Origin of the sequence: Flavobacterium sp. GSA192 (genome assembly GCF_006386525.1) — a bacterium.
GTDB classification, from domain to species: Bacteria; Bacteroidota; Bacteroidia; order Flavobacteriales; family Flavobacteriaceae; genus Flavobacterium; species Flavobacterium commune.
In genome coordinates this window covers 1-461,373 of the sequence record NZ_VAHC01000003.1, presented here as the reverse complement: position 1 = coordinate 461,373, position 461,373 = coordinate 1, and the positions used below count along the sequence as shown (strand labels likewise).

The 461,373-nt window shown below is 33.3% G+C and carries 411 protein-coding genes, 2 tRNA genes, 2 rRNA genes, 1 other RNA gene and 2 pseudogenes (1 of these 418 only partly in view); 200 read left to right on the top strand and 218 right to left on the bottom strand.

The features are described from left to right. A protein-coding gene (locus tag FDM27_RS08915; RefSeq protein ID WP_140485993.1) for a TetR/AcrR family transcriptional regulator crosses the window boundary here: on the bottom strand, positions 1 to 381 show its 5' portion. It extends 198 nt beyond the left edge of the window; only the first 381 of its 579 coding nucleotides appear in the window; it begins with the start codon at positions 379 to 381; the stop codon falls past the left edge of the window. A gap of 512 nt (positions 382 to 893) precedes the next feature. On the opposite strand from FDM27_RS08915, the gene FDM27_RS08910 reads away from it, so the two are divergent. Beyond that, on the top strand, positions 894 to 2,531 hold the full coding sequence (locus FDM27_RS08910; RefSeq protein ID WP_071185966.1) for a sodium/sugar symporter: 1,638 nt from the start codon (positions 894 to 896) through the stop codon (positions 2,529 to 2,531). Between the two features lie 125 nt (positions 2,532 to 2,656). On the opposite strand, the gene FDM27_RS08905 is transcribed toward FDM27_RS08910, so the two are convergent. Further along, complete coding sequence (locus FDM27_RS08905) at positions 2,657 to 2,968, bottom strand: DUF3861 domain-containing protein (RefSeq protein ID WP_071185965.1); 312 nt, start codon at positions 2,966 to 2,968, stop codon at positions 2,657 to 2,659. Positions 2,969 to 3,286: 318 nt separating this feature from the next. On the opposite strand from FDM27_RS08905, the gene FDM27_RS16060 reads away from it, so the two are divergent. Continuing rightward, positions 3,287 to 3,523, top strand: a complete 237-nt coding sequence (locus FDM27_RS16060) for a hypothetical protein (protein WP_181161649.1) — start codon at positions 3,287 to 3,289, stop codon at positions 3,521 to 3,523. A 35-nt stretch (positions 3,524 to 3,558) separates the two neighbouring features. Next, complete coding sequence (locus tag FDM27_RS08900; protein WP_140485992.1) at positions 3,559 to 3,837, top strand: putative quinol monooxygenase; 279 nt, start codon at positions 3,559 to 3,561, stop codon at positions 3,835 to 3,837. A gap of 20 nt (positions 3,838 to 3,857) precedes the next feature. Here the strand turns inward: FDM27_RS08900 and FDM27_RS08895 are convergent, their stop codons facing one another. The 6 genes from FDM27_RS08895 to FDM27_RS08870 form a co-directional block, all read right to left on the bottom strand. Next, complete coding sequence (locus tag FDM27_RS08895; protein ID WP_071185962.1) at positions 3,858 to 4,160, bottom strand: DUF6787 family protein; 303 nt, start codon at positions 4,158 to 4,160, stop codon at positions 3,858 to 3,860. A 33-nt stretch (positions 4,161 to 4,193) separates the two neighbouring features. Further along, positions 4,194 to 4,631, bottom strand: coding sequence for a DUF6146 family protein (locus FDM27_RS08890; RefSeq protein WP_071185961.1), 438 nt, complete (start codon positions 4,629 to 4,631; stop codon positions 4,194 to 4,196). A gap of 118 nt (positions 4,632 to 4,749) precedes the next feature. Then, entirely contained in the window at positions 4,750 to 5,307 is a 558-nt protein-coding gene (locus FDM27_RS08885) for a hypothetical protein (protein ID WP_140485991.1), read from the bottom strand. A gap of 96 nt (positions 5,308 to 5,403) precedes the next feature. Then, positions 5,404 to 6,354, bottom strand: a complete 951-nt coding sequence (locus tag FDM27_RS08880) for a D-2-hydroxyacid dehydrogenase (protein WP_140485990.1) — start codon at positions 6,352 to 6,354, stop codon at positions 5,404 to 5,406. A gap of 104 nt (positions 6,355 to 6,458) precedes the next feature. Further along, the gene (gene serC, locus FDM27_RS08875) at positions 6,459 to 7,529 is read right to left on the bottom strand and encodes a 3-phosphoserine/phosphohydroxythreonine transaminase (RefSeq protein WP_140485989.1); all 1,071 of its coding nucleotides are present in this window, start codon (positions 7,527 to 7,529) and stop codon (positions 6,459 to 6,461) included. A gap of 92 nt (positions 7,530 to 7,621) precedes the next feature. Next, a complete protein-coding gene (locus FDM27_RS08870) occupies positions 7,622 to 8,680 on the bottom strand; it encodes an acyl-CoA reductase (RefSeq protein WP_140485988.1) in 1,059 nt (352 codons plus the stop codon). A gap of 138 nt (positions 8,681 to 8,818) precedes the next feature. Here FDM27_RS08870 and FDM27_RS08865 point away from each other — a divergent pair, with 138 nt between their 5' ends. Next, positions 8,819 to 9,169, top strand: a complete 351-nt coding sequence (locus FDM27_RS08865; RefSeq protein ID WP_071185956.1) for a 4Fe-4S dicluster domain-containing protein — start codon at positions 8,819 to 8,821, stop codon at positions 9,167 to 9,169. Between the two features lie 43 nt (positions 9,170 to 9,212). On the opposite strand, the gene FDM27_RS08860 is transcribed toward FDM27_RS08865, so the two are convergent. After that, positions 9,213 to 9,956 (bottom strand): class I SAM-dependent DNA methyltransferase, encoded by a 744-nt coding sequence (locus FDM27_RS08860; protein ID WP_071185955.1) that lies wholly within the window; start codon positions 9,954 to 9,956, stop codon positions 9,213 to 9,215. Between the two features lie 284 nt (positions 9,957 to 10,240). Here FDM27_RS08860 and ychF point away from each other — a divergent pair, with 284 nt between their 5' ends. The 8 genes from ychF to FDM27_RS08820 all read left to right on the top strand — a co-directional run bounded on the left by ychF (position 10,241) and on the right by FDM27_RS08820 (position 21,727). Beyond that, complete coding sequence (ychF, locus tag FDM27_RS08855) at positions 10,241 to 11,335, top strand: redox-regulated ATPase YchF (RefSeq protein WP_140485987.1); 1,095 nt, start codon at positions 10,241 to 10,243, stop codon at positions 11,333 to 11,335. 108 nt (positions 11,336 to 11,443) lie between these two features. Next, entirely contained in the window at positions 11,444 to 11,980 is a 537-nt protein-coding gene (locus FDM27_RS08850) for an NADPH-dependent FMN reductase (protein WP_140485986.1), read from the top strand. A gap of 294 nt (positions 11,981 to 12,274) precedes the next feature. Continuing rightward, a complete protein-coding gene (locus tag FDM27_RS08845; RefSeq protein WP_140485985.1) occupies positions 12,275 to 15,871 on the top strand; it encodes a PAS domain S-box protein in 3,597 nt (1,198 codons plus the stop codon). A gap of 6 nt (positions 15,872 to 15,877) precedes the next feature. Continuing rightward, on the top strand, positions 15,878 to 16,279 hold the full coding sequence (locus tag FDM27_RS08840; protein ID WP_140485984.1) for a response regulator: 402 nt from the start codon (positions 15,878 to 15,880) through the stop codon (positions 16,277 to 16,279). A gap of 115 nt (positions 16,280 to 16,394) precedes the next feature. Continuing rightward, positions 16,395 to 18,257, top strand: a complete 1,863-nt coding sequence (locus FDM27_RS08835) for a DNA topoisomerase IV subunit B (RefSeq protein WP_071185950.1) — start codon at positions 16,395 to 16,397, stop codon at positions 18,255 to 18,257. 5 nt (positions 18,258 to 18,262) lie between these two features. Next, a complete protein-coding gene (locus FDM27_RS08830; protein WP_071185949.1) occupies positions 18,263 to 18,673 on the top strand; it encodes a nucleotidyltransferase substrate binding protein in 411 nt (136 codons plus the stop codon). Beyond that, complete coding sequence (locus FDM27_RS08825; RefSeq protein ID WP_071185948.1) at positions 18,673 to 18,975, top strand: nucleotidyltransferase family protein; 303 nt, start codon at positions 18,673 to 18,675, stop codon at positions 18,973 to 18,975. Before FDM27_RS08830 ends, FDM27_RS08825 begins: the two co-directional genes overlap by 1 nt. 16 nt (positions 18,976 to 18,991) lie before the next feature. Beyond that, entirely contained in the window at positions 18,992 to 21,727 is a 2,736-nt protein-coding gene (locus FDM27_RS08820) for a DNA gyrase/topoisomerase IV subunit A (RefSeq protein ID WP_140485983.1), read from the top strand. 31 nt (positions 21,728 to 21,758) lie between these two features. On the opposite strand, the gene FDM27_RS08815 is transcribed toward FDM27_RS08820, so the two are convergent. From FDM27_RS08815 to FDM27_RS08760, 12 genes are all read right to left on the bottom strand, one after another. Then, positions 21,759 to 22,412 (bottom strand): PolC-type DNA polymerase III, encoded by a 654-nt coding sequence (locus FDM27_RS08815; RefSeq protein ID WP_083382148.1) that lies wholly within the window; start codon positions 22,410 to 22,412, stop codon positions 21,759 to 21,761. After that, positions 22,412 to 24,346, bottom strand: a complete 1,935-nt coding sequence (locus tag FDM27_RS08810; protein WP_071185946.1) for a DUF294 nucleotidyltransferase-like domain-containing protein — start codon at positions 24,344 to 24,346, stop codon at positions 22,412 to 22,414. The genes FDM27_RS08815 and FDM27_RS08810 overlap by 1 nt, the downstream gene beginning before the upstream one ends. Before the next feature lie 152 nt (positions 24,347 to 24,498). Beyond that, entirely contained in the window at positions 24,499 to 25,269 is a 771-nt protein-coding gene (locus FDM27_RS08805) for a TerC family protein (RefSeq protein ID WP_071185945.1), read from the bottom strand. Positions 25,270 to 25,303: 34 nt separating this feature from the next. After that, a complete protein-coding gene (locus FDM27_RS08800; protein ID WP_071185944.1) occupies positions 25,304 to 25,693 on the bottom strand; it encodes a DNA topoisomerase IV in 390 nt (129 codons plus the stop codon). A 35-nt stretch (positions 25,694 to 25,728) separates the two neighbouring features. Beyond that, positions 25,729 to 26,571 (bottom strand): hypothetical protein, encoded by an 843-nt coding sequence (locus tag FDM27_RS08795; protein WP_140485982.1) that lies wholly within the window; start codon positions 26,569 to 26,571, stop codon positions 25,729 to 25,731. Between the two features lie 2 nt (positions 26,572 to 26,573). Beyond that, positions 26,574 to 27,146: a pentapeptide repeat-containing protein gene (locus FDM27_RS08790; protein ID WP_140485981.1), complete on the bottom strand. Its 573-nt coding sequence runs from the start codon at positions 27,144 to 27,146 to the stop codon at positions 26,574 to 26,576. Beyond that, entirely contained in the window at positions 27,146 to 27,448 is a 303-nt protein-coding gene (locus tag FDM27_RS08785; RefSeq protein ID WP_071185941.1) for a type II toxin-antitoxin system RelE/ParE family toxin, read from the bottom strand. Before FDM27_RS08785 ends, FDM27_RS08790 begins: the two co-directional genes overlap by 1 nt. Next, positions 27,433 to 27,663 (bottom strand): hypothetical protein, encoded by a 231-nt coding sequence (locus FDM27_RS08780; protein ID WP_071185940.1) that lies wholly within the window; start codon positions 27,661 to 27,663, stop codon positions 27,433 to 27,435. Before FDM27_RS08780 ends, FDM27_RS08785 begins: the two co-directional genes overlap by 16 nt. Before the next feature lie 134 nt (positions 27,664 to 27,797). Beyond that, positions 27,798 to 28,019 carry a DUF6095 family protein gene (locus FDM27_RS08775; RefSeq protein ID WP_071185939.1) on the bottom strand — a complete coding sequence of 74 codons (222 nt, stop codon included), beginning with the start codon at positions 28,017 to 28,019 and terminating at the stop codon, positions 27,798 to 27,800. 83 nt (positions 28,020 to 28,102) lie between these two features. Then, entirely contained in the window at positions 28,103 to 28,918 is an 816-nt protein-coding gene (gene murQ / locus FDM27_RS08770) for an N-acetylmuramic acid 6-phosphate etherase (protein ID WP_140485980.1), read from the bottom strand. A 39-nt stretch (positions 28,919 to 28,957) separates the two neighbouring features. After that, the gene (locus FDM27_RS08765) at positions 28,958 to 29,653 is read right to left on the bottom strand and encodes a ZIP family metal transporter (protein ID WP_140485979.1); all 696 of its coding nucleotides are present in this window, start codon (positions 29,651 to 29,653) and stop codon (positions 28,958 to 28,960) included. Further along, on the bottom strand, positions 29,653 to 30,417 hold the full coding sequence (locus tag FDM27_RS08760) for an SAM-dependent methyltransferase (RefSeq protein ID WP_071185936.1): 765 nt from the start codon (positions 30,415 to 30,417) through the stop codon (positions 29,653 to 29,655). Before FDM27_RS08760 ends, FDM27_RS08765 begins: the two co-directional genes overlap by 1 nt. Positions 30,418 to 30,527: 110 nt before the next feature. Here FDM27_RS08760 and FDM27_RS08755 point away from each other — a divergent pair, with 110 nt between their 5' ends. Further along, positions 30,528 to 31,691 carry a class I SAM-dependent RNA methyltransferase gene (locus FDM27_RS08755; RefSeq protein WP_071186487.1) on the top strand — a complete coding sequence of 388 codons (1,164 nt, stop codon included), beginning with the start codon at positions 30,528 to 30,530 and terminating at the stop codon, positions 31,689 to 31,691. Positions 31,692 to 31,761: 70 nt separating this feature from the next. Continuing rightward, positions 31,762 to 31,998 (top strand): hypothetical protein, encoded by a 237-nt coding sequence (locus tag FDM27_RS08750; protein ID WP_071185935.1) that lies wholly within the window; start codon positions 31,762 to 31,764, stop codon positions 31,996 to 31,998. 123 nt (positions 31,999 to 32,121) lie between these two features. Here the strand turns inward: FDM27_RS08750 and FDM27_RS08745 are convergent, their stop codons facing one another. From FDM27_RS08745 to FDM27_RS08705, 8 genes are all read right to left on the bottom strand, one after another. Beyond that, a complete protein-coding gene (locus FDM27_RS08745) occupies positions 32,122 to 32,949 on the bottom strand; it encodes a DUF6048 family protein (protein ID WP_071185934.1) in 828 nt (275 codons plus the stop codon). After that, on the bottom strand, positions 32,921 to 33,442 hold the full coding sequence (locus FDM27_RS08740; RefSeq protein WP_071185933.1) for a DUF6452 family protein: 522 nt from the start codon (positions 33,440 to 33,442) through the stop codon (positions 32,921 to 32,923). Before FDM27_RS08740 ends, FDM27_RS08745 begins: the two co-directional genes overlap by 29 nt. Positions 33,443 to 33,514: 72 nt before the next feature. Beyond that, positions 33,515 to 34,927 carry a 23S rRNA (uracil(1939)-C(5))-methyltransferase RlmD gene (gene rlmD, locus FDM27_RS08735; RefSeq protein WP_140485978.1) on the bottom strand — a complete coding sequence of 471 codons (1,413 nt, stop codon included), beginning with the start codon at positions 34,925 to 34,927 and terminating at the stop codon, positions 33,515 to 33,517. 600 nt (positions 34,928 to 35,527) lie between these two features. After that, entirely contained in the window at positions 35,528 to 36,277 is a 750-nt protein-coding gene (locus FDM27_RS08725; RefSeq protein WP_140485976.1) for a class I SAM-dependent methyltransferase, read from the bottom strand. Then, positions 36,277 to 37,005, bottom strand: coding sequence for a DUF2071 domain-containing protein (locus tag FDM27_RS08720; RefSeq protein ID WP_140485975.1), 729 nt, complete (start codon positions 37,003 to 37,005; stop codon positions 36,277 to 36,279). The genes FDM27_RS08725 and FDM27_RS08720 overlap by 1 nt, the downstream gene beginning before the upstream one ends. Before the next feature lie 4 nt (positions 37,006 to 37,009). Beyond that, positions 37,010 to 37,390, bottom strand: a complete 381-nt coding sequence (locus FDM27_RS08715; RefSeq protein WP_140485974.1) for a DoxX-like family protein — start codon at positions 37,388 to 37,390, stop codon at positions 37,010 to 37,012. Positions 37,391 to 37,541: 151 nt separating this feature from the next. Beyond that, positions 37,542 to 38,039: a YdeI/OmpD-associated family protein gene (locus FDM27_RS08710; protein WP_140485973.1), complete on the bottom strand. Its 498-nt coding sequence runs from the start codon at positions 38,037 to 38,039 to the stop codon at positions 37,542 to 37,544. A 28-nt stretch (positions 38,040 to 38,067) separates the two neighbouring features. Next, the gene (locus FDM27_RS08705; protein WP_140485972.1) at positions 38,068 to 39,384 is read right to left on the bottom strand and encodes a serine hydrolase domain-containing protein; all 1,317 of its coding nucleotides are present in this window, start codon (positions 39,382 to 39,384) and stop codon (positions 38,068 to 38,070) included. Positions 39,385 to 39,545: 161 nt separating this feature from the next. Here FDM27_RS08705 and FDM27_RS08700 point away from each other — a divergent pair, with 161 nt between their 5' ends. Continuing rightward, complete coding sequence (locus FDM27_RS08700) at positions 39,546 to 40,001, top strand: hypothetical protein (protein WP_140485971.1); 456 nt, start codon at positions 39,546 to 39,548, stop codon at positions 39,999 to 40,001. Between the two features lie 56 nt (positions 40,002 to 40,057). Here the strand turns inward: FDM27_RS08700 and FDM27_RS08695 are convergent, their stop codons facing one another. Continuing rightward, on the bottom strand, positions 40,058 to 41,044 hold the full coding sequence (locus tag FDM27_RS08695) for an aldo/keto reductase (protein WP_140485970.1): 987 nt from the start codon (positions 41,042 to 41,044) through the stop codon (positions 40,058 to 40,060). Positions 41,045 to 41,056: 12 nt separating this feature from the next. Then, a complete protein-coding gene (locus FDM27_RS08690; RefSeq protein WP_140485969.1) occupies positions 41,057 to 41,683 on the bottom strand; it encodes an SGNH/GDSL hydrolase family protein in 627 nt (208 codons plus the stop codon). 160 nt (positions 41,684 to 41,843) lie between these two features. On the opposite strand from FDM27_RS08690, the gene FDM27_RS08685 reads away from it, so the two are divergent. Both FDM27_RS08685 and FDM27_RS08680 read left to right on the top strand, forming a co-directional pair. After that, positions 41,844 to 42,887, top strand: coding sequence for a sensor histidine kinase (locus FDM27_RS08685; RefSeq protein ID WP_140485968.1), 1,044 nt, complete (start codon positions 41,844 to 41,846; stop codon positions 42,885 to 42,887). Positions 42,888 to 43,111: 224 nt separating this feature from the next. After that, positions 43,112 to 48,916 carry an MBG domain-containing protein gene (locus FDM27_RS08680; RefSeq protein WP_140485967.1) on the top strand — a complete coding sequence of 1,935 codons (5,805 nt, stop codon included), beginning with the start codon at positions 43,112 to 43,114 and terminating at the stop codon, positions 48,914 to 48,916. A gap of 107 nt (positions 48,917 to 49,023) precedes the next feature. On the opposite strand, the gene FDM27_RS08675 is transcribed toward FDM27_RS08680, so the two are convergent. The 6 genes from FDM27_RS08675 to FDM27_RS08650 form a co-directional block, all read right to left on the bottom strand. Beyond that, positions 49,024 to 49,299 carry an ATP-dependent Clp protease adaptor ClpS gene (locus tag FDM27_RS08675; protein ID WP_071185923.1) on the bottom strand — a complete coding sequence of 92 codons (276 nt, stop codon included), beginning with the start codon at positions 49,297 to 49,299 and terminating at the stop codon, positions 49,024 to 49,026. Positions 49,300 to 49,343: 44 nt separating this feature from the next. Then, a complete protein-coding gene (gene prmA / locus FDM27_RS08670; RefSeq protein WP_140485966.1) occupies positions 49,344 to 50,177 on the bottom strand; it encodes a 50S ribosomal protein L11 methyltransferase in 834 nt (277 codons plus the stop codon). A gap of 110 nt (positions 50,178 to 50,287) precedes the next feature. Beyond that, positions 50,288 to 51,040, bottom strand: coding sequence for a triose-phosphate isomerase (gene tpiA / locus FDM27_RS08665; protein WP_140485965.1), 753 nt, complete (start codon positions 51,038 to 51,040; stop codon positions 50,288 to 50,290). Positions 51,041 to 51,071: 31 nt separating this feature from the next. Next, positions 51,072 to 51,587 carry a TlpA family protein disulfide reductase gene (locus FDM27_RS08660; RefSeq protein ID WP_140485964.1) on the bottom strand — a complete coding sequence of 172 codons (516 nt, stop codon included), beginning with the start codon at positions 51,585 to 51,587 and terminating at the stop codon, positions 51,072 to 51,074. A 262-nt stretch (positions 51,588 to 51,849) separates the two neighbouring features. After that, a complete protein-coding gene (locus tag FDM27_RS08655; RefSeq protein ID WP_140485963.1) occupies positions 51,850 to 52,953 on the bottom strand; it encodes a BT_3928 family protein in 1,104 nt (367 codons plus the stop codon). A gap of 6 nt (positions 52,954 to 52,959) precedes the next feature. Then, complete coding sequence (locus FDM27_RS08650; RefSeq protein ID WP_140485962.1) at positions 52,960 to 53,508, bottom strand: DUF1599 domain-containing protein; 549 nt, start codon at positions 53,506 to 53,508, stop codon at positions 52,960 to 52,962. Positions 53,509 to 53,582: 74 nt separating this feature from the next. On the opposite strand from FDM27_RS08650, the gene folP reads away from it, so the two are divergent. Together folP and FDM27_RS08640 are read left to right on the top strand one after the other, a co-directional pair. After that, positions 53,583 to 54,407, top strand: coding sequence for a dihydropteroate synthase (gene folP / locus FDM27_RS08645; RefSeq protein ID WP_140485961.1), 825 nt, complete (start codon positions 53,583 to 53,585; stop codon positions 54,405 to 54,407). A 2-nt stretch (positions 54,408 to 54,409) separates the two neighbouring features. Continuing rightward, the gene (locus FDM27_RS08640; RefSeq protein ID WP_140485960.1) at positions 54,410 to 55,045 is read left to right on the top strand and encodes a hypothetical protein; all 636 of its coding nucleotides are present in this window, start codon (positions 54,410 to 54,412) and stop codon (positions 55,043 to 55,045) included. 88 nt (positions 55,046 to 55,133) lie between these two features. Here the strand turns inward: FDM27_RS08640 and FDM27_RS08635 are convergent, their stop codons facing one another. The 3 genes from FDM27_RS08635 to FDM27_RS08625 all read right to left on the bottom strand — a co-directional run bounded on the left by FDM27_RS08635 (position 55,134) and on the right by FDM27_RS08625 (position 56,820). After that, positions 55,134 to 55,625, bottom strand: a complete 492-nt coding sequence (locus FDM27_RS08635) for a CHRD domain-containing protein (protein ID WP_140485959.1) — start codon at positions 55,623 to 55,625, stop codon at positions 55,134 to 55,136. Positions 55,626 to 55,850: 225 nt separating this feature from the next. Then, positions 55,851 to 56,324 carry a 23S rRNA (pseudouridine(1915)-N(3))-methyltransferase RlmH gene (gene rlmH, locus FDM27_RS08630; RefSeq protein ID WP_140485958.1) on the bottom strand — a complete coding sequence of 158 codons (474 nt, stop codon included), beginning with the start codon at positions 56,322 to 56,324 and terminating at the stop codon, positions 55,851 to 55,853. Positions 56,325 to 56,364: 40 nt separating this feature from the next. Beyond that, positions 56,365 to 56,820, bottom strand: a complete 456-nt coding sequence (locus tag FDM27_RS08625; RefSeq protein ID WP_140485957.1) for a cupin domain-containing protein — start codon at positions 56,818 to 56,820, stop codon at positions 56,365 to 56,367. Between the two features lie 340 nt (positions 56,821 to 57,160). On the opposite strand from FDM27_RS08625, the gene nadC reads away from it, so the two are divergent. From nadC to priA, 3 genes are read left to right on the top strand one after another with little or no spacing between them, the layout of a single operon-like run. After that, positions 57,161 to 58,021 (top strand): carboxylating nicotinate-nucleotide diphosphorylase, encoded by an 861-nt coding sequence (nadC, locus tag FDM27_RS08620; RefSeq protein WP_071185914.1) that lies wholly within the window; start codon positions 57,161 to 57,163, stop codon positions 58,019 to 58,021. A gap of 25 nt (positions 58,022 to 58,046) precedes the next feature. Beyond that, positions 58,047 to 58,976 carry a YihY/virulence factor BrkB family protein gene (locus FDM27_RS08615; RefSeq protein ID WP_140485956.1) on the top strand — a complete coding sequence of 310 codons (930 nt, stop codon included), beginning with the start codon at positions 58,047 to 58,049 and terminating at the stop codon, positions 58,974 to 58,976. 56 nt (positions 58,977 to 59,032) lie between these two features. Further along, positions 59,033 to 61,486, top strand: coding sequence for a primosomal protein N' (gene priA, locus FDM27_RS08610; RefSeq protein ID WP_140485955.1), 2,454 nt, complete (start codon positions 59,033 to 59,035; stop codon positions 61,484 to 61,486). Positions 61,487 to 61,493: 7 nt separating this feature from the next. Here the strand turns inward: priA and FDM27_RS08605 are convergent, their stop codons facing one another. Continuing rightward, entirely contained in the window at positions 61,494 to 62,189 is a 696-nt protein-coding gene (locus FDM27_RS08605) for a LytR/AlgR family response regulator transcription factor (RefSeq protein WP_071185911.1), read from the bottom strand. 167 nt (positions 62,190 to 62,356) lie between these two features. Here FDM27_RS08605 and rpsF point away from each other — a divergent pair, with 167 nt between their 5' ends. The 17 genes from rpsF (at position 62,357) to FDM27_RS08520 (ending at position 78,257) form a co-directional block, all read left to right on the top strand. Further along, positions 62,357 to 62,698, top strand: coding sequence for a 30S ribosomal protein S6 (gene rpsF, locus FDM27_RS08600; RefSeq protein WP_071185910.1), 342 nt, complete (start codon positions 62,357 to 62,359; stop codon positions 62,696 to 62,698). A gap of 5 nt (positions 62,699 to 62,703) precedes the next feature. Next, positions 62,704 to 63,000 carry a 30S ribosomal protein S18 gene (gene rpsR, locus FDM27_RS08595; protein WP_007138295.1) on the top strand — a complete coding sequence of 99 codons (297 nt, stop codon included), beginning with the start codon at positions 62,704 to 62,706 and terminating at the stop codon, positions 62,998 to 63,000. A 65-nt stretch (positions 63,001 to 63,065) separates the two neighbouring features. Further along, entirely contained in the window at positions 63,066 to 63,509 is a 444-nt protein-coding gene (gene rplI / locus FDM27_RS08590; RefSeq protein WP_071185909.1) for a 50S ribosomal protein L9, read from the top strand. Positions 63,510 to 63,659: 150 nt separating this feature from the next. Next, on the top strand, positions 63,660 to 64,133 hold the full coding sequence (locus FDM27_RS08585) for a DUF6495 family protein (protein WP_140485954.1): 474 nt from the start codon (positions 63,660 to 63,662) through the stop codon (positions 64,131 to 64,133). 85 nt (positions 64,134 to 64,218) lie between these two features. Next, positions 64,219 to 66,225, top strand: coding sequence for an NAD-dependent DNA ligase LigA (gene ligA, locus FDM27_RS08580; protein ID WP_140485953.1), 2,007 nt, complete (start codon positions 64,219 to 64,221; stop codon positions 66,223 to 66,225). A 150-nt stretch (positions 66,226 to 66,375) separates the two neighbouring features. Beyond that, positions 66,376 to 66,894, top strand: coding sequence for a DUF6913 domain-containing protein (locus tag FDM27_RS08575; protein WP_140485952.1), 519 nt, complete (start codon positions 66,376 to 66,378; stop codon positions 66,892 to 66,894). Between the two features lie 11 nt (positions 66,895 to 66,905). Then, positions 66,906 to 67,787, top strand: coding sequence for a 4-hydroxy-tetrahydrodipicolinate synthase (dapA, locus tag FDM27_RS08570; RefSeq protein ID WP_140485951.1), 882 nt, complete (start codon positions 66,906 to 66,908; stop codon positions 67,785 to 67,787). A gap of 135 nt (positions 67,788 to 67,922) precedes the next feature. Further along, on the top strand, positions 67,923 to 68,717 hold the full coding sequence (locus FDM27_RS08565) for an outer membrane protein assembly factor BamD (protein ID WP_140485950.1): 795 nt from the start codon (positions 67,923 to 67,925) through the stop codon (positions 68,715 to 68,717). 9 nt (positions 68,718 to 68,726) lie between these two features. Continuing rightward, positions 68,727 to 69,044, top strand: coding sequence for a DNA-directed RNA polymerase subunit omega (locus FDM27_RS08560; protein WP_035657230.1), 318 nt, complete (start codon positions 68,727 to 68,729; stop codon positions 69,042 to 69,044). Between the two features lie 6 nt (positions 69,045 to 69,050). Continuing rightward, the gene (coaBC, locus tag FDM27_RS08555) at positions 69,051 to 70,262 is read left to right on the top strand and encodes a bifunctional phosphopantothenoylcysteine decarboxylase/phosphopantothenate--cysteine ligase CoaBC (protein WP_140485949.1); all 1,212 of its coding nucleotides are present in this window, start codon (positions 69,051 to 69,053) and stop codon (positions 70,260 to 70,262) included. Beyond that, a complete protein-coding gene (locus FDM27_RS08550) occupies positions 70,255 to 71,139 on the top strand; it encodes a DUF4835 family protein (protein WP_071185903.1) in 885 nt (294 codons plus the stop codon). Before coaBC ends, FDM27_RS08550 begins: the two co-directional genes overlap by 8 nt. A gap of 53 nt (positions 71,140 to 71,192) precedes the next feature. Further along, entirely contained in the window at positions 71,193 to 72,845 is a 1,653-nt protein-coding gene (gene recN, locus FDM27_RS08545) for a DNA repair protein RecN (RefSeq protein ID WP_140485948.1), read from the top strand. 99 nt (positions 72,846 to 72,944) lie between these two features. Beyond that, the gene (gene fabV, locus FDM27_RS08540; RefSeq protein WP_071185901.1) at positions 72,945 to 74,135 is read left to right on the top strand and encodes an enoyl-ACP reductase FabV; all 1,191 of its coding nucleotides are present in this window, start codon (positions 72,945 to 72,947) and stop codon (positions 74,133 to 74,135) included. 158 nt (positions 74,136 to 74,293) lie between these two features. Continuing rightward, positions 74,294 to 75,292 carry a glycosyltransferase gene (locus tag FDM27_RS08535; protein WP_140485947.1) on the top strand — a complete coding sequence of 333 codons (999 nt, stop codon included), beginning with the start codon at positions 74,294 to 74,296 and terminating at the stop codon, positions 75,290 to 75,292. 2 nt (positions 75,293 to 75,294) lie between these two features. After that, positions 75,295 to 75,882, top strand: coding sequence for a dephospho-CoA kinase (coaE, locus tag FDM27_RS08530; RefSeq protein ID WP_140485946.1), 588 nt, complete (start codon positions 75,295 to 75,297; stop codon positions 75,880 to 75,882). Between the two features lie 68 nt (positions 75,883 to 75,950). Then, positions 75,951 to 77,543, top strand: coding sequence for a sensor histidine kinase (locus tag FDM27_RS08525; protein ID WP_071185898.1), 1,593 nt, complete (start codon positions 75,951 to 75,953; stop codon positions 77,541 to 77,543). A gap of 3 nt (positions 77,544 to 77,546) precedes the next feature. Further along, positions 77,547 to 78,257, top strand: a complete 711-nt coding sequence (locus FDM27_RS08520) for a response regulator transcription factor (protein ID WP_071185897.1) — start codon at positions 77,547 to 77,549, stop codon at positions 78,255 to 78,257. Positions 78,258 to 78,317: 60 nt separating this feature from the next. Here the strand turns inward: FDM27_RS08520 and cysM are convergent, their stop codons facing one another. Together cysM and epsC are read right to left on the bottom strand one after the other, a co-directional pair. Continuing rightward, positions 78,318 to 79,205, bottom strand: coding sequence for a cysteine synthase CysM (gene cysM, locus FDM27_RS08515; RefSeq protein ID WP_140485945.1), 888 nt, complete (start codon positions 79,203 to 79,205; stop codon positions 78,318 to 78,320). A gap of 3 nt (positions 79,206 to 79,208) precedes the next feature. Then, positions 79,209 to 80,000: a serine O-acetyltransferase EpsC gene (gene epsC, locus FDM27_RS08510; RefSeq protein ID WP_140485944.1), complete on the bottom strand. Its 792-nt coding sequence runs from the start codon at positions 79,998 to 80,000 to the stop codon at positions 79,209 to 79,211. A gap of 228 nt (positions 80,001 to 80,228) precedes the next feature. Here epsC and FDM27_RS08505 point away from each other — a divergent pair, with 228 nt between their 5' ends. Continuing rightward, positions 80,229 to 80,411, top strand: a complete 183-nt coding sequence (locus FDM27_RS08505) for a hypothetical protein (protein WP_071185894.1) — start codon at positions 80,229 to 80,231, stop codon at positions 80,409 to 80,411. Next, positions 80,404 to 80,955, top strand: coding sequence for a Smr/MutS family protein (locus tag FDM27_RS08500; protein WP_140485943.1), 552 nt, complete (start codon positions 80,404 to 80,406; stop codon positions 80,953 to 80,955). Before FDM27_RS08505 ends, FDM27_RS08500 begins: the two co-directional genes overlap by 8 nt. A gap of 123 nt (positions 80,956 to 81,078) precedes the next feature. On the opposite strand, the gene FDM27_RS08495 is transcribed toward FDM27_RS08500, so the two are convergent. From FDM27_RS08495 to FDM27_RS08485, 3 genes are all read right to left on the bottom strand, one after another. Next, the gene (locus FDM27_RS08495; protein WP_140485942.1) at positions 81,079 to 82,707 is read right to left on the bottom strand and encodes an acyl-CoA carboxylase subunit beta; all 1,629 of its coding nucleotides are present in this window, start codon (positions 82,705 to 82,707) and stop codon (positions 81,079 to 81,081) included. 260 nt (positions 82,708 to 82,967) lie between these two features. Beyond that, positions 82,968 to 83,966: a UDP-3-O-(3-hydroxymyristoyl)glucosamine N-acyltransferase gene (gene lpxD, locus FDM27_RS08490; RefSeq protein ID WP_140485941.1), complete on the bottom strand. Its 999-nt coding sequence runs from the start codon at positions 83,964 to 83,966 to the stop codon at positions 82,968 to 82,970. Positions 83,967 to 84,182: 216 nt separating this feature from the next. After that, the gene (locus FDM27_RS08485; RefSeq protein ID WP_140485940.1) at positions 84,183 to 84,632 is read right to left on the bottom strand and encodes a YhcH/YjgK/YiaL family protein; all 450 of its coding nucleotides are present in this window, start codon (positions 84,630 to 84,632) and stop codon (positions 84,183 to 84,185) included. A 192-nt stretch (positions 84,633 to 84,824) separates the two neighbouring features. Here FDM27_RS08485 and FDM27_RS08480 point away from each other — a divergent pair, with 192 nt between their 5' ends. Beyond that, positions 84,825 to 85,484: a M15 family metallopeptidase gene (locus FDM27_RS08480; protein ID WP_140485939.1), complete on the top strand. Its 660-nt coding sequence runs from the start codon at positions 84,825 to 84,827 to the stop codon at positions 85,482 to 85,484. 305 nt (positions 85,485 to 85,789) lie between these two features. On the opposite strand, the gene FDM27_RS08475 is transcribed toward FDM27_RS08480, so the two are convergent. The 7 genes from FDM27_RS08475 to tsaD form a co-directional block, all read right to left on the bottom strand. Then, positions 85,790 to 86,359, bottom strand: a complete 570-nt coding sequence (locus FDM27_RS08475; RefSeq protein ID WP_071185888.1) for a hypothetical protein — start codon at positions 86,357 to 86,359, stop codon at positions 85,790 to 85,792. A 2-nt stretch (positions 86,360 to 86,361) separates the two neighbouring features. Next, positions 86,362 to 87,540: a THUMP-like domain-containing protein gene (locus tag FDM27_RS08470; protein WP_140485938.1), complete on the bottom strand. Its 1,179-nt coding sequence runs from the start codon at positions 87,538 to 87,540 to the stop codon at positions 86,362 to 86,364. A gap of 2 nt (positions 87,541 to 87,542) precedes the next feature. Continuing rightward, a complete protein-coding gene (locus tag FDM27_RS08465) occupies positions 87,543 to 88,634 on the bottom strand; it encodes an AI-2E family transporter (protein WP_140485937.1) in 1,092 nt (363 codons plus the stop codon). A gap of 32 nt (positions 88,635 to 88,666) precedes the next feature. Beyond that, positions 88,667 to 89,170 (bottom strand): TrmH family RNA methyltransferase, encoded by a 504-nt coding sequence (locus FDM27_RS08460; RefSeq protein ID WP_140485936.1) that lies wholly within the window; start codon positions 89,168 to 89,170, stop codon positions 88,667 to 88,669. A gap of 5 nt (positions 89,171 to 89,175) precedes the next feature. Next, a complete protein-coding gene (locus FDM27_RS08455) occupies positions 89,176 to 89,817 on the bottom strand; it encodes a DUF4159 domain-containing protein (protein WP_140485935.1) in 642 nt (213 codons plus the stop codon). 101 nt (positions 89,818 to 89,918) lie between these two features. Next, positions 89,919 to 90,626 (bottom strand): 16S rRNA (uracil(1498)-N(3))-methyltransferase, encoded by a 708-nt coding sequence (locus FDM27_RS08450; protein ID WP_140485934.1) that lies wholly within the window; start codon positions 90,624 to 90,626, stop codon positions 89,919 to 89,921. Between the two features lie 3 nt (positions 90,627 to 90,629). Then, entirely contained in the window at positions 90,630 to 91,652 is a 1,023-nt protein-coding gene (tsaD, locus tag FDM27_RS08445) for a tRNA (adenosine(37)-N6)-threonylcarbamoyltransferase complex transferase subunit TsaD (protein ID WP_140485933.1), read from the bottom strand. Positions 91,653 to 91,857: 205 nt separating this feature from the next. On the opposite strand from tsaD, the gene FDM27_RS08440 reads away from it, so the two are divergent. The 5 genes from FDM27_RS08440 (at position 91,858) to FDM27_RS08420 (ending at position 99,964) form a co-directional block, all read left to right on the top strand. Beyond that, positions 91,858 to 96,294, top strand: a complete 4,437-nt coding sequence (locus FDM27_RS08440; RefSeq protein ID WP_140485932.1) for a translocation/assembly module TamB domain-containing protein — start codon at positions 91,858 to 91,860, stop codon at positions 96,292 to 96,294. Positions 96,295 to 96,522: 228 nt separating this feature from the next. After that, positions 96,523 to 97,509, top strand: coding sequence for a 6-phosphofructokinase (gene pfkA / locus FDM27_RS08435; protein WP_071185880.1), 987 nt, complete (start codon positions 96,523 to 96,525; stop codon positions 97,507 to 97,509). A gap of 78 nt (positions 97,510 to 97,587) precedes the next feature. Continuing rightward, positions 97,588 to 98,592 carry a type I glyceraldehyde-3-phosphate dehydrogenase gene (gene gap, locus FDM27_RS08430; RefSeq protein WP_071185879.1) on the top strand — a complete coding sequence of 335 codons (1,005 nt, stop codon included), beginning with the start codon at positions 97,588 to 97,590 and terminating at the stop codon, positions 98,590 to 98,592. Between the two features lie 140 nt (positions 98,593 to 98,732). Next, complete coding sequence (locus tag FDM27_RS08425) at positions 98,733 to 99,584, top strand: N-acetylglucosamine kinase (protein WP_071185878.1); 852 nt, start codon at positions 98,733 to 98,735, stop codon at positions 99,582 to 99,584. Positions 99,585 to 99,589: 5 nt separating this feature from the next. Beyond that, entirely contained in the window at positions 99,590 to 99,964 is a 375-nt protein-coding gene (locus tag FDM27_RS08420) for a methylglyoxal synthase (RefSeq protein ID WP_071185877.1), read from the top strand. Here the strand turns inward: FDM27_RS08420 and FDM27_RS08415 are convergent. Together FDM27_RS08415 and FDM27_RS08410 are read right to left on the bottom strand one after the other, a co-directional pair. Then, positions 99,954 to 100,334 (bottom strand): RidA family protein, encoded by a 381-nt coding sequence (locus tag FDM27_RS08415; RefSeq protein ID WP_071185876.1) that lies wholly within the window; start codon positions 100,332 to 100,334, stop codon positions 99,954 to 99,956. The two genes, FDM27_RS08420 and FDM27_RS08415, sit on opposite strands and share 11 nt — an antisense overlap. A gap of 47 nt (positions 100,335 to 100,381) precedes the next feature. Next, the gene (locus tag FDM27_RS08410; protein ID WP_140485931.1) at positions 100,382 to 103,129 is read right to left on the bottom strand and encodes a putative LPS assembly protein LptD; all 2,748 of its coding nucleotides are present in this window, start codon (positions 103,127 to 103,129) and stop codon (positions 100,382 to 100,384) included. Between the two features lie 92 nt (positions 103,130 to 103,221). On the opposite strand from FDM27_RS08410, the gene FDM27_RS08405 reads away from it, so the two are divergent. The 9 genes from FDM27_RS08405 to FDM27_RS08365 all read left to right on the top strand — a co-directional run bounded on the left by FDM27_RS08405 (position 103,222) and on the right by FDM27_RS08365 (position 111,826). Next, positions 103,222 to 104,310, top strand: coding sequence for an N-acetylmuramoyl-L-alanine amidase (locus tag FDM27_RS08405; RefSeq protein WP_140485930.1), 1,089 nt, complete (start codon positions 103,222 to 103,224; stop codon positions 104,308 to 104,310). Positions 104,311 to 104,369: 59 nt separating this feature from the next. Further along, a complete protein-coding gene (locus FDM27_RS08400; RefSeq protein WP_071185873.1) occupies positions 104,370 to 105,500 on the top strand; it encodes an N-acetylmuramoyl-L-alanine amidase in 1,131 nt (376 codons plus the stop codon). Between the two features lie 46 nt (positions 105,501 to 105,546). Continuing rightward, positions 105,547 to 106,509 (top strand): MlaD family protein, encoded by a 963-nt coding sequence (locus FDM27_RS08395; protein WP_071185872.1) that lies wholly within the window; start codon positions 105,547 to 105,549, stop codon positions 106,507 to 106,509. A 6-nt stretch (positions 106,510 to 106,515) separates the two neighbouring features. After that, positions 106,516 to 107,853: a 4Fe-4S dicluster domain-containing protein gene (locus FDM27_RS08390; RefSeq protein ID WP_140485929.1), complete on the top strand. Its 1,338-nt coding sequence runs from the start codon at positions 106,516 to 106,518 to the stop codon at positions 107,851 to 107,853. A gap of 116 nt (positions 107,854 to 107,969) precedes the next feature. Then, positions 107,970 to 108,761 (top strand): (Fe-S)-binding protein, encoded by a 792-nt coding sequence (locus FDM27_RS08385; protein WP_071185870.1) that lies wholly within the window; start codon positions 107,970 to 107,972, stop codon positions 108,759 to 108,761. A gap of 23 nt (positions 108,762 to 108,784) precedes the next feature. Further along, on the top strand, positions 108,785 to 109,558 hold the full coding sequence (locus FDM27_RS08380; protein ID WP_071185869.1) for a phosphatase PAP2 family protein: 774 nt from the start codon (positions 108,785 to 108,787) through the stop codon (positions 109,556 to 109,558). Between the two features lie 31 nt (positions 109,559 to 109,589). Next, positions 109,590 to 110,072 carry an ABC transporter ATPase gene (locus FDM27_RS08375; protein ID WP_071185868.1) on the top strand — a complete coding sequence of 161 codons (483 nt, stop codon included), beginning with the start codon at positions 109,590 to 109,592 and terminating at the stop codon, positions 110,070 to 110,072. A 130-nt stretch (positions 110,073 to 110,202) separates the two neighbouring features. After that, positions 110,203 to 111,372 carry an N-acetyl-alpha-D-glucosaminyl L-malate synthase BshA gene (gene bshA, locus FDM27_RS08370; RefSeq protein WP_071185867.1) on the top strand — a complete coding sequence of 390 codons (1,170 nt, stop codon included), beginning with the start codon at positions 110,203 to 110,205 and terminating at the stop codon, positions 111,370 to 111,372. Positions 111,373 to 111,397: 25 nt separating this feature from the next. Further along, the gene (locus FDM27_RS08365; protein WP_140485928.1) at positions 111,398 to 111,826 is read left to right on the top strand and encodes a protease complex subunit PrcB family protein; all 429 of its coding nucleotides are present in this window, start codon (positions 111,398 to 111,400) and stop codon (positions 111,824 to 111,826) included. Between the two features lie 48 nt (positions 111,827 to 111,874). Here FDM27_RS08365 and FDM27_RS08360 read toward each other — a convergent pair whose 3' ends face one another. Both FDM27_RS08360 and FDM27_RS08355 read right to left on the bottom strand, forming a co-directional pair. Continuing rightward, a complete protein-coding gene (locus tag FDM27_RS08360) occupies positions 111,875 to 112,357 on the bottom strand; it encodes an outer membrane protein (protein WP_140485927.1) in 483 nt (160 codons plus the stop codon). 123 nt (positions 112,358 to 112,480) lie between these two features. After that, complete coding sequence (locus tag FDM27_RS08355) at positions 112,481 to 113,305, bottom strand: UDP-2,3-diacylglucosamine diphosphatase (protein WP_140485926.1); 825 nt, start codon at positions 113,303 to 113,305, stop codon at positions 112,481 to 112,483. 185 nt (positions 113,306 to 113,490) lie between these two features. On the opposite strand from FDM27_RS08355, the gene aroC reads away from it, so the two are divergent. The 3 genes from aroC to FDM27_RS08340 all read left to right on the top strand — a co-directional run bounded on the left by aroC (position 113,491) and on the right by FDM27_RS08340 (position 117,638). After that, complete coding sequence (gene aroC, locus FDM27_RS08350) at positions 113,491 to 114,549, top strand: chorismate synthase (protein WP_071185864.1); 1,059 nt, start codon at positions 113,491 to 113,493, stop codon at positions 114,547 to 114,549. Positions 114,550 to 114,683: 134 nt separating this feature from the next. Beyond that, positions 114,684 to 115,964: a dicarboxylate/amino acid:cation symporter gene (locus FDM27_RS08345; protein ID WP_140485925.1), complete on the top strand. Its 1,281-nt coding sequence runs from the start codon at positions 114,684 to 114,686 to the stop codon at positions 115,962 to 115,964. A gap of 111 nt (positions 115,965 to 116,075) precedes the next feature. Beyond that, positions 116,076 to 117,638: a response regulator gene (locus FDM27_RS08340; protein ID WP_140485924.1), complete on the top strand. Its 1,563-nt coding sequence runs from the start codon at positions 116,076 to 116,078 to the stop codon at positions 117,636 to 117,638. Positions 117,639 to 117,688: 50 nt separating this feature from the next. On the opposite strand, the gene FDM27_RS08335 is transcribed toward FDM27_RS08340, so the two are convergent. Continuing rightward, the gene (locus FDM27_RS08335; protein ID WP_140485923.1) at positions 117,689 to 118,939 is read right to left on the bottom strand and encodes a DEAD/DEAH box helicase; all 1,251 of its coding nucleotides are present in this window, start codon (positions 118,937 to 118,939) and stop codon (positions 117,689 to 117,691) included. A 119-nt stretch (positions 118,940 to 119,058) separates the two neighbouring features. Next, entirely contained in the window at positions 119,059 to 120,099 is a 1,041-nt protein-coding gene (locus FDM27_RS08330; protein ID WP_071185860.1) for a formimidoylglutamase, read from the bottom strand. A 108-nt stretch (positions 120,100 to 120,207) separates the two neighbouring features. On the opposite strand from FDM27_RS08330, the gene FDM27_RS08325 reads away from it, so the two are divergent. After that, on the top strand, positions 120,208 to 121,083 hold the full coding sequence (locus tag FDM27_RS08325) for a hypothetical protein (RefSeq protein ID WP_071185859.1): 876 nt from the start codon (positions 120,208 to 120,210) through the stop codon (positions 121,081 to 121,083). Between the two features lie 70 nt (positions 121,084 to 121,153). On the opposite strand, the gene FDM27_RS08320 is transcribed toward FDM27_RS08325, so the two are convergent. Next, positions 121,154 to 122,227 carry a glutaminyl-peptide cyclotransferase gene (locus tag FDM27_RS08320; RefSeq protein ID WP_140485922.1) on the bottom strand — a complete coding sequence of 358 codons (1,074 nt, stop codon included), beginning with the start codon at positions 122,225 to 122,227 and terminating at the stop codon, positions 121,154 to 121,156. A gap of 88 nt (positions 122,228 to 122,315) precedes the next feature. Here FDM27_RS08320 and ffs point away from each other — a divergent pair. The 3 genes from ffs to fsa all read left to right on the top strand — a co-directional run bounded on the left by ffs (position 122,316) and on the right by fsa (position 124,070). Next, an RNA gene (gene ffs / locus FDM27_RS08315) (signal recognition particle sRNA small type) lies at positions 122,316 to 122,413 on the top strand. 118 nt (positions 122,414 to 122,531) lie between these two features. After that, a complete protein-coding gene (locus FDM27_RS08310) occupies positions 122,532 to 123,335 on the top strand; it encodes an SDR family oxidoreductase (RefSeq protein ID WP_140485921.1) in 804 nt (267 codons plus the stop codon). 78 nt (positions 123,336 to 123,413) lie between these two features. Beyond that, entirely contained in the window at positions 123,414 to 124,070 is a 657-nt protein-coding gene (gene fsa, locus FDM27_RS08305; RefSeq protein WP_071185856.1) for a fructose-6-phosphate aldolase, read from the top strand. A 74-nt stretch (positions 124,071 to 124,144) separates the two neighbouring features. On the opposite strand, the gene fahA is transcribed toward fsa, so the two are convergent. Beyond that, complete coding sequence (gene fahA / locus FDM27_RS08300; protein WP_071185855.1) at positions 124,145 to 125,428, bottom strand: fumarylacetoacetase; 1,284 nt, start codon at positions 125,426 to 125,428, stop codon at positions 124,145 to 124,147. 106 nt (positions 125,429 to 125,534) lie between these two features. On the opposite strand from fahA, the gene glyA reads away from it, so the two are divergent. From glyA to FDM27_RS08270, 6 genes are all read left to right on the top strand, one after another. Then, the gene (glyA, locus tag FDM27_RS08295; RefSeq protein WP_071185854.1) at positions 125,535 to 126,809 is read left to right on the top strand and encodes a serine hydroxymethyltransferase; all 1,275 of its coding nucleotides are present in this window, start codon (positions 125,535 to 125,537) and stop codon (positions 126,807 to 126,809) included. Between the two features lie 95 nt (positions 126,810 to 126,904). Continuing rightward, positions 126,905 to 127,498, top strand: a complete 594-nt coding sequence (locus FDM27_RS08290) for a tRNA-(ms[2]io[6]A)-hydroxylase (RefSeq protein ID WP_071185853.1) — start codon at positions 126,905 to 126,907, stop codon at positions 127,496 to 127,498. A 108-nt stretch (positions 127,499 to 127,606) separates the two neighbouring features. Beyond that, positions 127,607 to 128,650, top strand: a complete 1,044-nt coding sequence (gene guaC, locus FDM27_RS08285) for a GMP reductase (RefSeq protein ID WP_140485920.1) — start codon at positions 127,607 to 127,609, stop codon at positions 128,648 to 128,650. A gap of 6 nt (positions 128,651 to 128,656) precedes the next feature. Continuing rightward, complete coding sequence (locus tag FDM27_RS08280) at positions 128,657 to 129,151, top strand: GNAT family N-acetyltransferase (protein ID WP_140485919.1); 495 nt, start codon at positions 128,657 to 128,659, stop codon at positions 129,149 to 129,151. 133 nt (positions 129,152 to 129,284) lie between these two features. Then, positions 129,285 to 130,964, top strand: coding sequence for a sensor histidine kinase (locus tag FDM27_RS08275; RefSeq protein ID WP_140485918.1), 1,680 nt, complete (start codon positions 129,285 to 129,287; stop codon positions 130,962 to 130,964). Next, the gene (locus FDM27_RS08270) at positions 130,957 to 131,706 is read left to right on the top strand and encodes a LytR/AlgR family response regulator transcription factor (protein ID WP_140485917.1); all 750 of its coding nucleotides are present in this window, start codon (positions 130,957 to 130,959) and stop codon (positions 131,704 to 131,706) included. Before FDM27_RS08275 ends, FDM27_RS08270 begins: the two co-directional genes overlap by 8 nt. 276 nt (positions 131,707 to 131,982) lie before the next feature. On the opposite strand, the gene FDM27_RS08265 is transcribed toward FDM27_RS08270, so the two are convergent. The 18 genes from FDM27_RS08265 to FDM27_RS08180 form a co-directional block, all read right to left on the bottom strand. Next, positions 131,983 to 132,303 (bottom strand): hypothetical protein, encoded by a 321-nt coding sequence (locus FDM27_RS08265; RefSeq protein ID WP_071185850.1) that lies wholly within the window; start codon positions 132,301 to 132,303, stop codon positions 131,983 to 131,985. A 101-nt stretch (positions 132,304 to 132,404) separates the two neighbouring features. Continuing rightward, positions 132,405 to 133,037 carry a response regulator gene (locus FDM27_RS08260; RefSeq protein WP_071185849.1) on the bottom strand — a complete coding sequence of 211 codons (633 nt, stop codon included), beginning with the start codon at positions 133,035 to 133,037 and terminating at the stop codon, positions 132,405 to 132,407. Beyond that, entirely contained in the window at positions 133,034 to 134,689 is a 1,656-nt protein-coding gene (locus tag FDM27_RS08255; RefSeq protein ID WP_140485916.1) for a sensor histidine kinase, read from the bottom strand. The genes FDM27_RS08260 and FDM27_RS08255 overlap by 4 nt, the downstream gene beginning before the upstream one ends. A gap of 313 nt (positions 134,690 to 135,002) precedes the next feature. Continuing rightward, positions 135,003 to 135,410 carry a hypothetical protein gene (locus FDM27_RS08250; protein ID WP_071185847.1) on the bottom strand — a complete coding sequence of 136 codons (408 nt, stop codon included), beginning with the start codon at positions 135,408 to 135,410 and terminating at the stop codon, positions 135,003 to 135,005. Positions 135,411 to 136,051: 641 nt separating this feature from the next. After that, positions 136,052 to 137,398 (bottom strand): hypothetical protein, encoded by a 1,347-nt coding sequence (locus tag FDM27_RS08245; protein WP_071185846.1) that lies wholly within the window; start codon positions 137,396 to 137,398, stop codon positions 136,052 to 136,054. Then, positions 137,385 to 139,118, bottom strand: coding sequence for an IPT/TIG domain-containing protein (locus FDM27_RS08240; protein ID WP_140485915.1), 1,734 nt, complete (start codon positions 139,116 to 139,118; stop codon positions 137,385 to 137,387). Before FDM27_RS08240 ends, FDM27_RS08245 begins: the two co-directional genes overlap by 14 nt. A gap of 96 nt (positions 139,119 to 139,214) precedes the next feature. Beyond that, a complete protein-coding gene (locus FDM27_RS08235) occupies positions 139,215 to 140,711 on the bottom strand; it encodes an FGGY family carbohydrate kinase (protein ID WP_140485914.1) in 1,497 nt (498 codons plus the stop codon). Positions 140,712 to 140,867: 156 nt separating this feature from the next. Continuing rightward, on the bottom strand, positions 140,868 to 141,758 hold the full coding sequence (locus tag FDM27_RS08230; protein ID WP_255510505.1) for an ABC transporter permease: 891 nt from the start codon (positions 141,756 to 141,758) through the stop codon (positions 140,868 to 140,870). Between the two features lie 86 nt (positions 141,759 to 141,844). Beyond that, positions 141,845 to 143,335, bottom strand: a complete 1,491-nt coding sequence (locus tag FDM27_RS08225; protein ID WP_140485912.1) for a sugar ABC transporter ATP-binding protein — start codon at positions 143,333 to 143,335, stop codon at positions 141,845 to 141,847. A 1-nt stretch (position 143,336) separates the two neighbouring features. Further along, positions 143,337 to 143,951 carry a DUF2291 domain-containing protein gene (locus tag FDM27_RS08220; protein ID WP_140485911.1) on the bottom strand — a complete coding sequence of 205 codons (615 nt, stop codon included), beginning with the start codon at positions 143,949 to 143,951 and terminating at the stop codon, positions 143,337 to 143,339. A 2-nt stretch (positions 143,952 to 143,953) separates the two neighbouring features. Continuing rightward, positions 143,954 to 144,874: a D-ribose ABC transporter substrate-binding protein gene (locus FDM27_RS08215; protein ID WP_140485910.1), complete on the bottom strand. Its 921-nt coding sequence runs from the start codon at positions 144,872 to 144,874 to the stop codon at positions 143,954 to 143,956. Then, positions 144,871 to 145,830 carry a transketolase family protein gene (locus FDM27_RS08210; RefSeq protein ID WP_140485909.1) on the bottom strand — a complete coding sequence of 320 codons (960 nt, stop codon included), beginning with the start codon at positions 145,828 to 145,830 and terminating at the stop codon, positions 144,871 to 144,873. The genes FDM27_RS08215 and FDM27_RS08210 overlap by 4 nt, the downstream gene beginning before the upstream one ends. Then, the gene (locus FDM27_RS08205; protein ID WP_140485908.1) at positions 145,830 to 146,669 is read right to left on the bottom strand and encodes a transketolase; all 840 of its coding nucleotides are present in this window, start codon (positions 146,667 to 146,669) and stop codon (positions 145,830 to 145,832) included. The genes FDM27_RS08210 and FDM27_RS08205 overlap by 1 nt, the downstream gene beginning before the upstream one ends. 10 nt (positions 146,670 to 146,679) lie before the next feature. Beyond that, entirely contained in the window at positions 146,680 to 148,083 is a 1,404-nt protein-coding gene (locus FDM27_RS08200) for an L-fucose/L-arabinose isomerase family protein (RefSeq protein ID WP_140485907.1), read from the bottom strand. A 38-nt stretch (positions 148,084 to 148,121) separates the two neighbouring features. Further along, the gene (locus FDM27_RS08195) at positions 148,122 to 148,883 is read right to left on the bottom strand and encodes a DeoR/GlpR family DNA-binding transcription regulator (protein WP_071185836.1); all 762 of its coding nucleotides are present in this window, start codon (positions 148,881 to 148,883) and stop codon (positions 148,122 to 148,124) included. A gap of 565 nt (positions 148,884 to 149,448) precedes the next feature. Then, positions 149,449 to 150,684, bottom strand: a complete 1,236-nt coding sequence (locus tag FDM27_RS08190; protein ID WP_140485906.1) for an ATP-binding cassette domain-containing protein — start codon at positions 150,682 to 150,684, stop codon at positions 149,449 to 149,451. Between the two features lie 267 nt (positions 150,685 to 150,951). Further along, positions 150,952 to 151,722 (bottom strand): patatin-like phospholipase family protein, encoded by a 771-nt coding sequence (locus FDM27_RS08185; protein ID WP_071185834.1) that lies wholly within the window; start codon positions 151,720 to 151,722, stop codon positions 150,952 to 150,954. Between the two features lie 68 nt (positions 151,723 to 151,790). Further along, on the bottom strand, positions 151,791 to 152,228 hold the full coding sequence (locus FDM27_RS08180) for an acyl-CoA thioesterase (RefSeq protein ID WP_140485905.1): 438 nt from the start codon (positions 152,226 to 152,228) through the stop codon (positions 151,791 to 151,793). Between the two features lie 206 nt (positions 152,229 to 152,434). Here FDM27_RS08180 and FDM27_RS08175 point away from each other — a divergent pair, with 206 nt between their 5' ends. After that, positions 152,435 to 153,277, top strand: a complete 843-nt coding sequence (locus tag FDM27_RS08175; protein WP_140485904.1) for a transglutaminase-like domain-containing protein — start codon at positions 152,435 to 152,437, stop codon at positions 153,275 to 153,277. 24 nt (positions 153,278 to 153,301) lie between these two features. Here the strand turns inward: FDM27_RS08175 and FDM27_RS08170 are convergent, their stop codons facing one another. Continuing rightward, a complete protein-coding gene (locus FDM27_RS08170; RefSeq protein WP_140485903.1) occupies positions 153,302 to 154,585 on the bottom strand; it encodes a serine hydrolase domain-containing protein in 1,284 nt (427 codons plus the stop codon). Between the two features lie 33 nt (positions 154,586 to 154,618). Next, complete coding sequence (locus FDM27_RS08165; RefSeq protein WP_140485902.1) at positions 154,619 to 155,008, bottom strand: DUF1398 domain-containing protein; 390 nt, start codon at positions 155,006 to 155,008, stop codon at positions 154,619 to 154,621. Positions 155,009 to 155,309: 301 nt separating this feature from the next. Between FDM27_RS08165 and dnaK the strand changes: the two genes are divergently transcribed. The 4 genes from dnaK (at position 155,310) to FDM27_RS08145 (ending at position 161,871) form a co-directional block, all read left to right on the top strand. Further along, the gene (dnaK, locus tag FDM27_RS08160) at positions 155,310 to 157,187 is read left to right on the top strand and encodes a molecular chaperone DnaK (protein WP_140485901.1); all 1,878 of its coding nucleotides are present in this window, start codon (positions 155,310 to 155,312) and stop codon (positions 157,185 to 157,187) included. 258 nt (positions 157,188 to 157,445) lie between these two features. Then, the gene (gene corA, locus FDM27_RS08155; RefSeq protein ID WP_140485900.1) at positions 157,446 to 158,516 is read left to right on the top strand and encodes a magnesium/cobalt transporter CorA; all 1,071 of its coding nucleotides are present in this window, start codon (positions 157,446 to 157,448) and stop codon (positions 158,514 to 158,516) included. Positions 158,517 to 158,591: 75 nt separating this feature from the next. Further along, positions 158,592 to 160,685: a phosphate acetyltransferase gene (gene pta, locus FDM27_RS08150; protein ID WP_140485899.1), complete on the top strand. Its 2,094-nt coding sequence runs from the start codon at positions 158,592 to 158,594 to the stop codon at positions 160,683 to 160,685. 1 nt (position 160,686) lies between these two features. Beyond that, positions 160,687 to 161,871, top strand: a complete 1,185-nt coding sequence (locus FDM27_RS08145; RefSeq protein WP_140485898.1) for an acetate/propionate family kinase — start codon at positions 160,687 to 160,689, stop codon at positions 161,869 to 161,871. Positions 161,872 to 161,909: 38 nt separating this feature from the next. On the opposite strand, the gene FDM27_RS08140 is transcribed toward FDM27_RS08145, so the two are convergent. Together FDM27_RS08140 and FDM27_RS08135 are read right to left on the bottom strand one after the other, a co-directional pair. After that, positions 161,910 to 163,001 (bottom strand): AI-2E family transporter, encoded by a 1,092-nt coding sequence (locus tag FDM27_RS08140; protein WP_140485897.1) that lies wholly within the window; start codon positions 162,999 to 163,001, stop codon positions 161,910 to 161,912. A 265-nt stretch (positions 163,002 to 163,266) separates the two neighbouring features. Beyond that, the gene (locus FDM27_RS08135) at positions 163,267 to 163,998 is read right to left on the bottom strand and encodes a diphthine--ammonia ligase (protein ID WP_071185824.1); all 732 of its coding nucleotides are present in this window, start codon (positions 163,996 to 163,998) and stop codon (positions 163,267 to 163,269) included. 99 nt (positions 163,999 to 164,097) lie between these two features. Between FDM27_RS08135 and FDM27_RS08130 the strand changes: the two genes are divergently transcribed. Beyond that, positions 164,098 to 166,167 (top strand): M1 family metallopeptidase, encoded by a 2,070-nt coding sequence (locus tag FDM27_RS08130; RefSeq protein ID WP_140485896.1) that lies wholly within the window; start codon positions 164,098 to 164,100, stop codon positions 166,165 to 166,167. Further along, complete coding sequence (locus FDM27_RS08125) at positions 166,164 to 167,078, top strand: patatin family protein (protein ID WP_140485895.1); 915 nt, start codon at positions 166,164 to 166,166, stop codon at positions 167,076 to 167,078. Before FDM27_RS08130 ends, FDM27_RS08125 begins: the two co-directional genes overlap by 4 nt. A 1-nt stretch (position 167,079) precedes the next feature. On the opposite strand, the gene FDM27_RS08120 is transcribed toward FDM27_RS08125, so the two are convergent. After that, positions 167,080 to 167,601, bottom strand: coding sequence for a hypothetical protein (locus FDM27_RS08120; protein WP_140485894.1), 522 nt, complete (start codon positions 167,599 to 167,601; stop codon positions 167,080 to 167,082). 344 nt (positions 167,602 to 167,945) lie between these two features. On the opposite strand from FDM27_RS08120, the gene FDM27_RS08115 reads away from it, so the two are divergent. From FDM27_RS08115 to FDM27_RS08100, 4 genes are all read left to right on the top strand, one after another. After that, complete coding sequence (locus tag FDM27_RS08115) at positions 167,946 to 170,279, top strand: ATP-dependent helicase (RefSeq protein WP_071185820.1); 2,334 nt, start codon at positions 167,946 to 167,948, stop codon at positions 170,277 to 170,279. A 929-nt stretch (positions 170,280 to 171,208) separates the two neighbouring features. After that, positions 171,209 to 171,496: a GIY-YIG nuclease family protein gene (locus FDM27_RS08110; RefSeq protein ID WP_140485893.1), complete on the top strand. Its 288-nt coding sequence runs from the start codon at positions 171,209 to 171,211 to the stop codon at positions 171,494 to 171,496. A 97-nt stretch (positions 171,497 to 171,593) separates the two neighbouring features. After that, positions 171,594 to 172,214, top strand: coding sequence for an L-threonylcarbamoyladenylate synthase (locus tag FDM27_RS08105; RefSeq protein ID WP_140485892.1), 621 nt, complete (start codon positions 171,594 to 171,596; stop codon positions 172,212 to 172,214). Positions 172,215 to 172,312: 98 nt separating this feature from the next. Next, positions 172,313 to 173,275, top strand: a complete 963-nt coding sequence (locus FDM27_RS08100; RefSeq protein ID WP_140485891.1) for a M23 family metallopeptidase — start codon at positions 172,313 to 172,315, stop codon at positions 173,273 to 173,275. Positions 173,276 to 173,391: 116 nt separating this feature from the next. Here the strand turns inward: FDM27_RS08100 and FDM27_RS08095 are convergent, their stop codons facing one another. The 3 genes from FDM27_RS08095 to FDM27_RS08085 form a co-directional block, all read right to left on the bottom strand. After that, positions 173,392 to 174,225 carry a flagellar motor protein MotB gene (locus FDM27_RS08095; protein ID WP_071185817.1) on the bottom strand — a complete coding sequence of 278 codons (834 nt, stop codon included), beginning with the start codon at positions 174,223 to 174,225 and terminating at the stop codon, positions 173,392 to 173,394. Between the two features lie 75 nt (positions 174,226 to 174,300). Further along, complete coding sequence (locus FDM27_RS08090) at positions 174,301 to 175,290, bottom strand: glycosyltransferase family 2 protein (protein WP_140485890.1); 990 nt, start codon at positions 175,288 to 175,290, stop codon at positions 174,301 to 174,303. Next, complete coding sequence (locus FDM27_RS08085) at positions 175,287 to 175,751, bottom strand: type I restriction enzyme HsdR N-terminal domain-containing protein (protein ID WP_140485889.1); 465 nt, start codon at positions 175,749 to 175,751, stop codon at positions 175,287 to 175,289. Before FDM27_RS08085 ends, FDM27_RS08090 begins: the two co-directional genes overlap by 4 nt. A gap of 90 nt (positions 175,752 to 175,841) precedes the next feature. On the opposite strand from FDM27_RS08085, the gene holA reads away from it, so the two are divergent. From holA to ettA, 4 genes are all read left to right on the top strand, one after another. After that, complete coding sequence (holA, locus tag FDM27_RS08080; protein ID WP_140485888.1) at positions 175,842 to 176,846, top strand: DNA polymerase III subunit delta; 1,005 nt, start codon at positions 175,842 to 175,844, stop codon at positions 176,844 to 176,846. A gap of 47 nt (positions 176,847 to 176,893) precedes the next feature. After that, positions 176,894 to 177,076: a CAL67264 family membrane protein gene (locus FDM27_RS08075; RefSeq protein WP_026713689.1), complete on the top strand. Its 183-nt coding sequence runs from the start codon at positions 176,894 to 176,896 to the stop codon at positions 177,074 to 177,076. Between the two features lie 27 nt (positions 177,077 to 177,103). After that, complete coding sequence (locus tag FDM27_RS08070; RefSeq protein WP_140485887.1) at positions 177,104 to 177,493, top strand: four helix bundle protein; 390 nt, start codon at positions 177,104 to 177,106, stop codon at positions 177,491 to 177,493. Positions 177,494 to 177,556: 63 nt separating this feature from the next. Then, a complete protein-coding gene (gene ettA, locus FDM27_RS08065; RefSeq protein WP_071185812.1) occupies positions 177,557 to 179,251 on the top strand; it encodes an energy-dependent translational throttle protein EttA in 1,695 nt (564 codons plus the stop codon). Positions 179,252 to 179,559: 308 nt separating this feature from the next. Here ettA and FDM27_RS08060 read toward each other — a convergent pair whose 3' ends face one another. Further along, entirely contained in the window at positions 179,560 to 181,347 is a 1,788-nt protein-coding gene (locus FDM27_RS08060) for an ABC transporter ATP-binding protein (protein ID WP_140485886.1), read from the bottom strand. A 210-nt stretch (positions 181,348 to 181,557) separates the two neighbouring features. Here FDM27_RS08060 and FDM27_RS08055 point away from each other — a divergent pair. Beyond that, positions 181,558 to 181,635 (top strand) — tRNA-Val (locus FDM27_RS08055). Here FDM27_RS08055 and FDM27_RS08050 read toward each other — a convergent pair. Further along, entirely contained in the window at positions 181,592 to 183,148 is a 1,557-nt protein-coding gene (locus FDM27_RS08050; RefSeq protein ID WP_181161652.1) for a recombinase family protein, read from the bottom strand. The genes FDM27_RS08055 and FDM27_RS08050 overlap by 44 nt on opposite strands. Continuing rightward, entirely contained in the window at positions 183,036 to 183,302 is a 267-nt protein-coding gene (locus FDM27_RS16055) for a hypothetical protein (RefSeq protein WP_181161648.1), read from the bottom strand. The genes FDM27_RS08050 and FDM27_RS16055 overlap by 113 nt, the downstream gene beginning before the upstream one ends. A gap of 960 nt (positions 183,303 to 184,262) precedes the next feature. Between FDM27_RS16055 and FDM27_RS08045 the strand changes: the two genes are divergently transcribed. The 7 genes from FDM27_RS08045 to FDM27_RS08015 all read left to right on the top strand — a co-directional run bounded on the left by FDM27_RS08045 (position 184,263) and on the right by FDM27_RS08015 (position 197,112). After that, positions 184,263 to 184,655 (top strand): plasmid mobilization protein, encoded by a 393-nt coding sequence (locus FDM27_RS08045; protein WP_140485885.1) that lies wholly within the window; start codon positions 184,263 to 184,265, stop codon positions 184,653 to 184,655. After that, a complete protein-coding gene (locus FDM27_RS08040; protein ID WP_140485884.1) occupies positions 184,640 to 185,869 on the top strand; it encodes a relaxase/mobilization nuclease domain-containing protein in 1,230 nt (409 codons plus the stop codon). The genes FDM27_RS08045 and FDM27_RS08040 overlap by 16 nt, the downstream gene beginning before the upstream one ends. Before the next feature lie 244 nt (positions 185,870 to 186,113). After that, positions 186,114 to 187,583: a hypothetical protein gene (locus FDM27_RS08035; RefSeq protein WP_140485883.1), complete on the top strand. Its 1,470-nt coding sequence runs from the start codon at positions 186,114 to 186,116 to the stop codon at positions 187,581 to 187,583. Beyond that, the gene (locus tag FDM27_RS08030) at positions 187,570 to 189,297 is read left to right on the top strand and encodes a hypothetical protein (RefSeq protein WP_140485882.1); all 1,728 of its coding nucleotides are present in this window, start codon (positions 187,570 to 187,572) and stop codon (positions 189,295 to 189,297) included. Before FDM27_RS08035 ends, FDM27_RS08030 begins: the two co-directional genes overlap by 14 nt. Before the next feature lie 80 nt (positions 189,298 to 189,377). Then, positions 189,378 to 190,157: a hypothetical protein gene (locus FDM27_RS08025; protein ID WP_140485881.1), complete on the top strand. Its 780-nt coding sequence runs from the start codon at positions 189,378 to 189,380 to the stop codon at positions 190,155 to 190,157. Continuing rightward, a complete protein-coding gene (locus FDM27_RS08020) occupies positions 190,157 to 195,292 on the top strand; it encodes a DEAD/DEAH box helicase (RefSeq protein ID WP_140485880.1) in 5,136 nt (1,711 codons plus the stop codon). Before FDM27_RS08025 ends, FDM27_RS08020 begins: the two co-directional genes overlap by 1 nt. A 323-nt stretch (positions 195,293 to 195,615) precedes the next feature. Next, on the top strand, positions 195,616 to 197,112 hold the full coding sequence (locus FDM27_RS08015) for a Fic family protein (RefSeq protein WP_140485879.1): 1,497 nt from the start codon (positions 195,616 to 195,618) through the stop codon (positions 197,110 to 197,112). Positions 197,113 to 197,189: 77 nt separating this feature from the next. Here FDM27_RS08015 and FDM27_RS08010 read toward each other — a convergent pair whose 3' ends face one another. Genes FDM27_RS08010 through FDM27_RS07995 form a run of 4 tightly spaced genes read right to left on the bottom strand, consistent with a single transcriptional unit; the run spans position 197,190 to position 201,759 of the window. Next, the gene (locus tag FDM27_RS08010) at positions 197,190 to 198,227 is read right to left on the bottom strand and encodes a nucleoid-associated protein (RefSeq protein WP_140485878.1); all 1,038 of its coding nucleotides are present in this window, start codon (positions 198,225 to 198,227) and stop codon (positions 197,190 to 197,192) included. Between the two features lie 3 nt (positions 198,228 to 198,230). Beyond that, positions 198,231 to 200,087 (bottom strand): DUF3732 domain-containing protein, encoded by a 1,857-nt coding sequence (locus FDM27_RS08005; protein ID WP_140485877.1) that lies wholly within the window; start codon positions 200,085 to 200,087, stop codon positions 198,231 to 198,233. Beyond that, positions 200,084 to 200,536: a DUF6521 family protein gene (locus FDM27_RS08000; RefSeq protein ID WP_140485876.1), complete on the bottom strand. Its 453-nt coding sequence runs from the start codon at positions 200,534 to 200,536 to the stop codon at positions 200,084 to 200,086. Before FDM27_RS08000 ends, FDM27_RS08005 begins: the two co-directional genes overlap by 4 nt. Beyond that, positions 200,533 to 201,759, bottom strand: a complete 1,227-nt coding sequence (locus FDM27_RS07995; protein WP_140485875.1) for a hypothetical protein — start codon at positions 201,757 to 201,759, stop codon at positions 200,533 to 200,535. Before FDM27_RS07995 ends, FDM27_RS08000 begins: the two co-directional genes overlap by 4 nt. A gap of 479 nt (positions 201,760 to 202,238) precedes the next feature. Here FDM27_RS07995 and FDM27_RS07990 point away from each other — a divergent pair, with 479 nt between their 5' ends. The 3 genes from FDM27_RS07990 to FDM27_RS07980 are packed head-to-tail and all read left to right on the top strand — an operon-like array spanning position 202,239 to position 206,682. After that, a complete protein-coding gene (locus FDM27_RS07990; protein WP_140485874.1) occupies positions 202,239 to 204,356 on the top strand; it encodes a reverse transcriptase family protein in 2,118 nt (705 codons plus the stop codon). 5 nt (positions 204,357 to 204,361) lie between these two features. Next, positions 204,362 to 204,988, top strand: a complete 627-nt coding sequence (locus FDM27_RS07985; protein WP_140485873.1) for a hypothetical protein — start codon at positions 204,362 to 204,364, stop codon at positions 204,986 to 204,988. After that, entirely contained in the window at positions 204,985 to 206,682 is a 1,698-nt protein-coding gene (locus FDM27_RS07980; protein ID WP_140485872.1) for a response regulator, read from the top strand. Before FDM27_RS07985 ends, FDM27_RS07980 begins: the two co-directional genes overlap by 4 nt. 294 nt (positions 206,683 to 206,976) lie before the next feature. Here the strand turns inward: FDM27_RS07980 and FDM27_RS07975 are convergent, their stop codons facing one another. The 6 genes from FDM27_RS07975 to FDM27_RS07950 all read right to left on the bottom strand — a co-directional run bounded on the left by FDM27_RS07975 (position 206,977) and on the right by FDM27_RS07950 (position 212,611). Beyond that, positions 206,977 to 208,167 (bottom strand): hypothetical protein, encoded by a 1,191-nt coding sequence (locus FDM27_RS07975; RefSeq protein WP_140485871.1) that lies wholly within the window; start codon positions 208,165 to 208,167, stop codon positions 206,977 to 206,979. A 136-nt stretch (positions 208,168 to 208,303) separates the two neighbouring features. Next, positions 208,304 to 209,134 carry a type 1 glutamine amidotransferase gene (locus tag FDM27_RS07970; RefSeq protein WP_140485870.1) on the bottom strand — a complete coding sequence of 277 codons (831 nt, stop codon included), beginning with the start codon at positions 209,132 to 209,134 and terminating at the stop codon, positions 208,304 to 208,306. A gap of 44 nt (positions 209,135 to 209,178) precedes the next feature. Further along, positions 209,179 to 210,285: a carboxylate-amine ligase gene (locus FDM27_RS07965; protein WP_140485869.1), complete on the bottom strand. Its 1,107-nt coding sequence runs from the start codon at positions 210,283 to 210,285 to the stop codon at positions 209,179 to 209,181. Positions 210,286 to 210,303: 18 nt separating this feature from the next. Next, positions 210,304 to 211,251, bottom strand: coding sequence for a RimK family alpha-L-glutamate ligase (locus tag FDM27_RS07960; protein ID WP_140485868.1), 948 nt, complete (start codon positions 211,249 to 211,251; stop codon positions 210,304 to 210,306). Positions 211,252 to 211,303: 52 nt separating this feature from the next. Continuing rightward, on the bottom strand, positions 211,304 to 212,017 hold the full coding sequence (locus tag FDM27_RS07955; protein ID WP_140485867.1) for an alpha/beta fold hydrolase: 714 nt from the start codon (positions 212,015 to 212,017) through the stop codon (positions 211,304 to 211,306). Between the two features lie 192 nt (positions 212,018 to 212,209). Continuing rightward, positions 212,210 to 212,611: a glyoxalase gene (locus tag FDM27_RS07950; RefSeq protein WP_071185806.1), complete on the bottom strand. Its 402-nt coding sequence runs from the start codon at positions 212,609 to 212,611 to the stop codon at positions 212,210 to 212,212. Between the two features lie 68 nt (positions 212,612 to 212,679). Between FDM27_RS07950 and FDM27_RS07945 the strand changes: the two genes are divergently transcribed. Continuing rightward, on the top strand, positions 212,680 to 213,063 hold the full coding sequence (locus tag FDM27_RS07945) for an acyl-CoA thioesterase (protein ID WP_071185805.1): 384 nt from the start codon (positions 212,680 to 212,682) through the stop codon (positions 213,061 to 213,063). Between the two features lie 81 nt (positions 213,064 to 213,144). Here FDM27_RS07945 and FDM27_RS07940 read toward each other — a convergent pair whose 3' ends face one another. After that, a complete protein-coding gene (locus FDM27_RS07940) occupies positions 213,145 to 213,414 on the bottom strand; it encodes a DUF3817 domain-containing protein (protein ID WP_140485866.1) in 270 nt (89 codons plus the stop codon). 104 nt (positions 213,415 to 213,518) lie between these two features. Here FDM27_RS07940 and FDM27_RS07935 point away from each other — a divergent pair, with 104 nt between their 5' ends. The 5 genes from FDM27_RS07935 (at position 213,519) to FDM27_RS07915 (ending at position 219,180) form a co-directional block, all read left to right on the top strand. Then, entirely contained in the window at positions 213,519 to 214,046 is a 528-nt protein-coding gene (locus tag FDM27_RS07935) for a DUF6155 family protein (RefSeq protein ID WP_140485865.1), read from the top strand. Between the two features lie 105 nt (positions 214,047 to 214,151). Further along, positions 214,152 to 215,699 (top strand): DEAD/DEAH box helicase, encoded by a 1,548-nt coding sequence (locus FDM27_RS07930; RefSeq protein ID WP_140485864.1) that lies wholly within the window; start codon positions 214,152 to 214,154, stop codon positions 215,697 to 215,699. Between the two features lie 51 nt (positions 215,700 to 215,750). Continuing rightward, positions 215,751 to 217,091: a DEAD/DEAH box helicase gene (locus FDM27_RS07925; protein WP_140485863.1), complete on the top strand. Its 1,341-nt coding sequence runs from the start codon at positions 215,751 to 215,753 to the stop codon at positions 217,089 to 217,091. A 63-nt stretch (positions 217,092 to 217,154) separates the two neighbouring features. Continuing rightward, positions 217,155 to 218,435: an NAD(P)/FAD-dependent oxidoreductase gene (locus FDM27_RS07920; RefSeq protein ID WP_071185800.1), complete on the top strand. Its 1,281-nt coding sequence runs from the start codon at positions 217,155 to 217,157 to the stop codon at positions 218,433 to 218,435. A gap of 349 nt (positions 218,436 to 218,784) precedes the next feature. Continuing rightward, entirely contained in the window at positions 218,785 to 219,180 is a 396-nt protein-coding gene (locus FDM27_RS07915; RefSeq protein ID WP_140485862.1) for a hypothetical protein, read from the top strand. Between the two features lie 290 nt (positions 219,181 to 219,470). Here FDM27_RS07915 and FDM27_RS07910 read toward each other — a convergent pair whose 3' ends face one another. Continuing rightward, the gene (locus FDM27_RS07910) at positions 219,471 to 220,223 is read right to left on the bottom strand and encodes an NUDIX hydrolase (RefSeq protein WP_071185798.1); all 753 of its coding nucleotides are present in this window, start codon (positions 220,221 to 220,223) and stop codon (positions 219,471 to 219,473) included. 388 nt (positions 220,224 to 220,611) lie between these two features. Between FDM27_RS07910 and FDM27_RS07905 the strand changes: the two genes are divergently transcribed. The 6 genes from FDM27_RS07905 (at position 220,612) to FDM27_RS07880 (ending at position 228,242) form a co-directional block, all read left to right on the top strand. Beyond that, complete coding sequence (locus FDM27_RS07905; RefSeq protein ID WP_255510504.1) at positions 220,612 to 221,946, top strand: carbohydrate porin; 1,335 nt, start codon at positions 220,612 to 220,614, stop codon at positions 221,944 to 221,946. Positions 221,947 to 222,022: 76 nt separating this feature from the next. Continuing rightward, the gene (locus FDM27_RS07900) at positions 222,023 to 222,877 is read left to right on the top strand and encodes a sugar phosphate isomerase/epimerase family protein (protein WP_140485861.1); all 855 of its coding nucleotides are present in this window, start codon (positions 222,023 to 222,025) and stop codon (positions 222,875 to 222,877) included. Between the two features lie 137 nt (positions 222,878 to 223,014). Then, entirely contained in the window at positions 223,015 to 223,938 is a 924-nt protein-coding gene (locus FDM27_RS07895) for a carbohydrate kinase family protein (protein WP_140485860.1), read from the top strand. 45 nt (positions 223,939 to 223,983) lie between these two features. Continuing rightward, positions 223,984 to 225,339: an L-fucose:H+ symporter permease gene (gene fucP / locus FDM27_RS07890; protein WP_140485859.1), complete on the top strand. Its 1,356-nt coding sequence runs from the start codon at positions 223,984 to 223,986 to the stop codon at positions 225,337 to 225,339. A gap of 394 nt (positions 225,340 to 225,733) precedes the next feature. Next, complete coding sequence (locus tag FDM27_RS07885; RefSeq protein ID WP_071185793.1) at positions 225,734 to 227,638, top strand: DUF294 nucleotidyltransferase-like domain-containing protein; 1,905 nt, start codon at positions 225,734 to 225,736, stop codon at positions 227,636 to 227,638. 4 nt (positions 227,639 to 227,642) lie between these two features. Then, positions 227,643 to 228,242: a DNA polymerase III subunit epsilon gene (locus tag FDM27_RS07880; RefSeq protein ID WP_071185792.1), complete on the top strand. Its 600-nt coding sequence runs from the start codon at positions 227,643 to 227,645 to the stop codon at positions 228,240 to 228,242. A gap of 15 nt (positions 228,243 to 228,257) precedes the next feature. On the opposite strand, the gene FDM27_RS07875 is transcribed toward FDM27_RS07880, so the two are convergent. Then, positions 228,258 to 229,262: an LLM class flavin-dependent oxidoreductase gene (locus FDM27_RS07875; RefSeq protein WP_140485858.1), complete on the bottom strand. Its 1,005-nt coding sequence runs from the start codon at positions 229,260 to 229,262 to the stop codon at positions 228,258 to 228,260. Positions 229,263 to 229,508: 246 nt separating this feature from the next. Between FDM27_RS07875 and FDM27_RS07870 the strand changes: the two genes are divergently transcribed. Continuing rightward, a complete protein-coding gene (locus FDM27_RS07870; protein WP_140485857.1) occupies positions 229,509 to 230,963 on the top strand; it encodes an FAD-dependent oxidoreductase in 1,455 nt (484 codons plus the stop codon). A 73-nt stretch (positions 230,964 to 231,036) separates the two neighbouring features. On the opposite strand, the gene FDM27_RS07865 is transcribed toward FDM27_RS07870, so the two are convergent. From FDM27_RS07865 to FDM27_RS07680, 38 genes are all read right to left on the bottom strand, one after another. Next, positions 231,037 to 231,741, bottom strand: coding sequence for a DUF4240 domain-containing protein (locus tag FDM27_RS07865; RefSeq protein WP_232227102.1), 705 nt, complete (start codon positions 231,739 to 231,741; stop codon positions 231,037 to 231,039). 56 nt (positions 231,742 to 231,797) lie between these two features. Continuing rightward, positions 231,798 to 233,453 carry a M1 family metallopeptidase gene (locus FDM27_RS07860; protein ID WP_140485856.1) on the bottom strand — a complete coding sequence of 552 codons (1,656 nt, stop codon included), beginning with the start codon at positions 233,451 to 233,453 and terminating at the stop codon, positions 231,798 to 231,800. 145 nt (positions 233,454 to 233,598) lie between these two features. Further along, entirely contained in the window at positions 233,599 to 234,813 is a 1,215-nt protein-coding gene (locus FDM27_RS07855) for an acetyl-CoA carboxylase biotin carboxylase subunit family protein (protein WP_140485855.1), read from the bottom strand. A gap of 4 nt (positions 234,814 to 234,817) precedes the next feature. After that, on the bottom strand, positions 234,818 to 236,248 hold the full coding sequence (locus tag FDM27_RS07850) for a leucyl aminopeptidase family protein (RefSeq protein WP_140485854.1): 1,431 nt from the start codon (positions 236,246 to 236,248) through the stop codon (positions 234,818 to 234,820). Positions 236,249 to 236,257: 9 nt separating this feature from the next. Beyond that, positions 236,258 to 237,385 carry an alpha/beta hydrolase gene (locus tag FDM27_RS07845; protein ID WP_140485853.1) on the bottom strand — a complete coding sequence of 376 codons (1,128 nt, stop codon included), beginning with the start codon at positions 237,383 to 237,385 and terminating at the stop codon, positions 236,258 to 236,260. Between the two features lie 138 nt (positions 237,386 to 237,523). Continuing rightward, a complete protein-coding gene (gene hisIE / locus FDM27_RS07840) occupies positions 237,524 to 238,123 on the bottom strand; it encodes a bifunctional phosphoribosyl-AMP cyclohydrolase/phosphoribosyl-ATP diphosphatase HisIE (RefSeq protein WP_140485852.1) in 600 nt (199 codons plus the stop codon). Between the two features lie 72 nt (positions 238,124 to 238,195). Further along, positions 238,196 to 238,957 carry an imidazole glycerol phosphate synthase subunit HisF gene (gene hisF / locus FDM27_RS07835; protein ID WP_140485851.1) on the bottom strand — a complete coding sequence of 254 codons (762 nt, stop codon included), beginning with the start codon at positions 238,955 to 238,957 and terminating at the stop codon, positions 238,196 to 238,198. A gap of 96 nt (positions 238,958 to 239,053) precedes the next feature. Then, on the bottom strand, positions 239,054 to 239,776 hold the full coding sequence (gene hisA / locus FDM27_RS07830; protein ID WP_140485850.1) for a 1-(5-phosphoribosyl)-5-[(5-phosphoribosylamino)methylideneamino]imidazole-4-carboxamide isomerase: 723 nt from the start codon (positions 239,774 to 239,776) through the stop codon (positions 239,054 to 239,056). A 7-nt stretch (positions 239,777 to 239,783) separates the two neighbouring features. Next, positions 239,784 to 240,377, bottom strand: a complete 594-nt coding sequence (hisH, locus tag FDM27_RS07825; RefSeq protein ID WP_140485849.1) for an imidazole glycerol phosphate synthase subunit HisH — start codon at positions 240,375 to 240,377, stop codon at positions 239,784 to 239,786. A gap of 82 nt (positions 240,378 to 240,459) precedes the next feature. Continuing rightward, on the bottom strand, positions 240,460 to 241,596 hold the full coding sequence (hisB, locus tag FDM27_RS07820) for a bifunctional histidinol-phosphatase/imidazoleglycerol-phosphate dehydratase HisB (protein WP_140485848.1): 1,137 nt from the start codon (positions 241,594 to 241,596) through the stop codon (positions 240,460 to 240,462). A 35-nt stretch (positions 241,597 to 241,631) separates the two neighbouring features. After that, positions 241,632 to 242,054: a DUF2846 domain-containing protein gene (locus FDM27_RS07815; RefSeq protein WP_140485847.1), complete on the bottom strand. Its 423-nt coding sequence runs from the start codon at positions 242,052 to 242,054 to the stop codon at positions 241,632 to 241,634. A gap of 83 nt (positions 242,055 to 242,137) precedes the next feature. After that, on the bottom strand, positions 242,138 to 243,187 hold the full coding sequence (hisC, locus tag FDM27_RS07810; protein ID WP_140485846.1) for a histidinol-phosphate transaminase: 1,050 nt from the start codon (positions 243,185 to 243,187) through the stop codon (positions 242,138 to 242,140). A gap of 99 nt (positions 243,188 to 243,286) precedes the next feature. Next, positions 243,287 to 244,585, bottom strand: coding sequence for a histidinol dehydrogenase (gene hisD, locus FDM27_RS07805; protein WP_140485845.1), 1,299 nt, complete (start codon positions 244,583 to 244,585; stop codon positions 243,287 to 243,289). 97 nt (positions 244,586 to 244,682) lie between these two features. Continuing rightward, positions 244,683 to 245,540 (bottom strand): ATP phosphoribosyltransferase, encoded by an 858-nt coding sequence (gene hisG, locus FDM27_RS07800; RefSeq protein ID WP_071185779.1) that lies wholly within the window; start codon positions 245,538 to 245,540, stop codon positions 244,683 to 244,685. 300 nt (positions 245,541 to 245,840) lie between these two features. Continuing rightward, positions 245,841 to 246,320 carry a hypothetical protein gene (locus FDM27_RS07795; RefSeq protein ID WP_140485844.1) on the bottom strand — a complete coding sequence of 160 codons (480 nt, stop codon included), beginning with the start codon at positions 246,318 to 246,320 and terminating at the stop codon, positions 245,841 to 245,843. A gap of 39 nt (positions 246,321 to 246,359) precedes the next feature. Then, positions 246,360 to 247,478: a VIT1/CCC1 transporter family protein gene (locus tag FDM27_RS07790; RefSeq protein WP_140485843.1), complete on the bottom strand. Its 1,119-nt coding sequence runs from the start codon at positions 247,476 to 247,478 to the stop codon at positions 246,360 to 246,362. A 9-nt stretch (positions 247,479 to 247,487) separates the two neighbouring features. Beyond that, a complete protein-coding gene (locus FDM27_RS07785) occupies positions 247,488 to 248,606 on the bottom strand; it encodes an efflux RND transporter periplasmic adaptor subunit (RefSeq protein ID WP_140485842.1) in 1,119 nt (372 codons plus the stop codon). A gap of 6 nt (positions 248,607 to 248,612) precedes the next feature. Continuing rightward, positions 248,613 to 252,950, bottom strand: a complete 4,338-nt coding sequence (locus FDM27_RS07780) for a CusA/CzcA family heavy metal efflux RND transporter (RefSeq protein WP_140485841.1) — start codon at positions 252,948 to 252,950, stop codon at positions 248,613 to 248,615. Between the two features lie 100 nt (positions 252,951 to 253,050). Further along, positions 253,051 to 253,455, bottom strand: a complete 405-nt coding sequence (locus FDM27_RS07775) for a hypothetical protein (RefSeq protein ID WP_071185774.1) — start codon at positions 253,453 to 253,455, stop codon at positions 253,051 to 253,053. Between the two features lie 116 nt (positions 253,456 to 253,571). Next, positions 253,572 to 254,906 carry an LTA synthase family protein gene (locus FDM27_RS07770; RefSeq protein ID WP_232227100.1) on the bottom strand — a complete coding sequence of 445 codons (1,335 nt, stop codon included), beginning with the start codon at positions 254,904 to 254,906 and terminating at the stop codon, positions 253,572 to 253,574. A 728-nt stretch (positions 254,907 to 255,634) separates the two neighbouring features. Continuing rightward, positions 255,635 to 257,017, bottom strand: a complete 1,383-nt coding sequence (locus tag FDM27_RS07765) for a sensor histidine kinase (RefSeq protein ID WP_071186470.1) — start codon at positions 257,015 to 257,017, stop codon at positions 255,635 to 255,637. A 10-nt stretch (positions 257,018 to 257,027) separates the two neighbouring features. After that, entirely contained in the window at positions 257,028 to 257,690 is a 663-nt protein-coding gene (locus FDM27_RS07760; RefSeq protein WP_071186468.1) for a response regulator transcription factor, read from the bottom strand. 4 nt (positions 257,691 to 257,694) lie between these two features. Next, positions 257,695 to 259,146: a DUF3570 domain-containing protein gene (locus FDM27_RS07755; protein WP_140485840.1), complete on the bottom strand. Its 1,452-nt coding sequence runs from the start codon at positions 259,144 to 259,146 to the stop codon at positions 257,695 to 257,697. 44 nt (positions 259,147 to 259,190) lie between these two features. Then, positions 259,191 to 259,403 (bottom strand): DUF4266 domain-containing protein, encoded by a 213-nt coding sequence (locus tag FDM27_RS07750; protein ID WP_140485839.1) that lies wholly within the window; start codon positions 259,401 to 259,403, stop codon positions 259,191 to 259,193. A gap of 1 nt (position 259,404) precedes the next feature. Then, the gene (locus FDM27_RS07745) at positions 259,405 to 260,388 is read right to left on the bottom strand and encodes an FAD:protein FMN transferase (protein ID WP_140485838.1); all 984 of its coding nucleotides are present in this window, start codon (positions 260,386 to 260,388) and stop codon (positions 259,405 to 259,407) included. Further along, positions 260,385 to 260,822, bottom strand: coding sequence for a thioredoxin family protein (locus tag FDM27_RS07740; RefSeq protein WP_140485837.1), 438 nt, complete (start codon positions 260,820 to 260,822; stop codon positions 260,385 to 260,387). Before FDM27_RS07740 ends, FDM27_RS07745 begins: the two co-directional genes overlap by 4 nt. A gap of 247 nt (positions 260,823 to 261,069) precedes the next feature. After that, entirely contained in the window at positions 261,070 to 262,023 is a 954-nt protein-coding gene (locus FDM27_RS07735) for a YeiH family protein (protein ID WP_410503841.1), read from the bottom strand. 49 nt (positions 262,024 to 262,072) lie between these two features. Then, positions 262,073 to 264,100: a hypothetical protein gene (locus FDM27_RS07730; protein ID WP_140485836.1), complete on the bottom strand. Its 2,028-nt coding sequence runs from the start codon at positions 264,098 to 264,100 to the stop codon at positions 262,073 to 262,075. A gap of 72 nt (positions 264,101 to 264,172) precedes the next feature. Then, complete coding sequence (gene fabG / locus FDM27_RS07725; RefSeq protein WP_071185767.1) at positions 264,173 to 264,919, bottom strand: 3-oxoacyl-[acyl-carrier-protein] reductase; 747 nt, start codon at positions 264,917 to 264,919, stop codon at positions 264,173 to 264,175. A gap of 136 nt (positions 264,920 to 265,055) precedes the next feature. Next, the gene (locus FDM27_RS07720; protein ID WP_140485835.1) at positions 265,056 to 265,478 is read right to left on the bottom strand and encodes a hypothetical protein; all 423 of its coding nucleotides are present in this window, start codon (positions 265,476 to 265,478) and stop codon (positions 265,056 to 265,058) included. 186 nt (positions 265,479 to 265,664) lie between these two features. Then, the gene (sucD, locus tag FDM27_RS07715) at positions 265,665 to 266,549 is read right to left on the bottom strand and encodes a succinate--CoA ligase subunit alpha (protein ID WP_071185766.1); all 885 of its coding nucleotides are present in this window, start codon (positions 266,547 to 266,549) and stop codon (positions 265,665 to 265,667) included. Positions 266,550 to 266,717: 168 nt separating this feature from the next. Beyond that, positions 266,718 to 267,650 (bottom strand): UDP-3-O-(3-hydroxymyristoyl)glucosamine N-acyltransferase, encoded by a 933-nt coding sequence (locus tag FDM27_RS07710; RefSeq protein WP_071185765.1) that lies wholly within the window; start codon positions 267,648 to 267,650, stop codon positions 266,718 to 266,720. A 91-nt stretch (positions 267,651 to 267,741) separates the two neighbouring features. Then, the gene (gene efp, locus FDM27_RS07705) at positions 267,742 to 268,308 is read right to left on the bottom strand and encodes an elongation factor P (RefSeq protein WP_071185764.1); all 567 of its coding nucleotides are present in this window, start codon (positions 268,306 to 268,308) and stop codon (positions 267,742 to 267,744) included. A gap of 135 nt (positions 268,309 to 268,443) precedes the next feature. Next, the gene (lpxA, locus tag FDM27_RS07700) at positions 268,444 to 269,229 is read right to left on the bottom strand and encodes an acyl-ACP--UDP-N-acetylglucosamine O-acyltransferase (protein WP_071185763.1); all 786 of its coding nucleotides are present in this window, start codon (positions 269,227 to 269,229) and stop codon (positions 268,444 to 268,446) included. 81 nt (positions 269,230 to 269,310) lie between these two features. Then, on the bottom strand, positions 269,311 to 270,705 hold the full coding sequence (locus tag FDM27_RS07695) for a bifunctional UDP-3-O-[3-hydroxymyristoyl] N-acetylglucosamine deacetylase/3-hydroxyacyl-ACP dehydratase (protein WP_140485834.1): 1,395 nt from the start codon (positions 270,703 to 270,705) through the stop codon (positions 269,311 to 269,313). After that, a complete protein-coding gene (lpxD, locus tag FDM27_RS07690) occupies positions 270,698 to 271,744 on the bottom strand; it encodes a UDP-3-O-(3-hydroxymyristoyl)glucosamine N-acyltransferase (protein ID WP_071186462.1) in 1,047 nt (348 codons plus the stop codon). The genes FDM27_RS07695 and lpxD (FDM27_RS07690) overlap by 8 nt, the downstream gene beginning before the upstream one ends. A 38-nt stretch (positions 271,745 to 271,782) precedes the next feature. Then, on the bottom strand, positions 271,783 to 273,012 hold the full coding sequence (locus tag FDM27_RS07685; RefSeq protein WP_071185762.1) for an HD domain-containing protein: 1,230 nt from the start codon (positions 273,010 to 273,012) through the stop codon (positions 271,783 to 271,785). A 292-nt stretch (positions 273,013 to 273,304) separates the two neighbouring features. Beyond that, on the bottom strand, positions 273,305 to 274,096 hold the full coding sequence (locus tag FDM27_RS07680; RefSeq protein ID WP_140485833.1) for a DUF1080 domain-containing protein: 792 nt from the start codon (positions 274,094 to 274,096) through the stop codon (positions 273,305 to 273,307). A 220-nt stretch (positions 274,097 to 274,316) separates the two neighbouring features. Here FDM27_RS07680 and FDM27_RS07675 point away from each other — a divergent pair, with 220 nt between their 5' ends. Genes FDM27_RS07675 through FDM27_RS07660 form a run of 4 tightly spaced genes read left to right on the top strand, consistent with a single transcriptional unit; the run spans position 274,317 to position 280,510 of the window. After that, complete coding sequence (locus FDM27_RS07675; RefSeq protein ID WP_140485832.1) at positions 274,317 to 274,811, top strand: GbsR/MarR family transcriptional regulator; 495 nt, start codon at positions 274,317 to 274,319, stop codon at positions 274,809 to 274,811. Between the two features lie 9 nt (positions 274,812 to 274,820). Beyond that, complete coding sequence (locus FDM27_RS07670) at positions 274,821 to 275,933, top strand: efflux RND transporter periplasmic adaptor subunit (protein ID WP_140485831.1); 1,113 nt, start codon at positions 274,821 to 274,823, stop codon at positions 275,931 to 275,933. 19 nt (positions 275,934 to 275,952) lie between these two features. Continuing rightward, the gene (locus FDM27_RS07665) at positions 275,953 to 279,120 is read left to right on the top strand and encodes an efflux RND transporter permease subunit (protein ID WP_140485830.1); all 3,168 of its coding nucleotides are present in this window, start codon (positions 275,953 to 275,955) and stop codon (positions 279,118 to 279,120) included. Next, on the top strand, positions 279,110 to 280,510 hold the full coding sequence (locus tag FDM27_RS07660; protein WP_140485829.1) for an efflux transporter outer membrane subunit: 1,401 nt from the start codon (positions 279,110 to 279,112) through the stop codon (positions 280,508 to 280,510). The genes FDM27_RS07665 and FDM27_RS07660 overlap by 11 nt, the downstream gene beginning before the upstream one ends. A 289-nt stretch (positions 280,511 to 280,799) precedes the next feature. Here FDM27_RS07660 and FDM27_RS07655 read toward each other — a convergent pair whose 3' ends face one another. Next, entirely contained in the window at positions 280,800 to 281,279 is a 480-nt protein-coding gene (locus FDM27_RS07655; RefSeq protein ID WP_140485828.1) for a GyrI-like domain-containing protein, read from the bottom strand. Between the two features lie 57 nt (positions 281,280 to 281,336). Next, positions 281,337 to 281,696: a hypothetical protein gene (locus FDM27_RS07650; protein ID WP_140485827.1), complete on the bottom strand. Its 360-nt coding sequence runs from the start codon at positions 281,694 to 281,696 to the stop codon at positions 281,337 to 281,339. 280 nt (positions 281,697 to 281,976) lie between these two features. On the opposite strand from FDM27_RS07650, the gene FDM27_RS07645 reads away from it, so the two are divergent. From FDM27_RS07645 to FDM27_RS07630, 4 genes are all read left to right on the top strand, one after another. After that, positions 281,977 to 283,530 (top strand): response regulator, encoded by a 1,554-nt coding sequence (locus FDM27_RS07645; protein ID WP_140485826.1) that lies wholly within the window; start codon positions 281,977 to 281,979, stop codon positions 283,528 to 283,530. 87 nt (positions 283,531 to 283,617) lie between these two features. Further along, positions 283,618 to 284,025, top strand: coding sequence for a tRNA (adenosine(37)-N6)-threonylcarbamoyltransferase complex ATPase subunit type 1 TsaE (gene tsaE, locus FDM27_RS07640; RefSeq protein WP_140485825.1), 408 nt, complete (start codon positions 283,618 to 283,620; stop codon positions 284,023 to 284,025). A 218-nt stretch (positions 284,026 to 284,243) separates the two neighbouring features. Next, positions 284,244 to 285,443 (top strand): alanine dehydrogenase, encoded by a 1,200-nt coding sequence (locus tag FDM27_RS07635; protein ID WP_071185751.1) that lies wholly within the window; start codon positions 284,244 to 284,246, stop codon positions 285,441 to 285,443. 35 nt (positions 285,444 to 285,478) lie between these two features. Next, positions 285,479 to 285,856 (top strand): DUF4258 domain-containing protein, encoded by a 378-nt coding sequence (locus tag FDM27_RS07630; RefSeq protein ID WP_140485824.1) that lies wholly within the window; start codon positions 285,479 to 285,481, stop codon positions 285,854 to 285,856. A 158-nt stretch (positions 285,857 to 286,014) separates the two neighbouring features. Here FDM27_RS07630 and ung read toward each other — a convergent pair whose 3' ends face one another. After that, the gene (gene ung, locus FDM27_RS07625; RefSeq protein WP_140485823.1) at positions 286,015 to 286,689 is read right to left on the bottom strand and encodes a uracil-DNA glycosylase; all 675 of its coding nucleotides are present in this window, start codon (positions 286,687 to 286,689) and stop codon (positions 286,015 to 286,017) included. Between the two features lie 169 nt (positions 286,690 to 286,858). Here ung and FDM27_RS07620 point away from each other — a divergent pair, with 169 nt between their 5' ends. Both FDM27_RS07620 and FDM27_RS07615 read left to right on the top strand, forming a co-directional pair. After that, positions 286,859 to 289,024: an endonuclease MutS2 gene (locus FDM27_RS07620; protein WP_140485822.1), complete on the top strand. Its 2,166-nt coding sequence runs from the start codon at positions 286,859 to 286,861 to the stop codon at positions 289,022 to 289,024. Between the two features lie 195 nt (positions 289,025 to 289,219). Continuing rightward, entirely contained in the window at positions 289,220 to 289,663 is a 444-nt protein-coding gene (locus tag FDM27_RS07615) for a thiol-disulfide oxidoreductase DCC family protein (protein ID WP_140485821.1), read from the top strand. A 61-nt stretch (positions 289,664 to 289,724) separates the two neighbouring features. Here FDM27_RS07615 and acs read toward each other — a convergent pair whose 3' ends face one another. After that, on the bottom strand, positions 289,725 to 291,632 hold the full coding sequence (gene acs, locus FDM27_RS07610; protein ID WP_140485820.1) for an acetate--CoA ligase: 1,908 nt from the start codon (positions 291,630 to 291,632) through the stop codon (positions 289,725 to 289,727). 347 nt (positions 291,633 to 291,979) lie between these two features. Between acs and FDM27_RS07605 the strand changes: the two genes are divergently transcribed. Then, positions 291,980 to 292,666: a hypothetical protein gene (locus FDM27_RS07605; protein WP_140485819.1), complete on the top strand. Its 687-nt coding sequence runs from the start codon at positions 291,980 to 291,982 to the stop codon at positions 292,664 to 292,666. Between the two features lie 83 nt (positions 292,667 to 292,749). Here FDM27_RS07605 and FDM27_RS16275 read toward each other — a convergent pair. From FDM27_RS16275 to FDM27_RS07560, 9 genes and pseudogenes are all read right to left on the bottom strand, one after another. Further along, a pseudogene (locus FDM27_RS16275) lies at positions 292,750 to 292,857 on the bottom strand (lysozyme inhibitor LprI family protein); the annotation flags it as partial. An 84-nt stretch (positions 292,858 to 292,941) separates the two neighbouring features. Beyond that, a complete protein-coding gene (locus FDM27_RS07595; RefSeq protein WP_140485818.1) occupies positions 292,942 to 293,313 on the bottom strand; it encodes a hypothetical protein in 372 nt (123 codons plus the stop codon). Between the two features lie 69 nt (positions 293,314 to 293,382). Then, positions 293,383 to 294,357, bottom strand: a complete 975-nt coding sequence (locus FDM27_RS07590) for a hypothetical protein (protein WP_140485817.1) — start codon at positions 294,355 to 294,357, stop codon at positions 293,383 to 293,385. A 330-nt stretch (positions 294,358 to 294,687) separates the two neighbouring features. Further along, positions 294,688 to 296,160 carry a ketol-acid reductoisomerase gene (ilvC, locus tag FDM27_RS07585; protein ID WP_071185744.1) on the bottom strand — a complete coding sequence of 491 codons (1,473 nt, stop codon included), beginning with the start codon at positions 296,158 to 296,160 and terminating at the stop codon, positions 294,688 to 294,690. Between the two features lie 15 nt (positions 296,161 to 296,175). Next, the gene (ilvN, locus tag FDM27_RS07580) at positions 296,176 to 296,706 is read right to left on the bottom strand and encodes an acetolactate synthase small subunit (protein WP_071185743.1); all 531 of its coding nucleotides are present in this window, start codon (positions 296,704 to 296,706) and stop codon (positions 296,176 to 296,178) included. Positions 296,707 to 296,710: 4 nt separating this feature from the next. Next, positions 296,711 to 298,399, bottom strand: a complete 1,689-nt coding sequence (gene ilvB, locus FDM27_RS07575) for a biosynthetic-type acetolactate synthase large subunit (protein WP_071186456.1) — start codon at positions 298,397 to 298,399, stop codon at positions 296,711 to 296,713. An 82-nt stretch (positions 298,400 to 298,481) separates the two neighbouring features. Beyond that, entirely contained in the window at positions 298,482 to 300,155 is a 1,674-nt protein-coding gene (gene ilvD, locus FDM27_RS07570; RefSeq protein ID WP_140485816.1) for a dihydroxy-acid dehydratase, read from the bottom strand. A gap of 271 nt (positions 300,156 to 300,426) precedes the next feature. After that, positions 300,427 to 301,545: a 3-isopropylmalate dehydrogenase gene (gene leuB, locus FDM27_RS07565; protein WP_140485815.1), complete on the bottom strand. Its 1,119-nt coding sequence runs from the start codon at positions 301,543 to 301,545 to the stop codon at positions 300,427 to 300,429. A 59-nt stretch (positions 301,546 to 301,604) separates the two neighbouring features. Further along, positions 301,605 to 302,780, bottom strand: a complete 1,176-nt coding sequence (locus FDM27_RS07560; RefSeq protein WP_083382182.1) for a 2-isopropylmalate synthase — start codon at positions 302,778 to 302,780, stop codon at positions 301,605 to 301,607. Between the two features lie 154 nt (positions 302,781 to 302,934). Here FDM27_RS07560 and FDM27_RS07555 point away from each other — a divergent pair, with 154 nt between their 5' ends. After that, the gene (locus FDM27_RS07555) at positions 302,935 to 304,479 is read left to right on the top strand and encodes a hypothetical protein (RefSeq protein ID WP_140485814.1); all 1,545 of its coding nucleotides are present in this window, start codon (positions 302,935 to 302,937) and stop codon (positions 304,477 to 304,479) included. A 37-nt stretch (positions 304,480 to 304,516) separates the two neighbouring features. Here the strand turns inward: FDM27_RS07555 and FDM27_RS07550 are convergent, their stop codons facing one another. Next, on the bottom strand, positions 304,517 to 304,744 hold the full coding sequence (locus tag FDM27_RS07550; RefSeq protein ID WP_140485813.1) for a hypothetical protein: 228 nt from the start codon (positions 304,742 to 304,744) through the stop codon (positions 304,517 to 304,519). Positions 304,745 to 304,963: 219 nt separating this feature from the next. Between FDM27_RS07550 and FDM27_RS07545 the strand changes: the two genes are divergently transcribed. The 8 genes and pseudogenes from FDM27_RS07545 to FDM27_RS07510 all read left to right on the top strand — a co-directional run bounded on the left by FDM27_RS07545 (position 304,964) and on the right by FDM27_RS07510 (position 310,816). Then, complete coding sequence (locus FDM27_RS07545; RefSeq protein ID WP_140485812.1) at positions 304,964 to 305,737, top strand: DUF4369 domain-containing protein; 774 nt, start codon at positions 304,964 to 304,966, stop codon at positions 305,735 to 305,737. Between the two features lie 18 nt (positions 305,738 to 305,755). Further along, a pseudogene (locus tag FDM27_RS07540) lies at positions 305,756 to 306,142 on the top strand (TlpA family protein disulfide reductase); the annotation flags it as partial. A gap of 188 nt (positions 306,143 to 306,330) precedes the next feature. After that, a tRNA-Tyr gene (locus FDM27_RS07535) sits at positions 306,331 to 306,411 on the top strand. Between the two features lie 139 nt (positions 306,412 to 306,550). Next, positions 306,551 to 307,501, top strand: a complete 951-nt coding sequence (locus FDM27_RS07530; protein ID WP_140485811.1) for an isopenicillin N synthase family dioxygenase — start codon at positions 306,551 to 306,553, stop codon at positions 307,499 to 307,501. A gap of 135 nt (positions 307,502 to 307,636) precedes the next feature. Continuing rightward, positions 307,637 to 307,969, top strand: coding sequence for a translation initiation factor (locus FDM27_RS07525; RefSeq protein WP_140485810.1), 333 nt, complete (start codon positions 307,637 to 307,639; stop codon positions 307,967 to 307,969). Between the two features lie 91 nt (positions 307,970 to 308,060). Next, entirely contained in the window at positions 308,061 to 308,927 is an 867-nt protein-coding gene (locus FDM27_RS07520) for a nucleoside phosphorylase (RefSeq protein WP_140485809.1), read from the top strand. 84 nt (positions 308,928 to 309,011) lie between these two features. Then, the gene (locus FDM27_RS07515) at positions 309,012 to 309,863 is read left to right on the top strand and encodes a substrate-binding domain-containing protein (protein WP_140485808.1); all 852 of its coding nucleotides are present in this window, start codon (positions 309,012 to 309,014) and stop codon (positions 309,861 to 309,863) included. Positions 309,864 to 309,883: 20 nt separating this feature from the next. Further along, positions 309,884 to 310,816, top strand: coding sequence for a transglutaminase (locus FDM27_RS07510; protein ID WP_140485807.1), 933 nt, complete (start codon positions 309,884 to 309,886; stop codon positions 310,814 to 310,816). A gap of 37 nt (positions 310,817 to 310,853) precedes the next feature. On the opposite strand, the gene FDM27_RS07505 is transcribed toward FDM27_RS07510, so the two are convergent. After that, entirely contained in the window at positions 310,854 to 312,029 is a 1,176-nt protein-coding gene (locus tag FDM27_RS07505) for a proline dehydrogenase family protein (protein ID WP_140485806.1), read from the bottom strand. 91 nt (positions 312,030 to 312,120) lie between these two features. On the opposite strand from FDM27_RS07505, the gene aroB reads away from it, so the two are divergent. From aroB to FDM27_RS07475, 7 genes are all read left to right on the top strand, one after another. Next, entirely contained in the window at positions 312,121 to 313,188 is a 1,068-nt protein-coding gene (gene aroB, locus FDM27_RS07500) for a 3-dehydroquinate synthase (protein WP_140485805.1), read from the top strand. A gap of 59 nt (positions 313,189 to 313,247) precedes the next feature. Next, the gene (locus tag FDM27_RS16050; protein ID WP_181161647.1) at positions 313,248 to 313,424 is read left to right on the top strand and encodes a hypothetical protein; all 177 of its coding nucleotides are present in this window, start codon (positions 313,248 to 313,250) and stop codon (positions 313,422 to 313,424) included. Between the two features lie 54 nt (positions 313,425 to 313,478). Further along, complete coding sequence (locus tag FDM27_RS07495) at positions 313,479 to 314,873, top strand: arginine decarboxylase (RefSeq protein WP_071185727.1); 1,395 nt, start codon at positions 313,479 to 313,481, stop codon at positions 314,871 to 314,873. A gap of 106 nt (positions 314,874 to 314,979) precedes the next feature. Further along, positions 314,980 to 315,951 (top strand): deoxyhypusine synthase family protein, encoded by a 972-nt coding sequence (locus FDM27_RS07490; RefSeq protein ID WP_071185726.1) that lies wholly within the window; start codon positions 314,980 to 314,982, stop codon positions 315,949 to 315,951. Positions 315,952 to 315,961: 10 nt separating this feature from the next. Next, entirely contained in the window at positions 315,962 to 316,363 is a 402-nt protein-coding gene (locus FDM27_RS07485; protein ID WP_071185725.1) for a DNA primase, read from the top strand. Between the two features lie 66 nt (positions 316,364 to 316,429). Beyond that, complete coding sequence (recQ, locus tag FDM27_RS07480) at positions 316,430 to 318,541, top strand: DNA helicase RecQ (RefSeq protein ID WP_140485804.1); 2,112 nt, start codon at positions 316,430 to 316,432, stop codon at positions 318,539 to 318,541. 6 nt (positions 318,542 to 318,547) lie between these two features. Continuing rightward, positions 318,548 to 319,024, top strand: coding sequence for a DNA-deoxyinosine glycosylase (locus tag FDM27_RS07475; protein WP_140485803.1), 477 nt, complete (start codon positions 318,548 to 318,550; stop codon positions 319,022 to 319,024). On the opposite strand, the gene FDM27_RS07470 is transcribed toward FDM27_RS07475, so the two are convergent. The 4 genes from FDM27_RS07470 to FDM27_RS07455 form a co-directional block, all read right to left on the bottom strand. Next, on the bottom strand, positions 319,021 to 319,542 hold the full coding sequence (locus tag FDM27_RS07470; protein ID WP_140485802.1) for a DinB family protein: 522 nt from the start codon (positions 319,540 to 319,542) through the stop codon (positions 319,021 to 319,023). The two genes, FDM27_RS07475 and FDM27_RS07470, sit on opposite strands and share 4 nt — an antisense overlap. Positions 319,543 to 319,551: 9 nt before the next feature. Further along, a complete protein-coding gene (locus FDM27_RS07465; protein WP_071185721.1) occupies positions 319,552 to 322,134 on the bottom strand; it encodes a phosphoenolpyruvate carboxylase in 2,583 nt (860 codons plus the stop codon). A 105-nt stretch (positions 322,135 to 322,239) separates the two neighbouring features. Next, complete coding sequence (locus FDM27_RS07460) at positions 322,240 to 322,719, bottom strand: Lrp/AsnC family transcriptional regulator (protein WP_007139244.1); 480 nt, start codon at positions 322,717 to 322,719, stop codon at positions 322,240 to 322,242. Between the two features lie 76 nt (positions 322,720 to 322,795). Further along, positions 322,796 to 323,950, bottom strand: a complete 1,155-nt coding sequence (locus tag FDM27_RS07455; protein WP_140485801.1) for a M14 metallopeptidase family protein — start codon at positions 323,948 to 323,950, stop codon at positions 322,796 to 322,798. A gap of 313 nt (positions 323,951 to 324,263) precedes the next feature. On the opposite strand from FDM27_RS07455, the gene FDM27_RS07450 reads away from it, so the two are divergent. Next, positions 324,264 to 324,734 (top strand): helix-turn-helix domain-containing protein, encoded by a 471-nt coding sequence (locus FDM27_RS07450; protein ID WP_071185719.1) that lies wholly within the window; start codon positions 324,264 to 324,266, stop codon positions 324,732 to 324,734. Positions 324,735 to 324,790: 56 nt separating this feature from the next. Here FDM27_RS07450 and FDM27_RS07445 read toward each other — a convergent pair whose 3' ends face one another. Further along, positions 324,791 to 325,792: a hypothetical protein gene (locus FDM27_RS07445; protein ID WP_140485800.1), complete on the bottom strand. Its 1,002-nt coding sequence runs from the start codon at positions 325,790 to 325,792 to the stop codon at positions 324,791 to 324,793. Between the two features lie 130 nt (positions 325,793 to 325,922). On the opposite strand from FDM27_RS07445, the gene FDM27_RS07440 reads away from it, so the two are divergent. Then, the gene (locus tag FDM27_RS07440) at positions 325,923 to 326,588 is read left to right on the top strand and encodes a spermidine synthase (RefSeq protein ID WP_140485799.1); all 666 of its coding nucleotides are present in this window, start codon (positions 325,923 to 325,925) and stop codon (positions 326,586 to 326,588) included. Positions 326,589 to 326,693: 105 nt separating this feature from the next. On the opposite strand, the gene kdsB is transcribed toward FDM27_RS07440, so the two are convergent. The 4 genes from kdsB to FDM27_RS07420 form a co-directional block, all read right to left on the bottom strand. Beyond that, positions 326,694 to 327,419 carry a 3-deoxy-manno-octulosonate cytidylyltransferase gene (gene kdsB / locus FDM27_RS07435; RefSeq protein WP_071185716.1) on the bottom strand — a complete coding sequence of 242 codons (726 nt, stop codon included), beginning with the start codon at positions 327,417 to 327,419 and terminating at the stop codon, positions 326,694 to 326,696. A gap of 73 nt (positions 327,420 to 327,492) precedes the next feature. Continuing rightward, a complete protein-coding gene (locus FDM27_RS07430) occupies positions 327,493 to 327,996 on the bottom strand; it encodes a hypothetical protein (protein ID WP_071185715.1) in 504 nt (167 codons plus the stop codon). Positions 327,997 to 328,054: 58 nt separating this feature from the next. Then, complete coding sequence (cydB, locus tag FDM27_RS07425; RefSeq protein WP_140485798.1) at positions 328,055 to 329,131, bottom strand: cytochrome d ubiquinol oxidase subunit II; 1,077 nt, start codon at positions 329,129 to 329,131, stop codon at positions 328,055 to 328,057. 122 nt (positions 329,132 to 329,253) lie between these two features. Next, entirely contained in the window at positions 329,254 to 330,585 is a 1,332-nt protein-coding gene (locus FDM27_RS07420) for a cytochrome ubiquinol oxidase subunit I (protein WP_140485797.1), read from the bottom strand. A gap of 192 nt (positions 330,586 to 330,777) precedes the next feature. Between FDM27_RS07420 and FDM27_RS07415 the strand changes: the two genes are divergently transcribed. The 5 genes from FDM27_RS07415 (at position 330,778) to FDM27_RS07395 (ending at position 333,996) form a co-directional block, all read left to right on the top strand. Further along, a complete protein-coding gene (locus tag FDM27_RS07415; RefSeq protein WP_140485796.1) occupies positions 330,778 to 332,196 on the top strand; it encodes an MBL fold metallo-hydrolase in 1,419 nt (472 codons plus the stop codon). A 79-nt stretch (positions 332,197 to 332,275) separates the two neighbouring features. Then, positions 332,276 to 332,494: a DUF2892 domain-containing protein gene (locus FDM27_RS07410; RefSeq protein ID WP_071185711.1), complete on the top strand. Its 219-nt coding sequence runs from the start codon at positions 332,276 to 332,278 to the stop codon at positions 332,492 to 332,494. 142 nt (positions 332,495 to 332,636) lie between these two features. Continuing rightward, the gene (locus tag FDM27_RS07405; RefSeq protein WP_140485795.1) at positions 332,637 to 333,473 is read left to right on the top strand and encodes a methyltransferase domain-containing protein; all 837 of its coding nucleotides are present in this window, start codon (positions 332,637 to 332,639) and stop codon (positions 333,471 to 333,473) included. Positions 333,474 to 333,493: 20 nt separating this feature from the next. Continuing rightward, a complete protein-coding gene (trxA, locus tag FDM27_RS07400; protein ID WP_071185710.1) occupies positions 333,494 to 333,799 on the top strand; it encodes a thioredoxin in 306 nt (101 codons plus the stop codon). Next, positions 333,796 to 333,996 carry a DUF6132 family protein gene (locus FDM27_RS07395; RefSeq protein ID WP_140485794.1) on the top strand — a complete coding sequence of 67 codons (201 nt, stop codon included), beginning with the start codon at positions 333,796 to 333,798 and terminating at the stop codon, positions 333,994 to 333,996. Before trxA ends, FDM27_RS07395 begins: the two co-directional genes overlap by 4 nt. A gap of 10 nt (positions 333,997 to 334,006) precedes the next feature. Here FDM27_RS07395 and FDM27_RS07390 read toward each other — a convergent pair whose 3' ends face one another. Beyond that, positions 334,007 to 336,538: an ATP-binding protein gene (locus FDM27_RS07390; RefSeq protein ID WP_140485793.1), complete on the bottom strand. Its 2,532-nt coding sequence runs from the start codon at positions 336,536 to 336,538 to the stop codon at positions 334,007 to 334,009. A 152-nt stretch (positions 336,539 to 336,690) separates the two neighbouring features. Here FDM27_RS07390 and FDM27_RS07385 point away from each other — a divergent pair, with 152 nt between their 5' ends. The 4 genes from FDM27_RS07385 to FDM27_RS07370 all read left to right on the top strand — a co-directional run bounded on the left by FDM27_RS07385 (position 336,691) and on the right by FDM27_RS07370 (position 340,752). Further along, a complete protein-coding gene (locus FDM27_RS07385; protein ID WP_140485792.1) occupies positions 336,691 to 337,266 on the top strand; it encodes a Crp/Fnr family transcriptional regulator in 576 nt (191 codons plus the stop codon). Between the two features lie 67 nt (positions 337,267 to 337,333). After that, positions 337,334 to 337,768: a carboxymuconolactone decarboxylase family protein gene (locus FDM27_RS07380; protein WP_140485791.1), complete on the top strand. Its 435-nt coding sequence runs from the start codon at positions 337,334 to 337,336 to the stop codon at positions 337,766 to 337,768. A 185-nt stretch (positions 337,769 to 337,953) separates the two neighbouring features. Then, entirely contained in the window at positions 337,954 to 339,324 is a 1,371-nt protein-coding gene (locus FDM27_RS07375) for a glycoside hydrolase family 28 protein (RefSeq protein WP_140485790.1), read from the top strand. Positions 339,325 to 339,339: 15 nt separating this feature from the next. Then, the gene (locus tag FDM27_RS07370) at positions 339,340 to 340,752 is read left to right on the top strand and encodes a family 43 glycosylhydrolase (RefSeq protein WP_140485789.1); all 1,413 of its coding nucleotides are present in this window, start codon (positions 339,340 to 339,342) and stop codon (positions 340,750 to 340,752) included. A gap of 73 nt (positions 340,753 to 340,825) precedes the next feature. Here FDM27_RS07370 and yaaA read toward each other — a convergent pair whose 3' ends face one another. Beyond that, entirely contained in the window at positions 340,826 to 341,584 is a 759-nt protein-coding gene (gene yaaA / locus FDM27_RS07365; protein ID WP_140485788.1) for a peroxide stress protein YaaA, read from the bottom strand. Between the two features lie 391 nt (positions 341,585 to 341,975). Here yaaA and nhaA point away from each other — a divergent pair, with 391 nt between their 5' ends. The 5 genes from nhaA to hemN all read left to right on the top strand — a co-directional run bounded on the left by nhaA (position 341,976) and on the right by hemN (position 348,971). Continuing rightward, a complete protein-coding gene (nhaA, locus tag FDM27_RS07360; protein WP_255510503.1) occupies positions 341,976 to 343,133 on the top strand; it encodes a Na+/H+ antiporter NhaA in 1,158 nt (385 codons plus the stop codon). Then, positions 343,133 to 344,443, top strand: coding sequence for a TIGR00341 family protein (locus FDM27_RS07355; protein ID WP_181161646.1), 1,311 nt, complete (start codon positions 343,133 to 343,135; stop codon positions 344,441 to 344,443). Before nhaA ends, FDM27_RS07355 begins: the two co-directional genes overlap by 1 nt. A gap of 28 nt (positions 344,444 to 344,471) precedes the next feature. Next, positions 344,472 to 345,083 (top strand): alpha-ketoglutarate-dependent dioxygenase AlkB family protein, encoded by a 612-nt coding sequence (locus FDM27_RS07350; protein WP_071185703.1) that lies wholly within the window; start codon positions 344,472 to 344,474, stop codon positions 345,081 to 345,083. A gap of 318 nt (positions 345,084 to 345,401) precedes the next feature. Further along, positions 345,402 to 347,378: a DUF349 domain-containing protein gene (locus FDM27_RS07345; protein WP_140485786.1), complete on the top strand. Its 1,977-nt coding sequence runs from the start codon at positions 345,402 to 345,404 to the stop codon at positions 347,376 to 347,378. Between the two features lie 228 nt (positions 347,379 to 347,606). After that, positions 347,607 to 348,971, top strand: coding sequence for an oxygen-independent coproporphyrinogen III oxidase (hemN, locus tag FDM27_RS07340; RefSeq protein ID WP_140485785.1), 1,365 nt, complete (start codon positions 347,607 to 347,609; stop codon positions 348,969 to 348,971). Positions 348,972 to 349,475: 504 nt separating this feature from the next. Here hemN and FDM27_RS07335 read toward each other — a convergent pair. Both FDM27_RS07335 and gyrA read right to left on the bottom strand, forming a co-directional pair. Next, complete coding sequence (locus tag FDM27_RS07335; RefSeq protein ID WP_071185700.1) at positions 349,476 to 350,750, bottom strand: tetratricopeptide repeat protein; 1,275 nt, start codon at positions 350,748 to 350,750, stop codon at positions 349,476 to 349,478. Positions 350,751 to 350,789: 39 nt separating this feature from the next. Beyond that, positions 350,790 to 353,432, bottom strand: coding sequence for a DNA gyrase subunit A (gene gyrA / locus FDM27_RS07330; protein WP_140485784.1), 2,643 nt, complete (start codon positions 353,430 to 353,432; stop codon positions 350,790 to 350,792). A gap of 256 nt (positions 353,433 to 353,688) precedes the next feature. Between gyrA and FDM27_RS07325 the strand changes: the two genes are divergently transcribed. Further along, positions 353,689 to 356,238 carry an ATP-dependent Clp protease ATP-binding subunit gene (locus tag FDM27_RS07325; protein WP_071185698.1) on the top strand — a complete coding sequence of 850 codons (2,550 nt, stop codon included), beginning with the start codon at positions 353,689 to 353,691 and terminating at the stop codon, positions 356,236 to 356,238. Positions 356,239 to 356,385: 147 nt separating this feature from the next. Then, the gene (gene rimK, locus FDM27_RS07320; RefSeq protein ID WP_410503840.1) at positions 356,386 to 357,774 is read left to right on the top strand and encodes a 30S ribosomal protein S6--L-glutamate ligase; all 1,389 of its coding nucleotides are present in this window, start codon (positions 356,386 to 356,388) and stop codon (positions 357,772 to 357,774) included. Here rimK and FDM27_RS07315 read toward each other — a convergent pair. Genes FDM27_RS07315 through FDM27_RS07305 form a run of 3 tightly spaced genes read right to left on the bottom strand, consistent with a single transcriptional unit; the run spans position 357,758 to position 360,701 of the window. Continuing rightward, positions 357,758 to 358,648, bottom strand: coding sequence for an EamA family transporter (locus FDM27_RS07315; RefSeq protein WP_317133611.1), 891 nt, complete (start codon positions 358,646 to 358,648; stop codon positions 357,758 to 357,760). The genes rimK and FDM27_RS07315 overlap by 17 nt on opposite strands. A 37-nt stretch (positions 358,649 to 358,685) precedes the next feature. Next, positions 358,686 to 360,029 carry an inorganic phosphate transporter gene (locus FDM27_RS07310; protein WP_140485782.1) on the bottom strand — a complete coding sequence of 448 codons (1,344 nt, stop codon included), beginning with the start codon at positions 360,027 to 360,029 and terminating at the stop codon, positions 358,686 to 358,688. Positions 360,030 to 360,056: 27 nt separating this feature from the next. Continuing rightward, positions 360,057 to 360,701, bottom strand: coding sequence for a DUF47 domain-containing protein (locus FDM27_RS07305; RefSeq protein WP_140485781.1), 645 nt, complete (start codon positions 360,699 to 360,701; stop codon positions 360,057 to 360,059). 565 nt (positions 360,702 to 361,266) lie between these two features. Between FDM27_RS07305 and thrA the strand changes: the two genes are divergently transcribed. From thrA to FDM27_RS07280, 5 genes are all read left to right on the top strand, one after another. Continuing rightward, on the top strand, positions 361,267 to 363,714 hold the full coding sequence (gene thrA, locus FDM27_RS07300; RefSeq protein WP_140485780.1) for a bifunctional aspartate kinase/homoserine dehydrogenase I: 2,448 nt from the start codon (positions 361,267 to 361,269) through the stop codon (positions 363,712 to 363,714). A gap of 172 nt (positions 363,715 to 363,886) precedes the next feature. Further along, the gene (locus FDM27_RS07295; protein WP_140485779.1) at positions 363,887 to 364,807 is read left to right on the top strand and encodes a homoserine kinase; all 921 of its coding nucleotides are present in this window, start codon (positions 363,887 to 363,889) and stop codon (positions 364,805 to 364,807) included. Positions 364,808 to 364,924: 117 nt separating this feature from the next. Next, complete coding sequence (thrC, locus tag FDM27_RS07290; RefSeq protein ID WP_140485778.1) at positions 364,925 to 366,214, top strand: threonine synthase; 1,290 nt, start codon at positions 364,925 to 364,927, stop codon at positions 366,212 to 366,214. A gap of 337 nt (positions 366,215 to 366,551) precedes the next feature. Beyond that, positions 366,552 to 367,169, top strand: a complete 618-nt coding sequence (locus FDM27_RS07285) for a DUF4468 domain-containing protein (protein WP_181161645.1) — start codon at positions 366,552 to 366,554, stop codon at positions 367,167 to 367,169. Positions 367,170 to 367,196: 27 nt separating this feature from the next. After that, the gene (locus FDM27_RS07280; protein WP_140485776.1) at positions 367,197 to 367,475 is read left to right on the top strand and encodes a hypothetical protein; all 279 of its coding nucleotides are present in this window, start codon (positions 367,197 to 367,199) and stop codon (positions 367,473 to 367,475) included. A 473-nt stretch (positions 367,476 to 367,948) separates the two neighbouring features. On the opposite strand, the gene FDM27_RS07275 is transcribed toward FDM27_RS07280, so the two are convergent. Next, a complete protein-coding gene (locus FDM27_RS07275) occupies positions 367,949 to 368,425 on the bottom strand; it encodes a hypothetical protein (RefSeq protein WP_140485775.1) in 477 nt (158 codons plus the stop codon). Between the two features lie 254 nt (positions 368,426 to 368,679). On the opposite strand from FDM27_RS07275, the gene FDM27_RS07270 reads away from it, so the two are divergent. Further along, the gene (locus tag FDM27_RS07270; protein WP_140485774.1) at positions 368,680 to 369,276 is read left to right on the top strand and encodes a hypothetical protein; all 597 of its coding nucleotides are present in this window, start codon (positions 368,680 to 368,682) and stop codon (positions 369,274 to 369,276) included. Here the strand turns inward: FDM27_RS07270 and FDM27_RS07265 are convergent, their stop codons facing one another. Continuing rightward, complete coding sequence (locus FDM27_RS07265) at positions 369,277 to 370,401, bottom strand: cysteine desulfurase family protein (RefSeq protein WP_140485773.1); 1,125 nt, start codon at positions 370,399 to 370,401, stop codon at positions 369,277 to 369,279. 82 nt (positions 370,402 to 370,483) lie between these two features. On the opposite strand from FDM27_RS07265, the gene FDM27_RS07260 reads away from it, so the two are divergent. Further along, complete coding sequence (locus FDM27_RS07260) at positions 370,484 to 371,449, top strand: hypothetical protein (RefSeq protein ID WP_071185684.1); 966 nt, start codon at positions 370,484 to 370,486, stop codon at positions 371,447 to 371,449. 46 nt (positions 371,450 to 371,495) lie between these two features. Here the strand turns inward: FDM27_RS07260 and cmk are convergent, their stop codons facing one another. Both cmk and FDM27_RS07250 read right to left on the bottom strand, forming a co-directional pair. Next, positions 371,496 to 372,188 (bottom strand): (d)CMP kinase, encoded by a 693-nt coding sequence (cmk, locus tag FDM27_RS07255; RefSeq protein WP_140485772.1) that lies wholly within the window; start codon positions 372,186 to 372,188, stop codon positions 371,496 to 371,498. A gap of 129 nt (positions 372,189 to 372,317) precedes the next feature. After that, entirely contained in the window at positions 372,318 to 374,570 is a 2,253-nt protein-coding gene (locus FDM27_RS07250; RefSeq protein WP_140485771.1) for a M1 family metallopeptidase, read from the bottom strand. 125 nt (positions 374,571 to 374,695) lie between these two features. Here FDM27_RS07250 and FDM27_RS07245 point away from each other — a divergent pair, with 125 nt between their 5' ends. Then, positions 374,696 to 375,550, top strand: coding sequence for an aldose 1-epimerase family protein (locus FDM27_RS07245; protein WP_140485770.1), 855 nt, complete (start codon positions 374,696 to 374,698; stop codon positions 375,548 to 375,550). On the opposite strand, the gene FDM27_RS07240 is transcribed toward FDM27_RS07245, so the two are convergent. Continuing rightward, positions 375,547 to 375,774: a VF530 family DNA-binding protein gene (locus FDM27_RS07240; RefSeq protein WP_071185681.1), complete on the bottom strand. Its 228-nt coding sequence runs from the start codon at positions 375,772 to 375,774 to the stop codon at positions 375,547 to 375,549. The genes FDM27_RS07245 and FDM27_RS07240 overlap by 4 nt on opposite strands. Before the next feature lie 70 nt (positions 375,775 to 375,844). On the opposite strand from FDM27_RS07240, the gene smpB reads away from it, so the two are divergent. Beyond that, positions 375,845 to 376,300 (top strand): SsrA-binding protein SmpB, encoded by a 456-nt coding sequence (gene smpB, locus FDM27_RS07235; protein WP_128195581.1) that lies wholly within the window; start codon positions 375,845 to 375,847, stop codon positions 376,298 to 376,300. Between the two features lie 90 nt (positions 376,301 to 376,390). Here the strand turns inward: smpB and FDM27_RS07230 are convergent, their stop codons facing one another. Then, complete coding sequence (locus tag FDM27_RS07230; protein ID WP_071185680.1) at positions 376,391 to 377,032, bottom strand: protein-L-isoaspartate(D-aspartate) O-methyltransferase; 642 nt, start codon at positions 377,030 to 377,032, stop codon at positions 376,391 to 376,393. Positions 377,033 to 377,154: 122 nt separating this feature from the next. Between FDM27_RS07230 and FDM27_RS07225 the strand changes: the two genes are divergently transcribed. From FDM27_RS07225 to FDM27_RS07195, 7 genes are all read left to right on the top strand, one after another. Further along, positions 377,155 to 378,120 carry a Gfo/Idh/MocA family protein gene (locus FDM27_RS07225; RefSeq protein WP_140485769.1) on the top strand — a complete coding sequence of 322 codons (966 nt, stop codon included), beginning with the start codon at positions 377,155 to 377,157 and terminating at the stop codon, positions 378,118 to 378,120. A gap of 78 nt (positions 378,121 to 378,198) precedes the next feature. Then, complete coding sequence (locus FDM27_RS07220) at positions 378,199 to 379,092, top strand: 3-hydroxyacyl-CoA dehydrogenase family protein (protein WP_140485768.1); 894 nt, start codon at positions 378,199 to 378,201, stop codon at positions 379,090 to 379,092. Between the two features lie 12 nt (positions 379,093 to 379,104). Continuing rightward, positions 379,105 to 379,770: a YggS family pyridoxal phosphate-dependent enzyme gene (locus FDM27_RS07215; RefSeq protein ID WP_140485767.1), complete on the top strand. Its 666-nt coding sequence runs from the start codon at positions 379,105 to 379,107 to the stop codon at positions 379,768 to 379,770. 54 nt (positions 379,771 to 379,824) lie between these two features. Further along, on the top strand, positions 379,825 to 381,186 hold the full coding sequence (locus tag FDM27_RS07210; protein WP_071185675.1) for an exonuclease domain-containing protein: 1,362 nt from the start codon (positions 379,825 to 379,827) through the stop codon (positions 381,184 to 381,186). Between the two features lie 12 nt (positions 381,187 to 381,198). After that, complete coding sequence (locus FDM27_RS07205; protein ID WP_140485766.1) at positions 381,199 to 382,026, top strand: ion transporter; 828 nt, start codon at positions 381,199 to 381,201, stop codon at positions 382,024 to 382,026. Position 382,027: 1 nt separating this feature from the next. Further along, on the top strand, positions 382,028 to 382,954 hold the full coding sequence (gene miaA, locus FDM27_RS07200; RefSeq protein WP_140485765.1) for a tRNA (adenosine(37)-N6)-dimethylallyltransferase MiaA: 927 nt from the start codon (positions 382,028 to 382,030) through the stop codon (positions 382,952 to 382,954). Positions 382,955 to 382,978: 24 nt separating this feature from the next. Beyond that, entirely contained in the window at positions 382,979 to 383,719 is a 741-nt protein-coding gene (locus FDM27_RS07195; protein WP_140485764.1) for an acyl-[acyl-carrier-protein] thioesterase, read from the top strand. A gap of 104 nt (positions 383,720 to 383,823) precedes the next feature. On the opposite strand, the gene FDM27_RS07190 is transcribed toward FDM27_RS07195, so the two are convergent. The 8 genes from FDM27_RS07190 to FDM27_RS07155 all read right to left on the bottom strand — a co-directional run bounded on the left by FDM27_RS07190 (position 383,824) and on the right by FDM27_RS07155 (position 393,135). Continuing rightward, on the bottom strand, positions 383,824 to 384,525 hold the full coding sequence (locus tag FDM27_RS07190; protein WP_140485763.1) for a sulfite exporter TauE/SafE family protein: 702 nt from the start codon (positions 384,523 to 384,525) through the stop codon (positions 383,824 to 383,826). A 99-nt stretch (positions 384,526 to 384,624) separates the two neighbouring features. Beyond that, complete coding sequence (locus FDM27_RS07185) at positions 384,625 to 385,074, bottom strand: FixH family protein (RefSeq protein WP_140486013.1); 450 nt, start codon at positions 385,072 to 385,074, stop codon at positions 384,625 to 384,627. A 134-nt stretch (positions 385,075 to 385,208) separates the two neighbouring features. After that, positions 385,209 to 386,627, bottom strand: a complete 1,419-nt coding sequence (gene ccoG, locus FDM27_RS07180; protein WP_140485762.1) for a cytochrome c oxidase accessory protein CcoG — start codon at positions 386,625 to 386,627, stop codon at positions 385,209 to 385,211. A 91-nt stretch (positions 386,628 to 386,718) separates the two neighbouring features. Next, the gene (locus FDM27_RS07175) at positions 386,719 to 387,621 is read right to left on the bottom strand and encodes a cbb3-type cytochrome c oxidase N-terminal domain-containing protein (RefSeq protein WP_140485761.1); all 903 of its coding nucleotides are present in this window, start codon (positions 387,619 to 387,621) and stop codon (positions 386,719 to 386,721) included. A 106-nt stretch (positions 387,622 to 387,727) separates the two neighbouring features. Beyond that, complete coding sequence (locus FDM27_RS07170; protein ID WP_140485760.1) at positions 387,728 to 387,898, bottom strand: CcoQ/FixQ family Cbb3-type cytochrome c oxidase assembly chaperone; 171 nt, start codon at positions 387,896 to 387,898, stop codon at positions 387,728 to 387,730. Positions 387,899 to 388,007: 109 nt separating this feature from the next. Next, a complete protein-coding gene (ccoN, locus tag FDM27_RS07165) occupies positions 388,008 to 390,185 on the bottom strand; it encodes a cytochrome-c oxidase, cbb3-type subunit I (RefSeq protein ID WP_140485759.1) in 2,178 nt (725 codons plus the stop codon). A gap of 26 nt (positions 390,186 to 390,211) precedes the next feature. After that, the gene (gene ccoS / locus FDM27_RS07160; protein ID WP_140485758.1) at positions 390,212 to 390,436 is read right to left on the bottom strand and encodes a cbb3-type cytochrome oxidase assembly protein CcoS; all 225 of its coding nucleotides are present in this window, start codon (positions 390,434 to 390,436) and stop codon (positions 390,212 to 390,214) included. Between the two features lie 311 nt (positions 390,437 to 390,747). Next, positions 390,748 to 393,135 carry a heavy metal translocating P-type ATPase gene (locus tag FDM27_RS07155; protein ID WP_140485757.1) on the bottom strand — a complete coding sequence of 796 codons (2,388 nt, stop codon included), beginning with the start codon at positions 393,133 to 393,135 and terminating at the stop codon, positions 390,748 to 390,750. 109 nt (positions 393,136 to 393,244) lie between these two features. On the opposite strand from FDM27_RS07155, the gene FDM27_RS07150 reads away from it, so the two are divergent. The 4 genes from FDM27_RS07150 (at position 393,245) to FDM27_RS07135 (ending at position 395,786) form a co-directional block, all read left to right on the top strand. Continuing rightward, a complete protein-coding gene (locus tag FDM27_RS07150; protein WP_140485756.1) occupies positions 393,245 to 393,922 on the top strand; it encodes a Crp/Fnr family transcriptional regulator in 678 nt (225 codons plus the stop codon). 121 nt (positions 393,923 to 394,043) lie between these two features. Beyond that, positions 394,044 to 394,511 (top strand): hypothetical protein, encoded by a 468-nt coding sequence (locus FDM27_RS07145; protein ID WP_140485755.1) that lies wholly within the window; start codon positions 394,044 to 394,046, stop codon positions 394,509 to 394,511. 218 nt (positions 394,512 to 394,729) lie between these two features. Then, complete coding sequence (locus FDM27_RS07140; protein ID WP_140485754.1) at positions 394,730 to 395,206, top strand: hypothetical protein; 477 nt, start codon at positions 394,730 to 394,732, stop codon at positions 395,204 to 395,206. Between the two features lie 55 nt (positions 395,207 to 395,261). Continuing rightward, a complete protein-coding gene (locus FDM27_RS07135; RefSeq protein ID WP_140485753.1) occupies positions 395,262 to 395,786 on the top strand; it encodes a hypothetical protein in 525 nt (174 codons plus the stop codon). Between the two features lie 6 nt (positions 395,787 to 395,792). On the opposite strand, the gene FDM27_RS07130 is transcribed toward FDM27_RS07135, so the two are convergent. From FDM27_RS07130 to FDM27_RS07105, 6 genes are all read right to left on the bottom strand, one after another. Then, positions 395,793 to 396,836, bottom strand: coding sequence for an o-succinylbenzoate synthase (locus FDM27_RS07130; protein ID WP_140485752.1), 1,044 nt, complete (start codon positions 396,834 to 396,836; stop codon positions 395,793 to 395,795). A 108-nt stretch (positions 396,837 to 396,944) separates the two neighbouring features. Then, a complete protein-coding gene (locus FDM27_RS07125) occupies positions 396,945 to 397,541 on the bottom strand; it encodes a hypothetical protein (RefSeq protein ID WP_140485751.1) in 597 nt (198 codons plus the stop codon). A gap of 131 nt (positions 397,542 to 397,672) precedes the next feature. Continuing rightward, entirely contained in the window at positions 397,673 to 398,872 is a 1,200-nt protein-coding gene (locus FDM27_RS07120) for a tetratricopeptide repeat protein (protein WP_140485750.1), read from the bottom strand. 113 nt (positions 398,873 to 398,985) lie between these two features. Then, entirely contained in the window at positions 398,986 to 399,663 is a 678-nt protein-coding gene (locus tag FDM27_RS07115) for a metal-dependent hydrolase (protein WP_071185658.1), read from the bottom strand. A gap of 294 nt (positions 399,664 to 399,957) precedes the next feature. Beyond that, positions 399,958 to 400,920, bottom strand: coding sequence for a 1,4-dihydroxy-2-naphthoate octaprenyltransferase (gene menA / locus FDM27_RS07110; protein WP_071185657.1), 963 nt, complete (start codon positions 400,918 to 400,920; stop codon positions 399,958 to 399,960). A gap of 125 nt (positions 400,921 to 401,045) precedes the next feature. Beyond that, positions 401,046 to 401,876, bottom strand: a complete 831-nt coding sequence (locus FDM27_RS07105) for a 1,4-dihydroxy-2-naphthoyl-CoA synthase (RefSeq protein ID WP_140485749.1) — start codon at positions 401,874 to 401,876, stop codon at positions 401,046 to 401,048. 219 nt (positions 401,877 to 402,095) lie between these two features. Here FDM27_RS07105 and FDM27_RS07100 point away from each other — a divergent pair, with 219 nt between their 5' ends. From FDM27_RS07100 to FDM27_RS07090, 3 genes are all read left to right on the top strand, one after another. Beyond that, complete coding sequence (locus FDM27_RS07100) at positions 402,096 to 402,938, top strand: hypothetical protein (RefSeq protein ID WP_140485748.1); 843 nt, start codon at positions 402,096 to 402,098, stop codon at positions 402,936 to 402,938. 725 nt (positions 402,939 to 403,663) lie between these two features. Continuing rightward, positions 403,664 to 404,221, top strand: coding sequence for a DUF6642 family protein (locus FDM27_RS07095; RefSeq protein WP_140485747.1), 558 nt, complete (start codon positions 403,664 to 403,666; stop codon positions 404,219 to 404,221). Positions 404,222 to 404,357: 136 nt separating this feature from the next. Next, positions 404,358 to 405,095, top strand: a complete 738-nt coding sequence (locus FDM27_RS07090) for a DUF4339 domain-containing protein (RefSeq protein WP_071185653.1) — start codon at positions 404,358 to 404,360, stop codon at positions 405,093 to 405,095. A gap of 206 nt (positions 405,096 to 405,301) precedes the next feature. On the opposite strand, the gene FDM27_RS07085 is transcribed toward FDM27_RS07090, so the two are convergent. Next, positions 405,302 to 406,324, bottom strand: a complete 1,023-nt coding sequence (locus tag FDM27_RS07085; protein ID WP_140485746.1) for a LacI family DNA-binding transcriptional regulator — start codon at positions 406,322 to 406,324, stop codon at positions 405,302 to 405,304. A gap of 130 nt (positions 406,325 to 406,454) precedes the next feature. Here FDM27_RS07085 and FDM27_RS07080 point away from each other — a divergent pair, with 130 nt between their 5' ends. From FDM27_RS07080 to FDM27_RS07070, 3 genes are read left to right on the top strand one after another with little or no spacing between them, the layout of a single operon-like run. Next, on the top strand, positions 406,455 to 407,471 hold the full coding sequence (locus FDM27_RS07080; protein WP_128196565.1) for a zinc-binding alcohol dehydrogenase family protein: 1,017 nt from the start codon (positions 406,455 to 406,457) through the stop codon (positions 407,469 to 407,471). A gap of 1 nt (position 407,472) precedes the next feature. Next, complete coding sequence (locus FDM27_RS07075; protein ID WP_140485745.1) at positions 407,473 to 408,300, top strand: amidohydrolase family protein; 828 nt, start codon at positions 407,473 to 407,475, stop codon at positions 408,298 to 408,300. A 3-nt stretch (positions 408,301 to 408,303) separates the two neighbouring features. Next, positions 408,304 to 409,095, top strand: a complete 792-nt coding sequence (locus FDM27_RS07070) for an SDR family oxidoreductase (protein ID WP_071185649.1) — start codon at positions 408,304 to 408,306, stop codon at positions 409,093 to 409,095. A gap of 63 nt (positions 409,096 to 409,158) precedes the next feature. Here FDM27_RS07070 and FDM27_RS07065 read toward each other — a convergent pair whose 3' ends face one another. The 6 genes from FDM27_RS07065 to FDM27_RS16045 form a co-directional block, all read right to left on the bottom strand. Then, positions 409,159 to 409,752: a 2OG-Fe(II) oxygenase gene (locus FDM27_RS07065; protein WP_140485744.1), complete on the bottom strand. Its 594-nt coding sequence runs from the start codon at positions 409,750 to 409,752 to the stop codon at positions 409,159 to 409,161. Positions 409,753 to 409,900: 148 nt separating this feature from the next. After that, positions 409,901 to 411,364, bottom strand: coding sequence for an AAA family ATPase (locus FDM27_RS07060; RefSeq protein WP_140485743.1), 1,464 nt, complete (start codon positions 411,362 to 411,364; stop codon positions 409,901 to 409,903). Positions 411,365 to 411,470: 106 nt separating this feature from the next. Further along, the gene (locus FDM27_RS07055; RefSeq protein ID WP_140485742.1) at positions 411,471 to 412,589 is read right to left on the bottom strand and encodes a vWA domain-containing protein; all 1,119 of its coding nucleotides are present in this window, start codon (positions 412,587 to 412,589) and stop codon (positions 411,471 to 411,473) included. A gap of 181 nt (positions 412,590 to 412,770) precedes the next feature. Continuing rightward, positions 412,771 to 413,145: a YchJ family protein gene (locus tag FDM27_RS07050; RefSeq protein WP_140485741.1), complete on the bottom strand. Its 375-nt coding sequence runs from the start codon at positions 413,143 to 413,145 to the stop codon at positions 412,771 to 412,773. 12 nt (positions 413,146 to 413,157) lie between these two features. After that, positions 413,158 to 413,388, bottom strand: coding sequence for a hypothetical protein (locus FDM27_RS07045; RefSeq protein WP_140485740.1), 231 nt, complete (start codon positions 413,386 to 413,388; stop codon positions 413,158 to 413,160). Positions 413,389 to 413,398: 10 nt separating this feature from the next. After that, positions 413,399 to 413,551 (bottom strand): hypothetical protein, encoded by a 153-nt coding sequence (locus tag FDM27_RS16045; RefSeq protein WP_164905487.1) that lies wholly within the window; start codon positions 413,549 to 413,551, stop codon positions 413,399 to 413,401. A 460-nt stretch (positions 413,552 to 414,011) separates the two neighbouring features. Here FDM27_RS16045 and FDM27_RS07040 point away from each other — a divergent pair, with 460 nt between their 5' ends. Both FDM27_RS07040 and FDM27_RS07035 read left to right on the top strand, forming a co-directional pair. Further along, positions 414,012 to 416,216 (top strand): PAS domain S-box protein, encoded by a 2,205-nt coding sequence (locus tag FDM27_RS07040; RefSeq protein ID WP_181161644.1) that lies wholly within the window; start codon positions 414,012 to 414,014, stop codon positions 416,214 to 416,216. Further along, positions 416,213 to 416,605: a response regulator gene (locus FDM27_RS07035; protein WP_071185643.1), complete on the top strand. Its 393-nt coding sequence runs from the start codon at positions 416,213 to 416,215 to the stop codon at positions 416,603 to 416,605. The genes FDM27_RS07040 and FDM27_RS07035 overlap by 4 nt, the downstream gene beginning before the upstream one ends. On the opposite strand, the gene FDM27_RS07030 is transcribed toward FDM27_RS07035, so the two are convergent. Then, entirely contained in the window at positions 416,597 to 417,166 is a 570-nt protein-coding gene (locus FDM27_RS07030; protein WP_140485738.1) for a hypothetical protein, read from the bottom strand. The two genes, FDM27_RS07035 and FDM27_RS07030, sit on opposite strands and share 9 nt — an antisense overlap. Before the next feature lie 88 nt (positions 417,167 to 417,254). On the opposite strand from FDM27_RS07030, the gene FDM27_RS07025 reads away from it, so the two are divergent. Then, positions 417,255 to 417,503 carry a hypothetical protein gene (locus tag FDM27_RS07025; RefSeq protein WP_140485737.1) on the top strand — a complete coding sequence of 83 codons (249 nt, stop codon included), beginning with the start codon at positions 417,255 to 417,257 and terminating at the stop codon, positions 417,501 to 417,503. A 160-nt stretch (positions 417,504 to 417,663) separates the two neighbouring features. Then, the gene (locus FDM27_RS07020) at positions 417,664 to 418,104 is read left to right on the top strand and encodes a KTSC domain-containing protein (RefSeq protein ID WP_071185640.1); all 441 of its coding nucleotides are present in this window, start codon (positions 417,664 to 417,666) and stop codon (positions 418,102 to 418,104) included. Positions 418,105 to 418,183: 79 nt separating this feature from the next. Here FDM27_RS07020 and FDM27_RS07015 read toward each other — a convergent pair whose 3' ends face one another. The 4 genes from FDM27_RS07015 to FDM27_RS07000 form a co-directional block, all read right to left on the bottom strand. Beyond that, positions 418,184 to 418,876 (bottom strand): SIMPL domain-containing protein, encoded by a 693-nt coding sequence (locus FDM27_RS07015; protein WP_071185639.1) that lies wholly within the window; start codon positions 418,874 to 418,876, stop codon positions 418,184 to 418,186. 48 nt (positions 418,877 to 418,924) lie between these two features. Further along, complete coding sequence (locus tag FDM27_RS07010) at positions 418,925 to 419,563, bottom strand: rhomboid family intramembrane serine protease (RefSeq protein WP_140485736.1); 639 nt, start codon at positions 419,561 to 419,563, stop codon at positions 418,925 to 418,927. Between the two features lie 171 nt (positions 419,564 to 419,734). Continuing rightward, a complete protein-coding gene (locus FDM27_RS07005) occupies positions 419,735 to 420,478 on the bottom strand; it encodes a membrane metalloprotease (protein WP_140485735.1) in 744 nt (247 codons plus the stop codon). 72 nt (positions 420,479 to 420,550) lie between these two features. Continuing rightward, positions 420,551 to 421,594 carry a hypothetical protein gene (locus FDM27_RS07000; RefSeq protein WP_140485734.1) on the bottom strand — a complete coding sequence of 348 codons (1,044 nt, stop codon included), beginning with the start codon at positions 421,592 to 421,594 and terminating at the stop codon, positions 420,551 to 420,553. 241 nt (positions 421,595 to 421,835) lie between these two features. Between FDM27_RS07000 and FDM27_RS06995 the strand changes: the two genes are divergently transcribed. From FDM27_RS06995 to FDM27_RS06985, 3 genes are read left to right on the top strand one after another with little or no spacing between them, the layout of a single operon-like run. Continuing rightward, positions 421,836 to 422,351 carry an RNA polymerase sigma factor gene (locus FDM27_RS06995; protein ID WP_140485733.1) on the top strand — a complete coding sequence of 172 codons (516 nt, stop codon included), beginning with the start codon at positions 421,836 to 421,838 and terminating at the stop codon, positions 422,349 to 422,351. Between the two features lie 58 nt (positions 422,352 to 422,409). Beyond that, on the top strand, positions 422,410 to 423,324 hold the full coding sequence (locus FDM27_RS06990; RefSeq protein ID WP_140485732.1) for a FecR family protein: 915 nt from the start codon (positions 422,410 to 422,412) through the stop codon (positions 423,322 to 423,324). Then, the gene (locus FDM27_RS06985) at positions 423,311 to 425,845 is read left to right on the top strand and encodes a TonB-dependent receptor domain-containing protein (RefSeq protein ID WP_140485731.1); all 2,535 of its coding nucleotides are present in this window, start codon (positions 423,311 to 423,313) and stop codon (positions 425,843 to 425,845) included. The genes FDM27_RS06990 and FDM27_RS06985 overlap by 14 nt, the downstream gene beginning before the upstream one ends. A gap of 319 nt (positions 425,846 to 426,164) precedes the next feature. Here FDM27_RS06985 and glmM read toward each other — a convergent pair whose 3' ends face one another. Beyond that, positions 426,165 to 427,559 (bottom strand): phosphoglucosamine mutase, encoded by a 1,395-nt coding sequence (gene glmM, locus FDM27_RS06980; RefSeq protein WP_140485730.1) that lies wholly within the window; start codon positions 427,557 to 427,559, stop codon positions 426,165 to 426,167. A gap of 99 nt (positions 427,560 to 427,658) precedes the next feature. Between glmM and FDM27_RS06975 the strand changes: the two genes are divergently transcribed. The 9 genes from FDM27_RS06975 (at position 427,659) to FDM27_RS06935 (ending at position 441,736) form a co-directional block, all read left to right on the top strand. Next, a complete protein-coding gene (locus FDM27_RS06975) occupies positions 427,659 to 428,243 on the top strand; it encodes an ACP phosphodiesterase (RefSeq protein WP_140485729.1) in 585 nt (194 codons plus the stop codon). Positions 428,244 to 428,245: 2 nt separating this feature from the next. Further along, the gene (locus tag FDM27_RS06970; protein ID WP_140485728.1) at positions 428,246 to 428,917 is read left to right on the top strand and encodes a DNA alkylation repair protein; all 672 of its coding nucleotides are present in this window, start codon (positions 428,246 to 428,248) and stop codon (positions 428,915 to 428,917) included. A gap of 37 nt (positions 428,918 to 428,954) precedes the next feature. After that, positions 428,955 to 430,739, top strand: a complete 1,785-nt coding sequence (locus FDM27_RS06965; RefSeq protein WP_140485727.1) for a chloride channel protein — start codon at positions 428,955 to 428,957, stop codon at positions 430,737 to 430,739. 151 nt (positions 430,740 to 430,890) lie between these two features. After that, a complete protein-coding gene (uvrA, locus tag FDM27_RS06960) occupies positions 430,891 to 433,722 on the top strand; it encodes an excinuclease ABC subunit UvrA (RefSeq protein ID WP_140485726.1) in 2,832 nt (943 codons plus the stop codon). Between the two features lie 34 nt (positions 433,723 to 433,756). Beyond that, a complete protein-coding gene (locus FDM27_RS06955; RefSeq protein WP_140485725.1) occupies positions 433,757 to 434,248 on the top strand; it encodes a MepB family protein in 492 nt (163 codons plus the stop codon). A gap of 206 nt (positions 434,249 to 434,454) precedes the next feature. Next, on the top strand, positions 434,455 to 435,285 hold the full coding sequence (locus FDM27_RS06950; protein WP_181161643.1) for an alpha/beta hydrolase: 831 nt from the start codon (positions 434,455 to 434,457) through the stop codon (positions 435,283 to 435,285). A 202-nt stretch (positions 435,286 to 435,487) separates the two neighbouring features. Then, positions 435,488 to 436,216: a TIGR00730 family Rossman fold protein gene (locus tag FDM27_RS06945; RefSeq protein WP_071185624.1), complete on the top strand. Its 729-nt coding sequence runs from the start codon at positions 435,488 to 435,490 to the stop codon at positions 436,214 to 436,216. 92 nt (positions 436,217 to 436,308) lie between these two features. Then, positions 436,309 to 439,143: an aminopeptidase gene (locus tag FDM27_RS06940; RefSeq protein ID WP_255510502.1), complete on the top strand. Its 2,835-nt coding sequence runs from the start codon at positions 436,309 to 436,311 to the stop codon at positions 439,141 to 439,143. A 184-nt stretch (positions 439,144 to 439,327) separates the two neighbouring features. Then, positions 439,328 to 441,736 carry a thiamine pyrophosphate-dependent enzyme gene (locus FDM27_RS06935; protein ID WP_071185623.1) on the top strand — a complete coding sequence of 803 codons (2,409 nt, stop codon included), beginning with the start codon at positions 439,328 to 439,330 and terminating at the stop codon, positions 441,734 to 441,736. A gap of 62 nt (positions 441,737 to 441,798) precedes the next feature. Here the strand turns inward: FDM27_RS06935 and FDM27_RS06930 are convergent, their stop codons facing one another. Both FDM27_RS06930 and FDM27_RS06925 read right to left on the bottom strand, forming a co-directional pair. Continuing rightward, positions 441,799 to 442,212 carry a DUF6691 family protein gene (locus FDM27_RS06930; protein ID WP_071185622.1) on the bottom strand — a complete coding sequence of 138 codons (414 nt, stop codon included), beginning with the start codon at positions 442,210 to 442,212 and terminating at the stop codon, positions 441,799 to 441,801. A gap of 115 nt (positions 442,213 to 442,327) precedes the next feature. Then, positions 442,328 to 442,885 carry a YeeE/YedE family protein gene (locus tag FDM27_RS06925; protein WP_071185621.1) on the bottom strand — a complete coding sequence of 186 codons (558 nt, stop codon included), beginning with the start codon at positions 442,883 to 442,885 and terminating at the stop codon, positions 442,328 to 442,330. A 245-nt stretch (positions 442,886 to 443,130) separates the two neighbouring features. Between FDM27_RS06925 and FDM27_RS06920 the strand changes: the two genes are divergently transcribed. The 4 genes from FDM27_RS06920 to FDM27_RS06905 all read left to right on the top strand — a co-directional run bounded on the left by FDM27_RS06920 (position 443,131) and on the right by FDM27_RS06905 (position 446,671). Next, positions 443,131 to 443,592 (top strand): 2-dehydro-3-deoxyphosphooctonate aldolase, encoded by a 462-nt coding sequence (locus tag FDM27_RS06920; protein WP_071186435.1) that lies wholly within the window; start codon positions 443,131 to 443,133, stop codon positions 443,590 to 443,592. Between the two features lie 102 nt (positions 443,593 to 443,694). Continuing rightward, entirely contained in the window at positions 443,695 to 444,513 is an 819-nt protein-coding gene (kdsA, locus tag FDM27_RS06915; RefSeq protein ID WP_071185620.1) for a 3-deoxy-8-phosphooctulonate synthase, read from the top strand. A gap of 25 nt (positions 444,514 to 444,538) precedes the next feature. Beyond that, positions 444,539 to 445,381, top strand: a complete 843-nt coding sequence (locus tag FDM27_RS06910) for a hypothetical protein (protein WP_071185619.1) — start codon at positions 444,539 to 444,541, stop codon at positions 445,379 to 445,381. A gap of 189 nt (positions 445,382 to 445,570) precedes the next feature. Beyond that, the gene (locus FDM27_RS06905; protein WP_140485723.1) at positions 445,571 to 446,671 is read left to right on the top strand and encodes a PAS domain-containing sensor histidine kinase; all 1,101 of its coding nucleotides are present in this window, start codon (positions 445,571 to 445,573) and stop codon (positions 446,669 to 446,671) included. 81 nt (positions 446,672 to 446,752) lie between these two features. Here FDM27_RS06905 and lon read toward each other — a convergent pair whose 3' ends face one another. The 9 genes from lon to FDM27_RS06860 all read right to left on the bottom strand — a co-directional run bounded on the left by lon (position 446,753) and on the right by FDM27_RS06860 (position 459,897). Further along, positions 446,753 to 449,203: an endopeptidase La gene (lon, locus tag FDM27_RS06900; RefSeq protein WP_071185617.1), complete on the bottom strand. Its 2,451-nt coding sequence runs from the start codon at positions 449,201 to 449,203 to the stop codon at positions 446,753 to 446,755. Between the two features lie 218 nt (positions 449,204 to 449,421). Beyond that, a complete protein-coding gene (locus FDM27_RS06895; protein ID WP_140485722.1) occupies positions 449,422 to 449,631 on the bottom strand; it encodes a hypothetical protein in 210 nt (69 codons plus the stop codon). Between the two features lie 291 nt (positions 449,632 to 449,922). Beyond that, positions 449,923 to 450,288: a DUF6252 family protein gene (locus tag FDM27_RS06890; RefSeq protein WP_140485721.1), complete on the bottom strand. Its 366-nt coding sequence runs from the start codon at positions 450,286 to 450,288 to the stop codon at positions 449,923 to 449,925. A gap of 55 nt (positions 450,289 to 450,343) precedes the next feature. Then, positions 450,344 to 451,630, bottom strand: coding sequence for an MFS transporter (locus FDM27_RS06885; RefSeq protein ID WP_140485720.1), 1,287 nt, complete (start codon positions 451,628 to 451,630; stop codon positions 450,344 to 450,346). Between the two features lie 142 nt (positions 451,631 to 451,772). Continuing rightward, positions 451,773 to 452,591 (bottom strand): M48 family metallopeptidase, encoded by an 819-nt coding sequence (locus FDM27_RS06880; protein ID WP_071186433.1) that lies wholly within the window; start codon positions 452,589 to 452,591, stop codon positions 451,773 to 451,775. A 34-nt stretch (positions 452,592 to 452,625) separates the two neighbouring features. Next, positions 452,626 to 455,022 carry a glycoside hydrolase family 31 protein gene (locus FDM27_RS06875; RefSeq protein WP_140485719.1) on the bottom strand — a complete coding sequence of 799 codons (2,397 nt, stop codon included), beginning with the start codon at positions 455,020 to 455,022 and terminating at the stop codon, positions 452,626 to 452,628. Between the two features lie 204 nt (positions 455,023 to 455,226). After that, the gene (glgB, locus tag FDM27_RS06870) at positions 455,227 to 457,131 is read right to left on the bottom strand and encodes a 1,4-alpha-glucan branching protein GlgB (RefSeq protein ID WP_071185613.1); all 1,905 of its coding nucleotides are present in this window, start codon (positions 457,129 to 457,131) and stop codon (positions 455,227 to 455,229) included. A 67-nt stretch (positions 457,132 to 457,198) separates the two neighbouring features. After that, positions 457,199 to 458,479, bottom strand: a complete 1,281-nt coding sequence (locus tag FDM27_RS06865; RefSeq protein ID WP_071185612.1) for a glucose-1-phosphate adenylyltransferase — start codon at positions 458,477 to 458,479, stop codon at positions 457,199 to 457,201. After that, positions 458,476 to 459,897 carry a glycogen synthase gene (locus FDM27_RS06860; RefSeq protein WP_140485718.1) on the bottom strand — a complete coding sequence of 474 codons (1,422 nt, stop codon included), beginning with the start codon at positions 459,895 to 459,897 and terminating at the stop codon, positions 458,476 to 458,478. The genes FDM27_RS06865 and FDM27_RS06860 overlap by 4 nt, the downstream gene beginning before the upstream one ends. Positions 459,898 to 460,282: 385 nt before the next feature. Between FDM27_RS06860 and FDM27_RS06855 the strand changes: the two genes are divergently transcribed. Next, positions 460,283 to 460,924 carry an endonuclease III domain-containing protein gene (locus FDM27_RS06855; protein WP_140485717.1) on the top strand — a complete coding sequence of 214 codons (642 nt, stop codon included), beginning with the start codon at positions 460,283 to 460,285 and terminating at the stop codon, positions 460,922 to 460,924. Between the two features lie 84 nt (positions 460,925 to 461,008). On the opposite strand, the gene rrf is transcribed toward FDM27_RS06855, so the two are convergent. Further along, positions 461,009 to 461,118 (bottom strand): 5S ribosomal RNA (gene rrf / locus FDM27_RS06850). A gap of 129 nt (positions 461,119 to 461,247) precedes the next feature. After that, positions 461,248 to 461,373: ribosomal RNA gene (locus tag FDM27_RS06845) — 23S ribosomal RNA — on the bottom strand; the annotation flags it as partial.

Genomic DNA, 461,373 nt, shown 5'->3' with positions numbered 1-461,373 from the left:
ATCATTGTTTTTACTCATTACATTTCGGACAGTACAATCATCCGGGGCAATTTCGAAAATCGTTTTCATCCCCAGACATCCTTTATCACAGGATATAATCCAATCTGCTTTATCAGAAATGACCTTAATCAGCGCAGCTTTTGCCGATGTTTCGTTAACCACTTTATCTTTTAATTCCTGCATGGCATTATCAAAATAATTGCTGATGCATTTCATAAAAAGCTGATGCTTGTCGCCAATAGTATTATACAAACTGCTTCTATTGATTTGCATAGCATCCACAAGGTCTTGCATTGAAGTAGCATTATATCCTTTTTCCCAAAAGACATTCATTGCTTTTTCAATTTTTTCGACTTCGTTAAATTCTACACAGCGAGCCATAAGATTTAATTTGAAGGGCAAAGATATAGTTTTTTTAATTCTGAAACAAGCATTTCAGAATTATTTTCTTGTTTTTTAATTTTGGCTGTATTAATTTTCTTTTTTACTTGATTAAAAAAGAAACAAAAAAATATCAATGCGTTCCTGTTTTTTTTTTTTTTTTTTGTATTCATGACCCGAGCCTAAAAGGCGAACGGATGTAATAATTTTCGATTTCAAGTTTTGCGCTTCTTTGTCGGTCATAATTAGTATTCTTTAAATATTTGATAATCGACTGCGGAAATTATGGACACAATTGGAAACAACACAAAAAAAAGTGCTTCTTAATTCGGGAAGAATTTTTTATTCATTGAGGCACAATCTGTTTTTCAGGCTCACCAAATGGATTAATTAGCCATTCCTTTATGAAAAATCCATGTATTAGCATAAAATATCCATATTCAGTTTTTATTTTGAGTCTATTTTTGTGTACATAGTCTTGCTATTGACTACAATAAACCAACCTAAAAATTATGAATGCACTACAAACCGCAGATTACATTGTTTTTCTTATTTATTTTGTGATAGTCACCTCTTACGGAATGTATATCTATCGAAGTAAGAAAAATGCAGTTACAAGCTCAAATGATTATTTTTTGGCCGAAGGATCACTAACCTGGTGGGCTATTGGAGCCTCATTAATTGCTTCTAATATTTCAGCGGAACATTTTATCGGGATGAGTGGTTCGGGTTTTGCACTTGGACTGGCTATTTCTTCATATGAATGGATGTCGGCAGCGACATTGATTATCGTAGCCGTGTTTATCCTTCCGGTATATCTTAAAAACAAAATATTTACGATGCCGCAATTTTTGGCAAAAAGATACAATGATACCGTAAGTGCAATTATGGCGGTAATCTGGTTGCTGATTTATATATTCGTAAATCTTACTTCGATTATTTATTTAGGTGCTTTGGCCATTTCATCGATTGCGCCGGTTAGTTTTGAGTTTTGTGTTATCGGATTGAGTTTATTCTCTGTTATAGTTACTTTAGGAGGAATGAAAGTAATTGGATATACCGATATGTTTCAGGTAATCGTATTGATATTGGGAGGTTTGGTTACCACTTATTTGGCACTAACTTTACTTTCAGAGCAGTTTGGATATGGAAAAGATATTTTTAAAGGTCTTGCTATTATAAAAGAAAAAGCACCGGGTCATTTGCAAATGATATTTGATAAATCGAATCCACATTATTCCGAATTACCGGGAATGTCAGTAATTATAGGAGGGATGCTTATCAATAATCTGGCTTATTGGGGTTGCAATCAATACATCGTTCAAAGAGCTTTGGGGGCCGATTTAAAAACTGCCCGAAAAGGGATTTTGTTTGCAGCCTTTTTAAAATTATTAGTTCCGGTTATTGCAGTTTTGCCGGGTATTGCCATGTATGTAATGCATCAAAACGGAATGTTTCAAAGTGAAATGCTTGACGCAGCGGGAGTTTTAAAACCGGATCGTGCTTATCCTACATTGATGAATTTATTGCCAGCCGGTTTAAAAGGAATTGCCCTGGCAGCTTTAACTGCTGCAATTGTGGCTTCTTTAGCAGGAAAAGCGAATAGTATTTCGACAATTTTTTCTTTAGATATTTACAGAAAATATTTTGATAAAAATGCCTCTGAAAAAAAATTAGTACGTGTAGGAAGGCTAGCTGTTGTGGTAGCGATGCTAATTGGTGCTATTGTTGCGCCTTCTTTAAAATCATTAGATCAGGCTTATCAGTTTATTCAGGAATATGTAGGTTTCTTTTCACCGGGAGTATTAGCAATTTTTATGTTGGGAATGTTTTGGAAAAAGACTACTGCTAATGCCGGTCTTGCGGGTGCATTGCTGACAGTGCCTATTGCTACAGTATTAAAATTCCTGCCTGTTTGGACAAACGGTGCTTTTCCGGATTTTCCTTTTTTAGACCGAATGAGTATTACTTTTGTTATGATAGTAGCTATCATGGTAGGAATAAGTCTTTTGAAACCTGAACCGGTTCAATTACACGAAAAACACAATATAGAAGTGGATACCTCAATGTTTAAAGTGTCTTCAGGTTTTATTATTGGATCATTTATTATTTGCAGCGTGTTAGTGGCATTATATACTGTTTTTTGGTAATTCTTAAGTTTTTAAAAAAAGAGTAAAAGAAAAGATTGCTTAGATTATAGTTTAGTTTTTAGATTGAAAAAGGATTTCGCTTTAAATAGTGAAATCCTTTTTTTTTTGTTTTCATTCGAAATTATTTATTCTGAATCTGCGGCGGGAATGGCTTTGAGTCTTTTCATAAAGGCTCCAAAGGCAGGAGCTAATTCCTCAAACAAAGGATCTTTTCGATTTTTGAGCATCACTTCGCTGAATAGTTTCAGACCAATGGCAAATTCGGTAGCTTGTTGCTTATCGCCAAATAAGTTTTTGTTCTTTTGTCTTTCGATAATCGAGAAAATATCGTCGTGGTTGTTGAACGTTAATTCGATAGGGGCTACTGAAATACTTTCTCCTTTTGAATCCTTAAGGTATTCGAGTGTGAGTTTATATTGATGGGCTCTTTTTTCCATGATTTTATTGTTGTTTTATATTGTCTCCTATAAAAGTAAAACATACTGATGAAATACTAAAGTTAAATAGGCCAAATCAGGAATCGCATCTATTAAAACGCTATTAGAATCGATTGAGGGTAATTAGCTTTTGATGAAATTTTTCGTGAGTTCGAGCCAATGACTTTTTTATTAAATGTGAAATAATGGATTATTAATTTTCTTTTTTGCTTGATCAAAAAAGAAACAAAATATTATTCATGCGTTCCTATTTTTTTGGTATTCATGAATCTTCGATTTCAAGTCTTGCGCTTCCTCGTCGGTTAAATTAGTTTTCGAATGCTAAAAGAAAAAAAATCTCCGCAGCGGCGGATCAAACAGTTTTTCTTTTTACGCATTCTTCAAACATTTGACACTCGATTGCGGAAGCTAAGGACAGTTGAGTCTCAAAAACAACAGAATTTTGATTTATACAGTAATACACCAACATTGAAATCCTTGTCCGTTTTTAATTTTCATCAGCTCGAAAAGGGAAAAACAGAAAATAGTATTATCTTTAAACAGGATTTTACTTAATTATGTAGATTCCATTTTTTAAATTTTATAGAATTATGATTTCGATTACAGCTATTATAAAAAGCAAAAAAGAAAATATAGAAGTGGTTAAAGAGATGGTTCACAGTTTGGTTACCAATACCAGAAAAGAAGCTGCTTGTGTTCGATATGATTTACATTATTCCGAAAATGTTTTTATTATTTGGGAAGAATGGACAAATCAGGCGGGACTTGATATTCATAATGAACAGTCTTATTTGATAGATTTTATAGCTAATAGCGAAACTCTGTTAGCTTCTCCTATTCAGGTTTTCAAAACGACTCAGGTGATGTAAGTGGGATTTTGAATTCAGGATTATTCTTTAAACATAAAACCTAAACCCATTTTTTGAAGCATTTTTTTTTCGAATGCCCAGAAAAATTTGAATTGACCAAATAAAAATCCAATTAGGACTAACAGAATTTGGTACAAAGGAAAAATTAAAATCAAACGAATAGGAGTGTGCCAGAAACCAAAATCTTCTTTGAGAATTCCTAACCAGACACAAACTGGTTTTGAAATCCATGCCGAAGCTGATCCCGTAATGGCAAAAACGATAAAAACTATTGTAAGTTGAAAATTAGAAGTAATTCCCCAACGTTTTTTTAATCCCTTCATTTTTATTTATAATGATAACAAATGTAGTAAAGATTATCTTAAAGGAACGTGACCCCAGAGTTTTTGACGGTAATTATTTTGAAAATAAATCATATAATTGTAAATCAAATAATTTACTTCGTAACCGTAATCAATGTTAGGGTCGTAATCAATATTCATTTCATATAAATTTCTGCTGTAACGTTGCGGTTGTAAAAAGCGATTGTTCCATTCGTTGATATACAATCTGTTTTTGTTTTCCAGATAACTTTGGGTATAAAAACCACGGGGATAAGCCATAGAGTTAAGCCAGGTTGTGAAACCGGGATCAATAATGATAACTTCGTATTCGAGGTCTTTATTGGCAATTTTGATAGTATCATTAGTGCTGGCTATTTCGTTTTTTTGTTTTATAATACTGGTTTTGTTTGTATTACAACTTATTGTAATAATAGCTAAAAGGGTTACTAATATGTGAAAAATATTTTTCATGATGATGAAATAAGCTATTTAAATTTACGAATTTAATAGCTTGTTTTGATTGTTTTTAACAAAAAAATAGCCATTTATCTCAGGTATAAATGGCTCTATAGTAAAATTGTAATCTGATTTATCTTCCAAAAAGTTTTCCAAGCATACTGCCTAAACCTCCTTTTTTGGTTAGTTCTTTGGCATCGTCTAAATCAATTTTTCCATCGGAGTTTTGATCTAAACCAAAATGGATTCCATAAGTACCTATAGCCTGCATAATACTAGCGTGTTCTGGACTATCACCGCCTGTTAAGGAATCCAGTAATCCGGAAAGGCTGATACTCTTGTCTTTTGGGTCGTTAGCTTTGTTAATTAGGGAACTGAGTACTTGAGGAATCAAATTTGTTGCTGTGTTAGTAGCTGTAGCTGAGTTAATTCCTAATTTTTGAATCAATGAATTGGATACTTCATTGGTGATTTTTTGAATGGTGGGATCATTTTTATTGATGTCCTTGCCTTGTAATAAGCCTGCAATTTGAGATAAATCAGCTTCGGTTGCTATTTTTTGTAAACTTGAAAATATAGAACTGCTGGTTTCTTTTAAAACTGCCTCATTTTGTTCGTTTGGAATAGCCTCGTTTTTTACAACAGCATCTTGTCCAAATTCTTGTACTAGTTGTGTTAATTGTTCTAACATGAGCTTTTTTTTTAAATGGTTTAATCAAATATAATGAAAAAAGGACTCATTACCAATTGATAAAGAGTCCTTTTGTGTTATATAATTCTTAAACTATTAGCTCAAAATGCTGATGATTTGTGATGCTAATTCAGTTCCAATTCTGTCCTGAGCTTCTCCAGTTGCAGCTCCAATGTGAGGAGTCAAAGAGATTTTTGGGTGCATTAAAAGTTGAGTTGCCGGAGTTGGTTCGTTTTCGAAAACATCTAAACCTGCAAAAGCAACTTTTCCGCTGTCTAAAGCTTTAACTAAATCTACTTCGTTGATAACACCACCACGGGCACAGTTTACAATACCTACACCGTCTTTCATTGTAGCAAACTCTTTTTCAGTTACAATGTAACCGTTTTGAGCAGGAACGTGTAATGTAATGAAATCAGCTTCCTGAAATAAAGATTCTAATGATTGAGAAACAACAGTTGTAGTTATTGATTGTCCGTCAAAGAATTCAACTTTAATATCCACTTTTGGGATAAAACTATCAGCAGCGATAACTTTCATACCTAAACCAAGAGCCATTTTAGCTGTAGCCTGACCAATACGACCAATACCTACGATACCTAAAGTTTTTCCTCTTAATTCAACTCCGTTAGCATACGCTTTTTTCAAATCATTGAATTTTGTGTCTCCTTCTAAAGGCATGTTTCTGTTAGAATCATGTAAGAAACGAACACCAGATAATAAATGAGCAAAAACTAATTCAGCTACAGATTCTGATGAAGAAGCAGGAGTGTTGATTACGTGAATTCCTTTGCTTTTAGCATAATCCACATCAATGTTATCCATACCTACACCACCACGACCGATGATTTTGATACCAGGACAAGCGTCAATAATATCTTTACGTACTTTGGTTGCACTTCTTACCAAAACTACGCTTACGTTGTTTTCATTGATATAGTTAGCTACTTGTTCCTGAGCCACTTTTGTAGTGATTACTTCAAAACCACCTTTTTCTAAAGCTAAGATTCCACTTTTTGAAATCCCGTCGTTTGCTAATACTTTCATTTCTTTTTTTTTATTTTAAAGATTCGAATTCTTTTTTGGTTGAAATAAAGAACGATTAAAAGTTTTTGACCTTTAATCGTTCCATTTATTTATATGTTTTGTTTTTAAACGTTTTTTTCTAAAGCTTGCATTACATCTACTAACACTTGTACGCTTTCAATTGGCATAGCGTTGTAGATAGAAGCTCTGTAACCGCCTACTGAACGGTGACCTGGCAATCCTGAAATCCCGGCTTCTTTCCACATTTTGTCAAATGTTTCAGTATGTTCCGGGTTAGTTAGCAAGAAAGTAACATTCATGTTAGAACGATCTTCTACTACAGCAGCACCTTTAAATAATGGGTTTCTGTCGATTTCATTATAAAGTAATTCTGCTTTTGCGTTGTTTAATTTTTCAACAGCAGCAATTCCTCCTTTTTCTTTGATCCATTTCATAGTCAATAGAGAAGCGTAAACCGGGAAAACTGGTGGAGTATTGTACATACTGTCAGCTTTGATATGTTTAGCATAGTCTAACATACTTGGAATAGCACGTCCGTTTTTACCTAAAATTTCTTCTTTAACAACTACTAAAGTAGTTCCTGCAGGTCCCATGTTTTTTTGAGCTCCGGCATAGATAATGTCGAATTGAGAAAAATCGATTACTCTTGAGAAGATATCTGAACTCATATCGCAAACTAACGGTACATTAGTTTTAGGGAATGATTTCATTTGTGTACCAAAAATGGTATTATTAGAAGTACAGTGGAAATAATCTGCGTCAGCAGGAATTTCATAATCTTTAGGAACATAAGTATAGTTGTCTTCTTTTGATGAAGCAACAATTACAGTTTCTCCAAAGAATTTAGCTTCTTTAATAGCTGCAGTAGCCCAAGTTCCTGAATCTAAATAAGCGGCTTTCCCATTTTCTTTCATCAAGTTGTAAGGAACCATTAAAAATTCAAGGCTTGCTCCACCTCCAAGAAAAAGAGCTTTGTATCCTTTTCCTTCTAATCCTAGTAATTCAAGAGCTAAAGCTCTGGCTTCGTCCATAACGGCAACGAAATCTTTACTTCGGTGCGAAATTTCTAAGATAGATAATCCTGAATTATTGAAGTCTAAAATAGCTTGTGCTGATTTTTCAAAAACTTCCTGTGGTAAGATAGATGGTCCTGCGCTGTAGTTGTGTTTTTTCATGGTGTATTTAAGTCCAAAAAATTAAAATGCAAATTTCGGTAATAGGAGTTGAATAAGCATTAAATTATTCATAATAATTATTAAAAAATTTTCTATGTTATTAACAAAAACGATATAGTATCGGTGTTATCGGCATAATCCCATAATTTAGGTTGTTGTGTCTGTCCAAATGCGACGCTATTTTTTACTAAATTATTACTCACAATACATTGGATATTGTCGGCTTCTGAATCCAGTCTTTTTTCTAAATCTGCAAGATTTTCGTAATATTCGTAAAAAACGCTTGAAATAGGAGAGGCATGGCTATTATCTTCTTTGATAGTTAAAAAGCCATTGTCTAATAATTTGAAATTACTCATCAGGAAAACCGCCTTATTGTAATCGTAATTGTTGGCGTATTTTTCATATTTGATTATATCCTGATATTCGAAGATAGCTTCAAAAAAAGCATCAAAATTATATCCTTTTGGAACAAAAAGCTTGGATACATTGCGGCATCCTAAACCAAAATACCTGAAAATATCTTCGCCTAAAGCAATTAATTGCTCTTTGGTTTCTTCTCCATTCAAGATGGCAACCGAATTTCGGCTTTTGCGAATAATAGAAGGTTTGTCTTTAAAGTAATATTCAAAATAACGGGCGGTGTTGTTGCTTCCGGTGGCAATTACGGCATCAAAATTTTCCAGTTTGCCTTCGGTAAAAGTGATTTTATTGGCTAATTCAGGTGCAATGTGAATTAGGTATTTGGCTAAAAAAGGCAATAAATGCTGATCGTTTGAGGATGTTTTTATTAAAACATCGTGTCCGGTAACCAGTACTGATAGAAAATCATGGAAACCAACCAGTGGGATGTTTCCGGCTAGTATCAGTGCAATTTTCTTTGGTTTCACATTGGTAAAATCATAAGCATTTAACCATGTATTCAGGTTTTCTGCTGTCAGGGCATTTGTCCAGGATTGAACCGCATAATACACTTGTTCAGGAGTGTACCATCCATTATGAGATTGAGATAGATGGATTAAATCAACAAAAGAATCAAAAAAAACAGCATTGCCTAAAACGTCTTTTTTTTGGGTGTTTTCGGCTTCGGAAAATTGACTTAAAAATTTTCCTAATTCAATAAACGCATTTTTTTTTGTTTCTAATGTCATAATGTTTGTTTATGAAATGTTTTGATTGTAATTTTGCACAAAAGTAAGATTTAATAAGTCGAAAGTCAAAAGTCTTAGGTCAAATGTTTTTTTGGTTAAAGGATTTTAGCTTACAAACAAAATAAACACAGAATAAAAATGGCAATTATCATAACAGACGAATGTATCAACTGTGGTGCATGTGAACCAGAATGTCCAAATACAGCAATCTATGAAGGAGCTGACGATTGGAGATATAAAGATGGTACAACATTAAAAGGAAAAGTAGTGCTTCCTGACGGAACTGAAGTAGATGCTGATGAGGCACAAACTCCAATTTCGGATGAGGTATATTACATCGTTCCGGGTAAATGTACAGAGTGTAAAGGGTTTCATGATGAGCCTCAATGTGCTGCTGTATGTCCTGTGGATTGTTGTGTTCCGGATGAGAATCATGTAGAGGATGAAGAAACCTTGTTGAACAGACAGGCTTTCTTGCATAATGAATAGTTGATTATATATAATTTCAATTTAAAAATCCTGAGTGAATAACTCAGGATTTTTTTTGTGCTACAATTACAAAAGTGTCGTAAGCATAGGTTTTTCGGTCGATAATTTCGATAATTTCAAAATGGTTGAGATAGAGAAATAATTGCATTTCGTTTAATGTAAAAACTCTTACGGTAGCATAGTCGTTTGCAATTATTTTAGTATTGTCAATTTCGTCACTGTAATATTTAGCAGTCCATTCGAGCAAAAAATTATCGTGCATACTTACTTCCCAACTGCTTTTTCGGCTATAATTAATGCCTTTATGTTGGGCTGAATGAATAATGGCTGTGTTTTCTTTGATATGAGGAATGAATCGGTTTGCGTCTATGAAGTCAAAAATAATAATTCCTTCGGTATTAAGGTTGTTGTACAAACAGCTAAAAGTGTCGTTGATGTCGTTATTTGAAATTAGGTAACTCGTAGAACGACTGGTGATGATTATGGCATCTACTTTTTTTTCGAGGTTAAAATCACGCATGTCAGCGTGAATAAATTCGCAGTTTGGATTTCTTTTTTGCGAGATACTAATCATGCTTTTGCTGTAATCAAGACCGGTGTAGTTTTGTTTATTTTCTATAAAACGTTGAGCCAGATTTCCTGTTCCGCTGCCTATTTCTAAAATGCTTTTGGGATTGTTTTTTTGGAGTAAATTATTGTAAAAAGTATATTCTTTATCATAGTTTATGAAGCTTTGGTACATGGCATCATATATTTCGGCCATTTTATCTGGATAAAGATTAGTCATAAATTATACAATTAGTTTGTTAATCGTTTTGGTGTGATTTGTCAACTGCAAGATAAGTTTTTTTGCTGAAAGCATTGGATTTGGAATTCTTAAAAGATAGATAAATTACCGGATCAGTATTGAAAAAAGAAATAATAAAAATGCTTGTTTTATGTTCTTAAAAGTGGTGCAGTATTAATTTTATAAATATGCTCTCTATAGATTTTTATATCTTATATTTGCAACCGTTTAATTTAAAATCTAAAGGGCTTTAGCTGTAATGGCTGGCTGTAAACAATACGATCATGAAAGCAGGAATTGTAGGATTACCAAATGTAGGGAAATCAACTTTATTTAATTGTTTGTCTAACGCTAAGGCGCAAAGTGCCAATTTTCCGTTTTGTACTATCGAACCTAATATTGGTGTGGTAAACGTACCGGATCCTCGTATTAATAAATTAGAAGAATTAGTAAAACCGGAGCGTGTTCAAATGGCAACTGTTGATATTGTTGATATTGCAGGTTTGGTAAAAGGAGCCAGTAAAGGTGAAGGTCTTGGAAATCAATTTTTGGGTAATATCAGAGAATGTAACGCGATTATTCACGTTTTGCGTTGTTTTGATAATGATAATATTGTTCACGTAGACGGAAATGTAAATCCAATTCGTGATAAAGAAACAATAGACATCGAATTGCAGTTGAAGGATTTAGAAACGGTTGAAAAACGTTTGGAAAAAGTAAATCGTGCTGCTAAAACCGGAAATAAAGAAGCGCAGGCTGAAAAAGCACTTTTAGATAGAATTCGTGAAACTTTATTACAAGGTAAATCAGCTCGTACGGTAGTTCCTCAAAATAATGATGAAGAAGAATTGATGGAGGATTTTCAGTTGATTACTACTAAGCCGGTTTTGTATGTATGTAATGTTGATGAGTCATCGGCGGTAAGCGGTAATCAATATGTTGAGCAGGTGCGCGAAATAGTAAAAGATGAAAATGCTGAAGTTATTGTGCTTTCAGTTGGTGCTGAGGCTGATATTACCGAATTAGAAAGTTATGAAGAGCGTCAGATGTTTTTACAGGATTTAGGTTTAACTGAGCCTGGTTCTTCTGTTTTAATTCGTGCCGCTTATAAATTATTGAATTTACAGACTTACTTTACTGCAGGAGTAAAAGAAGTTCGTGCCTGGACTATAAAAATTGGCGATACAGCTCCAAAAGCGGCTGGAGTAATCCATACTGATTTTGAAAAAGGATTTATTCGTGCAGAGGTAATTGCATTTGGTGATTATGAAACTTATGGTTCTGAATCTAAAGTTAAAGAAGCAGGAAAATTACGCGTAGAAGGAAAAGAATATGTTGTTAAAGATGGAGATGTAATGCACTTTAGGTTTAATGTGTAGTTATTAGAATAAAGAAAATAGAAAAAAACTGCTGGAGAAATTCAGCAGTTTTTTTATTTGAAATTGGTATTTCAAATTTTATTACTTTTAAAAATAAAATAAAAGATTATGAAAATTATAGCCTTTGGCGCAAGCCCCAGTAAAAATTCTATCAATAAGAAGTTAGCGACTTATGCTTCGTCACTTTTTGTAAATGCTGAAGTAGAAGTGTTGGATTTGAATGATTATCAAATGCCACTTTTTAGCGTTGATGTCGAAGCAGAAATAGGTCAGCATGAATTGGCGAAAGCTTTTTTGGTAAAAATAGAATCTGCTGATTTTTTAGTCATTTCTTTGGCAGAAAATAATGGAAATTATTCAGCTGCTTTCAAGAATTTATACGATTGGTGTTCCCGAATTAACGGAAAAGTTTTTCAGGGAAAATCAATGTTGCTTTTGGCGACTTCGCCGGGAGCCAGAGGAGGTGCATCAGTATTAGAAATTGCCAAAAATGCTTTTCCACGTTATGGTGCCGATATAAAAGCTGTTTTTTCGTTGCCAAGTTTCAATGATAATTTTGATGTTGAAAACGGAAAGATTTCTAATGAGGAATTTGATAATCAATTAAAGGAAATTGTTAAGAATATTCAATTCCAGAATCCATAGTTCTAATTTTTTTAAGTTGAAATTATAGGTGTTTTTTTCTGGTTTATGTAATAGAAGCTTGTTTGTTGATTTTTAGGTGATTGACTTGTAAATGGTATAAAAAAATATTTTTAGTATTATTTATGTTTGTTTTTTTTAGTTTTTGTGTTAATTACCTGTGAAATTAATTTGAGCTTCAGTCTAAAATGTTCTAGGTTTAGAATGGATATTTTTTATATTTGCCTGACTCTTCATTGTCTTATTTGCTTTTGGGCACTACAATGATTTTATATTGATTTCTGTTAATTCGTAAATATGGTAAATAAGTTAAAAGCATCTGTAGAATTAACACTGTTAGTATTTATCATGACCTTATTTATTATAGGAATTGGTATTTATGGTATTTTAGAAATAAGACAATTAAATAATAGTTCGAAAGAATTATACAACGACAGAATGCTACCAATGGATCAATTGGCAGATATTCGTTTTCATACTTCTAGTATAATTGCTACTGCACATCAGGTTGATAATAATACGATTTCTTATAGTGAAGCATTGCAAAAGCTAACTCAGGCTCAGGATAGCATTAAAGTAAATTGGGAAAATTATAGATTCACTTATTTTACAGATAAAGAAAAGAAGTTGGTTTCTAAAATGACGGTTAATATTAATCAGACCAATAATACAATTGAAAAATTAAAATTAATATTAAAAAAAGAGGATAGCAGTTTACTTCATTCTATTCTCAAAAATCAATTGTACTCTGAATTAAATTCAGTAATAATTAGTGCCACTAATTTACTTCATTTACAAGTTGAAATTGGAAAAAAAATTAATAAAAACAACGACAAAGTTTACAGTAGTTATAGCCAAAAATTTTTGTGGATTCTATTTATAACCTTTCTCTTTGTTCTTCCGTTTACCTATTATCTTATAAAGAAGAACAGTACTATTATAAGTAGCTTAAATCTCAATGCGGTCAAGCTTTTTCTTTCTGAAAAAAATTACCGGAATCTGATTGAATATGCTGGAGAAGCTATTTTAATTTTGAATGAAGCAACAGAAATTATTGACTTAAATGATGCTGCTTGTGTTTTATTAGGATATACACGAGAGGAGTTGCTTAAGATGAGGATTTCAAATTTAGTGTCTCCAGAAGATGTTGAGAAACAAAAAGAAGATATCAATTCTGTTATAAAGAACAAATTTGCAATAATCAATAGAAAAATAAGAAGAAAAGATGGTGTTTTTATTGAAACCGAAATCAGTAATAGATTGATGGAGGGTAAAGGTTTTTTTGCTATTGTTCATGATATTACCGCACGTAAAAAAACAGAAGAAGCAATAAAGAAATCAGAAGAAAAATACAGGTATTTGTTTGATAATAATCCTGCTTATATTATTATTTGGGATATAGAAACATTGGCTATTTTAGAAATAAACAATGCTGTTTTAAATAAGTATGGTTATACTAAAGAAGAATGGGAAAGAATGTCGGTTTTAGATTATCGTCCTCAAGAAGATTATAATGACATAAAAGATTTTGCTCAATATATGATGATCAATGAAGAGTCTATTTCTAAAAGAAATTGGCGTCATTGTAAGAAAAACGGAGAGGAAATGATTATGGAGATAGCTTCTCATAAGATTAAGTATAATAACCGGAAAGCTGTGCTTTCTTTGGCAAAAGATATCACTGCTCAAGCAAAAGCAGAAGCTCAATTAATTGAAAGGGAAGCTCAATTGGATTTGTTTATTGAACACAGTCCGGCATCTTTAGCAATGTTTGATACTAATATGTGTTATTTAGCAACAAGTCGTCGTTGGATGGTAGATTACAATCTTTTAGGTCAAGATATTATTGGAAAAAGCCATTATGAAGTTTTTCCGGAAATTGGTCAGGAATGGAAAGATATTCATCAGCGATGCTTGCAGGGAGCGATTGAAAAAAGAGAGGAAGATTCTTTTTTGAGAGCCAATGGAACTGTGGATTGGATGAAATGGGAAATACGTCCTTGGTACAAATCGTCTAACGAATTAGGTGGTATTATTATGTTTACTGAAGTGATAACCGAACGTAAGAAAGCTACTGAATTGTTTAAAAAACAATTTGAAAATTCTCCCGATATTATTTTATATGTAAATCAATTTTATAAAATTGAAGCTATTAATAGGGTGCATCCAAAGGTAGGGACAAAGGAAGATGTTTTAGGTATGGATTGCATTGATATTTTACCGGAAGAAAGTCGTAAAGATGCAAAAGAGGCTATAGTGAAATGTTTTGCTACTGGGGAAAGTCAGGAAATTGAAAACGCATTAAACCACCAACGTTGGGTACGTTCAAGAATAGTTCCTTTGGTTGTTAATAATGAGGTTACTCATGTAATGATTTTTGCAACTGATTTGTCAGAACGAAAACAAGCTGAACTTAAACTTAAACAGAGTGAGGAGAAACATCGGGTTTTGACAGAAAATATAAGTGATGCCATTCTGCTTTTAGATGAAAATGCTAAAATTGTTTATCAAAGTCCTTCGGCTGAGAAAATATCAGGTTATAGCTATGAAGAGGCTAGAGATAGATGTTTCACTGAATTTTTAACTTTGGAAGAAATAACACGAGGGAAACTTTTTGTAGAAGAAGTGATGAAAGCTCCTAATGAGCCAAAACAAAATCAATTTAGACTTATTCATAAAAACGGACAAGAAATTTGGGTAGAGGGAACAGCTTTGAATTTACTGGAAAAAGATAGTGTAAATGCAATAATTGTAAACTATAGGGATATTTCTAAAAGAAAAGAATTAGAAGTTCAACAGGCTTTAACAGCTTCTATAGTTAATTCATCTGATGATGCTATTATTAGTACAACATTGGATAATGTTATTACTTCCTGGAACAAAGGGGCAGAAAAAATATTGGGTTATTCAGCAGAGGAAATGATAGGAGGTACTATTTTAAAGTTTATTCCGGAGTATTTAAAAGGAGAGGAAAAAGAAATTTCGGCTCAAATAGTTATTGGACAAGCTGTTGATCATTTTGAAACGATAAGACAAAAGAAAAACGGAGAACTTATTTATGTTTCATTGACTATTTCGCCTATTTATGACAAATTAGGCAATGTGGTAGGAGCCTCAAAGATTATGAGGGATATTACTGAGAGTAAGACATTTGAAAATGAATTAATTCGTTATAATACCGAATTAAAAAAAACAAACGCCGAATTAGACCGATTTGTATATAGTGTTTCGCATGATCTAAGAGCGCCTCTTAAATCGATGTTGGGACTTATTTATATAACAACCGAGGATGTTAGAGAAAATGAAATGCTCGATAATAGTTTACCAATTATAGAAAGATTGGATTTATTGGATAAAAGCGTTGCTAAACTAGATGGTTTTATTGAAGATATACTTGATTATTCCAGAAATGCCCGTTTGGAATTAGTCTATGAGGAAATTGATTTTGAAAGCTTAGTTCATGAGGTAAAAAGCCAACTTAAGTTTACAGATGAAAGTCAAATTGATTTTAGTGTTTCAGTAAAATCCAAACAGCAATTTTCGTCGGATTGTCAAAGATTGAAGGTCGTTTTAAATAATATTATTTCAAATGCTTATAAATATTCAGATACCGCAAAAGAAAAATCTTTTATAAATGTTGCTTTTTCTCCTGATACAACTAAGGCAACTATTATTATTGAGGATAATGGAATAGGTATTGTAGAAAGTGATCGAGAAAAAATATTTGATATGTTTTATCGTGCTACTACAGTTTCAACTGGTTCGGGTCTTGGGTTATATATTGCTAAAGAAACAATAGATAAACTTGGTGGTAAAATTAGTGTTGAATCTGAGTATGGAAAAAAATCAAAATTTTATATTGAAATACCTAATAAAATCAATCTGTTAAACTGATTTTTTATGAAAACCAACCACATTTTATTAATTGACGACAATGAAATTGATAATATTGTCAATAATCATGTCATTATAAAAAGTAAAATAGCTGAAAAGATTACAATTAAAAAATCTGCCATAGCTGCATTAGAATATTTAAAATGTCAAGAAGGCAACACTATGGAATTTCCAGATTTGATTTTTTTAGATATCTCAATGCCTGTTATGGATGGCTTTGGATTTTTGGAAGAAATAATGAAATTTCCCAAACCTAAAGAGAAACAGTTCTCTGTTGTTATGCTTAGTTCATCTGATAATCCGAATGATATTAAAAGAGCAATGAGTTTTGAAGTTGTGATTGATTTTTTTACTAAGCCATTACGAATTGGTATGATAGAGGATTTGATTAAGAACAAAAATTTGTAAAATATAGATTTTGTATTAAATCCGTTTTGTCAATATCATTTTTAATAACTTTGGAAAGAAGCGCTTTTAAAATATATCGAGAAATGTTATATTAGCAGAAAATCCACAGAATTTAATGTCAGAGCAAAGTAAATATACCGAAGATAATATTCGGTCACTCGACTGGAAAGAGCATATCCGTATGCGTCCCGGTATGTATATCGGAAAATTAGGAGACGGGTCCTCGCCCGATGATGGTATCTATATTTTACTAAAAGAAGTTATTGATAACTGTATCGATGAATTTGTCATGGGTACAGGAAAAACTATTGAGGTAAGCATCAAGGATAAAACCGTGGCTGTTAGAGATTATGGTCGTGGGATTCCATTGGGGAAAGTGGTGGATGTGGTTTCCAAGATGAATACCGGAGGAAAGTATGACTCTTTAGCTTTTAAAAAATCGGTTGGTTTAAATGGAGTAGGTACCAAGGCAGTGAATGCTTTGTCTAATTATTTTCGTGTAGAATCGGTACGAGAAGACAAGCAGAAAGCGGCCGAGTTTTCTGCCGGTAATTTGGTTTTGGAAGAAGATATTATTGAAACTACCAAACGAAAAGGAACCAAAGTTACTTTTACTCCTGATGAGGCAATTTTTAAAAACTACAAATTCCGTAATGAATATGTAGTGAAAATGCTGAAGAATTATTGTTATCTGAATGCAGGATTAACAATAATTTACAATGGCGAAAAATATTTTTCAGATAATGGACTGAAAGATTTATTAGATGAAAATATTGCTATCGAGGATATGGTTTATCCAATTATTCATCTGAAAGGAGAGGATATTGAAATAGCTTTAACACACAGTAAGTCCCAATATAGTGAAGAATACCATTCTTTCGTAAATGGACAAAACACCACTCAGGGAGGGACACATTTAGTCGCTTTTAGGGAAGCGATTGTAAAAACTATCCGTGAGTTTTATAATAAAGGTTTTGAGCCTTCGGATATTCGAAAATCGATTGTTAGTGCGATAAGCTTGAAGGTTATGGAACCTGTTTTCGAATCGCAAACCAAAACCAAATTAGGTTCTACAGATATGGGTTCTGATCCCGGAATGCCTTCGGTACGTACTTATGTCAATGATTTTGTCAAAAATAATTTAGATAATTATCTACATAAAAATCCGGAAACTGCCGACTTGCTTTTGCGTAAAATTTTGCAAGCAGAAAGGGAGCGTAAGGAACTTTCGGGTATTCGAAAATTAGCCAAAGACAGAGCTAAGAAAGCGAGTTTGCACAATAAAAAATTGCGTGATTGCCGCGTGCATTTACCCGATATTAAGAACCCACGTTATTTAGAAAGTACCCTTTTTATTACCGAGGGAGATTCGGCTTCCGGGTCGATTACGAAATCGCGCGATGTAAACACACAGGCTGTATTTAGTTTGCGTGGTAAGCCTTTGAATTCATACGGAATGAGCAAAAAAATTGTTTATGAAAATGAAGAATTCAACTTATTGCAAGCCGCTTTGGATATCGAGGACGATATGGAAAACCTGCGCTACAACAACATTGTTATCGCAACCGATGCCGATGTCGATGGAATGCACATCCGTTTGTTGTTGATTACATTTTTTCTGCAATTTTTCCCGGAGTTAATCAAAGAAGGGCATTTGTATATTTTGCAAACGCCACTTTTTAGAGTTCGAAATAAAAAAGAAACTATTTATTGCTATTCTGAAGAAGAACGAAAAGCAGCCATAGAGAAATTAAAACCAAAACCTGAAATCACCCGATTCAAGGGATTGGGAGAGATTTCGCCAAATGAGTTTCAGTTTTTTATTGGTGAAGATATTCGATTAGATCCTGTTATGATGGATAAACATACTTCGGTAGAACAATTGTTATCCTTCTATATGGGTAAAAATACTCCTGACCGACAAGAATTTATCATCAAGAATTTGAAGGTGGAGTTGGATACAATTGAAGAAGCTTAGAATTTATGGAAAATCAGGATATTCGTTGGAAACAGAGGTTTGAACATTTTGTAAATGCATTTAAGCAATTAAAAAATGCTAAGCAACTTAAAGAAGAAAGAGATTTTACTGAATTAGAACTACAAGGGGTAATTCAGGCATTTGAAGTTTCTCAAGAATTGTCTTGGAAAGTAATGAAAGATTTCTTGGAAGAACAAGGAAAAACAGATTTGTTTGGTAGTAAAAATGCTGTAAAAGAAGCTTTTAATGTTGGACTTATTTCTAAAGGAGAAGTCTGGCTAGATATGATTAAAAGCAGAAATCTTACTTCTCATATTTATGATGAGAAAGAGGTTTTGGCTATTTTGGAGATTATATTGAATGATTATTTTCCTGTTTTCATCGATTTTGAAAATAAAATGAAAAGCCTTTTATAATGTTTGGAATTTATCCTAAAAGCTATCAGGAAATTTTGATGATTTTTGAAGATTGTCTTTCAATTGATGAGGTAGTTATCTATGGTTCCAGAGCCAAGGGAAATTATAGGGAAGGTTCAGATATTGATATTACATTAAAAGGAGAGGTGACCAAAGAAGATTTAAATAAGTTATGGCATAAATTAGATGATAGTTTTATCCCTTATAAATTTGATATATCGATTTATAAGGATTTGAAATCTGAAAGTTTAATAGAACATATCCAAAGAGTTGGTAAAACTTTTTATAAAAGAAAAAACTGAAATAAATTCAGCATAAATGAAAGACGAAGAAGACGATAACATAATTCCAGATAACGAAGAAAATAATTCTGAAGAGAATCCTATTGATGAAAATCAAGATGGAGCCGATGCTGATGAAATTATTCACGTAGATGCTAAGCACTTTGAAGGAGAGCATTTTTACGATCAGGATGAAGAAGGAGATGGCAATGATACCATTACCAAAGTTACCGGTATGTACAAGGACTGGTTTTTGGATTATGCTTCTTATGTAATTCTGGAACGTGCCGTTCCTGCCATAGAGGATGGTTTTAAACCCGTTCAACGCCGTATTATGCACTCTTTGAAAGAGTTGGATGATGGGCGTTATAATAAAGTGGCTAATGTTGTAGGGCATACCATGCAATACCACCCTCACGGAGATGCCAGTATTGCTGATGCGATGGTGCAAATAGGTCAAAAAGATTTATTGATAGATTGTCAGGGAAACTGGGGTAATATTTTAACGGGCGATGGAGCTGCGGCTTCCCGTTATATCGAAGCACGTTTGTCAAAATTTGCTTTGGAGGTTTTGTATTCGCCAAAAATCACTGATTGGGGCGTTTCTTATGACGGACGTCGTGCTGAACCAAATAATCTTCCGGTTAAATTTCCGTTGCTTTTGGCGCAAGGAGCTGAGGGAATTGCCGTGGGACTTTCCACTAAAGTCCTGCCTCATAATTTCAATGAATTAATTGATGCTTCGATAAAAATATTAAAAGGAAAGCCTTTTACGTTATATCCTGATTTTATGACTGCGGGTATTGCCGATGTGTCTAATTACAATGATGGTATGCGTGGCGGGCGTGTACGTGTGCGTGCTAAGATTTCGCAAATTGATAAAAACACTTTAGCAATTACCCAAATTCCGTTTTCGACAAATACATCGACTTTGATTGATAGTATTTTGAAAGCCAATGACAAAGGGAAAATCAAAATCAAGAAAATTGAAGACAATACCGCCGCCGATGTTGAGATTTTAATTCACCTTTATCCGGGAGTTTCTCCTGATAAAACCATTGATGCCTTATTTGCTTTCACGGCCTGTGAGACTTCGGTGGCGCCTTTAGGCTGTGTGATTGAGGATAATAAACCTTTGTTCATAGGAGTTTCGGCGATGTTGAAAATATCGACCAATAGAACTGTCGATTTACTTCGTCAGGAATTGGAAATTCATTTAGAGGAATTAAAAAATAAATGGCATTTTTCTACTTTAGAAAAAATCTTCATTCGTGAAGAAATGTACATCGATTTCAAATTGTATCATGATAAAGAATCATTATTCAAATACATGTATGATCGTTTTGAGCCTTTTACAAAATCATTCGTCAGAGAAATTAATGATGACGATTTGCAACGATTGACTCAAATTCCGATGATTCGTATCACTCGTTTTGACTCTGACAAAGCCGATGAATTTATCGCTAAGTTAGAAGATGAGATGAGGGAAGTGGAACATAACTTAGAACATATAATTGATTTTGCTATTGCTTATTTTACCAAATTAAAAGAAAAATACGGTAAAGGACGTGAACGCCAAACCGAATTACGCATTTTTGATGATATTGAAGCAACAAAAGTAGTATTGAGAAATACCAAGTTGTATGTGGATAGAGCAGAAGGTTTTGTAGGAACCAGCTTGAAAAAAGATGAATATGTAACGGATTGTTCCGATATTGATGATGTGATTGTTTTTCTGCGTGACGGAAGTATGATGATTACTAAAGTCGATGCAAAAACCTTCGTGGGTAAAGACATTATTCATATCGCTATTTTTGACAAAAGTGATAAACGTACCATTTATAACATGGTGTACCGCGACGGAAAATCAGGACCTTCTTATATCAAGCGATTTAATGTTTCGGGAATTACCAGAGACAAAATGTATGATTTGACAAATGGTACCAAAGGTTCTCAGGTGTTGTATTTTACCTGTAATCCTAACGGAGAAGCTGAGGTAATTACAGTTCTTTTACGTCAAATAAGCAGTATTAAGAAGTTGAAATTCGATTTGGATTTTGCTAAATTGGCAATTAAAGGTCGTGCTTCTAAAGGAAACCTGGTAACCAAATATCCAATTAAGAAAATCGAAATTAAGGAAAAAGGAATTTCGACTTTGTTGCCAAGAAAAATTTGGTATGACGATACAGTACAACGTTTAAATGTTGACGGTAGAGGAGAATTATTGGGAGAATTTAGACCAAGTGATAAAATTTTAATTATCCAGCAAACCGGTAAATTAAAGGTAATCATTCCTGAATTGACGACTCATTTTGAACCCGATATGATTGTTTTGGAAAAATGGATTCCTAAAAAACCTATTTCGGCTATTTATTTTGATGGAGAAAAGGAACGTTATTATTTAAAACGTTTTCTGGTGGAAACCGAAAATAAAGAAGATAGTTTTATTTCTGAACATCCTAATTCGCAATTAGAATTAGTTTCTACCGATTATCGTCCTGTAGTAGAATTGATTTTTCCAAAAATTAAAGGTGTACAAAAAGAATCGATAACGGTTGATGTTGAGAGTTTTATTGCTGTAAAAGGATTTAAGGCCCTCGGAAATCAATTGACAACTGATAAATTAAAACAGGTAAATGCTTTAGAGCCTTTGCCTTATGAAGCTCCGGAAGAAATTATTGCCGAATCGCTGGAAGTAAGAGGAGAATTGAATGCTGATGATAGTGAAATTCAGCTGGAAGATGACGGACAAATAACCTTGTCTTTGGATTAGTAAAAAGCTTCTGCTGCGGCAGAAGCTTTTTTTATCGAAACAACTGATATAACATAATTTCATTTTTTTCTTTTAATTTACGTATAATTTTAAGGAAAGCGATTGCTGTAATATAAGCGTCTCCCATAGCGGTATGTCGGTCTTTTTTAGAAATATCAAATTTATCTGCCAGATCGTCTAAGGTATAATGGTCTTTATGCTGTAATAAGTTAGATTTTATTAGTGTTTTCTTGTATAAAATGGCTGTATCTAAGGTTTTGTTAGTTAGTTTCGCTAATCCGTTTCTTTCCAGAGCAGTATTAATCATAGTGATGTCAAACTTAGTATGATGAGCAATTATGATTGAGTCGCCCAAATAGTCCAAGAGTAATTGTAATACTTCAATTTCAGATTTGTGATTCAATACATCCCGTCTTATAATTCCGTGTATCTGAACACTGGATTTGTCAAAATGTTCCTGATCGATATAATGCTCAAAACTGTCCTGGACATTGATAGTCCCATTTTGTAAAACAATAGCACCTATACAAAGAATACGATCTGTAACATAATCAAAACCTGTAGTTTCGGTGTCTAAAACTACAAATCGTGCCGATTCAATAGGAATATTCAGACTCTCATCTATAGGTTCTTTTAGGATTCCTAAAATTTGAAGCGATTCAATGATTTTTTCTTTAATAGTCATTATATTGTAATTTTTCCGGGATTAAAACGCATCGAAATAACTTCTTGTAGTTCTTTTATGGTTTTAAATGCCCCTTTTAGTTTAACTTTTTCTAATTTAGAAAGCGCCTCTAGCTCGATAAATTGCCCTGAATCATGGTGTAAAAGACCTTGTTTGGTTCTGAATTTTAATAATGCTTTATACGAATAAGCACAGGATAAGTATAATTCTTTGTTTTGAGGTTCAAGTTCAGCTAATTTTTCAAATCGTTCATAAGTATTACTGATTCCTTTAACGGAATGGGATAAAATTAAAACCCTTGCCGCATCGGCCAGGGGCATCAAAGCACGACGTTTTATATCAAAGAAATCTTTGTGAGCACCGTCTTGTTCAACAAGAAATTGTCTAAAAAATCCTGTAGGCGATGGACTTTGCAGTGCACCACTAACCAAGTGCACATAGAAAATAGGATTAGCATCAATATCTCCAAAAATATAATCGGCTAATTCATTAGCGAGTTCTCTATCGCCATAAGACAAGCTATAATCAAAAAAGATGAAAGATAGCAATACTTCGTCTTTTCCGGGTTTACTAATCCAGTCATGAACCAGTTCTTTCCATTGATTTAAACTCAAACACCATTTAGGATTGGAAGCCATCATTTCGGCAGGACAATATTCATAACCAATTTCAAATAACCCTTTGTTGACTTCAGCAGCTAATTCCAGAAAATATTTTCGGGTTTTTTCCTGTATTGCTTCCGGAACATCTTCATAGATTAAGGCGTTATCCTGATCGGTATGTAATAATTGTTCGCTACGACCTTGGCTTCCTAATGCCAGCCAGGAGAAACGTGCCGGAGGAGGCGTTTTCATTTTGGCTAAAGACAATTCGATTACCCTTTTAATACAAGCATCGTTTAATTCGGTAATAATTTTAGATGTTAATGTTATCGGGATATTTTGATTCAAATAGCCTTGTAACAACTGCATAATTTTGGCACGAATAGGCTTAATTGCTTTGGCTTTTTTGACTCTTTTTAATGCTTTTATCAATACGGCAGGATTATTTCCCAGAGCCACCATCACATCATGTTTGGAAAGAATTCCTACCGCTTTTGTATTGGCTGTTCCGTCTTTTGTTAGACATAAATGACTGATATTACTTTTCATCATTGCCATTTGGGCTTGAGTAATCGTCATTTTTTTAGAATAGGTAATCACAGGAGAATTCATGATTACATCCGCTGTAGTATTAATCGAATATTCACCGGTTACAATTTTATTTCTTAAATCTTTATCGGTAATAATTCCTATGGGCAACATATCTTCTACTACCAGCATGGCTCCAATGTTTTTTTTGGTCATTGTTACCGCAATTTCTTTGGCGGTAGCCGCACGCGAACAAGTAATAATTTTTTTAGAATATTTAATGGGTTGTAAATCCAAAATTTTATTATCGGTATCGATAACTTCTCCGGAGTTTTCACTATTAAAATCACTTCCATATAATTTGTCGCTATGGCTTTTAGAAAAGGGATTTTGTGTGTTAGAAGCAAAACTGTCTATGATGAAGCTACCAACATTTGAGTTTTTTATGGCATAAGGTTTGAAAATGGCAATCGGGATGGCATAAAGAATGGTTTCTTCGTGCGTTCGAGCCTCCATTTTATAATTTTCATGTGCAATTAACGGACGTAAACCAAAAATATCGCCTTCGTCACACATATCTAAAATATCGTTTTTCTGATTTTTTAAAAGTTCGACAGCACCTTTGTGAACCACATAAAAAGAATCATGGGTTTCTTCATTTTCAGTAAAAATTACTGCTCCTTTATCTTTGTAAATTATTGAAACCTGTTCCGAAAGTACTTCGATGTCGTGTTGATCTAAAAAATTAAAAGGAGGGAAGTTTTTTAAAAAGTCGGCTACCCTTTGCGAAATAGTGTTTTTCATTAAAAAATATTTTAGGCTGTATTGGTATCTGTTTTTAGAAAAGAAATTAGCAATTCTTTACTTTTTTATAGTTGCTAATGTATTAATTTTTATGTTCTCAAAAGCAAAAAAGCCCCTAATTAAGGAGCTTCTTTGTAATATTGTACGATGATTTATTTTTTTCTGGTGGTTTTCATATTTAATACTTCAACCAATAACGAAAAACTTATAGCAAAATACAAATAGCCTTTTGGAATTGGTGTAACATGACTGCCAAAAATTAGTGCATTAGATAAATGTGCACTTTCGGTAATCAGCATTAAACCTATTAATATTAAAAATGATAATCCTAAAATTTGAATGGAAGGGTTTTTGTTTACAAAAGTCCCCACAGGAACGGCAAATTGCATCATAATTAATACCGAGATAATTACTGCTGTAACCATAATATATAAGGCACCGGGAACTCCACTAGTCATTCCCACAGCTGTTAAAATACTGTCAAATGAAAATACTAAGTCAATTAAAATAATTTGTACAATAACACTACTAAAGGATTTTGCCGCCGATTTCCCTATTTCTTTTTCTTCCTCTCCTTTGTGATCTACTTTTTCTCTAATCTCATTGGTACTTTTATAAATTAAGAACAATCCACCTAATAAAAGAATGATACTTTGTCCGGATATTTGAGCATCTATCCAGCTAAAATTAATTGTAAACCAAGGTTCTTTCATGGCAATTAAAATGGTAATTCCAAAAAGAAGAATGATACGCATAAACATGGCTAAAAACATACCAATTTTAGTTGCTTTTTTTCTACTTTCCTCAGGCAGCTTTCCTGTTGCTATCGATATAAAAATGATGTTGTCAATTCCCAGTACAATTTCCAGAAAAGTTAATGTTAATAAAGCGATCCAGGCATCAGGATTTAAAAATACTTCCATAGTATTAAGTTAAGATTAAAGAATAATGCGAATTTTATAATTCACCAATTTTAGTTACAGTTCCTTTTTGTTTTTGGTCAGAACCTACAATACCAAATTCAAAGGTATATGAATTTCCTGAAGTCGTCAAGATTTTCATACCAATTGATTTTTCTTCTGCCATATTTTTGGGATGCAGTTTTTTTAGCACATATTCGCAATCGTTTACCCAGCGGATAGAAGCTGTATCAGTTTTTCCTTCGAATGTTTCAATTTCGATACTGTCGTTGCGTTCAAAAAGGGTTACTTTTTTTACGCCGTCTACTTCATATTCAAAACGGAATTTTCCGGTTTTAAAATATTTACAGTTACGTTCTGCATTATAGCAGGAAGTTACAATTATCAAAAGTAAAGGAAAAATGAGTAATGTTTTTTTTATAGTCATTGTATTTATTATTTAAAATGATTTGCGAAAAGAAATTAATTTGCGGCAAATTCATCTAATTGCTTTAGTTCAGTTTCAATCATTTTTTTCCATTTTTTTTGCTCTAAAGTATCTCTTCCGTGATTAGTTTCTTTGTCGTATAGAATTTGTCTTTCTTTGTTTAAATCAAAATATTCATAAAATAGTTTGTTAGATTCTTTGACTAAGTTAAATGAGTTGAATTTATTTTCAGAAATTATTTTCCTCAATTTTCGAGCATATATTTCACTTAAATCAAAATGTAATTGTTCATGTTCTAAAAGAGATTGATTTTCTAAGTTCTTTGTTTTGACCCAACTTTCATCACAATGGAAAGAGTTTGTGATTTTTATTTTTGGTTTGTTAATTAAAGAGACAGTATTTGATTTGAGGGTAAATATGCAACTAGTTTCAGCACCAAAAGGGTAGTTGTCTGAAGCAGGTTTACGCTTAAAATCAAACCAAGTAAGTTTTCTTTCTTTAGACCATTCTATTGTGTTTTCATGAATTTTATAATTAGGAACCTTGTAAATTGTTGCTTCTATACGATCACAAGAACTTTTTAAATCAGGTACTTTGTGCTCATTTATTTTAATAATATTAGCCCCATTTTCTCGACATATCTTTTTGTATTGTTCTATAATTTCATCAAAACTGCAATGTGTAGAAAATCCTTTGTCGGTAGATTTTATTGTTCCAATTTGTATTCCATCATTTTTAAAATCATCATCTTTATTTAATACTAAAATATATGTATCATCAGAGATTGGATTTTGTTTAGAAATTATTGTAGGGGTAATTCTAGGTGAACAAGAATTCAGAATAATGAACGATAAAATGATTAAAATATTTATTTTCATCTCTATTGAATTTTAATGTCGTATTTGTCTAAAAGTCCCGGGATTCCCTGCATCGAAAATTTAGCTTTTCGCATCGGGTTGAATTCGGGATCAATTTTATAATTGTAAGCTGTCAGGAAATTGACTTCCTTGAGTTCAGTATCATTAAAAATGGCATTGTCTAAATTACAATTATCAAAAACCGAATTGGAAAGGTTTGTTCCAATGAAACTCACTTCTTTCATTGAACAGGAATTGAACTTGGTTTTGGGCATTTTTTTATTCGAAAAAGAAGCGTAATCTAAAATGCAATCATTGAAACTTACAGCAAACATAAAATCGGCACAGCTGTTAAACGGAATTCCAAGTAATTTGCAATTTGAAAAATGAACTGTTTTCAAACTTGTCCCGCTTAAAGAAGTCATCGAAAGATTGCAATTAATGAATTCGCAATCCATAAAAGTATTATTTGAAAAATCACTATTGGAGAAATCACAGTTTTTAAAAACACAGTCTTCAAATTCGCGGTTGCTGACTTTTTTGTTTATAAAAACGACTTTGTCGAATGTTTTTTGAATATGAATTAAGTCTTCCATTAGAAGTTTTTGGGTTTTCTTGACGTATGTCTAATTCGAAGAATTTGAATGTTTTCAGGGGTGATTCTATAGGAAATCATATAGTCGTAAACAAAATAAACCCGAAAACTGCCATCGTTGTTATCCTTTTTTGGGTCAAGTTTGTAGATTTCCGGTTTGCTTTTAAGAATTTCGGTACTGTCAAAAATTTTATCGACTACTTTGTCAGCTACCTGAATGGATTTGCTTTCAAAAAGAATATAAAAATGAATATCTTCAAGCTGTTCTAAAGCATTTGAAGACCAAATTATTTTCTTCCCCATTTTTTTGACATTTCCTTAGCTTCATTTTCATTGTAAAAGTCACCTTTTTTTATGCTTTCCAATGCTTTTTCGATATCGATATTATAATCAATATCTGTAGTTTCAGAAGGGGAATTTGTAGTCAGTAAAAGACGTTTTAATTTTTCAACAAAAGAAGGATCTTTTACTTTGTCAATTTCTTGATGTATCCAATTTATTTCGGCTTGAATATCCATAATCAAATTTTTAGTAAAGGTACAAATTATACCAATTATATTTTTATTGGAGTTATCAATAAAGTTGTGGCATAATGCCGATATAACAAAATAATAGGACAATTTTTCGGACTATATATTTTGTATAATCGGTATTAATCGTTGAATAAAGCTTTCATCATGAATTTCAGTCCCAAAAAAATCAGATATACCGAAGCCAGACAAGCAATGATTCCGATTCCTAAAACCAGATAATGCCATACATTTTGCTGGTTCATAAAGGCATTGTGAATTAATGACGGACCAATAAAAAGCAAGGGCAAAGCACCTGCGAGATATCGAACCCCTTTGGATAATAATTCTTTGTTTGTTGCCATTTTGAAAAGTTAGAGGTTAGAAGTGGGAAGTTAGAAGTTAGGAGCGACACACGACACATAACCTATAACTCACAACTTTTAACTTATTTATTATTATAAAAATCAACTGCTTTGCGCACACTTCCGTGTTCTTTCAGTAATTGAGCGGCTTCTTCGTAGCTTACAGGAATTTCACCCATAATCATTTTAGTTCCGCGATCTACCAATTTGTTGTTACTTAATTGCATATCGACCATTTTGTTGCCTTTTACTTTTCCCAATTGAATCATCGTAGCAGTTGAAATCATATTCAGAACCAGTTTTTGAGCCGTTCCAGCTTTCATTCTCGAACTTCCCGTAACAAATTCAGGTCCTACCACTACATCAATAGGAAATTGTGCTGTTTGCGAAAGCGGACTTCCGGCATTGCAGGAAATACTTCCCGTGATGATATTGTTTTTGTTGCAAGTTTCTAAACCGCCAATAACATAAGGCGTTGTTCCGGAAGCAGCAATTCCAACAACTACATCATTCTCATTGATGTTGAACTCCTGTAAATCAATCCAGGCCTGGGTAGCGTTGTCTTCGGCGTTTTCTACCGCTTTACGAATAGCCTTATCGCCACCGGCAATAATTCCAACCACCAAATCAAATGGAACACCAAAAGTAGGCGGACATTCAGAAGCATCGACCACGCCCAAACGCCCCGAAGTTCCTGCGCCTATGTAAAATAAACGCCCGCCCAGTTTCATTTTAGCAACAATTTGAGTGACTAAATTTTCAATTTGAGGCAAGGCTTTTTCAACAGCAAGCGGAACGGTTTTGTCTTCGTTATTGATATTAGAAAGTAAGTCAGAAACTGACATCTTTTCTAAATGTTCGTATTTTGAGGATTGTTCGGTGGTTTTTATGAAGGTCATTTTTTTAAGCTTTATTTGGTGTGTTTTAGTGATTAAAATTTATAAAAAATATGCCAATATAATTCCCAGTACAATCATCGAAACTTTAGCAATATTAAATTTATGGCCTTCGCTACTTTCGAAAATAATAGTTGAGGAAATATGAAATAAAATCCCGATTACTACAGCGGTAATTTGGTTATGATAATGGCTTAGAGGAGTAAGATAATCAGAGGCGAATGTTCCCAATGGTGTCATCAATGCAAAAGTAAGCATGAAGGCAAAAATAGCCTGTTTGTTTAAATGCGAATTAATGAAAAAGCTAGTTAGAATAATAGCAATAGGAAGGTGATGAATAGCAATTCCAAGAGCTAAATTATCGTGATTATGCCCCACAGGAAATCCTTCTAAAAACGCGTGAATACAAAGACTGATGAACAACAACCACGGAATATGCGACATGTTAGGGTGTCCGTGTACGTGACCATGCTCGGCACCTTTTGAGAAAAATTCCAGTATAATTTGGAACAAAATCCCCAGCATAATAAAAATCCCTGCATTGTGATTGTGACTTTCATCAACACCATGATTGTGACTTTCGTAAATCTCAGGGAGTAAGTGCATTACCGTCAAAGAAAGCAAAAAAGAACCACTAAAAGCTAACAGTAACTTTAGATTGGTTTTCTTTTTAGGTTTGAGGACTAAGGCAATGATGTAACCTATTAGTACAGAAAGTAAGGGTAAAAGGTAGTTCATTATTTGAAAATAAGGATAAGTCGTTCGCTTTCGGTTTTGTGAAATTTTTTCAGTTTATAATCTCCAAAAATATCCAAAAGATAAATTCCAGCTTCTTCCATCATGGTTTCGAAGTCCTGTAAAGTCAATGCTTTTACTTTTTCGGTAAAATGATATTTATGGCCTTGGTCTTCAAAATCAATTTCTTTAAAAATATGACCGTCGGCTACATAGCGTTTCAGGTGAAAATCGATTCCGTCCACTGTTTTTACTTCTTCGGGAACCAGGGTTTCAATTACCTGATTGACATTCATAAAGTCAATTACGGCAAATCCATAGTCTGATAAACTGTTTTTGATGGCTTTTAAAGTCGTTAAATTGTCGTCATCATTTTCGAAATAACCAAAACTGGTAAACAAATTAAAAATGGCATCATACTTTTCTTCGAATTCTTCGCGCATGTCGTGTACTTTAAAATGCAGGGTATCATTCGAATTTTTGCTGGCTTCGGCAATGCTGTTTTCAGATAAATCAGCACCAATGACATCAAAACCCAATTGGTTCAAATAGATAGCGTGACGTCCTTTGCCACAGGCTAAATCCAAAACTTTAGCTTTTTCAGGAAGATTTAAATAATGTGTTAAGTTATCCATGAAAAGCTGTGCTTCTTTGTCATTTCGTTCTTTGTAGAGAATGTGATAATAGGGAGTGTCAAACCAGGAGCTGAACCATGTTTCATTTGGTTGGTCTTGATTTGTATTAGTTGTTTCTTGTGCTTCGGACATTTATTCTTTTCAATTAATTCTATCCCGCAAATTTAGTGTATTTTTGCGGAAATATACTATTTCAGGTTGTTTGGAATTTGGAATTTAGAAAATTGGAATTTAAAAGAGAAATGGAAGAAAATTTTAAGATGATTGCCAAAACCTTTTTTGGTTTTGAAGAAATATTAGCCACTGAATTGAAAAATTTAGGCGCACAAGACGTAGAGCAGGGAGTAAGAATGGTGAGTTTTAAAGGTGATAAAGGTTTTATGTACAAAGCCAATTTGTCTTTGCGTACTGCATTAAAAATCTTAAAACCTATTTATTCTTTTAGAGCCAATAATGAAAAAGCTTTGTATAAAGGAGTTTCGGGTGTTAATTGGTCAAAATTTATCAATGCCAATCAGACTTTTGTGATTGATACTACAGCGCATTCAGAATATTTTAAGCATACCGAATTTGTTTCTCAAAAATGTAAAGATGCCATTGTGGATCAGTTCAGAGAAAGAACAGGACAACGCCCTAGTATTGATAAAGTACATCCTGATTTAAGAATCAACATTCATATTGACAAAGATCAGGTTTCGGTAGCTTTGGACACATCAGGAAACGCATTGAATCAACGTGGTTACAGAACATCGACGAATATTGCACCCATAAACGAAGTCTTGGCAGCGGGAATTTTGTTGCTTTCGGGTTGGGATGGACAGAGTGATTTCCTGGATCCTATGTGTGGTTCTGGAACTTTTCTTGCCGAAGCAGCTATGATTGCCTGCAACATTCCGGCAAACATTAACCGTAAAGAATTTGCTTTCGAAAAATGGAAAGACTGGGATAATGATTTGTTTGACAAAATTACCGATAGTTTATTAGGTAAAGTTCGTGAGTTTCATCATACGATTAAAGGTTATGATAAAGCACCGTCGGCGGTAAGTAAAGCGAAAGAGAATATTCGAAATGCAAATCTGGAAGAATATGTTAGTATTGAAGGAAATAATTTCTTTGATAGCGAAAAAACTTCTGAAGGAAAATTACATATTGTTTTTAATCCGCCTTATGATGAGCGTTTGGATATTCACATGGAAGAATTTTATAAAAATATTGGCGATACTTTAAAACAAAGTTATCCGGGAACAAACGCCTGGTTTATCACAGGAAATCTGGAAGCACTGAAATTTGTAGGTTTGCGACCATCCAGAAAAATCAAATTATTCAACGCCGGACTCGAAGCCCGATTGGTAAAATATGAAATGTACGAAGGAAGTAAACGTACTAAGTTTCAGGAGAGAAGTTAGAAGTTAGAAGTTAGAAGTGCAAGCTTAACATTGAGCTTTAAACTTTAAATAAAAATACAAACAATAAGTTATGACTAAATTACAATTACGCGCTTTTTTATACCAACTGGGTTGTTTTGCTATATTATTTGTTTTGTTTCGCTATTTAGTGGATAGATATTCAGGTTTAACAGGACTTTGGATTCCATTTACAGCTTTTGCAATAGCAACTTTAATAGGCCCAAAATTTCAGGCTGTGAAAACTAAGGATGGTGAAAAATTGTTTATGAAATGGATTTTTATAAAAGGAATTAGAGAGATAGGTTAGTGTTCAGTTTGCAGGAAGCAGGAAGAAGAATACATTAGATTCAAAAAACATAAAAAAAAACCGCAAATTCTCAATTTAGTGAATTTGCGGTTTTTTGTGTTTCTGCCGACTGAACACTGCAAACTATTTTTTCTTTGTTTCCACAGGAACGACTTTCTTTTTGAAAATTGGAACAAAATAAGTTACCGTGTAATTAAAACCAACACCAAAATCCCCATTATACGTTCGGTTAAAGCCAGGAATATAAAGGTTTTCAAAATTGTCAGGTTGTTTGTTGGTAATCAATCGGTTCAAACGAAGGCTGAAACCTAAAAATACGTTGTTAAAAACTTTAGCTTTCATTCCGGCAACCACTTCAATCCAGCTTGCTGTAAGACCGTTGTATTTTTGACCCGAAGCTAGAGACGGTGTTTCTCCAAAATATTGATTTGGATTATAAATTTTATAAGTATTCAATTCCTGATTAAAAGTACTAAAACCGTAGCGCAAACCTATCGAAATAATGTTCTCCATATCCAGCCAGTTTTCATAACCGTTATAATCAAAACCTACTTTCAGGTACGAACCTTTGGTAGTGAAATTCAGGCGGGCATCATCGGTAGTTTTATTTTCATTACCAACTTCGGCGGCGATATAATGTTTTTTATCCCAACGGTAATCTCCTACAAGCTCGATTCCTTTGTAGTTATTATCATAAAAACTACGGCTTAATTTGAATAAATCTACTCCCAAGCGCACTCCATAACGATTGGTTTTTACGGCTGGAGCAATTGAATCGGTTTTAGTTATTACATCGGTTTTGGTAGCCACAGCAGCCTTTTTAGGGATAATTCCGGTCGAAATAGTATCCTTTTTGGGCTTTGTTGAAGGAGCTTGAGTATTTTGTGCATTTGCAAAAAACAAAGACAAAATAAGACAGCTACTAAAAATATATTTTAAGGTGTGTTTCATTTTCGTTAGCTATACTATATTTTTCTACTGCAAGATATTGTATCCATAATAAATCCGGAGTTGCCGCATCGGTGTGAACAAATGGCGAAATTGGGTCTAAAGTAAAATTAGTTTTAAAACCACAGGCACGAGATACAAAAATGGTTTCTCTGCTGTATTTAAAAGTTAATACGTCTTCGTTTATCAGAGCCGTATTGCTATTGCCAAAATTTAAGATAAAACGAAATTTAACTTCATCGGCATCTACTTTTAGAGGAATAGAAACCGTACTTCCGTTAATTAGAGTGTTTCCGTCAAAATTAACAGCTTCTTCCATTCCATCACCAAATATGCTTAGATTGGTCACACTTTTTTCAACCGAAGGGTTACTGATGTCATAAAATGTAATGACCATTCGGGGTGTGGTAAGGGTATTGCCATCACAAATATCGTCTTTCTCACAACCGGAGAAAGAGAAGCAAAACAGCAATAAAAGCAGTATCGTTTTCTTCATATATTTTTTAGTTGTTAGTACATAGTCCTTAGTCCTTACTGAAAAAACTAAGGACTAGGTACTAAGGACTAATTATCTTCTTTCTAAAAGTACTACATTTTCCACATGATGCGTTTGCGGAAACATATCCACAGGACGCACTTTAGTTACTTTGTATTTTTCGTCCATTAAAGCCAAATCACGGGCTTGTGTAGCCGAATTACAACTTACATACACTACTTTTTCAGGAGCAATTTTCATAATTTGTTCAATTACGTCTTTGTGCATTCCGTCACGTGGTGGATCAGTGATAATTACGTCCGGTTGTCCGTGTTGTGCAATAAAAGAGTCATTGAAAACGACTTTCATATCTCCAACAAAGAACTCACAATTGTCAATGTTATTGCGTTCGGCATTGGCCTTAGCATCTTTAATGGCATCAGGAACACTTTCGACACCAATTACTTTTTTTGCTTTTTTAGAAACAAACTGCGCAATGGTTCCTGTTCCGGTGTATAAATCGTAAACGGTTTCATTTCCTGTTAATCCGGCAAAATCTCTCGTTATTTTGTATAATTCATAAGCCTGATCGGAGTTGGTTTGGTAAAAAGATTTGGCATTGATGCTAAATTTCAAACCTTCCATTTCTTCCAGGATGTAATCACGACCTTTGTACAATTTGATGTCCTGATCGTAAAGTGTATCATTTGCCTTGTTATTTACCACATATTGCAATGAAGTAATTTGAGGGAATTTGGCATAAAGATGATCCAGCAACAATTCTCTGTTGGCTTTATCATTTTCGAAAAACTGAATCAAAAGCATGATTTCTCCGGTTGAAGCCGTACGTAACATTAAGGTTCTTAACAAACCGGAATGTTCTCTCGGGTTAAAGAAAGTCAAACCATTTGCATTAGCAAAATCGCGAACTTCATTTCTAATAGCGTTTGAAGGATCTTCTTGTAAATGACATTTTTTGATGTCCAGGATTTTGTCCCACATTTTTGGAATATGGAAACCAAGAGCATTTCTATTTCCTAAATCTTCATCGCTTCCAATTTCAGCTTCTGTTAACCAACGGCTGTTAGAAAACGAAAATTCCATTTTATTTCTGTAGAAAAACTTTTTCTCCGAACCTAAAATCGGGTCAAATTCAGGAAGTTCAATTTTTCCTATGCGTTGCAAGTGATTTTTAACCTCATTGTGTTTGTAAAACAATTGTTGGTCGTAGTTCATGTTTTGCCATTTGCAACCGCCACAAACCCCAAAATGCTCACAAATAGGATCTACACGATGCTCTGATAACTCGTGGAATTTTACCGCTTTTCCTTCATAATACGCCTTGCGTTTTTTGAAAGTTTGCACATCAACCACATCACCCGGAACCACATTCGGAATAAACACTACTTTTCCATCGGGAGCCTTTGCTACCGAAACGCCTTTTGCACCTGCATCAAGGACTTTTATCTGATGAAAGACAACTTTGTCTGTATTTTTTCTACCCATGGCGCAAAAATAAGCGTTTGTTGTCTTTTATGAATTCAAATTGGGAAATATTTTTAAAAAGAGGTGATTTTTATCTCATTCTATTTTGGACGTAATTATTAAAAACGTCAGTTCGAGTGTTTTTTGTGTAGTGAAACGGAACAAAAAATGTATCGAGAACTCGTTTGTTTTATTAAAGTTTCTCAATACACTTTTGATATTTTTAATTGAAATATGTAGTCAAAAATATAATGCTTAAATATGTCCAAAATAACGAAAATATTATATGTATTCCTGTTTCAAATGACTTTCTTTTCCAAAGATCTGTAGAGTAACCAAAGAACTGAATGAACAGTCTAACAGCCCAGAATACTCCGAGACCAAGTGATATTTTTTTGCCTAAATTTGTTTCAATTAATTCGTTTGAAGATGTCAAGCAAAGTAACCCCATAAGAAATACTGTTAATGCAATGAAAAATGTATGAATTACCATTATTTGTCGATTGATTAAACTCAACGATTTAAGTTCTTTCTCCCAATTAAAATAGTTTGGAAAAACAATGTGAACTAATGCCAAAGTAATTAATAAAACACCAATTATTTTAAAATGTATTTCCATAATTAGTTACAATTAAAAATTGACATAAATGGTGTTAACTTTTTTTCTTTAAATGATGTAAATCCTGCTTCTTCAAATGCCTTAATCCAAGTTGTACTTGAGAAAAAGTGAGTGAAGCCGATTGTAAATGCTACAAAGTTTGGAAAATCTCTTAAATGTTCCACCATAATAACATTGCCGTTTGGCTTACAAACTCTGCGACATTCTTTTAAAAATTGTACTTTTTCATCGTGTTTACGGATTTCATGAATTGCTGATAGTAAAAAAATATTATCAACCGAATTGTCATTTAAAGGAATCAAATTTGAATTGATTTGTTGCGTATTTGGGTAAACTAAGCTCACTTTTCTTGCTCGTATTATTGCAGGTTCAGTATGTTGTTTGGCATTGTAGAAATCATATACTTGTAAATTTGATAGAGGTAAAATACGTTCTATAATATAACTTGTTTCGTCAAAACCGGCATTAATGTTTAAATTGAATTTGTTTTTTGTATCTTCTATTTTCATTTTCTTTAACCATTCAAAATCATAATAACCAGAGAAATCATAAACATAAGCAGAAACTAATAGTGGCATTGTTAGTCCATATATGAATGCCAAAATGACTAACCAATATACTGCGTTAGACCAATTGTAAATAAATTTACTTCCAATAATTAATACCAATGCAATGAATCCAAACACATAAAAGTGTCGGTTAAAACTTAAAATGTTTAATACTCCTTGAAAATTTCGTCTTTTTATTTCCATTATTCGATTTTACCTTTTTTCCAATAATATGGAATGTTATTAATTATGAAAGCATTTGCTAATACTGTTTTTTCAAGTTTTAGAGAATTTATAAAATCGAAATTATAATTAATCACTTTTATTGGATTTGGTGTCCAGTTTTGTCTTACTCCTTCAATGATTAAAATTTCTTTGGTGTTCTTGTCATAAGTAAATGTAAAAGGCAAAGGTCCTGCAAATCTTCTTGCTTCTTTCCAGTCTGCAAAAGGCGAATGTTTTGGCAAAGAAATTTGTTCTTCGGTTTTATCTATTGTGATTTTGAAGTTTGATTTAATCGAGAAAATTTCTTTGGTGTTTTGTTGTTCAATTTGCTTTATGTCTGTTGTAGTGTAGTTATAATGAGTGAAAATGTTTCCAAAGAATTCCATTTTTTTTTTGTCTGTTTCTGATTTTAGAATGTACAAACCACGTAAACTTTTACCATCATTATTTGTATACCGAACAAAAACACGATAACCAATAAGAAAAAAGTCATTGCCCATAAATTTCGGAAAACCTTTTGGTCGCAGTTCTTTTGTCTGAACCATAGCTACTGCTATGAATGCCCATTTATCGTTAAAGGTGTCAAGTTGTAAACATTCAGGAATAAGCTGTTCTAATTGTTCTTTTGGAACTGCAAATGTGAAAACAAGTGAACTTTCAAAATACGCTTCAACTGCGAATGGATGATTTTTTAAATATGATAACATTTCTTTAATTTTTTTGTTTTCTGTTTAGATAAAATTCGTTGGAGTAAACAACTAAAATAAATAAAAACGCAAAGAGTGAATTTAGTTTTCCCCAAAGTAGCAAGTCTGGGACAAGTATAAATTCAAAAGTGTTCATTGTCGCCACAACAAGAATTTGTGTAACAGCATTTAACTTTGTCTTGTAACCGCTTAAAATCCACACTGCCATAATAATTTCTAAAAATCCGATTATAATTGTTAATGGTTTGGCAAAGTTGTCACCTAGAATTCTAGCAACAATTTGTTCGTGTCTTGGAACAAGATTTAGAACTTTGCAAAAAAGTCCATTTGCAATCCAAATTGTCGCAATACAAAAGGTCAATATTTTGTTAGTTTTCCTGTTCATAGTTATTGTTTGTATCGTCCGCTACACTTGCAAATAATTTATATAAGCGAAACAAATCTTCCTGTATAAAGCTGTTTTTTGGGTAGTTTGGCGAAAGTTTCTATCGCTTTATTTATTATCAAATATATTTAAATATTCTTACAAAAACATATTAAGGCTTTTCTCTCCCCACAAATTTTCCTTTTCCCAATAAAAATGCAATTGCTTTTGGAATATTTTTATCAATACTTTCTTCTGTTTTTAAATGTGAAATATAGCGGATGATTTCATGCCGTAAAGAAGGACGTAAATTTTGAAAAACCGTATTTGCTGCTACATTTTCGTTTAAAGCTTGTGATAATTTAGGATGTATGGAGATTTCTCTTTTTGCTGGATCATAATCTATACTTATTGCTATTTGTTCTCCAATTCTTTTAGGAGAGTTTTTAAGCATTTTGGTATTGATATATAAGCGCCATTCGCCTTTAAATTTTATTAAAGTTTGGGTGTAAGGAATGGAGTTGACAGCGCCTTTGACAGGAATAGGACCTTTGGATTTCGCTGCTTTTTCAAAAATGTGATTTAAGATTTCTTCAGGCACATAAACAAAAGGATTGATACCTATAATTTCAATGCTAGCCGAAAAAGTATAGCTTGTTTCCAGTGTCATAAAGCAATTTTTTTATTTTGGGTGGAAGTTAGTTTACTTTTTTTAGAAAATAAATATTGTCGGTCTCTTTAATTAGTAGGTTCTTTTTTTCGGGATTAAATTCAAAAAAATAGCCCAATTCTTTATTCATGAAATAATTATCTGTAATGGCTTCAACTTCAAATGTTTTCCCTTTTGATTCAATCAATAATTTAGTGTTGTTTTTAGTGCAGTTGACGACTATTTGACCCGAAGAATATCGACCGAGGTATTGGTCTAAATCTTCCGGTTTTAAGTTGTAGTTTTTAGAAAAAGGAATGGTAAATTCCTGATTGAAACATATTTTCAAAACCCCTTCAATCAAATCGGTTCTTGGATAAAGGATTCCGTTGGTACAGTAGACAAATGATAATTTTTGTTTTGGGAAATACCACACTGCTGTGTAAAACTCTTCGACTCTTCCGTTGTGTCCAAAACTGGTTTCTATACCATACTTATTTGAAAAAAGTCCCATACCATAGTCATCAATGAGGTTTTTCATTTTAGACAGGCTGGATTTGTTTACAAGCTTATTGGTAAATAAAGCATTTATAAATACAGTCATATCTGTTGGTGTCGAGATAAGTGCGCCAGCTCCTCCGTGAATATCCAAATTTGTTTTTTTAACGGTATTCCATTTATTGTCGGAATATTTGAAAGAAATATTTTCATCGGTATTTATGTTGAAAATACTTCCGTAATAAGTGTCTTTAAGCTTAAGTTTAGATGTTATTTTTTTATCAATTGCCTTTGCATAAGGCATTTTGCATTTGTTTTCGATGATATAACCCAATAAAAGATAGTTGCTGTTTGAATAATCGGCTTTTGTATTGGGTTCAAAATCGCTTCCTTTTTCTTTTATAATTTCAAGTAGTTTATCGTGAGTTTTAGGCTTGTCCATCCATTCAGGATAATTGGTTTCCTTAGTATAATCATGCAAACCGCTTCTATGGTAAAGCATATCGCTAATAGTGATTTTATTTGCATTGGGTAGATTTGGATAAAAATCACTTAATTTTTGTTCCAGTTTGATTTTGCCTTCTTCGATTAATTGAAAAATCAGGACGGCTGTAAACATTTTTGTTGCAGAACCAATTCGGTATTTGGTAGATACGGTTGCAGGTGTTTTTTTATCAATAGAACTGTAGCCAATTGCTTTTTGATAAAGTAAATTGCCGTTTTGAGAAATGCTAAGACTGCCCATAGCTAAGTCTTGTGATGCAAGTACATCCAGAAATTGATCTATTTTTTCTTTATTTATGTTTTGCCCGTAAGAAGAAAAACGGAGAATTGAGCTTAAAAATAAAAAGAGGATTATTTTGTTCATTATCTCGGCTGGTTGAAGTTTTTGAATTTCAAATATAATGAAAGAATTATTTTATAGTATAAATGAACTGTAAATAAGCTAATTCGGAATTTTAGCTATTAAAAAATCAACGTTATTTCTAAAATTAGAAATTTTATCTTTGCTGCCAAAGTGATAAAAGTATGAATCTAATATTGGAAAAAAACAAAGGTTTAATTGGTTTTTGTATTCTCTTTGCTGTTATAGTTTTTAGTTGTGCAGATGCGAATAAGGAGGGCAAACAATTTCATTATCGGTCGATAAACGATAAGGATACGGCATTTCTTAATTTTATAAAACTGGAGGATAATCGGTTTTTTGGTCAATATGAAATTCGATATGGAGGAGTCAGTAAAGATTCTGGTGAGATAAGGGGGATTATTAGTGGAGATACGATAAAAGGAAGTTTTTATTACCAGCCTTATGGTGGCGGAGTTTTGAAAAGATATCCCATTGCGCTACTGAAACGTAAAAACAAATTACTGTTAGGTAAAGGTGTAATTTCGGTTTACATGGGAATTCCTTCGTTTTTAAAAGGAGATACCATTGATTATTCTAATCCCGAATTTGTATTTGAAGAAATAAAGAAAATCAAATAAAAATCCGTCCCGATTAGCTATCAGAACGGATTTTTTTGTTTAATAAGGATACTCTTTTACCACAAATGGTGTACTTCTTTTTTGATATAATGATTGTAAATCTCGTTCATAGCCGCAATTTTCTCAGGAGTTAATGCCGGTAAATCAAACGTTGAAAGATTAGATAATACATGACTTTCCGTTGAAGCACCAGGAATAATACAACTTACTTCACTAAAACTTAAAATCCATTGTAAGGCAATAGGAGCCAGGTTTTGAACTTCAGGGAATAGTTTTTTTAGTTCGTCCACGGCAATCAAACCTAATTCGTAATTTATTCCGGAGAAAGTTTCTCCTTTGTCAAATGCAGCGCCTTCACGATTAAAAAAACGATGATCTTTGCTGTCAAAAATAGATTTTTCAGAGAATTTCCCTGTCAATAATCCGCTGGCTAATGGAACACGGGCAATGATTCCCACATCTTTTTTCTGAGCTTCTTTAAAAAGTAACTCCGATGGACGCTGTCTGAAAAGATTGAAAATGATTTGAATCGAAGTGACATTTGAAAACTCCATCGCTTTAAGTCCTTCTTCTACTTTTTCGACACTAACTCCAAGATTTAAAATTTTTCCTTCTTGTTTCAGTTTGTCAAAAAGCTCAAAAATTTCCGGACGATAAAAAACTTCAGTAGGAGGACAGTGTAACTGAATAAGATCGATAGTATCTAACTGAAGACGTTTCAAACTGTCTTCGACATATTTTTGTAAAACCTTAGGCTGATAACCTTCGTTAACATGCGGATTGATGTGACGTCCACATTTAGTAGCCACATAAATACGTTCAGAGCGGGAACGAATGAGTCTGCCCACCGCTTTTTCACTCAATCCGTTTTCATAAACATCGGCAGTGTCAATAAAATTGATGCCTTTCTCAATAGCTGTATTCAATAGTTCATCGGCGGTTTTGTCATTAAAAGGCGAGCCCCATTTGCCGCCCACCTGCCAGGTACCAAGAGCAATTTCGGATATTTCAAAGTTTGTTTTTCCTAGTTTACGATAGTTCATTTTTTGTTTGTTTTATAGATTTTTTATTGTGAGTTGAATAGCTTTTTCAATTAGTGGACTCATAATTTCATATCCTGCTTTGTTGGGATGAACCCTATCTTCTGAAAATTCGGTTTTTAAGCCTTTTTGATCGTCAACCATTGCCGAATAATAATCAACAAATGGAATTTTATTGACAAGCGCATAATTTTCTAACAGTTGATTTAATTCAATAATTCGTTCCGCTGGTTTTTCTTTTGGATTCCAATAGAAAAAATTAGCAGGAAGAACAGAGCAAAGTATCACTTTTATATTGTGAACATGAGCCAGTTCAATCATCGAATAAATATTATCAGTAATCATTTTAGTTGTTGAAGCTCCCGTATTCCCTGCAATATCATTTCCGCCAGCTAAAATAATAACTATTTTAGGATGTAATGCAATGACATCTGCTCTAAAACGCAGCAGCATTTGCGGAGTAGTTTGACCACTGATTCCCCGATTAATGTAAGATTTATTTTGAAAAAATGAAGGCTTTTCTTTACTCCAGAATTCAGTTATGGAATCGCCTAAAAACACAACACGGTTTTCAGCATTTACAGGAAGAGGCAGTAATGCGTTTTCTTGTTGGTATTTTGCTAAATAAGGCCAGTCTTGCATTGTGATAGTTATGGATTAGATTCGATATGGGCTGGAAAGCAAAACTAAGGAAATTATTTTGAAGTTAGTATTTCTGATTTTTCTTAAAAAATAATTTTTAACAGATAAGAAAAATATAGTTTTTTCGTACATTTGGTCTTGTCTCAAATAATATGAATTTATGGAATTTTATAAAAAATTATCTTCAATAGGTTTTCTTAAAAAAAGTTATGCGTTTAAGTTTCTTTTTGTAGCTTTCATAGGAATTCATATTCCTCTAATAGGGATTTTGTTTTTTGTACTGTATTCAAAAAATAACTTTTCAAGCGCTGCTTTATTGCTTTTTTCATTAGTAATGACCTTATTAGCTACGGTTGTAACCTTAATATTATTGAAAAAATTAATTCAGCCTTTAGAATTGGCTTCAAAAGCTTTGAATGATTATAAGTTAAGTCGAACAGTTACAAAATTGCCCTTAGATTTTTCAGACGAAGTAGGTTTGTTATTATCCAATATTCAGGATTCTATTTCAGAGAGTGAAAAATTTATTACCGAAAAACAAAATTTGATTTATTTGCTTTCTCATGATTTAAGGACTTTTGCCGGAAATCCCAAATCATTGGCAACAATGATTTTAGAGACTAATCCTCCTGAAAATGTAAAGGAATTAGCCCAAATGATTTATCAGTCGTCAGACGAGCAGTTTCAATACATTGAGAAGTTTGTAAAAATGCTGAAAGATCAGGATGAGATGCTGCAAACGGCTGTTGAAGTTAAAGAAATCAATTTGAAAACGATGATTGATGCAATAGGTACTCAGTTGAGACAGTCTATGGCTGTTAAAAAAATTGAATTGATTAGGAATGTTGGTATCGAAAGTGTTAGTCTGAAAATTGATGCAGAATTATTGACAAGAGTAATTTTTAATTTGCTTCACAATGCGATTAAATTTTCTTTTTCGGATTCAAAAATACAGTTAGATGTTTTTAATGAAAATGGAAAAATAGTTATAAAAATTATTGATCAGGGCGTTGGTTTTGATAGTAAGGACAATGAAAAAGTATTTGCTAAATTTACTAATATGAGCCGTTTAGGGACTTCTGACGAATCTTCAACAGGAATAGGTCTGTATTTATGCCGACAAATTATAGAAAAGAATCAAGGAATTCTTATTGCCAACAGTGAGGGTGTAAATAAAGGGGCTACTTTTTCGATTATTTTTTAGAAATATTCTTTATAAATGACTTAAAAACAACAGGCTATGTAGTTTATAGTTTTTTTTAACATTTCATCGGGAATGTGGAATAAATAAAATTATTGTATCTAAATTAGATATGAATTAAATGAAATAAAAGTAAAAACAATATTGTTTTTCAGACAAATAGAAACCTCATTCTATTGATTTCAAGTATTCAATTTCAGTACAAAATTTATTTAAATCCATTGCGTATGAAAACAATTCTACCCCAATCTCGTTTTTTCTTATTTGTTTTTTTGATTGCCAATTTGCTTTTTGCAAATGTATTTTTTGGGCAGACTGTAACCCTTGATCAGGCTGATTTGGATTACGCACCGGGAGAAACAGTTGTGATTACTGGTACCGGTTGGCATTCAGGTGAAACGGTAGCACTGCAAGTAGACAATCTCACTAACCCTGATGTAGATTGTGGTCCTGTCACCCCACAACCACACGAATTATGGACTGTTGTTGCCGATGAAAATGGAAATTTTACAGCTTCCTGGTATGTCAATGATTGTGAATTAGGAGCTGATTTGATGCTTGGAGCTTTAGGTCAAACATCGGGATTTACTTATAAAGTATTTTTTACGGATGCGAATGTAACTTTTGCAACAAATGGATTACCAAGTGGGACTAATGTAACAGTAAATTACAGAGTTTATCCTAGTAATGGTTCTCCTAGTGGAAATTTTACAACTATATATTTTACAACTCCAAACTCTTCTTCACCAGCAATTGCTGTAAGTAATAGCCAAATGATTGAATATACTTTTAATGATATAGTTGTTTCAGGAGTAACATATAAAGCTTCTGGAGGAAGTGTTGTAGGTGCTAATAATGGAAATGGAGGTCAATTAATAACAGGGAATTTCACTGTATGTACAGCTCCAGTTGCACCATCAGTTAATGCTTCTGTGACCTATTGTCAAGGAGCATCAGCTGTTGCTTTGACTGCAACGGGAAGTAATTTATTATGGTACACAACAGTATCAGGAGGTACAGGAAGTATTACAGCACCAACGCCTTCGACTACTACTCCGGGAACTACAAGCTATTATGTAAGCCAAACTATAGGTTGTGAAAGTCCAAGGGCTAAAATTGATGTAGTAGTTAATAGTGTTATTCCAGGAACAATTGGAAAAGGGGCAGTTCAGCCTGGTCCGGGTTGTGGAACATTAGATCCCGGTATAACATCAGTTATAACTGCTGCTAGCGGTTCAGGAACAATTAGTTATATATGGCAAAAAAGTACAGACGGAGGAGTAAGTTGGTCAACGATTCCTTCAGAAACTGCCAGCCAGTATAATTCACCTTCTTTGATTACAACAACGGCTATCAAGAGAATCGCTGTTTCAATTCTTAACGGATTGAGTTGTTCAGCGGAATCAAATGTTTTGACATATGAAGTTAATCCTGTACCTATAGTGACGGCCATATTACCGGGAGGAACCACTAATGTATGTGTAGGTTCTGTTTTGCAATTATCAAACGCAACTCCAGGCGGGGTGTGGAGTAGTGCAAATCCTGAAATAGCTACAGTAACAACAAATGGATTGATAACAGGTATTGCATCAGGTAGTGTTGCTGTGAGTTATACAGTTACTGACAGTAGTACCGGTTGTTTTAAAGTAGCTAATAAAACAGTTCATGTTTTAGAATTACCAATTGCACCTACTGCTGTAAATTATTCAGGAGTTTACGATGGTGTTTCTCATGTAGGATCAGCCACTCCAAATCTAGGTGAAGTTATAGATTGGTACACTACTTCAACTGGTACAACGACTGCAATTGCTCCTTCAGGAATTAATGTGGGGACGTATTCTGCTTATGCAGAAGCCAGAAATACTATAACAGGATGTAAGAGTACAACTAGAACATTAGTTACCGTTACAATTACTCAAAAAAATGTTACCGTAACTGCTAATGCCAAATCCAAAACCTATGGTGATGCGAATCCGGCATTGGATGCAGTAGTTTCGGGAACAGTAAACGGAGATGTATTGAGTTATACATTGGAAACCTCCGCAACTCAGTTTTCTGGAGTTGGTAATTATCCAATTGAAGTTACTTTGGGGGCTAATCCAAATTATAGTATAACACCAACGAATGCTTTATTAACCATTGGCGAACGAGACATTACAATTACTGCCGATGCCAAATCCAAAACCTATGGCGAAGCAGATCCTGCATTGACTTATCAAATTACTTCAGGAAGTTTAGCGTTTAGTGATTCTTTTAGTGGTTCGTTGAGCAGAGATACAGGAGAAATTGTTGGGGATTATGCCATTACGCAAGGGAGTGTTGCTTTGAACAGTAATTATGCTTTGACTTATGTTGGAGCAGATTTAACGATAGACTTGCGTTCAGTAGAAATCACTGCCGATGCAAAATCCAAAACCTATGGCGAAGCAGATCCTGTATTGACTTATCAAATTAGTTCAGGAAGTTTGGTGACTGGTGATTCTTTCAGTGGTTCATTGAGCAGAGATACAGGAGAAATTGTTGGGGATTATGCCATCACTCAGGGAAGCGTTGCTTTGAACAGTAATTATACTTTAACTTATGTTGGAGCAGATTTAACGATAGACTTGCGTTCAGTAGAAATCACTGCCGATGCAAAATCCAAAACCTATGGCGAAGCAGATCCTGCATTGACTTATCAAATTAGTTCAGGAAGTTTGGTGACTGGTGATTCTTTCAGTGGTTCGTTGAGCAGAGATACAGGAGAAATTGTTGGAAATTATGCCATCACTCAGGGAAGCGTTGCTTTGAACAGTAATTATACTTTAACTTATGTTGGAGCAGATTTAACGATAGACTTGCGTTTAGTAGAAATCACCGCCGATGCAAAATCCAAAACCTATGGCGAAGCAGATCCTGCATTGACTTATCAAATTAGTTCAGGAAGTTTAGCGTTTAGTGATTCTTTTAGTGGTTCGTTGAGCAGAGATACAGGAGAAATTGTTGGAAATTATGCCATTACGCAAGGAAGCGTTGCTTTGAACAGTAATTATACTTTGACTTATGTTGGAGCAAATCTAACCATTGGTAAACGAGATATTACAATTACAGCCGATGCAAAATCCAAAACCTATGGCGAAGCAGATCCTGCATTGACTTATCAAATTAGTTCAGGAAGTTTGGTGACTGGTGATTCTTTTAGTGGTTCATTGAGCAGAGATACAGGAGAAATTGTTGGGGATTATGCCATCACTCAGGGAAGCGTTGCTTTGAACAGTAATTATGCTTTAAGTTATGTTGGAGCAAATCTAACCATTGGTAAACGAGATATAACTATTACAGCCGATGCTAAATCCAAAACCTATGGCGAAGCAGATCCTGCATTGACTTATCAAATTACTTCAGGAAGTTTAGCGTTTAGTGATTCTTTTAGTGGTTCGTTGAGCAGAGATACAGGAGAAATTGTTGGGGATTATGCCATCACTCAGGGAAGCGTTGCTTTGAGCAGTAATTATGCTTTGACTTATGTTGGAGCAAATCTAACCATTGGTAAACGAGATATTACGATTACAGCCGATGCTAAATTCAAAACCTATGGCGAAGCAGATCCTGCATTGACTTATCAAATTAGTTCAGGAAGTTTGGTGACTGGTGATTCTTTCAGTGGTTCGTTGAGCAGAGATACAGGAGAAATTGTTGGAAATTATGCCATCACTCAGGGAAGCGTTGCTTTGAACAGTAATTATGCTTTAAGTTATGTTGGAGCAAATCTAACCATTGGTAAACGAGATATTACAATTACAGCCGATGCTAAATCTAAAACCTATGGTGAAGCAGACCCTGTGTTGACTTATCAAATTAGTTCAGGAAGTTTGGTGACTGGTGATTCTTTCAGTGGTTCATTGAGCAGAGATACAGGAGAAATTGTTGGGGATTATGCCATCACTCAGGGAAGCGTTGCTTTGAACAGTAATTATACTTTAACTTATGTTGGAGCAGATTTAACGATAGACTTGCGTTCAGTAGAAATCACTGCCGATGCAAAATCCAAAACCTATGGCGAAGCAGATCCTGCATTGACTTATCAAATTAGTTCAGGAAGTTTGGTGACTGGTGATTCTTTCAGTGGTTCGTTGAGCAGAGATACAGGAGAAATTGTTGGGGATTATGCCATCACTCAGGGAAGCGTTACTTTGAACAGTAATTATGCTTTAAGTTATGTTGGAGCAAATCTAACCATTGGTAAACGAGATATTACAATTACAGCCGATGCTAAATCCAAAACCTATGGCGAAGCAGATCCTGCATTGACTTATCAAATTAGTTCAGGAAGTTTGGTGACTGGTGATTCTTTTAGTGGTTCGTTGAGCAGAGATACAGGAGAAATTGTTGGGGATTATGCCATCACTCAGGGAAGCGTTACTTTGAACAGTAATTATGCTTTAAGTTATGTTGGAGCAAATCTGACCATTGGCAAACGAGATATTACAATTACTGCCGATGCTAAATCTAAAACCTATGGCGAAGCAGATCCTGCATTGACTTATCAAATTAGTTCAGGAAGTTTAGCGTTTAGTGATTCTTTTAGTGGTTCGTTGAGCAGAGATACAGGAGAAATTGTTGGGGATTATGCCATCACTCAGGGAAGCGTTACTTTGAACAGTAATTATGCTTTAAGTTATGTTGGAGCAAATCTAACCATTGGCAAACGAGATATAACTATTACAGCCGATGCTAAATCTAAAACCTATGGCGAAGCAGATCCTGCATTGACTTATCAAATTAGTTCAGGAAGTTTGGTGACTGGTGATTCTTTCAGTGGTTCGTTGAGCAGAGATACAGGAGAAATTGTTGGGGATTATGCCATCACTCAGGGAAGCGTTGCTTTGAACAGTAATTATACTTTGACTTATGTTGTAGCAAACCTAACCATTGGTAAACGAGATATAACGATTACAGCCGATGCTAAGTTCAAGTGTTTTGGAGTGAGTGATCCCGGACTAACAGCACAGTTAACTTCCGGTTCAATTATTTCTGGTGATACGGTAAGTGGACAATTGGAAAGAAATAGTGGAGAATCTGCCGGGGTTTATGCTATTAATAAAGGAACTTATACTTATGGTAATAATTATAATGAAACCTATATTTCAGCTAATTTGACGATAAACTCTCAAATAACAGCAACTTTTACCAGAACCAATCCAAATCATTATTTTGGATTATCGGGAGATCAGACTTCGAAAATTACAGTAATACCATCAGGAGGTATTGGACCTTATACAGTAACAATTACTATGGATCGTAGTTTAATTAGTAATTATATCAATAGTAGTGGTGATGAATCCTGGATTCCAGATCCGATAACTATGCCAGCAACTACTAGCAGTTACAATATTGTATTGCCTTCTTCAGGATCCAATACTCAAGGAAATCCATATACAATAACGACAGGAGTCCAAACGGCTGTGGGGTATTCTATAAAAGTTGGTTTAATAGATGATGCTGGGTTTACCGCTACTATTACTGATTCTAAAGGATGTACAATAACAACCGAAAAGATATTTATTCATGGGGAAGATGTACGTTGTTTTGCTGGTAAAAGTGGTGTGGCAAAAGTAAAACTTTGTCATAGAACAGGGAATACTAAAAATCCATGTCAGGAGTTGTGTGTAGATGAATCTGCAGTTGCGGCTCATTTAGCTCATGGTGATTTCTTGGGTACATGTACTCCAAATTGTGAAGCACCAACGTTGTTAACGAAGTCTTCACTAGCAACTAAGGGTAAAGTGATGGAAGTAGAAGTAGAAATTGATCCTTTTTCTGTAATAGCTTATCCAAATCCATCGAGCAGTCAATTTTCGCTAGTTGTAAATAGTGAAAGTCAGGAAAAAGTGGAAGTTTTAGTATATGATATGTTAGCCAGATTAATAAAAAGAATAGAGACAAAAGATGAAGAAATTATTTCATTTGGTGAGGATTTACCTTCCGGAGAGTATTTGGTTTTAGTACGTCAAGGTGAAAAACGAAAATCAGTTAACGTGATAAAGAAATAAAAATACTGTATAGATTAAATTTCAATAAAAAAAAAAACAAAAAAATCTCCATAAAAAAAGCATTCGTCTCGGCGAATGCTTTTTTTATGGAGAAAATTTTAGTTTAATTAGATTATTTCGGCACTTAAACCGGCTTCTAAAAGCTGTGTACACTGTGGTTTTAATTTGGTAATCAGTCCTGTTTTTACGGTACATTTTCCATTGTAATGAATAATTAATGAACATTGTTCAGCTTGTTCAGCCGTATGTTCGCAAACACGCATTAAGGTTTCGATTACATGATCAAAAGTATTCACATCGTCATTATAAACAATAATTTCGTTGTTTTGTGTGGTAGTTTCCTGTACGCTTACTCTTTCTCTAATTTTTTCTTTAGTACTCATTGTATTGCTTTTTGTACTTTAATTGTTTGATAATAAACAGAGTACTAATTTACGTATTTTAGTGAAACCCAGTTGTTTCTTTCGATTTTTTTAACATAAGTTAAGCCTTTTTCAGTGCATGAAGCATCTATAAAAGGAATGTCTTCGGTATAAAAACCACTCAATAATAACGTCCCTTTAGGATTTAAGCAGTCAACATAAGTTTGCATATCGTTTAATAAAATGTTTCTGTTTATATTGGCAATGATCAAATCGTATTTTTTGCCTTTTAATAAAGAGGCATCTCCTTCATAAACGCTGATGTTTTTGCAATTATTACGTTCGGCATTTTCAATAGAATTCAGATAGCACCAGTTGTCAATATCGATGGCATCAATAGGTTGAGCACCTTTCATTTCGGCAAGAATAGCAAGAATAGCAGTTCCGCAACCCATGTCTAAGGTTTTTAATCCATTAACGTCAATTTCAAGTAAATGCTGAATCATCATGTGTGTGGTTTCATGATGTCCTGTACCAAAACTCATTTTTGGTTCAATTAAAATATCAAATTCGGCATCTGTTTTTTCGTGAAAAGGAGCTCTTACATGACATCTTCCGTCTACATCAATAGGTTCGAAGTTTTTTTCCCATTCTTCGTTCCAGTTCACCTGATCAATTTCTTCATAGCTGTAATCAATTTCAAATTCTTCTGAATGCAGAATATTTACATTTTCAAGAATCATTTCGTCCCATAAATCTTTTTGAACAAAAGCTGAAATTCCTTTTTCTGTCTCTGTAAAACTTTCGAATGCAAGTTCGCCTAATTCGGCAATTAAAATTTCAGAACCTAATTCCTTTGGTTCAATGCTAAAATGGTAGGCGATATAAATATTTGACATAATTGATTTAATTTTTTGCAAAGGTAGTATTTCTCTTTTATCAAAATCAGAAAAATAAAAAAAGCGATAAAATGAATTACCGCTTTCTTGAATAGTATAAAAAGGTTTTCTTAGATAGCTGTTACAATGGCAACAAAATCATCTGCTTTTAAAGCTGCTCCACCAATAAGACCACCGTCAACATCTGGTTTTCCGAAAATTTCTTTTGCGTTTTCTGGTTTTACAGAACCTCCGTAAAGAATAGTTACATTTTCAGCAATTTCTTTTCCAAAAGCTTTAAGAACTGTTTCTCTAATAAATTCGTGCATTTCCTGTGCTTGTTCCGGAGAAGCAGTTTCACCTGTTCCAATTGCCCAAACCGGTTCGTAAGCTAATACTACTTTGTCCCAAGATTTAGCATCAATTTGGAATAAACCATCTCTTAATTGATTTTCTACAACGTTGAAATGTTGGTTAGACTGACGGTCTTTTAATTCTTCACCAAAGCAAAAAATAACAGTCATATCATGTTTTAAAGCTGTATTTACTTTATCAGCAATTAAAGCATCAGTTTCATGAAAAATAGCTCTACGTTCAGAGTGTCCAAGGATTACAGTGTTTACACCAACTCCAGTCAACATATCAGCAGAGATTTCTCCTGTAAAAGCACCACTTTCTGTTTGGTGAACATTTTGTGCAGCAACAGCAATGTTAGATCCTTTTAATTGATTTACAGCTGCAGCCAAGTTTACAAATGTAGGCGCAACAATTACTTGTGCTGTAGTATTTGCAGGTACTTTTGCAATTAATTCACTTAACAATTCGCTAGTTTGTGCTGCGTTTTTGTGCATTTTCCAGTTTCCTGCTACAATCTTTTTTCTCATTTTAGTAGTGTTATATTTGAATTTTATTTTTTTATTGTTTTTCTAATTGATTTAAAACAGCATTAATTTTTTCAAAATCAGTTTCTACAGCGCGATACAGCACAATTTTTCCCGTTTTGTCAATAATAATGTATCTCGGAATCCAGTTGACATCCACTGCTTTTGCAAAAACACCACCCATTTGATCATTAGCCATATAATGCGCTCCTTTTAATTGGTGTTTTTCAATTCCGGCTTTCCATTTATCAGCGGTTTTATCCATTGAGATAAATACATAATTTGTATTCGAATGTGCCACCTGTAATTCTTTTATTTTTGGCATTGCTTTTACACAATCACCACACCAGGAAGCCCAGATTTCGATTACCGTATTTTTACCTTTATTTTTAGATAAAATAGTTTCGAAAGCGACTTGATTATCGCTAGTATCTAATAAAGTTTCTGCTAAAGCTTCTTTAGAAAACTCCGTTTTTTGTGCATTCGATTTAGTACATGAAACAGTGACTAAAAGAAGTAAAAAAGCGATAATTTTTTCTGTTTTTTTCATTGTAACAAAGTTAAAATAAACAATTTGATTGCTGTTTGCTGTTTTAGTTTTTTTGGATAAACTCGTTAAAAATAACAAATACAGCGTTAAGAGTTATAAAAACACAAATGAAAACGTAATAGTGAGCACGAATTATGATTGTTTCTAAAAAAATAATTCTAAAAAGTTCTCTAAAAACCGCTATTTGGGATGTTTTTTAGTCTTTTTTAGACATAAAAAAAGCTCATAAATACCATTTTTAGTTTTTATGAGCTTTGTTTTTTTAAAATTTTAAATCTTGTATATCGTTGTAATGTACTTTTTGTTTTATAGTTCCTTTTTCCAGAATTACAATACTTGGATTGGCTCTTTCTATCGTTTTTAAGGCAGTAGCATCGCAGCTGTAAAAGTCAAATTTTAGATTGTATTTTTTCTGTGCTTTTTCGATTTCCTCAATTGAAGAATTGGTCATACCAATTACTTTATAACCTTTGGCAGTAGCTTCCTGATTTAACTTTTGTAATTTTTGCATTCCTTCTTCTTCGGCTGAAGCCAAATCATAAGTTACAATCATTAGTAATTTAGGTTCTTGTAATAACTCGTCTTTATAGTCCGAACCGTCTTTTGTCATCGTGAAATCATGGATAGGAGGAACGTAACCTTCGCTGATAATCTTGTCCTTTCGATCTACAAATTCTGCTCCTTCAGGAAGATTCATCAGATCGTTTTCCGAAAATTCTTTTTCGACACCGTTTACTTTGTATATAAATTTCATTTCTACAACAGGCATAGCCGCTCCTTCGGGAATTTCCATTCCTTTTTGGATATTTGTTCCTACTTTGTACGGACGGAAATCAATTATTGGCAAGTGATTTAAAACTGTATATGCCATAAAAATACAGGCTGCTAATCCCAGAAAAACAATGGCATTTTGAAAGCTGCTATTAAAAAACAAAGGCTTTATCAGCTTTTTGTTTATAAATAAAATCAGAATAAAAAACAGTAAAACAACATCTTTGGTAAATGATTCCCAGGGCGTAAGATGCAAAGCGTCTCCAAAACAGCCACAATCTTTTACCACATTGTAATAAGCCGAATAAAAAGTTAAGAAAGTAAAAAACACAATCATTAACAATAAGCTCCAAATAGTAAATTTAGTTTTGTAACCAATGAGTAACATGATTCCTAACAGTACTTCTACAATAACTAAAAATAAGGCCAGGTAAAAACTAAATGGCACTAAAAAAGGCAGATTAAAAACAGGTTCGCTAAAATATTCGGCTAGTTTGTAGGAGAAACCTATTGGGTCATTTAATTTAATTAATCCTGAAACAATGAATAAAATCCCAACAAAAAGTCTTGAAAACTGAGTAATAAAATTTTTCATATGCTATTATTTCTTATTGACAAAACCCATTAAAATTAAAGCAAAAACCGAGTAATTAATCATGTCCTGGTAATTGGCGTCAATTCCTTCCGACACAATGGTTTTTCCTTTATTGTCTTCAATTTGCTTTACGCGAAGTAGTTTTTGCAAAATCAAATCGGTCAACGAACTCACACGCATATCGCGCCAAGCCTCGCCATAATCATGGTTTTTGGCTTCCATTAATTCTTTGGTTAATTTTACTTTGGCATCATACAATTGCGTTGCTTTGGCGGAATCTAAATCCGGTTGGTCAACAACACCTAGTTCTAATTGGATTAAAGCCATTATTGAATAATTAATAATTCCGATAAATTCGCCCGATTCGTCTTCGTCTATTTTTCGAACTTCGTTTTCCTGTAAACTTCGAATTCTTTGAGCTTTGATGAAAATTTGATCGGTTAAAGAAGGCAATCTTAAAATGCGCCAGGCACTACCGTAATCCTGCATTTTATTTGCGAATAAGGAACGACAAATTGCAATTACCTTATCGTATTCTTGAGAAGTATTCTTCATTATTGATGTATATTTGTCTAAAATTTTTCTCAAAAATAGGGAAAAGGATTCAACTTTAAAATAAAGATTAAAAAATGACTATTAACTGCAAAGGACAGCTGATTGATTTATCGCAACCTAAAGTAATGGGGATTTTGAATATAACTCCCAATTCTTTTTTTGATGGTGGAAAGTATTCGAGCGAAGAAGAAATTATTGCTAAGGTCGAAAAAATGCTTGCCGAAGGAGCTACTTTTATTGATATTGGAGCTTATTCGAGTAAACCCAGTGCCGAATATGTATCGGAAGAAGAAGAGTTAAATCGGATTGTTCCTGTTGTGCAATTATTGGTTAAACATTTTCCAGAAATTTTAATTTCAATTGATACTTTTAGAAGTGAAGTAGCAAGAGTTTGTATCGAAAATGGTGCGGCTATGATTAATGATATTTCGGCAGGAATTCTTGATGATAAAATGCTTGAAGTTATTGCTCAATATAATGTTCCTTACATTATGATGCACATGCGTGGAACTCCACAAAATATGCAATCCATGACAGAGTATGAAGATGTTGTAAAAGAAGTTTTACTTTATTTTTCAGAAAAAATAGCGCAAGCCAGAAGTTTAGGAATCAATGATTTGATTGTAGATCCCGGTTTTGGATTTGCAAAAACAATAACACAAAATTTTGAAGTGATGCAAAAATTAGAGTTGTTTCATATTTTAGAATTACCCATTTTAATTGGTATTTCCAGAAAATCGATGATTTATAAAGCACTGGAAATTAATGCGGATGCAGCTTTAAACGGAACTACTGTTTTAAATACCATTGCTTTGACAAAAGGTGCTCAAATTTTAAGAGTACATGATGTGGCAGCAGCCGTTGAATGTATAAAATTGTTTGAAAAATTAAATTCTTAATAATGAAATATTTTAGTCTTATTGCTGTATTATTTTTGTTTAGTTGTGGTAATAAAGAAGATATTTTACTCCCAAAATCAGATAAAACAGTAGTTAGTGATGTACAGGATCATTCGCCAATTTATATTTTTTTTCGAACCAATGGCAAAGATACTTTGGCTGAAGTAAACCGAAAAAACAGCATTATTACCACCAATTGGATTCTGAATATCGATAAGCGTTTGCCTTTGAAATTAGTCATTCCCGAAGTAATGAAACTGCAAGACAAAAAACGCAAAGAAAAAGCGCACAAGAACGAAAAAGCGGAAAATTATTATTCGTATGCTGATTCAATAAAAAAAAATATAGCTTTTATTCCTTTTACAAAAGTGTATTATAGCATTGGAAAACCTAAAAAAGAGGACTTCGTTATTGCTTTCAAGAAAGGCAGTGATTTGGTTTCTTTAAATGGGAAATATGTAAAAAAAGTAGATTTGATTCAAGAGTTTTTCAGTATTCGGTTTATTTTAAAACCTCGTATTGTTATTCAATTTGATAAAAATATGTCTTATGACGAATATATCCAGAATAAAATTTTAATTCAAAAATTTGATTTGTACAGTGTAAATCCAATCGCTCCAAAAGAATTTATTTTTTAAAATCGAATGATTTAGAAAAGAATTTATTAGTTAAAAAAAGACCTTCTTCTGTTAAAAGAAAGTCTTTTTTATTAGAATAAAGCAGTTATTAATAGCCGCCACCACCGCCACCGCCTCCAGAACCACCACCTGGATTTGTGGTTATAAGTTGTCCTCTGATTTCTCCTCCGGGGAATGCAGCAGTATGTAAATTTACATAATAGAGATTGGCAAGTAAATCAGCTTCTTGAGTGGAGCTCAAAGTCATACTTGTATAATTCATAGGGGAAGTTAAATCGGTGATAGGAAATACAACGCCACCATCAACGCCTATGGCTCCTTTGTGAATGTGTGCATCGGTAAGTGTAATTCCTGAAAAATTTACTGTCAAAGTGAAAATTTTACTTGTTTTGTTATAAAGAAGTACAGCCGTTCCGGTAGCCGTTGAAGTATTACCGGGTACTTCGCTTGAACCGTTTAAAGTAGCATTAAAAGTTACGATAACAGGTGTGGGATCAGAATCATTGCCATCATCACTATCACATGAAAAAAGTCCTGATAGAATGATAAAAATAGCTAAAAATAAAATTGGACGTTTCATTACAAAATGTTTTAAAGTTCAAATGGGAAACATTTTCTTGAAAAAGGAGGTGATTGTATAACGATTGATAAGTTATTAGAATCAAACCTTGAAATCGATCCTTATAAAGTTAAGCATTTTATATAAAAAAGACTGCTAAAGAAAGTTTAAAATATGAAGATATGTAGTTGGTTGTTAGTGGTTTGTTGTTTTATTAGAAACATATTTTTAACTTCCAGCTTTCTGCTATTGATGATGATAAGGTTCGTTTCTTAAAATTGTAAATCCGCGATACAGTTGTTCGATAAAAAACAAACGTACCATTTGGTGAGAGAAAGTCATTAGTGAAAGCGAGATTTTTCCTTGTGCTTTGGCGTAAACAGTTTCCGAAAAACCATAAGGGCCACCAATAACAAAGACTAAGGTTTTAATTCCTGAATTCATTTTCTTTTGCAATTCTTCCGAAAAACCTACACTGGAAAAGTTTTTTCCGTTTTCATCTAAGAGAATAAGTTGATCGGTTGAGCCGATTTTCGACAAGATCAATTCGCCTTCTTTTTCTTTTTGTTGGCTTTCGGATAAGTTTTTTACATTTTTAATATCAGGAATAATTTCCAAATCAAATTTGATGTAAAAAGACAGGCGTTTGGTATAATCGTCAATTAAGGTTTGCAGTGCTTTATTATCCGTTTTGCCTATGGCGATGAGTTTGATATTCATTTTGAGGATGATTTTCGGAGTGGCAAAGATATAATTTTAATTATTTGGGATTATTCGTCGTAATTACAAAAACAATTAAAACTTCGTCAGTAGTGTTGATTAGCGAATGAAAGCCTTCGCCGCTCATGGCAGTAATGCTTCCTTTTTTGATTGTTTTTTTTCGAATAATACCTTCTTTTTTTGTCATTTCCGAATATTCGCCTTCACCGTGCATCACGATATAAAGCTCTTCTTCATTTCGGGTTCCATGAGTGTGAAAACCCGCTTCGTCTCCTTTGTTGAAGAAAACCATATAGGCTCCAATGCGGTTGTTGGTTAATTCGCCTTCGTCAAACATTTGTAACAAATAAACAATTCCGTTTCCTCCATACATAGGGTCGCGTTTATCCACTTTTACAACGGTTCTTTCCGGTTTATTGAAAGGAGTAACACTAAGATCGATGTATTGAGATACCAATTCGATTATTTTGGCGTTTTCAGATGTTGTTTCAGACATTGTGATTGTATTTGTTGGCAAAATTGGATTATTTTTTCCAAAAGTAAAATATATTTTCAACGGATTTGTCTTCGGAATAAGTTTTAGTCAAATTGGCTAGGCAAAGATTTAGAAGTTAAAGCAAAGACCGCAGATTCGCTAATTTACTTTTTGTAAGAATTTTTATTTATTTGTAATTTATGTTTTGAGCTTGTTTTTATTTTAATTGTTTGATGTTAATAAAAATCTGTGAATCCGCGGTAAAAAATAACTCAAATGTTTGATTCAAGTGAAATGGAAACAAATTTTCTATTCCACAAAATATGTCCTACTTTAGCAACATAAAAATTTTCAGTAAAAAATGATTAGCGAAGCACAATTTCAAAACGAGTTAGAACTATTAATTGCAAATGCCATCAGGGAAGATGTAGGAGATGGAGATCACAGTTCGCTGGCTTGTATTCCAGCATCTGCTCAAGGAAAAGCAAAGCTTTTAGTAAAAGATGAGGGGATTATTGCAGGTGTTGCATTTGCGAAAATGATTTTCAACTATGTGGATTCTAATTTGAAAGTTGAAACTTTTATAGAAGATGGAACTCCGGTTAAATTTGGAGATGTAGTTTTTCATGTCTCGGGAAGTTCCCAGTCAATTTTAAAGGCCGAGCGCATGGTGTTGAATTCGATGCAAAGAATGTCTGCCATTGCGACTAAAACCAGTAGTTATGTGCAATTACTGGAAGGAACCAATACTAAAATATTAGACACTCGTAAAACGACTCCTGGTTTTCGTGTGGCCGAAAAATGGGCAGTGAAAATAGGAGGAGGGGAGAATCATCGTTTTGCATTGTATGATATGGTGATGTTGAAAGACAATCATATTGATTTTGCAGGCGGAATTACTTTGGCTATAGCCAAAACCAAAGAATATTTAAAAGCTATTAATCGCGATTTAAAAATTATTGTTGAAGCCAGAGATTTGAATGAAGTGAAAGAAATTGTGGCTGCAGGCGGTGTTTTTAGAATTTTGCTGGACAATTTTGATTATGAAATGACTAAGGAAGCAGTAGCTTTTATTGGTGATGCTAGTTTAACAGAATCGTCAGGAAATATTAACGAAGATACGATTCGTCATTATGCTGAATGCGGTGTGAATTATATTTCTTCGGGTGCTTTGACACATTCTATTTATAATATGGATTTGAGTTTAAAGGCAATCGACTAATTTTCTTCGATAAAAGATACTATTAATGTCAGTAGAAATAGAAATAAAGCTTGAAAAAATTCCTGTGTTACGCAATTTTATGCGTTGGGCAAGAAAAGTAAAACTCAATTGGCTCAGTGGATTATCGCTGTATGATTTGTTAGAATTGTACATTATTGGGATTACCGAAGCTGCCCTGTCAAACCGTGCAGGATCTATTGCATTTAGTTTTTTTATGGCATTATTTCCTTTTGCACTTTTTATTTTAAACCTTATTCCATTTATTCCCATTGAAGGTTTTCAGGAAGATTTTTTGGATTTTGTAGCAGATGGAGTTCCTCCCAATACTTTTTATGCTATCAAAAATATAATTAATGATATTCTTCATAATAGTCATTCGGGTTTACTTTCTTCAGGATTTATATTGTCGGTTTTTTTAATGGCTAATGGATTGAATGCTATTTTAGGAGGTTTTGAAAATTCTAAACATGTTTTGGTAAAAAGAGGTTTTTTTCATCAATATTTTGTGGCTATCGGTTTGTCGTTATTTTTAGCATTGTTGTTGATAGTTACTGTGGCAACTATCGTTGTTTTTGAAGTTTTTATTCAAAAATTAAATGCAACTGATTTCTTGAGTGATAAAATTCCGTTGATGGTTATGGGGCGTTATGCTTTTTTGATTTTAATGATTTTGATAACCACATCGGTACTGTTTAAATTTGGAACTAAAAATCAGGAAACCCGGTCTTTTATATCCATAGGTTCGGTTTTTACTACTGTTTTAACTATTATTAGTTCCTATTTTTTTGGAGTTTGGGTGATTCGATTTTCAAAATACAACGAATTGTATGGTTCGATTGGTACTTTGTTGATTGTGATGTTTTACATTTGGATTAACTGTATGATTTTGTTACTTGGTTTTGAATTGAATGAGGTAATTAATAAATTAAAAAAGCGAAAAGAAACAATTACTTAGAGTAAAATTCTAAAAAATTAATCAAGATTTAGTACTAAAAGAATAGGAGATAATAAATGTATTTTGTTGAAGTAATTTTACCGCTAGCTCTTGCCAAAACCTTCACTTATAGTGTTTCTGAAGCCGAATATCATTATATTCAAAAAGGAATGAGACTGGCAGTTCCTTTTGGGAAAAGTAAAATCTACACCGCTTTAGCGATTGATTTGCATCAAAACCAGCCTACTTTATACGAAGCCAAAGAAATTCATCAAATTCTGGATGAAAAACCTATTGTTACCGAAAACCAAATTAAACATTGGCAGTGGATTGCAAGCTATTATATGTGTGCCATTGGCGATGTATATCGTACTGCTTTACCAAGTGCTTTGTTGCTGGAAAATGAAACTTTAATTTCGCAAAAAGCGGATGTTTTTGTGGATGAAAGTCAACTTACGGATGATGAGTTTTTGATTTATCAGGCGTTACAGCAACAATCTTCTTTAAAGGTTCAGGATATTATTGGGATTTTGAGCAAAAAAAATATTTTTCCTGTTATTCAAAAACTAATTGATAAGAACATCCTGATTTTGCAGGAAGAAATGCAGGAAAGTTATAAGCCTAAATTGGTGCGATACATTCGTTTGCATTCTAAATACGAATCAAGCGAGGGATTGAATGAATTATTGGAAGTTTTAAAAAATGCCAATAAACAAAAAGAAATTGTACTTACTTATTTTCAATTAAGTGCCAGTGAGAAGAAAAAGCCTATTTCTGTTAAACAATTAGTGGAAGCATCGAATGTGACTTCAGCGGTGGTAAAAGCCCTAGTTGATAAAGAAATTTTTGAAGAATATTACATTCAGGTAGATAGAGTAAATTTTTCAGGAGAATCTAATTCGAATCAATTACAACTAAGCGAGGCACAGCAAAAAGCTTTTGAAGAAATCAATATTAGTTTTCAGAAAAAAGAAGTTTGTTTGTTGCACGGAGTGACTTCGAGTGGAAAAACCGAAATTTATATCAAACTGATTGAAGAATATCTGGTAACCGAAAATCAGATTTTGTATTTGTTGCCCGAAATAGCCTTGACTACTCAATTGGTAACCAGATTACATGCCCATTTTGGTAACAAAGTAGCTGTTTTTCATTCGAAATACAATAATAATGAACGTGTTGAAGTCTGGAATCAGGTATTGCAAAATTCGGAGAAAGCACAAATAGTAATAGGAGCGAGGTCGGCTTTGTTTTTGCCATTTTCAAATTTAGGTTTTATAATTGTTGATGAGGAACATGAGCAAACTTTTAAACAAGTAGATCCTGCACCCCGATATCACGCCCGTGATGCTGCGATAGTTTTGGCTAGTTTTTTCAAAGCTAAAGTTTTGTTAGGTTCGGCTACGCCAAGTATTGAATCCTATTATAATACAACTGTGGATAAATATGCTTTAGTCGAACTTAAAGCGCGTTACGGAAATGTAATGATGCCTGAGATTGAATTGGTCGATTTAAAAGACAAGTATTTCCGAAAAAGAATGACAGGCCATTTTAGTGATGTTTTGATTGAAGGAATTACGACTGCTTTGTCTTTAGGAGAGCAGGTAATTTTATTTCAAAACAGAAGAGGTTATTCACCTTTGTTAGAGTGTATGACTTGTGGACACGTACCACAATGCCAGCAATGTGATGTGAGTTTGACTTATCACAAGCATAAAAATCAGCTGCGATGTCATTATTGTGGTTATTCGATTGCTAAGCCAACTAATTGTCACAGTTGTTCCAGCATCGATTTGTTGACTAAGGGTTTTGGAACAGAGCAAATTCAACAGGAATTGGTTCAGTTGTTTCCGGAGCGAAAAATTGGTCGTATGGATCAGGATACGACTCGTGGGAAATTTGGTTTCGAAAAAATTATCGATAGTTTTAAAAACCGGGAAATTGATATTATGGTAGGAACGCAAATGCTTGCCAAAGGATTGGATTTTGACAATGTGAGTCTGGTAGGAATTATGAATGCCGACAATATGTTGTTTCATCCCGATTTTAGGGCTTTCGAAAGAAGTTATCAAACCATGACTCAGGTGGCAGGGCGTTCAGGACGTTCCGAAAAACAAGGAAAAGTAATTATTCAGACTTATAATCCTCTTCATAATACCATACAACAAGTAACTAATAATGATTATTTGGGTATGTATAAAGAGCAGTTGTATGACAGGAAGATTTATAAATATCCGCCCTATTTCCGGATTATAAAACTAACCTTGAAGCATCGGGAATTTGAAAAATTAAAAGAAGGATCTTTGTGGTTGTATCAGGTTTTGAGTCAACATTTAGGAATTCCGGTTCTTGGTCCCGAGGAACCAGCTATTAACCGAATCAGAAATGAGTATATTAGAACAATTATGATAAAAATTCCTCAGGATTCCTCGGTTTTGGGTACAAAAAAAACTATTCAAAGGGTATTGAATAGTTTTGATGCTGTTCCGCAATACAGAGCTATTAAAGTAGCGCTAAATGTGGATTTTTATTAAGTAGTTCTTAAACAACAGAAAGTGCTTTTATTAAGTCTTCTTTTTTGTTTCTACTCAAAGGAATTTTAGTAGTTCCAATTTCGGCAAATTTGCTGTTGAAACGTTCTACCTTATCTATATTAATGATGTAGGATTTATGAACACGCACAAATTTCTTTTTCGACAAATCATTTTCAAAAGATTTCATTGTAGAAAGTACCAGATTGCTGTCGTCTTCAGTAACTACTCTTACGTAATCTCCAAAGGCTTCAATCCATTTGATTCTGGAAGTGTATATTTTTAATTTTTTCAAATTACTTTTAATGAAAATATGTTCACCTTCTTCTTCCTTAGTATCTTGTTTAAGCAAGTGTAAGTCCATTGCTCTTTTGACAGATGCACTAAAACGATCTACAGCTATAGGTTTTTGCAGATAATCAGTAGCATCATAATCAAAAGCTTTCAGGGCATATTCTGCTTTTGAGGTGATAAATATAATCTGGGGTTTGTTTTTTAATCCGTCTAGAAAATCAAAACCGCTAATTACGGGCATTTCAATGTCTAGAAAAATTAAATCAACCGAATGTACAGACATGCAACTTTTGGCTTCAATTGCATTCGAAAAATCACCTACTAAATGTAGATTAGGGTGATTATTTACTAACTTTGCGATGATCATTCTTTGAATCGAACTGTCATCGACTACGACACAATTAAGTTTCATATTTTTTGTGTTTTAAGATTTGGATACGTAAAAGTATTGTACTTTTTCTACAAAAACTAATTTTAATCGGTTTTTTTTACCATACAACGAATAAAGTTGGTTTATGTTTTTTTATTCAAATAAAAAGATTACTTTTGCAGCCAATTTAACAAATTAAATGAAATTTTATGAATCACTATGAAACTGTTTTCATTTTAAATCCCGTTTTATCTGATGTTCAGGTAAAGGAAACAGTAAGCAAATTTGAAGATTTTCTTACTAGTAGAGGAGCAGAAATGGTAGCTAAAGAGGATTGGGGTCTGAAAAAAATGGCTTACGAAATCCAAAACAAAAAATCTGGTTTTTACCATTTATTCGAATTCAAAGTATCAGGAGAAGTTCTTTTGGCATTTGAAACTGAATTTAGACGTGACGAAAGAGTTATGCGTTTCTTAACTGTAAGTCTTGACAAACATGCTATCTCTTGGGCTGAAAGAAGAAGAGCAAAACTTAAATCTCAAAAAGCTTAATTATCATGGCAACATTACAACAATCTGCTTCAGGAAAAAAAGACGGAGATATCAGATATCTTACTCCTTTAAATATTGAGACTAACAAGACTAAAAAATATTGTCGTTTCAAAAAATCTGGAATCAAATACATCGATTATAAAGATGCTGATTTCTTATTGAAATTTGTTAATGAGCAAGGAAAAATTCTTCCTCGTCGTTTAACTGGTACTTCATTGAAATACCAAAGAAAAGTGTCTGTAGCTGTAAAAAGAGCTCGTCACTTAGCTTTAATGCCATACGTGGCCGATTTATTAAAATAATTAAAAATTAACAGTTGTTGTTCCGAATACTATCGGGACTAACTTCTATAACAAAGGACATCAACATGGAATTGATTTTAAAAAAAGACGTTCAAAACTTAGGTTTTAAAGACGATGTAGTAACTGTAAAAAACGGATACGGTCGTAATTACTTAATCCCACAAGGATTTGCTCAATTGGCTACTTCTTCTGCAAAGAAAGTATTGGCTGAAAACCTAAAACAAAGAGCGCACAAAGAAGCTAAAATTGTTGCAGATGCAAAAGCATTAGCAGAAACATTGAAAGCTCTTGAAATTAAAATTTCTGCTAAAGCAGGTGGTGAAAAATTATTTGGTTCAATCACAAATATTGACATCGTTGAAGCTTTAGAAAAAGCAGGACAAACTATCGACAGAAAATTCATCACTTCTGGAATCGTTAAACGTACTGGAAAATATTCAGCTACTGTAAGATTACACAGAGATGTTATCGTTGACTTAGCTTATGAAATTGTTGCTGAAAAAGCATAATTTCTAAACTTGATATTTAAAATCCCGATGAAAATCGGGATTTTTTTGTTTGATGTCATTGCTTCGTTCCGATAGCTATCGGAACGAAGCAATCTCATCTTTTAATTCTTAATAAATAGGAACGAGATTGCTTTGTTTCTCACAATGACTATGAAATACACAAGACTAACAAAAGAACAATTTGAAGAATTACATCCTGAGTTTACTAATTTTTTAGCAACTCAATCCATTGATAAGACTGAATGGGATAAGATAAAAACAGAAAAACCGGAAGTGGCTGAACAAGAGCTGGATGTTTTCTCTGATTTGATTTGGGAAGGAGTTTTGTCTAAAGCGGAATATTTGGAACATTTTTCTAAGAATCATATTTTTCTTTTTCAGTGTTTTGAAACTGAAGTAAAATCCATTGTTTTGAAATCCTTAGTTCCGGATGTGGATTTTTTGACTAAAGATGGTTTGCAATGGTTGAGTGATAATATGTTTACAGAAACTATCGAGATGAAAGTGGGTAGAAAAGTGTTTACCGAAGAGCGAAATACGTCTATTTTTGCTTTAATTCAGCAAGGCGCTTTCTTAAGCGACGGACAATTATTTAAACAAATAAATTCAATTATTGAATCGTAATTTGAAATAATAAAGGCTGTTATTTCTTTTAAATTGGTTATTTTAGTACGCTGTTTATAGAAACTAAAATGACCAATTTTTATATATGGATGTTCTAAATACGATTCAAAAATTAAGAGAGGAACTCAATCTTCATAATTACAATTATTATGTATTGGATAATGCTACAATATCTGATTATGAGTTTGATATAAAATTAAAAGAGCTTCAGGATTTAGAAAATGCGCATCCCGAATATTTCGATGAAAATTCCCCGACACAAAGAGTAGGAGGAATAATTACTAAAAATTTTCAAACGGTAGCGCATACACATCGAATGTATTCTTTGGATAATTCCTATTCAAAAGAAGATTTACAAGATTGGGAAAATCGTATCCAAAAAGTTTTAGGAAATGTTGATTTGCAATATACCTGCGAATTGAAATACGATGGTGCATCGATTAGTATTACTTATGAAAACGGAAAATTGGTTCGTGCAGTTACTCGTGGTGATGGTTTTCAGGGTGATGATGTAACGAATAATATCAAAACCATTCGTTCGATTCCTTTAAAATTAAAAGGAAATGATTATCCTGAGAAATTTGATATTCGTGGTGAAATTATCTTGCCTTTTGCGGGTTTCGAAAAAATGAATCAGGAACTGATTGAAATTGGCGAAACACCTTATTCCAATCCTCGAAATACAGCTTCGGGCAGTTTGAAATTACAAGACAGTACTGAAGTGGCTAAGCGTCCTTTAGAATGTTTGTTGTATTTTGTTACGGGCGAAAAACTGCCTTTTGTTTCTCAATTTGAAGGTTTGAATTCAGCCAGAAATTGGGGTTTTAAAGTTCCTAATGAGGCAAAATTGGCTAATAATTTACAGGAAGTTTTTGATTTTATTGATTATTGGGATACACATCGTCATGATTTGCCTTATGAAACCGATGGGGTGGTGGTGAAGGTGAATAATTTGCATTATCAGGAGGAATTAGGTTATACGGCAAAATCGCCTCGTTGGGCAATGGCGTATAAGTTCAAAGCGGAACAGGTTTCTACCAAATTGAATTCGATTTCGTATCAGGTGGGAAGAACAGGAGCAATAACTCCTGTGGCTAATTTGGAGCCGGTGCAATTAGCGGGAACTGTTGTAAAAAGAGCTTCTTTGCATAATGCCGATCAAATTCAAAAATTAGATATCCGAATTAATGATACTGTTTTTGTAGAAAAAGGAGGGGAAATCATTCCTAAAATTATTGCTGTCGATTTAACTAAACGACCTGAGAATTCAACACCTACGACTTATGTTAGTCATTGTCCGGAATGTCAAACAGAATTGGTTAGAAACGAGGGAGAGGCGAATCACTATTGTCCAAATTTTTATGGTTGTCCGCCGCAGATTATTGGTAGAATTCAGCATTATATTTCGCGAAAAGCAATGGATATTGAAGGTTTAGGAGGAGAAACTGTGGCGTTACTTTACAATAATAAATTAGTTCAGAATTATGCAGATTTATACGAATTAAAAGTGGAAGATATTTTGCCTTTAGAGCGAATGGCACAAAAATCAGCGGAGAATTTGGTAAATGGAGTGGAAAATTCAAAAAACATTCCTTTTGAGAGTGTGCTTTATGCGTTAGGTATTCGTTATGTAGGTGAAACGGTAGCAAAAAAGTTGGCAAAGCATTATAAAAATATTGATGCTTTGAGCAAGGCTAGTTTGATGGATTTGGTTTTGATAGATGAAATAGGAGAACGAATTGCGCAAAGTGTTGTTGATTTTTTTGAAAATGAAGAAAATAAAATTATAATTGAGCGGTTAAAAAGTTTTGGTGTTCAATTTGAGATTGTTGAAAAAATTAATTTGAATGCAACGGATAAATTAGCTGGGAAAACCTTTGTAGTTTCGGGAGTTTTTGCGCAATTTTCACGTGACGAACTAAAAAAAGCCATTGAAGATAATGGTGGAAAAGTGGGGAGTTCAATTTCTTCTAAAACCGATTTTGTGGTTGCGGGAGATAATATGGGGCCGGCTAAATTAGAAAAGGCGAGTAAGTTGAATATCCCAATTATTTCGGAAACTGATTTTATGGAAATGTTAGCTGTAAATTGATATTTTTGTTTTGGTTATAAATTCAATTAGTATCACGAAATAAGTGTTAAGAATTTAACAAAAAGTTTCAAATCATCGTTATACTTTTTTAGATTTGCCACCTATAGTGTAACTTAATTAATTAATTTTGTTTACTAATAAAGACAACTTATGTTTTTAAATTACTTAAAAGATTTTTTAGTAAAGAAAATATTAAAAAACAGCTTACTTAATGTTAAAGCAGGCTCTTTTAATGGTAAAATAGAAACAGTAGGGGTGATTATAGACGAAACTTATTTTAATCATACAGAATTGTTGGTTAGGGAGTTAGTGTTAAATGGAATTGCTGAAGAAAACATAGAATTATTAATCTATAAAAGTAAATCAAAAGTTCGTTTTACTTCTTTGGTAACAAAATTAGAATGGACGCATTTAAGTTGGAAAGGCCAAATTAAAAATCAGGCAGTAAATGATTTTTTGATCAAAGATTTTGATTTATTACTGAGTTATTATGATGTAGATAAAGCGATTTTGCTTGTTGCAACTCAGGAATCAAAGGCCAAATTTAAAGTTGGTTTTTCAACTATAAATAAACGATTGAATAATTTGATGATTAGTACCAATTCAGAAAATTATAAAATCTTTGTTCAGGAATTATTCAGGTATTTAAAAATATTAAACAAAAAATAGAATCTAAAAACATGCAATCATTAATAGGAACTGGTGTTGCTCTTGTAACTCCTTTCAAAGAAGATTTTTCAATTGATACTGAAGCATTAAAAAGAATTGTAAATTTTTCTGTAGATGGGGGAATTGAATATCTGGTTATTTTAGGAACAACAGCAGAGAATGCAACGCTAAGCAATGACGAAAAAGAATTGGTTATCCAAACTGTTATTGAAGCTAATAATGGTCGTTTACCGTTGGTTTTAGGTGTAGGTGGAAATAATACAATGAAAGTGGTTGAGGAGTTAAAAACAAGAGATTTGTCTCCCTATGTTGCAATTCTTTCGGTTTCTCCTTATTATAACAAGCCTTCACAAGAAGGGATTTATCAGCATTTTAAAGCGGTTTCTGAGGCTTCGCCAATTCCGGTAATTATTTATAATGTTCCTGGTAGAACTTCAAGTAATATGTTACCTCAAACAGTATTGCGTTTAGCCAATGATTTCGAAAACATTGTTGCAATTAAAGAAGCTGCGGGCGATATTGTTCAGGCAATGCAATTGTTGAAAGACAAACCAAAAGATTTCCATGTAATTTCAGGTGATGATATGACAGCACTGGCAACTGTATTAGCTGGAGGTTCAGGAGTGATTTCGGTTATTGCACAAGGTTTTCCGAAAGAATTTTCTGAAATGATTCGTTTAGGGCTGAATCGTAAAGTGGATGAAGCATTCAAATCACAATATTTATTGTTTGATTGTATCGATATGATTTTTGAACAAGGGAATCCGGCTGGTATCAAGCAGGTTTTTCAGGCTTTAGGAATCGCCGAAAATATCGTTCGACTTCCATTGGTAAGCGTGGATGAATCCTTACAACAAAGAATTGCCGAATTTGTAAAAAGAATTGACAAATAAGCAGTTTTTGCCCGTTTTTTTTAAGCTAAGAAATATTTTGTAGTCGCTAAATTAATAACTAAATTTGCCACCGAAACTTCGGTATGATTTTTTATAGACTTGAAAAGTCTGTATTTTAAAGATAAAAATAAAAAAATGAAGAAAATTGTATCCTTATTGCTTCTTGTTGTTCTTTTTGGTTCCTGTAATGAGTACCAAAAAGCATTGAAAAGTGAAGATGTTTCGAAAAAATTTGCGATGGCAGATACATTGTTTGCTCAGGCTAAATATTCTAAAGCATTGCGACTTTTTGAGCAAATAGCTCCTGAATTTAGAGGGAAACCTCAGGCGGAAAAATTGTTTTATATGTTTGCACAGTCATATTACAAAACAAAACAATACCATTTAGCAGCCTATCAGTTTGAAAGTTTTGTTTCAGGATACCCAAAAAGTGTGAAAGCAGAAGAAGCTGCTTTTTTAGGTGCCAGAAGTTATGCTGTTTTATCGCCGGTGTATAGTTTAGATCAGGCAGATACTCATAAGGCAATTGAAAAAATGCAGTCTTTTATTGATAGGTATCCTAATTCTTCTTATTTAGCAGAAGCAAATGGTTTGACAAAATTATTGTCTGAAAAGATTGAGAGAAAGGTTTATGAAAACGCAAAAGGTTACAATACTATTTCTGATTTTAAATCAGCATTAGTAGCTTTTGATAATTTTATTATCGATTTTCCGGGTACAAAATTTCAGGAAGATGCCTTGTATTATAAATTTGATTCTGCTTATCAATTAGGGATTAACAGTGTTCCTGAAAAAATGCAGGAAAGATTAAACGTTGCTAAAACTTCGTACCAAAATTTGATTAAGTTTAAAGCGGATACCAAATACAAAGAAAAAGCAGACGAGATGTATGCTCGTGTGGAACAAGAATTACAAAAATATACTAAATAACTATAAGTCATGGATTTAAAAAAGACGAATGCTCCAGTAAATACAATAACGTACAATAAAACGCTTATTGAACAACCTACTGGAAATGTGTATGAAGCAATTACCATTATGGCTAAAAGAGCGAACCAAATTAACTCTGAAATTAAAAAAGAATTAACAGAGAAATTGGAAGAGTTTGCTACATATAATGACAGTCTTGAAGAAGTTTTTGAAAACAAAGAACAAATCGAGGTTTCTAAATTCTATGAAAAATTGCCAAAACCACACGCTTTAGCAGTACAGGAATGGTTAGATGGTAAAATCTATCACAGAGAATCAAACAAATAAGATACTATGTCAGTTTTAAGCGGTAAAAAGATTTTGCTAGGTGTTTCTGGCGGAATTGCCGCCTATAAAACAGCGTCTTTAGTACGACTTTTTATAAAAGCAGGTGCGCATGTCCAAGTGATAATGACACCTGCTTCTAAGGATTTTGTAACCCCACTTACCTTATCCACCTTATCTAAAAATCCGGTTTATTCCACTTTTTTTAATCAGGACGAAGAATATGAAAAATGGAATAATCATGTTGAATTAGGGCTTTGGGCTGATTTAATGCTTGTTGCGCCCGCAACTGCAAATACCCTGTCTAAGATGGCAAATGGTAATTGTGATAATCTGCTTATTGCTACTTATTTGTCAGCAAAATGCCCTGTTTATTTTGCTCCTGCAATGGATTTGGATATGTATAAGCATCCTTCTACTATTGCTAGTTTTAAAGCTTTAGAACAATTTGGTGACATTATGATTCCTGCCGAAAGCGGAGAATTAGCCAGTGGTTTATCAGGTGAGGGCAGAATGGCTGAACCTGAAAATATCATTGCTTTCCTTGAAGCTGATTTGGAAAGTAAATTGCCTCTCAAAGGTAAAAAAATACTAATCACAGCCGGGCCTACTTATGAGGCTATCGATCCTGTTCGTTTTATAGGAAATCATTCTTCAGGAAAAATGGGCTTTGATATAGCAAAAAGTGCCGCTAATCTTGGCGCTTCGGTTATTTTAGTTACAGGTCCTACACATTGTGTTGCAAATCATTCTTTAATAGAAGTAGTTAAAGTTACTTCGGCACAGGAAATGTACGATACCTGTCATCAATATTATAATGAGGTTGATGTGGCCATTGCTGCAGCTGCTGTAGCTGATTATAAGCCAAAAAGAGTAGCTGACCAAAAGATTAAAAAAGCAGCAGATAATTTTATCATCGAACTCGAAAAGACAAAAGATATTCTGTATTCATTGGGGGAAAATAAGAAGAACCAGTTTTTAATCGGTTTTGCTTTGGAAACTGAAAATGAAATTGAGAATGCTAAGGCTAAAATTCAGAAAAAAAACTTAGATTTGATTGTTTTAAATTCTTTGCAGGATGAAGGTGCCGGTTTTCAAAAAATAACCAATAAAGTTACTTTTATCGATAAAGATTTTAAAATTGAACCGATGGAATTAAAATCCAAAGAAGCGGTTGCTGATGATATTATAAATAAAGTAATAGCTCATTTTCATGAATAAGATAATCGTCTTTGTTTTTCTATTAAGCTTTGGTTTTGTTCAGGCGCAACAGTTGAATTGTACTGTGACGGTTAATGCCCAAAAAATGGGTAATCCTAATCAGCAAGTATATAAAACACTGGAAACTTCGTTGAACGAGTTTGTTAATAAAACCGATTGGACTACACAGAATTACAAACAACAGGAAATGATTAATTGTTCGATGTATATTACTTTGCTTTCGCATAGTTCTGATCAGTTTACAGCAACAATTCAGGTTCAATCATCCCGTCCTGTTTTTGATTCTTCTTATGAAACACCGGTTTTGAATATTAATGATAAGGATTTTGGTTTTACTTATACCGAATTTGAAAATTTAGTCTTTAACGTTAATTCATTTCAATCGAATTTGATTTCGGTGATTTCTTTTTATAGTTATATGATTATCGGAATGGATAAAGATACATTTGAATTAAAATCAGGTGATCCGGTTTATCAAACAGCACAAACCATAGCTACAGTTGCCCAGCAAAGCGGATACAAAGGCTGGAGTCAATTGGACGGAAATCAAAATCGTTATTTTTTAATTAATGATTTATTGTCACCAACATTTGCTGAAATTAGAAAAACAATTTTTGATTATCACCAGGCTTTGGACGGAATGACAACTGATACTAAATTGGCTAAAGAAAAAGTGAAAAACTCCTTAATAGCATTGAATAAATTGAATAATTCAAAACCTAATGCCTTTTTGACCCGAGGTTTTTTTGATGCAAAATCAGATGAAATTGTTTCTATTTTTTCAGGAGGACCTAATTTGAGTATTACTGATTTAGTAGATAATTTGAATAAAATTTCGCCTATGAATTCCAGCAAATGGGCAACATTTAAGTTTTAGTTCTCCTTACTTTTTTAGATTATCCAATACAATAACTTATATAAATACAATTAATGATTACTGCACTATCAATAAAAAACTATGCTTTAATTGAAAAATTAGCTATTGATTTTTCTAAAGGATTTTCGATTATTACAGGAGAAACAGGTGCTGGGAAATCCATTATTTTAGGTGCTTTAGGACTGGTTTTAGGAAAACGTGCCGATTTGACTTCTTTAAAAAACAAGGAGGAAAAGTGCATCATTGAGGCCCAATTTGAAATTTCAAAATACAATTTAAGAGCTTTTTTTGAAGCTAATGATTTGGATTACGAAGATGAAACTATCATACGAAGAGAAATTCTACCTTCGGGAAAATCGCGTGCTTTTATTAATGATAGTCCTGTAAATCTTCAGGAATTGCAGGATTTAGGTTTGTTTTTAATCGATATTCATTCGCAGCAACAAACCAGGGAACTTAACGATGAGAATGTACAGTTTGATATAATTGACGCCATTGCTGCTAATCAGGAAATTATTGCTGATTATCAATTGCTTCTTAAAAGTTATAAATCAGATAAGACACAATTAAATTCGCTTATTAAAAAGCAAAGTGAATCTAATAAAGAACAGGAATACCATGCTTTTTTATTGAATGAATTGCTTGCAGCCCAACTAAAATCGGGTGAGCAGGAAGAACTGGAAAGTGTTTTTGAGCAATTGAATAATGTTGAAATTATAAAAGAAGCTATTGATAAATCCTTGGCTATTGCCAATGAAGAGCAATTTGGCGTTTTAAATAATCTGAAAGAAATTAAAACAGCCATACAAAAAATTGCTTCTTTTTCTACTGAGTACAAAGAATTACTGGAAAGAATTGATAGTTTAACGATTGAATTTGATGATATTTCGGCTGAAATGAATCGTTGTTCTGAAAAAATCACTCACGATCCGGAACAATTAGAGCAAATTAATCAAAAGTTACAGCTAATTTATAATTTGCAAAAAAAGCACCAGGTGCTTACTGTAGATGAGTTGTTGTTAATTCAAACCAAATTAGAAAATGAAGTTGTTGAATTAGGAAATATTGAAGAGGAAATTACTCTTTTGAGTACTGCAATTCAGGAAAAAGCTTCAAAATTAAATGCTTTAGCCACTACTATTCATGATAATAGAATTCAGGCTATTCCAGTTTTATCTGAAAAAATGATTGGAATATTGGCGACTTTAGGAATGCCTAATACACGTTTTAATATTGAAGTAACACAAGGTGAAAGTTATTTTGCCAATGGAAAAGACGAATTGCAATTTTTGTTTTCGGCCAATAAAGGAACTGATTTTGGATTGTTGAAAAAAGTAGCTTCGGGAGGGGAAATGTCCCGAATTATGCTGGCTGTAAAAGCTATTTTGGCACAATATTCAAAATTACCAACCTTGATTTTTGATGAGATTGATACCGGGGTTTCCGGAGAAATTGCCATAAAAATGGGAGAAATCATGAAGGAAATGAGCAAGAAAATGCAAATATTTGCCATTACTCATTTACCTCAGATTGCCGCCAAAGGGGAGGCTCATTTTAAAGTGTTTAAATCAACTATTGAAGAGGATACCCAATCGGAATTAAAATTATTGTCAGAAGAAGAGCGCGTTGTTGAAATTGCGCAAATGCTGTCGGGAGCTATTGTTTCAGATTCGGCTCTAAATCATGCAAAAGCCTTGTTGAACTAAAAAAATGCTCTATATTTGCCATCCAAAAACGATAGCTTTTTCTTGATAAAGTCATTGTTTTATTCGATTAAAAAAATAAAAATATAATATTGATACCCTATGATCATAGAACCTAGAATGAGAGGATTTATTTGCTTGACAGCACACCCGGTGGGATGTGAGCAAAGTGTTAAAAATCAAATTGAGTATGTTAAATCAAAAGGAGCCATTGATGGTGCTAAGAAAGTACTTGTAATTGGTGCTTCAACAGGATTTGGTTTGGCTTCAAGAATTTCAAGTGCTTTTGGTTCTGATGCAGCAACTATTGGAGTATTTTTTGAAAAACCACCATTGGCTGGAAAAACGGCTTCACCAGGTTGGTATAATTCTGCTGCTTTTGAAAAAGAGGCTCATAAAGCAGGTTTGTATGCAAAAAGTATCAATGGAGATGCTTTTTCGAATGAAGTAAAAAGAGAAACATTAGATTTAATAAAAGCCGATTTAGGTCAGGTGGATTTGATTATTTACAGTTTGGCTTCTCCTGTTCGTACAAATCCAAATACAGGTGTAACACATCGTTCGGTTTTAAAACCTATTGGAGCTACTTTTTCAAACAAAACAGTAGATTTTCATACAGGAAAAGTTTCTGAAGTTTCGATAGAACCATGCAGTGGTGACGATATCGAAAATACAATTGCTGTAATGGGAGGTGAAGACTGGGCTATGTGGATTGATGCTTTAAAAGCAGAAAATTTATTAGCTCCAGGAGCTGCAACAGTTGCTTATTCTTATATTGGGCCATCAGTTACTGAGGCAGTTTATAGAAAAGGAACTATTGGTCGTGCTAAAGATCATTTAGAAGCTACTGCTTTCACGATTTCTGATAGTTTAGCTGATATTAACGGAAGAGCGTATGTTTCGGTAAATAAAGCATTAGTTACTCAGGCGAGTTCGGCAATTCCTGTAATTCCGTTGTATATTTCTTTATTGTACAAAATAATGAAAGCTGAAGGAGTTCATGAAGGTTGTATCGAGCAAATTCAACGTTTATACCAACAAAGATTGTTTACAGGAGCTGAAGTTCCTGTTGATGAAAAAGGTAGAATTCGTATTGATGACTGGGAAATGCGCGATGATATTCAAGCTCAGGTAGCTCAATTGTGGGAACAGGCAACTACTGAAAATTTAGCTGAAATAGGAGATTTAGAAGGATACAGAAAAGATTTTTATAATTTGTTTGGTTTTGATTTAGCCGGAGTGGATTATAAAGCAGAAGCTGACGAAATGGTTCAGGTTGAAAGTATCGCTTAATTTTATTTCGATAAGAATATAAAAACATAAATTTTTTGATAATGCGTCTTGATTTTAAATGTATAAAAGCATTTAAAATTAAGGCGCATTATTGATTAAAGGTTATCTTTGTTAAAATATTACATTTATATTGTATAATTAATACCGCTTTTAAGAATATGTATTTTTCTTTGATTATTCCCGTGTATAATCGTCCGGACGAAGTAGATGAACTTTTGGAAAGTTTGTCAAAATCAGATTATAAAGAAGATTTTGAAATTGTAATTGTAGAAGATGGTTCTGCAATTAAATGCGAAGATGTTGTCAGTCAGTACAAAAGCAAATTGACGATTTCTTATTATTTCAAAGAAAATTCAGGTCCTGGGGATTCCAGAAACTATGGGATGAGAAAAGCCAAAGGGGATTATTTTATCATATTTGATTCAGATTGTATTATTCCGGCTGAATATTTAACGGAAGTAGATAAGGCTTTAAAAGAAGATTATGTGGACTGTTTCGGTGGTCCTGACAGGGCATTGGATAGTTTTTCGGATATTCAAAAAGCAATTAATTTTGCTATGACTTCTTTTCTTACTACAGGAGGAATAAGAGGAGGTTCAGAAAAAATTGGAAAATTCCAGCCACGAAGTTTTAATATGGGGATTTCCCGTAAAGCATTTGAAGCTTCTAATGGGTTTGGGAATATTCATCCTGGAGAAGATCCTGATTTGTCTATTAGATTATGGAATTTAGGTTTTGAAACCAGGCTTTTTTCGAATGCTTATGTATATCATAAAAGGAGAATTGACTGGGATAAATTTTCAGTTCAGGTAAATAAATTTGGGAAAGCACGACCAATTTTGAACAGTTGGTATCCGGAATACAGCAAGTTGACGTTCTTTTTCCCATCGGTATTTATTATTGGTTTAGCACTTTCGATTGCTTTATTGATATTTACCTATGATCTTTTGGCAAAATTGTATTGTGTTTACTTTTTTGTAATATTTTTAGTGTCAAGTATTCAAAATAAAAGTATTAAAATAGGTTATCTTTCGGTAACTGCAGTTTGGAAACAATTTTCAGGTTATGGTTTGGGTTTTTTAGAGTCTTATATTAAAGTCATTATTTTAAAACAAAAACCGGAAGTGGCTTTTCCTAAATTGTTTTTTAAAGTATAATTATGCCCAAAATTATTGGTTTAACAGGAGGAATTGGAAGTGGTAAAACGACTATTGCTAATTATTTTGCTTCACTGGGTATTCCTGTTTATATAGCAGATGAAGCCGGTAAAAAAGTAATGCAGACTCAGGAAGTTCTTGAGGCAATTAAAGCTGAATTTGGCAAAGTTATTTTTGATAAAAATCAGTTAAACAGAGCGAAATTAGCAGCTATTGTATTTGAAAATCAGGATAAGTTAAAAGCTTTAAATGCTATTGTTCATCCCGCTGTCAGGCAGGATTTTAATGATTGGCTAGCTAAAAATCAAAAAGCTTCGATTGTTGTTTATGAATCGGCAATTTTATTTGAAAGTGGCAGTTATGTTAATTTTGATTACATATTAACAATAACGGCACCTTTAGAATCAAGAATCGAACGTGTTTTAAAAAGAGAATCAATCAGTCGCGATCAGGTATTAAAAAGGATTAATTCGCAATGGACAGACGAACAACGTATTTCAAAAAGTGATTTTGTTGTAGAGAATATTGATATTGATTTGACTAAGCATAAAATCGATGAAATTCTTAAAATTTTGTTGATTAAGCAATAGGACGTGTAGATGTTAATGTTTGGTTAATACATTATCAACTATAGTGTTAAAAAGTTAATTTTGGTTTGATGAATAAATTATTTTTTAGATTTCTTGTTTTATTGATGAGTTTGTCTCTAATAGGGATAATACTCGTTCAGGTATATTGGTTCAATACTTCATTTAAAAATAATGATGAACAATTTAAGTATCATGTTACTCAGGTAATTGATAATGTGGCGGATAAACTTGAAAAACAAGAAGAGTATAGTTTTTATGATAAAATTAATCACATAAAAGACAGTACAGGTAAAATCCCTGAAAAAGAAGATTTATTAGAGATTTTATTTGTTCAGAGAAATACGAAAACCAATAAAACGATAATTTATAAAAACAGTATTACATCTGAAAAGTACGATTACGATGGAGCACTATTCAATAAAAAGTTTAATTCAGGTGGTTTTAAAAGTTTTAGTTCTAAACGATTAACAGAAGTTTATAATAGCAATAAAACTATTGATAATTCGTCATTAAACAAGAGTTTGATTCCGGATGTAAAAATGGAGAAAGAAGGGAGTCTGGATGTTTTGAACAAGGCTCAATTGCAGATTTCATACAAAGATTACGCATCGACATTGTCTATTGAAGAAAGAATTTCGAAAGAAAAACTGAAAAATCTTTTGAAAAAAGAATTGGTTGAACATGGAGTTAATACCAAATTTGAATTTGGAATTTCCAGTAATGGATCGGAGACAAAAATAAAATCGGCAGGTTTTAATTTTGATTTTGATAAAGATGCAACTTATTCGATTCCTATTCTTGCTGATAATGAAGGGAATGAAAAGTATGAATTATCAGTTACTTTCCCCAATAAAAAGAAATTTTTATTGTCAGAATTAGTAAGTATTACAATCTTGTCAATAGTATTTACGTTGATTATCTTAATTGCTTATACCAGTGCATTGAATCAGTTAATTCGTCAACGTCAGATTTCGGAGATTAAGACCGATTTTATAAATAATATGACGCATGAGTTTAAAACGCCTATTGCTACTATAAATTTAGCCTTAGATGCAATAAAAAATCCTAAAATAATTGAAGATAAGGAGAAGGTTTTCAGGTATTTGCAAATGATTCGGGATGAGAATAAACGAATGCACGCTCAGGTAGAAAATGTATTGCGAATTTCGAAATTAGAGAAAAAAGAATTAGATATAGAGAAAGGTTCCAGCAATGTAGAAGAAGTGATTTATGATGCAATTGATCATGTTAATTTAATTTTGCAAGACAGAGGAGGAGAGATACATAAACATTTTGAAGCAGCAAGAACCAGTGTTTTAATTAACGAAGTGCATTTTACCAATGTTATTGTAAACATTTTAGAAAATGCAATCAAGTATTCGCCTGAAACACCAAAGATTGATATTTATACCGAGAATATTAAGGATATGATTCTGATAAAGGTAAAAGATCAAGGTTTGGGAATGAGTAAGGTGGCTCAAAAAAGAGTTTTTGAAAAATTCTATCGCGAGCATACAGGAGATTTACATAATGTAAAAGGACATGGTTTGGGCTTAGCTTATGTAAAAAGAATTGTAGAAGATCATAACGGACAAGTGTTTGTAGAAAGTGAAAAAGGAAAAGGAAGTACCTTCATTATAAAATTACCTCTAATAAATTAGATTATGGAAAATATAAATAAAAAAATTCTCTTAGTAGAAGACGACTTAAATTTTGGAGCTGTTCTAAAAGATTATTTAATGTTAAATGATTTTGACGTTACTTTAGCAAAGAACGGAATGGAAGGTTTTGAGAAATTTAAAAAAGATTCTTACGATTTATGTATTTTAGACGTAATGATGCCTTATAAAGATGGCTATACATTGGCTAAAGAAATAAGAGAAAAAAATGCCGAAGTGCCTATTATCTTCCTTACGGCAAAATCAATGAAAGAAGATGTTTTGAAAGGTTATAAAGCAGGGGCTGATGATTATTTGAATAAGCCTTTTGATTCAGAAGTATTGTTGATGAAAATTAAAGCCATCATTCAAAGAAAGGCTTCTGATGTTAAGGCAGAACAAGTTCCTTTTGAGTTTACAATAGGTAAATTTCATTTGAACTCAAAATTGAGATTCTTAAGTTATGCCGGAGAAGAACCGGTGAAATTGTCTCCAAAAGAGAACGAATTATTAAAAATGCTTATTCTCCATGAAAATGACTTGATGCCAAGAGAGTTGGCTTTAACTAAAATATGGAGAGATGACAACTATTTTACTTCAAGAAGTATGGATGTTTATATTGCTAAATTGAGAAAATATCTGAAACTTGACGAAGATGTAGAGATTTTAAATATTCACGGAGAAGGTTTCCGATTGGTAATTAAAAATAAAGCCTAATAAATAAAAAGTCCCGATGAAAAATTCGGGACTTTTGTTTTATGAATTTTCGATAAGAAATTAATCAAATAAATCAGAAGATAAATAACGATCTCCTCTGTCGCAAATAATAGCTACAATCACACCGGATTCAAGTTCTTCTGCAATTTTTACTGCTACAGCAACTGAGCCACCGCTACTCATTCCTGCAAAAATTCCTTCTTCTAAGGCCAAACGTTTAGTCATTTCACGGGCTTCCTGTTCGCTTACATCAATTGTGCGATCTACCTTTGAAGGATTAAAAATTTTTGGCAGGTATTCTATAGGCCATTTTCTGATTCCTGGAATTTGGGAGCCTTCCGAAGGTTGAGCACCAATAATTTGTACTGCCGGATTTTTTTCTTTCAAATAAGTAGAAGTCCCAATGATGGTTCCCGTAGTTCCCATAGCTGACACAAAATGCGTTACACTACCTTCGGTATCATTCCATATTTCAGGACCGGTGGTGTTATAATGTGCTTTCCAGTTGTCATTATTGGCAAATTGATTCAACATGATGTAACCACCTTCGGCTACTTTTTTATCTGCATAATCTCTGGAACCGATGATTCCCTCTTTGGCAGAAGTCAAAATCACCGTTGCACCATATGCGCGCATGGTTTGGGTGCGTTCTTTGGTAGAATCTTCAGGAAGTATTAATTCGATTTCGATTCCTAGTAATTGCGCAATCATTGCCAGAGCAATTCCTGTGTTTCCACTGGTAGCTTCAATTAACTTGTCTCCTTTTTTGATTTCACCGCGATCTAATGCGCCTTTAATCATATAATAAGCTGCACGGTCTTTAACACTACCGCCGGGATTATTTCCTTCTAGTTTTAAAAGTAGTTTTACGTTTTTATTTTGTACTAAATTGACTGTTTCTACGAGTGGAGTATTTCCTATTAAGTCAACTAATTTTTGAGATTTCATATATTATTTAATTTCTTTTACTTTTACTTCAGTAGTTGTGGTGTTCATGACAATTGATTTTGGAGGAACCGACTTGGTTACCCAGGCATTTCCTCCTACAATACTATCTTTTCCAATAGTGGTTTCACCGCCCAGAATAGTAGCATTGGCATAAATACAAACATTTTTTTCTACTGTTGGATGTCGTTTGGCGTTTTTCATGTCTTTACTCACACTCAAAGCACCAAGGGTAACTCCCTGATATATTTTTACATTTTTTTCAATAACGGTGGTTTCACCAATAACAATTCCAGTGGCGTGGTCTATGAAAAATGGCGAATCAATTTTGGCTCCCGCATTAATATCCGTTCCCGTTGTTTTATGTGCATATTCGCTCATTAATCTTGAAAAAAGCATCAAATCCAAGTTGTAGAGTTCGTGACTTAGACGATAAATGGCAATTGCATAAAAACCAGGATAAGCTAAATAGACTTCTTCAATGCTATTGGAGGCCGGGTCATTTTCTAAAATATAAGCTGCGTCCTGATTTAATTTTTCAAGTACAGCGGGAAGTTTTTGGAGAAAACTATCCCACATAGATTCGCAAGTAACTTCCGGTTTTTTACAGGCTACTCTTGAAATATCTTTAAATAAACCTTCAAGTTCATCAATGCTTTCTGCCAACGAAGCATTTGAGTCAAATAAAGTATAGAATAATTTTTCAGTGAATTTTTCAATTTTAGTTTTTATTCCGTAATTGATGGATAGGTGACTTTTTAAAGAGTCGATGTTTTTTATAATTAGATCCTTTGTCATGACTTTTGGATTGTTAGTAGAAAGAATGCTACTTGATTCTATTGCTGTTGCTAATTTTAAACAAATATATTGAACTATTTTGAATAAAAGGATAGAACAGTCACGCTTTCACATTGCGATTTTATTTTTTATAAAACGAGTTTCCGAGTCGATTTTGTCGAATAGAAATCTAGTTTCTTAAAACCACAATTTTAAATTTAGTATTTTTGAAATCTGATATCATTTAAAATGAAAAAAATAATATTTCCGATAATGTTAATTGCTATTGTGGTTGCTTTTTATGAGCAAACATCGGCTGAGAAAAATGTGTATGTAACAGTAGTTGCAATGGCGGTTTTTATGTTTGGAATGATGCGATTAAGTGCTAAAACGCCAAGTAAGAATCAAGAAAAAGACGAAGAAAATGTTTAGTAAAGGAGATAAGGTTTCGGTACTCGATGACGCTATCAACGGTGTGGTATTGGCTGTAAAAGGCAATGAAGTTACTGTTGAAACCGATGAAGGTTTTGTAATGAATTTTTTAAAAAATGAATTAGTTAAGTTAAACGATTCTAGTAATTTAATGGATTCTATCAAAAGAATTAATGTAGATGAAATTAAGAAAGAAAAAACAATACCAAAGCCCAGAAGTTTTGTGAAAGAGAAAAAGGACAAACATGAAGTTGGTGTTCCTGAATTTGATTTACACATTGAGAAATTAGTCAAAAATAAAAACGGAATGTCGAATTATGATATTTTGACATTACAGGCTGAAACAGCTCAGAGGCATATTGAATTTGCTATTAAAAATCGTATTCCTAAAATAGTTTTTATTCACGGTGTGGGTGAAGGTGTATTGAAAGCAGAACTCGATTTTCTGTTAGGACGTTACGATAATATTGATTTTCAGGAAGCCAATTATCAAAAATACGGACAAGGAGCAACTGAGGTTTTTATCAGACAAAGTAAAAAATAAAAAAAGGATCAATGGTTGGGAACCCTAGTTCTATATCTTAAATTTAAATAAGGATTGCCATCAATTGCTTAAAATTTTAAGAACAATTGGTGGCAATCTTTTTTATTGGTTATAATTATAATCTTAAACCTGAATCACTCCCAAATTAAATGCTTTTTCAATAGGAGCGTGGTTTGCGGCTTCAATACCCATAGAAATCCATTTTCGCGTTTCCAGCGGGTCGATAATAGCATCAGTCCAAAGAAGGGAAGCGGCATAATAGGGTGAAGTTTGTTCGTCGTAACGTGCTTTTATTTTGGCAAACAATTCTGCTTCTTTGATTTCATCTACAGTCTCGCCTTTAGCTTTTAGTGAAGAAGCTTCTATTTGTGCCAATACTTTTGCAGCCTGCGTACCACCCATAACGGCGAGTTCGGCACTTGGCCAGGCAAAAATTAATCTTGGATCATATGCTTTTCCACACATGGCATAATTTCCTGCACCGTATGAATTCCCTACAATCACGGTGAATTTTGGTACTACCGAATTACTCACGGCGTTAACCATCTTAGCTCCGTCTTTTATGATTCCGCCTTGTTCTGATTTGGAACCTACCATAAAACCGGTTACGTCCTGAAGAAAAACAAGTGGAATTTTTTTCTGATTGCAATTGGCAATAAAACGCGTTGCTTTGTCGGCACTATCGGAGTATATCACACCGCCAAACTGCATTTCGCCTTTTTTGGTTTTGATGACTTTTCGTTGGTTGGCAACAATTCCCACTGCCCAACCGTCAATTCGGGCGTAACCTGTGATGATGGTTTGTCCATAACCATCTTTGTAGGCTTCAAACTCTGAATTATCCACCATACGATTGATGATTTCCATCATATCGTATTGCTCGGTACGGGCTTTTGGCAAAATGCCGTAAATTTCGTTTTCGTCTAAGGCTGGTTTTTGGGGTTTTATGCGGTTAAAACCTGCTTTGTCGTAGTCACCAATTTTGTCAACGATATTTTTAATTTTGTCTAAGGCATCTTTGTCATCTTTGGCTTTATAATCGGTAACTCCAGATATTTCGCAATGTGTTGTGGCTCCGCCCAGACTTTCATTGTCGATGGTTTCGCCAATGGCAGCTTTGACTAGATAGCTTCCGGCAAGAAAAATACTCGCCGTTTTATCAACAATTATGGCTTCGTCACTCATGATAGGCAGGTAAGCACCACCGGCAACACAGCTGCCCATGATAGCCGAAATTTGTGTAATTCCCATGCTGCTCATAATAGCATTATTCCTGAAAATACGACCAAAATGTTCTTTGTCTGGGAAAATTTCGTCCTGCAAAGGCAAATACACTCCGGCACTGTCAACTAAGTATATAATCGGAATTTTATTTTCCATCGCAATTTCTTGTGCACGCAGGTTTTTCTTAGCCGTGATAGGAAACCAGGCACCGGCTTTTACGGTCGCATCATTAGCAACAACAATACATTGTTTTCCTTTGATATAACCTATTTTTACCACAACACCCCCCGAAGGACAGCCACCGTGTTCTTTATACATTCCTTCTCCCACGAGAGCTCCAATTTCGATACTTTCGGCTTTATCATCCAATAAATAGTCAATGCGCTCACGGGCAGTCATTTTTCCTTCGGCATGTAATTTTTGGATGCGTTTAGTTCCGCCTCCTAATTTTACTTTTGCCAGTTGTTGCTTTAATTCAGAAAGTGAAAGTTTATTGTGATCTTCGTTTTTGTTGAAGTTTAAATCCATGGTGTTTGTAATTGCAAGAAAATTGATGGCTAAAATACAAAACCATTAATCCATTTTTATAGGAAAAAGAAATATTTTTTATTTGGAACACAGATGAAACAGATTTAGCTGATTAACACAGATAAAAGATTAAAAAAATTTGTGAAACTTAATGTTTTCTTTGCAAGACTTGGTGTGATTGAAGATGATAAAAAAAGAACCGCAAGTTCACAAAAGTTTAAATTTGCGAACTTGCGGTAAAAAAATAAAAATAAAAAAAATTATTTCTTAGAATCGTTAACAAGTCTTTTTAAAAGAGCCCATTGTTTTAAGGCATCACGAGCTTCAACAGCCGGGTAGCCCAACATGGTTTTTCCGGCGGGAATATCACAGGTAACTCCCGAACCTGCACCAATAACAGCTCCGTCACCAATAGTAGTATGATCTTTTATCGAAGCACTTCCGCCAATGATAACGCCATTTCCTAGTGTTACTGAACCAGCTAAACCGCTGTTTCCGGCCATAATGCAAAAACGTCCCAATTTACTGTTATGTCCTATTTGAACTAAATTATCAATTTTACAACCATCACCTAAAACAGTGGAGCTGAATTTACCTCTGTCGATACAACTATTGGCACCTATTTCGACATTATTTCCAATGACTACGTTCCCGATTTGAGGGATTTTTACCAAGCCTTTTTCAGGACAGGGACGGAATCCAAAACCATCAGCTCCGATGGTGGCATTGGGATGAATAATACAAGCATTACCAATATGACAACGCTCTCTGACCACAGTTCCTGACCAAATTACCGTGTTTTTCCCAATAGTAGATTCGTCAAGAATGGTTACATTAGGATAAATTGTACTGTTTTCTCCAATTTTTACATTAGGTCCAATATAACTTCCGGCACCAATCTTTGTTCCCAAGCCAATACTAGCTGTTTTGTCAACTACTGCATTGGGATGAATATCTACGAAAAATTCAGGTAGTGGAGGTGCAAAAAGTTCTAATATCTGCGACATTGCTAAATCAGCATTCTTAACTTTTATAAAAGCTCTGTTTTCGCCGGGTTTAATAGAAATATCTTCATTTACTACGGCAACACAGGCCTTTGATGTAGCCCAAAGTTTTTCGTATTTTTTGTTTCCAATAAAAGAAATTTCAGAATCAGAAGCGACTTCCAATTGCTCAGCAGCAGTAATATTTTGTGATGTATTGCCGGAAATTACGCCTTTAAGTACATCGTTTATTTCCTGAATAGAATAAGATTTCATAAGGTGGTTAGGAAAATTAGTTAAATAGATGACTCAAATGAACTGATTCTATATACACAATCCTAATATTTTAAGAATACAGGGCTAAAGTTTAACAAAGACTTATTCTTAATGGGGTTTTTGTAATCTTTTTATGAAATAAAAAGGAATGAAGTAATGTATAAAACAATAAAACTACCTGAAGAAGTAGTTTTATTGTTTTGAATAAGTAATCGGTTATATTTTAACCTTGATAACAATTTTTTTAATTTTTCCATTGCTTATCATAGCCGCATGAACATCTTCAGGAAACAAGATAGTAAATTGTCCCGGATTTAATTCAAAAAACATATCGGGTTTGTCATAGAAAAAACGAACGTCTTTTTCGTCGCTGTAATCACCATTTGGACTCATACATTTTTCTCTTGGTTTCCATGCATAGGTTTCCGGTCCGGCAACACAAACCTGAATGTCAATATTTTTATCGTGACATTCAAAGTGAATTAAACTTTGTTCTTTTGAATTTCCGTTTCCGGAATTAACGATAATTTTTAAATCATCGGAATATTGGGTTACGCCATCCGCTAGATTGGCTAAGTCATTTTCGTTTAAAAATTGAAATGCTTTTTCGAATGCAGGGTGTAAACCATAGTATTTCGTTGCATTGTTTAATGAATCTACAATCATTTTAAAGTTGTTTTAATTTTATGGGTAAAAAATAGTTGCTTTTTTGAAACAAAAAATAAAAGTACATTTTTAAATTTAACTGCCTAATTAAAATTTGACAAAAAGAGTTTTTTTAACGAATCGAAGGTTTAATTGAAGGAGTTTTTTAGTAGTAGTTTTGTACATTTGTTTTAAGCCTAAAATTCGTATTTAATGATTACTACTTTAAAGAGCATAAGTTTAATTTTATTTTTAGCTGTATTTTTGCCTTGTAAATCGCAAAATACGGTTGTAAAATCAGCAAAAGAAATAACAACAATAGTTGATGATACTACTTTTGTGAATTTAAAAAACTATAGCTCGGATTTTGTATATGATATGAAATATGCCACCGAAGACAATTTCCTGAAAGCAAAAGTTTATGATTGTGCCGAATGTTATCTTAGATTGAAAACAGTTAAAGCCTTGATTTTAGCCAACCAAAAATTTATCAAAAAAGGCTATCGCATTAAACTTTTTGATTGTTACAGACCCTTAGATATTCAAAAAAAGATGTGGCAAATTGTTCCCAATCCGGAATACGTTGCCAATCCGGCAAAAGGTTCAATCCATAATCGGGGTGGAGCAGTCGATATTACGCTGGTAGATAGTAATGGAAAAGAACTGGATATGGGTACTAAATTTGATTTTTTTGGTCCGGAAGCCAGTCATCATTATGCTGGTCTTACTGAAGAAGTGAAAGAAAACAGAAAATTATTGAAAAAAATTATGTTGAAGAAGAATTTTATTTCTTTTGATTCTGAATGGTGGCATTACAATTTAAAGTCGGCTTTGACGGATAAAGTTGCCAACGAAAAATGGAAGTGCGAGTAGTTACAATTTTCTCAAATTAAATTCTTTGTACAAAAATAGGTCGCTCCGTTGGAGCTTTATCTAACTAATAATTACCGTTTTCTACAAATATTTAGTTACTAAAGGATTATTTTAGTCCCATTGGCATCTAACTGTTTGTAGAAAATGAGAATTCTCCAAAAAAGCTCCAGAGGAGCGACCTGTCATTGTAAATTTTCTCTTTAACGGATATTGGTTTAATATAAAATCCAATACTTTCAAGCAGATAAATTGAAAGTGTTGGCTTTTTATGATAAATCAAATAAAGAATAAAGTAGGCTATTGATTTAGTTTTCGATACATTTTAAATTATTAATAAAATAAGTTTCGGGTTGATATGTTTTTCCATTTAGTTCCGAAACTAATTGTTTTTTAACAATATAATCTTCTGTATCCGATAAATATTTTATTCGCATTAATGAAAGTGGCGAACTTTTCAAGTCTTCCATTGTTCCTTTCATAAACATGAAATTTCCAACGATGACACGGTTGTCAAAACCATTTTCGTCTCTAATCATGCTTCCACAGTATTCCAAATTGGTATGCACCAGAGTAATTACTTTTCCGTTGTTGAGTTGTAGATACAATCTGGAGTTTTTATCAAAACAATTGGCTTTAATAAAACCTTTGCTTTTTTGAATAAGTTGCACATTGAGCGTTGGCAAACCATCTGTTAAAGACAAAGTGTAAAAAATATAGCTGGAAGTTCCTGCGAAAATTTTCTCAGAAATCAGGTATTCTTTGGTTAGTTTGTAGGTTCCTAGGGAATCTTTTATGTTAGTTGCGTAGTCGCAATCTTTTTGTGCAAAAGTGTTTAATGATAAGAAGAATAAAGCGGTAAGTAATAGTTTTTTCATTATTAATTTATTTTGGCGCAAATTAATACTATTTTATTATTATTTGCATCTGTGGTAAAAAAAGTATATAAATTTCCTCCGTCTTTAATTTTCCATTTTTTTCGAATGTTTTCAACGGTTTCGGGAAAATTACGAGTGGTAATATTGGATTGTTTTCCGCCCAAATAATTTTTCATTTCGGTTTTATTGTACGGAAAAGCAGCTGTGATCTCGAAAATTCTGCCCGGAAACGAGATGATTGCATCGGCGGTGTACAAATGCGAATGTTTATGCAATTTAGCCACATTGTAATTAACGGCAACTGCATCAAATCCGCCCGATTTCATGATGGCGCTATTGGGTTCGAATAAATATTTTTTGGGTAAACTGTAATCCGGAAACAGTTCCTGATTCATATTAAACTCAAAAATATCTATTTTTCCTTTATTGATGTTGGCGGTTTTTAAGCTGATTTCGCCCACATAATTTTTGTGTAATTCCCAAAGCAATTCTTTTACTTCGTTTTCCAAAGCTACAATATGAATGGCTTTTACGTTTTTCAATTCGGATAATCCTGCCGAAAGATCCAGTAAAGGTGCGGTTTTGATTAAGATGGCATCCGAATTTTCGAAATAAAAGTCAAGGTTTTCGGGAACATTAGGGAGGCAGTCTTTGAGCATGAAAACTTTGCCTTTGGCATCATTTCGTCTCGAAGGATCAATGTAAATCCAATCCCATTTTCGATTCAAAGTTTTTAAGGTTTCAAAACTGTCACCAGCATGGCATTCGATATTTTTTATATTCAGCTGTTCAAAATTGTGTTTGACAATTGCTGAAAGTTCAGGATTAATTTCGCAATGGACTACCGATTTGATTTTGGCAGCAAAAAAAGAATCATCTACACCAAAACCACCGGTAAGATCAATTAAATTTTCTCCCGAAAGGATACTGGTTTTGTATAAAGCCGTTGGTTCGGAAGAGGTTTGTTCGACCGAAATTTTACTGGGATAAATAATATTTTTGGTGCTAAACCAAGTTGGTAATTTGTCTTTAGCCTTTGTTTTAGCTTCAATTTGATTCAAAATCCGAATCCATTCCACATCAGGAAATGGATTTTTTTGAAGGGCTAATTTCGAAATGGAGTTCCCTATTTGGTTTTCAATAAATTCTTGAATTTGGGGTTGTAAAATAGTAGAATCCAAACCTAAATATCTTTAGTTAGCAATTGAATGATTTTGTTTTCAGGAATGAATTCTTTTCCTATCACTTTCAGAATTGTGTACAACGGAACAGCAATAATCATCCCTAATATTCCCGAAAGAAAGCCCGCAATTAAAATAACAAGAAAGATTTCCAAAGGATGAGAACTGACACTTTTTGAGAAAATAACAGGTTGCGAAACATTATTGTCAATAATCTGAACAATCCAAAAACCGATTAATACATAGATGGTCGTAGGTAAAATTTCAGATTGGAAGTCATTTCCTAAATTACTTAACATGGTCAATAAAGCCGCTAATACAGAAGCAATCAATGGACCGATATAAGGAATGATATTCAATACGGCACATAAAAAAGCAATAATTAAGGCATTTGGGATTCCAAAAATGATCAAAACAATCAGGTATAAAAGAAATACAATAGATAATTGCAATAATAATCCAATGAAATAACGAGAAAGTAAATCGTTGATTTTTTCGAAAGAGTTCAAAAATTGCTCTTCATAACTGTCCGGGATTAGTTTTTTAGCTCCACGTAAAAAGAGTACTCTGTCTTTTAAAAAGAAAAAAGTAATAAATAATACTGAGCCTAGACCCACTCCAAAACTACTGATGGTACCTAAAATACTATTTAAAAAATCAGGAATAAAAGTGAAATTGATTTTAGAAGAAATATTAGCTTCCTTTAATACTTTGGAAGAATCAATATTGTGAGAATCTAAAAAAGCCTTGATTTGGTTGACTAATTCGCTAATGTTTTTTTCTATTTCAGCGGTATTTAGTAAGGATAAATTTTGTCCTTGAGAAGAAATTAAAGGAATAAACATTAAAACAAATCCCAAAATAATCAATACAAAAATGACTATCGTAATAATAGTTGCAAAGATGTGGCTGAATTTTAATCGTTTTTTAAAGAAATTTAAAATTGGTTTTCCAATCATCGTAAGAATGATTGATACGACCAAATAAGTAAGTACAGTACTGATTTGATATAGAAAAAGCAAAATTAAACCGACAATAACTACGGTTAGTAAAGCGCGAAGGATTCCGTTGGATATCGTTTTTGATGTAATCATAGCAATGTTTTAGTTTATAAAGATAAAGAAACTCAAATCATTTTTGAAGTAAATTCATAAAGCGCAATACTTGCAGCCTGAACCACATTCATACTGCTGTTTTGACCAAACATATTGATGTGTACAATTTGGTTTGAAATTGCCAAAAGAGCTTCGTTTATACCATTAATTTCGCTGCCAATTATAAGTGCTGTTTTTTTATCAGAAGGCAAAACCACTTCTTTTAATGCTTTGCTGCTTGATGCAATTTCTAACGAAATTATTTCATAATTATTCTCCCGTAAGTAATTAATTAGAACTTCATTTTCTTCAAATACGGCATAAGGAACATGCAAATGGGTACTTCTGGAAGTTTTATTAATTTTTCTGGGATTTAGAGGAATGTCTTTTCCTAAGAAAATAATTTTTTCAATTCCGAAAGCTTCTCCAATTCTAAAAAGCGAACCAATATTTTGTTGGAAATAAATATTATCACAAACTAAAGTGATAGGAAATTGTCTTGGTTGAAACTTATTTTCTTCGTGTTTTAGCTGCACTTGAATTAGTTATTAAAGATATAGTTCATAATATTAGCTCCCATTTTCAATGCTTTTTCACGTACTTCAATTGGGTCGTTATTGACTTCGGCATTTTCCCAGCCATCACCTAAATCACATTCAAAAGTATATAGCAGTACTAATCTATTGTCTACAAAAATGCCAAAAGCTTGTGGACGTTTACCATCGTGTTCGTGTATTTTAGGTAAACCATTGGAAAAAAGATAAGGTTTTTGAAAAATAGCGTGATTAGCAGGGATTTCAATCAATTCTTTGTCAGGGAATATTTTTTTAATTTCTTTTCGAATGTATTGATCCATTCCGTAATTATCATCAATATGTAAAAATCCGCCGCCTTTTAAATATTTTTGAAGATTAACTACATCCGATTCACTAAAAACTACGTTTCCGTGTCCCGTCATGTGGATAAAAGGATAGGAAAATAAATCAGGGCTACCAGGTTCTACCGTGGCGGGTTTTGGATTAATAGTGGTGTTGATATGGCTGTTGCAAAAACGAATTAAATTCGGAAGTGAAGTAGGATTGGCATACCAATCGCCACCACCGCTGTATTTTACCAAGGCAATTTCCTGGGAAAAAGAGATAGTGTAACATAATAAAAGCAAACCTATATAAAGTCTTTTCATTTTTTAGTCCTTAGTAGTTAGTCCTTAGTACCTAGTTTTTTTTAGTCCTTATTAATTAAATTCATCCTAAACTAAGGACTAAGGACTCCAAAAACTAAGGACTATTCTTCATTAAAAAACACCACGCTATGACAAGCTACTAACGCTGCTGTTTCGGTTCTTAATCGGGTGTTGCCTAAAGAAACGGGAACATAATTATTATCTAATGCCAATGCGATTTCTTTAACCGAAAAATCGCCTTCTGGGCCAATAAGTAAAGTAATATCTTCGTTGGCTTTCAAAACCGATTTCAATGTTTTTTTATCGGTTTCTTCGCAATGGGCAATCAATAATTTACCAGTATTTTTTTGATTGATGAATTCTTTAAAACTTACCGCTTCGTTCAATTTTGGTAAGTAAGCTTCGTTGCATTGTTTTAGTGCTGACAAGATGATTTTGTCAAATCGTTCTTTGTTGATTACTTTTCTTTCGGAGCGATCACAAATAATTGGTGTGATTTCCTGAATACCAATTTCGGTAGCTTTTTCCAAAAACCATTCGTAGCGGTCGTTCATTTTTGTTGGTGCAACCGCCAGATGTAAATGGAATTTTGGCGTTTCTTTTTTCTCTACAGCATTAATTTTCACCGTGCATTTATTATCTGAAGCTAAGGTGATTTCGCATTCGAATATATAGCCTAAGCCATTGGTTACAAATAAAATATCGCCGTCTTTTTTTCGTAAGACTTTGATAATGTGTTTGCTTTCTTCTTTGTCGAAAGAAAAGGATTCCGTTTGCGGGTCAATATTTGGATTGTAAAATAATTGCATAGTTTAGAATTGAATTCGCGCTTTAGAAACAACTGAAGCATTTTCGAAATTTTGAGACAAGAATTTTTGATAACCTACAATTCCTATCATGGCAGCATTATCGGTCGTGTATTCAAATTTAGGGACAAATGTTTTCCAGCCGTATTTTTGTTCAGCGTCTTTTAAAGTTTGTCTGATTCCGGAATTTGCCGAAACGCCTCCGCCAATAGCTATTTGTTTAATTCCCGTTTCTTGTACAGCCAATTTTAATTTGTCCATTAAAATTTGGATAATCGTATATTGAATCGAAGCACAAATATCATTGGTGTTTTCTTCGATAAAATTTGGATTTTTTTGTTTTTCTTTTTGGATGAAATATAAGATTGCCGTTTTTAAACCTGAAAAACTAAAATCCAGTCCGGGAACTTTCGGTTTGGTAAAAGGATATGCTTTTGGATTTCCCAGTTGGGCATATTTATCTACTAAAGGCCCACCAGGATAGGGAAGTCCCAGGATTTTAGCGCTTTTGTCAAAAGCTTCACCTACAGCATCATCGGTGGTTTCGCCAATGATTTGCATATCAAAAAAGTGGTTGACTTTCACAATTTGGGTATGTCCGCCGCTAATGGTTAAGGCCAGGAAAGGAAATTCGGGTTTGTCATAACCTTCTTCGTCTATAAAATGCGCCAAAATATGTGCGTGCATGTGGTTGACCGCAATAAGTGGAATTCCCAATGCCAGTGCCATTGATTTGGCAAATGAACTACCTACTAATAAAGAACCCATTAGTCCCGGTCCTTGAGTAAATGCAATGGCTGAAAGTTGTTCTTTTTGTATATTGGCTTTTTTTAAAGCAGCATCAATTACAGGTACAATATTTTGCTGATGTGCTCTTGAAGCCAGTTCAGGAACCACACCGCCGTACTGGGTATGAATTAATTGATTTGCCACAACATTTGACAGTACTTTGTCGTTACATAAAACGGCTGCAGCAGTATCATCGCATGAACTTTCGATAGCAAGAATAAAAACCTCGGGATTTAGCATATTTGAAGGCACAATTTTTGAATTATCTATAGAAACCGATTTTATTTTTTTTAATTTTACGGCGCAGCCAAAATTAAAGAATTTTTATTAAAGGTTTTGCTCTTTCCTTAAGCAAAATAATATTTCATAAATAAAAGCAAAGTATATCAAAAAAGCCATTAAAATAACTTCGAGTATAATTCTGGGGCTCATCATTCTTTTGTTGATGCTTGGTATTGCTTTATCTTTGCCGGCGGTTCAAACTAAAGTGGGAAAATACCTGATGGGACGAATCAATAATGATTTTGGGACTAATATTAATATTGATAAAGTTAAAATTTCTGTTTTTGGTGGAGTGAAAATCCAAAATGTGTTGATTTTAGATCATCACAAGGATACTTTGATTTACACGAAGATTTTGAATACGAATCTTTTAGATGTGAATGCGGTTTTAGAAGGCGATTTGATTTTTAAAACTATTCGTTTGAATGGTGTTCTGTTTGATATGAAAACCTATAAAAACGAGAAGAAAACCAATATGGATGTTTTTATTGATGCTTTTGATTCTGGAAAACCACCCTCCGGCAAGCATACGCTTTTTATTTCCGATAAGGCCTATATTAATAATGCTCATTTTAGATTGTATGATTATAACAGAGCTAATCCAAAAGATGTTGATTTTACAAAGGTTAATGCTGAATTGACGGATTTTAAACTCTATGGACCGGATGTGGATATAAAAATCGATAAATTATCTTTTTTAGATCATCGTGGATTGTTTGTAGCTGATTTAAGTACGGTTTTTAGCTATACAAAGAAAAAAATTCAGTTGAAAAATCTGGATTTGAAAACGCCTGAATCCAAAATAAAAGCTGAAGTGGCGTTGAATTATAAAATTGAAGATTTTGCTCATTTTAATGATAAAGTAAAGTTTGATGTTAAGATTCATTCGGCTTCGATAGCAAGTAATGATGTTCGTTATTTTTATAATGAATTAGCTAAAAATCATTTCTTTTATATCAACAGAGCCGATATTAATGGGGCTTTAAACGATTTGTATGTAAATCGTTTAAAGTTAGTTGATTCGAAAAAAACAAGAATTGAAGGTGCTATTCGTTTCAAAAATATTTTTGGAAAACAACATCAGCGATTTTATATGGATGGCGATTTTAGCCGAATCAACTCGAGTTACGATAATTTAGTGAACCTTCTTCCTAATGTTCTTGGCAAAAAACTACCGGTTGAATTAAAAACATTGGGGGATTTTTGGATGGAAGGAAGCACCCAACTTACAGCTACAGCTATCGATGCAGCACTGAATTTGAAATCAGAAATTGGAAGAGTACAGTCGGTTTTTTCGATGACAAATATAGATTTTATTGATAAAGCGACTTATACCGGAAATGTAGTTTTTGAAAATTTTGATGTTGGAACTTTTTTAAATCGTGAAGATTTAGGAAAAGTAACCATGGATGTCAATGTAGATGGAAAAGGATTTACAGAGAAATTCTTGAACACACAGTTAAAAGGAACTATCAATACAGTTGATTATAAAAATTACAGATACAGCAATATTGTTGTTAATGGTAATTTTAAATTGCCTTATTATAAAGGTCAAATTTCGGTAGATGATCCTAATCTGGATATGGAATTTGATGGTTTGGTTGATTTAAGTGCCAAAGAAAATAAATATGATTTTCATATCAATGTGGCCCATGCCAATTTGAATAAGCTGAAATTTGTAAAGGATAGTATTTCTAATTTTAAAGGTGATGTGGTGGTACAGGTCACAGGAAATACTATTGAAAATTTACAGGGAAATATTTATATAAAAGAGACTTCGTATCAAAATGTAAAGGATACTTATTTTTTTGATGATTTTAATATTAATTCCACTTTTGACGAAAAAGGAATTCGTACGCTAACAATTGATTCTCCGGATATTGTTGAAGGAAAAGTGGTAGGGCGTTTTCAATTTAGTCAATTAGGAAGATTGGCTAAGAATTCACTGGGTAGTTTATATACTAATTTTAAGCCCGAAAAAGTAAACAAAGGACAATTTTTAAGGTTTAATTTTACTATTTACAGTAAGATTGTTGAGATTTTATATCCCGAAATTGCGTTGGCAACCAATACGGTTCTTAAAGGAAACATCAAATCGGATGGTCAGGAATTTAAGATGAATTTTAATTCGCCTAAAATTGTGTATGCTAAGAATACTTTTGATAATATTAGTGTTGCTATTGATAATAAAAATCCGTTGTACAATGCTTATGTGGAATTAGATAGCATCAAAACGCCTTATTATAAAATGCGTGATTTTAGCTTGATTAACATCACCACTAAAGATACTTTACTGTTTCGTTCCGAGTTTAAAGGAGGCGAAAAAGGAGAAGATTATTTCAATCTGAATTTATATCATACCATTGATGAGGATAATAATAATGTGGTAGGTATTAGTAAATCAGAGATGAAATTCAAGGAGAATTTATGGTATTTGAATCAACAGGACCGATCGGATAATAAAATAGTTTTTGATAAATCGGTTAAGAATTTCAATTTTGATAATATCATACTTTCTCACGAAAATCAATCTGTGGCTTTAAATGGGGTAATAAAAGATAATTTGAATAAGAATTTAGAACTTAGTTTTAAAGATGTTGATTTGTATAAAATTACGCCTTTGAGCAGTAAGTTTGTGTTTAACGGAAATGTAAACGGTGCCATTCATTTTAAACAAAACAATCAGATTTATAAGCCCACCGCTTCATTAATAGTCGATAAACTGAATATTAATAAAACCGACTTGGGAACTTTGAAGTTTGATATTGAAGGAGATCAAAATCTGGAAAAATTCAGTATTAATTCTTATTTGCAAAATGATAATCTGGAATCTTTTAATGCTAACGGAAGTTTTGAAATTGTCAACAAGAAAACGGTTCTTGATTTAAAATTGAAATTGGATAAGTTTAATTTAGGTGTTTTTAGTTCGTTAGGAGGTGACGTTTTGTCTAATATCCGAGGATTTGTAACAGGAAATTCAATTGTAACAGGAGATGTAAATAAGCCAAAAATAAGCGGACGATTGTTTGTAGATAAAGCAGGAATGACTATTCCTTATCTCAATGTTGATTATCAGTTGAGTGATCGTTCAGTAGTGGATTTGGTAGATGAGACATTTTTGTTTAGAAATAATACCATTACCGATTCTAAATTTAATACCAGAGGTTTATTGAATGGTAGTATTGAGCATAATAATTTTGCAGACTGGAAACTGGATTTTGGGATAACTTCCAAAAGGCTGGTGGTTTTAGATACCAAGGATTCTGAAGATGCGGCCTATTATGGAACTGCTTTTATTAACGGAGCTGCAACGATTAAAGGACCTACTAATGCTTTGTTGATAAAAATTGACGCAAAATCAGAGAAGGGATCCGACGTTAAAATACCTATTAATTATGCCGAGAGTGTAGGCGAGAATTCTTTTATTCACTTTGTAACACCCAAGGAAAAGTATAATAAAAAAATGGGAATTGTCGAAAATACCCGAAAGTATAATGGTCTTGAGTTAAAATTTGATTTGGACATAACGCCCGATGCCGAGGTGGAAGTGATATTAGATAGAAATTCAGGACATGGAATGCGTGGTAGAGGTTATGGTTCACTTTTGTTTGAAATTAATACTTTAGGAAAATTTAATATGTGGGGTGACTTCCAGGCTTATGAAGGAACTTATAATTTTAAATACGGCGGATTAATTGATAAGAAGTTTGATGTAAAAAAAGGAGGTTCTATTTCCTGGGAAGGGAATCCAATGCGAGCGCAGTTGAATTTACAGGCGGTTTACAAAACCATTGCGAATCCTGCTGTTTTGTTGGACAATTCTTCATTTAACCGAAAAGTCCCGGTGAACGTAGTTATTGGTATTCAGGGAGATTTAGCCAGTCCGGATCCTGATTTTAATATAGAATTCCCAACGGTGAGTAATGTTTTAAAATCGGAAATTCAATATAAATTATACGATAAAGATGTAAGGCAAACACAGGCTTTGTACTTGCTTTCTTCGGGAGGTTTTTTGAGTCCTGAAGGAGTGAATCAGTCTGATTTTTCGGGAAGTTTGTTTGAAACCGCTTCCAGTTTGTTAGGAGATATTTTAAAGACGGATAGTGATAAGTTTAAGGTAGGACTGAATTATGTTTCTCCTGACAGAAGAATTGGTAGAGAAACCGATGGTAGAGTAGTAGCAACTATTTCGTCAAAAATTAATGAGCGTATTTCTATTAACGGAAAGGTAGGGGTTCCTTTTGGAGGAATTAATGAATCGGCAGTAGTAGGCGATGTTGAAGTTTTGTATAGGGTAAATCAGGATGGAACAATGAATTTACGATTATTCAACAGAGAAAATGATATTAATTATATTGGTCAGGGAATAGGTTATACCCAAGGTTTAGGGGTGACTTATGATGTTGATTTTGATACTTTCAGGGAATTGGTTAGTAAGATATTTAAAAAATACCGTATTCAAAATACAGGTAATACTAATGAGTATTTTCAGGATTCTAATGTAATTCCGGAGTATATTAATTTCAGTAAAAAGAAAGCTCCTAAAAAGGCTGATTCAAAAAAGAATAAAGAAGCGGTTAAAGCCGAGGACGAAGAGTAGTTTGCTAATCGATGTTGTTTTATTAAAATGTTAGATAAAGGTTAAAATAAGGTATTCTTAGTTAAATTATCTAAAAATCGATTTCTTTCAAAAAAAAGTTCAGTTTTTTTGTTTTTTGTGAAACTTATTAACGAAAACGTTTGAATTTAAGCTGATTAGTTAAAATATTAAGTCATACCCTTTTAAAGTAATTAATGTTTCTTAATTTTACCTTTCAAAACTAAAACTATGCTAAAAACAATAAAAAAAATAGGTGTTTTAACCTCAGGTGGAGATTCACCGGGAATGAATGCCGCGATACGTTCTGTAGTTCGAACTTGTGCTTATCATAATATAGAATGTGTTGGGATTTACAGAGGATACCAAGGGATGATTGAAGGAGACTTCAAAGAAATGGGACCTCGTAGTGTAAATAATATTATTAATAAAGGAGGAACGATTTTAAAATCGGCTCGTTCATCTGAATTCAGAACTGCTGAAGGAAGAAAAAAAGCACATGATAACTTAGTTAAAGAAGGGGTTGAAGCTTTAGTAGTTATCGGAGGAGACGGTACGTTTACAGGAGCTTTGATTTTTAACTCAGAATATAATTTTCCTGTAATGGGAATTCCGGGAACGATCGATAATGATATTTACGGAACAACACATACTTTAGGATATGATACTGCTCTAAATACCGTAGTAGATTGTATCGATAAAATTAGAGATACTGCCAGTTCACACAATCGTTTATTCTTTGTGGAAGTAATGGGAAGAGATGCCGGACACATTGCATTGAACGCAGGTATTGCAGGTGGTGCTGAAGAAATTTTAATTCCTGAAGAAGATTTAGGGCTAGATCGTCTATTGGAATCACTTCAAAAAAGTAAAGCTTCCGGAAAATCATCCAGTATTGTTGTAATTGCAGAAGGAGATAAAATAGGTAAAAATGTATTCGAATTAAAAGATTATGTGGATGCTAATTTGCCGGAATATGATGTTCGTGTATCTGTATTAGGACACATGCAACGTGGAGGTTCGCCTTCTTGTTTTGATAGGGTATTAGCTAGCCGTTTAGGTGTTAAAGCTGTAGAATCATTATTAGACGGAGTGTCTAACTTTATGGTAGGATTAAAAAATGATACTGTAAATCTTACTCCATTATCATTAGCCATCAAAGGTAAGTCGGAAATCGACAGAGAGTTGTTGAGAGTTTCAGATATTATCACAACTTAATAAAAATTGTAGCAGAATTAATTATTAAATTTGCGAAAATTTTTCAATCAGAATAATAAACAATAAATAAATAAAGAAATGTCAAAAGTAAAATTAGGAATAAACGGTTTCGGAAGAATCGGAAGAATTGTTTTTAGAGAGTCTTTCAACAGAGATAATGTAGAAGTTGTTGCAATCAATGACTTATTAGATGTAGATCACTTAGCTTACTTATTAAAATATGATTCAGTTCACGGTCGTTTTGATGGTGATGTTGAAGTAAAAGAAGGAAAATTATACGTAAACGGAAGAAACATCCGTATCACTGCTGAAAGAAATCCAGCTGACTTAAAATGGAATGAAGTTGACGTTGATGTAGTTGCTGAATGTACTGGTATTTTTACAACTATCGAAACTGCAAATGAGCACATTAAAGGTGGTGCTAAAAAAGTAATTATTTCTGCTCCTTCTGCTGATGCTCCAATGTTTGTAATGGGAGTAAACCACGAAACTGCAAAAGCTACTGATTTAGTTGTTTCTAACGCTTCTTGTACTACAAACTGTTTAGCTCCATTAGCTAAAGTAATTCACGATAACTTCGGAATTGTTGAAGCTTTGATGACTACTGTTCACGCTACAACTTCAACTCAAATGACTGCTGATGGTCCTTCTAGAAAAGACTGGAGAGGTGGACGTGCTGCTGCAATCAACATTATTCCTTCTTCTACAGGAGCTGCTAAAGCGGTTGGAAAAGTTATTCCTGAATTGAATGGAAAATTAACTGGTATGGCTTTCCGTGTTCCTACTGCTGACGTTTCTACTGTTGACTTAACTGTAAAAGTAGCTAAAGAAACTTCTTATGAAGAAATTATGGCTGTTTTGAAAAATGCTTCTGAAACTAACATGAAAGGTATCTTAGGATATACTGAAGATGCTGTTGTTTCTCAAGATTTTATCTCTGACAAAAGAACTTCAATCATTGATGCTACTGCAGGAATTGGTTTGAATTCTACTTTCTTTAAATTAGTATCTTGGTACGATAATGAGTACGGATACTCTAGTAAATTAATTGATTTATCTGTACATATTGCAGGTTTAAAATAATATTTTACAATTTTAGAAAATCCCGTTCGATGCGTCGAACGGGATTTTCTTATTTTATACCTCTTTTAATTAATGTAAAAACAACATTTTTAATTAAAAAGGAACAGCTTATCTAAAAACAAATCTAAAAACTAAAATAAATGAAATTAATAGTTGATAGTGGTTCTACCAAAGCCGACTGGATTGCGATAGACGATCATGGAAAAATATTATTTACAACTCAAACACTGGGTTTAAATCCGGAAATCCTGGAAGGAGATCAAATTGTAGCTCGTTTAGAGGATCGATTTGATATTCAACAAAGCAAAAAAGAGGCTACTCATTTATTTTTCTATGGTGCAGGTTGCGGAACTGACAGAATGAAAATCAGTTTGACTGCTGTTTTTCAGGATTATTTTCCAAATGCTAAAATTGTTGTGGAAGAAGATACTTATGCGGCTGTTTATGCAACTACGCCAAAAGACGAAAAAGCAATTGTTTGTATCCTGGGAACAGGTTCCAATTGCAGTTATTTTGATGGAACTCAATTGCATCAAAAAGTACAATCTTTAGGGTATATCGTTATGGATGACGCCAGTGGAAATGTTTTTGGAAAAGAATTAATCAGAAAATATTATTTTAATAAAATGCCTAAAGATTTAGCTGTTGAATTTGAAAAAGAGTTCAATGTGGATCCTGATTTTATTAAAAACAAATTATACAAAGAAGAGAATCCAAACGCTTATTTGGCCACCTTCGCTAAGTTTTTAATTCAGCATAAAGAAACTGAGTTTTGTCAAAAAATTATTCGTAAAGGCATGAAGTCTTTTGTGAAAAATTACATTCAGCAATATGATAATTGCAAAGAGGTTCCGGTTCATTTTATTGGTTCAATTGCTTATTATTTAAAAGAGGAATTGCAACATACTTTTGATAAATACAACTTACAATTAGGTAATGTTTTAAGAAGACCTATTGATGGTTTGATTTCGTATCACGTAGCTAATAAATAAGAATTATGGAAATTGCTATTATTTCACACGATGGAAAAAAAGTTGACATGGTTCAATTTTTAAACAAAAATAAAGATATTTTATCCAGAGAAAATATTCAGCTTATTGCTACCGGTACAACCGGAGGAAGAGCTGAAAAAGCAGGTTTTAAAGTAATGAAAATGCTTTCGGGACCTATAGGAGGTGATGCTCAAATAGCTGCCAGAGTGGCTGAAGGAAAAACTAATATGGTTTTCTTTTTTAAAGACCCTTTGGCAAGTCACCCACACGAACCAGATGTGAGTATGCTTGTTCGTGTATGTGACGTACACAATGTGCCTTTGGCTACTAATGAAGCTACAGCACAATTATTATTAGATGCAATTGCTACTAGAGTATAGCAATTACTGAAATTTCTACATTTACATTTTTTGGCAAACAAGCCACCTGAACCGTTTCACGAGCTGGAGCGGTTTTTTCGTTAAAATAAGAACCATAAATGCCGTTGATAGCTCCAAAATCATTCATGTTCATGATAAAAATAGTTGATTTTACAACGTTTTCAAAAGTCATTCCGGCAGCTTCCAAAACAGCTTTTAGATTTTCCATAACCTGAGTTGTTTCGGCTTCGATAGTAGCGGTAACTAAACTTCCGTCAGCTGGATTGATGGCGATTTGTCCCGAAGTGTATAAGGTGTTACCGGTAAGTATGGCTTGATTATACGGACCAATAGGAGCAGGGGCTTTTTCGGTAAAAATTACTTTTTTCATGATAATAGGGTTTTATATGAAACGAATGGTTTTGTATTTTAGTCAGATTAACGAGTAGGGTAGTTGCGTTTTTCCCATTTAATATCGCTCAACATACCTGATTTAATTCCGATAAAGAAATTCCAGTTTGCGTTATTTCCAAAAGGAGTCCAGTTAAAACTTAGTCTCCAGCTTGCTAAATCACGTTCAAATCGCAATTGGGTATAGGTAACTCCGTTTTGAACAAAATCATATCCTGTAGATACTCCTACTTTCCATTTTGGAGTTAAATCGGTATTGGCCGAAATCATTAGAGAATTTCCTGTAATCCTGCTTTCACGATTGTTATTGCTATAAGTAAAAGAATAAGCAAAAGTCATATCCCAAGGCAGTTTGGCATTGAAAAATTCCGAAATAGTATCTTCGCCTTCTTCCTCGCTGCCATCAAATAAACTTTGTCTGTTGTCATTCAAATCTGTTGCTGTTCCGAAAAGGTCGTCTTCACGACCACCATTTCTGGTGGTTTGCTCCGTGTTTTTATTCTTTTTATCTTCTTTATCTTTACTTGATAAAGCATAGTTTAGTGTAATATTGGCACTGGTCATTCTGAATAAACTTCCTCCATTGTCAATATTAAATTTGTTAATTCTTCGTCCTGAATTATCAATTGCATAAGGATCTAAAGTGGTAGCAAAGTTAGCATTCAGTTTGTTTTGAAAAAATTGCGCTCCCGTACTTACCCTTACCGGAGACCAGGCCAGTGCGGTAACCCCATCGGCATCAAGATTGTAACTGGTAGATAAATTCAGGTTGTTTAATAGCATTACTTTTTTGGGCTCTGTTTTCGTTGAATCAGCATCTCTAACTTTTGCTTCAAAGGTGTTACTGATGCTAATTCCCATCGTATTAGAATTGCTTAATCCCGGAGCACCATAAATTCCGCCTTCAAATCGAGTGTATCGTTTATCCATAGTTCCGCTGGCATCAGAGGCATAGGTGTCGTAATATTTTTCAAAACTTGGAGTGTAAGCATACGAAATAGAGGGACGCATAACGTGTCTGATGGCTTGTATTTTTTTATTTTCACCAAAATTGAAAGTTCCGTAAATAGTAGTTCCTAAACTGGCAGACAGGTTATAGGTTCTAAAAGCATCAAATCCGTTTACTGTTCGGTCAACTACAGCACTTTGTTCAGCATCATAAGCTCTTCGGATGGTTTTTGCGTACCAAATCTCTTCGTAATTAACAGAAGTCGAAGCACTAAAATATTTGAATAATTTAAAGTTAGTACTCAAAGGAATACTGTGTTGCATTCCCATTTGTGCATCTTTAAACATTTCGGGTTTGAAAAATAACGAATCGGTAGTGGTAATGGAATTACGTCCGTTTAAATTATACTGTAAGTTGATGTTTTTGAAAAAACCTTTTTTTACACCATCTTTTCCAACAAAGGGGTACATTCTGTCTAAGCTAAATTGCAAAGTTGGCAAAGTCATATTAATGGTCTCAGTTTGGGTATTTTGCGAATGCGTAGCAGACAATGACAAACGTGCCTGAGGAATAATATTGAATGTTTTAGAGTAAGAAACTGACGAACTTAAGGTGTTGTTTAATGAAGATCCAATATTGGACTGATTAATAGATTGTTGGTAATATTTACTACTTCCTAAGTTAACCGATGCTGAGAAACTCGAATTAGGATTAGCTTTCGAATCTCTGGAATGTGACCATTGAATGTTGTATATATTTTGTCTGGAATAGTCAGGATAGCCTCTTTCACTATTGATAAGGTTTTCAAAACGGATGTTAACATTTCCTCTGTATTTGTATCGGGTAGCGTAGGAGGATTCAAATCGCATACCATAACTGCCGTTAGTATAGTAATCTCCCAGCACAGTTAAATCGTAATGGTCACTAAGTGCAAAATAGTATCCTCCGTTTTGCAATGAAAATCCACGATTGTTTGAGTCGTTATAACTGGGTAAAATTAATCCGGAAACACTGGTTTCTTTGCTCATCGGGAAAAAAGCAAAAGGCAGGGCAATAGGTGTGGGTACATCGGCAATGACTAAATTAGTTAATCCGGTAATTACTTTTTTACCCGGAATAAATTTTACCTTATTGGTTTGGAAATAATATTCGGGATTTTCTTTATTTGTAGATGTTGTAAAACGAGCTCCTTTTAAAAAGTAAACCGAATCATTTTCTTTTTTTGTAATAGCTGCTTTTACATTAAATTCTCCCTGATCAGTTTTTGAGTTCCATATTAGGGCTTTTTTTGTTTTGAAATTAAAGCGTATCGAGTCCGGTTCTATAATATTTTCGCCCTGTTTAAAGTTGGGATATTGAGTGTATTTACCTAAAGAATCTTTAATTCGACCAGCATAAACTTCGCTTTTTTCATAATCCATTACAATTTTACCCGATTTTAATTCAATATCCTGGTAATAAAGTTCGGCATTGTCGTACAAAGTGATTAGTTTCTTTTTTTGGTCAATTTTAGCGTATTGCTCTGCTTTGTATTTTACTTTTCCTTCCAGAAATGCTTTTTTGGGTTTAATACTATCGGTTTTTACGCTGTCTTTTACCTTTGTTATGCTGTCATTTACAGTGATTTCGGGCTTTTTTTGCGTTGTTGTAGTTTGTTGTTGCTTAGGAATAGCAATAGGCTTCGTTTTTTTTGTTATATCTTGCGAATATATGTTAGTTGCCCCAAATGTTAGGAAAAAGGATAGTAAAACGATATGAAATAAGTTTGTACGCAAAGGGATAAATACTATTTTTGTAAAATTATGGCTCGATTTTTGACTCGGCAAAATTAAATCTAATTTCCAGTCAAAGGCGGGTCAAAAATAAGTAAATAATACTTCTATAGGAAATACGTTTTAATTAAAATTAACTTTTGCAGATGAAATTCAATTATAAGAATCCACTTTTAAGCATTGTTTTAATCTTAGTTCTTTGTAATTCAGTTTTTTCGCAAAAAAATAACAGTTTTACAATCATTTTAGATGCAGGTCACGGAGGTAAAGATCCGGGTAATATGTATCATGGTTATAGAGAAAAAGAAATTGCTCTTAAAACAACACTTAAAGTAGGGAGTTACCTTGAAAATGATAAAGATTTTAAGATTATTTATACTCGTACCTCTGATGTGTTTATTGAATTAGAAAAGCGTCCTAAAATTGCTAATAAGGCTAATGCTAATTTGTTTGTTTCAATTCATTGTAATTCGGTAAAGAATAATGCTCCTTCGGGTACAGAAACCTTCGTGATGGGATTGTCACGCAGTGATATGAATATGGAAGTGGCTAAAAATGAAAATTCGGTTATTCTTTTCGAAAATAATTACAAGGAAAAATACCAGGGATTTGATCCTAAAAAGCCCGAGTCACTTATTGGTTTAACCATGATGCAGGAGGAAAATTTAAATAGCAGTATTAATCTGGCTACTAAAATCCAAAGTAATTTTACAAATAGGTTAAAACGAAATTCAAGAGGAGTTAAGCAACAGCCGCTTTGGGTTTTGGATGCAGCATATATGCCAAGTGTTTTGATAGAATTAGGTTTTCTTTCTAATAAAACAGAAGGGGCTTTTTTAAATTCGAATGAAGGTCAGGAAAAAATGGCCCGACAAATTGCAGATGCAATTATTAAATACAAGAATGAATATTTTGGAGGTGCTAAATACAGTTCGATAGCTTCAGTAAAACCGGAGAATGCTAATAATAAAAATATTGGAAGTAATAATGCTACAGATTCAGTTTATAAAGTACAGATTGCAGTAAGTACAAGGGAATTGCGTTTGGTTTCAAGCAATTTTAAGGGTCTGAAAAACGTGTCCAGTATGCGAACAGCTAACTTTTTTAAATATATGTATGGAGAAACATCTGATATTAATGAAGCTAAAAAGTTGGAAAAAGAGGCTAAAAACAAAGGTTTTCCGGATGCTTTTATTGTAGCAGTTAAAGACGGTAAAACTTCAAGGGTAAACTAAGTTCTCCTAGAAATTAAGGACTAAATTTGTAATTTTGTAAAAAATTTATGTTGAGAATAATGAAAAAATATAAAAAAACTGATGTGCTGCTTGCTGTTTTAATGATGATGGTTAGTAGTCTTGTTTTTTCACAATCCGATCAGGTATTTAAGGTTACATTGGACGCAGGTCATGGCGGACACGATTTTGGAGCGGCTTATAACGGTCATGTTGAAAAAAATATTGCTTTGGCAGTAGTTTTAAAAGTGGGTAAAATTTTGGAATCACATCCTAAAGTCAGTGTTATTTATACCCGAAAAACCGATGTTTTTATTGATTTGATCGAAAGAGCTAATATTGCTAATCGAGCTAACGCTAATATTTTTGTTTCTATTCACTGTAATGCCAATAGAAATACTGCTGCCGACGGAACAGAGACTTATGTAATGGGTATGACTAAAATTGCGTCTAACCTGGAAGCTTCTAAAAAGGAAAATGCAGTAGTTACTCTGGAAAAAGACTATCAAACAAAATACGAAGGTTTTGATCCTAATTCTCCCGAAACGATGATTGGTTTTACTTTAATGCAGGAAGAATATTTGGATAACAGTATTTCTTTAGCCAGTAAAATACAAAATGGTTTTGCAGCATTAGGTAAGAAAATTAGAGGCGGAGGAGTAAAACAAGCTCCTTTTATGGTGCTTCACAAAGCTTATATGCCGAGAGTTTTAATCGAAATGGGTTTTATTTCGAATTATGTTGAAGGAAATATTCTTGCTTCAGAAGAAGGTCAGGATGATATTGCCCGTGCTATTGCTGATGCAATCATTAGTTATAAAAGCGAATATTTTGGAGGCGAGGAATCAGAAGTTGTTAAGCCATCACAACGAATGATTGAAAATTCAGAAGACACTACCGCAAGTACTAAATCAGTTGAAGAACCTAAGAAATCAAACCCCGATATTGTTTTCAAGGTACAATTAGCCGTTTCACGTAGAAAATTAGAGTTGGCTCCTAAAAACTTCAAAGGCTTAAAAGACATATCGATGATTTCTAGTGGTAAAAATTATAAGTACTTTTATGGACAAACTTCTGATTATGAGCTTTCCAAAAATCTTTTAACAGAAGCCAAAGCTAAAGGTTTTGATTCGGCATATTTAGTTGCTTTTAAAAATGGTAATGAAATCGATATTCAAGAAGCAATTAAATAACACCAAGTCTAATTATTTATATTAAATTTGCACTAAAACTTATATTTTGATACTAACAAGAGAGATTAAAACTGCAATTTTAGTAATTGCATCGATATTATTATTTATTTGGGGTTATAGTTTTTTAAAGGGAAAAGATCTTTTTCATAGCTATACTACATTGTATGTAGAGTATGATAGTGTCGAAGGTTTGTCTCCATCAGCTCCGGTAACTTTAAATGGATTGGTTATTGGAAAAATAGAAAAAATTACAATAAATCCTAATACAGCTAAATTATTAGTTGAGTTGCAAATTGATACCGATTTCCCTATTTCTAAAAAAAGTACCGCAACTATCTATGAACCGGGATTTATAGGCGGAAAACAAATTGCCATAGAGCCTAATTTTACAGATAAAACAAATATAGAATCAGGAGATTACCTAAAAGCAAATGTGCGATTAGGAATGACCGAATCTTTGAGTAAAAAATTAGTTCCGCTTCAGGACAAAATCGAAAAAATATTAGTGAATGCCGATAATCTAATTACAGGTATTAATAATGTTTTAGACAAGAAAACACAGGATGATTTAAAGAAAAGTTTAGCTGAGTTGAGCAAAACTATGGAACAGTTTCATCAGGCTTCTGCCGGAGTTAACTCGATGTTAGCCGAAAACAAAGCTCAAATTTCGGGAACTGTTGCGAACTTTAATAAAGTTTCCAGTAATTTTTCTAAAATATCCGATTCTTTAAATAAAGCCGATTTAGGAAAAACAGTGAAGAGTTTAAATACAACTTTGACCAAAGTAAACGGAATCATGGCTGGTTTAGAAGCCGGAAACGGAAGTATGGGCAAGTTGTTAAAAGACGATGTTTTTTATAATAATTTATCCAGTACTTCTAAGGAATTAGAACTATTACTTCAGGATCTTCGTTTGTATCCTACAAGATATGTTAATGTTTCTCTTTTTGGAAAGAAAAACAAGCCCTATAAAGCGCCTAATGATACCATTTCGAAGGTTAAAAACTAACAAGACATGAGTTATTTAGATAATATATTATTTGCTATCGTTTTAATTGTTGGTTTTGGATATTTCATTTCTAATGTAAAAAAAATCTACCGCAACATTAATCTGGGTATTGATGTGAATAGAAAAGACAATCCGGGGCAAAGGTGGAAAAACATGGCGTTAATTGCCTTGGGGCAGAAAAAAATGTTTACCAGACCTATTCCGGCTTTGTTGCATTTTATGTTATATGCTGCTTTTGTAATTACTCAAATTGAGTTGTTAGAAATATTTATAGATGGTTTATCGGGTTCACATCGTTTCTTTAAGACCGGTTTAGGAGGTTTTTATACTTTTTTAATAAGTTTTATAGAAATACTTTCTTTATTAGCATTAATTGCGACGGTGGCGTTTTTATCGAGAAGAAATCTTTTAAAATTACCACGATTAAATAAAGCGGAATTATTGGGGTGGCCTAAAAAGGATGCCAATTTGATTCTTATCATGGAATTAATTCTGGTGATTTGTATTTTTACGATGAATGGAACCGATGAAGTTTTATACTTATTAGGGAAATCTCATTTTGAAGGAACTGGTTCATTTAATTTTGCGGTTTCACAGCATTTAGGACCTGCCATGTTTGGCGGAATGAATGAAAGTACGTTACATATTTTAGAACGAGTAGGATGGTGGGGACATCTATTAATGGTGATGGCATTTTTAAACTATTTATACTATTCTAAACATTTGCACATCGTTTTAGCTTTCCCAAATACTTATTTTGCCAATTTAAATCCGTTAGGGGAGTTTGATAATTTGGCTTCGGTTACTAAAGAAGTTAAAATGATGATGGATCCTAATGCTGATCCATTTGCGGCACCGGCAGCTCAAGAAGGCGAAGTTCCTGCTAAATTTGGAGCCAGTGATGTTCAGGATTTAAATTGGGTACAATTGCTTAATGCTTATACTTGTACCGAATGTGGAAGATGTTCATCGGTTTGTCCGGCTAATATAACGGGTAAGAAATTATCACCTCGTAAAATTATGATGGATACCCGTGATAGAATGGAGGAAATAGGTAAAAATATCGATGCCAATAAAGGTGTTTTTGTACCGGATAATAAGTCATTGTTGAATGATTATATCACTCCCGAAGAATTGTGGGCTTGTACTTCTTGTAATGCTTGTGTGGAGGAATGTCCTGTAAGCATAAGTCCGTTGTCAATTATTATGGATATGCGTCGCTATCTGGTAATGGAGCAAAGTGCTGCACCAGCAACATTAAACGCCATGATGACTAATGTGGAAAACAATGGTGCGCCTTGGCCATACAATCAGCAAGACCGATTGAATTGGAAAAATGACTAAAATAGTTAATGGTTTGTTGTTTATAGTTTTTGGTATGATTAAAAACAAATATTTATAAAATTATAAAACAGTAACAAACCATAAACCCTAAACAATAAACAAAATAACTTAGTGTTATGTCAGAAAATTTGATAGTACCTACAATGGCAGAAATGCTGGCCCAAGGAAAGCAACCGGAAGTGTTATTTTGGGTAGGTTGTGCAGGGAGTTTTGACGATAGAGCCAAAAAAATAACAAAAGCATTTGTGCGTATTTTAAATCGTGCCAATGTTCCATTTGCAGTGCTGGGTACTGAAGAAAGTTGTACTGGAGATCCTGCAAAAAGAGCCGGAAATGAATTTTTGTTTCAGATGCAGGCCATGATGAACATCGAAGTGCTGAATGCTTATGAAGCGAAGAAAATCGTTACTGCTTGTCCGCATTGTTTCAATACATTAAAAAATGAATATCCTGAATTAGGAGGTCATTATGAAGTGATTCATCATACTGAATTTTTAAAATCCTTGTTAAATGACGGTAGATTGACTATTGAAGGAGGTCAGTTTAAAGGCAAAAAAATCACTTTTCATGATCCTTGTTATTTGGGAAGAGCTAATAAAGTTTACGAAGCACCTCGTGATCTAATTGAAAAATTAGATGTAGAGTTGGTCGAAATGAAGCGTTCTAAAGCTAATGGATTGTGTTGTGGAGCCGGTGGAGCGCAGATGTTTAAAGATGCCGAAAAAGGAAATAAAGAAATCAATGTCGAAAGAACCGAAGATGCTCTAGAGACTCAATCGGAAATAATTGCTACCGGATGCCCGTTTTGCAATACCATGATGACTGATGGTATCAAACACAAAGAGAAAGAAGCAGATGTGAAAGTAATGGATATTGCTGAGCTAATTGCTAATGCACAGGATTTGTAGTTACTTTTTAACTATCTAAAAATATGATTTTAAAAAAATCTGTTTTTTTTATAATGCTATGTATGAGTTTTGTTTTGCAAGCTCAGACTAATTATGATGAAAAGAAAACAGATACTTTAGAGATAAAAACCAAAGAGCAATTGCATTTTAATAAAAAGCAATTAATTATTCCCACTGTTTTAATTGGTTATGGAGTAGTTGGGCTTGGAAGTGATTTTTTAAAATCGGTTAATTCTGAAATTAAGGAAGAGGTTAATGAAAATTTCGACAAAAAGTTTACTATAGATGATTTTACTCTTTATGCACCCGCAGCTTCATTATATGCTTTAGAAGCTTTTGGTGTAAAAGGGAAGAATAATCTTAGAGATAAAACGATTATTCTTGCAACTGCTACTTTAATTATGGGAATAACTGTAGGAACGCTTAAAACGACAACTAATGTTGAAAGACCGGATGGTTCCAGTTTCGATTCGTTTCCTTCAGGGCATACTGCAATAGCCTTTATGGGGGCTGAATTAATGTATCAGGAATACAAAGAGGTTTCGCCTTGGTATGGTGTGGCAGGATATGCTGTTGCGGCAGGAACAGGAGCTTTTAGAATGTATAATGACAGGCATTGGCTTACTGATGTTATTGCAGGAGCAGGTATAGGAATTTTGAGTGCAAAAGCAGCTTACTGGTTGCATCCAGCAGTAAATAAACTGCTGTCGTCAAAAAAGCATAAAAATAGAAAATCAGTATTTGTTCCCTATTATGATGGAAAACAACTTGGATTTGGTATGGTTTCCTCATTTTGAATTTAATAAAAATAAAATAACTTAATATATCATGTACGTACCATTTGAAAATTTACCGGAAGAATCCAGAATTTGGATTTATCAATCAAATAGAAAATTTTCGGATGCCGAATTTTCTGAAATTGAAAAAGATTTAGAATTGTTTCTTAACGGTTGGGCTGCACACGGAACTAGTTTAGAAGCTTCTTATCAATTAAAATACAATCGATTTATTATTATTGCTGTTAATCAGGAGGTGCAAGCTGCTACAGGTTGTTCCATTGATGCTTCGGTGGTTTTTATTCAAAGTTTGGAACAAAAATATGGAGTTGATTTGTTGGATAAAATGAATGTAACTTTTAAATTAGGAGAACATATTGCTCATAAGCCATTGATTGATTTCAAAAAAATGGTAAAGGATAAAGCGGTTACCGAAAACACAATTGTTTTTAATAATCTGATTAACAATATTCAGGAATACAATGAATCCTGGGAAGTTCCTGCAGCCGATAGCTGGCACAGTAGATTTTTTTAATAAAAATAGAAAAGGAGAATTTTGTTCTCCTTTTTTTATGCTGATGATTTTGTTTCAAACACTTAGTTTTAACTTAATTTAACTCTTTTTTATTGCTTTTTCAGTACATTCGTAGTACTAAAATTTATACATGAAAATAGCAATAGTTTGTTATCCAACCTTTGGAGGAAGTGGTGTTGTAGCTACCGAATTAGGTTTAGAATTAGCTCGTTTAGGACATGAAGTTCATTTTATAACCTACAGTCAGCCAGTGCGTCTGGCTTTGTTGAATCCTAATGTGCATTATCACGAAGTAAACGTTCCCGAGTATCCTTTATTTCATTATCAACCTTATGAATTAGCCTTATCGAGTAAACTGGTCGATATGGTCAAACTTTATAAAATAGAGTTGTTGCATGTACACTATGCTATTCCTCACGCTTATGCAGGTTATATGGCTAAGCAAATGCTTAAAAATGAAGGAATTGAAATCCCAATGATTACAACACTTCACGGAACAGATATTACTTTGGTGGGGAATCATCCGCATTATAAACCTGCGGTGAGTTTTAGCATCAATAAATCAGATGTGGTAACTTCTGTTTCTCAAAGTTTAAAAGAAGATACCTATAAATTGTTTAATATCAAGAGAGATATTCATGTTATACCTAACTTTATTGAGTTAGACAAAAACGTAAAAGATTATAATATTCCTTGCCAGCGAACGCTTATTGCTAAACCCGAAGAGCGTATTATTACACATATTTCTAATTTTAGAAAAGTAAAACGCATTCCGGATATTATTCGAATTTTTTACAAAATACAAAAAGAAATTCCAGCCAAATTATTGATGGTAGGCGATGGACCGGAAAAAGAAAAGGCGGAATTATTGTGTCAGGAATTAGGGATATTAGAGAAGGTAATCTTTTTTGGTAACAGTAACGAAATTGATAAAATTTTAAGCAATTCGGATTTGTTTTTATTACCGTCAGAAACAGAGAGTTTTGGATTAGCTGCTCTGGAAGCAATGGCTTGGGGAGTGCCAGTTATTTCAAGTAATTCAGGAGGTTTGCCTGAGGTGAATTTTGAGGGAGTTTCCGGTTATTTAAGTACTGTAGGTAATATTGACGAAATGGCCGAAAATGCCTTGAAAATATTAAAAGACGATACCGTTTTAGCCCAATTCAAAGAGAATGCCTTAACGGTAGCTAAGAAGTTTGACATCAAACATATTTTGCCTATTTATATTGATATTTATGAAAAAGCAATTAAAAAATACACTAAAAAAGCCAAACATTCGACGAAACCCCATGATGATTAAATCGCTAATTGATATTTCGATAAAAATGAAAAAAACGTTAGTTTCGGTAGCAATGCTTTTAGTGATGTTTTCCTGTAGTACCACACAAAGAACTAATGTGAATAAACCTTTGTACGAAGTTTTATTACAGCAAAACGACGGAGGAGCAAATATTAATTTTTATGAAATTCTATCAGAATCCAATGAAATTAAAATGTTGTTAAACGACGAAAAACTCAAAGGCAAAATTAATACTGATGATGTTCAGCAATCTAATTTTGTTGTATTGAATATGGGCGAAAAAAATACTGGCGGTTATTCGATAACAGTTGATAATGTTACTGAAACTGAAACCGAAATTGTTATCACTCTAAAAGAAACAAAGCCTGAACCGGGAGCAATGTTGATTCAACAAATTACTTATCCTTATACTGTAGTGAAAATCAATTCGAAAAAGCAAATTGTTATAAAATAGAAAATGCCACTAGCAAGTGGCATTTTTAATATGTAATTCTTTTTTAGATTAGAAGCGGTATCTGATACCTAAAGCTAAATCTGGACCAAAATTGTCTCCATAATAATTATCAGCAAAATACAATTCAGGTCTGATGTCTAAAGAAAGTTGAATTGGCACTTCATCGAAATTGTATTCTATACCTAAATTACCAGCTACAAAAGCAAAGGTTTTGTCGTAATCGGCGTTTTTTACAGCCCAATTTCCAACTCCTCCACCAACACCAGCGTACCAGTTGAAACCTCCGTCAATGTTCCAAACCCATTGGTAAACTCCTGTTAATTTGAAAGCATCAACATTGTTGCTGTTTCTCCATCCCAAATCTAATTCTAAACGGTTGTTGTCAGACAATCCTCTTTGGTATGAAATCTCACCACCAAAACCATCATTGTCACCCAAACGCAAACCTAAAGCATTTTTTGAAATTTCCTGTGCTTGTGTGCTAAATGCTAATCCCATTAGCATAAAAGCTGATAAAATAATTTTTTTCATAAATAAAGTTTTGTTTTATTTTATTACAAATTTACAATTATTATCAAACGCTAAGTTTATTATATAATTATAAAATTTTATAGAATTCCCATCTTTTTTTAGCAAAAAAAGGATTATGAAGTTTTATTTTGAAAGGATTATTGATGCAATTAGTTGTTCTCCAGTAAGTTCTTCTTTCTCGGTAAGATTTATAGTTTCATTATATTTTGACTCCTGGTATCGATATAATTTCCACTTTTTTCTGTTGTATTCTAAAGATGTAAGATTTTCTACCCAATCTCCCGAGTTCAAGTACATAGTTGAACCATTTTTGTTCTCTTTTTTGAGAATTTTTGGTTCGTGAATATGACCACATATAACATAATCGTATTTATTTTCGATTGCTAATTCAGTTGCAGTTTCTTCAAAATCCGAAATGTGTTTGACTGCTTTTTTTACACTCGCCTTTATTCTTTTAGAAAAAGAATAAGGTTCTTTCCCCATTTTGTTTAAACACCAATTAAAAAAGCGGTTAATTAGAATTAAATAATCATAACCCAAACCGCCAAGTTTGGCAATCCATTTGGCATGATTCACCGAAGCATCAAAAACATCACCGTGGAAAATCCAGGCTTTCTTATCGTTCATTTCTAAAACCACTTTATCGGCTAAGATAAAATTACCCATATTCATTTCGGTAAATTTTCGGAGCATTTCGTCATGATTTCCGGTAATGTAATAGACTTTAGTTCCTTTAGAAGCAAAGCTGATGATTTTTTGGATTACTTTTAAATGTGATTTAGGGAAATAGGATTTTCTAAATTGCCAAATGTCAATAATATCGCCATTGAGTACTAAAATTTCAGGCTTTATAGACGACAGATAGTTGTATAATTCTTTGGCATGACTTCCGTAAGTTCCCAGATGAACATCGGAAATTACAACTACTTCAACTTTTCTTTTTTTCAATTGATTTATTCATTTGTTGTTATGCAAATTAACGCTCTAAGCGTGAATTTATCTTAAAGTTAAGGTTAACAAATAGGTTGTTGTTTGTAAATAAAGAAGCAATTTTATGACTAAGATTGAAATCTTTAAATCATTAATTTTTAAAGCTAAAACTAAAATAGTATTTTTGTTCAAAATTAATTATAATGGCAGGAAATAGCTACGGAACACTATTTAGAATAACAACTTTTGGAGAATCACACGGAGAAGCTTTAGGAGGAATCATTGATGGTTGCCCATCAGGAATTGCATTGGATTTTGATGCTATTCAACTGGAAATGTCAAGAAGAAAACCAGGACAATCAGCTATTGTTACACAAAGAAAAGAACCGGATGATGTTCAGTTTTTATCCGGAATTTTTGAAGGTAAAACAACTGGTACGCCTATTGGTTTTATTATTCCAAATACCAATCAAAAATCAGACGATTATTCTCATATAAAAGACAATTACCGACCTAGTCATGCCGATTATGTGTATGATCAAAAATACGGTTTTAGAGATTATCGTGGAGGAGGAAGAAGTTCGGCTCGTGAAACAGCTAGTAGAGTAGTAGCGGGAGCTATTGCAAAACAAATGTTGTCTGAAATCAAGATAAATGCTTATGTTTCGGCTGTAGGACCTCTTTCTTTGGATAAATCCTATGAGGAATTGGATTTTTCTAAAATAGAAAGCAATCCGGTACGTTGTCCTGACGAAGCCATGGCTGCAACAATGGAAGATTACATCAAGCAAATTCGTAAAGAAGGAGATACTGTAGGTGGTGTTGTTACTTGTGTGATTCAAAATGTGCCTATTGGACTTGGGGAGCCTGTTTTTGATAAATTGCATGCTGAATTAGGAAAAGCCATGCTTTCTATTAATGCGGTAAAAGGATTTGAATTTGGAAGCGGTTTTGAAGGTTCTAAAATGAAAGGTAGCCAGCATAATGATTTATACAATGCTGATGGAACTACCAAAACCAATCTTTCAGGAGGAATTCAGGGAGGAATAAGCAACGGAATGGATATTTATTTCCGTGTAGCTTTCAAGCCGGTGGCTACTATTATGCAAAAACAAGATTCATTAGACAATAAAGGAAATATCACCGAGATGACGGGTAAAGGTCGTCATGATCCTTGTGTAGTTCCTCGTGCTGTGCCTATTGTTGAAGCTATGGCAGCAATTGTATTGGCAGATTTTTATTTGATAAATAAAACCTATTAATAAACGATATTTTTGAAATAATCATATTGTTTTTTAGTAATATAATAAATATAAAAAGGTGAGGTATTAATTTTTATTATACTCACCTTTTTTTTGTACATTTTGTCCGGATTTTAACTTTAAAGCTAGATAAAATGACGCAAAAGAATACCTCAAAACCATCACTTTTAGGAAATCTTACTTTCCAGATTTTAATTGCAATGTTTCTTGGTGCCGTTTTAGGTGTTATTATTCATAATTCACTTGCGGTAGAAGCAGCTCAATCGTTTAGTAGTAAAATAAAAATGTTGGCTACCGTTTTTATTCGGTTAGTCCAAATGATTATCTCTCCTTTAGTGTTTACCACTTTGGTCGTTGGAATAGCCAAATTAGGAGATATTAAAGCGGTAGGGAGAATTGGAGGAAAATCATTAGTCTGGTTTTTTACTGCCTCATTCCTGTCATTGTTATTAGGGATGTTTTTTGTAAACTTGCTTCAACCCGGAGTAGGACTTAATTTGTCAAATGTTGATTTGGCTTCTGTTTCAGAGGTAACGGCCAAAACACAAAATATATCTTTCGAAAATTTTATAGAACATATTGTCCCTAAAAGTATTTTTGAAGCAATGGCTACTAATGAAATTTTGCAAATTGTTATTTTCTCTATTTTCTTTGGTTTAGCCGCTGCATCTTTGGGAGATTACGTAAAACCTGTCGTTAGTGCTTTAGATAAAACTTCTCATATTGTATTAAAAATGGTTAATTACGTCATGAAATTTGCTCCTATAGGTGTTTTTGGCGCTATTGCTGCTGTATTTGCTGTGAGGGATTTTCAGGAATTGGCGATAACCTATTTTAAATTTTTCGGTTCTTTTTTAATTGGAATTTCTTCAATTTGGATTGTATTGATATTAGTAGGTTATGTTTTTCTTAAAGGTCGAATGACCATTTTGCTTAAAAGAATTATTGGTCCTTTAATTATTGCTTTTGGAACCACAAGTAGTGAAGCTGTTTTTCCTAAGCTTACAGAAGAACTGGAACGTTTTGGGGTTAAAGACAGGATTGTTTCGTTTATGTTGCCTTTAGGTTATTCTTTTAATTTGGATGGCAGTATGATGTATATGACTTTTGCCAGTATTTTTATAGCTCAGGCTTATGGAATTCATTTAGATTTGGGTGTTCAAATGACTATGCTTTTAGTTTTGATGCTTACCAGTAAAGGTATTGCAGGTGTACCAAGAGCAAGTTTAGTAGTTGTGGCTGCCACTTGCGGGATGTTTGACATTCCGGTTGAGGGAATTGCACTGATTTTACCAATTGATCATTTTTGCGATATGTTTCGTAGTGCTACTAATGTTTTAGGGAATGCTTTGGCTACATCAGTAGTTGGAAAATGGGAACAACAAAATGAAGAAATTATTGTGGTAGCCGAATAAAAAAAGCGATTGATAGTTTTATTAAAATCTATATTTTTTTTGTTAAAATATAACTTACGATTGAATACATAATCAATTGATTGTTTTATATTTGAAGCTAATATAATAACCATGTATTTGATACGGATTGTTTTTTTATTAATATCCTTATCGCTTTTTAGTCAAACTACTGTTGGAAACGGTAACGGAGCTAAAAACGAAAATTTGTTATTGCCAAAAACGACAGCTGAGAATTTAATTTCGAATCAAAAAGGTAATGGCAAAAAACAAAATACAGTTCCATTATCAACAGCTGATATTGCTATTGTTAATTCTGAAATCGATGCTTATAAAAGAAAAATAAGCGAAATTGAATTTGAAAATAATCTTCAGGCTCAGGTTTTAGAAAAAACAAAAATGATTTCTATTTTGTTGATTATTAGTTTGGTAATCTTATTGCTTTTGATTTATTCTTTGTATCGAAATTATAATCTTAAGAAAGAAAAGAATATCGAATTAATTAATAAAAATAAAGAATTACAACTTGCCAAAGAAAAAGCTGAAGAAGGTTCTAAGTTAAAATCTCAGTTTGTATCTACTATTACGCACGAATTACGTACTCCGCTGTATGGTGTAATCGGAATTACTAATATGTTAGAAGATGAACATCGGGAATTATCTGAAAGTCCCCATTTAAAATCGCTGAAGTTTTCGGCAAAATATTTATTAGCTTTAGTAAATGATGTTTTGCAAATAAATAAAATTGAAGAAAACAGAATTGTGCTTGAAAAAAGGACGTTTAATATCAGTGATGAAATTGAATTCATCAAAAACTCATTATCATTTTTAGCCAAAAAACACAATAATTCTATTGACGTTGTAATAGATAATAAAATACCGGAATACTTAATAGGAGATAAATTACGATTTTCTCAAATTATTATTAATTTGATGAGCAATGCTTTGAAATTTACTCAGGACGGAGCGGTTACAATCTCAGCACATTTAGTCGATGTTAAAGATCAAATTTATTTTATAGAATTCAAAATTGAAGATAATGGAGTAGGGATTGCTCCGGAAAATCAGGATAAAATATTTGATAAATTTGTACAAGTTGGCAGAAAAGAGATTGATTATCAAGGTACAGGTTTGGGGTTGTCTATAGTAAAGCAGCTTTTGCAATTATTTGACAGTACCATTTATTTAAAAAGTGAATTAGGTATAGGAACTACTTTTAATTTTACAATAGGTTTTGAAAGCGATATGGCTAAAACGAATGCCATAATCAATAATATTAATGTTGATTTATCGTCGAGTCCTATTTTCAAAATTTTAATTGTCGATGATAATGTAATTAATCTTATTGTTACCAGAAAAACAATTGAAAAATTCAATTACAAATGTACAACTACCGCTTCCGGAAAAGAAGCTTTAGAATTGATTGACAAGGAATATTTTGACGCGGTCCTGATGGATATTAATATGCCGGAAATGAATGGTTTTGAAACTACTAAACTAATTCGTGAAAAAGGAATAACAACACCTATTATTGCTTTAACTGCCTTTGATAAGGAAGAAGTAACGGAAGAAGCTATTTCGGCGGGATTTGATGATATTATCAGTAAACCTTTTGATTCTAAACAGCTGTACAAAATTATCAATGCTGTGGTTTTAAAAGAAACATCAGAAATATAAAAAAACCGTAAAATAGTTTTACTAATTTACGGTTGTGAAAGTTACTGAAATTAATACCAGCGTTTTTTATTTTGTTTTGAAGCACTTGATTTTCTCGATTTGTGCGCAGCACCACTTCTGTTTGAATTTCTTGGTTTTTCTTCTTTAGCGTCCGGGCTTCCGGCATGCCAGGGATAAGGATGATCGCTAATGGTTTTTACATCTACCTTGATTAATTTTTGAATGTCTTTCCAATATCCATGTTCGTCTTTGCTGCAAAAAGAGATTGCAATTCCACCATTTCCGGCACGTCCTGTTCTTCCTATACGGTGTACATAAGTTTCAGGGATATTAGGTAAATCAAAATTGATAACATAAGGCAATTGGTCAATATCAATTCCGCGGGCAGCAATATCGGTAGCAACCAGTACGCCAACTTCTTTATTTTTAAAAGCATCCAGAACGCGTTGTCTGGCATTTTGTGATTTGTCTCCGTGAATGGCTTCGGCAGCAATATTTTTTTTGCGCAAAGCTTTCACCACGTTATCGGCTCCGTGCTTTGTTCTTGAAAAAACCAATACATCGCTAAGATTTTCGTTTTGGAGCAAACTGTATAAAAGATTTCTTTTTTCGCCTTTTTCTACAAAATAAATGCGTTGTTCTACATTTTCAGCAGTAGAAGAAACAGGAGAAACAGTTACGGTTTCAGGATCGGTCAAAAACATTTCGGCTAATTCTCTGATGGCGATTGGCATAGTAGCCGAGAAGAATAAAGTTTGTCTGTTTTTAGGAGTCAGTTTTACAATTTTCTTGACATCGTTCACAAATCCCATATCGAGCATTTGATCGGCTTCGTCTAAAACTAAGGTATGTAAATGGTCTAAGTTAACGAATCCCTGTTTGTGCAAATCCAATAATCTTCCCGGAGTAGCGATCAAAATATCGACACCTTGTTTCAGTGTATCTACTTGTGGATTTTGTGAAACACCACCAAAAATGGTCAATTGGGTAAGGTTGGTATATTTAGCATAAGTGTCAAAACTTTGTCCTATTTGTACTGCTAATTCTCTGGTAGGCGTAACTACTAAGGCACGAATTTGTTTTGGTTTTTTTGAAGAACCCACAATTCGGTGTAATTGATGGATGATTGGAATGGCAAAAGCCGCCGTTTTTCCTGTTCCGGTTTGTGCACAACCTATTAAATCATTTCCTGCTAATACTAGCGGAATGGCTTGTTCCTGAATAGGAGTGGGATTAGTATAGCCTTGTTCAAATACGGCTTTTTGGATACTTTTTGAAAGTGATAAATCTTCGAATAACATAAGTTTGGTATTAATTATCCTGTAACAGTTACAGCGATAAGCGGTGCAAAGATAGTATTATTATTCTTGATGCTGATTTATTGCTTGTATTCAGTAAATATAAATAAGGAACTTAGTTCTTAAATATTTTTATTTGAGTTTGATTTTATAAAATCGGTAACGAGGTAACCAATGAGTTTTCCTATCAGATGATTGTTTTTATCAACGTCCAAATCGGGTGCGCCTTCGCAAATGTGTAAATAGCCGGCATTTTTGTTTTTTGCAAAAAAGGAAACAAACTGGCGTAATTCTTCTACCGAAAAACCGCTTAAAGTCATGGCGCTGCTGGCAATATTAGGAATAGCGTCTAAATCTACTTCAATCCCAAATGTTTCCGATTTAATAAACTCCAGAGCATAAATCATTTCCTGACCGAAATTCTTTTCTTTTCGAATATTGATGCTGTCGTAGGTGTTAAATCGAACCCGGTCTTCTGTTTTTTTTATAATATCTAAAACACTTTTTGAGGTGTAGTTTTCGTGTAGTCCAAAGACGAAATATTTTTTTAAAAAGCCTTCTTCGTAAGCATACGAAAAACCATTTCCACTATGGCGTCCTTCCAGAATTCTAAAATCAGAATGAGCATCAAAGTTAATGGCATTGATGGGTTTTCCTTTGGCAAGAGCCGTACCTTTGATATTTCCGTAGGCATTGTTGTGTCCGCCGCCAATGATAATTGGAATTTTCCCTAATTTAACAATGCTGAAAATAATATGCGAAACATCTTTATCAATTTTTTGGACTAATTGACTCAGTTTAACGCGGTCGTCAATATTGTTGAAATCTAAGTTTTCGACTTCTTTCATTTCTTCCAAAACATTGATTTGTCCTAAAACAATGATTTGGTTTCCTTTGCAAAAACGATTATGCTGAATATTAGCAATACTTTTAATGGCTTCATTCCAGGCCGAAGCCGCTCCGGGTCTTCCAAAATTAGCTCTGATTCCAATGTCTTCAGGAATTCCTAATAGAACATATTTGGCATCCGTATTTTTAATATAGGAAATGGGGTTGGCTCCATGAGGAACCGTAAGCATCTTTTCTCCAAATTTTATTTCTCCACTTCTATGGTTAGTTACCTTAGCTAGATCATTTATTGTAAATGGTAGAAATTTATCCATACAAAAGAAAATTTTTCCTCAAAAATAATATAATTTCCTTAGCAACGTTATATGTTAAATATATATTGTTAAATTTGATATTATAAAAATCGAAAAAACGTTAAAAAAATGGAAAACAAACAAAGTAGCTCAAGTCTAAAAGCAGTAATTGCTGTATTGGCAGTTTTATTAGTGGGAAGTTTAGTTTATATTTTCAAATTATCTTCGGATACAGATAAAGTTCAAACTGTTTTAAAAACAACTGAAACTGAAAAAGAATCTGTATTAAAAGACTTGGAACAATTAAAAACTACTTATGACGCAGCCATTGCCGAAAATACTTCTATGTCTGACGAGTTGATTCAGGAGAGAGATAAGGTAGTAAGCTTAATGGCTGAAGTAAAGAAATCAAAAGGTGATGTTTCGGCTTTTAAAACACAGCTTAATTTTTTACAAAACAAAATGAAAGCCATGATGGCTGAAAATGAAGGTTTGAAAAAACAAAATACGGTACTAACTTCGCAGCGCGATAGTACTGCAGTAGTTTTGACAGAATCTAAAAAATTCAATGAAGCATTAGTAGGACAAAACAGTGAATTAGCTAAGGTTGTTGAAAAAGGATCTAAATTAACGGTTTTGAACATTCAAAGTTCAGCTTATAAAGTGAGAAGTTCCGGTAAAGAAATCGAAACTGAAAAAGCCAGAAGAACTAATATGCTGAAAATTAGTTTTACTATTGCTGGTAACGAAATTGCACAATCAGGAGATAAAACCTATTATGTACAGGTAATCGATAGTAAAAACAATGTTTTAGGTGAGAAGAAAAACATCAGTTTTGATGGTAAAGATTTAACTTATAGCTTTACAAGTACTGTAAAATATGAAAATAAAACGGTTCAGGTTTCAGAAAACTTACCAGGGAAAGATTTTGTAGCAGGAACTTATTTTATAAATGTTTTTGATAAAGGAGAATTGGTTTCTAAATCAAGTTTTAATTTGAAATAATTACTTTAATTTTTAGATAAAAAAAACGAGGACAATGTTCCTCGTTTTTTTTATCTATTATAGTGGGAGCTTATTCAGAAATGGTTATTTCAAACATTTTATCCCAGTTTTTACCGGTAACAAAAATGGTTTTAGTTTTTGGGTTGTAGGCAATTCCGTTTAAAACTTCAGCAGTTGCGCTTTTAAGTTGTTTGCGTAATTTAGATAAATCCAAAATTGCTTCGACTGCGCCGTTTGCTGGATTTATAATAGCTATTGCATCTTTTTGCCAAATATTAGCATAGAATTTCCCATCAATAAGTTCTAATTCGTTTACCGCCTTAATTTTAGAACTTCCTGAGTAAACATTGATGTAATCAATCATTTTTTGAGTTTCAGGATCCATTTTCCAGATTTTCTCTGTCCCGTCCGATTGGTAAATGTATTTTCCGTCATTGGTCATTCCCCAGCCTTCGATGTCTTTAGTGTAGGCAAAAGTTTTTTCCAGTTTCCAAGTATCAGCATTGTAGATAAAACCTGTTTTTTCTTTATAGGTTATTTGATAAATTTTATTATTAATAACAGTAATTCCTTCGCCAAAATATTTATCCTTCTCTAAGTCAATTTGTTTGAAAACTTTTCCTGTTTTGTAGTCGTATTTTCTTAAAAAAGATTTATAAGTATCTCCTGAAGCGGTGGTTCCAGAACCTGTGCTTTCATGCAGAGTGTCTTTGTGAAATTCTAATCCTTCGGTAAAAGAGGCTACATCGTGAGGATAGGTATTTACAATTTTATATTTTAATAATTTAGGAGTTACATTTGAAACCACTTCAATTCTAGCAGTAGTTTCGGCATTTTCACCTTCAAAATAAACTAAGGCTTTAATGTTTTGATAGCCTAATTTTTGATCTTTTAATTCAAAAGCGAGTTTTTCAAGACCTTTTACTGTTTTAATTTTAACATCGTTAACATAGTACACAATACTGTCAACTGCTTTTGATTTTGGATTCAAAATGTTTAAATCAACAGTCTCCTGAGGATGATATTGTGCCGAAATTTTGGAAGAATCAAAATTAAATATACTATTTTCTCTATTTTTTGTATCTCCACAATTAGAAAGCAGTGTTCCTAATAAAATGAAAGATAGTAAGTTATGTTTTTTCATGTTCTGATTTTTAAAAGCCCTAATATACAATGTTATTTTAAGCACACAAAAGGGCTTGCAAAAATATAAAAAGATTGTATATTTGCACCGGCAAGTCCTACACGACCAGCTCCTGCAGACTCCCCCAGGATGGGAACATAGCAAGGGTACGCGGTTGAGCGGTGCGATGTAGGTCGCTTGCCTTTTTTTATTTAATCTGTTTGCTGAGGCATACCAGATTCTTTTCTAAAATTTACCAAAAGTAGTCTTCCTTCGGGAGGATTTTTTTATTTTTGGCCCAGTCTAACAAAAAAACAATTAAACAATGAGCAAAGTAGTATTGATTACTGGAGGTTCTTCAGGAATAGGAAAATCTATTGGGGAATTTTTACATCATAAAGGCTTTATTGTTTATGGAACCAGCAGAAATCCGGAAAAGGTTTTGAATTCTGTTTTTCCTTTAGTGGCTTTAGATGTTAGAAATGTGGAAAGCATTCAGGCTACTGTTGCTAAAATAATTGCTACAACTGGAAGATTAGATGTGGTGATTAACAATGCAGGAGTAGGGATTACTGGACCTTTGGAAGAAATTCCAACTTCTGAAATCAAAAATAATTTCGAAACCAATTTTTTTGGTCCTATCGAAGTGATGAAGGCAGTATTGCCACAAATGCGTCAACAAAAATCAGGGTTGATTATTAATGTTACTTCAATTGCCGGCTATATGGGTTTACCTTACAGAAGTGTTTATTCGGCATCCAAAGGCGCTTTAGAGTTGATAACGGAAGCTTTGAATATGGAAGTAAAATCTTTTGGAATCAATATTACCAATGTCGCTCCGGGTGATTTTGCAACTAATATTGCTTCGGGGCGTTTTCATTCGCCTTTAATTAAAGGTTCAGCTTATGAAGTTCCTTATGGGAATACTTTGAAAATGATGGACGAACATGTGGATAGTGGAAGCAATCCAAATGATATGGCTGTAGCGGTTTTTAATATTATACAAACAGAGAATCCTAAAATCCATTATAAGGTAGGTGCGTTCATGCAAAAGTTCTCAATTGTGTTAAAACGCATATTACCAGATAAAATTTATGAAAAAATGCTGATGAATCATTATAAGTTGTAAATTTGCAAACGTTGAAGAAAAACAAGTGTTAAAAAAACACTTTTAAAAATAATCTAAAAACAATTAAATATATAAATTATGAAATTTTTTATTGACACGGCTAATTTGGCTCAAATTAAAGAAGCGCAATCTTTAGGTGTATTAGATGGTGTAACTACAAACCCATCTTTGATGGCTAAAGAAGGAATCACCGGAAAAGACAATATCTTGAAACACTACGTTGACATCTGCAACTTAGTTGACGGAGATGTAAGTGCTGAAGTAAATGCTTTGGATTTTGAAGGAATGGTAAGAGAAGGTGAGGAATTAGCTGAATTACACGAACAAATCGTTGTAAAATTGCCTATGACTAAAGAAGGTGTTCAGGCAGCTAAATATTTTTCTGACAAAGGAATTAAAACAAACGTAACTTTAGTATTCTCTGCTGGTCAGGCTTTATTGGCTGCTAAAGCTGGAGCTACTTATGTTTCTCCATTCTTAGGAAGATTAGATGATGTTTCAACTGACGGATTAAACTTGATTCAGGAAATTAGAGATATCTATGATAACTATGGTTATGAGACTCAAATTTTAGCAGCTTCTGTACGTCACACAATGCACGTTGTTAACTGTGCTAAAATTGGTGCTGATGTTATGACTGGACCACTTTCTTCAATCTACGGTTTATTGAAACACCCATTAACAGATATCGGATTAGCTCAGTTTGTTGCTGATTTCGAAAAAGGAAACAAGTAATCTTTTTACTTTGTCCCAATAAAAAAGTCCCGTTTGTTAATTCAGACGGGACTTTTTGTTTTATATATTTAAAATTATTTTCTAACGAATGGAGGAAGTAATTTACTGGAAACTTCTCCAAAACCAATTCGGACCTGACTGTTTTCGCAAAAACCTTTGATGATAACAGTGTCGTTGTCATTAATAAATTTACGTTCGCTGCCATCATTTAATTTAAGCGGCTTTTCTCCTCCCCAGGTTAGTTCCAGCATAGATCCATAACTGTCTTCGCTTGGGCCTGAAATAGCTCCTGAGCCCATCATATCACCTGAATTTATTCGGCAACCATTAGAGGTGTGGTGTGTTAATTGTTGGTTCATCGTCCAGTACATGTATTTAAAATTAGATTTAGATACAATGGTTGGTTCAGTGTTTTCAGGCTGTATGGCAACTTCAAGATTGATGTCAAAAGAATGTTTTCCTTTTTGTTGTAAATAAGGAAGCGGACTCGGATTTTGCTTAGGGCTGGAAACTCTAAAAGGTTCTAAAGCATCCATAGTTACAATCCATGGGGAAATTGAACTGGCAAAACTTTTGGATAAAAAAGGGCCTAAAGGCATGTATTCCCATTTTTGAATATCACGTGCTGTCCAGTCGTTTAATAAAACCATTCCAAAGATATAATCTTCGGCTTCGCTAATAGGAATCATTTCACCCATGATATTAGCATCGGTAGTGATGAAAGCAGTTTCTAATTCGAAATCAATAGAGCGGGAAGAACCAAAAACCGGAGTAGATTCACCTTGTGGCAGTTTTTGTCCAAAAGGGCGGTGTACCGGAATTCCCGATGGCACAATGGTAGAACTTCTTCCGTGATAACCAATAGGCATTTGAGGCCAGTTAGGTAATAAGGCGTTTTCTTCGTTGCGAATCATTTTTCCAACATTCGAAGCATGAATTTTACTCGAATAAAAATCAGTGTAATCACCTATTAATACAGGTAATTGCATTTCGATTTCATCCATTTTAAATATAATGATGCTTTTGTGTTCCGGATTGTCCCGCAAAGTGGAATTATTTTCGTCAAAAATATCTGCGATACGATTGCGGACTAATCGCCAGGTTTTTTTTCCGTCTGAAATAAAATCATTCAAAGTGTCCTGAATGAACATATCGTCAGTCAATTCGATACCTGAAAAATAGCCCAATTGTTGTAATGCGCCTAAATCTATAGCCGAATCTCCAATACGGGTCCCTACCGTTACGACATTTTCTTTAGTTAGGAAAACACCAAAAGGAATGTTCTGGATAGGAAAGTCACTGTTTTTAGGAACTTCTATCCAGGATTTTCTTTTGGTATCGTTGGCTGATATTGGCATATTTTGTTAATTTTTTGTTGAAAATTATATATCAAATATATCATAATCTAACTGTTTAACAAACGTTTTTTTGTATTTTTGCGCTAAATTATTTAAAATCTAAAAAATGCAACGCGACAAACAAATTTTTGAACTTATTCTTGAAGAACAAGACAGACAAATACACGGATTAGAACTTATTGCTTCTGAGAACTTTGTAAGTGATGAGGTGATCGAAGCTGCTGGTTCAGTTTTGACAAATAAATATGCAGAAGGATACCCAGGTAAAAGATATTACGGAGGTTGTGAAGTAGTAGATATTGTTGAGCAAATTGCAATTGATAGAGCTAAAGAATTGTTTGGAGCGGAGTATGCAAACGTACAGCCTCACTCAGGTTCTCAGGCTAATGCGTCTGTGTTTCACGCTTGTTTGAAACCAGGTGACAAAATTTTAGGTTTTGATTTATCTCACGGTGGTCACTTGACTCACGGTTCTCCTGTAAACTTCTCAGGACGTGTTTACAACCCTGTTTTTTACGGAGTTGACAAAGAAACAGGTCGTTTAGACTATGATAAAATTCAGGAAATTGCTACTAAAGAGCAGCCAAAATTAATCATCGCTGGAGCTTCGGCTTATTCTCGTGATATGGATTTTGCTCGTTTTAGAGAAATCGCTGATAGTGTTGGTGCTATTTTAATGGCTGATATTTCGCATCCAGCCGGATTAATTGCTAAAGGATTATTGAATGACCCAATTCCTCACTGTCATATTGTAACTACTACAACTCACAAAACTTTACGTGGACCTCGTGGTGGTTTGATTTTGATGGGGAAAGATTTCCCAAATCCATGGGGATTAACTACTCCAAAAGGTGAAATCAGAATGATGTCTGCTTTATTAGACTTAGCTGTTTTCCCTGGGAATCAAGGAGGACCTTTAATGCATATTATCGCTGCTAAAGCGGTTGCTTTTGGTGAGGCTTTACAAGATGAGTTCTTTACTTACGCACGTCAATTGCAAAAGAATGCTAATGCAATGGCTGATGCTTTTGTAAAAAGAGGATACAACATCATCTCTGGAGGTACTGACAACCACATGATGTTAATTGACTTAAGAAACAAAGGGATTTCTGGGAAAGATGCTGAAAATGCTTTGGTAAAAGCCGAAATCACTGTAAATAAAAACATGGTTCCTTTTGATGACAAATCTCCATTTGTTACTTCTGGTATCCGTGTGGGAACTGCTGCAATCACAACTCGTGGTTTAGTAGAAGAAGATATGGAAACTATTGTTGCTATGATTGATAAAGTATTGACAAATCATACTAACGAAGATGTTATTGAAGAAGTAGCTGAAGAAGTAAACGAAATGATGAGCGAAAGAGCTATTTTCGTTTTCTAAAAATAACACATTTAAATTTTTTAAAGTCGAAAGTCGAAAGTATAATTCTTGACTTTCGACTTTTTCTTTTCTATTTAACTTTTAAGACTAAAAACATGGGCGTATTACGATTACAATTACCAACCGACCCAAGATGGGTGAATATTGTAGAGAAAAACATAGAGGAAATTTTGACGGATCACGCTTGGTGCGAGCAAAAAGCAGCAACCAACGCCATTACAATTATTACCAATAATTCAGAACACCAGGATTTGGTTAAAGATTTATTGGCTTTGGCCAAAGAAGAAATCGATCATTTCGAACAGGTACATAATCTAATCATCAAACGCGGATTAAAGTTAGGTCGCGAGCGTAAAGACGATTATGTAAACGAATTGTACCAATACATGAAAAGAAGCGGAAACGGAAGCCGAGTTTCAGGTTTGGTTGAAAGATTGCTTTTTTCGGCAATGATTGAAGCCAGAAGTTGCGAACGTTTCAAAGTACTTTCAGAAAACATTCAGGACGAAGAATTGGCTGTTTTTTACAGAGAATTGATGGAAAGTGAAGCGGGACATTACACTACTTTTATTACCTATGCCCGAAAATATGGCGAAGGAATTGATGTCGAAAAACGTTGGAGAGAATGGTTGGAATTTGAAGAATCCATTATTTCTAATTACGGAAAAAACGAAACCATTCACGGTTAATATATAGTTGATAAGTCTCTTTTTTAATTGCATAATTCTCGCGTAAAATTCATTACTTTTAAGAATAATAAAAGTTATTTTCCAATAACCGATTAAAAAGTGATAATTATGCGAATAGAAACCGATCTTAAATTAGGCTTTAAAGATGTTATGATCAGACCCAAACGGTCTACGTTAAAAAGTAGAGCTGAGGTTTCTTTAGATAGGGAATTTAAGTTTTTGCACAGCACGACCAAATGGAGTGGAATTCCTATTATGGCTGCTAATATGGATACTGTGGGGACTTTTGAAATGGCTAAGGAATTAGCCAAGCATAAATTATTCACTGCCATTCATAAGCATTATTCGGTTTCAGAATGGAACGTGTTTCTTGAAGATGCGACTCCTGATTTTTATGATTATATCGCCGTTAGTACAGGAACTGGAAAAAATGATTTCAAAAAGGTAATCGAAATTATTACCGCTAATCCATTATTGAAATTTATCTGCATTGATGTTGCCAATGGGTATTCGGAGCATTTTGTGAACTTTCTGAAACAAACCCGAAAACAATTTCCAGATAAAGTAATTATTGCCGGGAATGTGGTAACTGGCGAAATGGTAGAAGAATTACTTTTGGCTGGTGCCGATATTATAAAAGTAGGCATTGGTCCCGGTTCGGTTTGTACTACCCGAATAAAAACAGGTGTGGGTTATCCACAACTTTCAGCCATTATAGAATGTGCCGATGCTGCGCATGGATTAGGAGGTCATATTATCAGTGATGGTGGTTGTACGACTCCGGGCGATATAGCAAAAGCCTTTGGTGCCGGTTCTGATTTTGTTATGCTTGGCGGAATGCTTGCCGGACATACCGAAAGTGGGGGAGAACTATTGGAAATTAATGGTAAAAAGTACAAGCAGTTTTACGGCATGAGTTCTGCCACAGCCATGAAAAAACATGTAGGCGGTGTTGCCGAATACAGAGCCAGTGAAGGAAAGGCAGTGAAAATTCCTTTTAAAGGTTATGTAGTAGATACCGTTTTAGATATTTTGGGAGGTTTACGAAGCAGCTGTACTTATGTAGGTGCCTCTAGATTAAAAGAATTGACTAAAAGAACCACTTTTATACGGGTAAGCGAACAAGAAAATAGAGTTTTTACTACCGAATAATTATTGATGATACACATTGTTAAAGCTGCCGTTGTCGATTTAAATAGTATTACTGAAATAGCCCATAAAACCTGGCCGCTTACTTATGGTGAAATTTTGTCTCCAGCGCAATTAGAATACATGCTTAATGCTTTTTATTCTGAAGAAGCCTTGCGAGCTAATATGAAAAACGGACATGAATTTATATTAGCTAAGGAAGATAATATTTGTTTAGGTTTCGCCTCTTTTGAGTATCATTACCAAAATAAGAATACTACAAAAATCCATAAAATTTATATTCTTCCTGAAACTCAAGGAAAAGGAATAGGGAAGTTGTTAGTTGAGAATATTAAAAAAAGAGCTATTGTTAATGGTTCTAAAAGTCTTCTATTAAACGTCAACCGATTCAATAAAGCCATAGGTTTTTATCACAAAATGGGTTTCAAAATCATTCAAGAGATTGATATTGAAATTGGATTGGGCTATTTGATGGAAGATTATGTGATGGAATTAAAAATATGATTGTGGGTTTATTTGCTATTATATTACCTAATTCAAGGGTATTTCTACCTGATTCAAAAACTCAATATTTCTTTGTTATAGTGAATCTACATTTGCCTTATAAAAATGTATTATTTACTAAAAAATTAAAATTATGAAATATTATATCCATCTACTTTTACTATTTTGTTCATTGAGTTTTGCTCAATCAAGAAATGGAAATGATCAACCTTTAAATAATGGTTATTTTGATCTAAAATATATTGCTATCCGACTTCAAAACAACTTCATTTTAGATAATAGCGAAGTTAAAAAAAGAGCTATTGATAAAGTGCCAATTGAATATGATTTAACGGTAATAGGTGAAAACATAAATTTAAAGTTAGTCAACTCCCAAAGAGGGGATACTGAAATTAGAGAAGGGCAATTTGTATATAGTAATCTTGATGCAATTGAAGATTTATATAAAATGGAAAATCTAGAAATTCAGATTTTAAAAAATAATAAAATTGTAAAAAATTGGGCTTTTGTCACAAAATCAAAAAAGTATAATGACACTATTTTTAGTGTTTATTATAAGAAAACATATAATGAAACGGGATATTTTTTTTATTCTGATTCATTAGTTAAAGGGGATATAATAGATCTTTTATTTAGAAAAAAAGGACAAGAAATTTCTTTGAAATTGCATATACAAAAGAAAGAAAGTGCTAGAAAACCTTTTATTATAAATAAAATTTCAAATGATTTTAAAAAACAGTTAAGTTTTGAAGATTTTATTAATAATTCTATGGATGAATTAGCTAAAGTCAAATTAACTGATGAATCAAAATTCTATGATGATTGGCCTGAAAATTATGATACAAGTAGTGGAGGTAATTTAAAAACATATAGTAAAGGCGAAAATTTTTGTTTGGTTTTTAGAAAACCTAGTAAAAAAAAGCGAACTGATAATAGCTTTGAATACCGTACAAGTATAAATTCAAAATCAGGGGAATGGAAAAAATCGAATGGTTTTATTTTTATGTATTTGAAGGAACCAGGAACGGAGTATATGCTCGAAGTTCGTTACAAAGTCAATCCACAATATGTTGCAACTTACAAATGGTTTACAGAAGCAGAATGGTATCAGACAATATGGTTTAAGATTACAGTTGGGATTTTTTGTCTTCTTATTATTGCTATTGTTTTTATTTTTTGGTTTAGGATAAAAGAAAAAAGAAAACAAGCACAACAGAAAATGAAACTTAAAACCCTTTATGCCCAATTGAATCCACACTTTTTATTCAATGCATTAGGTTCTATTCAAGGATTGTTGAATGATAATCAAATAGAAAAAGCAAATCAATATTTGATTGGTTTTGCAACTCTTCTTAGAAATATATTGAATTCTAGTGAAAATGAAACGGATAGTCTTGCTAACGAAATTAAAAGTATCAATAATTATATGGAGTTAGAACAATTAAGAAAACCTTTTGTATATGTTTTTTCGATTGATGAAACCATAAGTCCTTATGAGGTAGAAATTATTCCTCTTTTGATTCAGCCTTTGATAGAAAATGCCGTTAAGCACGGAATTTCAAACAAAGAAAATGCCAAAATTAGCATTAGAATATTTAAAAAAGATAGCGATTTAATTTTTGAGATATCTGATAATGGAAAAGGTTTTGATATTTTAGCACAAAATAAAGGTTTTGGATTAAAATTAGTAAAAGACAGAATTTCATTATTTAATCAATCATCAAAAATGAAGAAAATTGATATGAAAATTCTAAGTGATTCTTTTGGAACAAAAGTCACTATTTATTATAAAAACTGGCTCAAAAATGATTAGAGGAATTATCATTGATGACGAATCACACAATATAATCAATCTGCAACGATTGCTGGAAAAATATTGCCCAGAGGTTAACATTGTTGGTTCGTCATCTGACCCTAATAAAGGAATAACACTTATCCAAAATAATAAACCGGATTTAGTTTTTTTAGATATTCAGATGCCAGAGAAGGATGGTTTTCAACTTTTACAAGAACTTAATTCATATGATTTTGAAGTGATTTTTGTGACAGCTTTCAGTCAATATGGTATTCAAGCCATAAAATTTTCGGCTATTGATTATCTTTTGAAACCAATAGATATTGAAGAGCTAAAAAAAGCAGTTACTAAAACTAAGGAGAAACTCCAGAATAAAAAGCAAAACTTACAATTGCAAAATTTACTTTACCATTTGCAAGAAAATCAAAGTAATTCAGAACATCATCGTATTGCTATTTCATCTCTTAAGGAAATCAGATTCATATATGTTAAAAATATTATTCGTTGCGAAAGTGATAATAGTTATACTTTGTTTTTTACGGATGAAGGAGAAATTATTATTTCTACTCTACCAATTTATGAATATGATAAAATATTAAGTGTTTATGGATTTATTCGTTCTCATCAGTCACATTTAGTAAATAAAAAATATGTGAAGAGCTTACTTAAAGAGGATGGCGATGTATTATTGCTTTATGATTTAACTAGAATTCCTGTTTCTCGTCAAAAGAAAGATTTTGTAAAAAAGAAATTAATTTAAAATGATTGTAATTTGATTCATAATTTGATTCAAAAAATTTGGACGAAATTAAAATTGATTTAGAAAGGAGTTAATTAATTGACGATTATGTGTTGAAGAAGGAGGTTTAAGAGATCTAATTAGCTTTTAAATAACCAAGTTTTAAATCCTTTAATAATAAATAAAGGCTGCCCGAAAATTACTTTTCAGACAGCCTCTTTAGTTTTGTAATCGTCAATTGAATCAGATTTTAGATAGAGATAAATCTCTAAACGATCTCATTCAGTTAGTCAGATGTTAACCTTTTTTACTCCATGGACCATGGTTTTTGTATGCAGGTCCAGTCAACTTTTGTCTTTCAGAATCACCTATTTTCACTTCAACCAAGTCTTGGCTAGAAGTATTTCTCCCCGGTTGTTGGTTTTTGTATGCAGGTCCTTGAAGTGATGTTTTGTTGTTTTCTGAATATATTTTGGTAGGCACTGTTTTGTGCATCCAATGTTTGTAATTCTTATAAGCTGGACCTTTTAAATCACTTTGTTTTACATTACTTTCCTCTTGTGCAAATGCACTAAATGAAATTAATAAAACTCCTAATATTAATGCTATATTTTTCATAACTATTACTGTTTATTGTTTTTTATAAATTTACAATCAGTAATAGGGTTTTAGTATTATGTGAATTTACCCAATTTGCATCCGTATTTATACGGATATTTTTATACTAAATTCATTTTTGTTGCTTTTTTAATGAGTTCGGCGGTATTTTTTACTTCTAACTTTTTTAAAACATTGGCACGATGGGTTTCTATGGTGCGGGAACTTACAAATAGTTTAGTAGCAATTTCTTTAGTTGTTAACCCCTTAGCAATTAATCCTAAAACTTCGGTTTCCTTATTGGATAAAACATTTTCACTGATGCTTTGTGTTGACATAAAGTTTATCATTTTTTCAGAAATTTCAGCACTAAAATATTTTTTTCCATTATAAACGCTCCTTATTGCAAGGATTAATTCGGCTTCATCTGTGTTTTTTAATAGATATCCGAAAGCACCCATTTTAGCACATTTTGCAATGTAATTTCCATCATTGTGCATCGAAATTACAATAGGTTTTATATCAGAATTTAAGGTTTTTAATTCTTTTAAAACCTGAAAACCATCCATTTTGGGCATAGTAATGTCCAGTAATACAATATCAGCCTCTAATTGGCTGTTGATAAGCTCCATAAATTCAATGCCATCCCCAACACTTTTAACTATTTTTATATCGTCATGTTTTCTTAACAGTTCTGCAAGTCCGTTTCTAAAAAGCTCATGATCATCAGCTATTATTAATTTGATTTCGTTCATAATTCTACGGGTAATTCAATTTCAAAAGTTGTATTTCCGGGATTTGCATTGATGGTAATTGTACCATTGCAAATTTCTACACGTTCTTTGATGTTAGTAATTCCTAAACCTAATTTAACAGTTTTGATATCAAAACCAATACCATCATCAAAATAAAAAAGAGAAATAAATTCATCAAATTCCGAAAGTGTAATCCTGATATTTTTTGCATTAGCATGTTTTAATGAATTATTAATCAGTTCCTGGCTTATTCTAAAAAGATTAATCGCCTGATGGTTTGTAATATTAGAATTTTCCTGTTGGGTTAAATCTTCGTATTCAATAGTTACAGTTGTTGATTTTTTTAGGCTTTCGATAAAGTTGGTTAAGGTAACTCCAATTCCAAAATCATCTATTGAGGCAGGCATCAAGGCATTAGACATCAATCTGATTTCAGCAATGGTATCATCCACTATTTTTTTCATTTCTGCTTTTTTCGATTCATTTTGAACCCTATTCTCAATATAGTGTTTCAAAGAGGTTAAATAAGGACCTACACCATCATGGAGCTCTCGCGAAAGTCGGCGCCTTTCATCTTCCATACCGTTTACCAGCATCCGTTTGGATAGTATTCGGGTATTTTCTTCATTATTTCTAAACTCTATCAACTTATCTCTCATTGCTAAAAGGCTTTTTCCTAGCAAATCATTAGAACTTTTAGGTTTAAAATTGGTATGTAAGTTCATTTTACCAATGTCATCAGAGAATTTTACGGCACCTTGCAAAGAAGCTTTCAAATTGGCCAAGGCGTCAAACATTTCCTTTATTTCCTTCGAATTTTTTATAAATTCATTGGTTTGGTTATAGTCTCCTTCTGCCATAATTCGGAGACTTTTTTGCATATTTTTAATTGGGTTGGTAATAATTCTTGTCAGGAAAAGAGAAAGCATAACAGCCAGTAAAAAAATTCCAAGAGTTAAAGCTGCAAGTCTTTCCTTCAATTCTTTTAACGGAATCGTAACCTCATCCACATCTATTTCAGACAGAATAACCATCTTTAGGTTTCCTACTACTATCAGACTGTACACACTATATACATCAATGCCCCTGTAATCTTCAAAAACACCTCTGCCATTTATACCTTTAAAAGCATTGGTCACGCCTTTGGTTTTCACCACTATAGTGTGAGGAATTTTGTTTGGATAAAAACGAGATTGAGAACGCATTCGGAAATCTTCGCCAACAAGGTAGGATTCGCCACTGTCACCCATTCCTGTACGTTCCAGAAGTATTTTTTTTATTTTGTTGTAATCAAAAATTTTAATCTTCGTACCCTTTTTTGACTGGGCGATAAAACCTATTGTTGTTTTTTTAGCTACATGGTAGGCTGTAAAATCGTAAATTCCATTGTTGTTTTTAATACTATCCGGAAGCTTTAATACGGTAGTGTCAATGTTTTGGTTGTACAATTCGGAAGCTTCAAATCGTTCCCATTCTGATTTTAATACATGTTCAATCTGGTTTTGCTTGAGGGTTTTAATAGAATTTAATTGCAGCAAAATACGATCGTTTAAAACGTTTGAAAACTGTTGGTATGAAGAAAAAGACAATAAAGCAATTACCAATGCAATTAAACTATTAATTATAATCAGTATTAATGTTTTGATGTTCATTAAAATCTATTTTAAAGATAAAGTTGTTTGAATATATCGGATTCAAGTCATAAAGATAACACTAAATTCTTTAAATGTTGGGGAGTTAGAAGATGGAAGTTAAGAGTTGGGAAATACAATTTTCGACCTTAACTTGACCACAAAGTTATCCCGTTGACAAAGGAAGCATCTCGTCAAGTTGCGCTAGTAGTGAATACTCTGCATCGATTTATAAATTTACCACACTAAAGGATTGAGTTTGTCGAATTTTATTTTGTGCAGTAGTGCTACTAAGGTTTGAACATATCTAAAGGAGGGGAATATCTTTAATTTATTATAATTCAATCCTTAAACAGAGTGAAGGTTGTTTTTTAAAAGTGAAACTATTGTCTTGAGGAAGTAGGATATTTTGATTATCAATAGTTAAGGCAACAGCCATTTTTTTATTTTTTGCGGCACTCACAAAGCAAGGAATGCTGGCTAGTGACAAAACACCTCCACCTATAGCAATGTAAGCTCCGGTAAAATCGAAATTCCAAGAGCTTGAGTTTGAATTACTCAATTGTACCAATCCACCAATTGCAGCAATTCCTAAACCAGTTCCCAGTACTATCCATCCTGTTTTTTTTTGCTTTTTACTTTTTTCTAAATAGTATTCTTTCGAAAATGTTGTAGTTTGTGTTTGACAAAAAGAATTTACAATGAAAAACAACATTGAAAGAGATAATGTAATTTTTTTCATGACCTAAATATTTGTTGCCTACTCTTTCAATATGCAGTTTTCGGCTACTCTGGTGGATTCATTTTTTTTGATATTAAATGATTTTGTATTCTAGCATTAAATTAATGAAAATATCGATACAGAACTGTTTTTGAATTAATTAAGTTGTTGATTTTTAGTGTGTTTTTGTTTAGTATGTTTCTTGAGTTAACGTATCACCGGGTGGGCTAATTTTATTAGTTTCTGGGAATTATTAGAACTAAAATGTTGGGACAATTGCTTTCATCGAGTTAAAAAAGAAACTATTCCCGCAATCTTGTCTTTCCGACGAAGGAGGAATCTCCGTAAGTAACTCGACAAAGTAATTTAGATTACATTTTTTACTCACTGTTGCGGGCACGGAAAACATTTCCAGACTATCGTTGCATGAATATATCTGTGCGGTCGAGGATTCATTTTTCAGTCCAATAAGCAACATGTTCCATCATTATGGCTCTTCCTTCATTTGTCATGGTCATCGAAAGTCAGGGGCGGCAAAGGTTTAAATAAACAGCATAGAATTGTTTTTCCTTAGGTTTATTTATAAGATTATGTTGTTTGTTGTTAATTTCCCTTTTTTATTTTGTTCAGTAGCTGGGAAAAATAACAATCATTTTTTTATTTCAATTAATAGTTTCTATTGCACATTCTATATTAAAGTTGAAATAATAACCATATCCAAAACTCCAATAAGAAATAGGTTCGTAACTTCCGATGACTTTCAAATCATTATCTGTTTTCATTGGAAAAAGTGGAAATAATTTTGTATCAATAATATCAATTAGTTCATACTTAGAGTTGAAAACATGGATTTTTTTTTCTGCTTGTACACAAGCATAAATAGTATCATTTGAATCAAAAGCAAATTGAAAATAGCGTTTTCCAGTAATGTCACTTAAACTTTTTTCTATATTCATATCAGAAATATTAAAGACACAACCATTTATGGATGTTATAAATTTGGATTTACTGGAGTTCCAGGAAAATATATTGGGATCAACAGAATATGTTTTAGTTGGATTTCTGGGGAAATTATAAAAGGTTGGCCAGCAATCTAAATTATTACAAGTATTTGGTGAAAAACCAAAAAGTTTTGCATCATATCCAATTTGTGAATATAAAAACAGAAAAATATCATTACCCAGGTATTCTGAATAATCCATTGAAGTAACGAGTCCTACTTTATTATTTCCCCCTGTAGAAATATTATAAAAATTCCAAGTTTCTTCATCCTGATAATAAATACGATTACCTGAAATGGCAAATGCATTTAGATTGTCTGAAATTAAAGTAGAATAAGTTCCAATAGTGTTATAATTATCGGCATTTAACCTGAAAACCTTACCTTTAGTATCTGCGATATAAATTTCATTGGTGTTTATTATTTGAAATCGATTATTTAAAAGATTTCCATTATCAAATGTTTTTGTGTATTCAAAGTTGTTTTTGCTACTGTTATACTTATATAGATACCCATTCCCTTTTTTGTCCAAAATATGGAAAATATTTGTTTGTATTGGATCTTTTTGTACTTGGAAAGGAACATTAGTGAATGATATAATTTGTCTAGTGAATTTTTTTTCTTCACTTTCTAAATTTAAAAACTGTATAGGAGTAGTTCTTTCGTCTCTGTAATTAATTCTTATTTTGTATGAGACTTCTTTTTTATAAGGTACATCATAGTCTGTAAATGTCGTTTCGTTGGAAGGTAAATTTGCAATACGCTTTTCACTAACAAAATCGGTTTCCTGATTCTTATCCAATCTATAGATGCATAAATCTTCAATAATTAATCCTTTTGGTTTAATTGTTTCCCATTCAATTTTGACCTGATTATTTGAAGATTCAAAATTAGTAATAGTTAGTTCTAATGGCGAATCATCAATGTCATCATCATTATTGGAACTACAACTTAGAATAATAAATAAGAAGAAAGTGTAAAATGTATATTTTAGTTTAAAGCAATCCATTTAAAATTTGTTTACTTATTTTTTGGGTATAAATAGTGTTTTGATAATACATAGACCAACTATTTCTTAAATAATAAACCTCATTATTTAATGTGAAGAAATTATTGCTATATCCGGTTAAATTTAAAATGTCTACTGCCACATATTTATTTGTTTTTGTATTATAGAGATAATCATAGGAACTTTTGACAATAATATTATTTCCGTATTGAAAACTGAGTGCATAAGGGGTTTTGGTAACACTCAGGTTTGGACTTATTTTAAATGTTGAGTAGTTCAATCCATAAGAGATATAAATATCTTCTCCAATGAATACATAGTCGATAGGGGTAGTAACAGCATGTTCACTAGTAAGAGGCAGCTCAGATAAAACTGAAGATGACAGTTCTCTCCAAGTGTTATCAAGTTTTGAATATTCATATTTTTTATTACGAACAGTTGTTGAGGTACTGGTTCTGTCTAATCCACTATATAAATAGAGTTTATCATGAAAGGCAAAGAGGAGAGGAGCTACAATTTTATTGTTAGGTAAATCTATTGCAGTCTCTTTGTTTGTATCCATATTAAATTTTGATAGACTATAAGATTGACTATTACCTTCTAATTTGTAAAAGTAAACGGTGTTGTTCCCATCATAAACAGCATTAACTATATGTCCGGTGTAATGAAATGTTGATATTTGTTTCCATTTTTCAGTGACAGGGGAAAATTCAAGAAAAGTATAATAACGTTCAAATTCATCAGTTCCAGGAATGGTATATGAAAAAGTATATGCTTTATTATTATGAATGAAAATGTTGAATTCAGTTTGTGCATTGTCGATATGGTCAACTAAAATAAAATTGTTTAAAATTTTTATGTTACAATCATAACTTGTTGTTAATCCTGCAGTTTTGTAAGTGATATTAGTAACAAAAAAATCTTTGTATGGTCCTGGAGGAATAGTGATTCCAATTATGTTGTTGGTACTAGCAGAAAAATAACATGGAATACCATTTACAAATACTTCGCCAAATTCGCTATTAGGATTCACGTTTTCTATATTGACATCAAGAGTTTGTTGCAACCAAACTTGGTTAAGCTGCGTTCCTTTAATAATTGGATTTTTTAAGACTAAAGGCAGAGTAGAAGATGCTTCCTGAAGTTGGGATTGAACTTTTATTTCCAGATTTGCAGTAGTAAGTTTAGTAGGAATCATTATTTCAACTTTATTGAAGTCGGTATTTTGAATTTGAGCAATTTCATTATTCACCAATACCTTTATTAAGTTTCTATTGGTGTCAAAGTTTTCCCCATATATGGTAAGGGTTTCATTAAATGAAATATTATCACTGCTATATTTAGTAATTACAGGTTTTTTTAATGTAAAGGTTGAACTTAATATCGTTTTATTTTCATTTAAATCAATAATCTTAAGAGTTGGGTTATAACGTTTAATAGATGTTGGTACTATTACCATAATCTCATTATCAGCTGTATATTTTACATCTGCTTCTTCCAAATCGAAAAAAACCTGGATTTTACCAATTTCCATATTCTCTATTTGAATGGATATAGGCTGACCTAATAAACCGGATTCCGGAAAGTTTTTTAAAGTAGGGGGAACATAATCCGGATCATTATCAGAATTATTGCAGGAAATCATTAAAAAGCTTAGTCCTAGAAAAAAGAAAAATACTTTTTTAAAGATAGTATTTTTTAGATAAGATAGTTTTAGCATAAAAAGGAATTTCAGATGTAGCTAAAGTAGTATTTTTTTTGTCTAAAAACATTGGAATCGCATCATTTTTCTTAAAAATTTCCAAAAGTTGATTTTCTAAGTAACTATTTTTTCTTTCCAGCCCAGATATCCCTTTGTAGGCAATTCATTATTTAAGTCGGCTAAAACCTGTTCGGTTTGACTTTTATTAATTGCCGAAAGTTGCTCAATACTGCTGTAAACACCACTTTTAAGACCGGATAAATAGGCAGCTCCTAAGGCAGAAACGTCCGGATTTCGTTGTTTGTTCAACTGAATTCCTAATAAGTCGGCTAAAAAATGAATGACAAATTTGTTTTGAGTCATACCACCGTTTACCGATATTGATTTTAAAGCGGCCTGCATGTCTTTTGCCATGGCTTCCACCACATCTTTTATTTGGTACGGAATACTTTCTAAGGCGGCCCTGACAATATGATTTTTAGTAGTTCCAAAAGTCATTCCTTCAATAGATGCTTTTCGGCTCATTTGCCAGTGTGGCGCACCCAGTCCGCTAAAAGCAGGAATCAGATAAACACCTGCATTGTCCGGAATGGCTTTTGCCATAGCTTCGGTTTCAGCAGCAGAGGAGAACAATTGCAATTCGTTTTTCAACCATTCGATAGTGGAACCACAGGAAACAATAGCGCCTTCCAGCGCATAATCTACGCGGTTTTCGGTACTCCAGCAAATGGTGGTCAACATTCCGGAATTGGATAAAATGGCTTTGTCGCCAATGTTCATCATTATCGAACTTCCTGTTCCCAGAGTGACTTTGGCAGTACCTTTTTCGAAACAGCCTTCTCCAAAAGTAGCTGCATGAGAATCGCCAATTAAAGAAGTTATGGGGATAGAAAATGGGGTTTTATTGTCCAAAAATTGTCCAAAATCAACCATTCCAAAATCATGTGAAGAAGGGCAGGGTTGAGGTAAATTTAAGTTGGATAATCCCCAGGTTTCTAAAATTTCAGCATCCCATTGTAAGGTATGAATATTGAAAAGTAAGGTTCGGGAAGCATTGGTGTAATCGGTTTTAAAATGGGTTCCATTGGTCAATTTGTACAAAAGCCAGCAATCTACCGTTCCAAAATAGACTTCGCCTTTGGTCACTTTTTCTTTTAATTCGGCATCATTTTCCAGCAGCCAAAGTAATTTGGTACCAGAAAAATATGGGTCTAATAATAAGCCCGTTTTTAGTTTGATAAAGTCATTTTGTCCTTTTTGGATTAAGTCCGTACAGATAGCAATGGAGCGTTTACAAGCCCAAACCACAGCCGGAGCCAATGCTTTTCCATCTTTATCCCAAAGGATAAAAGTCTCTCTTTGATTGCTGATACCGCAGGAAACAATGTCTGAAACAGCCAGCCCTTTTTTTGTAAAATCATTTAGGCATTCAGTTACGGAGTCGAGTACATTTTGGAAAATATCCTCAGGATTTTGTTCCACAAAACCATTGTCAAAATAATTCGTTTTTAAATCGACACTGCCTTTAGCTGCAGCCTGTCCTGATTCGTCAAAAAGTATGGTTTTGGTACTGCTAGTACCCTGATCTATGGCAAGAATATATTTTTTCATTTTTTAGTGTAAAATTTGCCTTTTAAAAGCTCAGTTAAATAATAAACAATTTTTAAAAGAGAAACATTGAATAGAAATATTTTCACCATTAAGAAGTTAAGGAGCATTAAGTCTTAATTGTCTTAATTTCTTAATGGTGGAAAAAGAATTAATGTATTATTTATTTTTCTGATTCATTTTATCGATAATCACCGCCAATAAAATAACGATACCTTTTACCACTTGCTGCCAAAAAGGCGATACATCCAGTAAAACCAATCCGTTGTTTAAAACCCCAATAATTATCGCACCAATCACGGTTCCGGCCACTGTCCCAACACCACCTGATAGCGAAGTTCCTCCAATAACTACTGCCGCGATGGAATCCAGTTCGTAACTCATACCGGCATTAGGTTGGGCTGAATTTAGTCTCGAAGTGACTAAAACACCACCCACAGCCGCCATCATTCCGGCAATTCCATAAACAGCCAATTTTATTTTATTAATGCTGATTCCCGATAAAAATGCTGCTTTTTCATTTCCTCCAATGGCATAAATATATCTTCCAAAAGTGGTTTTTTTCGTTAGAAAAACTACGATTAAGACCATGAACAGTGATATCCAAACCGGTACCGGAATTCCTAAAATCCATCCCGAACCAATAAACTCAAATTCAGGACCTAAATTAGAAATGGGAATACCTTCGGTATAAAGCATCGTTAATCCACGGGCAATTGTTAACATGGCTAATGTTGCCACAAAAGGAGGAATGGAGAATTTAGTAATGACCCAGCCGTTGAATAAACCTAAGGCCATTCCGATAACTATGGCTCCTAAAATGGCTCCTAAAACGGTAAAGCCTACAAATAAATCCATGGATTCAAAAGAGAGTCCGCTTTTTAATAAGCCGGCACATATTGCTGCGGTAAGCCCCAATACTGAACCTACTGAAAGATCAATTCCCGCCATTAAAACTACTAATGTCATTCCGACAGAAATACAAACATTGACAGAAATTTGTCTTAATACATTCCAAAGATTAGTGCTGGTCATGAATTTATCAGACATGAGACTAATAAATAAACACAGCAGAAATAGTGCAATCAAGGATTGCGATTTTTTGATAATAGGGTGGTTAATAGAGATGTTCATAATTATTCAGGTAAGGCTGATTTTAATAATTTATCTTCGTTGGCTTCTGCGGCTAAATAGGAAGCTTTAATCTTCCCTTCGGCCATTACTAAAATCCGATCCGAAAGCGCTAGTATTTCGGGAATTTCAGAAGAAACTAAAATGATACTCATTTGGTTGGTTGCGAGTTCTTTTATTAGATTGTAAATTTCATTTTTGGCATTGATATCGATTCCGCGGGTAGGCTCATCCATCATTAAAATCTGAGGATTGGTTGCGAGCCATTTGGCTAAAACTACTTTTTGTTGATTTCCACCACTTAAATTTTGGCACAATTGCATTTCAGATGGTGTCTTGATGCGTAACTTTTCGATATAATCTTTCGAAGAAGCCTTGTCTTTTGAAGGATTCAAAAGTCCAAACGTAGGCAGATTCGTCAGGCTGATATTAGACGAAATATCCATGCCTAAAACCAATCCTTCGGTTTTACGATCTTCGGTTACAAAAGCCAATCTATTTCCAATAGCATCTTTTGGCTTTTTGTGGAAAGTGCTTTTTTCGTCAATTTCAAGATTATATTCGCTGTTTGCAGGGTGCATTCCGAATAAGGTTTCTAAAAGTTCTGTTCTTCCGGCTCCCATCAAACCAAAGATGCCCAGAATTTCTCCTTTTTTTAATTCGAAAGAAATATCGTGAAGAAGTTTTCTTTTTTTATTGCTGGGATGAATCAGGTTTAGGTTTTCTACTTTTAGAATAGTATTTTCGAATTGATTTTCGGTGTTTTTTTTCTCGATAAGCACATCACGGCCTACCATTTTTCGAATTAATTCCTGCTCGGTGGTGTTTTTCATTTCCCCGGCATCAATGCTGTTTCCGTCTCTTAAAACGGTATAGTTTTCAGCAATTTTGAATAATTCATCCATTTTATGAGAAATGTAAACAATGGTTTTGCCTTCTGCTTTTAACTCATAAATAATACGATGTAAGTTGTCTATTTCTTTGTCGCTCAGGGCGGAAGTAGGTTCGTCCATCAAAATAACATCGGCATTACAAAGTAGTGCTTTTGCAATTTCAACCAATTGTTGTTCTCCTACTTTTAGTTGTTGTACCAAAGTTTTCGGAGCAACGTTCAATTGAATTTTTTCAAAAATACGTTTGGCTTCTGCTTCCATTTTTGAGGAATCTAAAAGTCCGAATGAAGTTTTAATTTCTCTTCCTAAAAATAAATTTTCTGTTACACTAAGCTCAGGAATTAAATTTAATTCCTGATGAATAATGGCAATTCCCGCATTTTGAGCTTCTTTGATATTCGAAAATGAAACGGTTTCGCCATTCAATTGAATCTCACCTTCGTATTGGGTGTAAACGCCTGTCAGAATTTTTAGCAAGGTCGATTTACCCGCACCGTTTTCTCCCAATATGGCATTGACTTTGGCAGGATAAAATTTAAAATTTACCTGATTGAGTGCTTTTACGCCTGGGAATTCTTTGGATATGTTAATTGCTTCTAACAATTTACTGAAGTTTAATTTGTGATGGAATAATTAAAAGGTCGGTAAACAAAGTTTGTTTTTTACTTAGTCTGATGGCTCCTGAAAATGAAACGCTATCGCCAATTTGTACCTTTTTAATTTCTTTTGGGATGACTTCATTTCGAACAATATCGTTCAACGATTCTGAAACTTTATTAAATTGAGTATTGGTTTTAAAATCAGTCAGTTTTACTAAGCCCGATGCGTCTCTTAAAGCATTCCCGAAAATGTATTTGGTGTCAATGTAAACGATACCATTTTTTTCGTCGGCAATAGTGTAAACTCCATCTTTGATATCAATGATTTTTCCGGTGCTTTGAATCATAAAATAAGCCGAATTTCCTATTCCAAGTCGGTTTCCATACTTTTTAAAAGCAGCTTCCTGATTGGTTTTTACCGAAGTGATTAAATTAGTTAAAGCAATCGTTTTTTTGCTTTTCAAAATGCCTTTGAAATAGATAGAATCAGCGTAAGCTTTAAAATCGAAATTTTCTTTTTGTGCATTTTTAACGACACTCAGTTTTTTGAAATAAACCGAATTGTATCCTAAAATTGCGATTATTACGAAAGCTAAAATATATACATACTTTTTTTTCATGTTTAGTAGTCTTTAATGTTTGCTGCATTTACTAATTCGACTTCTACAGGAACCCTTTGAGGAAATACCTTTCTTCCTTTAAAATACTCATCGGCATATTGGGCAGCTGTTTGAGCCATCACTTTAGGAAATTGCATGCCTGTAGCCACAATTTTCTTTTCCCGAATTTTTTCAATGACATCACTTGCACCATCAAATCCAAAAATTTTGACTTTAGTTTCTTTTCCTGCCGCTTGCAAAGCTTGAAACGCACCCATTGCCATCGCATCATTGCCGCAAAAAACACCGTCAATATCAGGGTTAGCCTGCAGGATTGTTTCTAAAACCTCCATGGCTTTATTTCGATCGAAATCGCCACTTTGTTGGGCTACCATTTTTAAATTAGGGAATTTATCCACCACCGAATGGAATCCTCCTGAGCGCGCCCAGGTGTTGTTGTCGCCTACTAAACCTAAGATTTCTACATACTTTCCTTTTTCTTTTAATTCTTTTACAAATTCGATTCCGATAGAAACACAACCCGAATAGTTGTCAGAAAGAATCTGGCTTGTTGCAGCATCATCGGCATTTACTTCTCTATCCATGCAAAACACCGGAATTCCCGCTGTTTTAGCTTTTAAAATATTCGAAATAGAACCGTCAGAATCGGTAGGATTTAAAAGAATGGCATCATAACCCGAAGAGATGAGGTTTTCAAAATTGTCCGATTCGATAGCAGGATTGTTTTGCGAATCAAATATTTTGGCTTCATATCCTAGTTTTTTTGCATTTTCAGCAGCTGATTCAGCCAGCATCACAAACCACGGATTGTTTAAGGTGGAAACCACAACTGCAATTTTAGGCTTCTCAGACTTCTCTTTCGAGGAACATCCAAAAACAAAAATTGCGGTTAAAATAATTAAGGAAAGCTGTTTTATCTTCATAGCTTGATTATGTTTAAAGCAGTATTTTTTAATCCTTCGGCTGAAATACCATAATGATTGAAAATTTCGATTTGTGAACCCGAAACGGTGTGGTCATCAGGTAATCCTACGATTTTGAATTTATTAGTGCATCCGTTTTGGAATAATAAAGAAGCCACAGCTTCGCCCAATCCGCCATTAATGGAGTGTTCTTCAACTGTAATAACAGGGTTTCCATTGGCAGCAGACGCCAATAATAATTCGGTATCCAAAGGTTTAATGGTGTGTAAACTGATTATTTTACAGGAAATATTGTGTTCTTTTTCCAGTAGTTTAGCCGCTTCAACACATGGAAGTACCGCTTCGCCAGTGGCAACAAACGTTAAGTCATTTCCTTCCTGAATAACACGTCCTTTACCGATTTTAAAATCAGTATTTGAGTTTGTTGCTAAATTGGCAGGCATTGTTTTTTTTCCAAAACGAAGGTAAATAGGGCTGGTCATTTGGGCAGCTTGTTTGATGGCTTCGGCAGTTTCAAAATTATCTGCAGGAGCAACAATAGTAATATTATTGATGGCTCTCAGCACCGCATAATCGTGTAAACTATGATGTGTGGTTCCTAATGCTCCATAACTTACCCCGGCACTAATACCTATTAGTTTCACAGGATTGTCTGAATAAGCCACGTCATTTTTAATTTGTTCCAATGCTCGTGCCGTAAGGAAACAGGCTGGAGAAACGGCAAATGCTTTTTTACCCATACTGGCTAATCCTGTAGCAACGCCTACCAGGTTTTGTTCGGCAATACCCACTTCAACAATTTGTTCGGGATATTTTTGTCCAAAAGGGACTAACTTTCCCGAGCCACGGGAATCACTCGTAACCACCATGATATCTCTGTCGGTTGCGGCTAATGACTGCAACACTTCAGAAAAGACTTCGAGATTAGCGGCATCAATTGTTTTTATTTCTTCCATTATTTTGAGACAGTTTCAAGTTCTTGTAATTGTTGGTCTAATTCTTCGATAGCCAAATCGTATTGTTCTTTTGATGGAACGCCATGATGCCATTTCAATACATTTTCCATGTAGCTGATTCCTTTTCCTTTGATGGTATGGGCTATGATAAACGTTGGTTTTCCTTTTTCTAACGGAAGTCCTCTGAAGGTTTCTAAAAGCTTTTCGATATTATGTCCATCCACATGTTTTACTGCCCAACCAAAGGCTTCTAATTTTTGATCAATGGGTTCTAAGCCCATCACATCTTCATTAGCAGCTGTGATTTGAAGCTTGTTGTAATCCAAAATAGCACATAGATTATCCAGTTTATAATGAGCAGCAAACATCATCGCTTCCCAGTTAGAACCTTCGGCCATTTCTCCGTCACCTAGAATTGTAAAGACTTTTGTTGGCGAATTGTCTTTTTTGGCAGCCAAAGCAGCTCCGGCACAAATAGGTAAACCGTGACCTAATCCACCGGTATTTTGTTCAATACCGGGAATAGATTTGGTTGGGTGTCCTATATAAGGGGATTTGTATTGGCACATAGTCAATAAATCTTCTTCAGGGAAAAAACCTTTGTCGGCCAAAACAACGTACAATGCTTCCACACAATGTCCTTTACTCTGGATGAATCGGTCTCTGGTGTTAGAATCGAAATTCTCAGGGGAAACGTTCATTACATCATTGTACAATACATTCAGAATGTCTAAAATAGAAAGACTTCCACCGGTGTGACCTGCTTTGGCATTGAAGATGTATTTGAGTATTTTTTTTCTACTCTCAATGGATTTTCGTTTTAAATTTTCGATGTGCATCTTGATTCTTTTAGTGTTTGTAAACTTCCCAGCCCATGTAATTTCCTAAGGCTTCTTCTAAGATGGCTGCTGTTTTTGACGCATTCATCACCACGTGGTGTTCAAATCCGTTTTTACAAACGTATTGCATTAGTCCTTGTAAATCCGGGATTTGCGCAACGGCTCTGTTTCCGAAAGTTTCTAAGCTATCGTTTGTCAATTCGCCTTCGCCAATGTAAACCTTAATGATTCCTTTAGGGTCATCCGTACTGATTCGACCATAAGTAAGCGGCATAGCAGGTGTTCTTCCGTCTAAGGCGCCATAAGTGTTTTCTACCCCCACAGTTGTTCCTAAGATAGGAGCGGTGCTCAATTGAATGTCCGGCAGGAATGATTTTGCCCAGTTTCCACAGTGGAATAAAACACATTTTTCAGGATCGTCAGCATAGTTGTTATTCCAGTCTACCAATGCACTTGGAGAACCCGAAGCCAATTGCATCGCATACATACTCAAGGTTCCTGTTACGTCAACCTCGCAGGCACTTGGAAGCATGTTCTCGCTCATGATACTCATGCTGGTACACACGTTACAACCGTAATTTTGTTGTAATGAAGTCCAACATTGAATAGCCGTAGCGTCTAAGGCATATTCTTCCATGAAATCTTTCAAGACCACATCCAGTTTTGCAATTTGAAGCATGGCTTCGTTAGGCGTTTTTCCTTGGGCAACATAGGCGTTGATGGATTCTAAATGTTGTTTTACTTTAGCATCATCGGCAGTTAATTTGTTAGCTTTTCCTAAAATTTCAGATAAATCTACCGTAGTAACCGTGATGCCATTTCTTTGTAATATTTTTTCAGAATAACGAACAGTGTTAAAAGCACCCGGTCTAGCACCGATAGCTCCAATACGCACATTGCGCATTCCTTTTACCACTCTGCAAACAGCAGTAAAGTCTAATAAATCTTTTTGAAAAATAGGATCCGACGGACTCATTACATGCTGAGATGTCAACGAATATTTGATGCCGTATTGGTATAAGTTGTTGCAAACTGAGATTTTTCCGCACCAGGAATCACGTCTGTTTACCACATTCATTTTTGTCAACTCATCAGGGTAAGCCTGGATTAAAACAGGAACATTTAAGTTGGCTAATTTTAAGGTGTCAGCAACTCCTTTTTCATCACCAAAATTTGGTAGCAATACTAAAACTCCCATAATTTCATCCTGGTGTTTTTTGAATAATTCAGCACATTTTTGCGCTTCTTTATAAGTTTCTACACCGCCCAGTTTAGTAACGGTACTGTCTAATAAAATAGGTTTGATGTTTAATTTAGCAAAAACTTCAACGATTTCAAATCTTGCTTTTTCTACTAAACTGTCCGGGAAAAAATCTCTGTTTCCTATGATTACTCCTAATGTTGATGTTGTCATTTTATTTGCTTTTTTTTATTTTTTTTGTGTTTTGTTTTTTATGCTACGATAACTTCAATTTCGTTATCTCTAAATACTTCTTTGTGTTTTTCTTCAATTCCATTATCGGTAATGATATAATCAATTAAGGATAAGGCGCCTAAACTGGCCAGAGCACTTTTGCCAATTTTGGTGCTGTCTGCCACTAAATAAGTGACTTCGGCAGCGTCAATCATGGCTTTTTTTACCACTAAATCACTGATGCTAGGGTAGGTAAGTCCTGATTTTAGTGAGATTCCCGCAGTGGCTAAAAATAGTTTTTGAACGTTTAAGCCTTTGAAGAAATCGGCGGCTTTTTGACCGGTTAAGGACAATGTAGGCGGTTTGAATTCGCCTCCGGTCATAATAACCTCTATATCCTGTTCAGTGCCAAGTAATAAGGCAATGTTTAAGGCGTTAGTAATGACCGTTAAGTTTTTGAATCCTTTTAATTTTTTTGCGATTTCGGTGGTTGTGGAACCGGAATCCAGGATAATGGTGTCTCCATTTTCGATAAATTCGAGACATTTTTGGGCAATAGCCGATTTTAGTTCCAAGTTTTCCTGACGAATCAGCGAAAAGCTTCTTACCTGATCGGCAACGTTTTTTATACTTGCTCCTCCGTGTTCTTTGATGATAAGATCTTCGCTTTCCAGTTTTTCAAGATCCTGACGTATAGTGACCTCGGTTACTTTGAATAAGCGCGCTAAATCGATAACTTTTGCAAATCCATCTTCTTTTAAAAGATCTAAAATTTTCTCCCTTCGTTGATTTGGCAACATAATTTGTTTTCTTTTTGTATTAGTGTTAAAACAAATATAAAAGAAAATAAACGAAAGAAAAAGAAAGTAAACGTTAATTTTAGTTGAATGGGATAAAATTTAAGAAACAATTTAATTATTCGAAAAAATAATTGGGTTTTATTGAGACATTGTTATCCAATAAAAAAGGAATGAACAGTTCGCTTCTGGCGGATTTGATCAAAGTTCTATAGGAATTTTTAGTTTGTAGAGATAATAAGTATGTTTCAAATAAGTACTATCAATATTAATAGATAGAAAAACATTTTCGAGTTAAGATAATTGATAAAATCTGTTGTAGTGTTTTGGAGCTAGGCTTTATTTTTTTAGAGAAATCCATTTCATATTAATCAAAGTATTATTAATTAGCTCTTTGTTCCCCGTAATTACTTTAGTCACGAAATCATTCGAAATTTCATAGATTATATTAGAATCATTTCTCATATATAAACTCATTTCGTCCATTTGATTTATAAAAATAGAATAAACCTCGAATTTTTTTTCAATAGCTTTTTTTTTTCATAAATCGGATTGATATTGAACTACGTTATTTAACAACTCCTGTAGAACCTTCACTGGATGGAATTAATTCAAAAATAGAATTGGGAGCTAAATTAGGTTCGACGCGGTGCGAAACATACACTATAGTCATATTGGATTCCTGTTTTAGCAAATTGATGAGTTGGCATACCATGACTACATTTTCATCGTCTAAGCCTTCAACAGGTTCGTCTAAAATAACTAGAGGCGGATGTTTTAAAACCGAACGTACAATCATGGCTAGCCTTTGTTGTCCTGCTGAAAGGCGTTTGAACATTTGATTTTTAAGGTGTTTCATGCCTATTAATTCCAGCCATTGATCGGCAATGTTTTTCTGCAAAGTAGTAGGCAGGTCGTACAATCCAATAGAGTCAAAGAATCCGGATAAAATCATTTGTTCCAGTGTGTGATTTCTTGTGAACAAACTGGTCATATTAGTTGCAAAATAACCAATATTTTTTTTAATCTCCCATACGCTTTCACCGCTTCCTTTTTTTCTTCCAAAAAGGTGTAAATCCTGTCCGTAACCCTTAGGACTATCACCATTAATTAGCGATAAAAGGGTGCTTTTTCCGGAACCGTTAGGGCCAATCAATTGCCAGAATTCACCTTGCTGAATCGTCCAGTTGATGTTTTTCACAATAGGCCGTTCTTCGTAGCTAACACATACATTATTCATCTGAATTAGTACTTTTTGTTTGTATTCGATGGCCTGTGCCGGATGCGGAATCCCGGATTGAGTTATAATTTTATTTTCGTGTGCCTCGTGGCTAATGTTTTCCAGTACAAAAGAGTCGGAATTAATTTGTCTGTTATTCGAAATAAAAGGTAGCAAATCGGCATGGCGGTTGATAAGCTGGATAATCTTAATTTCAGTAGCCATTATTTTCATTGACTCTGCTAATTCAATTCGGGAAGCCTGATCCAAATGATCCATTGGATTATCAAAAATAATAAAATCAGGTTTTTGGTCGATACAATATTGAAGAAACTTCTTTTTACGCTGTCCCGAAGAGAAAGTGCTTAATTTTCTATGCGAATCTGCGCCTACAGTAATCAATTCGAGGTATTGAAATTCTTTTTGGATAAAAATATCAATAGCCAAATCGGAAAAAAGAATTCCTTTTAAGTCGTTAAAAGCTGCTAATTCGCCAACGGCATTCCCTGAAAGGATATTTTCTATAAAGTTTTTTTTATTGATTTGATTGGACAATAAAATGTTCCAATGAGATGCAGTAGTCATGAAAAAGGGTCTGTTTTTATTGGCTGTAAAGATAATAAAAGAAAATATAAGGAGAAGTTAGAAGACAGGAAGCGGAAAATAGAGAATAGAATAAAGTACACAGACTACAGATTTAAAAAATAGCATATTAAGATTTATTGTCTTATAAAAATACACCTTTACTTGTATGGTCTAATTTATAAAACCGTAAAAAAAAAGGATAAAACAAAAACTTATATGACTTATGTGGTTTAAAAAACAGCATTATGAAATTCAGGCTTTAATTATCTATAACTGAATATCGAGCGCTTTTATCTGATCTTCTAAAGTAAGTGCATATTGATAGCTGTATTCGAAAATCTCATCGGCATTTTTTAAATTATAAAGACTGTACTGACTCATATTAGGCGGTTCAAAGTACAAATTACAACTATGGGTTTTTATCTCAACCGAACTTTTCATTGCCAAATGAAAACAGCGATCCAGAATGTTATTTATACTTACTTTCTCGACTTCTTTTTTGATAGAATTGACATAGCTGCCAATAATGACATCACATTGTCCCATCAAAGGTTCGATAGGGAAGTTGTTAATGACTCCGCCGTCAACATACAGGGTATTGTTGTAGTTTACCGGTTGAAATAATAGCGGCATACAGGAGGAAGCCATTAAAATCTGAGATAAATTTCCGGACGAAAAATAAACCAATTCACCTTTTAGAATATCGGTAGCCGCTATATAAAGTGGGATTTTTAAATCCTCAAAACTGTTATTTGGGAAACATTCAAGATAAATATCATGAAAACCTTTCATGGCAAACAACCCCTGTCTTTTCATTAATAGATTAGAAAAACTAAAGATTTGTCCCTTTTTCAAGATGCTCAAAATTTCGCTTACACTATAGCCTGCTGCATAAAAAGCACCTGCTATCGCTCCCGCACTGGTGCCTGAAATATGGGTAGGAACAATACCGAATTCCTCCAAGGCTTTTAAAACACCTAAGTGGCCAATGCCTCTGGCACCTCCGCCGGATAAAACAATTCCTATTTTAGTTTGCATATTGCTGTTTGGTTTTATTGTTAAAAGTTTATTGTAGTTGAATTTACTATTACTACTTTACCCATTGATTAGGATTCGATAAAATCCTCACTTTTGGGAATACTGGCTAAAGCCTTTACTGCAACTTCAGGAACAGGATCTATTAATTTGCGTAATTTGGTATCCATCCAGGCACCATCCACCGTTAAAGTGGCACAAAGCAAATTATCTTCGGTACGAAATTCATGAGAAATAGACCAACGAGAGGCATCGGCTCTCATTTTGGCTACCCGGGTATGGATGTAAACCGAATCACTTTGTGTAATTTCTTTTCTAAAGATACATTCTTCCCTAAAGAGAACGGGACCAAAATGCTGTTTTTGGAAAACTTTTAAATTTAAACCAAGACTGTCTAAGATTTCCATTCGGTGTTGTGCGGCACAATCGTAATATACGCTATGACGAACATGGAAATTAGGGTCTAAATCAGCCCAGCGAAAAGTTAGGTGTTTACTGAAAGATGTCATATACTGTTTTTAATTTTGTTTTAGCTGAATATAATGTCAATTCGAACGAAGTTGAGAATGTTTTCAAAAAATGAATGTTCTCGTAAATTTAAAAAAAATAAGCCAAAAAGAAAGAAAAGGACCCTTTATAGTTTTTTGCTAAAATCCGATTGTATAGAGTTTATTTTTTGTTGTTCTATCAAGCTGATAATTAATATCTTTACAAGATGAGATTCAAAGTGAACAGTTTTTTATCCTATGAAGTTTTTTCGACAACGACCTTTATTTTTAATATTCAGGTTGTCAATTCGCCAACTCAAGTAATTATTTCGGAATCTCTTACGATTACTCCAGAAATTAAATACGAAGAATTTGTATTGCAAAACTCAGCTACTCGTTTTATTAAAATGGAGGTAGTAAAAGGAACTAATTTCTCGATTAGTTATGAAGCTGAAGTTGACGTTTTACACGAGGTAATCGCTGCTGAAAAGATGTTACAATCTGTTCCCATTATTGATTTAGATAATGAAGTATTGCCTTTTATTTCACCAAGCAGGTATTGTGAATCGGATAAATTATTGAATTTTGCTCATCAAGAATTTGGACATTTACCGAATGAATTTAATAAAGTAAAAGCAATAAACGAATGGGTTTTTAGTACTATAGCTTACAAAGCGGGAACAAGTGATTCCAGCAGATCCGCTTGTGATGTTTTGGCTTTAAAAGAAGGTGTTTGTAAAGATTTTGCTCATCTTGCAATTGCTTTATGTCGTGCTTTGGACATACCGGCACGTTATTTTACGGGTTATGCTTATGCGTTGAATCCACCTGATCTTCATGCTTGTTTTGAAGCGTATGTGGGAGGGAAGTGGCTGTTTTTTGATCCAACTAAATTAAGTGTTTCTAATGGATTGGTAAAAATAGCCAATGGTAAAGATGCCAGCGAAGTGGCTGTGGCTAGTTTTTTTGGAGAAGTGAATTGTACTTTTATGAAGATTGAATGCCATCCGGTTTCGACTGATTTTATTCCTTTTGATAAAGAAGAAAACACAGCGGTTTCTTATGGTTAAAACCGCTGTGTTTTCTCGAATGGATTAATCATCGATGGCTTGTTCTGCCAATAGTTGAAATTTCCAGCCTGTATTATCACTCGTTTTTTGGGTTTGTTTTAAGATAATCCCAATCAATTCTTCTTTAGGGTCGGCAAAATATTGCGTATTGAAATAACCGCCCCAATTGAAAGTTCCTGCACTGCCTTGACCGCCCAAATCTTCGCCCATTTGGTTTAAAACTCTAAATCCTAAACCATGGTAGGCATCACTTTTACCCCAAACATCGCCAATTTGGTTTGCCAACATGAATTGGACTGTTGTTCTGCTTAATAATCGAATACCGTTTAATTCGCCTTTATTCAGGAACATTTGCAGGAAAGTAGCATAGTCTTTAGCAGTGCTGGAAAGTCCGGCACCCCCAGAGAAAAAGCTTTTAGCTCCTGATTTTGGATAATTAGTATCGTAGAAAGTATTTGGAAACGGAATCCAATTGCTATTTTCTTTGGTTTGAACACTTACTAATCGGTTGTATTTTGATTCCGGCAAATAGAAATAAGTATCATTCATTCCCAATGGTTCAAAAATACGGCTTCTGTAAAACTCGTCCATAGGCATGCCTGACATGATTTCGATAAAATAACCAATAACATCCAGTCCTTCGCTATAAGTAAATTTCTCTCCCGGATTGTGATGCAATGGCAATTTTGCCAGTTTTTTGACACTTTCGGCAATGGTGATTTTATCGGTTGTAAACAAATCGGTTATACCAGCGTCCTGATAGATTTTTTTGAAACGAGAATCGCTATCAATTTGGCCGTAACCAATTCCGGAAGTGTGTGTAATTAAATCGCGAATGGTAATTTCTCTTTTCGCTGGTTTAGTAGTGTATTTTCCATCCGGATACACAGAGTCTAAAACTTGGGCGTTTTTAAATTCAGGGATATATTTTGAAATAGGGTCGTCGAGTTTGAATTTTCCTTCTTCCCATAGCATCATTACGGCTGTAGTGGTTATGGCTTTGGTTTGTGATGCAATTCTGAAAATGGCGTCGGTTTTTAAGGTTTTTGAAGTAGCATTGTCAGCCATTCCAAAAGCTTTAAAATACACAATCTTTCCCTTACGAGCGACTAAGGCTATAGCTCCCGGAATTTCCGAATCGGCGACGGCTTTGTTGAGCATATTGTCAATTCGCGCCAATCGTTCGCTGGACATTCCTACACTGCTTGGTGTGGCTTCAGTGAGTTTAGGGGAGCTTTTTATCGAATGAGTTTGCGCATAAGTGCTGCAATTCAATATCGCAAAAATAGTGATGAAAAATTTTTTCATGGTTGGTTTTTTGTTTTTAACAGGATAGCTGTGTTATTCCGGAATTTTCTCTATTAGGATAGGATTTTCGGCATTATCATAATAGGTACAAGTCATTTCGATGATGTCTACCCGCCATTTGGCAATACCACATTGGGCTGCATGTTGGCAAAAAGTATAATAGTCGGTTTGACCGTCCTGATGTATTACCAGAAATTCAATAAAACGTTCTTTGTTAGCCACAGAGGCAATTGGGAGGGCGTCGTATTTTTTATCTGTACTTGCAGTAAAGTCGTTATCTCCATAATAAGAAACTCGACCGTCAGTCACAATGGTATCATAACCTTTTACGCCTAGATTGATTAAGTCCTGAATGTAATTGGGAAAATCAGCACCCGATTTTACTTTTTCATGTGCTGCTTTGATTTGATCTATGGTAAACATATTCTAATTTTTTAGGTTTTCAAATATAGGTTAAAATCAAATTATACCAATTATTTCTGATGTAATTTGGCGGAGAGCGGGAAATAGCTTCTTGTTCTTAGTATTTGATATGACTATGACAGTATTGTTTCTGCTTTTTGCAAGTCTGTCAGTTAGCTTAAAATGTCATCTTGTCAGTTGTTTTGCGACAGCTTTAACATTTTATGACAATTTATAGGGAGCTTTAATATTGGCACAAAGATTGACTTAAGCACGTTGAGTTATTAAATCGAGTATATAATAAAAATTAAATATATTAAAAATGGGTAAAATAATCGGAATTGATTTAGGTACGACCAACTCTTGTGTTTCTGTAATGGAAGGTAGTGAAGCAGTTGTTATTCCTAACGCAGAAGGGAAAAGAACAACGCCATCTATCATCGCTTTTGTAGAAGGTGGAGAAATTAAAGTGGGTGATCCTGCAAAAAGACAAGCAGTAACTAATCCAACTAAGACTATTGCTTCTATCAAACGTTTTATGGGACATTCATTTGCTGAAACTCAAGAAGAAGCAAAAAGAGTTCCTTACAGTGTTGTAAAAGGTGACAACAATACGCCACGTGTGGATATTGACGGTCGTTTGTATACTGCTCAAGAATTGTCAGCTATGACTCTTCAAAAAATGAAAAAAACTGCTGAGGACTATTTAGGTCAAACAGTTACTGAAGCGGTTATCACTGTTCCTGCTTACTTTAACGATGCACAACGTCAAGCTACTAAAGAAGCTGGTGAAATTGCTGGTCTTAAAGTTATGCGTATCATCAATGAGCCAACTGCAGCTGCATTAGCTTACGGATTAGATAAAAAAGGAACTGATCAAAAAATTGCTGTTTACGATTTAGGAGGAGGTACTTTTGATATTTCTGTTCTTGAATTAGGAGACGGAGTTTTCGAAGTATTATCTACTAATGGAGATACTCACTTAGGAGGAGACGATTTTGATCAGGTTATCATTGACTGGTTAGCTGACGAATTCAAAGCTGAAGAAGGTGTTGACTTGCGTTTAGACCCAATGTCTTTACAACGTATTAAAGAAGCTGCTGAGAAAGCTAAGATTGAATTATCTGCTTCTGCTGAAACTGAAATCAACTTACCATACGTAACTGCTACGGCTTCAGGACCAAAACACTTAGTTAAAAAATTATCTCGTTCTAAATTTGAGCAATTAGCTGATTCTTTAGTAAAACGTTCTATGGCACCTGTTGCTAAAGCGTTAAAAGACGCTGGTTTATCAGTTTCTGATATCGACGAAGTTATCTTGGTAGGAGGTTCTACTCGTATCCCAAGAATCGTTGAAGAAGTTGAGAAATTCTTCGGTAAAAAAGCTTCTAAAGGAGTTAACCCTGATGAGGTTGTAGCTATTGGAGCTGCTATCCAAGGTGGTGTACTTTCTGGAGATGTAAAAGATGTATTGTTACTTGACGTTACTCCATTATCTTTAGGTATCGAAACTATGGGTGGTGTAATGACTGTTCTTATCGAAGCTAATACTACTATCCCAACTAAAAAATCTCAAGTATTCTCTACTGCTGCTGATTCTCAACCATCTGTTGAAATTCATGTATTACAAGGAGCTAGAGCAATGGCTGCAGATAACAAAACTATCGGTCGTTTCCACTTAGACGGTATTCCACCAGCACCAAGAGGAGTTCCTCAAATCGAAGTTTCTTTCGATATCGATGCTAATGGTATCATCAAAGTTTCTGCTACTGATAAAGGAACTGGAAAATCTCACGATATCCGTATCGAAGCTTCTTCTGGTTTAACAGCTGAAGAAATCGAACAAATGAAAAAAGATGCAGAAGCTAATGCTGATGCTGACAAAGCTGCAAAAGAAAGAGCTGAAAAATTAAACGAAGCTGATAGTACTATTTTCCAAACTGAAAGTCAATTGAAAGAATTGGGAGATAAAATTTCAGATGAGAACAAAACAGCTATCGAATTTGCTTTAACTGAACTTAGAATGGCGCACCAATCTCAAGATATTGCTGCTATTCAAAAAGGTTTAGATAATGTAAATGCTGCTTGGAAAACTGCTACTGAAGCTATGTACGCTCAAGGAGAGCAAGGTCAAGCTGCTGCTGAGCCACAAGCTGAAGGTGATAACGTTCAAGACGTAGATTACGAAGAAGTAAAATAATTTAGTATTACTTAATTAGTACTGAGTATTAAGATAAAACCGAGCTAGAAATGGCTCGGTTTTTTTGTTTATTAAACCCGACAGGTTCAAAAACCTCTCGGGTTTGTTTGTTTAAATTATTTCCAAAACATGATTTATCTCATAAAAGAAAAAACTATTTCAATTTACTTTTGTCAGAGTTAATCTGTGTTTTTAAATTGTTAAGTTGTACTTTTTTGCCAAAAGTTTTTTGTAATATTACTGTTAAATGATTTCTTTATGAGAAAAATAAAATATAAAAAGGCTAGAAAAGTACATTTGAATCAGTTAGTATACACGGGAAAACACAAGAAACTGGAGTCAAAAATGCAGTTGTTTGTGTATGACGATTTGGATTTTACAGAATACCAGGATTTAGCCATTTCAGATTTTAGGGAATGCATTGATAATACAAAAACAAACTGGCTTAATTTGCATGGTTTGAGTGATATTAATACAGTGGAGGGAATTGGGGATTTCTTTGATATTGATAGTTATCTGCTTTCGGATATTTTAAATACTTCAAGAAGGACAAAAATGGAAGAATCGGCCAGTAGTTTGTTTTTTAATATAAAGTCGATATTACCAACGGAGAACTCAGATAATATCAGTTCAGAACAGATTAGTTTTTTTATAAAAGATGAGATTTTGATTTCTTTTCAGGAAAAGAGTAGTGATTTTTTTTCGCATATCAGGGAAAGGATACGCACTCATTCGGGAGTTGTGAGAACTAAAAAAGCTGATTATTTGCTTTCTCTGCTTCTAGAGGCTGTTATGGAGAATTTTTATATTACTATCGAAAATGAAGAAGATAAGGTAGAGGAGCTGATTGATTTGTCAAAAACAAGTACTAATCCTGATGTTTTAATACGAATTGAAAAGCACAGGGATAATTTAAGTTTCTTAAAACGTTCCATTATTCCGCTAAGGGATTCATTGTACGGTATTAAAACATTAAAAGAAGATGTTGTTTGTAATGTGATTCAGATGGATTCTTATGTTTATTTTTCAAGATTGCATCAAAAAAGTTTAGAGCTTTTGGAACAAATTGAATCAGATTTGGGAATGCTTGAAGGAGCTTCAAATTTCTTTTTTTCTTCTCAATCGCATAAGATGAATGAGATTATGAAAACGCTTACGATAGTGTCTGCTATATTTATTCCGTTAACGTTTATTGTAGGTGTCTATGGGATGAATTTTGATTATATGCCTGAATTAAGATATCAAAATGGGTATTATACTGTAATTGGTATAATGTTTTTAATAGTAATCCTGATGGTTTTTTATTTTAAAAAGAGAAGATGGTTTTGAGAATAATTATCGGTTGTGTGTTGGTAGAATTGCCAAAAGAATTGAATTAATAAAATAAGTTTAAATATTTATAAAATGAACAAAGCCATTTATATCGCAACTTCAGAAAGTAATAGCGGGAAATCGATTATTACGCTTGGATTAATGAGTATGCTTATTGGTAAAACTGCCAAAGTAGGCTATTTCAGGCCTATTATTGAAGATTTTGAGGATGGAAAATTAGACAATCATATCGAAACGGTAATATCTCATTTTGGTTTGGATATTCGTTTTGAAGATGCTTTTGCTATTACTAAGAGTCAATTAATCAAGAAAAAGAATAAAGGTAAAATAGGCGATGTTTTAGATTTGATTATCGAAAAATTCAAACATTTAGAAGAGCGTTTTGATTTTGTATTGGTTGAAGGAACCAGTTTTAGTGGTGAAGGAACAGCAATCGAATTGGATATGAATGTTCTTATTGCTAAGAATTTAGGTATTCCAACCATAATTGTTGGTTCAGGTGTTGGGAAAACTCTCGAAGAATTTTTGGATGGAGAATATCTTGCTTATGATTCTTTTAAAAATAAAGAAGTTGAAGTGTTGGCTTTTATTGCCAATAAAATCCAACCCGAAAACTTAAAATTAGCAGAGGATGGTTTGCGAAGTGTTTTACCCAAAGAAGTTTTGGTGAGTGCTATTCCTGTCATCTCAAGTTTAAACAATCCTACGGTTAAAGAAATAGTTGAGGAATTGGATGCTAAGATTCTTTTTGGTAAGGAGTTTATTAATAATGAAGTAGGTAGTTTTAGTGTAGGTGCTATGCAATTGCGAAATTATTTATTGCATCTAAAAGAGAATGCGTTGGTCATTACTCCGGGAGATAGAGCCGATATTATTTTGGGAGCTTTACAGGCCAATGAATCGGTGAATTACCCGACGGTTTCGGGAATTATTTTAACGGGGAATATACTTCCTGAAGACAGTATTTTGAAGTTAATTGAAGGGTTAAACAGTGTTGTTCCAATTATTGCAGTTGAAGGTGGTACATACCGAATAACCAACAAAATAGGTTCTATACAATCTAAGATTTATGCCGAGAATATTCATAAAATAGAAACCTCAATAAGCACCTTTGAAAAGTACGTTGATTTAGATGAACTGTCGGATAAATTAAGTGCGTTTGAAGCAGAAGGAATGACGCCAAAAATGTTTCAGTACAATTTGGTAAAAAGAGCCAAACAACACCGAAAACACGTTGTCCTGCCGGAAGGAAATGACGATAGAATAATTATTGCGACCTCTCGATTATTAGCGATGGATGTGGTCGATATTTCTATCATTGGAAACAAAAAACAAATAGAAAATAAAGTAGCCGAATTAGGAATAGCTTTCGATTTTTCGAAAGTGAATATTATTAATCCTATAGCATCTCCTTATTATGATGATTATGTAAATACGTATTATGAGCTTCGAAAAAACAAGAATATTTCTATGGCTATGGCCAAAGATTTAATGGAAGATGTGTCTTATTTTGGAACAATGATGGTGTACAAAGGTCATGCGGACGGAATGGTTTCCGGTGCGGCACATACCACACAGCATACTATTTTGCCGGCTTTACAATTCATTAAAACCAAACCCAATTCGAGTGTGGTTTCTTCTATATTTTTCATGTGTTTAGAAGACAGAGTTTCTATTTTTGGGGACTGTGCCATTAATCCGAATCCTACTGCTGAACAATTGGCCGAAATTGCGATTTCTTCTGCCGATTCTAGTTTGGCTTTCGGAATAGAACCTAAAGTGGCTATGTTGTCTTATTCTTCGGGTTCGTCAGGAAAAGGGGATGAAGTAGAAAAAGTGCGAACAGCAACTGAAATTGTAAAGAAAAAACGTCCCGATTTAAAAATAGAAGGGCCTATTCAGTATGATGCGGCTGTTGATATGGAAGTGGGGCAAAGCAAAATGCCAAACTCAGAAGTGGCAGGGCAGGCGAGTGTGCTTATTTTTCCGGATTTGAATACAGGAAACAATACTTATAAAGCAGTTCAGAGAGAAACGGGAGCTTTGGCCATTGGGCCAATGTTGCAAGGTCTAAATAAACCTGTAAATGATTTAAGTCGTGGTTGTACCGTAGATGATATTATTAACACAGTCGTGATTACAGCGATTCAAGCACAAGGATTGTAAAATGAAAATAGTTATTATAAATTCAGGAAGCTCATCTATAAAATACCAATTAATTGATATGCCTTCAAAAGAAGTGATTTGTAGCGGGATGATTGACAGGATTGGTTTAGAGACTTCTAATTTTACGTATAAAACAAATAAAGATTCTATAGAAGAAATTTTGCCAATTGCCAATCATAAAATAGGATTGGAGAAAATTGCTCAATTATTATTGGATGAAACTATTGGTGTAATTAAAAGTACGCAAGAAATTGAAGCTGTAGGTCATAGAGTTGTTCATGGTGGAGCTAGTTTTTCGGATACTGTTATGATTGACGATGAAGTAAAAGAAAAGATAAAACAACTTTTCGAGTTGGCTCCTTTACATAATCCGGCCAATTTAGAAGGAATAATCGTTGCCGAGGAAGTTTTTCCTTCGGCTAAACAAGTGGCTGTTTTTGATACTGCCTTTCATCAAACTATGCCTGAGGTGGCTTATCGATATGCAATTCCAAATTACTTATTGACCGAAAATAAAATCAGAGCCTACGGTTTTCATGGAACGTCTCATAAATATGTTTCGGAAAAAGCAATTGGGTTTTTAGAGAAAAGCAGCAAAATAATTACAATTCATTTAGGAAATGGTTGTAGTATTACCGCTGTAAAAGACGGAAGAAGTATCGATCATAGTATGGGATTTGGTCCCATGAATGGATTGGTAATGGGAACCCGAAGCGGAGATATCGATCAGTCGGTCATTTTTTATATGGTAAATACTTTAGGCTATCAATTAAGTGAAGTAAATACGGTATTGCAAAAACAAAGCGGAATGCTGGGACTTACCGGTCATAGTGATTTAAGGGATATTCAGGCCAATGCCGAAAAAGGAGATGTAAATTGTCAGTTGGCTCTTGATATGAATGTGTATCGTATTAAAAAATACATAGGCTCTTATGCGGCAGTTTTAAACGGAATTGACGCCATTATTTTTACGGCAGGAATAGGGGAGAACTCTGCTTATATCAGGAAATCGGTATGTGCTGACATGCAGTTTTTAGGGTTGGAATTAGACGAAACTAAAAATGAAATACGTTCTCCGGAAATTAGAGAAATAAATACAGCTAATTCTAAAACTAAAATTTTAGTGGTGCCAACCAATGAAGAATTAGAAATTGCCAATCAGGTTTATGATTTAATTTTGAATTAAACAGTAATTAAAAGGCTTCTTGAAAACAGAAGCTTTTTTTATGCCGTTTTCTCCTTTTTTTGTTTACCATCACCTAATAAAATAGAAATTGCTTTTAGGCTTTCTGTGCGGTCAGCAATAAGTTTAATGATACTTGTAAATGGGATAAACAATATCATTCCCGCAGCACCCCATAAAATTCCTCCTAAAGTAATCATGATGATAATAATTAGGGTGTTTATTTTTAAACGATTTCCCACTACGTAGGGAAAAATGATATAAGCTTCTAAAATTTGTACAATCGAGAAAATAGCTATGACTCCAATTGGGTACCAAACAGAATTAAAAGTAATCCATGAAATTGCAATTGGCAAAAGTGCTGATATCATGATCCCAACATAAGGAATAAATGTTAAAATAGCAGCAATAAATCCAAACATAAAAGGATGTGGGATACCTATAATTAAAAGTCCTATACTATTGAGAATTCCAACAATAAGATAAACGCCCAACATGCCTTTTATAAAACTATGATAAGCATTTATGGTTTCCATAAGGATTTCAAGGATTTTTCCTTTTTGTTTTGAAGGGAAAAAATTAAGTAAAGCATCTGTAAACATACTTCGATGAAAAAGAATAAGAGCCGTGAAAACAGGAATGATTATAGCGTAATAAAGAGTGTGGGAAAAAGAATAAAATGAAGATTCTAAAATAGCCAAAACCTGATTCTCGGAATGGTTTATCAGGTTTTCAAAAAAAGAAATTTGCTCAGTATTTGTAATATTAAAATATTGCGAAATGAAAATACTAATTTGATTAATGGCTTCCAGCAATTTAGTCTTAAAAGGTTCCCATTCTAAAGTAAATTCTTTAATTTGGAAAATAAGCAAGCTTAGGATGCTTATCATTAATAGAAACACCATTAATAATGAGATGCCAATTGCAATTGTAGGACTGATTCCTTTTTTTTCAAACCATCGACAAACAGGATAAAGTATAAAACTAATAAGAAGAGCAAAAGAAAGAGGGATAAAAATTAGTTTTCCAAAATACAACACCAATGTTATTAAAACAAAATACTGAAGAAATTCTATTGCTGAGATTTTTTTATCGGCATCAATGATAGTCGGGATTTTAGGAATGAGGCTCATCTTTTTAAAAATTAGGTAGTTAATTTTTATACATAAGTTAACTCTTTTTTCGTAAAATTAATTTATTCCTGTTGTTTTTTTAATTTTTATAAGTCAGATTTAATCTCTTTAGGTTTAATTCCTCGAAGCTTTGCTTCGTTTTTTAACGCTGATTCGCAGATTATAATATGAAAATCTGCGAATTTGCGGTTGTTTTCTAATACCTCATGGACTCTGCCCCGAAGCAGTATAATAAAAACTATTTTTATATTGCTAATGGTCTGAATTATTTAGGAATCAAATCACAATACCAAAACCCATAATCAAAAGCGGTTTTATCATCGGTATCACAGGCTGTATTTGAAGAGTCTTGTTTTGGCTTTTCATATTTTCGATACACCACTTCGCCAACTTCAAAATTGATCGGTTTTTGAAAAATCGGTCCGTCAAAACTAAAAGTATGGAATTCGCCGTTTTCTCCGCATACATCTACGTTTTCGGGTAAATCATCAATAAATTGCTGATCAATCACACGACCTACAAAACTTTTGTCTAAATAGCGTTCGTTGACACATACCACAATAGTTTTAAAACCTAAAGCAATAAATTCCTGAATTAAATCCTTTGTTGGAATTTTCCAAATCGGGAAAACACCTTCAAACCCCATAATTGCTAATTTGTCTTCACGATATTGGCGTAAATCTTCCAGAAAAATATCCCCAAAAACCGAATGAGTAATTCCTTTCTTTTTTAGTTTTTCCAATGTTTGCTGCATTACATTCTCATAGACTTCCATCGTAGGCATTTCGGGAATTTGCATAATTTCCAATGGAATTCCGATGCTTTCGGCTTGTTGTTTTAACAGTTCAACTCTAACACCGTGCATAGAAATGCGCTGAAATTGTTGGTTTACACTGGTTAACAAACAGTTGATTTCAAATTCAGGATTTTGCAGGATTTTGTATAAGGCTAAAGCAGAATCTTTTCCGCTGCTCCAGTTAAAAAGGGCTTTCTTCAACTTAATTTTATTAAAAGTTTAAGAGGTAAACTTACAAAATACTTTCAATAGTTTACCAAAGCTTTGTAACTTTGGTTTTCTAGCTTTAATACACTTTTAATGAAATACTTTTTCCTTTTTATTTCCACTTTTCTTTTTGCTCAACAAGCAAAAACGGTTGATTTCACTTCGGTTTCGGCTCAATTAAGCTTAAATGCTACTGAAAAATCGGTTGCGGGAACAGTGAATTATTCCTTCGGAATTTTGAAAGCAATCGATACTTTGAAAATTGATGCGCAAAATATGCAGTTTTCAAAAGTGGAATTGAATCAAAAAGAAGTTCAATATCTAAATTCCGGTAAACAGCTTTTGATTATTCATCCGTTTCAAAAAGGAAAAAACACGCTTACTTTTAATTATAATGCAACGCCTAAACAGGCTTTGTATTTTGTGGGTTCGCCACATTCAGAAGATATGCAAATTTGGACTCAGGGTCAGGGAAAATACACCAGTAATTGGTTTCCAAGTTTTGATGATGTTAATGAAAAGTTGATTTTTAATCTCGAAATTGCATTTGATTCTAATTATCAGGTGGTTGCTAATGGTGTTTTAAAGCAAAAAAAAAATCAAAATAACGCTACTGTCTGGAGTTATCAAATGGAAAAACCAATGAGTTCCTATTTGTTGATGCTTGCCATTGGTAAATTCGAAAAACAAACTCAATTTTCTAAAAGTAAAGTACCACTGGATTTGTATATCGAAAATAAAGACATTTCTCGCTTTGAGCCGACTTATCGTCATTCTAAACGAATTTTTAATTTTTTAGAAAAAGAAATTGGCATAAAATACCCGTGGCAAATTTACAAACAAGCTCCGGTTCGGGATTTTTTGTATGCGGGAATGGAAAATACTTCAGCAACTTTATTTGCCACCCGATATGTGGTAGATTCCATAGGTTTTACTGATAGAAATTACACTAATGTGGAAGCACATGAATTAGCCCATCAATGGTTTGGAAACTTAGTTACTGCCGCCAGTGGAAAACATCATTGGTTGCAGGAAGGTTTTGCTACCTATTATGCTTTATTGGCTGAAAAAGCCATTTATGGAGAAGATTACTTTTATTCCAAAATGTATGAGTCCATTCAGCAGATAAAATATGCTTCAAGAACCGATACAATTCCTGTTTTAAATGAAAAAGCCAGTTCGTTGAGTTATTATCAAAAAGGAGCTTGGGCTTTGTTTGTCTTGCATCAGGAAATAGGGGATAAGAAATTCAGAAGAATTATTAAAAACTATTTAAAAAAATACGCTTTCAAAACCGTAACAACTCAAGATTTTTTTACTGAAATCAAAAAGCTAAGTCATTTTAATATTGATTCGTTTTCTAAAGAATGGCTTGAATCAACTACAATTAATACGCAAAAGGTCAATGCTTTATTAGTTAAAAATAAAATTACCAAGATAATGCTGGAGCTGGACAAAATAAAATCAAAACCTTTATCTGAAAAAGAAGGTTTTTTTAAATTGATTTTAATGTCAGATGCTCATTATTCGGCAAAGGAAATGGTTATTGATCAACTCCGAAACGAAACTTTTGAAGCTAAAAAAAACTTTTTAGAATTGGCTTTGGAAAGCAACAATCCCCAAGTTCGTCAGGCTGTGGCTTATTCGTTACCTAAAATCCCTGAAGAATTTCGAATGGATTACGAAAGTCTTTTAAGTGATGATTCTTATCAAACTCAGGAAATTGCTTTGTTGTATTTATGGCGAAACTTCCCAAAACAACGATTGGATTATCTGGAAAAATCAAAGAAATGGATGGGTTTTAATGATTATAATTTAAGAACTTTATGGTTGTCATTAGCACTGAATACTCCTGAATTTTCAACTGATAAACAAGTTTTAATTGATGAATTAATTAGTTATACATCTGATAAGTTCGAGGCTACAACCAGACAAAATGCTTTGGAAAAATTAATTGGGTTTAAAATAATTAATGATATTGTTTTAGTAAATTTAGTGAAGGCAACCACACATCATATGTGGCAATTTTCTAAATTTGGAAGAGATACTATTCGGATTTTATTGAAAAATCAAATTTATAGAGATTCTTTTATTCGAATTTTAAGCAGTTTGAATGAGAAAGAACAGTTTCAGTTGAATCGATTATTAAATGAAATAATATGAGAGCATTAGTAATTTCCGGAGGAGGTAGTAAAGGTGCATTTGCCGGCGGTGTTGCCCAATTTTTATTGGAAAAGAAAAAAATACAATACGATATGTTTTTAGGAACCTCTACCGGAAGTTTGTTGATTCCTCATTTGGCTCTGGGAAATATCGAAAAAATTCGTCGTATTTACACTAATGTTAATATGCGGAAAATTTTTAATGTTAATCCTTTTATAGTTAAAAAAAAGAACGGAATTGATGTGGTAAGTATCAATCACTTTAATGTGTTATATCAGTTTTTTAGAGGAAAAAGAACCTTTGGTGAAAGCAAAAAATTACGCTCTTATATTAAAAAAAATTTTCCTATAACCGAATTTAATCAATTAAAAGCCCAGAATACAGATGTAATTGTTACAGTAACCAATCTTTCAACCAATGAATCCGAGTACAAGTCGATAAAAGATTGTACTTATGATGAATTTTGCGATTGGGTTTGGATTTCCAGTAACTATATTCCTTTTATGAGTATTGTAAATATTAAGGGTTATGACTATGCCGATGGTGGTTTTTCGAGCCTAGTGCCTATTCAGGAAGCCATTAATCGCGGTGCTACCGAAATTGATGTGGTTATTTTAGAAACAGAACAAGCAATTCCCAGAGCAACTATTGGAAGAAATCCGTTCTCTTTATTGATTGATTTGTTCCAAATTGAATTGGATCAAATAGGAAAGCATAATATTTTATTAGGGACCTTATCGGCTTCTCATAACAACGTAAAACTCAATCTCTATTACACTCCGATTGATTTGACTAATAATGCCTTAATTTTTAACAAAGCCAAAATGACACAATGGTGGGAGGAAGGATTTCAATATGCTTTGAAAAAAGACATTGTCTTAAAAAGTGATGTTGTTGAAATAGATAAATAGCTTACCACAATTCGGCTACTTCATTTTTTATAAAAGCCAGGGCGGTGTTAGTAGGCGAAGTTTTTTCTAATAATTCACTGATTATAGCTGTTCTTAGTTCATCAGCATTAGTTATTTTCTCGTTCTTAGTAACTGAACGAATCATTTGAACAATTGCATTTTTAGCCGTTAAAATAACAGTCCAGCATTTGTCAGAAAGATAAATTTGCTGTGCTATATTGTGTTCAAATTCCTGTTCTATGTGTGCAATTACATAATTGGCATAATCGTTTTTATCAGTAGAAACAGGATTAATACGCACCATTAATTGTGATGGATTAATGCGTTCCATTAACAAAGTCATTCTCTCATAAGCTTGTAAACGCAAAGGTAGAGCTGTTTTTTGATTGTCTTTTTGCAATAACCAACGTCGGGTGTTTTGCTGGTCTTTAAAATGCGAATTGAATAAAAAATAGGCAACTCCGCCTGTGATTACTGATGGTATTGTGTAAGCTATTATTTCGATGATATTTATAGAGTTCATTTGGGTATAAAATTTGAAAGCAAAAGTATACTTTTAGAGTTATTTCACAAAGATTCGCTAATAGAAAAGCACAAAGACTTGCAAAGATAAGTTTAAAATCTTAGCGTATCTCTGTGTTGACTTTGCGTTTCTTTGCGGAATATATTACACAAAGCTTCGCAAAGAAATTAAATAAAATGCTTTGTGTCTCTCTGAGTTTCTTAACGAATCTCTGTGAAAAAATATAGTAAAGAGAAGTATTAGTTTATGGTTAAAAAAAACTTTGCGTTTCTCTGTGTTACTTTGAGAATCTTTGCGAAATAAATCCCTGTAAATACTTATTTTTGCATAAATAGAAAAAAATAATGCAACAATATATTTCCCAACTCAACGAAGCTCAGCGCGCACCAGTACTACAAAAAGATGGTCCAATGATTATTATTGCCGGTGCCGGTTCTGGAAAAACCCGTGTGTTAACCATTAGAATTGCTTATTTGATGCATCAGGGAATTGATGCTTTTAATATTTTGTCGCTTACATTTACCAATAAAGCGGCGCGTGAGATGAAAAACCGTATTGCTGACATTGTGGGTGCCAGCGAAGCCAAAAACCTTTGGATGGGAACTTTTCACTCTATTTTTGCTAAAATTTTACGTTCGGAAGCAGACAAATTAGGTTATCCTTCTAATTTTACTATTTATGATTCTCAGGATTCGCTGCGTGCTATTTCCGGAATTATTAAAGAAATGCAATTGGACAGGGATATCTATAAACCCAAACAGATTCTAAGCCGAATTTCGACTTTCAAAAATAGTTTGATTACGGTCAAAGCCTATTTCAATGATCCCGATTTACAGGAAGCCGATGCCATGGCTAAAAAGCCGAGAATGGGCGAAATCTATCAGGCTTATGTAGATCGTTGTTTCAAATCGGGAGCGATGGATTTTGATGATTTATTGTTGAAAACCAATGAATTATTAACTCGTTTTCCGGAAGTTTTAGCCAAATACCAAAATCGTTTCCGCTATATTTTGGTGGATGAGTACCAGGATACTAACCATTCTCAATATTTGATTGTTCGTGCTTTATCGGATAAATTCCAGAATATTTGTGTGGTGGGTGATGATGCACAAAGTATTTATGCTTTCCGTGGAGCGAACATCAATAATATCCTGAATTTCCAAAAAGATTATCAAGGTGTTCAGACCTATAGATTAGAACAAAATTACCGTTCGTCCCGAAATATTGTGGAAGCAGCAAATACGGTAATGGAACATAATAAAACCAAACTGGAGAAGGTGGTTTGGACTGCCAATGAGTTTGGACCAAAAATTAAAGTACACCGCAGTTTAACCGATGCAGAAGAAGGTCGTTTTGTTGCCAGCACTATTTTCGAACAAAAAATGCAAAATCAAATGACTAACGGTCAATTTGCTATTTTGTATCGCACTAATGCGCAATCGCGAGCAATGGAAGATGCACTCAGAAAAAGAGATATTCCGTATCGAATTTATGGAGGTTTGTCTTTTTACCAAAGAAAAGAAATCAAAGACGTTTTGTGTTATTTGCGATTAGTACTTAATCCTAAGGACGAAGAAGCTTTAATACGTGTTATCAATTATCCGGCACGAGGAATAGGGGATACGACTATTGAAAAATTGACTGTTGCAGCGAATCATTACAAAAGATCAATTTTTGAAGTGATGCAGAATATTGATCGCATCGATTTAAAACTGAATTCGGGAACCAAACAGAAATTACAGGATTTCGTTACGATGATTCAGAGTTTTCAGGTGATTAACGAAAATCAGGATGCTTTTTATATTACGGATCATGTTTCTAAAAAAACAGGATTAGTTCAGGAATTAAAGAAAGATGCTACTCCGGAAGGAATGGCAAAAATCCAGAATATCGAAGAATTATTAAACGGTATTAAAGATTTTACCGAAGGTCAAAGAGAAATTGATGGAGCCCGTGGTTCTTTGTCTGAATTTATGGAAGATGTGGCATTGGCAACCGATTTAGACAAAGATACCGGCGATGAAGATCGTGTGGCTTTGATGACGATTCACCTGGCAAAAGGACTGGAGTTTCCTCATGTTTTTGTGGTAGGAATGGAAGAAGATTTGTTTCCGTCAGCTATGAGTATGAGTACGCGTTCAGAATTAGAGGAAGAACGCCGTTTGTTTTATGTTGCCTTAACAAGGGCCGAACATCAGGCGTATTTGACTTATTCGCAATCGCGTTACCGTTGGGGGAAATTGACAGACAGCGAACCTTCGCGTTTTATCGAAGAAATTGATGGGCAATTTTTAGAATACCTAACACCGGCCGAAAGTAATTATCGATTTAAACCTATGATTGATAAGGATGTTTTTGGAGATGTAGACAAATCTAAATTACGTTTAGCAAAACCTTCAAATGGAACGCCTCCAAAATATATTACTGATAACCAACCCAAACCGGAAGCGGCAATCAGAAAATTAAAACCGGTTTCTTCTAATGCTCCTTCAGGAGCTGCGAACTTATTTGATAATCAATTAACTGCCGGAAATATTGTTATGCACGAACGTTTTGGGCGAGGACAAGTATTAAATTTGGAAGGCGTTGGTGCCGATAAAAAGGCTGAAATTAAGTTTGAAGTGGGAGGGATTAAAAAGCTTTTGCTACGATTTGCGAAGTTGGATGTTATTGGGTAGCTGAATTTTTCATCTGCGTCCGTTCGAGTGAATTTTCTGAAAATGCGATAGTTTTTTCAGAAAATTTGTATCGAGAACCATGATAATTTAAAATGCTTCTCGACATAATTTTCAATAGAAAAGTTGTCGCATTACTATTGAAAATCACTCGAAGAGACGAGAGTTTAGTCTTTATAATAATAATCCAGATAATTAAATCATAAAGGATTCAATGAAACAGAATTGGAAGATATTTGAAACAATTATATCAGGAGTCCAAATTATTTTGGGTTTATTAATATTGTCAGTAATAGCAATAACAATTTGGGAATATTATTCAATTTTATGGATAAATCCATTAATCGATCATAAAAGTATTCTAGAATTAAGTTTTAAAAAGAATTATATACTTTTTACAGTATCAATCATATCGATTTTTTCAGGTTTTCTATTAATTAAGAATTCTATAAAAGGTTGGATTCTAAGTATTATAACGTGGACAATGTATATAATTCTATTTGTATTTAGTTTCTATAGAATATCTCTAAATGAATCGAGTCAATTGAATTTGAATTCAAAAATTATTATGTACATTGTGGTAATTGCATTTGTAGCAATTCTAGTAGTTTTAAATAATTCAGAATTCAAACAAAAATATAAACCTACAAATGAAAATTGGTTAATTATTACTTCCATCATTGTAATCCTTACATTGGCAAAGTTTGTTTATTCATAAAATACTGGAACACTAGTTAATAATACATTCTCATCTGTTCGAGTATTTTTTGTGGAGAGTAAAGGAACAAAAATTGTATCGAGAACCTTGATGATTTAAAATACTTCTCGATACAATTTTAAATAGTAAAGCTGCAGAATTACTATTTAAAACCACTCGAAGAGACGAGTATTGTCTTTAAAAGTGATGATGAATGATAATTAATTCAATAAGTATGAAACAGTCCTACGTTTATATTTTAAAATGTTCTGACAATTCTTATTATGTTGGAGTGACAAGTAATTTAACGCAAAGATTATTTCAGCATGAGACTGGCTTTTATCCCGATTGTTACACAGTAGATAAAAGACCTGTTGAGTTAGTTTATTATTGTGAATTCACAGATATTAATTTTGCAATTGATATTGAGAAAAAGATTAAAAAATGGTCCAGAGCAAAAAAAGAGGCATTGATTAATGAAGAGTATGATAAACTTCCTAATTTAGCAAAGAAAAAGTTTTAAATAACTAATGCTTCTCGATACAATTTTTAATAGTAAAGCTGTCGCATTACTATTAAAAATCACTCGAAGTGACGGGGATATAATAATAAAATAAAAAATGGCAGAATTCATAAAAATATACGAAGACAAACCATCCGAAGCAGCTATTGCTAAAGTGGTTAAGGTTTTAAGAGATGGTGGTCTGGTAATTTATCCAACAGACACTGTGTATGGTTTGGGTTGCGATATTACTAATTCCAGAGCTTTAGAAAAAATCGCAAAAATTAAAGGTGTAAAGCTTGAAAAAGCGAAGTTTTCGTTTATTTGTCACGATTTGAGCAATCTTTCGGATTATGTGAAGCAAATTGATACCGCGACTTTTAAAATTTTAAAAAGAGCTTTGCCGGGTCCTTATACTTTTATTTTACCGGGAAATAATAATTTACCAAGAGAATTTAAAAAGAAAACTACTGTGGGTATTCGTGTGCCTGAAAATAATATTACGCTGGAAATTGTAAGAGTACTGGGAAATCCTATCGTTACAATGTCTATTCGTGATGAAGATGATGTGGTAGAATATACCACTGATCCTGAACTGATTTTTGAAAAATGGCAGAATCTGGTTGATATGGTTATTGCTGGTGGTTATGGGGATAATGTGGCTTCGACTATTATTGACTTGTCAGGACATGAACCTGAAGTAATTCGTGAAGGAAAGGGAAGTTTGGATATCCTTTAAGTAAAAAAAGGATTTTTAGTCAATAAAAAACATCTTGAGTAATCAGGATGTTTTTTTTATACTTTTATAAATATTAATTAGTTCGAAATAGTTTAAAAATGAAAAAATATTACTTCGTAATCTTATTATGTTTCAATTTGGTTGTTGGATATTCTCAAAGTGAAAATATTGAAAATCCAGCTATATTAAAGCAGTTTCAAAATTTATATAATGCATCACAGTATGATAAGATACATGCTTCATTTTCGGATTTTGCCAAAAAGAATTTACCTCTTAACGAAATGAAAGATTTTTTAACAAAATTGAATTCAAGTTATGGTACAATTCATAAAATGGAATTGGTAGGTTTTAAGGATAATTTTGATGTTTACAAGACTGATTTTGATAAAGGTGTATTGTGTTTATATCTAGCCTTAAGTGATACTAAAATAAGTGGAATTTATGCTTCGCCTTATGATGCCAGTAAATTTCCTGAAATTAAAAGAAATGTTACTCCTATGCAATTACCTTTTAAAGAAGAATGGACGGTTTTTTGGGGTGGTGATAGCAGAATTTTAAATTATCATGTTGTCTCAAATTTTCAGCAGAATGCATTTGATATTGTGATTAATAAGGAGGGAAAAAGTTATAAAACAGATGGTAAAACAAACGAAGATTATTATTGTTTTGGAAAAGAAATTATTGCTCCTTGCGATGCAGAAGTTGTTTTTGCCATTGATGGAATTAAAGACAATGTTCCAGGAGTTATGAATACGATGTTTTTATTAGGGAATTCTATTTTGTTGAAAACAAAAAATGAAGAGTATATTTTATTGGCACATTTCAAGCAAAATTCATTGAAAGCAAAACAAGGGGATTTTATAAAACAGGGTAAATTACTTGGTTTGAGTGGGAATTCTGGTAATTCTTCAGAGCCACATTTACATTTTCATATTCAAAACCAAGAAAGTTTTGATAAAGCTAAAGGGATAAAGTGTTATTTTGATTCCATAAAGGTTAATGGTACTTTAAAAAAGAATTATTCTCCAATAAAAGGAGATAAAATTACCAACTATTTTTGACCACATTGCCATAAAAAAAACGTCCCAAATCCCGATAACTAAGGGATGGGACGTTTTTTTGTTGTAAGCCGTAAACTAATACCGAGAACTATCAGGACTGTTCACTGACCACTATCTTATTTTTGTTGTTTTTTCATTTCTTTTTCAACCATATCATAGAACTGGTCAATTTTAGGAAGAACAAGAATACGGGTTCTTCTGTTTTTAGCTCTGTTTTCAGCAGAAGTGTTTGGTACTAAAGGAACATAAGAACTTCTACCTGCTGCAACTAATTGTTCTGGTTTCACACCTAATTCGTTTGTTAACACACGGATGATAGAAGTAGAACGTTTCACACTCAAATCCCAGTTGTCTAACAAGATGTTGTTTCCAATGTAAGGTACATTATCAGTATGACCTTCAACCATACATTCAAAATCCGGTTTATCATTAACTACTTTTGCCACTTTTGCTAAAACGCTTTTTGCTCTGTCAGTTACATTATAACTACCTGTTTTAAATAACATTTTATCAGAAATAGAAATAAATACTACTCCTTTTTCAACATTGATTTCGATATCTTCATCGTTTAATCCTACTACGCTTTTTAAGCTGGTTACAACAGCAAGTGTAACACTGTCTTTTCTGGTTAAAGCATCCTGAAGTCTGGATATTTTTAAATCTTTTTCTTTTAAGCTTTCCAGTGATTTTTCTAAGTTTTCAGCTCCTTTAGCTGTTAACATAGTCAAATCTTTTGAAGTACTGATTAAACCTTGATTTTGTTCTTTTAAACCTTCAACTCTTGCTGTAAGTCCTGCTTTTTCTTCAAGGCAAGAATTTAATTTTACAGTAGCAGTATTTAATAAATCCTGAGTTTCTTTGTTTTTTGCTTCTAAAGCTGCGTATTTCTTTTTAGATACACAAGAAGTTAAAAGAGCGAGTACCGAAAGGGCAATTACAACTTTTTTCATAAATTTTATTAGTTTTTGAGTTTTTACAAATTTAGTTTTTAATGTTTAGAAATTAAATATAAAATAATGTTAATTTCACTTCGCAAAGACCTTGCCATTGTTTAAATAGTAATTTATAACGATACTTTTAACAGTATAGTATGTTTTTGATTGAAAATCACCTCTTTTCTTGTAAGTTTCTGAAAACAAGCTGTAAAAGGAAAAATGTGCTTTCAAAATTGCCCAGAAATGACTGAATTTTCCTTGTGTTAAAAAATGTATTCCAGCAATTCCATCGAGTAATAATCGAATAAATAAAACCGAATACAAACTTTCTTTGGGTAAATTTTTAACCAACATTAATAATGAATTTCGGAAATTCAGAAAGGTTTTCTTTGGATTTCCTTGTTGTAAAGTCGCTCCGCCTACATGATATACTATCGAATTAGGGTTGTATTTAATCTGATGTCCTTTGTTTTTGGCACGCCAGCATAGATCAATTTCTTCCTGATGTGCAAAAAAATCAGCATCAAATCCTTTTAATTCATGGTAAACTTTGCTTCGAATAAAAAAACAGGCTCCTGAAGCCCAAGTGATTTCTAGGGCATCATTATATTGCCCGTTATCTTTTTCGATAGTTTCAAAAATACGTCCACGACAATAAGGATAACCGTATTTGTCTAAAAAGCCACCGGCAGCTCCCGCATATTCAAAGTATTCTTTGTTTTTAAAATCCAATAATTTAGGTTGGATAATAGCTGTTTTAGATTCCTTTTCAAAAGTTTCCAGAATAGGATTTAACCAATTTTCAGTCACTTCAATATCTGAATTGACCAAAGCATAAATTTCGGCATCAATGTGTTGCAAAGCTTCGTTGTAACCTTTGGCAAAACCATAATTCCCGGTGTTTTTTACAATTTTAACAGTTGGAAAATTCGCTTTTACAAAGTCAACAGAATCATCAGTCGAAGCATTGTCGGCAACATAAATTTCAGCTTCTGGAGAATATTTTACAACGGAAGGTAAGAACTGTTCCAGTAATTTTGTTCCATTCCAATTGAGGATAACGACTGCTATTTTTTTCAAAGTTTTGATGTGTTTTCTATTTTATAATCGGGAAGTTCAGGCTGAAATTGATATTTCTCATTCTCATAATCCATTTGGCAAAAATAATGATTCAATCCATTGCTTACCATCAAAAAACTGGATTTCATCGTCATATTGTAACGCGCAATTTGGTCAAAAGTCCCCTGGGTGATTTTTACTTCGGGTGCTTTACATTCAACTAAAATATGGATGGAACCGTCAGGATTAAAAACAACCACATCGTATCTTTTTCTTAATCCGTTGACCAATAATACTTTTTCGACATTGATTAAGGATTTTGGATATTTTTTTTCTTCCAATAAAAAACGGACTACATGCTGACGAACCCATTCTTCGGGAGTAAGAATGATGAATTTTTTCCTGATTTCATCAAAAATTGCCGTTTTATTTTCGCTATTTTTGAAACGAAAAGTATAAGCTTGAAAATTGAGTTTTTGCATGGAGCAAAAATAGTTATTTTGTTTATAGTTTATGGTTTGTTGTTTTCAAATAAACGATAAATCATAAACTCCAAACTATAAACCAAAAGAATGGACGAAGTCATAAAAATTGTAAACGATATAAAAGCCGGAAACATCAAACCTATTTATTTTTTGATGGGGGAGGAACCTTATTATATAGATAAGTTATCGGATTATATTGAAGAAAATGTTTTGTCTGAAGACGAAAAAGGATTCAATCAAACGGTGATGTACGGCAGAGATGTTTCGGTTGAAGATATTGTTTCGACTGCTAAACGTTACCCAATGATGGCGGAGCGTCAGGTGGTAATTGTAAAAGAAGCTCAGGATTTGACTAAAACCATCGATAAATTAGAAGCTTATGTCGAAAATCCAATGCTTTCTACCGTTTTAGTTTTTTGTTACAAATACAAAACCTTAGACAAACGTAAAAAAGTAACCAAGGCTATAGCCAAAAACGGAGTCGTTTATGAGAGTAAAAAACTGTATGAAAATCAGGTAGGCGATTGGATAAAACGAGTTTTGTCAGGTAAAAAATATGCTATCGAACCCAAAGCTTCAGCTATGTTAGTGGAGTTTTTAGGAACTGATTTGAGTAAGATAAATAATGAACTCGAAAAATTACAGATTATTTTACCCAAAGGAAGCACTATTTCTCCAAAAGATATTGAAGAAAACATTGGATTCAGTAAAGATTTTAATGTATTCGAATTGCGAAAAGCCATTGGAGAACGCAATCAGTTAAAAGCCTACACCATAGCCGAAAATTTTGCCAGCAATCCTAAAGAAAATCCGATGGTTGTTACCACGAGTCTGGTTTTTGGATTCTTTGTACAATTATTAAAATACCACGGATTAAAAGACAAAAACCCTAAGAATGTAGCGGCTGTTTTAGGGGTAAATCCCTTTTTCTTAAAGGAATATGACCTGGCTTTGAAAAATTATCCGATGCGAAAAGTAAGTCAAATAGTAGCTGCATTAAGAGAAATTGATGTTAAAAGCAAAGGAGTAGGAGCTAACGCCTTATCTAATGCTGATTTATTAAAAGAAATGCTGTATCATATTTTTAATTAGCATTATAAATTAACGATATTTGCATTTTAAAAAATACCACAATAATAATGGGAATGAATAAGAATACCATCTTAGGATGGGCTACTTTTATAATGATTGTAATGGGATTAATCTTAATTGCTCTAGGAATCTTCAAATACCGCGACGTTTCAGGTATTGGATTTGCTGCCGTTGGAATAGGATTTTTTGCTATTGCATGGGTTTTTAGCTCACTTAAGGGAAGGGTTTAAAAAGTTTGGAGTTAATAGTTTGTAGTTATGGCAACAATATCAAAATTTGAAGAATTAGAAATTTGGCAGAAAGCAAGAGAAATTTGCCAATACGTTGAATTATTAATTCAGACTACAAATTTAAAATCAAACTTTTCTTTAAAAGACCAAATTGACAGAAGTTCAGGTTCTATAATGGATAATATAGCCGAAGGTTTCGAAAGAAATGGTAATAGAGAGTTTATTCAGTTTTTAAGTATAGCAAAGGGTTCTGCTGGTGAAGCAAAATCACAATCATATAGGGCTTTTGATAAAAAATTGATTTCAGAAGAACAACATTTAAAACTGAATGAAATGATTGAAATTGAAAAAAATAAAATAGGTTCGATGATGAACTATTTGAATAATTGTGAAATTAAAGGATTAAAATTTAAATAATTAAAAGGTAGTTTGTAATTAACAAACGATAAACAACAAACAAAAAACAATAAACTTTAAATTATGTCAGACGATAAGAAAGTAATATTCTCAATGCAAAAATTGAGTAAAACCTATCAGGGAGCAGATAAACCAGTGTTGAAAAACATTTATTTGAGTTTCTTTTACGGAGCTAAAATTGGTATTCTTGGTTTAAATGGTTCAGGTAAATCTTCACTTTTAAAAATTATTGCCGGAGTTGATAAAAACTATCAGGGAGATGTTGTTTTTCAACCGGGTTACACTGTTGGGTATTTGGAGCAGGAACCTATTTTGGATGATTCTAAAACTGTTTTAGAAATTGTTCAGGAAGGAGCTGCTGAAACAATGGCAGTTTTAGCAGAATACAACCAAATCAATGATTTATTTGGTCTTGAAGAAAACTATTCTGATCCGGATAAAATGGATAAGTTAATGGAGCGTCAGGCGGCTTTGCAAGATAAAATTGATGCTTTAGGTGCTTGGGAAATCGATACCAAATTAGAAATTGCAATGGATGCTTTACGCACTCCAGACGGAGATACACCAATCAAAAATCTTTCAGGAGGAGAGCGTCGTCGTGTAGCTTTATGTCGTTTGTTGTTGCAACAACCTGATGTATTGTTGTTAGATGAGCCTACCAACCACCTGGATGCGGAGTCTGTACTTTGGTTAGAGCAGCATTTGGCACAATATTCAGGAACTGTAATTGCTGTAACGCACGACCGTTATTTCCTGGATAATGTTGCAGGCTGGATTTTGGAATTGGATAGAGGAGAAGGTATTCCTTGGAAAGGAAATTATTCTTCTTGGTTAGACCAAAAATCAAACCGTTTGGCACAAGAAGAAAAAGTAGCTTCGAAAAGAAGAAAAACTTTGGAGCGTGAGTTGGACTGGGTTCGTCAAGGAGCTAAAGGTCGTCAAACAAAACAAAAAGCGCGTTTGCAGAACTACGATAAGTTGTTGAACGAAGACCAAAAACAATTGGATGAAAAATTAGAAATTTACATTCCAAATGGTCCACGTTTAGGAACTAATGTTATCGAAGCGAAGAATGTTGCTAAAGCTTTTGGAGAAAAATTATTGTATGATAATTTGAATTTCACTTTGCCTCAGGCTGGAATTGTTGGAATTATTGGGCCAAACGGTGCTGGTAAATCAACTATTTTCAAAATGATTATGGGCGAACAACAAACTGATGGTGGAGAATTCACTGTTGGGGAAACGGTTAAAATTGCTTACGTTGATCAATCGCACTCTAATATTGATCCAAATAAATCCATTTGGGAAAACTTTGCTGACGGACAGGAATTGATTATGATGGGCGGAAAACAAGTGAATTCAAGAGCTTATTTATCGCGTTTTAACTTTGGTGGAGGAGAACAAAACAAGAAAGTATCGATGCTTTCTGGTGGAGAACGTAACCGTTTGCACCTGGCAATGACTTTGAAAGAAGAAGGAAACGTATTGTTGCTGGATGAGCCAACGAATGATTTGGATGTAAATACACTTCGTGCATTAGAAGAAGGTTTAGAAAATTTCGCCGGATGTGCCGTAGTTATTTCGCACGACAGATGGTTCTTAGACCGTATTTGTACTCACATTTTAGCTTTTGAAGGAAACTCTGAAGTATATTTCTTCGAAGGAAGTTTCACCGAATATGAAGAAAATAAGAAGAAACGCCTTGGTGGTGATTTAACTCCAAAACGTTTGAAATACAGAAAATTAATAAGAGGATAATTTTTTTTCTTGAAAAATTAAAACCGCAAATTTTATTAGGATTTGCGGTTTTTTTTATGTTTTTTTTTGAGTTAATCTTACTGTTTCAATTAGTCTCAAAATAGTTTAAAACTCTGCATTTTACGTTGTTACTTTTAGTTTCTAAAAAAATTACCGCAGATTCCCAGATTGAAATATTTTGCATCTATATCAAAAATCTGCGAATCTGCGGTTTAAGTTTTCTAATTGGTCTTTAACCTAGAAGATTTTTAGGCTGCCAACAAAATCTATGAACTTTAAGTCCTAGTGGTTTATCTGTGTATTTCTTATTATGAATTACTAAACTGTAGATTACTTAGGTTTTTGTAAATTCCGTTTTCTAAGCCTATTAATTCAGAATGCGTTCCTTGTTCGCTAATCATTCCATTGTCGATTACTAAAATTTGATCAGCAGAGCGAATTGTTGATAATCGGTGTGCAATAATAATACTTGTTCTTCCCTCCATCAAAATTTCTAAAGCTTCCTGAACTAGTTTTTCGCTTTCACTATCTAATGAAGAAGTGGCCTCATCCAAGATTAAAATACTTGGATTTTTAAGTAAAGCACGAGCAATAGCAATACGCTGTCTTTGACCACCGGAAAGTTTAATTCCTCTTTCGCCCACAACAGTTTCCATTTTTTCTGGAAAACTTTCGATAAAATTGTAAGCATTGGCTTGTTTAGCTGCTAATAGAATTTCTTCGTCAGTAGCATTTGGTTTTCCGTAAGCGATATTTTCTTTTATGGTTCCGCCAAATAAAATTACATCTTGAGGCACAATACTCATGTTGCCACGAAGATTTTCCAAATCAAAATCATGGATGTTTTTATCATCAATTAAAATTTCTCCACTATCAATATCGTAAAAACGCAATAACAAAGAGGCAATAGTTGATTTTCCGGCACCACTTGGTCCCACGATGGCAATTTTTTGACCAAAATTAGCCGTGAAATTTACATCTTTCAACACCTGAATTTCTTTTCGGGACGGATAACTAAAAGCAACATTTTTGAAAGTTACATTGCCTTTTATTTTCTCGATTGAAGCTGAATTAGTAGTCGCATTAATTTTTTCAGGAGTTTCGTCTAGTAATTCAAAAACACGCTCTGTAGCTCCAATCGCCTTTTGAACCTGAGCATACAATTCCGCAATTCCTCCCGAAGAAGCACCTACATAACTGGAATATAAAATGAAAGTAAACAATTCACCTACGGATATTTCGCCACCGATACTTAATTGAACACCATACCAAACTACAGCCACAATAGTTCCAAATAAACAAATGATAATAAAAGAAGCAAAATAACCTCTTAATTGCCCGCCTTTGATAGCAACTTTAACCACTTCTTTTATTTTACCCTGATAACGGGCAATTTCGTACCACTCATTCGCAAAGGCTTTTACAATGCTAATTCCTTGCATGGTTTCCTCAACGACCACCTGACTTTCGGCAACCTGATCTTGCACTTTTTTGGAATATTTTCGAATAAAACGACCAAAGAGTACCGCTGCTACTCCGACTAAAGGAACAATCGAAACCATCATTATCGTCAACTTAATGTTGATACTGGCTAGCATTACAAAACTTCCAATAATTAAGATGAACTGACGCAGGAACTCGGCAATGGTTGTTGTTAAAGTATCCTGAATTTGGGTAATATCGTTACTAATTCGACTGTTTAATTCACCAACTCTTTTTTGAGAGAAGAATGACATCGGTAGTTTAACCAAATTAGTATATAATGCCAATCGAACATTGGCCAAGGTGTTTTCGGTAAAGTTAACAAACAAAGACAATCTGAAAAAAGAAAATACCGATTGTAATATTAAAACCAATCCTAATCCTAAGGCGATTTGGTTCGCTAAGCCGGCATCTTTTTTGTTAACACAGTCTACAAGCATTCCCATGAACTTTGGGAAGGCCAATGCCGTGACACTCGTTAGCAATAAAAAAATCAATCCTACATAAAATTTCCAACTGTTATTCCCGGCGTATTTAAAAATAATCTTTGCCTTTTTAAGCGAACTTGCTGTAATTTTTGATTTTGGTAAATCGTTTTCTTTGTACCTAGCCATTCGTATTTTTATTTTAGAATGCAAATGTACTACTATAAGCCAGTGATAGCAAAAAAATATAGCTAAGCTTAGTTTGTCTAAAAGTCTGTATCTAAGCAAGAAAGAAAATAAGTGTGATTTTTTATTAATTTATTTTCAAATTATGCTTGCAAATATAAAATCTAGCTGTATATTTGCACTCGCAATCAGCAATGATAGCAAAAGAAAATAGGGCGATTAGCTCAGCTGGTTCAGAGCACCTCGTTTACACCGAGGGGGTCGGGGGTTCGAACCCCTCATCGCCCACCATAAGAGACAAATTAGAAATATTCTGATTTGTCTCTTTTTTATTTGAGTCTAATTGCTCATTAATTAGGTACATTAGCTGAACTGCTTCATTAATTCTTGTGGTTCGAAATCCAACTCCGTCAAACATTAAATTCTCAGGATATATTGAACCTATCAAATCCCTACATTCTACAAATTTTGATTTTTGATAGATAAAATTAAGTCTATATAGATTCTCAATCCCTTGGTTGAGTAACTTTTCAATATCATCTTGATCGTTATTCAATCCTGAATATTTTGCTTGAAGTTTGTCTAATATACTTCCATAATCGGATTTTATATCTCTGTAATCAGATGCATCAATTTGATTGGTCATTAATAAATCCCTGGCTTTAGCTAAGCGGTTTTCATAATCTTTTATCTGGTTAGCTAATTGTGTTTTTTCAATTTGTCTCCCTTTAGTTTGCTCTTTATAAGCTTCTAGAATTATTAAGCTATAAAGCTTTTTGTATCCTTCCCTTGGAACATATTTTTGAAGTTCCTTACTAAACAATTCATTGACAGATTCAGCTCTAAAACGATGTGTGCAACCTTTAAAACAATGATAATAGGCGTAATGTTTAGTACGTCCTTTGGATTTGCTCCCAGAAAGAATTTTTGAACATAACGGACAAATTAAAAAGCCGCGCAATGGGAGTTCAACAATCGTTTCTACTTTTGTACGAGCGACTTTTTTTCTACCATCAACAACATCTTGAACTTTATAAAATAACTCTTCACTTATAATTGCTTCATGCTGACCTTCTACATAATAGCTTTCTTCATCTTTGTATTTGGGAACGAATATTTTCCCACAATACAGCGGATTTCTAACAGCCAGCCAAAAACTATGCTTACCTGTTTTTAATCCTTTTTTTCTAGCAAGACGATGAATGTCTTCGGTACAAAATATTCCTTTTGCAATTTCGCCAAAAGCCCAACGCATAATGGAGGCTTCCGGTTCTTTGACTGCAATATACTTTCTGCCGTCTTCTTGTGATTTGTTAATATAACCGATCGGTGCTTGACTTACATAACGTCCTTCTTTTTTTGCTCTTCGCATTCCATGAAAAACATTTAATGCTCTACGATCGTTTTCTACTTCGGGAGCAGCAAGATAAAATGCTAACATCATTTTATTTTCCGGTATGGAAAGATCTAAAGGCTGTTCTATTGCTTGTGGCTCAACTCCCAATTTACGCAACGCACTAATCATTTGATATGCATCTCCTGCATTTCTACTAAATCTATCCCATTTGGTAAACAAAACCAAGTCAGTTTTATTTTTATACTTTTTAAGATTTAGTAATAATGATTTCCATTTGGGTCTATTAAAAGTTTTAGCTGAATGGTCTTCAAATATCACATCACGAACTTCAATACTATTTATTTGGCAATATTTTCTCAATACCTCCTCCTGATTTCTTTGTGAGTATCCTTTGTCCGCTTGTTCGTCCGTACTCACTCTCACATACAAATCTGCTATCTTTTTCATTTTTTTCACTTAAATAATTAGAAACGGTTATAGCTGCCAATTTTCTCATAAACTCTAAAACTCTACTTACCTGGTCAAGTGTTAAGTTTATTTTTTCCTTTTTAAGCATAATTAATGCTTGCTCGGCTGTAATTCTTCCTCTTTCATTTTCCATCTTACATCCCCTTCATTTAAAGTCATAAAAGACTTTCGTTCTACATCATTTTGCAACTTTAAAGATAAAAGGTCTGTTTCATTTTAACCTAGTCAAAATATGATGAGGATCAAGTTGGATTTGTCTTCTATTGTTTTTCTTTCAACAGATACTAAACAATAGACAACACATAATCAGAATTTTATAAATTGGATAGTACAAATTTAAGCTTGTTTTCTATTAAAACAGAAAAAAAGTTTTTATTAACATTTTTAAACTATGAGTAATAAAACAGAAGTAAAAAATATTGTCGCTCAGTTTATCGAAATTAAGTAAAAGCTGTTTATCAAATCTTCCAGACATCCACAAAAACCTTCGGATAAATCCTCAGAATTTTGTGGATTTCAAAAGTTGTATTGTTTGAAAAAGTACACTTCTTTTGGTTATTATTTTTTATTGGATTTTGTAGAAGCGTACCCTTTCAAAAGAAACTAAAACGAAAAGATTTTTCAAGAATATTTATATGTTTTTAGACTCCATTCCAAAGGAGAAAAAATCCAGCTAAGGTATTGAATATAGGCAAAGAAAGTGCGCATAATGACAAGCTTAGTTCCTAAGCCTGTCACCCTTCGGGACTTATAGCACTTTCTTTGCCTATATTCAATTGAAGTACGGCTTTCTTTTTTTCCTTTTTCTTTTAAAATGTATGAATGGCAATGGTATTATCAACTTCATATTTTCAATTAATCCCATTTCATTTTTTTACGCATCCTAATCAAAATTTGATGAGGATTGGTCAGGTCTTAAGCAAATTATACTTTAGTAGCTGACTTTTAAAAATCTCTAAGATTGCCTCGTTTCTGCAATCAGCAAGATGAACGGTTGTCGGACAACCGCCTATCTTGCCACCATTTGCCTCGGAACTCGGCGGTGGAGACACTTAAAAGCGTAGAGTTTGAAAAATTATGAAAATGAAAGAAGATGGAAAGAGAAAATTCAAACAGAACACGCAGAATTACACTGCGTCTGACAGAACAAGAGTATGGAAAAATTGAAGGGAAGTTTAAAACTAGCTGCTGCCGAAAGTTAAGTGATTATATTAGGAAACACTTATTCAACAAACCCATTATAAGCACTTACCGGAATCAATCTTTGGATGATTTAATGGAAGAAACCATTGTATTAACTTCTGAACTTCGGACTATTGGAAATAATATCAATCAGATTGCAAAAAAGGTAAATTCCTTGAAATTACTATCTGAATTTAAAGAGCAAATTATTTTATTTGAGCTTCATCGAAAATTACTTTTTAATAAAATGGATTTTATTAGCAAACACACTCAAAAAATAGCGGAACAATGGTTGCAATTATAAAAACAAGTCATTCGATAAACAGCATTTTGAATTACAATGAAAATAAAGTTAAAGCAGGAAAAGCGGAGTGTCTTAATGCTGTAAATTACCCATTAGAGTTGGGGAAATTGAGTTTCAATTTAAAATTAAATCGATTTTTAAAACTGGCTGTACTTAATGAAAATGCAAAGCGAAACAGTGTGCATATTTCTTTGAATTTTGACCCATCAGAAAAGCATTCTAAAGAAAAACTAATTGAAATTGCAGATACTTATATGCGTAAAATTGGTTTTGGAAAACAACCTTATTTAGTGTATCAACATCACGATGCGGGGCATCCGCATTTGCATGTAGTGACAAATAACATTCAGAGGGATGGAAAACGTATTGATTTGCACCTTTTAGGTATTCGAAAATCAGAACCTGCACGCAAAGAAATTGAAGAACTTTTTGGACTTGTAAAAGCGGAAGGAAGAAAAACTAAAGAGCAATATTCTTTACAGCCGATCGTTAGCCGTAGTATCGAGTACGGAAAAGCAGAGTCCAAAAAAGCTATTAATGAAGTTTTAAATAAGGTTTTGTTCGAATACAAATATTCCAGTCTTCCAGAGCTTAACGCTGTCCTAAATCTATACAATGTTCATGCTGACAGAGGTACTGAAGATTCCAGAGTTTTTAAAAACAATGGACTGCTTTATAAAATACTGGATAAAGATTTTAAACCCATTGGGGTTCCAATTAAAGCTAGTGATTTTTACAACAAGCCCACATTAAAATTTCTGGAAGAAAAATTCAAGACTAACGATATTAAAAAGCAATCTCACAAAAGTCATCTAAAAAACACTATTAAATTAGCTTTATTGGACAAACAACTTAGCTCTCCTGAAAAATTAGTCGCCAAATTACAAAAAGAAGGGGTTCATGTGGTTTTAAGAAAAAACAAAGAGGGACAGATTTATGGGATTACTTATGTTGACCATAAAACGCAATCGGTTTTTAATGGAAGTAGTTTAGGGAAAGAGTTTAGTGCTAAAGGGATTTTGGAGAGTTGTACACTGAATATTCCAAATCAAAAATCAATATTAGTTAATCCTGAAAATGCTCAAAATATGGAATCGGAAAACCATTTAAAGGTTAACACTATGGAGGTTTTACTGCAAGCTGAAAACGCAAATGATTATGTTCCAAAAGACCTAAAACAAAAGAAGAAAAAAAGGAATTTGAGGAGGATTTGAGAAATTTCAAAACGAGAAGTATATTCAGCATTCAAACCAAGTGATAAAATCCATTCTCCTTATCGATAAATATTTTTGCATTATTTTTCTTCTTTTTTCTTCCGTTTGCAATTTTATATCATTTCCTTTTTTTATATTTACGGAAATCCTTTTCTTATAATTTCAAATGACATCATATAGCAAATTCAATAAATGGGTTTATAACTATTACTTAAATAATTTTATTCCTAATCAAATAAACTCTTTGTCAATTCCAATTAGTGAGATTGATGGTGTTGTTGCTGAATATGATATAAAATTAGATGATTTTAAGGAAATTAATTGTCAAAGCTGGTTTTATTTATTAAGAGAAAAAGAGGGCATTCCTCAATATTTTGGCTTAATAGCTTTACAATGTCTTGCAGCATCAAAAATGCAAAATCATAACGGTATAACGGCCGCTAATTTTAAAGTCCATTTTGCAGATTTGATAGGACTCAAGAATACAAATGAATTAAATTCCTTTTTTGCTGAGGATTATGATAGTGAATTCAAAGTTCAAGAAAAAATTTGGTTAAGTGCCCAAACGTTTTTTAAAAATAAGAGTGTAAAAATTATATTGCCTGAAACAACAAGATACAAAGGAAGATTCATACAATTTCCTATATCACAAATTGTATTGAATCATGAAGATTTAAAAGAATATAATTCTTTTTTCACTGCAATAAAGAATGGGTTTGAATCAATTTCTTTTCGAGACTTTAAAAAATATTATCTTAATGAAATATCAAATTTTAGAAATAATTTTCGCAGAGAAAACAATACAAAAAATGATAATCAATGGTCAGAAGTTGAACTAAAGATAAAATTAAAACAAATTTTTGATTTTTATTGTTCAGATGATTGGGTTGTTAAAGATCGAAATTTGAGTTTTAAAAATAGTATTTCTAACAAAAACTATATTATAAAATTTAGTCCAAATGAATTGTTATTATATGATGAATATTATAATAAATTGGACAAATTAAATTCTTTAATCAGCAATAAAAGGTTCATGATTTTTAAAGAAAATAAAAATTACCCTGATGAATATGAATCAGTTAATTCAATTTCGTTAAACGATAATAATATAATATTGATTTATAATTCTCCATCTAATTCAAATGAGATAAAGATGTTAAAAAATGTATTTTCATCAATAGATTACCAAAATTCAAAACACAATATTTTAATTTATAAAATAATAAATTCAGATAATTTGCCTGATTTTTTTAAAAATATCGTAAGAGGTGATTATCCAATAGAATTGAAAGGATTTAAAGTATCTGATGAGAAAAAGTATTTTGTCAATCATCCACCAAAAATTTATTTGAAAGAAGATATTCATTATCATATTTATTATAATAAAAAAAGAATAGATAAAGATGAGATGAATAGAGTTGGAAAATATACAATAAGGATAAATGGATATAGTAATTATAATTTTGAATTAGTTGAATTGCCAATTTTAGATTATCCCATAAAAGATAAGACAAAATCATTAGAATTTTCTTCTTTAAATTATAAAGAAGAAGAAGTGGGATGTATTAACGGACTATTCCTAAAATACAAAGAAAATGTCAAGATAGAAACACTAACGATAAATAATTGGATTAAAACCATTAACGGTGGCAAAGTTAAGCCGGGTAGTCAATTATTAAAAGCAATATCAAATAGTAGGAATGGAAAGTATTAAAAAGATTTACTCGATAATTTTAGATAGAAATCAAGGGGGACAAGGAGAAGGTGGCAATTGTAAAGTTGTTGCTTTTACAAGAGACAAAGATTATATTAAAGACGAAGAAACTATTAAAGATTTTTTTCAAACTGATTCGAAAATTTTTTCAGATAAAATTTTCAAATTTCTGCCAGATGGTGCAATTAATCAATTAGTTGAGATTATTCCAGGAAAAATAAATACAGAAATAATCGAAGGAAGAAATTATTACATTCACTTGAAATCAATAAAAAAAACAGGAAGTCTTATTATAGATGTTCCTTACGATTATTTAAAAACGAATTATATCAATCTAGAAGATTTGAATAATTATTTTGAATCGAAGGAATATTTTAAAGAGGAACTTGGAAGTTTTTATTTATGTGATAATGAAAAGATATTTGGCCCATTTAAGACAACTAATGGAAAAATTCAACCAAAAAAAGATACGTTTGTTCATTCATTTCAATATGATATTGAAAATTTAATAGAGGTTGAAAATTTCAAATTCAGTTATTTATTAGAAGAACCTCAAAATAAAATTGATGTAATAGATTGTATGACAGTTAGTCAATTAATGGAATTTTTAAAAAATCAATTATCTATTGATAGAGCAGAAATTAATTTAATTAGTAAAACCTATGATAATATAAAATCGCTTAATAGAGGGAATTCTAGTTTAGATATTGGTAGATTAGAAAGAGCTTCAGGATATTTATCGGATTTAAAATTATCGTATGAAGAACTAAGAAAAATTGGCTATAAACAAGATGAATGGGGTTTGTTAGTCAATAAAATTATCATTGAGAATAAAGTAAGATTTGAAGAAGAAACTCTCAAAGAAATTGAAAAAAAGATTCAAGTAAAAGAAGTTCTCAAAAATGAAATCTTATCAGAATTAAATAAAAAACATGCAGAATTAGAAAAAATAAAAAGTCAACAAGACGATTTAGTTAAGGAACTCGAAAATATTACAAATAAAAAAGAGGATTTAATTCTTTCAATTCAATTAGCGGCAGGAATAAATAATGGCAGCGTAGGAGTTAAAAATGAATTGGTTAAAAATTATTATGAAATTATCTCATCAAATAATTTATCATCAATTATAGACTTAGATGATTTTTATGATGAGTTGGAATCCAAAATTTCTTCAAAATCTGAATTAAAAAATACGCTATATATATTAAAAGAAAATCGATTTATAATTGGAAATTCAACTGAATTAATTCTTAATTCAATTCAACATTTAGGAAGTTATGAAATAATGATTCAAAATGCTGAAGCAGATTGGTTAAAATTTAAATGTCTTGAAGAAAATGGATTTAGTATTATTTGCCAAAAAGCAATGGCAAATATAGAAACACCTCATTTTTTCATTTTGCAAGATTTCAATGTAGCTAGTTTTGAATGCTATGGTAAATCAATTTTAGATATTAGAAATGGAGTAAGAACAAGAATACCTGGAATGGAAAACGATTGGCCAGATAATCTGTTTTTTATACTTATAGCTGTTGATGCTGAAATTGATGATTTTGGATTTTCTATAAATAAATCCACATTTAAAAAATGGGCTTTTTTACCACATATTTTAGACTATTCATACCAAAAAATTAATACTAAAGTAGGTTTAAATTTAGCAAAACTTGAAGTGAACAATCAATATCCTGATTTTTCAGATAATTATTTATCTTAATGGTTGGGCTATTATATAACATATTCGTATACAATTATAATATTGGGGAAAAGACCATATCATTCGATCGAATAAAAAGATTGCTTTCAAATAATATTTTGGATTTTGAAAATGATAAGTTAAATTTTGATTGCCTATTTCAATTATTAAAACTGGGTGTTATTGACAGAGCAGAAAAAAACAGATATTCATTATCAACTACATCAATAATTACAAATACAAAAAATAACTTCGCTATAGGGGTAAATTTACCTGAAGAGATTTTAAAGAAAAACAATCATTTGATTAAAAAGCAATATTTAGGCTTAACGATTTTTGAAGAAGCAGATATTAATACTCTTGATTATGAGGTAAATAAAATGGTTTTTGTTTTAAATAATGGCATTAACCTTTTACAACCAGTTAAAACTTTAATCAAAAAGTGGGAATCTGTTGATTTTAATGATTTAGGGCTAATAACTAAAGTAGAAAATTACAATTCGGATAAGTGTACTTGGGAAAAAAGTAACGATAGTATAAAAAACAATAAACTATACAAATGTTACCTCCATAATGGAAATTACTTCAAGTATTTGTTTATAAATAAAAACAAATGTTTCTTAATTGAACCTGATGAGTATGAAAAAACAAATACTTTAAAACTTAGGAATAGCAATAAATCATTGTTTAAATATAATAGGTTATCGGGTGAAATAAAGTTAAAATCATATTACACTTATCCAGTATATCTGTATAAAATTATGTTGCTAAACCACATAATGCAAACAGGTGATATTCCTATCAATAATCAGTTTAGAATTGAATTAAAGCAATTTTTAAAAATAAGTAAAATACTTAATTTAAATTACATCTTAGAATAATGGAAAATGTCTTTAACACTTGGAGAGAATTACGAGAAACATATAAAAAATATATTGATACGAGTTTGTTTTTTAGTAATAAGAGGCTAGAAGATGAACGTAGCCGATTATTCAATACAGGTGATACAATTACAAAATATCCAATAATTGAGTTTACTCCAAAGTATAAAGAATATAAGTCATTAAAGGAGATTTGCAAAGAACTCTCATTAAACGAAAAATTTGCTGAATTTGCTTCCAATGGTCTATTTGTAAATAGAGGTCCTGTGGAAAGTAAATTATATTCACATCAGTTTCAATCAATAAAAGAAGCTGTTGTAAATAGAAAAAATATAATTGTTACTACAGGTACTGGTTCTGGGAAAACTGAATGTTTTTTGTTTCCATTAATGTATGATATTCTTAACGAAAAAATTAAAAATACAAATTCAGGTAAACCTTCTTCTCCGGCTTTACGAGGATTAATATTATATCCATTAAATGCTCTTGCAGAAGACCAAATGCGTAGATTAAGAAAATCATTGTCTTCAGAAAATGTTATAGATTGGTTTGATGGTAACTTAAATAAAGACTATATAACATTCTCTAGGTACACATCATTAACCCCGACTTCGGGGGATCGAGATAAGAAATCTGTCATTAAAAAAAATCAAGAAGAATTAAAAAAAATCAAAAAAGAATGGGATTCTATTAAAAAATTCGTTTCTGAAAACGATGATATTGATGATGATTACTTATATGATATTCCAAATGCTGATGTTGAAGTAGAATTGTGTGATCGATGGTCCATTCAAGATTCACCGCCTGATATTTTAATAACCAATTATAGCATGTTAAATGTTATGATGATGAGAAGTGATGAGAATAATATTTTTGAATCAACTAAATTATGGCTAGAAGAATCTGAAAATAATATTTTTCATTTAGTTATTGATGAACTCCATTCATATCGTGGTACAAGTGGTACAGAAGTAGCATATTTACTGAGATTATTATTAGATAGATTAGGTTTAGAACCAAATTCTAAAAAATTACAATTTCTTTGTTCGAGCGCATCTATGCAAGAAAGCGTAAGAGTGAAGAAATTTATTGCAGGCTTTTTTGGGTTATCGGATCAAGAAATTGATGAAAAGTTTGCTATTATAAAAGATGAAATTATAAATGAAGTAAAAGAAATTCCAGACGTTTTAAATGCAAATGATTTTCTCAAAATTCATGAATATTCAAAAGATGAAATTCAATCGATATTTCATAAATATGATGTATTAAACGCATTAAGATTTTATTTAAAAAAACCAAAAGAGGCGAATGAAGTTGCTAATCTAATTTTTCCTAAAAATACAAGCGACGAAGCTATAAGAGCTTTTGAAAACATTTTACATGTTTTGACAGATCTAAAAGATGAAAAAGGAAACGCTTTGCAACCACTACGAGCACATTTGTTCTTTAGAAATGTGGATGGATTATGGGCTTGTTCTAATCCATGCTGTTCTGAAGTAGACAATGATTTTAAGTTTGAAGGTAGGAATATTGGAAAATTATACAAAAGACCACAAACTAAATGTCAGTGTGGTTCAGTTATTTTAGAATTATTAAACTGCCGTCAATGTGGTGAGATATATTTAAACTCATGGATTAAAAAAGAATATCAAAAAAACAACTCCACATTTCAGATGTTGCAAAACTTTTCTATTGATAAAGATAAGTATGTCAATAGAGTGATTTTTAACAATGTAAATAATAAAATTAGTATTGAGGATTTAGAGAATGATAAAGTTCTTGAAACGTGGAGATTTATAAAGGTAGATTATGAGAAGAGGGAATATATACCAGAAAGATTTGAAAACAATGCCTTAGAATTTAGACCAGATGCTTCGTATAAGTCACCATATCCAAATGTCTGCGTTTGTTGTGGAGCGAAACTAAGAGATGATAAAGTAGATGAAAATTCACTAACACCAATTCATAGGCACTATACAGGGGTGCAAAAAATAAACCAATTGATGGCTGATATTTTAGTTAGAACATTAGCCGAGAAAGACGAAAAGAATGCCAAATTGGTCTTATTCTCGGATAGTCGTCAGGCGGCAGCGAAACTATCAGCGGGTATTGAAATGGATCATTATAAGGATATGGTACGTTCATTTTTACTCTCAAAAATTGAAAGTAATTCAAAAATTTATGATTTGTTGATTAAATATGTTGAAGAAAGTATATCAAAAGAAGAGCGGAAAGAGTTAAGGGAGTATAAAAAAGGTAATAACCAAATTTCCGATCTATATGATAAAATTGTCGATTATTTAGACGATGAAGACCCTTTAATTTTTGAAGAATTAAAAAAAGAAATTAATAATACTAAAAATAAAGGCATATCTATAGATGATTTGGTTACTAAAACTGCCTATGAAATTTTGCACACTGGAACTAATCCTGGTGGTCCAAAAGATTCTTTATCGAAAGATAACCATAAAGATAACTGGCATAACCAAGCCGATTTTGAGGTAAATTATTTCAAACAGTATAGCGACCAAAACCTACATGAAAAAACGGTGTCATCACTTAGAAATGAAATAATTATAGGTCTTTTAGCAGGAAATAGACGATCATTCGAAGCTTTAAATATTGGTTATATAAACCCTATTTTAAATGGAGTTTTACCGTATGACAAAGCATTCGTTTTGAATTGTATAAAGTTATTAGGCGAATCTTATAGAATTGAATCTATTGACAATAGAAACTCAGGGGATTCAATTCCGCTTAAGGTGTGGAAATATGCAAGAAAATGTTTGGACTTTATTGGGTATAAAAATCCTTTCAAAGAAAATTTTCTTGAAATTTTAAGTAAAAACAAACTAAATAAGAACAATAAATTTATTCTAACGGGTAAAAATTTAAATTTTATCTTAAAAACAGATAAAGAGAATACGTATAAATGCAAAGTGTGTAGCAATATTCAAATAATCAATTTTGAAAATGTATGTACTAATTGTTGTAATACTTCATTAGAACTTGCCATTGATGAAGATGTAAACAGAATTTTAGAAAACAATTATTATCTACACATAATTAAACAAGACAAATTTAAAGTCAGAAGATTGCATTGTGAAGAGTTATCAGGACAAACTGACCCCACCGAAGGAAGACGACGCCAAAGATTATTCCAAGGCAGAATGATGGAGTCCGAAAACAACCTGGTGGAAGAAATAGATTTGTTAAGTGTAACTACAACAATGGAAGCAGGTATAGATATTGGTTCACTTACTGCTGTAATGATGGGAAATGTACCACCACAACGCTTTAATTACCAACAAAGAGTCGGACGTGCAGGTCGTAGAGGTAGTCCCGTTTCAATTGCTTTAACTATCGCTAAGGGTAATTCACACGATCAAACCCATTACAATGAATCGCATAGAATGGTGTCTTCAACGCCGTCAGATCCTTATTTAGAGATGAATAGAGAACAAATTTTATTAAGATTTATAAATAAAGAAATTCTAAATAAAGCTTTTTCAACTTTAGATGTTAGTTCTAAAAGTGTTCATGGAAATTTTGGTAAAGATTGGGATTGGAAAAATAATAAGGCAACTATCAATAAATACATTTTAACAAATAAACCTAAAATTTTAGATATAATTAAAGTCTTTAAAATTGGTACAAAATTGTTAGATTCTGAAGAAGAAATATATACTAAACATGTTTGTAAACTTATTGAGAACATTGATAAAGCATGTGATGATAAAGTAAATTTTCCACATGAAGATTTAAGTGAAAAATTGGCAAATGCAGGTTTACTGCCAATGTTTGGTTTTCCTACTCAATTAAGAAATTTATACACAAAGTATCCTGATAAATTAAATACCACTAATATAGTTTCAAGAAATTTGGGACTTTCTATTTCTGAATTTGCTCCAGGAAGTGAAATTGTTAGAGATAAAGTAGTCCTGAAAAGTATTGGGGTGATTGATTATAAAAATAAAAATGGTCGTGTCGTTCCCGAGGATGGTAGAGGACTTAGTGAAACAGATATATACACCTGTACAACTTGCAAAACTATTTACACTAAATTACCAGATAATTTTAATTGCACGCAATGTACCCAAGGGATTGTTGCCAAGATCAACGCAATAACACCAAAAGGATATTTGGTGGAGTATGATAGTAATATTAAAGATTTTGATGGTCGATTTGAATTCAATGCAAGAGCAGGAGAAGTTACTTTAGATCCTAACTCGGATTTAAAGAAAAAAGTAAATTTAAAAAACATATTAATTTCATCGAATGTAATTCCTGATGAAGGAATAGTACATCAAATCAATGATAATAATGGTGATTTTTTCTTTATGGGTAACATTAAGAATTCTAACGAATGGGTTGTTAAAGAATTACTAGAAGATCGAAATAAAATTGTAGAAAACGAGCAGAATTACGCTTTGTTAGCATCCAAAAAAACAGGGGTACTCACAATTTCTCTTAATACAATTAATGATCAATTAGAATTAGATAATAGTGATGTTTTTCAAAAAGCAATTTTTATTTCTTTTGGCTACTTGATTAGAAAATCAATTTGCCATTCATTGGATATAGAAAGTAATGAATTCAATATTGGGTACAGAATTTCTCCTCAATTAAGAAATCACGAGATTTTTATAGTTGAAACAGCTGAAAATGGAGCAGGTTATACCAATTATCTAAATGGAGAAACGGATAAGGATAAAGCAAACGAAGTCTTTATTGCTAATCTTTTATCAGATGGAGCCATTTACAATGGACTTATCAAAGAAGACCATTTAACTTGTTTTTCTTCTTGTTATGACTGTTTGAGAGACTATTATAATCAAAACCATCATAATTTATTGAATTGGAGATACGCCCTAGATTTAGCTAGATTGTGTAATGATGCTAATGCTAAAATGGATTACAGTCAAGAATATTGGATTTCCTATTTCAAAGATTATTTAAGTAAATTGATTGAAAACAGACTTAATGCAACATTAGAATTTATAGACAATAATTATTTTATTATATATCCAGACGGAGCTAAATCGCTAGTTACACATCCTTTATGGAGTGATTTTTATATACAGCCGTTACTAGCAAAAAATAATTGTACCATTTTTAAACCAATGGATTTTTAATAAAGAAAACAAACTATAGTATTATTAGAATTAAGATGTAGAAGTAATCTACCATCATTTTTTTATTTTACATAAAGGTTAGAGCCATAATATAGTCAACAATATCATTAATTTTTGTAATAAAAGAGAGCCGTATAATCTCTTTACTGGAAAATATTATTAAAAAAGACTGTTTTACTGGAAAAACATCCCTAACACCAAAGTATTATCTGCTTTTATTGGAAAATAAAAATAGAAAAAAACACGCGTAGTGGAAAATATTTGCACAAAACAATGTTTTACTGGAAAATAATGACTATTTTTGAAGTATAAAAGGAATTCTAATGGAAAATAACATACCAATCCATCTACAAGAAGTAATTTTTGCTTCAAGCGATACTGCAATAAGCAGACAATTAGGAAAATTGGAAGAAACAGGGCAAATAAAAAAAATTGCTCCACGTATTTATACATCAAATTTCAATGAGTCTGAAGAGGTAATTATTAGAAGAAATATTTTTACTGTTTTAGGAAAATTATATCCAGGAGCGGTATTAAGTCATCGTTCTGCATTAGAATTCAAACCAACTACGGCAAATCAAATATTTGTAACCTATACCTACACCAAGAAAATTGAGTTACCAGGAATAACCATTCGTTTCATGGAAGGAATGCCAGCGATTGAAGGCGACAATCCATTTTCTGGAGAATTATTCGTATCGCAACAAGAAAGAGCTTTTCTGGAAAATCTACAATCGTCTCGTCAAGTAGGACCTACTTCCAAAACCATTACCTTACCGGAAATAGAAAACAAACTGGAACAAATAGTACAGGTAAAAGGAGAAGAAGGACTAAACCAATTCAGAGACAAAGCAAGAGAAATAGCGGAGAAATTAGGGATGCAATCCGAGTTTGAAAAGCTAAACAAACTAATAAGTGCTTTACTCTCAACAAAACCTTCCAAAATACTAACTTCACCAATAGCAGTTGCCAGAGCTCTAGGAAATCCTTACGACAAACATCGCTTGGAATTATTCGAAAAATTGTTTGTCGAATTACAACAACAACCATATAAAGACAGACAAGACATAAATATCGAGGCCAATGCTTTTAGAAACTTTGCTTTCTTTGAAGCGTATTTCTCTAACTATATTGAAGGAACTATTTTTGAAATCGAAGAAGCCAAAAGCATCATTCAAACCGAAATACCAATTCCAAATCGTGACGAAGATTCACACGACATTTTAGGAACATATAAATTAGTAAGCAATCTAAAGGAAATGAGTACAACACCTTCAAATCCTGACGAATTACTAAACATTTTGCAATACAGACATCAAATACTGTTGGCAGCCAGAACCTCAAAAAAGCCAGGACAATTCAAGGACAAAAACAACCGGGCAGGAGAAACACATTTTGTTGACCATACTTTAGTTAGAGGAACTTTAATAAAAGGTTTTGATTACTACCAAGCGCTACAAGAACCATTCGCCAAAGCAGCTTACATTATGTTCATGATAAGTGAAATACATCCATTCTTAGACGGAAACGGTAGAATAGCCAGAGTAATGATGAATGCCGAATTAGTAAAAGCAAACCAAACACGAATCATAATTCCAACAGTATATCGTGATGATTATTTGGGAGCATTAAGGAGATTAACAAGAAACGATGATCCAGCAGTTTACATAAGAATGCTACAAAGAGCACAAGAATTCAGCGCAACACTAATTGCAAATGATATGGAAGCATTAGAAAATCATCTTACCCAAAGCAATGCCTTCAAAGAACATGATGAAGCAAAATTGAAAATAATAGACACTATCTCAAAAAGAGTGTAAGTTGAAAAATGCTTCGACTATGAAAAACGAAACTTTGACTTTTAACTTACACAGTTATTGAGATACTACCTTGATTACTAACTTTCTTCTTCATAATATATTTTATAAAATTTTCTTCCGACTTCGTCTGTTCCATTTTCAATCAGTTTTTTATCTCCATGTATATATATGTGAAAATTTTTATCCAATTTTAATACACTTTTAAAAACACGAGTTTGTTTCTTTACAGCTTTATTTGAAATTTCAAAATTTTCAGCAGGCGGGATTTCATTATCTTTCCTGAAATTTTTATCAAAATTTTGAAAAGATTCAATTAAACTATCATCTTCAAATACTTTTTTCTCAAATTCTTGTTTATCGAACTTTTCGTGATTTTTAAAATAATCTACAGAACGATTTAAAAAATCTATTTGATCTGTTTTAGTTACATCGAAATCTTGTAATAATTGTTTAGTAACAAATTGTTTCGCTATCCCCAAAAATTGCTGAGTTTGATGAAAATCATTTTTTATAGGCTGTACATTCAAAAAATGTTCTTTCCAGTATTGAGCTTCGGTACTACGATTGGTATTATCTACTACAGCAATTAAATAGCCATTTTCTTTTTGAATATTAAAAATTAGGCATCCTTTATCTAATTTATTAATATTCATCCCTTTTTCATCTTTTAAATTAAATCCGTCATTAGAACTACAAACTTTAAGAACAGTATCTTTATTTTCTGATTTAAATACACCTATGGCATCTGCTTGTTCTTCACCAATCTTACAATCTTTAAAGTATACCATTAATAATTCTCCAGCTTTAATCTGAGGATGTATACTCTTATCATATAAATAGCGGGCACTATTATGAGACTGTTCAACAAATGAATTATTATCTTCAAATACTGAACTAATAAATTGATACATTGGATTCAATTCAATTTTTGGTAAGGAATAAAAAGAAAACAGTTCTTCTAATTTGAAGTTAGTATCTACTAACTTTTTAAAATAATGCTCAATATCTCCAAAATTTGTAAGATCATCTGAAAAGCGAACTCCATCCCCATTGTTTTTATTTCCAACAAAATGAATAATTAGTTTATCCATTTCTCCTAATGTCATATCTTTCATTTGTTAACTCTTGTAAATATTATTTGGTATGAGTCCTTTTCCATCAATAAATTCATCTACAGTATGAAAATAAGATAATTCGTTGTCTATCCAGTATTCTTTAGACGCATGTTCAACCATAATAATTTGAAAATGCTTCTTTTTTTCCACCCTAATATAATCAACAAACGAATTTAGTAATGCAAATGCGTCAATTAGTTTTGCTTTATCATCGTTTTTCCCTTCGTAATATGGAGTACTAGGTTGATCTATAAATAAAAATTCTGGGATATGGTCTTGTTCAATATTTAATACATGTTCGTGTAATCCTAAATAGACACATAAATGCATAAACATATAGTTTGAGGCACTCCCAACATTATCTAAAGGAAATATTTGTCCGTCAGGAATTAATTGTAATATCATTTTATCACTATTAAACTCTACTCGACAACTCTTATATGCAGGCAAAGAGTCTAATAAGTTGAAATTTCTTTGAATACTTTGATTCAACTCTGTTTTCATCAAAAATTTTATTTGGGATGTTTCTTGTGGTACTTTTACTAATCTTTCTTTTTCCTCATTTAAGCTATTTAGTTTAATTTTATCAATAGGCTTGCTTACCTCTTTCTTCAATATCTGCTCATAGGCATACTTTATTTCACCAAGAACAATAAATTTCTCTCCTTCGGATTGATAATTTTTTTTTATTTCGTTCAGCTTAGCTATTTGCTTATCTATTTCTTGTATTTGCGTTCGTAATTCTTTCACATCTCCTGTAACTTTCAGAGGTTCTGTGATTTTTTTTGAAAGATTAGCCTTTATGTTTTTCAAAGAAGATTCTAATGATTCTACAAACAGTTTTGTTTCATATGAATCTACCAATTGATCTGATAATTGCTGACTCAGAAACTCTATAGGTTGCAAGCTATCAGCAGACTTATTAAGGTTTTTTTTATATAGATCATATTCTTTTTGATATTGACTTATGGCATTAATTTGAGCTTGTATTGCATTTCTACTTTTGTACAAAGCATCAACTTCAGAAAATAATTTTGAATTTTCTGCAACCTTTTTTGTATTGGCAATCGTTTCTTTAATCATCAATATAGCATCATCTACACTGTCGATAGATTGGGAATATTCAATAAACTTATATGATTTACATTTTTCGACTAGTTTAAATATTTCTATTTCAAAATTTTTGATTTTATTCTGATTTCCTTTTTCCTGATTTTGAATTGCTTTCAACCCAGCTTCAATTTCTTGTAAACGTTCAATGGCTTTGATATTCTCCATATCATTTACTCCAATAACTAAATCGAAAATATGATTTAACGCTTTGTCGTATTCTTCTTTTCCATAAAATGTAGTATCAAAATACGTTTCTGGCGCATCAATAATAGTTTGCGTTAATGAGTTAAAAAGCAAAAAGTGTCGATATGAAATATTAAATGTTGTTTTACCTAATCCTTTTCCATAAGGAAATCTTAAAGCATCACTAATTCCAAATTCCTCATCTAAAATTGCTTTAATTTCTGCAACTTCTTTGTTGCCCTCAGGATTATCAGGGAAACCATCTAAATTAAAAAATACATTAGAAGAAACAGAGCCATAGCTTGGTGTTTTTCGAACTATTGATATTTCTTTTTCATTTACTGTAAATCGAATTCCAAACCATAAAACTTTGTTTATGATTTCAGTTGGAATGGTTACTTTACCTGATAAAAGACAATAGTCTATTATATTCCAAAAACTTGTTTTACCAGTAGTTGAATCTCCAGTTATAACATTTACTTTATCGGCTAAAAAATGATAGCTTTTAGGTTCTGCATTTTCATCCTTAAACCAAAGCTTTATTTCGTGAAGTATAAATTTCATAATTGTATTTTTAGGATTTTGTAGAGTTGGATGGTACTATGTTTTTCCAACATTAATAAAAACTTAGGAATAACTTCTTCTATTTTAGCAAACCTATCTCCTAGGTTTTTGTTCTCTAAATTTAGAATGGCATTATTTTCTATTTCACTTCCTAAGCTTACTTGATTACTATTGTTTAGTAATACCAAAGAATTAATAGCGACTGGTAATAATGACAAATACCTTTTATTGAAAGATGTAAACAATCTTGATTGTTCTTTTATCAGTTGCTCTAATTCTAATTCATTATCTAGGTTTCTTGATAAATAACTAACCGTTCTATCATCCAATAAAAATGGTAAAATCAAACACGAACGAGCAATGTCCAATTTCTCAACATTATTTATAATTGACAAAAAAATACAACTTGCTATTGCTTCGTTGTTATATACGTAGTAAATTTCTTTCATTTGTTTTTGTATTTATTTTCCCAATCAAAATGCCAGCCTATTTCAAGGTTATCGGATAGAGAGTAATAATGTCCATTACTAAATTCAACACCTAAAGCAGAAAATCCAGGTATGGATAAATCTTGCTTTCTGATATAATCAACTAAATCAAGAGCCAAGTTTTTGACATCATCTTCTAAGTCATTAAGAAACGCCCCAGCACTTACTTTTCTCTCTATTTGTCTATATTTTGATTTAAATTCGTTTGTCCATATTTGAATACTGTTATTTTTAAATTCCTTTATATCGGTAAGTAAAATGAAATTTTCTTCTTCAGACCAATAAGTAAAATGGTTTAAAAACTTAAGCATTTGAGTAGTGTAATCTCTAATATCATTTGAACCGGTTTGTATTTCTCCTATGTCAAGCAATTGCTTTATGAAAATTTGATTTTCTAAATCATCTGGTAATAGAACAGGAAATTCTCTTCTAGGTAAAGGCTTAATTTCTGTTACAACTTTAAAACATTTACCAAACTTCTTAGCAAAATCTTCACTCGAAATCTCAAATTTCTTTCGATCCTTAATGTCTAAATATTTTGCCATATTCAAATTTGAAGATAAGCTTTCAAATATTGGGTCAACTAAATCAGCTTGATAATATTTTTCTAAAATTCTATTCTTGATCTTTTTTATTATTCCGTCATTATCAGTTTCTATGACTAATTTTTTCAAGAACAGTTTAAGTTTATTTTTACTGATCTTACCAAAATTTTTAATATACTTCTTTAAGGTTTCATCTTGGGTTTTCTTTTCCAATTCATTTATTTTCAAAACTACTTTATCAATATCATTATCGAATTTGAATAGAGTCAATGTAGTTATAAAATCATTATTGTTTTCGCTTTTATTGGTAACTAAAATGAATTCATTCTCATTGAGAAAGCTAGATTTTTTCTTATCTGCATTAATAAAATCAGTCCAATTGTTTAGTGTTTTCCATAGATCAATATCTAAAGTAGTTAGATTCTGTATATCCCCTTTTGCATTCTTTACAATCGAATGTTTTGTCTGATACAAGATTGTTGTTCCGTCTTGCTTGTCAATATGGACATCATCTTTAACTTCAAAACCAATCTTTTGTCCTTGTTTAAGATCAATTGCTAAGTACATGAAGTAATAGAATTGATAATCAAATCCTATTGCTATTGGTCCGGCAGTATGTTGGTCTTGAATTGTACTCATAGATGAAAGTTAGTTTTTAACAAATGTAAATTATTCTTTATTAATATGATTGATTAGAATAAATTACTTGAAAGATTTACACTATAGATTTAATCCAATTTTTCACTACAGTTATATGTTTTGGACTTAATACAAAGTGTATATTTTTCTGCTAAAGAAAACATAACTAGATTAGAAATAACTAAAAAAAGACTGTAAAGCATTGAAAATTTATAATGAAAATCATATTTATTTTATTACTTTGCATCCGTTCCTTGAAGATCCGCTTAAGATTTTGATTTCGCCTGCTGTACTCGGTTGGCAGTCTCAGAATTATTTTTGAGGCTAAAAGTTAGATAGTTATTTTTTCTATGATTTTTAATTACTCTTGGTTTTATCTATTTTTTTTATTTTGTCTTTATTTTATTTTTATATTAATATTTTAAGGGTTTCATAAACAAAGAAAACACAGCGGACTTCGGAACATTTTCAAACAATAAATGAAATTAGATCAAACCTTAATAGATTACATCAATACTACTTTTCATGAAATGAAAAGTAAAGACGATTTTTTATCGTTACTGAATTTTGTAAAAAAAAAGATCTATGGAGAAGATACTCATCCTTTTGAAATAAAGAATATAAACTATTATATAAGTTCGAAAAGTAAGCAAAATAGATATACCAGATTTGTAATAAAGAAAAAGTCGGGTGGGGATAGGACAATACATTCTCCTGTATCAGGTTTAAAAGCTTTACAAAAATGTATTAATCTAATATTCCAAAGTACTTATAAAGTTAATCCTGCCGCAACCGGATTTGTAATTGGCAAATCTATAGTTGATAATGCAATTGTACATTCAGGAAAGAATTATGTTTTTAATCTTGATTTAAAAGACTTTTTTTCAAGCATTGATCAAGCACGGCTTTGGGGTAGATTAAAAGTAGCTCCTTTTAATTTGAACGAGCAAACCGGACGTCTTGAACTAGCTAACATTATCGCTTGTTTATGCTGTCATGAAATGGAAGTTGAACGATTTGACACTATTAACAATCAATGGAATAAAGTTATAAAAAATGTTATCCCACAAGGAGCTCCAACTTCTCCCACGTTAATCAATATTGTTTGTCAGCGATTGGATTACTATTTGTTGGCGGTTGCTAAAAGATTTTCCTTAAATTATACAAGATATGCTGATGATATAACGTTTAGTTCTGACCATAATGTTTATCAGAAAAATGGTGAGTTTATTGCTGAAGTCCAAAGAATTATTGAAAAAGAAAATTTTAATATTAAAGATTCCAAAACACGTTTACAAAAAAGAGGCTATCGTCAGGAAGTAACTGGTTTGGTAGTTAATCATAAACCGAATGTACATAATAACTATATTAAGCAAATTAGACATTGGATATATGTCTGGGAAAAATTTGGATACGAGTATGCTTCAAATTTTTTTATCAAGCAATATTTAAAAGATAAAATCAATCCTAAAACTAACACACCAGATCTTTCTAATGTTTTAAGTGGGAAACTAAATTATTTAAAAATGATTAGAGGATTTGACAATTCTACTTATATAAAATTAAATGATCGATTTGAGTTGTTATTAAATATAAGCATACAAAAAAATGAAAATATTGTAGCTGATCAATCAACATTATTAGGGATGCCCGAAGTCGAAAACAACGAGAATTTTAAGCTACCTGTCTTACATACACCAAAAGAATTGGTTAGAATACTAAATAAGTTCACCTTAAACAATAGTGCTTTAAAGTACTCAACACATAATTGGGATGCTGGACAAGATGAAGACATTTTTAAAGATTTACCTGATTTTCTTAAAAAGGCCAGTAAAGAATTCAATCCTGTGAGCGAATATTTGAAAAGCCTTAAAAAAGAATTACATGCTAAAATTATGTCCTTCCTTTTTAATGAGAAAGTTGGGGAAAAAGGCTGGGGTATTTACCGAGTTAAATTTGGATGGAGTTCACCCGAGCTTTTGAAAGAAATGCAGATCAGTGATATAAAACCTGAAAATTTTACTTTACCACAAAATGCACAATTTAGATTAGAAACTAATAGAGGAAATGAGACAATTCAAAAGTTCAAACAAGTAATTGATATTTTTAAAAATGAAATAGAAATTAGAGATGAAAATTCAATACTGCAAGATCTGCTTCTGGAAAAACACGATAAACATTTAAATGGTTTCGAAATCAAAGAAATGCAAAACTTAGAAAATACAAATTTCTTTACAGACGTCGATTATTTCAGTAGAGCACTAACTTTAATTTTTGAAAACATTCAGAAAAGACCCGAGCATAGATTTGTAAGCTATATTCTCGTGGATGAACCGGACAGCAATATCTTAGAAATAATACATCATGGTTCAACAGCTAAAGGTAAATCTATAAAAGATAAAAAACTAAGCTTGGAAAGTGGAGATTTTGGAACGATAAGCATGCACTTAAGAAACCTTTGTGAATGGAGTATAGAATCTGAATTTAAAGAAGGTCCAATAAGAATAAATTTTTTAGACTCCGATAAAGACACTCCTCCTTACGTAAAAATAGATCAAGTAGATGGTTTTAAATATATATTTAAGTTTTATAAATAATTATCATGAAAATCGCATTAGTAGAGGATCGAATCGGAAGAATGAATCAATTTATTGATATCGACATCAAGTCAATTGAAAATATACAAATAATTACCGAGACGGATTTGTCCGATTTAAAAATAGACTTAGATCAAGGAATTACAATTAAGCTCGATATGTTTGACTGCCTTATATTTCACAGGTCAGCTTTGACCAATACGCAGCGCGAAATCATTAAAACTTATTGTAAAACTAATAAAAAAGCACTTGTTTTCTTCTCAGGTGGTATATCTTCTAGTTTTTACAATGATTCAACATTTCCGTACCTTCTTATAAATTCAAAAGATTTATATTCTAACAATTTAAAAATGTTCAGCGATCATTCAAACCAGCATAACATTATAAATTTATTAATTCTGCAATATGGTGCAAAATGGAAAACAAATCAATTATTACTAATCAAAGAAAATCTAAACTTAAGATTTCAATTAAAAACAATTAAAAGAATAACAGATTTGAAAATTCCAAAAAACCAGATCAAGGATTTTGATTTAGATTGGTTAGATAAGGGTGACTTTTTAGAAATCAATGAAGATCAAATAAAACAATTCAAATTAACCTTGGACAAACTAATCTACGATTCAATATGAACAAACTGATAGTCCATAGTCAAAATACCGCTTTGAATACCGAGGAGTATTTTAAATTTGACGAGCAATTTGTCTTTAACATCGATTCCGATATCTCTGATGTAGATTTCTATATTCACGATCAAATTGTAAATAAAGAGTTAGGACAAAAAATTAATCAAAGCGATATAATATTTATAAAGGTTGGTTTGACACAGAACTTTATGGAATATTACGGCATACGTTTAGCTTGCCACATAAGAATGACTAACAACTTAAAAGGAAAAAGTAATATTCCAATAGTTCTTATTAGTCAAGAGTCTTGTCAATTTTTAGGTATTACTGGTGAATTATCAGAAATACTATTTACTGAAGGTGTCTATTTAATGGAAGATAATTCAAAAGATTTAAATAGATACATCAAACTTTTTAATGAAAACAAGTTAAAATCATTAACAAATATTGATGATTTTTTATTCAAAATGAAAATTAAGCCTTGCGCTGAATATGATTCACATCATGCCATCGCAAATGAATGGAGTTTACTTAGATGGTCTCAAATTTTACAAATAGGTGAATCTGATGAATCATTTGCAAGAATTAAGCAAAACACCGAAGGCTTACTTTATTATAAATATCTTTCTTTAAAAAATCCAATTTCACTTGAAACATCTCCTCCTAATATTAACTTCAAAGGAAAGGGAAAAATTTTATACATTGATGATGAATGGAACAAGGGATGGGATACAATTTTTAAACATGTCTTTAAAAGCAATTTATCCTATCAATTTAAAACTCTTGAATATGATTTTAGCGACAAAGAATTTTCTGTTGGAGGTCCATTTATTAAATCAAAGATAGAATCTTTTGATCCTGATATTGTAATTTTAGATTTGCGACTATTCAAGGAAGATTTTGATAAAGATAGGACTCCTGAGAATATCTCTGGTTTTAAAATTCTGGAAGAAATAAAAAGAAAGAACCTCGGCATACAAGTTATTGTATTTACGGCCTCAAACAAAGTTTGGAATTTACAGAAGTTACAACTTACCGGAGCAGAGTATTTTATACTTAAAAATTCTCCAGAAAATATTATAACTTCGGATTCAACATCGGATTCAATAAAAAATTTCAAAGAGAGTATTGAAAAAGCTTCAGAAAAAGCATTTATAAAAAATCTTATATTAATATGTAATGAAATTTCTGTGTTTCTAAAGAAAGCAAACACTTCAGATAACTCAGATTATGAATTTCTTATTAAAAATCTCAAGGGCCAATTAAAAGTTTGTGTATCTGCATTAATGCTAATAAACATAGAGCGTCCTGTAACAATTGACATTGCTTTTCTTTCCTTCTATAATTTTCTTGAACTTTTCAAAGATTATTATCTAAAATACGAAAATTACAGATATCGGATTGGATTCGAAGAGGTTATTATGTATAAATATGAATTAAAAGGAAGCACTTTAATTAAAGGTGAGCCTTATATAAAAGAGAGTAGCTCTTTTGACGCTGGATTGTCCTTTTTTTTAACTGCCCTTTTTATTGATTATTTTGAAATTGATGCTTCACCATATTTAAAAAGTAAATCTATTATTGAGTTAAGTAAATCTCGAAATAATTACTTTCATGGGAGTAAAAAGAATTTTACTGTAGAGGAACTAAAATTAATTACTCGATTAATTTTTGATGCCTGTTCGAAACTAAAAGAATAAAGCTCATAAAAGCTAAATATTCAAATTGAAGATAGAGAACAATCAAGCTACCTTAAATTTATTTAAATTTATCAAACCCTCTATAAAATGGTTTAGAATTGTCCAGACATAACTGATATGGTGGATTTAACCTAAAAATAATCCATAAAATTCATCCTTGTCGAATAGATAACTTTTTCAAATCATGGATAAAATGGTTCGTAAATAGGTTCGTATGGCCCACCAAGAAACTCCTTAAGTAATTAAGGAGTTTTTTTATATCTAATTTTCGGATTAGCACAAAAAAGTTCTCATCTATCTTTCAAATAATCCAATAGTTCCGCCCACCCAGTCTTTATCTTTATTGTATTTTACACCAATCATTTCTCCGCGACTCAAACGCACTAAATTGCACAAAAGAGTAGGAGAAGTATCTTCTTTTTTCCAGGTACAAAGCATTCTCACTTCGGCTTTTACTTTTCCGTCAGGCGATTGAATAATAGGTAAATAATTGACTTTTTTCTGAAGAATATACAGTTCTTTATCAACAACAGCTTCTATATCTTCTTTTTTTACATGGAAAATCACGCCTGAACCTGAGAACGAGAAAAGAGGTTTCAATATATAATTTTCTAAGTCTTCCGGAATTTCTTTTAAATCACTTAACAGCGTAGTTTCAATAAAATATTTTCCTTTAAGCAAAGGCAAAATAAACTTACTGATTCTGAAAAACCAATTGGGATGTCCAGCCCATTCTACGTCCAATTCATCCGAAAAACTAAAATTCAATTTTAAATCAGTGCGTAAATCCAATTCGTCAAAAATGACTCTATTGTAAATGCGTTTTACTAAAACTTCGTCTCCATTTTCATTTTTATAAAATAACTGATTGCCTTTTTTAATCAAATCGGTGACACATACAAAAGGAATTCCGAGGTCTCTTTTGCAATAATAAAAATCAATTTTTGTGTTTTGTTTTTCGGGTTCTATTTCCAGTAGAATAACATTTTCGTTGGGATGGTTGTTGCAAAAAACAGCCTCCAAAGTTTTCAAATACTCCTGTGGTGTAGTATCATTCAGGAATGGTGTTAACTCTTTAAGAAAAGGATATTGCTTTTTAAATTTCTCAAATAAATTAACCTGATAATTAAACAAAGAAGGAAAACCCTGTACCTCAATTAATTTAGGAATTGTTTTTCCGTCCTCTTCGCAAATTCCAAAATCGATAGCTAAAAAAGTACTGTGTTCGTCTTCGTTTGGAACTTTATTGTTTAATTCTAATGCTTTATCTGTGAGTTCTTTGAAGTTACTTTGTTGAATTAAATTTATAACATCATTACAGCCTTCGATAAGTTGTTCTTTTAATTCGTTGGAAATAAAAAAAGGGGTTTCTCCTAATCGAAAAGTCGGGTTATAATCAAAATCAGTTGCAATATCTTCTTTTAAAGCCTGGTATTTTTCTTCGGTAAATTGTTCGTTAAATAATTTTCGATATTTAGAAATCATATAGATTTAATTATTAAAAAATTGGAACACAGATAGTATTAATTGGATAAATAAAAAGAAATTTATCTTCATTTGCTATAATTTCCTTAATCTGTTCAATCAGTGTTTCAATATTTATAGTAGCACAATAATTTATTTAATTTGACATGATTTTTTTAGATTTCATCAGGTCAGTAATGGCAGAACGAAGAAAATTAGGAATCAAAGTCTCGTTAGTTCGATATATTTTATCATCGTCAACTAAGTCTTCGAGCATATTTCTGAATTTTCGTTTGCCTTTCATTTTTCTTATTTTGTCTTTTACTTCTTTATTTCTCAGATGTGACAGAAAACTAATGGGATCAGCTTCAGGATGAAATTGTGTTCCCACCAAATGATCTGTAAAACGTACCGCCATGATGGCTCTTTCGTATTGCACATGATCTCTTATTTTTTCCAGAGAAATGATTTTTGCGCCTTTTTTAGCAAAAACACTCAATTTTGGTTGAACTACCTGATAATCTCTGGAGTCGATAGCATAAAATGGATCAGATAAACCTTCGAATAACAAATCTTTGAGACCGTCTTTGGTTTTATGAATGGTCATTACACCAAACGAGGTGTCGTTTCGTTTTGTAATTTCGGCCAAACCAAAATGCTTGCAAGCCATTTGAAAAGAATGACAAATAAAAAGAACGTGTTTTTTTATCGGATTTTCAGTATTCCATTTTACAATGGAATCTATAAAAGCATAATATTTTTTGTCCCATTCGCCATCTCCTTCTAACGGATTTCCGGGACCTCCGGAGGAAATATAAATATCAAACTGATCAATTTCGGGCAACTCACATTTTCCTCTGACATCAAATATTTTGAAACATACAAAAGGGGCAAATCGGTTAACAACATCAATAATACATCGCATTCCCTGATTAGGTTCGCCATTGTACATGTCTAATATTGCGACTGTTATACTTTTCTTTTTCATAAATCCCACTTTTTAAAATAATTATTCAAAGATAAGTTATTATTTTATAAGCCTTTAGTAAATTCTGAAGTTATAAAATCAACCACTTTAGTAAGGTCTTTTGTTTCTTCAAAAATGGCCAATTGTTTATCGGCTCCGGTACCGTTTTTCAGGATTTGGTGAGCAAAATTAATGTGTTCTCTACTGCCTAATTCATCCACAACATCTTCAATAAAATCAAGTAATTCCAAAATCAACATTCTTGTTTCAACTTCTTTTTGAAGTCCAAAATCAATCATTTGTCCTTCAATTCCATAACGGGCAGCACGGAATTTATTTTCTTTTATCAATGCTAATCGGTAAATATTGAAACTCATATTTTGTGAATTTATACGATACAATTTGGCTACAACTGCCTGAATTATAGAGACAATACACATGGTTTCTTCAACCGTTAAACTCATATCGCAAATGCGAAATTCTATGGTATCATAGAAAGGATGTAAACGCAAATCCCACCAAATTTTCTTTGGATTATCAATACAGCTAGTTTTAACCAAGGTTTCCAGAAAATTATCATAGGAAGATAAAGAATCAAAATATTCAGGCAAACCAGTTCTTGGAAACTTATCAAAAACCTTTGTTCGGTATGATTTATAACCCGTTTGTCTGCATTCCCAAAAAGGGGAATTAGTAGATAAAGCAAAAATATGCGGTAAAAAATAGCAAGCCTGATTGATTAATTGTAAACCTATTTCGCGATTTTCAATCCCCACATGACAGTGCATTCCAAAAATCAGATTAGAACGAGCTGCATCCTGTAATTCGTTAATAATGTTGTGATAACGGGGATCGTCTGTTATGGGTTGATCCTGCCATTTTGAAAAAGGATGCGTTCCTGCTCCACCCACAATAAGTCCCTGTTTATCGGCTAATTCAACAATTTTTGTCCTTAAAAACTTAATCTCACACTCAGCTTCCTTGACATTTTTACAAACATTAGTTCCGACTTCCACAACCGATTGGTGCATTTCGGCTTTTACCTGTTCATTCAATAATATTTTAGCTCCATCAACAATTTTTGACAAATGGGAGCGTAGATCTCTGGTTTCGGGATCTATAATTTGGTATTCCTCTTCAATACCCAGTGTAAAAACAGGCAATTTCTTCATTTAAATTATTCCAATTATTTATTTTAATCCAACAGCATCTTTCATAAATGTTCCCCAGGTAAGGTTAATTTTTCCCGGTTTTTGTTTTTTTGCTGCTGATATCGCCATTTTAGCGGCTTCTTCAACAACCCATTCAAAGTTTTCAGCTCCTACCGAATTGATATCGGCATCGGGAGCAGGATTTCCAAAATCGATAGCATACGGAATTCCATCACGGACAGCAAATTCCACGGTATTAAAATCGTATCCCAAACCTTTACAAAGACGAATAGTATAGTCTTTTATGGTAGCCAATAACTTTTTATCTACTGGTGGCCCGTCAAGTACATAACGCAAATGTGGCTGATTTCTAGGTTCGTATTGCATGATTTTAACCGCTTTACCACCCAGACAATACACTCTGAAATATTCGGTAAAAACAATTTCTTCTTGTAACAACATCACCAACTGTCCAGTTTCCCTGTGTTTTTCCCAAAGCTCTTCTTTGTTTTCCAGTCGATATACATTTTTCCATCCACCACCGGCATAAGGCTTCATATAAGCCGGGAATTTTACATAGTCGAAAATCCCTTCCCAATCCAATGGAAATTTCAAGTTTCTAAAGGAATTAGAAGTCGTATCTGTAGGATGTTCTGCCGACGGAAGAATTACCGTATTAGGCAACGGAACTCCAAGTGTGTCAGCTAAGGCATTATTGAAAAATTTATCATCAGCACTCCACCAAAAAGGATTATTAATCACATTAGTGCCTGTTAGGGCAGCATTTTTAAGAAAGGCGCGGTAAAAAGGAACGTCCTGCGAAATTCGATCAATAATTACAGCATATTCACCACCTTTGTTTTGGATAACCTTATCGATAGAAACGGCTTCGGCCACAATGTCTTTTTCATTTTTTGAATTAACACGGTCAATAAATGCTTGCGGAAAGGTGTCTTCCATTCCAAATAAAATTCCAATTTTTTTCATTTTAATAATATCGATTAATAGCGTATAATTTTTTCTTGTTTAGAATGAGATTCTAACTGAATTTAATTCGGGACAAATAATGAGGAAACATTTCTTTCCATAGCGGCCAGTCATGTTGTTTGTCCTGTCGGATATCAAGCCAGTGTTCCATGTGTTTATCAGCAAGTAGTTTACTCATTTTTAAATTGGCATCAAAACAAATATCCCAATTGGAAGTTCCCAAAACTACATCCATATTCCACAATTCATAATCATTGAGTCCATGTAAATAATCATCGGGACTGTGATAAAAAACAGTATCGTTATGAAAACCGTCTAAGTAACTTTTGATATTAAAAATACCGCTCATACTAAACAAATGACTCACATAACCAGGATGCCTAAAGGCAAAATTAGCCGCATGATAACCTCCAAAACTGCAACCTGCCACCACAACTTTTCCAGAAGGAGTATTGTGACGGACTTTTTCGACGATTTCATGACAAATCATTTTATCATACCAATCGTGGTTTTCTATGCGGTGTACCGGATGAATTTGTTTATTGTAAAAACTGTCCTTATCAATACTGTCCGGGCAATAAATTTGGATTAATCCCTGTTCGACATACCATCTTGCGGATTCAATCAATCCCATGTCTTTATTTTCATAGAAACTCCCCATGGAAGTTGGAAACAGCACCACGGGATAACCCGAATGTCCGAAAACAAGCATTTCCATTTCTCGGCTTAGATTGGGTGAATACCAATTCAAATAGCGTTCTTTCATAAACATTAAGATTTCAACAATTATAATGAAATTTATTACACCAAATTTACAATTAGTAGCTGTTTCATTATTTTTAACGAAAAGATAATACTCGCTTGTTTTACCTGAGTATCATCCGTTTTTTAGCATAAGAAACTTACTTTTACTGAGTAATTTCTTAACATAACGGTAGGGTTTGGGATTGTTTTTTTGCTAAACCAGACTTTGGTCAAACAATTGAACCTGGCTTTTAAGACGTTCAATAAGCATGTTCATCATGCGTTTGTTTAAATTCGACGAATTCCTGATATACAATAAATATTCATCGACGGTAAACAGGGCAATAATCATTCCCTTTAAAGCATTTCTGAACTTGATGTCTTTTTGAATAGCATTTTCAATAATGGCTAATTTTTTTTCGACACTGAGCGAATAAAAATCCCTTTTGTATTTACTAATGTAATTATGGAAAGAAGCGATGAATAAATCATTTTGAAGTTTTAATATGGGTCTCAAAACTTCATTTTGAAAAATTTCATCTGCTGAAGATTGCGTGCTAACACTCCCGATAGCTTCACCTCTGAATTCACTTAAAAAACGATCTCTCTGGTTCATCTTTTTTTCTTAAAAATAGGAAAAAAATTATCAAGGATGTTCTATTTTAGTATAAATAATTTAAAAATATGCGATTTCATACCAGAAAATGGGTAAAGCCCGAAGACCTCAATCCAAACGGAACTTTATTTGGAGGAAAACTATTAGCCTGGATAGATGAAGAATTGGCTTTATACACCATTATTCAATTTGAAAATTCCAAGGTGGTTACCAAATATATGTCTGAAATTAATTTTAAAAGTTCAGCAAAACAAGGAGATATTATCGAAATAGGAATTGATGTAGTTCGTTTTGGGACAACTTCAATTACTTTAGAATGTGAAGTCCGCAATATGATGACCCGAGAAACGATTATTACTATAGATAAAACGATAATGGTAAATCTGGGTGAAGACGGCAAACCAAAAGCGCACGGAAAAACGGAGATTGAATTTGTAAAAGACCGTTTGTAAATTATAAAACCGCAGATTCGCAGATTTTATAATTTATAATCTGTGAATCTGCGGTAATTATTTTTACAACAGTTTATTGATCTAGCAATATTTCTTTTCTACATAAAAAGTACCGAATGGAGGAATTGAAGCCAAACAAATAATGACATATTTTTTAAGATCCCATTTTTCACTGAATTTTAATATGGTTGCCAACACAATGTAAGCAGTAAACAAAACCCCATGCGCCATACCAATATGTTTTACATACACGGGTTCGTTAAAAATATATTTCATTGGCATAGCAAAGAAAAACAACAATAAAGCAGAAATTCCTTCTACGAGTGCAGTAATTTTAAAAATTTTAAGCATGGACATTATTTTAAATATTTACGTGCCAAAAATAGTGATTATCATTGATTTTATAGTTAAGAAAACCCAAAGTAATTTACATTTGCAATCATAAAATTTTCATAATGAGCAAAAGAGATTTAAAGAAATATTTGGGCGAACTCGATAAAGAACAGCTTCAAGAGCAACTGATTGAATTGTATGAAAAATTTACTGCCGTAAAAGAATATTATGATTTTGTTTTTAATCCAAAAGAAGAAAAACGACTTCAGGAAGCTAAACTGAAAATCTCTCATGAATATTTTCCTGTTTCGGCTAAAGGAAAAAGCCGAAAGCCTAAAATGCGCCGTTCGACAGCCCAAAAAATCATCAAACATTTTATTACACTGGGAGTCGATCCTTTTGTAACTGCTGATGTGATGTTATATACTATTGAAATTGCTCAGACTTTTTCGGCTGAAAATCCCATAAAACAGGAAGCTTTTTATAAAAGTATGCAGAATTCTTTTGAGCAGGTCGTTCAATTTTTAATTGTAAATGGTATTTTGAGCGAACTTAAAAGCCGAATAAATGGTATTTATGAAGAAATTATAGAGCAAAAATGGAAAAATAGAAGCGATTTCTTGCTAATAATGGAGCAAATTAGTGAATAAGCCCCTTGTAAATCAAATTATTTCATATTGAGTTAATAATTTAAATTAAATATAACAAGATAACTGTTTTTTAGACGTATTTTTGCAAAAATTCAACAAAAAGCAATGTTCGAAAGTACGATAGAAATAGAAAAAGAAGAAAAAAAAGAACTTTATGCCTACCAGCAGGGCGATATTGATGCCATTTTTGAGCGCATTGATAATGGTCCTGAAAAACACCATCTACTGTATCAATTGCCTACAGGTGGTGGAAAAACAGTAATATTCTCAGAAATTGTTCGCCGTTACCTATCCAAACACAATAAAAAAGTAGTTGTTTTGACACACCGAATCGAGTTGTGCAAGCAAACTTCTAAGATGTTGAAAGGTTTTGGTGTTAAAAATAAAATAATCAATTCTAAAGTAAAAGACCTGCCGGATCAAAACGAATATTCTTGTTTTGTTGCCATGGTCGAAACCCTTAAAAACCGTATTAATGACGAAAAATTGATATTGGATAATATTGGTTTGGTTATTATTGATGAGGCACATTATAATTCGTTCAGAAAATTATTAAATTCATTTTCTAATGCTTTTATATTAGGAGTAACCGCTACGCCGTTGAGTTCTAATATCAAATTGCCGATGAATCAAAGTTATAATGAATTAATTGTGGGAGATACTATTAGTTCATTGATTGAAAATGGATTTTTGGCAAAAGCTACTACTTATAGTTATGATGTAGGATTGACTTCGCTTAAAGTAGGTATTAACGGAGATTATACCGTTAAATCATCTGATGATTTATATACTAATACCTTAATGCAGGAGAAATTATTGCATGCCTATACCGAAAGATCTTTAGGTAAAAAAACCTTGATTTTCAATAATGGTATCAATACTTCATTGTATGTATATGAAACCTTTAGAGAAGCAGGTTATGAAATTCGCCATCTGGACAATACCAGCAGTAACGAAGAAAGGAAAGAAATTCTACATTGGTTCAAACATACTAAAGACGCTATTCTTACCTCTGTAGGGATTTTGACAACCGGTTTTGATGAGCCTACAGTAGAAACCATTATATTAAACCGTGCCACAAAATCATTGACTTTATACTATCAAATGATTGGACGTGGTTCGAGAAAATTACCCAACAAAGACGAATTTACCGTTATTGATTTAGGTAATAATGCGGCGCGTTTTGGACTTTGGAGTGAGCCTGTGAACTGGCAGCACATCTTCAAATCACCTGAATTTTATTTGGAAAATTTACGTGACGATGCAGAAATCGAGATGTATTTTAAATACACTATGCCACCGGAGTTAAGGGCTAAATTTCCCAATACTGAAGATGTGACATTTGATGTGGATGAAGAACATAAATTGGCTATTAAGCAAAATTTACGTTCTAAGGTAGTTTTGGATAAATCACTGGATCAGCACGCAATTATGTGTGTTTACAATACTGAAACTTTGCAGGAAGCTAAATTATTATCCAAGGAATTAGATGATGATATTGAATGCCGTATCAAGCGTTATGCAAAATGCCTAAGCCAGTGTAGTAAAAACTACCGCGAATGGCTTGTAGATGATTACAAACAAAAATTAACTTTGTTGATAGGGAAGAAGTATCGTGAGAAAATCATGAACGAACCTGATGATGAGGATTAAAATACAAAGACTAAAAAAACTGTTTTTCATACAAACAATTAAAACAAAACAATGTCAAAACAATTCTCAGACTTAGGAATTTCGACAGCTTTATTACAAACTTTGAATGACTTGAAGCTTGTGGCACCAACAGCCATTCAGGAGCAAGCCATTCCTTTGCTTTTAGCAAATCAAACTGATTTGGTTGGATTAGCAAAAACAGGTACGGGAAAAACGGCCGCTTTTGGTTTACCGTTGTTACAATTAATAGATAGTTCAAAACCCGTTGTACAAGCTGTTATTTTAGTTCCAACCAGAGAATTAGGACATCAGGTTTTTAAAAATTTAGAAGCTTTTACTAAAAATCTACCGGCAGTTTCCATTGCAGCTGTTTGTGGTGGAATTCCAATAAAACCTCAAATTGAACGATTAAGCAATCCAACGCATATTGTGGTGGCAACTCCGGGACGTTTGATTGATTTATTGCAACGAAAAGCCATCAGTCTAAAAGAAACTCAATTTTTAGTTCTTGATGAAGCCGATGAAATGGTAAGTATTCTAAAAGAAAGTCTGGACGAAATTGTTGCCGAACTGCCTAAAAATCACCGTACTTTTTTGTTTTCGGCTACTATGCCGGGAACGATAAAACAGTTGATTCAGAATTATTTGCATAAAAATGTGGTGCAAATAAGTGCCAATATGGAAACTTCTGGAAATCAAAGTATTGATCACCAATATATTATTGTTGATCCTATTGAAAAACTGGATGTTTTAATGCATTTTTTGAACTCAAGAGAAGGACAGCGCGGAATTATTTTTTGCAAAACAAAAGCAGCCGTAAATAAATTGGCTAAAAACTTAGCTATCAATCGTTTTTCGTCAGGAGCTTTGCACGGAAGTTTGACTCAGGGAATTCGCGACCGAATTATGGAGCAATTTCGCGAAGGACACATTAATATACTAGTAGCTACTGATTTGGCAGCCAGAGGAATCGACGTTAAAGAAATTGCTTATGTAGTCAATTATCATTTGCCTGATACTTACGAAAATTATGTTCATAGAAGCGGTAGAACTGCCAGAGCAGGAGCAAACGGGTTGTCCTTAACCGTTTTACAAGCGGAAGAAGAAGTAGAAATTGCAGATTTTGAAAAGGAATTAGGTATCCAATTCAAACCATTTGCAAAACCTTCAGTTGCCAGTATTGAAGACAATAATACTTTGCTTTGGGCGAAACAAATTTTTAAAACCAAGCCCAATCACGAAGTAGATTCCGAATTAAAAAACAAGATAAAAACCATTTTTCATCATTTAACCAAAGATGAACTAATAGAAAAAATACTAGCCAATCATTTGTTGCAAAATAAAAACCAAGTTGCAGAAAAACCAGTAAAAAAACTAAAACAAAAAAAATAAAAACAATCCAAATCTCTTTTGGTGACTGACTAACTAAGGAGGTTCTTTTTAAAATTGTAAAATATGGAAATCGTAATAATCGGAGGCGGTTTTGCAGGAATGAATCTGGCAAAAGAATTATTAAATCAGGACGGAGTACACGTAACTCTGGTTGATAAAAACAACTACAATTTTTTCCCACCATTGATTTATCAGGTGGCTACGGCTTACTTAGAGCCATCAAGTATTAGTTATCCGTTTAGAAAATTTTTCGCAGGAAAAAAAAACCTGCAATTTCGTTTAGGAGAATTAGTAGAAGTGGTGCCTGCTGAAAACAAGGTAATTTTGAGCAATGGCGAATTACATTATGACAAATTAGTTTTTGCAACCGGAGCTGAGACAAGTTATTTTGGGATGGAAAACGTAAAAAAGAACGCTATTCCAATGAAAACCCTGAACGATGCCATTGTAATGCGTAACACTTTGCTTAAAAACTTAGAAAAAGCGGCTATTACTAAAGACATTCGTAAACGTCGAAAATTATTGACCATTGTAGTTGCCGGTGGAGGTCCTACAGGAGTGGAGATTTCAGGAATGTTTGCCGAAATGCGCAAAAACATTCTTTTAAAAGAATACCCTGAATTAGAAACAACAGCAAGTAATATATATTTGGTTGATGGTGCACCTGCTTTGTTAACTCCAATGAGTAAGGAATCTCAGGAAGATACTCTTAAAGCTATTACTGACTTAGGAGTTATTGTAAAATTGAACAACAATGTAGTGGATTATGTGGATGATACGGTTCATTTTGCCAATGGAGAAACCATTCAGACTAAAAACCTAATTTGGGCAGCCGGAGTAACCGCACGCGAATTTAAAGGACTTCCTGCTGATTGTTACGGGCGTGGAAAGCGTTTAAAAACAGATGCTTTTAATAAAATTGAAGGTACAGAAAATATCTATGCTATAGGTGATACCTGTATTCAGTTTAATGATACCGCTTTCCCTCACGGTCATCCACAAGTAGCTCAGGTAGCCATTCAGCAAGGAATTAATTTGGCTAAGAATATTAAAAACGAAATGCAACAAAAAGCATTAGTTCCTTTTAAATATGTTGATAAAGGATCGATGGCAATCATTGGAAAAGCTAAGGCCGTAGTTGATTTACCAAAACCTAAAATGCACTTTAAAGGAACATTTGCCTGGATGATTTGGTTGTTTATTCACTTGATTTCGTTGATTACTTATAGAAATAAAATAAAAACATTCTACAACTGGATGATTGCTTATTTCTCTAAAGACAACTCCTTACGAATGATTATCAGACCTGATAAAAAAGTAAAAGTAGAAGACGTGGTAAAATAATCTCTTTTATTAACAATAGTAAAACCGATGCGGAAATGTATCGGTTTTTTTTATGAATTATTTTTTCAGAATAAGAAATGGATTACTTTAGATAAAGTTGTTATATTTGGAGAGAATAGTAAAATGACAAAATAAAATCATCTTGCGTTTTGTTATTAAAGGACTCATTCTAAATAAGTTTACAATCATATATTTAAATTAAAAAATGATCATAAAAATAAGTGTATTCAGAATTAAAGAGATTTTTTTAGGCTTGTTTATTATTACATCCTGCTTACTAATGATTAATTGTTCATCCGTAAAACCATCAAAACGAATCCAATTCGAATTTATACCTAACAGTTTTCAATTGGCAACTACTGGGCATGGCTTTGTAGATGTCTATCCCGACAAATTAAAAATTCAAATTACAAAAGGCGAAATACGAATTAATCCAATACACAGTAGATTTACAACTTCTTCTGCATATGCAATTCAAATAGCAATATCTAGATATTTTCCAGGTGATAAATCTTTTAAAATCATAGCTACTGGAGAAAAAATAATAATCAATAAAATATTTATATCTAAAGAAGCTTCTTATACTTTTTCAAATTTAAAATTTACTATTACCAATATCAAAAAAGAGGATTTAAAAAACTCAAGAATCACGCTTACTATTTATATGGATAAAACTCCTAGATCTAGTACAAATTATGCTCATTCAATTGATGAAAACACAATTTCTACTCTATTCGATTATTGACTTTCGCTCGTTTGCAACGAGTACCAGTTTACATTTTAAAAGAGGATGAAGCATTTGTAATTTGGCTTATTAAAAATAACTTGTTGAGATTTACCCCATACTGGTACTCATTTTCAACGAGTACCTACTTTATTTTTAAAACAAAACAGAGCGTTTTTAACGGCTTATTAAAAAAATAACTTATTGAGATTGCTTCGTTCCTCGCAATGACAAGTTTGTGGGAAATAAATAATCCATGAAAATCCGTGTAACCTGCCTCTCGGCAGATAGGTCCGTGGTTAAAAGAAAATTTAAATATTAATCAAATAACTCTCCTTATAGATTTTTTGATACACATCTTTACTGAACATATACAATTGAGACGGTTTTTTAGAAACGCCCACTTGTTTTTCATCCAGTGCAATGATGTATTTTTTAGTAATTAATTTTCTTCTAAAATTACGGTTGTCAATCTCAATCCCTAAAATGGCTTCGTAGGCATCCTGCAAATCCTTAATGGTAAACTTATCGGCAAGTAATTCAAAAACAATGGGTTTAGATAAGGCATCTTCTTTTAAATCAGCATAAGCTTCGGCAATGATTTTTTTATGGTCAAAACCCAATTCTGGCAGCTGATTTACCGGAAACCATTGCGGATTGTATTTGTTTTCTAATTGAACTATATTCGTTGGCAGTAAAATATAATAAGCAATAGTGATGGTTCTTTCGCTGAAATGTTCGTTTTCGGCCCAAATCACATCTTTTTCATTCTTCAAACGGTTGGGATCACCAAAAACATTGAATTGTTTTTTGTATAAATTATCTAAACCGGTCAATTCTTTCAAAACCCGATTAGCTGTATCGTCTATGGTTTCGTTTTCATAGGTGTGAAATCCTTTCAGGACATAATCGTTAACAATCGGATTTTCGGAGTTTTCTACTTTCAAAACACGTTCGATTAACAATACATTCAGTGATTTTGTTGTGTTGTCGAATCCAAAAATGACACAGTCAACAGATATATTTGGAATTATTTCGGCTTTCTTGTTTTGAATTAAACTCATGTTTTTTTGGGGTAAGTTGGTTTTGTTATGTCACAAATTTAACGATTAAATTTTAATATTCCTTCTTTTAGTTTTCTTTAAAATTCAATATTAAACGTTTTTAAAACGTTAAATGTTTTTTCGTTTTCTCTGTTTGATAATTGTTTTAAAATAGTGGTTTATGTGTAATAATTACTTTATAATATTAATTTAAACGCAAAAATATTCTATTTTTTTTGTTGCATATAAAATTAAAATAATACATTTGAAAAATAATAGTCAAATTGACGTTTAATAAAAACACATTTAAAACTAATTCAAAACCATGAAGACAAATTGCAAATCCAGCCTTTATAACCAACTAAAAATTCAAGTTGGCTTAATGCTATTTTGCTGTTTTGCAATAAACATGAAGGCTCAGGTAGTAATTACTAATTCTAATTTTTCGATGGGAACAACCGGTAGGATAGGAGTTGGGCTTTCGCCAAATGGAGAAGGGAATCAATGGAAACCGCTGAATTTATCCGGACAGGGGTCACTGGGCGGACGAATGGAACAGGTAGATTATGTAGATATTTTACCTGCGATTCATTTTACACCAAAAATCATTGGAAACGACAGCACAAATGTTACTTTTCAAATGCGATTAGGAATGTATTCGGCTAACGGCCAGTTTGTAGGCAATGTTAGCAGTCGCTCTAATAACGGACTGACTTTTATTCTTCCGGAAGCTTATGTTGAAGCAACTAATATTTTGGGAAGTAAATGGTCGGCCTGGGCAGGATCCCGTTTTCGCAGATATGACGACATCCACATTAGTGATTATTTTTATTTTGACGACCATTCGGCTCAGGGTTTTGGTGTAAAATATAAAAACACCGAATTGACGATGCTGATGCCTGCTTCAACCGATTCTACCGGGGTTTTTCCATATAATTATGAAGTTACGGTTGCCGGAGCAACTAATCCAGCCATCCGTCAGCGCATGGTTTGGATAGGAGAGCATAGTATTCATTTTAAAAATAAGAGTGTAATAAAACTTTTAGGCGAATTTCATTATGTTTCTAAAAGTTCAGCCGAAGCTTCTAAAGATTTTCCTTCGGATAATGGCTGGGTTGCCGGAATTAAATACAATAGTCCGTTTAAAACAGTGAAGCCGGGTTCATTTAACCAAATTTCAGCGCGTTACGGTTCCGGAATTGCGAATGGAGGCGACAACGGAAACACCTTTACCTGGGCAACTTATGGTGCTCCCGATACTGACGGAAAATACACTAATGCATATTCGTTCACGATGGTAGAACATTTTTTACTGAATCTATCAAACAAGTTTAGTATTAACGGTTATGGCGTTTTTACCAAAAGCAAAGGAGGGTCATCAAGTACAAATACTGATGAATATTTCAACGGAAACCAACTCTATAACCGAAAAACTGATTTTGTTATTGGCTTAAGAAACTTTTATTATGTAACCAATTGGCTTCATCTAATTCAGGAAGTGCATTATGCTGTTAGAAAAGACGGTGATAATCCTGAAGCCAGTATGTGGAAATTTTCATTGGCTCCTACAATTGTTCCGTTAGGACAGCGTGATCCCTGGAGCCGTCCCCACATTCGATTAGTTGCCACTGTAGCAAGATATAATGACTACGCAAAAGACCATAATTATTCTCCTTTTTTACAAATTAATCAAAAACGCTGGGGATCTTATATTGGAGTTAAAACAGAATGGTGGCTTTTTTAAAAATCATTATTACCTAATTAATAATTGTTTACAATGTATCACTTAAATTATTTTTTAAATTAAAAATTAAATCGTTATGCCAATTTTTGGAACATCTATTTTATCATTTATACCCAATTGGACTGCTGACGGAGGACAATATGCGATACAAAAAACAGCCGAATGTGGTTTTGATATGCTGGAAATTCTTTTACCAACTTCATTGGATTTCGATTCCAAACAGGTAAAAAAACAATTAGATACAGTAGAAATTTCGGCACGTTGTGCACTCAATTTGCCTGCTGATTGTCATATTCCTTTTTATCCGGAACAGGCTGTAAGCATCATTAAATCAGCATTGGATAAAGTAGCCGAAATGAATGGTGATTTTTTAGGAGGTGTTTTACATTCAGCCATTGGAACATTCACCGGAAATCCTTGTACTAAGGATGAAAAAAAAGTTATCCAACAAGTTTTTACCGAAGTTGCGGCTTATGCTAAAGTACATAACATCAATCTGGGAATCGAACCCATCAACCGCTATGAAAGTTATGTATTTACAGCTGCCGATGAAGTTTTAAATATGATTGAAAATATTGGTACAACTAACATTGGCTTGCATTTGGATACTTTTCACATGAATATTGAAGAATCTAATTTTTACGATCCAATTATTCGGGCAGGAAATAATTTAAATCATTTGCACATTACAGAATCGGATCGTGGAATGACCGGTGAAGGCAATGTGCGTTGGGATGATTTATTTAAAGCTCTCGCTCAAATTAATTATCAGGGGCCGTTGGTTTTAGAAAATTTTTCATCTGAAATAACCGAATTGATTGGGCCAACTTCGTTGTGGAGACCGTCAAAATACAATTCGGAAGATCTTGCCAAAGGCAGTCTGGCTTTTATGCAGGAAATGGTAAATAAATATTACAACAAAAATGATTAATCAGTTGTCGGTCTGTCCTGAAGTTTCGGGATGTTGAAGCCTGATTTTAATAGAAAGTATGCACTTAGACAAGCTTAGTGTAACAAAAAACAGAATAAATATTACAATTACTACAGTAAACCTAAAAAAAAGAAGCAATGAAAAAAGAATTAAAAGCAGTTTGTTTTGGAGAAATCCTTTTTGATGTATTTCTGGAACATAAAAAAATTGGCGGAGCACCACTTAATGTAGCCACAAGATTGAAGGCGCTAGGAGGAGAGGTTGCGATGATAAGCGCAGTAGGGGATGATAATAATGGTGAAAAATTAACTCACTATTTAGATAATCTAGGAATTGACACCAGAGGAATTGAGGTAAAACCTAATTATCCAACAGGAATTGTCAATGTGATTTTAAACGAAAAAGGGAATGCTTCTTATGATATTCAGTATCCGTCGGCCTGGGATAAAATTGAAACTACGGCTGTAAATAAAAAAATAGTTGAAGAGGCTGATTTTTTGGTGTACGGAAGTTTATCGTGCCGAGATTCAATTTCTAAAAAAACATTATTAGAATTATTGGCAGTAGCCAAATATAAAATATTCGATGTTAATTTAAGAGTGCCGCATTACACTAAGAAAAATGTATTGGATTTATTATATGCCGCTGATTTTATCAAATTTAATGATGAGGAATTGAATGAAATTTGCGAAGATTTACATTCGAATAAAAAATCCTTGGAGCAAAATATCCAATTTATTGCCGAACTTACCGATACACCAACTGTTTGTGTTACACTGGGGTCTCATGGTGCGGTACTTTTTCACAACAATACATTCTATCACAACTGTGGTTACAAAGTAAATGTTGTGGATACTGTTGGTTCAGGTGATTCTTTTTTGGCTTCACTGATTATCATGCTTCTCAATGGTGAAGATCCGCAATATGCCATCAATTTTGCCAGTGCCATTGGAGCTATTGTGGCACAAAGTGAAGGAGCAAATCCGATTATTTTGCAATCGGAAATAGACGAATTTCTAGGCGATTTCAGTAAAAAAACCATAACCAATGCAAGCGTTTAAGCAAAATACAGTTCGCAATCAAATAACCAAAAAATCAATATAATTATGAATCTTTCTAAAAAAATACCCGTAGTCAGCAAAGAATATGTTTTTCAGTTTATCATTATCACCATACTATTTGCACTATGGGGAATTGCCAATGATTTGACTACGCCTATGGTTTCTACTTTCAAAAAAGTAATGCCCGAACTTTCAAATACTCAGGCATCATTAGTGCAATTTGCCTTTTATTTTGGTTATTTCTTTATGGCATTGCCAGCGGCATTATTCATTAGAAAATACAGTTATAAATCAGGAATAATCGTAGGATTGATTCTGTATGCTACAGGAGCTTTCTTGTTTTATCCTGCAGCACATTACCAAAGTTATAATTTCTTTTTGCTGTCTTTATGGGTAATTACCTGTGGTTTAGCATTTTTAGAAACAACATCTAATCCTTTAATTTTATTTTTGGGAAACAAAGAGACGGCCACACAGCGTTTAAATTTAGCTCAGGCATTTAATCCTATCGGAGCAATATCAGGATTAGTAATGGCTCAGTTTTTAGTCATTAAAGAAATAAAATCAGACGATTACAGTACCGATGCTTTTAACGCTTTATCTTCAACGGAATTAGCCAGTATCAGAGAGAATGATTTAGGAATTATCAGTATTCCTTATATTGGATTAGGACTTTTTGTGTTGCTTATTTTAGTGATTATTTGTTTGACAAAAATGCCAAAAACAGCACATGAAGACAAAATGTCTATTGGTGATTCTTTCAAAAAATTACTGGCTAATAAGAATTACAAACATGGTGTTATTGCACAGGCTTTTTACGTAGGTGCACAAATTATGTGCTGGACTTTTATTTTTCAATACGTTGATAACATCAATATGAACTTAGGGTTAGAATTGACAGCTACGTATTATAATATAGGAGCGATGCTGTTATTTTTGTCAGGCCGATGGCTTGGAACTGCATTGATGAAAAACACCAATCCTTCCAAAATATTGATGTATTTTGGTCTTGGAGGTGTTTTGTGTTCCGCCGGAGCAATTGTACTTCAGGGAATTCCGGGTTTGATTTCGCTGATTAGTATTTCTGTTTTTATGTCTATTATGTTTCCAACTATTTACGGAATTGCATTAAAAGATATGGGCGATGAAGCTAAAATTGGTTCAGCCGGACTGGTAATGGCCATTGTTGGTGGTGCTTTAATGCCTGTTTTGCAGGGAAGTATTTTGGATTGGGGAGGTTCAGGATTTTCAGATATTCAAATTTTAGGATTTATTCCTGAAGTAAATTTTTCATTTATTTTGCCTTTAATTTGTTTGGCAGTTGTAACACATTATGGTTATGCAACTTATAAAATTTCAATAAAAGAGAAAAACACGAAAAAAATACTTGTAACTGAATAAATCACCATTTTAAAAACTATTCAATCCGATGCGAATCAATGATTTGTGTCGGATTTTTTTATTTCGATGTTTATTTTTTGAAATAAATTTTGACTTTTATAAAGTGATTTATATTGATTAAAATCAACTTAAAAGCTTCAAAAAAACATGAATTTTAGATGTGTTATTTTTGAACTATAATTTATATTATGTAAAATAGAATTTTTCATTTGTTGAAAAAAAAGTTGTTAAATAACAATAATCTGATTGTACTGTTCTATCTATCTAACTTAGAATAGAATTTATAATAAATAATACACAAAATATTTTTGTAAAACAACAACATTAAGCAGTAATCAAATATATTTTAACTCATTTATTTAGTATTTTTACGGCAATATTTTATCAAAAACACATGAATATAATCGCGGAACAAATTGCCGATTTTTTAAAAAATTATGCACCTTTTAATCAGCTGAGATCAGATGAATTAGCTGAAATTGCTAATAATGTTCGTGTAATTAGCTTAGAAAAAAAGCAAACTTTATTTAAAATTAATGATGCTTTGCACGACAGTTTTTATGTTGTGGCTTCGGGGGTTGTTAATATTTCAGTAATTGCTGATGCCGAAGAAAGTATTATCAATAAATGTCACGAAGGAACTATTTTTGGTTTACGTCCTTTTTTCGCCAAAAATAAATACAAAATGACGGCAAAAGCTCGTGAAGAAAGTTTGGTTTACGCAATTCCTATCGCCGTTTTCAAGCCTTTACTGGCAAATAATTCGGAGGTTTTAAATTTTTTATTAGAAAGTTTTGCCAGTAACTTACCCGAAGATCGTTCAACTCAGGGAAATCTTGCTTCAGACGGGTTTTACACTGAAAAGCAATCGGAAGTACAATTTTTTCAAACTTTAGCATATAATACTACACCTCTACTGGCCACTGCCGACAGTACTGCCCAGGAAGTAGCCCAATTAATGGCAGAATCTTTAAAGAATAATGTAATTATTTTTGAAAAAAATGGTCCAATTGGGATTGTAACTCATGCCGATTTGGCTTCAAAAATTGCTACAGGCCGCTATCCTATTAATATCCCGGTAAATAATATCATGTCTTCGCCTGTGGTTACCGTTTTAGAGAATGTTTCTTTGGCGGAAGCCCAATTATTAATGCTTAAAAATAATGTGACACATTTGTGTGTTACAGTTGACGGAACCGATAAATCTGTGATTAAAGGAGTAATTTCTGAACATGATTTGATTGCGGCTCAAGCCAGTAATCCTGGAGTTTTAATCAAAGAAGTCAAACGTTCTTTGTCTTCAAATGAACTCAAAGAAATTCGCAGTCGATTGACGAATTTAATTCAGTCTTCTATTCAAAAAAACATTCCTTTAACACACATAACTAATATTGCCAGCGAAATTAATTTTGCTATTTTAAAGCGAGCAGTCGAATTGTCTATTTTAGATTTAGGCTCCCCTCCTGCTCGATTTGCCTGGTTGAGCATTGGTAGTCAGGGACGAAAAGAACAACTTTTATTAACCGATCAGGACAGTATTTTAATTTTTGAAGATGTTGCCCAAGATAAATATATTGAAGTAAAAGATTATTTTTTAAAACTGGGAAAAAAGACAACTGCTACCTTAGAAAAAATAGGTTATCAATTGTGTCCGCATGGTCATATGGGGAGCAACATGATGTGGTGTAAATCATTGACTGACTGGATAAAACAGTACAACAATTGGATGAATGCTCCAAGAGAGAATCAGGACAATTTAAGTAGCATATTCTTTGATTATGAATTGGTTATTGGAGAACAAAAAATAGAAACTGCGATCAATAATATTGTTTTCGAAAATGCCTATAACAATACTTTATTTTTTGATTTCTTAGGAAACGACGCTTTGCGAAAAAATTCGCCTTTGAGTTTTTTCAAAAAATTTATTGTTGAAGAAGAAGGTATTCATAAAGACAAATTTGATATTAAATCCCGTGCATTAATGCCTTTAATTGATAGTGCGCGGCTTTTTACCTTAAGTCATGATATTAAAGGAATCAACAATACTTATACCCGTTTTAAGCAATTAGCAATTGTTGATCCTAAACATGCAGAAATTTATCTGAATTGTGCTGAAGCTTATTTATTTTTAACCCGAATCAGAACTTTAGAAGGTTTAAAAAACGAAAATTCAGGACAATATATTAACTTAGAGGAACTATCTAAAAATGATAGAGAAAAATTAAAAAATGCCCTAATTCCAATGAAAGAATTAGAAGAATTAATTAAAGATAAGTTCCAACTCACTCAATTCTCATAGACAGATGTTAGACTGGTTAAAACATATAAATAAGGAATATCCTGAATTTTGGAATGATTATTTGGCTAAATTTTCGAAAAAATCCAAGCGATACGTAATTCTATCTACTGACGCAACAGGAAATTCAACTGAAAAAGACGTGATAACATTTATAAGTGCTTTTGCAGTTGAAGATGATGCTGTTTTAATCAAAGATAGTTTTGAAACAATATTATTGCAGTACCGTTTTTTGCATGATAATCATCTTTCAAACGAGTACATCATCGAAAGCAGATTGCTTAAATTATCTGAACCCGAAGCTCTGAAAAGTTTTATAGAATATCTGGGTAATGCAATTATTGTAGGTCATCAGGTGCAATCAAGTGTTGCTATGATTAACGCTACCTTAGAAAGACTAGAATGTGGAAAATTGCGTAATGAAGCCTTAGATATTGACATTATGCACCGAAAACTCAACGAAATTACCGATGACAAAGAATTGTCTCTGGAAGAACTTGCTGATTTTTACAAAATTCAACCCACACCTGCTGATACAACCACTGAAAAAGCCTATAAAATTGCTTTACTCTTTTTGAAATTAAAATTCAAACTGGGATTGAAATAACAAAAAACATAAAGATTACTCTTTATTCAATTGTGCTAAAATTTCATAGGAATGCAATCTCGCTTCATGTTCATAGACGGCAGTTGTTACCATTAATTCGTCAATTTGGGTAATTTCGATAAAATGTTCCAATTCCGTTTTTACTTTTTCTGGTCCACCAATAAAAGTATATTTGATCATTTGTTGTAAAGCAGCCTCTTCCATCGGATCCATAAAATCTTCATCGGGTTCAACGGGTTCTTTTAGCTGTTGCCTGTTTCCGGTTATAATGCCCAAAAATAATTTTTTAAACGAAGTAGCTAATCGCTCGGCTTCCTTATCAGTATCGGCAGCAATTACATTCACACAGGCAATTACATAAGGTGCTGCTAATTGTTCTGAAGGAATAAAATTTCTTCTGTAAATAGCCAAAGCATTATGCAAATGAGCCGGAGCAAAATGACTCGCAAAGGCATAAGGTAAGCCCAAAGAAGCTGCTAAATAAGCACTTTCGGTGCTCGAACCCAGAATCCAGATTGGGATATTCAATCCTTCTCCCGGGAAAGCCCTTACTCTTCCGTTTTTATTCCCTTCTGACAAATAACGCTGCAATTCTTCTACATTAGCAGGGAATTCCATTGCGGCATGTTCGTCCCTTTTTAAGGCTGCAGCCGTAAATTGATCGGTTCCCGGAGCGCGTCCTAAACCCAAATCGATACGGTCAGGAAAAAGAGTTGCCAAGGTGCCAAATTGTTCCGCCACAATTAAAGGAGCGTGATTAGGAAGCATAATTCCACCAGAACCCACTCTTAGCCTGGAAGTTCCAGCAGCAATATGTCCAATCAAAACTACTGTAGCGGTGCTTGCAATGCCTTTCATATTGTGATGTTCAGCCAGCCAAAATCGTTCATAGTCCCACTTTTCTGCCTGTTGGGCTAATGCCAAACTGTTTTTAAAAGTATCGCTTGCGTTTCCTCCGTCTCTAACTATGGCTAAATCAAGAACGGATATTTTTATTTGTGAAAGTTTATTGCTAGTCATGAAAACAGTTTCTTATTTGTATATACAAAGGTAAGGATTGTAATGTGCTTTCAAGAATATCAAATACTAATAGAAAGTTAAATCAGAATTAATCAAGAAGTTTAAGAGATAAAACAAAGAAGAGCAAAATAATCGTTATTAACTATAGAATTTTCTACTAACAGTCTTTTGCCTTAAATTTGCATAAGCTAATAAGCAGTAAAAAAAACACTGAAAAAACATATTTTCAGGTTAAACAAAGAGGAATTGGAAAAAGAAAAAAAGGGAGCTACAAACTGGACTATTTGTTTGGATTGTAAAGGACAAGGCAAAAAAAGCCAAAGACTCAGTAAGAAAGTGCGACTACGTTACCAAATGGAGTTAGAACAATTTGAAAAGTCGAAGGGTGAAGGAACGGTTCCTGTTCCTCCTAAAAGTCACTTAATTCTCTGCTCTAATTGCAACGGATCCGGACTAATTCCCGCTACCATTCCTCCTATTCCTGACAAAGAAAACTATCCACAACTTGCTATTATTGGTGGCGGTATTGGTGGTGTAGCTCTGGCTGTGGCCTGTTTGCATCGTGGTATTCCATTTACGCTTTATGAACGTGATACTAATTTTGAAGCCCGATCTCAGGGTTACGGACTCACTTTGCAACAAGCAAGTAAGGCTATTGAGGGTTTGGGTATTTTTTCTTTAGATGAGGGTGTAATTTCCACCAGACATTTGGTTCATACCACTGAAGGGGAGGTTATTGGTGAATGGGGAGTTAGAAAATGGTTACAATCAGAAACAAAAAACACTCCGAAACGTACCAATATTCACATTACCCGACAATCGCTACGTTTAGCATTATTGGAACAACTCGGTGGAAATGGTGCTGTGACATGGGGACATCGATTGATAGATTTCAAAGCAACCGAAGACGGAAGTATTGATCTCAGCTTTCAGGTAAATAATGAAATAAAATACTCGAAAGCTGATCTTGTAGTGGGGGCTGACGGAATTCGTAGTTCAGTGCGCAACTTGTTGATTAGTGAAGAAATTACTCCATTACGCTATTTGGATTGTATAGTGATTTTGGGGATTTGTCCTTTGCATGCTATTGAAAGTTTTGATAATTCTTTATTGGATTCTGCTACGGTATTTCAAACAGCTAATGGTAATGAACGAATCTATATCATGCCTTATACTTCCGATTCGGTGATGTGGCAACTTAGTTTTCCAATGCCGGAAAATGAAGCTAAGTCTTTAAGTGCTAAAGGTTCCCAGGCACTCAAAGAAGAAGCCTGTCGAAGAACACAATGGCATGCTCCTATTCCTCAAATCATAGCCGCAACTCAAGAAGCTAAAATTTCAGGTTATCCGGTGTATGACCGCGAATTACTGAATTGTGAATTATTGAAAAAAGGTGGACAAGTAACATTAATTGGTGATGCAGCTCACCCCATGAGTCCGTTTAAAGGCCAGGGAGCTAATCAGGCATTATTGGATGCACTTTCATTGGCTCGTACCATCACAAAAGAATGCCGTCCATTATCACAATGGAGAAAATCCGGAATTAGAGAAAGTGTACTCAATAAGTTTGAAGCAGAAATGTTAACCCGCTCGGCTATAAAAGTAAAAGATTCAGCAGCTGCTGCCGAGTTTTTGCATTCGGATATTGTACTTCACAAAGGAGATGAGCCTAGAGGCCGTTTTTTGAAGAGAAAAGAATAAAAAAATCAATCCTGAATTCGGCATAAATTCCAATTATCTATAATCTGGATTTTTTATCATTCCATTTAAAAAATTATTTTTTCCAGAATTTTTTAAACAAAACAGGACAAACTTTTTCCATTGTTTTAGGTTCATCAACATTCCAGTTGAATTCTAATATTGGATAATGTTCGTCGGTTGTTTGAAAATTTTCGTAGTCAATGTAAGCTTCAGCTTCTTTGTTGGTCAGGTTTTTAAAAGCATTATTGGCTACATACCAAAAACCTTCAAAATCATACGCATGAGGTTCGTTTCCAACCAAATTAACTAAATAATCAGGGGTTTCCTGTGTTTTGTAGTAAGCTTCTTTACCTCTTGAAATCAACCAACATCTGAAATAATCAAAACCTTCATCGGCTGTTCCGTTACTAATAATATAATTAGCACACCACAAATTAGAAGTATAAGAATCAAACAAAAGTTTATCTGTTCTCAGGCGAAAACCAATCATTTCCTTTGGAGAAAGTTTTTCTAATTCAGCTGTAAGAAAAATTTCCTGATCTTCCTGATTACTGGTTTCTTTCAATGATTTTTCTATAATTCCCCAATAGCTTTCTTCATCCAGCATTTCAGATGAGGGTGCAAATTGAATCGAATCTAAATTGATTTTAGGAGCCGCTTCAATAGAATCAGTACTTGTTTGCAATTCAGTCACAGCAGGATTAGTTTTAGCATTTTGACTATAATTAATCCCTGATACCATTAGAAAAAAACACAAAAAGAAGTTATATGGTCTCATGTTATTTAGGATATTCGGTTTAACAGTTTTGAATTTCCTGATAAAATTAGTCTATTTTATTTTGTAATATTCATTTCGACAACATAAAAATTAGGATCAATTACTAATTTCGAATTTTGGCTGTTATTATCTTCTGTTTTCCAATTAGTTTCAGGCTTTAACCATTTTTCAACATTATCAATACTAACTTTAATTGGCATATTAAATTCGGGAACACAATTTGTCCAATGATAAAAAAACTGATTGTCTTTAAAATAATATTCTAACTTAGGTATTTTAACGTCCCTTAAATACTGGTTAAAAAATGGATTCAAATCCATTCCAACTTCTTCACTCAAATAATCTTCAATTTGTTTTGTGGTAACGGTTTGATGGTAAAAAGTACTGTTTAAGCCTCTTAAAATTCTTCTCCATTTTTTGTCATCATTTAAAATTTGGCGCAAAGTATGAAGCATATTTCCTCCTTTCGAATACATATCTACTGACCCCTCCTGATTCACATTGTAAGTACCAATGATAGGAATATCATTTTTAATACCACTTCTTGTTCCTATAACATATTCAGATCCGGCTTTTTTTCCGTAATAATATTCCAGAAAAAGACTTTCGGAATAGTTTGTAAAACTCTCGTGAATCCACATATCTGCAACATCTTTATAGGTAATATTGTTCGCAAACCATTCGTGTCCTGACTCATGAACAATGATGAAATCAAATTTTAGTCCCCAACCTGTATTACTCAAATCATGTCCTAAATAACCATTTTGAAATCCATTGCCATAAGTCACCGAGCTTTGATGTTCCATGCCTAAATAAGGTACTTCAACCAATTTATAACCATCTTTATAAAAAGGATAAGGACCAAACCAGTATTCAAAAGCCTTTAACATTCTAGGGACTTCCTTAAATTGTTTTTTGGCTTTCGCTAAATTACTTCTCAAAACATAATAACTGCAATCTAAAATGCCTTTTTCACCTTTATATTTTTCTGAAAACGAAACATAATCTCCAATATTGATATTGACTCCATAATTATTTATCGGATTGGAAACGTACCAATTATAAGTTTTCGTGCCATCTTTTTTCTTTTTAACACTCAGCAAACGACCATTGGAAACATCCATTAAATCAGACGGAACATTCACACTAATGTACATATCCTCCACTTCATCATACATGTGATCTTTATTTGGCCACCAAACACTAGCTCCTAATCCCTGACAGGAAGAAGCAATAAAGGGTTTTCCGTTGCTGTCTTTTTTCCAGCTAATTCCACCATCCCAAGGCGGATTAACAGCAACTTTAGGTTTACCTCCATAAAAAACCGTAAGTTCTTTTATAGTACCCTCTTTTTGAGAAGCGACTAAATCAATCCAAAAAACATTGCCTTCACGTCTGTATTTTAAAGCTACACCATCCTGAATAACTTTACTGATTTCTAATGGTTTTTGCAAATCAAGATGTATTACATTATGTTCTCGTAACACTTGATATTTAATAGTATTAGAGCCTGTAATTGTGCTATCTAAAGGATTGATTTTTATGTCTAAACGATATTGTTTTAAATCCCACCAGGATCTTTCTTTAGTGATACTTCCGCGCAAACTGTCTTGCTTAGTAAACGAAGTTGTTTGGTTACCCAAAAGGGATTGTGCTTTTATTCCATTCGAAATAAAGAATGATATAAAAACAAAGAGACAAATATTTTTCATTGAAAAGAATCCTTAGAGAAGTTTTTTAAAATCATAACTTTCTTTTTTTGCTTGATCAAAAAAGAAACAAAAAAACAAGTCTTACGCACGGAATATGATAAAAATAGAGAACAAAAGGTCAATCTAAAAAATGAATTAATTGAGATTAATGCAATTTGGTCACTTTGTTTTGTTTCACAACCACGGTATAATCGGCAATTAGGCGATCGACATAATTATTGAGCAACTCTAAAACTCTTTCGTTTTTATCCGATTTTACTATTAATCCCGCATGATAATCTAATGGAACTCTATAGCAAACTTCGGGATCTGAGAAAGAAGACAAATCAGGATATTGGTATTTGGATAAAGTCAAAACGATACCGGCGTATTCTTTTTTTACTTTTGGCAACTGATATGCTTTTTCTTTAACCAAAGCATCTTCGATAGTTGCCCATTCTTTCCAAAGATTGATATTCGAAGCGGCTTCAACCATTTCTGCAATATGAGCACCACCTACACGGGAAGAAGTTTCCAGAAAATAGATTTTACCATCTTCATTACATTTTATAAATTCAGTATGAGCCGCTCCATTTTTTAAACCAAAGCTTTTTAAAACTTCTTCATTCACTTTTTTAATTTCAATATCATCTTCTGAATCATACGGAATATTTGAACTTCTAAAAACACCTCCACCTTGTGTGATTTCCATTGGTGTAGCTAAATATTTTGAAGTGAGACTAAACAGGTTTTTACGGTCTAAAACTAAACTATCACAATGATAAACGGAACCGGGTTTAAACTGTTCCAATAAATATTTGAATCGGTTATTGCCCATTTCATTAATATGAATCCATAGCATTTCTTTGTCAAAAACCTTTATAATTCCGGATGCAGAAGCTTCGGAACGGGGTTTTAAAACCCAGGGAGGTGAAATCGTATCAGCAAAAGTATTGATGTCATGGTCGTTAAATAAAGAACAAAATTCGGGAATTGGAATTCCGCAACTTTTAGCTCTCATACGCATCGCTAATTTATCCCTAAAATAACGTCCCGTAGTTTGTCCCATTCCGTCAATTCGGAGATTTTCTCTGAGGTAAGTAGCTTTTTCAACATCGAAATCGTCTAAAGCAATTATAGCATCAATGTTCTTTAACTTCATCAAACTGCCAACACCTAATAATAAATGCTCTAAATTCCATTCGGTATCCTGTCCCTGCATATAGAAAATTTCGTCAATATAATCATGTGGCCAAGGCTTCTCACGTAGTTTTTCACTAGTTACCAGATATACCGTATTACCTAGTTTTTTTAACTGAATTAAAAAATCAGTTCCTTTAAAATAATTTGAGATACAAACGAAGCTTTTAGCACTTTCCATAATGTCATAAATTTTCTATGAATTTAGTCAATAAATGTACACCATAAGCAGTTGCATGTTTACTTTTTGCAAATTCGTCATCACCAAAGGCTACGCCAGCTATATCTAAGTGCGCCCAGGCGATATGTTCTTTAGTAAAAAACTCTAAAAACTTAGCTGCACTGATGGCTCCGGCTACCGGTTTTCCACTGAAATTTTTAACGTCGGCAATATCGCTTTCAATGTCTTTTTTATAATCATCCCACAAAGGTAAAGGCCATAAACGTTCGCCAATTGACTCTCCTGCTTCCTGTATTTTTTTAGCAATAGATTGATTATTGGTAAACAAAGCGCCACATTCGTATCCAAAAGTAGCGACACTACTTCCTGTAAGTGTGGCAATGTCTATAATATATTCGGGATTGTAATTCTTAATTAAATAGGATAATCCATCGGCTAAAACTAATCGGCCTTCTGCATCGGTATCAATAATTTCAATAGAATTTCCACTGTAGCTATAAATAACATCACTAGGCAAAAAAGATTTACTATCAACAGAATTTTCGGCACAAGGAACAATAGCAGTGACTCTTACCGGCAATTGCAAATCGGCAATCAATTGCATGGCTCCTAAAACAGCAGCTCCACCGGCCATATCACATTTCATGTGCACCATTCCTGCCGTTTTGATATTCAATCCTCCAGTATCAAATGTGATTCCTTTGCCAACTAAACCAACATGTTTTAAATTAGCAACAGCTTCTTTAGGACTGTAACTCATAATTACAAATTGAGCTTCATTTTCACTGCCTTTTCCAACGGCTACAAAAGCATTCAGGTTTTCTTGTTTGGCAGTTTCTAATCCCAACACTTTTACATCAAAACCATAATGGTTTCCTTTATTTTGAGCCCATTGTGCTAAATATTTTGGAGTTACTTTATTTGGTGGCAAATCAACCAGACCGAAAATTTCCAATTGTGCTCTCGCAATTTTTATAGCCTTACTAATTGATGCTGAATAATCTTTACCAGAAGAGTTTTTGAGTTCAAATTCCGCATTTAAAAACGGATGTGTTTCCTTTTTTTTATAATGTCCCAGATTATAGGTTCCTAAATACAATCCGGAAATAGCAGCTTCTACATGCTCTTCAGTAAAAACTTCCGGTAAAAATAAAGACACATTCTTGGTAAATGTGTCTTTTTCTTTAAATGTAATTCTCCTAAATATTGTTTTTAACGATTTATAATCAATTGTTTTTCCCAGCCCAATAAAGATATAGATTGTATCGTTTTTTTCCACTATATAATGGGTGTCTTTTTTTCCTGAAAAAATCTTTGGACTTATTTCCACGCCGTCAAATTGGATAGAAGTCAAATTCTTAGCAGCCGTTTCAAAAACGGGAATTAAAACTGTTCCTGAAAATTTTCCTAAACTATCAATATTTGTCGTTTTCATCTAATTATTTTATTTAGTGTTAAAAAAGAGCCATTCTATTGCCTTAGGGAATTCGTCACTCCAATAGGTTTCGTTGTGTTTTCCTAATTTGTTAATACTAAGATTAATTTTCATCTTATCATTAACAAATTCATTTTCAAGTATTCGGGTTTTGAAAGTTTCCACATGTTCAATCATGGTTGCACTTTCGTCTCCTCCGGCATACAAATAGATTTTAGTGTCACCTGAGTTTTCTGCATCTTTAACTTTTATTTTGGGGTTAACCCAAAGTGAAGGCGAAAAAATCATCAGTTTACCAAATACTTCCGGATACCTCAAACCGCTAAAAATGCTGACCAAAGCTCCCATCGAACTTCCTCCTATTCCGGTAAATTCTCTTTCTTTTTTGGTTCTGAAATTATTATCCACATAAGGTTTTAAGGTTTCAACTAAAAACTGAATGTATTTTTTTCCTTGTCCTTTACCTAAAAGTGTTTTACCAACATTGTATTCTTTTATCCGGTCTTCTTCGGCATGTTCAACGGCAATAACAATAATTTTGCCTACTTTATATTCAGACATTACTGCTAATTTCTTATCAATTTCCCAATTGCCATATTCAGCATTTTCGTTGAATAAATTCTGGGCATCCTGCAAATACATCACCGGATAGCTTTCTTCCGATGCATCGTAATCATGAGGCAATAAAGCCCAAATTTTTCTGGTGGTATTCAGTTGCGGAATTTCAAACTCATCCGATATTAATTGGATTTGAGGCAAAAAATTAGGTTTGAACGGCAACCAGTTTCTTCTCCATTTATAAACATGCTCATTTTGAATTCCTGTATGTTTTGTTGTAGAACGATTTTCTGTTCGTTCTTCGTTAATACCAATTTCTACATCACTCCAGTCTCCTTTAGTAAATTTATACAATAAGGTTTCCGGATAATTAAAATCGTGAGTGAACTTATAATGATACAGGCCTACACCTACTTTTTCCATCATAAATTCCTTGTCCTGAGTACGCCAATCGTTGAAATTACCCGATAAATATACCGGACGTGAATCGTCTTCGTCAGTGGTCAATATGATGTTTAGTCCTGTTTTTATTTTAGTATCGATTAAATCTTCTGAAAAATGAGTTTTATCAAAAATCATAAGTTGTTATAGCTAATCATTAATTAATGCGGTAAATATAACAGATTGTGTTTTTGTGGAAAAATAAAAACGAATCTATAAGGTGTTTTCTACACTTATAAACTCGTTTTTAATATAAATTAACACAAAATAAGGTTGTTATTTCTGACGGCTTTTCAAAACGTCAATCACATCATTAAGTTTGTATCCTTTAGCCTGTAACAAAATCAAATAATGGAATAATAAATCGGCACTTTCATCCAAAAATAAATTATCGTTAGCGTCTTTAGCTTCAATGACTACTTCTACCGCCTCTTCACCTACTTTTTGAGCAATTTTGTTGATTCCTTTTGCAAAAAGAGAAGCCACATAACTTTGTTCTGAATCGGCTTTTTCTCTTCGAATTTGTATGGTGTCTTCCAATTTCGAAATAAAACCATAACTACTCTCGTTAGGAGTTTGCCAGCAAGTATCAGCACCGGTGTGACAAGTTGGTCCTACCGGAACAGCCTGAATCAAAAGAGTATCGCCATCACAATCATTTTTAATATCAACCAAATTTAAAAAGTGACCACTTTCTTCTCCTTTAGTCCAAAGACGTTGCTTAGAACGGCTGTAGAAAGTTACTTTTCCTGTTTCCATTGTTTTTTGATACGCTTCAGCATTCATGTAGCCTAACATCAAAACATTTTTAGTTTCACTATCTTGAACAATGGCTGGAATTAATCCGTGTGCCAATCTTGAAAAATCTATTTCCATATTTTTATTTTTTAGTTGGAAGATGGGAGTTGGAAGAAGGGAAACTGAATCCCGATTTTAACTTCAAACTTCCTACTTCACGCTTCTAACTTCGATATTATTCTTTTTTAATTCGTTTTTCAATGTTTTGATTTCAATTTCCTTGAAATGAAAAACACTTGCTGCCAATGCTGCATCGGCTTTTCCTTTAGCAAAACTATCCACAAAATGCTGAATGTTTCCGGCCCCACCCGAAGCTATAATCGGGATATTGACTAAACTTGACAATTTAGCTAAAGCTTCATTAGCAAATCCGTTTTTAGTTCCGTCATTATCCATTGAGGTAAAAAGGATTTCTCCTGCGCCTCTTTGTTCTACTTCTTGTGCCCAGTCAAAAAGATTCAATTCGGTAGGTACTTTTCCACCTACTAAATGAACAATCCATTGTCCGTCAATTTGTTTCGCATCAATTGCTACCACCACACATTGACTTCCAAATTTCTGAGCCAAATCATTAATCAACTGCGGATTTTTTACCGCTGATGAATTAATTGAAACTTTGTCGGCTCCATTTTGCAACAAGACTTCAACATCAGAAACTGCCGAGATTCCACCACCTACAGTAAATGGAATATTAATAGTTGAAGCTACTTTTCGAACCAAATCGACTAAAGTTCGTCTTCTTTCCTCAGTTGCCGAAATATCTAAAAAAACCAATTCATCCGCGCCTTCATCCGAATAAATTTTAGCTAATTCCACCGGATCTCCTGCATCACGCAAATCTACGAAATTAACACCTTTTACGGTTCTTCCGTTTTTAATATCGAGACAAGGGATTATTCTTTTTGTAAGCATATTTTTTTTGTTACACAGAGATTCGCAAAGATTCCACAGAGATACACAAAGTTTTAGCGAATCTTTGTGTTTCTTAGTGCTTCTTTGCGAAACAATCTATTTTATTATGAATTCTTCTAGTTGCTTCAAACTAATTCTTCCTTCGTAAATTGCTTTTCCAATTATAGTTCCTTCGCAACCTAATTCGGCTAATTTAGGCAATTCATCAAAAGTAGAAATTCCTCCTGAAGCAATTAATTTTAAACCTTGTGCTTGTTTTAAAATTTTGGCATACAAATCAAAACTTGGTCCTTCCAGCATTCCGTCTTTAGCAATATCAGTACAAATTACGTATTGAATTCCTTTAGATTGATAATCCTGAATAAAAGGAACTAAATCTTCATTAGAATCTTCTAACCATCCAGAAACAGCTACTTTTTCGTTATTGGCATCGGCTCCTAAAATAATTTTATCAGCACCATATTCAGCAATCCATTTTTCAAAAATAGCACGATTTTTCACGGCGATACTTCCTCCTGTAATTTGATTAGCTCCACTTTCGAAAGCAATTTTCAAATCAGAATCCGCTTTTAATCCACCACCAAAATCAATTTTCAATTTGGTTTGTGAAGCAATTTGTTCCAATATTTTATAATTGACAATTTTGCTTGATTTGGCTCCGTCTAAATCTACCAAATGTAAATATTCGATTCCGTGTGCTTCAAACTCTTTAGCAACTTCAAGCGGATTTTCATTATAGATAATTTTAGTATTGTAATCACCTTTGGATAGGCGAACACATTTTCCGTCAATGATGTCTATGGCTGGTATTATTCTCATTTTAAAGTTAAAAGTTAGGGGTTAGAAGTAAGAAGTTTTTCAAGATTTGCTCACCCACATCACCACTCTTTTCAGGGTGAAATTGAGTTCCAAAGAAATTTTTATTTTCCAAAGCCGAAGCGTATTCTACTTCATAATTAGTCGTTGCAATGGCTTCGTCACAAAGCGGTGCGTAAAAACTGTGTACCAAATACATATATTCATTTTCGGTAATCCCTTCAAAAAGTCCCGATTTCAAATTATAAATCTGGTTCCACCCCATTTGTGGCACTTTTACTTTTGGTGTAAACTTAATCACATCCACGTCAAAAATCCCCAAGCCAGTCGTATCGCCTTCTTGTGTGTGTTTGCACATCAATTGCATCCCTAGACAAATTCCCAAAACAGGTTGAGTCAAGGTTGGAATTAAGGTATCTAACCCGCTTTCTTTTAGCATTTTCATCGCATAACTTGCCTCTCCTACACCCGGAAAAATCACCTTGTCCGCAGCTTTGATTTCCTCTGGATTATTGGTTAACACAGCAGTAAAACCAAGTCTTTCTATTGCAAATAGAATACTTTGAATATTTCCTGCTCCGTAATTTATGATAACTATTTTCATTGTTTTTTTTAGTTGGGAGTTAGAAGTTGGGAGTTGGAAGAAGCAAATATTACTTCAAGCTTCCACCTCCAAGCTTCCTACTTTATAGCATTCCTTTCGTTGAAGGCAAAATCATTTTTTCGGTATCGCGTTTTACAGCCACTTTTATCGCTTTCGCAAAAGCTTTAAAGATGGCTTCGATTTTGTGATGTTCGTTATCTCCTTCTGCTTTGATATTGATGTTGGCTTTCGCACCATCAGAAAATGATTTAAAGAAGTGGAAAAACATCTCAGTTGGCATTTTTCCCACCATTTCACGTTTGAATTCGGTTTCCCAAATCAACCAGTTTCTTCCACCAAAATCGATCGCCACTTGCGCTAAACAATCGTCCATTGGCAAACAAAAACCGTAACGCTCAATTCCTAATTTATTTCCTAAGGCCTTAGCATAAACTTCTCCTAAAGCAATCGCAGTATCTTCAATTGTGTGGTGTTCATCCACTTCCAAATCGCCTTTTACTTTGATGTCCAGGTCCATTTGTCCGTGACGTGAAATTTGGTCTAACATGTGGTCAAAGAAAGCAATTCCAGTATCGATGTTGCTTTTTCCGGTTCCATCCAGATTCAACTTGATATAAATATCCGTTTCGTGTGTTTTTCTGGTAATTGAAGCTGTACGCGCTTCTAACTTTAAAAACTCATATATTTGTTTCCAATCAGTAGTTTGTAACACTATTGTAGCGTCTAATTCTTCTCTTTTAGCACTGATTTCTTCACTTCCTGCGCCATCTGCAGTATTCATAAAGATGGCTTTTGCTCCTAGATTTTTAGCCAATTCCACATCAGTAAGTCTGTCACCAAGAACAAATGAGTTTGCCAAATCGTAGTTTGGATTGTCAATATATTTTGTTAACATTCCTGTACGAGGCTTGCGTGTAGGTGCATTGTCTTCAGGGAAAGAACGATCGATGAAAATATCATCAAAAAGCACTCCTTCGTTTTGAAACGCTTTCAAGATAAAATCCTGTGTTGGCCAAAAAGTATTTTCAGGAAAACTATCCGTTCCTAAACCGTCCTGATTGGTTACCATTGCTAATTCATAATCCAATTCGTTAGCAATTTTAGCCAAATATTGAAACGCTTTCGGATAAAACTCTAATTTTTCCAGGCTGTCTAATTGGTATCCTTCCGGTTCTAAAACAATCGTTCCATCACGATCTATAAAAAGTACTTTTTTCATTTATTTTTATAAGTTAAATATCTTCTATTATAATTTTAAAGACATTTTGTGTCTTCAACTAATATCTCCATTTTCTTTTTAGCAGTGTTCTCAGTTACTTCTTCACAATAAATATTATTAATAAAAACACCTGTTTCAAAAACAAGCTGTACATAAGTTATTTTTCCTGGTTCAACTTGAACTTCAAACTTCTCCGCTTTTTCTTTAGATGTCTTTCCTCCAAATTGCACAGAACATTCATGTTTACCAACAGGTACTTCATGAATAGAATACTTTTTATTATTCAATTTGCATACAAATTCTCCATCTATAAACGTTTTGAATGCAATTGCAGAACCTTGAAAACCTGTTGACCGCAAAAAATAGATTTTACCAGTTCCTAAATTTTCTTTTTCTTGAGCCGAAACAAATGAAGTAACTATTAAAGAAACTAAAATTGCAAATACTATATTTTTCATTTATTATGTTTTTTTGCCACAGATTTCACGGATTTCACGGATTTTTGATCTTTTTAATCCGTGAAATCTGTGGCCTATTTTTTTTAATTCAATTCTGTTAATGCGTTCATCAACTTTTTATTCTCCTCTTCTGTTCCAATAGTAAAACGCAAACAGTTTTCACATAAAGGCTGCGTAGTCCTGTTTCTGATTACGATTCCTTTAGCAATTAATTCGTCATAACGTTTGTTGGCATCATCCACTTTTACCAAGATAAAATTTGCTTCCGTTGGATAGATTTTTTCAACAAAAGGTACTTTATCTAAAACTTGCAATAAAGCTTCTCTTTGTGCTATAATTGAGGTAATTTCATTGTCAATTTTTGATTGATCTTTCAATCTTTCCAAAGCTCTTTGTTGCGTTAATTCGTTTACGTTATACGGAGGTTTGATTTTATTCAAAACCGCAATCACTTCAGGGGAACCGTAACAAATCCCCAAACGAATTCCTGCCAGACCATAAGCTTTAGACAAGGTTTGTGTAATGATTAAATTAGGATATTGATCTAATTTGGCTAACCAACTCGCCTTATCTGAAAAGTCAATGTAAGCTTCGTCAATAACCACAAAACCATTGAATTTTTCTAATATAGAAATTACGTTTTCTTCGGAAAATGAATTCCCTGTTGGGTTATTTGGAGAACACAAAAAGATAATTTTAGTGTTTGCTGTTACCGCTTCTAAAATTGCTTCTACTCTGGGTTGGAAACTTTCAGAAAGTAAAATTTCTTTGTGCTCTACATTATTGATATTAGCCAAAACACCATACATCCCGTAAGTTGGCGGCAACGAAATTACATTGTCTTCTTTCGGCTCACAAAAAGCTCTGAACAACAAATCCAATACTTCGTCACTTCCGTTTCCTAACAAAATTTGCTTTGGACTCAATCCTTTATTTTTAGCTAAAACTACTTTCACACTCGCTTGTTGTGGATCTGGATAACGGTTTACCCCATTTTGATACGGATTCTCATTTGCATCCAAAAATACCATATTAGCAGTGTCAAAATCTTCAAATTCATCACGTGCCGACGAATAAGGCTTCAAAACCTTTACGTTATCACGAACTAAACTATTTATATCGAAATTTTTCATTTTATTATTTCAAAAAGAGTACAGAATAAAGAAAATAGAATATAGACTTGCTGAACAAAATCTCAATTAATATTCTTTCTTTTTTCTATGCTCTATGTTCTATTTTCTATTTTCTTTTTCTATCTTGTTTAATCTCAAAGTAACTGCATTTTTGTGTGCCTGCAATCCTTCGGCTTCTGCCATGATTTCAATGGCGCTACCAATATTTTGAATTCCTGCTTCTGAGATTTTTTGGAAAGTCATTGATTTCATGAAACTATCCAAGTTTACACCGCTATAATTCTTAGCATAACCATTCGTTGGCAAAGTATGATTGGTTCCCGAAGCATAATCTCCGGCACTTTCCGGCGTATAATTGCCAATGAAAACTGAACCTGCATTTTCAATTCCATCAACATAAAAATCATTATAAGCAGTACAAACAATAAAATGTTCAGGACCGTACTCATTGATTAAATCCAATGCAATAGCATCATTTTCTACAAAAATCAATTTCGAATTAGCAATTGCTTTTTCGGCAATGGCTTTACGAGGTAACACTTCTAATTGCAATTGAATTTCGTTCTCAACAGCATCCATCATCGTTTTAGAAGTAGAAACTAAAATTACCTGACTGTCAGTTCCGTGCTCTGCTTGCGACAATAAATCAGAAGCGACAAAAGCTGGAATAGCCGTGTCATCAGCTACAACTAATAATTCAGATGGTCCGGCAGGCATATCAATCGCCACACCAAATTGCGTTGCTAATTGTTTCGCTACAGTTACATATTGATTTCCAGGTCCGAAAATCTTATATACTTTTGGGATTGCTTGCGTACCGAAAGTCATTCCCGCAATAGCCTGGATTCCTCCTACTTTGATAATTTTAGTTACACCGCATAAATTGGCAGCATACAAAATCGCAGGATTGATATTTCCGTTTTTATCCGGAGGAGAACATAAAACAATTTCGTTGCAACCAGCAATCTTAGCAGGAACAGCTAACATTAACACTGTAGAAAATAAAGGCGCTGTTCCACCAGGAATGTACAATCCCACTTTTTGAATTGGTCTTTTTTCCTGCCAACATTGCACTCCGGGAGCAGTTTCTACAGAAACGCGAATTGTTTTTTGTGCTTGATGAAAAGTTTCTACATTGGCTTTTGCCAAGGCAATTGCTTCTTTCAAATCATTTGGTAAAGTCGCAACAGCAGCATCGATTTCAGCAGCCGTTACTTCAATATTTTCAAAACTTACGCCATCAAACTGCTTTGTATAGTTGGAAACAGCTACATCTCCGTCTTTTTGAACAGCAGCAAAAATTTCTTTTACCGTTTGTTCTATATCGTTTACCGTTTTAGTTGGTCTTTCCAAAATAGAATCCCAGGTATCAGGTGTTGGATTGTATATTTTATTCATGTTGTTAAGTTATGAGTTATGAGTTGTCAGTTAAGTGTCAGTTGTTATTCAGATTATCTGAAAACTTCTAACTACTAACTTCAAACTACTAACTTTTTTAAAGCACCATTTTCTCGATTGGGCAAACCAAAATTCCTTCAGCACCAGCTGCTTTCAATTGGTCGATAACTTCCCAAAAAGTATCTTTGTCAATTACGGTGTGAACACTACTCCAACCTTCCTGAGCCAATGGCATCACCGTGGCACTTTTCAATACCGGAAGAATACTGCTTACCGCTTCGATTTTATCGTTAGGCACATTCATCAAAATGTATTTTGATTTTCTAGCTCTTAAAACCGATTCGATTCTGAATTTTAATGTATCAATGATTTTTTGAGATTCAGCAGAAACTTTTGGAGAAACCGCTAAAACTGCTTCACTTTTAAAAATTACTTCAACTTCTTTCAAATTGTTTTTAAACAAAGTACTACCGCTAGAAACAATATCCACAATTGCATCGGCCAGACCAATATTTGGAGCAATTTCTACCGAACCGGAAATTTGGTGAATATCAACGGTTACTCCTTTTGAATTGCAATAATCAATCACCGTATTTGGATAAGAAGTCGCAACACGCAAACCATTCAAATCCTGAATAGAATTGTATTGAAACGCCTTAGGTACGGCAATAGAAACTTTACATTTAGAAAAACCTAATTTCTGGATTACTTCAATGTTTTTTCCTTTTTCAACCAATAAATTGTCTCCTACAATAGCAATATCCACTACTCCATCAATCAAATATTGAGGAATATCGGAGTTTCTTAAATACAAAACTTCCAATGGAAAATTTGATGCTTCAGCCTTTAACTGATCAATACCATTGTTGATAGAAATTCCCGCATCTTTAAGAATTTGGATACTTTCTTCGTTTAATCTACCTGATTTTTGAATTGCAATTTTTAGCGTACTCATTGTTTTGTTTTTTTTATGTTTTATTGAATGTGTTTGAGTACAAAGGACTTAACACACAATGAAAAACCCGTTTGATGTACTCAAACGGGTTTATTAATATGATGACTTACACGCATACCATTAACACATCGCTTGAGAGCAATAATGTGAATGATGATGATGCAATTGATTTGATAACATTATGATTTTGTATTAATCTTAATTTTGTGCTGCAAATATAAGTGATAAAATAGTTACAACCAAATTTTTAATTTAACTAAATGTTTCAAAAATATTAAAAAAAAGAACTTTATTAATTGATTATTCCGGACTTTCAACATTAAGATTTTGAAACGCTTTTTCAGGGCGAATTTCGGTATGACGAATTTCTCCTCCAGATGTTCCCACTTTTGTTGAAAAAAACACAGCAACTATCGAAATAACTAAAATTGCATACGAAAAGAAATTGGCTTTAGAATGCTTTTTAATGTTAGTTATTAATCCAATAACAGATACAGCACCTAATAAATACATGATAATAGCAAATTTTTCCGCCAATTCTTCATGATTATGAATAATTTGATGCCCGATAGTTGGCATATCCTCCACTATTTCTTCCGCCCCTTCACCGGTTGTCATAGAAAACACTGTGAAAACGGAAGCTATTATAAATAAAAAATTAGCTGTATTTTTAATTGGAGTGTTTTTAAAAAACAGACCACCTATTAAAACCAATAATCCTAAAATTGGTCCAACAATAGGAAAATGGTTTACAATCATATGTAAATGTGCGTCATTCATACTATTCGTTTTTAATGTTAAACTTTTTTATTTCAAAAATTATCTTGCTAGGGAAACACCTATAAGTGAACCAATTCCATAAGTTACTGCGGCGGCAGCTAACCCAAATAAAACTTGTCTAAAGCCTGAAAACCAAAGACTTTTACCTGTTAATAAAGTAATCGCTGCTCCAATACCGAAAAGTCCGATTACAGAACTGCCTAAACTTAATAAAATTGCTTTTTCGCCATTGATAAAAATAAACGGATACAAAGGAATTATGGCTCCAATTGAAAACAACACAAAAGAAGCTATAGCCGCTTCCCATGCAGAACCTCCTAATTCTTCTTTATCAATTCCTAATTCTTCTGCAATGATAGCGTCCATCGCGGTATCAGGATTTTCAAATGCCTTTTTGGCTAATTTTTGAGCTTCATCAGCATTCATTCCTTTTGCCTGATACAACAAGACCAACTCTTTTTTTTCTTCTTCAGGAGAGACTTCGAGCTCTTCCATCTCCAAATCTATTTGACGCTGATTTAATTCTCTCGAACTTTGTACTGATAGCCATTCGCCTAAAGCCATAGAAATAGCCCCTGCTAAAAGTCCCGCAATTCCAGTAAGCAGAATAGTGTTATTAGAAACAGCAGCACCCGCAACTCCCATAACCAAACTCATATTAGAAACCAAACCGTCATTAGCTCCTAAAACGGCAGCACGCAAAGCATTTCCCCCAACTGATTTATGACGGCTTTCAAATTTAGACAACAAACCACCCGAAACATTGAGCGCTTCATTTTGACTAACAGCTTCAATAATATTCAAATGATTGTGTTCAAATCCTGAAGTTTTAATTCCTTTGGCAATTTTGTCTTTAATAGCAATTTCTGCAAACTCTCTCTCGGTATTTGACAAATTACTAATAATACTGCTATATCCAAAATACTTACCTGCTTTGAGTTGTATCTTGGCCCTGGATGAAGCAGCTGGCATTTCGTAATTAGGCTCAACTGCCCTCACTTTTTGGAGCATATGATTGGCATGATTGTTTTCAATCTCTGCCAAGCTATTTAAAACCTTAGTTAAATTAGAATCCGTTTGTATAGCCGCTATATTTTCATAAAGAAAAGCAGTATCAACTTCGGTTTGCAACTGACTTTTTAGTTTTTGTAGATTCATAATACAAGATTAATTAGCAACATCATAAGCTCCTTTTGTCAAAATTATGGAATTCTTATTAATTTGATTATCAGGAATTATTTCAACATAATTCTCTAATGCTGCTCCAATAGTAACGGCTACTTTTTTAAAAGTATAATTACCATTTTTGTTTTTACTTAATAAAAGTACGAAATTTTTGTTTTCTTCATTCAATAAAGCATCTTTAGGGATAGCTAAAGCTTTTTTAGAATCAACAATAACATTGGCTTCCACAAACATTCCGGTAAGCAATCGTTGTTTGATATTATCGTCTAAATGTGCATGAATATTTATCGTTCTTTCGTTACCTTCAATTGATTTTCCCACCAAATGAACTTTAGCATTAAAAACCTCCTTTGAAGCTTCCGGAACAGTAAATAAAATATCTTGTTCTTTCTTAATTTTCAAAATATCTTTTTCGAAAATAGCCAATTCTAAATGCAAATGATCGGTTTGGATAATTTCTAAAATCACATCGGATGGATTAATATGCATTCCTAAATGAGCATTCATTACCACAATATCTCCTGAAATAGGCGCGTAAATAGTTACGACAGATGATAACTTTCCTTTTTCAACATTAGCAGGATTGATGTTTAACAATTTTAGTTTTTCTTTCAAACTTTGATACATACCTTTAGCCCGACGATAATCACTTTCCGCTTTTAGATAATTTTTCTGAGAAGTAATTTTTTCATCAAACAATGTTTTTTGACGAAGGTATTCTGATTTCAAATAATTAATTTGTTCAGCTACTTCCAAATATTCTTTTTGAACATCTAAAAATTCGGTGTTTTCAAGAGTTAATAAAGCCTGTCCTTTCACTACTTTGTCTCCAACCAATAATTGAGTTGACTTTACATAACCTCCAACAAAGGAAGTAATTTGAGCACGATTTTGAGGAGGCACATCCACTTTACCAGTCGCTTTTACCATAACATCAAAAGACTGTTCTGTTGGACTGCCAAGTTCCATCCCGACTGATTTAAATTGGGTAGCTGTCACTGTAATTAAATCAGAATCAACCACAGGATTTTCTTCTGTTTTATTTTGCTGGCAAGAAAACAAAACAATTGATAAAGAAAGTATAGAGAGTATTTTTTTCATTGGAATCTATTTAAAATTTAAGTATTGAAAATCTAATTGAGTTTGGTTAAACTGAAGTACATTATCTAAATATTCGACTTCAATAATTGTAGCGTTTTCAAGACTTTGGATGTATTGAAAAAAGTCAATTTCTCCATGCTTGTAACTCATATTAGCTACTTTCAGAATTTCGTCAGCTAATTTTTTCCCCTGTTGATTGTAATAATGAATAGCTTCTTGGTGCTTTAACAATTCATTCTTTTTGTTTTCAACAAAAGCATTTATTTTTTGATTTTCATTTTGGATTTGTGCTTCCCAACTTTCTAACTCAAGTTTGGCTGCTTTAGTTTTAGAAATATTTCCAGAGAACAGAATTGGTAAAGCTATCCCCACCTGAAAACCATTCAAAGATTGGGACAATCCTTTATTGGAACCTCTGAAGTATTCTAAATTTAAATCAGGTAACCAACTTTGTTTTTGTAAATTCATTTGATTGATATAATTTTCCCTAACAGACTCTAAATAATTAATATAAAGTGTTTTACTTATTTCATTAGTTGAAAACTCTAAAGGTTTGATTTCATTTGTTTTTATTGTAATTTTCTCATTCGATTGAATGTTATATTGAAGTAAATTATACTGTGCTTCTTTCTCATTTCTAATTTGTGAAAGCTTTAAAGCAATTTGTCTTGCCTTGGACTGAGCTGTGATTTTTTCAAGATAATTAGTTTCTCCTAATTCAAAACGACGATTGCTTGCTTTAGAGAAATTTTGATACAAACTATCTAATCTTTTGTATAAAATCTCCTGGTGTTGCAAATACACAATTTGATAAAACAATTTCGAAATTTCTAAACTCAACTTGTTTTTTTCTAATTGAAAAACAGCTTGTTGCTTTTGAAATTCGGCTGTGTTGAGTTTTTTTTGGGCAGCATACACCGTAGGAAACAAAAAGCTTTGTTGAACTCCAATTACCGAAACAGCTTTATTATTGTAGGCCAAATTATTTTGGTCGTAATTATAATAAACATTGGTTTTGTCAAAAGAATAAGCACTGTTAATATTGGTTTTTACTTTTTCAACCTGTAATAAAGAAGCTTTCAAAGAGTTGTTATTATTGATTCCTATTGTGATTAACTGATGTAATTCTTGATTAGAATTTTGTCCAAAAGCAAATGAAGTACTCAGCAAAAACAAAACAACAGAAGCTCCATGATGCAGTTTTTTAAATTTTGTTTTTTTGAATTCTTTTTCATCAAAAACTTTAAATAAAACAGGCAACACTATCATTGTTAAAATTGTAGCCGTAAACAATCCACCAATTACTACTGTTGCTAATGGTCTTTGAACTTCGGCTCCAGCAGATGATGAAATTGCCATTGGCAAAAATCCTAAGGCAGCAGCTGCTGCTGTTAATAATACGGGACGCAATCTATCGCTTGTTCCTTTCAAAATTAATTCGTTTTTATTTGTAATTCCCTGATGTTTCAATTCTTTAAAATGTTCAATTAACACAATTCCGTTTAATACCGCAATACCAAACAATGCAATAAAACCAACTCCTGCAGAGATACTAAAAGGCAAATCTCTTATCCATAAAAATAAGATTCCTCCAACAGCAGATAATGGAATGGCTGAATAAACCATCAAAGCTTCTTTGACAGAACCAAAGGCAAAATACAACAGTATGAATATCAAAAATAAGGCAATAGGCACGGCAATAAGTAATCTTGCTTTGGCACTTTGAAGGTTTTCAAATTGTCCTCCATATTCAATCGAATACCCAGATGGTAATTTTACTTTGGCAGTTACATTATTTTGAATGTCAGTTACCACACTTTGTAAATCTCGATTTCTAACATTAATTCCAACGACAATTCTCCTGTTGGTATTGTCTCTTGAAATTTTTGCAGGACCTTGAGTATATTCAATTGTTGCCAATTCTTGCATTGGAATCTGATTACCCGACGGAGTAGTTACATAGAGATTTTTTAAATCCTCAATATCATGTCGGTTATTTTGATCCAAACGAATGACCATATCAAATCGTTTTTCACCTTCAAACACATTTCCAACCGTTTTTCCGGCAAAGCCAAGAGCAATCAATTCATTCAAATCAGCAATATTCAATCCATAACGTGCTATTTTAGAACGGTCAAATTGTACACTCATTTGTGGCAAACCTTCTGTTTTTTCTATAATGATATCCGAAGCTCCTTCAACATTTCTAATGGCCTTCTCAATTTCTTGTGCTTTTTTAGCTAAAACATCTAAATTTTCCCCAAAAATTTTCACCGCCACATCCGAACGTGTCCCTGAAATTAATTCGTTAAAACGCATCTCAATAGGTTGGGTAAATTCGATTTCCATATTCGGAATTTGTTCTTCGACTGCTAATTTGATTTTATCAGCCAATTCGTCTTTGCTGGAAGCTGAAACCCATTCGGATTTTGGTTTTAGCTTCACAATAATGTCGCTTTCTTCCATACTCATTGGATCGGTTGGGACTTCGGCTGCTCCTATCCTACTAACAACCTGTTGAACTTCGGGAAAGTTTTTAAGAATTATTTTCTCAATTTTAGTTGTAGTTTCGATGGTTTTACTCAATGAAGTTCCTGTTTTTAAAACGGGTTGAATAACAAAATCACCTTCGTCTAGCGTTGGAATAAATTCGCCTCCCATGGTCGTAAATAAAATTATAGCCATTGCCAATAATCCGATGGCTCCGTACATTACTTTTTTGGTATTGACCAATGCCCAACTGATTACGGGTAAGTAAAGCGAATTTAATTTAGCTATTAATTTATTTGAAAATGAATCTGGATTTTCTTCTTTAGGTTTTAAAAATAAGGATGTAACCACTGGAACATACGAAAAACAAAACAACATTGCTCCAACCAAAGCAAAACTAAAAGTCATTGCCATGGGTTTGAACATTTTTCCTTCAATACCGGAAAGCGATAGAATTGGAATAAAAACAATTAAAATAATTAACTGTCCAAAAATAGCCGAATTCATCATTTTTGAAGCACTTTTGTAGGTAATCTGGTCAATTTCTAGTTGACTGTCTTCTCTTGAAAGTTTAGCTAAATGTGCTGATTTATGAGCAATTTGGAACGCAATAAATTCGACAATAATTACAGCTCCATCGATAATGATTCCGAAATCAATCGCGCCTAAACTCATTAAATTGGCATCAATGCCAAAAATATTCATTAACGAAATGGCAAACAATAAACACAGCGGAATAACCGATGCTACAACCAATCCTGAACGCCAATTTCCAAGCAACAAAACAACTACGAAAACAACAATCAAACAGCCCAGAATTAGGTTTTCGGCAACTGTAAAAGTAGTTTTGCTTACTAACTCACTTCTTTCCAAAAAGCCATTGATATAAACGCCTTCAGGTAAACTTTTCTGAATTTCTGCAACCCTGTCTTTTACATCATTAATTACCTTTTTAGAATTGGCATCTTTGAGCATCATTACTTGTCCAAGTACCTTCTCTCCTTCTCCGTTTCCGGTAATTGCTCCAAAACGATTGGCATGACCAAAACGCACATTGGCAACATTTTTAATAAAAATAGGCAAGCCATTATGATTTGTAACCACAATATTTCCAATATCTTCTAAAGATTTTGTTTTTCCTTCAGCACGAATAAAATAACTTTGGTTGACTCTTTCAATATAGGCTCCTCCTGCAATTCCGTTGTTATTTTGCAACGCTTTAAAAACATCCGAAACACTTATGTTCATCGCATTTAAACGAGAGGGCGAAATGGCTATTTCGTATTGTTTTAAATAACCACCCCAAGTATTAATTTCGACTACTCCTTTAATTCCTGAAAGTTGACGTTTTACCACCCAATCCTGAAGTGTTCTTAAATCCGTAACCGAATAATTGTTTTTAAATTCAGGTTTTACTTCAAGTGTATATTGATAAATTTCACCCAGTCCGGTTGTTATAGGCCCCATTTCGGGTGTGCCAAAACCTTCCGGGATTTTCTCAGCAGCCGATTTAATTTTTTCGGCTATTAATTGCCGTGGCAAATAAGTTCCTAAATCATCATCAAAAACAATAGTTACTACCGATAATCCGAATTTTGAAACCGAACGAATTTCTTTTACTCCAGGCAAATTAGACATTTCAATCTCCACCGGATAGGTAATAAATTGTTCAATATCCTGAGTAGAAAGATTGCGTGAGGTAGTAATCACCTGAACCTGATTGTTAGTCACATCAGGAACAGCACCTATGGAAATTTGGAAGACAGAAAAAATTCCGAATCCAAAAATTCCTAAAGTGAATAATAGTACGATGAGCTTATTCTGAATAGAAAAAAAGATGATTTTATTAAGCATACTAGTTAAAATTAAATAAATTATTTAGTTAGAATTATTTAACAATCAAATAATTCTTGAACTACTAATTACAAAAAGACAATTAGTTAAAAATATTTATTTATGCTAGTTTAGGGGGCTGCCAAATCGACAGAAGTACATTAGAAATATACCATTCTTTATAAATCGGAAGGGATTGATTTACAGAGATCAATATTGGTTTCTTAAAAGTAAAAATAGTTAGAATCTCTTCAAAAGTAAGAACAACAGTATCTAAATTTAGAGTTTGTGTCTTGAAAGGTAAATTTTCATGTTTATCATGTCCATCTGCATCAGTGTGTTTTTGTGAATTTTTGTAATGATTAATAATAAACGCCATAAAAGATTGTGGCTGTTCTTGCTTGTGATTAGTATGCTCTAAATAGTGTTGAACAAGATTTGAAATTTTAAATAACTGCCCCAGTTCTGTATTGGAATATACAAAAAAGAGTAAAAATAAAAGTGTAATTATTTTTTTTAGAGTCATAATAATGACAATTATAAAATTTAAAAAACTTTAAAATTAATTACAAAAATAAGATCTAATTACATCAATCGTCTTAAGAACTGCTTAAATAAAAAACAAAGTATATTAGTTTTATTTTACTCCCTATTATTAGAGCAATATTTCCTGTTTTTATATAAATAAGAGGCCGTTATCACATGAGCCAAAGCGTCTTTTGCTAATTCTTTATTCAGAGTTACAGGAGTAAACACAGTGTCTTTTTCAACCTTAAATTGCAAAGGTTCTTTATAAGGTTGCATGATAACTACCTGATTGCCTAATCTAAAAGCATTGATGTCGTTAAACTGCATTATGGCTCTTCCTTTTACATTTTCCGGAAGTTCAAACAAATTCCTGCCAGGCATTGGAGTACTTACATTCATACCAATTTTGCTTAAAACTGTTGGTTGTATGTCAATTTGACTACATAATTTGGTATATTTCTCTCCTTTTGGAAAATTAGGACCAATGATTAATGCTGGAATATGAAATTTATGAATAGGAACTAAATGCTTGCCATAAGTTCGGGTATTGTGATCAGCAATTATTACAAATATGGTGTTTTTATAATAGGCTTCTTTTTTAGCCATCTCAAAAAACTTTCCTATAGAATAATCGGCATATTTCATTGCATTATTTACTGTATTTTTCTGTTTGTCATATAATTTAATTCTTCCTTCGGGATACTCAAAGGGCTCGTGATTAGAGGATGAAAAAATTAATGAAACAAAAGGTTTTGTCTTTAACGAACTAAAATAGGTGTTTGCTTTTTTCATTACATCTTCATCACACCAGCCCCATGTTCCATGAAAAATGCTTTTTTTGGAATCAAAATTGTCTTCGTCAATCAAATAATCAAAGCCGTTTCCATTAAAAAAAGAACCCATATTGTCAAAATTATTCATGCCTCCATAAATAAAACTAGTGTCATATCCTTTTCTCTTTAATAAACTCGCAATAGTATAAAAATTGGTTTGGGAATTATTTAATTTTACAACACTTTCTGATGGCGAAGGTAAAAAACCTGTAACCACAGCTTCAATTCCTCTTACACTTCTAGTTCCTGTTGAATATAAATTAGTAAACAGCAAACCTTCTTTTGCTAATTTATCAAATTCAGGAGTTAGCTTTAAGCCTTCTAAACACCCTACATATTCTGCTCCCAAACTTTCTTCTAGTAGAATAACTATGTTGTATGGTCTCTTAAGTAGTGTATCAGAATATTGATTGTGTAACAATGGTAATTCTTTATCAGTAAAATCACTATTGCTAACATTCATATATTTTTTAACTCTTGAAATGGCTTCCTCAGGATTCATTTTCCCATAAATTTTCCCAGAGTTGCCTTCATTTTTTATTGAATATAATGCAAATGTAATGGTGTAAAATGAATTTAATCCCAAACAATTGGTCAATTGATCTGTAGAAAACACTGCATTACTTGAATTTATTGGTCTCTTGGAAGTAAGACTAGAGCGAGCTCCAAAAAATAACAGAAAAACAATCAATGGGAATAAAATCAACTTGGTTTTATAAACCGAAAAAACTGTTCCAAAAAGTCTTATTCTATGCTTTATCAAAACATAAATAAATACAGAAATGATAATAAAAGTTGCAATAATTGAAAGAAGATAACCTTTGTAAAGCAGCTGCAAAATTTCTTTGGGGTAAATTAAATATTGGATAAATAATTGATTCGGCCTAGTGTCGTATTGTCCTATGAAATTTGGTGTTGCTAATTCTAAAAACAAAATTAACGACAAGAAAAAAACAAAATAAAAAGTAAAAAAAACGCTTATTTTCTTTAAAAACCGATCTGGAAGTAAACAAATTAACAGTGTTGGAAGAAAGAGAATATAGCAGAGTATTATTAAATCCATTCGCAAACCTATTGGAAAAACATACCAATAATCAGCAGTTGAAATTACTCGTTCGATATAGAAAAAAAACAAAAGAAATCTAGATAAAGTAGTTATCAATAATCCAATAAATAAGAAACTAAATGTTGGTTTGAGGAAAGCTATTTTTTTCATAAATATAATTTAAAACTGAATTCGTAATAAATTATAAAAGTAGATTCAAAAATTAAATCAACCAGATTAACCACCTTAATATTTAATTAGTATCGGCTTAAGATTCGCTTAAGAATTTTTATTGACCTTTAGCTATTAAAACTTAAAACAACTGTAGTTCCTTTGCCTACTTCGCTATGAATTTCAAATTGAATATTGAGCAAATCTGCTAATCGTTTTACAATAGAAAGTCCTAATCCAGATCCTTTTATCTCGGGATGCTGCGTTGGATTTGAACGATAAAAAGGATTGAAAATTTTATCTAAATCTTCTTTAGCAATCCCAATTCCGTTATCCGTAATGGTACAAGTTGTAGTGTTTTGATTTTGTGAAAGTTGTATTGAAACAGTTCCTTTCTCATTAGAATATTTAATTGCATTACTGATAATATTACTGATGATTATGGATAGTAAATAATTATCGGATTCAATATTAAAATCTTTTGAAAAAGAAGGATTGATGCTTATTTTTTTGACATTAATTTTACTGGAAAATCGGGTCAGAATATCTAAAATCATAGCGTTCAAATAAACTTTTTCTACCTTCAAACTTTGAATTTGATTTTCAAATCGAGCCAGTAATAACAGTTGATCTACTAAAGTATTCAATCGATTTACTTCTGAAATTCCATATTTAATTTTGTCTTCATATTCCGCTTGTGTTCTGGGTTTTCTAACCAGAACTTCTAATGTTCCTTTCAAAACCGTTAATGGAGTTCGTAATTCGTGTGAAGCATCTGAAGTGAATTGTTTTTCTCTTTCTACGGCATTTTCAATTCTATCCAGCAAATCATTTATTGTTTTGGATAAAACATAAAGTTCATCTTTATTTTGAGGCAGAGAGATACGCTCCTTGAGATTGTCTTTAGTAATTTTGCTGGATGTTGCAGTAATTAAGCTTACAGGCTTGATACTTCTTCCGGCAATCAATCTGGCAATCAAGAAAAGAATAAGTAGTATTAGCGGAAAAGCAATTAATAAAGTATTTTGCAAATTATTCAAAATCATTGTTGCATCATCTAATGACATGGCAATTAATAAATAACCAACCACTTTATTTTTGTCTAATAGTGGTACTTGAATTTGTCTAATTGGTTTTTTATTCAAGTAAGTATCTATAAATTTATTGTTCCATTCTGTAGAATATACTTTGAGTTGTATTCCTTTTAAATTAGGAGACTTGTCAATTAATTGTTTGTTGATGTCTAAAAACTGTACAAAAACTGGATTTACATTAACGGTATTGTGCTCCCGTTCTCGCCATTCGTCCACCTGAATCAAATAAGTATTATTAGGATCAATGACAATCTCTCTTAAATGCTTTTGCACTTCGTCGTTAATATCTTCATTGATATGAGTATTTACATTGTGATCTATACTATGATAAATCACAAAAAACACCACCGAAATCAATAATCCCGTGCTGATGATGTAGTAAAAAGCAATTCTGTTTTTAAAAGAAAAGGAAAACATATATTGGGTGTTAATCATTAGCAATATAACCAACTCCTCGAATAGTTTTGATTAAATCTTCATCTTTATTTAAATTTAATTTTTTACGAATGGCATTCATAAAAACATCAATAACTCCAGTATCATATTCAAAATGAATGTCCCAAACGTCTTCTATAATTTGGGTTCGAGTGCAAACTTTTCCTTTATTTTGAACTAAATAGCGTAGCAATTCAAATTCACGTTGTGTTAAATTCACTTCAATTCCATTGACGCTAACAAGATATTGAGCCAAATCAATTTTTATAGACCCCAATTTTAATATTTCAGGTTGAGTTTGATTCCTAAAATGAATTTTAATTCGTTCGAGTAATTCTTCAAAACTAAATGGTTTTTTGATGTAATCATTGGCTCCAGCTTTGAGTCCTTCTATGGTTTCCTGAACTGTATCTTTGGCCGTAAGAAAAATAATTGGTGTTGTTGAATTTGCTTTTCGAATAGCTTTACAAACTTCAATTCCGGTTATTTTGGGTAACATCCAATCTAAAAGAATAATATTTACTGTTTGAGCCAAGGCTAATTCGAGTCCTTTTTTCCCATCATTAGCAACTAAAACAGTATAACCTTCTTCTTCCAAACCTTGTTGGAGAAAATTAGCGATACCTATTTCGTCTTCAATTAGTAGAATTTTCATTTTTTTATTGTAAGATAAACTTAAATCCAATAGTAGCAATATTTGCTGTTAAATTATCACTTCTTTGGTAATGATTGAATCTGAAATCGATATTCTTTAAACCTAATTTCCAAATTTTTGCTCCTGTAAAAATATCAGTATAATTAATACCAAAACCATATTGATTAGCATCAAAACTACTTAAATCAGCATCCGAAGTATAATATTTTTCGGTTGATAAATGGGTTTCATAAGGCGCATAATATTTAGATTGCGTTTGGGTATAAAAACGATACATTGGGAAAATAGTAAATCGATCAGAAATTTTAAAAGGTAATTCAATATTAGCTGTATGAGACTGAATATCCCAATTATCGGAATAATAGCGATAATAAGTTCTCAAAACAAATCGTTCGTTAATGTAATAATTGAGTCGCGCTCCAATAGGCAATTTGAATCGACTATTAGGCAATCTTTCAATATCGTCTGCTAATTTATAAACACCTGTATTACTTTCATTTTCGTAATTTGCAATATATTCAGGTTGGCCAATATAATAATTGTCTTTGTCAGCAAAATAAATTCGGTGATACGGTGTTGACAATAATCCTTGTTGCTTTAAAACATCAAAGAATACAGAGAATTGTAATTTTTTTGAAACTACCTGCGAAAATCCAAATGAAGCAGAATACGAATTTCGATTCACAGCACTTACAGTTTGAAAAATTGAAGGTAAATAATCCACCGTAGCTTGTCCGTTTTGATTTAAAACTGAAACTCCACTAAAAAATCCTTGGTTTAAGAAATCAGGACCATTTTTTGAATATTCGTGTAATTCTGTTGGATAAATAGGTCTCCATTGATCTAAATACGCATTGACTTTAAGATTTATTTCTGAATTTTTATCGTTAAAAAGTTGAGCTACACCTCCACCAAAACCTATAGAAGTATAATCATATTCATTAGAAAAAGAAACATCTGCATTCCAAATAAAATTACGAGAATCACTACTGTGAGCATAATTTACGGTTATAGCTGTTAACTGATCACTCTTTGAAGCTCCTGAAGAAGCTTGCCACGGAGTTCCATAAGGTGCTGTTGAACCTGAATTTGGATTATCATCGTCATCGTCGTCGTCGTCTTCATCACCACCACCCGAAGCACCAGTTGCATTAAATGGATTAATATTACTAGAAGAAGCCGATGAATAAGCCGAAATACCCAAATCAACCGTTAAAACATCATTGTCATTTATAGGCATGGAAACTACAACATTTGAAGCTATATCTGTTAATTGTTCCGAACCAAGACCACCTGAAACGGCTGATTTAGAACCGTCTTGATTGTAATAACTCAATAGAAAATCTACCTCGGTACTTTCTAAAACTCTTTTCTTAAACTGTATGCTGTCAGTAGTTTTTTGAGAAAATGCACTGATTCCAACTAATAAAAAGAAATATATGATTCTATTTTTCATCTTACATATTATAAAATAATACTCCATCCACTGGAGATAGAAATTTAGTTGCAACCACAACCTCCACCCGATTTTCCTCCATTGGCTCCAGCTGCAGCTTCTCTATAAGCCTGAAAAGCAGTTTCATAACGTTCCGATGTTCGAGCAGAAAGTTTCATGTCGGGATCATTGATGGATACTTTTTCATACTCTCTTACTGTGTTACACGATTGAAAAACAACTACAATCAATAACACTAAAATTATTTTCTGTATCATCTTATTCAAATTTTTTGATATCTATTCCTTTTGATGTATGAATTTTACCTTTATCATCCACAATAATACACTGAATCCCTTTCATTTGATTGACTAAATCCAAGCCTACTTCTACTCCAAGAACAAAAATTCCTGTAGCTAAAGCATCAGCAATTTCGGTTTGTTTGGCAAAAACCGAAACACTCACAATGCCTTGAGCCGGATATCCCGTTCGTGGATCGATGATATGAGAATAGCGGATACCATTAAAAACAACAAATTTTTCATAGCTCCCAGAAGTTTCTACAGCACTGTTTTCTAATGGGAAAGTGGCAAAAATTTTATTTTTATTCATGGGGTTTACAATAGCAACTGTCCAAGATTTTCCATCAACTTGTTTACCCCAAGTATTAATATCGCCTGAAACATTAACAATACCTGAAACACAGCCTTTAGTTTGGAGTAATTCTTTCACTTTGTCAGCAATATAACCTTGACCAATGCCACCAAGTCCTAATTTCATTCCTCCGATTTTAAGGAAAATAGTTTGCTCTTTTGAATCAAGAATAATGTTTTTATATCCAATTTTAGAAACCGATTTCTTGATGGCTTCTTCCGTTGGCATGGCTTTCATACTACCATCAAATTTCCAAATTTTATCCATTGAAGCATAGGAGATATCAAATGCTCCAGAAGTAATTTGGGATACTTTGATAGCTCTACCCACTAGATCAAATACTTCTTTATCTACTTTAATGGCTTTGATTCCGGCATTTTGATTGACTTTCGATATTTGCGAACTCGGAATCCAATCGGAAATTAAATTTTCGATGCGTTTTACTTCAGCTATTGCCATATCGATATATTGATTTCCTTGAATAGTGTCTTGTGCAACAACAGTTATTTCTAATGGACTACCTAACATTGATAGTTTTCTCTTGTGCGTGATTTGTCCAAAAGAACTATAAGTCGCAAGTAAAAAAAGGAAGTAAGCTATATTTTTCATTTTTTCTCCAATGAATGAATTAACTGTATATAATCTGTTGCTGAAATGTTTTTGAAACCAGTCATTCCAATCACTTTTCCTGTTTTATCCAAAAGAATCACCAAGGGAAAACTACCATTTCGATTGTATTTTTCCGCCAATTTATTATTCGATTCTGTTTGTTCGACTGACAACTGATTGGCTTTCTTTTTAGGAAAATCAGCTTTATAAATCACCCAGTTTTTTTCGGATTCAGATTTGAATACCTCCGATTTCCAAACTACATTATCTAATTTGATGCAAGGTGCACACCAATCTGAGCCAGAAAATACAAGAAGAATGTTTTTATTTTCATTTACAGCTTCTTTTTTAGCTTCATCAAAATTACTTTTCCAATCTTGAGAATACCCAAAAAATCCAGTTAAAACCAACAATAGTAATAGTGTATTTTTCATGAAATCCTTTTTTAAACTTTATTCAACAAACAACATTAAGTTTAATCAAAGAAACTAAAATTCAAAAAGAATATTACATGTTTATATCTTTCTTAAGCTAAACTTAAGAATAAAACCTAAAACCAATTTTCTACTATTATGAATCCTACTTTTATGTTTTTATAAAGAGATTATCCAATTTTACCAGGAGTACAACTCTTTATAAAAAGAATTAGAATATTCCAGTTTTTGAAATTTTTTAAAAAAATCAAATCAAAATTGCCAATAAAGCCATTGTGGCGATAAATCCCCACAACAAAATCCCTTGTATCAAAGGTTTTATACCAACGGCAAGTAGTACCGAACTACTCAATCCTGAACCAATAAAAAACAAGGTAACTGTTAGTCCAATTTTAGCAATTGAAACAATATAAGGAGTAGCCGTTGCTACTTGAGGGATATAAGTATTTGCAATCATAGCCAGAATAAAAAATCCTATAAAATAAGGGATTTTTATTCCTTTCGCTTTGTTTTTAAACAAGAAACTTGTCAATAAAACAACCGGAATTATCCATAAGGCACGCGCTAATTTTACAGTAGTTGCAATAGCTAAGGCTTCTGGACCATATTTATTAGCTGCTCCCACAACCGAACTGGTATCATGAATAGCTAAGGCGCACCAGAATCCAAAATCTTGCTGAGATAAGTTTAGCCAATGTCCAATAGTTGGAAACAAAAACAAGGCAATAGAATTTAAAATAAAAATCACTCCTAAGGCTACTGAAGTCTGTTTTTCGTCCGATTGAATGACCGGGGTAATTGCTGCGATGGCACTTCCACCACAAATGGCAGTTCCACACGAAATTAAATGTGAGGTCTTTTTATCAGTATTGAGCCATTTTCCTAAAACACTTCCCAGAAAAACAGTACTAAATATTGTGGCAACTGTGAGTATAAAACTTTCTTTGCTCGATAATAAAGCATTAGTAACATTCATTCCAAAACCCAAACCTACAACCGAAACCTGAAGTAAAACCCGAATGATTTTATGATTTAAATGCAACCAGGGATGCCCCGAAAGATTAGCAACAAGCAAACCTAATAATAATGCAATAGGCGGAGTAATCATCCCTGTCAAACAAACCAATAGCAAACTCACAAAAATAACCTGCTGTGTTCTGGTATGTTTTTCTAAATTAAAGATTCCGTGTTCAGGGAAAATTTTGGATTGTTTTTTCAAGAGAAATCTTTTTATTAAAATTTAAAATTGCTTACAACAAACCGTTGTATTTTCTAACAAACCATTCAGTTGCAAAAAAGCTACAAATAAAAACCAATAACCATTTCCAATCAATCAAGGGAGAACGTTTTATATTATTTTTTTCAATGGTTTTATAATTCTCATCAGCTAAAAGCGATTGGATCAAAGCATCTATTTGATTCGGATAATAAACTTTTCCCTTTGTTGATGAGGCTAATTGATTCAGTCTGTCTAAATCAGGATTTACAAATTGCTTTTCGATATCAAAATCTAGAATTTCAAAACGACCCGAATACGAAGCATTTGAATTTAATTCTTTCACCGTAAACTGATAATTCCCGGCAGCTAATCCATCCAGATTTACCTTGTAGGCATTGTTTCCTTTCAATAAATCGTAATTTTTAGTTTGCTTCGTTTTGGAATTAATCAGCTTAATAGTTAAATGTGCTTTTTCGTCAAATTCATAATTCTTATTGAAATATTGAGCTGTGATTTCGATAGCATCTCCTGAATTGTAAAAACTTTCGTGATTGACAACCAAAGATTTTTTAGCATTGTTTGTTGCCAAAAACTGAATGATTTTATCAATAAAAACATCATATTTTTCAAAAGATTCATTTGTAATATGACTTTCTAAACGCCATTTCCAACTGTTTTCTCCCAAGAGAAAAGCAGACCGATTTCCTTGATTTTCATTAAAAGCAAGCAATGGTGCCTGAGTGTCAATATTTCTGATTTTTGAAGAAAGTAAAACAGTAGTGTTTCCGTTTACTTTGATTTTTCCATACGGATTTTGCAAAGGAGGAAAATTTTCGAAACCAATATTATCAATAGCAAAAAGATTGAATTGCGATTTATATTCAGCCAAATAATCTTCTTTTTGAGAAGTCATTTTAAATTCTAAATTATTTTGCTGCTGATTTAAAAATCCAAAATCAGTATGTGTTCCGGTAATAAAAAAAGCATTAACTCGGGCTGATTTATTGGCATCAAAAACAGTTTTAAATTCCGTTGTAGGTTGGTAAAAAACCAAAACATTATAATTGTTTAATCCATTGATTTGTTTCGGATTAACTATAGTTGCTTTACGTTGTGCATTAGATTCAATTGCCCGTTTTAAAGCAGCTATATCAGGATGGTTTATTGACGAAATTATGGCAACATTGGTCTTTTGATCTATAATTTCTACAGCAAAATTTTTATTGTTGTTATAGCTGTTTTTTTCTTTTTCATTCGAAACCAAACTCGCCTTATACAACTGCGTTCCTATTTTATTTGCTGATAGCAAAAGAGAAATAACAGCTGTATTTTTAGTAGCAGAAAAAGAAACTTTCTGCTTGCTCAAAACTGAATTTCCCTGCGAAATCTGAAAATCAGCAGTTATATTTTTTGTGCCTGAATATTGTAAAAACACTTCTACAGGAAATTTATTCTTAAAAAAAGCGTATTTATTGACATTCAGCTGATTGATTTTTAAATCTAAAACCCTGGTTGTATCTCCTAAAACTATGGGATAAACTTTATTGGAAGCATCAAAACTATATACATAATCATTACCTGAAGTTTGGTTTCCATCACTAATTAGTACCGTAGGAAACAGGCTATTTCTGTTGATTGCCTTTAAATCTTTAGCCGCTACGTCCAGATTGGTTTGAGTTCCTTTAAAATTTAATTTTTCTAAAAGAGAAAACTCCGAATCAAATTGATAGGATTGAATGTTGAATTTTTCATTCAATGCTTTATTGTTTTTTAGCTTCAAATACAATTCAGAAGCTGTTTTTTCAGCTTTTAAAAAAAATATGGAACTGGAATTATCAACCACCACAGCAAGCGGAGGCTTAATCATTTCTGTATTATTGGTTGTAATTATTGGATTTACCAGCAATAATAATATCCCGAAAATGCTTAAAAAACGCAAAAAAGCCAAGAGTAAATTAACTTTTAATTGACTCTTGGCTTTGTAATAATATTGAAAATAAGACAACCCAGCTGCTATTAATAATGAAAGCAATACTAATAGAATGGTGTTTGTTGTCATATTTTTAGTTTATGGTTTATAGTTTATAGTTTGTGGTTTCAAAAAAACAACAAACTATTAACAACAAACTGATTAAGTAAGCATTCCTCCGCAAACATTCAATACTTGTCCTGTAACATAAGCACTCATATCTGAAGCTAAGAATAAACAAGCATTTGCAACATCTTCAGTAGTTCCACCACGTTTCAATGGAATTCCTTCTCTCCATCCTTTTACAACATCTTCGCTTAATTTAGCAGTCATTTCAGTTTCAATAAATCCTGGAGCAATAGCATTGCAACGGATATTACGAGAACCTAATTCTAAAGCTACTGATTTTGTAAACCCAATAGCACCAGCCTTAGAAGCCGCATAATTAGTTTGTCCTGCATTTCCGGAAACCCCTACAACTGAACTAATATTGATGATTGAACCTGCACGTTTTTTCAAGAATGTTTTTTGAATGGCTTTAGTCATATTAAAAACCGATTTCAAATTCACATCAATTACCTGATCAAAATCAGCCTCTGACATACGCATTAACAGATTGTCTTTTGTAATTCCGGCATTATTGATAAGGATATCAACTGTACCAAAATCAGCTAAAATAGTATCTACTAAAGTTTGTGCTTCATTAAAATCGGCAGCATTGGATTTATAACCTTTAGCTTTAATACCTAATGCGTTCAATTCATTTTCCAATACCTGAGCTGATTCAGCAGATGAGCTGTATGTAAAAGCAACATCGGCACCGTTTTTTGCAAAAACTTCAGCAATCCCTCTTCCAATTCCGCGACTTGCGCCTGTAATAATAGCTACTTTTCCTTCGAGTAATTTCATATTATGATAATAAGTTTATTTTCTAAATTGAGGTACAAATATAAACGATTTAGCTGTTTTATAAAATTTATGCTATAAAAAAAGCCTTACCGAAGTAAAGCTTTTAATAATAATATTTTATTTCACTGAAAATGAATTAGAAAGCTACATTCCATCTTGGCAATTTTGCATTTTCACTTAAAAAGTTTTGCAAAATCTGAGCTTCGACAAAAGTAGGAATCACTTTAGTATCATCGTTAAATGTTTCATACCAAACTACTTCTAAACGGCTAATTTCTTCTTTTTTCATTTGTGCAGGCCAAGAATATTTTCTTCCTGTTTTTGCAAATTGGTGACCATTTACAATTTTATCATACAGTCCGCCATTTTTAGTCTTCAAAGTACCATCATTTTGTACCGTTCCTGTAGAACCTACCATGATTAATTCTTTTTCATCGGCAACATCAAAAACTAAAAATACCCCAGAACCTTCAGAGGCATTACAAACTTCTTCTAAACTATCTTCGATTGTTAATGAAAATTGATTTTTAACTTCGAATCCTTCTAATTCCTTATACATAGTATTTTCTTTTGAATTGATTTCAGAAAAAAATATGAAATCAATTATTTATTTTTAATTTACTTTTAGATTAAATCAGAGCTTTGATTTTAATCGAGTGCAAATGTATTCCTTTAATTCTGTTTTATACTAAAAAAGCCCCACAAATGTGAGGCTTAATTTATTTAAAATTTAATTTAGAAATAATTAAACTGTTGCTGTAACTAATACTTCTTTAACTTTTTTACCAATTTCAGCTGGTGAATCAACAACATAAATTCCGTTGTCTCTCATAATTTGTTTTTTAGCAGCAGCAGTATCGTCAGAACCCCCAACAATAGCACCGGCATGTCCCATAGTTCTACCAGCAGGAGCAGTTTCTCCAGCGATGAAACCAATTACAGGCTTACGGTTACCATCAGCTTTAATCCATTTAGCAGCATCAGCTTCTAATTGACCACCGATTTCACCAATCATGATGATTGCTTCTGTTTCAGGATCGTTCATTAATAATTCAACTGCTTCTTTAGTAGTTGTTCCAATGATTGGATCTCCACCAATTCCGATAGCAGTAGTGATTCCTAAACCTTGTTTTACAACCTGGTCAGCAGCCTCATAAGTTAAAGTTCCTGATTTAGAAACAATACCTACAGTTCCTTTTTTGAAAACGAAACCTGGCATGATACCAACTTTAGCTTCACCCGGAGTGATAACACCTGGACAGTTAGGCCCAATTAATCTGCTGTTTCTTGCTTTAACGTAGTCGTTTGCATAAATCATGTCAGCAACAGGAATTCCTTCTGTAATTGCAATGATTACTTTAATTCCGGCATCAGCAGCTTCCATAATTGCATCAGCAGCAAAAGCTGGTGGTACAAAAATAATAGAAGTATCAGCACCTGCTTGCTCAACTGCATCTTTAACAGTGTTAAAAACAGGAAGGTCTAAGTGAGTTGTTCCCCCTTTTCCTGGAGTTACACCACCTACAACGTTTGTACCGTATTCAATCATTTGAGAAGCGTGGAAAGTACCTTCGCTACCTGTAAATCCTTGAACGATTATTTTGGAATCTTTATTAACTAAAACACTCATGATATATATTTTTTGTGATTTTTAAATTTGTTATGCAAAAGTAAGATTTTCGAAATTAATCTAAACAGTTTTCTTACCAAAAAAAAGATGGATATTCTACCCATTTTGTTAGCTTCAACACAAATTATTTACTTTTTAAACAAAATTAATAATTTGGCAGCACTTTTTTTATTGTTTTAATTTATCAAGAATCTCCGGAATCTTTTTGATATTGGCTAATTGTTTTAATTTTTCTCTGGACTCCTGAATAGGTGTTCCGAAATAAGTTTTCCCTCCTTCTACTGATTTAGTTACTCCGGTTTGTCCCATGACAACAGCTTTTCCTCCAATTGTAATTCCGCTGGTTGTACCAACCTGTCCCCAAAGTGTCACTTCGTCTTCAATGATTACACAACCTGCAATTCCGGTTTGAGAAGCTATTAAACATTTTTTTCCAATCACAGTATCATGACCTACATGAACCTGATTGTCAATTTTTGTTCCTTCACCAATTGTTGTATCACCGGTAACCCCTTTATCAATAGTACAAAGAGCACCAATGCCTACATTATCTTTAATAACAACACGACCTCCTGATAGCAATTGGTCAAAACCCTCAGGACGTTTTTTATAATAAAACGCATCGGCACCAAGAACAGTTCCGGCATGAATAATTACATTGTCTCCTATTATAGTATGATCATAAATGGACACATTAGAATGAATCAAACAATCTTTTCCAATAACAACATTATTACCAATAAAAGAATTTGGCTGAATTATAGTTCCTTCGCCAATAATTGCCGTTGGAGCAATAGCTACTCCGGCAAATTGGAAAGGTTTAAAAAAATGAGTTAGTTTGTTGAAATCACGAAAAGGATCATCAGAAACAAGCAATGCTTTTCCTTCAGGACAATCCACTTTTTTATTAATCAAAACAATTGTAGCTGCCGAGTTTAGCGCTTTGTCGTAGTATTTAGGATGATCTACAAAAACAATATCTCCTTTCTCCACCACATGAATTTCGTTCATGCCTAAAACCTCAAAATCCTCATTCCCTACAAATTCACAGTTGAGTAAATTTGCGATTTCTTTTAAAGAATATGCTCTTGTAAATTTCATCTTTTTAGTATTTAGCCCGACTGTCGGTAGGCAGGTATTCAGTTTTTAATGTCCAGCCTGATTTTCAAACTGGAGCACTAAATACTGTAAACTATTCTTTAACACGCTCCATGTAGGATCCTGAAGCGGTATCAATTTTAATTTTATCTCCTTCGTTGATAAACAAAGGAACGTTAACTGTAGCTCCAGTTTCAACAGTTGCTGATTTAGTAGCATTTGTAGCTGTATTCCCTTTTACTCCCGGTTCTGCATAAGTTACTTCAAGAATAATTGAAGCCGGCATATCTACTGATAAAGGCAAATCAGTTTCAGTATTAATCTGAACCATTACATTAGTTCCTTCTTTCAATAAATCCGGAGCATCAAGAATACTTTTGTTCAAAGTAATTTGCTCAAAAGATTCGTTATTCATAAAATGAAATTGATCTCCTTCTGCATATAAATATTGGTACGTATGTGTTTCTACGCGTACATCATCAATTTTATGTCCTGCTGAAAAAGTATTATCCAATACTTTTCCGGTTGTTAAACTTTTTAATTTTGTTCTTACAAAAGCAGGTCCTTTTCCTGGTTTTACGTGTAAAAATTCGATAATTTTATAAATATCGTGGTTGTATTTAATACAAAGTCCGTTTCTAATATCTGATGTAGATGCCATTTTATTTATGATTTAAGATTGTAGATTTTAGAGTTTATATTTCTAAAATCTTATTTTATTTATTTTCTAAAGATCAACTAATATAAATTAAATACCTGATCTTTTCTCATTCTTCTTTTTTTATTCTATTAGCCTTTAATAGCCTCCACTATAACCTTTCATAATACCTCTGGAAGAGTTTCTTATAAAATCAATAATTTCGTCTCTTTCAGGAGTTGCTTCCATTTCGGCTTCTATGATTCCTAAAGCCTGAGTATTATTATAATTTTTTTGATATAAAATTCGATAGATGTCCTGAATTTCTCTGATTTTTTCAGTTGTAAAACCTCTTCTTCTCAATCCAACAGAATTGATACCTACATAGGACAAAGGTTCTTTAGCCGCTTTAGTATAAGGAGGAACGTCTTTACGAACTAAAGAACCACCTGAAACCATTGCGTGATCTCCAATATTGATAAACTGATGTACTGCTGCCAAACCGCCTAATACAGCGTATTTACCCACAATAACATGACCCGCCAAAAGCACACCGTTTACAATAATTGCATTATCTCCTACTACACAATCATGAGCAATATGAGCTGCTGCCATAATTAAACAATTATTTCCAATAACTGTTTGTCCGGAAGCATTAGTACCTCTGTTGATAGTTACACACTCTCTAATAGTACAGTTGTCACCAATAATAGCCAATGAATCTTCACCACCAAATTTTAAATCTTGTGGAACAGCCGAGATAACTGCTCCGGGAAAAATATTGCAATTTTTTCCAATTCTTGCACCTTCCATGATGGTTACATTAGAACCTATCCAGGTACCATCGCCAATTACCACATTGTTATGAATGGTTGTAAAAGGTTCAATTACCACATTTTTGGCGATTTTCGCACCAGGATGAACATAAGCTAACGGTTGATTCATCTATTTTTTGTTTTTATAATTAATTACCTTAATTACTATTTAAAAAATCATAGTAACAGGGAGGAACTGTTTCTATCCTAATTATTGTTGTTGTTTTCTTGCAATTTGTGCCATTAATTCAGCTTCAGCAACTAATTTACCATTAGCGTAAGCATTAGCCTGCATGTGGCAAATTCCTCTTCTGATAGGAGTAATTAAATCACACTTGAATATTAAGGTATCTCCTGGCAATACTTTATGTTTGAATTTCACATTATCAATTTTCATAAAGTAGGTCAAATAATTCTCCGGATCCGGAACGGTACTTAAAACTAAAATACCACCAGTTTGTGCCATAGCTTCAACAATTAAAACTCCAGGCATAACCGGAGCATCAGGGAAATGTCCAACGAAGAAATTTTCATTCATAGTTACATTTTTCATCCCCACCACATGACTGTCAGACATTTCGATGATTCTGTCAATCAACAAAAATGGTGGCCTGTGTGGCAACATTGCCATGATTTTATGAATATCCATCAAAGGCTCTTGATTCAAATCGTAAACAGGAACGTAGTTGCGTTGTTCAATTTTAATCATCTTAGCCATTTTCTTTGCAAATTGTGTGTTTACAAAATGACCTGGTTTATTAGCAATAACTTTTCCTTGTATTTTTGTTCCAATCAAAGCCAAATCACCTATTACATCCAATAATTTGTGTCTTGCAGCTTCATTTGGATAATGTAAAGTCAGATTATCTAAAATACCATTTGGTTTTACAGTAAGTGTTTCTTTACCAAAAGCTACTTTTAAATTTTCCATTGTTGCTGTAGAAATTTCTTTATCTACATAAACAATAGCATTATTCAAATCACCGCCTTTAATCAAACCATTATCTAAAAGAGACTCTAATTCGTGCAAAAAGCTGAAAGTTCTTGAAGATGCAATTTCAGTTTTAAAATCGTCTATACTTTTAAGAGTTGCATTTTGTGTACCTAAAATTTTAGTACCAAAATCAACCATTGTAGTTACCGTATAATGATCACTAGGCATTACCAGAATTTCGCTTCCGCTTGCTTCGTCAGTAAATGAAATTACTTCTTTTACAACGTAAACATTGCGTTTAGCACTTTGTTCCTCTACACCTGCTTTTTCTAAAGCTTCAACAAAATATTTTGAAGAACCATCCATAATAGGAAGCTCTGAAGCATCTAATTCAATGATAACATTGTCTAAATCACAACCTACCAGAGCAGCTAAAACATGCTCAGGTGTTTGAATTTTAACGCCTAATTTTTCCAGATTTGTACCTCTTTGAGTATTGACAACATAATTTGCATCTGCCTCAATTACAGGATGTCCTTCAAGATCTAACCTAACAAAAGTAAAACCATTATTTGCAGGAGCAGGTTTAAAAGTCATTTTAACTTCTTTACCGGTGTGTAAGCCAACTCCCGTTAACGAGATTTCTGTTTTGATGGTCTTCTGTTTAACCATTGTTTCCATGTTTTTGGTTTAATATTTGTTTCTTTAATTCGTCAATTTCTGCAATAATCTTAGGGAAATTTTTGAAATGCACATAGGATTTACTAAAATCAGTATAACCAAATGTAGGACTCCCTTGCAAAACTTCGTCGTCTTTTATATTTCTTGCCACTCCGGACTGCGCCTGGATTCTGACATTATTTCCAATTATTAAATGACCTGATATTCCTACTTGCCCGCCAATCATTCCGTTTGTACCAATCTTAGTAGAACCCGCAATTCCGGTTTGAGCAGCTATTACAGTATTTTCGCCAATTTCAACATTGTGAGCAACCTGAATCTGATTGTCTAATTTCACTCCTTTTCTAATTCGGGTTGAACCTAATGTGGCTCTGTCAATTGTAGTACAAGCTCCTATTTCAACATCATCTTCAATAACTACATTTCCTATTTGGGGAATTTTCTTGTATGTTCCATCCGAATTGGGTGCAAACCCAAAACCATCCGAACCAATAACAGTTCCTGCATGAATAATACAATTATTACCAATTATGGTTTCCGAATAAATCTTTGCGCCGGCAAAAATAGTGACATTATCGCGAATGACAACATTATCGCCAATAAAACAGTTAGGATATATTTTTACATTATCACCAATAACCACATTTGTACCTACATAACTAAAGCTACCTAAATATAAATTTTGACCATATTTGACATCTTCAGATAAAACTGTATGAGGTTCGATACCTTTTTTACTGGCTTTTTTTGCCTGATCGTAAAATTCTAATAACTTGGAAAAAGCCATATAAGCATCATCCACCTTAATTAGTGTTGTTTTTAAATCTGATTCAGGGACAAAAGTTTTATTTACAATGGTTATTGTAGCCTCGGTAGTATAGATATAATTATTGTATTTGGGATTGGATAAAAAAGTAAGCGAACCCTCTTTTCCTTCTTCTATTTTAGATAATTCATGGACTTCAGCTTGGGGATTCCCCACTACTTCGCCCTCTAAAACACCCGCTATTTGTTCTGCTGTAAATTTCATTCCGACAAAAATATAAAAAATAGATTTTAAATATGGTTTTATACCAGTTGTTTTGGGAAACAAATGTAATATTTGGTCACCGACTTTGATAAAGATTTCAAATTCAATTGATCTGATGATTCGATAACATCTTCAACTGTTCGGTCTTTTTTCAAAATTCGTATGGGTTCAGCTTCCTTGTCATAAGCCTGATTTTTTATTTTTCCTTTAAAAATAAAATAATTAGCATCGGCTACACTGATATTATTTTCTAAGGCAAAACGCTCTTTTAAAGGAGTTAAATCTTCAATGGCTACTTTTTCACTAGTCAATTTTATTTTCAATAAATCTCTGTTGATAATCATTTTACTCAAAGTAGATAAAATAAAATCATCTTGTCTTTGCCAGGCTTTTAAGGCGCTAATGATATCAAAATCATCTAACTGAGAAAACAAATCTAAAGTAATAGTATTAAACGATTCCAACGAAATTTTATTTTGCATAAAAAATTGCAATGGCTCACTGCAAGGCAAAACCATTCCTTTTAATGCTAATTCTTTGGCGCGTTTTAAGATTTTTGTCAAAATCAATTCGCCCACTAAACTGGTCTTGTGCAAATAAGCCTGCCAATACATCAGTCGGCGTGACATTAAAAATTTCTCAACTGAATAAATACCTTTTTCTTCGATAACCAAAAAATCATCTTCAACATTCATCATTTGGATTAAACGCTCCGAATTGACATTTCCTTCAGCCACACCCGAATAGAAACTATCACGTTTTAAATAATCCATTCGATCCATATCCAATTGACTTGAAATCAATTGCAACATGAATTTTCGATGATAATCTCCTTCAAAAATTTTAATCGCCAGACTTAATTTTCCTTTGAACTCAACATTTAATTGCTTCATGAACAACAACGAAATTTCCTCATGATGCACATCTTCTACAATACTTTTTTCCATTGCATGCGAAAATGGTCCATGCCCAATATCGTGCAATAAAATAGCAATATACAATGCGTTTTCTTCTTCTTCCGAAATGGAAACCCCTTTAAAGCGCAACACATCTACGGCTTTTTGCATTAAATGTAGGCAACCTAAGGCGTGATGAAAACGAGTATGATTAGCTCCGGGATATACTAAGTACGACAAACCCATTTGAGAAATACGTCTTAATCGTTGAAAATAGGGATGCTGAATTAAGTCGTATATTAAAGCATTTGGAATGCTGATAAATCCATAAATAGGATCGTTGAATATTTTAAGCTTATTGATTTGCGTCACTAGAACTTGAATTTTAGGTTGACAAATATAAGTAAATTAGATTGTAAAAACAGTAAAATTACTAATTCTCCAAGGTGTTTACTTTTAGAAAAAAGTTGTACACGACCCGAGCGATAGCGAATTGGCGAAGCAATTACAACAATTGTTACTAATTATAATCAAAATTAAAATCTAATAACACAAATTCTATCTGTTTTAATGATTAGTGTAATTAAAAACAACGTTTAATTTGTACTTATTGGTCTAATTTTCGGCAAAAAATTTAATGCACTTGACCTGCTAATTGCCATTTTTAAAGTTTTCTTATCCAAATATTTCTAAATTGATTTTTAGCACCATGATCCTGAAGCGAAATAACATCGTCACCATGAGAAGACGGATAATTATGTAAACCGATATAAAGCGTCAAACCATTTATTGTTACATTATTTTGTATCAAAACACCGTTTAGAAAAACAGTAATTCTGGCTGGAGCATCAATTTTTCCATCAGTCCTGAAGCGTGGTGCGGTATAGATTACATCATAAACATTCCATTCCAATGGTGATTTTACAGCATTTACTAATGGTGCATGATCCTTATATATACTTCCCGCCTGACCGTTACTGTAAGTTCTGTTATTATAAGAATCTAAAATTTGCAATTCATATCTGTTTTGGAAAAACACACCACTATTTCCCCTTGCCTGTCCTCCATCTAAAACTTCGTCCGGCGTACTCCATTCTAAATGCAACTGACAGTCTCCAAATGTCATTTTTGTCTGAATATCACCCGAACCTGGTACAACTTCTAAATAATCATTATCAACAATTTTCCATTCCGCCGGTTTATTACTGTTTTTTTTACTGACCCACTGATCTAAGTTTTTTCCATCAAATAAAACAATTGCGTCCGAAGGTGCGTTGCCCAAAATTTTAGCAGGCGTAATTATTTTTACTTCCGGTTTCCAAATTTCAGTCATTTCAGGTTTCATGGGCATTGGAGAAACTTCCGGCGGAGTATTTACAAACTTGTTTTGTGCTGTAATTCCTGCCGAAAATAAGACTACCGATAAAAAAGATTGTTTCAAAACTTTAAATTTCATGGTTCAATTTATTTGAATGGTTAATTTTTGATTCTCAATATTAAGCATTTTTTTTAAGAACTAATTTTATTAAAATAAAACTATTGAACAATTGATTTTGATGTATTTAACTGAATTATTTTCAAATCTGAAAAATATGGCTGTATAAAAATTAACACAAAATTAAGTTCGGTTAGTTCGGTATTTTACGAACTAACTTTAAATTTGCAAAAAATTAGTCATGGACATCAAAAAAGAAAGAGAAGAAATCATTGAATTGTATGGGAATTATTTTGAAAAACTCTACAATATTTCACCACTTGCGGCAAGAATATTAGGAACACTAATTATTGACGGATGCAAAACAGGGCTTACATTTGAATCTTTAGTCGAAAAATTAAGTGCCAGCAAAAGTTCAATTTCTACTAATTTGAACTTACTCTTAAAGATGGAAAAAATATCCTATTTCACCAAAACAGGAGACCGCAAAAAATATTTTAAACCGGCCAACTTAAGTGAACGCCTTGGCAATATTATCAAACTAATCGATTCTGAAATGCTCATCATTGACCGACTGGTCGAGTACCGAGAAGCCACTGTTTCCTGCCCTGAAGAAAAGTGCAATTTAGAAAACGTAAAAGCCTACAGAACACATATTATAGAAGTTGGAAAAGTGTTTAGTAAAACAATCAACAACTTCAAACAAATAGAAATCAATAACAACAATAATAAATAATTTGTCTCAATGAAAAAACTTTCATTAACCCTTATAAGTGCCATTCTCTTAGTAGCTTGTGGTAAAAAAGAAGAACAGGCAGCAGCACCTTCTGTAATTCCGTACAAATTAATTCAAATACAAAAATCAAATACTACTCTATTAGCCGAATATCCTGCAACTTTAGAAGGAATTACAGATATTGACATTCGTGCAAAAGTGGATGGTTATATCGAAAAAATATATGTTCAGGAAGGTCAGGAAGTAAAAAAAGGACAATTGCTTTTTAAGCTGGAAACACAAACGGCTAATCAGGAAGCCGCTGCTGCTAAAGCAAAAGTAACTGCAGCTCAGGTAGAAGTGAATCGTTTAAAACCATTAGTAGAACGCAATATTATCAGCGATGTACAACTGGAAACAGCTAAAGCAAATTTAGCCAGTGCCAAAAGTACCTATCAAAGTATTCTTGAACGCATTAATTACGCAACAATCAAAAGTCCGGTAAATGGAATAGTAGGAACTTTACCTTTACGATTAGGAAGTTATGTAAGCAGCCAAACTGCCGAGCCATTAACCCGAATTTCAGATGTAAGTACTATTTATGCCTATTTTTCAATGAACGAAAAACAGCAATTGGATATTACCATGCAAACTCCTGGAAAAACTTTTCAGGAAAAAATCACTAAAATGCCTGCCGTCAATTTGATTCTAAGTAACGGAATGCAATATGATTTAAAAGGAAAAATCGAAACTTTTAGCGGACAGGCTAATACACAAACAGGTTCTTTTAACGTAAGAGCCAGTTTTCCAAATGCAAACAAAGTATTGCGTTCCGGAGGAAGTGGTAGTATTCAAATTCCAACTAATTTAAAAGATGTGATTTTAATTCCACAAAATGCTACTTTAGAAATGCAGGACAAACGCATTGTATTGGTTACTGATAAGGACAACAAAGTAAAATTTGTTCCCGTTGAAGTTCGTGCGGTACCCGGAGGACAATATTTTGTTGTTGATAAAGGATTGAATAGCAATGATAAAATTCTTATTGAAGGTGTAGGAATTGTTGCCGAAGGAACAGCAATAAAACCTGAATTAGTGGACTATGCCTCCATAATTACTGCTGATAAAAAAGCCATTAACTAACATCGAATAATAACAGAGTATGTTTTCAAAATTTATTGACAGACCCGTATTGTCAACGGTAATTTCTATTATCATTGTTATACTGGGAATATTAGGGTTGATTTCGCTTCCCGTTTCACAATATCCCGAAATTGCACCTCCTACGGTAACGGTATCCGCTAATTATCAGGGTGCGAGTGCCGAAGTAGTAATGAACTCGGTAGTTATTCCTTTAGAAGAACAAATCAATGGTGTAGAAGACATGACCTACATGACTTCAACCTCAAATAATGATGGTTCAGCATCGATTAATATATTTTTTAAATTAGGAACTAATCCTGATTTGGCAGCTGTAAATGTACAAAACCGTGTAGCACGTGCTGCTTCATTATTGCCACAGGAAGTTACTAAAGCCGGAGTTACTACATCAAAAAAACAAAGTGATAACATTTTAATTTTATCGCTGTATAGTGAAAATCCGGATTACGATATTACCTTTCTTCAAAACTATGCCAACATTAATATTTTACCAAAAATCAAACGTGTTCCGGGAGTTGGAGAAGCGATGATATTTGGTCAGAGAGACTACTCCATGCGTATTTGGTTGAAACCTGATGTTATGGGAGCTTATGGTTTAGTGCCCTCGGATATTTCTGCATTATTGGCCGAACAAAATATTGAAGCTGCTCCGGGACAATTAGGAGAAAGCGGCGACCAGTCTTTCCAATATACTTTAAAATACAAAGGACGCTTACAAAGTACTAAAGAGTTTGAAGAAATTATTGTGCGTTCTACTCCCAATGGCGAAGTATTAAAACTGGGGGATATAGCCCGAATTGAACTGGGAGCGGTTAATTATGCCAGTAAATCGTTTACTAACGGCAACCAATCCATTGCTATTGCCATTGCTCAAACCGCAGGATCTAATGCACAGGAAGTAATTGAAGGCTCTCTGAAAGTAATGGATCAGTCAGTAGTGAATTTCCCCAAAGGAGTAAAATATACCACTTTAATTAATGCTAATGATTTTCTGGAAGAATCTATTTCTAAGGTAATCCATACTTTAATTGAAGCTTTTATATTGGTATTCCTTGTTGTTTTCATCTTTTTGCAAGACTGGAGATCTACATTAATACCGGCTATTTCTGTTCCGGTTGCTATTGTTGGAACCTTCTTTTTCTTAAGTTTATTTGGTTTTACCATTAACTTATTAACTTTATTTGCGTTAGTATTAGCTGTTGGTATTGTGGTTGATGATGCCATTGTGGTTGTAGAAGCTGTTCATGCTAAAATGGAAGCCGGTGAACATGATCCTAAAAAAGCAACTCATAGTGCCATGGGCGATATCAGTAGTGCTATTATTTCGATTACCTTAGTCATGTCGGCGGTATTTATTCCGGTTTCATTTATTAGTGGATCTGCCGGAGTTTTCTACAAACAATTTGGATTGACCTTGGCTATTGCTATCGTGCTTTCTGCTATCAATGCCTTAACACTTTCGCCGGCTTTGTGTGCTATTTTCTTAAAAAATCATGGAGAGAAAAGTAGCAAAGGATTTTTAGACCGTTTTTACTCTGCTTTTAATGCCGGATTCGACTCAACAACTTCTAAATACAAAAGAGCCGTTGAATTTTTAGTTAAGCGTAAATGGTTAGCTTTCTTAGGAATTGTTGTTTTTGCAGGACTTTTTATCTTATTGACTAATACTACTCCAAAAGCGTTTGTACCTAGCGAAGATACCGGAGCCATTCTTTCGGATGTTTCTTTAGCACCGGGAACTTCTTTAGAAAAAACCGAAAAAGTACTAATCCAAATTGAAAACCAGGTAAAAAACATGCCTGAAATTCAGGAAGTACTTCGTATTTCAGGTCGAAGCTTGATAAGTGGAACAGGAAGTAATTACGGGATGGTCATTGTAAAATTAAAACCCTGGGCCGAACGTAAAAATGCAAATCAGGAAATTACCGCTGTGGTACAGGAATTATTCAAGCGTGCTGCAGTTGTTAAAGATGCCAAAGTACTATTCTTTGCGCGCCCTACATTAGTTGGTTTTGGTTATTCGAATGGTTTCGAATTTCAATTACAAGATCAAAAAGGAGGAACAATCCAGGAATTAAGTACGGTAAACAGTCAATTTTTGGCGGCTTTAAACAGTCGTCCGGAAATTCAATATGCAGCTACTTCATTCTCTCCTAATTTCCCGCAATACCGAATTGATTTGAATGTAGCAGCTATAAAAAAATCTGGGCTTAGCGTTACCGATGTTTTAGGTACAATGCAAGGCTATTACGGTGGAGTTTATGCTTCTAACTTTAATAAATTCGGAAAGCAATTTCGTGTAATGTATCAATCCGAACCACAATTCAGAACAGATCCGGAATCTTTAAACAAAGTTTTGGTTCGAAATAGCAGCGGACAAATGGCTCCAATTTCTGAATATGTAAAATTAGAAAAGGTATTTGGCCCTCAAGCCATCGAACGTTTTAATTTATTTACTTCGGTAAAAATTACAGGAGCTCCAAAAGAAGGATACAGCTCAGGAGACGCTATTAAAGCGATTGAAGAAGTGGCTGCTCAACATTTACCTTTGGGTTACGGATATGAATTCTCAGGAATGACGCGTGAAGAAATCAGTGCAGGGGGACAAACCTTATACATTTTCTTATTGTGTCTGGTGTTTGTTTATTTCTTATTGGCAGCCCAATATGAAAGTTATATTCTGCCTTTTGCCGTATTGTTATCATTACCTGTTGGTTTAGCCGGAACCTTTATTTTTGCTTATTTCTTTAAGTTAAGCAATACTATTTACCTCCAAATTACGCTCATCATGCTTATTGGATTATTGGCTAAAAATGCCATTTTGATAGTCGAATTTGCTGCCGAAGCAAGAAGAAAAGGCTTAAGTATTTCACAAGCAGCCATACAAGGTTCAGTAGCTCGTTTGCGTCCTATTTTGATGACTTCTTTCGCCTTTATTCTTGGATTATTGCCATTAATGTTGGCCAAAGGAGCCGGTGCGGTTGGTAACAAAGCAATTGGTACAGGTGCTATTGGAGGAATGCTTATCGGTACTATTTTAGGAGTATTTGTAATTCCAATTTTGTTTATTGTTTTCCAAAATTTACAGGAAAAAATTTCAACAAAACCACTTCCAACTCCAATTGGCGAATCTAATATTGAATCTTTAGAAAAAGAAAATGAAAAATAGAATATATAAAATCGCTTTATTAGCGATAGCTGCGGTCTTATTACAATCTTGTTTTGTGTCCAAAGATTATAAAAGACCTGAATTAAAAACAGCCGATTTGTATCGAAATGAAGTAGTGTCAACTGACACTGTTTCATTTGCAAATGTTTCCTGGGATAAGATTTTTACCGATCCACTTTTGCAGAGATATATCACAAAAGGATTGGAAAACAATTTAGATATTAAAATCGCCATGCAAAATCTTGCCGCTGCCGAAGCGTCTATGAAACAAGGAAAAGCAGGCTACTTCCCTACTCTTTCTGCCGGAGCCGACTGGACACATCAGGAATTGTCTAAAAATAGTCAGTTTGGTGCAATTGTTCAAAACCGTAGTACCGATCAGTACCAGCTTACTGGAACTTTATCCTGGGAAGCGGATATTTGGGGAAAAATACGAAGCAATAAACGCGCAACCAATGCTGCGTTTCTACAAACTTCGGCAGTTAATCAGGCTATAAAAACCCAATTAATTGCTTCGATTGCCACTACTTATTACCAGTTAATGGCTCTTGATTCTCAAATAAAAGTAGCTGAAGAAACCTTAATCAACAGAGAGCAAAGTGTTGAAACAATCAAACAACTTAAAAAAGCCGGAAACGTTACCGAAGTAGGTGTCAAACAAACCGAAGCTCAAAAATATGCAACACTATTAATTATTGCCGATTTAAAAAACAATGCCGTTTTACTGGAAAATACGTTGAATATTCTTTTAGGCGAATCTTCTAAAAAAATAGAACGAAGCACTTTTGAAACGCAAAAAATACAACCCCAAATTACCCTTGGCGTTCCTGCTAATTTACTGCGTAATCGTCCTGATGTAATTGCTGCTGAGTACAATTTGATCAGCAATTTTGAAATGACAAATGTTGCTAAAAGCAGTTTTTATCCTTCATTTAAAATCACAGCTACCGGCGGATTACAAACTATTCATCTGAATGAATGGTTTAGTGCTAATTCCATTTTTGCCAATATCGTTACCGGTTTAACACAGCCTATTTTTAATCAAAGGCAGTTAAAAACCAAATATGAAATTGCAAAAGCCAATCAGGAAAAAGCCTATATTCAATTTGAACAATCGCTTTTAACGGCAGGGAAAGAAGTTTCGGATGCACTGGCACAATACAATAATGAAACTTACAAAATCAAGGTTCGTGAAAAACAGGTTGATGCGCTAAAAAAAGCAGCAAATTTTTCAGATGAATTGTTGACTTATGGTTTAGCCAACTATCTCGAAGTTTTAACGTCTAAAAACGATGCCTTGAACGCCGAATTGAGTTTGGTTGATAATAAATTCCAACAATACAAAGCCATCATTCAATTGTACAAAGCCTTGGGCGGAGGATGGCAGTAAATTATTATTTCCTCAGTTTACATTAGGTTATATATCCAAAAAGCTATCCCGTTCCAAAAAACGAGATAGCTTTATTGTGTTGTATTCATGTTATTTAATTGTTTTTCAAACATCAATTGCGTCGGGCTTTAGCCCTATGTAAGTAATTGTCAACAAATGGTCTTAGCCAAATCTATTTTAAGTTTGAATAAAGCCATTAAATCCCGTTCCAATTCATCAAATAACACTATAAAATTCATTTAAATCTGCTGAAATCCGTTTGATCTGTGTTCCTTAAAAATTCAAGTAATTATTTCAATCGAATCGGAATCCAGATTTCCTCTTCTGAATTAGGATCACCTTTTTTGTATTTAGCACCTAATATTTCAAAATGGGGTCTGTCATCCACAACGTAAGCCGAATTAGGAAACCAGGTTCCAAAAATAGACTCAAAAAAAGCCGGCGCATCACTCCCATCACCTTTATAATCAAAAACTGCATACCAACCTCCCGGAATCACTAAATAACTCATATTCGCAGGAATACTATCAAAATCAGTTACTTCTACCGCTGCCCATTTTTCAAACACAGTTTCAGGGTTAAATTGAGTCCAAAAACCTTCCGGAAATTGCTGTACCGAAAATAAATCAGCACTTACCGTATTTGTAATTTCCTTTTTTATAGGCATAAAACTTTGCCATAATAAAACCGGATTGTAAGTCGCATAATTCATGTTTTGCTTGCAACCAATTAGTTTTTTCTCTGAAAGTGTAGTGATTTTGGGGGTCATTTTTTCGTTTGAAATTTATTTATAATCTGTAATAAACGTTACTGTATTCTACTATTTTTAAACGTTTGCTACTTTTTCATTAAACCAAATGTCTTCATATTTTTTACTATCAATCTGAAATCTATAACCTACGGGTAATCCCAAATATTTAAGTATTTCAGGTTTACTATCAATTAAGTGATAAATGTGAATTGGTTTAAAAAAATTTTCTTCATCATGAGGTATTTCATCACCACTCCAAATATACCAACCTTCAATATTTCCATTACGATTATGCCTTAAACCATTTATTGGTTCAATATTTAAGAACAAAGAATCATTAATTGCTAACATAGAATTTTCATTTACAGAATTCCATTCTAAATTATACTTTTTACAAATTTCTTTTTGTTCTTTTTCAAAAATATTCCATTCCATTTGACTTCCTATAATTTAATTGAATATAAATGTTTGAAGATTTTATTTAAAAATGATAATTTAAAAAATATCAGAAACCTTTTAATTATGATCAAATATAAAGTATTTAGTATAGATTTTAAAAAACTGTATTACTTAGATAATCGATTATTAATTATTCAAACCTTATTTACTAAGAAACTTTATCATAATATTAGCAATTTGGAGCGTATAAAATCTGTAATTTGCACAATGTACTTGCGTTTTTTACGTTCAAGAATAACTTTAGAACCGACAAAATATGGACAAAATAAAAATACTTTGGGTTGACGATGAGATTGATTATCTAAAACCACACATCCTTTTTTTAGAGAAAAAAAATTACGAAGTTACTACCTGTAATAATGGGCTTGACGCTATTGAAATATTTGAAAACGAGAACTTTGACATTGTTTTCTTAGACGAAAATATGCCCGGAATGAGCGGACTGGAAACCCTTTCGGAGATGAAAGAGAAAAAAAGCGCTATTCCGATGATTATGATTACCAAAAGTGAGGAAGAATATATCATGGAGGAAGCCATTGGTGCTAAAATTGCCGATTACCTCATTAAACCCGTCAATCCGAATCAGATTTTACTGAGTTTGAAGAAGAATTTGGATAATTCGAAACTGATTTCCCAAAAGACCACTTTGGATTACCAAAAGGAATTCCGAAAAATTGCCATGGAAATGGGTATGGTCAACAGCTATGAAGACTGGATTGAATTGTACAAAAAACTATTATTCTGGGAATTGCAGCTTGAAGATATCAACGATCAAAGTATGATTGAAATCTTGGAATCGCAAAAAGTAGAAGCTAATTCGCAGTTTGGAAAATTCATCGAACGCAATTACGAAGATTGGTTTTTACCTAAAGCCGATAAACCCATTCAGTCACACACTTTATTCAAGGAATTAGTGGTTCCTGAATTGAAGAAAAAAGAAAGACCAGTATTGTTTGTAGTCATTGACAATTTGCGTTATGACCAATGGAAATCCTTTGAAAGCGTGGTAGCCGATTATTACAAACTGGAAAAAGAAGTGCCTTACTATTCTATTTTGCCTACTGCAACCCAATATGCCCGAAATGCAATTTTCTCCGGATTATTACCGGCAGAAATGGAGAAAAAACACCCTGATCTTTGGAAAAATGATCCCGATGAAGGTGGAAAAAACTTATTTGAAGCCGAATTTCTTGAAGCTCAATTAAAGCGTTTGAGTCTGAACATCAAATCGGATTATTTTAAGATTACCAATATGGCTTCGGGTAAAAAGCTTCTTGAGAGTTTCAGAGCCTTAAAAGACAACGATTTGGTTGCTGTAGTTTATAATTTTGTCGATATGCTTTCACACGCCAAAACCGAAATGGATGTGGTAAAAGAACTCGCACCTGATGATAAAGCTTATCGTTCGCTAACATTGAGTTGGTTTAAAAATTCTCCTTTGTTAGAAATCATCCAACAGGCACAAAAACTGGGTTTCAAATTGATTTTAACCACCGATCACGGAACCATCAACGTCAAAAATCCTTCAAAAGTGGTGGGTGACAAAAACACCAGCCTGAATTTACGTTACAAAACCGGTCGTAGTCTGACATACGAAAGCAAAGATGTTTATGCGGTAAAAGACCCAAAAAAAATTGGTTTACCGGCCATAAATATGAGTAGTTCTTATATTTTTGCAAAAAATGATTTGTTTTTGGCTTATGTCAACAACTACAATCATTATGTGAGTTATTATAAAAACACCTATCAGCATGGAGGAATTTCTCTGGAAGAAATGATTATTCCTTGCTTGATATTTAATCCTAAGTAGGGATTTAGTCCTTAGTTGTTAGTCCTTAGCATCGAGAACCGAAACTAAGACTAGGGACTAAGGACTAGGTACTAAAAAACTAAAAACATGGAAATCACTTTTTCATTAGACGAAATAAGCAATGTAGCTGAATTGATTGTAGCTGCTCAACCCAATAAAATCATACTTTTCAATGGTGAAATGGGTGCCGGAAAAACTACTTTTATCAAACAATTGTGCAAAACCTTAGGCGTAGCCGAAGCTACCAGCAGTCCCACTTTTTCCTTAGTTAACGAATACCAAACTACAAATAATCAGATAGTTTATCATTTTGATTTTTACAGATTAAAAAAAGAAACAGAAGCCTTAGATATGGGAGTCGATGATTATTTGTATTCCGGTAATTGGTGTTTTATTGAATGGGCCGAAAACATTGCCAGTCTTATTCCTGAAACGCATTCGACCATTACTATCGAAGCGCTTTCTGATGGCAAACGTCTTTTAAAATTAAACTAAACCAGTTAGAAACAAACAAGTTTTGATAACTGATTTTCAAAACATTACACACTTTTTACTTAGTGTAAATTCCGAAAAAACTGCTAAAATATTTCTATAAAAACTTAAAAAATACAACTTAATGTTAATAATTAAACACATTTGTATTTTTATCAAAACATAAAGCTTATTCTTTTAATCTTTTTGTGTAATTTTACTTTTTAATTGTAGCAAAAACGATGTCAATATCAATAACTCCATTTACCAAACAACAGTTATTACCTCAGGAAGAGAAGCTGGAAGTAGCTAGAAAAAAAGGCAAACTATTTATTGGTATTCCCAAAGAGACTAGCTATCAGGAACGTCGCATTTGTCTCACGCCGGATGCTGTGAGTTCATTAATTTGTCACGGACATCGGGTGATGATTGAATCGGGTGCCGGAGAAAGTGCCAGTTATTCAGATAAAGAATACTCTGAAGTAGGTGCCGAAGTAACCAAAGATACTCAAAAAGTCTTCGGTTGTCCTATGATTTTAAAGGTAGAACCTCCTACAGTTGCCGAAATCAAAATGATGAACAATCAGGCGATACTCATTTCGGCAATCCAATTAAAAACCAAGAAAAGAGAATATTTCGAAGCTTTAGCTAAGAAAAAAATTACAGCTCTTGCTTTTGAATACATCAAAGATGTTGATGACACCTACCCCATTGTTAAGTCTTTAAGCGAAATTGCCGGTACTGCTTCTATTTTAATCGCAGCCGAATTAATGATTGCCAATTCTTACGGAAAAGGACTCCTTTTTGGTAATATTACCGGAGTTCCTCCTACCGAAGTGGTTATTCTGGGCGCGGGTACTGCTGGTGAATTTGCAGCAAGAACCGCTATTGGCCTGGGAGCTAACATAAAAGTTTTCGATAATTCGATTACTAAATTAAGACGACTTCAAAACAGCCTAAATCAACGTATTTTTACTTCGACCATTCAACCTAAAGCTTTAATGAAAGCTCTAAGACGTTGTGATGTGGCTATTGGTGCTATGCGTGGTTTAGAACGCTGTCCGGTAGTAGTTACCGAAACCATGGTTGAACACATGAAAAAAGGTGCTGTAATTGTCGATGTAAGCATTGATACAGGCGGTTGTTTTGAGACTTCCGAAGTCACTACTCACGAAAAACCAACTTTTGTAAAAAGCAATATTCTTCATTATTGCGTTCCTAATATTCCTTCTCGTTATTCTAAGACAGCTTCGCTTTCTATCAGTAACATTATCACTCCTTATTTATTGAAAATTGCCGAAGACGGCGGTATTGAAAGTGCCATTCGTTGCGATAAAGGTTTGAAAAATGGAATTTATACCTATCATGGAATTTTGACCAACAGAGCCATTGGTGACTGGTTTGATTTACCTAATAACGACATCAATTTAATTGTGTTTTAAGTAAACTTTCGATTACCTTTGCAAAAAAATATTTCATGAAATTTGTACAACGTTTTGCCTATTATTTGGTAGGTTTAGTAATAGGTTGCTTTTTTGTAGCCCTTGTTTTTAGCGGAAAAGATACCCGTTGCAATTATTTCCCAAATGCCAGGGTACTCAATGATCTTCGCAACAAACCTTTCCATTATTCTGAAAATGCTAATAAAGTTTTATCTGAATCATGGGTGACTATTGCAGATATAAAAAACACTTTGGAATTTGGCGATGTTGATTTTGACAAAAGCGACACCGAATTTGGAAAAAGAACAAAAATCTACATTATTGAAGGTAAAACCCTAAAAGGACAGGAGATTATTCTAAAAGTAAAAAACGAAGAAGGTAAAGCTACTTTGGAAGAAATTATAAAAAAGTAATTTTAGCTTTTATCATATATAATATAAGCCATTTAAGTTTCTTTTGGAAATTTAAATGGCTTTTTTATTATCTTTTTCTTACATGAATTTCAATTAAAAATACGGTACAAAACTTCATTTAATACTTCTGAAACTTATATGGCTTATATGTTTTAAAACTACAAAAACCAATCAATTTCAGATTTATCATTCGTTTTTAAATAGGTATTTGCTTTGCTAAAATGTTTGTTCCCAAACCATTTTCCCTGATTCGCACTCATTGGTGACGGATGTCCTGATTCTAAAACCAAATGTTTGTTTCTGTCTATTTTACTTCCTTTTTTTTGTGCGAATGCGCCCCAAAGTAAAAAAACAACATGTTCTTTTTCATCCGAAATTTTTTGAATCACTGCATCGGTAAACAAATTCCATTTCAAATGTTTGTGACTATTGGGTTTGTCTTTTCGAACGGTAAGTGCCGCATTCAACAACAAAACGCCTTGTTTTGCCCAATGTTCTAAATTTCCGGAAGTTGGCATAAAAATCGAATCCAAATCATCATTGATTTCCCGATAAATATTGCGTAATGAAGGCGGAATTTTCACCCCGTCATTCACCGAAAAACACAAACCATTCGCCTCTCCATCCCCATGATAAGGATCCTGACCAATAATAACCACTTTCACTTCTTCAAAACCACAATAATTAAAAGCCGAAAAAATCAGGTCTTTTGGTGGAAAACACACAAATTCCTGATACTCTTTTTCTAGCTCCTGCAATAAATCATTAAAATATGGTTTTTGTAATTCTTCAGATAAAATGGTTTGCCAATCAGGATTTAAGGAAATTTGCATCTTTACTTTAAATTTGTTCCGCAAAGATACACAGAGTAAACACAAAGACAAACCAAGATCCTTTTACAATTAAGCAAATCTTTATGAATCATAGCGAAATCTTTAAAAATCTTCGTGAAAGAATCTCTACTATTACCTATTTTTGCATAAAAAGAAGCACTCACAAAGAATGATATCCATCACCGAAAAAACATTACAAGATCTACAATTTCCAACGATTCTCGAAACTATTTCAGAGATATGCAATACCGAAATTGGAAAAGAAAAAGCACTCCTAATTACTCCTTTTAGAGATAAAGAAAGCCTGATGCAAGCTTTATTACAAACCTCGGAGTATGTTTCTTCTTTTCAGAATAATAATGCGATTCCTAATCACGGTTTTGATGCGATAACAAACGAAATAAAATTCCTTGCAATTGAAGATAGTTTCCTTGAAGTAGGTAGTTTTAGAAAAATTGCTACGCTTTCTTCAACGGTAAATTTCCTCTTGAATTTCCTGAGAAAATTTGATGATTACTATCCAAATATCAATGCCAGAGCTTCACGCGTTGAACTTACTAAGGAAATTGTAGCACTTATTGATACTGTTGTCGATAAATATGGTGAAATAAAAGACAATGCTTCTCCTGTTTTGTCAGATATTCGCAGAAATATGAATATGGTTCGCGGCAAGGTTAATCAGAGTTTTGGTATTGCTCTTACTCAATACAATGGTTTAGGATATTTAGATGATATTAAGGAAAGTTTTGTGCAAAACCGTCGTGTTTTAGCCGTTTTATCAATGTATCGCCGAAAAGTGAGAGGTACTATTTTAGGAAGTTCTAAAACAGGAAGTATAGCTTATATAGAACCTGAAATGACGCTGAAATATTCCAGAGAATTGAGTAATTTAGAATACGAAGAAAAAGAAGAAATCACGCGTATTTTAAAACAATTATCCAATGCTATTCGTCCGTTTTTACCTTTATTAAAAGAATATCAGGACTTTTTAAGTGATGTTGACGTGATTGCTGCCAAAGCAAAATATGCTGAAAGAATCAATGGAATTTTACCAAATATAACTGAGGAACGCCGTTTGTATTTTAGAGACGCCTTCCATCCTATTTTATATTTGACTAACAAACAAAAAAAGGAAGTTACTTATCCACAAACCATCGAATTACAACAGGAAAACCGAATCATTGTGATTTCGGGACCTAATGCAGGAGGAAAAACCATTTCGTTAAAAACGGTAGGCTTACTCCAATTAATGCTACAATCAGGAATGCTAATTCCGGTTCACGAACGTTCAGAAACTTTTTTATTCGATAGAATCTTGACCGACATCGGAGATAATCAATCTATTGAAAATCATTTAAGTACCTACAGCTACCGATTAAAGAACATGAACTACTTCTTGAAGAAGTGCAATAGCAAAACCATGTTCCTGATTGACGAATTTGGTACTGGTTCAGACCCTGAATTAGGAGGAGCCTTGGCTGAAATTTTCCTGGAAGAATTCTACCATCGGGAAGCTTTTGGTATCATTACCACTCATTATGCTAATTTGAAAATTCTTGCTAACGAATTGCCTTTTGCTACCAATGCCAACATGATGTTTGATGAAAAATCACTGGAACCCATGTATAAACTGGCTTTAGGACAGGCAGGAAGTTCGTTTACTTTTGAAGTAGCACAGAAAAATGGAATTCCCTTTGGATTAATCAATCGTGCCAAAAAGAAAATCGAAGTTGGGAAAGTGCGCTTTGATAAAACCATTGCTACCTTACAAAAAGAGCGTTCTAAACTCGAAAAAACGTCACAAAACCTGAAAGAAGAAGAAACAAGAGCGCGCGAAGAAGGTAAAAAGATGGAATCTATCAATACCAAAATAAAGCAGAAACTGGAAAGCTATCAGGAATTGTACGACAGCAATCAGAAAACGATTTATATTGGTCAAAAAATAGAGGATATTGCCGAGAAATATTTCAATAATAAAAACAAAAAGGAATTGATAGGCGAGTTTTTGAAAATAGTTGAAATCGAAAATTCGAAACGTAAAAAAGCGACTCCAAAAGAGACTAAAGCCATTGTAGCCAAGAAAAAAGAAATCATCGATGAAGTTAAAGTTCAGGTTGAGGAAATTAGAAAAGAAAAGAAAGAGAAAAAACTAAAACCTGTAATTGAAAAGCCAAAACCGATTTTAAAAGTAGGTGATCGCGTGAGAATGCTGGACGGAAAAGCTGTGGGAAGTATTGATAAAATTGAAAAGAACAAAGCCGTTGTTAATTATGGTTTGTTTACTTCTAAAGTAAGTTTAGATGAGTTGGACTTGGTGGAAGCGGTGAAAAAGTGATCAGTTTCAAAAAGTCATTGCTTCGTTCCGATAGCTATCGGAACGAAGCAATCACACTAACACGAGTAAATGCAGTATGTAAAAAAATAAGAAAATGAGATTCTTTCGTTCCTCGCACTAAAAAAGAGGAACCAGTTTTTTTCTACATCAATTTGATGAATTAAAAAATTTAACAGCTGAATAATACCAATTGAAATGGAAATACCTAATGAGATTGCTTCGTTCCTCGCAATGACTGCAGAAAACAAAAAAATAATACTCTTTGATGGCATTTGCAATTTGTGCAATTCGGCAGTGCAGTTTATTATTGAAAGAGATAAAAAAGATGTATTTCGGTTTGTGGCTTTGCAATCGGATTTCGGGAAAGAAATTTGTAGTTACATTGGTATCGATCCAAAAATAACTGACAGTATTATTCTGTACGAACCCGGAATTGCTTATTATTATAAATCACAAGCTGCTTTTAAAATAGCTTCACAATTAGGCGGTTTCTATGGATTTCTGGCAATTTTCAATATTTTTCCAAAGAGAATTAACAACTCCGTTTACGATTATATTGCTAAAAATCGCTACAGTTGGTACGGCAAAAAAGAACATTGTATGATTCCCTCTCCTGAACTAAAAGCGAAGTTCATTTAAATAGCATTCCAAAAAGTTCTACATAAAAAAAAGCTGCTTTGATTGAAGCAGCTTTTTAGAATTATTTTTTCTCACTTTGAATTTCTTCGATAATCTCCGGATTCAGTAAAGTACTGGTGTCTCCGTAATCAGAGAAATCTCCCGCTGCGATTTTCCTGAGTATTCTACGCATAATTTTTCCGGAACGCGTTTTTGGCAATCCTGAAACAAACTGAATCTTATCTAATTTAGCAATTGGTCCTACGTGATCAGATATGTATTGATTGATTTCGATAAAAAGATTCTCTTTATTTCTAATCTCACCAGTTTCTTTCAAAATAACATAGCCATACAAAGCATTTCCTTTTACATCATGTGGAAATCCTACTATGGCACTCTCAGCAACAGCCGGGTGTTCATTAATAGCATCTTCAATTGGAGCAGTTCCTAAATTATGTCCTGATACAATAATTACATCATCCACACGACCTGTTATTCGGTAATAACCTACTTCATCACGTAAGGCACCGTCTCCTGTAAAATATTTTCCGGGATATTGCGAAAAATAAGTATCAATATAACGTTGATGATCGTTCCAGATGGTTCTTGCCATTCCCGGCCAAGGGAATTTAATACACAAGCTACCTACCACTTGGTTTCCTTCGATTTCATTTCGCTTATCATCCATCAAAACAGCCTGGATTCCAGGTAATGGGAATGTAGCATAAGTAGGTTTTGTAGGGGTGATAAAAGCAATTGGTGATATCATAATTCCTCCCGTTTCGGTTTGCCACCAGGTATCCACAATTGGACATCTTTTTCCGCCCACATGATCATTGAACCAGTGCCAAGCCTCTTCATTAATTGGCTCCCCTACTGATCCAATTACTTTTAAACTTTTAAAAGGATATTTCTGTACGTATTCTAGTTTTTCTTTTGCCAATGCCCTAATGGCTGTTGGTGCCGTATAAAACTGACTTACTTTGTGTTTTTCGATTACTTCCCAAAAACGACTGAAATTGGGATAGGAAGGTACTCCTTCAAAAATTACAGTTGTTGCACCATTTAATAATGGACCATATAAAATATAAGAATGACCTGTTATCCAGCCAATATCGGCAGTACACCAGAAAACGTCATTCTCCTCATAATTAAAAACATTTTTAAAAGTATAGGCTGTATAAACCATATAACCGGCAGTAGTATGCACCATTCCTTTTGGTTTTCCGGTAGAACCCGAAGTATAAAGAATAAACAAAGGGTCTTCGGCATCCATAATTTCAGCTACACTATTATCAGAAGCTTCATCTAATAATGGTTGTAACCAGATATCCCTGCCCTCTTTCATATTGATGACTGTATTGGTTCTTTTGGCTACCAAAACAGTACTAACCGAAGGGCAACTTTGTAATGCTTCATCAGCAATTTCTTTTAGTTCCACGGTTTTATTACCACGGTAACCACCATCAGAAGTAATAAGCATTTTACTGTCGCTATCGGCAATTCTAGTTGCTAAAGCCTTAGCCGAGAATCCGGCAAAAACCACAGAATGGATTGCTCCAATTCGGGCACAAGCCAAAATAGATACTGCCAATTCCGGAATCATAGGCAAATAGATACATACACGATCGCCTTTTTTAATGCCTTGCTCACGCAAAACATTAGCCATCTTGCATACTCTTTGGTGTAATTCGTTATAAGAAATGTGTAATGCTTCTTCATCCGGATTATTCGGTTCAAAAATAATTGCCGTTTTTTCACCTCTTTTATTAAGGTGTCTGTCAATACAGTTTTTAGCAATATTTACTTTAGCACCGGCAAACCACTGAACATCAGCTTCTGCCATATTAAATTCAACCACCTTGTCCCACGGTTGGTACCATGTGAAATTTTCTTCGGCTATTTTTCCCCAAAATTTTCTTGGTTCTCTGATGGACTTATTGTAATGCTTAAAATATTGTTCTAAATTATCGATTTTGTAGTAGCTCATCCCTTTTTATATTTTTGATAAATATATTAAATCTCAATCTATTCTCTGAAAAAAATAAATCATAAATCGCCGCAATTTAATTAAAATAACGAAAAAGTAAGCCCAATAAAATGCAAAATATTGAAAATCTCGTTAAAAAAACACTTTTATCTAAAACACAAATATTTAGAAACCAGTCTTTGTTATTTCTTTGTCAAAAAAAAATATTCTGATTAACTATCCTAAAGCTTCAGAAAATCCAACAAAACAGTGGCTTTTAAATTTTACTGCACTTTGTCGATTATTTTTGTTAATTTTTTCTAAAATATTTAATTTAGTATCAATCCTTACTCTATAAAAAGAGAATTATGAAAAAATTACTACTTAGCCTACTTGTTTGTGCATCACTTCTTTCTTGCTCTAATGATGACAATGATGACAACAATTTATCAAACAGTCCAACTGCAACAGCCAGTTATGACAGTAAAAATTATGGTATTTACAAAGGTGTTTTTGTAGGATCGACAGGAACTATTGTGATTAATTTGAAAAACAATGGAACGACCTTATCAGCAACTTTGGTTATTGACGGTACTTCTTACACTTACACTTCTCAAGATGCTGTGACTGAAGGATCAAACACAGAAATTACTTTTACTCATAACAATGATTATTTTGATTTTACTGTAAATGCTAATGGAACTAATCCAACCGTTTCTAATATCCACATTAGTGGTCACCCTGAGGCCGCTATTAATGTAGGCAAAGAAGAATCGGACGTTCAGGTTTATTGTTACGTGGGTACTTTTATTGAAGACGGTATTACGGGTGGTACCTGGAATTTAATTATTTACGGAAACAAAGTTACGGGAATGGTTTTGCCAAATGACGGTCAGGTTTTACCATTTATTGTGGGTACAATATCTAACAATACCATTACCGCATCTATCCCCGATACAGCTACTATTACAGGAACACTAAGTGGAAATAATATAACTGGAAATTGGGTTTCATCTACAGGAAGTGGAACCTGGAAATCCACCAGAAAATTATAAAATTAGAACATTCCTAATAATTGACGAAAAAGAGGCTATTTGGAAACAAATAGCCTCTTTTTTTCAATAAGATTCAGGAAAAACTACAAATCTCTTCTTTTTATACTTGCTTTAATTTCTGCAATTCTTTTTCTTGTTAGTTCTTCTAAACAAGTTGAATATATTAAAGGTTGCATACTACCGCCTTCATATTGCGAAGCATCAAACTCTTTGTTCTGTTTTTAAAAGTAAGAAGGTTCTCGTTGCAATCTAGAAGTAAGTGCGCTAATTTTAAATCACAATTTTATTTTTATTCCCGTTATAAAATAATCTGGATTATCTGTTCCAAATGCCATAAAAATATAAAGAGTATTGTTCTTTATTATTGGTGACACAAAACCGCCTAAATGATCCCAAGCCCAATTATAAATAGGGTATTTGTTATGCAACTGAACTGGATTTACTATCAGTGGACTTCTAGGATCATGTTTCCAAGTATCATTATTCAATTTCATTAAACCATATTCCCTGTTATTTGAAGTAAGATAATTAGAAGGTAATTCTTCTCCACCAATAAGCAAGTATAACTCGGAATTAAAATTAATATAATTAGCATCATCAGCTTTTCCTCTTAAGTAACCACTACTGCTAGTTCCTTTATGGATCATTGTAGAAGAAACAATACTTTTGTTTAAGTCAAGAGCATCAAATAAATTTGAAGCTATGACTTCATGAATTTATCGATCAATAAAATTTGGATTTCGTTTATGAAATAAAATTCGATACTTATTATTGAATTTTGTTATTGCTAATGGGAAACTATTATTGTCTAGTCCATTCCATTCGGGAATATTAATTTCCTTGGGAGGCTGTATAATTGTAAGATTCTCATCAATAATCATATATGCCGAAGTATAATTATTATTAGGTTGTTGTACACCCAATAAAACTAATAAATTTCCATTGTCTAATCTGAAAGGAGTTCCTGTAGAAAATACATTTCCATTCGTTTTAGCAAATGGAATCATATCAGTACTAAGTAGCTTTTTATTTTCAAAAACCCAATTCTCCAGATTTGTACTCGTCGCATAATATATACTTCTTTTATCGTGTGCTCCAAATACAATTGGAGTTAAAAGAATATAACTCCCATCTGTTTTTTCAATAATACCTCCTGATTGAATATAATTAAAATTTCCTTCGGTTACAATAGTTGGATAAGGATTGAATAAAGGGCGATCATTAATTATTTCGTAATTAATAAATGGATTAAAAAATTCTAAAGTGCTTCCAATACTTGTGCTTAGTCTCCCTGAATAGGTACTTCCTAAAGAAATCCATCCACTTTGAATATCTACATTTGTAATTTCTACAATTGTTGAAGCTTCACTATTTTGAGTTACAAACCAACTTTGATTGTTAGTAGCTTTTACCAGTAAGTTTTTTAAATAAGGATAATTTGTTTTAATCCGATTATTTATTTTGTCATATGCTGTAATTTTTATCGGGTTTCTCCTTTCGATATTACTTATTATATCTGAAATTAACGCATTTGAAAAAAAACTATTTAAACTTCCGTCTGGAAATTTTTCTTCCGGAATTACATTCTCATCGTCTATAGGGTCGGGATCATCTGCTATTTCTGAGCTATCAGGATTACAAGAAATGAGTAAGGATAAAGAAAGGAATAAAAATAGTAACTTTTTTTTCATAGGTTAATTTAAGTGACTTTGTCAAGTTTTTTTAGTTGTTTTTCTGGTCTGTGATTAAATCACATAAATCAACTTAAATCAGGCAAATTTGTTTGATTTAAGTCATGTGTAAAAGCAAGTTCAAATATGTAAAAATTATCATACAAATTACTTTTTTATAGCTAATGTGCTTGCTTTACTTCGTGCCTCACAACTCCTCGCAGTGGCGATATTTGGTACTCATTATGAAACTATTGAATACCAAAAGAGCTCTGTTCCTGTAAATTAAACACAAAAAAGGCGAAGTAACTTAATACTCCGCCTTTTTGAATTAACTATAATTGTAAAGAATTATACAATTTTTTTCATTGCAGTCATTGACTCTCTTAACCAAGCTCCAACTTCTTCAACCGGGTGATTTCTGATGATTGAATTCACATCGATTAATTCTTTGTTGTCAACACCGTTATCTCCACTATTGAATGGACGACCAATTAAGTTAGATGGTGCATTTTTAACGTACTCAGCGATTAATGGCTTACAAGCATGGTCAAATAAATAACATCCGTACTCAGCAGTATCAGAGATTACACGGTTCATTTCGAACAATTTCTTTCTTGCAATTGTGTTAGCAATAAGTGGAGTTTCGTGTAATGACTCGTAGTAAGCAGACTCTTCGATAATTCCTGAATCAGTCATAGCTTCAAAAGCTAATTCAACACCAGCTTTTACCATAGCTACCATTAATACTCCATTGTCGTAGTATTCTTGCTCAGAAATTTCAACATTTCCAGCTGGAGTTTTCTCGAAGTTAGTTGCTTCAGTAGCAGCTCTCCAAGTCAATAAGTTTTTATCGTCATTAGCCCAGTCTTCCATCATTGTTTTAGAGAATTCTCCAGAGATGATATCATCCATGTGTTTTTGGAATAATGGACGCATGATGTCTTTTAATTCTTCAGCTGTGTTGAATGCAGCAATTTTAGCTGGATTAGATAATCTATCCATCATATTTGTGATACCACCATGTTTCAATCCTTCAGTGATAGTTTCCCATCCGTATTGGATTAATTTAGAAGCATATCCAGCATCAACACCTTCAGCAACCATTTTGTCAAAACATAAGATAGAACCTGTTTGTAACAAACCACAAAGGATTGTTTGCTCTCCCATTAAATCAGATTTAACTTCAGCTACGAAAGAAGAACGTAAAACTCCTGCTCTGTTTCCTCCTGTTGCAACAGCATACGCTTTTGCCTGATCTAAACCAAAACCATTTGGATCGTTTTCAGGGTGAACAGCGATTAATGTAGGTACACCAAATCCTCTTTTGTACTCTTCACGTACTTCAGATCCTGGACATTTAGGAGCACACATAATAACTGTTAAGTCTTTACGAATTTGCATTCCTTCTTCTACGATATTAAAACCATGAGAATATGATAATGTAGCTCCTTGCTTCATTAATGGCATAATTGCAGTAACTACAGCAGTATGTTGTTTATCTGGTGTAAGGTTGCATACTAAATCAGCTGTAGGGATTAATTCTTCATAAGTTCCTACATTGAAACCATTCTCAGTAGCATTTCTGTAAGAAGCTCTTTTTTCAGCAATAGCTTCAGCACGCAAAGCGTAAGAAATATCTAAACCTGAATCTCTCATGTTTAAACCTTGGTTCAAACCTTGAGCACCACAACCTACGATAACTACTTTTTTACCTTTTAAAGCTTCGATTCCGTTAGCAAATTCGGATTGATCCATGAATTCGCAAACGCCTAATTGTTCTAATTGTAATCTAAGTGGTAATGAATTGAAATAATTTGCCATTTTCTAATATTTAATTTATGATTTTAATTCCTCTAATAATAAACTTGTCACTTCCATTTTTTCTTTGGAAACTGATATTCTTCCTGAACGCACAAATTGCATGATTCCGAAAGGCTTTAATTTTGCATGTAATTCTTCTATTTCAGAACGTCTTCCTGATTTTGAAATCACAAAAAAGTCTCTTGATACCGTTACAATTTCCGAATGACTTTCTTTGATGATGTTTTGAATTTGTCTTTCGTCAAATAATAAGTTAGAAGCGATTTTGAATAAAGCACTTTCCAGAAAGATAGTTTCCTCATCTACATGGTAGAAAGCTTTAATTACTTCAACTTGTTTTTCGATTTGACCCACAATGTTTTGTACCCATTTTTCAGTAGTATCTACTACAATTACAAATCGGGAAACGTTTTCAATTTCCGATTCGGATACATTTAAACTCAATATATTGATGTGGCGTTTCAAGAATATTCCTGATATTCTGTTCAATAAGCCAACGTTGTTTTCTGAATAAACAGAAATCGTGAATGTTTTATTTTCTTCCATAATATTAACTTAATCGGATGTCAGAAACCGAAGCTCCTGTTGGAATCATTGGGAATACATTGTTTTCTTTTTCTACCATAACTTCAAGGAAATAAGAGTCTTTAGAAGCCATCATTTCAGCAATTGCTTCATCTAGTTCTTCTCTTTTAGTTACTTTACGAGCTTTGATATAATAACCTTCGGCAATAGCACAAAAGTTAGGATTTGTCATCACTGTAGAAGCATATCTATAGTCAAAAAACAATTCCTGCCATTGACGCACCATCCCTAAAAATTCGTTGTTTAAAACTACAATTTTAACCGGAACTTTCGTTTGATGAATCGTTCCTAATTCCTGAATGTTCATTTGGAAACCACCATCACCAATAATAGCAACTACTTCGCGATCCGGACGCCCCATTTTAGCTCCAATGGCTGCTGGTAAAGCAAATCCCATAGTTCCTAAACCTCCCGAAGTTACATTACTTTTAGTTTGATTGAATTTTGAATAACGACAAGTAAACATTTGGTGCTGACCAACATCAGAAACCATTATTGCATCACCTTTTGAATGTTTGTTAATCATTTCGATAGTTTCTCCCATAGAAATTCCTTTTCCGTTAGTTGGAGCTAACTCTTCGTTGATAACTGCATCCAATTCAATTTCATATTTCTTCTTGAATTCGTTGTGCCATTCTTCGTGAGTATTCTTTTCGATAAAAGGTAATAATGCTGTTAAAGCTTCTTTTAAATCCGCTAATACAGCAACCTCAGTTTTAACGTTTTTATCAATCTCAGCCGGGTCAATTTCAAAATGAACTACTTTAGCTTGCTTAGCATAAGTTGCTAAATTTCCAGTAACACGGTCGTCAAAACGCATTCCTAATGCAATTAAAACATCGCATTCGTTAGTTAAAATATTAGGACCGTAATTTCCGTGCATTCCTACCATTCCTACGTTTAATTCGTGTTCTGTAGGTAATGCAGAAAGACCTAAAATAGTCCAGGCTGCAGGAATTCCTGATTTTTCAATTAAAGCTTTCAATTCTTCTTCAGCCTTACTTAGAATAACCCCTTGACCAAAAACAATCATTGGTTTTTTAGCCTTATTGATTAACTCAGCCGCTTCCTTAACCTTGTCTAATTTTAAAATCGGTTTTGGATGGTAACTTCTGATGTCGTTACATTTTTTATAACTAAAATCTAAAGTGTCAAACTGAGCATTTTTAGTAATATCAACTAATACTGGTCCCGGACGTCCTGAACGTGCAATGTAAAATGCTTTTGCCATAATCTCAGGAATTTCATCCGCTTCGGTAATTTGGTAATTCCATTTGGTTACCGGAGTTGAAATTCCAATAATATCCGTTTCCTGAAAAGCATCAGAACCTAATAAATGTTTCCCTACTTGTCCGGTAATACATACCATCGGAGTAGAATCGATTTGAGCATCGGCAATACCTGTAACCAGGTTTGTAGCTCCAGGTCCTGAAGTTGCAATTGCAACACCTACTTTTCCGGTAGCTCTTGCAAAACCTTGGGCAGCGTGAGCTGCACCTTGTTCGTGACGCACCAATACGTGGTGCAATTGATCTTGAAATTTATATAATTCGTCGTAAACCGGCATTATGGCACCACCTGGATATCCATAAACTAAGTCAACTCCTTCGGCTAATAAGCATCTGATAACTGCTTCTGCTCCTGATATTTTCATTGTTTGTCTTTTTTGTTTTGGCAATTTATTTTTTCGAAATCAGATTGACATTGCAATTGATTTTTAAAATTGTAATTGACTATTATTTGTCAGTAACACATCCTTCAGATGCACTGGATACTGAACGCATATATTTAAGTAAAACTCCTTGTTTGATTGGTGATTCTGGTTGTTTCCAATTGGCTTTACGTCTTGCAAATTCTTCATCAGAGATTTTCATATTGATAGTGTTTTTCACAGCATCAATTGTAATAACATCTCCATTTTCAATTAAAGCAATTCCCCCACCTTCGTAAGCTTCCGGAGTAACATGTCCTACTACAAAACCATGAGAACCTCCTGAGAAACGGCCGTCAGTGATTAAAGCTACACTGCTTCCTAAACCAGCTCCCATAATAGCAGAAGTTGGTTTTAGCATTTCAGACATTCCAGGACCACCTTTTGGGCCGCAATAGCGGATAATGACGACATTACCTGGTTTTACTTCACCAGCTTGTATTCCTCTGATTACTTCTTTTTCTCCTTCAAAAACTACTGCTGTTCCTTCAAAAAATTCCCCTTCTTTTCCGCTAATTTTTGCCACACAACCTTCTGAAGCAATATTTCCGTATAAAATTTGAATATTTCCAGTTGCTTTTAATGCTTTTTGGATTTCAAAAATTACTTCTTGTCCATCATGTAAATCAGGAACTGAAGCTAAATTTTCAGCAATTGTTTTTCCTGTTACAGTTAAACAATCACCATGTAAGAAGCCTTCTTTTAGTAAATATTTCATTACCGCAGGAACTCCACCTACATTATGTAAATCTTCCATTAAGTATTTACCACTTGGTTTCAAATCGGCTAATAATGGCGTTTTATCACTGATATCCTGAAAATCTTTTAATGTTAATTCAATACCTACAGAATGAGCCATTGCAATTAAGTGCATTACCGCATTGGTCGAACCTCCTAAAACAGCTACCATAGTAATAGCATTTTCGAAAGCTTTACGAGTCATAATGTCTCTAGGCTTAATATCTTTTTCTAACAATATTCTGATTGCTTTTCCGGCATCAACACATTCTTGTTTTTTTTCCGGACTCAAAGCAGGATTAGAAGAACTATAAGGCAAACTCATTCCTAATGCTTCAATTGCTGATGACATAGTGTTAGCAGTGTACATTCCACCACAAGCACCTGCTCCTGGACAAGCATTTTGAATTACACCTTTAAAATCTTCCGGCGTAATTGTATTACTGATTTTTTTTCCTAAAGCTTCAAATGCAGAAACAATATTCAAATCCTGACCTTTCCATTTTCCTGGGTGAATAGATCCTCCATAAACCATAATAGATGGGCGATTTACTCTTCCCATAGCCATCAAAGCTCCTGGCATGTTTTTATCACAACCTGGAACAGCAATCATACCATCGTACCATTGTGCCCCCATAACAGTTTCGATAGAATCAGCAATTACATCGCGAGAAACTAAAGAAAAACGCATTCCATCATTACCATTAGAAATACCATCACTTACACCGATAGTATTAAAAATCAATCCTACTAAATCTTCTTTCCAGACTCCAGTCTTAATATCTTTAGCCAGATCGTTCAAGTGCATGTTACACGGGTTTCCGTCGTAACCCATACTTACAATTCCTACCTGTGCTTTTTTAAGATCTTCTTCTGTCAATCCAAGTGCATATAACATCGCTTGGGAAGCAGGCTGTGTTTCGTCTTGAGTAATTGTCTTGCTATATTTATTTAATTCCATCTTTTTTATTTTTTTGTGCTGATATAATTCCAAAAAAAAACTCCCATTTTATTGGGAGTCATATAATATTATTTTTCAATTATATTAATAGTTTCCCTTATGCACTTGTTGATACAACAATGACATTAACGACAGAAACTAATACAATTGAATTTTTCATTTTCTTTTTTTGATGGAACAAAAGTATAAAAACCTTTATACCTAAAAAAATAAAAATTAAAAATTTATGAATTTCTTATCATTAATTTCAATTATTTATCAAAATAGTAGATTATACTATTGTTGATTGACCTAAATGTACATTATCATTATTAAAATACATTAGGTCGTCTTTATTTAAAATGAAATTGGAAACAAATTCCCCAACTTCATTAGTTCCAAATTTTGTATCCGGATTCAAATCTATCGTAACCACATTGTATTCAATTGCTTTTTCTACTCCTTGATATACTTTCTTAGCTTCTTCGTTCAAGCCAAAATATTCCAACAACATTGCTGCCGAAAGTATCGCTGCAAAAGGATTGGCAATATTTCTTCCTTTTGCATGAGGATAAGAACCGTGAACCGGTTCAAACAACACATTTTTTTCTCCTAATGAAGCTGATGCTAAAACTCCTATTGAGCCTGTTATAACACTGGCTTCATCAGATAAAATATCTCCAAATAAATTCTCTGTCAATATTACATCAAACTGTTTCGGATTTGATATAATTTGTTTTGCTGCATTATCAGCATACAAAAAATCTAAAGTTACATCTGGATAATCAGCTCCAATACTTTTAACTACATTTCTCCATAAACGTGAAGTTTCAAGAACATTAGCCATATCAACTAAGGTTAATTTCTTTCTTCTGTTTTGAGCTGATTTAAATGCTAAATGCGCAATTTTTGAGATTTCGTCTTCAGTGTATTCACATAAATCAGAAGCAATTGTTCCTGATTCATTTAGTTTTTTTTCTCCAAAATAGATTCCGCCAGTTAATTCTCTGTAAATGATAAAATCAACTCCTTCGACTACTTCTCTTTTTAAAGGAGAAATATCAACTAATCCTTTAAAAGGCTTAAGAGGTCTGATATTTGCATAAAGATTTAACTCTTTTCTCAATCGCAATAATCCTTGCTCCGGACGAACTTTTGCATCAGTATCGATGTCGTATTTCGGATCACCGATAGCACCCAGCAAAACAGCATCGGTATTAAGACATAGATTTAATGTTTGTTCAGGAAGCGGCGACCCAGCTTTATCTATAGCAATAGCCCCCACAAGCGCATCTTCAAAAATAAAATCATGTTCGTAAACGACTCCTATAGCGCACAAGGCTTTTTTAGCCTGTAAAATCACTTCAGGACCTACACCATCACCCGACAACACAGCAATTTTTAAGTTCATGAGATTGATTTTTAATTAAAACGCTGCAAATTTAATCATTTAAAATTCCTAAGCTCTAACTATCGTTTAATTAAATCACCTTCAATTTTCGAAGCCGCAATAATCAAATGAATATCATCGTCTAAAACTTCTTTTTTAACATCGGCAAATTTCAAAAACTCAACATAGACAACATCTAACTGTGTTTTTGTTAACTCATACCCTACTTTTTTAGCTCGATATGCCAATGCTGCTCTACCACTTCTGGCAGTAAGCACAATTGAAGATTCATTAACTCCTACATCTAAAGGATCAATAATTTCATACGTAGCTCTGTTTTTAATAACACCATCCTGATGAATTCCGGAACTATGAGCAAAAGCATTAGCTCCAACAATTGCCTTATTAGGCTGAACCATCATCCCCATACTTTCAGAAACCAAACGACTCATTTCATTCAATTGTTTGGTGTCGATATCAGTATATAAATTCAAATCCGGATGTTGCTTAAAAATCATCACTACTTCTTCCAAAGCAGTATTTCCGGCTCTTTCCCCTATTCCATTGATAGTACACTCAATTTGTCTGGCACCGTTAATAGCTCCTGAAATTGAGTTAGCTGTTGCCATTCCTAAATCGTTATGACAGTGACAAGAGATAGTTACATTATCAATACCTTTTACATTTTCTTTAAGGTATTTGATTTTTGCACCATACTCATCAGGCAAACAATACCCTGTAGTGTCAGGAATATTTAATACTGTAGCTCCTGATTTAATAACTTCTTCACAAACTTGTGCCAAGAAAGCATTGTCAGTTCTTCCTGCATCTTCTGCATAAAACTCTACATCTTCAACATAAGATTTAGCATGGGCTACAGCGGCCTTAGCTCTGGCAATAATATCTTCTCTTGTTGTTTGTAATTTATGTAATATATGAGATTCTGATGTCCCAATACCAGTATGAATACGTGGTCTTTTAGCATGTTTTAAGGCTGCGGCTGCTACATCGATATCGTTTTTTACAGCTCTGGTAAGACCACAAACTGTAGCATTTTTAACGATTTTACTAATTTCAGTAACAGACAAAAAATCACCAGGACTAGAAACTGGAAAACCAGCTTCAATAATATCAACCCCCATGTTATCTAAGCGTTCAGCTATAACAAGTTTTTGATTGGTATCTAATTTACATCCTGGAACTTGTTCCCCGTCTCGTAAAGTGGTATCAAAAATTTGGACTTTGTCTCTATTCATTTTCATTTATTTAATGTAATTTCACATCTTGATAACAAAAATATATTCTTTACTTTGGATAGAAAATTCATTTTAACTGAATATACTGTTTATAAGCCTGTTATTGGCTATGTAAAACACTTAAAATCAACTAGTTAAATCTATTTATTTTACAATGGCTAACCATCAAAAAGATTTTTTATTCGTTCTAATAAAGTCCTTATCTAAATCTGAAAAACGACAATTTAAGATTTTTGCAAGTCGATTAGAGACAAGTTCGAATACAAAATTCATTGAACTGTTCAATATTTTAGATAAATCTGAAAACTACGATGAGAAACTTATTTTAAAAAGTGGTATCATTAAGAAAGTACAATTATCAAATTTAAAATCGTATTTGTACAAGCAAATATTAGTTAGCATCCGCCTTAATATCCCTAGTCAAAACATTCGTTACCAATTAAGAGAACAAATTGATTTTGCTACCATTCTGTATAATAAAGGTTTGTACAAACAGAGTTTAAAAATCCTTGATAAAACCAAAAGCCAGGCAATAGAAAATGACGAAAAGTTAATGGCGTATGAAATTGTAGAATTCGAAAAATTAATCGAATCACAATACATCACCAGAAGTATTCAGGGACGTGCCGACGAATTAGTAATTCAAGCCAAAGAATTAAATTATCAAAATACCATTTCGAGTAAATTATCCAATTTATCTTTGCAGCTGTATGGAATCATGCTTAAAACCGGTTATGTAAAAAGCGATGAAGAATATAAGTATATTGATGATTATTTTAACAAACACATTTCTAAATTAGACGAAAACAAATTTGGATTTCGAGAGAAATATTGGTTTTACAATGCTAATTTATGGCGTAGTTTTCTGGTTCAGGATTTTTTAGGTAGCTATAAATTTGCTTCCAAATGGGTTACACTTTTTTATGACAATGAAAACATGATCTTCCTGAATCCGGTGTTTTTCTTAAAAGGAAACAATTACTTATTGGAATCTTTATACATGTTAAAGTATCAAACCAAATTTAAAAAATACCTAACACTACTTGAAGAAACTATCAAAGACCCGCGTTTTCCTATTAATGATAATATTGCCTCGTTGTCCTTTTTATATTTATATAACAACAAATTAAATTATCATATTATGGAAGGAACTTTCGCCGAAAGCGAATATTTGGTTCCTGAAATTCTGAGTAAATTAAAAACTCACAACGAACATCTGGACGAACATCACGAAATGTTATTTTTTTATAAAATTGCCAGTATTTATTTTGGTGTTGAAAAATACAACGAATCCATATTTTATTTGGAAAAAATTATCAATAACAAAAACCTAAGCATGCGTGAAGATTTAATGTGTTTTGCCCGCATTTTATGTTTGATTGCGCATTACGAATTGGGGAAAGACTACTATTTAGAAAATCAGCTAAAAAACACCTATAAATTTTTACTAAAAATGAATGATTTACATGAAGTACAAAAGGAAATCATTCGCTTTTTGAAAAACCTGAATTCTATTTACCCAAGCGATATCAAAAATGAATTCCGAAAAATGAAAGAGCGTTTTGTAGAATTAGAACAAAGTACTTATGAAAAAAGAGCTTTTCTTTATCTCGATATTATTTCCTGGCTGGAAAGCAAAATCGAAAACCGAAAAATTAGCGACATTATTAAAGAAAAAGCAAAACTAAGTAATAGATAAAAACAAAAGAGAGAAGTGTGTACTTCTCTCTTTTTTTTCATTGGTCAAATTCTTTTCTTCCTCTAATTATATCTTCAAACGAGCTACATTTTACTATTTCAGTTTCTCCATCAATCAACATGGGCAAATAAACAAATTCTACTTCCGATAAATCTTCTTTCAGAAAAAAAGCCATGTCATCTAGTTTGAAAAACCATTCCGTGTCAAATTGTATCTTATTAATAGTAGCATCTTTAATGAGTAACTTCTCTTTCAATGGTTTCATACATTATTTTCTTTTCTTTAAAAACCAAAAATAAGTCGGCATATTGATAAAAACAAATCAACAGGCCTGAGTAATTCAAAATTCCTTAACTCATTTTATCAAACATTAGCAACAAAAGCCCGAAAGCAATCAATTATAACAAAAATTTAGCGAATTAAATTATTGCCATTTTATAAATTTAAATACTTTTGCACACTTAACTAATTTAACTAATTAATAATGAAAAAATTATTTTTATTGCTTTCTGCCTCTGCTGTGCTATTTTCTTGCAGCAAAGTAGGTAAAGACGAGTACATTATCACTGGTACAGCAAATGGAATTGAAAACGGAAAAACCATCATTCTTCAGGCACAAGATCCTAGCGGAATGGGAGGATTAATCAATATTGATACTGTAAAAGTAGAAAACGGAAAATTTGAAATCAAAGGAAAAGTAACTGAACCTGCGTTCCACGTACTTCAATTAGAAGCAGCTAACCAACCGATTCCTTTTATCTTAGAATCTGGAGAAATCAACATCGAAGTTAACAAAGACAGTATTCAAAACACTAAAATATCAGGTACTTACAACAATGATGAGTATGTGAAATTTAACGAAGAAATGAAAGTGGTTCAAAAGAAATTAATGGATTTCCAAAAAGCAAATATGCTTAAAATGAACCAGGCTCAACAAACAAAAGATACTGCTACAATTAACAGCTTAATGCAACAATACCAAAAAATTCAAGAAGAAGTTGGTACTAATTCTAAAGCTAAATACATTACTTACGCTGAATCACACCCAAAATCTTTTATTAGTGCTTTAATCATCCAAAGTATGCTTGCTGATCCATCTGCAGATATTAAAAAAGCAGAAAGCATCTACAATGGATTTGAAGACGAATTAAAAAACACTAAACCAGGTAAAGCTATCAAAGAAAGAATTACAGCTATTACTGCTGGTCCAAGTGCAGCAGCTACTCCTGGTGCAGCTCCAACTCCAGCAGCTAAATGAAGAACAGATTTTTCAGCTCCTAATCCGGAAGGAAAAGTAATTTCTCTAAAAGAAAGTCTTGGAAAAGTTACAATAGTTGATTTTTGGGCATCATGGTGTGGTCCGTGCAGAAGGGAAAACCCAAATGTAGTAGCTCTTTACAAAGAGCTACACTCAAAAGGTCTTAACATTATTGGAGTATCTTTAGATGAAGATGCAAACAAATGGAAAGAAGCTATTGCAAAAGACAAATTGACCTGGCCACAGGTTTCTAATTTAAAAGGCTGGCAAGAACCAATAGCAGCTCAATATAAAGTTGACGCTATTCCTGCTACTTTTATACTGGATGCTTCAGGAAAAGTAGTCGCAAGAGACTTAAGAGGTGCTGAATTGAGAGCAAAAATCATAGAACTTTTAACTAAATAAAGCATTTTAAAAGCATAAAAATAAAAAATCTCCCTAGTGGAGATTTTTTATTTTATTCAAGACCAATAGGTTAAAAAAAACCTTAGAAAATAATGCAAAATTAGTCCAAAATTAGTTTGCAGAAACGAAAAGTGTTCCTATATTTGCACCGCTAACAACAACAAACAACTGTTGTACTCAAAGGCTTCGGGGAGATACTCAAGCGGCCAACGAGGGCAGACTGTAAATCTGCTGTGAAAACTTCGCAGGTTCGAATCCTGCTCTCCCCACAAAACGCTTCAAGAAATTGAAGCGTTTTTTTTATCCCTAATTTTCACGAACCATTTCATTTTAAAATTCTATTAAATACATTTGTAAAGAGAACTCAGACACTCTTTACTATTGTTACATAAAATAAAATTATACAATATGCAAAACATCCCTAGTGTTGATTTAGGCGACTTTTTATCAAACGATCCGCTACGCAAACAAAAATTTGTAAACGAAATTGGAAATGCTTTTGAAGACATTGGTTTTGTCGCCTTAAAAGGACATTTTTTAGACCAGCAACTGGTTGAAGAACTGTATAGCGAAATCAGACAATTTTTCAGTTTGCCACTAGAGATTAAACGAAGCTATGAAAATCCAGAGCTTGGAGGACAAAGAGGATATGTTTCTTTTGGTAAAGAGCACGCTAAAGGACGAAAAGAAGGCGATTTAAAGGAATTTTGGCATTTTGGACAATATGTATCCGCAGATTCAAAATACGCCTCAGAATATCCTGAAAACATCAACGTAAAAGAATTGCCTCGATTCAATGAAATTGGAAAACAAGCCTATCAAATGCTTGAAAAAACAGGGATCTATGTTTTGAGAGCCTTGGCTTTGCGTTTAGGACTGGACGAATTCTATTTTGACGACTACACCAAAGAAGGAAATTCCATTTTAAGACCCATACACTACCCTCCTATTACCTCTGAACCTGAAAATGCTATTCGCGCAGCTGCTCATGGTGATATTAATTTAATAACACTTTTAATGGGCGCTCAGGGTAAAGGACTTCAGGTTCAAAATCACGGTGGAGAATGGATTGACGCTATTGCAGAGCCAGACGAATTAGTAATCAACGTGGGCGATATGTTATCCCGTCATACTAATAACAGATTGAAATCGACTATCCATCAAGTGGTGAATCCTCCAAGAGAATTATGGGGAACTTCACGTTATTCCATACCGTTTTTTATGCATCCGGTGAGCGATATGCCTTTGAATTGTTTAGAAAACTGTATTGATAACGATAATCCAAAACAATTTGAAGATATTACCGCAGGGGATTTTCTGTACGAGCGATTAGTGGATTTAGGATTAATTAAGAAATAAAAATAGGACGCGGATAGAACGGATTTACTTTATAAAGACACAGAAAAAAAACAGATTTTATCAATTAAAAATCTGTTTTATCTGTGTTTTCGCTTTAGCGAATCAGTTTCATCTGTGTTCCAAAAAACATAAATTATGGATCTACAGGACCAATTAAAAAACTTATTCCCGGATCATGTTCCTAGCAACGAACCGGAAGAAAAAAAAGAAACATCACATGAATTATATGTTCAAAAAGAACCTATGATTTGTAAATTCGAAAAAAGAAAAGGAAAAGTAACCACTATAATCGAAGGTTACGAAGGCAATGACGAAGATTTTAAGATTCTTGCCAAAGAAATTAAAACCAAATTAAGTGTTGGTGGAAGTTTCAAAGACGGAGCTATTATCATTCAGGGAGACTATCGTGACAAAATCATGAAAATTTTACAAGAAAAAGGTTTTAAAACCAAGCGTGTTGGAGGGTAATTGATTGTAGATTTCAGAATTTAGATTTCAGAATTTTACAATTGGAGTTGCAAAAAACACTTTACTAATTAGAATCTTAGGAAATTAAAAAATGATACAAGCATCAGAATTGATTCTAAACCCGGATGGAAGCATTTATCATCTGAATTTAAAACCCGAGCATATTGCTCAGGATATTATTTTTGTGGGAGATCAGGAACGGGTGGAGAAAATCACCGCACTTTTTGACAATATCGAATTTACCATTCAAAAAAGAGAATTCAAAACACAAACCGGGACTTACAAAGGCAAAAGAATTACCGTGATTTCTACAGGAATTGGTCCTGATAATATTGATATTGTTTTGAATGAACTGGATGCCTTGGTCAATATTGATTTTGAAACCAGAAAAATTAAAGAGAAGCTTACTTCTTTAAATATTATTCGAATAGGAACTTCGGGTTCGCTTCAGGCTCATATTCCGGTGGATAGCTTTGTGATGAGTCAATATGCTATTGGTTTGGATAATATGCTTCGCTCCTACTGTGTTGATTCTATTTTAAATCCGGAAATAGAAAGTGCTTTTATTGAACAAACTAATTGGGATTTGCAAAAAGGAAAACCTTATGTAATTCCTTCAAGTGAAACTTTAGTCAATCATTTCTATTCCGCTATAATTCATAAAGGATTTACAGCTACTGCAGGAGGTTTTTACGGTCCTCAGGGAAGAATTTTACGTTTGAATATTCAGGATGCTGATTTGAATAAAAAAATGGATCAGTTTCAATTCAATGGAATTCAGATAACAAATCTCGAAATGGAAACCGCAGCCATTTATGGACTTTCTGCTCTTTTAGGACATAAGGCCATTTCGCTAAACGCTATTATTGCTAATCGTGCCAATGGAACTTTTAGCAAAAATCCTTATCAAACGATTGATAAATTAATTAGTTATACTTTAGAAAAGCTGAGCCAATAATATAAGCTGATATGGAACACGGATTTAAGAAATTTAAATAATTTTATAGATTTCTTAAATCTGTGTCCTAAAAAATTAAGTACAATGAAAACAATAAAAATAGCAGGAGTACCGGAACACTTTAATTTGCCCTGGCATTTAAGTCTTGAAAATAAAGAATTCGAAAGTCAAAACATCGATTTGCAATGGAGGGATGTTCCCGAAGGAACCGGTAAAATGTGCCAAATGCTTCGCGATGGTGAGACTGATATTGCTGTCATTCTTTCGGAAGGCATTGTTAAAGATATTGTAGCCGGAAATCCAACAAAAATTGTACAGGTTTATGTTGATTCGCCTTTAATTTGGGGAATTCACGTAGCTGCAAAATCCAATTATAAGACCTTAGCAGATCTTGAAAATACCAAAGTGGCTATTTCCCGTTTGGGTTCGGGTTCGCAATTAATGGCTTATGTAAATGCCTATAATCAGGGTTGGGAAACCGATAAACTTCGATTTAAAATTGTAAATACTATTGACGGCGCTGTCGAAGCTTTAACTAATGGAACTGCTGATTATTTTATGTGGGAACGTTTTATGACCAAGCCCTTAGTCGATAAAGGTATTTTTAGAAGAATAGCCGACTGCCCTACTCCCTGGCCTTGTTTTGTAATTGCAGTACGTGATGAAATTTTGGAAAAAGAACCGGAAATCATTCATAAAATTTTAGCTATTATCAATAAAAAAACAGCTTCTTTTAAGTCAATACCGGATATTGATAGTGTTTTGGCTCATAAATACCAGCAAAAAACAGCTGATATTCAGGAATGGCTTTCCCTGACAGAATGGTCACAAGAGCAATTAACTGAAGAAATGTTAAACAATATTCAAAATCAGTTATTAAAACTTAAAATTATTAATAAAATAGGTACTTTTGATGAAATAGTTAAAACAGTATAGTTTTTCCTTTTTTGCCTGGCATGATAAACTTTAAAAATCTTAATCTTCAAAATATAAAACAGCGATTTCAGGTCAAGAAGCCTTGGGATGATGTTATTATTTTTGTTTTGAATATTTTGATTAGTATTCCTGCTTTTATCATCGCACACCAAAACTTAATCGAATTAAATTGGGTACTCAATCTGGATCGAATACTCTTATTTCTTTTTATTTTAATAGCTACACAACTAGTTTTAAGGCTTCTAAGAACCATTATTATCTTTTGCATGATTCTTTATATCATGATGCTGTTTTACGGAACAGTGTTAGGAAACTATGGTTTTGAGAGTGTTTATGAGGATTATGATTCGATGATTTACACTATGTCTGACAATCCAAATCCACAGGACATTATTATTTCAAAGCTACTTCCTTTTCCTAACAAATCTGAAATTCTGAGTGCCATTGAATACCAAAATCCAAAGGTTCGAAATTTTGCCGTTATGGCAATTAATAAAAATTTCAAAAATGTAAAAGGATATGCTGATTATCGTGTTATTATTCAATGTTTTGCTGTTTTTAAAGAAATTAACAGCCGTTGGAATTATGTGAGCGATCCTAAAGACGGTGATTATATTGCAACTGCCAGCGAATCCTTAGCGTATTTGTCAGGTGATTGTGATGATCATTCTATTTTAATGGCTGCCTGTGTTCGCGCTATTGGAGGGACTCCAAGATTAATTCACACCAAGGGACACATTTATCCCGAAATTCTTATTGGAAGCATGAAAGACTTGGAAACAGCCAACTACTTAATCAAAAATATTCTGTTTCCAAAGGAAAGTTACGGAAAACAACTCCACTATCACATTGATGAACGTAACCAAATCTGGCTAAATCTAGACTATACTGCTAAATATCCCGGAGGACCATTTATGTCCGAAGAGATTCTGGGAGCTTTAACTCTAAATTAAAAAACCAATCTGCTAATCTTTTTTCTAAAAATAGCTATTAATTATTTGAGTTTTTCCTGCGTTGCCGCTCTTTAATAATCATTTCTAATTCACGACTGGTTTGTCCTATAACAGCCGTATTCTCCTGAGCACGTCGAATTAAATAAGGAACCACTTCTTTTACAGGACCAAAAGGCACATATTTAGCAACATTGTAACCTCTGGCAGCAAGATTGAAACTAATCGTGTCGCTCATTCCGTACAATTGACCAAACCAAATTCGGCTATCATTAGTAGCGATGTTCTTTTCCTCCATCAATAGCATCAAATAATAAGCACTGGATTCGTTGTGAGTCCCTGCAAAAAGCGAAAATTTATCCAAATTAGCAATACTATATTGTAATGCCAAGTCGTAATTTTCATCTGTTTCCTGCTTGCCGGAACAAATAGGCGATTTGTAATTTTCTTCTTCAGCACGCTCATTTTCTTTTTCCATATAAGCACCACGAACTAATTTGATTCCAACAAAAAAACCTTCCGATTGGGCTTTTTGATAGATTTCTTTCAAATAATCCATTCTGTCCCAACGGTACATTTGCACAGTATTATAAACAATCGCTTTTTCCTTATTGTATTTTTGCATCATTTCAAGAACTAATTCGTCAGCAGCCTTTTGCATCCAGCTTTCCTCGGCATCAATCAACACTGGTACATTTTTTTGATAGGCCGTTTGACACACTTTCTCAAAACGAGCTATAACATCAGTCCATTCTTTTTGTTCTTCTGGGTTTAAAACTTCCTGTTTTCCTGTTTTTTCATACAAATCAATACGTCCAAAACTCGTAGGCTTAAAAACCGCAAAAGGAATAGCCTGACGCTCTTTGGCAAATTCAATTATTTTTAGCGTTTTTTCGAGTGCATTCTCAAACTCAGTTTCTACAGCTTTTCCCTCAACAGCATAATCTAAAACCGTTGAAACTCCTTTGGTAAAAATAGTATCCACCACTTCGAGACAATCTTCTTCATTGATACCTCCACAAAATTGATTAAAGATGGTTTTTCGAATTAAATTCTCGACAGGCAGATGTAATTTCAAAGCCAAATTGATAAATCCGGTTCCGATTTTTACCAATGGTTTAAAATTCATCATTTTAAAAAGCAAATAGGATGTGTTTAAATCGGTGTTACTTTTTAAAGCAAAAGCAATTTCTGTGTCATCGAATAATTTTTTCATTTTTTTCGCTATTTAAAACAAATATAGCCAGAGTTATGAATATTAATTACTAGAAATTACCTTATTTTGCATTTCAAATTAATAAATACAGATGCAAACAATTCAAGCCAATAACTACCCAATCTATTTTAACGAAAAAGGATACGAAGCTTTAAATCTTCATCTAAGCCAAAATAAATATTCTAACATATTCATTCTTGTAGATAGCAATACCAATGAGTTTTGTTTACCAAAATTATTGCCTTACATCGAAACCGATTTGAATGTTGAAATTATCGAATTTGAAGCAGGTGAAGAAAACAAAAACATTGAAACCTGCGTTGAAGTTTGGAAAGTCCTTACAGAACTTGGCGGAGACAGAAAAAGTCTTGTTATTAATTTAGGTGGCGGTGTGGTTACTGACCTTGGTGGTTTTGTAGCTTCAACTTTTAAAAGAGGTGTTGATTTTATTCATATCCCAACTACTTTACTTTCTATGGTTGATGCCTCGGTAGGCGGAAAAAACGGGGTGGATTTAGGGAATTTGAAAAACCAAATTGGTGTTATCAATGTACCTAATATGGTTCTTATCGATACTCAATATTTAGAGACAGTTCCTCAAAACGAAATGCGTTCCGGTCTTGCCGAAATGTTGAAACACGGTTTGATTTACGATAAAAAATACTGGGAAGAATTTCTGGATATTTCAACTATTGATTTTGATGCACTTGACCAATTGATTTACCGATCAGTAGAAATTAAAAACGAGATTGTAAAACAGGATCCTACTGAGAAAAACATTAGAAAAGCTTTAAATTTCGGACATACTTTAGGTCATGCTATTGAAGGTTATTTTTTGGAGAGCGAAGTTAAAACTACCCTGCTTCACGGTGAAGCAATTGCAGTGGGAATGATACTTGAAAGTTATATTTCATTAAAGAAAGGACTAATTTCTCAAGAAGAATATATCCAAATTAAAGCAGTATTAAAGTCTATTTACGAAGATATTATTTTTGAAGAAGCAGACATCGATCCTATTTTAGAATTATTAATTCATGATAAAAAGAATGAATACGGAAGCATTCAGTTTGCATTAATTGAAGGTATCGGAAAGATTAAAATCAATCAAGCTGTTGAGAATGAATTGATTCTTGAAGCCTTTGAAGATTACAAATCTTAACTATTTTTTTTATAAAAAAGGATTGCATCACTTATATTTTATTTTTTACATTTGCCGCAATGAAAAAAGATCAAAAACAAAGAAATTACAACTCAAATCAGAACGTTAACAATAGTTCTTTATTAGGAATATTGAAACGTTTTAATTTAGTGAGTCCTTTTAGTTTTGATGTTTTTCAATATTTAAAATCAGGAAACGAAAAATTACAAATTGTATATGCTAATATTAGAGTTTGAATTACAGTTTAATTTTAAACATTAATCTGTAACATCACAAAAACTCTAAAAGCAATGAATACAAAATATTCTGATCTAATCAATCAAACCTACTATTTCCCACAGGAAGAATTCAAACTTAACAAAGACAATCTTCAGTTTCACAACATCGATTTGATGAAATTGGTTGAAAAGTATGGTACCCCATTAAAATTCACTTATTTACCTCAGATTTCCAACAATATCAACAAAGCCAAAAGTTGGTTTCGTAGAGCGATGGAAAAAAACAAATATGAGGGAAAATACTATTATTGTTATTGTACAAAAAGTTCTCATTTTGAATTTGTTATGAATGAAGCTTTCAAAAACAATATTCATGTTGAAACTTCATCAGCATTTGACATCAATATTGTTGAGAATCTTTTAGAAAACGGTAAAATCAACAAAAGCACTTATATCCTTTGTAATGGTTTCAAAAGAGACCAATACATTAGCAATATTGCCCGATTAATCAATAACGGACATAAAAACACGATTCCAATTATTGACAACTATGAAGAATTAGATTTACTTCAGTCGGAAATCAAAGGGAAATTCAAAATTGGAATTCGTATTGCTGCTGAGGAAGAACCTAAATTTGAATTCTATACGTCAAGATTAGGAATTGGATACAAAAACATTGTCTCTTTTTACAAAAAACAAATTCAGGAAAACGATAAATTAGAGCTGAAAATGCTTCACTTTTTTATCAATACCGGAATCAACGATACCGCTTATTACTGGAACGAATTGGTAAAATGTATCAAAGTTTACATCGCTCTTAAAAGAGAATGCCCTACTTTGGACGGTTTAAATATCGGAGGAGGTTTTCCAATAAAAAACTCTTTAGCATTCGAATACGATTACCAATACATGATTGACGAAATCATCAATCAGATCAAAATTGCCTGTGATGAAGCTGAGGTTGATGTTCCTCATATCTTTACCGAATTTGGTTCATTTACAGTAGGTGAAAGTGGCGGAGCAATTTACCAGGTTCTTTATCAAAAACAACAAAACGACAGGGAAAAATGGAATATGATTGACTCTTCATTCATCACTACATTACCTGATACCTGGGCCATAAACAAGCGTTTTATCATGTTAGCCGTGAATCGTTGGAACGATACTTACGAAAGAGTATTATTAGGAGGTTTAACTTGTGATAGTGATGACTATTACAACTCGGAACAAAACATGAACGCCATTTATTTACCAAAATACAACAAAGAAAAACCACTTTACATTGGCTTTTTTAATACAGGAGCTTATCAGGAAACCATTGGTGGATACGGCGGATTGCACCACTGTTTAATACCACAACCTAAGCATATCTTAATAGACAGAGATGAAAATGGTATTTTAGCTACAGAAGTATTTTCAGAACAACAAACCTCTGAAGATGTGTTGAAAATATTAGGTTACAAATAAAAAATAATTAACAAAACACACAATTAGTAAATTTATAATTTCATTATATTTGAGCCGATATAGATTCAAATACACATAAGTTTACAAAATATTTAAACCCCTTAAAATGAGTAAAGGACCGATCAGTCAGTTTATTGAAAAGCATTATTTACATTTCAATTCTGCTTCTTTAGTCGATGCCGCAAAAGCTTACGAACAACAATTAGCCAATGGTGCTAAAATGATGGTAAGTATGGCTGGTGCAATGAGTACAGCAGAAATTGGAAAAATCTTCGCCGAAATTATCCGTCAGGACAAAGTTCAGATTATCTCTTGTACAGGAGCTAACCTTGAAGAAGACATCATGAACTTAGTAGCTCACTCTCACTACGAAAGAGTGCCTAACTACCGTGATTTAACTCCTGAAGACGAATGGGCTTTATTAGAAAGAGGATTAAACCGTGTAACTGACACTTGTATTCCTGAGCACGAAGCTTTCCGTAGATTGCAAAAACACATCTACAAAATCTGGAAAGATGCTGACGATAAAGGAGAGCGTTATTTTCCACATGAATTTATGTATAAAATGCTACTTTCAGGTGTCTTAGAAGAATATTATGAAATTGACTTAAAAGACAGCTGGATGTATGCTGCTGCTGAGAAAAATTTACCTATTATTGTTCCTGGATGGGAAGACAGTACTATGGGGAATATCTTTGCTTCTTATGTAATTAAAGGAGAACTAAAAGCATCAACTATGAAATCAGGTATTGAATACATGACTTTCTTAGCTGATTGGTATCCAAAAAATAGTGAAAATGGTATTGGATTTTTCCAAATAGGTGGAGGTATCGCAGGAGACTTCCCTATTTGTGTAGTTCCAATGTTGTATCAAGACATGGAAATGCACAACATTCCGTTCTGGAGTTATTTCTGCCAAATCTCAGATTCTACAACCAGTTATGGTTCGTACTCCGGAGCAGTTCCGAACGAAAAAATTACTTGGGGAAAATTAGATATTACAACTCCTAAGTTTATCATTGAATCAGATGCTACCATTGTAGCACCATTAATTTTTGCTTATTTATTAGATTTATAATACCATTTTTATGAGAAGAATTATTGTTGAGTACGCTAAGCTGACAAACGAAATTTTAAACTTATTAGTTGAGAAATTTCCTGATGGATATGACGACGAAGATATTATTCGTTTCAAAAATGCTAAAAACGAATTAATAGAAGCTGTAGAAGTTCGCACTGAAGACACTATCTATTTAGTAAAAGTAAGTACTAAACTTGCTGACAGAATCGAAAATTTTGACGAAGACGATGATATAGACGATGATATCGAGCCAATTGCACCAATGAAAGGTTTAGATTTGGATGATGATATTAGCGATGATGATGACGAAGATGACAATGTTGACAAACCAGAATTAGACGACGACGATGAAGATGCTGACGACAAAAACATTGCGGACGATGACGATGACGAAGATGATGAAGATTAATTCTTAAAACATACAAAAAAGGAACTCAAAAAAAGAGTTCCTTTTTTAATTTTACCATTCCATAAAATGATTACTTCTCAAATATTACATACTACCCTTAAAGAAAATTTTGGATTTGAAAAATTCAGAAGCAATCAGGAAGAAATTATAAATACTATTTTACAAGGCAACGACACCTTAGCCATCATGCCTACAGGTGGCGGAAAATCCATTTGTTTTCAATTACCTGCATTATTGTTTCCCGGAATTACCATCGTGATTTCGCCACTTATTGCGTTAATGAAAGATCAGGTAGATAGTTTAAAAGCCAATGGAATTGCAGCTTGCTTTATTAACAGTACTCAAACAGAAGCCGAACAACAGCAACATATTGAAAACCTAAAAAATAACAAAGTAAAACTGGTTTACATTGCGCCCGAAAGTTTGTCCTATTTGGACAACGCTTTCAGTGTACTTACCATAAGCTCAATAGCTATTGACGAAGCGCATTGCATTTCCTCATGGGGACATGACTTTAGACCTGCTTATACCAATTTAGGCTATCTTAAAAACCGTTTCCCTACTACCCCAATTCTTGCTTTAACTGCCACTGCCGATAAAGCTACACGTCAAGATATTAGCAATCAATTAAAATTAAAAAATCCATCAATTTTTATTTCCTCTTTTGATAGAAAAAATCTTAGTTTAGAAGTGCGCCCTGCCCTAGACAGAGTCAAACAAATTATTGAATTCATAGAATCAAAACCTAACGATTCCGGCATTATTTATTGCCTTAGCAGAAAAACCACCGAAGAACTTGCTGAGAAACTCTCAAAAAACGGAATACCTGCCAAAGCTTATCATGCAGGTTTAGACAGCGAACTTCGCTCTAAAACCCAGGATGAATTCATCAACGACCAATGTCAGGTGGTTTGTGCCACCATTGCATTTGGGATGGGAATTGACAAATCCAATGTGCGCTGGGTAATTCATTACAACTTACCCAAAAACATCGAAGGCTATTATCAGGAAATTGGTCGTGCCGGTCGCGATGGCATGGCTTCAGAAACTATTTTGTTCGAGAGTTATGGCGATTTGATTCAGTTGCAAAAATTTGCTTCGCAGGGACAAAATGCCGAAATCCAATTGGCAAAACTCGAAAGAATGAAACAATATACTGATGCACTGAGCTGTCGCAGAAAAATATTGCTTTCTTATTTTGGCGAGATTGTTACCGAAAACTGTGGCAATTGTGATATTTGCAAAAATCCTCCCGCCTTTTTTGACGGAACCATCATTGCTCAAAAAGCACTTTCGGCTATTATTAGACTTCAGGAGTCCGAACCATTGGCCGTAATTGTTGATTTTTTACGAGGCTCAAAAAACGCCTATATTTACGAAAAAGAATATCAAAACTTAAAAACCTATGGCGTAGGTATTGAAACCTCTTGGCACGACTGGAATCAATACCTGATTCAATTGATTAATTTGGGTTATTGCGAAATTGCCTTTCACCAACAAAACAAAATAAGACTAACTCCTTTAGCCAAGAAAGTTTTGTTTGAAGGAGCAAAAGTCCAACTCAACAATGTTCAAAAGGTAGAAATAAATAAAACCGAACCAACAGCTAAAGCAAAAACAGTAGCCAATTCATTGTTTGAAAGCTTACGTAAATTGCGTTATGAAATAGCTAAAGACGAAGATGTTCCCGCTTATGTAATTTTTAGTGATGCCGCTTTACGCCAAATGGAAATTAATCGCCCTATGAGTGAAGAAGAATTGATTGCGATTGACGGGGTTGGAAAAGCCAAATTGGAAAAATATGGTGATGCCTTTATTAAAACCATTATAGCTTTTCAAAAAGACAAAAAAGTAAAATCTAAAAAAGAATCCAGCACCTACAAAGAAACTTTAGCTTTGTACCAAGAAGGATTCTCTACTGAAGAAATTGCCACAAAACGAAAATTAGGTGCCAGCACCATTATGTCACATTTGGCAAAACTATATTTAGACGGAGCTTCAATTGATTTACACGAATTTGTTTCAAATGAAGAAGTGAATTTAATAGCAGCAGCCCGTGTAAAACTAGAAAATCCTACTGCTTTAAAACCTTATTTTGATTATTTTGAAGAAAAAATAGACTACGGAAAAATCAGAATTGCTTTGGCAATCATTGAAAAAGAAGAAAATAACAACTAAGTAATTATGATTCATTCCTTTCCTCCTTTTGTCAACGCAGAAACCGAAATTCTAATTCTGGGAACCATGCCCGGAATTGCTTCGCTAGAAAAACAGGAATATTATGCACATCCACGCAATCATTTCTGGAAAATAATTTACACTATATTTGACAAATTACCCGTTGCTACCGTTTTCGAAGAAAAAATAAAAGTATTACAAACTAACAAAATTGGAATTTGGGATGTTCTGGAAAATTGCGAACGCAAAGGAAGTTTAGACATTCACATCAAAAATCATAAGCCAAATGATTTTGAAAATTTATTCAAACAATATCCAAATATTAAAAAGATCATCTTTAACGGAAAAGAAAGCCACCGCTATTTTATTAAAAATTTTGGGCAAATAAAAGGCATTACTTTTTATGTAATGCCTTCTACTAGTCCCGCTAATACGATGTCTTTTGAAAACAAGTTGGAAACTTGGTCTACTTGTTTTTATTAATTTAGGAGATACCTCTCCTTAAAAACTTTTTGATGGTGTTTTTGATGCCCAATGATAATAAAACCTATAGCTCGCACCGAAATTTCATTATTGGAAGCAATTCCAATTCTTTTTAATTGTTCATCTGAAAAACTCTTAAAAAGTGCCAAAGTACTTTGACGGACAATTGACAATTCAGTCAATAAACTTTGCAAATGTCTGTCGTTAGCATTTGTATTTAAAGCAAAAACATTTTCGTCAAACCCCGGTAATGGCGTTTTGTCATTTCTCGAAATTCGCAAAGCCCGATAAGCAAAAACACGTTCCGTATCGATGATATGCTGGATAATTTCTTTGATAGTCCATTTGCCCAAAGCATAGCGATAATCAAATTTATCCATTGGAATATCCTGAACAAAACGAATAAAATCATGAAGACTTATTTCTAAGTCTTCATATAAATCTCCATCACCTGCTGCATTTATATAAGTAGCATTGAATACAGAATATTCGTTTTCAGGTACATCAGTGCGCTTCATAATCGAATATTAAGCTGAATTTCTACTAGCATTAGTATTTCCAAACAAAGAACGCATTACGATTTTTTCGTACACTTTGATTAATTTATCATCCGGATTAGCTTCTTTATTCAATTCATTAATTCGCAACAAAGCATATTGTTGAATTGTCAATAAAGGTAATACAATACGCTCTCTCACCTGGATTGAAGCTATTCCGTCAGGATAATTCTCCATTAACTCTTTATGACCGGCAATTTTTAACAACAATCTTTTGGTTTCCAAAAATTCATCGTAGATATTTTGCCAGAATTCTCCAAATTCAGGATCATTTTTCATGTAAGCCGTTAATGGGAAAAATGATTTAGCCAATGACATCATACTATTTTCAAGTAATGTTTTGAAGAACATTGAACTATCATACAATGCCTGAACTTTGTCCCATTGATTTGTTTCTTCAAAATGTTTTAAAGCAGCTCCTACTCCATAAAATCCAGGAACATTTTGCTTCAACTGACTCCAGGACCCCACAAATGGAATTGCTCTTAAATCTTTAAAATCTAATTTTTCAGACTTACTTCTCTTTGAAGGACGGCTTCCGATATTAGTTTTGGCATAATATTTCAACGTACTCATTTTCTCTAAGTACGGAATGAATTTATCGTGATTCTTAAAGCTTAAATATTTTTTATATCCTAATTCCGATAATTGGTTCATCACCTCTTTATCTTCATCAGATAATTTATTCAAATCTTTATTAAATACCTGATTGGTAACTCCGGCACTTAATAAATTTTCTAAGTTATGACGGCAAGAATCTAAAGTTCCAAAATTAGAACTAATAGTTTGTCCCTGAACAGTTACCTGAATTTCTTTGTTTTCGATATTTGGTCCTAAAGAAGCATAGAATTTATGTGTTTTTCCTCCTCCACGAGCTGGTGGTCCACCACGTCCGTCAAAAAATATCACTTTTACACCATATTTTCTGGACATCGCAGTAAGCTGCTCTTTAGCCTGATAGATACTCCAGTTAGCCATTAAATAACCTCCGTCTTTTGTACCGTCAGAGAATCCAAGCATGATAGTTTGCTTCATTCCTCTGCTTGCAACATGCGCAGCATAAACCGGATTTGTATATAATTGCTCCATAACATTATGTGCATTTTGCAAATCATCAACCGATTCAAATAAAGGCACAATATCTACTGAAGGGAATTCCCAATTGTTTAATCTAAACAAAGCAAATGCTTCTAAGACATTTACCGCATTTTCATTGTTACTGATAATGTAACGGTTAGCTCCTAACTCGCCATTAGCTGTTTGAATTTGTTGGATTGCACGAATAGACTCCAAAGTCGATTTGGTCATATCGTTCTTAAAGTCTTCAGGATTCAAATCTCCTTTTGCATTTGCTAAAACTTCAATCTTCTCATTTTCCGATAATTCGTAATAATTTTTAGGAAAAACATTTTCTCCTTTCTCTAAATAAAAATCGAATACATCTTTGAATACAGCATCGTGAATCTTGCTGTTTTGACGAATATCTAAAGTAGCAAAATGGAATCCGAACAGGTTTATTTTGATAAGCAAAGCTTCTAATTCATCAAGATATAAAGACTGATGTTGCTCTACAATAATGGTTTTTATCTTAATTAATTGAGATTTAAACTCTTCTAAGGTAATGTAGATTTCACCTCTTGAATAAAAAACAGAACGATATAGTTTGTTTTCAAGTTCAGCAACTAAAACATCTACACCAGGAAAAGTTAACTTTCTTTTTAAGTCTCTCATTTCAAAATAATAACATTTTAAAATAGAAGTTCTTAAACGGTCAGCAACTTTTAGAGTAATATCAGTAGTTACAAATGGATTTCCATCTCTGTCTCCTCCCGGCCAAAATCCAAGTTGGATAATCGGATTTTTAATTCCCTCCGGAGAAATATTAGTTTCCAGATAATGCATCATATCACCAGCGGTGTTATAAAATACATTTTCTAAATACCAAATCAAACTTACTGCCTCGTCAAAAGGATTTGGTTTTTCATTTTTGATAAACGGAGTTTTTCCTAATTGCGCTAAAAGCTGTTTGATTTGAAGTAAGTTATTATCACGAATTGCCTGAGTCAAATCGTTAATAATTCCTAAAACAGCACCTGGATAAAACTGTGTAGGATGCGCCGTTAAAACAGGTCTTACATTAAAATTTTCTAAAAACTCAACTAATTCTTCATTTTTCCCTCTGGCATCCGCTTTTTCTTTAATATCTCTCAAAGAACCACGTCCCTCCATATTATTTACAATAGGAAAAGCTGCGTCTTCTATAGCATCAAACAATACAATTTGACGTTCAATATACTGGATAAAACGAAACATTAAATCAATTTTATCGGCCTCTACGTCAGTATGTAAATATTTTTTAGAGAAAAACTCAAATATTTCCTTTGGTGTTTCCATTTTTCTAAAACCTGTTTCACAAACCTCTGTGAACAAAGGCAGTAAAGCACCTGTATTGTCTATAGAATCAAAAGGTAAAGTAATGAAAACGCTGTTGTAAATATTATATTTAGAAAGAACATTTTGTTTAAAACGTTCAATTTTAGGGAGCGTGTACATAAATTATTGTTGAATTATTTAGTTAATTTTATCGTTGTTTTGAAAAAAAATAACCCCAAGAGTCAACTTGAGGTATTATTTTAAAATAACATTCAAGTTCTTAGATTACATATTTTTGAAGATAGTATGCATCAAACGCTTCTTGTCGTTGATACTTTCTTCAAGAGAAATCATTGTTTCAGTTCTGTAAACACCATCAATATCGTCAATCATAAAGATTACATCTTTAGCATGTTTAGTATCTTTAGCTCTAATCTTGCAGAAAATATTAAACTTTCCTGTAGTTACAGAAGCCACAGTTACGAATGGAATTTCATTAATTCGTTGCAAAACAAACTTAGTTTGAGAAGTGTTATTTAAAAACACCCCTACGTAAGCAATAAATGAATAACCTAATTTATCATAATCAAGAACCAATGAGGATCCCATTATAATACCTGCGTCTTCCATTTTTTTAACTCTAACGTGGACTGTTCCAGCAGAAATCAATAACTTTTTAGCGATATCTGTAAACGGAACTCTCGTATTGTCAATCAACATGTCTAATATCTGATGATCTACTTCATCTAAACGGAACTTACTCATATTTCTTTAATTATATTATTAATTATCATTTTAAAGCATAAAAATATACATTAAATTGATAAACTCGTACAAAAAATTAGTTTTTTATCAGTCCATTAACAAAATTAAGTTTTTTATCTAAACTAAAATTTGCTTTTTGATCTAATTTAGGAACATTTTCACCACCATCTTCATAAAGAGCTCCCTGAGCATCATAAACCTCATGACCAAAGAATCCTTCTAAATCATCAAGTCTGGCAATATAAGCGTTGAAATTGATTTTACCATCAACCAATTCTTCCTTATACTGTGCAGCAAAATTCGTTATTTTTTCAATACCGTCATAATTTATTTTAACCTTTTTGTATATAAAATCATAAAAAACGACTTTATTTTGAGGAATATTCAAATAATCCTCCGTTCTATTAATTTCTATAACGTTTTCGTTAAGTATTGTGAAACTCGAAACCAACGCCATAAAAACATATTTTCGGGTAACTTCTCTTTGATAATCTCCCGGAAAATGACCTGCCTCAAACAAAATTGTTGGCACTCCTAAATACTGAAAGGTATCGCCAATACAATTAATATTAAACGAATCATCAAATCGACCTATTTGCCCCGGAATAAATTCCTGCAAAACAGCATTCATTCCGGCAATCAGATTAATAGCTTTTTGTCTGGAATCATTTATTTCTCTTTCTTCATTATAAGAAGGCGCCAAAAAAGATACAGTAGCGGGTTTTCCGGTATCAGCAACACCAAATATAGTACGTTGATCATGAAGATTATAACAAAAATCAGGTTGAAATTCCTCAAAAACCGCTCGCAAAACTTTACTTTCCGGTTGAGTAAGATCTTGTGAATCTCTATTTAAATCAATTTCATTGGCATTAGCACGAGTATATAATGTAGCTCCATCAGGATTCAACATAGGTAAACAACAAAAAGTAAAACTACTCAATAATTCTTTGGCCAAATCAGAACCACTATGCAACACATTTAAAAAGTCAAATAATGCTTTTGTAGTGGTACTTTCGTTACCATGCATTTGTGACCAAAGATAAATTTTAGTTTTTCCGGCACCAATAACATACTTATAAATTGGTCTTCCCTGAACTGATTTTCCAATAACCGAAAGTTGATTATCTGTATTAATTCTTTTCAAAATAGGCTCAATAGACTCTAATGTCAAATACCTGCCTTCAATCGTTTTTTCCTTGTTGTCAAGAAACAACTGCTCTAAATTCATAATCTAATATATTTGATTTACAAAAGTAAACATCTTTATTTTTACATTTGTAAACTGAATTTTATTGAATTGTTTTAATATTGTAAACAGTTTTTCTAGCCTTATTAGACAAGCTTAATTCAAAACAGTTAACAAATGTTATTCGTTTTTAAAACAATATATAAATATAATTATTTCAGTAACTTAAGTAGAAACAATTAAACCTAAATATAAACTACTAAAGATATTTAACATCGATTTACAACTGTAAATTTGTAATCCAAACTAGTTTTGGTTACATTTGTAAATACCGTATTTCAAACTTCATTTTACAATGGTAAACACTGACGATTTTATAAAAAGACTCGAAATTATACTGGATTATTACAGCATCAACGCTTCTGCATTTGCCGATAGAATTGGTGTGCAACGCTCCAGTTTATCCCATCTCCTTTCGGGAAGAAATAAACCAAGTCTGGATTTTATCCTCAAAATTCTGGATGTGTATCCTGAAGTAGATTTGTATTGGATTTTAAATGGCAAAGGTGATTTTCCTAAAAACAATTTGACAGCAACTGAATCAGAATCAACAATCAACTCCACTTCCATTCCTTTATCAATAAATCCAAACCCTGCTATTGCTGAAGATTTATTTTCGAAAAGTATTATCGAAGAAACAAAAACTACTTTACCCCAACATTCAAATGAAATGATTAAAAATTTATTTGAAGAAGATATTGAAAAAATAGTGTTTTTCTATAAAGACGGCACTTTTAAAACCTTTAATCCAAATCAAAAAAAATAGCCCTAAATGCTTTTTTATTCACATTTAGGACTATTCAAAACAAGTAAAACCTACTTCTACTTTCTTATAACAAAAATTGAAGTTACACCAGCTTCTGATCTTACAGTCAAAGGTGTAGCATCAGCAGATACTGTTGCTTGAGCAAAACTCAAAACCTTTCCTCCTCCATTTAATCGCTCTGCCACATAAGTCGTATTGCTAACGTAATCATAACCCACATCTACCGGATTTCCTAATTGCGAGTTAGGACCATAAATCCTAATTTGGTTGCTCATATTAATAGTTCCCATATTAGCTGTAGCTGCAAAAACACTCATGAAATTTTTGATAAAAATCAATCCGCCATCAGAATCAGAAGCAGCAGCCCCAACATCAGTCAAAACCATTAAATTATCTTTGGCTGAATACGTAATTCCGTGCGTTCTTACAAGCCCCTCAATAGTAACACGTTTAGTAGCTGTTATAGCTCCGGAAGTATTACTCATAAAATTCTTAAACTGAACAATATCTCCCGTTAAATCTACCACAGCATAAAGATCGTTACCTTCCATGTGTATTCCCCATAATTTAAAATTAACGGTATAAGAATTTAAAAGCGTAAATCCTGACGAAGTTTTTTGATAAACCAATAGTTTATTAACCAGGCCATTTGAAACCGACTCATCCTGAGCAACAATAATTTTGTTTCCCGAAACCGCTGTTTCCCTGGCATTAGTAAAATCGAGATTAGAACCGTTCAGAGACAATGTTAGCGAAGTAGAACCCGATATTGCAGCAGCTTTAACCCCCGAATAAGCCTCCAGTCTATTATTAGTACGAGAAGCAACAATTAACGTATCTGATTTAGGATTATACGAAATTCCCTCAGCATCTAAAGAGGAGATAGTAAATGACTTTACCATTGCAGTTGGCTCTAATAAATTAACATAAGTTACTTTTCCTGAAGTATTACTTGATGTTACCATTGTCAATTCGGGATTACTCATTGGAGTATCATCATTATCACAGGAAACAAATGACATTGCTACAATAGCACAAGAGAAGAGTAGATTTTTCATAACTATAATTTTAAAGTTTATATCATCTACGAAAAAAACAATTGCTCGGTTTTAAAAAATTATATTTTTTTTACAGAAAATCCATCCTTAGTTTAAAAATATAAAAGCTATTTTTGATAAAAAGCCATTCATGATTAAACGATTACTTAGCTATTTCTACCCTATAAAAATTTATAGCCAAAAATCGGCTTTGAGCCAATCTATAGAAATTACCTGGGCTAATGGTGATTTAGTTATGGATTCCCTAAACACTAATTATTCATACGGAAGTTTGCAACGCATTTTGAAATTAGGTTTGAAAAATATTGGCTTTGCCAAAATAAAAAAGATGGAATCCATTTTAATACTTGGTGTTGCCGGAGGAAGTGTCATCAAAACTTTGGTGGACGACATTCAGTTTTCAGGAAAAATTACAGGAGTTGAAATTGATGCCGAAATGATAAAAATAGCAAATCAATATTTTAAATTGGATAAAATTCCGCAACTCAATATAGTAATTGATGATGCTTTTGAATTTGTTTTAAAAACTAAAGATAAATACGATTTAATTATTGTTGATATTTTTCAGGATACCAAAATGCCAAATTTCCTATTCGAATCTTTTTTTATAGACAGAATTTGCTTTTTATTAAAAAGTAAAGGTTTTATCCTTTTCAACACGATGCTTCTGAACCCTGAAGAGAATCTTCGCAATCAAAAATTGATTAACGAATTTAAAACAGAATATTTTTCAATCAAAACAATTCCAAGAGTTGAAATACATAACGAATTAATTGTGATTGAAAAATTAGATTAAAAAAACAGAACAAACACTGTTCTTAAAAATAAAGCCACGAATTCACAAATTATATTTTTATTCGTGAATTCGTGGCAAAAAAAAAAAAAAACGTTCACTCAAGAACTAAACAATTTTTCGGGCTTTTTCTAAATCCTCTTTGGTATCGATACCAATTCCGGCATGAGTAGTTTCGACCATTTTAATTTGTTTGCCAAATTCTAAATAGCGTAGTTGCTCTAATTTTTCAGAAGCTTCCAAAGATTTCATTGGCAAATGATAAAAATCCAACAAAGCCTGTTTTCTAAAAGCATACACCCCAATGTGTTTCATATAACGCACACCCACATTTTGCTCTCTTGGATACGGAATAACCGAACGTGAAAAATACAAGGCAAAATTGTTTTGATTCACCACCACTTTTACATTATTAGGATTGTTGATTTCTTCCTCATCTTTGATTTCATACATCAGCGAAGCTAAATCTACTTTTTTATCCAAATCGTTTTTAAAAACTTCGATTACTTCTTTTAAAGGTTCGGCATTGATAAAAGGTTCGTCTCCCTGTACATTGATAACAATATCCACATCCAGATTTTCAACCGCTTCAGCAATCCTGTCACTCCCCGATTCATGCTCTTTGATACTCATAATGGCTTTTCCACCATGAGCAACAATTTCGTCAAAAATTAAATTCGAATCCGTTACTACAAAAACATCATCAAACAAATTAGTGTTTACTGCGGCTTGATAGGTTCTTAAAATGACTGTTTTTCCGCCAAGATCCTGCATTAATTTAGCATGGAATCTTGTGGAAGCGTAACGGGCGGGAATGACTGCTATTATATTCATTTGATATTGATTTTGCCAAAAGGCAGAAAGTGGCAAAGATATATTAAAATTAGTTGTTTTAGATAATCATATTTTATTTCATATAAGATTCAAATTCATCACTTATGTCTATTATATTAACCTTTTTTGGTTTTTGTTTTGGGTCAAATAAATAAATTCCAAACATTTCTTTTTCCAAATCAAGATTTATAATTGTCATATTTTTATCATTTGAATTGAATTTCAAAATTTTATTATTTTCAGTTGTAATAACTTTTATTTTCTTTGATTCTAAATATTCTGTGGATTCACTGATATAAAAAAGAACATCATCTAAACCAATATCAAAGTTTTCTTCATTAACATCTTTTTTACTCCTTTGAATACTCTTTTCTGTTGGCTCGTATATTACTGCACATTTATAATTAATAACTAAAGTGTCGCTATTTACTGCTGATAACAAATCTTTAGATTTCTTATCTTTTGAAATAATTATTTTTCTGTTAACAACATTTGATTTCTCTATATCTTTTTTCTTGTTCTCATTACATGAAATCATAATAAAAAGACCTAATAGTAGCAATAGAAACCTTCTCATTTTATTAAAAACACTTTAGTTAAATCTTAAACCTATTTACAATCAAAACTTCGTAAAATCAATGCTCCCCATAACCCACATCATCCATTTTCCCGTTAAAGACTTTGTATTGAATAATAAAATAGCCAATTACCAAAGCTAATGCAATAGCAAACCAATATATACCTACTGATAATGCATATTCGCCATTGGCAACATTGTAAATGGTCAAAGAAGGATTAACGTTATTAGTTGAAGGCAATACGACCGGAAAAATAGAAGCTGTTGTAGATGTAAATCCGCCAACGAGGAAAAGAGTCGAAAACAAAAATCCGGTGCCATCTTTCTTAAAAGTTCTGACTTTAAATAACCCAAACAAACCCACAAATGTAATCAGCGGAAAAATAAAAAGGATGGGGTTATCAATAAAATTATGGAAAGGTTTTTTCTCAATTATATGCCAAACAGAAAGTGAAACAATTACCAATGCCAACAGAACAAAATTCATTTTGTAAACCACATTTTTTAATTGCGCATTCAACGACGAATTGGTTTTATAAATAATCCAATTGGCGCCATGAATCATCAAAGCCACTACACTTACCACGCCCAGAAAAAGCGTAAACCAGTCGATAATTCCTAGTTCAGCCGCTTCCGGACTGAAACTAGGATTCCACAACGGCAGGAAGAAAAAATGCGGTTCCTGAGTAGAAACACCATTCGTTACCATCCCGAGATTTACACCGCGAACAACGTTTCCTAATGCCATTCCGAAAAACAAAGCCAACAAGAAACTAGCAATTCCAAAAGCTTTATCCCAAACTGCTTCCCACATCTGATTGTGAATTTGGCCTCGCAATTCTAATCCTACCGCTCTAAAAATAAGCAACCATAAAATCATCATTAACGGTAAATAAAATCCGCTAAACGAAGCTGCATACAAGGTAGGAAAAGCATAAAACAAAACACCACCTGCGGCAATCAGCCACACTTCATTGGCATCCCAAAAAGGTCCAATAGCATTTGTAATTGCTTTTTTATCTTTTTCAGTTTTGGCAAAAAACAAATGAATAATTCCCGCTCCAAAATCGTAACCATCCAGCACTAAATAAGTCGCCAAAATGCCAATTAATACAACATACCAAAAGAATTCCATAGTTTATTTTTTATATTTTTTGACAAATAAATATTTTATAAATTCATTTTAAACCATTAAGAAATTAAGAAAAATTAATACTTAATTAAGCTTAACTTCTTAATGGTTTATTTAAAAAAAATTTAAGAATGTTTTGGTTCAGGACCGTGATAAATAATTTTTCCAACTAAAATAGCAAACAACATTCCTAACAAGGCATACAAACCTACAAACCCCATCAGCGTAAATAAGGTATTCCCGGAGGAAACCGTTGGTGAAGCCCCATCGGCAGTGCGCAATAAATCATACACTAACCAAGGTTGGCGACCTAATTCTGCCGTGTACCAGCCCGTAATATTGGCGATATAAGGAAATGGCATTAGGAATAAAAACGCCCACAAAAGCCATTTGGTTTGAAACAATTGTTTTCGAGTCAATTGAAAAGCGGCCAATACCATCACGCCAATAAAAAGCGTTCCTAAACCCACCATAATATGATAAGCATAGTACAATCCCGAAATATTAGTTGGATGTTTGTCTACAGGAAATTGGTCTAATCCTTTCACTTCGGTATCCCAATTACCATAAGTTAAAAAACTCAATACATTGGGCACTGCAATTTTATTATCCAGTTTTTTGTCTTTGACGTCTGGCTGCCCAATAAGAACAATTTCGGCTCCTTTTTTCTCCGTATGGAAAATTCCTTCCATAGCCGCAAAAGTTACCGGCTGATGTTTCACCACGTTTTTAGCCAATAAATCTCCTGTTGGCATCGCAACAATAATACTCGAAATCAATCCAAAAACAACTCCTGTTTTCAAAAACAATTTTCCGTAAGAAACATTTTTGTTTAACAAAATATAAAAAGCTCCAATTCCTGCCACTACAAAAGAACTGGTAACCATAGATGCCATTTGATTGTGTAAATACGAAGGCCACAACCACACATTGGTAAACAAAGCCGAAAAATTAGTCAATACAAATTTTCCGTTTTCCAATACTTCGTAACCCACCGGATGCTGCATCCAGGAATGCGTAGCAATAATCAAAAATCCGCTGGCCCAGGAACCCAAACAAATCAATAATCCGGTTACAAAATGCCATCGATGTCCAAGAATTTTTTCACCAAATAAAAACATCCCTAAAAAAGAAGACTCCAGAAAGAATGAAAACATGCCTTCCATAGCCAGAGTTTGCCCGATAATCCCACCTGTTAGTTCCGAAAATTTAGCCCAATTGGTTCCAAACTGAAATTCCATTGGGATTCCTGTAACTACACCCATAGCAAAATTGAGTGCAAAAATGCGCATCCAAAAATGTGTGGCTTTATTGTAATGTGGATCGTTTGTTTTTAAGAATTTCCATTTGAAATAAACAATGATTAACGAAAGTCCCATTGTTAACTGCGGAAATAAATAGTGAAAGGTAATGGTAAACGCAAATTGCATTCGGTCATAAAAGAGCATTTCTTCCATTGGAAAGGAGTTTTTTTTAATAGCCCAAATTTAATTCAAATGCCTCTAAAAACCCTCATGAAAAATCCATTTTAATTTACTTTTTTTCTCCATTTTTAGAAAACTGACAATTAAAATTCTTTCTGTAACTTTAGTCACTATATCCCGCTCAGGCAAACTTTATCTTTGTTACATCAAATTAAAATAGTGATTATGAAAATCGAACAAATATACACTGGATGCCTTGCTCAAGGTGCTTATTACATTACTTCAAATGGCGAAGCGGCAATTATAGACCCTTTGCGTGAAATTCAACCTTACTTAGATCGTTTAAAACGTGATAAGGTCAAACTAAAATACATTTTCGAAACCCATTTCCACGCCGATTTTGTTTCAGGACATGTGGATTTGAGCAAAAAAACTGCGGCTCCAATTGTATATGGGCCAACTGCCAAACCTGAATTTGACGCTATTATTGCAACTGATGGTCAGGAATTCAACATTGGAAACATTACAATACAAGCCTTACACACTCCGGGGCACACCATGGAAAGTGTTACTTATTTGCTAATTGATGAAAATGGCAAAAAACATGCTATTTTCTCCGGTGATACTTTATTTATTGGCGATGTAGGAAGACCTGACTTGGCACAAAAAGCCGCTCACATGACTCAGGAACAATTAGCAGCAACTTTATACCATTCATTAAGAGATAAAATCATGACTTTGCCGGATGATGTAATTGTATATCCTGCACATGGAGCCGGAAGTGCCTGCGGTAAAAATATGAGTAAAGAAACTGTTTCGACCATTGGAAATCAAAAAGCCACTAATTATGCTTTGAGAGCTAATATGACCGAAACTGAATTTATCAAAGAAGTAACCGACGGATTACTTCCTCCACCAGCTTATTTTGGAATGAATGTAGCGATGAACAAACAGGGATATGAAAGTTTTGAATCGGTTTTAAACCACGGAATGAAAGCCATTGAAGCCAAAGATTTTGAAGCCGTTGCTGAAGATTCTGGTGCTTTAATTTTAGATACCCGTAAAAATACTGATTTTGCCAAAGGTTTTATTCCGCAGTCCATTAATATTGGTATCGAAGGCGATTTTGCTCCCTGGGTAGGTGCGTTGATAGCCAATGTAAAACAACCTATTATTTTAGTTACCGAAATTGATCAGGAAGAAGAAACCGTAACCCGCCTGAGCCGTGTAGGTTTTGATAACATTATTGGTCATCTTAAAGGTGGTTTTAAAGCCTGGGAGGAAGCAGGATTTGAAATCGACACCATCAATCGAATTCCAGCAGAACAATTTGCCCATGAAGTAAAAATTGGCGAAAGCAAAATTATCGATGTTCGTAAAGAAAGTGAATACGCTGCCGAACATGTTCAAGAAGCATATTCAAAACCATTAGCTTATATCAATGATTGGATTAAAGATATCAATCCACAGGAAAATTTTTATCTGCACTGTGCCGGAGGATATCGCAGTATGATAGCTGCATCTATTTTACAAGCCAGAGGTTTTAGAAATTTTACCGAGATTGAAGGTGGTTTTAATGCTATTGCAAAAACGACTGTTCCTAAAACTGATTTTGTATGCCAAAGCAAAACATTAAACAACTAAATTATTGATTTTAAGACGATTAATCCTTAAATTTGTATTATGATTAGCCAGTATTTTTAACCCTTAAATTCTAGAAATCATGAAACATAATATGGGAAAAACAGACAAAACAATCCGTGTGACTATTGCAGTAGCAATTGCAGTATTGTATTTTACAGGAAACATTCCGGGGAATTTAGGAATTGCTGCAATGGCTTTTGCCGGAATGTTATTAATTACTGTAGGAATCAATTTTTGCCCTTTTTATACTCCCTGGGGAATTGATACTTACAAAAAGAATAAAGAAAAACTAAGCTAATTAGATGCTTAAAAGCAACAAAATTAAGAGATGAAATTTGGGTTACAAAATCTTTTGTAACTCTGCATAACTATGCTTTCATGACATTTGATAAAAATACGAATGTCATGAATAAGCTTTTAAAATATAAAAATATTACTGTATGAATAATGAACAATGCTGTACTATATCTTGCGAAAGTCCTTTAGATCAGAAATATTGGGATACGCAGTACAAAGCTCAGGCAACCGGATGGGATTTAGGTGCAATTGCCCCTCCTATTCAAAATTATATCGACTCATTAGTAAACAAAGAATCCCGCATTTTAATTCCAGGATGTGGCAACACTTATGAAGCCGAATATCTTTTAGAAAAAGGTTTTACCAATATTACTGTTATTGATATTGCGCCAACATTAGTAGCGATGCTGCAACAAAAATTTGCTGATAATCCGAATATCAAGATTGTATTAGGTGATTTTTTTGAACATCAAGGAGAATATGATCTCATTATCGAACAAACTTTTTTCTGTGCATTACCACCATTTTTACGTCAAAAATACGTTTGGAAAATGCACCAGCTTCTAGTTGATGGCGGAATACTTTCGGGATTATTGTTCAATCGAACTTTTGATGTGAGTCCTCCTTTTGGCGGAAGCCAAAACGAATATGAAATGCTTTTTAAAGAGGCTTTTGTTTTCACAAAATTAGAAATGGCAAAAAATTCGGCAGAACCACGAAAAAATTCAGAGTTGTTTTTTGAATTTAAAAAGGATAGTACTGTTCAGGTTCGCCTTTATAGCTTCGAAGGAATTACTTGTAGCGGTTGTATGGAAACTGTGTCAACAAAATTTTCAGCCATTAACGAGGTTTTAAATGTAAGTATGAGTACTGACTTTTCCGAAGTTTTAATTATCAGCAAAAAAGAAATCCCGCTACAGGAACTACAAACAATAGTCTCTTATGACGAAAAATACAAAATACTCCAAATCGAATCCTAAAACAACTAACAATCCCAACTATGAACAGTAATTTCGATAAATTAATTCAATCTGAAAAACCCATTTTAGTCGATTTTTTCGCTACCTGGTGTGGTCCCTGCAAAATGTTGAGTCCGATTTTAAAAGAAGTCAAAGACCAATTAGGAGAGCAAATTTCCATTATAAAAATTGATGTCGATAAAAACCAGCAAGTTGCTGCGCAATATCAGGTGCGTGGAGTTCCTACAATGATTTTATTCCAAAACGGAAAGCAATTGTGGAGACAATCGGGAGTTTTAGATAAAAATGCAATTATCAATGTTATTTCTGAAAAAAGCATAAAATGAACAAAAAAACAATCATAATCACACTCGTAGGAATATTAATTGGCGCAGTAGCCGGCTATTTGTATTACCACTATGTGGGATGTATTACAGGAACTTGTGTCATCACTTCAAAACCTATTAATGCCACCCTCTACGGTGCCTTAATAGGCGGATTACTCTCTAACTCATTGATAAAAACCGAAAAAAAAAATTTTTGATTAAGTTTTATTACCCCACTAACCATTTATTGAGTACAATTTCTAAATCAGATGGGATGATGGGTTTTGTTATATAATCATTCATCCCTGATTTTAAACATTCTTCTTTTTCTTCAATAAATATTCCTGCAGTCAGGGCAACAATAGGTGTAAATGAGTTTTCTTCGATTTTTCTAATTTCATAAGTGGCCTCAAAACCGTTTTTATTAGGCATTTGAATATCCATCAAAATAATATCCGGTTGTTGGATTTTGTATTGCTCAACGGCTTGCTCCCCATCAAAAGCCTCTAAAATAGAGCAATCAGGAATAATTTTTTGAATCAGTGTTTTGGCCAAAAACATATTAATCTTATTGTCTTCTACAATTAAAACTTTCTTGCTTCCGGGAATTGGCTTCGCTACAGTCATTTTCTCTGATTGTGATTGATGTTGAATTTTAAAATTTGATTTTTTTAAAGTAATGCAAAAATAGAAATTACTTCCTTCTCCCGGAATACTTTCTAATTGTAATTTAGAATCCATCAACTCTAAAAGCTGATTGGAAATAGCCAATCCTAATCCGGTGCCTCCAAATTGACGACTTGTTGAATTGTCTTCCTGCACAAAGGAGTGAAAAATTTTATCTCGATTCTTTGGATTAATTCCTATTCCTGTGTCTTTTACCGAAAAACTAAGATGGACATAATCAGCTTCAATAGGCAATAAAGCTTCAATATCCAATCGTATTTGCCCTTTTTGGGTAAACTTGATGGCATTGCCTAATAAATTAACTACAATCTGTTTTAATCGTAAAAGATCAACAAAAACAAACTGAGGTACACTAGCATCAATATTCAAAATCAGATCAATTTGCTTTTGAGTTGCCTGGTATTTAAATAATGAAATTATCTGATTTGTCAATGCAAAAAGATCTACTTCTTCAATTTTAAGTTCTAATTTTCCTGCTTCAATCTTAGAAAAGTCCAAAATATCATTCACAATATCCATCAATGTCATCGCTGATTCATTTATGGTTGACATGTATTTTTGTTGTTTTTCTTCTAATTTAGTCTCCATTAACAACGAAGTAAAACCAATAATTCCATTGAGCGGAGTTCTAATTTCATGACTCATATTGGCTAAGAAATCGGTTTTGTATTTATTGGCAGCTTCGGCTTGTTCTTTGGATTTTTGAATCTCTTCATTCATTTTATGTTGCTCAGTAATATCTCTGGAAATACATATAAAATGAGATTCTTTGTTTGCTTCTTCCTTCATGGGTGCAATCGACAGTTCGTACCAATGAAGACCATCCGGCATTTCCAAAGTATATTGCTCTCCGTTAGAAAAGCCCTTTTCGGAAGCTTCTTTTAAAGCATATAAACAGGTTTGAGCCGCATTGGGAGGAAGTACATCCGGAATTTTTTTGCCTATAAACTGTTCTACAGGCATTAACAAACTATTGGTGTTTTGAGAATGATAATTATAAATAATGCTATCCAGGCCTATTTCAAAAATCATATCAGGAATAGCCTGAATTATGGCTTCGAGCTTTTTATTTGCACTCAAAAATTTATCTTCAGCCAGTTTACGCTCCGTTATATCCGTAATTGTCCCAATAAAACCAATAATTTGATTCTCTGCATTTGTTTCGGGAGTTGCCTGACCTATCACCCAAACAATTGTTCCGTCGGGTTTAACAAAACGATATTCTAACAATGACTTTTCTCTGTTTTTAACTACTTTTTTCCATTCATCAAATAATTTAACCTGATCGTCAGGATGAATAGCTAAATACCATCCGCTGCCCATGGATTGCTCAAAGTTGATGCCTACAATTTGTGTCCAGCGTTGATTGACATAAGTAGTTGCTCCTGTTAAATCGGTTCTGTAAATTCCTACCGGAGAAACCTCAGTTAGAGTATGGAATCGTTTTTCACTTTGAGCAACCGCCTCCTCAGCTCTTTTTCGCATTTTTTCTTTTTCGAAAAACTCTAAGGCAAAAGAAACATCAGAAGTTGCATTGTCTAGTAATTGTATCTCTTCGTCATCAAAGTAATTTTTTTCAGCTGCATAAATAACAAAAACACCTATTACCTTGTCAAACATTTTAATAGGCAAAGCCATTACTGACAAAAAACCTTTCTTCAATGCTTCTTCCCGCCAGGGTTCCATAATTGGATCATCTTCAATAGCATTACATAACTTGTATTTTGCTGTTCGCATAGCAATTCCTGCGGGGCCTGTACCTCCTTTTTGTTTAGAACTAAGAGAAATAGTTTTAACTATTGACAAATAATCCTGATGATCTCCAGCTACACTCACCGGAAGTACTTCTTTAGTTTCCGGATTAATCAAACCAATCCAGGCCATTTTAAATTTACCAACTTCGATAGCAACATCACAAACTTCCTGAAACAACTGTTTTCTATCCTGAATACGAACAATTAACTGATTAATTCTACTCACAAAAAGATACAAGCGCTTGGCTTTATTCATCTTTTGCTCCTGATTTTTTATCTTAACTAATAATTCGTCATAAGTAGTTTTTTTGTCTTCCATACAATCATGTCTAAGTCAATGTATTTACTGATAAATATACACATTTGGAATTAAAAAAAGTCCCGGACATTAACAAAAAATATAGTGCTAAAACTATTTTTTATGCTTAAATTTGGAAAACTACAGTCTTAAAAACACCTTTTTAAAAAATAATGTTCGAAATATTCAGACTTCATCTAGAAAAGTTTATCCAAATCAACGAAGAAGAGTTTGCAGCCATCATTCCTTTTTTTAAAGTTATAGAAGTTAAAAGAAAAGAAAACCTACTTATAGAAGGCGCTATTTGCAAATCGCATTTTTTTGTTCTTGAAGGCTGTTTGAGAAAGTTTTTTATCAACGACAAAGGAATTGAACAAACCACCGAATTTGCCATAGAAAACTGGTGGATTACCGATAACATTGCCTACGAACACGGATTAGCAACCTCTTTTTACATTCAGGCCGTCGAAAAATCAGAAATAATGCTTATCGAGCGTGATGCTCAGGAAAAACTTTTAAAAAAATTTCCTAAAATGGAGCGCTATTTTAGATTCATCTATCAACGTGCTTATGCCGCTTCGCAAATGAGAATAAAATATCTATATGATTTTACAAAAGAAGAATTTTACGAACAACTTTGTAAAAGCCAACCCGAATTTGTCCAACGCATTCCACAATACCTCATTGCTTCTTTTCTCGGATTCTCCCCTGAATATTTAAGCGAAATCAGGAAAAAAAAGCGTTCTTAAACCAGTTTAAGTTTTTACTGTTTCTTATTGCTGAACTTTGCTCTATTAAAATTTAAAACTATAAAAAATGAGAGTAAACATCAACGAAACAGAGCCCCAAGCTTTTAAAGCCATGTATGCCTTAGAAGGTTATTTAGCTACTATTCAACTATCTAAAATCGAGAAAGAATTAATTAAAATCCGTGCTTCTCAAATTAACGGTTGTGCCTTTTGTATCGACATGCACACTAAAGATGCCCTTAAATACGGAGAGACTACCCAACGCATTTTTCTGCTAAATGCATGGCACGAAACCCAATTATTTACCGAAAAAGAAAAAGTAATTTTAGCTATTACCCAAGAAATCACTTTGATTACTAACAAAGGATTATCGGATGCAACTTACGCAAAAGCCGAACATTTTTTCGACCAAAACCAAATTGCACAAATTATCATGGCAGTAGTTACCATCAATGCCTGGAACAGAATTGCGATAAGTACTCAATTAGAACCTGCTAAGTAATCAATTAGCTAAAGAATAACAAAAACTACCCCGTTAGAAACATTTTAAACGGGGTATCTGTTTTCTAAACAGGACACCCAAAAAAAGAGGCTTTTATATATTTGTTAATTATTATAAATTAAACTGAGTAATTCAAATTCAGTTACTTTATTTCAGTTTTTAAAAATTAACCAAATTAACTATAAATGAAAAATTTTATTCTGTTTGCCTCTTTAATTTTTTCACTTTCTATTCATGCTTTCCAAATTGATCCCCCTAAAGTAACCCAAAAAGAAACAAAAGTCAAAGCGCCATTTGGAACCACTAAGATTAAAACCCCAGACTTTAGTAAATGTGCCACATTTTTAATCACTGATTTTGGTGCTATCAAAGGAGATCAGGACAAAACTTCCCAAGCTATCGCTAAAGCTATTGATGCTGCTAACAAAGCGGGAGGCGGAATTGTTGTAATTCCGGAAGGAGAATGGCTTACCGGAAAAATCCACTTTAAAAGCAATGTCAATTTACATTTAAACAAAGGTGCTTTGCTGCTTTTCTCCGATAATCCAAACGATTATTTACCTGCTGTTCATTCTACCTGGGAAGGATTGGAATGTTACAATTATTCCCCGTTAATTTATGCTTACCAATGTAAAAACATCGCTATTACCGGCGAAGGTGGTATTAAGGCTAAGATGGATTTTTGGAAAAAATGGGCTGGTCGTCCCGCAGGTCACATGAATAGTTTAAAAAGACTGTACAATTTATCAGGTCAAAATGTTCCTGTTGAACAGCGTGTGATGGTCAACGATACGGCTAATCTTCGTCCGCAATTTATTCAATTTAACAGAAGTGAAAATATATTATTGGATGGAATTTCAATAACTAATAGTCCGTTTTGGACGGTTCACATGTACCTTTCTAAGGATATTATTGTTAGAAATCTAAACATCTATGCCCATGGTCATAACAACGATGGTTTTGATCCTGAAATGAGTCAGAATATCTTAGTAGAAAAGGTAACTTTCGATCAGGGTGATGATGCCATTGCTGCAAAATCAGGTAGAAATCCCGAAGGATGGCGGTCTAAAACTCCAACTAAAAACTTAATCATTCGCGACTGTATCATTAAAAACGGACACCAATTATTAGCTGTAGGAAGTGAATTATCAGGCGGAATAGAAAATGTTTTTATAGACAATTGCGAGGTATTGGATGGAGCAAAAATGTTCAATTTGGTATTCATTAAAACCAATGAACGTATGGGCGGTTATGTAAAAAATATTTATGTACAAAATATCAAAGGAAGCAAAATGGATTTTGGAGTACTTGGCATTGAAACCGATGTTTTGTACCAATGGAAAAATTTAGTCCCAACAGTTGAACGTCGCCTGACTCCTATTTCTAATGTTTTTCTAAAAAATGTTACAGCTAAAAACGTGAAATTTATTTCCCGAATTAAAGGTGAAAAAGAATTACCTATAAAAAACATTTCTCTTAAAAATGTCACTGCCGAAACCATTCAAGGAGAAGAAAAACACATTAGTGAAAACGTTTTAAACTTTAAAGTTAAGTAATCAAACACCTATTTTATGTTTCAAAAAAACTATAAAAACACCATTCTAACAATAGCATTTTTCACCATTTCTACTTTGGCAGTAGCCCAAAAAGGAAAAATTGACGCTATTTATTCGGGAATTCCATGGTTTGACAATAATGGAAATGTGGTAAGTGCACATGGAGCCAATATTGTAAAAGACAACGGCAAATACTACCTTTTTGGAGAATACAAAAGCGACGATAATAATGTTTTTAATGGATTTAGTTGTTATTCTTCAACCGATTTATACAACTGGAAATTTGAAAAAATGGCATTAGCTGTACAAAAATCAGGGGCTTTGGGTCCTGATCGTGTTGGCGAAAGACCAAAAGTAATGAAATGTCCTAAAACAGGCGAATACATCATGTACATGCACGCTGATGACCTGAAATACAAAGACCAATATGTAGGTTATGCCACCTCTAAAACCATCAATGGCGAATATACTTTTCAAGGGCCTGTGCTTTTTGAAGGTAAACCTATCAAAAAATGGGATATGGGTACTTTTCAGGATGCTGATGGCAGCGGTTACATTATTACACATTCTGGAAATTTGTATAAACTGAGCGATGATTACAAAAGTGTAACGGAGCAATTGGTAAAAGACATGACATCGCATTGCGAAGCTCCGGTAATAATCAAAAAAGGCAATACTTATTTTTGGTTGGGATCTGAACTAACTTCATGGGAACGAAACGACAATTATTATTTTACAGCTCCTTCTCTAAAAGGACCTTGGAAATCTCAAGGTATTTTCGCCCCTAAAAATTCATTAACCTGGAATTCGCAATCCACATTTGTACTTCCAATAGTCGGTTCAAAAGACACAACTTATCTGTTCATGGGAGACCGCTGGGCTTATCCTCGTCAAAATTCAGCGGCCACTTATGTCTGGCAACCGCTTTTAGTAACCGAAACCAGTATTTCACTTCCGGATTATAAACAAAGTTGGCAAATTGATTTAGCAAAAGGTACCTGGTCTACATCAACGATAAACGGTATCGAAATTGAAAATACCAATACCAAAGCGATTCAGTATTCAGGAAATTGGTCGCAAGATAAATCGTCCAAAATAAGTCAATCTGATGCTAAAGGAGCTTCTTTTTCGGTTGATTTTAAAGGAACACAAGTTGGTTTTTATGGCACTTCAAAAGTAGATGGCGGTTATGCAGCTATTGTTATCAAAAACAAAAAAGGGAAAACAATACTATCGTCCACAATTGATATGTATTGCAAATACACCGAAAACTCTTTGAAATTCCTTAGCCCGGTTTTAACAAAAGGAAGTTATAACATAACGGTTACTGTAGTGGGAGAACACGGAAATTGGTACAAAAAAGACGGAACAGGTTTTGGAAGCACAGGCAATTTTGTTTCTGTTGACAAAATCATCGTTAAAAATTAAACCGCTCTAAAACAAAAAAATCCCCAAATAGTATCTAACTTTTTGGGGTCAATCTAGTTTTTGGGGATTTTTTTTATCGTGTAAAAACCAAATGATTTCCTTTGGATAAATTAGCATCAAACTGATAGCCTTCGTAATCAAAACCTTTAAGTTCGTCAATGGTTTCGACATGATTGTCAATAATGTAACGCACCATCATTCCTCTTGCTTTTTTAGCAAAAAAACTAATCATCTTCAGTTTTCCATCTTTATAATCTTTGAAATCCGGAGTAATTACAGGAACTTTCAGGGATTTGGCATCAATTGCCGAGAAATATTCGTTACTGGCCAAATTAACAAACAATTCGTCTTTTTTCAATTCTTTATTTAAGAAGTGAGTTAAAGTTGTTTTCCAAAATTCGTAAAGATTTTTTTTATCCTCAATAGGCAATTTCGTTCCCATTTCGAGTCGGTAGGCCTGCATTAAATCCAATGGTTTCAAAATTCCATACAAACCCGATAAAATTCTTAATTTGTCTTGCAGTATTTCGAGTTTTTCAACAGGAATTGAGTAAGCATCTAAACCGGTATAAACATCACCATCAAATGTATAAACGGCAGGACGGGCATTTTCAGGTGTAAAAGGTGTTTTCCACTCTTTGTTTCGTTGCCAGTTCAAATCAGCCAGTTTATCTGAAATAGACATCAATTCGGATAAATCCTTAGGCGATTGTTGTTTCAATACTTTATGAACTTGTCTGGACTCTTTTAAGAATAAAGGTTGAGAAAACTGGCTTGTAGGCAATTCTTTTTCAAAATTCAGAGATTTAGCGGGTGATATTACTATTTTCATTTAGGTTCAGTTTGTTGGACTTTTGTTATTCCATTCAAAAATACTAATTGGAAACAAATTAATAAGCGCGAATTATAATAGTTTTATGAAAAAGCTATGAAAACAAAAAACAAATACCATCTAAAACACTCATTTAAAAAGAATTAAAACCAACTATGTTTTTACGGGATAAAATTGTATTCAAAAATTATTGCAACAATTCAATAAAAAGGAACTCAATTATTTCTCATTTTTTTTATTTTAGAAAAAAAATAAAAATAAAACATTATCATTTTGACAACAACTCTTTACTTTTAATTTTGTTATTTTTGCTTATATCTACATTTTTAATAAATATACAAGTAAAAAAAGTCCTTTTTTTAACTAAATGACAATAATAATTCAAATTTACATGAGAACATCCATTAAACGCCTTTACCAATCAGAACTTTTTAAAGATTTTTTTGAAAATGAAAAATCCAGTGGACTTGTTTTAATTGGTTGTACGCTGATTTCCTTACTACTTGCTAATTCCTTTTTTTCAAGCCAATATTTACACACCTGGCACATGCAAATAGGGACTGAAAGTCTTGAATACTGGATTAACGATGGTTTGATGACTATTTTCTTTTTATTAATTGGATTAGAGCTGGAACGAGAAGTTTACATAGGCGAATTATCAAATATCAAAGAGGCTTTATTACCTATTTTTGCTGCCTTAGGCGGTATACTGGTTCCGGCGGGTATTTATCTCATGTTTAATTACGGAACGGCAACACAGTCAGGAGCAGGAATCCCAATGGCCACCGATATTGCTTTTGCACTAGGTGTTCTTTCTTTATTAGGTAATCGGGTACCGTTATCATTAAAAATATTTTTGACTGCTTTGGCTGTCATTGACGATCTAGGGGCAATTTTAGTAATTGCATTCTTTTATACCAGCACTATTTTTTGGACTAATCTGGCTATTGCCTTAGGAATTTTACTCTTTTTATTCATCCTTAACCGAATGAAAGTTCACAATCTGATTCCTTATCTGGCAGGAGGAGTTGTTATGTGGTATTTTATGTTAAATTCCGGAATTCATGCCACTATTACCGGTGTGTTACTAGCATTTGTAATTCCCTTTGGAGACGGAACTAAAAATAGTATTTCGTATAAATTACAGCATTTTTTACACAAACCGGTTGCTTTCATTATCCTTCCTATATTTGCTTTAGCTAACACTGCCATTGTTCTAAGTCCTGATATTGTATCTGCGTTGAATTTAGATTACAGTAAAGGAATCATGTTAGGTTTAATAATAGGGAAACCAATTGGAATTGCTTTATTTAGCTTTCTGGCTGTTGCAATTGGTCTTTGTAAACTACCTAAAGATCTAAACTGGAAAACTATTATTAGCGTAGGATTTCTGGGTGGAATAGGTTTTACTATGTCCATCTTTGTAACCTTACTGGCTTTTACTGACCATCATATCATTAACAATGCTAAATTTATCATTCTAATTGCATCATTAATTGCCGGTTGTATTGGTTTTATGTTATTAAAACTGAACTTAAAGAAAAAATAATGAGCCATATAATCAACAAAATTATTGCCTATATTAATCTTGACAAAGGAGAAGAAGACAAATCTAAAGTTTTAGACAATGTAAAAACAAATGTCTCCTTTAGAGGTTCTAACTTATGGATTTTAGCCTGTGCCATAGTAGTAGCTTCAGTTGGTTTAAATGTCAATTCTACTGCTGTTATTATTGGTGCAATGCTTATTTCTCCATTGATGGGACCGATTGTTGGAGCAGGTTTTGGACTTGGAATATATGATTTTGGATTATTGAAAAGGTCTTTAAAAAACCTTTTAATTGCAACCATTGTAAGTTTATTGGTCTCAACTGTTTATTTCTACATCAGTCCGTTCAAAGAAGCACAACCCGAACTTTTATCCAGAACGTCACCAAATATTTATGACATCCTTATTGCTTTCTTTGGAGGCTTAGTAGGTGCAATTGCAATTACCAGAGTCGAAAAAGGGAACCCTATTCCGGGAGTTGCCATTGCTACCGCTTTGATGCCTCCTTTATGTACGGCAGGATACGGTTTGGCAACAGCCAACTTTAAATTCTTTTTAGGAGCATTATACCTCTATTCCATCAATTGCATTTTTATTTGTATTTCAACTTTTTTTATTGTCAAATTTCTAAACTATCCAATCAAAAAACAATTGGATGAAAAACACCAAAAAAGAGTTAAATATTACATCACCTTCTTATTGATTATTTTTATTATTCCCAGCATTTATTTTGCTTATCAGTTATTTGAAGAAAAAAAATACAAACAGCAAATTACTCTTTTTACCGAAAAAGAATTTACCGAAAAAGGAATCACAATAGTTTATCAAAAAACTAAATTCAATAAAAATCCTAAAACTCTTGAATTAGGATTTCTTTCCAAACGTTTTACAGCACAAGAAATCAAGGAACTCAATAACAATTTAAAAAATTACGAGCTATACAATACCAAACTCATCATCAAACAAGACACTACTGATCTAAAAAATGATATTCTAAACGAAATTAATTCCAACAAATCAGCTTTAAGTCAAAAAGACATCACTATTTTAAATTTAAAGAAACAAATAGAAGCTAATCATTTTGAAAACAAAGCATTATTAGCCGAGATAAAAATTTTATTCCCTGCTATTGAAAATATCTCTATTTCAAATCATCGTTTTAATGAAAATACCGATAGTCTAAAAGTTGTTCCGGTACTTATATATCAGAGTAAAAAAGAGATTAAGACATCTGATAAAATAAAATTAATACTCTGGTTGCAAAAACGATTATCTAAAAAACAGTTCGAAATTTACCGACAAGACCAATAACTCTATTAAGAACTAAATAGTAAAAATTATGGATCTATTTAATCCTGAATTTAATCCAAACACTAATCTACTACCCCAAGACGGAACAGTATTGTACTATGGAAAAATCATGGATTATGCCAAAGCAGATTATTTTTTTAATCGTTTAATGGAAAATATCGAATGGAAAAATGACGAAGCCATTATTTTTGGTCAACTCATTACTACCAAACGAAAAGTGGCCTGGTATGCTGATACCAACTTTAAATACAGCTATTCAAAAATTACCAAAGAAGCTCTTCTATGGACTCCGGAACTGCTGGAATTAAAAGCCTTAACAGAAGAAAAAACAGGAGAAACCTACAATTCCTGTTTGCTCAATTTATACCACAATGGCAATGAAGGTATGGCCTGGCATAGCGATGCTGAAAAAGATTTAAAGAAAAACGGAGCGATTGCTTCATTGAGTTTTGGTGCCCAAAGAAAATTTGCCTTTAAACACAAAACTACCAAAGAGAATGTTTCCCTAATCTTAGAACACGGAAGTCTTCTGGTTATGAAAGACCAAACCCAGACACACTGGCTACACCGCCTTCCTCCTACTACAAAGATTAACAAACCCAGAATTAACCTGACTTTTAGAACTATAGTTTCACAATAAAGTTTTAATCTCTTTAGGTTTAATTTCCTGGAAGCTCTGCTTCGTTTTTTACCGCAGATTCGCAGATTATAATATGAAAATCTGCGAATCTGCAGTTGTTTTTCTAATACCACGTGGGCTCTGCCCCGAGTCAGTTTATTTTTAATAAGAACTAAAAAACTTATTTATAATGTAAAAAAACTACAAAAATCACTTAAAAGCAATCCTTTTTTTAAGGAAACCAACTAATAAACAAAGCTTTTATTTTGTTTTTCAACAGACCTTTAGTATCTTTCCAATCGATTTAACCAATTTAAACAACCTTAAACATTTAAAAAAATGTTAGAAGCAACGAATGATAACCTGCCTCAGTCACCGAATGAGTCAGACGGAGGAAACTTAGCCACTGATGTTCAAGCGAACAATCAAGCTACAACTAATCCTGAAATGGATAATAACCCAGCCATAGAAGAGGCGGATGAAGCAACAGAAATATGCGAAAAGCAACAGGCTTTGAACGAAATTGAGGCTTCTAATGCTGAAGAACATGAGGACGAAACCTTAAAAGCCCGTCATGAAATTCCAATGCTCGATTACGATACACTATCAATGGAGGCATTAGTAAATGAATTGCAAAAACTGGTTTCAAATGAAAAAGTCATGTCAATACGTGACCATGTTGAAGAAATTAAAAAAGCTTTTTTCTCAAAATACAATCATTTTATCGAAGAGAAAAAAGAAGGTTTTCATACCGAAAACCCGGACACAACAGAAGAATTTCAATATCATTTTCCTTTAAAATCTAAATTTGACCAACTTTATAATTTATATAAGGATAATAAAAACACCCATTTTAAAAGTTTACAAAACAATCTAAAAACCAATTTAGAAATCCGTTTAGCAATTGTTGAAGAGCTAAAAGAACTAATTAATCCTAATGAAAACATCAAGGATACCCTAAAACATTTCAACGAATTAAGAGAACGCTGGAAAAATGCAGGATCAATCCCAAAGGACAAATACAACCACGTTTGGAACAACTATCATTTTCATGTTGAGAATTTTTATGATTATCTGCATTTAGATCGTGAAGCCAGAGATTTGGATTTCAAACACAATTTAGAGCAAAAACAAAAAATTATTGCCCGTGTAGAAGAATTACTTCACGAACAGGATATCAACAAAGCTTTTAGAGAATTACAGGATTTACACCGTATTTGGAAAGAAGAAATTGGACCTGTTTCCAGAGAACATCGCGATGTTATTTGGAATCAATTTAGTGATTTGACTAAAAAAATGCACGACAAACGCGAAATTTTATTTGAAAAAATAAGAGGAACTGAGCAAGAAAATCTGGAAAAAAAGAATGCTATTATTGCTCAAATTGAAGAGTTAGCCACTATAAAAGTAAATGCTCATCCTCAATGGTTAGTTCAAATAGAAAAAGTTGAAGCCTTGAGAGAAAGCTTTTTCTCTACAGGAAAAGTACCTACAGATGTGAACGAAGCGACCTGGGCAGCTTTTAAAACCGCTGTTAAAAATTTTAATACTTTTAAAAATTCATTTTACAAAGACATTAAAAAAGAACAAAACGAGAATCTTACCAAAAAGAATGCACTTGTTGCCAAAGCAAATGAACTAAAAGAAAGTGACGATTTTGCAGCCACTACTCCTATCATGAAACAAATTCAGGAGGACTGGAAAAAAATAGGTCATGTTCCAAGAAAATATTCTGATAAAGTTTGGGCTGAATTTAAAGAAGCCTGTAACCACTATTTTGATCGGTTAAAAGAACAAAAAAGCGAAGAAAATGCAGGGGAAATGGAAGCTTTTGACAAAAAGAAAGCTTACTTGGAGTCTTTAAAAGAATTTCAACTAATAGGTGAACACAAAACCGATTTAGACGCTATAAAACAGCATATTGAAACTTGGAAATCTTTTGGAAAAGTACCTTTTACCCGAAGACATATCGAAGGAAAATTCAATAAAATACTGGATGCACTTTTTGACAAACTAAGCTTGAGTAAAAAAGATTCGGATATGATGCGTTTTGCAAACAAAATTGAGAATCTTTCCGAAGGCGGCGATAATCGAAAATTAGAAAACGAAAAGATTTTTATCATTCGTAAAATCGAGGAAGTTCAGAACGAAATTTTCCAATTGGAAAACAATATTCAGTTTTTTACTAATACTAAAAATGCTAAAAAAGAAAACTCCATTGTTCTGGAAGTTCGCAAAAATATTGCTATCCACAAAGAAAGTTTAGATACCTGGAAAGAAAAACTAAAACAACTTAGAAATCTAAATCAGGAATAACAGGAAAAGTTAGAAGTTAGAAGTTAGAAGTGGAAAGTTAGAAATTCAAAAAACAGACACTAGGAACTAGATAAAAACAGCAATTTTCAACTGAGAATTGCTGTTTTTTTTTACACAATGTTTGTCCCTCTTCAGATTTCCACTTCTAACTTAATTTCCCAACCATGATAATTGTCATTTTAATTCGCCCCAAATCAAACTATTTTTGGCTTATTAAAAAGAAGTGTCATGAAAAATTCTTTGATTCAAAAATACAATGTACCCGGGCCGCGATACACCAGTTATCCAACAGTTCCTTACTGGAATGAAGCTGATTTCTCCTATCAGGATTGGGTTTCCTCTTTCAAAAAAACATTCCTGGAAAGCAATACTACAGAAGGAATTAGTTTATACATACACCTTCCTTTTTGCGAAAGCCTATGTACTTTTTGTGGTTGCAATAAGCGAATTACCAAAAATCATAGTGTCGAATCACCTTATATCCAGGCGGTTTTAAAAGAGTGGAACTTGTATTGCGAACTACTGCACGAACAGCCCATTATCAAAGAAATTCATTTAGGGGGCGGAACACCTACTTTTTTTTCGACCGAAAATCTCGAAGAATTGATCAACGGAATTTTTGCCAAAGCTGTTAAGGCTAAAGATTACGAATTTAGCTTTGAAGGACACCCTAATAATACTTCACATGCACACCTAAAAAAGCTTTACGATTTGGGTTTTAGAAGAGTGAGTTTTGGTGTTCAGGATTATTCTGAAAAAGTGCAAAAAGCCATTCATCGTGAACAGCCTTTCCACAATGTGGCCAAAGTGACTTTTTGGGCTAGAGAAATTGGCTATACTTCTATAGGCCACGATATAATTTTTGGCTTGCCTTTCCAAAAAATAGAAGATGTAGTGGACACAATCGAAAAAACCAAATCCCTCCAACCCGACCGCCTGGCATTTTACAGCTATGCCCATGTGCCATGGATAAAAGGAAACGGACAACGTGGGTTTAAAGACGAAGATATCCCTAAAGACAGAGAAAAAAGGCTGTTGTACCGAATAGGAAAAGAATTATTACTTAAAAATGGCTACCACGAAATAGGAATGGATCATTTTGCACTGGAAACTGATAGTTTGTACCAATCCTTTAAAAACGGGCAATTGCATCGTAATTTTATGGGATACAGTTCATCAAAAACCAAACTGATGATAGGTTTGGGCGTTTCGTCAATTGGTGACAGCTGGTACAGTTTTGCGCAAAATGAAAAAAGTCTAGACGATTATTATAAAGCTTTAGCTCAGAACAAATTACCAATTTTTAGAGGACATTTATTAACCGAAGAAGATCTTATCATTAGAAAACACATCCTGAATTTAATGTGCCAATTTGAAACCACTTGGGATAAAAAAAACACTTATTTCAAAGAAATTCCCGAAGTTTTAGAACAACTGCAAGAAATGGAAAAAGACGGCATTTTGATTATGTTGGAAAACGGAATTCAGGTAAGCGATAAAGGCAAAGCCTATGTTCGAAATATCTGTATGGCTTTTGATCTGCATTTAAAACGAAAAGCACCAGAAACCGCCTTGTTTTCGATGACGATATAGCTCCTTTGTTAGCTCTACTAAGCCGAAAACCAAACGCCATCTGAAAATCCGATTTATATCATATTTCGTTTTTTTTTATGGTGTATAATTTTTATAAGATTTTACAACTGACTTTTACTATTGAAATTATTGATTAGAAACAAACAGTTTATAATGAAATAAAAAGTCATCCTATTCTTTTTTTTTGTAAAAAAAATATTAATTTTTTATTTATTTATTGAAATATCGCTATAAAAGAAGAACTATACATCCAATTTTGAGTAGATTTCTACTACTTAGTAGGAAGTAAACAGAATTTGTATAAAGCCTAACCAAATTGAAATCAATTGAATTAAAAAAATCAAACTCTTCCACCTAAAATTTAGGAACATAAAAAAGAAAAGTTATTTCCGAAATAGTCAAGTTTCTGAAAAACTCAAAAATCGGAAATAACTTTTACAAATGGAATTACTGTTTAGTTGACTTTTATCTAAAATTACTTTTAGAATTAAAAATCACTGAAGCTTATTTTTTCATTTTAGCTTTTAAGGCATTTTTTTCGGCAGTCATTTCTAATGCGCTGTAAACACCAGAAAGAGTTTTTACAATATCAGTATTCTCAGGATCTAATTCATAGGCTTTTTGCAAATAAGGCAATGTGCTTCTGAATAAATCTTCTCTTTTCTTTTTCAACACATCATAACGTTTCATATCCTTATCAGAAGTACCTAATTTATTCATTTCTTCGATAAGTACTTTCTCGTTTTGTAATTTCAAAACGGCTAAGTTTATGTAAGCATTAGTATAATCAGGCTTGATTTCAACGGCTCTTTTGTAATATTTCTCAGCTTCTACATTGTCATTTGCATTAGCAGAAATGACTCCCAGATTGTAAACCAATCCTGCATCATTAGGATTTTTTGCTAATACTTCTGTAATAATCTGTTTGTATTTATCAAAATCTTTAGTTTGCAAATACAAGTTAGCTTCAGTCAACATCAAAGAAGAATCGTCAGGATTTGTAACTCTGGCATCAGCAACTGCTTTTTTAGCTTCGGCAATTTTTCCTTGATCTACTAAAATTAAAGCCATGTTTTTGTAGATTTCACCTCTTTTTGACGGAATTTCTTCCGTTCTTGGTTTTTCATGAGTTCCTAGTTTTACCGCTCTGTCTCTTTCGGCAGCTGAAGCAAATCCAACTTCCTGACCGTTAACTTTACTGGTAGCTAAATACTCAGTTCCTTTTCCTGAATAATTTATTTTTTTCAATTCATTATACAACTCCATCGCCTTATCATAATCTTTAGCACTTACATAAGTTGAAGCTGCATAATAAAGATAAATGGTATCTTTTTTATCTAATTGATAAGCTTCGTACAATTTTTTAGCACCTTCCAGATTATTATTTTCTTTTGTTGCCGCAACTCCACTGTTAATTAACAAGCCTTTAATTTTAGTAATTGAAGTAGCTGCTTGAGAAGAATATTTTAATTTTCCGGAAGCTTTTTCAGCAGCAATTAACTCTTTATAAGTATCTGCCGCTATTGCCATATTTGCATCTGTATCTACTTTTTTATCTACCAAATCCAAATAGGCATTTGCTTTTAAAAAATAATACTGTGCTTTTTCTTCATCTGTTGCATTAGCTAATACAGGTTCAACCGCTTTTAAAAGATTTAATACCTCTTTAGCATCTCCGTCTTTTACCGCCTTCTCAGCAGCTTTTAATTCTTTTTTCTGAGCAAAAGTAGCTACCGACAACACTAAAGCCGATGCCAACATTACATATTTACTTTTCATAAAATTTATTTTTAATTTTTAATACTTTTTAATTACAATTTATGCCTCGTCATCGTCATCAGCATCATCTTCATCATCCTCAGGAGTTTCTTCTTCATCTTCTTCGTCATCTTCTACAGCTCCGTCGTCTTCAAGGACTTCTAAAACAGGTTTTACTCTTTCGATAATTGCATCTTCGATAACATTACCATCTTCATCAACAACTACCTGCTCTTCATCGTCTTTCATCACTTTGGCAACTGCAGCAATAGAATCATTTCCTTTCAGATTGATGAGTTTAACACCCTGAGTAGCACGTCCCATAACACGTAAATCTTCAATAGCCATTCTGATAGTTAATCCTGATTTATTGATAATCATTAAATCATCGGCATCAGTAACAGCGCTTATCGAAATCAATTTACCTGTTTTCTCGGTGATATTAAGTGTTTTAACACCTTTTCCTCCACGATTAGTAATTCTGTAAACATCTTCACCATCTTCATCAACTAATTTCGTACGTTTTCCGTATCCATTTTCGGTTACCACTAAAATTTGCGAATCGCTAATATCGTTTTTATCAACAGTAACCATACCAATTACTTCATCAGTATCGTCTTTTAGTGTAATTCCACGTACTCCTGAAGCGGTTCTTCCCATCGGACGGGTTTTAGTTTCTTCAAAACGAACTAACTTACCAGACTTAACCGCCAGGATAATTTGGCTTTCACCATTAGTCAACTCAGCACCTAATAATTCATCACCTTCTTTAATAGTAATAGCGGCAACACCGTTTACTCGAGGCTTAGAATATTTCTCCAGCGAAGTTTTCTTAACCTGACCTTGTTTAGTTACCATAACCAGATTATGCTTTTGAATGTAATCTTGGTCTTTTAAATCCTGAGTACAAATAAATGCTTTTACTTTATCATCACTCTCGATATTAATCAAATTCTGAATCGCTCTACCTTTAGCTGTTTTACTTCCTTCCGGAATTTCGTAAACACGCATCCAGAAACATTTTCCTTTTTGGGTAAAGAACATCATGTACTGGTGATTTGTTGCCACAAACATATGTTCTAAGAAATCCTGATCTCTGGTTCCGGCACTTTTTTGTCCTACCCCTCCTCTATTCTGAGTTTTATATTCTGTAAGGTTGGTACGTTTGATATATCCTGCATGCGAAATCGTAATTACTACATTCTCGTCGGCAATTAAATCTTCTATACTTACATCTCCACCTGAATATTCAATTTGAGAACGACGTGCATCACCATACTTATCACGTATTTCAGTAAGTTCTTCTTTAATTAATTCCGTTCTTAAATTCACATCAGCTAATAAAGCTTTCAAATGCTCAATTAACTTCATCAATTCCTCATACTCTGCTCTTAATTTATCTTGTTCCAGACCTGTCAACTGACGCAAACGCATCTCAACAATTGCTCTAGCCTGAATATCTGATAATTTGAATCTTTCAATTAACTTTTCACGAGCTTCCTCTGTATTTTTAGAACCTCTAATCAACGCAATTACTTCATCAATATTATCAGAAGCAATAATTAAACCTTCAAGAATATGTGCTCTTTCTTCGGCTTTACGCAATTCAAACTGTGTTCTTCTAACCACTACATCATGACGGTGCTCTATAAAATAATGAATCATATCTTTTAGATTCAACATTTGTGGGCGACCTTTCACTAATGCAATATTGTTTACACTAAACGAAGATTGTAATTGTGTGAATTTATATAAGGTATTTAAAACTACATTTGGAGTAGCATCACGCTTAAGAATATAAACGATGCGCATACCATTTCTATCCGATTCGTCTCGAATATTTACAATTCCTTCAATCTTTTTCTCGTTAACTAAATCGGCAGTACGTTTAATCATATCTGCTTTGTTAACCTGATACGGAATTTCAGTAACAACAATACACTCTCTTCCATCAACTTCTTCAAAACCAACTTTGGCACGCATTACAATACGTCCTCTACCTGTTTTGAAAGCTTCACGAACACCTTCATAACCATATATAACACCTCCTGTTGGAAAATCAGGGGCTTTAATATGGTGCATTAATTCATCTATTTCAATATCATTATTATCAAGATATGCTAATGTACCATTGATTACTTCAGTTAAATTATGAGGAGGCATATTAGTAGCCATACCTACTGCAATACCTGTCGCTCCGTTAACTAATAAAGTAGGAACACGGGTTGGCATTACTTTTGGCTCATATAAAGTATCGTCAAAGTTCAATTGAAAATCAACTGTTTCTTTTTCGATATCTGCCATGATTTCTTCTGAAATTTTGCGCATTCTGGCCTCAGTATAACGCATCGCTGCCGGGCTATCGCCATCCACAGAACCAAAGTTACCCTGACCATCAACTAATAAATAGCGCATACTCCATTCCTGAGCCATACGAACCATGGCATCATAAACAGAGGTATCTCCGTGTGGGTGGTACTTTCCTAAAACTTCACCGACAATTCTTGCGGATTTTTTGTGAGCAGATCTTGAAGTTACTCCTAAATCATACATTCCATAAAGCACTCTTCGATGTACAGGTTTCAAACCATCTCTAACATCCGGAAGTGCTCTTGATACAATAACCGACATTGAATAATCAATGTAAGCTGATTTCATTTCATCTTCAATGTTAATAGGAATTAACTTTTCTCCTTCTGACATAAGTTGTTATATTAAAAAATTATATTCATTTCAAAACGTGCCAATATACGGATTTCTGAAATTTTGGAAAGCTTTTCAGTGTACTAATTTCAATGATTTATTAACAAATTAACATTCGCTTTTGTTTAATAAATTAAAGGCAAAATCGAGCTTTTTTGTCTTTTTTTTTGTCTATTAGCTGACATAAGTACTTAGGTACGGTTTTTGTTTTTCAATTAGTAATTCACTAAATTTACACATACTAGAATTAAACATTATGGATGATAATTTTTCACCAAGGGTAAAAGATGTTATTACCTACAGTAAAGAAGAGGCTTTACGATTAGGTCATGACTTCATTGGGACTGAACACTTGATGCTTGGTATCCTTAGAGATGGTAATGGTAAAGCAATACAGATATTAAACAGTTTGTCTATTGATTTAGACCATTTACGCCGAAAGGTAGAAATCCTAAGCCCAGCAATCCCGGGAATAGATAGTAATTTAGAAAAGAAAAATCTGCATTTGACTCGTCAGGCGGAGCGTGCTCTGAAAACAACCTTTTTGGAAGCCAAAGTTTTCCAGAGTCCATCAGTAAGCACAGCTCATTTATTACTATGTATATTAAGAAACGAAAACGATCCTACAACCAAGCTATTGAATAAACTAAAAATAGATTATGACGTAGCCAAAGAACAATATTTAAATATGACACCAAGCGAAGAAGAATTCTTAGAAAACTTACCAAGAGCTACAGACTCTTACAATGACGATTTAGGACAAGATGACAGTTTAAAAGAAGGCAACTTCAACAATCCTGCAAATAAGTCTAACAAGAAATCTAAAACCCCTGTTTTGGACAACTTCGGTAGAGACTTAACCGAAATGGCAGAAGAAGGAAAACTGGATCCTGTTGTAGGACGCGAAAAAGAAATAGAACGTGTTTGTCAAATTTTAAGTCGTCGCAAAAAAAACAACCCATTATTAATTGGTGAACCGGGAGTTGGGAAATCAGCCATTGCCGAAGGCTTAGCATTGCGTATTATCCAAAAGAAAGTATCCCGTATTCTTTTCAATAAACGTGTTGTTACCTTAGATTTAGCAAGCTTAGTTGCCGGTACTAAATACCGCGGTCAGTTTGAGGAACGCATGAAAGCCGTGATGAACGAATTAGAAAAAAATGACGACATCATTCTTTTCATTGACGAAATTCACACTATCGTAGGAGCTGGTGGTGCTACTGGATCATTAGACGCTTCCAACATGTTCAAACCTGCTTTAGCCAGAGGTGAAATCCAATGCATTGGTGCAACAACACTAGATGAATACAGACAGTACATCGAAAAAGATGGTGCTTTAGAAAGACGTTTTCAAAAAATTATTGTAGAACCTACTACTGTAGAAGAAACAATTACCATTTTGAACAATGTTAAAAACAAATACGAAGATCACCACAATGTTACTTACACTCCAGAAGCTATTGAAGCCTGTGTGAAATTAACAAACAGATATATGTCGGAACGTTTTTTACCAGACAAAGCTATTGATGCTATGGACGAAGCTGGTTCTCGCGTACATATTACCAACATTGAAGTTCCTAAAAAAATACTTGATTTAGAACGTCAATTAGAAGAAATTAGAGACTTAAAAAATGCGGTAGTTAAAAAACAGAAATACGAAGAGGCTGCTAAACTTCGCGATGACGAAAAACGCATCGAGAAAGATTTAGCAATCGCTCAGGAACAATGGGAAGAAGATGCTAAAAGCAACCGAATTCAGGTAACTGAAGACAATGTTGCCGATGTAGTTTCTATGATGACCGGAATTCCGGTAAATCGTATTGCACAAACAGAAAGCAATAAATTAGCTAAACTACCGGAACTTATTGAAAGTAAGGTTATTGGTCAAAAAGAAGCTGTGATTAAAATTGCCCGTTCTATCCAAAGAAACCGTGCCGGATTGAAAGATCCTAATCGACCTATTGGTTCCTTCATTTTCTTAGGACAAACAGGAGTTGGAAAAACACAATTAGCTAAAGTTTTAGCTAAAGAATTATTCGATTCTGAAGATGCTCTGGTACGAATTGACATGAGCGAATACATGGAAAAATTTGCCATTTCCCGTTTAATTGGTGCGCCTCCAGGATACGTAGGTTACGAAGAAGGTGGACAATTAACTGAGAAAGTACGCAGAAAACCGTATGCTGTTGTTCTTTTAGACGAAATTGAAAAAGCACATCCGGACGTGTTCAACATGTTATTACAAGTACTTGATGACGGTTATTTAACAGATAGTTTAGGTCGAAAAATTGATTTCAAAAACACTATTATTATCATGACTTCTAACGTAGGAGCAAGACAATTAAAAGATTTTGGTCAGGGAGTAGGTTTTGGAACTGCTGCCAAAGTAGCACAGGCTGATGACAATTCGAAAAGCATTATTGAAAACGCTTTGAAGAAAACATTTGCACCTGAATTCTTAAACAGAATTGACGATGTAATTGTGTTTAACGCTTTAGAAAAAACCGATATTGATTTAATTATCGAAATCGAATTGAAAAAATTATATGCCAGAATTGCTGAATTAGGATACAATTTAAATCTTTCTGATAAAGCCAAAGCGTTTATTGCTGAAAAAGGTTTTGATAAACAATTTGGCGCAAGACCTTTAAAAAGAGCGATTCAAAAATATGTTGAAGATACACTTGCCGAAGAAATTATTACTTCAAAAATTACAGCTGGCGATGAAATCTTCATGGATATAGAAGATGGTTCTCAAGAACTAACTGTAAAAATTCACAAAACAGGAGAGGCTACTAATTTATAACCCCAGCCCTTCTCAACACCACATAAACCCGTTACGTTTTCATAACCTAACGGGTTTATTCTTTTAACACAATTCTCTTTTATTTAAAGAACAAATAACTACATTTGGCGTTTAACAAAACAGTCTAAAATTCAATAAAAAATCACAATGAATAAAGTTGTCGTAGGTAGCGAAGAATGGTGTTCTTTCCCTGAATTAGGAATCCCAACAATAAAGGCCAGAGTCGATTCGGGGGCAAAAACCTCTGCCCTGCACGCTATCAATATTGCGCCATTTATCAAAAACGATTCCAATTGGGTCAAATTTGATATAAACCCTATACAAAACAACTCTAAGACAATTATTCATTGCGAAGCCCCTTTGATAGACAAAAGAATCGTAAAAAGCTCCAGCGGATTCCGAGAACAACGTTATGTTATTCAAACCAATCTTAAAATTGGAGATGCTACCTGGCCTATAGAAGTAACCTTAACCAACAGAGATACTATGGGGTTCAGAATGCTGTTAGGTCGCGAAGCCATGAGCGGAAGAGTTCTGGTTGATCCGGAGCAACAATTCCTCTTAGGACAACCTACCAATGACAGCCTGAAGGAAATCTACAAAAATTCAGAAAAAGCACCTAGCGGATTACGCATTGGCCTTCTGGCAAGCAATCCCGAACTATACAGCAATAAAAGAATCATGGAAGCCGGGGAAATGCGTGGCCATGAAATGCACTTTTTAAACATCAAAGAATGCTACATCAAACTGGACGCTAAAAAACCTGAAATTCATTATCGAGGAGGAAAAATTCTGAATGAATTCGACGCTATCATCCCTAGAATCCGACCAAGTATTACCTTTTACGGCTGTGCTTTAACACGTCAGTTTGAAGCTTTAAACGTATTTTGTTTAAACTCTTCAACTGCCATTACACAGTCCAGAGACAAACTATTTTCACTACAATTATTACTACATAGCGGCATTGGAATTCCTACTACAGGATTTGCCAATTCGCCTTTGGATACTGACGATTTAATAAAAATGGTCGGAGGCTCCCCTTTAATCATTAAACTATTAGAAGGGACTCAAGGAAAAGGAGTCGTATTAGCCGAAACCAAGAAAGCTGCCGAGAGTGTTATTAACGCTTTCAAAAGTTTAAATGCTAATATTCTGGTTCAGGAATTTATCAAGGAAGCCAATGGAAAAGATATTCGTTGTTTTGTGATTGATGGTAAAGTGGTAGCATCCATTCAGCGTGAAGCAATGCCTGGTGAATTCAGAGCTAATATTCATCTTGGAGGAACCGCTTCCATTATAAAAGCTACTTCCGAAGAGAAAAAAATAGCCATTAAAGCGGCTAAAGCAATGGATTTAAAAGTTGCCGGCGTAGATATTATTCGTTCTACAAAAGGACCTTTATTACTTGAAGTAAATTCTTCTCCTGGTCTTGAAGGAATAGAAACAGCAACCAATAAAGACATTGCCGGCGAAATGATTAAGGCTATCGAAAAAAATTTCAAATTAGACGCTGCAAATCCTAAATCGAAAGAATAATAAACAATATGGATAACAGGGCTAAAACAAGCCCTGTATAATTCAGTTTTGATAGTTTTTCTTTAAAAACAACTACCCCCACAATACTTCCGAGCAAGATAACTCCCATATTCATTCCGGCAAAAACAGTCGATGGATTTGTCGAGAAAGCTTGGTGTGCTTTTAAATAAAACAATATATTCCCGAAGTTAAAACAACCTACCAAAAAACCAAAAGTCAGATTTTTAATTTCAAATCCTCTTTTTCGGACTATTACCTCATAAAATACAGTCCAGAACATGAAAAAGAAAGCAACACAAAAAATAATAAACAAAGATGTAGTATAAGGAACAGCGTTAAAAGCAGCTACTTTTTTAAACAGAATATCAATAATTCCAAATCCTAAAAACACCAAAACAGGATATTTCAAATTGGATTTATCTGAATCATCGGTTTTATTCAAAACACAAAATAAGGCTAAAAATCCAATTAAAATTCCTGTTATTTTAGTTACTGTAAAATCTTCCTTAAAAAGCAACCAAGCCGCCACAATAGACACAAACAAGGACAATCTTTGAGCCGCATCAGTCTTTACAATTCCAATATTTTTGATAGAAGCAATCAAAAACAGAAAAACTACCGGTAATAAAATCCCCAAACTTAAATACAGACCAAATGGAGCTTCTGAGCCTATAGTTTGTACATCTGGAGAAAAAATAATGTAACAAAGTAACAACGCAAAGACGTAATTAAACAATACAATCTGCTTTGCGTTGGCAGAAGTTTTTCGGGCAATTTTAAAAATTACACCTACAGTCACACTACAAATAATACTCAATAACAAATACAACATACCTACTGGTTTAGACTTTAAAACACAAAAGCCATCCGACATATCGGATGGCTTTATATACTTAGATTTTCTTTCTCTATTACAAGAAAAGACTTAAAATGTAATAACAAATTGCTGCTAAAAGTGCTGAAATTGGAATAGTTAACACCCAGGCCCAAATAAGGCTAACGGTAACTCCCCATCTTACAGCCGAAACCCTTTTAGTCAATCCAACCCCGATGATAGAACCTGTAATAGTATGCGTGGTACTTACCGGAATTTTTAAATGTTCTGTAAAATATAAAGTCAAAGCTCCTGCAGTTTCAGCAGCAACACCTTCAAACGAACTTACTTTAGTAATTTTAGATCCCATGGTTTTTACAATTTTCCAACCACCACTTAAAGTACCTGCCGCAATAGCCGAGTAACAAGCCAACGGAATCCAACCCGGCATCACTCCTTTAACACCTAAATCTTCATTTGGCAACACCACGTCTAACCAGGAATCCATGTGAACCCCAGGATTAGTATGGATATAAACAGCAACTGCTGCTGCAATAATACCCATTACTTTTTGAGAGTCATTACCACCATGACCTAAACTAAATGCTGCTGAAGACAATAATTGCATTTTTTTCAACGCCCCATCTGCCTGATTAATACTCAAACTGCTAAAAATCAAACAAAAAGCACTTACCGTCAATACGATAAAAGCAACTAAAAACCATTTAATATTATGTGCATCAAAAACCACACTCCAAAAGTGAGATTCAAAACGGGCTTTACCCCCATCTTTAACAATCTCTTCATATGGAACCATTTGATTATAAACAAACCAAACCGTTGCAGCCATTAAAGCCAAGGTAAAAATCTTAGGACCAATACTTTTTCGGGAAGCATTCAACAACCAAATCGAGATTAAATAGGAAGCAATTACTCCTACTAAAGGTGCTAATACAATAAAAGCAATGATAATAAGTACTCCCGATGGCATCCCACCGTCTTTTCCTGCCTTGTACCAACTAACAATTTCATACCAATAATGTGTAGCTCCGTCTTCGCCAATATAACCTGAAAAACCATGTACAGCAATTGCGTGGGCAACAGCCGCTCCGGCAAAACCACCAATCAGAGTATGCGATGAACTTGAAGGAATCCCAAGCCACCAGGTTAATAAATTCCAACAAATAGCCGCTATAACACCTGCCAGAATTACAACCAGGTTAATCTCCATGGTGTGCGCTGTTTTAGCAACAGTATCGGCAACACCAAATCCAAAAACCCAATAGGCTAAGAAATTAAAAAAAGCAGCCCAAACAACTGCCTGAAAGGGAGTCAATACTTTTGTAGCAACCACCGTTGCAATAGCATTAGCAGCATCATGAAAACCGTTTATGTAATCAAAAATAAGTGCTAAAACTATAATTGTGATAAGTAAACCCATACGTTATTACTTCAAAAGAATATTAAGTTAAGAATGTTTAACCGAAATTGATTCTAAAACGCTAGCTACACTCTTACATTTGTCAGTAGCCGATTCCAGAATAGACAATACTTCCTTGTATTTAATGATGCTCTTTGCATCTGTTTCGTTTTCAAAAATTTCAAAAACAGCCTTATTATAAACATTATCCGACTTGTTCTCTAACTTAGAAATCTTAGCACAAGCCGCTTTAATTTTATGAGCATTTTTAAAATCTCTCAATTCTTTTACCGCAACTTCAATATTTTGACAAGCTTCTAAATTAATCTCTGTTAATTTTCTAATTGACTTTGTAATCTTATCCACCTGATACAAACGCATAATGCTTGAAGCTCCATGCAAACGATCGGCAACGTTATCAATTGAAGTAACCAAAGAGTGAATATCCTCCCTGTCAAAAGGAGTAATAAAATTTCTACTCAATTCTAAATTAGTCTGACGGGTAATATCTTCCCCTCTTTGCTCTAACTCATCTATTTTGTGAAACAAAACTTCTCTTTCTTTTAAAGGAAGATTTACAGCTTCGTGTAAATTAGAAGCCAACTCAATCAAATTGCTGGAAGCTTCTTCAAAAAGAGGAAAGAATTTTTTATCCTTCGGTACTAGAAATTGGAAAATACGGTTTATTGACATTTTTTACTATGTTTTTGTGACAGCAAAAATACTTTTTTTTATTTCATGTTAAAGTTATTTCAAAAATTAATCCTTCTAAAATTGTAATTTTTATTATCTGACAGTTCATTTATTTCCCAAAAAGTCAAAATAATTGACAGCTCACCAAGTCCTGGACTTCTTTTCAATCTTGAACTCATAAAAAAAGAAAGTTCTAAAACAGATTCACTATCTCTTATTTTTCACAAAAAACGAGCTATTTCAAAAAATTTAAAGAAGAATCGCTATAATTAAAGACAGTAAAAACATATATTTGCTCTTTTTTTAAAATTATTCACAAAAACCAAATAAAGGTTTTTGCTTTTTATAAAAAACTGTATTTTTGGGGACTATTATGACAAACAACAGAACTACATATCATTCTTCGATAAAAACTCAAATTTGGGTTTCAATTTCTGTTACTACTACTACTACCCCTTAGGGGTATTCATCATTACATATAATCCTGATTGATACATACTTTTTTATTAGAAGAAAGGTGTTGGGTGTATATAAAATATTGCATTTTTAAAATAAAACAAACAAAATGAAAGTATTAAAATTTGGCGGAACTTCGGTAGCCAATGCAAAAAATATAAAACTAGTTTTAGATATTGTTCTCAACAAAGCTAAAAACGATAAACTAATTGTTGTTGTTTCTGCCCTTAGTAAAGTAACCGATTTATTGCAATTAGCGGCTTCAAAAGCAGCTTCAAACGACGAAAGTTACAAAGACATCGTTGCCGAAATCGAGAAAAAACACTTAGACGCTTTAAAAGAATTAATCCCTGTAAGCGAGCAAAGCAGTTTATTAAGCCACATTAAAAGAATAATCAACCACCTTGAAACTATTTTAGATGGTTGTTTCCTTTTAGGCGAATTATCTGCAAGAACATCTGACACTATTTTAAGTTTTGGCGAATTACTTTCATCTTACATCATTGCCGAATCTTTAAAACAAAACCTAAAAAACAGCAGTTACAAAGACAGCCGTGAGTTGATTAAAACCAACAACAATTACGGAAAAGCAGCCGTAAACTTTGAAGTAACTAACTTATTAACTACTACATTTTTTAGTTCGAATGACTCTCAGGTAGTGGTTATGCCTGGTTTTATTGCTTCTTCTTTAGACGAAATCAATACAACTCTAGGTCGTGGTGGATCAGATTATACTGCAGCTATTATGGCTGGAGCATTAAACGCTACTGAACTGGAAATCTGGACTGACGTAAACGGAATGTTTACTGCCAATCCTAAAATTGTAAAACAAGCCCAACCTATTGCATCTATTTCCTATCAGGAAGCAATGGAGTTGTCGCATTTTGGTGCTAAAGTTTTATACCCGCCAACAATCCAACCGGTTTTAAGAAAGAATATTCCAATTCATATCAAAAATACTTTCGAACCGGAAGCTGAAGGAACTTACATTTCTGATGTTTCTACTTCAAATGGAAATCCGGCAAGAGGAATTAGCCATATTGACAATATTACTTTGATTACACTTGAAGGTCCCGGAATGATTGGGGTTTCAGGTTCATCAAAAAGACTTTTCGAAGTTTTATCGAATGAAAGCATCAACGTAATTTTCATTACTCAGGCTTCTTCAGAGCATTCTATTTGCATCGGAATCTTAAATAGTGACGCCGAAGTTGCCGAAAATGCCATCAACAAAGCATTCGAAATCGAAATTGCCCAAAACAAAATCGATCCATGCATTGTAGAGAAAAACCTTTGCATCATTGCATTGGTAGGTGAAAACATGAAAAACCACCAGGGACTAAGCGGAAGAATGTTTAGTACTTTGGGTAAAAATAACGTGAACATCAGAGCGATTGCTCAAGGTGCTTCCGAAAGAAATATCTCGGCAGTAATTAACGAAAGAGACGTTAAAAAAGCACTTAACACTTTGCACGAAAACTTCTTTGAAGAAAATACTAAACAGCTGAATTTATTTGTAATGGGTGTGGGTAACGTAGGTGAGAAATTCATCGAGCAAATCCACCAACAAAAGAAATTCTTAAAAGAAAATCTAAAAATCAATGTTCGTGTAATCGCTTTGTCTAATTCCAGAAAAATGCACTTTGATGACGATGCAATTGATTTAGATACATGGCAAACGGCTCTTGACAACGGAGAAACAGCAAATAAAGAATTATTTCTGGAAAAAGTAGCTGCGTTAAATTTACGTAACTCTATTTTTGTAGATATCACGGCTAATGCTGATGTGGCTGCCACTTACGAACACTTCTTGAAACAAAGTGTGGGTGTGGTAACTTGTAACAAAATTGCCTGTGCTTCGGCTTATGACAATTACAAAAACCTAAAAAAATTATCAAGACAATACAATGCGCCTTTCTTGTTTGAAACCAATGTGGGTGCAGGATTGCCAATTATCGACACGGTTAAAAACCTAATCGCATCTGGTGATAAAGTGCATAAAATCCAGGCGGTTTTATCAGGAAGTTTGAACTTTATCTTTAACAATTTTGACGAAAACAACTCGTTCCACGATGTGGTTAAAGAAGCAGGAGTTCAAGGATTTACGGAACCTGATCCAAAAATCGATTTGAGCGGAATTGACGTTGCCAGAAAAATTCTGATTTTAATTCGCGAAAGCGGTTATAAAATGGAAATTGAAGATATTGAGAATCAATCATTCCTACCTGCTGCCTGTATGGCAACAACAAACAATGAGGACTTCTTTAAATCTTTAATTGAATACAACAGTCATTTTGAAGGTATTTTGGCAGAAGCCAAACAAAAAGACAGCCGATTGAAATTCGTAGCTCAGTTTGAAAACGGAAAAGCGAGCGTAGGTTTGCAATTCATCCCAAAAGACCATCCTTTCTACAACTTAGAAGGAAAAGACAATATTGTTTTGTTCTATACCGATCGTTATGTTGACCAGCCTTTATTGATAAAAGGTGCCGGTGCCGGAGCAGCGGTTACCGCTTCGGGAATTTTTGCCGATGTAATCAGAATTGGAAATGTCTAGAATAGGCCGCTAAGGCGCTAAGACACTAAGTTTTTTTGATTTTTATTAAGATATTAAGTTGTAGACTATTAGTATCAAATTTTATAAGAATCTTAAAAATGTAAAGCCTTAACCCTTAGAAGCTAAAAATAAAATTTGTGCCTTTGTGCCTTCGTGGCAAAAAAATAAATATATGAATGAAGTAAAAGTATTTTGCCCTGCAACTATTGCCAACCTTTCCTGCGGATTTGACGTTCTGGGATTGTGTTTAGACAATGTAGGTGACGAAATGATTGTTCGAAAAACAGCTGAAAAAGGTGTTCGCATCAGCAAAATTGAGGGTGCTAATTTGCCTTTGGAAGCCGAGAAAAACGTTGCCGGAGTAGCTTTATTAGCGATGTTGGAAGAAGTAGATGCCGAATTTGGATTCGAAATCGAAATTTACAAACATATCAAAGCCGGAAGCGGTATTGGTAGTTCGGCTGCCAGTTCGGCGGGAGCAGTTTTTGCTGCCAACGAATTATTAGGCAATCCGTTTTCCAGAAAAGAATTGGTAAAATTTGCGATGCAAGGCGAAAAATTGGCTTCGGGAAATGCCCATGCCGATAACGTTGCCCCTGCCCTTTTAGGCGGATTTACCTTGGTAAGAAGTTCAAATCCTTTGGATATCATTAAAATTGATAGCCCTGACGAATTGTTCGCAACCGTAATTCACCCGCAAATTGAATTAAAAACTTCCGATGCGCGTTCGGTATTAAAACAAACCGTTTCTCTAAAAAGCGCCATTACCCAATGGGGAAATGTGGGCGGATTAGTTGCCGGATTATACACTCAGGATTACGATTTAATTGGGCGTTCTTTGCATGACGAAATTGTAGAACCGTTGCGAAGCGTATTAATTCCGGGGTTTGATTTAATCAAGCAATCAGCTTTAGAAAACGGAGCTTTAGGTTCAGGAATTTCGGGTTCAGGTCCTTCTATTTTTGCGTTAAGCAGAGGAAAAGAAACCGCCGAAAAAATTGCCAAAGGCATGAGTGTTGTTTACGATACGATGAATTTACCTTATGAAATTCATGTGTGTAAAGTGAACGATACCGGAATGAAAGTAATTTAGTTCCTAGTACTTAGTCCTTAGCCTTTAGTAATAAAACTAAGAACTAACTGCTGAAGGACTAATAAAAATAAAAAACTAAGGACTAAGGACTAAAAATCTAAGAACTAATAGAAAAAAATGAAATATTACAGTTTAAACCATAACGCACCAAAAGTTTCTTTTCAGGAAGCCGTAATTCAAGGATTAGCAGCCGATAAAGGATTGTATTTTCCGGAAAGCATCACGCCGCTTCCACAATCTTTTTTTGACAATATTGAAAACTTAAGTCATGAAGAAATTGCTTTTGAAGCTATCCAACAATTTGTAGGTGACGAAATTCCTGCTGAAACCCTAAAACAAATCATTGCCGAGACCTTGTGTTTTGACTTTCCTGTGGTTCCTGTTGAAAACGGAATCTATTCTTTGGAATTATTCCACGGTCCTACTATGGCGTTTAAGGATGTTGGAGCGCGTTTTATGTCGCGTTGTCTGGGTTATTTTAACAAAGACAAAAAAGACAACACCAATACTGTTTTAGTAGCCACTTCAGGAGATACTGGAGGAGCTGTTGCAAGCGGTTTCCTTGGCGTACAAGGCGTTGAAGTGGTGATTCTTTATCCTTCAGGAAAAGTGAGCGACATTCAGGAAAGACAATTAACTACATTGGGACAAAATATCAAAGCATTGGAAGTTGACGGTGTTTTTGATGATTGCCAGGATATGGTTAAGAAAGCCTTTTTGGACGAAAGTTTAGCTCATAAAAACCTGACTTCAGCTAACTCTATTAATATTGCGCGTTGGTTGCCACAGATGTTTTATTTCTTCTTTGCTTACAAAGCCTTGAAGTCACAAAACAAACCTTTAGTATTTTCTTGCCCAAGTGGGAATTTCGGAAATATTTGCGCGGGTATTATCTCTAAGAAAATGGGATTAAACATCGAACATTTTGTAGCTGCTACCAATGTAAATGATACTGTTCCAAGATTTTTAACTAACGGAATTTACGATCCAAAACCATCTATTGCAACGATTTCGAACGCGATGGACGTAGGAAATCCAAGTAACTTTATCCGTATTCAGGAAATGTATGGAAACGATTTAGCGCAGTTTAAAAAAGATTTCTCTTCTTATACTTATACTGACGAAGAAACTTTAGTAGCGCTAAAAAACATTTACAACGCCGATGGTTACATTGCCGAACCACACGGAGCCGTAGGTTATTTAGGTTTGAAAAAAGAATTGCAAAACTACCCGAATGCTATTGGGGTTTTCTTAGAAACCGCTCATCCTATCAAGTTTTTAGATGTGGTAGAACCGGCTTTAGGAGTAACATTACCTATTCCAACCCAAATTGAAAGCGTACTGAACAAAGAAAAAGTAAGTACTAAAATCAAAACTTATGACGAATTGAAAGCCTTTTTAGGATAAACTTTCAAAACGCAATAATAAATACAACGGCTATGGAGAAATCTTTAGCCGTTTTTTTTGTGGTATAAAAGATTAATTCATTTGAAATTACTATTGTCGCTTTCACAAACCTTAAATACGTACGAAAAGTTTTCAACATTCTTGATGTTATGTAAACTATTATCAATATTTTAGCTAAAAATTAAAATCTATTATTTTCCCGGCCTGTAAACGTTCAGACAAGCATAATCAAAAGTGGAATTGTTTATTAAATAATAGAGTTTAGTAGTATTTATATTTTCTGAAATCTTTAATATTGAAAAGAATGATTAAAAAGTATTTCCTTTTGTTTTTTATTATGTTTAAAATTTCTGCATTTGCTCAATCGTATAATGCTGAAATTAATGGGAAAACTTTAGTTATTAATGTTGATAATTTAAAAGCTAATGAAATTCAATCTAAAGTTTTAGCTTGGATAGCGCTAAATTATAAATCCGCAAATGATGTACTGCAACATAGTTCTCAGGATAAAATTATTGCAAAAGGAAACTTTGTAATTAATTCAAACAAACCTTTTACTGATTTATTTAATGGAATTGTTTATTTACCAGCTCACATTATTTTTGACCACACTCTAATTGTGGCAATAAAAGATTACAAATGCAAAGTTGATATTTCGTTTCCTGAAAAAGTAAAGACGTTGAATTACCTCAATACCGATTGGTTTTTTAATATCAATGAATATACTTTATTGAATGAATTTACAATAGAAAATCAATATGAAATTGCAAAGAAAAATTTAAATGCACAAAACAATAACAATGAAAAAAAGGTGAACAGAAAGTTTGATAGTTTAAAAAAATATTTAGATGCTAATTTTGTTCACGATAAAGAAGTATCAACAGGAATGAATAATAAAATAGATGCAATATTTATTAATTTACAAAATTACTTAAATAAAAATCAGGAGTGGTAATTCCTGTGTACATACAAACTTTGAGAGATGACCGACAAACAAATACAATACTTAGAAGATTTCAAAAAGAACAAGCTTGCTGCTTGCGGAAAATCAACTGACATTAAAATACAGGAATTAATAGCTGATTTAAAATCATTAAATATTATATCGGAACAAAAGAACTCACGGACACTCGAAATAACTGATAAAATATCTTTTGATAAACTAATCGATTTAAAATCACTACCAGAGTTTGAAAAATGGCATTTAGACAAAGATAAAATCCGTAAAAAAAAAAAAAGAAATCAAATTATGAAAAGATAAATGAGAACCAAACTGAATTCGAGAATACAATTGATGAGATATTATCTAGACTTGAAAAACTCGGCTTCGGGCAGCAAATTATTTTCGATGAAATAGAAGAATTGAAAAATCTACATAGTCAACTTAATAAAAAAAATTTAGGGCAAGTTTTGAAAGGAAAACTTATTGATCTTGCCCTTTCAAAAATAATAGACAATGATACTGTCAGTTATATTTATAATAAAATAACAAATGAAACATTAATGCTTCCATAATTTTGGTTACCCCAGATAGCACGGATTTGCAAATCCGTGCCCGCAAAGATGAGCCAGTAGAAATACTTTGTAGAGTTACTGGATGAGATTCTTCTTTCGTAGGATACAAGTTTGCGGGAATTATTAAGCGGTAAAAAACACATTAAATAAAGCTGCCACACGAAAAGAGAGTTAACAAAATCCTTTCGTGTGGCAGTTTTATTTTTATCTCTTGCTCAATTATTTATCAACGCAATCAGCAGCTAAAAATTTATATTTTACACGATCAAAATCGATAGGTTCACCTTTTGCAAAATAAGAACGTCCTAAATAAGTTTCTATTTTTCCGTTTCCTAAAACAAGCGTATCGCCTCTTTTTAAGATCGCCAATGGGTTTTTGAAAATGGCTTTATCATTTTTTCCCTGAGTAAAACTATAATCAGCATATAAAGTATCTCCTCGGAATTCTCCTTCTATAGTTCCCACTTTTTCTGACATGGCATACATTTTCATCACCATATTTCCGGATATTTTGCCATCTTTTAAAGTATTTATTTTTAAATCAATGGTGTCATTTTCGTAGAATGCTCTGTAACAATTTACACTAATTGGTTTTTCAGCTTTGGCTGTAGCTTTAGCATCATTTGCTTTTTCATCTTTGCAGCTTTGGAAACCAATAGCAGCCAACAACAAACAACATAAACCTAGATTTTTCATAGTAATACTATTTTAGTTAAATAATTATAAGAATTGTAGTTACTAATTTACGCATAAATTGCATATTGTAACTATAGCTTTCAATTTTCTGTCAAAAAAGTTCCAAATCTAAATCTGTTTCTAAATAAAAACAAACTTTTTATTGAAATTAAAACTACAACAGCAAAACTAACATTTAGCTTCCATTTTCAAACTATTATTTCGTATTTTTAAGGCTATGATTCCGTTTAAAAACAATCAATAACATTCTATTTATGGAACTTTTAGAGCAAATCACAAAAAAAGGATTAGTAATTGCCCGGATAAACGGTCTTTTTAACTTAGCCGAAAATTACAACGTTCCTGATGATGATGAGAAACTAAAAGAATTTCTGAAAAATCAATTACTCAACCTCTCCAGATTCTCCACTTTAGAGCATTTTTTCAGTCAGGAAAATTTATTCATTCGGGCTTTTGTTTATACCTATGGCAAAGGATTTGAACACGCTATTGCTTACATTGTTGGCGAGCCATTGGAACGGATTGCATATAATTTTGATGACTGCATGACCAGTAATGGATTGAAAGCCATACCGAATACTATTAGAAAAATTGCCGATGAAAAAATTTATATCATCCGGGAAATGTTTACTGAAATGTTTGAAGCCAGTCGTGAAAAACAACGCCAACTTAACGCTGCAGGAATCACATTTGAAGATGTAATGCTTCAGATTTTGAATACCGCCTTTTTTATCGGGCGCAGAGTAGCCATTTCAGTCAAATTAGATTCCAAAATGACCATCAGCCTGAATGTTGAAACTCAGGACTCTCTGTACGATCACACTAAGTACGACAAAAGATACTCAATATAATTAAACTGTTTTCAAGGCTTCAATTAAGCCATCAACATCTTCTTTGGTGTTGTAATGACTGAATGAAATTCGCAAACTGGGTTTTCTCACTAAATCATCTGAAAGAATTTCAGCCAGCACATGAGACGGTCGGATACTTCCACTCTGACAGGCGCTTCCACGGGAAACTGCAATTCCCCGCATATCTAAATGAAATAAAATCATCGCTGTTTTCTCTTCCGAAAAAGGCAATAATACATTTACGATATTGTAAAAACCATTGCTGTTTCCATTGATAGAATAGCCTGGGAAATTTTTATCCAATTGCTCAATCAGATAATTTTTGATGGCACTAATATGTTCTTTTTCCTGTTCTAAATTAGCATACGAAATCTCCAATGCCTTTGCCATACCGGCAATTTGGTGAACTGCTTCCGTTCCTGCACGCAAGCCTTTTTCCTGTTCGCCACCATAAAATAAAGGTTGTAAAGCCGAGTTTTTTCGAACAAATGCAAAGCCTACACCTTTAGGGCCGTGGAATTTATGCGCACTTGCCAATACAAAATCTACCCCTGATGTCTGTAAATCGATTTTCATTTTTCCCATCGATTGCACCGTATCTGAATGGAAAAGAGCATTATACTGCCTGCATATTAATCCTACCCGTTCCAGGTCTAAAATTGTCCCTATTTCGTTATTAACGTGCATTAAACTCACTAAGGTTTTGACTTCCTGCGAAAGTAAAGCCGATAAATGAGTCAAATCGATTTCGCCATTAGGCAAAACATTTACATAATCTACCTGAATTGAAAATTCTCTTTGCAAAGCGGTAATAGCCAGTAAAACAGCATGATGTTCTATTTTACTGCTGATAATTCGCTTTACTTTCAAATCCTGAACTGCCGAACGCAAAATCCAGTTATTGGCTTCGGTTCCTCCGGAGGTAAAAATAATTTCCTGAGCACTTACGTTAAGTTGTCTGGCTATTGATTTTCTGGAAAGTTCGAGAATATTTTTAGCATTGCGACCAAAACTATGAGTTGAAGAAGGATTTCCATAATCCTCCGTCATTACCTTAGTCATTTCCTGAATCACTTCTGGTCGAATTGCTGTAGTAGATGCGTTGTCTAGGTATATTTTTTTCATTGGTACAAAGTTATAAAATATCAATTATCAAAAGCCTCATAAGAATTGTCATTTTTTGCCTATTTTTGTCAAAATTTTTAAAATGAAAAAAGCCCTAAGCCTATTGGTTTTATTAGCGTTATTAAATGCCTGTGATGATGGAGATCTAACTCAGGAAGATATTAGCTTTGAAGATGTAAGTACTCAAAGTTGCAGCGCAAATAATATTATCTATAAAATAAAAGAGAAAGAAGCCTTACTGATGGAAATTCCAAAGACTATTTTTGTCAATGAACCTACTCCTGTTGGCTCTCCTATTGAATTAAATATTAGTACTACTAACAACAGAGTAGTCTATCGCTTTTACAACGGAACAGTGGCAACTAATAATATTTGTGAAACCATTGCGCCGGCAACTCCTGTAATTACGGATCAATGGACGGCTACTAATGGTACAATACAAATTGTAACTACAGCTATCAAAACAACTAATGAGACTACTAATGCTACCCGAATTTCGGGATACAATCATAATATTGTATTGAAAAACGTAACCTTTGCAAAAGCTAATGGAACGCAGGTTTATGAAACCTTCCCTTTTGGTGATTACACTACTTCGGTTACTGAATTAAATTTTAACTTTGACCAAACCTTAGAAAAATGTACTTCTTCTAATGAAGTTTATAATTTTAACACCAGCGAAGCTTTAATTTTAAATATCGATCCAAGTTTAATTGCAAACGAAGCCACAGCACTCAACACTCCAAGAACAGGACTTATAGGAAGTAGTTCTAATGTACTTACCTACCGTTTATTAACCGGAGCCTTAGTAACTGCTGATTATTTTTGTCAAGCTACAACACCTACAACACCATCTATCAGTCAGGAATGGACGGGTGTAACCGGAGTAAGTGGTGTAAGTGGTATCATTGAAGTTACTACAACCACCAATGGTCCTAATAGTTTTAAACACACCATTGTTCTTAAAAAAGTTTCTTTACAAAAAGGGAACAGTGATTTTAGCCTTGGAGACAGTTATAGTTTAGGCGAATTATTTACTACAAATTAACCGATTTAAATGGTTCAATATTTCAAAAAATGCTCGTTTTGTCAATTCAAAACGAGCGTTTTTTGTTAACCAAATCTAAAACCAAATTAAATTGTTCTTCCCGATTTAGATTAGAATTATCGATTTCAATAGCATCTGTAGCTTTCACTAATGGTGAATTGCTTCGGTGTGTATCAATATAATCACGCTCTTCTACATTTTTAAGCACTTCTTGAAATGTTACCGAATCTCCTTTTTGAATCAATTCGTCAAAGCGTCTCTGAGCTCGGGTTTGAGCACTGGCAGTCATAAAAATTTTGAGTTCGGCATCAGGAAAAACAACAGTTCCAATGTCTCTGCCATCCATTACAACAGCTTTATTTTTTCCCATTTCCTGTTGCTGCTGAACTAATTTTGCACGAACTTCAGGAATTTCAGCCACTTTACTTACAAAATTAGACACCTCAATAGTCCTGATTTGTCTTTCTACATTTTCATCATTCAAATACATTTCGGCAAAACCCAAATCAGGATTGAATTTAAACTCCAAACGAATTGTTGAAAGATGATTTATCAAGCCTTCTTTATCCAAAAAATCAGTTTTTATATAATTATTTTGCATCGAAAAAAAAGCAATGGCGCGGTACATGGCTCCGGTATCAACATACACATAACCTAATTCTTTAGCCAGTTGTTTAGCCAAAGTACTTTTTCCTGTAGAGGAAAATCCATCAATTGCAATTGTAATCTTTTTATCCAAAATGAAGTTTTTGAGAATTAATAATTCGGGTTTAAAAAGCAATAAAAGTACATTTTTTTAAGTGTAATACCCAAAAAAACGGCTATCGAAAAATCAATAGCCGTTTGAAAAAAAATGTTCTTATTTTATTTACTTGTCTTTTGTAAAAGGAATTACTCTTCCATCAGTCAAAATCATATCAAATCCTGTTTGATCTGCATTGTACTTGAATTTCAAACCGGCACGTTTGGATTCAAATTCGTCTTTCCCAATAATATCAACTGAAAACGGAGGATAATCTGTAATTTCAACATTTAAGAGCATATTCTTTTCACTTACAACAATTTTAAGTGGCATTCTTGAATTAGAAAAAGTACCTAAATAAGCATCATAAACCACATCTTTTTCAATCACACCTTTGTCGGCAATCCAAACATTATTTATTGCATTGCTATCCGGAAAAGCGTGATCCGGGTCGATTGTTATACTCTCAATTTCTTCTGTTGAAGGATGTTTAAAAGTCCAACTTACATTTTTTTGCCATACTTCAACTGGTAATTTTACTCGGTCTGTTTTTCCACTTTTCAATTTCACATCTAATACAACCGGCATTGGCATTTTTTCGAAATTTTCGATAGTAATAAAAACACCTTTTTTAGGATCATTTTTTACATATTTTATCGAATTTACACCCTGATCAAAACGCCAATTGTACTGAAACCATCCTCTCCAAAACCAACCCAAATCCTCACCTCCTACATTTTCGATGGTTCTGAAAAAATCATCCGGAGTAGGATGTTTATATGCCCAACGCTCAACATAAGTTTTTAAAGCCAGATCAAAACGCTCTGGACCTAAAACCTGTTCGCGCAAAATAACCAATCCCGCACTTGGTTTTGAATAACACAATTGACCTATATGCGCTTCTTTCATATTATCAGGCGAAGTCAAAATGGGTTCTAAATCAATATTTGTGTGACCCGTTTCGTGCAGGTTTTCTTTTTCGTCTTTGTATTCGCCATTATTAAAATCAATATCACTCAGCGAATTAATAAAAGTATTAAAACCTTCATCCATCCAGCCAAACAAACGTTCGTTTGACCCCACTACCATAGGAAACCAGTGATGTCCAAACTCATGATCGGTAACCCCCCAAAGTCTTTTCCCTTTAGATTTCCAATTGCAAAAAACAATTCCGGGGTATTCCATTCCGCCTTCATTTCCGGCTACATTTGTAGCAGCTGGATAACTGTATTCCAACCATCTTTTTGAATAATTTTCTATCGAATGTTTGACATACTCTGTCGAACGTCCCCAGGCTTCATTGCCTGCACTTTCTTCAGGATAGGCCGATAAGGCTAATGATTTTTTTCCGCTTGGTAGTTTAATCTGAGCTCCATCTAAGATAAAAGCCGGCGAAGAAGCCCAGGAAACATCACGGGAATTAATCATTTTATAACGCCAGGTTTTAGTAGTCGAATTTGCTGAGCTTTTAGCCGTTAAAATATCCTGAAGTGAATAAATCACAACCGTTTTATCACTATTTTTAGCCTCATTAAAACGCTTAAAAGCCTCTGCCGAATATACTTCTTTAGGATTCATCAATTCACCCGAACAAACCACAATATGATTAGCAGGTGCAGTAATAGCAATATCAAAATCGCCATATTCCAAATAAAATTCTGAAGCTCCTAAATAGGGTTGTGTATTCCAGCCTCTTACATCATCATACACACACATACGCGGATACCACTGCGCAATAGTGAAAATTTTGCCGTTTTTAGTTTCTAAAACACCTGTTCTATCTGAACCCTGATCTGGAGAAATATACGAAAACTCAATCTTGAATTCAATTTTCCCTCCTTTTGATTTTAAGGTTTCAGGAAGAAATAACTGCATTCGGGTATCGCTAATAATGTATTTAGCTTCAATATCGGCAATCTTCTTATTATCTATCTTAATAATTTTAACCGATTTAATTTTATGACCGCCATCAAAAATTTGTCCTTGCTTTCCGTTTCTACTTCCCGTGATAGGAACTATTGCTTCACCTCTGGAATCTGCTTTAAATAAATTTTGATCTAAATTCAACCACAAAAATGACAACGCATCTGTACTATTATTGGTATAAGTAATAATATCAGTACCCACAATTTCGTTAGTTTGCTCATTTAAGCTTGCAGTGAGTTTATAATCGGCACGGTTTTGCCAGTATTCAGCACCAGGCTGACCACTAGCCGAACGTGTTGCAGTTCCGTTTTTTGTATAAAAAAAAGGTGCAAAGGCATCGTGGTAATTATAATTAGAAGTTGGTTTTACAACCGAAGTTTCCTGAGCATTTAAAGCCGAAACTCCTAAGAATATTGCTATTTGAAAGATAGCACCGAATCGAATGTTTTTCATATTTTTCCAATTTGAAACAAATTAATAAAAAAAATCACTCACTTTTAATATAAAACCTAGGCTTTAATTAAATTTTATGAAATATCTTTATCAAAATTAAATTTTTATAAAAAATCAATCGCATTTTGACAACTACTATTTCAAACACAAAGCTTACTGCTAAAATCAATCATAAAGGAGCTGAATTATTTTCCTTACAAGCTAATAATACTAAAACAGAATACATCTGGGAAGGAAATCCTGATTTTTGGGGCAAACATTCTCCTGTTTTGTTTCCAATTGTTGGAACACTTAAGAACAATAGCTACATTCTCAATAATCAAGATTACACTCTTTCAAGACATGGTTTTGCCAGAGATATGAATTTCGAATTAATAGATAAAACCGAAAATAGTGCTACTTTTTCAATTCAATCCTCAGCTGAAACTTTAAAAGTCTATCCTTTTGAATTTGAATTGCAAATAATCTACACACTAGAAGACTATAAACTAAATATTCAATACAAAGTAATCAATAAAAATCAATCGCAATTACCCTTTTCCATTGGTGCTCATCCAGCTTTTGCTTTAAACGGGAATTTTGAAGATTATGAATTGGAATTCGAAAAAGAAGAACCGTTAATTTATCATTTATTGGAAAACGATTTGATTTCATCAGCAACTGAAACTCTAGAAAAACAAGACAACTTAGTCAAACTAAACTATCCATTATTTGAAAATGATGCATTGATATTTAAAAATTTAGAATCCAAAAAATTAACAATTTCAAACAATGAAATTCCCTTTCTAAGAGTTGATTTTCAAGGATTTCCTAATCTGGGGATCTGGACTAAAAAAGATGCCCCTTTTCTTTGTATCGAACCATGGTATGGCTATTCAGATACCAATAAATCTACAGGAAATCTTTTTAAAAAAGAAGGTATTCAAATTTTAGAACGGAATGAAGTTTTTGATTCGAAATTTACAATTGAAATAATCTAACCTAATTTTGGCAACGATTTAACATACAATTCCTCCACTTTTTTTCTGGCCCAATCGGTTTTTCTTAAAAAAGTCAAACTTGATTTTATACTTGGATTTTCAGTAAAACATTTAATTTTTATCAATTCGCTTAAAGTATCAAAACCATAAAAATCAACTAATTTTTCCAGTATTACTTTTAAAGTCATTCCGTGAAGCGGGTCGTTTGAAGTTTGTTTTTCCATGAAGCAAATTTATATCAATTTCATTAAAAAATTGTGGAATTTTAGTAATTGTTCCTACATTTGCAATCCTATGCTTAAAACTGTCAACATACTCAATAAAAGAGCCCGATTTGATTATGAAATAATCGAAAAATTCACTGCTGGAATTGTTTTAGCAGGAACTGAAATCAAATCCATTCGTTTAGGTAAGGCGAATATTACCGAAAGCTTTTGCGAATTTAACGGTACTGAACTCTTTGCTATCAACACTTACATAGAAGAATATGCTTTTGGAAACCAATTCAACCACAAATCCAGAAGCGAAAGAAAACTGCTTTTAAACAAACGTGAATTAAAAAGTCTTGCCCGAAGTGTTCAAGCTAAAGGTTTAACTATAATTCCTTTGCGATTGTTTACTAACGAAAAAGGAATTGCAAAACTAGAAATAGGACTTTGTAAAGGAAAGAAAAACTATGACAAACGCGAATCTCTTAAAGAACAGGATACCAAACGTGATTTGGACAGAATAAAAAAAGCTTTTAATTAAAACATTCACATTTTTTTTTAGCCACACGAATTCGTGTAATTAAAACATATCGAATTTCGTGTGAATTTGTAAAATCTGTGTTTAACTTTTTTAATTTTTATCTTCTAATAAAGGAACAAATCGAAATTCGCCTAATTCGTGTTTTTCAAATTGTGTTTCATTTTTTCGAATAAGCAAAGTCATTATTTGGATTTCTTCTCCTAATGGAATTACGAGTCTTCCTCCTATTTTAAGTTGTGCCATTAATGGCTTTGGTATAATTGGCGCACCTGCAGTAACAATAATACTATCAAAAGGGCCATACGTTGGTAAACCTTTATAACCATCACCAAAAGTAAGGTGTTTAGGCCTAATTCCTAATTTTGGCAATAAAGCTGACGTTTGCTTAAACAACTCATTTTGTCTCTCAATACTATACACTTTTGCTCCCATCATACACAAAACAGCGGTTTGATACCCCGAACCTGTTCCTATTTCCAGAACCTTATGATCTTTCTTTATCTCTAACAACTGAGATTGAAAAGCTACCGTATAGGGTTGCGAAATAGTTTGCCCTGCACCAATAGGAAATGCCTTATCCTGATAAGCATAATCTTCAAAACTGGAGTTTAAAAAAAGGTGTCTTGGGATTTTTTTTATCGCATCAAGCACACGTAAATCAGTAATTCCTTTTTGTTGTAAAGTGCTTACTAATTGATTGCGAAGTCCTTGATGTTTGGCTGTGTCTTTCAAAGTTTAGGGTTTAATTTTTTGTAAAAATAACAGTAAAAAATCCAAAAAGCAACATCCAAAATCCAAATCAATTTTTCTATATTTTAATTTGAATTTCCTACTTTTGTTAAAAATACATTATCATGCTAAAAGTAGGGGTTTTAGGTGCCGGGCATCTGGGAAAAATTCATTTGCGTTTATTACAACAATCTGAAAAATATGAATTAGTTGGTTTTTATGATGAAAATCAGGAATACGCTCAAAAAATTTCAAAAGAATTTGGATACACCAACTTCAATACCATTGCCAAATTAATTCACGCTGTTGACGTAATTGACATTGTAACTCCTACCCTTTCGCACTATAAATGTGCCAGAGCAGCCATCAAATCAGGGAAACACGTTTTTATCGAAAAACCCATTTCAAATACCATTGAAGAAGCCGAAGAAATTATCGCTTTGGCTAATGAATACAATGTTAAGGGTCAGGTAGGACACGTAGAGCGTTTTAATCCTGCTTTTATTGCCACTAAAAATATGGTCGAAAATCCGATGTTTATAGAAACCCATCGTTTGGCCGAATTCAATCCGCGTGGAACAGATGTTCCTGTGGTATTGGACTTAATGATTCACGATATTGATGTTATTTTAAGTGTTGTCAATTCGAAGGTAAAAAACATCAGCGCCAGCGGTGTTTCAGTTATCAGTGACACTCCTGATATTGCTAATGCCCGAATCGAATTTGAAAATGGCTGTGTTGCCAATCTAACAGCAAGCCGAATTTCGATGAAAAACATGCGCAAAACACGTTTCTTTCAAAAAGATGCTTACATCTCTGTTGACTTTTTAGAAAAAAAATGTGAGGTGGTAAAAATGAAAGATGCTCCTGAAGTTCCCGGCGATTTTGATATGATTTTGCAAAATGCCGAAGGAGTAAAAAAACAAATCTATTTTTCGAATCCTGAAGTGCAACAAAACAACGCCATCTTAGACGAACTGGAAACATTTGCAGATGCAATCAATACTAATACAACTCCAATTGTAACCTTAGATCAGGCAACTGAAGCATTGCGAGTGGCCCACCAAATTATAGCTTGTTTTAAGAAATAAATAAAAATTTTATATAAAGATTACAATTTAAAAGTTACGTTTCGTAACTTTTATTTTTTAAATATAAATCAATACTAAATGAAAATAGTAGCAATAATAGGCGCAGGAACTATGGGTAACGGAATCGCCCATACTTTTGCCCAAAATGGTTTTACCGTAAAAATGATTGATGTTTCCGAAGAAGCTTTGGAAAAAGGAATGACCACTATTTTTACCAATTTGGACAGAATGCAAAACAAAGGAAGCATTACTGCCGAAGAAAAAATGAAAACCGTTTCGAACATTATTTGTTATACTGATATTGAAGATGGTGTTGTAGGCGCTGATTTAGTAATTGAAGCCGCAACTGAAAAACTGGATTTAAAACTCAGAATATTCAAAAAACTAAACGAATATTGTTCTCACAACACTGTTTTTGCAACTAATACCTCTTCTATTTCTATTACTCAAATTGCATCAGTTGTTGCTCATCCGGAACGGGTTATTGGAATGCATTTTATGAATCCTGTTCCCCTAATGCCTTTGGTAGAAGTCATTCGTGGTTACAACACCAGCGATGAAGTAACCCAATTCATAACTACACTAGCATCCAAATTAGGAAAAACAGCTGTAGAATCTCATGATTATCCCGGTTTTGTTGCCAATAGAATTTTGATGCCTATGATTAATGAAGCTATCGAAACTTTATACAACAAAGTAGCTGGAGTAAGCGAAATTGACAGCGTGATGAAATTAGGAATGGGACACCCAATGGGTCCTTTACAATTAGCTGATTTTATTGGGCTTGATGTTTGCTTGTCAATATTAAATGTGATGTATGATGGATTTAAAAATCCAAAATACGCTCCTTGTCCACTTTTAGTGAATATGGTCAATGCTAAAAAATTAGGTATAAAATCAGGAGAAGGATTTTATGATTATAGCGAAAATAAAAAAGCAGAGAAGGTTTCGAAACAATTTCAGCAGAATTAAAAAATTACAACAATGTCAATTGCAGAAAATTTACTGTCTATAAAAAACAATTTGCCTGAACACGTAACGCTGGTAGCGGTTTCTAAAACCAAACCCGTTACTGATTTAATGGAAGCTTATAATGCAGGTCAAAGGATTTTTGGTGAAAACAAAATCCAGGAAATGACCGAAAAATGGGAACAAATGCCCAAAGACATTCAATGGCACATGATAGGTCACGTTCAAACCAATAAAGTAAAATTTATGGCAGAATATGTGAGTTTGATTCATGGCGTGGATAGCTTGAAATTATTGCATGAGATTAACAGACAAGCTCAAAAACACAATCGTGTAATTGATTGTTTACTACAAATACATATTGCAGAAGAAGAAACCAAATTTGGTTTGGATGAAAAAGAATTAAATGACATTATTCGTTTTATTACACAAAATAAAGAAATTTATAAAAACATCAGAATTGTGGGTTTAATGGGAATGGCAACTTTTACGGACAATCAAGAGCAAATCAAAAAAGAATTCTTGCATCTAAAATCCATTTTTGATGCTAATCAAAATCTGAAATCTGAAATCTGCAATCTGAAATCTCTTTCAATGGGAATGTCGGGCGATTACAAATTAGCCATTGAATGCGGCAGTACGATGATTCGGGTAGGAAGTAGTATCTTTGGAGGCAGATAATTTAGTGCAAAAACCACAAACAACTAACTATAAAATACAAACTGAAGACTTATTTTGTACGCAATATTAGACATAGAAACTACTGGAGGACAGTTTAATGAAGAGGGTATTACAGAAATTGCTATTTATAAATTTGACGGTCATCAAATTGTAGATCAATTCATCAGTTTAGTAAATCCTGAAATTCCAATTCAGCCTTTTGTGGTAAAATTAACCGGGATTAACAATGCTATGTTGCGTTCGGCTCCTAAATTTTATGAGGTTGCAAAACGCATTATTGAAATTACCGATGATTGTATTTTAGTGGCTCACAATGCCGATTTTGATTATCGAATTCTAAGAACAGAATTTCGTCGTTTAGGATACGATTTCAACACAAAAACCCTTTGTACCGTTGAATTATCTAAAAAATTATTACCAGAACAAAATTCACATAGTTTAGGAAAATTAGTTCGCGCCCTAGGAATTCCAATGGCCGACAGACATCGTGCCAGTGGTGATGCGATGGCAACTGTAAAACTATTCAAAATGTTACTGGAAAAAGATCTTGAAAAAACAATCGTAAAGGATTTTATAAAAATTGAGGTCGAAAAAGGAATTGCTCCTAAACTACTTGATATTTTACGAGAATTACCCACAAAAACCGGTGTTTATTACATTCATAATCAAAGTGGAAACATCATTTATATTGGCAAAAGCAATAATATCAAAAAAAGAGTCAATCAGCATTTTACAGGAATCACCAATAAAAGCAAGCGTATTCAAAATGAAGTTTTCGCTGTTAATTTTGAAGAAACCGGTAGTGAACTGATTGCTTTATTAAAAGAAAGTCAGGAAATAAAAGTCAACAAACCAATTTTAAACAGGGCTCAACGCAAAAATATTTTTATTTATGCGCTTTATTTAGAAAACAGTTCAAATGGTTATCTAAGTCTAAAATTACAAAAAACAGATGGTCGTAAGAAAGAAATAACCTCCTTTGCCTCGTTGCAGGAAGGAAAAAGTTTCTTGTTTAATATTACCGAAAAATATAAGTTATGCCAAAAGTTAAACGGATTGTATGAATCCAAAAAAGAATGCTTTCAATACAATATAAAAGAATGTGACGGTGCCTGCATCAATATAGTTTCACCGGAAATATACAATGAGCGTGTGCAAAATTTCATTAGTAATTATACTTTTGAAAATAAAAGTATGATTATCATTGGAAGAGGTAGGAATATTAACGAACGAAGTGCTGTTTTAGTTGAAAACGGAGTTTATAAAGGCTATGCTTTTTATGATTTGAATTATCAAATTACCAATGCCAACATACTGAAAAACATACTAATCCCTATGGATAGTAATCGGGATATTCAACGAATTATTCAATCATACATTAGAAAAAACAAAGGCATAAAAATTATTCATTTTTAAATTTTCGGCAATATGGGGTTCTCATCAATGTATTCTGAGTTTAGAAAAAAAGTCTATATCATAATTTATCACACTAACACCAGAGCAGGAAGGTTGTTTGATTTAATACTGTTAGGAGTTATTCTTATGTGTGTACTCTTGGTAATGATGGAAACAGTAGCCGAATTTGATCAAAAATATCATTCCTACTTAATTACACTTGAATGGATTATTACCGTATTTTTTACCATCGAATACTTACTTCGAATTCTATGTATCAACAGACCCATTAGGTATATTTTTAGTTTTTATGGTATTATCGATTTGCTGGCCATTTTGCCCATGTATCTCTCACTGTTTCTTACAGGTTATAATATCTTAACAGTTATACGGGCACTGCGATTATTGCGTTTGTTTAAAATTTTGAACAACCCACATTTTACGAATCATTCTAACAAACTAAGAAGGGCTCTTATTGCCAGTCGCGGAAAAATTGTTGTTTTTATTTATTTTGTACTTATTAGCAGCATAATTATTGGCTCAATAATGTACCTGGTTGAAGGAAAAGAAAATGGTTTTACGAGTATCCCAATGAGTATTTACTGGACAATAGTAACCCTGACAACAGTAGGCTATGGCGATATTTCCCCACAAACACCCTTAGGTCAGATTATTGCATCATTTGTAATGATTATGGGTTATGGTATTATTGCTGTTCCTACAGGAATTGTATCGGCCGAAATAAGTAAAATTAGCTATAATAAAGAGATGCAAAATCCCTGTATTAATTGTGACAACACTAATTATCCTTCCAATGCTAAATTTTGTCCTCAATGTGGTCATTCTCTAGAAAATATTTAAAATGAAACACCTAATTACCATAATTGGACCTACAGCCATAGGGAAAACTGCTTTGAGCATTCAATTAGCCAATCATTATAATTGCGAAATTGTTTCTTGCGACAGTCGTCAGTTTTTTAAGGAAATGACTATCGGGACTGCTGTTCCAAATGCTAAAGAATTGGCTGCTGCCCCGCATCATTTTATCCAAAACAAATCTATTTTTGAAAATTATACCGTAGGCGATTTCGAAAAAGAAGCGATTGCGACCATTGAAAAATTGTTTAAAACCAATGATTATGTGGTTCTAGTAGGCGGATCAGGTTTGTATGTCAATGCTGTTTTGAAAGGTTTTGATGATTTTCCTGAAATTGATTCGGCTATCCGTGAGGAAGTCAATGCTAACTATGAAAAGTTAGGCATTGGTTATTTACAAAGCGAACTCAAAAAACAAGATCCCGATTATTTCGAAAAAATTACTATTGAAAACCCGCAAACCCTACTCAATCCGCAACGCATGATGCGATTTGTAGAAGTTTGCATTGGTACAGGAAAAGCTTATTCTTCTTTTTTAAACCAAAAGAAAAACGAAAGAAGCTTCACTCCTATTCTTATTGGCTTAGAAGCCGAAAGAAATGTGATGTACAATCGCATTAACCAAAGAGTTGACATTATGATGAATGAAGGTTTACTTCAGGAAGCTAAGAATTTGTATCCCAACAAAGAGTTAAATGCTTTACAAACGGTGGGTTACCGTGAATTATTTAGTTACTTTGACAAAGAATTCACTTTGGAATTTGCTATCGAAGAAATCAAGAAAAACACCCGTCGTTTTGCTAAGCGTCAACTAACCTGGTTCAAACGTGATGAAAACACCAAATGGTTTCACTTTGAAACGCCAACTCAAAAAATAATTGATTATATTGAAAGTTATTCCCAAAAACCTTAAACAACAAACTCCAAACAATATCAAATGCCAGTAGCTGTTAATTTTACTTCCGTTATAAGTAAAGACTTCGAAATCAATTTCACTCAATGTTTGCCTTCAGGGTGTTTAAAATACACCGAATTATGTAATTTATTGCAACTTACCGCAGCTGAACACGCTGAAATGGGCGGCATTAGCTTTACGGATATGCAGGAATATGATCAAGCCTGGGTTTTGAGCAGAATGCGTGTAGAAATCAGTGCTTTGCCTCAATGGAAAGATACCGTAACAGTAAAAACATGGATCAACAGTTTAGAAAATTCCCGCTCGGTTCGTGCTTTGGAAATGTACGTTAATGGTGAAAAAATTATTGGATGCGAAACTTTCTGGGCCGTTTTTAATACTAAAAGTCGTCGTCCCGAATTGCTGACTTTAGCCCACGATCATTTTGAATTATTCCCGGATGTAAAAGCTACTCAGGAAGGTTTTTCAAAAATTGACATCAATCCCGAAAAAGAAGAAATTTTCAGTAAAACCGTTATTCTATCCGATTTAGATATAGTCAATCATGTCAATAACGTTAAATATCTGGAATGGTGTATGGATTTAGTGGATGAAAATATCATTTTGAAACAAAAAATAAAAAGCTTCGAAATGAATTTCATGAAGGAACTTTCGCTGCGTGACGAAGTGATGATTCACGAGAATGTTTCAGACGATGTTATTGTTTTTAGCATCACCAAAGAAGATAAAAACTGTTTTGCTTTGCAATTGAATTTGAAATAAAATTGATTTTATTTCTCGATTCTCAACAAAATAAAAAGCTGCTTCACAAAATCCGTAAGCAGCTTTTCTTCATCAAAAAACTATTATTAAACTAAAAAAATCTCCTAATGACAATTAGGACTTGCCTGAACAAACAAACTCATAGTAGCGGGTGATACATAAGGGATTCCTAATCCTAAACCTCTCAGAATAAACAACACTCCTATTAAAACTACTACATAAGGAATTATTTTTTGGATTTTATTACGCATAGTAACCGTCAAAAAAGAATTAATATACACCACGGTACTCATTAACGGAATGGTTCCTAAACCAAATAAAACCATGTAAACAACTCCTAAACTAACACTTTGCATAGCAATAGCACCAAATAATGCTACATAAACCATTCCGCAGGGTAAAAATCCGTTTAATAAACCAATGGTAAAAAGCGATTGATAGGACTTCTTTTTAAACTGATTCCCTAAAACTTGTTTTAACTTAGAAATCAGTCTAAATACGGGTTTTGAAAAATTATATTGTGCAAACGTTTTTTCGGGAATCACAATGGCTATAATCATCAAAATCCCAATTAAAATCGATAATTTTTGTTGTATTCCTGCCATAAAAAAACCTTTACCCAGCAAACCAAAAACAAACCCAATTGTAGCATAAGCTGTTATTCGTCCTAAATGATAAGTGATAATCTGGCTTACTTTTTTTGCCAGATTGCTTCTATCCACAGGCAACATCATAGCAATAGCACCGCACATTCCGATGCAGTGAAAACTACTTATGAGTCCGAATATCAAAGCGGTGTAAAGCATTATTTGAAGTTAGAAGTGGGAAGTTAGAAGTGGGAAGTTAGAAGACGGAAGATGGAAATTTTATTCCTATAACTGACAACCCACAACCGACAACTCAATTTACTGAATATAAATAGGCTCTTTGGTCAAATACTTTTTCCCATCGTATTGCCATTCCATATTAATGCCCCATTGACCGCCTACCAATTTTGATTTAGGTATGAGCAAAGTTGGATTAGACAACGAAATCGGAGTATCGAAATCTAATTTTTTGTTAGACGGTCGGTAAAGGGACACTGTTCCTGTAATTTTATCTGAGGCAAACGATTCCGGAAAAACGATTGTAATTCCTTCGCTGGTGTATTTTATAATGGGTTTTTGCTTTAAATCCTGAGCATTTTGAATGCGTTCCATTTCTTCCTGAAAGCGGGCATCGTGTTTGTAATATTCTTCCACAACCAACTCGTTGTCATACTTAGAATTCGATTGCACTTTAATCACAAAATACAGTATAAAACTCATAAACAATGCTATCGCAATCACTAATCCTGTTCCCCAATTGATCCTAATCCCCCTAACCCCCAAAGGAGAAACTCCCTCAGAAGTATTAAAATCTTTTAAATTGTTATTTTTCATCTTTTCTATGTATTAAAAATATCATTCTTCTCCCCCTATAAAACCTCCCCCTTTGAGGGCTAGGGGAATCAATCAAAAGTTCTCGGGCTTAAAAAACTTGTTGTTGTACTTTCAATTTTTTTATCACCATCAAAAACTTCAATTTTTAATTTGGTTTTATCACTTTCAAGTAAATATTTATTGATTTCAACAAATAATGTTCCGCTACTCATACCTTGTTTGGGTACTTTTAAACTTTGTTTTCCAACCAATTTTAAATCACCTTTGATACCCTTTAGTTTAAAATGAATCGCATTAAAATCATTGTTGGTCTTATTGATGATTTTATAAGTAAACACATTACTGATATTTTCGCCTTTATGCTGGTATAATTGTCCCGGTAAGCGTAAAATAAGTGCTTCGACATCAGTACGCAAAAACAATAAACCAACCAACATTCCAATCAAAATCACTAAAACAGCCGTGTAGCCTTTCATTCTGGCGGTGAATTTAAAAGCTGCTTTTTTCTCTATTTCATCTTCAGAAGCATAACGAATCAAACCTTTTGGATAGCCCACACTTTCCATAATGGTATCACATTCGTCAATACAAGCGGTGCAATTCACACATTCCAGTTGCGTTCCGTTACGAATATCAATACCGGTAGGACATACATTTACACATTGTCGGCAATCAATACAATCGCCTTTTCCGCTTAAATCCCTGTCTTCTTTTTTATTGAATTTTGCTCTGCCGGCTTCTTTTTCGCCTCGAACAAAATCATAAGCCACATTAATGGATTTATTATCTAAAAGTACCCCTTGCAACCTGCCGTATGGACAGGCAATGATACAAACCTGTTCTCTGAACCACACAAAAATAAAATAGAATATCCCTGTAAAAATCAATAACGAAATCAAGGTTTTTAAATGATGAGCAGGATTGTCTCCAATTATTTCAATCAGATTATCACTTCCTATCAAATAGGCTAAAAATACATTGGCAATTCCGAAAGAAATCATCAAAAAAACCGTCCATTTTAATGTTTTTTTTCTAATCTTTTCGGTATTCCATTCCTGTTTTGCTAATCGCATTTGAGCTCCCCTATCGCCTTCAATCCAATATTCTATTCTTCGAAAGACCATTTCCAAAAAAATAGTTTGCGGACAAATCCAACCACAAAAAATACGTCCAAAGATTACCGTAAACAGAATAATAAATACTACCCCAATAATCATAAAAAGCACAACCAGATAAAAATCCTGAGGCCAAAATGGAAAACCAAAAATATTAAAGCGACGCTCTAAAATGTTGAACATCATGAACTGATTTCCATTTACTTTCAGAAACGGATTCGCAATAAGAATTAGCAACAAAAAATAACTCACCCACTTGCGGTAGTCGTAAAACTTTCCGGAAGGTTTTTTAGGGTAAATAAATTTCCGTTTCCCTTCATTATCAATCGTTCCAATGCTATCTCTAAAAGCTTCGTTGGCTATCTTTGACATTTTGTATCTTTTTTAAACCATTAAGAAAGTTAAGAGTATTAAGTTTACACATAATAACTCTTAATACCTTAATGGTTTGTAATAACTTTTACTATTTTGCTTCGGCTATTGATGAACTTTCTTCTTCCCAAATTTCTCCTTCAGCTTCTTTGGCATCTTTTGGATTACTTCCTTTTAAAGACAAAATGTAACTGGCTACTTTTTGAATTTCTTTAGGTTTCAGAGTTCCTTTCCAGGCAATCATCCCTTTTCCGTCACGACCTCCATTAGTAATTGTATGAAATATATTTTTAACTCCGCCTCCCAGAATCCAACGGTTATCGGTTAAATTAGGTCCAATTTGTCCTCCTCCATCAGCTTTATGGCAGGCAGCACAATTGGTTTCGAAAATGGTTTTACCAATAGCCAAATCGGCTGGATCTGTCAGTTGGGTAACTGTTTTTTCATCCATTAAATCAGGAGCGTTTTTCATGTACTCAGCCACTTCAATTTTAGCCTGAGCCAATTCTTTTTTCAATTCCATTTCCTGATTGTCGGCTCCTAAAATCTCAAAACGCACTAAATAAATAGCCGCAAAAACAATACAGGCGTAGAAAGAGTACACCCACCAAGGTGGTAAATTATTGTCTAACTCTTTAATTCCGTCATAATCGTGATTCAATAATAAACTCGCCTCGTTTTCAATAGGAACGGTTCTTGTCAATTTATTCATCAAACCTTTGAACCATGCCGATTCTTTTAAAGGTAACTTTTCCTCAGCAGCTAATTTTGCTTTTTCTTCCTCCGGCAAAATTTGGTACACAATTGTATCGGCAGCACTAATAACAATTTCAATGGCAATCAACAACACTAAAACAACCAATAGGATAACATTAACAATAGGAAATTTTATAAATGCGGCTCTGTCGCCAGAATCAATAAAATATTCTATAGCACCAAATATGATAAAGAAAAGCACAATTACTCTAAGATATGCTGGAATTATTTTTTTCATTTTACTTATTTTTAAATCCACTTTTCATTTCCTATTTGATTGTTTTTTTTAATCAAAAGAATATGATTCAGGAAATTAACAACTACTATTTTAACTATTCAATTAACTAATCTTCCTGAAAAGGAATTTGACTCAACTCATCCATTTTTTCTTTTTTATAGAAAAAAACCCAAAATCCTAATCCTACAAAAAAAGAAAAGAAAATCAATAGCGATAGTATTGGATATATCGACACTCCGGCGATAGTCTCCATATTGTGTTTTATTTGCTCAAACATTTGCTTTATTTTTTAAAGGTTTTAAAAAATTCTAAGAGTTTTAGGTTCTAAGTTTTTAAATTCCAAATCTTAACGACTTAAAACCTTAATCTCCCAGCTATTTTATAAACTATTTTTTCACTTTAATATCAGTTCCTAATCTTTGAATGTAAGCAATCAGAGCTACAATTTCTCTATCCTTCATTGGAACAAATTTTTCTCCTCTGGCAACAGCTTTCTTTTTACTTTCCTCATAACTTTTTACAAAGTCAGGATCAGCATGCAGACTGTTTTCAATTTCCTGGGATTGCTCGTTAATAGCATTTTGAGCATTCGCAATATCAGTATCGGTATAAGGAACTCCTAATGTTCTCATGGTTTCCATTTTGCCTTCGATGTCCGAAATATCTAAGGCTTTGTTGTCAAATAACCATTTGTAACCCGGCATAATTGATCCGGCCGAAGTACTTTGTGGAGACCACATGTGATTAAAATGCCAGTTGTCATTGTATTTTTCACCTACTCTTAATAAATCAGGCCCTGTACGTTTTGAACCCCAAAGGAATGGATGATCATAAACAAATTCTCCTGCTTTAGACTGAGGGCCGTAACGTTCTACCTCACTTCTAAACGGACGTACCATTTGAGAGTGACAAGACACACAACCTTCACGAATGTATAAATCACGTCCTTCGAGTTCTAATGGCGTGTATGGTTTTACACTGCTAATTGTTGGAATATTCGATTTCACCATAATCGTAGGTACAATTTGAATGATTCCTCCAATTAAAATGGCTACAGTAGCCAAAATGGTTAATTGAATTGGTTTTCTTTCTAACCAAGGGTGGAATTTTTCTCCTTTTAGCCTTCCACTGCTTATTTTTTGCAATTCAGGTGCTTCGGCTAATTCGTCTTCAACACTATCATTTGCTTTAACCGTTTTATAAATATTATACACTAAAACAAACATTCCTATAATATACAATGTTCCTCCTACAGCACGCATCCAATACATTGGAATAATCTGAGTTACTGTTTCCAAAAAGTTTCCATAAGTCAACGTTCCATCAGGATTAAATTGTTTCCACATAGACGCTTGAAGGAAACCTGCAACATACATAGGTAAGGTATAAAGTATAATTCCTAAAGTACCTATCCAAAAGTGAACATTGGCCAATTTAAGAGAGTACAAAGGACCTTTTGTCATTCGGGGAATCAACCAATAAATCACTCCAAAAGCCATGAATCCGTTCCATGCCAAAGCTCCTACGTGTACGTGAGCGACAATCCAATCCGTAAAATGCGCAATAGCATTTACATTTTTAAGTGATAACATTGGCCCTTCAAAAGTGGCCATTCCGTAACCTGTAATGGCTACCACAAAAAATTTCAAAACAGGTTCAGTACGTACTTTATCCCAGGCACCACGTAAAGTCAACAATCCGTTTATCATTCCTCCCCAGGAAGGTGCAATCAACATAATTGAGAAAACCACACCTAAATTCTGTGCCCAGTTTGGCAAAGCAGAATACAATAAATGGTGAGGACCAGCCCAGATATATAAAAATATTAATGACCAAAAGTGAACAATAGACAATCGATAAGAATACACCGGACGATTAGCTGCTTTAGGGATGTAATAATACATCAACCCTAAAAAAGGTGTAGTAAGGAAAAAAGCAACCGCATTGTGTCCATACCACCATTGTACCAAGGCATCCTGAACTCCTGCATAAACAGAGTAACTTTTTAATCCCGAAACAGGCAAAGCCAAACTATTAAAGATATGCAACACGGCTACGGTTACAAAAGTGGCTAGGTAAAACCAAATGGCAACATACAGATGACGCTCTCTTCTTTTGATAATGGTACCAATCATATTGATACCAAAAACTACCCAAATTAATGCAATAGCAATATCTATAGGCCATTCCAATTCGGCATATTCTTTTGAAGTGGTATATCCCAAAGGAAGCGAAATAGCCGCTGCAACAATAATCAATTGCCATCCCCAGAAATTAAGATTACTCAAAAAATCAGAAAACATTCTGGCTTTTAAAAGTCGCTGTAACGAATAATAAATCCCCGCAAACATGGCGTTACCAACAAAAGCAAAAATAACAGCATTAGTATGCAAGGGTCTTAATCTACCAAAACTCAACCAGGAAACTCCATCAGTCAGGTTAGGGAATAAAAATAAGATAGCTAATAAAAGCCCGACCGCCATCCCGACTACCCCAAAAACTATGGTAGCATAAATGAACTTTTTAACAATTTTGTTGTCGTAATAAAACTGCTGCATTTCCATATATTAAAATTAAAATGATTTAAAAATTATTGCGTTTTCTCTTTTTTAGAATTCGCTTCCGCATCCTGACTAGCAAACACTATCTTCTTATTTCTGCTTTCTGACTTTACTGTTTCGTCGTCAAAAAGCATTCTGACCGATGGTGTGTAATCGTCGTCATACTGGCCACTTTTTACCGCAATAACAAAAGCGATAAAAAAGCCAACTGCAACGAAGATGCTAATGGTGATTAATAAATAAATGACACTCATACCTTAAATTTGTGTTAACAAAATTAAACTCCTTGTTTCGGGCATACTATGATATTTATCATACTTTGGATTTATTAAAGAGAAAAATATCTGGTTTTCTAATTCTTTTTCTTAAAAAAACCACCCCGCCTTTCAGGCACCCCTCCAGCGGAGGGGAAGTCACTTGACTTCTAACTTCTCCCGGTAGCTATCGGGACTTCTAACTCCTAACCTCTAACCTCTAACCTCTAACCTCTAACCTCTAACCTCTAACCTCTAACTTCTAACCTCTAACTTCTAACCTCTAACTTCTAACCTCTAACTTCTAACCTCTAACTTCTTCTCCCCAGCTTCCTCGCATAGTAATTACTCATTACCGTCACAAAACTCACAATGGTTACTGTACTTAAAGGCATTATAATTGCGGCTACCAGAGGTTCTAATTTGCCTGTTACGGCAAAAGTTAGTCCCACGACATTATAGAGCAATGACAATCCAAAACTCATTTTGATAACCAACATTGCTTTCTTTGAAAATTTTAAAAAATAATGCAGTTTTTGAAATTGATTTGCTTCTAAAATAGCATCGCAGGCAGGAGAAAAAACATTGACATTTTCAGAAATCGAAATCCCCACATTACTCTGAGCCAAAGCCCCGGCATCATTCAGGCCGTCGCCTACCATCATTACATTTTTTCCAGATTCCTGCAATTGCCAGATAAATTCCAGTTTTTGTTCGGGTTTTTGATTAAAAACCAATTCGGTTTCCTTAGGCAAAAGTTGCTCTAATACCGCTTTTTCTCCTGCATTATCTCCAGACAATACTTTTATTTGGTAATTGGATTTCAAACTTCTGAAAAGCGTTTCTAAACCATCACGATATTGATTTTTAAAGACATATTTTCCATAATAGATTCCATCAATTTGAATGTGAACCGAAGTTTGTAAGGTCGAATTCGCTTCAGAACTTCCGGCAAAGTTTGCCGAACCTATTTTAACCGAACTTCCCACCACTTTTGCCTGAATTCCTTTTCCGGTGATTTCTTCAAAATCGCTGATTTTCACTTTGCCTACATCAGGTAAAAAGTCATACAACATCCTGCTTAAAGGATGATTAGACGCTCGCAATACTGATTTTATCCGAATCAAATTATTCTCAGAAAGAGGCTCTCCTTCATACGAAATATTCGATTTTTTATTGGTGGTAATCGTTCCTGTTTTATCAAAAACAATCGTATCTACTTTTGCTAATTGTTCGATTACCAAAGCGTTTTTAAGGTAAAATTTTTGCTTGCCGACAATTCGCAATACATTTCCCAAAGTAAAGGGAGCTGTCAAAGCCAAAGCACAGGGACAGGCCACAATTAGTACCGCTGTGAAGACATTAAAAGCCGTATTTACATCTTTAAAAATCCAATAGCCAAATCCCACAAAAGCAATCAATAACAAGATGGGCGTGAAATAACGCGAAATGCTATCGGTGATGTTTTTGTGTTTCTGTTCTACATTTTTCTGGAATACATCATTGCTCCACAATTGGGTCAGATAACTTTGAGAAACAGAAAACAACACTTCCATTTCGATTACTTCCCCTATTTGTTTTCCTCCTGCAAAAACTTTGTCACCTGATTTCTTGTTTATCGGAATGGCTTCACCGGTAACAAAACTATAATCAATAGTAGCATTTTCACTTATCAGGATTCCGTCAACGGGAATTAATTCCTGATTTCGAATCAACAATCGATCTCCTTTTTGAATATCATAAACAGCCACACTTTCTTCGGAAGTATCAGTGTTTATTCGGGTAACAGCAACCGGGAAATAGGATTTAAAATCTCTTTCGAAACTCAGAAAACTATAGGTTTTAATTTGGAACATTTTGCCCAAAAGCATAAAGAAAACCAAACCGGTCAGACTATCAAAAAAACCGGAACCGTAATCCATCACAATATCAACCGTGCTTCGAATAAAAAAAACAACAATTCCTAAAGCGATAGGAATATCAATATTGAGCATTCCGGATTTGATACTTTTATAAGCCGAAACATAATAGCCACTGGCCGAATACAAAAAGGATGGCAATGACAACGCAAAGATTAACCACCTGAAAAACGGTTTGTAATTGTCCAGCCAAAATTCCTTCACCTCAAAATATTCCGGAAAAGAAAGCAGCATAATATTTCCAAAACAAAAGAAAGCCACACCTAATTTATAGGTTAAACTTCTATCGACTTTTTGTTTTCCTGTCTCGTAATTTTCCAGACTGATATAAGGTTCGTAGCCAATGGAACACAACAATTTCACAATTTCACTAAGCGAAACTTTTTGTGGATTGTAGTTAATACGCACTTTTTTGTCAGGAAAATTAACCTGAGAAACATTTATTCCCTCCTGAAGGCGTTGTAAATTTTCCAGAATCCAAATACAAGAGCTACAATGTATATGAGGAATGCTAAGTGAAACAATAGCGGTTGTATCCTCTTGAAATTCCAATAATTTTGAAACAATGTTTTCATTTTCTAAAAAATCATATTTACCATTATTATCCTGCGGAGTTGCTCCAGGTGATTTTTCAAAATCATAATAAGAAGTCAAATCATTAAGGCTAAAAATTTCGTAAACCGTTTTACAACCGGCGCAACAGAATTTTTTTGCATCAAAAATAATTTCAGCTTCTTTTACAACATCTAAACCACAATGGAAACAGTTTTGTGTATCCATAACTTTGCTCATTTTACCTTATGCAAAATTCTTAAAGGAATACCTCATAAAATATGATATATATCATATAAATACTTAATTTTGCAAATAATCAAATCATTCATTCAAAATGAGCAAATGTGAACAATGTATCGTTAGAGAATTCAGCTCTTTAAAAGCACTCAACAAAGACGAATTAGTAAAACTTGCCGAGTGCAAGACTTCTCTTTTGGTAAAAAAAGGCGAAGTGATTTTTGAAGAAGGCGAAAATGTAAATGGTATTTTTTGTATCAAAGACGGTGTTTGCAAATTGACCAAATTGAGTCCGAATGGCAAAGATCACATTGTAAAACTGGTGACCAAAGGAGAACTTTTAGGACAACGCTCGATGATAAGTGAGGAACCTGTAAACCTTAGCGCTGTGGCGCTTGAAGACATGCAGGTGTGCTTTATTCCTAAAAACGAAATCATGGGATTTTTTGATAAAAACAATCAGTTTTCTATGAATGTCATGAGAACCATTTGCGGCGATTTGAAAGAATCTGACGATCATGTGGTTAATATGGCTCAAAAAACCGTAAAACAACGCCTTGCCGAAACCCTACTCTATCTTCAGGATACTTTTGGCAAAAACGAAGACGACAGCCTAAAAATTCAATTAACCCGCGACGAACTCGCCAGCATGATTGGTACCGCCACCGAAAGCTGTATTCGCCTATTATCTGATTTTAATAAATTAGGATTGATTGAATTAAAAGCGAAAAAGATTGTGCTTAAAAATATTCCTCAACTTAAAAAGATGGTTTAAGATTTTATTGTTTTCCTATTCTTTCTTTGTTTTTTATATTTACTTTACAGTAGTAAACATCGATAACTATACGTATATTGTTGCTATTTTGTAATGATTAAAATATAATTCAAAAAAGATAATGCAGTCAAAACTTAACATCAATGAATTTAGAGAAAAATTAAAAAGCTCTATAAAAATTGGACATCCACAACTCAAAATTAATACACCATTCAATTTGTTTTTTTTCGATTCTTCAAAATCTTTTTACGGACGTTACGATGACAAAACATTCTATCTGACATTAAATTACAGAATTACTCATAGTCCATACCTCATAAAAGGAAATTATAAATTTGTGAATAAAAAACTTCAAATTCAATATGAAATTTTTCCTAAATTTAAATATCAAAAATATTTTTTACTATTATGGATAGCTTGTGGAATTGGCATGATAACTTATATCAATTTTAAATTCGGTAACAAAAATGATCTAATGATACCAAATCTATTTTTATTATCAATGTTACTATATGGAAGTTTCCAATACAAGTTGAGTAAAAAAATTATAGAAAAGAAATTTAGAAAAACATTTGAAATTTACTCCTAAAAAACAATCAGTCTGAGCAACTACAAAGGATTAAAACATTAGTTCAATACCTCTCTAAAATCATTCTAAAAAAGGTTGATTTTTAGTTAAAGTTCAAAATTCCAGAAGCCCATTTCCAAAAAATATCCTAAAGTTTCCTAAATTTTAAGTTATAAAGCCAAACTGATTTTTTTAGCTTGGCTTTTTTTATTTTATTTAGTTTTTAAAACAAAAATGAAATGAAAAAACTAATTCTAATCTTAAGTATTATTGCTTTGGCAGGTTGTAAATCCAAAAAAATTACGCCAAGCGAACCTAAAGCAGATGAAGTTGTCCAATTGGCTTTAAACCAAATCAACAACAATCAAAAAAACAAAGCCTACGAATTAGGAAAAAGAGTTTTGATGACTTGTAATACCTCAAAATTCAAGCCTTTTACCAGTAGCGAAGCTACAACCTCAGTTATTAATAACATCACTATCGAAAAACTCTCCAAAACCTGTACTAAATACCGACAATGGTACGGTACTTTTAAAGATTTGGAATTAGCCGAAGTTTACCAAAACACTAAAGATCAAACAACAGTCTATCGATTTAAAGCTTTATATTCTAAAAAAGTAGCCAACAAAGAATTGCGTGTTTTTATGAACACTGATAACTTAGTTTCAGCAATAAAAACATCCGACTGGACAACAACTTTTACGTACAACAAATGATATCAATTATAATTATCAAGCAGCCAGAAATTTTCTGGTATAAAAAGGCACAATTATGAACATGAGACTGCTGTTACTATTTTTTCTTATCCATTTTTCAGCCTCAAGTCAGGAAATAATGAATGTAAAAAACAAGCAATTTAAGGCAACCCCTTTCTGGAATTTCATCAGTACCAATTATACTCTTGGCGGTGAAGTTCAGGTACAGTTGGCTAAAACAGAGAATGGTGGATTATTAAAACTTTCGGTTGTTACCACAAATCCTAAATCGATGATTGCAGGCACAGTTTACGTTTATTTAAGTGACAATAGTTTTATCAGTTGCATCGACAAAGGACAATTTGAAAACACTGAAAACAGCCTGAGCTCTTATTTTAACTTTACAGCCGCCGAAATGAACAAACTCAAAAAACATAATATTACATCGATTCGTTTTAATATCAAAGGGACATCAGGAAATTTTGCCAATCAAATAGGGAATTTTACGGCTGTCAATAAAAAATCCTATTATTCAAGTCGTTATCAAAATACTCCAAATATTTTTGAAACAGCTAAAGAAATCAATAATTTATACCAGTAAGTAAGCTTATACAAGTCTAAAATCAAATTCCCAATCCAACTCTTTTTTATACCACAATTGACCTTGAGCGACTTCAAGAGGACAATCGAAATTATTAGTATAAAGCGCTCCTGTTCCCAATCCCTGAGGCATCGGATTTTTTAATAAACAGGTCCATTGCGCAATGGCATTTAAGCCAATATTAGACTCTAAAGCCGAAGTAATCCACCAGCCAATTTGGTGCTTTTCGGCTAACGAAATCCATTCTTGAGTTCCCCTAAAACCACCTACAAAACTGGGTTTTAAAATGATGTATTGCGGCTTGATTTTTTGCAATAATTGCTCTTTTTCAGTCAATGAAAAAACACCAATTAACTCTTCATCTAAAGCAATAGGAAAAGGTGTTGTTTTACACAGTTCTGCCATACTGTCAGTGTTGTTTTTTTGAATAGGCTGTTCTATGCTATGTAATTTAAATTCAGACAATTGATTTAATTTACCTAAAGCTTTGTTTGTATCAAAAGCACCATTAGCATCTACACGAATCTCAACTTGTTCAGCAGTGAAATACTCTCGGATATAACGCAATAATTCCAGTTCTTTTTCAAAATCGATAGCGCCAATTTTGAGTTTTACACAACGAAACCCCTGCGCCAGTTTTTCTTCGATTTGCTGCTTCATAAAAGCCGCTTCTCCCATCCAAATCAAACCGTTAATTTCAATTGATTTTTCACCTTCGGTAAAGGCAGAAGGGAAGAGTAAAAAAGGAGTTTCGCTCGCTAAAGACTGAAAAGCCATTTCGACTCCAAACTGTATCGAAGGAAACTCAATCAATGCTTCCCAAAGCAAATCTTTTCCTAAATGAATATTAGCGCAAGTCCACTTTAATTTAGCTTCATAATCCGGTCGATCATCAGCACTTAAGCCTCTTAAAATTCCGCACTCACCTATTCCTTTTTTTTCGTCCTTTTCCAGAACGATAAACCAGGTTTCTTTGTCGGTCATCACCCCTCGGGAAGTTCCTGATGGTCGTTTAAAATTAAGGATGTATTTATGATAAGTTGCTTTCATTTTTTTCTAACCGCAAAGAGTAATTTTTACCGCAAAGATTCGCAAAGGTTTCGCAAAGGTTCGCTAAGATTTTTGAAAAGTTCCCGACTTAGCCTGACCTGAAAAGTATTAATCTAAAATTTGTAAATTAATACTCTGTGGTATATCTTTTAACATCTTTTTCTCTGACTTACTAATCTCATCATTTAAAAAAACAGAAAAATCATTCCATTCACCAACAATTTCACCGTTTTTACGAATTGAAATTATTTTATTTCCATCATAAAAATAACCTACATTTTCTTCATCATTATATTCTGCTCCTCCAAAATGAAAATATGATTTATCAACGTTATAACCATTTATCCAACGAGTATTTGCTGTTTCTAAACTATGACATTGCAAATAGCTTCTTGTTAGTGATTTAATTATTCCATAAAAAGAAATATCATATAAAAAACAACCGTTGAAATTTTCTAAAAACTCTTTATAAAAAGCTGGTATATTAATTTGAATATCATACTGAAACTCACACAATACTTGTTTACTAGTTCCTTTATAAATCATTAATCCCCAATTTAAAGGAGCAACCCAAGGTCTATGTAGAATATTTAACCGTTCTTTATCATCCACATTCGAACCATTCAAAATATATTTTCGAGCTTGCTGCTTAATTGCAAAATATTTATCAGAATATGAATCAATAATTTCACTAATATTTTCCATAGATAGCTTTGTTATTATTTAATCTAGAGCTTTTTCTTAAATATTTAACCAGATTTTAAAAGTTCCGAACTAAACTTAAATCATTAAATCTTTTTTCTTGGTTCTTTACTCTTTTTTCTATTTTCTTTTCTCTAATTCAACAACTTCAAAACCCTTTCAAAATCCTCATTTTGAATTCCAGCTTTTGCAAAAGTTTGATAATCGTCTTTTATTTTTTGCGACCAGCTTACACTATCGGTCACGTTTTGATTTTGGTATTCTTTATAGATTGTTTTCGCTTTCGAATATTCTCCGTTTAACAAATAAGCGTGCGCCAAGTTTAATTTGACCAACAATTCCGTATCATCCAGTTTTTCGCCTTCTTTTAAGGCTTTTATAGCCTTGCCGTATTGTTTGGTTAACAAATAAGAATACCCCAAACCACTGTAATCTAAAGCCGTTGCTTTTTGTTGATTTACAATTTCGTTATAGTTTTTTATAGCTGCTGCATAATCGCCTTTTTTAAGATTATTCGAAGCTTTTGCTCTCAAATCATTAAAAACCGTTTTGGCAATTCCGGTTTCTTCAAAACAACTCGCTCCAAAATCCTTATACGCCTTGGTTTGTTCCATAGGCAGGAGTTTTTGGAATTCCTTAAAAGTATATTGCTTTTGGATTTTTTCGCCAATACAAACACAGAAATCGTCCGAATTAGCCATTTTTCTGGCTAAAGCCGAAGTTTTACATTGACTGATAATGTTTTTTCGGTTTTCCAGCGTCCAGCCTCTACTTAATTTAGCATCTACCCAAGGCACAACTTCCAAAACAATTTTCTGCTTCATAATCCAATTGGAACTTTCGAAACCAAAATACAGTTTAACTGTATTTGTTTTAACACAAGTAGATTTGTCAATTGAAAGTCGTTTAGCATCTTTACTTACAGCAGTATTTTGAACCAGGCAGGCATTAGCAGTTTCTCCTTTTGATTTATAAGAAGCCGCCAGCTCTTTAGTTGAAAAAATAGCATATTTGCATTTGTCGTCTCCTGAAATTTTAGACAATAAAAAGACAGCCCCAGCCGAACCCTGACTAATTCCTGTTGGGTCCGGAATAGATTTTAGAACCGAAACAAGACTACTCGCCATTTGCTGATTGTCATCCAAAAGCGTAATTCTATAAATCAATTCAGTAGTTCCGGCCGGAAAATCATCGGTTTCGATAATTATCCTATCTCTTGCCGAAACAATAATTTCTTTAGAAGTAGCCCTTTCTTTGTCCCAATAACCTGTTTTTTGAGCAAAAATGGACTGGCAAAAAATACTAATGAATAGCAGTGTAATTATTTTTTTCACGGATGTGGTTGGTGTTAACTATACGAAACTAGCCCTGATAGTAGCGAAAATCCTTGACTGCCGGTGTTCGGCAGGCAAGATTGCAGCGGATAGCAGGAATAGCTTCTAAAAATTTACAATTCGATACTGTCTCCTATTTCAAGCAGCATTAAGTCTTTTCCTTTGTCGAAAAATCGTTGAATAGCTTCTTTATGATCGATTTTTATATATCCAAAAGTATCATAATGGTAGCCTAAGATTTTATCACATTCCACAAAATCAGAAGCCAAAATAGCATCTTCAATATCCATGGTAAAATTATCGCCTATTGGAAAAATGGCTAAATCCAATTTGGTCCGCATTGGAATCAGTTTCATATCCATTGTCAAAGCAGTATCGCCTGCGATATAGATGTTTTTATGTTCGCCTTCGATAACAAAACCACCCGGATTTCCTCCATTTGAACCGTCAGGAAAAGAACTCGAATGAATGGCATTTACATATTTTACCTTTCCAAAATCAAAATTCCAGCTTCCACCGTGATTCATCGGATGCGACTGAAAACCTTTGGCAGCATAATATCCCGCAATCTCTGCATTGGATACAATCACCGCATTAGTACGTTTAGCAATTGCTTCCACATCCAAAACATGATCACCATGAGCATGTGTCAGCAAAATATAATCGGCTTTTAAATCTTCAATATCGATATGTTCGGCTAATGGATTTGCTGAAATAAAAGGATCTACAATAATGTGTTTTCCACCCACTTTAATTCCTAAAGCAGCGTGTCCGTAATAGGTTATTTTCATTTTTATTTTTTTTGAGTGATGAGTAACTAGTGAATAGTAATTAGTCCTTAGTCCTTAGTTCTTAGTCCTTAGTTCTTAGTCCTTAGTTCTTAGTCCTTAGTTCTTAGTCCTTAGTCCTTAGTCCTTAGTCCTTAGTCCTTAGTTCTTAGTTCTTAGTCTTTAGCGATTGGTAAACTCCAATCTTGGAAGTTCAATGGGTATAGAATCCCTGTATCTAATTTACAATCACTAATCCCAATTCACTTTTTATTTTTACTATTTATTGTCGCTAAGGACTGAGGACTAAGAACCAACTTATCTTCCGCCTAAAAAAGCATTCACAACTATATCTGAAAAAAAGTAAATCATACACAAAGACAATAAAACAGCAAGTGCAAAAGTACTTAAGGCTAATTTTTTTAACTCGGGATCTAATTCTTTAGGTTCTTGATTTTTAGAAACCGTAATTAAATGTTTAGTTAAAGGAATATAAGCCAATAAAAACAGGTATTGATCAAATTTAAACTCGCTTATAATTGCAAATACCAAAGTCAAAACCATCGCACCACCAATTAAAAAGTAATGGTATTTTTTAGCTTTTGCTCCGCCAATTTTTACCACAATGGTATTTTTCCCTGCCTTTTTATCAGAAGCTTCATCACGCATATTATTCAAATTCAAAACACCTACACTTAAAAAACCAATAGCCATGGCCGGCAAAATCAATTCCAAATCTAATTGCTTGGAATACAAAAAGTTCACTCCTAAGGTACTTACCAATCCGAAAAACACGAATACAAACAAGTCACCATAACCACGGTAACCATAAGCGGTATTTCCAACGGTATAACGAATAGCCGATAAAATGGCTAAAATCCCTAAAACAAGATAGAATAACGAATAGAATAAATTAGTATCTCTAAAAGCATAATAAATCAATGCCATTGCCGAAAGCAAGGTCAAAAAAGAAGTGATAATAATAGCACGCTTCATCGCGGCAGGCGTAATCACACCACTCTGAATGGCACGTTTAGGCCCTATTCGGTCTTCATTATCGGTTCCTTTCATTCCATCACCATAATCATTGGCAAAATTGGAAAGAATTTGCAATCCTAAAGTTGTTAATATAGCAAAGCCAAAAAGTCTCCAGTTAAAAACTTCGGTAGGTGTTAATATTTCATCGGTAGGATGTGCCAGAGCATACATACTTCCTACGATAATTCCTGATACAGACAAAGGTAAGGTGCGCAATCTTGCGGCTTCAATCCAGTGTTTCATGTTAAAAAGTTAGAGATTAGAAATTTGAGATTAGAGGTTAGAAATTTGAGGTTAGAGGTTATTTTAATCGGGTAAAAATTATTCATTAAAAAACTTCCTTCTTCCCACTTCTAACTCCCCACTTCCTACGGCAACCATTTCTTTTCAAAATTCGGTTTTCTTTTTTCAAGGAAAGCATTTCTTCCTTCCTTAGCTTCTTCGGTCATATAAGCTAATCTTGTAGCTTCTCCGGCAAAAACCTGTTGTCCTACCATTCCATCATCAGTAAGGTTCATCGCAAATTTCAGCATTTTGATTGATGTTGGCGATTTAGCCAATATTTCCTGTGCCCATTCGTAAGCTGTTGCTTCTAATTCGTCATGTGGAACCACAGCATTTACCATCCCCATATCAAACGCTTCCTGAGCAGAATAATTACGTCCTAAGAAGAAAATCTCACGGGCTTTTTTCTGCCCCACCATTTTAGCCAAATAAGCCGAACCATAACCTCCATCAAAACTGGTTACATCGGCATCAGTTTGTTTAAAAATAGCGTGTTCTTTACTTGCCAGAGTCATATCGCAAACCACGTGTAAACTATGTCCGCCACCAACAGCCCAGCCCGGCACTACTGCAATAACCGCTTTTGGCATGAAACGAATCAATCGCTGTACATCTAAAATATTCAATCGGTGGTAACCGTCTTCTCCTACATAGCCTTGGTGTCCACGCGCTTTTTGATCGCCACCGCTGCAAAAAGACCAAATTCCGTCTTTAGTACTTGGCCCTTCGGCAGAAAGCAAGACCACTCCTATTGAAGTATCTTCCTGCGCATCATGAAAGGCATCTAAAAGTTCTGCAGTAGTTTTAGGTCTGAAGGCATTTCTAACATCAGGTCTGTTGAATGCTATTCTGGCAACACCGTTGCATTTTTTATAAGTGATATCTTCGTATTCTTTTGCTGTGATCCAATCCATTTTAATGGGTTTAAATTATTTTAGCGTAAAAATAAATCATTTTTTACACTTTATCTATCCAATCCCTTATTTAGCTTCAAAAAAGAATCCTTAACCTAAAAACAAAATTAGCACAACAAAATATTAACCAATTATTTACTAATCCAAAATAAGTATTTTATTACTTTATTTTTTTATATTTACAGTAGTTCCTTCAACATACAAAAACACTATTTGATTATGAAAATATGGAATACTTATACTTCAATTGTTAAAAACAACATCTTGCTCTCTTCTCAGGAGAATAAAGATTTAAAATATTGGCGTGATGATATGTTTTCAAATACCATAATCTACATCATTCCGTTAAGTGTTATTGCCTTGATTCCCTCGCTGATTTGGGCTTTTGAAGAAAAACTTTATCTGATGGTTATAGTGGATATATTTTCGGTTTTGCTAGCTATTTTTACAGGAATTAAAAAAGGAATCAAAATAAAACAACGCAAACTTTTATTCATCGGAACTGTATATACCTTAAGTTCTTTTCTCATTTATTATGTAGGATTAAATAGCACACTGTATCTACTTGCCGCCTGTTTTTTAGCTACTTTTATTTATACTTTTAAAAACCAATACGCTCCAGCTCTTTTCAATATCTATATTTCTATTTTTTACATTGTCTTATATTATCTTGAGCTGACTCCACCTCACAATATCAACTTTAAATCAAGCGAACTTTTTGCGGTTTTTTCAAATTTGATTTTCCTGAGCTTTTTAGTTTGTTCACTTGTTCCTAAATTATTCCATGGTCTTGACGAAAGTTTTAAAAACAACATCAAACACACTAAAAAAATCGAAAAACAAAATGAGGTTTTAAAAGAAATTACCTGGATACAATCACATGTGGTGAGAACACCATTGTCCAGATTAATGGCAATAACCAATCTTTTGAAAGAAAACGATAATACAGAAGAAGAAAAAACATTTCTAATCGATAATATTGTCGTTTCCAGCAATGAATTAGACCAAATTATTCAGGAAATTGTTTCCAAATCAGAAAAAATACGTTCGTCTGAAAATTAGTCTCAGAATAATTCTAACAACTTATTTTTCCTTATTTCAACTCCAATTGCGATTGCAGTAATCCTTCTCCCGTTAATCCTTCGATAGTGTTAAAATTTGTCGAATAATGATATTTTTTTGAAAGCTGAAAACTTTTTTTTATTAATTTTAGGCATAGTTAGTTCAGGAATTGGTCAAATATTTACAATACAGGCTAACTCGCGAGTTTTAAACTGATTTATTAACCTAAAAAAAGATTATTGAAAAAAACAACAAGCTTTATCACTCTTTTTTGTACGTTACTAAATTTAAACTTCGGAAGAAAAGAGCCCAGCAGGGAACCCCTGAATTATATTAGAATTTACTCAAAGTAGCACCAAAGGTAAAAAGTTGGATTACTATACGAGACAAAAAAAGTCATTAAAATGAATGCGTAAAATCCAAAGAAACTGCTACTACCAAAGGTTTTAATGCAAAATGAGATTCCAAATATCATTTTGAGGTTAAAAAAAGATAAAGAAAGAACGGTAAACGAGAAACTAAAATAGTTTCCTATTGTTAAATACATTATAGTTTGTCCAAAAATAAGATAGGCTATAAAAGAGAAAGACTAACCGAAAGGATTAGTCTTTCTTTTTTATATATCGTTTCGAAAAAAGTATAAATCACCTCAATACTATATTAAAGCCATAAAAAAACTATTTTTGCGAAGACCAAAGCCAAGCTAAATTGCATTTACATTACTCATGAAAAACTTTATTTTTTGTCTGGAAGCCGTAGCCGATATAGAAATTCTCATGGATACTCCCGTTATTAAAAACCTTGAAAATCTAGCCCTTGAATACCAAATAAACAGTATTTATAAAAGCTGCGACACCATCGAAGGACTGGAAGAAAGCTTAGGAGCTTTGCTTTATGACGATCATAATTTCAAAGATTATAAAATTATCTATTTGGTCATGCCGGGACAGGAAAACAATATTTGTCTTCATGACTATTACTACAGTTTAGAAGAAATTGCCGAATTATTTGAAGGAAAATTAAAAAGCAAAATTATTCACTTTGCCAATTTGAAAGCCTTGGATTTAAGCGAAGAAGAAGCCCAATATTTCCTTGATGTTACCGGAGCCAAAGCCATTTCAGGTTACGGAAGAGCATTACCGCCCAACATGGCCAGTATTAAACTCGACGTCGCTTTTTTTAATTTGTGTCAGGAAGAAGATGATGTTGTAGAAATTGTAGAAGAATTACATCAAAAACATTACGAAGCCTGCAAATTACTCGATTTCAGACTGTACTATTAAAATATTTTTAGAAAAAAATCAATTTCGGGAACTCATTAAACTTTAATAACTTCGCAAAAGCTAACTTAATTGATTATTATACTATTTTTCAAAAAAGTTAGTTTTAATTCATAAAATCAGACATCAGTTAATCGTAATGAAAAAATATTATTTACATAACGGTATCGAAAGCAGCGGGCCTTTTGATATAGCCGAATTGCAAATCAAACAAATTACAGCATCAACACCTGTATGGTTTTCAGGAATGCCCGACTGGAAAACAGCTGGAGAAATAGAGGAATTACAGGCTATTTTAAAAGTTACCCCACCTCCTTTTCAGGCAGTACCGCCAACTACTGCTCCAACACCGAAAAAGAAAATAAAAAATTCCAAGATTATGGGATTACGCAAAAACACCTTTTACATTGCGTCATTATTTCTGGTATTAATTATAGGGAGTGTGTTTTTAACTATTTTACAAGAAAACAGAAGAATCGATTTTGAACATAAAAACGATAAAACCGAGAAAGAAAATCGACAATTTCAATTACAGGAAAAAGAAATTCAGGAACAAAAACTACGTTTAGCAGAACAGGAAAAACTTGAAGCGGAACGACTTGTCAAAGAAAGAAAAGAAACCATCAATACAAGGCTTTCTGAAATTCGAATCAAACAGATTGAAAACCAAACTCTTTTAGAAGACGCTAAAAACAGACTAACAAAAGCAAATGAATTTCAGTTTTTTAGAACAGCCGATGAAAAAAATAAAGAAATCAACCTTGTTCAAACAAATATTAATCAACTAAAAAACAATATTGATTCCCTTGAAAATGAGCGCAATCAATTGAGTTTGGAGTTAGACAGAATACGAATAAAAGCAAGACAAAATCCTTAAAATCAATAAAACAGCTTGTTTATTTTATCATATAAAGTCAAATAACACCTTATATTTTTGAATCAAAATTTACTATTCCTGCTCTAAAATTGTAAAATATTTTTACCACAGATTCGCAGGTTTTATTCTTAAATAATGATGGAAAAAAAGTTAAGATCTGCGAATCTGCGGTATTTTTATAAATTCAATTGCGCTTCTGACTTATTTTAATTCCTATTCGAAGATTGCCTAATAATCAATTCCGGCTCTAAAATGATTCGGTTAATCGTTTTTTTCTTGGGGTTATTTATTCGTTCCAAAAAAGCTTCAGCAGCTAATTTTCCAATTTGGTCACTATGCTGATTTACGGTTGAAATGGAAGGCTGCGTCAACGAAGTAAAAGGCTCATCGCTAAAACCGATCAGCGCTATTTCCTCAGGGACTTTAATATTATTTTCTAAAAGTACTTGCAAAGCACCAAGCGCCGCAATGTCTCCAGCCACATAAACCGCATCGGGTCTTTCGGGAGAATCCAATAATTGCTGCATAATTCGGCGACCATCTTCCAAACGCAAATTACTTTCGATAATCCAATTTTCGGGAGCTGCTAATCCTGATTTCTCCAATGCATCTTTATAACCCCGAATTCGTTCTTTGTAAATTCGGATGTGTTTAAAACCGGCAATATGTGCAATGCGTTTGCAATTTTGTGAAACCAAATGATCAATAACCAAGTGGCTACTTTTATAATCGTCAATCCCTACATAATCAACATTTAACTCCTCTTCACCTCTATCAAACAATACAAGTTGGGTACCTTTGGATTTTATTTTTTGGTAGTATTCTAAATCAGTCGTTTCATTTGCCATAGAAGCTATAATTCCATCCACCTGAATTTTTAATAAAGTATCTATTTCCTGACATTCTTTGGCATACAATTCATTCGACTGGGTCATGATGATATTGTACCCATTCAGATTGAGCACTTTTTCGATATTTTCGACTACCGAAGAAAAAAAATGACTGTTGACACGGGGAATAATTACACCAACCAAATTACTTTTCCCTTTGCGTAAAGCACTCGACAAATAATTAGGCTGGTAATCCAGTTGAATTGCCGCTTCTTTCACCGCGACTTTAGTCTTTTCACTAATTCTGGGATGATCATTCAAAGCTTTAGAAACCGCCGAAGGTGTTAAACCTAATACAGCAGCAATATCTTTTATCGTAGATTTTTTTTTATTCTCCAATTAGTTTTTATATTTGTTCAATCGATTGAACAAAAATAGCTACTTTAAACTGAAAACACAAGATATCTTATTTGTGTTTTTTATTTTTCGGACTATTCAAACGTTGGAACAAAAAAATAATTAAAAAAAGATGAAATATATTGTTTGCGAAAAACCAGGTGAATTTATCTTAAAAGAAAAAGAAGCACCTGTTAGAAAAGAAAATGAAGCCTTATTACAAATCAATAAAGTAGGTATTTGCGGAACCGATTTACACGCTTACGGAGGAAACCAGGCTTTTTTTAGCTATCCTAGAATTTTAGGACACGAATTAGCTTCTACTGTACTCGAAATTGGAGAAAACCCTAGAGGAATCAAAGCCGGAGACAACGTTGTGATTATGCCTTATGTAAGTTGTGGAACTTGTATTGCGTGTAGAAACGGAAAAACAAATTGTTGTACCAATATCAAAGTTTTAGGCGTTCACACTGATGGTGGAATGCAGGAACAAATTACTGTCCCTACTTCTATCCTATTGCCAGCAAATAATTTATCTGATGACCAAATGGCTATCGTAGAACCATTGGCAATTGGTGCGCACGCTATTCGTAGAGCGGCAATTGTTCCGGGAGAAACTGTTGCTGTTGTAGGTTGTGGTCCTATTGGGATTGGGATTATGAAACTGGCTCAAATTGCCGGTGCTAAAGTAATCGCCATTGATATGAACGAGCAGCGTTTGGCTTACGCCAAAGAAAAAATCGGTGTGGATTATACGGTAAAAGCAGGCGAAAATACGGTTGAAGAAATCACTAAAATCACCAATGGCGATTTATGTACAGCTGTTTTTGATGCTTCAGGACACAAAGGAGCTTTGGAAACTTGCCCAAATTACATGTCTCACGGTGGTCGTTTTGTGCTTGTTGGTTTATCCAAAGGAGAATTGACTTATAGCCATCCAGCGATTCACGCCAAAGAAATGACTTTGATGTGCAGCCGAAATGCTACTACCGAAGATTTTGAACACGTAATCAGTATTTTAGACCAATTCCCAACAGAATCGTACATTAGCCATAATGTTCCTTATACCGAAATGATTGCCAATTTTGATAGCTGGTTAAATCCTGCAACAGGCGTAATTAAAGCTACTGTAGATTTTAAATTAAAATAGTATGATAATCGATTCGCATCAGCATTTTTGGATCTACGAAGCGGAAAAACACGCTTGGATAGACGATGACATGAAAGTCATTCGAAAGAATTTCCTGCCTGAAGATTTAAAATTAGTTTATCAAGCTAATGGTGTCGATGGTTGTGTGGCTGTTCAAGCAGATCAAACATTGGCAGAAACAGATTTTCTTTTGGATTTAGCCGAAAAAAACAACTTTATCAAAGGAATTGTAGGCTGGGTTGATTTAAGAGCTGCTGATATTGACGAAGTTTTAAAACATTACAGCGTATTTCCAAAACTAAAAGGATTTAGACATGTAGTTCAAGGCGAAGCCGATCATAATTTTATGTTGCGCCCTGATTTCCTGAACGGAATTGCCGCTTTAGAAAAATACAATTTCACTTATGACATTCTTATTTTTCCACATCAATTGGGATCAGCTTTAGAATTAGCAAGGAGTTTTCCAAATCAAAAATTTGTTATCGATCATATTGCAAAACCCTACATAAAAGACGGATTTTATGATGGTTGGACAACTTTAATGAAAGCGATTAGTGAACATGAAAATGTGTACTGCAAACTTTCAGGAATGACCACCGAAGCCGATTACAACAACTGGACTCCGGAACAAATTGAACCTTATATGCAATTGGTTTTGGATGCTTTTGGCTCGAAACGAATTCTTTTTGGTTCCGATTGGCCGGTGTGTTTAGTGGCTGGAAATTATACAAAAACAAAAGAATTAGTAACCAATTTCATTGCAAAATTAAGCTCCGAAGAGCAAGCTGCTATTATGGGCGGCAACGCAATGCAATTTTATAACTTATAAATTATGGATTTAGGATTAAAAGGAAAAGTAGTCGTGATTACAGGTGCGGCTGGACTTAAAGGAAGTATTGGAGAAACAATTTTGCAACACCTGGCTGCCGAAGGTGCCATTCCAGCGGTAATTGATAGAAACGATAGAGGTTTTGCTTATATTGAAGAAATTCAAAAACAAGGAATTGACGGTTTATTTTGTAAAACAGATGTAACTAATCCTAACGAAATTGAAGCTTCAATTGCTAAGATTGTGGCAAAATATGGTCGTATTGATGCCTTAATTAATAATGTTGGTGTTAATGACGGTGCAGGATTAGACGCTTCTTACGAAGAATTTATGGATTCTTTGAAACTGAATATGGTAAGCTACTTTGTAACTGTAAAAAGTGCACTTCCTTACTTAAAAGAATCTAAAGGTCCAATTTTGAACATTGGTTCTAAAGTTGGTTTAACAGGTCAGGGAGGAACTTCAGGTTATGCTGCTGCCAAAGGTGGTGTTTTAGGATTAACCCGCGAATGGGCTGTTGATTTAATCAAACATTCAATAAGAGTAAATGCGATTATCATTGCCGAAAGCTGGACTCCTGCTTACGACACCTGGATTAAAACATTGGAAAACGGAGAAGAAAAATTAAAATCTATTGTGAAGAAAATTCCTTTGGAAAACAGAATGACAACTCCTGACGAAATTGCTGACACTTGTTTGTTTACCATTTCTGAAAGATCATCACATACTACAGGACAATTTATCTTTTGCGATGGTGGTTACGTTCACTTAGACCGTTCGTTATTAACAGAATAAAAACGGTTTCAATATAAAAAAAGGACAAATCATAAGCTTTATGATTTGTCCTTTTTTTTATAACTAATCACATTTTAACCAACCGGTAATACTCATTCTGGTATTGTGAGTCAGTAAAACTTCGTGAACCAATTCATCACTTTTAAAGAAAACGGTTTTTCCCTGTGTTGGACTTATTTTTTGATTGTTATTCTCCTGATGAATTAACAATTCTCCGCCATCAATAGTTTGCCAATCGCTATTTAAATAACTAATCATCGAGAATTTTCTACTTGAATTATTTTGAAATTGATCTAAGTGTTTCAGATAAAAATCGCCTTTTTCATATAAGGAATAATGGAATTCATAGCCTGTAATCCCAGTGTAACAACTTTGATTGAGATAGCGAATAAAATCCTCAATGTGCTTAAAGAATTCATTTTCGAAAGCATTATTATGCTTTTTATCTAACCAATAAATCGAATCACTCCGAACAGCACTATCATAAGCAATAGCCTCTGAATTTCCTGTTCCAGCTTCTTTTAATAAGTTTTTATCGTTTAAAGAATATAGATTTTGTTTTAAATTATTTGCTAATTCATCCGTTAGAAAGTGCTCTGATATGCCTACTTTATTTTCAATGTACGAGGCTATTAAATCCTCAAAGTTTTTTTCCATTAATTTTTTAGGAAAGACTGAAAATACAGCCAATGGAGCAAGGTAGACTAAAAAGAGCTACCAATTACATTTATGAATTTTAATTGCAATAAATAAAAAAAGGATTTAGAAATGAATCTAAATCCTTGTATTTGAAATTTATAAAAAGTTACAATTTACTAATATAACTTCCGTAAATATCCTTAAACTGATAGCCTTCTGCAACGCGATCTTTACTTAATTTCCTATATTCTACTAAGCCCCAAAGAATGAATTCTTTCATAAAAAATTTATCTTCTTTTGCCAAATCAACCTGATATTCTTTGAGTAAAATTTCCAATGGAACAATAGTTCCTAAAATTCTTTCGTAATCCTCATCAGAACAATCATCCAATAATTCGAAACCACTTTCGGCAAAGAACCATTCAATTAAATCCGAATAAGGCGTTTTATCATTTGGTTTTTCTAACTTTTCAATTTTAGGAAAATAAGCTGGAAAAATAGTACGCACCGCCGAAGCTATTAAACTTTCAGCAACTGCAGCCGCTCCCTCCTGCTCTCCTTCGTAAACCAATTCTACTTTCCCAGTTATGGAAGGAATAATTCCCATGAAATCAGACAATCGCAAAGTAGTTTTATCGACACCAGATTTTAAAGCACGTCGTTCGGCAGTACTTAGTAAATTCTCATAAGCCGTAATGCTCATTCTGGCACTCACCCCACTTTTATGGTCAATAAATTCACTTTCTCTGGCTTCAAAACTAATTTGCTCCAATAAATCTTTAGCTAATGAAGGAACATAAACCGTATCGTTTTGAGCCGTATCTAATTTGGCTTCCTGCTCGGTAATCTTTCTGGCAATCTTTAGATTTTCAGGATAATGCGTCAAAATCTGAGAACCTATCCTGTCTTTTAATGGTGTTACAATACTTCCACGATTAGTATAATCTTCGGGATTTGCTGTAAATATAAATTGCATATCGAGTGGCATTCGCACTTTAAATCCACGAATTTGAATATCGCCTTCCTGCAAAATATTAAACAAAGCAACCTGAATTCGGGCTTGCAAATCGGGTAATTCGTTTATCACAAAAATACAACGATTGGCACGTGGAATCATCCCGAAATGAATCACACGATCATCGGCATAAGATAATTTCAGGTTCGCTGCTTTTATAGGATCTACATCACCTATTAAATCCGCAACAGTTACATCGGGAGTGGCCAGTTTTTCAAAAAAGCGTTCACTTCTTTGCAACCAGGAAATGGGAGTTTCATCGCCTTTTTCAGCGATTAAATTTTTAGCAAAACGAGAAATAGGATTGAATGGATCATCATTTATTTCAGAACCACTCACATACGGAATATACTCATCAAGTAATTCGACCATTTTGCGGGCCAATCGGGTTTTAGCCTGACCACGAAGCCCTAATAAATTGATGTTATGTCGCGAAAGAATAGCTCGTTCCAACTCAGGAATTACAGTGTTTTCAAAACCATGAACGCCTTCAAATGTTGGAATCCCCAGTTTGATTTTTTCTCGCAAATTATTACGCAATTCGTCTTTTATCGTTTTACTTTTATAGCCTGATGCTTTTAATTCGCCTAAAGTATTTATGTTGTCTATTTTCATGTTTTTTTATTTAACCACAAAGAGCACTAAGTTTTTCGCAAAGCACACTAAGTCTTTTTTCTAATATCTTTAATCTAATTTCTGTATTCTGTTCTCTGCCTTCTGATTACTTCAATCTCTTTTTCCGATTCGTTTCATAATCTTCAAAAATCATTTCGCCTAAACCTTTTAAACCGGTATAAAAAGCTTTTCCCTGATTGGCTTCGGTAAATTTATTGACAAACTTTTGCAAATACGGGTCACTGGCAATCATAAAAGTGGTGATTGGAATGTGTAATTTTCTGGCCTGTTGTGCCTGAGTATAGCATTTGTCAACAATATATTCATCAAGTCCGTTGCTGTTCATGTAATAAGAACCATCACGTTCCCTAACACAACTAGGTTTCCCATCGGTAATCATGAAAATTTGTTTATTAGTATTTCGTTTTCTTCGAAGTAAATCCATTGCCAATTGCAAACCTGCTACGGTATTAGTATGAAATGGCCCTACTTTTAAATAGGGTAAATCTTTAATAGCAATTGGCCAGGCATCATTTCCAAAAACCAAAATATCTAAAGTATCTTTTGGGTATCTTGTAGTAATTAATTCAGCCAAAGCCATAGCTACTTTCTTGGCGGGAGTAATTCTGTCTTCGCCGTACAAAATCATACTGTGACTGATATCAATCATCAAAACAGTACTCATTTGGGCTTTATACTGCGTATCTTCAATAACCAAATCATTTTCGGTTAGCATAAAATTATCCACGCCATTATTAATTTGGGCATTGCGTAAACTTTCTGTCAAAGAAATTCGTTCGAGGCTGTCGCCAAAATGAAACTCTCTGAATTCCCCCGTATGTTCATCGCCGTTTCCGGCATGTTTTGTTTTGTGATTGCCGTTTCCGGAACGTTTTAATTTACCAAATATCTGGTCTAAGGCTTGTTGCCGAATCGCTCTTTCAGTTTTTGCAGTAATTCCAAGCCCTGAGGTTCCATCGTCTTTTAATTCTTCTTTGAGATATCCTTTTTTCTTTAAATCTTCAATAAAGTCATCAATCGTATAACGTTCATCAGTCAGTTTGTATTCCTTGTCTAATTCGCGCAACCAATCGATAGCCTCATCAAAATCTCCCGAAGTATGCGTGATTAACTCCTTGAATATCTCAAAAAGTTTATCAAATGGAGATTGATTAGGAGCCTGATACTGTTTAAAATAGAATCCTTTTTTATTGCTCTTTTCCATAGTCTTTAAAATTACATCATTTTAAAATGTACTTTGACTGAACAGCTATTAATTTTAAGTTAAAAAGGAATATTCTTTTCCGCGTCCCTAAAGGATGAAAAATCTCATGAAAGTTCATCAAATTTAGACCTTTAAGGATTGAGGAAGTTAATTTTGATGAATTTTAAACAGGCTCTAAAAATCAATAATATTCACCATCAACATAATACCAAATACCATCTTCCTGGACAAAAGTGGAGAATTCATGATGGATATGTGGCTTTTTATTTGAATCTAAATAATAAGCTTTAAATTCGACTGTAGTTGGCGTAGAATTTAGCACTTCTAACTTTTGCCATTGATTGGATACTGCCCAAAGCAAAATATCTTCTTTAGAATGGCTGGCTCTTTGTGAAATGTGAGTAGTTGCAACTAAATAATCGGCCTGGTGGGTTGAATAAGCGCTATAACGGGAGCGCATCAAGGCTTCGGCTGTTGGTGCCTTTTTCAACCCTTTGATATAAGGCTCACAACAATCCCTGAAAGATTTTTGTGAATTACAATAGCATAGATTCATACTTTCCAAAACTTAAACCTGACCGTTAAGAGTCACAATTTTTTGGTACAATTGATTCAGTAAAACCTGATATTTACTAATTTCAATTAAATCTTCATCCTCATCTGAAGTATCCAACATCTCATCCAGTTGTTCGCTTACATCTACTAATTTATTGTTGGCTTCTTTGGCATTTTTGGCTACAATTAAATCAATTATTTCCTGAACTTCGGCTTTTAATAAGGTGAATTTATCGTCTTCCATTTTTACTTTTTTATTTATTCTCTTCGGTATTGTTCTCGTTAAACTTTTTCACAATCTCTTTCAGCTTTTCTTTTCTAAGCATTTCGGCTTGCTTGGCTTTAGCTTGCGCCTTATGCAGCTTGTCGTTATGTTTCTTTATGTTTCTCTCGTTATTTCGTCCCATTGCACCAATTTATTTCAACACAAAACCCTTTGGCATTGTATGATTGAATAGTTTTACAAAGTAAGGCATTTTTATATTAAAAATAAAACAAGTAATAAATAACGAAAATCTCAATAATGTTCAGCCATTTACTACAAAAAGATAAAATAATACAAAATCACAAAAAACATTAAAACGAGTAAGAATAAACCTCGCGATTTAAAGTAATTTTACTATTTTTGGTAACATCATTGATTTTTGTCATATTTTCTACTGCATTTTAGTCATAAAATTGAATAAAAAATAAAAAACATAGTATATATAATAAATGGAAATAGGTAATCATTTTTCAAAAAACAAATACAAATCCTTAATAAGGCCTAAAAGGCTGGGACTTATAGTGTTTTTTATATTATGTTCCATATTTTATTACATCCTTTTACAGCAATATCAAATAGCCCAAAAAGCTAAAAATGACGAAATGTACAAGACTCTGGAAACAATTCGTCAAAATATTGATCAATCACTGAAGAACAATTATACTACAGCATTGTCTCTGGCTCTTACTATTAATGACAAAGGCGTACCTGAAAATTTTGACGAAATAGCCAAACAATTATTGGCTTCTAATAATGGTATCAATGCCGTACAATTAGTTCCTAACGGAATTATTAGTCATATTTATCCTTTAAAAGGAAACGAAGCTGCCATAGGATTAAATATTCTGACTTCTGAAAAGCATCAGTTTGAAGCTTCACAATCCATTAAAAACAGTAAAATGTATTTTGCCGGGCCTCTTGAATTAAAACAAGGCGGATTGGGCATTGTAGGCAGAATGCCTGTACATAAAGACAATAAATTCTGGGGCTTTTCGGCAGTTGTTATTCACCTGAACACCTTTTTACACAATTCAGGAATTAATAGTATTGACAGTTCTAAATATTATTTTCAACTTTCTAAAGTGAATCCCATCACGCAAAAAGAGCTGTTTTTTCTTCCGGTTAACAAAAATCTGTCTAAAAACAGTTCTGTCACCTCTGTTATTCCTGATGGAGACTGGAAATTGTATCTAACTGATAAAAAACCTCATGAGTTCTACCCTTTTCTATTCACACTTGGTTTTTTCGGAATTCTCCTTGCCGCCTTATTCGCATTTGTAACTACTCGTTTTTTAAAAAAACCGGCCGAATTAGAAGATTTACTGGAAAAACAGGCTGATAAACTTTTAAAAAACGAAATTAAATTTAAAAGTATTTTTGATCAGGCTGCCGTAGGAATCACTTATTTAGATTCTATTACCGGACAATTTTCAGAAGTAAATAAGAAATTTTGTGATTTAATAGGATATAGCAGTGAAGAATTAAAACTATTAGACGTAAAAGCTATAACTCATCCGGATGATATAGAAAAATCTTTGAATTTTCTAAAAAAACTCTACCAAAAAGAAATTCAGGAGTATGCAATGGAAAAACGATATATTACTAAATCGGGAGAAATAATCTGGGTCAATATAACCGTTTCAGCTCTTTGGAAAAAAGAAGAACCGACTTCAAAACACGTTATTATTGTAGAAGACATAACTAAAAGAAAAAATGCTGACCAAATTGTTTTAGACTCTCAACAAAGGATAGAATCTCTTATCAATACTGTTGATGGAATTGTTTGGGAGTGCGACGCAAATACCCTAGAATTCACCTTTGTTAGTAAAAAAGTAGAAAATATTTTAGGTTATACTGCCAAAGAATGGATGAGTACTCCCACATTTTGGACAGATCATATTTACAATAAAGACAAAAATTTTGCGCTACAATTTTGTGCCGAACAAACGTCTAAAAAATTAAATCATGATTTTGAATACCGAATGATTGCCAAAGACGGAAGCATCGTTTGGCTCAGAGACATTGTAAATGTCATAACTGAAAATGGAGAAGTAAAATCCCTAAGAGGAATAATGATTGACGTAACTAAAAACAAAGAAACCGAAGCCGATTTAAACAACTCTTTTAATTTAGTTAGCGAACAAAACAAACGACTTTTGAATTTTTCATATATCGTTTCTCATAATCTAAGATCACACACCAGCAACATTACTTCTATTGTCGATTTAATAACAAATTCTGATTCGGAAGAAGAAAAAGAAGAAATGATTGAATTGTTAAAATCAGTTTCCGATTCACTAAACGAAACTATGCTAAACCTCAACGAAGTAGTTAATATCCAAACTAATGTAGGCTTAACAACCGAAAATTTAAACTTAAAACAGTATATAGACAATACACTTGCTATTCTGTCTAATCAAATTGAACTAAAAGGAATTCAGGTAATTTCTTCAGTCGAAAGCGATATTGAAGTCAACTATAATCCGGCTTATCTGGAAAGTATTTTATACAATTTAATATCCAATGCTATTCGTTACAGTCATCAGGAAAGACATCCGATTATACATATTGATACTTACAAAGAAGCTAAAAAAACAGTACTTAAAGTTTCTGACAACGGAATTGGAATTGATTTAAAAAGAAACGGTCATAAAATTTTTGGGATGTACAAAAAATTCAGCACCCACAAAGATTCTAAAGGGATAGGTTTATTTATAACTAAAAACCAAATTGATGCCATGGGAGGAAACATCACCGTAGAAAGTGAACCCAATCTGGGCACCACATTTAAAGTATATATATCATGACAGAAAAAACTATTTGGGTTATAGACGATGATCCTATCTACCAAATTATTATGAAAAAAATTATTCTTAAATCAGGACTTTTTTCATCCATTCGTTCGTTTCAAAATGGCAAAGATGCCATCACCGCTTTGAAAGAAATTATCTCAAACAATGATAGTTTTCCAAATATTATCCTGTTAGATATTGAAATGCCCATACTGGATGGCTGGGGTTTTATGGACGAAATAGCCATTCTAAAATCACGTATTAATACCGAAATTAAAATCTATATTTCCAGTTCATCAATAGCCATTGAAGATAGAGAAAGAGCTAAAAACAACAGCAGCATTCTGGGATATATGTGCAAACCGATAAGTATTGAAGATTTGACAAAAATTGCTTCAGCCTAATGACGAGCTAACTTTTTCGGCTGTTTCCCGTTTTATTTCTTCTAAGCTTTTATCAGTATAAATTAATTCTTCGATAATTAGTTTTCTCAAAAGGCTAATATCATCACAATCATAATGCCTCACCCAAGAAGTAAGTTCCAGTAAATTCCTGATTTGCTTAATTCTTTTAGTGGTTTCCAAGCTGTTGCGCAGCACTGCTTTTTGATTGTAATCAGGATTCATTTTATGCTGATAATTCACAGTATTCTTAGCCTGATCCATTTCCAGATAATACAATTTTTCAGTTGCGTTATCGGGATAAAAACAATCCCATTTTGCAAAACCTATTTTATATTTCGATGCCGTTTCGGGTTCCATAGCAATTAATCTCCATTTGCTATTGGCCAACCGTCCCCAATGATTCGAAAGACGATACATACCTTCTTGAGTATAATAATAACTACTCCCTGCCTTACTTTCAAATTGTACTTTCAATCCTTCAACAGCATCAGGAAGCACTTCGTGAAAGACACAAAAGGTGTTTTTAAAAGAATTAGGATGTGGTTTATAGTTTTTTTGCATAGCTGCAAATATAATCAGAAAGCATAAAAACAAGTCTAAGCCACAAATAATTGATTAACTTTGCACAAAAATTTTTAAAGAAATCATCATGACTAAAGCTTCAGAAGAAAAGATGTTACAAAAAGGAATCTATACAGGAATTATTGAAAAAGACGAAAATAACAACTTCTTTTGTGGCGAATATCTGTTAGACTACAAAATGGTTCAAACCAAATTTGCTATAGGCGATTGGATTACCATCAAGTCGGTTATAGAAAATCCAAGTGATATGAGTTATGACAAATATCCTAAAAAGTCTAAAAACTTTGATAAGGCCAATAACAAACCGCAGCAATAAACACTGATAATGTGTGTTTTACAATAAAAAAATCTTTTTTTCTTTTTTTTTACTGATAAAGTGAAAACTTAAAAAAAAGTGTACCTTTGCAAAAAAATTGTCGAATTTGAAACTTAACAATATTTGTTTCACACTAACAGACAAGTAGTTACCTTAATTTATGAAAAAAATAGTTGAATACCGCAAGCTCTTAAATGTAGATAAAACTGCACAGCTAAAAGATTTGAAAACCATCTATCGTAATGCGATGAAAGAAGCACATCCTGATAAATTTCAAGGGGATGAAGAAGGTTTAAAAGCTGCTGAAGAAAACAGTAAAAAAATTATTGAAGCTTACCACTTTTTAGTAAGTATCAATCCTGAAACAATTAAAGCTAATTTACCTGAGTACAATGAAACTATTGCAACTGCAACTGTTACGGATTACAAATTTGTTGAAGGTCGATTAATTATTAATTTTTCTAACGGAAGTGTTTACGAATACATCAGTGTTCCTAAAGCTACTTACGTGAAAATGGTAAATGCTGATTCTCCTGCCAGATTTGCAAAAAGACACATTTTTAACGCATTTCCATATAGAAAAGTAACAAACCAAGATTAACTTAATTAATCTTGAATGATATTAAAAAGCCAGTAAAAATAATTTTACTGGCTTTCTTAATTTTCATCAGAATTGGATTTTATTCTAAAACAAAATTCACACTTACATTAGCTGTAATAGTAATTTCCCCTACTGCCAGCGTTTCTTTAACAGCCGAATCACTTTCCATTGCGCCCATCGTTTTAAATCTTGCATAAACCGGTTGTGGATAATAAGCTTGAGAATTATCATTAATGGTTATTGCCTTACCAATTTTTTGACCTAAAACTGACACATAATCTTCTGCCTTGTGTTTAGCTTCTTTCATAGCCAGTTTTCGAGCTTCTGATTCGTATTGTGCCAATTTAGAAGATTGAAAAACCACATTGTCAATTCGGTTGATACCCTGACTTACCAAACCTTCCATCAACTCGTCATACTTATTCAAATCTCTAACAATAATTTCTATCGTTTGAGTAGCATTATAAGTAGTTTTCTTTTTTTCGTAATCGTATTGTGGATTTAAAGCAACACGTTGCGTTCTGTAATCTGAAGGTGCCAGATTCATTTTTTTAATCAATTTCAAAACAGCATCCATTTGTTCATCATTGATTTTTTTAACTTCTTTGGCAACATTGCCTTTGTTTTCAACAGTTGCGGTAATGGTAGCCTGATCAGGAACTACTTTTACTTTTCCTTCGCCGGATACTGTTATTTGCGGAATTGGTTTTATTTCCTGACCATAAGACAAGGTCATGAACATTAGGGATAGAAATACTACTGCTTTTTTCATTTTTTATAGTTTTTAAAATTTTTAAACCAATATTCAAAAGCTGTGCCATTAAATCTTCTTCAGCTTTATTAAAATAAAAAGAATTACAATGGGAATGATTAACAAACTAACCATCAGCGGATTTAGAAAAAGTAAATCGGGATAAACTAACAACGTAATTAAATAGCCGCCAATAGCTCCGCCAAAATGCGCCGTATGACCTATGCCATCGTTTTTAGCTTTCATGCCATAAATGGAATAGAACAAATACAATATACCAAATAGATAAGCCGGCATAGGAATGATAAAAAAGATTCCTAACATCATATCAGGACGCAATAATATTGCCGAATACAAAATTCCTGTTACCGCTCCCGAAGCACCAACAGCCCGATAATTGTAATCATTTTTATGCAAACCTAGAGTTAGCAAACTTCCAAAAAGCAAACTGGCAAGATAAATCATCAGAAAAACCCAACTCCCCAAATAGAGAATAACAACCGGAGCGAAGAAAAAAAGTGTAATCATATTGAAGGCTAAATGCGTAATATCAGCATGAAGAAATCCTGAAGTGAACATCCTAATTTGTTCTCCCGAACGAATACTTCCAATATGAAATTCGTATTTTCTAAAAAAAGAATAATCCTTAAATCCCTTATAACTAAAAAGTACATTAGCAATTATTATGGCTATCAAAAAAGTATTCATTGGCTGTTTTTATAATGATTGGTAAATATAATAATTCCGATAGTGCCGATGAGGCTTTTGAATATAAAAAAAGCTTAGTCGAAAATTTCAACTAAGCTTTTACTGTTTAGGGTTTGGAAATGATTTTTATTTAAGAAATTATTCCAAATTGAATTTTGAGTTTTTTATCATTTATTTTCCGCCATTGGCACGAAGATCGGCAATACACTGTGCATCAAGTTGCGGAATTGTTCCTCCTAAAATATTGCTACCGGATTCCGATTCCCAGTACATCAAACAACTTTCTACATCGCAATGTCTTTTATGATTTGGATCCTCATGGTCTGATTGTAAAGCTGTTCCTGCATTAGTCAATCCTAAAATATGACCAAACTCATGCTCAATCACCGTAGTTTCTAAAACAGTGGTACTTGGTTTAAAAGCACCACCGCTTAGTTTTTTTACCGTATTTTCATAAATTACGAAAGAAGTATTTCTATATGCTGTCCCTAAAATAACCGAAGTATTTGTATCGGTAGCCGATTTTGCATCGGCAAAAAACGCCCAAACTGCTATTTGACTTCCATCATTATAATGAATTCGGTTAGCATCTTCAATGGCTATAATTTGTGCATTCGTATAAGTTGTATTTCCCGGTGACGGAATCGCTCTTTTTTCGATACTTATCCCTCCCGGTTTGTTAATTCGACTATTTAAAAACGAAACAAAGTTAGTAATTGCTGTTGCCGAAGGCTCAAAACCTTCCACATAAACGATTTCTATAATCATACTATCAAACTTATCATCTGACAATAAATCATGTGCTGAAGCTCCTAATGTTCTTTTATTATTAACTTGTATGTTTTCAGCACTATCTTTTGAACAAGAACTTAATATTAACAGAAACAAGCTAATTACAGCAATTATTTTCTTCATTTTCTAAGTTTAAAAACTATTTTTAGGATATAAATTAAGCACAAATTAATTGCAAAAACTAATCATACTCAATTAAATTTGTTTTAAAACTAATTTTATAGCACTATTAGTCTTGCTTTCTAAAGTAATTGTTGAAGCGGTAAAACTGGTTACTTTCCATGTTTTGTTAAACATACTAAAATCAGTACTTCCGGCAAAACTCATTTGTAAATAAACGTTTGTATCCGAAGTTACAGTGTAAGTTCCTGTTGCAATGGTTGTCAAAGCATTCAAAGATTTAACTTTCCAGTCATTGGCAAAATCAATAGTAGCACCTAAATAATTATTCGTAGAATCTACTCCTGCATTGAGATACGAATTTACCTTAAAAGTACCGTTTACTAAAATAGTTTCTAAATCTTCTTTGTCATCTTCTGCTTCATCCATAGCTTCCTCAATATTCAGAGCTGTTGTAATGCTTGCTTTAAGCTCTAAATCACTATTAATTTCCATAGTAGATCCATCAGCAAGTGTAACATTAACAGGGTATTTTACAGAAAAATATTCACTATTACTCATACCTTGAATGTATGTAAAAAGTTGTTTCTCGGATGTAAAAGTCACACTTCCTGTTTGTACCAAACTGGCATCATAAGTTAGTACTGTAATAGGAAAATCAATATCCAGTGCCGAAATTGGATCTTTTCCGTCATCTTCAGCTTCATCACAATCATCAATAATAGCATCATATTGTGATTGGCTAGTTACAGTAACTTCGGTATAATCACTCATTTTTATGGTAATAGGAAATTGAATTTTTACTGAATCATCATCATTATTCAATGCTCCAAGAATATTGATTGCAGATTCATAACTCAACTGACTTACAAAAGTAAGTTCTACTCCGTTTACAATAGCGGTAAAAGGAAACTTAATAGAGGAACAAGAAGAATCATCTATAAAATCATCCGATGTTCCATCATACATTGAAACACGCTTTAAATTATTCGCTGTAGTTGAATTAGCTGTGTTCGTATTAGGATTTTCTCCCTGAACTTCATCTACTTCACTTTGGCATGATGTTAAACTAAAAATTCCCATCAATGCAATTCCTGCAATCCATTTTAATGTTTTCATAACTTACAAATTTAATATTTTCTAATAGTTTATAATGACGATTTATTCGCATTTCTATTAGTAAGACAACAGAAGCCATTTTTTCCCTACCCTAAAAAAAATAAAAATATCAAATATTTTATAAGAAACTGATTTACAAATACTTTAAAGACATCAAAAAAAACACATTTTTTCAAATAGTTCCAATTTCAAAAAAAATAATCTAATTTTACAAAACCCCTAAACCAATCCTACAACAAGAATGAGTAAGGAAAACAACAATCTTTGCGAAGAATCTTATTTTAGCGAATTTTATATAAAAAATGTGCAATCGGCTACTAATTTTGCCTATTACAAATCGGGCGATAGTGATGCTGCTTTAGATATTGTCCAGGAAGCCTTTGCTAAAATTTGGGAAAATTGCTCCCAAATTGACTTTACTAAAGTCAAAACCTATTTATTTACCACCGTAAATAATTTATTTCTCAATACCATTAAGCATCAAAAGGTGGTTATGGATTTTGCGAAAGAAACACCTTATTTAGACAGAACCAATCAAAGTCCCGAATACCTTTTAGAAGAAGAAGAATTCAAGCATGTGCTGCAAAAGGCAATCGCCTCTCTGAGTGAAGCGCAAAGAGAAGTTTTTTTAATGAACAGGATTGACGGAAAAAAATACCGGGAAATTGCCGATTTATTAGGCATCAGCCAGAAAGCAGTCGAAAAGAGAATGTCTGGCGCTTTAAAAATTCTAAAAGAGCAAATCGAAAATATTTAATCAACTGAATAGTAGGGTAAAAAACAATTCAGTTGTCTTATCACTATAGCGAGAACTAATGAAAAAGGAAAAAGAAATATTAAAATGGCTTGACGGTGAACTTTCCAGTAAAGAAATCGAGGATTTAAAACAATCGGAAGATTTTGAAACACTTGAAAAGATAGCACACTACTCTGCCCACATAGCGACTCCAAAAGTAGATGCGCAACAGGCTTTGGCTTCATTAAAAAACAGAAAGCTAACTAAAAAAGAACCTAAGGTGCGAACTTTACACTTTAGAACCATTTTTAGAGTCGCGGCTGTTATCACAGTACTATTAACTTCGGCTTATTTTTTATTTTACAATACCAACCAGTCTTTTGAAACCGGAATTGCACAAACAAAAAGCTTCCAACTTCCTGACCATTCAGAAGTATTATTGAACGCTTCGTCCAAAATCACTTTCAATGAAAAAAATTGGGACAAAAAAAGAGATTTAACTCTGGAAGGAGAAGCTTATTTTCAGGTACAAAAAGGAAAAACCTTTAGTGTAAAAACCGCTGATGGTGTGGTTAAAGTACTGGGAACTCATTTTGATGTAAAACAACGCAACAATTATTATGAAGTAAGTTGCTACGAAGGATTAGTAAGCGTAACTTACAATGACAAAACGGTAAAATTACCACCGGGAAAAACCTTTAGAGTAATCAACAAACAAATTGAAAAAACGGATGATTTTGATGCTGAAACACCATCTTGGTTACAAAAAGAATCCAGTTTTACACGCATTCCTTTAAATCAGGTAATTGCCGAATTAGAGCGTCAATATGATATCAAAATAGAAACTCAGGATGTTGATACTTCTAAACTTTTTACCGGAAGTTTTAGTCATACAAACCAAAAAATAGCCTTAGAAGCCATTACCATTCCGTTGCAATTAAGCTATAAAATAAAAGGGAAAACCGTAATATTTTATAAATATGAAGGTCAATAAATGGATTTTTTATATATTTTTATTTGTTGGGAGTATTTGTTGGGCACAAAAAAGCACTAACAAAACTCCTTTAACTACCATTATAAAAACCATTGAACAACAATACAATATAAAATTTTCTTATGCCGTAGAGGATATCGTCAATATTACTATCGAGAAACCATCACCTACTTTAAATCTTCAGCAAACGATTGATTATTTAAATGCCAATGTACCTCTTAATTTCAAAACATTAGACAGTCGGTACATTACCATTTCAAGATTAGATAAAAACATTAGTATTTGCGGAGTTGTGTTTACCGAAGATTCTAAAACTACACTTCCCGGAGCAACTATTCGAATTAAAAACAGTTCAGAAGGAAGCATTTCATCCAATAACGGAAGTTTCAATTTAAAAGATGTCGCTATTGATGCTGAAATTGTAATTTCTTATTTGGGTTATGAAACCAAAGAATTTAATGCCAGGGAGTTCTTTTCGACCGATAAAAATAATTGCAAAAACATCTTTTTAAAATCCACAAAAGAAGAATTAAACCCCGTTTTGATTAATGTATTCCTGACTTCGGGTTTGCAAAAAAACATTGACGGAAGTACCGTTTTAAACACTAAGAAATTTGGAATCCTTCCGGGACTAACCGAACCTGATATTCTTCAATCCATCCAAACACTGCCAGGTGTTGAAAGCAGTAACGAAAGCATTGCCAATATTAATGTACGAGGAGGAACAAACGACCAAAACCTAATGCTTTGGGACAATATCAAAATGTATCATTCAGGACATTTTTTTGGATTAATTTCTGCTTACAATCCCAATCTGACTAATAAAGTAATTGTCACTAAAAATGGAACAAGTGCCGAATACAGTGATGGTGTTTCCAGTACGGTTAACATGAGTACCAATAACGAAATTAGAAATAACGTTTCAGGCGGAGCCGGTATCAATCTTATAAGCGGTGATGTCTTTGTCGAAATTCCGTTAGCTAAAAATCTGGAAATAGATCTTTCTGCCCGACATTCGATAACCGATATGGTCAATACCCCTACTTATAGCAGATATTACAAAAAAAGCTTTCAGGACAGCGAAATCAACGCTGACAATTTGGATAAAAATACCAAGTCAGATTTCTCATTTTACGATTATACCGCTAAAATCCTGTATGATTTGAACGATAAACATCAATTTAGAGCCAATATCATCGGGATTAATAATGAATTGAATTATTCTGAAAACAATAACAACGACCAAAGCCAATCTAAAGCAAGTACGCTTTCGCAAAAAAACCTGGGCTACGGTGGAAACTGGAAAGCACAATGGACAAATCAATTCAGCAGCCAACTTAGTACTTATTTTTCAAGATATAATATCGATGCCAGCGATTATCGTGTGACTACCGACCAGCTTTTAACCGAAGCCAACGAAGTTCTTGAAACAGGAACCAAGCTGAATTTATATTATGATTTGAATCAAAATATGAAATTCTTAGCGGGTTATCAAGTCACCGAAACAGGAATGCTCAACCAAACCCGAGTGAGTGCGCCGTTCTATTCCAGTACCAAAAAAGATGTTTTGCTAAACCATGCGCTATTTCTGGAAACGGAATACAACAAGAACAAAACCTATCTGAGATTAGGAATGCGTTTGAACTATTTTCAAAAATTTGAAAAATTGCTGTTCGAACCAAGAATTAATTTCAGACAAAAGTTTTCTGAGCAACTGGCATTAAAAATAGAAGGTGAATTTAAAAACCAAACCACAACACAAATCATCGATTTTGAAGATGATTTTCTTGGTGTTGAAAAAAGACGCTGGCAATTAGTCAACAACAAAGACATTCCAATTGCAAAAAGCAAACAGGCTTCGTTAGGACTGGAATTCAGTCAAAACGACTGGAACATAGAACTTACTGGATTTTACAAAATGGTGGACGGAATTACGGCTTCAAACCAGGGTTTTTACAATAATTTTCAATACAAAAAAGCGCATGGAAGCTATACCGATAATGGCGTGGAATTCTTAATTAACAAAACAACTAAAAAATACAGCACTTGGCTGAGTTACACCTACAGCATCAATAACTATGATTTTGAAAGTTTTACTCCTTCTACTTTCCCAAACAATGTAGATATCCGCCATTCGTTTACACTGGGATTCAATTACAATATTCTTGATAATTTAAAAATCTCAATTGGAGGAATCTGGCACAACGGATTGCCTTATACCAAACCGGTCGAAGGAGATGAAACGGTTCAAAACGGAAACAATACTTTTGTAAATTATGATGCTCCCAATAGCCAAAACTTAGACAATTTCCTTCGTATCGATACTTCATTAAGCTACACTCTTAATTTTACCCAAAGATTAAAAGCAAGTCTTCGTGCCGGTATTATCAATTTGACCAACGAAAAAAACTACATCAACAGATACTACAAAGTGGATCCAAATAACACCGAAAAAGCAATCGAAGTCAACAATCAATCTTTAGGCTTTACACCAAATGTGAGTTTTAGAGTTAATTTTTAACTGTATCTCAGAAACTTTTTACAAAAAATTAAACTACATTTGACAATAGGATTGTTTTCCTAAATTCAACCATTAACCAACTTAATTTTTTCACTATGGGATTTTTCGGTTTTTTTCCTTTCGTTATTGCAATAATCTATTTTGGAATACTATTTGGAATATTTTATTTAATCTACACTTGGGTTAATAAGTTCATTCACTTAAAAGAAGAACACAATGACTTACTGAGAGAAATTATCAATAAAATGGACAATAAATAAAACGAAAAGCCCTTTCAAAATCAAATTTGAAAGGGCTTTTAAATTTATATAAACAGCAATTAAATTCCTGCTATTGCTTTAATTTCGTCAATGATTCGTAAAGCTAAAGCGTCCGCCTGTGATTGCAAAGGAGCTTCAGTATAAATACGAATAATAGGTTCTGTATTTGATTTTCTTAAATGAACCCATTCGTTAGCGAAATCAATTTTCACACCATCAATAGTGGTAATATCTTCGTTCTTGTATTTCTCAGTCATGGCAACTAAAATCGCATCCACATCAATTTGCGGAGTCAATTCGATTTTGTTTTTGCTCATATAATACTCAGGATACGATGCACGCAAAGCAGCAACACTCATGTTCTTGTTTGCCAAATGCGTCAGGAACAAAGCCACTCCTACCAAACTATCACGACCATAATGTGACTCAGGATAAATGATTCCACCATTTCCTTCACCACCAATAACTGCATTGTTTTTCTTCATCAATTCCACTACATTCACCTCTCCTACCGCACTGGCTTCGTAGCTTCCGTTGTGTGCATTAGTCACATCACGCAAAGCACGGGAAGAAGACATATTAGAAACCGTATTTCCAGGAGTTTTGCTCAATACATAATCAGCAACAGCTACTAATGTATATTCTTCACCAAACATTTCACCGTCATCGCTAATGAAAGCCAAACGATCCACATCAGGATCAACAACGATTCCAAGATGCGCTTTTTCTTCAACAACCAATTCACAGATATCCGTCAAATGTTCTTTCAAAGGTTCCGGATTATGAGGAAAATGTCCGTTAGGTTCGCAGTATAATTTTACTACTTCCACACCCATTAATTCTAACAATTTCGGAATAATAATTCCTCCAGATGAATTCACACCGTCAACAACTACTTTAAATTTAGCCGCTTTCACTGCATCAACATCTACCAATTCCAAGTTTAACACTTCGTCGATATGAATATCCATATAAGCATCATTCTCAATAATTTCACCCAAATTATCCACATCTGAAAAATCAAACGCTTCTGCTTCCGCAATTTGAAGAATCTTCTCTCCTTCAATACCATTTAAAAACTCTCCTTTTTCATTCAGCAATTTTAAGGCATTCCATTGTTTTGGATTATGAGAAGCGGTCAAAATAATTCCACCATCGGCACTTTCTAAAGGAACAGCAATTTCAACCGTAGGCGTTGTAGAAAGCCCTAAATCAATCACATCAATCCCTAAACCAATTAAAGTATTCACCACTAAGTTGTGAATCATAGGTCCTGAAATTCTGGCATCACGCCCTACCACAACCTTTAAATTCTTATTATCCTTTCCGTTAGTGTTTTTTAACCAGGTTCCATAAGCCGAAGCAAATTTCACTGCATCAACAGGAGTCAGGTTATCCCCTACTTTTCCGCCAATAGTTCCACGAATTCCTGATATCGATTTTATTAAAGTCATTCTCTTATTTTTAAAATTTTAAGTAATTTAATATAAATTGGACACAAATATAATAATTGACTGCTTACAAAAGTCATTTAGAATTCATATTTTAGACGAATGAATTTTCTAGCACACATCTACCTTTCAGGAGACAATGATTTTATTAAAATTGGCAATTTTATGGCCGATGGTATCCGCGGGAAACAATTTGAAAATTTCTCCAAGGAAATTCAAAAAGGAATTTTACTGCATAGAGCCATCGATACTTTTACCGATGCACATCCTGTTTTCAGAGAAAGCACAAAGCGTTTGCACGAACGTTACCACCATTATGCAGGAGTAATTGTAGATATTTTTTACGATCATTTCCTGGCAAAAAACTGGACGAATTATTCGGAGGAAGATTTAGAAGAATATATAGCCCGTTTTTACCAATCAATGCGGATAAACCATGATTTACTTAGCGAAAGAGCTAAAGGAATTCTGCCGTATATGGAAACACAAAATTGGCTTTCGAGCTATCAAAGCATTGAGGGAATCCATGAGATTTTAACCCGAATGGATCGCCGAACCGGAAACGAATCCAACATGCGTTTTGCTTCAGAAGAACTAAAAGAGTACTATTCTCAATTTGAACAGGAATTCATCACTTTTTTCGAAGAATTGAGAACTTACAGTAAACAAAAATTAATGTCGCTCTAAACATGTTTATAAATCAATTAGAAATAGCCTTTCAAAAACACAGTAATGCCGAAAACGCATTTGCAATGGCAAAATACATGAAAAACAGATTTCCTTTTTACGGCATTAAAACCACCGAAAGGAGAGAATTATTTAAAAACATTTGGAAACAAAACAAACAAGAGGTTTCTAATAATACCAAAACAATTGCTTTAGCGCTTTACGCAAAAGAACAAAGGGAATTACACTATTGTGCTATCGAAATTTTAATAAAAGAACTCAAAGGAAATTACCAAAAAGACGATATTGAATTCATTGAAAAGCTGATTATCACAAATTCCTGGTGGGATAGCGTGGACACAATTGCCAAATATATTTTAGGGCAATATTTAATCGAATTTCCTGATTGCATAGAAACAACTGTTGAGAAATTTTCTAATTCGAATAATATGTGGCTCAATCGAAGTGCTATTTTATTCCAATTGGGTTACAAAAAAGAAACCGATTTTGAATTACTGAAAGCCATTTGCATTCAGCATCAATCTTCTACAGAATTTTTCATTCAAAAAGCCATTGGATGGGCTTTGCGCGAATATGCAAAAACTAATTCTGAAGCGGTAAAAAACTTTGTTATGGTTAATAACTTAAAGCCTTTAAGCCGAAAAGAAGCTCTCAAAAATTTAACCGATGCCTGAAATAATAGTAATTTAGCACTTTCAAAAAAACACAATAATGTTCAAAAAATATATTTCAAAATTAGAAAGTATAATTGGTTTAGCGCAATCGTTGTTAACTGAAAAACAATTTATTTTCCTTGCGAGTGTATTAGTGGGTATTAGTTCGGCCATTGCCGTAATTGTTTTAAAATCCTTTGCACACTGGGTATTTATTTTTGCTACCAATATCAATAAAATTCTAAAACTAAGTTTTATTAATAGTATTCTGCCTATTGCCGGTCTTTTATTGACAGTATTCGTCATCAAACGCCTCTTGGGAGGAACTATCGAAAAAGGGACATCGCAAATTTTATATGCTGTAGCAAAAAAAGCGAGTATCATTCCCAGAAAACAAATGTATGCTCATATCATGACGAGTTCCTTAACCGTAGGCTTAGGAGGTTCGGCAGGTTTAGAAAGTCCAATTGTGGTAACCGGAGCTGCCTTTGGTTCTAATTTTGCACAAAATTACAAACTAAACTATAAAGACAGGACCTTACTTATAGGCTGCGGTGTTGCTGCGGGTATTGGTGCAGCTTTTAACGCTCCTATTGCCGGAGTATTATTTGCTATCGAATTTTTACTGGTTGATGTTAGTATTTCAGCCTTTACTCCTATCATGATTGCCGCAGCAACCGGAGCTTTGGTTTCTGTAATTACGCTGGATGAAACCATTTTACTAAACGTAAAACAGCAAAAGGAATTTGATTACCATAACATCCCTTTTTATGTTTTACTGGGTGTGGTTACGGGATTTATTTCTGTTTATTATACTCGAAATTTCCAAAGAACCGAACATTTTTTCTCGCATCTTAGATTGAGTCCCTATAAAAAAGCTCTTTTAGGTGCTTCCATATTAGCAGTACTGATTTTTATTTTCCCAACACTTTTTGGTGAAGGATACGAAAGCATTCGAACCCTTGCCGATAACAATGCAGGGGAATTACTGGAAAACACCTTGTTTAGTTCATTTCAAAACAACAAGTGGGTCATCCTGCTTTTCGTTGGCGCAACGATGATGATGAAAGTTTTTGCTACTTCGATTACCTTAGGTTCCGGAGGAAATGGAGGGAATTTTGCCCCATCTCTTTTCATGGGCTCTTATGTGGGTTATGTTTTTGCAAAAACATTCAATCTAACAGGATTAACCCATTTACCTATCAGTAATTTCACAATGATAGGTATGGCCGGAATTTTAAGTGGATTGTTTCATGCGCCACTAACAGCAATTTTCCTTATTGCAGAAATCACAGGCGGCTACAGCCTGATGCTTCCATTGATGATTGTAGCTTCCATCAGTTTTGCAATTTCAAAAACATTCGAAAAACATTCGATGGATGTAAAAAGCTTAGTTCAAAAAGGACATGCTTTCACCAATAATAAAGACACTAATGTACTAGCAACATTAAATACCAATTCAATTATTCATACTGATTTTTTAACCCTTTCACCCGATGAAAATCTTGAGAAATTGGTCGATTTGATTTCGCACTCCAATCAATCCGTTTTTGCGGTAGTTGATAAAGAAAAGCATTTATTAGGTGTAATTCATTTTAATGACATCCGCGAAATTATTTTTAATAAATACCGTGTAAAATATACTTTGGTCAAAGACATAATGACTCCACCAGCCGATGTTATTTATCCTTTTCATAGTATGGAAGTCGTTATGAATAAATTTGAAAAAACAAAACGAACTTTTTTACCCGTTATTAAAGACGAAAAATACTTTGGTTTTATCTCAAAATCAGAAGCATTAGAAGCCTATCGTGCCAAATTGAAATCGATGACTATTGAATAAATTTGATATCATTTTAAGAAAGAAAAAACGCTAACTTCGGTTGGCGTTTTTCTTTCCTTTTAACAAAAACTTCTAAACTGTTGTATCGAAAGAACAAACCAAAATAGTAACTTTGCTGTCATTGCGATGAAAGAAGCAATCAGCAAAAAATATGTTAGACAAAGACAATACTATTGAGGTTTTAGGCGCTAGAGTTCATAATCTAAAAAATATAGACATTTCGATTCCGAGGGAAAAACTAGTAGTTATTACTGGACTTTCTGGCTCTGGAAAATCTTCCTTAGCATTCGACACGATTTATGCCGAAGGGCAACGTCGTTATGTAGAAACTTTTTCGGCTTATGCCCGACAGTTCCTGGGAGGTCTAGAACGTCCTGATGTGGATAAAATTGACGGACTTTCCCCTGTTATTGCCATTGAACAAAAAACAACATCTAAAAGTCCGCGTTCTACCGTGGGAACCATTACTGAAATTTATGATTTCCTGCGATTGCTTTATGCCCGTGGTGCCGATGCCTACAGCTACAATACGGGAGAAAAGATGGTTTCCTATTCGGATGAGCAAATCAAGGACCTAATTATACAAGATTTCACTAACAAGCGCATCAACATTCTTGCACCGGTAATTAGAGCCCGAAAAGGACATTACGGCGAATTGTTCCAACAAATAACCAAACAAGGTTTCCTGAAAGTGCGTGTTAATGGAGACATTCTGGACATTACGCCAGGAATGAAATTAGACCGTTACAAAACCCACGATATCGAAATTGTCATAGACCGTATCGTAGTTGACTCTTCACCAGACAATGAAAAACGATTATCCGAAAGCATTAATACCGCTATGCATCATGGCGAAAATGTACTGATGATTTTAGATCAAGATTCGAATGAAGTACGTTATTTCAGTAGGAATTTAATGTGTCCCTCGACTGGTATTTCATACCAAAATCCGGAACCTAATTTGTTTTCTTTTAATTCCCCAAAAGGAGCCTGCGAACATTGTAACGGACTGGGAACTGTAAACGAAATCAATGTCAAAAAGATTATTCCAAATCCAAAATTATCAATAAAAGCTGGCGGATTTTTACCTTTAGGCGAATACAAATCTTCCTGGATTTTTAAACAATTAGAAATCATTGGGCAGAAATATGATTTTAAAATTACCGATGCGATAGAAACCATTTCAGAAGAAGCCATGGAAATGATTCTGAATGGCGGAAAAGAAAAATTCACGATCAATTCTAAAGATTTAGGTGTTGCCCGTGATTATAAAATCGATTTTGAGGGAATTGCCAATTTCATTAAAAACCAACATGACGAAAGCGGTTCTACAACCATTAAACGATGGGCAAAGGAATTCATGGACGAACTCGAATGTCCTGTTTGCGAAGGTTCGCGTTTAAAAAAAGAAGCTCTGTTTTTTAAAATCGACGAAAAAAACATTTCCGAATTATGCGATATGGATATTTCTGATTTAACTAAATGGTTTCATGATTTAAATTCGCATTTATCTGATAAACAAAAACATATCGCTTCTGAAGTAATCAAAGAAATTAAGGATAGATTAGACTTCTTAATGAATGTTGGTTTAGATTATTTGGCTTTAAGCCGAAGCTCAAAATCGCTTTCTGGTGGTGAAGCGCAACGTATCCGACTGGCAACACAAATTGGTTCACAATTAGTCGGTGTGCTTTATATTTTGGATGAACCAAGTATTGGTTTGCACCAAAGAGACAATGAAAAACTGATTCATTCTTTGGAGCAATTGCGTAATATTGGGAACTCGGTAATCGTTGTTGAACACGACAAAGACATGATTGAGCGTGCCGATTATGTGATTGATATTGGTCCGAAAGCAGGAAAATACGGAGGCGAAATTATCAGCAAGGGAACACCAACTGAAACATTGAAATCCAATACTATTACAGCGCAGTATCTCAATGGAAAAATGAAGTTCGAAATTCCGAAAAAACGTCGTGAAGGCAACGGAAAATCTTTAAAACTGAGCGGAGCTACAGGAAACAATCTAAAGAATGTTTCGATTGAAATTCCTCTGGGGAAAATGATTTGTGTAACCGGAGTTTCCGGAAGCGGAAAATCAACATTGATTAACGAAACCCTGTACCCTATTTTGAACGCCTATTATTTCAATGGTGTAAAAAAACCACAGCCGTACAAAAAAATAGAAGGACTCGAACATATAGACAAAGTGATTGATATTGACCAAAGTCCGATTGGGAGAACCCCTCGTTCGAATCCGGCAACTTATACTGAAGTATTTACCGAAATCAGAAACTTATTTACAATGACTTCTGAGAGTATGATTCGCGGTTACAAAGCCGGTCGTTTTAGTTTTAACGTCAAAGGCGGTCGCTGTGAAACCTGTCAGGGTTCGGGAGTGCGAACAATAGAAATGAACTTTTTACCCGATGTGTATGTCGAATGCGAAAGCTGTCAGGGAAAACGTTTCAATCGCGAAACACTCGAAATTAGATACAAAGGAAAATCCATTTCGGATGTATTGGACATGACCATTGACGAGGCGGTTCCATTTTTTGAAAATATTCCAAAAATTCACCGAAAAGTAAAAACACTTCAAGATGTTGGTTTGGGTTATATCACGCTAGGACAACAAAGCACAACACTTTCCGGTGGTGAAGCGCAACGCATCAAACTGGCTGGAGAATTATCTAAAAAAGATACCGGAAATACTTTTTATATCCTCGATGAACCTACTACAGGATTACATTTTGAGGATATTCGCGTGTTTATGGAAGTGATTAATAAATTGGTCGATAAAGGCAATACCATCCTGATTATCGAACACAATATGGATGTTATCAAACTAGCTGATCACATCATCGATATTGGCCCAGAAGGTGGAAAAGGCGGAGGAACTGTTGTCGCTAAAGGAACCCCAGAAGAAATTGCAAATAATAAAAAAAGCTATACAGCGAAGTTCTTGAAGAAGGAATTGATTTAATTATAATCTGCACCAAAACAAATAAAACTACTCTATGATTGCTATTCTTAATTTTCTACATAAGACTAACGAACTTGTTTTTAACAAATTAGGCTTAGAAATCAAAAGCATCTCTTTAGAAAAAGAAAGTGCCGATTATAATCCTTGTCAACTATTGCTCAATGAGAAAAAAGCACTTTTTAGAACCGCTAAAATCACTCCCACAAAAACAGGACAATTCGTTACCTTATGGAAAAGAATCCCCAAAGGTCCAATCGCTCCTTTTGCAATTGAAGACAATTTCGACTTAGTGATTATCAACACCGAAACCGAAAATCATTTTGGACAATTTGTATTTCCAAAATCAATACTTATTGAAAAAGGCATTTTTTCAACCGCTTTAAAAGAAGGCAAACGTGCTATTCGTGTTTATCCGCCTTGGGATAAAACAACAAGCAAACAAGCTCAACAAACACAACAATGGCAATTGAAATATTTCATGGTAATTCCTTTCGAGAAAGACGTAGCAAGCCAACTGTATTTTTAGAATCCAAAAAATAATTCTTTAAATATCCTTCAGTACAATACAACTATTTCACTCAAATAAAAGCATTTACTTTTTAGAAGAATATTTTTATATATTTGACTTCAAATTATATAAAATAATGTAAATCAAACAAAACCAACCAACCAACCATGAACAAAATCAAATTCTCTCTGTTCTTTTTATTTCTTTTAAAAAGTCTTTTTGTTTTGAGCCAAGTTCCTAAAGAAATTCCTTTATTTCCAAATGGCATAAAAGACAATCCAATCGTTCATGAGCAAAAAGAAAGCTATGTCGATTCGCTTGTAAAACCAGGTTCTCTATCACAAAAAAATCGTGTTTTTAGCAATATCTCTGAACCTGCCTATATGATTTTCCCAGCATCCGAATCCAACAACAAACACATAGCCACAATCATATTTCCCGGAGGTGGTTTTGTTACTAATTGGGTTGATAAAGAAGGAACTGATTTAGCATTATGGCTTTCCAATCAAGGTATTACCTGCATGGTAGTAAAGTATCGAACCAACAAAAAAGATGCAAATGGTAAGTTTATCATCCCGATGGAAAAAGTCTATTTTGAGGAACTTAAAAAGGATGTAAATGCGAGTGTAATGACGATGACAGGATTAGCCGATAAATTAAAATTTGACAAAGACAAAATAGGCGTACTTGGTTTTTCGGCAGGTGGATTTATATCGGAATGGTTGACTTTTACAACGGTTAGCGAAAAAATGCCCTGGAAACCAGCTTTTGTAGGCTTAATTTATGCTGGAGATAAAATAAAACTATTAGAAAATGTTAAAGATAAAAGTAGCTTACCTCCATTTTTTATGGCTATAGCCAGAGACGATAAAAAATGGACCTTGAAAAGAGCTCTTCCGTTTTTGTCGGCTGTTGTAGCTGAAGTTGACAAATCTGAATTACACGTTTACTCTAAAGGAGACCATGGATTTGGATTAGCTTATAATGAAGGACATTCAGTTGAAATGTGGAAAAATAGTTTTTACAATTGGTTATTAGATATTTACGAAAAATAAATTAATATCAATCTTATATAAAAGTGGCTAATAAAATAGACAAACCTATCTGTTAGCCACTTTTGTTATTTTTAAAGAAAAATATAAAACTTTTTTACCCACTTTCTAAGCAAAAAATCTTACTTTAGTAAAAAGCCTCTCTAACATTGTTAGAAACTAATATAGCTCCAAATTAAAAAACAATACTAAAATGAACAAGAAGATGAGACTAGAAGATTTTGATAATGATGAAGAAAAAATAATCCAAAATAGTTTAAAACAAAAAACATGGAATGAGATTCGTACCAATGACAGTTGGGCAATTTTCAAAATCATGTCGGAATTTGTGAATGGTTATGAAAACATGGGACGTATTGGTCCTTGTGTTTCTATTTTTGGATCAGCCAGAACAAAAGCTGATGACAAATACTATCAACTAGCCGAAAAAATTGCTTTCAAAATCAGCAAAGCCGGTTATGGTGTCATTACCGGTGGTGGTCCCGGAATTATGGAAGCAGGAAACAAAGGGGCTCATCTAGGCGGAGGAACTTCGGTAGGCTTGAACATCGAATTGCCATTTGAACAACATTTTAATCCTTATATCGACCACGATAAAAACCTGAATTTCGATTATTTCTTTGTTAGAAAAGTAATGTTTGTCAAATATTCACAGGGATTTGTGGTCATGCCGGGTGGTTTTGGAACATTAGACGAAATGTTTGAAGCCATTACTTTAATTCAAACCAAAAAAATTGCTCGTTTCCCTATTATTTTAGTCGGTAGCAGTTATTGGTCCGGATTAATCGACTGGATAAAAGCAGTCTTGGTAGAACAGGAAAAAACAGTAAGCCCTGAGGATTTACATCTGATAAAAATTGTTGATCACGAAGATGAAGTAGTCGAAGTTCTTGATAATTTCTACAAAAAATACACTCTTAAACCTAATTTTTAAAAGCTGTTTTTTAACAGCTTTTTTTATATTTTATTTGCATTGATATAATAAAAATAATGTAACTTCAATTAGCATTAAACCCCAAACTACCGTTGAACACTATTGCTAAAATATGGCTATTACTACTTGTTGTTATTACCACAGCAAACAATAGTATTGCACAACATTATAACAAAGTTATAGCAGAAGTTGATACCGAAACTCACCTACTGAACATTGAACAGAAAATTATTTTTCACAACACTTCAGCTGACAGTATTTCAGAAATTATTTTAAACGACTGGATCAACGCTTATTCGGATGTTAAAACTCCTTTGGCAGAAAGGTTTTCGGATGAATTTTATCGAGGTTTTCATTTGGCAAAAGAAGAAGAAAGAGGTAAAACATCAAATATCAGTATTTTAAACAATGAGCTTTTACCACTATTCTGGAAAAGACCTGAGAAAAATCCGGATCTAATTGTTGTACAACTAGCCCAAAAACTAGCTCCAAACCAAAAAATCACACTTCAACTTCGTTATAAAGTAAAAATACCAAGCAGTAAATTCACTAAATTTGGTTATGACGAATTTGGAAATATTAATCTAAAAGACTGGTTCCTTACCCCTGCTTTATATACAAATCAGGCATTTGTACAATACAGCAACGAAAATTTAGACGACATCGCTAATGCTGTTTCAGACTTTGATATTGAACTAAAAGTAGCTGAAGGTTTTACAATTAATACCGATTTAGACACTGTTGAAGAAATTTCAAACAATGATTATTCTATCTACAAATTAAACGGAAAAAACAGGGTTAACTTTAGTCTTTTTATCGAACCCAAATCGACTTTTACAAATTTTAAAAGTGAAAGTTTCGAAGTGATAACTAATTTAGACGGAGACAAAATCACCCCTTTTGCTCAGGCCGAAGCAATAGACTGTGTGGTGCGTTTTGTAAAAAAACTAGTTGGCGATTATCCTTTTAAAAAAATACTTATTTCACAAACCGATTACGAAAGAAATCCTTTTTATGGACTCAACCAATTACCTTCTTTTATTCGACCATTTACTGATGAATTTACATACGAACTAAAATTCTTAAAAACCTATCTTAATGTTTATCTCAACAACAGCCTTTTTATTGATAATCGAAAAGAAAGCTGGGTTCATGATGGTATTCAAATCTATACCATGATGAAATACATTGAAGAAAATTACCCTAACACTAAGATGATGGGAAATGTCTCTACTTTTAAATTATTAAAAAGTTTCAATCTCATCAATTTAGATTTCAACGAGCAATACAGTTATTTTTATATGTTAATGGCCCGAAAAAATCTGGATCAGGCATTGGGAACTCCTAAAAATACTTTAATAAAATTCAACGAACAAATTGCCAGTAAATACCGTGCTGGATTGAGTTTGCGTTTTTTAAATAGTTATTTAGAAAATCAGGCTGTGTCCAAAAGTATCTATGCTTTTTATAGTAAAAATAAAGGCTTACAAACTACAGCAATTGATTTTGAAAACAAACTGAAACAGCAAACAAATAAAGATATTGACTGGTTTTTTAATACCGTAATCTATTCCCGAAATCTTATTGATTACAAATTCAACAAAGTCACTAAAACCGCTGACAGCATCCAGTTTACACTAAAAAACAAAACCGGAATTAACGTTCCTGTTCCTGTTTATGGAGTAAAAGGTAAAGAAATTGTTTTTAAAAAATGGCTGGAACCCGCTCCTAAAGACAGTATTTTCAACATTGAAAGAAGTAACGCCAGCAAAATTGTACTGAATTATAAAAATGAAGTTCCTGAATATAATTTAAGAAACAATTGGAAATCATTAAAGTCCTTTTTTCCAAATAATCGCCCTGTAAAATTTGTATTCATGAAGGACTTAGAAGATCCTTATTACAACCAAATTCTGTATGTTCCTACATTAGAATACAATTTATATGATGGATTAATCCCTGGAACGCGTCTTCATAACAAAACCATATTAGAAAAACCCTTTATTTTTGACATCAATCCTGCTTATTCTACTAATGCAAAAACAATATCAGGATCCGGATTTTTCTCGATAAATCAAAATTACAGAAACAGCCGATTGTACAATGTAAAATACAATATGTCAGCTTCTTATTTCCATTATGCTCCCGATGCTTCTTATACCAAACTAAACCCTAATATTCAAATTCGAATTAGAGAAAATGATTTCAGAGACAATAGAAAACAATTAATCTATTTACGTCAGGTACTCGTAAATCGTGAGAAGAGCGCCATTGTTACCAATGATCTTACAACCGAAAATTATTCAGTTTTTAATGCTAAATATTTTAATACTAAAACAGAAATCACAAAACACTTCAACTTTATCGGCGACTTTCAAGTTGCCAGTAACTTTGGAAAACTGGCTGGCGAAATTGAATTTCGAAAACTCTTTGAAAACAACCAGCAATTTAATCTTCGTGTGTATGCTGGAAAATTTTTATACAACAATACAAATTCTGATTTTTTCAGTTTTGCTCTGGATCGACCTACCGATTATTTGTTTGATTATGGTTATTATGGTCGTTCAGAAAGTAGTGGTTTCTTCAGTCAACAATTGATTGTTGCTGAAGGAGGGTTCAAATCCAAGTTAAAAACACCTTATGCTAATCAATGGATGAGTACTATAAATGCCAGTTACAAACTTTGGAACTGGATAGAAGTATATGGCGATGCTGGACTTTTAAAAAATAAATTTCAAAAAGAGACCTTTCTTTTTGACAGTGGCATCCGATTAAACCTGGTTCCTGACTATTTTGAAATGTACCTACCAGTCTATTCTTCAAATGGATGGGAAATAAGTCAGAACAATTATAATGAGAAAATCAGATTTATCATTACTCTTTCGCCAAAATCATTAATTAATTTATTTAATCGAAAATGGTTCTAAACAAACTACTTGCAATAAAGAATTGCACAATAATCAAATATTTAAACAAAAATTAATTTTTATTAAAAAAAACAATATTTTTTTTGAATAAAAACATCGAATTATAAATAGTTTTTCTTTTATTGGATTATGATAATAAGCAGTTTTTAAGTAAATTTGCGCCATGAATTATAATCTTTCAATTATGATAAAAGAAAAAAACAATGCTACATTGACTTTTGAGGATTTCAAGACTGAAGTATTGAATGATTATAAGATAGCTGTAACCAGTCGCGAATGCAGTCTGTTAGGACGCAGAGAAGTATTGACAGGAAAAGCTAAATTTGGAATTTTTGGTGACGGGAAAGAAGTGCCACAATTAGCAATGGCCAAATTCTTTAAAGATGGCGACTTTCGTTCAGGCTACTATCGTGACCAAACCTTCATGATGGCTATTGGCGAATTTACAATAGCTAATTTCTTTGCCGGATTATACGGCAATACCGATATTAAACAAGAGCCCATGTCGGCTGGGAGACAAATGGGAGGTCATTTTGTAACTCATAGTTTAAACGAAGACGGAAGTTGGAAAAACCTGTCTAAACAAAAAAATTCCAGCTCTGATATTTCTCCTACTGCTGCTCAAATGCCTCGTTTACTGGGTTTAGCCCAAGCATCTAAGGTTTATCGCAAAATAAACAATATTCCTAATCAAAGTAATTTTTCCAACAAAGGAAATGAAATTGCCTGGGGAACCATTGGAAATGCCAGTACATCCGAAGGAGTTTTTTTTGAAGCCATAAATGCCGCCGGAGTTTTACAAGTACCAATGTTAATTAGTATTTGGGATGACGAATACGGTATTTCGGTACACGCAAAACACCAAACTACTAAAGAAAACATCTCTGAAATCTTAGCTGGATTTCAACGCGATAAAAACAGTAATGGAATTGAAATTTTCACCGTAAAAGGCTGGGATTACTCTGACTTGATTACTACTTACGAAAAAGCATCAAAAATTGCCCGAGAGCAACATGTTCCCGTTTTAGTTCACGTAACCGAATTAACACAACCACAAGGACACTCAAGTTCAGGATCACATGAAAGATACAAAAGCACAGAACGACTGAACTGGGAAAGAGAATTTGACTGTATCAGACAAATGAGACTATGGATGATAGCTATTAATATCGCTTCTGCCGAAGAACTCAACGAAATTGATACCGCTATCAAAAAAGAAGTTTTAGAAGGTAAAAAGGCTGCCTGGAATTCATTCATAGCCCCTATTGTTAGTGAGAAAAACGAACTCGTTAGCTTATTGGAAAAAATTGCTCCTTCAAGTAAAAACAAAGAAGAAATTCTAAAACTTTCAAACAGCCTAAAAAACATTAAAGATCCTCTAAAAAAGGAAATCCTAGCTACAGCCCGAAAATCTTTACGTTTAGTTGTTAACGAAGTTCAGGGAAAAGAATTATCACTTTGGATACAAAAATACACTCAAATAAATCAGGCTACTTTCAGTAATCATCTTTATTCAGAATCTAAAAATAATGTTTTTTCAGTTAAAGAAGTATTACCTACTTATGCCGCAGATGCCAGAAAAGATACAGACGGACGAATGATTATCCGTGATAACTTTGATGCTTTATTTGCTAAATATCCTGAGGTGCTTATTTTTGGAGAAGACTCAGGAAATATTGGCGATGTGAACCAAGGATTAGAAGGAATGCAGGAAAAATACGGAGAAACCCGTGTTGCCGACGCAGGTATCCGAGAAGCCACTATTATTGGTCAGGGAATAGGACTCGCATTAAGAGGATTACGACCAATTGCCGAAATTCAATATCTTGATTATTTATTGTATGCTATTCAAATTCTGAGTGACGATTTGGCTTCATTGCAATACCGAACAGTAGGAAAACAAAAAGCACCATTGATTATTAGAACCAGAGGACATCGCCTGGAAGGGATTTGGCATTCCGGTTCTCCTATGGGAATGATTATCAATGCTATTAGAGGAATTCATGTTTTAGTTCCCAGAAACATGACTAAAGCTGCCGGTTTTTACAATACATTACTAGAATGCGACGAACCTGCCTTAGTTGTTGAATGTTTAAATGGTTATAGATTAAAAGAAAAAATGCCTTTGAATTTTGGTGAATTTAAAACACCAATCGGTGTAGTTGAAACCACAAAAGAAGGTACTGATATTACACTTGTTTCCTATGGTTCTACCCTTAGACTAGTAGAACAGGCGGCCAAAGAATTAGCCGAAACCGGTATTGATTGCGAAGTAATTGACATTCAATCCTTAATCCCTTTCGATATCAATCACGATATTGCCAAAAGTCTAAAGAAAACAAATCGCCTTTTAGTAATTGACGAAGATGTTCCTGGAGGAGCTTCAGCTTATATTTTACAAAAAATAATTGAAGAACAAGATGCTTATCAGTTTTTAGACAGCAAACCGCAAACTCTTTCAGCAAGAGAACACCGTCCTGCTTATGGAACTGATGGAGATTATTTTTCAAAACCTTCTATCGAAGACATTTATGAAAAAACATACAATATTCTTTCAGAATCTAATCCTGTAAAATATCCAAAATTATATTAAAATTGTATTTTCCGCTATAAACAAAAAAAGTCCCGAATTTTTCATCGGGACTTTTTCATAAATCAATGAGGCAACTTATTTTTTAGAACTCCATATAAAAAAGTTCCCAGTACAGCTCCCAGAAGCACCACAATAACACTTGTAAAACCAGCTCCAATCAAAATAAATATGGGACCCGGGCAAGAACCCGCTAATGCCCATCCTAATCCAAAAATTATTCCGCCTAAAAGATAACGCGCTGTTGAATGTTCCTTATCTGGAATACAAATTGGAGCCCCCGAATAATCTTTTAAATGGTATCGTTTTATAATTTGGATTCCTACAATACCTGTCAAAACAGCCACCATAATAATTCCGTACATATGGAAGGATTGAAATTGGAACATTTCATAAATTCGATACCAGGAAACCGCTTCTGATTTGGTTAATACAATTCCGAAAACAAAACCAACTAATATAAACTTTACTAATTTCATATTTTAATATTTATTATTTTTTATAGGTAATACCTGTCTGCCGACAGGCAGGTGTAATTCGCATATAACCAATTTAGTAATTATAACCAATTTTAGTTGATGCTCATTTCATTACTTATACAATTAAAGGTAAAATAAAATGAGCCATAATTAATCCGCCAATAAAAAATCCCATAACAGCTATTAAAGAAGGAAGTTGTAAATTACTCAATCCCGAAATAGCATGTCCTGAGGTACATCCTCCGGCATAACGAGAACCAAAACCAATTAAAACCCCACCAATAATTAAAATCAAAATCGATCTTGGAGATTCAAAAACCTGATTCGAAAACAAGGCATCAGGCATTAATTTTCCTTGTGGCGCATCAATATTCATCATTTCAAGCTGTGCTATCGTTTCAGGATTTATCGACACATTAGAAGCGTCACTTAAATAATGAGTAGCGACAAAGCCTCCTAACATTGCTCCGGCTACTACAGCAAGATTCCAACGCTGTGATTTCCAATCAAAACTAAAAAAAGCTACTTTTTTTCCTGCACCTGCTATACTACAAAGCGTTCTTAAATTAGAAGACATTCCGAAAGATTTTCCGAAATAAATTAAAATCAGCATTATCAAGCCAATTATAAAACCCGAAATATACCATGACCAGGTATGATAAATCAATTCCATATTTTTTATTTTTTTGTCAAAGTTAAAAAGTATGTTCCCATTGGAGTGTGAGAAATGTTACATTCGATAAAATTAATTCACTTTCTTTAAAAAAAAGCAAATTAATAACTCCATTTTTGAAGTTCTCAATATCTTTGCAAGACTATTACAAAACCAACTATTCCCAAATTAATTCATTTATGAAATCACAATTGATAACCCATTTACGTAAGCAAATTCAAGGAAATAAAAAGCTGATACTTTTTATGATCTCTAAAAAAATAATTGTTACTCTGATCATATTATTTTTAAGCAGTTCTTGTATAAGTACAAAATCTACTTTAAAAAACGTAGATGACAATGCTCCTAATCTTAAACTAGCCAAAGACAATACTTTTGTCATTACTGAATACAGCAAAAACAAGAAATATGGCTATGATAAAGATTATCCCATCAATATTTTTTATTATAACACCTACAATGAACAAATCAATGAAGAACGTTTTTTGAACGCCTTAGCTGGACCTAAAGGAGAAAAAATCAGCTTTACTAAATTAGAAACCTGTTGTCCGTTCCCAACTAAAAGAAGTACTATGGGAGCCGGATTTTTAAATGTTTACGAAATCCGTTGGCAAGGTCAAAAAAAACCTGTTGTTTTATATTTGAACATCTATGAAAAAGGTGCGTTAATGTGTCCTGTAGGTTTAAGCATTCGAAAAAAAGAATAAATCCTCAACTAAAAAATAGTTGCTTTAGCCTTAATTTAATAGCTTATTAAAATCGGCAAACTCAAAAATCATAACTACCTTTGCAATCATTAAAAATCACTTATGAACATACAAAATATCCCTCAAATTAAACATACTGAAAGCGGTAATTTTTTCTTACTTTCAGGGCCTTGCGCCATCGAAGGAGAAGAAATGGCATTGCGCATTGCCGAAAAAATTGTTGGTATCACTGACAAGTTACAAATCCCTTACGTTTTTAAAGGTTCTTTCAAAAAAGCAAACCGTTCCAGAATTGACAGTTTTTCCGGAATTGGAGACGAAAAAGCATTAAAAATCCTTAGAAAAGTTTCTGAAACTTTCCATGTTCCTACTGTAACAGACATTCATACCAATGAAGATGCTGACATGGCAGCTCAATATGTAGATGTTTTACAAATCCCTGCTTTTTTAGTACGTCAGACGGATTTAGTTGTGGCTGCTGCCAATACAGGAAAAACAGTCAACCTGAAAAAAGGACAATTTATGAGTCCGGAAAGCATGAAACATGCCGTACAAAAAGTGTTGGATTGCAATAATCAAAACGTAATGGTGACTGATCGCGGAACTATGTTTGGTTATCAGGACATGATTGTTGATTTTAGAGGAATTCCTACTATGCAACAGTATGCTTCTACAGTACTTGATGTCACGCATTCATTGCAACAACCCAACCAAACAGCAGGAGTTACCGGCGGAAGACCTGATATGATTGAAACCGTTGCCAAAGCTGGAATTGCTGTAGGTGTTGACGGAATTTTTATTGAAACCCACTTTGATCCGGCTAATGCTAAAAGTGATGGAGCGAATATGTTGCATCTGGACTATTTTGAAGATCTAATGACCAAATTAGTCGCTATTAGAAAAACAATTAACGCATTCTAATTTTAAATTTATAATTAACATTTTCGTGAAAAAAATATTCACTACTGCTTTTATTACATTCTTATTCACTAACTGTCTAAGTGCTCAGGAAACAATTAAAATACAAGATAAATATACCGCTCATAACAAAGGAAAGTTCTTTGTTTCATGGGGCGGAAACAGAGAAAGTTATTCTAAATCGGATGTGACTTTTAAAGGAGAAGGTTATAATTTTACCATCGATAATATGGTTGCTCATGATAAACCAAAAGGCTGGCATATTGATTATATTAATCCCGCTCGAATGACCATTCCTCAAACCAATTTAAGAGTGGGTTACTTTATCAATGACCATTACAGCATTGCAATAGGTGTAGATCACATGAAATATGTAATGACTCAAAATCAAACGGCAAATGTTACAGGAACTATCGACATAGGCTCTGACTTTGATGGAACTTACAATAATACTTCTACCCAAATGACTGAAGCCTTTTTAAAATTCGAACATACTGACGGACTGAATTATGTAAATACCGAATTTTCAAGACATGATGATATTTCGACATTATTCAAAATTAAAAACACTGATAAAATCCAGGTTAATTTAACAGAAGGTATTGGTGTTGGAGTACTTTATCCAAAAACCAACACTACTTTATTAGGAAAAGAACGTCATGATGATTTTCATATTTCAGGCTTTGGAACTTCTGTAAAAGCCGGTTTAAACCTTACTTTCTTTAAGCACTTTTACATTCAGGGAGAATTAAAAGCAGGATATATCAACATGCAGGATATTCGCACTACACAAAGCAATGCCGATAAAGCTTCGCAGGATTTTTTCTTTCTGCAAAGAATTATTGCTTTTGGAGGAATTTTCAGAATATAAATTCTGAACCATTTTATTTTAAAGAGGTTTATTGCCAGGTAAACCTCTTTTTATGCTCTTAACATACAATTCAATCTATTTTATAAGTATTTTTAATGATTAAAATACTTATCTTATTTTAGAAAAACTCCCCAAGTCTTTTTAAAAAACCTATTTATTACAATACCGACATTATTTTAATAAATAACTATGACAAAAAATAGAGAAAATGGCGTTGTTCAGGATTTTGATTTTTTTAGCAACTTCGAGAAGTTTTTTGACCTATCACAAGATTTGTTTTGTATTGCAGGATATGATGGTTATTTTAAAAGAATAAATCCGGCAGTTTCAAAACTTTTAGAATATTCTAACGAAGAGTTATTAGCAAGACCAATAAACGATTTTGTTTATAATACAGATAAAGAAAAGACCAGTTTAGCCAGAAATGAACTTAAAAACAAGATTCCATTATTTAGCTTTGAAAACAGATATTTAACTAAAAGCGGACGAATAGTTTGGCTTTTATGGACTTCAATACCTGTTGAAGAAGAAAAATTAATCTATGCCGTAGCTAAAAACATTACTGATAAAAAAGAATTAGAACAGGAACGAAAACTACACATCAAACAACTTACCGAAATAAATAAAGAGTTCAAACAACTCAGTTATTCAGCAGCACACGATTTAAGATCGCCAGTTAATAATATGCTTTCTATTTTTGAATTGATGGATACCAATAACATTCAAAATGAAGAAACTTTAGAATTTATTTCTATTTTAAAAAGCACCGCAGATACCTTAAAAGAAAATCTGGATCAATACATCCGACTTTTAAATTCGAAAAACCAAACCGATTCACAATTAGAAGAAATTGATTTAAAAACTGCTTTGGATGAAGTTTTGATTGCTATAAATTCATTAATCCAAAATTCAAAAACTACAATAAATATCGACTTTTCTGTAACCGACAAAGTATATTTCAACAAAGCTTATTTGAAAAGTATTTTTTTAAACCTGATAACAAATGCTATCAAATACGCTAAATCGGATATTTTACCGGAAATAACCATTCGTTCAGAAAAACGCAACAACAAAACGCAGTTGATAATTTCAGACAACGGAATTGGATTTGATCTCGAAAAAATTAAAGATAAAGTTTTTGGTTTGCACCAAACCTTCAATGAACACATTGACAGCAACGGTATTGGACTCTATTTAGTATATAACCACGTTACTAATCTGGGAGGTCATATCAGTCTTGAAAGTGAAGTTGATAAAGGAGCTAAATTTGAAATAACTTTCAACAACTAAAAACGAAGATTTCATCTCACAGATTCACAAATTAAAACAATACAAGCTGTGAATCTGCGAGATAAACCCCTTAAAATTGAACTATAATTTCTTAGCGTTTTTTACTTTTTGATCCGTAATTGCAATCGCCAGTACTTCGCTCATTTCTTTTACATAATGAAAAGTAACACCTGTTAAGTATTCTGCTTTAATTTCATCAACATCACTTTTGTTTTCATGACACAAGATGATTTCTTTGATATTAGCTCTTTTTGCAGCCAGAATTTTTTCTTTAATTCCGCCTACAGGCAATACTTTTCCTCTAAGGGTTATTTCACCTGTCATTGCTATATGTTTCTTAACTCTTTTTTGTGTAAAAAGAGAAACTAACGAAGTTAACATCGCAATTCCGGCACTTGGGCCGTCTTTAGGCGTAGCACCTTCAGGAACATGTAAATGAATATTATATTTAGATAACAATTCAGAACTCAAACCTAATTGATCCGCATTGGCTTTGATGTATTCCAAAGCAATTGTAGCCGATTCTTTCATTACCGTACCTAAATTTCCGGTAATACTCATTCCACCTTTTCCTGGTGAGAGCAAAGATTCTATAAAAAGAATATCGCCACCAACGCTTGTCCAGGCTAATCCTGTAACTACTCCGGCTACATCATTACTTTCGTATTTATCACGCTCTAATCTTGGAACACCAAGTACACTTACAATGTCTTCATCAGTCACTTTTTTATTGTACTCCTCCTCCATGGCAACTGATTTTGCTGCGTTGCGAATCACTTGAGCAATTTTAGCTTCCAGTCCACGAACACCTGATTCACGGGTATATCCTTCTACAATTTTTTCCAATTGTTTTTTTCCAATAGTTAAATCTTTCGAAGTCAATCCATGCTCTTTTAATTGACGTGGAAACAAATGCTGTTTGGCTATTTCTACTTTTTCTTCAATAGTATAACCTGACATTTTGATAATTTCCATACGGTCTCTCAAAGCTGGCTGGATAGCACTCATATTGTTGGAGGTAGCAATAAACATCACCTTAGACAAATCATAGCCTAATTCGACAAAATTATCGTAAAAAGCGCTGTTTTGTTCCGGATCTAAAACCTCTAATAATGCCGAAGACGGATCGCCATGATTACTATTAGACAACTTATCAATTTCATCCAAAACAAAAACCGGATTTGATGTTCCCGCTTTTTTCAAACTCTGAATAATTCTACCCGGCATCGCACCAATATAGGTTTTTCTATGTCCGCGAATTTCAGCTTCATCACGCAATCCTCCTAAAGAAATTCGAACATATTCTCTTCCTAAAGCTTCTGCAACCGAACGTCCAATAGAAGTTTTACCCACTCCAGGAGGTCCTGTTAAACAAATAATTGGAGATTTCATATCGTTTCTCAATTTCAAAACAGCCAAATGCTCTATCATTCTTTTCTTTACTTCTTCTAGTCCAAAATGGTCACGATCAAGTATTTTTTGAGCATTTTTTAAATCGAAATTGTCTTTCGAATATTCATTCCAAGGCAAATCCAATAGCAATTCCATGTAATTTCTCTGGATACCATAATCAGGAGCCTGCGGATTCATACGTCGCATTTTTGTCAATTCTTTTTCAAAAATAGTCTGCGTTTTTTCATCCCATTTTTTCGACTTAGATTTCACTAACATCTCGTCCATTTCTTCTTCCTGAGTCGAACCACCTAATTCTTCCTGAATGGTTTTCATCTGTTGGTGAAGAAAATATTCTCTTTGTTGTTGGTCTAAATCAAAACGTACCTTAGATTGAATATCATTTTTTAATTCGAGTTTTTGCAACTCAACATTCATATATTTAAGAGTCTCTAAAGCCCTGTCTTTTAAATTATTGATAGCTAGTAAATCTTGTTTTTCTTTAACAGATAAATTCATGTTAGAAGTAACAAAATTGATTAGGAAAGACTGACTTTCAATGTTTTTTATAGCAAAAGTAGCTTCACTTGGAATATTCGGACTGACCTTAATAATCTGGATAGCCAATTCTTTAATAGAATCCAAAATTGCTAAAAATTCAGAATCTTCTTTATCTGGTCGCTCTTCTGAAAAATCTTTTATCAATGCCGAAATATAAGGTTCTTCAGAAGTTACCGATTCGATTTCGAAACGTTTTTTACCCTGTAGAATCACGGTTGTAGTTCCGTCAGGCATTTTAAGTACACGCAAAATACGTGCAACTGTGCCAATAGAATTGATATCTTCTATTGATGGATCTTCGATTTCTTCATTTTTTTGAGCTACAACACCAATAATTTTTCCATCAGCATTTGCATCATCAATTAATTTGATCGATTTATCTCTGCCGGCTGTAATAGGAATTACCACACCCGGAAACAAAACCATATTTCGCAATGGCAAAATAGGAAGAGAATCAGGCAATTCTTCTTTTATCATTTCTTCTTCATCTTCCGGAGTCAATAAAGGAATCAATTCTGCTTCAGAATCGAATTCTTGTTGTGACAGATTGTCAATAGTAAGTATTTTATGTTTTGACATAGTGTAATTTAAGTCTTTTTGTCATTAAACAATTCAACCGCTCAATAACAAAGTTAGTATTTTCATGTTTTATACTACTGTAAATCAATTAGTAATATAAAATCGTGTTTTGTATAGTGTATATAAGTCAATCTTTATGCCATAAAGCCCAAAAGAAAACCCTCAAAAGATAATTGTCATTTGAGGGCTTTTATTTTATAAAAAAAACAGAAATTATTTTAATATTCCACATCAAAAGTACCTTCGGTTATTACAAATGGAATCGCTCCATCAGTTGTAAACTGAAAACTTCCTTTGATTCTGTCACTTGTTTTAGAAGTAATTGTAATATTTCCAGAAATTGCTTTGTATTCATCATCAGCATCTTCATAATACCCCTGAACATCCCCACTCAAAGTATTAGTAATAGTATAACTTCCTGTACTCAAAGTGTTTTTTATATCAATTGATAAATTATTTAAATTAGCATCTAAAGCACCGATAGTTATGAAATCATTAATTTCAGCAGTAAAAATATCAGTAGCAGCAAAATTAGCACTACCTACTTTTGCTGTAAAAACATCATTAGTTTCTTCCTGAGTTACATACGGAATGTCTTTAAAACTACCATTTGTAAACTGAATTGCCGCCCTGGGATTATCCGGATCAGTCCAATATCCTTTAAATTGAAAAGTTCCCGATATGGTTTTCTTTTCCGTATCAATTTTAGTAATAATAATCTAACCTGTGTTCTCAGTTGGATTATCATCATTTATAGCCCAATAACCATACTCTGTACCTGCTGGTGTATAAGCTACAAGATTCACGTTGGCTGCATAAGTCCCTACAGTATTTCCTTCTATCATAATTCCAAAGGCCTCCCCTTTAGAATTAATTGCTGAAATTTCGATAAAATTTCCTGAAATTATGGCTTGAGTTTCTTTTGCTGTCCATGTATTACCATTAAAATCAGCCTTAAAAACTCCTGAAGCCGTATTGCCCGGAACTGTTTCAACTGTACCATCAACAGGCTCATAAGTACAAGATGCAATTAATGCAACTATAAACAATATGGCAAATTGCATTTTACCTTTAAATATTTTCATAAATTGGAGCTTTTTATATTATCTCCAAATATAATTTTTTATTTTATTTTTCCTACTATTTCTTAGGCACTTTTCTCAACAAAAGAACTCCAACAATAAAAAATACTGCTAAAAAAACAATAGCAAATCGAGGACTGCCTGTAATTTGGTCTATAGCTCCATAAACAAGCATTCCTATTACGATTCCGATTTTTTCGGCTACATCATAAAAACTAAAAAAAGAAGCTGTATCCTTTGTTTCCGGTAATAATTTGGAATATGTAGAACGAGATAAAGACTGAATACCTCCCATAACTAAACCAACTAGAGCCGCCATAATATAAAAGTGCAAAGGCAACTTTATAAAGTAAGCCGCCACGCATAATACAATCCAAAAACAATTTAAAAAGATCAAGGTTGTAATATTTCCATATTTTTTTGATGCCTTTGAAGTTAATAAAGCACCAAAAATTGCTACTATTTGAATTAATAAAATACAGCTAATCAATCCTGTAGTTGCAGCTGATTTAGACTCCCACTGGATTTCCTGTTCACCAAAATAAGTAGCTACTAACATTACCGTTTGCACCGCCATGCTATACACAAAAAAGCTTATCAAATATTTCTTTAAAGCAAAATTATGTTCTAGTGCAATCCATACTTTTTTAAGTTCTTTAAATCCGTTAAATAGAATTTTGTTCGTTATTCTTTGGGAATTTTCATTACCCTTTGGCAAATAATAATAAGTATATTGACTAAAAACAATCCACCAAATTCCAACCATTACAAAAGAGTATCGCATTTGCATGATTTTTTCAGCATCCGGAGCAGACATAATCAAAAACAAACTTACAGCTAACAAAAGTACACTTCCGAAATACCCCAAAGAATATCCCTTTGCACTTATAGCATCCTGCTGTTCTTCAAACGCAATATCAGGCAAATAGGAATTATAAAAAACCAAGCTTCCCCAAAAACCTATTAAACCTAAAAAATAAAAGAGTAAACTAATGTAAATATGCTCTAAACTAAACCAGTACAGTCCAATACAAGAAAAAGCCCCCAAATAACAGAAAAACTTCATGAAAAACTTTTTGTTTCCCACATAATCAGCAATACCGGACAAAAGTGGAGAAATAAAGGCTACTTTTAAAAAAGCTGCTGCTGTAACAAAACTAATTAAAGCCGAATTTTTAATTTCTGTACCAAAAACATGAATATATGTTTGATCTTTACTGAATAAGGCCAAATAAAAAATAGGGAAAACCGCCGAAGCAATCACCAAACTATATACTGAATTTGCCCAATCGTAAAATGCCCAGGCATTTAATAATTTTTTATCTCCTTTTTGTAATGAATTCATATCGTTCTCTTTCTTTTTTTGCCGACGAATTTATAGTTTTTTATACAGTTTCTACCAAATATCAACTAAAAATATATTTTTAGTAGTAAACATAAAAAAAGCCAGTCTAAACGAACTGGCTTATAAAATATTTCTCTGTTTTTTATTTGAATGTTACACCAAATTTAGCTGCAATGGCTTTAGCTTCCGGAATCATCGCTTTTAAGTTCGCAATTCGGGTAGCATCAGATGGGTGTGTACTCAACATTTCGGCTGGAGCTCCGCCTCCTGAATTAGCCGACATTCTGGTCCAAAAATTAATTGCTTCTTCCGGATTATAACCCGCTATTGCCATCAATGTTAAGCCAATTTTATCAGCCTCGGTTTCATGACTTCTGCTAAAAGGAAGCATTACTCCTACCTGAGATCCAATTCCATAATATTGTTGCCACATTTGTTGTTTTTCGGCACTTTGACCTCCTGTTGCAGCAGCAACACCTGCCGCTCCCAAAGTTTGTAATTGTGATGCACTCATACGCTGCGCACCATGATTAGCAAGAGCGTGAGAAACCTCATGTCCCATTACGGTAGCTAAACCGGCATCGTTTTTTGTAATTGGTAAAATCCCTGTATAAACTACAATTTTACCTCCAGGCATACACCAGGCATTTACTTCTTTATTATCTACTAACTTATACTCCCATTGGTATCCTTCTAAGTAATTTGTTTGACCAAGAGAAGCCAGATAACGTTCGGCAGCCAGTTTTATCTTAATCCCGACAGATTCTACTTTTTTAGCATCAGCTGTTCCTGAAACCACTTTATTTTCCTTCAAAAAAGTTCCATATTGCTGAAAAGATGAAGGAAATAATTCGCTATTAGAAACAAAATTCAACGTTCTTTTTCCGGTTAACGGATTAGTTGCACAGGAATAAATCAATCCCAAAGTAGCAAGTCCTAAAAATAATATATTCTTTTTCATAGTAGTTGTTTTTTTACAAACAAAAATACGATTATTATCCAATAATATGCAAAACATTAAAGTCTTTAGGAACAATTAGATATTGATTCTCTTTAAAACCAGCAGCATCAAAAACTATCTCTTCATTATCAATTTCTACTGTTTTAACTTCAAATGGCAATCCAATGAAATTGATTTTAAATTTAGTATAATTAGTATCGTATTTACCTTCTTTGTGCAACTGAATATTCAATTCTGATTCTTTTCCTGTCATTTGGAATGATAAAAAGCTAAATCGCCCTTTTTTATAATCATAACCATCTTGTGCGTCTTCATAAACTACTGATTTCTCTTTACCTTCTTTATAATACAAATCCAATGTAAGTTCTTCAAATTCTATTTCGCCCACATATTGTTGTACAGGATATTTAGGAATAATGGCACCCGCTTTTACAAAAACAGGAATTTCGTCAAATTTGGTATCCACCCACATTTCTTTTCCTCCTTTTACCATACAATTAGTCCAGTAATTATACCATTGACCACGAGGAATATACATTCTTCTTCCTAAAGCATTAGGCTCTAAAATTGGACAAACTAATATTTGGTTACCAAATATAAACTCGTCATTTCGATAATGTGTCTGAATATCTTCTTGGTCAAAATACACTAATGGTTTCAACATTGGCGTACCTTCTTCGATATATTGCCAGAACATAGTGTACAAATACGGTAATAATTGGTAACGAAGATTCACAAATTTTCGGGTAATATCAATCACTTCTTCATCAAAAGCCCAAGGTTCCTGATTACCATGATCTCCGGACGAATGCGTTCTGCAAAACGGATGAAAAACACCAAGCTGAATCCATCTTGCATACAATTCTCCTGTAGGCTGTTCTGCAAAACCTCCAATATCTGAACCAGTGAATCCCATACCTGAAATAGACATTCTTTGTACTTGAATGTTGGCTATCCACAAATGTTCCCATGTAGCTACATTATCCCCAGTCCAGGACGAAGTATAACGTTGTGCTCCGGAATATGCCGATCGGGTAATGATAAAAGGTCTTTTTGGATAAGCAAAACGTTTCACTCCATTATAAGTAGCTCTTGCCATTTGCGTTCCATAAATATTATGTGCTTTTCTATGACTACATGGATTTCCGTCATAATTATGACGCACATCATTAGGGAAAGTTTTGTTAGGAACTTCCATTACCGCAGGTTCGTTCATATCATTCCACACTCCTTTCACCCCAATATCTGAAATTAATTCTTTAAATAATCCAGCCCACCATTCTCTTACTTCAGGGTTTGTATAATCCGGGAAATTACATTCTCCAGGCCACACTTTTCCTTTCATGTAAGGACCATCGGCTCTTTTGCAGAAATAATCCTTTGCCAAAGCTTCTTTGTAAACCCAATATTCTTTGTCTATTTTAATCCCGGGATCAATGATAACAATGGTTTTAAATCCATCTTCGGCTAATTCTGACACCATTCGTTTAGGATCCGGGAAATATTCTTTGTTCCAGGTAAAACATCTGAAACCTTCCATATAATCAATATCCAGATAGATTGCATCACAAGGAATTTGCAACTCCCTAAATTTAGCCGCTACTTCTTTTACATTACTTTCGGGGTAATAACTCCATTTACATTGATGGTAACCCAATGCCCATAATGGCGGTAATTCGGGTTTTCCGGTCAAATCAGTATAAGAAGTTACTACGTCCTGCATATTAGGCCCGTAGAAGAAATAATAATTCATCTCTCCCCCATCTGACCAAAAACTGGTTACATTTCTTCTTTCATGACAAAAATCAAAAAAAGTTCTAAAAGTATTATCAAAGAAAATCCCATAGGCTTGTTTATGATGTAAACCTATATAAAATGGAACTACTTTATACAATGGTTCCTGTTCTTTTTGAAAAGCATATTGATCGGTGGCAAAATTCTCCACTCTCTTTCCTTTCAAATTCATTTGGGTAGCTTTATCTCCCAAACCATAAAAACATTCACCATCTCTGGAAGCCTTACTCATTTTTACGATATTACCACCAAATTCATAACATTCTTCCCAATGAAAGCCCAATTCATCTTCTAATAATACATTTCCTTTTAAATCATATATCGAAGCTCGCAAATCAGCTTTTTGAATTTTACAGATGATTTTATTAGTAGTAATTTTATAATAAGTCTCTTCCTCTGAAATTTCAAGATGATTGTATCCATGCGAATGACTCTCATCAATAGCGTAAGAAAAATCGTTGCTAAAATAGCCTTTCGTTGTAAAACGAAAACGAATTAAACTATCTCTTAAAACAGTTAGTTTTAAAATAACATTATTCTCTGTATAAAAATATACCGAATCAACATCTTGCGTATAGGAAACCACTTTTGAAGGATATAAATCTCCTTTATATTCTAATTCTGTATTTGTAATCATTTCAGTCCTTTTAGATTAGTATTTGTGTGTTCTCTCAAACTTACAAAAAAACTTTTTTATAAATAAACAATAGCTTTTTTATTAACGAAATCGTAATAGTTGACTAATTATCAAAAAAAAGAAGCATTAATAACAATATTAATACTTCTCTCTTAAAAAATTAAATTTTATGAAGTCTGATTTTAAAAATAGAAAAATTACTGTTTACAAAATTTTAAAAACAGTCACACTCAAGGGAGGCAACAACAATTCAACCGAATAATCTCTTCCTCCGTAAGGTGAAGATTCAATTTTTAAATCGGCTGTATTCAGCACATTACTTCCCTGATATTTCTCTGAATCGCTATTAAAAATTTCAGTCAGTTTTCCTTTTTTTGGAACACCTATTCGGTAATTCTTACGAACAATTTGGGTAAAATTGCACACTACAATCAAATCGTCTTTTGAATTATTTCCTTTTCGAATATAAGAAAGCACCGCATTTTGATGATCCGAATAATTAATCCATTCAAAACCTTCATGACTAAATTGTTTTTGATACAAAGCTGGTTGGGATTTGTATAATTGATTCAAATCTTTAATAAGCTCTTTTACACCATTATGAACTGGATATTGCAATAAATGCCAGTCTAAACTTTCCTGAAAATTCCACTCAGCCATTTGACCAAATTCGCCTCCCATGAAAAGTAAATTTCCTCCCGGATGTGTAAACATATAACCGTAAAGCAAACGTAAATTGGCAAATTTCTGCCATTCATCACCCGGCATTCTATCGGCAATAGATTTCTTACCATACACCACTTCATCATGAGACAAAGGCAACATAAAGTTTTCGGTGAAAGCATACGTCATTGAAAAAGTTAAATCGTTTTGATGATACTTTCTATATACTGTTGCTTTTTGAAAATATTTTAAGGTGTCGTGCATCCATCCCATCATCCATTTCATCCCAAAACCGAGTCCTCCTACCGATGTAGGTCGGGAAACCATCGGGAAAGAAGTACTTTCTTCAGCAATAGTCTGTACTCCTTCATAATTAGAATAAACTACCTCATTGAATTCTTTTAGAAAACTAATAGTATCCAGATTTTCATTTCCTCCAAAAATATTGGGTTCCCATTCTCCATCATTTCTGGAATAATCCAAATAAAGCATCGAAGCAACAGCATCAACCCTTAATCCATCTATATGATAATGTTGTAACCAAAACAAAGCATTACTAATCAGGAAAGAGCGAACTTCGTTTCTTCCATAATTAAATACTAAACTTTTCCAATCGGGATGATAGCCTTTTCGACGATCAGGATGTTCATAAAGATTGGAACCGTCAAAAAAACCTAATCCATGAGCATCATCGGGAAAATGAGAAGGTACCCAATCCAGAATAACTCCTATTCCTGCCTGATGTAATTTATCTACCAAAACCATGAAATCCTGTGGGTTTCCAAAACGGGAGGTTGGAGCAAAATAACCAACTAATTGATACCCCCATGAAGGATCATAAGGATATTCCATTACAGGCATAAACTCAACATGAGTAAATCCCATTTCTTTTACGTAAGCAACTAAATCTTCGGCTAATTCCAGATAAGTCAAAAACCGATTTCCTTCGCCGCGTTTCCAGGAACCTAAATGCACCTCGTAAACCGAATAAGGTTTATCTAAATCATTATGTTCTTTGCGGGTTTTCATCCATTTGGAGTCATCCCAATCATGATTTAAATCCCAAACTACAGAAGCTGTATGTGGGGGTTTTTCGCAATAAAAAGCAAATGGATCCGCTTTTTCAGTAACTAAACCATCATTATTAGAAAGTATTTTGTACTTATAATTTGCGCCTTTGGATATATTAGGAATAAAACCTTCCCATATACCCGAAGAATCCCAGCGTACATAAAGTTCGTGTTCACCTTGTGTCCAAAAATTAAAATCTCCCACAACAGAAACCGAATGGGCAGTTGGTGCCCAAACTGCAAAATATACACCTTGTACTCCATTTAATTCCATTAAATGAGCACCTAACTTTTCATACAATCTAAAATGTTTTCCAGCTTTGAATAAGTTAATATCAAAATCAGTAAAAAGGGAATGCGAGATAACTTTACTCATAGTATTATTGGTATAATTCTAAATCTTATAAAATAGAATATTGATATAAAAAAACAGTTTATTTAACTTATTCAATTCTAAAATTATCAGGCAAAGTCACACCTTTTTTAATAACGACAATTCCATCTTTTATGGCATACAAATCAGTAGTAGTATTTTCTAAATGAGAACCACCATTAATGTAAACATTATTCCCAATTCGGCAATTTTTATCTACTAAAGCATTATTGATATAGCAACCTTCTCCTATACCAACTAATATTTTATTATTTTTAGAATCTACTTCCATGTCTTCAATACTTTGATAAAAATCATTACCCATTACATAAGTATTTTTAACAACTGAATCTTTTCCTATTCGAGAACGAATTCCAATAACCGAATGCACTATTTCTTTAGCATTTAAAATACAACCTTCAGAAATTAAGGATTTATCTACCATTGTATTTTTAAACTTAGATGGCGGTAACATTCGAGGTCTTGTATAGATTTTGTTAACATCATCAAACAAATTAAACTTAGGCACATCCTCAGTCAATCCTATATTTGCTTCAAAGAATGAATCAATATTTCCAATATCAGTCCAATAACCTTCGTATTGGTAACTAAGAATTTTATTCTTCCCAACAGCCTGCGGAATAATTTCTTTACCAAAATCTTTTGTATCAGGATTAGCCATTAAATCCACCAAAAGTTGTTTGTTAAAAATATAAATACCCATAGAAGCCAGATAATTTTTACCCTCTGCTTTCATTTCTTCACTCACATCCGATTCCCAGTCTGGCAATAATTCTTTAGCAGGTTTTTCGATAAAAGATTCTATACAACTATCACTATTTGTTTTTAATATTCCAAATTCAGGAGCATCTTTGGCATTAACCGGCAATGTAGCAATGGTAATATCAGCTTCTTTTTTAATGTGCTCTTCAAGCATATCATTAAAATCCATTTGATACAACTGGTCTCCCGATAAAATCAAAGCGTAATCAAAATTATGGTTCAAAAAATGAGGCATACATTGTCTTACTGCATCGGCAGTTCCCTGAAACCAGGTTGGATTATCCGGAGTTTGTTCAGCTGCTAATATATCTACAAAAGCCTGACTAAACGCACTAAAAACATAAGTGTTTTTGATATGTGCATTCAATGAAGCCGAATTAAATTGTGTCAAAACAAACATTCTATAAATATCTGAATTCATACAATTTGAAATAGGAATATCTACCAATCTATATTTCCCCCCAACTGGTACTGCTGGTTTTGATCTCGTTTCTGTCAATGGATATAATCTGGATCCCTGTCCTCCTCCTAAGATAATAGCAATAACATTTTTTCTTTTTGCCTTCATATTTTGTTAAGTATTAAGTTGTACATTTCTATATATTCCTGACTGGCTTTTTCCCAGGAATGATCGGTGCTCATTCCTTTTTTTCTAATTTGATTTAATTGCTCTTTATCCTTGTACAAGCTAACTGCCCTTTGAATTGAATAACAAATATCTCCAACCGAAGATTGGTCATGACAAATTCCATTTCCATTGTCTCCAAAATCAATCACAGTATCTTTCAATCCTCCTGTTCTCCTAACAATAGGAATAGTTCCATATCTTAAAGAGTACATTTGATTCAATCCGCAAGGTTCTACTCGTGAGGGCATCAACAAGAAATCAGCTCCTGCATATATTAAATGCGCTAATTCTTCATTGTAACCTATAAATGTGTTGTAATTTCCTTTATAATCGACTAATAAACTATTCAATTGGTTCTCAATATTTACATTTCCCGAACCTAATATCAAAATATTAATCTCTTTATAATTCTCAGACAAGGCTAAAGCCGAAGCCTGTGGTAATAAATCGCCTCCTTTTTCATCCCATAATCTACCTATAAAACTAAACAGAGGTTTGGTTGGGTCAAGATTAAAAAGTGTACAAAGAATCTCTTTATTCTGTTGTTTTCCTTTCTCAAAATTGGAGACAGAATAATTCTTTTCTAACATTTTATCTTTTGCCGGATCCCAAACTTGTACATCAATGCCATTCAAAATTCCTTTCGATTTATAACGAACAAGATTAAAAAGTGATTCTAAACCATTTGCCGAATAATTTATTTCATTCAAATAACTTGGAGAAACAGTGGTAACAGCAGCAGCACATTTGACCCCAACAGCCAATGAATTAATACAATTATCCCATTCTAAAATTTTCACATGACCTAAATCAAATTCAGGAAAATAATTCAACTTTTCGAAACTAAACTTCCCTTGATACAAACCATTGTGAATAGTAATCATCGAAGGTGTATTAAATAATTTATGGTACTTATGACAATTTTGCATCATAAACGGAATCAAACCTGTATGATGATCATGGCAATTAACAACATTTGGCATCGTTTCTCTTCCAATAATCCAATCTAAAGTTGCAATCTGAAAAGAAAAAAAACGCTCAATATCATCCTCATAACCATAAACATCTTTTCTATCAAAAAGCTCAGGTATTTCAATTAAATACAATTCAAAACCAAGCTTATCTGTCTTTTCTTTAAGAACACTAAAAGGAAAACTAAAATTCCCTAACTGAACCGCCCCCCAATGCACACACTCAAACTCATTTTCATCCCTGAATTTAGTTTCATAACAAGGCATTACAACCCGCAATTTATGACCAGCATTACTTTGGTATTTTGGCAAGGCTCCTACTACATCAGCTAAACCACCTACTTTAGCTACCGGATAGCACTCTGCACTAATATGAAATATTTCCATTTATTGATTTAAGTTTAATTAGGGTTAAAAAAATATATTATAAAAAAGATTAGTTAAATTATCATTAAATAAATACAAACACTATCAAAATCATTAATGATATCATTTTTAACTTTTTCTAAATATAGTAAAAAACAGAAACAATAACACCAAAAACTTAAAAATATTATCCTCTAAAATTAACTTTTTTTATAATCAAAACCTTTCAAAAAGATGAGTTTTTAATTAAAATTATAGAAATTGATAATTCATAAATTAAGCCGCTACAAAATCATTATTTTCTTATAATATATTGCTTAAAATTATATAATTATAATCCCAAAATCAGTAAGACAAATCAAATAGTAATGATTTGATAACGATAAAGAATTTACTAAATTTGAAAATGGACTTATTTAGTGATACAATAGATTGGAAAGAAGAATTAAATCCAATCCTGAATAAATACAAATCAAGAAAACACCCGCTAAAATACCGTAATTTATACGAATTAGTAATTATGGTCATTTTATCTGCTCAAGATTCAGATGAAAATATTAACAGAATAACCCCTAATTTCTTTGATGCTTTTCCAAATATAGAAAATTTAACAAAAACAAAAGTTGAAGCTATAATTCCATATATTCTTCAGGTCAAATTCTACGAAAACAAAGCTAAATGGATTATCAACTTAGCGATGACCATCAAAAAAGAGGAAAATATTCCTCTAACAATGAGAGAATTAACCAGTATAAAAGGAATTGGTCGAAAATCAGCCAATGTAATTATGAAAGAAGCTGGAAAAACATTAGAAGGAATAATGACTGACCTTCATGTTCTCCGGGTAGTTCCAAGAATCGGAATAATTAATCCAACAAAAGACGGATTAAAAGCAGAAAAACAATTAATAGCTGTTTTACCAAAAGAAATTTGGAACGAAATCGGCATGGCAATTTCATTCTTAGGAAGAGAAATATGCAGACCGAAGCCTAAATGTTCAGAATGCCCGATAAATTCAGTTTGTAAATATCCCAAAAAATCCATTTAAAGTAATTATAGTCAACATTCTGTATCAGGACGGGACAGTATAAAAACAAAAAAACCCCGTTTCATTAGAATCGGGGTTTTCAAAGAAAGGCGACGACATACTCTCCCACAAAACTGCAGTACCATCTGCGCAGGCGGGCTTAACTACTCTGTTCGGGATGGGAAGAGGTGAGCCCCGCCGCAATAACCACCTTAAGGTCGTTTTGCAATGAGTGATTAGCTTTTGCTAGTCAACATTACACAATATCTTAACATACTGAGATAAAGAAAGTATTATTTTAATTAGAAAGTTTCTTGCTCCCGATTGCTCGGGAGCAGGAGGGTGTACATAAGCTTACAGGTTATTAGTACTACTCGGCTATGACATTACTGCCTTTACACCTATAGCCTATCAACGTGGTCATCTCCCACGACCTTTAAAAGAAATCTCATCTTGTGGTGGGTTTCGCG

Bases quoted from the DNA above. Each gene is read 5' to 3' on its own strand.
- FDM27_RS08910 (WP_071185966.1), top strand. From the start codon at position 894: ATGAATGCACTACAAACCGCAGATTACATTGTTTTTCTTATTTATTTT.
- FDM27_RS08905 (WP_071185965.1), bottom strand. From the start codon at position 2,968: ATGGAAAAAAGAGCCCATCAATATAAACTCACACTCGAATACCTTAAG.
- FDM27_RS16060 (WP_181161649.1), top strand. From the start codon at position 3,287: ATGCTAAAAGAAAAAAAATCTCCGCAGCGGCGGATCAAACAGTTTTTC.
- FDM27_RS08900 (WP_140485992.1), top strand. From the start codon at position 3,559: ATGATTTCGATTACAGCTATTATAAAAAGCAAAAAAGAAAATATAGAA.
- FDM27_RS08895 (WP_071185962.1), bottom strand. From the start codon at position 4,160: ATGAAGGGATTAAAAAAACGTTGGGGAATTACTTCTAATTTTCAACTT.
- FDM27_RS08890 (WP_071185961.1), bottom strand. From the start codon at position 4,631: ATGAAAAATATTTTTCACATATTAGTAACCCTTTTAGCTATTATTACA.
- FDM27_RS08885 (WP_140485991.1), bottom strand. From the start codon at position 5,307: ATGTTAGAACAATTAACACAACTAGTACAAGAATTTGGACAAGATGCT.
- FDM27_RS08880 (WP_140485990.1), bottom strand. From the start codon at position 6,354: ATGAAAGTATTAGCAAACGACGGGATTTCAAAAAGTGGAATCTTAGCT.
- serC (WP_140485989.1), bottom strand. From the start codon at position 7,529: ATGAAAAAACACAACTACAGCGCAGGACCATCTATCTTACCACAGGAA.
- FDM27_RS08870 (WP_140485988.1), bottom strand. From the start codon at position 8,680: ATGACATTAGAAACAAAAAAAAATGCGTTTATTGAATTAGGAAAATTT.
- FDM27_RS08865 (WP_071185956.1), top strand. From the start codon at position 8,819: ATGGCAATTATCATAACAGACGAATGTATCAACTGTGGTGCATGTGAA.
- FDM27_RS08860 (WP_071185955.1), bottom strand. From the start codon at position 9,956: ATGACTAATCTTTATCCAGATAAAATGGCCGAAATATATGATGCCATG.
- ychF (WP_140485987.1), top strand. From the start codon at position 10,241: ATGAAAGCAGGAATTGTAGGATTACCAAATGTAGGGAAATCAACTTTA.
- FDM27_RS08850 (WP_140485986.1), top strand. From the start codon at position 11,444: ATGAAAATTATAGCCTTTGGCGCAAGCCCCAGTAAAAATTCTATCAAT.
- FDM27_RS08845 (WP_140485985.1), top strand. From the start codon at position 12,275: ATGGTAAATAAGTTAAAAGCATCTGTAGAATTAACACTGTTAGTATTT.
- FDM27_RS08840 (WP_140485984.1), top strand. From the start codon at position 15,878: ATGAAAACCAACCACATTTTATTAATTGACGACAATGAAATTGATAAT.
- FDM27_RS08835 (WP_071185950.1), top strand. From the start codon at position 16,395: ATGTCAGAGCAAAGTAAATATACCGAAGATAATATTCGGTCACTCGAC.
- FDM27_RS08830 (WP_071185949.1), top strand. From the start codon at position 18,263: ATGGAAAATCAGGATATTCGTTGGAAACAGAGGTTTGAACATTTTGTA.
- FDM27_RS08825 (WP_071185948.1), top strand. From the start codon at position 18,673: ATGTTTGGAATTTATCCTAAAAGCTATCAGGAAATTTTGATGATTTTT.
- FDM27_RS08820 (WP_140485983.1), top strand. From the start codon at position 18,992: ATGAAAGACGAAGAAGACGATAACATAATTCCAGATAACGAAGAAAAT.
- FDM27_RS08815 (WP_083382148.1), bottom strand. From the start codon at position 22,412: ATGACTATTAAAGAAAAAATCATTGAATCGCTTCAAATTTTAGGAATC.
- FDM27_RS08810 (WP_071185946.1), bottom strand. From the start codon at position 24,346: ATGAAAAACACTATTTCGCAAAGGGTAGCCGACTTTTTAAAAAACTTC.
- FDM27_RS08805 (WP_071185945.1), bottom strand. From the start codon at position 25,269: ATGGAAGTATTTTTAAATCCTGATGCCTGGATCGCTTTATTAACATTA.
- FDM27_RS08800 (WP_071185944.1), bottom strand. From the start codon at position 25,693: ATGACTATAAAAAAAACATTACTCATTTTTCCTTTACTTTTGATAATT.
- FDM27_RS08795 (WP_140485982.1), bottom strand. From the start codon at position 26,571: ATGAAAATAAATATTTTAATCATTTTATCGTTCATTATTCTGAATTCT.
- FDM27_RS08790 (WP_140485981.1), bottom strand. From the start codon at position 27,146: ATGGAAGACTTAATTCATATTCAAAAAACATTCGACAAAGTCGTTTTT.
- FDM27_RS08785 (WP_071185941.1), bottom strand. From the start codon at position 27,448: ATGGGGAAGAAAATAATTTGGTCTTCAAATGCTTTAGAACAGCTTGAA.
- FDM27_RS08780 (WP_071185940.1), bottom strand. From the start codon at position 27,663: ATGGATATTCAAGCCGAAATAAATTGGATACATCAAGAAATTGACAAA.
- FDM27_RS08775 (WP_071185939.1), bottom strand. From the start codon at position 28,019: ATGGCAACAAACAAAGAATTATTATCCAAAGGGGTTCGATATCTCGCA.
- murQ (WP_140485980.1), bottom strand. From the start codon at position 28,918: ATGACCTTCATAAAAACCACCGAACAATCCTCAAAATACGAACATTTA.
- FDM27_RS08765 (WP_140485979.1), bottom strand. From the start codon at position 29,653: ATGAACTACCTTTTACCCTTACTTTCTGTACTAATAGGTTACATCATT.
- FDM27_RS08760 (WP_071185936.1), bottom strand. From the start codon at position 30,417: ATGTCCGAAGCACAAGAAACAACTAATACAAATCAAGACCAACCAAAT.
- FDM27_RS08755 (WP_071186487.1), top strand. From the start codon at position 30,528: ATGGAAGAAAATTTTAAGATGATTGCCAAAACCTTTTTTGGTTTTGAA.
- FDM27_RS08750 (WP_071185935.1), top strand. From the start codon at position 31,762: ATGACTAAATTACAATTACGCGCTTTTTTATACCAACTGGGTTGTTTT.
- FDM27_RS08745 (WP_071185934.1), bottom strand. From the start codon at position 32,949: ATGAAACACACCTTAAAATATATTTTTAGTAGCTGTCTTATTTTGTCT.
- FDM27_RS08740 (WP_071185933.1), bottom strand. From the start codon at position 33,442: ATGAAGAAAACGATACTGCTTTTATTGCTGTTTTGCTTCTCTTTCTCC.
- rlmD (WP_140485978.1), bottom strand. From the start codon at position 34,927: ATGGGTAGAAAAAATACAGACAAAGTTGTCTTTCATCAGATAAAAGTC.
- FDM27_RS08725 (WP_140485976.1), bottom strand. From the start codon at position 36,277: ATGGAAATAAAAAGACGAAATTTTCAAGGAGTATTAAACATTTTAAGT.
- FDM27_RS08720 (WP_140485975.1), bottom strand. From the start codon at position 37,005: ATGTTATCATATTTAAAAAATCATCCATTCGCAGTTGAAGCGTATTTT.
- FDM27_RS08715 (WP_140485974.1), bottom strand. From the start codon at position 37,390: ATGAACAGGAAAACTAACAAAATATTGACCTTTTGTATTGCGACAATT.
- FDM27_RS08710 (WP_140485973.1), bottom strand. From the start codon at position 38,039: ATGACACTGGAAACAAGCTATACTTTTTCGGCTAGCATTGAAATTATA.
- FDM27_RS08705 (WP_140485972.1), bottom strand. From the start codon at position 39,384: ATGAACAAAATAATCCTCTTTTTATTTTTAAGCTCAATTCTCCGTTTT.
- FDM27_RS08700 (WP_140485971.1), top strand. From the start codon at position 39,546: ATGAATCTAATATTGGAAAAAAACAAAGGTTTAATTGGTTTTTGTATT.
- FDM27_RS08695 (WP_140485970.1), bottom strand. From the start codon at position 41,044: ATGAACTATCGTAAACTAGGAAAAACAAACTTTGAAATATCCGAAATT.
- FDM27_RS08690 (WP_140485969.1), bottom strand. From the start codon at position 41,683: ATGCAAGACTGGCCTTATTTAGCAAAATACCAACAAGAAAACGCATTA.
- FDM27_RS08685 (WP_140485968.1), top strand. From the start codon at position 41,844: ATGGAATTTTATAAAAAATTATCTTCAATAGGTTTTCTTAAAAAAAGT.
- FDM27_RS08680 (WP_140485967.1), top strand. From the start codon at position 43,112: ATGAAAACAATTCTACCCCAATCTCGTTTTTTCTTATTTGTTTTTTTG.
- FDM27_RS08675 (WP_071185923.1), bottom strand. From the start codon at position 49,299: ATGAGTACTAAAGAAAAAATTAGAGAAAGAGTAAGCGTACAGGAAACT.
- prmA (WP_140485966.1), bottom strand. From the start codon at position 50,177: ATGTCAAATATTTATATCGCCTACCATTTTAGCATTGAACCAAAGGAA.
- tpiA (WP_140485965.1), bottom strand. From the start codon at position 51,040: ATGAGAAAAAAGATTGTAGCAGGAAACTGGAAAATGCACAAAAACGCA.
- FDM27_RS08660 (WP_140485964.1), bottom strand. From the start codon at position 51,587: ATGAAAAAAACAGAAAAAATTATCGCTTTTTTACTTCTTTTAGTCACT.
- FDM27_RS08655 (WP_140485963.1), bottom strand. From the start codon at position 52,953: ATGAAAAATTTTATTACTCAGTTTTCAAGACTTTTTGTTGGGATTTTA.
- FDM27_RS08650 (WP_140485962.1), bottom strand. From the start codon at position 53,508: ATGAAGAATACTTCTCAAGAATACGATAAGGTAATTGCAATTTGTCGT.
- folP (WP_140485961.1), top strand. From the start codon at position 53,583: ATGACTATTAACTGCAAAGGACAGCTGATTGATTTATCGCAACCTAAA.
- FDM27_RS08640 (WP_140485960.1), top strand. From the start codon at position 54,410: ATGAAATATTTTAGTCTTATTGCTGTATTATTTTTGTTTAGTTGTGGT.
- FDM27_RS08635 (WP_140485959.1), bottom strand. From the start codon at position 55,625: ATGAAACGTCCAATTTTATTTTTAGCTATTTTTATCATTCTATCAGGA.
- rlmH (WP_140485958.1), bottom strand. From the start codon at position 56,324: ATGAATATCAAACTCATCGCCATAGGCAAAACGGATAATAAAGCACTG.
- FDM27_RS08625 (WP_140485957.1), bottom strand. From the start codon at position 56,820: ATGTCTGAAACAACATCTGAAAACGCCAAAATAATCGAATTGGTATCT.
- nadC (WP_071185914.1), top strand. From the start codon at position 57,161: ATGATTAGCGAAGCACAATTTCAAAACGAGTTAGAACTATTAATTGCA.
- FDM27_RS08615 (WP_140485956.1), top strand. From the start codon at position 58,047: ATGTCAGTAGAAATAGAAATAAAGCTTGAAAAAATTCCTGTGTTACGC.
- priA (WP_140485955.1), top strand. From the start codon at position 59,033: ATGTATTTTGTTGAAGTAATTTTACCGCTAGCTCTTGCCAAAACCTTC.
- FDM27_RS08605 (WP_071185911.1), bottom strand. From the start codon at position 62,189: ATGAAACTTAATTGTGTCGTAGTCGATGACAGTTCGATTCAAAGAATG.
- rpsF (WP_071185910.1), top strand. From the start codon at position 62,357: ATGAATCACTATGAAACTGTTTTCATTTTAAATCCCGTTTTATCTGAT.
- rpsR (WP_007138295.1), top strand. From the start codon at position 62,704: ATGGCAACATTACAACAATCTGCTTCAGGAAAAAAAGACGGAGATATC.
- rplI (WP_071185909.1), top strand. From the start codon at position 63,066: ATGGAATTGATTTTAAAAAAAGACGTTCAAAACTTAGGTTTTAAAGAC.
- FDM27_RS08585 (WP_140485954.1), top strand. From the start codon at position 63,660: ATGAAATACACAAGACTAACAAAAGAACAATTTGAAGAATTACATCCT.
- ligA (WP_140485953.1), top strand. From the start codon at position 64,219: ATGGATGTTCTAAATACGATTCAAAAATTAAGAGAGGAACTCAATCTT.
- FDM27_RS08575 (WP_140485952.1), top strand. From the start codon at position 66,376: ATGTTTTTAAATTACTTAAAAGATTTTTTAGTAAAGAAAATATTAAAA.
- dapA (WP_140485951.1), top strand. From the start codon at position 66,906: ATGCAATCATTAATAGGAACTGGTGTTGCTCTTGTAACTCCTTTCAAA.
- FDM27_RS08565 (WP_140485950.1), top strand. From the start codon at position 67,923: ATGAAGAAAATTGTATCCTTATTGCTTCTTGTTGTTCTTTTTGGTTCC.
- FDM27_RS08560 (WP_035657230.1), top strand. From the start codon at position 68,727: ATGGATTTAAAAAAGACGAATGCTCCAGTAAATACAATAACGTACAAT.
- coaBC (WP_140485949.1), top strand. From the start codon at position 69,051: ATGTCAGTTTTAAGCGGTAAAAAGATTTTGCTAGGTGTTTCTGGCGGA.
- FDM27_RS08550 (WP_071185903.1), top strand. From the start codon at position 70,255: ATGAATAAGATAATCGTCTTTGTTTTTCTATTAAGCTTTGGTTTTGTT.
- recN (WP_140485948.1), top strand. From the start codon at position 71,193: ATGATTACTGCACTATCAATAAAAAACTATGCTTTAATTGAAAAATTA.
- fabV (WP_071185901.1), top strand. From the start codon at position 72,945: ATGATCATAGAACCTAGAATGAGAGGATTTATTTGCTTGACAGCACAC.
- FDM27_RS08535 (WP_140485947.1), top strand. From the start codon at position 74,294: ATGTATTTTTCTTTGATTATTCCCGTGTATAATCGTCCGGACGAAGTA.
- coaE (WP_140485946.1), top strand. From the start codon at position 75,295: ATGCCCAAAATTATTGGTTTAACAGGAGGAATTGGAAGTGGTAAAACG.
- FDM27_RS08525 (WP_071185898.1), top strand. From the start codon at position 75,951: ATGAATAAATTATTTTTTAGATTTCTTGTTTTATTGATGAGTTTGTCT.
- FDM27_RS08520 (WP_071185897.1), top strand. From the start codon at position 77,547: ATGGAAAATATAAATAAAAAAATTCTCTTAGTAGAAGACGACTTAAAT.
- cysM (WP_140485945.1), bottom strand. From the start codon at position 79,205: ATGAAATCTCAAAAATTAGTTGACTTAATAGGAAATACTCCACTCGTA.
- epsC (WP_140485944.1), bottom strand. From the start codon at position 80,000: ATGACAAAGGATCTAATTATAAAAAACATCGACTCTTTAAAAAGTCAC.
- FDM27_RS08505 (WP_071185894.1), top strand. From the start codon at position 80,229: ATGAAAAAAATAATATTTCCGATAATGTTAATTGCTATTGTGGTTGCT.
- FDM27_RS08500 (WP_140485943.1), top strand. From the start codon at position 80,404: ATGTTTAGTAAAGGAGATAAGGTTTCGGTACTCGATGACGCTATCAAC.
- FDM27_RS08495 (WP_140485942.1), bottom strand. From the start codon at position 82,707: ATGGATTTAAACTTCAACAAAAACGAAGATCACAATAAACTTTCACTT.
- lpxD (WP_140485941.1), bottom strand. From the start codon at position 83,966: ATGAAATCTTATTCTATTCAGGAAATAAACGATGTACTTAAAGGCGTA.
- FDM27_RS08485 (WP_140485940.1), bottom strand. From the start codon at position 84,632: ATGATTGTAGATTCATTAAACAATGCAACGAAATACTATGGTTTACAC.
- FDM27_RS08480 (WP_140485939.1), top strand. From the start codon at position 84,825: ATGATTACTACTTTAAAGAGCATAAGTTTAATTTTATTTTTAGCTGTA.
- FDM27_RS08475 (WP_071185888.1), bottom strand. From the start codon at position 86,359: ATGAAAAAACTATTACTTACCGCTTTATTCTTCTTATCATTAAACACT.
- FDM27_RS08465 (WP_140485937.1), bottom strand. From the start codon at position 88,634: ATGATTACATCAAAAACGATATCCAACGGAATCCTTCGCGCTTTACTA.
- FDM27_RS08455 (WP_140485935.1), bottom strand. From the start codon at position 89,817: ATGAAAAGACTTTATATAGGTTTGCTTTTATTATGTTACACTATCTCT.
- FDM27_RS08450 (WP_140485934.1), bottom strand. From the start codon at position 90,626: ATGCAATTATTTTACAATCCAAATATTGACCCGCAAACGGAATCCTTT.
- tsaD (WP_140485933.1), bottom strand. From the start codon at position 91,652: ATGCTAAATCCCGAGGTTTTTATTCTTGCTATCGAAAGTTCATGCGAT.
- FDM27_RS08440 (WP_140485932.1), top strand. From the start codon at position 91,858: ATGCTTGGTATTGCTTTATCTTTGCCGGCGGTTCAAACTAAAGTGGGA.
- pfkA (WP_071185880.1), top strand. From the start codon at position 96,523: ATGCTAAAAACAATAAAAAAAATAGGTGTTTTAACCTCAGGTGGAGAT.
- gap (WP_071185879.1), top strand. From the start codon at position 97,588: ATGTCAAAAGTAAAATTAGGAATAAACGGTTTCGGAAGAATCGGAAGA.
- FDM27_RS08425 (WP_071185878.1), top strand. From the start codon at position 98,733: ATGAAATTAATAGTTGATAGTGGTTCTACCAAAGCCGACTGGATTGCG.
- FDM27_RS08420 (WP_071185877.1), top strand. From the start codon at position 99,590: ATGGAAATTGCTATTATTTCACACGATGGAAAAAAAGTTGACATGGTT.
- FDM27_RS08415 (WP_071185876.1), bottom strand. From the start codon at position 100,334: ATGAAAAAAGTAATTTTTACCGAAAAAGCCCCTGCTCCTATTGGTCCG.
- FDM27_RS08405 (WP_140485930.1), top strand. From the start codon at position 103,222: ATGAAATTCAATTATAAGAATCCACTTTTAAGCATTGTTTTAATCTTA.
- FDM27_RS08400 (WP_071185873.1), top strand. From the start codon at position 104,370: ATGAAAAAATATAAAAAAACTGATGTGCTGCTTGCTGTTTTAATGATG.
- FDM27_RS08390 (WP_140485929.1), top strand. From the start codon at position 106,516: ATGAGTTATTTAGATAATATATTATTTGCTATCGTTTTAATTGTTGGT.
- FDM27_RS08385 (WP_071185870.1), top strand. From the start codon at position 107,970: ATGTCAGAAAATTTGATAGTACCTACAATGGCAGAAATGCTGGCCCAA.
- FDM27_RS08380 (WP_071185869.1), top strand. From the start codon at position 108,785: ATGATTTTAAAAAAATCTGTTTTTTTTATAATGCTATGTATGAGTTTT.
- FDM27_RS08375 (WP_071185868.1), top strand. From the start codon at position 109,590: ATGTACGTACCATTTGAAAATTTACCGGAAGAATCCAGAATTTGGATT.
- bshA (WP_071185867.1), top strand. From the start codon at position 110,203: ATGAAAATAGCAATAGTTTGTTATCCAACCTTTGGAGGAAGTGGTGTT.
- FDM27_RS08365 (WP_140485928.1), top strand. From the start codon at position 111,398: ATGAAAAAAACGTTAGTTTCGGTAGCAATGCTTTTAGTGATGTTTTCC.
- FDM27_RS08360 (WP_140485927.1), bottom strand. From the start codon at position 112,357: ATGAAAAAAATTATTTTATCAGCTTTTATGCTAATGGGATTAGCATTT.
- aroC (WP_071185864.1), top strand. From the start codon at position 113,491: ATGGCAGGAAATAGCTACGGAACACTATTTAGAATAACAACTTTTGGA.
- FDM27_RS08345 (WP_140485925.1), top strand. From the start codon at position 114,684: ATGACGCAAAAGAATACCTCAAAACCATCACTTTTAGGAAATCTTACT.
- FDM27_RS08340 (WP_140485924.1), top strand. From the start codon at position 116,076: ATGTATTTGATACGGATTGTTTTTTTATTAATATCCTTATCGCTTTTT.
- FDM27_RS08335 (WP_140485923.1), bottom strand. From the start codon at position 118,939: ATGTTATTCGAAGATTTATCACTTTCAAAAAGTATCCAAAAAGCCGTA.
- FDM27_RS08330 (WP_071185860.1), bottom strand. From the start codon at position 120,099: ATGGATAAATTTCTACCATTTACAATAAATGATCTAGCTAAGGTAACT.
- FDM27_RS08325 (WP_071185859.1), top strand. From the start codon at position 120,208: ATGGAAAACAAACAAAGTAGCTCAAGTCTAAAAGCAGTAATTGCTGTA.
- FDM27_RS08320 (WP_140485922.1), bottom strand. From the start codon at position 122,227: ATGAAAAAACATAACTTACTATCTTTCATTTTATTAGGAACACTGCTT.
- FDM27_RS08310 (WP_140485921.1), top strand. From the start codon at position 122,532: ATGAGCAAAGTAGTATTGATTACTGGAGGTTCTTCAGGAATAGGAAAA.
- fsa (WP_071185856.1), top strand. From the start codon at position 123,414: ATGAAATTTTTTATTGACACGGCTAATTTGGCTCAAATTAAAGAAGCG.
- fahA (WP_071185855.1), bottom strand. From the start codon at position 125,428: ATGCCAATATCAGCCAACGATACCAAAAGAAAATCCTGGATAGAAGTT.
- glyA (WP_071185854.1), top strand. From the start codon at position 125,535: ATGCAACGCGACAAACAAATTTTTGAACTTATTCTTGAAGAACAAGAC.
- FDM27_RS08290 (WP_071185853.1), top strand. From the start codon at position 126,905: ATGGGCGTATTACGATTACAATTACCAACCGACCCAAGATGGGTGAAT.
- guaC (WP_140485920.1), top strand. From the start codon at position 127,607: ATGCGAATAGAAACCGATCTTAAATTAGGCTTTAAAGATGTTATGATC.
- FDM27_RS08280 (WP_140485919.1), top strand. From the start codon at position 128,657: ATGATACACATTGTTAAAGCTGCCGTTGTCGATTTAAATAGTATTACT.
- FDM27_RS08275 (WP_140485918.1), top strand. From the start codon at position 129,285: ATGAAATATTATATCCATCTACTTTTACTATTTTGTTCATTGAGTTTT.
- FDM27_RS08270 (WP_140485917.1), top strand. From the start codon at position 130,957: ATGATTAGAGGAATTATCATTGATGACGAATCACACAATATAATCAAT.
- FDM27_RS08265 (WP_071185850.1), bottom strand. From the start codon at position 132,303: ATGAAAAATATAGCATTAATATTAGGAGTTTTATTAATTTCATTTAGT.
- FDM27_RS08260 (WP_071185849.1), bottom strand. From the start codon at position 133,037: ATGAACGAAATCAAATTAATAATAGCTGATGATCATGAGCTTTTTAGA.
- FDM27_RS08255 (WP_140485916.1), bottom strand. From the start codon at position 134,689: ATGAACATCAAAACATTAATACTGATTATAATTAATAGTTTAATTGCA.
- FDM27_RS08250 (WP_071185847.1), bottom strand. From the start codon at position 135,410: ATGAAAAAAATTACATTATCTCTTTCAATGTTGTTTTTCATTGTAAAT.
- FDM27_RS08245 (WP_071185846.1), bottom strand. From the start codon at position 137,398: ATGGATTGCTTTAAACTAAAATATACATTTTACACTTTCTTCTTATTT.
- FDM27_RS08240 (WP_140485915.1), bottom strand. From the start codon at position 139,118: ATGCTAAAACTATCTTATCTAAAAAATACTATCTTTAAAAAAGTATTT.
- FDM27_RS08235 (WP_140485914.1), bottom strand. From the start codon at position 140,711: ATGAAAAAATATATTCTTGCCATAGATCAGGGTACTAGCAGTACCAAA.
- FDM27_RS08230 (WP_255510505.1), bottom strand. From the start codon at position 141,758: ATGTCTGATAAATTCATGACCAGCACTAATCTTTGGAATGTATTAAGA.
- FDM27_RS08220 (WP_140485911.1), bottom strand. From the start codon at position 143,951: ATGAAAAAAAAGTATGTATATATTTTAGCTTTCGTAATAATCGCAATT.
- FDM27_RS08215 (WP_140485910.1), bottom strand. From the start codon at position 144,874: ATGAAGATAAAACAGCTTTCCTTAATTATTTTAACCGCAATTTTTGTT.
- FDM27_RS08210 (WP_140485909.1), bottom strand. From the start codon at position 145,830: ATGGAAGAAATAAAAACAATTGATGCCGCTAATCTCGAAGTCTTTTCT.
- FDM27_RS08205 (WP_140485908.1), bottom strand. From the start codon at position 146,669: ATGCACATCGAAAATTTAAAACGAAAATCCATTGAGAGTAGAAAAAAA.
- FDM27_RS08200 (WP_140485907.1), bottom strand. From the start codon at position 148,083: ATGACAACATCAACATTAGGAGTAATCATAGGAAACAGAGATTTTTTC.
- FDM27_RS08195 (WP_071185836.1), bottom strand. From the start codon at position 148,883: ATGTTGCCAAATCAACGAAGGGAGAAAATTTTAGATCTTTTAAAAGAA.
- FDM27_RS08190 (WP_140485906.1), bottom strand. From the start codon at position 150,684: ATGACTACTGCATCTCATTGGAACATTTTATTGTCCAATCAAATCAAT.
- FDM27_RS08185 (WP_071185834.1), bottom strand. From the start codon at position 151,722: ATGCAAACTAAAATAGGAATTGTTTTATCCGGCGGAGGTGCCAGAGGC.
- FDM27_RS08180 (WP_140485905.1), bottom strand. From the start codon at position 152,228: ATGACATCTTTCAGTAAACACCTAACTTTTCGCTGGGCTGATTTAGAC.
- FDM27_RS08175 (WP_140485904.1), top strand. From the start codon at position 152,435: ATGAGATTCAAAGTGAACAGTTTTTTATCCTATGAAGTTTTTTCGACA.
- FDM27_RS08170 (WP_140485903.1), bottom strand. From the start codon at position 154,585: ATGAAAAAATTTTTCATCACTATTTTTGCGATATTGAATTGCAGCACT.
- FDM27_RS08165 (WP_140485902.1), bottom strand. From the start codon at position 155,008: ATGTTTACCATAGATCAAATCAAAGCAGCACATGAAAAAGTAAAATCG.
- dnaK (WP_140485901.1), top strand. From the start codon at position 155,310: ATGGGTAAAATAATCGGAATTGATTTAGGTACGACCAACTCTTGTGTT.
- corA (WP_140485900.1), top strand. From the start codon at position 157,446: ATGAGAAAAATAAAATATAAAAAGGCTAGAAAAGTACATTTGAATCAG.
- pta (WP_140485899.1), top strand. From the start codon at position 158,592: ATGAACAAAGCCATTTATATCGCAACTTCAGAAAGTAATAGCGGGAAA.
- FDM27_RS08145 (WP_140485898.1), top strand. From the start codon at position 160,687: ATGAAAATAGTTATTATAAATTCAGGAAGCTCATCTATAAAATACCAA.
- FDM27_RS08140 (WP_140485897.1), bottom strand. From the start codon at position 163,001: ATGAGCCTCATTCCTAAAATCCCGACTATCATTGATGCCGATAAAAAA.
- FDM27_RS08130 (WP_140485896.1), top strand. From the start codon at position 164,098: ATGAAATACTTTTTCCTTTTTATTTCCACTTTTCTTTTTGCTCAACAA.
- FDM27_RS08125 (WP_140485895.1), top strand. From the start codon at position 166,164: ATGAGAGCATTAGTAATTTCCGGAGGAGGTAGTAAAGGTGCATTTGCC.
- FDM27_RS08120 (WP_140485894.1), bottom strand. From the start codon at position 167,601: ATGAACTCTATAAATATCATCGAAATAATAGCTTACACAATACCATCA.
- FDM27_RS08115 (WP_071185820.1), top strand. From the start codon at position 167,946: ATGCAACAATATATTTCCCAACTCAACGAAGCTCAGCGCGCACCAGTA.
- FDM27_RS08110 (WP_140485893.1), top strand. From the start codon at position 171,209: ATGAAACAGTCCTACGTTTATATTTTAAAATGTTCTGACAATTCTTAT.
- FDM27_RS08105 (WP_140485892.1), top strand. From the start codon at position 171,594: ATGGCAGAATTCATAAAAATATACGAAGACAAACCATCCGAAGCAGCT.
- FDM27_RS08100 (WP_140485891.1), top strand. From the start codon at position 172,313: ATGAAAAAATATTACTTCGTAATCTTATTATGTTTCAATTTGGTTGTT.
- FDM27_RS08095 (WP_071185817.1), bottom strand. From the start codon at position 174,225: ATGAAAAAAGTTGTAATTGCCCTTTCGGTACTCGCTCTTTTAACTTCT.
- FDM27_RS08085 (WP_140485889.1), bottom strand. From the start codon at position 175,751: ATGCAAAAACTCAATTTTCAAGCTTATACTTTTCGTTTCAAAAATAGC.
- holA (WP_140485888.1), top strand. From the start codon at position 175,842: ATGGACGAAGTCATAAAAATTGTAAACGATATAAAAGCCGGAAACATC.
- FDM27_RS08075 (WP_026713689.1), top strand. From the start codon at position 176,894: ATGGGAATGAATAAGAATACCATCTTAGGATGGGCTACTTTTATAATG.
- FDM27_RS08070 (WP_140485887.1), top strand. From the start codon at position 177,104: ATGGCAACAATATCAAAATTTGAAGAATTAGAAATTTGGCAGAAAGCA.
- ettA (WP_071185812.1), top strand. From the start codon at position 177,557: ATGTCAGACGATAAGAAAGTAATATTCTCAATGCAAAAATTGAGTAAA.
- FDM27_RS08060 (WP_140485886.1), bottom strand. From the start codon at position 181,347: ATGGCTAGGTACAAAGAAAACGATTTACCAAAATCAAAAATTACAGCA.
- FDM27_RS08050 (WP_181161652.1), bottom strand. From the start codon at position 183,148: ATGAAAAAGATAGCAGATTTGTATGTGAGAGTGAGTACGGACGAACAA.
- FDM27_RS16055 (WP_181161648.1), bottom strand. From the start codon at position 183,302: ATGGAAAATGAAAGAGGAAGAATTACAGCCGAGCAAGCATTAATTATG.
- FDM27_RS08045 (WP_140485885.1), top strand. From the start codon at position 184,263: ATGGAAAGAGAAAATTCAAACAGAACACGCAGAATTACACTGCGTCTG.
- FDM27_RS08040 (WP_140485884.1), top strand. From the start codon at position 184,640: ATGGTTGCAATTATAAAAACAAGTCATTCGATAAACAGCATTTTGAAT.
- FDM27_RS08030 (WP_140485882.1), top strand. From the start codon at position 187,570: ATGGAAAGTATTAAAAAGATTTACTCGATAATTTTAGATAGAAATCAA.
- FDM27_RS08020 (WP_140485880.1), top strand. From the start codon at position 190,157: ATGGAAAATGTCTTTAACACTTGGAGAGAATTACGAGAAACATATAAA.
- FDM27_RS08015 (WP_140485879.1), top strand. From the start codon at position 195,616: ATGGAAAATAACATACCAATCCATCTACAAGAAGTAATTTTTGCTTCA.
- FDM27_RS08010 (WP_140485878.1), bottom strand. From the start codon at position 198,227: ATGAAAGATATGACATTAGGAGAAATGGATAAACTAATTATTCATTTT.
- FDM27_RS08005 (WP_140485877.1), bottom strand. From the start codon at position 200,087: ATGAAATTTATACTTCACGAAATAAAGCTTTGGTTTAAGGATGAAAAT.
- FDM27_RS08000 (WP_140485876.1), bottom strand. From the start codon at position 200,536: ATGAAAGAAATTTACTACGTATATAACAACGAAGCAATAGCAAGTTGT.
- FDM27_RS07995 (WP_140485875.1), bottom strand. From the start codon at position 201,759: ATGAGTACAATTCAAGACCAACATACTGCCGGACCAATAGCAATAGGA.
- FDM27_RS07990 (WP_140485874.1), top strand. From the start codon at position 202,239: ATGAAATTAGATCAAACCTTAATAGATTACATCAATACTACTTTTCAT.
- FDM27_RS07985 (WP_140485873.1), top strand. From the start codon at position 204,362: ATGAAAATCGCATTAGTAGAGGATCGAATCGGAAGAATGAATCAATTT.
- FDM27_RS07980 (WP_140485872.1), top strand. From the start codon at position 204,985: ATGAACAAACTGATAGTCCATAGTCAAAATACCGCTTTGAATACCGAG.
- FDM27_RS07975 (WP_140485871.1), bottom strand. From the start codon at position 208,167: ATGATTTCTAAATATCGAAAATTATTTAACGAACAATTTACCGAAGAA.
- FDM27_RS07970 (WP_140485870.1), bottom strand. From the start codon at position 209,134: ATGAAAAAGAAAAGTATAACAGTCGCAATATTAGACATGTACAATGGC.
- FDM27_RS07965 (WP_140485869.1), bottom strand. From the start codon at position 210,285: ATGAAGAAATTGCCTGTTTTTACACTGGGTATTGAAGAGGAATACCAA.
- FDM27_RS07960 (WP_140485868.1), bottom strand. From the start codon at position 211,251: ATGAAAAAAATTGGAATTTTATTTGGAATGGAAGACACCTTTCCGCAA.
- FDM27_RS07955 (WP_140485867.1), bottom strand. From the start codon at position 212,017: ATGAAAGAACGCTATTTGAATTGGTATTCACCCAATCTAAGCCGAGAA.
- FDM27_RS07950 (WP_071185806.1), bottom strand. From the start codon at position 212,611: ATGAACCAGAGAGATCGTTTTTTAAGTGAATTCAGAGGTGAAGCTATC.
- FDM27_RS07945 (WP_071185805.1), top strand. From the start codon at position 212,680: ATGCGATTTCATACCAGAAAATGGGTAAAGCCCGAAGACCTCAATCCA.
- FDM27_RS07940 (WP_140485866.1), bottom strand. From the start codon at position 213,414: ATGCTTAAAATTTTTAAAATTACTGCACTCGTAGAAGGAATTTCTGCT.
- FDM27_RS07935 (WP_140485865.1), top strand. From the start codon at position 213,519: ATGAGCAAAAGAGATTTAAAGAAATATTTGGGCGAACTCGATAAAGAA.
- FDM27_RS07930 (WP_140485864.1), top strand. From the start codon at position 214,152: ATGTTCGAAAGTACGATAGAAATAGAAAAAGAAGAAAAAAAAGAACTT.
- FDM27_RS07925 (WP_140485863.1), top strand. From the start codon at position 215,751: ATGTCAAAACAATTCTCAGACTTAGGAATTTCGACAGCTTTATTACAA.
- FDM27_RS07920 (WP_071185800.1), top strand. From the start codon at position 217,155: ATGGAAATCGTAATAATCGGAGGCGGTTTTGCAGGAATGAATCTGGCA.
- FDM27_RS07910 (WP_071185798.1), bottom strand. From the start codon at position 220,223: ATGAGTTTAATTCAAAACAAGAAAGCCGAAATAATTCCAAATATATCT.
- FDM27_RS07905 (WP_255510504.1), top strand. From the start codon at position 220,612: ATGAAGGCTCAGGTAGTAATTACTAATTCTAATTTTTCGATGGGAACA.
- FDM27_RS07900 (WP_140485861.1), top strand. From the start codon at position 222,023: ATGCCAATTTTTGGAACATCTATTTTATCATTTATACCCAATTGGACT.
- FDM27_RS07895 (WP_140485860.1), top strand. From the start codon at position 223,015: ATGAAAAAAGAATTAAAAGCAGTTTGTTTTGGAGAAATCCTTTTTGAT.
- fucP (WP_140485859.1), top strand. From the start codon at position 223,984: ATGAATCTTTCTAAAAAAATACCCGTAGTCAGCAAAGAATATGTTTTT.
- FDM27_RS07885 (WP_071185793.1), top strand. From the start codon at position 225,734: ATGAATATAATCGCGGAACAAATTGCCGATTTTTTAAAAAATTATGCA.
- FDM27_RS07880 (WP_071185792.1), top strand. From the start codon at position 227,643: ATGTTAGACTGGTTAAAACATATAAATAAGGAATATCCTGAATTTTGG.
- FDM27_RS07875 (WP_140485858.1), bottom strand. From the start codon at position 229,262: ATGACTAGCAATAAACTTTCACAAATAAAAATATCCGTTCTTGATTTA.
- FDM27_RS07865 (WP_232227102.1), bottom strand. From the start codon at position 231,741: ATGAGACCATATAACTTCTTTTTGTGTTTTTTTCTAATGGTATCAGGG.
- FDM27_RS07860 (WP_140485856.1), bottom strand. From the start codon at position 233,453: ATGAAAAATATTTGTCTCTTTGTTTTTATATCATTCTTTATTTCGAAT.
- FDM27_RS07855 (WP_140485855.1), bottom strand. From the start codon at position 234,813: ATGGAAAGTGCTAAAAGCTTCGTTTGTATCTCAAATTATTTTAAAGGA.
- FDM27_RS07850 (WP_140485854.1), bottom strand. From the start codon at position 236,248: ATGAAAACGACAAATATTGATAGTTTAGGAAAATTTTCAGGAACAGTT.
- FDM27_RS07845 (WP_140485853.1), bottom strand. From the start codon at position 237,385: ATGATTTTTGATAAAACTCATTTTTCAGAAGATTTAATCGATACTAAA.
- hisIE (WP_140485852.1), bottom strand. From the start codon at position 238,123: ATGGAAATAGATTTTTCAAGATTGGCACACGGATTAATTCCAGCCATT.
- hisF (WP_140485851.1), bottom strand. From the start codon at position 238,957: ATGCTTACAAAAAGAATAATCCCTTGTCTCGATATTAAAAACGGAAGA.
- hisA (WP_140485850.1), bottom strand. From the start codon at position 239,776: ATGAGAATAATACCAGCCATAGACATCATTGACGGAAAATGTGTTCGC.
- hisH (WP_140485849.1), bottom strand. From the start codon at position 240,377: ATGAAAATAGTTATCATAAATTACGGAGCAGGAAATATTCAAAGTATT.
- hisB (WP_140485848.1), bottom strand. From the start codon at position 241,596: ATGAAAAAAGTACTTTTTATAGATCGTGATGGAACGATTGTTTTAGAA.
- FDM27_RS07815 (WP_140485847.1), bottom strand. From the start codon at position 242,054: ATGAAAAATATAGTATTTGCAATTTTAGTTTCTTTAATAGTTACTTCA.
- hisC (WP_140485846.1), bottom strand. From the start codon at position 243,187: ATGAAAAATTTCGATATAAATAGTTTAGTTCGTGATAACGTAAAGGTT.
- hisD (WP_140485845.1), bottom strand. From the start codon at position 244,585: ATGAATAAAATATACAATCCAACACCTGATACCTGGGATTCTATTTTG.
- hisG (WP_071185779.1), bottom strand. From the start codon at position 245,540: ATGAGTACGCTAAAAATTGCAATTCAAAAATCAGGTAGATTAAACGAA.
- FDM27_RS07795 (WP_140485844.1), bottom strand. From the start codon at position 246,320: ATGAATGACGCACATTTACATATGATTGTAAACCATTTTCCTATTGTT.
- FDM27_RS07790 (WP_140485843.1), bottom strand. From the start codon at position 247,478: ATGAATCTACAAAAACTAAAAAGTCAGTTGCAAACCGAAGTTGATACT.
- FDM27_RS07785 (WP_140485842.1), bottom strand. From the start codon at position 248,606: ATGAAAAAAATACTCTCTATACTTTCTTTATCAATTGTTTTGTTTTCT.
- FDM27_RS07780 (WP_140485841.1), bottom strand. From the start codon at position 252,950: ATGCTTAATAAAATCATCTTTTTTTCTATTCAGAATAAGCTCATCGTA.
- FDM27_RS07775 (WP_071185774.1), bottom strand. From the start codon at position 253,455: ATGACTCTAAAAAAAATAATTACACTTTTATTTTTACTCTTTTTTGTA.
- FDM27_RS07765 (WP_071186470.1), bottom strand. From the start codon at position 257,017: ATGTTTTCCTTTTCTTTTAAAAACAGAATTGCTTTTTACTACATCATC.
- FDM27_RS07760 (WP_071186468.1), bottom strand. From the start codon at position 257,690: ATGAAAATTCTACTAATTGAAGACGAAATAGGTATCGCTAATTTTCTC.
- FDM27_RS07755 (WP_140485840.1), bottom strand. From the start codon at position 259,146: ATGAAAAATAGAATCATATATTTCTTTTTATTAGTTGGAATCAGTGCA.
- FDM27_RS07750 (WP_140485839.1), bottom strand. From the start codon at position 259,403: ATGATACAGAAAATAATTTTAGTGTTATTGATTGTAGTTGTTTTTCAA.
- FDM27_RS07745 (WP_140485838.1), bottom strand. From the start codon at position 260,388: ATGAAAAATATAGCTTACTTCCTTTTTTTACTTGCGACTTATAGTTCT.
- FDM27_RS07740 (WP_140485837.1), bottom strand. From the start codon at position 260,822: ATGAAAAATACACTATTACTATTGTTGGTTTTAACTGGATTTTTTGGG.
- FDM27_RS07730 (WP_140485836.1), bottom strand. From the start codon at position 264,100: ATGACAACAAACACCATTCTATTAGTATTGCTTTCATTATTAATAGCA.
- fabG (WP_071185767.1), bottom strand. From the start codon at position 264,919: ATGAAATTACTCGAAGGAAAAGTAGCTATTATTACAGGCGCAAGTCGC.
- FDM27_RS07720 (WP_140485835.1), bottom strand. From the start codon at position 265,478: ATGTATAAGGAATTAGAAGGATTCGAAGTTAAAAATCAATTTTCATTA.
- sucD (WP_071185766.1), bottom strand. From the start codon at position 266,549: ATGAGTGTTTTAGTTAATAAAGATTCCAAAATAATCGTTCAAGGATTT.
- FDM27_RS07710 (WP_071185765.1), bottom strand. From the start codon at position 267,650: ATGAAATTTACAAGAGCATATTCTTTAAAAGAAATCGCAAATTTACTC.
- efp (WP_071185764.1), bottom strand. From the start codon at position 268,308: ATGGCATCTACATCAGATATTAGAAACGGACTTTGTATTAAATACAAC.
- lpxA (WP_071185763.1), bottom strand. From the start codon at position 269,229: ATGAATCAACCGTTAGCTTATGTTCATCCTGGTGCGAAAATCGCCAAA.
- FDM27_RS07695 (WP_140485834.1), bottom strand. From the start codon at position 270,705: ATGGTTAAACAGAAGACCATCAAAACAGAAATCTCGTTAACGGGAGTT.
- lpxD (WP_071186462.1), bottom strand. From the start codon at position 271,744: ATGAAATTTACAGCAGAACAAATAGCGGGTGTTTTAGAGGGCGAAGTA.
- FDM27_RS07680 (WP_140485833.1), bottom strand. From the start codon at position 274,096: ATGAAATTTAAAGTTTTGAAACAATCTTTTTTATCGGTAGTCTTATTT.
- FDM27_RS07675 (WP_140485832.1), top strand. From the start codon at position 274,317: ATGGACATCAAAAAAGAAAGAGAAGAAATCATTGAATTGTATGGGAAT.
- FDM27_RS07670 (WP_140485831.1), top strand. From the start codon at position 274,821: ATGAAAAAACTTTCATTAACCCTTATAAGTGCCATTCTCTTAGTAGCT.
- FDM27_RS07665 (WP_140485830.1), top strand. From the start codon at position 275,953: ATGTTTTCAAAATTTATTGACAGACCCGTATTGTCAACGGTAATTTCT.
- FDM27_RS07660 (WP_140485829.1), top strand. From the start codon at position 279,110: ATGAAAAATAGAATATATAAAATCGCTTTATTAGCGATAGCTGCGGTC.
- FDM27_RS07655 (WP_140485828.1), bottom strand. From the start codon at position 281,279: ATGACCCCCAAAATCACTACACTTTCAGAGAAAAAACTAATTGGTTGC.
- FDM27_RS07650 (WP_140485827.1), bottom strand. From the start codon at position 281,696: ATGGAATGGAATATTTTTGAAAAAGAACAAAAAGAAATTTGTAAAAAG.
- FDM27_RS07645 (WP_140485826.1), top strand. From the start codon at position 281,977: ATGGACAAAATAAAAATACTTTGGGTTGACGATGAGATTGATTATCTA.
- tsaE (WP_140485825.1), top strand. From the start codon at position 283,618: ATGGAAATCACTTTTTCATTAGACGAAATAAGCAATGTAGCTGAATTG.
- FDM27_RS07635 (WP_071185751.1), top strand. From the start codon at position 284,244: ATGTCAATATCAATAACTCCATTTACCAAACAACAGTTATTACCTCAG.
- FDM27_RS07630 (WP_140485824.1), top strand. From the start codon at position 285,479: ATGAAATTTGTACAACGTTTTGCCTATTATTTGGTAGGTTTAGTAATA.
- ung (WP_140485823.1), bottom strand. From the start codon at position 286,689: ATGCAAATTTCCTTAAATCCTGATTGGCAAACCATTTTATCTGAAGAA.
- FDM27_RS07620 (WP_140485822.1), top strand. From the start codon at position 286,859: ATGATATCCATCACCGAAAAAACATTACAAGATCTACAATTTCCAACG.
- FDM27_RS07615 (WP_140485821.1), top strand. From the start codon at position 289,220: ATGGAAATACCTAATGAGATTGCTTCGTTCCTCGCAATGACTGCAGAA.
- acs (WP_140485820.1), bottom strand. From the start codon at position 291,632: ATGAGCTACTACAAAATCGATAATTTAGAACAATATTTTAAGCATTAC.
- FDM27_RS07605 (WP_140485819.1), top strand. From the start codon at position 291,980: ATGAAAAAATTACTACTTAGCCTACTTGTTTGTGCATCACTTCTTTCT.
- FDM27_RS07595 (WP_140485818.1), bottom strand. From the start codon at position 293,313: ATGATCCATAAAGGAACTAGCAGTAGTGGTTACTTAAGAGGAAAAGCT.
- FDM27_RS07590 (WP_140485817.1), bottom strand. From the start codon at position 294,357: ATGAAAAAAAAGTTACTATTTTTATTCCTTTCTTTATCCTTACTCATT.
- ilvC (WP_071185744.1), bottom strand. From the start codon at position 296,160: ATGGCAAATTATTTCAATTCATTACCACTTAGATTACAATTAGAACAA.
- ilvN (WP_071185743.1), bottom strand. From the start codon at position 296,706: ATGGAAGAAAATAAAACATTCACGATTTCTGTTTATTCAGAAAACAAC.
- ilvB (WP_071186456.1), bottom strand. From the start codon at position 298,399: ATGAAAATATCAGGAGCAGAAGCAGTTATCAGATGCTTATTAGCCGAA.
- ilvD (WP_140485816.1), bottom strand. From the start codon at position 300,155: ATGGAATTAAATAAATATAGCAAGACAATTACTCAAGACGAAACACAG.
- leuB (WP_140485815.1), bottom strand. From the start codon at position 301,545: ATGAACTTAAAAATTGCTGTGTTGTCGGGTGATGGTGTAGGTCCTGAA.
- FDM27_RS07560 (WP_083382182.1), bottom strand. From the start codon at position 302,780: ATGAATAGAGACAAAGTCCAAATTTTTGATACCACTTTACGAGACGGG.
- FDM27_RS07555 (WP_140485814.1), top strand. From the start codon at position 302,935: ATGGCTAACCATCAAAAAGATTTTTTATTCGTTCTAATAAAGTCCTTA.
- FDM27_RS07550 (WP_140485813.1), bottom strand. From the start codon at position 304,744: ATGAAACCATTGAAAGAGAAGTTACTCATTAAAGATGCTACTATTAAT.
- FDM27_RS07545 (WP_140485812.1), top strand. From the start codon at position 304,964: ATGAAAAAATTATTTTTATTGCTTTCTGCCTCTGCTGTGCTATTTTCT.
- FDM27_RS07530 (WP_140485811.1), top strand. From the start codon at position 306,551: ATGCAAAACATCCCTAGTGTTGATTTAGGCGACTTTTTATCAAACGAT.
- FDM27_RS07525 (WP_140485810.1), top strand. From the start codon at position 307,637: ATGGATCTACAGGACCAATTAAAAAACTTATTCCCGGATCATGTTCCT.
- FDM27_RS07520 (WP_140485809.1), top strand. From the start codon at position 308,061: ATGATACAAGCATCAGAATTGATTCTAAACCCGGATGGAAGCATTTAT.
- FDM27_RS07515 (WP_140485808.1), top strand. From the start codon at position 309,012: ATGAAAACAATAAAAATAGCAGGAGTACCGGAACACTTTAATTTGCCC.
- FDM27_RS07510 (WP_140485807.1), top strand. From the start codon at position 309,884: ATGATAAACTTTAAAAATCTTAATCTTCAAAATATAAAACAGCGATTT.
- FDM27_RS07505 (WP_140485806.1), bottom strand. From the start codon at position 312,029: ATGAAAAAATTATTCGATGACACAGAAATTGCTTTTGCTTTAAAAAGT.
- aroB (WP_140485805.1), top strand. From the start codon at position 312,121: ATGCAAACAATTCAAGCCAATAACTACCCAATCTATTTTAACGAAAAA.
- FDM27_RS16050 (WP_181161647.1), top strand. From the start codon at position 313,248: ATGAAAAAAGATCAAAAACAAAGAAATTACAACTCAAATCAGAACGTT.
- FDM27_RS07495 (WP_071185727.1), top strand. From the start codon at position 313,479: ATGAATACAAAATATTCTGATCTAATCAATCAAACCTACTATTTCCCA.
- FDM27_RS07490 (WP_071185726.1), top strand. From the start codon at position 314,980: ATGAGTAAAGGACCGATCAGTCAGTTTATTGAAAAGCATTATTTACAT.
- FDM27_RS07485 (WP_071185725.1), top strand. From the start codon at position 315,962: ATGAGAAGAATTATTGTTGAGTACGCTAAGCTGACAAACGAAATTTTA.
- recQ (WP_140485804.1), top strand. From the start codon at position 316,430: ATGATTACTTCTCAAATATTACATACTACCCTTAAAGAAAATTTTGGA.
- FDM27_RS07475 (WP_140485803.1), top strand. From the start codon at position 318,548: ATGATTCATTCCTTTCCTCCTTTTGTCAACGCAGAAACCGAAATTCTA.
- FDM27_RS07470 (WP_140485802.1), bottom strand. From the start codon at position 319,542: ATGAAGCGCACTGATGTACCTGAAAACGAATATTCTGTATTCAATGCT.
- FDM27_RS07465 (WP_071185721.1), bottom strand. From the start codon at position 322,134: ATGTACACGCTCCCTAAAATTGAACGTTTTAAACAAAATGTTCTTTCT.
- FDM27_RS07460 (WP_007139244.1), bottom strand. From the start codon at position 322,719: ATGAGTAAGTTCCGTTTAGATGAAGTAGATCATCAGATATTAGACATG.
- FDM27_RS07455 (WP_140485801.1), bottom strand. From the start codon at position 323,950: ATGAATTTAGAGCAGTTGTTTCTTGACAACAAGGAAAAAACGATTGAA.
- FDM27_RS07450 (WP_071185719.1), top strand. From the start codon at position 324,264: ATGGTAAACACTGACGATTTTATAAAAAGACTCGAAATTATACTGGAT.
- FDM27_RS07445 (WP_140485800.1), bottom strand. From the start codon at position 325,792: ATGAAAAATCTACTCTTCTCTTGTGCTATTGTAGCAATGTCATTTGTT.
- FDM27_RS07440 (WP_140485799.1), top strand. From the start codon at position 325,923: ATGATTAAACGATTACTTAGCTATTTCTACCCTATAAAAATTTATAGC.
- kdsB (WP_071185716.1), bottom strand. From the start codon at position 327,419: ATGAATATAATAGCAGTCATTCCCGCCCGTTACGCTTCCACAAGATTC.
- FDM27_RS07430 (WP_071185715.1), bottom strand. From the start codon at position 327,996: ATGAGAAGGTTTCTATTGCTACTATTAGGTCTTTTTATTATGATTTCA.
- cydB (WP_140485798.1), bottom strand. From the start codon at position 329,131: ATGGAATTCTTTTGGTATGTTGTATTAATTGGCATTTTGGCGACTTAT.
- FDM27_RS07420 (WP_140485797.1), bottom strand. From the start codon at position 330,585: ATGGAAGAAATGCTCTTTTATGACCGAATGCAATTTGCGTTTACCATT.
- FDM27_RS07415 (WP_140485796.1), top strand. From the start codon at position 330,778: ATGAAAATCGAACAAATATACACTGGATGCCTTGCTCAAGGTGCTTAT.
- FDM27_RS07410 (WP_071185711.1), top strand. From the start codon at position 332,276: ATGAAACATAATATGGGAAAAACAGACAAAACAATCCGTGTGACTATT.
- FDM27_RS07405 (WP_140485795.1), top strand. From the start codon at position 332,637: ATGAATAATGAACAATGCTGTACTATATCTTGCGAAAGTCCTTTAGAT.
- trxA (WP_071185710.1), top strand. From the start codon at position 333,494: ATGAACAGTAATTTCGATAAATTAATTCAATCTGAAAAACCCATTTTA.
- FDM27_RS07395 (WP_140485794.1), top strand. From the start codon at position 333,796: ATGAACAAAAAAACAATCATAATCACACTCGTAGGAATATTAATTGGC.
- FDM27_RS07390 (WP_140485793.1), bottom strand. From the start codon at position 336,538: ATGGAAGACAAAAAAACTACTTATGACGAATTATTAGTTAAGATAAAA.
- FDM27_RS07385 (WP_140485792.1), top strand. From the start codon at position 336,691: ATGTTCGAAATATTCAGACTTCATCTAGAAAAGTTTATCCAAATCAAC.
- FDM27_RS07380 (WP_140485791.1), top strand. From the start codon at position 337,334: ATGAGAGTAAACATCAACGAAACAGAGCCCCAAGCTTTTAAAGCCATG.
- FDM27_RS07375 (WP_140485790.1), top strand. From the start codon at position 337,954: ATGAAAAATTTTATTCTGTTTGCCTCTTTAATTTTTTCACTTTCTATT.
- FDM27_RS07370 (WP_140485789.1), top strand. From the start codon at position 339,340: ATGTTTCAAAAAAACTATAAAAACACCATTCTAACAATAGCATTTTTC.
- yaaA (WP_140485788.1), bottom strand. From the start codon at position 341,584: ATGAAAATAGTAATATCACCCGCTAAATCTCTGAATTTTGAAAAAGAA.
- nhaA (WP_255510503.1), top strand. From the start codon at position 341,976: ATGAGAACATCCATTAAACGCCTTTACCAATCAGAACTTTTTAAAGAT.
- FDM27_RS07355 (WP_181161646.1), top strand. From the start codon at position 343,133: ATGAGCCATATAATCAACAAAATTATTGCCTATATTAATCTTGACAAA.
- FDM27_RS07350 (WP_071185703.1), top strand. From the start codon at position 344,472: ATGGATCTATTTAATCCTGAATTTAATCCAAACACTAATCTACTACCC.
- FDM27_RS07345 (WP_140485786.1), top strand. From the start codon at position 345,402: ATGTTAGAAGCAACGAATGATAACCTGCCTCAGTCACCGAATGAGTCA.
- hemN (WP_140485785.1), top strand. From the start codon at position 347,607: ATGAAAAATTCTTTGATTCAAAAATACAATGTACCCGGGCCGCGATAC.
- FDM27_RS07335 (WP_071185700.1), bottom strand. From the start codon at position 350,750: ATGAAAAGTAAATATGTAATGTTGGCATCGGCTTTAGTGTTGTCGGTA.
- gyrA (WP_140485784.1), bottom strand. From the start codon at position 353,432: ATGTCAGAAGGAGAAAAGTTAATTCCTATTAACATTGAAGATGAAATG.
- FDM27_RS07325 (WP_071185698.1), top strand. From the start codon at position 353,689: ATGGATGATAATTTTTCACCAAGGGTAAAAGATGTTATTACCTACAGT.
- rimK (WP_410503840.1), top strand. From the start codon at position 356,386: ATGAATAAAGTTGTCGTAGGTAGCGAAGAATGGTGTTCTTTCCCTGAA.
- FDM27_RS07315 (WP_317133611.1), bottom strand. From the start codon at position 358,648: ATGTCGGATGGCTTTTGTGTTTTAAAGTCTAAACCAGTAGGTATGTTG.
- FDM27_RS07310 (WP_140485782.1), bottom strand. From the start codon at position 360,029: ATGGGTTTACTTATCACAATTATAGTTTTAGCACTTATTTTTGATTAC.
- FDM27_RS07305 (WP_140485781.1), bottom strand. From the start codon at position 360,701: ATGTCAATAAACCGTATTTTCCAATTTCTAGTACCGAAGGATAAAAAA.
- thrA (WP_140485780.1), top strand. From the start codon at position 361,267: ATGAAAGTATTAAAATTTGGCGGAACTTCGGTAGCCAATGCAAAAAAT.
- FDM27_RS07295 (WP_140485779.1), top strand. From the start codon at position 363,887: ATGAATGAAGTAAAAGTATTTTGCCCTGCAACTATTGCCAACCTTTCC.
- thrC (WP_140485778.1), top strand. From the start codon at position 364,925: ATGAAATATTACAGTTTAAACCATAACGCACCAAAAGTTTCTTTTCAG.
- FDM27_RS07285 (WP_181161645.1), top strand. From the start codon at position 366,552: ATGTTTAAAATTTCTGCATTTGCTCAATCGTATAATGCTGAAATTAAT.
- FDM27_RS07280 (WP_140485776.1), top strand. From the start codon at position 367,197: ATGACCGACAAACAAATACAATACTTAGAAGATTTCAAAAAGAACAAG.
- FDM27_RS07275 (WP_140485775.1), bottom strand. From the start codon at position 368,425: ATGAAAAATCTAGGTTTATGTTGTTTGTTGTTGGCTGCTATTGGTTTC.
- FDM27_RS07270 (WP_140485774.1), top strand. From the start codon at position 368,680: ATGGAACTTTTAGAGCAAATCACAAAAAAAGGATTAGTAATTGCCCGG.
- FDM27_RS07265 (WP_140485773.1), bottom strand. From the start codon at position 370,401: ATGAAAAAAATATACCTAGACAACGCATCTACTACAGCAATTCGACCA.
- FDM27_RS07260 (WP_071185684.1), top strand. From the start codon at position 370,484: ATGAAAAAAGCCCTAAGCCTATTGGTTTTATTAGCGTTATTAAATGCC.
- FDM27_RS07250 (WP_140485771.1), bottom strand. From the start codon at position 374,570: ATGAAAAACATTCGATTCGGTGCTATCTTTCAAATAGCAATATTCTTA.
- FDM27_RS07240 (WP_071185681.1), bottom strand. From the start codon at position 375,774: ATGGAAAAACAAACTTCAAACGACCCGCTTCACGGAATGACTTTAAAA.
- smpB (WP_128195581.1), top strand. From the start codon at position 375,845: ATGCTTAAAACTGTCAACATACTCAATAAAAGAGCCCGATTTGATTAT.
- FDM27_RS07225 (WP_140485769.1), top strand. From the start codon at position 377,155: ATGCTAAAAGTAGGGGTTTTAGGTGCCGGGCATCTGGGAAAAATTCAT.
- FDM27_RS07220 (WP_140485768.1), top strand. From the start codon at position 378,199: ATGAAAATAGTAGCAATAATAGGCGCAGGAACTATGGGTAACGGAATC.
- FDM27_RS07215 (WP_140485767.1), top strand. From the start codon at position 379,105: ATGTCAATTGCAGAAAATTTACTGTCTATAAAAAACAATTTGCCTGAA.
- FDM27_RS07205 (WP_140485766.1), top strand. From the start codon at position 381,199: ATGGGGTTCTCATCAATGTATTCTGAGTTTAGAAAAAAAGTCTATATC.
- miaA (WP_140485765.1), top strand. From the start codon at position 382,028: ATGAAACACCTAATTACCATAATTGGACCTACAGCCATAGGGAAAACT.
- FDM27_RS07195 (WP_140485764.1), top strand. From the start codon at position 382,979: ATGCCAGTAGCTGTTAATTTTACTTCCGTTATAAGTAAAGACTTCGAA.
- FDM27_RS07190 (WP_140485763.1), bottom strand. From the start codon at position 384,525: ATGCTTTACACCGCTTTGATATTCGGACTCATAAGTAGTTTTCACTGC.
- ccoG (WP_140485762.1), bottom strand. From the start codon at position 386,627: ATGTCAAAGATAGCCAACGAAGCTTTTAGAGATAGCATTGGAACGATT.
- FDM27_RS07175 (WP_140485761.1), bottom strand. From the start codon at position 387,621: ATGAAAAAAATAATTCCAGCATATCTTAGAGTAATTGTGCTTTTCTTT.
- FDM27_RS07170 (WP_140485760.1), bottom strand. From the start codon at position 387,898: ATGTTTGAGCAAATAAAACACAATATGGAGACTATCGCCGGAGTGTCG.
- ccoN (WP_140485759.1), bottom strand. From the start codon at position 390,185: ATGGAAATGCAGCAGTTTTATTACGACAACAAAATTGTTAAAAAGTTC.
- ccoS (WP_140485758.1), bottom strand. From the start codon at position 390,436: ATGAGTGTCATTTATTTATTAATCACCATTAGCATCTTCGTTGCAGTT.
- FDM27_RS07155 (WP_140485757.1), bottom strand. From the start codon at position 393,135: ATGGATACACAAAACTGTTTCCATTGTGGTTTAGATGTTGTAAAAGAA.
- FDM27_RS07150 (WP_140485756.1), top strand. From the start codon at position 393,245: ATGAGCAAATGTGAACAATGTATCGTTAGAGAATTCAGCTCTTTAAAA.
- FDM27_RS07145 (WP_140485755.1), top strand. From the start codon at position 394,044: ATGCAGTCAAAACTTAACATCAATGAATTTAGAGAAAAATTAAAAAGC.
- FDM27_RS07140 (WP_140485754.1), top strand. From the start codon at position 394,730: ATGAAAAAACTAATTCTAATCTTAAGTATTATTGCTTTGGCAGGTTGT.
- FDM27_RS07135 (WP_140485753.1), top strand. From the start codon at position 395,262: ATGAACATGAGACTGCTGTTACTATTTTTTCTTATCCATTTTTCAGCC.
- FDM27_RS07130 (WP_140485752.1), bottom strand. From the start codon at position 396,836: ATGAAAGCAACTTATCATAAATACATCCTTAATTTTAAACGACCATCA.
- FDM27_RS07125 (WP_140485751.1), bottom strand. From the start codon at position 397,541: ATGGAAAATATTAGTGAAATTATTGATTCATATTCTGATAAATATTTT.
- FDM27_RS07115 (WP_071185658.1), bottom strand. From the start codon at position 399,663: ATGAAAATAACCTATTACGGACACGCTGCTTTAGGAATTAAAGTGGGT.
- menA (WP_071185657.1), bottom strand. From the start codon at position 400,920: ATGAAACACTGGATTGAAGCCGCAAGATTGCGCACCTTACCTTTGTCT.
- FDM27_RS07105 (WP_140485749.1), bottom strand. From the start codon at position 401,876: ATGGATTGGATCACAGCAAAAGAATACGAAGATATCACTTATAAAAAA.
- FDM27_RS07100 (WP_140485748.1), top strand. From the start codon at position 402,096: ATGAAAATATGGAATACTTATACTTCAATTGTTAAAAACAACATCTTG.
- FDM27_RS07095 (WP_140485747.1), top strand. From the start codon at position 403,664: ATGAAAAACTTTATTTTTTGTCTGGAAGCCGTAGCCGATATAGAAATT.
- FDM27_RS07090 (WP_071185653.1), top strand. From the start codon at position 404,358: ATGAAAAAATATTATTTACATAACGGTATCGAAAGCAGCGGGCCTTTT.
- FDM27_RS07080 (WP_128196565.1), top strand. From the start codon at position 406,455: ATGAAATATATTGTTTGCGAAAAACCAGGTGAATTTATCTTAAAAGAA.
- FDM27_RS07075 (WP_140485745.1), top strand. From the start codon at position 407,473: ATGATAATCGATTCGCATCAGCATTTTTGGATCTACGAAGCGGAAAAA.
- FDM27_RS07070 (WP_071185649.1), top strand. From the start codon at position 408,304: ATGGATTTAGGATTAAAAGGAAAAGTAGTCGTGATTACAGGTGCGGCT.
- FDM27_RS07065 (WP_140485744.1), bottom strand. From the start codon at position 409,752: ATGGAAAAAAACTTTGAGGATTTAATAGCCTCGTACATTGAAAATAAA.
- FDM27_RS07060 (WP_140485743.1), bottom strand. From the start codon at position 411,364: ATGAAAATAGACAACATAAATACTTTAGGCGAATTAAAAGCATCAGGC.
- FDM27_RS07055 (WP_140485742.1), bottom strand. From the start codon at position 412,589: ATGGAAAAGAGCAATAAAAAAGGATTCTATTTTAAACAGTATCAGGCT.
- FDM27_RS07050 (WP_140485741.1), bottom strand. From the start codon at position 413,145: ATGAATCTATGCTATTGTAATTCACAAAAATCTTTCAGGGATTGTTGT.
- FDM27_RS07045 (WP_140485740.1), bottom strand. From the start codon at position 413,388: ATGGAAGACGATAAATTCACCTTATTAAAAGCCGAAGTTCAGGAAATA.
- FDM27_RS16045 (WP_164905487.1), bottom strand. From the start codon at position 413,551: ATGGGACGAAATAACGAGAGAAACATAAAGAAACATAACGACAAGCTG.
- FDM27_RS07040 (WP_181161644.1), top strand. From the start codon at position 414,012: ATGTACAAGACTCTGGAAACAATTCGTCAAAATATTGATCAATCACTG.
- FDM27_RS07035 (WP_071185643.1), top strand. From the start codon at position 416,213: ATGACAGAAAAAACTATTTGGGTTATAGACGATGATCCTATCTACCAA.
- FDM27_RS07030 (WP_140485738.1), bottom strand. From the start codon at position 417,166: ATGCAAAAAAACTATAAACCACATCCTAATTCTTTTAAAAACACCTTT.
- FDM27_RS07025 (WP_140485737.1), top strand. From the start codon at position 417,255: ATGACTAAAGCTTCAGAAGAAAAGATGTTACAAAAAGGAATCTATACA.
- FDM27_RS07020 (WP_071185640.1), top strand. From the start codon at position 417,664: ATGAAAAAAATAGTTGAATACCGCAAGCTCTTAAATGTAGATAAAACT.
- FDM27_RS07015 (WP_071185639.1), bottom strand. From the start codon at position 418,876: ATGAAAAAAGCAGTAGTATTTCTATCCCTAATGTTCATGACCTTGTCT.
- FDM27_RS07010 (WP_140485736.1), bottom strand. From the start codon at position 419,563: ATGAATACTTTTTTGATAGCCATAATAATTGCTAATGTACTTTTTAGT.
- FDM27_RS07005 (WP_140485735.1), bottom strand. From the start codon at position 420,478: ATGAAGAAAATAATTGCTGTAATTAGCTTGTTTCTGTTAATATTAAGT.
- FDM27_RS07000 (WP_140485734.1), bottom strand. From the start codon at position 421,594: ATGAAAACATTAAAATGGATTGCAGGAATTGCATTGATGGGAATTTTT.
- FDM27_RS06995 (WP_140485733.1), top strand. From the start codon at position 421,836: ATGAGTAAGGAAAACAACAATCTTTGCGAAGAATCTTATTTTAGCGAA.
- FDM27_RS06990 (WP_140485732.1), top strand. From the start codon at position 422,410: ATGAAAAAGGAAAAAGAAATATTAAAATGGCTTGACGGTGAACTTTCC.
- FDM27_RS06985 (WP_140485731.1), top strand. From the start codon at position 423,311: ATGAAGGTCAATAAATGGATTTTTTATATATTTTTATTTGTTGGGAGT.
- glmM (WP_140485730.1), bottom strand. From the start codon at position 427,559: ATGACTTTAATAAAATCGATATCAGGAATTCGTGGAACTATTGGCGGA.
- FDM27_RS06975 (WP_140485729.1), top strand. From the start codon at position 427,659: ATGAATTTTCTAGCACACATCTACCTTTCAGGAGACAATGATTTTATT.
- FDM27_RS06970 (WP_140485728.1), top strand. From the start codon at position 428,246: ATGTTTATAAATCAATTAGAAATAGCCTTTCAAAAACACAGTAATGCC.
- FDM27_RS06965 (WP_140485727.1), top strand. From the start codon at position 428,955: ATGTTCAAAAAATATATTTCAAAATTAGAAAGTATAATTGGTTTAGCG.
- uvrA (WP_140485726.1), top strand. From the start codon at position 430,891: ATGTTAGACAAAGACAATACTATTGAGGTTTTAGGCGCTAGAGTTCAT.
- FDM27_RS06955 (WP_140485725.1), top strand. From the start codon at position 433,757: ATGATTGCTATTCTTAATTTTCTACATAAGACTAACGAACTTGTTTTT.
- FDM27_RS06945 (WP_071185624.1), top strand. From the start codon at position 435,488: ATGAGACTAGAAGATTTTGATAATGATGAAGAAAAAATAATCCAAAAT.
- FDM27_RS06935 (WP_071185623.1), top strand. From the start codon at position 439,328: ATGATAAAAGAAAAAAACAATGCTACATTGACTTTTGAGGATTTCAAG.
- FDM27_RS06930 (WP_071185622.1), bottom strand. From the start codon at position 442,212: ATGAAATTAGTAAAGTTTATATTAGTTGGTTTTGTTTTCGGAATTGTA.
- FDM27_RS06925 (WP_071185621.1), bottom strand. From the start codon at position 442,885: ATGGAATTGATTTATCATACCTGGTCATGGTATATTTCGGGTTTTATA.
- FDM27_RS06920 (WP_071186435.1), top strand. From the start codon at position 443,131: ATGATCTCTAAAAAAATAATTGTTACTCTGATCATATTATTTTTAAGC.
- kdsA (WP_071185620.1), top strand. From the start codon at position 443,695: ATGAACATACAAAATATCCCTCAAATTAAACATACTGAAAGCGGTAAT.
- FDM27_RS06905 (WP_140485723.1), top strand. From the start codon at position 445,571: ATGACAAAAAATAGAGAAAATGGCGTTGTTCAGGATTTTGATTTTTTT.
- lon (WP_071185617.1), bottom strand. From the start codon at position 449,203: ATGTCAAAACATAAAATACTTACTATTGACAATCTGTCACAACAAGAA.
- FDM27_RS06890 (WP_140485721.1), bottom strand. From the start codon at position 450,288: ATGAAAATATTTAAAGGTAAAATGCAATTTGCCATATTGTTTATAGTT.
- FDM27_RS06885 (WP_140485720.1), bottom strand. From the start codon at position 451,630: ATGAATTCATTACAAAAAGGAGATAAAAAATTATTAAATGCCTGGGCA.
- FDM27_RS06880 (WP_071186433.1), bottom strand. From the start codon at position 452,591: ATGAAAAAGAATATATTATTTTTAGGACTTGCTACTTTGGGATTGATT.
- FDM27_RS06875 (WP_140485719.1), bottom strand. From the start codon at position 455,022: ATGATTACAAATACAGAATTAGAATATAAAGGAGATTTATATCCTTCA.
- glgB (WP_071185613.1), bottom strand. From the start codon at position 457,131: ATGAGTAAAGTTATCTCGCATTCCCTTTTTACTGATTTTGATATTAAC.
- FDM27_RS06865 (WP_071185612.1), bottom strand. From the start codon at position 458,479: ATGAAGGCAAAAAGAAAAAATGTTATTGCTATTATCTTAGGAGGAGGA.
- FDM27_RS06860 (WP_140485718.1), bottom strand. From the start codon at position 459,897: ATGGAAATATTTCATATTAGTGCAGAGTGCTATCCGGTAGCTAAAGTA.
- FDM27_RS06855 (WP_140485717.1), top strand. From the start codon at position 460,283: ATGGACTTATTTAGTGATACAATAGATTGGAAAGAAGAATTAAATCCA.